The sequence below is a fragment of the uncultured Tenacibaculum sp. genome, from assembly GCF_947498805.1.
Lineage (GTDB): Bacteria > Bacteroidota > Bacteroidia > Flavobacteriales > Flavobacteriaceae > Polaribacter.
This window is the reverse complement of sequence record NZ_CANMLT010000004.1, coordinates 1-461,373: the sequence shown is the minus strand read 5'-3', so window position 1 is coordinate 461,373 and position 461,373 is coordinate 1. Positions and strand designations below refer to the sequence as shown.

At 31.9% G+C, this 461,373-nt stretch carries 438 protein-coding genes and 6 tRNA genes (1 of these 444 only partly in view); 187 read left to right on the top strand and 257 right to left on the bottom strand.

Features of this window, described 5'->3' with window-relative positions; all coding sequences use genetic code 11:
* From Q0873_RS10465 to proS, 7 genes are all read right to left on the bottom strand, one after another.
* Nucleotides 1-236: the start of a DUF4230 domain-containing protein gene (locus Q0873_RS10465; protein WP_299106896.1), read on the bottom strand. It extends 367 nt beyond the left edge of the window; only the first 236 of its 603 coding nucleotides appear in the window; it begins with the start codon at nucleotides 234-236; its stop codon lies off the left edge, out of view.
* A gap of 50 nt (nucleotides 237-286) precedes the next feature.
* The gene (locus tag Q0873_RS10460; protein ID WP_299106894.1) at nucleotides 287-907 is read right to left on the bottom strand and encodes a lipoprotein signal peptidase; all 621 of its coding nucleotides are present in this window, start codon (nucleotides 905-907) and stop codon (nucleotides 287-289) included.
* A gap of 42 nt (nucleotides 908-949) precedes the next feature.
* Nucleotides 950-1,594: a hypothetical protein gene (locus tag Q0873_RS10455; protein WP_299106892.1), complete on the bottom strand. Its 645-nt coding sequence runs from the start codon at nucleotides 1,592-1,594 to the stop codon at nucleotides 950-952.
* Nucleotides 1,595-1,663: 69 nt separating this feature from the next.
* Nucleotides 1,664-1,915, bottom strand: a complete 252-nt coding sequence (gene rpsT / locus Q0873_RS10450) for a 30S ribosomal protein S20 (protein WP_299106890.1) — start codon at nucleotides 1,913-1,915, stop codon at nucleotides 1,664-1,666.
* A 33-nt stretch (nucleotides 1,916-1,948) separates the two neighbouring features.
* Nucleotides 1,949-2,020, bottom strand: a tRNA-Glu gene (locus Q0873_RS10445).
* 128 nt (nucleotides 2,021-2,148) lie between these two features.
* Nucleotides 2,149-2,220, bottom strand: a tRNA-Glu gene (locus tag Q0873_RS10440).
* 74 nt (nucleotides 2,221-2,294) lie between these two features.
* Nucleotides 2,295-3,773, bottom strand: a complete 1,479-nt coding sequence (gene proS, locus Q0873_RS10435) for a proline--tRNA ligase (protein ID WP_299106888.1) — start codon at nucleotides 3,771-3,773, stop codon at nucleotides 2,295-2,297.
* A gap of 146 nt (nucleotides 3,774-3,919) precedes the next feature.
* Between proS and Q0873_RS10430 the strand changes: the two genes are divergently transcribed.
* The 5 genes from Q0873_RS10430 (at nucleotide 3,920) to Q0873_RS10410 (ending at nucleotide 9,073) form a co-directional block, all read left to right on the top strand.
* Nucleotides 3,920-5,185 carry a hypothetical protein gene (locus Q0873_RS10430; protein ID WP_299106886.1) on the top strand — a complete coding sequence of 422 codons (1,266 nt, stop codon included), beginning with the start codon at nucleotides 3,920-3,922 and terminating at the stop codon, nucleotides 5,183-5,185.
* Nucleotides 5,186-5,234: 49 nt separating this feature from the next.
* A complete protein-coding gene (locus Q0873_RS10425) occupies nucleotides 5,235-6,623 on the top strand; it encodes a hemin receptor (protein WP_299106883.1) in 1,389 nt (462 codons plus the stop codon).
* 102 nt (nucleotides 6,624-6,725) lie between these two features.
* A complete protein-coding gene (locus tag Q0873_RS10420; RefSeq protein WP_299106881.1) occupies nucleotides 6,726-7,619 on the top strand; it encodes a NifU family protein in 894 nt (297 codons plus the stop codon).
* A 16-nt stretch (nucleotides 7,620-7,635) separates the two neighbouring features.
* A complete protein-coding gene (gene ubiE, locus Q0873_RS10415) occupies nucleotides 7,636-8,364 on the top strand; it encodes a bifunctional demethylmenaquinone methyltransferase/2-methoxy-6-polyprenyl-1,4-benzoquinol methylase UbiE (protein WP_299106879.1) in 729 nt (242 codons plus the stop codon).
* A gap of 1 nt (nucleotide 8,365) precedes the next feature.
* Nucleotides 8,366-9,073: a porin family protein gene (locus Q0873_RS10410; protein ID WP_299106877.1), complete on the top strand. Its 708-nt coding sequence runs from the start codon at nucleotides 8,366-8,368 to the stop codon at nucleotides 9,071-9,073.
* A gap of 426 nt (nucleotides 9,074-9,499) precedes the next feature.
* Here Q0873_RS10410 and Q0873_RS10405 read toward each other — a convergent pair whose 3' ends face one another.
* The 3 genes from Q0873_RS10405 to Q0873_RS10395 are packed head-to-tail and all read right to left on the bottom strand — an operon-like array spanning nucleotide 9,500 to nucleotide 11,138.
* Nucleotides 9,500-10,318: a mechanosensitive ion channel domain-containing protein gene (locus Q0873_RS10405; RefSeq protein ID WP_299106875.1), complete on the bottom strand. Its 819-nt coding sequence runs from the start codon at nucleotides 10,316-10,318 to the stop codon at nucleotides 9,500-9,502.
* A gap of 14 nt (nucleotides 10,319-10,332) precedes the next feature.
* Nucleotides 10,333-10,563 (bottom strand): hypothetical protein, encoded by a 231-nt coding sequence (locus tag Q0873_RS10400; RefSeq protein ID WP_299106873.1) that lies wholly within the window; start codon nucleotides 10,561-10,563, stop codon nucleotides 10,333-10,335.
* 5 nt (nucleotides 10,564-10,568) lie between these two features.
* Entirely contained in the window at nucleotides 10,569-11,138 is a 570-nt protein-coding gene (locus Q0873_RS10395) for a sigma-70 family RNA polymerase sigma factor (protein WP_299106870.1), read from the bottom strand.
* A 220-nt stretch (nucleotides 11,139-11,358) separates the two neighbouring features.
* Here Q0873_RS10395 and Q0873_RS10390 point away from each other — a divergent pair, with 220 nt between their 5' ends.
* Both Q0873_RS10390 and rpe read left to right on the top strand, forming a co-directional pair.
* Entirely contained in the window at nucleotides 11,359-12,222 is an 864-nt protein-coding gene (locus Q0873_RS10390; RefSeq protein WP_132723771.1) for an RNA polymerase sigma factor RpoD/SigA, read from the top strand.
* Between the two features lie 148 nt (nucleotides 12,223-12,370).
* On the top strand, nucleotides 12,371-13,027 hold the full coding sequence (rpe, locus tag Q0873_RS10385) for a ribulose-phosphate 3-epimerase (protein WP_299106865.1): 657 nt from the start codon (nucleotides 12,371-12,373) through the stop codon (nucleotides 13,025-13,027).
* 31 nt (nucleotides 13,028-13,058) lie between these two features.
* Here the strand turns inward: rpe and Q0873_RS10380 are convergent, their stop codons facing one another.
* Nucleotides 13,059-13,478 carry a CBS domain-containing protein gene (locus Q0873_RS10380; RefSeq protein ID WP_299106863.1) on the bottom strand — a complete coding sequence of 140 codons (420 nt, stop codon included), beginning with the start codon at nucleotides 13,476-13,478 and terminating at the stop codon, nucleotides 13,059-13,061.
* Between the two features lie 130 nt (nucleotides 13,479-13,608).
* Here Q0873_RS10380 and Q0873_RS10375 point away from each other — a divergent pair, with 130 nt between their 5' ends.
* Entirely contained in the window at nucleotides 13,609-14,241 is a 633-nt protein-coding gene (locus Q0873_RS10375; RefSeq protein ID WP_299106861.1) for a Crp/Fnr family transcriptional regulator, read from the top strand.
* Here the strand turns inward: Q0873_RS10375 and Q0873_RS10370 are convergent.
* The 16 genes from Q0873_RS10370 to mraZ form a co-directional block, all read right to left on the bottom strand.
* Nucleotides 14,238-15,044, bottom strand: a complete 807-nt coding sequence (locus tag Q0873_RS10370; RefSeq protein WP_299106859.1) for a zinc-dependent peptidase — start codon at nucleotides 15,042-15,044, stop codon at nucleotides 14,238-14,240. The genes Q0873_RS10375 and Q0873_RS10370 overlap by 4 nt on opposite strands.
* 148 nt (nucleotides 15,045-15,192) lie before the next feature.
* Nucleotides 15,193-15,266, bottom strand: a tRNA-Arg gene (locus tag Q0873_RS10365).
* 9 nt (nucleotides 15,267-15,275) lie between these two features.
* Nucleotides 15,276-15,722: a GatB/YqeY domain-containing protein gene (locus tag Q0873_RS10360; RefSeq protein WP_299106857.1), complete on the bottom strand. Its 447-nt coding sequence runs from the start codon at nucleotides 15,720-15,722 to the stop codon at nucleotides 15,276-15,278.
* Between the two features lie 66 nt (nucleotides 15,723-15,788).
* A complete protein-coding gene (ftsZ, locus tag Q0873_RS10355; RefSeq protein WP_299106855.1) occupies nucleotides 15,789-17,669 on the bottom strand; it encodes a cell division protein FtsZ in 1,881 nt (626 codons plus the stop codon).
* Nucleotides 17,670-17,751: 82 nt separating this feature from the next.
* The gene (gene ftsA / locus Q0873_RS10350; RefSeq protein ID WP_299106853.1) at nucleotides 17,752-19,101 is read right to left on the bottom strand and encodes a cell division protein FtsA; all 1,350 of its coding nucleotides are present in this window, start codon (nucleotides 19,099-19,101) and stop codon (nucleotides 17,752-17,754) included.
* Between the two features lies 1 nt (nucleotide 19,102).
* Nucleotides 19,103-19,828, bottom strand: coding sequence for a cell division protein FtsQ/DivIB (locus Q0873_RS10345; RefSeq protein ID WP_299106851.1), 726 nt, complete (start codon nucleotides 19,826-19,828; stop codon nucleotides 19,103-19,105).
* Nucleotides 19,825-21,177, bottom strand: a complete 1,353-nt coding sequence (gene murC / locus Q0873_RS10340; protein WP_299106849.1) for a UDP-N-acetylmuramate--L-alanine ligase — start codon at nucleotides 21,175-21,177, stop codon at nucleotides 19,825-19,827. Before murC ends, Q0873_RS10345 begins: the two co-directional genes overlap by 4 nt.
* The gene (gene murG, locus Q0873_RS10335) at nucleotides 21,177-22,268 is read right to left on the bottom strand and encodes an undecaprenyldiphospho-muramoylpentapeptide beta-N-acetylglucosaminyltransferase (RefSeq protein WP_299106847.1); all 1,092 of its coding nucleotides are present in this window, start codon (nucleotides 22,266-22,268) and stop codon (nucleotides 21,177-21,179) included. The genes murC and murG overlap by 1 nt, the downstream gene beginning before the upstream one ends.
* Before the next feature lie 72 nt (nucleotides 22,269-22,340).
* Nucleotides 22,341-23,531, bottom strand: coding sequence for an FtsW/RodA/SpoVE family cell cycle protein (locus tag Q0873_RS10330; protein ID WP_299106844.1), 1,191 nt, complete (start codon nucleotides 23,529-23,531; stop codon nucleotides 22,341-22,343).
* 5 nt (nucleotides 23,532-23,536) lie between these two features.
* Nucleotides 23,537-24,871, bottom strand: a complete 1,335-nt coding sequence (gene murD / locus Q0873_RS10325; RefSeq protein WP_299106842.1) for a UDP-N-acetylmuramoyl-L-alanine--D-glutamate ligase — start codon at nucleotides 24,869-24,871, stop codon at nucleotides 23,537-23,539.
* A 1-nt stretch (nucleotide 24,872) separates the two neighbouring features.
* A complete protein-coding gene (mraY, locus tag Q0873_RS10320) occupies nucleotides 24,873-26,099 on the bottom strand; it encodes a phospho-N-acetylmuramoyl-pentapeptide-transferase (RefSeq protein WP_299106840.1) in 1,227 nt (408 codons plus the stop codon).
* A gap of 4 nt (nucleotides 26,100-26,103) precedes the next feature.
* Nucleotides 26,104-27,567: a UDP-N-acetylmuramoyl-L-alanyl-D-glutamate--2,6-diaminopimelate ligase gene (locus Q0873_RS10315; protein ID WP_299106837.1), complete on the bottom strand. Its 1,464-nt coding sequence runs from the start codon at nucleotides 27,565-27,567 to the stop codon at nucleotides 26,104-26,106.
* Nucleotides 27,568-29,580: a penicillin-binding protein gene (locus Q0873_RS10310; protein ID WP_299106835.1), complete on the bottom strand. Its 2,013-nt coding sequence runs from the start codon at nucleotides 29,578-29,580 to the stop codon at nucleotides 27,568-27,570.
* Nucleotides 29,581-29,587: 7 nt separating this feature from the next.
* Nucleotides 29,588-29,920 (bottom strand): FtsL-like putative cell division protein, encoded by a 333-nt coding sequence (locus Q0873_RS10305; RefSeq protein WP_299106833.1) that lies wholly within the window; start codon nucleotides 29,918-29,920, stop codon nucleotides 29,588-29,590.
* Nucleotides 29,913-30,812 carry a 16S rRNA (cytosine(1402)-N(4))-methyltransferase RsmH gene (gene rsmH / locus Q0873_RS10300; RefSeq protein ID WP_299106830.1) on the bottom strand — a complete coding sequence of 300 codons (900 nt, stop codon included), beginning with the start codon at nucleotides 30,810-30,812 and terminating at the stop codon, nucleotides 29,913-29,915. The genes Q0873_RS10305 and rsmH overlap by 8 nt, the downstream gene beginning before the upstream one ends.
* On the bottom strand, nucleotides 30,799-31,266 hold the full coding sequence (gene mraZ / locus Q0873_RS10295) for a division/cell wall cluster transcriptional repressor MraZ (protein WP_299106827.1): 468 nt from the start codon (nucleotides 31,264-31,266) through the stop codon (nucleotides 30,799-30,801). The genes rsmH and mraZ overlap by 14 nt, the downstream gene beginning before the upstream one ends.
* A gap of 204 nt (nucleotides 31,267-31,470) precedes the next feature.
* On the opposite strand from mraZ, the gene Q0873_RS10290 reads away from it, so the two are divergent.
* From Q0873_RS10290 to Q0873_RS10265, 6 genes are read left to right on the top strand one after another with little or no spacing between them, the layout of a single operon-like run.
* On the top strand, nucleotides 31,471-32,235 hold the full coding sequence (locus tag Q0873_RS10290) for an alpha/beta hydrolase (RefSeq protein WP_299106825.1): 765 nt from the start codon (nucleotides 31,471-31,473) through the stop codon (nucleotides 32,233-32,235).
* An 18-nt stretch (nucleotides 32,236-32,253) separates the two neighbouring features.
* Nucleotides 32,254-32,865: a ribosome biogenesis GTP-binding protein YihA/YsxC gene (yihA, locus tag Q0873_RS10285; protein WP_299106822.1), complete on the top strand. Its 612-nt coding sequence runs from the start codon at nucleotides 32,254-32,256 to the stop codon at nucleotides 32,863-32,865.
* A 6-nt stretch (nucleotides 32,866-32,871) separates the two neighbouring features.
* On the top strand, nucleotides 32,872-33,558 hold the full coding sequence (locus Q0873_RS10280) for an RluA family pseudouridine synthase (RefSeq protein WP_299106820.1): 687 nt from the start codon (nucleotides 32,872-32,874) through the stop codon (nucleotides 33,556-33,558).
* 29 nt (nucleotides 33,559-33,587) lie between these two features.
* On the top strand, nucleotides 33,588-34,619 hold the full coding sequence (locus tag Q0873_RS10275) for an alkane 1-monooxygenase (protein ID WP_299106818.1): 1,032 nt from the start codon (nucleotides 33,588-33,590) through the stop codon (nucleotides 34,617-34,619).
* Nucleotides 34,619-35,992, top strand: coding sequence for an aldehyde dehydrogenase (locus tag Q0873_RS10270; protein ID WP_299106816.1), 1,374 nt, complete (start codon nucleotides 34,619-34,621; stop codon nucleotides 35,990-35,992). The genes Q0873_RS10275 and Q0873_RS10270 overlap by 1 nt, the downstream gene beginning before the upstream one ends.
* 26 nt (nucleotides 35,993-36,018) lie before the next feature.
* Nucleotides 36,019-36,753 carry a nitroreductase family protein gene (locus Q0873_RS10265; protein WP_299106814.1) on the top strand — a complete coding sequence of 245 codons (735 nt, stop codon included), beginning with the start codon at nucleotides 36,019-36,021 and terminating at the stop codon, nucleotides 36,751-36,753.
* 298 nt (nucleotides 36,754-37,051) lie between these two features.
* Here Q0873_RS10265 and Q0873_RS10260 read toward each other — a convergent pair whose 3' ends face one another.
* Nucleotides 37,052-39,433 carry a penicillin acylase family protein gene (locus Q0873_RS10260; RefSeq protein ID WP_299106812.1) on the bottom strand — a complete coding sequence of 794 codons (2,382 nt, stop codon included), beginning with the start codon at nucleotides 39,431-39,433 and terminating at the stop codon, nucleotides 37,052-37,054.
* Between the two features lie 64 nt (nucleotides 39,434-39,497).
* On the opposite strand from Q0873_RS10260, the gene Q0873_RS10255 reads away from it, so the two are divergent.
* The 3 genes from Q0873_RS10255 (at nucleotide 39,498) to Q0873_RS10245 (ending at nucleotide 44,602) form a co-directional block, all read left to right on the top strand.
* Nucleotides 39,498-40,625: a DegT/DnrJ/EryC1/StrS family aminotransferase gene (locus Q0873_RS10255; protein ID WP_299106809.1), complete on the top strand. Its 1,128-nt coding sequence runs from the start codon at nucleotides 39,498-39,500 to the stop codon at nucleotides 40,623-40,625.
* A gap of 46 nt (nucleotides 40,626-40,671) precedes the next feature.
* On the top strand, nucleotides 40,672-41,685 hold the full coding sequence (galE, locus tag Q0873_RS10250; protein WP_299106807.1) for a UDP-glucose 4-epimerase GalE: 1,014 nt from the start codon (nucleotides 40,672-40,674) through the stop codon (nucleotides 41,683-41,685).
* A gap of 79 nt (nucleotides 41,686-41,764) precedes the next feature.
* Nucleotides 41,765-44,602, top strand: a complete 2,838-nt coding sequence (locus Q0873_RS10245; protein WP_299106805.1) for a pitrilysin family protein — start codon at nucleotides 41,765-41,767, stop codon at nucleotides 44,600-44,602.
* Nucleotides 44,603-44,663: 61 nt separating this feature from the next.
* Here the strand turns inward: Q0873_RS10245 and fabD are convergent, their stop codons facing one another.
* Nucleotides 44,664-45,545, bottom strand: a complete 882-nt coding sequence (gene fabD / locus Q0873_RS10240) for an ACP S-malonyltransferase (protein ID WP_299106803.1) — start codon at nucleotides 45,543-45,545, stop codon at nucleotides 44,664-44,666.
* Nucleotides 45,546-45,605: 60 nt separating this feature from the next.
* On the opposite strand from fabD, the gene Q0873_RS10235 reads away from it, so the two are divergent.
* From Q0873_RS10235 to Q0873_RS10215, 5 genes are read left to right on the top strand one after another with little or no spacing between them, the layout of a single operon-like run.
* Nucleotides 45,606-46,316: a queuosine precursor transporter gene (locus tag Q0873_RS10235; RefSeq protein WP_299106801.1), complete on the top strand. Its 711-nt coding sequence runs from the start codon at nucleotides 45,606-45,608 to the stop codon at nucleotides 46,314-46,316.
* 3 nt (nucleotides 46,317-46,319) lie between these two features.
* Nucleotides 46,320-47,576, top strand: a complete 1,257-nt coding sequence (locus Q0873_RS10230) for a mechanosensitive ion channel domain-containing protein (RefSeq protein WP_299106799.1) — start codon at nucleotides 46,320-46,322, stop codon at nucleotides 47,574-47,576.
* Nucleotides 47,576-48,640 carry an ABC transporter permease gene (locus tag Q0873_RS10225; protein WP_299106796.1) on the top strand — a complete coding sequence of 355 codons (1,065 nt, stop codon included), beginning with the start codon at nucleotides 47,576-47,578 and terminating at the stop codon, nucleotides 48,638-48,640. Before Q0873_RS10230 ends, Q0873_RS10225 begins: the two co-directional genes overlap by 1 nt.
* Before the next feature lie 26 nt (nucleotides 48,641-48,666).
* A complete protein-coding gene (locus Q0873_RS10220) occupies nucleotides 48,667-49,110 on the top strand; it encodes an acyl-CoA thioesterase (protein WP_299106794.1) in 444 nt (147 codons plus the stop codon).
* On the top strand, nucleotides 49,110-49,922 hold the full coding sequence (locus Q0873_RS10215; protein WP_299106792.1) for a DNA/RNA non-specific endonuclease: 813 nt from the start codon (nucleotides 49,110-49,112) through the stop codon (nucleotides 49,920-49,922). The genes Q0873_RS10220 and Q0873_RS10215 overlap by 1 nt, the downstream gene beginning before the upstream one ends.
* An 889-nt stretch (nucleotides 49,923-50,811) precedes the next feature.
* Here the strand turns inward: Q0873_RS10215 and Q0873_RS10210 are convergent.
* The 10 genes from Q0873_RS10210 to Q0873_RS10165 all read right to left on the bottom strand — a co-directional run bounded on the left by Q0873_RS10210 (nucleotide 50,812) and on the right by Q0873_RS10165 (nucleotide 71,028).
* Nucleotides 50,812-54,627 carry an Ig-like domain-containing protein gene (locus Q0873_RS10210; RefSeq protein WP_299106789.1) on the bottom strand — a complete coding sequence of 1,272 codons (3,816 nt, stop codon included), beginning with the start codon at nucleotides 54,625-54,627 and terminating at the stop codon, nucleotides 50,812-50,814.
* A gap of 107 nt (nucleotides 54,628-54,734) precedes the next feature.
* A complete protein-coding gene (locus tag Q0873_RS10205; RefSeq protein WP_299106787.1) occupies nucleotides 54,735-56,786 on the bottom strand; it encodes an OmpA family protein in 2,052 nt (683 codons plus the stop codon).
* Between the two features lie 11 nt (nucleotides 56,787-56,797).
* Nucleotides 56,798-57,721, bottom strand: coding sequence for a type IX secretion system membrane protein PorP/SprF (locus Q0873_RS10200; RefSeq protein WP_299106926.1), 924 nt, complete (start codon nucleotides 57,719-57,721; stop codon nucleotides 56,798-56,800).
* A 41-nt stretch (nucleotides 57,722-57,762) separates the two neighbouring features.
* The gene (locus Q0873_RS10195; RefSeq protein WP_299106785.1) at nucleotides 57,763-59,841 is read right to left on the bottom strand and encodes a gliding motility-associated C-terminal domain-containing protein; all 2,079 of its coding nucleotides are present in this window, start codon (nucleotides 59,839-59,841) and stop codon (nucleotides 57,763-57,765) included.
* Between the two features lie 123 nt (nucleotides 59,842-59,964).
* Complete coding sequence (locus Q0873_RS10190; protein ID WP_299106782.1) at nucleotides 59,965-63,627, bottom strand: Ig-like domain-containing protein; 3,663 nt, start codon at nucleotides 63,625-63,627, stop codon at nucleotides 59,965-59,967.
* Between the two features lie 1,177 nt (nucleotides 63,628-64,804).
* Nucleotides 64,805-66,097 carry a LuxR C-terminal-related transcriptional regulator gene (locus Q0873_RS10185; RefSeq protein WP_299106779.1) on the bottom strand — a complete coding sequence of 431 codons (1,293 nt, stop codon included), beginning with the start codon at nucleotides 66,095-66,097 and terminating at the stop codon, nucleotides 64,805-64,807.
* 44 nt (nucleotides 66,098-66,141) lie between these two features.
* The gene (locus Q0873_RS10180; protein ID WP_299106777.1) at nucleotides 66,142-68,049 is read right to left on the bottom strand and encodes a hypothetical protein; all 1,908 of its coding nucleotides are present in this window, start codon (nucleotides 68,047-68,049) and stop codon (nucleotides 66,142-66,144) included.
* A gap of 115 nt (nucleotides 68,050-68,164) precedes the next feature.
* The gene (locus tag Q0873_RS10175; RefSeq protein WP_299106775.1) at nucleotides 68,165-69,463 is read right to left on the bottom strand and encodes a hypothetical protein; all 1,299 of its coding nucleotides are present in this window, start codon (nucleotides 69,461-69,463) and stop codon (nucleotides 68,165-68,167) included.
* A gap of 505 nt (nucleotides 69,464-69,968) precedes the next feature.
* Nucleotides 69,969-70,631, bottom strand: coding sequence for a GTP cyclohydrolase I FolE (gene folE / locus Q0873_RS10170; protein WP_299106925.1), 663 nt, complete (start codon nucleotides 70,629-70,631; stop codon nucleotides 69,969-69,971).
* A complete protein-coding gene (locus Q0873_RS10165) occupies nucleotides 70,624-71,028 on the bottom strand; it encodes a MerC domain-containing protein (protein ID WP_299106773.1) in 405 nt (134 codons plus the stop codon). Before Q0873_RS10165 ends, folE begins: the two co-directional genes overlap by 8 nt.
* Before the next feature lie 82 nt (nucleotides 71,029-71,110).
* Here Q0873_RS10165 and Q0873_RS10160 point away from each other — a divergent pair, with 82 nt between their 5' ends.
* Complete coding sequence (locus Q0873_RS10160; RefSeq protein WP_299106771.1) at nucleotides 71,111-71,491, top strand: transcriptional repressor; 381 nt, start codon at nucleotides 71,111-71,113, stop codon at nucleotides 71,489-71,491.
* 20 nt (nucleotides 71,492-71,511) lie between these two features.
* Here Q0873_RS10160 and Q0873_RS10155 read toward each other — a convergent pair whose 3' ends face one another.
* The 9 genes from Q0873_RS10155 to Q0873_RS10115 all read right to left on the bottom strand — a co-directional run bounded on the left by Q0873_RS10155 (nucleotide 71,512) and on the right by Q0873_RS10115 (nucleotide 81,719).
* On the bottom strand, nucleotides 71,512-72,942 hold the full coding sequence (locus Q0873_RS10155; protein ID WP_299106769.1) for a DUF3526 domain-containing protein: 1,431 nt from the start codon (nucleotides 72,940-72,942) through the stop codon (nucleotides 71,512-71,514).
* Between the two features lie 3 nt (nucleotides 72,943-72,945).
* On the bottom strand, nucleotides 72,946-74,349 hold the full coding sequence (locus tag Q0873_RS10150; protein ID WP_299106767.1) for a DUF3526 domain-containing protein: 1,404 nt from the start codon (nucleotides 74,347-74,349) through the stop codon (nucleotides 72,946-72,948).
* A 1-nt stretch (nucleotide 74,350) separates the two neighbouring features.
* Nucleotides 74,351-75,064 carry an ABC transporter ATP-binding protein gene (locus Q0873_RS10145; RefSeq protein WP_299106764.1) on the bottom strand — a complete coding sequence of 238 codons (714 nt, stop codon included), beginning with the start codon at nucleotides 75,062-75,064 and terminating at the stop codon, nucleotides 74,351-74,353.
* 107 nt (nucleotides 75,065-75,171) lie between these two features.
* Entirely contained in the window at nucleotides 75,172-75,396 is a 225-nt protein-coding gene (locus Q0873_RS10140) for a hypothetical protein (RefSeq protein WP_299106762.1), read from the bottom strand.
* Between the two features lie 221 nt (nucleotides 75,397-75,617).
* Nucleotides 75,618-76,736 carry an aminotransferase class I/II-fold pyridoxal phosphate-dependent enzyme gene (locus Q0873_RS10135; protein WP_299106759.1) on the bottom strand — a complete coding sequence of 373 codons (1,119 nt, stop codon included), beginning with the start codon at nucleotides 76,734-76,736 and terminating at the stop codon, nucleotides 75,618-75,620.
* Nucleotides 76,737-76,764: 28 nt separating this feature from the next.
* Nucleotides 76,765-77,733, bottom strand: coding sequence for an NAD(P)-binding domain-containing protein (locus Q0873_RS10130; RefSeq protein WP_299106757.1), 969 nt, complete (start codon nucleotides 77,731-77,733; stop codon nucleotides 76,765-76,767).
* Entirely contained in the window at nucleotides 77,730-78,680 is a 951-nt protein-coding gene (locus Q0873_RS10125; protein ID WP_299106754.1) for a pyridoxal-phosphate dependent enzyme, read from the bottom strand. Before Q0873_RS10125 ends, Q0873_RS10130 begins: the two co-directional genes overlap by 4 nt.
* On the bottom strand, nucleotides 78,677-80,161 hold the full coding sequence (locus Q0873_RS10120) for a M28 family peptidase (protein ID WP_299106752.1): 1,485 nt from the start codon (nucleotides 80,159-80,161) through the stop codon (nucleotides 78,677-78,679). The genes Q0873_RS10125 and Q0873_RS10120 overlap by 4 nt, the downstream gene beginning before the upstream one ends.
* 349 nt (nucleotides 80,162-80,510) lie before the next feature.
* Nucleotides 80,511-81,719 carry a hypothetical protein gene (locus Q0873_RS10115; protein ID WP_299106750.1) on the bottom strand — a complete coding sequence of 403 codons (1,209 nt, stop codon included), beginning with the start codon at nucleotides 81,717-81,719 and terminating at the stop codon, nucleotides 80,511-80,513.
* A gap of 492 nt (nucleotides 81,720-82,211) precedes the next feature.
* Here Q0873_RS10115 and Q0873_RS10110 point away from each other — a divergent pair, with 492 nt between their 5' ends.
* The 3 genes from Q0873_RS10110 (at nucleotide 82,212) to Q0873_RS10100 (ending at nucleotide 85,162) form a co-directional block, all read left to right on the top strand.
* Nucleotides 82,212-83,039 carry a LytTR family DNA-binding domain-containing protein gene (locus Q0873_RS10110; RefSeq protein WP_299106748.1) on the top strand — a complete coding sequence of 276 codons (828 nt, stop codon included), beginning with the start codon at nucleotides 82,212-82,214 and terminating at the stop codon, nucleotides 83,037-83,039.
* 116 nt (nucleotides 83,040-83,155) lie between these two features.
* A complete protein-coding gene (locus Q0873_RS10105; protein WP_299106746.1) occupies nucleotides 83,156-83,800 on the top strand; it encodes a CPBP family intramembrane glutamic endopeptidase in 645 nt (214 codons plus the stop codon).
* 162 nt (nucleotides 83,801-83,962) lie between these two features.
* Complete coding sequence (locus Q0873_RS10100; protein WP_299106744.1) at nucleotides 83,963-85,162, top strand: NAD(P)/FAD-dependent oxidoreductase; 1,200 nt, start codon at nucleotides 83,963-83,965, stop codon at nucleotides 85,160-85,162.
* Nucleotides 85,163-85,252: 90 nt separating this feature from the next.
* Here Q0873_RS10100 and Q0873_RS10095 read toward each other — a convergent pair whose 3' ends face one another.
* The 4 genes from Q0873_RS10095 to Q0873_RS10080 form a co-directional block, all read right to left on the bottom strand.
* A complete protein-coding gene (locus Q0873_RS10095; RefSeq protein ID WP_299106742.1) occupies nucleotides 85,253-86,320 on the bottom strand; it encodes a zinc metalloprotease in 1,068 nt (355 codons plus the stop codon).
* 630 nt (nucleotides 86,321-86,950) lie between these two features.
* Nucleotides 86,951-87,139, bottom strand: a complete 189-nt coding sequence (rpsU, locus tag Q0873_RS10090; RefSeq protein ID WP_299106740.1) for a 30S ribosomal protein S21 — start codon at nucleotides 87,137-87,139, stop codon at nucleotides 86,951-86,953.
* 26 nt (nucleotides 87,140-87,165) lie between these two features.
* Nucleotides 87,166-88,023 carry an RNA polymerase sigma factor RpoD/SigA gene (locus Q0873_RS10085; protein ID WP_299106738.1) on the bottom strand — a complete coding sequence of 286 codons (858 nt, stop codon included), beginning with the start codon at nucleotides 88,021-88,023 and terminating at the stop codon, nucleotides 87,166-87,168.
* Between the two features lie 220 nt (nucleotides 88,024-88,243).
* Nucleotides 88,244-88,438 (bottom strand): cold-shock protein, encoded by a 195-nt coding sequence (locus Q0873_RS10080; RefSeq protein WP_299106735.1) that lies wholly within the window; start codon nucleotides 88,436-88,438, stop codon nucleotides 88,244-88,246.
* Nucleotides 88,439-89,378: 940 nt separating this feature from the next.
* Here Q0873_RS10080 and Q0873_RS10075 point away from each other — a divergent pair.
* Nucleotides 89,379-90,668, top strand: a complete 1,290-nt coding sequence (locus Q0873_RS10075; RefSeq protein WP_299106732.1) for a DUF6161 domain-containing protein — start codon at nucleotides 89,379-89,381, stop codon at nucleotides 90,666-90,668.
* Nucleotides 90,669-90,719: 51 nt separating this feature from the next.
* Entirely contained in the window at nucleotides 90,720-91,766 is a 1,047-nt protein-coding gene (locus Q0873_RS10070; protein ID WP_299106730.1) for a hypothetical protein, read from the top strand.
* 271 nt (nucleotides 91,767-92,037) lie between these two features.
* Here the strand turns inward: Q0873_RS10070 and Q0873_RS10065 are convergent.
* A tRNA-Leu gene (locus tag Q0873_RS10065) sits at nucleotides 92,038-92,119 on the bottom strand.
* A gap of 238 nt (nucleotides 92,120-92,357) precedes the next feature.
* Between Q0873_RS10065 and Q0873_RS10060 the strand changes: the two genes are divergently transcribed.
* Nucleotides 92,358-93,746 (top strand): dipeptidase, encoded by a 1,389-nt coding sequence (locus Q0873_RS10060; protein WP_299106728.1) that lies wholly within the window; start codon nucleotides 92,358-92,360, stop codon nucleotides 93,744-93,746.
* 307 nt (nucleotides 93,747-94,053) lie between these two features.
* Entirely contained in the window at nucleotides 94,054-98,514 is a 4,461-nt protein-coding gene (locus tag Q0873_RS10055) for a M43 family zinc metalloprotease (protein WP_299106726.1), read from the top strand.
* 69 nt (nucleotides 98,515-98,583) lie between these two features.
* Here Q0873_RS10055 and Q0873_RS10050 read toward each other — a convergent pair whose 3' ends face one another.
* Complete coding sequence (locus Q0873_RS10050) at nucleotides 98,584-99,240, bottom strand: DUF2490 domain-containing protein (RefSeq protein WP_299106724.1); 657 nt, start codon at nucleotides 99,238-99,240, stop codon at nucleotides 98,584-98,586.
* Nucleotide 99,241: 1 nt separating this feature from the next.
* Nucleotides 99,242-99,811, bottom strand: coding sequence for a hypothetical protein (locus Q0873_RS10045; RefSeq protein WP_299106722.1), 570 nt, complete (start codon nucleotides 99,809-99,811; stop codon nucleotides 99,242-99,244).
* Between the two features lie 108 nt (nucleotides 99,812-99,919).
* On the opposite strand from Q0873_RS10045, the gene Q0873_RS10040 reads away from it, so the two are divergent.
* From Q0873_RS10040 to Q0873_RS10015, 6 genes are all read left to right on the top strand, one after another.
* Complete coding sequence (locus Q0873_RS10040; RefSeq protein ID WP_299106721.1) at nucleotides 99,920-100,291, top strand: BlaI/MecI/CopY family transcriptional regulator; 372 nt, start codon at nucleotides 99,920-99,922, stop codon at nucleotides 100,289-100,291.
* A complete protein-coding gene (locus tag Q0873_RS10035; RefSeq protein WP_299106718.1) occupies nucleotides 100,288-102,237 on the top strand; it encodes a M56 family metallopeptidase in 1,950 nt (649 codons plus the stop codon). The genes Q0873_RS10040 and Q0873_RS10035 overlap by 4 nt, the downstream gene beginning before the upstream one ends.
* An 84-nt stretch (nucleotides 102,238-102,321) precedes the next feature.
* A complete protein-coding gene (locus tag Q0873_RS10030; RefSeq protein WP_299106716.1) occupies nucleotides 102,322-103,422 on the top strand; it encodes a DUF4407 domain-containing protein in 1,101 nt (366 codons plus the stop codon).
* Between the two features lie 70 nt (nucleotides 103,423-103,492).
* The gene (locus tag Q0873_RS10025; RefSeq protein WP_299106714.1) at nucleotides 103,493-105,406 is read left to right on the top strand and encodes a DUF3857 domain-containing protein; all 1,914 of its coding nucleotides are present in this window, start codon (nucleotides 103,493-103,495) and stop codon (nucleotides 105,404-105,406) included.
* Between the two features lie 8 nt (nucleotides 105,407-105,414).
* Nucleotides 105,415-107,388 (top strand): DUF3857 and transglutaminase domain-containing protein, encoded by a 1,974-nt coding sequence (locus Q0873_RS10020; protein ID WP_299106712.1) that lies wholly within the window; start codon nucleotides 105,415-105,417, stop codon nucleotides 107,386-107,388.
* 94 nt (nucleotides 107,389-107,482) lie between these two features.
* Complete coding sequence (locus Q0873_RS10015; protein ID WP_299106710.1) at nucleotides 107,483-109,327, top strand: DUF3857 domain-containing protein; 1,845 nt, start codon at nucleotides 107,483-107,485, stop codon at nucleotides 109,325-109,327.
* A gap of 14 nt (nucleotides 109,328-109,341) precedes the next feature.
* Here Q0873_RS10015 and Q0873_RS10010 read toward each other — a convergent pair whose 3' ends face one another.
* Entirely contained in the window at nucleotides 109,342-109,800 is a 459-nt protein-coding gene (locus Q0873_RS10010) for an Lrp/AsnC family transcriptional regulator (RefSeq protein ID WP_299106708.1), read from the bottom strand.
* Between the two features lie 167 nt (nucleotides 109,801-109,967).
* On the opposite strand from Q0873_RS10010, the gene Q0873_RS10005 reads away from it, so the two are divergent.
* Complete coding sequence (locus Q0873_RS10005; protein WP_299106706.1) at nucleotides 109,968-111,185, top strand: aminotransferase class I/II-fold pyridoxal phosphate-dependent enzyme; 1,218 nt, start codon at nucleotides 109,968-109,970, stop codon at nucleotides 111,183-111,185.
* A 51-nt stretch (nucleotides 111,186-111,236) separates the two neighbouring features.
* Here Q0873_RS10005 and Q0873_RS10000 read toward each other — a convergent pair whose 3' ends face one another.
* Nucleotides 111,237-112,259, bottom strand: coding sequence for a metal-dependent hydrolase (locus Q0873_RS10000; protein WP_299106703.1), 1,023 nt, complete (start codon nucleotides 112,257-112,259; stop codon nucleotides 111,237-111,239).
* 80 nt (nucleotides 112,260-112,339) lie between these two features.
* On the opposite strand from Q0873_RS10000, the gene nhaC reads away from it, so the two are divergent.
* The gene (gene nhaC / locus Q0873_RS09995) at nucleotides 112,340-113,875 is read left to right on the top strand and encodes a Na+/H+ antiporter NhaC (RefSeq protein ID WP_299106701.1); all 1,536 of its coding nucleotides are present in this window, start codon (nucleotides 112,340-112,342) and stop codon (nucleotides 113,873-113,875) included.
* Nucleotides 113,876-113,910: 35 nt separating this feature from the next.
* A complete protein-coding gene (locus Q0873_RS09990; RefSeq protein ID WP_299106699.1) occupies nucleotides 113,911-114,363 on the top strand; it encodes a GNAT family N-acetyltransferase in 453 nt (150 codons plus the stop codon).
* Here the strand turns inward: Q0873_RS09990 and Q0873_RS09985 are convergent.
* Together Q0873_RS09985 and Q0873_RS09980 are read right to left on the bottom strand one after the other, a co-directional pair.
* Nucleotides 114,314-114,568, bottom strand: coding sequence for a hypothetical protein (locus Q0873_RS09985; protein WP_299106697.1), 255 nt, complete (start codon nucleotides 114,566-114,568; stop codon nucleotides 114,314-114,316). The genes Q0873_RS09990 and Q0873_RS09985 overlap by 50 nt on opposite strands.
* A gap of 6 nt (nucleotides 114,569-114,574) precedes the next feature.
* Nucleotides 114,575-116,527 (bottom strand): putative porin, encoded by a 1,953-nt coding sequence (locus Q0873_RS09980; protein WP_299106695.1) that lies wholly within the window; start codon nucleotides 116,525-116,527, stop codon nucleotides 114,575-114,577.
* A 70-nt stretch (nucleotides 116,528-116,597) separates the two neighbouring features.
* On the opposite strand from Q0873_RS09980, the gene Q0873_RS09975 reads away from it, so the two are divergent.
* Nucleotides 116,598-117,197, top strand: a complete 600-nt coding sequence (locus Q0873_RS09975) for a ribonuclease HII (RefSeq protein WP_299106693.1) — start codon at nucleotides 116,598-116,600, stop codon at nucleotides 117,195-117,197.
* A gap of 2 nt (nucleotides 117,198-117,199) precedes the next feature.
* On the opposite strand, the gene Q0873_RS09970 is transcribed toward Q0873_RS09975, so the two are convergent.
* A complete protein-coding gene (locus Q0873_RS09970; protein ID WP_299106691.1) occupies nucleotides 117,200-117,727 on the bottom strand; it encodes a hypothetical protein in 528 nt (175 codons plus the stop codon).
* A gap of 58 nt (nucleotides 117,728-117,785) precedes the next feature.
* Here Q0873_RS09970 and Q0873_RS09965 point away from each other — a divergent pair, with 58 nt between their 5' ends.
* Nucleotides 117,786-118,841, top strand: a complete 1,056-nt coding sequence (locus Q0873_RS09965; protein ID WP_299106689.1) for a nucleoid-associated protein — start codon at nucleotides 117,786-117,788, stop codon at nucleotides 118,839-118,841.
* Between the two features lie 8 nt (nucleotides 118,842-118,849).
* On the opposite strand, the gene Q0873_RS09960 is transcribed toward Q0873_RS09965, so the two are convergent.
* The 3 genes from Q0873_RS09960 to Q0873_RS09950 are packed head-to-tail and all read right to left on the bottom strand — an operon-like array spanning nucleotide 118,850 to nucleotide 120,393.
* A complete protein-coding gene (locus Q0873_RS09960; protein WP_299106687.1) occupies nucleotides 118,850-119,200 on the bottom strand; it encodes a hypothetical protein in 351 nt (116 codons plus the stop codon).
* A gap of 21 nt (nucleotides 119,201-119,221) precedes the next feature.
* The gene (locus Q0873_RS09955; RefSeq protein WP_299106685.1) at nucleotides 119,222-119,800 is read right to left on the bottom strand and encodes an outer membrane beta-barrel protein; all 579 of its coding nucleotides are present in this window, start codon (nucleotides 119,798-119,800) and stop codon (nucleotides 119,222-119,224) included.
* Nucleotides 119,801-119,802: 2 nt separating this feature from the next.
* Nucleotides 119,803-120,393, bottom strand: coding sequence for an alkylphosphonate utilization protein (locus Q0873_RS09950; RefSeq protein ID WP_299106683.1), 591 nt, complete (start codon nucleotides 120,391-120,393; stop codon nucleotides 119,803-119,805).
* A gap of 51 nt (nucleotides 120,394-120,444) precedes the next feature.
* Here Q0873_RS09950 and Q0873_RS09945 point away from each other — a divergent pair, with 51 nt between their 5' ends.
* The 3 genes from Q0873_RS09945 (at nucleotide 120,445) to Q0873_RS09935 (ending at nucleotide 121,842) form a co-directional block, all read left to right on the top strand.
* Nucleotides 120,445-120,948, top strand: a complete 504-nt coding sequence (locus tag Q0873_RS09945; protein ID WP_299106681.1) for a GNAT family N-acetyltransferase — start codon at nucleotides 120,445-120,447, stop codon at nucleotides 120,946-120,948.
* Between the two features lie 12 nt (nucleotides 120,949-120,960).
* The gene (locus Q0873_RS09940; RefSeq protein WP_299106679.1) at nucleotides 120,961-121,443 is read left to right on the top strand and encodes a hypothetical protein; all 483 of its coding nucleotides are present in this window, start codon (nucleotides 120,961-120,963) and stop codon (nucleotides 121,441-121,443) included.
* Nucleotides 121,444-121,707: 264 nt separating this feature from the next.
* A complete protein-coding gene (locus tag Q0873_RS09935; RefSeq protein WP_299106677.1) occupies nucleotides 121,708-121,842 on the top strand; it encodes a hypothetical protein in 135 nt (44 codons plus the stop codon).
* Between the two features lie 291 nt (nucleotides 121,843-122,133).
* Here the strand turns inward: Q0873_RS09935 and rimM are convergent, their stop codons facing one another.
* From rimM to Q0873_RS09920, 3 genes are all read right to left on the bottom strand, one after another.
* On the bottom strand, nucleotides 122,134-122,661 hold the full coding sequence (gene rimM / locus Q0873_RS09930; protein WP_299106676.1) for a ribosome maturation factor RimM: 528 nt from the start codon (nucleotides 122,659-122,661) through the stop codon (nucleotides 122,134-122,136).
* 30 nt (nucleotides 122,662-122,691) lie between these two features.
* Complete coding sequence (locus Q0873_RS09925; RefSeq protein WP_299106673.1) at nucleotides 122,692-123,192, bottom strand: 30S ribosomal protein S16; 501 nt, start codon at nucleotides 123,190-123,192, stop codon at nucleotides 122,692-122,694.
* 172 nt (nucleotides 123,193-123,364) lie between these two features.
* Nucleotides 123,365-123,556, bottom strand: coding sequence for a cold shock domain-containing protein (locus Q0873_RS09920; RefSeq protein WP_299106671.1), 192 nt, complete (start codon nucleotides 123,554-123,556; stop codon nucleotides 123,365-123,367).
* Nucleotides 123,557-123,800: 244 nt separating this feature from the next.
* On the opposite strand from Q0873_RS09920, the gene dnaE reads away from it, so the two are divergent.
* Both dnaE and Q0873_RS09910 read left to right on the top strand, forming a co-directional pair.
* Nucleotides 123,801-128,174 carry a DNA polymerase III subunit alpha gene (gene dnaE / locus Q0873_RS09915; protein ID WP_299106669.1) on the top strand — a complete coding sequence of 1,458 codons (4,374 nt, stop codon included), beginning with the start codon at nucleotides 123,801-123,803 and terminating at the stop codon, nucleotides 128,172-128,174.
* Nucleotides 128,175-128,531 carry a hypothetical protein gene (locus Q0873_RS09910; RefSeq protein WP_299106667.1) on the top strand — a complete coding sequence of 119 codons (357 nt, stop codon included), beginning with the start codon at nucleotides 128,175-128,177 and terminating at the stop codon, nucleotides 128,529-128,531.
* Nucleotides 128,532-129,073: 542 nt separating this feature from the next.
* Here Q0873_RS09910 and gldA read toward each other — a convergent pair.
* The 9 genes from gldA to Q0873_RS09865 all read right to left on the bottom strand — a co-directional run bounded on the left by gldA (nucleotide 129,074) and on the right by Q0873_RS09865 (nucleotide 136,400).
* Nucleotides 129,074-129,967, bottom strand: a complete 894-nt coding sequence (gene gldA, locus Q0873_RS09905) for a gliding motility-associated ABC transporter ATP-binding subunit GldA (RefSeq protein WP_299106665.1) — start codon at nucleotides 129,965-129,967, stop codon at nucleotides 129,074-129,076.
* A 42-nt stretch (nucleotides 129,968-130,009) separates the two neighbouring features.
* Nucleotides 130,010-130,498, bottom strand: coding sequence for a dihydrofolate reductase (locus Q0873_RS09900; protein ID WP_299106663.1), 489 nt, complete (start codon nucleotides 130,496-130,498; stop codon nucleotides 130,010-130,012).
* Nucleotides 130,498-130,959: a DinB family protein gene (locus Q0873_RS09895; RefSeq protein WP_299106661.1), complete on the bottom strand. Its 462-nt coding sequence runs from the start codon at nucleotides 130,957-130,959 to the stop codon at nucleotides 130,498-130,500. The genes Q0873_RS09900 and Q0873_RS09895 overlap by 1 nt, the downstream gene beginning before the upstream one ends.
* Nucleotides 130,941-131,123 (bottom strand): hypothetical protein, encoded by a 183-nt coding sequence (locus tag Q0873_RS09890; RefSeq protein ID WP_299106659.1) that lies wholly within the window; start codon nucleotides 131,121-131,123, stop codon nucleotides 130,941-130,943. Before Q0873_RS09890 ends, Q0873_RS09895 begins: the two co-directional genes overlap by 19 nt.
* An 84-nt stretch (nucleotides 131,124-131,207) precedes the next feature.
* Nucleotides 131,208-132,032 (bottom strand): thymidylate synthase, encoded by an 825-nt coding sequence (locus tag Q0873_RS09885; RefSeq protein ID WP_299106657.1) that lies wholly within the window; start codon nucleotides 132,030-132,032, stop codon nucleotides 131,208-131,210.
* 110 nt (nucleotides 132,033-132,142) lie between these two features.
* Complete coding sequence (locus tag Q0873_RS09880) at nucleotides 132,143-133,870, bottom strand: nucleoside transporter C-terminal domain-containing protein (RefSeq protein ID WP_299106655.1); 1,728 nt, start codon at nucleotides 133,868-133,870, stop codon at nucleotides 132,143-132,145.
* 18 nt (nucleotides 133,871-133,888) lie between these two features.
* Nucleotides 133,889-134,500 carry a bifunctional nuclease family protein gene (locus tag Q0873_RS09875; RefSeq protein WP_299106653.1) on the bottom strand — a complete coding sequence of 204 codons (612 nt, stop codon included), beginning with the start codon at nucleotides 134,498-134,500 and terminating at the stop codon, nucleotides 133,889-133,891.
* A 143-nt stretch (nucleotides 134,501-134,643) separates the two neighbouring features.
* Nucleotides 134,644-135,597, bottom strand: a complete 954-nt coding sequence (locus tag Q0873_RS09870) for an electron transfer flavoprotein subunit alpha/FixB family protein (protein ID WP_299106651.1) — start codon at nucleotides 135,595-135,597, stop codon at nucleotides 134,644-134,646.
* A gap of 62 nt (nucleotides 135,598-135,659) precedes the next feature.
* Nucleotides 135,660-136,400: an electron transfer flavoprotein subunit beta/FixA family protein gene (locus tag Q0873_RS09865; protein ID WP_299106649.1), complete on the bottom strand. Its 741-nt coding sequence runs from the start codon at nucleotides 136,398-136,400 to the stop codon at nucleotides 135,660-135,662.
* A 222-nt stretch (nucleotides 136,401-136,622) separates the two neighbouring features.
* Between Q0873_RS09865 and Q0873_RS09860 the strand changes: the two genes are divergently transcribed.
* The 4 genes from Q0873_RS09860 to Q0873_RS09845 all read left to right on the top strand — a co-directional run bounded on the left by Q0873_RS09860 (nucleotide 136,623) and on the right by Q0873_RS09845 (nucleotide 143,339).
* Entirely contained in the window at nucleotides 136,623-137,603 is a 981-nt protein-coding gene (locus Q0873_RS09860) for a pyruvate dehydrogenase complex E1 component subunit beta (protein ID WP_299106647.1), read from the top strand.
* Between the two features lie 76 nt (nucleotides 137,604-137,679).
* A complete protein-coding gene (locus tag Q0873_RS09855; RefSeq protein WP_299106645.1) occupies nucleotides 137,680-140,184 on the top strand; it encodes a DUF5686 family protein in 2,505 nt (834 codons plus the stop codon).
* Nucleotides 140,185-140,289: 105 nt separating this feature from the next.
* Nucleotides 140,290-140,817 carry an inorganic diphosphatase gene (locus Q0873_RS09850; protein WP_299106643.1) on the top strand — a complete coding sequence of 176 codons (528 nt, stop codon included), beginning with the start codon at nucleotides 140,290-140,292 and terminating at the stop codon, nucleotides 140,815-140,817.
* Between the two features lie 119 nt (nucleotides 140,818-140,936).
* The gene (locus Q0873_RS09845) at nucleotides 140,937-143,339 is read left to right on the top strand and encodes a sodium-translocating pyrophosphatase (RefSeq protein ID WP_299106641.1); all 2,403 of its coding nucleotides are present in this window, start codon (nucleotides 140,937-140,939) and stop codon (nucleotides 143,337-143,339) included.
* Between the two features lie 135 nt (nucleotides 143,340-143,474).
* Here Q0873_RS09845 and Q0873_RS09840 read toward each other — a convergent pair whose 3' ends face one another.
* From Q0873_RS09840 to Q0873_RS09815, 6 genes are all read right to left on the bottom strand, one after another.
* Entirely contained in the window at nucleotides 143,475-144,317 is an 843-nt protein-coding gene (locus tag Q0873_RS09840) for a biotin-dependent carboxyltransferase family protein (RefSeq protein WP_299106639.1), read from the bottom strand.
* 97 nt (nucleotides 144,318-144,414) lie between these two features.
* On the bottom strand, nucleotides 144,415-144,876 hold the full coding sequence (locus Q0873_RS09835) for a protease complex subunit PrcB family protein (protein ID WP_299106637.1): 462 nt from the start codon (nucleotides 144,874-144,876) through the stop codon (nucleotides 144,415-144,417).
* A 77-nt stretch (nucleotides 144,877-144,953) separates the two neighbouring features.
* Nucleotides 144,954-145,637 (bottom strand): 5-oxoprolinase subunit PxpB, encoded by a 684-nt coding sequence (gene pxpB / locus Q0873_RS09830; protein ID WP_299106634.1) that lies wholly within the window; start codon nucleotides 145,635-145,637, stop codon nucleotides 144,954-144,956.
* Nucleotides 145,630-146,370 (bottom strand): 5-oxoprolinase subunit PxpA, encoded by a 741-nt coding sequence (gene pxpA, locus Q0873_RS09825; RefSeq protein WP_299106632.1) that lies wholly within the window; start codon nucleotides 146,368-146,370, stop codon nucleotides 145,630-145,632. Before pxpA ends, pxpB begins: the two co-directional genes overlap by 8 nt.
* Nucleotides 146,360-147,586 (bottom strand): Nramp family divalent metal transporter, encoded by a 1,227-nt coding sequence (locus Q0873_RS09820; protein WP_299106630.1) that lies wholly within the window; start codon nucleotides 147,584-147,586, stop codon nucleotides 146,360-146,362. The genes pxpA and Q0873_RS09820 overlap by 11 nt, the downstream gene beginning before the upstream one ends.
* Nucleotides 147,583-148,686: a DUF2891 domain-containing protein gene (locus Q0873_RS09815; protein WP_299106628.1), complete on the bottom strand. Its 1,104-nt coding sequence runs from the start codon at nucleotides 148,684-148,686 to the stop codon at nucleotides 147,583-147,585. Before Q0873_RS09815 ends, Q0873_RS09820 begins: the two co-directional genes overlap by 4 nt.
* A gap of 77 nt (nucleotides 148,687-148,763) precedes the next feature.
* On the opposite strand from Q0873_RS09815, the gene pabB reads away from it, so the two are divergent.
* From pabB to Q0873_RS09785, 6 genes are all read left to right on the top strand, one after another.
* The gene (gene pabB / locus Q0873_RS09810) at nucleotides 148,764-150,074 is read left to right on the top strand and encodes an aminodeoxychorismate synthase component I (RefSeq protein WP_299106626.1); all 1,311 of its coding nucleotides are present in this window, start codon (nucleotides 148,764-148,766) and stop codon (nucleotides 150,072-150,074) included.
* A gap of 23 nt (nucleotides 150,075-150,097) precedes the next feature.
* A complete protein-coding gene (locus Q0873_RS09805) occupies nucleotides 150,098-150,610 on the top strand; it encodes a hypothetical protein (protein WP_299106624.1) in 513 nt (170 codons plus the stop codon).
* A gap of 1 nt (nucleotide 150,611) precedes the next feature.
* Nucleotides 150,612-151,433 (top strand): alpha/beta hydrolase, encoded by an 822-nt coding sequence (locus tag Q0873_RS09800; RefSeq protein ID WP_299106622.1) that lies wholly within the window; start codon nucleotides 150,612-150,614, stop codon nucleotides 151,431-151,433.
* A 14-nt stretch (nucleotides 151,434-151,447) separates the two neighbouring features.
* Nucleotides 151,448-152,773, top strand: a complete 1,326-nt coding sequence (gene tilS / locus Q0873_RS09795) for a tRNA lysidine(34) synthetase TilS (protein ID WP_299106620.1) — start codon at nucleotides 151,448-151,450, stop codon at nucleotides 152,771-152,773.
* Between the two features lie 22 nt (nucleotides 152,774-152,795).
* Nucleotides 152,796-154,769 carry a cytochrome c biogenesis protein CcdA gene (locus Q0873_RS09790; RefSeq protein ID WP_299106618.1) on the top strand — a complete coding sequence of 658 codons (1,974 nt, stop codon included), beginning with the start codon at nucleotides 152,796-152,798 and terminating at the stop codon, nucleotides 154,767-154,769.
* A gap of 79 nt (nucleotides 154,770-154,848) precedes the next feature.
* Nucleotides 154,849-155,415, top strand: coding sequence for a DUF4126 domain-containing protein (locus tag Q0873_RS09785; RefSeq protein WP_299106616.1), 567 nt, complete (start codon nucleotides 154,849-154,851; stop codon nucleotides 155,413-155,415).
* A 45-nt stretch (nucleotides 155,416-155,460) separates the two neighbouring features.
* Here the strand turns inward: Q0873_RS09785 and Q0873_RS09780 are convergent, their stop codons facing one another.
* The 23 genes from Q0873_RS09780 to Q0873_RS09670 all read right to left on the bottom strand — a co-directional run bounded on the left by Q0873_RS09780 (nucleotide 155,461) and on the right by Q0873_RS09670 (nucleotide 167,776).
* Nucleotides 155,461-155,646 (bottom strand): hypothetical protein, encoded by a 186-nt coding sequence (locus Q0873_RS09780; RefSeq protein ID WP_299106615.1) that lies wholly within the window; start codon nucleotides 155,644-155,646, stop codon nucleotides 155,461-155,463.
* A 17-nt stretch (nucleotides 155,647-155,663) separates the two neighbouring features.
* Complete coding sequence (locus Q0873_RS09775) at nucleotides 155,664-155,831, bottom strand: hypothetical protein (RefSeq protein WP_299106613.1); 168 nt, start codon at nucleotides 155,829-155,831, stop codon at nucleotides 155,664-155,666.
* 70 nt (nucleotides 155,832-155,901) lie between these two features.
* Nucleotides 155,902-156,075, bottom strand: a complete 174-nt coding sequence (locus Q0873_RS09770) for a hypothetical protein (RefSeq protein ID WP_299106611.1) — start codon at nucleotides 156,073-156,075, stop codon at nucleotides 155,902-155,904.
* Between the two features lie 85 nt (nucleotides 156,076-156,160).
* Nucleotides 156,161-156,349 carry a hypothetical protein gene (locus Q0873_RS09765; RefSeq protein WP_299106608.1) on the bottom strand — a complete coding sequence of 63 codons (189 nt, stop codon included), beginning with the start codon at nucleotides 156,347-156,349 and terminating at the stop codon, nucleotides 156,161-156,163.
* A gap of 183 nt (nucleotides 156,350-156,532) precedes the next feature.
* Entirely contained in the window at nucleotides 156,533-156,727 is a 195-nt protein-coding gene (locus Q0873_RS09760; RefSeq protein ID WP_299106606.1) for a hypothetical protein, read from the bottom strand.
* A gap of 111 nt (nucleotides 156,728-156,838) precedes the next feature.
* Nucleotides 156,839-157,009 (bottom strand): hypothetical protein, encoded by a 171-nt coding sequence (locus Q0873_RS09755; protein WP_299106604.1) that lies wholly within the window; start codon nucleotides 157,007-157,009, stop codon nucleotides 156,839-156,841.
* A 499-nt stretch (nucleotides 157,010-157,508) separates the two neighbouring features.
* Nucleotides 157,509-158,798, bottom strand: a complete 1,290-nt coding sequence (locus Q0873_RS09750) for an HlyD family efflux transporter periplasmic adaptor subunit (RefSeq protein WP_299106602.1) — start codon at nucleotides 158,796-158,798, stop codon at nucleotides 157,509-157,511.
* 64 nt (nucleotides 158,799-158,862) lie between these two features.
* The gene (locus Q0873_RS09745; protein WP_299106601.1) at nucleotides 158,863-159,054 is read right to left on the bottom strand and encodes a hypothetical protein; all 192 of its coding nucleotides are present in this window, start codon (nucleotides 159,052-159,054) and stop codon (nucleotides 158,863-158,865) included.
* Between the two features lie 16 nt (nucleotides 159,055-159,070).
* Nucleotides 159,071-159,286 carry a hypothetical protein gene (locus Q0873_RS09740; protein WP_299106599.1) on the bottom strand — a complete coding sequence of 72 codons (216 nt, stop codon included), beginning with the start codon at nucleotides 159,284-159,286 and terminating at the stop codon, nucleotides 159,071-159,073.
* A gap of 12 nt (nucleotides 159,287-159,298) precedes the next feature.
* A complete protein-coding gene (locus tag Q0873_RS09735; RefSeq protein ID WP_299106597.1) occupies nucleotides 159,299-159,454 on the bottom strand; it encodes a hypothetical protein in 156 nt (51 codons plus the stop codon).
* A 10-nt stretch (nucleotides 159,455-159,464) separates the two neighbouring features.
* Complete coding sequence (locus Q0873_RS09730; protein WP_299106595.1) at nucleotides 159,465-159,677, bottom strand: hypothetical protein; 213 nt, start codon at nucleotides 159,675-159,677, stop codon at nucleotides 159,465-159,467.
* Nucleotides 159,678-159,763: 86 nt separating this feature from the next.
* Nucleotides 159,764-159,949 carry a hypothetical protein gene (locus tag Q0873_RS09725; protein WP_299106593.1) on the bottom strand — a complete coding sequence of 62 codons (186 nt, stop codon included), beginning with the start codon at nucleotides 159,947-159,949 and terminating at the stop codon, nucleotides 159,764-159,766.
* Between the two features lie 10 nt (nucleotides 159,950-159,959).
* Nucleotides 159,960-160,127: a hypothetical protein gene (locus Q0873_RS09720; protein WP_299106591.1), complete on the bottom strand. Its 168-nt coding sequence runs from the start codon at nucleotides 160,125-160,127 to the stop codon at nucleotides 159,960-159,962.
* Between the two features lie 301 nt (nucleotides 160,128-160,428).
* Nucleotides 160,429-160,644, bottom strand: coding sequence for a hypothetical protein (locus Q0873_RS09715; RefSeq protein ID WP_299106589.1), 216 nt, complete (start codon nucleotides 160,642-160,644; stop codon nucleotides 160,429-160,431).
* Between the two features lie 100 nt (nucleotides 160,645-160,744).
* The gene (locus Q0873_RS09710; protein ID WP_299106586.1) at nucleotides 160,745-162,931 is read right to left on the bottom strand and encodes a peptidase domain-containing ABC transporter; all 2,187 of its coding nucleotides are present in this window, start codon (nucleotides 162,929-162,931) and stop codon (nucleotides 160,745-160,747) included.
* 293 nt (nucleotides 162,932-163,224) lie between these two features.
* The gene (locus tag Q0873_RS09705) at nucleotides 163,225-163,392 is read right to left on the bottom strand and encodes a hypothetical protein (RefSeq protein WP_299106583.1); all 168 of its coding nucleotides are present in this window, start codon (nucleotides 163,390-163,392) and stop codon (nucleotides 163,225-163,227) included.
* A 16-nt stretch (nucleotides 163,393-163,408) separates the two neighbouring features.
* Nucleotides 163,409-163,600 carry a hypothetical protein gene (locus Q0873_RS09700; RefSeq protein ID WP_299106580.1) on the bottom strand — a complete coding sequence of 64 codons (192 nt, stop codon included), beginning with the start codon at nucleotides 163,598-163,600 and terminating at the stop codon, nucleotides 163,409-163,411.
* A 10-nt stretch (nucleotides 163,601-163,610) separates the two neighbouring features.
* The gene (locus tag Q0873_RS09695) at nucleotides 163,611-163,781 is read right to left on the bottom strand and encodes a hypothetical protein (RefSeq protein WP_299106578.1); all 171 of its coding nucleotides are present in this window, start codon (nucleotides 163,779-163,781) and stop codon (nucleotides 163,611-163,613) included.
* 11 nt (nucleotides 163,782-163,792) lie between these two features.
* Entirely contained in the window at nucleotides 163,793-164,008 is a 216-nt protein-coding gene (locus Q0873_RS09690) for a hypothetical protein (RefSeq protein ID WP_299106576.1), read from the bottom strand.
* 126 nt (nucleotides 164,009-164,134) lie between these two features.
* Nucleotides 164,135-165,724, bottom strand: coding sequence for a vitamin K epoxide reductase family protein (locus tag Q0873_RS09685; RefSeq protein ID WP_299106574.1), 1,590 nt, complete (start codon nucleotides 165,722-165,724; stop codon nucleotides 164,135-164,137).
* 118 nt (nucleotides 165,725-165,842) lie between these two features.
* A complete protein-coding gene (locus Q0873_RS09680) occupies nucleotides 165,843-166,526 on the bottom strand; it encodes a DNA-binding response regulator (protein ID WP_299106571.1) in 684 nt (227 codons plus the stop codon).
* Nucleotides 166,527-166,739: 213 nt separating this feature from the next.
* Nucleotides 166,740-167,474: a LytTR family DNA-binding domain-containing protein gene (locus Q0873_RS09675; protein WP_299106568.1), complete on the bottom strand. Its 735-nt coding sequence runs from the start codon at nucleotides 167,472-167,474 to the stop codon at nucleotides 166,740-166,742.
* Nucleotides 167,471-167,776, bottom strand: coding sequence for a hypothetical protein (locus tag Q0873_RS09670; protein WP_299106567.1), 306 nt, complete (start codon nucleotides 167,774-167,776; stop codon nucleotides 167,471-167,473). The genes Q0873_RS09675 and Q0873_RS09670 overlap by 4 nt, the downstream gene beginning before the upstream one ends.
* Nucleotides 167,777-168,041: 265 nt before the next feature.
* Between Q0873_RS09670 and Q0873_RS09665 the strand changes: the two genes are divergently transcribed.
* The 5 genes from Q0873_RS09665 (at nucleotide 168,042) to Q0873_RS09645 (ending at nucleotide 175,652) form a co-directional block, all read left to right on the top strand.
* Entirely contained in the window at nucleotides 168,042-169,577 is a 1,536-nt protein-coding gene (locus Q0873_RS09665) for a YifB family Mg chelatase-like AAA ATPase (protein WP_299106566.1), read from the top strand.
* Nucleotides 169,578-169,688: 111 nt separating this feature from the next.
* Nucleotides 169,689-170,705: a TlpA disulfide reductase family protein gene (locus Q0873_RS09660; protein ID WP_299106564.1), complete on the top strand. Its 1,017-nt coding sequence runs from the start codon at nucleotides 169,689-169,691 to the stop codon at nucleotides 170,703-170,705.
* A 135-nt stretch (nucleotides 170,706-170,840) separates the two neighbouring features.
* Nucleotides 170,841-171,119: a hypothetical protein gene (locus Q0873_RS09655; RefSeq protein ID WP_299106561.1), complete on the top strand. Its 279-nt coding sequence runs from the start codon at nucleotides 170,841-170,843 to the stop codon at nucleotides 171,117-171,119.
* Between the two features lie 100 nt (nucleotides 171,120-171,219).
* The gene (locus Q0873_RS09650; protein WP_299106556.1) at nucleotides 171,220-171,726 is read left to right on the top strand and encodes a ferritin; all 507 of its coding nucleotides are present in this window, start codon (nucleotides 171,220-171,222) and stop codon (nucleotides 171,724-171,726) included.
* Nucleotides 171,727-171,839: 113 nt separating this feature from the next.
* Nucleotides 171,840-175,652, top strand: coding sequence for a T9SS type B sorting domain-containing protein (locus Q0873_RS09645; protein ID WP_299106554.1), 3,813 nt, complete (start codon nucleotides 171,840-171,842; stop codon nucleotides 175,650-175,652).
* A 69-nt stretch (nucleotides 175,653-175,721) separates the two neighbouring features.
* Here Q0873_RS09645 and ahcY read toward each other — a convergent pair whose 3' ends face one another.
* Nucleotides 175,722-177,038 (bottom strand): adenosylhomocysteinase, encoded by a 1,317-nt coding sequence (ahcY, locus tag Q0873_RS09640; RefSeq protein WP_299106552.1) that lies wholly within the window; start codon nucleotides 177,036-177,038, stop codon nucleotides 175,722-175,724.
* Between the two features lie 63 nt (nucleotides 177,039-177,101).
* Here ahcY and Q0873_RS09635 point away from each other — a divergent pair, with 63 nt between their 5' ends.
* The 6 genes from Q0873_RS09635 (at nucleotide 177,102) to arfB (ending at nucleotide 181,065) form a co-directional block, all read left to right on the top strand.
* Nucleotides 177,102-177,728, top strand: coding sequence for a 4'-phosphopantetheinyl transferase superfamily protein (locus tag Q0873_RS09635; RefSeq protein WP_299106550.1), 627 nt, complete (start codon nucleotides 177,102-177,104; stop codon nucleotides 177,726-177,728).
* Between the two features lie 43 nt (nucleotides 177,729-177,771).
* The gene (locus Q0873_RS09630; protein ID WP_299106548.1) at nucleotides 177,772-178,773 is read left to right on the top strand and encodes a hypothetical protein; all 1,002 of its coding nucleotides are present in this window, start codon (nucleotides 177,772-177,774) and stop codon (nucleotides 178,771-178,773) included.
* Between the two features lie 30 nt (nucleotides 178,774-178,803).
* Nucleotides 178,804-179,064, top strand: a complete 261-nt coding sequence (locus tag Q0873_RS09625) for a thiamine-binding protein (protein ID WP_299106546.1) — start codon at nucleotides 178,804-178,806, stop codon at nucleotides 179,062-179,064.
* Nucleotides 179,048-179,677: a nicotinamide riboside transporter PnuC gene (pnuC, locus tag Q0873_RS09620; protein WP_299106543.1), complete on the top strand. Its 630-nt coding sequence runs from the start codon at nucleotides 179,048-179,050 to the stop codon at nucleotides 179,675-179,677. The genes Q0873_RS09625 and pnuC overlap by 17 nt, the downstream gene beginning before the upstream one ends.
* Nucleotides 179,641-180,294: an ATP-binding protein gene (locus Q0873_RS09615; protein ID WP_299106541.1), complete on the top strand. Its 654-nt coding sequence runs from the start codon at nucleotides 179,641-179,643 to the stop codon at nucleotides 180,292-180,294. The genes pnuC and Q0873_RS09615 overlap by 37 nt, the downstream gene beginning before the upstream one ends.
* Nucleotides 180,295-180,663: 369 nt before the next feature.
* Nucleotides 180,664-181,065: an alternative ribosome rescue aminoacyl-tRNA hydrolase ArfB gene (gene arfB, locus Q0873_RS09610; protein ID WP_299106538.1), complete on the top strand. Its 402-nt coding sequence runs from the start codon at nucleotides 180,664-180,666 to the stop codon at nucleotides 181,063-181,065.
* Between the two features lie 30 nt (nucleotides 181,066-181,095).
* On the opposite strand, the gene Q0873_RS09605 is transcribed toward arfB, so the two are convergent.
* The 4 genes from Q0873_RS09605 to Q0873_RS09590 form a co-directional block, all read right to left on the bottom strand.
* A complete protein-coding gene (locus Q0873_RS09605) occupies nucleotides 181,096-181,698 on the bottom strand; it encodes a short chain dehydrogenase (RefSeq protein ID WP_299106534.1) in 603 nt (200 codons plus the stop codon).
* Between the two features lie 107 nt (nucleotides 181,699-181,805).
* Nucleotides 181,806-183,347 (bottom strand): acyl-CoA carboxylase subunit beta, encoded by a 1,542-nt coding sequence (locus Q0873_RS09600; protein WP_299106531.1) that lies wholly within the window; start codon nucleotides 183,345-183,347, stop codon nucleotides 181,806-181,808.
* Nucleotides 183,348-183,542: 195 nt separating this feature from the next.
* Entirely contained in the window at nucleotides 183,543-184,979 is a 1,437-nt protein-coding gene (gene accC / locus Q0873_RS09595) for an acetyl-CoA carboxylase biotin carboxylase subunit (protein ID WP_299106528.1), read from the bottom strand.
* 1 nt (nucleotide 184,980) lies between these two features.
* Nucleotides 184,981-185,466, bottom strand: a complete 486-nt coding sequence (locus tag Q0873_RS09590; RefSeq protein ID WP_299106525.1) for a biotin/lipoyl-containing protein — start codon at nucleotides 185,464-185,466, stop codon at nucleotides 184,981-184,983.
* Between the two features lie 496 nt (nucleotides 185,467-185,962).
* On the opposite strand from Q0873_RS09590, the gene Q0873_RS09585 reads away from it, so the two are divergent.
* A complete protein-coding gene (locus Q0873_RS09585; protein WP_299106523.1) occupies nucleotides 185,963-188,320 on the top strand; it encodes a TonB-dependent receptor in 2,358 nt (785 codons plus the stop codon).
* 57 nt (nucleotides 188,321-188,377) lie between these two features.
* Here the strand turns inward: Q0873_RS09585 and Q0873_RS09580 are convergent, their stop codons facing one another.
* From Q0873_RS09580 to Q0873_RS09520, 13 genes are all read right to left on the bottom strand, one after another.
* Nucleotides 188,378-188,650 (bottom strand): heavy-metal-associated domain-containing protein, encoded by a 273-nt coding sequence (locus tag Q0873_RS09580; RefSeq protein WP_299106520.1) that lies wholly within the window; start codon nucleotides 188,648-188,650, stop codon nucleotides 188,378-188,380.
* Nucleotide 188,651: 1 nt separating this feature from the next.
* Entirely contained in the window at nucleotides 188,652-189,023 is a 372-nt protein-coding gene (locus tag Q0873_RS09575; protein ID WP_299106518.1) for a rhodanese-like domain-containing protein, read from the bottom strand.
* A gap of 11 nt (nucleotides 189,024-189,034) precedes the next feature.
* Nucleotides 189,035-190,441 (bottom strand): MBL fold metallo-hydrolase, encoded by a 1,407-nt coding sequence (locus tag Q0873_RS09570; RefSeq protein ID WP_299106516.1) that lies wholly within the window; start codon nucleotides 190,439-190,441, stop codon nucleotides 189,035-189,037.
* Between the two features lie 9 nt (nucleotides 190,442-190,450).
* Entirely contained in the window at nucleotides 190,451-192,181 is a 1,731-nt protein-coding gene (locus Q0873_RS09565; protein WP_299106514.1) for a solute carrier family 26 protein, read from the bottom strand.
* 5 nt (nucleotides 192,182-192,186) lie between these two features.
* Nucleotides 192,187-193,209, bottom strand: a complete 1,023-nt coding sequence (gene ruvB, locus Q0873_RS09560; RefSeq protein ID WP_299106512.1) for a Holliday junction branch migration DNA helicase RuvB — start codon at nucleotides 193,207-193,209, stop codon at nucleotides 192,187-192,189.
* Nucleotides 193,210-193,405: 196 nt separating this feature from the next.
* Complete coding sequence (locus Q0873_RS09555) at nucleotides 193,406-195,175, bottom strand: cbb3-type cytochrome c oxidase subunit I (protein WP_299106509.1); 1,770 nt, start codon at nucleotides 195,173-195,175, stop codon at nucleotides 193,406-193,408.
* Between the two features lie 33 nt (nucleotides 195,176-195,208).
* Nucleotides 195,209-196,216 carry a cytochrome c oxidase subunit II gene (locus Q0873_RS09550; RefSeq protein WP_299106506.1) on the bottom strand — a complete coding sequence of 336 codons (1,008 nt, stop codon included), beginning with the start codon at nucleotides 196,214-196,216 and terminating at the stop codon, nucleotides 195,209-195,211.
* Between the two features lie 35 nt (nucleotides 196,217-196,251).
* Nucleotides 196,252-197,835 carry a quinol:cytochrome C oxidoreductase gene (locus Q0873_RS09545; RefSeq protein ID WP_299106503.1) on the bottom strand — a complete coding sequence of 528 codons (1,584 nt, stop codon included), beginning with the start codon at nucleotides 197,833-197,835 and terminating at the stop codon, nucleotides 196,252-196,254.
* Between the two features lie 24 nt (nucleotides 197,836-197,859).
* Nucleotides 197,860-198,411 carry a cytochrome c gene (locus Q0873_RS09540; RefSeq protein ID WP_299106500.1) on the bottom strand — a complete coding sequence of 184 codons (552 nt, stop codon included), beginning with the start codon at nucleotides 198,409-198,411 and terminating at the stop codon, nucleotides 197,860-197,862.
* 5 nt (nucleotides 198,412-198,416) lie between these two features.
* A complete protein-coding gene (locus Q0873_RS09535; RefSeq protein WP_299106497.1) occupies nucleotides 198,417-198,944 on the bottom strand; it encodes a DUF3341 domain-containing protein in 528 nt (175 codons plus the stop codon).
* A complete protein-coding gene (gene nrfD / locus Q0873_RS09530) occupies nucleotides 198,934-200,334 on the bottom strand; it encodes an NrfD/PsrC family molybdoenzyme membrane anchor subunit (protein ID WP_299106495.1) in 1,401 nt (466 codons plus the stop codon). Before nrfD ends, Q0873_RS09535 begins: the two co-directional genes overlap by 11 nt.
* A 26-nt stretch (nucleotides 200,335-200,360) precedes the next feature.
* On the bottom strand, nucleotides 200,361-203,507 hold the full coding sequence (locus tag Q0873_RS09525; protein WP_299106492.1) for a TAT-variant-translocated molybdopterin oxidoreductase: 3,147 nt from the start codon (nucleotides 203,505-203,507) through the stop codon (nucleotides 200,361-200,363).
* 33 nt (nucleotides 203,508-203,540) lie between these two features.
* Nucleotides 203,541-204,827: a cytochrome c3 family protein gene (locus Q0873_RS09520; RefSeq protein ID WP_299106489.1), complete on the bottom strand. Its 1,287-nt coding sequence runs from the start codon at nucleotides 204,825-204,827 to the stop codon at nucleotides 203,541-203,543.
* A gap of 216 nt (nucleotides 204,828-205,043) precedes the next feature.
* On the opposite strand from Q0873_RS09520, the gene Q0873_RS09515 reads away from it, so the two are divergent.
* Nucleotides 205,044-205,406, top strand: a complete 363-nt coding sequence (locus Q0873_RS09515) for an SPOR domain-containing protein (protein WP_299106487.1) — start codon at nucleotides 205,044-205,046, stop codon at nucleotides 205,404-205,406.
* A 54-nt stretch (nucleotides 205,407-205,460) separates the two neighbouring features.
* Here the strand turns inward: Q0873_RS09515 and Q0873_RS09510 are convergent, their stop codons facing one another.
* The 4 genes from Q0873_RS09510 to rimP all read right to left on the bottom strand — a co-directional run bounded on the left by Q0873_RS09510 (nucleotide 205,461) and on the right by rimP (nucleotide 210,795).
* Nucleotides 205,461-205,886 (bottom strand): hypothetical protein, encoded by a 426-nt coding sequence (locus tag Q0873_RS09510; protein WP_299106485.1) that lies wholly within the window; start codon nucleotides 205,884-205,886, stop codon nucleotides 205,461-205,463.
* Between the two features lie 152 nt (nucleotides 205,887-206,038).
* The gene (infB, locus tag Q0873_RS09505; RefSeq protein WP_299106483.1) at nucleotides 206,039-208,933 is read right to left on the bottom strand and encodes a translation initiation factor IF-2; all 2,895 of its coding nucleotides are present in this window, start codon (nucleotides 208,931-208,933) and stop codon (nucleotides 206,039-206,041) included.
* Nucleotides 208,934-209,064: 131 nt separating this feature from the next.
* Complete coding sequence (gene nusA, locus Q0873_RS09500; RefSeq protein ID WP_299106481.1) at nucleotides 209,065-210,321, bottom strand: transcription termination factor NusA; 1,257 nt, start codon at nucleotides 210,319-210,321, stop codon at nucleotides 209,065-209,067.
* 12 nt (nucleotides 210,322-210,333) lie between these two features.
* Complete coding sequence (gene rimP / locus Q0873_RS09495; RefSeq protein WP_299106479.1) at nucleotides 210,334-210,795, bottom strand: ribosome assembly cofactor RimP; 462 nt, start codon at nucleotides 210,793-210,795, stop codon at nucleotides 210,334-210,336.
* Nucleotides 210,796-210,947: 152 nt separating this feature from the next.
* Here rimP and Q0873_RS09490 point away from each other — a divergent pair, with 152 nt between their 5' ends.
* The gene (locus tag Q0873_RS09490; protein WP_299106477.1) at nucleotides 210,948-211,775 is read left to right on the top strand and encodes a universal stress protein; all 828 of its coding nucleotides are present in this window, start codon (nucleotides 210,948-210,950) and stop codon (nucleotides 211,773-211,775) included.
* A gap of 664 nt (nucleotides 211,776-212,439) precedes the next feature.
* On the opposite strand, the gene Q0873_RS09485 is transcribed toward Q0873_RS09490, so the two are convergent.
* Together Q0873_RS09485 and Q0873_RS09480 are read right to left on the bottom strand one after the other, a co-directional pair.
* Complete coding sequence (locus Q0873_RS09485; protein ID WP_299106475.1) at nucleotides 212,440-213,438, bottom strand: glycosyltransferase family 4 protein; 999 nt, start codon at nucleotides 213,436-213,438, stop codon at nucleotides 212,440-212,442.
* On the bottom strand, nucleotides 213,439-214,245 hold the full coding sequence (locus Q0873_RS09480; RefSeq protein WP_299106473.1) for a hypothetical protein: 807 nt from the start codon (nucleotides 214,243-214,245) through the stop codon (nucleotides 213,439-213,441). It abuts the gene before it with no gap.
* A 101-nt stretch (nucleotides 214,246-214,346) separates the two neighbouring features.
* On the opposite strand from Q0873_RS09480, the gene Q0873_RS09475 reads away from it, so the two are divergent.
* The 3 genes from Q0873_RS09475 to mscL are packed head-to-tail and all read left to right on the top strand — an operon-like array spanning nucleotide 214,347 to nucleotide 216,510.
* Nucleotides 214,347-214,964, top strand: a complete 618-nt coding sequence (locus tag Q0873_RS09475; protein WP_299106471.1) for a thymidine kinase — start codon at nucleotides 214,347-214,349, stop codon at nucleotides 214,962-214,964.
* The gene (gene alr, locus Q0873_RS09470) at nucleotides 214,957-216,057 is read left to right on the top strand and encodes an alanine racemase (protein ID WP_299106468.1); all 1,101 of its coding nucleotides are present in this window, start codon (nucleotides 214,957-214,959) and stop codon (nucleotides 216,055-216,057) included. The genes Q0873_RS09475 and alr overlap by 8 nt, the downstream gene beginning before the upstream one ends.
* Nucleotides 216,058-216,108: 51 nt before the next feature.
* Nucleotides 216,109-216,510, top strand: a complete 402-nt coding sequence (gene mscL, locus Q0873_RS09465; protein WP_299106924.1) for a large-conductance mechanosensitive channel protein MscL — start codon at nucleotides 216,109-216,111, stop codon at nucleotides 216,508-216,510.
* Nucleotides 216,511-216,562: 52 nt separating this feature from the next.
* Here the strand turns inward: mscL and Q0873_RS09460 are convergent, their stop codons facing one another.
* Entirely contained in the window at nucleotides 216,563-217,576 is a 1,014-nt protein-coding gene (locus Q0873_RS09460) for a hypothetical protein (RefSeq protein ID WP_299106466.1), read from the bottom strand.
* 246 nt (nucleotides 217,577-217,822) lie between these two features.
* A complete protein-coding gene (locus Q0873_RS09455; protein ID WP_299106464.1) occupies nucleotides 217,823-218,413 on the bottom strand; it encodes a carboxymuconolactone decarboxylase family protein in 591 nt (196 codons plus the stop codon).
* A 116-nt stretch (nucleotides 218,414-218,529) separates the two neighbouring features.
* Between Q0873_RS09455 and Q0873_RS09450 the strand changes: the two genes are divergently transcribed.
* Genes Q0873_RS09450 through Q0873_RS09440 form a run of 3 tightly spaced genes read left to right on the top strand, consistent with a single transcriptional unit; the run spans nucleotide 218,530 to nucleotide 221,048 of the window.
* A complete protein-coding gene (locus Q0873_RS09450; RefSeq protein WP_299106462.1) occupies nucleotides 218,530-218,955 on the top strand; it encodes an OsmC family protein in 426 nt (141 codons plus the stop codon).
* A 6-nt stretch (nucleotides 218,956-218,961) separates the two neighbouring features.
* Nucleotides 218,962-220,647 carry a single-stranded-DNA-specific exonuclease RecJ gene (gene recJ, locus Q0873_RS09445; protein ID WP_299106460.1) on the top strand — a complete coding sequence of 562 codons (1,686 nt, stop codon included), beginning with the start codon at nucleotides 218,962-218,964 and terminating at the stop codon, nucleotides 220,645-220,647.
* Nucleotides 220,648-220,703: 56 nt separating this feature from the next.
* The gene (locus tag Q0873_RS09440; RefSeq protein ID WP_299106458.1) at nucleotides 220,704-221,048 is read left to right on the top strand and encodes a hypothetical protein; all 345 of its coding nucleotides are present in this window, start codon (nucleotides 220,704-220,706) and stop codon (nucleotides 221,046-221,048) included.
* 40 nt (nucleotides 221,049-221,088) lie between these two features.
* Here Q0873_RS09440 and Q0873_RS09435 read toward each other — a convergent pair whose 3' ends face one another.
* Nucleotides 221,089-222,129: an endonuclease/exonuclease/phosphatase family protein gene (locus Q0873_RS09435; protein ID WP_299106455.1), complete on the bottom strand. Its 1,041-nt coding sequence runs from the start codon at nucleotides 222,127-222,129 to the stop codon at nucleotides 221,089-221,091.
* A 188-nt stretch (nucleotides 222,130-222,317) separates the two neighbouring features.
* Between Q0873_RS09435 and Q0873_RS09430 the strand changes: the two genes are divergently transcribed.
* The 4 genes from Q0873_RS09430 to Q0873_RS09415 all read left to right on the top strand — a co-directional run bounded on the left by Q0873_RS09430 (nucleotide 222,318) and on the right by Q0873_RS09415 (nucleotide 229,909).
* Entirely contained in the window at nucleotides 222,318-225,134 is a 2,817-nt protein-coding gene (locus Q0873_RS09430) for a TonB-dependent receptor (RefSeq protein WP_299106453.1), read from the top strand.
* A gap of 20 nt (nucleotides 225,135-225,154) precedes the next feature.
* A complete protein-coding gene (locus Q0873_RS09425; protein ID WP_299106452.1) occupies nucleotides 225,155-226,588 on the top strand; it encodes a DUF5689 domain-containing protein in 1,434 nt (477 codons plus the stop codon).
* Nucleotides 226,589-226,671: 83 nt separating this feature from the next.
* A complete protein-coding gene (locus Q0873_RS09420; RefSeq protein ID WP_299106450.1) occupies nucleotides 226,672-227,559 on the top strand; it encodes a metallophosphoesterase family protein in 888 nt (295 codons plus the stop codon).
* Nucleotides 227,560-227,653: 94 nt separating this feature from the next.
* A complete protein-coding gene (locus Q0873_RS09415) occupies nucleotides 227,654-229,909 on the top strand; it encodes an inorganic phosphate transporter (protein WP_299106448.1) in 2,256 nt (751 codons plus the stop codon).
* A gap of 53 nt (nucleotides 229,910-229,962) precedes the next feature.
* On the opposite strand, the gene Q0873_RS09410 is transcribed toward Q0873_RS09415, so the two are convergent.
* The 13 genes from Q0873_RS09410 to tyrS form a co-directional block, all read right to left on the bottom strand.
* Entirely contained in the window at nucleotides 229,963-230,835 is an 873-nt protein-coding gene (locus tag Q0873_RS09410) for an acyl-CoA thioesterase II (protein WP_299106446.1), read from the bottom strand.
* Between the two features lie 15 nt (nucleotides 230,836-230,850).
* Nucleotides 230,851-232,041 (bottom strand): GNAT family N-acetyltransferase, encoded by a 1,191-nt coding sequence (locus Q0873_RS09405; protein ID WP_299106444.1) that lies wholly within the window; start codon nucleotides 232,039-232,041, stop codon nucleotides 230,851-230,853.
* A gap of 50 nt (nucleotides 232,042-232,091) precedes the next feature.
* Nucleotides 232,092-233,048, bottom strand: coding sequence for a hypothetical protein (locus Q0873_RS09400; RefSeq protein ID WP_299106441.1), 957 nt, complete (start codon nucleotides 233,046-233,048; stop codon nucleotides 232,092-232,094).
* A 106-nt stretch (nucleotides 233,049-233,154) separates the two neighbouring features.
* Nucleotides 233,155-235,968 (bottom strand): leucine--tRNA ligase, encoded by a 2,814-nt coding sequence (gene leuS / locus Q0873_RS09395; RefSeq protein ID WP_299106438.1) that lies wholly within the window; start codon nucleotides 235,966-235,968, stop codon nucleotides 233,155-233,157.
* Nucleotides 235,969-236,109: 141 nt separating this feature from the next.
* The gene (locus tag Q0873_RS09390) at nucleotides 236,110-237,045 is read right to left on the bottom strand and encodes a 2-dehydropantoate 2-reductase (protein WP_299106435.1); all 936 of its coding nucleotides are present in this window, start codon (nucleotides 237,043-237,045) and stop codon (nucleotides 236,110-236,112) included.
* Nucleotides 237,046-237,130: 85 nt separating this feature from the next.
* Nucleotides 237,131-237,670 (bottom strand): porin family protein, encoded by a 540-nt coding sequence (locus Q0873_RS09385; protein WP_299106432.1) that lies wholly within the window; start codon nucleotides 237,668-237,670, stop codon nucleotides 237,131-237,133.
* A 491-nt stretch (nucleotides 237,671-238,161) separates the two neighbouring features.
* Complete coding sequence (locus Q0873_RS09380; protein ID WP_299106429.1) at nucleotides 238,162-238,704, bottom strand: DUF2911 domain-containing protein; 543 nt, start codon at nucleotides 238,702-238,704, stop codon at nucleotides 238,162-238,164.
* Nucleotides 238,705-238,785: 81 nt separating this feature from the next.
* The gene (locus Q0873_RS09375) at nucleotides 238,786-240,018 is read right to left on the bottom strand and encodes a PepSY domain-containing protein (protein ID WP_299106427.1); all 1,233 of its coding nucleotides are present in this window, start codon (nucleotides 240,016-240,018) and stop codon (nucleotides 238,786-238,788) included.
* Nucleotides 240,019-240,077: 59 nt separating this feature from the next.
* A complete protein-coding gene (locus Q0873_RS09370) occupies nucleotides 240,078-242,429 on the bottom strand; it encodes a TonB-dependent receptor (RefSeq protein ID WP_299106425.1) in 2,352 nt (783 codons plus the stop codon).
* A 31-nt stretch (nucleotides 242,430-242,460) separates the two neighbouring features.
* Complete coding sequence (locus tag Q0873_RS09365; RefSeq protein WP_299106424.1) at nucleotides 242,461-243,507, bottom strand: transporter; 1,047 nt, start codon at nucleotides 243,505-243,507, stop codon at nucleotides 242,461-242,463.
* 161 nt (nucleotides 243,508-243,668) lie between these two features.
* Nucleotides 243,669-243,983, bottom strand: coding sequence for a hypothetical protein (locus tag Q0873_RS09360; RefSeq protein WP_299106423.1), 315 nt, complete (start codon nucleotides 243,981-243,983; stop codon nucleotides 243,669-243,671).
* Between the two features lie 194 nt (nucleotides 243,984-244,177).
* Nucleotides 244,178-244,306 carry a hypothetical protein gene (locus Q0873_RS09355; RefSeq protein WP_299106422.1) on the bottom strand — a complete coding sequence of 43 codons (129 nt, stop codon included), beginning with the start codon at nucleotides 244,304-244,306 and terminating at the stop codon, nucleotides 244,178-244,180.
* Between the two features lie 45 nt (nucleotides 244,307-244,351).
* Nucleotides 244,352-245,656, bottom strand: coding sequence for a tyrosine--tRNA ligase (gene tyrS, locus Q0873_RS09350; RefSeq protein ID WP_299106421.1), 1,305 nt, complete (start codon nucleotides 245,654-245,656; stop codon nucleotides 244,352-244,354).
* A gap of 62 nt (nucleotides 245,657-245,718) precedes the next feature.
* On the opposite strand from tyrS, the gene Q0873_RS09345 reads away from it, so the two are divergent.
* Nucleotides 245,719-246,729 (top strand): SDR family oxidoreductase, encoded by a 1,011-nt coding sequence (locus Q0873_RS09345; RefSeq protein WP_299106420.1) that lies wholly within the window; start codon nucleotides 245,719-245,721, stop codon nucleotides 246,727-246,729.
* Here Q0873_RS09345 and Q0873_RS09340 read toward each other — a convergent pair.
* From Q0873_RS09340 to Q0873_RS09325, 4 genes are read right to left on the bottom strand one after another with little or no spacing between them, the layout of a single operon-like run.
* On the bottom strand, nucleotides 246,722-247,213 hold the full coding sequence (locus tag Q0873_RS09340; protein ID WP_299106418.1) for a DUF4296 domain-containing protein: 492 nt from the start codon (nucleotides 247,211-247,213) through the stop codon (nucleotides 246,722-246,724). The genes Q0873_RS09345 and Q0873_RS09340 overlap by 8 nt on opposite strands.
* On the bottom strand, nucleotides 247,213-248,553 hold the full coding sequence (locus Q0873_RS09335; RefSeq protein ID WP_299106415.1) for a dihydroorotase: 1,341 nt from the start codon (nucleotides 248,551-248,553) through the stop codon (nucleotides 247,213-247,215). Before Q0873_RS09335 ends, Q0873_RS09340 begins: the two co-directional genes overlap by 1 nt.
* A gap of 4 nt (nucleotides 248,554-248,557) precedes the next feature.
* Nucleotides 248,558-249,019 (bottom strand): GNAT family N-acetyltransferase, encoded by a 462-nt coding sequence (locus Q0873_RS09330; protein WP_299106413.1) that lies wholly within the window; start codon nucleotides 249,017-249,019, stop codon nucleotides 248,558-248,560.
* Between the two features lie 4 nt (nucleotides 249,020-249,023).
* Nucleotides 249,024-249,746 (bottom strand): polyprenol monophosphomannose synthase, encoded by a 723-nt coding sequence (locus Q0873_RS09325; RefSeq protein ID WP_299106411.1) that lies wholly within the window; start codon nucleotides 249,744-249,746, stop codon nucleotides 249,024-249,026.
* A gap of 81 nt (nucleotides 249,747-249,827) precedes the next feature.
* Between Q0873_RS09325 and Q0873_RS18250 the strand changes: the two genes are divergently transcribed.
* From Q0873_RS18250 to Q0873_RS09300, 6 genes are all read left to right on the top strand, one after another.
* Complete coding sequence (locus Q0873_RS18250; protein WP_363322549.1) at nucleotides 249,828-250,466, top strand: DUF4271 domain-containing protein; 639 nt, start codon at nucleotides 249,828-249,830, stop codon at nucleotides 250,464-250,466.
* A 12-nt stretch (nucleotides 250,467-250,478) separates the two neighbouring features.
* Nucleotides 250,479-251,225 carry a uroporphyrinogen-III synthase gene (locus Q0873_RS09320; RefSeq protein ID WP_299106409.1) on the top strand — a complete coding sequence of 249 codons (747 nt, stop codon included), beginning with the start codon at nucleotides 250,479-250,481 and terminating at the stop codon, nucleotides 251,223-251,225.
* A gap of 127 nt (nucleotides 251,226-251,352) precedes the next feature.
* Complete coding sequence (locus Q0873_RS09315) at nucleotides 251,353-252,048, top strand: DUF2064 domain-containing protein (RefSeq protein WP_299106407.1); 696 nt, start codon at nucleotides 251,353-251,355, stop codon at nucleotides 252,046-252,048.
* Between the two features lie 67 nt (nucleotides 252,049-252,115).
* Nucleotides 252,116-255,229 (top strand): carboxypeptidase regulatory-like domain-containing protein, encoded by a 3,114-nt coding sequence (locus tag Q0873_RS09310; protein ID WP_299106405.1) that lies wholly within the window; start codon nucleotides 252,116-252,118, stop codon nucleotides 255,227-255,229.
* A gap of 76 nt (nucleotides 255,230-255,305) precedes the next feature.
* Nucleotides 255,306-256,190 (top strand): sterol desaturase family protein, encoded by an 885-nt coding sequence (locus tag Q0873_RS09305; RefSeq protein WP_299106403.1) that lies wholly within the window; start codon nucleotides 255,306-255,308, stop codon nucleotides 256,188-256,190.
* A 41-nt stretch (nucleotides 256,191-256,231) separates the two neighbouring features.
* A complete protein-coding gene (locus Q0873_RS09300) occupies nucleotides 256,232-258,322 on the top strand; it encodes a S46 family peptidase (RefSeq protein ID WP_299106401.1) in 2,091 nt (696 codons plus the stop codon).
* Nucleotides 258,323-258,365: 43 nt separating this feature from the next.
* Here the strand turns inward: Q0873_RS09300 and Q0873_RS09295 are convergent, their stop codons facing one another.
* The 5 genes from Q0873_RS09295 to Q0873_RS09275 all read right to left on the bottom strand — a co-directional run bounded on the left by Q0873_RS09295 (nucleotide 258,366) and on the right by Q0873_RS09275 (nucleotide 262,744).
* Nucleotides 258,366-258,773: a hypothetical protein gene (locus Q0873_RS09295; protein ID WP_299106399.1), complete on the bottom strand. Its 408-nt coding sequence runs from the start codon at nucleotides 258,771-258,773 to the stop codon at nucleotides 258,366-258,368.
* An 11-nt stretch (nucleotides 258,774-258,784) separates the two neighbouring features.
* Nucleotides 258,785-260,044: an outer membrane protein assembly factor gene (locus tag Q0873_RS09290; protein ID WP_299106397.1), complete on the bottom strand. Its 1,260-nt coding sequence runs from the start codon at nucleotides 260,042-260,044 to the stop codon at nucleotides 258,785-258,787.
* Entirely contained in the window at nucleotides 260,041-260,772 is a 732-nt protein-coding gene (locus Q0873_RS09285) for a hypothetical protein (protein ID WP_299106395.1), read from the bottom strand. Before Q0873_RS09285 ends, Q0873_RS09290 begins: the two co-directional genes overlap by 4 nt.
* Complete coding sequence (locus tag Q0873_RS09280) at nucleotides 260,759-261,757, bottom strand: glycoside hydrolase (protein WP_299106394.1); 999 nt, start codon at nucleotides 261,755-261,757, stop codon at nucleotides 260,759-260,761. Before Q0873_RS09280 ends, Q0873_RS09285 begins: the two co-directional genes overlap by 14 nt.
* A gap of 114 nt (nucleotides 261,758-261,871) precedes the next feature.
* On the bottom strand, nucleotides 261,872-262,744 hold the full coding sequence (locus tag Q0873_RS09275) for a transporter (protein WP_299106393.1): 873 nt from the start codon (nucleotides 262,742-262,744) through the stop codon (nucleotides 261,872-261,874).
* Between the two features lie 141 nt (nucleotides 262,745-262,885).
* On the opposite strand from Q0873_RS09275, the gene Q0873_RS09270 reads away from it, so the two are divergent.
* From Q0873_RS09270 to Q0873_RS09245, 6 genes are read left to right on the top strand one after another with little or no spacing between them, the layout of a single operon-like run.
* Entirely contained in the window at nucleotides 262,886-264,226 is a 1,341-nt protein-coding gene (locus Q0873_RS09270) for an FAD/NAD(P)-binding oxidoreductase (protein ID WP_299106392.1), read from the top strand.
* Between the two features lie 3 nt (nucleotides 264,227-264,229).
* Complete coding sequence (locus tag Q0873_RS09265) at nucleotides 264,230-265,852, top strand: 4Fe-4S dicluster domain-containing protein (RefSeq protein ID WP_299106391.1); 1,623 nt, start codon at nucleotides 264,230-264,232, stop codon at nucleotides 265,850-265,852.
* Nucleotides 265,842-266,351: a hypothetical protein gene (locus tag Q0873_RS09260; RefSeq protein WP_299106389.1), complete on the top strand. Its 510-nt coding sequence runs from the start codon at nucleotides 265,842-265,844 to the stop codon at nucleotides 266,349-266,351. Before Q0873_RS09265 ends, Q0873_RS09260 begins: the two co-directional genes overlap by 11 nt.
* Nucleotides 266,348-267,043: a glycosyltransferase family 2 protein gene (locus Q0873_RS09255; protein ID WP_299106387.1), complete on the top strand. Its 696-nt coding sequence runs from the start codon at nucleotides 266,348-266,350 to the stop codon at nucleotides 267,041-267,043. The genes Q0873_RS09260 and Q0873_RS09255 overlap by 4 nt, the downstream gene beginning before the upstream one ends.
* Nucleotides 267,043-268,533: a cellulose synthase family protein gene (locus Q0873_RS09250; protein WP_299106385.1), complete on the top strand. Its 1,491-nt coding sequence runs from the start codon at nucleotides 267,043-267,045 to the stop codon at nucleotides 268,531-268,533. Before Q0873_RS09255 ends, Q0873_RS09250 begins: the two co-directional genes overlap by 1 nt.
* Entirely contained in the window at nucleotides 268,533-269,906 is a 1,374-nt protein-coding gene (locus Q0873_RS09245) for a mannosyltransferase (protein ID WP_299106383.1), read from the top strand. Before Q0873_RS09250 ends, Q0873_RS09245 begins: the two co-directional genes overlap by 1 nt.
* On the opposite strand, the gene Q0873_RS09240 is transcribed toward Q0873_RS09245, so the two are convergent.
* The 8 genes from Q0873_RS09240 to Q0873_RS09205 form a co-directional block, all read right to left on the bottom strand.
* On the bottom strand, nucleotides 269,857-270,807 hold the full coding sequence (locus Q0873_RS09240) for a carbon-nitrogen hydrolase family protein (RefSeq protein ID WP_299106381.1): 951 nt from the start codon (nucleotides 270,805-270,807) through the stop codon (nucleotides 269,857-269,859). The two genes, Q0873_RS09245 and Q0873_RS09240, sit on opposite strands and share 50 nt — an antisense overlap.
* 208 nt (nucleotides 270,808-271,015) lie before the next feature.
* The gene (locus Q0873_RS09235) at nucleotides 271,016-271,771 is read right to left on the bottom strand and encodes an energy transducer TonB (protein WP_299106379.1); all 756 of its coding nucleotides are present in this window, start codon (nucleotides 271,769-271,771) and stop codon (nucleotides 271,016-271,018) included.
* 101 nt (nucleotides 271,772-271,872) lie between these two features.
* The gene (locus Q0873_RS09230) at nucleotides 271,873-272,595 is read right to left on the bottom strand and encodes an energy transducer TonB (protein ID WP_299106378.1); all 723 of its coding nucleotides are present in this window, start codon (nucleotides 272,593-272,595) and stop codon (nucleotides 271,873-271,875) included.
* 72 nt (nucleotides 272,596-272,667) lie between these two features.
* Complete coding sequence (locus Q0873_RS09225) at nucleotides 272,668-273,039, bottom strand: VanZ family protein (RefSeq protein WP_299106376.1); 372 nt, start codon at nucleotides 273,037-273,039, stop codon at nucleotides 272,668-272,670.
* Nucleotides 273,005-273,385, bottom strand: coding sequence for a glycine cleavage system protein GcvH (gcvH, locus tag Q0873_RS09220; RefSeq protein WP_299106374.1), 381 nt, complete (start codon nucleotides 273,383-273,385; stop codon nucleotides 273,005-273,007). Before gcvH ends, Q0873_RS09225 begins: the two co-directional genes overlap by 35 nt.
* A 29-nt stretch (nucleotides 273,386-273,414) precedes the next feature.
* The gene (gene sprA, locus Q0873_RS09215) at nucleotides 273,415-280,620 is read right to left on the bottom strand and encodes a cell surface protein SprA (RefSeq protein ID WP_299106372.1); all 7,206 of its coding nucleotides are present in this window, start codon (nucleotides 280,618-280,620) and stop codon (nucleotides 273,415-273,417) included.
* A gap of 6 nt (nucleotides 280,621-280,626) precedes the next feature.
* A complete protein-coding gene (gene ruvA / locus Q0873_RS09210) occupies nucleotides 280,627-281,208 on the bottom strand; it encodes a Holliday junction branch migration protein RuvA (protein ID WP_299106370.1) in 582 nt (193 codons plus the stop codon).
* Nucleotides 281,209-281,262: 54 nt separating this feature from the next.
* The gene (locus Q0873_RS09205; protein ID WP_299106368.1) at nucleotides 281,263-283,557 is read right to left on the bottom strand and encodes an NADP-dependent malic enzyme; all 2,295 of its coding nucleotides are present in this window, start codon (nucleotides 283,555-283,557) and stop codon (nucleotides 281,263-281,265) included.
* Nucleotides 283,558-283,744: 187 nt separating this feature from the next.
* Between Q0873_RS09205 and Q0873_RS09200 the strand changes: the two genes are divergently transcribed.
* Nucleotides 283,745-284,380, top strand: a complete 636-nt coding sequence (locus Q0873_RS09200; protein ID WP_299106366.1) for a PAS domain-containing protein — start codon at nucleotides 283,745-283,747, stop codon at nucleotides 284,378-284,380.
* 29 nt (nucleotides 284,381-284,409) lie between these two features.
* Here Q0873_RS09200 and queG read toward each other — a convergent pair whose 3' ends face one another.
* Nucleotides 284,410-285,345, bottom strand: a complete 936-nt coding sequence (gene queG / locus Q0873_RS09195) for a tRNA epoxyqueuosine(34) reductase QueG (protein ID WP_299106364.1) — start codon at nucleotides 285,343-285,345, stop codon at nucleotides 284,410-284,412.
* Between the two features lie 203 nt (nucleotides 285,346-285,548).
* Here queG and Q0873_RS09190 point away from each other — a divergent pair, with 203 nt between their 5' ends.
* The 3 genes from Q0873_RS09190 (at nucleotide 285,549) to moaD (ending at nucleotide 291,005) form a co-directional block, all read left to right on the top strand.
* Nucleotides 285,549-288,155, top strand: a complete 2,607-nt coding sequence (locus Q0873_RS09190) for an AsmA-like C-terminal region-containing protein (protein ID WP_299106362.1) — start codon at nucleotides 285,549-285,551, stop codon at nucleotides 288,153-288,155.
* Nucleotides 288,156-288,287: 132 nt separating this feature from the next.
* On the top strand, nucleotides 288,288-290,753 hold the full coding sequence (locus tag Q0873_RS09185; protein WP_299106360.1) for a DUF5686 and carboxypeptidase regulatory-like domain-containing protein: 2,466 nt from the start codon (nucleotides 288,288-288,290) through the stop codon (nucleotides 290,751-290,753).
* A 9-nt stretch (nucleotides 290,754-290,762) separates the two neighbouring features.
* A complete protein-coding gene (moaD, locus tag Q0873_RS09180) occupies nucleotides 290,763-291,005 on the top strand; it encodes a molybdopterin converting factor subunit 1 (RefSeq protein WP_299106358.1) in 243 nt (80 codons plus the stop codon).
* A gap of 2 nt (nucleotides 291,006-291,007) precedes the next feature.
* On the opposite strand, the gene Q0873_RS09175 is transcribed toward moaD, so the two are convergent.
* From Q0873_RS09175 to recO, 3 genes are read right to left on the bottom strand one after another with little or no spacing between them, the layout of a single operon-like run.
* Entirely contained in the window at nucleotides 291,008-291,280 is a 273-nt protein-coding gene (locus Q0873_RS09175) for a DUF3817 domain-containing protein (RefSeq protein WP_299106356.1), read from the bottom strand.
* 9 nt (nucleotides 291,281-291,289) lie between these two features.
* On the bottom strand, nucleotides 291,290-293,773 hold the full coding sequence (locus Q0873_RS09170) for a TonB-dependent receptor (protein ID WP_299106354.1): 2,484 nt from the start codon (nucleotides 293,771-293,773) through the stop codon (nucleotides 291,290-291,292).
* A gap of 3 nt (nucleotides 293,774-293,776) precedes the next feature.
* Nucleotides 293,777-294,499: a DNA repair protein RecO gene (gene recO / locus Q0873_RS09165; protein ID WP_299106352.1), complete on the bottom strand. Its 723-nt coding sequence runs from the start codon at nucleotides 294,497-294,499 to the stop codon at nucleotides 293,777-293,779.
* Between the two features lie 83 nt (nucleotides 294,500-294,582).
* Here recO and Q0873_RS09160 point away from each other — a divergent pair, with 83 nt between their 5' ends.
* Nucleotides 294,583-295,053, top strand: a complete 471-nt coding sequence (locus Q0873_RS09160) for a CYTH domain-containing protein (protein WP_299106350.1) — start codon at nucleotides 294,583-294,585, stop codon at nucleotides 295,051-295,053.
* Nucleotides 295,054-295,253: 200 nt separating this feature from the next.
* On the opposite strand, the gene Q0873_RS09155 is transcribed toward Q0873_RS09160, so the two are convergent.
* From Q0873_RS09155 to Q0873_RS09130, 6 genes are read right to left on the bottom strand one after another with little or no spacing between them, the layout of a single operon-like run.
* Nucleotides 295,254-296,582: a histidine kinase gene (locus tag Q0873_RS09155; protein WP_299106348.1), complete on the bottom strand. Its 1,329-nt coding sequence runs from the start codon at nucleotides 296,580-296,582 to the stop codon at nucleotides 295,254-295,256.
* Between the two features lies 1 nt (nucleotide 296,583).
* On the bottom strand, nucleotides 296,584-297,903 hold the full coding sequence (locus Q0873_RS09150) for a histidine kinase (RefSeq protein ID WP_299106345.1): 1,320 nt from the start codon (nucleotides 297,901-297,903) through the stop codon (nucleotides 296,584-296,586).
* On the bottom strand, nucleotides 297,903-298,610 hold the full coding sequence (locus Q0873_RS09145) for a LytTR family DNA-binding domain-containing protein (protein ID WP_299106343.1): 708 nt from the start codon (nucleotides 298,608-298,610) through the stop codon (nucleotides 297,903-297,905). The genes Q0873_RS09150 and Q0873_RS09145 overlap by 1 nt, the downstream gene beginning before the upstream one ends.
* Before the next feature lie 12 nt (nucleotides 298,611-298,622).
* Complete coding sequence (locus Q0873_RS09140) at nucleotides 298,623-299,957, bottom strand: histidine kinase (RefSeq protein WP_299106341.1); 1,335 nt, start codon at nucleotides 299,955-299,957, stop codon at nucleotides 298,623-298,625.
* A gap of 6 nt (nucleotides 299,958-299,963) precedes the next feature.
* Nucleotides 299,964-300,605 carry a hemolysin III family protein gene (locus Q0873_RS09135; RefSeq protein WP_299106339.1) on the bottom strand — a complete coding sequence of 214 codons (642 nt, stop codon included), beginning with the start codon at nucleotides 300,603-300,605 and terminating at the stop codon, nucleotides 299,964-299,966.
* Nucleotides 300,577-301,371 carry a lysophospholipid acyltransferase family protein gene (locus tag Q0873_RS09130; RefSeq protein WP_299106337.1) on the bottom strand — a complete coding sequence of 265 codons (795 nt, stop codon included), beginning with the start codon at nucleotides 301,369-301,371 and terminating at the stop codon, nucleotides 300,577-300,579. The genes Q0873_RS09135 and Q0873_RS09130 overlap by 29 nt, the downstream gene beginning before the upstream one ends.
* Nucleotides 301,372-301,464: 93 nt before the next feature.
* Here Q0873_RS09130 and trpS point away from each other — a divergent pair, with 93 nt between their 5' ends.
* The 3 genes from trpS to Q0873_RS09115 all read left to right on the top strand — a co-directional run bounded on the left by trpS (nucleotide 301,465) and on the right by Q0873_RS09115 (nucleotide 303,163).
* A complete protein-coding gene (gene trpS / locus Q0873_RS09125; protein WP_299106335.1) occupies nucleotides 301,465-302,433 on the top strand; it encodes a tryptophan--tRNA ligase in 969 nt (322 codons plus the stop codon).
* 107 nt (nucleotides 302,434-302,540) lie between these two features.
* A complete protein-coding gene (locus Q0873_RS09120) occupies nucleotides 302,541-302,795 on the top strand; it encodes a hypothetical protein (protein WP_299106333.1) in 255 nt (84 codons plus the stop codon).
* A gap of 62 nt (nucleotides 302,796-302,857) precedes the next feature.
* Entirely contained in the window at nucleotides 302,858-303,163 is a 306-nt protein-coding gene (locus tag Q0873_RS09115) for a DUF6370 family protein (protein ID WP_299106330.1), read from the top strand.
* 59 nt (nucleotides 303,164-303,222) lie between these two features.
* Here the strand turns inward: Q0873_RS09115 and Q0873_RS09110 are convergent, their stop codons facing one another.
* Entirely contained in the window at nucleotides 303,223-304,263 is a 1,041-nt protein-coding gene (locus tag Q0873_RS09110; RefSeq protein WP_299106328.1) for an NADP(H)-dependent aldo-keto reductase, read from the bottom strand.
* A 148-nt stretch (nucleotides 304,264-304,411) separates the two neighbouring features.
* Nucleotides 304,412-305,599, bottom strand: a complete 1,188-nt coding sequence (locus Q0873_RS09105; protein ID WP_299106326.1) for a phosphoglycerate kinase — start codon at nucleotides 305,597-305,599, stop codon at nucleotides 304,412-304,414.
* A gap of 101 nt (nucleotides 305,600-305,700) precedes the next feature.
* Between Q0873_RS09105 and Q0873_RS09100 the strand changes: the two genes are divergently transcribed.
* Together Q0873_RS09100 and Q0873_RS09095 are read left to right on the top strand one after the other, a co-directional pair.
* The gene (locus Q0873_RS09100; protein ID WP_299106324.1) at nucleotides 305,701-306,123 is read left to right on the top strand and encodes a molybdenum cofactor biosynthesis protein MoaE; all 423 of its coding nucleotides are present in this window, start codon (nucleotides 305,701-305,703) and stop codon (nucleotides 306,121-306,123) included.
* A gap of 11 nt (nucleotides 306,124-306,134) precedes the next feature.
* A tRNA-Ala gene (locus Q0873_RS09095) sits at nucleotides 306,135-306,208 on the top strand.
* Between the two features lie 5 nt (nucleotides 306,209-306,213).
* On the opposite strand, the gene Q0873_RS09090 is transcribed toward Q0873_RS09095, so the two are convergent.
* Entirely contained in the window at nucleotides 306,214-308,961 is a 2,748-nt protein-coding gene (locus Q0873_RS09090; RefSeq protein ID WP_299106322.1) for a PD-(D/E)XK nuclease family protein, read from the bottom strand.
* 75 nt (nucleotides 308,962-309,036) lie between these two features.
* On the opposite strand from Q0873_RS09090, the gene Q0873_RS09085 reads away from it, so the two are divergent.
* Entirely contained in the window at nucleotides 309,037-309,822 is a 786-nt protein-coding gene (locus Q0873_RS09085) for an amidohydrolase (RefSeq protein ID WP_299106320.1), read from the top strand.
* Nucleotides 309,823-309,855: 33 nt separating this feature from the next.
* Here the strand turns inward: Q0873_RS09085 and Q0873_RS09080 are convergent, their stop codons facing one another.
* From Q0873_RS09080 to Q0873_RS09035, 10 genes are all read right to left on the bottom strand, one after another.
* Complete coding sequence (locus Q0873_RS09080; protein WP_299106318.1) at nucleotides 309,856-310,836, bottom strand: acyl-ACP desaturase; 981 nt, start codon at nucleotides 310,834-310,836, stop codon at nucleotides 309,856-309,858.
* A gap of 16 nt (nucleotides 310,837-310,852) precedes the next feature.
* Nucleotides 310,853-311,584, bottom strand: a complete 732-nt coding sequence (locus Q0873_RS09075; protein ID WP_299106316.1) for a lysophospholipid acyltransferase family protein — start codon at nucleotides 311,582-311,584, stop codon at nucleotides 310,853-310,855.
* 60 nt (nucleotides 311,585-311,644) lie between these two features.
* The gene (locus Q0873_RS09070; protein WP_299106313.1) at nucleotides 311,645-312,055 is read right to left on the bottom strand and encodes a hypothetical protein; all 411 of its coding nucleotides are present in this window, start codon (nucleotides 312,053-312,055) and stop codon (nucleotides 311,645-311,647) included.
* A gap of 191 nt (nucleotides 312,056-312,246) precedes the next feature.
* Nucleotides 312,247-314,814, bottom strand: a complete 2,568-nt coding sequence (locus Q0873_RS09065) for a carboxypeptidase-like regulatory domain-containing protein (RefSeq protein WP_299106311.1) — start codon at nucleotides 314,812-314,814, stop codon at nucleotides 312,247-312,249.
* 118 nt (nucleotides 314,815-314,932) lie between these two features.
* Nucleotides 314,933-316,504, bottom strand: a complete 1,572-nt coding sequence (pgi, locus tag Q0873_RS09060) for a glucose-6-phosphate isomerase (RefSeq protein ID WP_299106309.1) — start codon at nucleotides 316,502-316,504, stop codon at nucleotides 314,933-314,935.
* Between the two features lie 9 nt (nucleotides 316,505-316,513).
* Complete coding sequence (locus Q0873_RS09055) at nucleotides 316,514-317,797, bottom strand: peptidoglycan DD-metalloendopeptidase family protein (protein WP_299106307.1); 1,284 nt, start codon at nucleotides 317,795-317,797, stop codon at nucleotides 316,514-316,516.
* Between the two features lie 94 nt (nucleotides 317,798-317,891).
* Nucleotides 317,892-318,671 carry a DUF3108 domain-containing protein gene (locus tag Q0873_RS09050; RefSeq protein WP_299106305.1) on the bottom strand — a complete coding sequence of 260 codons (780 nt, stop codon included), beginning with the start codon at nucleotides 318,669-318,671 and terminating at the stop codon, nucleotides 317,892-317,894.
* A gap of 159 nt (nucleotides 318,672-318,830) precedes the next feature.
* A complete protein-coding gene (locus tag Q0873_RS09045; protein ID WP_299106303.1) occupies nucleotides 318,831-319,748 on the bottom strand; it encodes a tryptophan 2,3-dioxygenase family protein in 918 nt (305 codons plus the stop codon).
* A 174-nt stretch (nucleotides 319,749-319,922) separates the two neighbouring features.
* Nucleotides 319,923-321,083 (bottom strand): 4-hydroxyphenylpyruvate dioxygenase, encoded by a 1,161-nt coding sequence (hppD, locus tag Q0873_RS09040; protein WP_299106301.1) that lies wholly within the window; start codon nucleotides 321,081-321,083, stop codon nucleotides 319,923-319,925.
* Between the two features lie 20 nt (nucleotides 321,084-321,103).
* A complete protein-coding gene (locus tag Q0873_RS09035) occupies nucleotides 321,104-322,261 on the bottom strand; it encodes a homogentisate 1,2-dioxygenase (protein WP_299106299.1) in 1,158 nt (385 codons plus the stop codon).
* 329 nt (nucleotides 322,262-322,590) lie between these two features.
* Here Q0873_RS09035 and Q0873_RS09030 point away from each other — a divergent pair, with 329 nt between their 5' ends.
* The 6 genes from Q0873_RS09030 (at nucleotide 322,591) to Q0873_RS09005 (ending at nucleotide 331,839) form a co-directional block, all read left to right on the top strand.
* Nucleotides 322,591-324,996 (top strand): TonB-dependent receptor, encoded by a 2,406-nt coding sequence (locus Q0873_RS09030; protein ID WP_299106298.1) that lies wholly within the window; start codon nucleotides 322,591-322,593, stop codon nucleotides 324,994-324,996.
* Between the two features lie 211 nt (nucleotides 324,997-325,207).
* Complete coding sequence (locus tag Q0873_RS09025; RefSeq protein ID WP_299106296.1) at nucleotides 325,208-328,021, top strand: TonB-dependent receptor; 2,814 nt, start codon at nucleotides 325,208-325,210, stop codon at nucleotides 328,019-328,021.
* 102 nt (nucleotides 328,022-328,123) lie between these two features.
* Nucleotides 328,124-328,459 carry a hypothetical protein gene (locus Q0873_RS09020; protein ID WP_299106294.1) on the top strand — a complete coding sequence of 112 codons (336 nt, stop codon included), beginning with the start codon at nucleotides 328,124-328,126 and terminating at the stop codon, nucleotides 328,457-328,459.
* Nucleotides 328,460-328,467: 8 nt separating this feature from the next.
* Nucleotides 328,468-328,770, top strand: a complete 303-nt coding sequence (locus Q0873_RS09015; RefSeq protein WP_299106292.1) for a hypothetical protein — start codon at nucleotides 328,468-328,470, stop codon at nucleotides 328,768-328,770.
* Nucleotides 328,770-330,845 (top strand): PepSY-associated TM helix domain-containing protein, encoded by a 2,076-nt coding sequence (locus tag Q0873_RS09010; protein ID WP_299106290.1) that lies wholly within the window; start codon nucleotides 328,770-328,772, stop codon nucleotides 330,843-330,845. Before Q0873_RS09015 ends, Q0873_RS09010 begins: the two co-directional genes overlap by 1 nt.
* Before the next feature lie 43 nt (nucleotides 330,846-330,888).
* A complete protein-coding gene (locus Q0873_RS09005; RefSeq protein WP_299106288.1) occupies nucleotides 330,889-331,839 on the top strand; it encodes an AraC family transcriptional regulator in 951 nt (316 codons plus the stop codon).
* Nucleotides 331,840-331,871: 32 nt separating this feature from the next.
* Here Q0873_RS09005 and Q0873_RS09000 read toward each other — a convergent pair whose 3' ends face one another.
* Genes Q0873_RS09000 through Q0873_RS08950 form a run of 11 tightly spaced genes read right to left on the bottom strand, consistent with a single transcriptional unit; the run spans nucleotide 331,872 to nucleotide 345,206 of the window.
* Entirely contained in the window at nucleotides 331,872-332,789 is a 918-nt protein-coding gene (locus tag Q0873_RS09000; RefSeq protein ID WP_299106286.1) for a sterol desaturase family protein, read from the bottom strand.
* A 20-nt stretch (nucleotides 332,790-332,809) separates the two neighbouring features.
* Nucleotides 332,810-333,634 (bottom strand): crotonase/enoyl-CoA hydratase family protein, encoded by an 825-nt coding sequence (locus Q0873_RS08995; protein WP_299106284.1) that lies wholly within the window; start codon nucleotides 333,632-333,634, stop codon nucleotides 332,810-332,812.
* Nucleotides 333,618-334,667 (bottom strand): alpha/beta hydrolase, encoded by a 1,050-nt coding sequence (locus Q0873_RS08990; RefSeq protein ID WP_299106282.1) that lies wholly within the window; start codon nucleotides 334,665-334,667, stop codon nucleotides 333,618-333,620. The genes Q0873_RS08995 and Q0873_RS08990 overlap by 17 nt, the downstream gene beginning before the upstream one ends.
* A gap of 3 nt (nucleotides 334,668-334,670) precedes the next feature.
* Nucleotides 334,671-335,777 (bottom strand): heparan-alpha-glucosaminide N-acetyltransferase domain-containing protein, encoded by a 1,107-nt coding sequence (locus Q0873_RS08985; RefSeq protein WP_299106280.1) that lies wholly within the window; start codon nucleotides 335,775-335,777, stop codon nucleotides 334,671-334,673.
* 3 nt (nucleotides 335,778-335,780) lie between these two features.
* Nucleotides 335,781-336,365 carry a nitroreductase gene (locus tag Q0873_RS08980; RefSeq protein WP_299106278.1) on the bottom strand — a complete coding sequence of 195 codons (585 nt, stop codon included), beginning with the start codon at nucleotides 336,363-336,365 and terminating at the stop codon, nucleotides 335,781-335,783.
* Nucleotide 336,366: 1 nt separating this feature from the next.
* Nucleotides 336,367-338,184 carry an IucA/IucC family siderophore biosynthesis protein gene (locus Q0873_RS08975; protein ID WP_299106276.1) on the bottom strand — a complete coding sequence of 606 codons (1,818 nt, stop codon included), beginning with the start codon at nucleotides 338,182-338,184 and terminating at the stop codon, nucleotides 336,367-336,369.
* The gene (locus tag Q0873_RS08970; RefSeq protein WP_299106274.1) at nucleotides 338,174-338,764 is read right to left on the bottom strand and encodes a GNAT family N-acetyltransferase; all 591 of its coding nucleotides are present in this window, start codon (nucleotides 338,762-338,764) and stop codon (nucleotides 338,174-338,176) included. Before Q0873_RS08970 ends, Q0873_RS08975 begins: the two co-directional genes overlap by 11 nt.
* A 2-nt stretch (nucleotides 338,765-338,766) precedes the next feature.
* A complete protein-coding gene (locus Q0873_RS08965; RefSeq protein WP_299106272.1) occupies nucleotides 338,767-341,184 on the bottom strand; it encodes a GNAT family N-acetyltransferase in 2,418 nt (805 codons plus the stop codon).
* A gap of 3 nt (nucleotides 341,185-341,187) precedes the next feature.
* Nucleotides 341,188-342,363 carry an MFS transporter gene (locus tag Q0873_RS08960; protein WP_299106270.1) on the bottom strand — a complete coding sequence of 392 codons (1,176 nt, stop codon included), beginning with the start codon at nucleotides 342,361-342,363 and terminating at the stop codon, nucleotides 341,188-341,190.
* Nucleotides 342,364-342,366: 3 nt separating this feature from the next.
* Nucleotides 342,367-343,689, bottom strand: coding sequence for a lysine N(6)-hydroxylase/L-ornithine N(5)-oxygenase family protein (locus Q0873_RS08955; protein ID WP_299106267.1), 1,323 nt, complete (start codon nucleotides 343,687-343,689; stop codon nucleotides 342,367-342,369).
* Complete coding sequence (locus tag Q0873_RS08950; protein ID WP_299106265.1) at nucleotides 343,689-345,206, bottom strand: aspartate aminotransferase family protein; 1,518 nt, start codon at nucleotides 345,204-345,206, stop codon at nucleotides 343,689-343,691. The genes Q0873_RS08955 and Q0873_RS08950 overlap by 1 nt, the downstream gene beginning before the upstream one ends.
* A gap of 129 nt (nucleotides 345,207-345,335) precedes the next feature.
* Here Q0873_RS08950 and Q0873_RS08945 point away from each other — a divergent pair, with 129 nt between their 5' ends.
* Nucleotides 345,336-345,995 carry a class I SAM-dependent methyltransferase gene (locus Q0873_RS08945; protein WP_299106263.1) on the top strand — a complete coding sequence of 220 codons (660 nt, stop codon included), beginning with the start codon at nucleotides 345,336-345,338 and terminating at the stop codon, nucleotides 345,993-345,995.
* Between the two features lies 1 nt (nucleotide 345,996).
* Nucleotides 345,997-346,521 (top strand): flavodoxin, encoded by a 525-nt coding sequence (locus tag Q0873_RS08940; RefSeq protein ID WP_299106261.1) that lies wholly within the window; start codon nucleotides 345,997-345,999, stop codon nucleotides 346,519-346,521.
* Here Q0873_RS08940 and Q0873_RS08935 read toward each other — a convergent pair.
* From Q0873_RS08935 to Q0873_RS08910, 6 genes are all read right to left on the bottom strand, one after another.
* Complete coding sequence (locus Q0873_RS08935) at nucleotides 346,518-346,850, bottom strand: 2Fe-2S iron-sulfur cluster-binding protein (protein ID WP_299106259.1); 333 nt, start codon at nucleotides 346,848-346,850, stop codon at nucleotides 346,518-346,520. The two genes, Q0873_RS08940 and Q0873_RS08935, sit on opposite strands and share 4 nt — an antisense overlap.
* 4 nt (nucleotides 346,851-346,854) lie before the next feature.
* The gene (locus Q0873_RS08930; protein WP_299106257.1) at nucleotides 346,855-347,190 is read right to left on the bottom strand and encodes a hypothetical protein; all 336 of its coding nucleotides are present in this window, start codon (nucleotides 347,188-347,190) and stop codon (nucleotides 346,855-346,857) included.
* Nucleotides 347,191-347,219: 29 nt separating this feature from the next.
* On the bottom strand, nucleotides 347,220-348,128 hold the full coding sequence (locus Q0873_RS08925) for a sterol desaturase family protein (RefSeq protein ID WP_299106255.1): 909 nt from the start codon (nucleotides 348,126-348,128) through the stop codon (nucleotides 347,220-347,222).
* Nucleotides 348,129-348,187: 59 nt separating this feature from the next.
* Entirely contained in the window at nucleotides 348,188-349,243 is a 1,056-nt protein-coding gene (locus Q0873_RS08920) for an NAD(P)/FAD-dependent oxidoreductase (RefSeq protein ID WP_299106253.1), read from the bottom strand.
* Between the two features lie 120 nt (nucleotides 349,244-349,363).
* On the bottom strand, nucleotides 349,364-349,594 hold the full coding sequence (locus Q0873_RS08915) for a NifU family protein (protein WP_299106251.1): 231 nt from the start codon (nucleotides 349,592-349,594) through the stop codon (nucleotides 349,364-349,366).
* 5 nt (nucleotides 349,595-349,599) lie between these two features.
* Nucleotides 349,600-350,730, bottom strand: coding sequence for an Mrp/NBP35 family ATP-binding protein (locus Q0873_RS08910; protein ID WP_299106249.1), 1,131 nt, complete (start codon nucleotides 350,728-350,730; stop codon nucleotides 349,600-349,602).
* A 161-nt stretch (nucleotides 350,731-350,891) separates the two neighbouring features.
* Here Q0873_RS08910 and Q0873_RS08905 point away from each other — a divergent pair, with 161 nt between their 5' ends.
* On the top strand, nucleotides 350,892-351,785 hold the full coding sequence (locus tag Q0873_RS08905) for a sterol desaturase family protein (protein WP_299106247.1): 894 nt from the start codon (nucleotides 350,892-350,894) through the stop codon (nucleotides 351,783-351,785).
* Nucleotides 351,786-351,790: 5 nt separating this feature from the next.
* Here the strand turns inward: Q0873_RS08905 and Q0873_RS08900 are convergent, their stop codons facing one another.
* Genes Q0873_RS08900 through Q0873_RS08885 form a run of 4 tightly spaced genes read right to left on the bottom strand, consistent with a single transcriptional unit; the run spans nucleotide 351,791 to nucleotide 353,662 of the window.
* Nucleotides 351,791-352,126, bottom strand: a complete 336-nt coding sequence (locus Q0873_RS08900) for an MGMT family protein (protein WP_299106245.1) — start codon at nucleotides 352,124-352,126, stop codon at nucleotides 351,791-351,793.
* A gap of 3 nt (nucleotides 352,127-352,129) precedes the next feature.
* The gene (locus Q0873_RS08895) at nucleotides 352,130-352,741 is read right to left on the bottom strand and encodes a hypothetical protein (RefSeq protein ID WP_299106234.1); all 612 of its coding nucleotides are present in this window, start codon (nucleotides 352,739-352,741) and stop codon (nucleotides 352,130-352,132) included.
* Nucleotides 352,742-352,756: 15 nt separating this feature from the next.
* On the bottom strand, nucleotides 352,757-353,428 hold the full coding sequence (gene trmB, locus Q0873_RS08890; protein ID WP_299106232.1) for a tRNA (guanosine(46)-N7)-methyltransferase TrmB: 672 nt from the start codon (nucleotides 353,426-353,428) through the stop codon (nucleotides 352,757-352,759).
* 12 nt (nucleotides 353,429-353,440) lie between these two features.
* Complete coding sequence (locus tag Q0873_RS08885) at nucleotides 353,441-353,662, bottom strand: hypothetical protein (protein ID WP_299106229.1); 222 nt, start codon at nucleotides 353,660-353,662, stop codon at nucleotides 353,441-353,443.
* A 42-nt stretch (nucleotides 353,663-353,704) separates the two neighbouring features.
* On the opposite strand from Q0873_RS08885, the gene Q0873_RS08880 reads away from it, so the two are divergent.
* A complete protein-coding gene (locus Q0873_RS08880; protein WP_299106227.1) occupies nucleotides 353,705-354,607 on the top strand; it encodes a DUF6427 family protein in 903 nt (300 codons plus the stop codon).
* Nucleotide 354,608: 1 nt separating this feature from the next.
* Here Q0873_RS08880 and upp read toward each other — a convergent pair whose 3' ends face one another.
* The 3 genes from upp to Q0873_RS08865 form a co-directional block, all read right to left on the bottom strand.
* A complete protein-coding gene (gene upp, locus Q0873_RS08875) occupies nucleotides 354,609-355,262 on the bottom strand; it encodes a uracil phosphoribosyltransferase (RefSeq protein WP_299106225.1) in 654 nt (217 codons plus the stop codon).
* A gap of 85 nt (nucleotides 355,263-355,347) precedes the next feature.
* The gene (locus tag Q0873_RS08870) at nucleotides 355,348-355,905 is read right to left on the bottom strand and encodes a hypothetical protein (protein WP_299106224.1); all 558 of its coding nucleotides are present in this window, start codon (nucleotides 355,903-355,905) and stop codon (nucleotides 355,348-355,350) included.
* 53 nt (nucleotides 355,906-355,958) lie between these two features.
* Nucleotides 355,959-356,735 carry an alpha/beta hydrolase gene (locus Q0873_RS08865; RefSeq protein ID WP_299106223.1) on the bottom strand — a complete coding sequence of 259 codons (777 nt, stop codon included), beginning with the start codon at nucleotides 356,733-356,735 and terminating at the stop codon, nucleotides 355,959-355,961.
* A gap of 152 nt (nucleotides 356,736-356,887) precedes the next feature.
* Between Q0873_RS08865 and Q0873_RS08860 the strand changes: the two genes are divergently transcribed.
* Complete coding sequence (locus Q0873_RS08860) at nucleotides 356,888-357,334, top strand: hypothetical protein (RefSeq protein WP_299106222.1); 447 nt, start codon at nucleotides 356,888-356,890, stop codon at nucleotides 357,332-357,334.
* Nucleotides 357,334-358,608, top strand: coding sequence for a branched-chain amino acid transport system II carrier protein (gene brnQ, locus Q0873_RS08855; protein ID WP_299106221.1), 1,275 nt, complete (start codon nucleotides 357,334-357,336; stop codon nucleotides 358,606-358,608). The genes Q0873_RS08860 and brnQ overlap by 1 nt, the downstream gene beginning before the upstream one ends.
* 33 nt (nucleotides 358,609-358,641) lie before the next feature.
* Here the strand turns inward: brnQ and Q0873_RS08850 are convergent, their stop codons facing one another.
* The 3 genes from Q0873_RS08850 to Q0873_RS08840 form a co-directional block, all read right to left on the bottom strand.
* On the bottom strand, nucleotides 358,642-359,127 hold the full coding sequence (locus Q0873_RS08850) for a DUF3575 domain-containing protein (RefSeq protein ID WP_299106219.1): 486 nt from the start codon (nucleotides 359,125-359,127) through the stop codon (nucleotides 358,642-358,644).
* A gap of 188 nt (nucleotides 359,128-359,315) precedes the next feature.
* The gene (gene feoB / locus Q0873_RS08845; RefSeq protein WP_299106216.1) at nucleotides 359,316-361,415 is read right to left on the bottom strand and encodes a ferrous iron transport protein B; all 2,100 of its coding nucleotides are present in this window, start codon (nucleotides 361,413-361,415) and stop codon (nucleotides 359,316-359,318) included.
* Nucleotides 361,416-361,418: 3 nt separating this feature from the next.
* Nucleotides 361,419-361,643 (bottom strand): FeoA family protein, encoded by a 225-nt coding sequence (locus tag Q0873_RS08840; protein WP_299106213.1) that lies wholly within the window; start codon nucleotides 361,641-361,643, stop codon nucleotides 361,419-361,421.
* A 103-nt stretch (nucleotides 361,644-361,746) separates the two neighbouring features.
* Here Q0873_RS08840 and Q0873_RS08835 point away from each other — a divergent pair, with 103 nt between their 5' ends.
* The 4 genes from Q0873_RS08835 to Q0873_RS08820 are packed head-to-tail and all read left to right on the top strand — an operon-like array spanning nucleotide 361,747 to nucleotide 365,661.
* Entirely contained in the window at nucleotides 361,747-362,898 is a 1,152-nt protein-coding gene (locus Q0873_RS08835) for a DNA polymerase III subunit delta' (RefSeq protein ID WP_299106211.1), read from the top strand.
* A gap of 3 nt (nucleotides 362,899-362,901) precedes the next feature.
* The gene (locus tag Q0873_RS08830; protein ID WP_299106209.1) at nucleotides 362,902-363,408 is read left to right on the top strand and encodes a hypothetical protein; all 507 of its coding nucleotides are present in this window, start codon (nucleotides 362,902-362,904) and stop codon (nucleotides 363,406-363,408) included.
* A 48-nt stretch (nucleotides 363,409-363,456) separates the two neighbouring features.
* Nucleotides 363,457-364,875 (top strand): ATP-binding protein, encoded by a 1,419-nt coding sequence (locus tag Q0873_RS08825; protein ID WP_299106207.1) that lies wholly within the window; start codon nucleotides 363,457-363,459, stop codon nucleotides 364,873-364,875.
* Between the two features lie 3 nt (nucleotides 364,876-364,878).
* Nucleotides 364,879-365,661, top strand: a complete 783-nt coding sequence (locus Q0873_RS08820; protein ID WP_299106205.1) for an enoyl-CoA hydratase-related protein — start codon at nucleotides 364,879-364,881, stop codon at nucleotides 365,659-365,661.
* Between the two features lie 187 nt (nucleotides 365,662-365,848).
* Here Q0873_RS08820 and Q0873_RS08815 read toward each other — a convergent pair whose 3' ends face one another.
* The 3 genes from Q0873_RS08815 to Q0873_RS08805 form a co-directional block, all read right to left on the bottom strand.
* Nucleotides 365,849-366,502, bottom strand: coding sequence for an HD domain-containing protein (locus Q0873_RS08815; RefSeq protein ID WP_299106203.1), 654 nt, complete (start codon nucleotides 366,500-366,502; stop codon nucleotides 365,849-365,851).
* A 63-nt stretch (nucleotides 366,503-366,565) separates the two neighbouring features.
* The gene (locus Q0873_RS08810; protein ID WP_299106201.1) at nucleotides 366,566-367,573 is read right to left on the bottom strand and encodes an aspartate-semialdehyde dehydrogenase; all 1,008 of its coding nucleotides are present in this window, start codon (nucleotides 367,571-367,573) and stop codon (nucleotides 366,566-366,568) included.
* Nucleotides 367,570-368,067: a GNAT family N-acetyltransferase gene (locus tag Q0873_RS08805; protein ID WP_299106199.1), complete on the bottom strand. Its 498-nt coding sequence runs from the start codon at nucleotides 368,065-368,067 to the stop codon at nucleotides 367,570-367,572. Before Q0873_RS08805 ends, Q0873_RS08810 begins: the two co-directional genes overlap by 4 nt.
* Before the next feature lie 207 nt (nucleotides 368,068-368,274).
* Between Q0873_RS08805 and Q0873_RS08800 the strand changes: the two genes are divergently transcribed.
* From Q0873_RS08800 to dinB, 5 genes are all read left to right on the top strand, one after another.
* Complete coding sequence (locus Q0873_RS08800; RefSeq protein ID WP_299106197.1) at nucleotides 368,275-369,306, top strand: rhodanese-related sulfurtransferase; 1,032 nt, start codon at nucleotides 368,275-368,277, stop codon at nucleotides 369,304-369,306.
* The gene (locus Q0873_RS08795; RefSeq protein ID WP_299106194.1) at nucleotides 369,306-370,553 is read left to right on the top strand and encodes a peptidase U32 family protein; all 1,248 of its coding nucleotides are present in this window, start codon (nucleotides 369,306-369,308) and stop codon (nucleotides 370,551-370,553) included. Before Q0873_RS08800 ends, Q0873_RS08795 begins: the two co-directional genes overlap by 1 nt.
* On the top strand, nucleotides 370,553-370,783 hold the full coding sequence (locus Q0873_RS08790) for a ferredoxin (protein ID WP_299106192.1): 231 nt from the start codon (nucleotides 370,553-370,555) through the stop codon (nucleotides 370,781-370,783). Before Q0873_RS08795 ends, Q0873_RS08790 begins: the two co-directional genes overlap by 1 nt.
* Before the next feature lie 80 nt (nucleotides 370,784-370,863).
* Nucleotides 370,864-371,259, top strand: a complete 396-nt coding sequence (locus Q0873_RS08785) for an ACT domain-containing protein (RefSeq protein WP_299106189.1) — start codon at nucleotides 370,864-370,866, stop codon at nucleotides 371,257-371,259.
* A 4-nt stretch (nucleotides 371,260-371,263) separates the two neighbouring features.
* Entirely contained in the window at nucleotides 371,264-372,346 is a 1,083-nt protein-coding gene (gene dinB, locus Q0873_RS08780; protein ID WP_299106187.1) for a DNA polymerase IV, read from the top strand.
* Here dinB and Q0873_RS08775 read toward each other — a convergent pair.
* From Q0873_RS08775 to rplU, 4 genes are all read right to left on the bottom strand, one after another.
* Nucleotides 372,343-374,256 (bottom strand): tetratricopeptide repeat protein, encoded by a 1,914-nt coding sequence (locus tag Q0873_RS08775; RefSeq protein ID WP_299106184.1) that lies wholly within the window; start codon nucleotides 374,254-374,256, stop codon nucleotides 372,343-372,345. The two genes, dinB and Q0873_RS08775, sit on opposite strands and share 4 nt — an antisense overlap.
* A gap of 1 nt (nucleotide 374,257) precedes the next feature.
* Nucleotides 374,258-374,989, bottom strand: a complete 732-nt coding sequence (locus Q0873_RS08770) for a LytTR family DNA-binding domain-containing protein (protein WP_299106181.1) — start codon at nucleotides 374,987-374,989, stop codon at nucleotides 374,258-374,260.
* A 549-nt stretch (nucleotides 374,990-375,538) separates the two neighbouring features.
* Nucleotides 375,539-375,799: a 50S ribosomal protein L27 gene (gene rpmA / locus Q0873_RS08765; RefSeq protein WP_299106179.1), complete on the bottom strand. Its 261-nt coding sequence runs from the start codon at nucleotides 375,797-375,799 to the stop codon at nucleotides 375,539-375,541.
* 24 nt (nucleotides 375,800-375,823) lie between these two features.
* A complete protein-coding gene (gene rplU, locus Q0873_RS08760) occupies nucleotides 375,824-376,309 on the bottom strand; it encodes a 50S ribosomal protein L21 (RefSeq protein WP_299106177.1) in 486 nt (161 codons plus the stop codon).
* A 240-nt stretch (nucleotides 376,310-376,549) separates the two neighbouring features.
* Here rplU and Q0873_RS08755 point away from each other — a divergent pair, with 240 nt between their 5' ends.
* The 3 genes from Q0873_RS08755 (at nucleotide 376,550) to Q0873_RS08745 (ending at nucleotide 380,210) form a co-directional block, all read left to right on the top strand.
* The gene (locus tag Q0873_RS08755; protein ID WP_299106175.1) at nucleotides 376,550-377,866 is read left to right on the top strand and encodes a pitrilysin family protein; all 1,317 of its coding nucleotides are present in this window, start codon (nucleotides 376,550-376,552) and stop codon (nucleotides 377,864-377,866) included.
* 19 nt (nucleotides 377,867-377,885) lie between these two features.
* Nucleotides 377,886-379,934 (top strand): pitrilysin family protein, encoded by a 2,049-nt coding sequence (locus Q0873_RS08750; protein WP_299106174.1) that lies wholly within the window; start codon nucleotides 377,886-377,888, stop codon nucleotides 379,932-379,934.
* 90 nt (nucleotides 379,935-380,024) lie between these two features.
* The gene (locus Q0873_RS08745; RefSeq protein WP_299106172.1) at nucleotides 380,025-380,210 is read left to right on the top strand and encodes a hypothetical protein; all 186 of its coding nucleotides are present in this window, start codon (nucleotides 380,025-380,027) and stop codon (nucleotides 380,208-380,210) included.
* On the opposite strand, the gene Q0873_RS08740 is transcribed toward Q0873_RS08745, so the two are convergent.
* The gene (locus tag Q0873_RS08740; protein ID WP_299106170.1) at nucleotides 380,211-381,083 is read right to left on the bottom strand and encodes an EamA family transporter; all 873 of its coding nucleotides are present in this window, start codon (nucleotides 381,081-381,083) and stop codon (nucleotides 380,211-380,213) included.
* A 99-nt stretch (nucleotides 381,084-381,182) separates the two neighbouring features.
* Between Q0873_RS08740 and Q0873_RS08735 the strand changes: the two genes are divergently transcribed.
* The 3 genes from Q0873_RS08735 to Q0873_RS08725 all read left to right on the top strand — a co-directional run bounded on the left by Q0873_RS08735 (nucleotide 381,183) and on the right by Q0873_RS08725 (nucleotide 383,085).
* Nucleotides 381,183-381,704: a heavy metal-associated domain-containing protein gene (locus Q0873_RS08735; protein WP_299106168.1), complete on the top strand. Its 522-nt coding sequence runs from the start codon at nucleotides 381,183-381,185 to the stop codon at nucleotides 381,702-381,704.
* An 88-nt stretch (nucleotides 381,705-381,792) separates the two neighbouring features.
* Nucleotides 381,793-382,809: a COX15/CtaA family protein gene (locus Q0873_RS08730; RefSeq protein WP_299106166.1), complete on the top strand. Its 1,017-nt coding sequence runs from the start codon at nucleotides 381,793-381,795 to the stop codon at nucleotides 382,807-382,809.
* Nucleotides 382,810-382,827: 18 nt separating this feature from the next.
* Nucleotides 382,828-383,085 (top strand): hypothetical protein, encoded by a 258-nt coding sequence (locus Q0873_RS08725; protein WP_299106164.1) that lies wholly within the window; start codon nucleotides 382,828-382,830, stop codon nucleotides 383,083-383,085.
* A gap of 1 nt (nucleotide 383,086) precedes the next feature.
* Here the strand turns inward: Q0873_RS08725 and gldD are convergent, their stop codons facing one another.
* Genes gldD through mutY form a run of 4 tightly spaced genes read right to left on the bottom strand, consistent with a single transcriptional unit; the run spans nucleotide 383,087 to nucleotide 386,483 of the window.
* Nucleotides 383,087-383,641, bottom strand: coding sequence for a gliding motility lipoprotein GldD (gene gldD / locus Q0873_RS08720; RefSeq protein WP_299106162.1), 555 nt, complete (start codon nucleotides 383,639-383,641; stop codon nucleotides 383,087-383,089).
* Nucleotides 383,634-384,932: a gliding motility-associated protein GldE gene (gene gldE / locus Q0873_RS08715; RefSeq protein ID WP_299106160.1), complete on the bottom strand. Its 1,299-nt coding sequence runs from the start codon at nucleotides 384,930-384,932 to the stop codon at nucleotides 383,634-383,636. The genes gldD and gldE overlap by 8 nt, the downstream gene beginning before the upstream one ends.
* A gap of 22 nt (nucleotides 384,933-384,954) precedes the next feature.
* Nucleotides 384,955-385,395, bottom strand: coding sequence for a single-stranded DNA-binding protein (gene ssb / locus Q0873_RS08710; protein WP_299106158.1), 441 nt, complete (start codon nucleotides 385,393-385,395; stop codon nucleotides 384,955-384,957).
* A gap of 38 nt (nucleotides 385,396-385,433) precedes the next feature.
* The gene (mutY, locus tag Q0873_RS08705) at nucleotides 385,434-386,483 is read right to left on the bottom strand and encodes an A/G-specific adenine glycosylase (RefSeq protein ID WP_299106156.1); all 1,050 of its coding nucleotides are present in this window, start codon (nucleotides 386,481-386,483) and stop codon (nucleotides 385,434-385,436) included.
* A gap of 133 nt (nucleotides 386,484-386,616) precedes the next feature.
* Between mutY and Q0873_RS08700 the strand changes: the two genes are divergently transcribed.
* Together Q0873_RS08700 and Q0873_RS08695 are read left to right on the top strand one after the other, a co-directional pair.
* The gene (locus Q0873_RS08700) at nucleotides 386,617-386,916 is read left to right on the top strand and encodes an HU family DNA-binding protein (RefSeq protein ID WP_299106154.1); all 300 of its coding nucleotides are present in this window, start codon (nucleotides 386,617-386,619) and stop codon (nucleotides 386,914-386,916) included.
* 296 nt (nucleotides 386,917-387,212) lie between these two features.
* Nucleotides 387,213-388,763 carry a ribonuclease E/G gene (locus Q0873_RS08695; RefSeq protein WP_299106152.1) on the top strand — a complete coding sequence of 517 codons (1,551 nt, stop codon included), beginning with the start codon at nucleotides 387,213-387,215 and terminating at the stop codon, nucleotides 388,761-388,763.
* A 61-nt stretch (nucleotides 388,764-388,824) separates the two neighbouring features.
* On the opposite strand, the gene Q0873_RS08690 is transcribed toward Q0873_RS08695, so the two are convergent.
* Both Q0873_RS08690 and uvrC read right to left on the bottom strand, forming a co-directional pair.
* On the bottom strand, nucleotides 388,825-391,029 hold the full coding sequence (locus Q0873_RS08690) for a patatin-like phospholipase family protein (protein ID WP_299106150.1): 2,205 nt from the start codon (nucleotides 391,027-391,029) through the stop codon (nucleotides 388,825-388,827).
* 5 nt (nucleotides 391,030-391,034) lie between these two features.
* The gene (gene uvrC, locus Q0873_RS08685; RefSeq protein ID WP_299106148.1) at nucleotides 391,035-392,825 is read right to left on the bottom strand and encodes an excinuclease ABC subunit UvrC; all 1,791 of its coding nucleotides are present in this window, start codon (nucleotides 392,823-392,825) and stop codon (nucleotides 391,035-391,037) included.
* Nucleotides 392,826-392,895: 70 nt separating this feature from the next.
* Here uvrC and Q0873_RS08680 point away from each other — a divergent pair, with 70 nt between their 5' ends.
* The 7 genes from Q0873_RS08680 to Q0873_RS08650 all read left to right on the top strand — a co-directional run bounded on the left by Q0873_RS08680 (nucleotide 392,896) and on the right by Q0873_RS08650 (nucleotide 400,057).
* Entirely contained in the window at nucleotides 392,896-394,668 is a 1,773-nt protein-coding gene (locus Q0873_RS08680) for a DNA mismatch repair protein MutS (RefSeq protein WP_299106146.1), read from the top strand.
* A gap of 90 nt (nucleotides 394,669-394,758) precedes the next feature.
* A complete protein-coding gene (gene moaA, locus Q0873_RS08675) occupies nucleotides 394,759-395,748 on the top strand; it encodes a GTP 3',8-cyclase MoaA (RefSeq protein ID WP_299106144.1) in 990 nt (329 codons plus the stop codon).
* Nucleotides 395,749-396,028: 280 nt separating this feature from the next.
* Entirely contained in the window at nucleotides 396,029-397,219 is a 1,191-nt protein-coding gene (locus Q0873_RS08670) for a molybdopterin molybdotransferase MoeA (protein WP_299106142.1), read from the top strand.
* A gap of 135 nt (nucleotides 397,220-397,354) precedes the next feature.
* Nucleotides 397,355-397,648 (top strand): GIY-YIG nuclease family protein, encoded by a 294-nt coding sequence (locus Q0873_RS08665; protein WP_299106140.1) that lies wholly within the window; start codon nucleotides 397,355-397,357, stop codon nucleotides 397,646-397,648.
* 143 nt (nucleotides 397,649-397,791) lie between these two features.
* Nucleotides 397,792-398,268, top strand: coding sequence for a cyclic pyranopterin monophosphate synthase MoaC (gene moaC / locus Q0873_RS08660; RefSeq protein WP_299106138.1), 477 nt, complete (start codon nucleotides 397,792-397,794; stop codon nucleotides 398,266-398,268).
* A complete protein-coding gene (locus Q0873_RS08655) occupies nucleotides 398,261-399,367 on the top strand; it encodes a molybdenum cofactor guanylyltransferase (protein ID WP_299106135.1) in 1,107 nt (368 codons plus the stop codon). The genes moaC and Q0873_RS08655 overlap by 8 nt, the downstream gene beginning before the upstream one ends.
* Nucleotides 399,368-399,379: 12 nt before the next feature.
* The gene (locus tag Q0873_RS08650) at nucleotides 399,380-400,057 is read left to right on the top strand and encodes an ion channel (protein ID WP_299106132.1); all 678 of its coding nucleotides are present in this window, start codon (nucleotides 399,380-399,382) and stop codon (nucleotides 400,055-400,057) included.
* 86 nt (nucleotides 400,058-400,143) lie between these two features.
* Here Q0873_RS08650 and Q0873_RS08645 read toward each other — a convergent pair whose 3' ends face one another.
* The 13 genes from Q0873_RS08645 to Q0873_RS08585 form a co-directional block, all read right to left on the bottom strand.
* Nucleotides 400,144-401,382 carry an ABC transporter permease gene (locus Q0873_RS08645; RefSeq protein ID WP_299106129.1) on the bottom strand — a complete coding sequence of 413 codons (1,239 nt, stop codon included), beginning with the start codon at nucleotides 401,380-401,382 and terminating at the stop codon, nucleotides 400,144-400,146.
* Nucleotides 401,372-402,442, bottom strand: a complete 1,071-nt coding sequence (locus Q0873_RS08640; RefSeq protein ID WP_299106127.1) for an efflux RND transporter periplasmic adaptor subunit — start codon at nucleotides 402,440-402,442, stop codon at nucleotides 401,372-401,374. The genes Q0873_RS08645 and Q0873_RS08640 overlap by 11 nt, the downstream gene beginning before the upstream one ends.
* Before the next feature lies 1 nt (nucleotide 402,443).
* Complete coding sequence (locus tag Q0873_RS08635) at nucleotides 402,444-403,118, bottom strand: ABC transporter ATP-binding protein (RefSeq protein ID WP_299106125.1); 675 nt, start codon at nucleotides 403,116-403,118, stop codon at nucleotides 402,444-402,446.
* Entirely contained in the window at nucleotides 403,112-403,954 is an 843-nt protein-coding gene (locus tag Q0873_RS08630; RefSeq protein WP_299106123.1) for a hypothetical protein, read from the bottom strand. Before Q0873_RS08630 ends, Q0873_RS08635 begins: the two co-directional genes overlap by 7 nt.
* Before the next feature lie 9 nt (nucleotides 403,955-403,963).
* Complete coding sequence (locus Q0873_RS08625) at nucleotides 403,964-405,103, bottom strand: hypothetical protein (RefSeq protein ID WP_299106121.1); 1,140 nt, start codon at nucleotides 405,101-405,103, stop codon at nucleotides 403,964-403,966.
* A 19-nt stretch (nucleotides 405,104-405,122) separates the two neighbouring features.
* Nucleotides 405,123-406,304, bottom strand: coding sequence for a site-2 protease family protein (locus Q0873_RS08620; protein WP_299106120.1), 1,182 nt, complete (start codon nucleotides 406,302-406,304; stop codon nucleotides 405,123-405,125).
* Between the two features lie 68 nt (nucleotides 406,305-406,372).
* Complete coding sequence (locus Q0873_RS08615; protein ID WP_299106119.1) at nucleotides 406,373-406,522, bottom strand: hypothetical protein; 150 nt, start codon at nucleotides 406,520-406,522, stop codon at nucleotides 406,373-406,375.
* Nucleotides 406,523-406,679: 157 nt separating this feature from the next.
* The gene (locus Q0873_RS08610) at nucleotides 406,680-406,817 is read right to left on the bottom strand and encodes a hypothetical protein (RefSeq protein ID WP_299106118.1); all 138 of its coding nucleotides are present in this window, start codon (nucleotides 406,815-406,817) and stop codon (nucleotides 406,680-406,682) included.
* Between the two features lie 100 nt (nucleotides 406,818-406,917).
* Complete coding sequence (locus Q0873_RS08605; protein ID WP_299106117.1) at nucleotides 406,918-407,055, bottom strand: hypothetical protein; 138 nt, start codon at nucleotides 407,053-407,055, stop codon at nucleotides 406,918-406,920.
* A 97-nt stretch (nucleotides 407,056-407,152) separates the two neighbouring features.
* Nucleotides 407,153-407,287, bottom strand: a complete 135-nt coding sequence (locus tag Q0873_RS08600; protein ID WP_299106116.1) for a hypothetical protein — start codon at nucleotides 407,285-407,287, stop codon at nucleotides 407,153-407,155.
* 84 nt (nucleotides 407,288-407,371) lie between these two features.
* Nucleotides 407,372-407,506 (bottom strand): hypothetical protein, encoded by a 135-nt coding sequence (locus Q0873_RS08595; protein ID WP_299106116.1) that lies wholly within the window; start codon nucleotides 407,504-407,506, stop codon nucleotides 407,372-407,374.
* Between the two features lie 131 nt (nucleotides 407,507-407,637).
* Nucleotides 407,638-409,017, bottom strand: coding sequence for a radical SAM protein (locus Q0873_RS08590; protein WP_299106115.1), 1,380 nt, complete (start codon nucleotides 409,015-409,017; stop codon nucleotides 407,638-407,640).
* A gap of 81 nt (nucleotides 409,018-409,098) precedes the next feature.
* Nucleotides 409,099-409,785: a hypothetical protein gene (locus tag Q0873_RS08585; protein WP_299106114.1), complete on the bottom strand. Its 687-nt coding sequence runs from the start codon at nucleotides 409,783-409,785 to the stop codon at nucleotides 409,099-409,101.
* Between the two features lie 169 nt (nucleotides 409,786-409,954).
* Here Q0873_RS08585 and Q0873_RS08580 point away from each other — a divergent pair, with 169 nt between their 5' ends.
* On the top strand, nucleotides 409,955-410,716 hold the full coding sequence (locus Q0873_RS08580; protein WP_299106111.1) for a LuxR C-terminal-related transcriptional regulator: 762 nt from the start codon (nucleotides 409,955-409,957) through the stop codon (nucleotides 410,714-410,716).
* Nucleotides 410,717-410,719: 3 nt separating this feature from the next.
* On the opposite strand, the gene Q0873_RS08575 is transcribed toward Q0873_RS08580, so the two are convergent.
* Nucleotides 410,720-411,472: a ThiF family adenylyltransferase gene (locus Q0873_RS08575; RefSeq protein ID WP_299106108.1), complete on the bottom strand. Its 753-nt coding sequence runs from the start codon at nucleotides 411,470-411,472 to the stop codon at nucleotides 410,720-410,722.
* 275 nt (nucleotides 411,473-411,747) lie between these two features.
* Between Q0873_RS08575 and Q0873_RS08570 the strand changes: the two genes are divergently transcribed.
* From Q0873_RS08570 to Q0873_RS08555, 4 genes are all read left to right on the top strand, one after another.
* On the top strand, nucleotides 411,748-412,173 hold the full coding sequence (locus Q0873_RS08570) for a hypothetical protein (protein WP_299106105.1): 426 nt from the start codon (nucleotides 411,748-411,750) through the stop codon (nucleotides 412,171-412,173).
* A gap of 59 nt (nucleotides 412,174-412,232) precedes the next feature.
* Nucleotides 412,233-412,682 (top strand): hypothetical protein, encoded by a 450-nt coding sequence (locus Q0873_RS08565; RefSeq protein ID WP_299106103.1) that lies wholly within the window; start codon nucleotides 412,233-412,235, stop codon nucleotides 412,680-412,682.
* Nucleotides 412,683-412,699: 17 nt separating this feature from the next.
* Nucleotides 412,700-413,218: a helix-turn-helix transcriptional regulator gene (locus Q0873_RS08560; protein WP_299106101.1), complete on the top strand. Its 519-nt coding sequence runs from the start codon at nucleotides 412,700-412,702 to the stop codon at nucleotides 413,216-413,218.
* 62 nt (nucleotides 413,219-413,280) lie between these two features.
* On the top strand, nucleotides 413,281-414,096 hold the full coding sequence (locus tag Q0873_RS08555) for an alpha/beta hydrolase-fold protein (protein ID WP_299106098.1): 816 nt from the start codon (nucleotides 413,281-413,283) through the stop codon (nucleotides 414,094-414,096).
* Nucleotides 414,097-414,180: 84 nt separating this feature from the next.
* On the opposite strand, the gene Q0873_RS08550 is transcribed toward Q0873_RS08555, so the two are convergent.
* The 6 genes from Q0873_RS08550 to Q0873_RS08525 form a co-directional block, all read right to left on the bottom strand.
* Complete coding sequence (locus tag Q0873_RS08550; RefSeq protein WP_299106096.1) at nucleotides 414,181-416,334, bottom strand: peptidase domain-containing ABC transporter; 2,154 nt, start codon at nucleotides 416,332-416,334, stop codon at nucleotides 414,181-414,183.
* 55 nt (nucleotides 416,335-416,389) lie between these two features.
* Nucleotides 416,390-416,902 (bottom strand): redoxin domain-containing protein, encoded by a 513-nt coding sequence (locus Q0873_RS08545; protein WP_299106094.1) that lies wholly within the window; start codon nucleotides 416,900-416,902, stop codon nucleotides 416,390-416,392.
* Nucleotides 416,903-417,053: 151 nt separating this feature from the next.
* The gene (locus Q0873_RS08540; protein WP_299106092.1) at nucleotides 417,054-417,686 is read right to left on the bottom strand and encodes a hypothetical protein; all 633 of its coding nucleotides are present in this window, start codon (nucleotides 417,684-417,686) and stop codon (nucleotides 417,054-417,056) included.
* Complete coding sequence (locus Q0873_RS08535; protein WP_299106090.1) at nucleotides 417,673-417,846, bottom strand: hypothetical protein; 174 nt, start codon at nucleotides 417,844-417,846, stop codon at nucleotides 417,673-417,675. Before Q0873_RS08535 ends, Q0873_RS08540 begins: the two co-directional genes overlap by 14 nt.
* A gap of 61 nt (nucleotides 417,847-417,907) precedes the next feature.
* On the bottom strand, nucleotides 417,908-418,102 hold the full coding sequence (locus Q0873_RS08530; RefSeq protein ID WP_299106087.1) for a hypothetical protein: 195 nt from the start codon (nucleotides 418,100-418,102) through the stop codon (nucleotides 417,908-417,910).
* 3 nt (nucleotides 418,103-418,105) lie between these two features.
* Nucleotides 418,106-418,315 carry a hypothetical protein gene (locus Q0873_RS08525; protein WP_299106084.1) on the bottom strand — a complete coding sequence of 70 codons (210 nt, stop codon included), beginning with the start codon at nucleotides 418,313-418,315 and terminating at the stop codon, nucleotides 418,106-418,108.
* Between the two features lie 979 nt (nucleotides 418,316-419,294).
* On the opposite strand from Q0873_RS08525, the gene Q0873_RS08520 reads away from it, so the two are divergent.
* The gene (locus tag Q0873_RS08520; RefSeq protein WP_299106082.1) at nucleotides 419,295-419,504 is read left to right on the top strand and encodes a hypothetical protein; all 210 of its coding nucleotides are present in this window, start codon (nucleotides 419,295-419,297) and stop codon (nucleotides 419,502-419,504) included.
* Nucleotides 419,428-420,222 (top strand): hypothetical protein, encoded by a 795-nt coding sequence (locus Q0873_RS08515; protein WP_299106080.1) that lies wholly within the window; start codon nucleotides 419,428-419,430, stop codon nucleotides 420,220-420,222. Before Q0873_RS08520 ends, Q0873_RS08515 begins: the two co-directional genes overlap by 77 nt.
* Nucleotides 420,223-420,443: 221 nt before the next feature.
* Here the strand turns inward: Q0873_RS08515 and Q0873_RS08510 are convergent, their stop codons facing one another.
* On the bottom strand, nucleotides 420,444-420,872 hold the full coding sequence (locus Q0873_RS08510; protein ID WP_299106078.1) for a helix-turn-helix transcriptional regulator: 429 nt from the start codon (nucleotides 420,870-420,872) through the stop codon (nucleotides 420,444-420,446).
* A gap of 484 nt (nucleotides 420,873-421,356) precedes the next feature.
* Between Q0873_RS08510 and Q0873_RS08505 the strand changes: the two genes are divergently transcribed.
* From Q0873_RS08505 to Q0873_RS08490, 4 genes are all read left to right on the top strand, one after another.
* Nucleotides 421,357-424,203: a hypothetical protein gene (locus Q0873_RS08505; RefSeq protein ID WP_299106076.1), complete on the top strand. Its 2,847-nt coding sequence runs from the start codon at nucleotides 421,357-421,359 to the stop codon at nucleotides 424,201-424,203.
* Nucleotides 424,187-424,408 carry a hypothetical protein gene (locus Q0873_RS08500; protein WP_299106073.1) on the top strand — a complete coding sequence of 74 codons (222 nt, stop codon included), beginning with the start codon at nucleotides 424,187-424,189 and terminating at the stop codon, nucleotides 424,406-424,408. The genes Q0873_RS08505 and Q0873_RS08500 overlap by 17 nt, the downstream gene beginning before the upstream one ends.
* Before the next feature lie 301 nt (nucleotides 424,409-424,709).
* A complete protein-coding gene (locus Q0873_RS08495) occupies nucleotides 424,710-424,901 on the top strand; it encodes a hypothetical protein (RefSeq protein WP_299106071.1) in 192 nt (63 codons plus the stop codon).
* Nucleotides 424,902-425,133: 232 nt separating this feature from the next.
* Entirely contained in the window at nucleotides 425,134-425,589 is a 456-nt protein-coding gene (locus Q0873_RS08490; protein WP_299106069.1) for a hypothetical protein, read from the top strand.
* Nucleotides 425,590-425,698: 109 nt separating this feature from the next.
* Here Q0873_RS08490 and Q0873_RS08485 read toward each other — a convergent pair whose 3' ends face one another.
* Both Q0873_RS08485 and Q0873_RS08480 read right to left on the bottom strand, forming a co-directional pair.
* Nucleotides 425,699-425,860 carry a hypothetical protein gene (locus Q0873_RS08485; RefSeq protein WP_299106067.1) on the bottom strand — a complete coding sequence of 54 codons (162 nt, stop codon included), beginning with the start codon at nucleotides 425,858-425,860 and terminating at the stop codon, nucleotides 425,699-425,701.
* A 378-nt stretch (nucleotides 425,861-426,238) separates the two neighbouring features.
* A complete protein-coding gene (locus tag Q0873_RS08480; protein WP_299106065.1) occupies nucleotides 426,239-426,403 on the bottom strand; it encodes a hypothetical protein in 165 nt (54 codons plus the stop codon).
* Between the two features lie 277 nt (nucleotides 426,404-426,680).
* On the opposite strand from Q0873_RS08480, the gene Q0873_RS08475 reads away from it, so the two are divergent.
* From Q0873_RS08475 to Q0873_RS08370, 22 genes are all read left to right on the top strand, one after another.
* Entirely contained in the window at nucleotides 426,681-426,833 is a 153-nt protein-coding gene (locus tag Q0873_RS08475) for a hypothetical protein (protein ID WP_299106063.1), read from the top strand.
* Nucleotides 426,834-426,838: 5 nt separating this feature from the next.
* On the top strand, nucleotides 426,839-427,018 hold the full coding sequence (locus tag Q0873_RS08470) for a hypothetical protein (RefSeq protein ID WP_299106061.1): 180 nt from the start codon (nucleotides 426,839-426,841) through the stop codon (nucleotides 427,016-427,018).
* Between the two features lie 1,303 nt (nucleotides 427,019-428,321).
* Entirely contained in the window at nucleotides 428,322-428,507 is a 186-nt protein-coding gene (locus Q0873_RS08465) for a hypothetical protein (RefSeq protein WP_299106058.1), read from the top strand.
* Between the two features lie 86 nt (nucleotides 428,508-428,593).
* Nucleotides 428,594-428,905 carry a hypothetical protein gene (locus Q0873_RS08460; protein WP_299106057.1) on the top strand — a complete coding sequence of 104 codons (312 nt, stop codon included), beginning with the start codon at nucleotides 428,594-428,596 and terminating at the stop codon, nucleotides 428,903-428,905.
* A gap of 298 nt (nucleotides 428,906-429,203) precedes the next feature.
* The gene (locus Q0873_RS08455) at nucleotides 429,204-429,452 is read left to right on the top strand and encodes a hypothetical protein (protein WP_299106055.1); all 249 of its coding nucleotides are present in this window, start codon (nucleotides 429,204-429,206) and stop codon (nucleotides 429,450-429,452) included.
* A 147-nt stretch (nucleotides 429,453-429,599) separates the two neighbouring features.
* A complete protein-coding gene (locus tag Q0873_RS08450; protein WP_299106053.1) occupies nucleotides 429,600-430,955 on the top strand; it encodes a transglutaminase-like domain-containing protein in 1,356 nt (451 codons plus the stop codon).
* Between the two features lie 14 nt (nucleotides 430,956-430,969).
* A complete protein-coding gene (locus tag Q0873_RS08445; protein WP_299106050.1) occupies nucleotides 430,970-431,422 on the top strand; it encodes a hypothetical protein in 453 nt (150 codons plus the stop codon).
* 63 nt (nucleotides 431,423-431,485) lie between these two features.
* Nucleotides 431,486-432,088 carry a hypothetical protein gene (locus Q0873_RS08440; RefSeq protein ID WP_299106048.1) on the top strand — a complete coding sequence of 201 codons (603 nt, stop codon included), beginning with the start codon at nucleotides 431,486-431,488 and terminating at the stop codon, nucleotides 432,086-432,088.
* Between the two features lie 70 nt (nucleotides 432,089-432,158).
* A complete protein-coding gene (locus Q0873_RS08435; protein ID WP_299106045.1) occupies nucleotides 432,159-432,509 on the top strand; it encodes a hypothetical protein in 351 nt (116 codons plus the stop codon).
* Between the two features lie 6 nt (nucleotides 432,510-432,515).
* Entirely contained in the window at nucleotides 432,516-432,785 is a 270-nt protein-coding gene (locus Q0873_RS08430) for a hypothetical protein (RefSeq protein ID WP_299106043.1), read from the top strand.
* A 19-nt stretch (nucleotides 432,786-432,804) separates the two neighbouring features.
* Nucleotides 432,805-433,728 carry a hypothetical protein gene (locus Q0873_RS08425; RefSeq protein WP_299106041.1) on the top strand — a complete coding sequence of 308 codons (924 nt, stop codon included), beginning with the start codon at nucleotides 432,805-432,807 and terminating at the stop codon, nucleotides 433,726-433,728.
* Nucleotide 433,729: 1 nt separating this feature from the next.
* Complete coding sequence (locus Q0873_RS08420; RefSeq protein WP_299106038.1) at nucleotides 433,730-433,918, top strand: hypothetical protein; 189 nt, start codon at nucleotides 433,730-433,732, stop codon at nucleotides 433,916-433,918.
* 1 nt (nucleotide 433,919) lies between these two features.
* Nucleotides 433,920-434,693, top strand: a complete 774-nt coding sequence (locus Q0873_RS08415) for a hypothetical protein (protein ID WP_299106035.1) — start codon at nucleotides 433,920-433,922, stop codon at nucleotides 434,691-434,693.
* Between the two features lie 3 nt (nucleotides 434,694-434,696).
* Nucleotides 434,697-435,080: a hypothetical protein gene (locus tag Q0873_RS08410; RefSeq protein WP_299106033.1), complete on the top strand. Its 384-nt coding sequence runs from the start codon at nucleotides 434,697-434,699 to the stop codon at nucleotides 435,078-435,080.
* 11 nt (nucleotides 435,081-435,091) lie between these two features.
* Nucleotides 435,092-435,598, top strand: coding sequence for a hypothetical protein (locus Q0873_RS08405; RefSeq protein WP_299106030.1), 507 nt, complete (start codon nucleotides 435,092-435,094; stop codon nucleotides 435,596-435,598).
* Nucleotides 435,599-435,673: 75 nt separating this feature from the next.
* Complete coding sequence (locus Q0873_RS08400) at nucleotides 435,674-435,991, top strand: hypothetical protein (protein ID WP_299106027.1); 318 nt, start codon at nucleotides 435,674-435,676, stop codon at nucleotides 435,989-435,991.
* Nucleotides 435,988-436,584, top strand: a complete 597-nt coding sequence (locus tag Q0873_RS08395) for a hypothetical protein (RefSeq protein ID WP_299106025.1) — start codon at nucleotides 435,988-435,990, stop codon at nucleotides 436,582-436,584. Before Q0873_RS08400 ends, Q0873_RS08395 begins: the two co-directional genes overlap by 4 nt.
* A 5-nt stretch (nucleotides 436,585-436,589) precedes the next feature.
* Nucleotides 436,590-437,138, top strand: a complete 549-nt coding sequence (locus Q0873_RS08390) for a hypothetical protein (protein ID WP_299106023.1) — start codon at nucleotides 436,590-436,592, stop codon at nucleotides 437,136-437,138.
* Nucleotides 437,123-437,611, top strand: a complete 489-nt coding sequence (locus tag Q0873_RS08385; RefSeq protein ID WP_299106021.1) for a hypothetical protein — start codon at nucleotides 437,123-437,125, stop codon at nucleotides 437,609-437,611. The genes Q0873_RS08390 and Q0873_RS08385 overlap by 16 nt, the downstream gene beginning before the upstream one ends.
* Before the next feature lie 10 nt (nucleotides 437,612-437,621).
* On the top strand, nucleotides 437,622-438,254 hold the full coding sequence (locus tag Q0873_RS08380) for a hypothetical protein (protein WP_299106019.1): 633 nt from the start codon (nucleotides 437,622-437,624) through the stop codon (nucleotides 438,252-438,254).
* 6 nt (nucleotides 438,255-438,260) lie between these two features.
* Complete coding sequence (locus Q0873_RS08375; protein ID WP_299106016.1) at nucleotides 438,261-438,716, top strand: hypothetical protein; 456 nt, start codon at nucleotides 438,261-438,263, stop codon at nucleotides 438,714-438,716.
* A gap of 3 nt (nucleotides 438,717-438,719) precedes the next feature.
* Complete coding sequence (locus Q0873_RS08370; RefSeq protein WP_299106013.1) at nucleotides 438,720-440,213, top strand: hypothetical protein; 1,494 nt, start codon at nucleotides 438,720-438,722, stop codon at nucleotides 440,211-440,213.
* Between the two features lie 112 nt (nucleotides 440,214-440,325).
* Here Q0873_RS08370 and Q0873_RS08365 read toward each other — a convergent pair whose 3' ends face one another.
* The 3 genes from Q0873_RS08365 to Q0873_RS08355 all read right to left on the bottom strand — a co-directional run bounded on the left by Q0873_RS08365 (nucleotide 440,326) and on the right by Q0873_RS08355 (nucleotide 443,045).
* Nucleotides 440,326-440,709, bottom strand: a complete 384-nt coding sequence (locus tag Q0873_RS08365) for a hypothetical protein (RefSeq protein WP_299106011.1) — start codon at nucleotides 440,707-440,709, stop codon at nucleotides 440,326-440,328.
* Nucleotides 440,702-441,214 carry a hypothetical protein gene (locus Q0873_RS08360; protein WP_299106009.1) on the bottom strand — a complete coding sequence of 171 codons (513 nt, stop codon included), beginning with the start codon at nucleotides 441,212-441,214 and terminating at the stop codon, nucleotides 440,702-440,704. The genes Q0873_RS08365 and Q0873_RS08360 overlap by 8 nt, the downstream gene beginning before the upstream one ends.
* Before the next feature lie 697 nt (nucleotides 441,215-441,911).
* Nucleotides 441,912-443,045: a hypothetical protein gene (locus Q0873_RS08355; RefSeq protein WP_299106007.1), complete on the bottom strand. Its 1,134-nt coding sequence runs from the start codon at nucleotides 443,043-443,045 to the stop codon at nucleotides 441,912-441,914.
* A 621-nt stretch (nucleotides 443,046-443,666) separates the two neighbouring features.
* On the opposite strand from Q0873_RS08355, the gene Q0873_RS08350 reads away from it, so the two are divergent.
* From Q0873_RS08350 to Q0873_RS08310, 9 genes are all read left to right on the top strand, one after another.
* Entirely contained in the window at nucleotides 443,667-444,101 is a 435-nt protein-coding gene (locus tag Q0873_RS08350; protein WP_299106005.1) for a MarR family transcriptional regulator, read from the top strand.
* 54 nt (nucleotides 444,102-444,155) lie between these two features.
* Nucleotides 444,156-444,680 (top strand): cytochrome b/b6 domain-containing protein, encoded by a 525-nt coding sequence (locus tag Q0873_RS08345; RefSeq protein WP_299106003.1) that lies wholly within the window; start codon nucleotides 444,156-444,158, stop codon nucleotides 444,678-444,680.
* Between the two features lie 10 nt (nucleotides 444,681-444,690).
* A complete protein-coding gene (locus Q0873_RS08340) occupies nucleotides 444,691-445,122 on the top strand; it encodes an antibiotic biosynthesis monooxygenase family protein (RefSeq protein ID WP_299106001.1) in 432 nt (143 codons plus the stop codon).
* Nucleotides 445,123-445,254: 132 nt separating this feature from the next.
* On the top strand, nucleotides 445,255-445,725 hold the full coding sequence (locus tag Q0873_RS08335; RefSeq protein WP_299105999.1) for a DUF1772 domain-containing protein: 471 nt from the start codon (nucleotides 445,255-445,257) through the stop codon (nucleotides 445,723-445,725).
* 65 nt (nucleotides 445,726-445,790) lie between these two features.
* Nucleotides 445,791-446,609, top strand: coding sequence for a hypothetical protein (locus Q0873_RS08330; RefSeq protein ID WP_299105997.1), 819 nt, complete (start codon nucleotides 445,791-445,793; stop codon nucleotides 446,607-446,609).
* 190 nt (nucleotides 446,610-446,799) lie between these two features.
* Nucleotides 446,800-447,555 carry a hypothetical protein gene (locus Q0873_RS08325; RefSeq protein WP_299105994.1) on the top strand — a complete coding sequence of 252 codons (756 nt, stop codon included), beginning with the start codon at nucleotides 446,800-446,802 and terminating at the stop codon, nucleotides 447,553-447,555.
* A gap of 149 nt (nucleotides 447,556-447,704) precedes the next feature.
* Nucleotides 447,705-448,715: a hypothetical protein gene (locus Q0873_RS08320; protein WP_299105991.1), complete on the top strand. Its 1,011-nt coding sequence runs from the start codon at nucleotides 447,705-447,707 to the stop codon at nucleotides 448,713-448,715.
* Entirely contained in the window at nucleotides 448,712-449,695 is a 984-nt protein-coding gene (locus tag Q0873_RS08315) for a hypothetical protein (protein WP_299105988.1), read from the top strand. The genes Q0873_RS08320 and Q0873_RS08315 overlap by 4 nt, the downstream gene beginning before the upstream one ends.
* Before the next feature lie 224 nt (nucleotides 449,696-449,919).
* Nucleotides 449,920-450,453, top strand: a complete 534-nt coding sequence (locus tag Q0873_RS08310) for a hypothetical protein (RefSeq protein ID WP_299105985.1) — start codon at nucleotides 449,920-449,922, stop codon at nucleotides 450,451-450,453.
* Nucleotides 450,454-450,658: 205 nt separating this feature from the next.
* On the opposite strand, the gene Q0873_RS08305 is transcribed toward Q0873_RS08310, so the two are convergent.
* Both Q0873_RS08305 and Q0873_RS08300 read right to left on the bottom strand, forming a co-directional pair.
* Complete coding sequence (locus Q0873_RS08305) at nucleotides 450,659-451,816, bottom strand: site-specific integrase (RefSeq protein WP_299105982.1); 1,158 nt, start codon at nucleotides 451,814-451,816, stop codon at nucleotides 450,659-450,661.
* A gap of 127 nt (nucleotides 451,817-451,943) precedes the next feature.
* Nucleotides 451,944-452,027, bottom strand: a tRNA-Leu gene (locus Q0873_RS08300).
* Nucleotides 452,028-452,150: 123 nt separating this feature from the next.
* Between Q0873_RS08300 and Q0873_RS08295 the strand changes: the two genes are divergently transcribed.
* From Q0873_RS08295 to pth, 3 genes are all read left to right on the top strand, one after another.
* Entirely contained in the window at nucleotides 452,151-453,092 is a 942-nt protein-coding gene (locus Q0873_RS08295) for a ribose-phosphate pyrophosphokinase (protein WP_299105979.1), read from the top strand.
* 20 nt (nucleotides 453,093-453,112) lie between these two features.
* On the top strand, nucleotides 453,113-453,691 hold the full coding sequence (locus Q0873_RS08290) for a 50S ribosomal protein L25/general stress protein Ctc (RefSeq protein WP_299105977.1): 579 nt from the start codon (nucleotides 453,113-453,115) through the stop codon (nucleotides 453,689-453,691).
* Between the two features lie 62 nt (nucleotides 453,692-453,753).
* Nucleotides 453,754-454,395 carry an aminoacyl-tRNA hydrolase gene (pth, locus tag Q0873_RS08285; RefSeq protein ID WP_299105975.1) on the top strand — a complete coding sequence of 214 codons (642 nt, stop codon included), beginning with the start codon at nucleotides 453,754-453,756 and terminating at the stop codon, nucleotides 454,393-454,395.
* 68 nt (nucleotides 454,396-454,463) lie between these two features.
* On the opposite strand, the gene Q0873_RS08280 is transcribed toward pth, so the two are convergent.
* Together Q0873_RS08280 and Q0873_RS08275 are read right to left on the bottom strand one after the other, a co-directional pair.
* The gene (locus Q0873_RS08280; RefSeq protein ID WP_299105972.1) at nucleotides 454,464-454,913 is read right to left on the bottom strand and encodes a 6-carboxytetrahydropterin synthase; all 450 of its coding nucleotides are present in this window, start codon (nucleotides 454,911-454,913) and stop codon (nucleotides 454,464-454,466) included.
* Nucleotides 454,914-455,098: 185 nt separating this feature from the next.
* Nucleotides 455,099-455,866 (bottom strand): enoyl-CoA hydratase/isomerase family protein, encoded by a 768-nt coding sequence (locus Q0873_RS08275; protein ID WP_299105970.1) that lies wholly within the window; start codon nucleotides 455,864-455,866, stop codon nucleotides 455,099-455,101.
* A 49-nt stretch (nucleotides 455,867-455,915) separates the two neighbouring features.
* Here Q0873_RS08275 and Q0873_RS08270 point away from each other — a divergent pair, with 49 nt between their 5' ends.
* Nucleotides 455,916-456,368: a GNAT family N-acetyltransferase gene (locus tag Q0873_RS08270; RefSeq protein ID WP_299105968.1), complete on the top strand. Its 453-nt coding sequence runs from the start codon at nucleotides 455,916-455,918 to the stop codon at nucleotides 456,366-456,368.
* Here Q0873_RS08270 and Q0873_RS08265 read toward each other — a convergent pair.
* A complete protein-coding gene (locus Q0873_RS08265; RefSeq protein ID WP_299105966.1) occupies nucleotides 456,365-457,699 on the bottom strand; it encodes an MATE family efflux transporter in 1,335 nt (444 codons plus the stop codon). The genes Q0873_RS08270 and Q0873_RS08265 overlap by 4 nt on opposite strands.
* A gap of 89 nt (nucleotides 457,700-457,788) precedes the next feature.
* Here Q0873_RS08265 and Q0873_RS08260 point away from each other — a divergent pair, with 89 nt between their 5' ends.
* The gene (locus tag Q0873_RS08260; RefSeq protein WP_299105963.1) at nucleotides 457,789-458,583 is read left to right on the top strand and encodes a universal stress protein; all 795 of its coding nucleotides are present in this window, start codon (nucleotides 457,789-457,791) and stop codon (nucleotides 458,581-458,583) included.
* Between the two features lie 34 nt (nucleotides 458,584-458,617).
* Here Q0873_RS08260 and mutS read toward each other — a convergent pair whose 3' ends face one another.
* Nucleotides 458,618-461,227 (bottom strand): DNA mismatch repair protein MutS, encoded by a 2,610-nt coding sequence (gene mutS / locus Q0873_RS08255; RefSeq protein ID WP_299105961.1) that lies wholly within the window; start codon nucleotides 461,225-461,227, stop codon nucleotides 458,618-458,620.
* Between the last annotated feature and the right edge of the window lie 146 nt (nucleotides 461,228-461,373).

Sequence of the window (461,373 nt, the reverse complement as noted above, 5' to 3'; positions counted from 1 at the left end):
GCAACAACCGCTTTCTTATCAAAAGATAAATAATCATACAAATATTTCTTACTATCGGAATAACTTAAAATTTCAGAGAAAGTTCCTTCTGAAACAACCAATTTACTCATACCCTTTATTCCGTTCAATAATACTTGAACTTCTTGACTTGTATGGCTTTCATACTTTTTCTCATACCAAAACTTAGCTATAAGAAAGCCCAATAAAAAAACTGCTATATACTTTAATAAACGCATATCTATAGATTCTTTTCAATAAAAATAAGTAAAAGAATCTTATTTAAAACCTAATCTTTATCCTCTTCTTTAGGAAAAGCTTGTTTATTATATAAGAATAACAACACCACTCCTATTGTAATCCAAGAATCAGCACCATTGAATATAGCATTAAAGAAAGTAAATTGTTGTCCTCCCCACACAGGTAACCAACTAGGTAATGTTCCTTCCCACAGAGGAAAATATAGCATATCAACTACTTTTCCATAAAATAGCGTACCGTAAGGTTCTTCAGCAAATAATGTGGCTACACCTCTTCCCATAGGAGTATCGAAAATAATCCCATAAAAAACAGAGTCAATAATATTACCTATAGCCCCAGCTAAAATCAATGCAATTGCTATAACTACCGCAGTATGAGTATGTCTTTTAATGGTTTGCCATAACCAATAAATAATACCAGATACCGCTACTAACCTAAACAATGTCAAAAATAACTTTCCTGCTTTACCTCCAAATTCAAATCCCCAAGCCATTCCATTATTCTCAGTAAAATGAATTCTAAACCAGTCTAATCCTAGAACTTTAATATCTTCTCCAAGATAAAAGTGTGTTTTGACATATATTTTACTCACTTGATCTATTAAAATGGCAAGTATTACAGTAAGTATTGCTATATTTTTCTTTGACATTATCTTCTAAATTATCAGCCAAAAATAAGAAAAGTATTCTGTTTATTTTTTAGTTAAATAAATATTAGCATGGATACTTTTAACAGACAAATTAAACTTGTTGGCAGCACTAGACTCAAAAAGATTAGTTTCTTTGTTTTTCTCATCTATTTCAATAATTCCATGAACTGTTTTAAGCGTAAGATTTGTCTCATTTATTTCAGCATATATATTACCCAAAAATAAGTTAACAGATACATTTCCTTTGACTTCTTCTAACTTCACGTTTCCTTTATCTATATAAATTGATAAATCTCCCACATAACTTTTAGAAACCACCCCTACGACTTGTCCAAAAACCGAAATCTCCTTCCCTTTTGGAACTTTAACAACAATTCGTGCTCTATCCAATCTTTTTGTAATATACTTTCTAAAAACCTTTGACTCTAATCCTGAGGTTTCCTCCTTTTGAAAAGAAAACACAATTGTTTCATTTCTTTTATTAGTTACTATTCGTATAGGAAATGAATTATCATTTTCTAAAATAATCTCTAGTTTTTCTGTTTTACTATTTTCAATAGTTATATCATCAAGATTATTTGTAACAAACTGAATACTATTCAATTTGATATCACTTGAAAACAATTGCTTTTGTTGTGAAAACATAAAAGCAGTTACAAATAGAAAAGAGAACGTAACTATTTTCATATATATACAAATGAAAAAACGCTCCAATTACCTTGGAGCGTTTTTTACTATTAACTAACCTTAAAACTCTTATAAAGCTGCAACATGCTTAGCCAACTTTGACTTTAAGTTTGCTGCTTTATTCTTATGAATGATGTTGTTCTTTGCTAACTTATCTAGCATAGAAACAACTGACGAAAACATTCCTTCTGCTTCCTTCTTATCTGTAATAGCTCTTAATTTTTTAACAGCATTACGAGTTGTTCTATGCTGATATTTATTTCTTAAGCGCTTCGCTTCGTTACTTCTAATTCTTTTGATTGCTGACTTGTGATTTGCCATTTTGCTAAAACGTTAAATGTTTATAAAAACTTGTAGCCCATAGGAGAATCGAACTCCTGTTTTAAGGATGAAAACCTTACGTCCTAACCACTAGACGAATGGGCCGTGACAATCATTTCTTGATTGCGGGTGCAAATATATAAACTCTTTTTTATATCTGCAATAATTTTATTCTATTAATTATCTTTTTGATAAAAAAAGCTTCGAAATTGATCGAAGCTGCTTAGAACTTGTAGCCCATAGGAGAATCGAACTCCTGTTTTAAGGATGAAAACCTTACGTCCTAACCACTAGACGAATGGGCCGTCACAATCATTTCTCGATTGCGGGTGCAAATATATAAACTCTTTTAAAATACACCAAAACTTTTTTTACTTTTTTAGTATGCTTTCGCAAACAACACTCTTTTAGTAGAAGGATTACCTGTAAACACACATGTTCCCTCCTCTTCTTTAGCATCATTTGGAATACAACGAATCGTTGCTTTTGTTATTTCCTTTATTTTATCTTCTGTTTCGATTGTACCATCCCAATGAGCAGATACAAAACCTCCTTTATTTTCAATTACATCTTTAAATTCTTCAAAAGTATTTACTTCTGTAATATGATCATTTCGGTAGTTTAATGCTTTCGTATACAAGTTTTCTTGAATCTCATTAAGAAGGCCCTCTACAAAACCAACCAATTCATCTTGGTTTATCGTTTGTTTTTCGAATGTATCTCTTCTTGCAACTTCAACAGTACCGTTTTCTAGATCTCGTTTACCCATTGCAATTCGAACTGGCACTCCTTTTAACTCATATTCCGCAAACTTCGCTCCTGGACGCATTGTATCTCTATCGTCAAACTTTACAGAGATTCCCTTTGCTTTTAATTCTTTTATAATAGGATTAACCTTATCATATATTGCATTTAATTGATCTTCTCCTTTATATATAGGTACAATTACTACTTGAATTGGTGCTAATTTTGGAGGTAGTACTAAACCAGCATCATCTGAATGTGTCATAATCAAACCTCCTATTAATCTTGTGGACACCCCCCATGAAGTTGCCCAAACATGTTCTTGTTTTCCTTCTCTAGATGTATACTTCACATCAAAAGCCTTTGCAAAGTTTTGCCCTAAGAAATGAGACGTTCCTGCTTGTAATGCTTTTCCATCTTGCATTAACGCTTCAATTGTTAATGTATCATCTGCTCCCGCAAAACGTTCACTTTCAGATTTTGCTCCTCTAACCACTGGCATTGCCATAAATTGCTCTGCAAAAGTTGCATACACTTCTTGCATTTGTTTTGCTTCTGCAACTGCTTCTTCTTTCGTAGCATGTGCCGTATGCCCTTCTTGCCATAAAAACTCAGCTGTACGTAAAAACAAACGTGTTCTCATTTCCCAACGTACTACATTTGCCCATTGGTTTATTAATAAAGGTAAATCTCTATGAGATTGAATCCATCCTTTATAAGTATTCCAAATAATAGCTTCAGAAGTTGGACGTACTACTAATTCCTCTTCTAATTTTGCTTCTGGATCCACACGTAGTTTCCCTTCATTATCTGGATCATTCTGTAAACGATAATGTGTTACTACTGCACATTCTTTTGCAAAACCTTCTGCATTTTTTTCTTCAGCTTCAAATAAACTTTTGGGAACAAAAAGTGGAAAATACGCGTTTTGATGTCCTGTTTCTTTAAACATTCTATCTAATTCTGCTTGCATTTTCTCCCAAATTGCAAAACCATAAGGCTTAATTACCATACAACCTCTTACAGCCGAATTCTCAGCCATATCTGCTTTTACAATTAATTCATTATACCATTTAGAGTAATCTTCAGCTCTTTTTGTTAAATGTTTGCTCATAATCAAAAGTTTGGCACAAATATTGTTATTTTTTATGCGTAAATTGTATCTGCAAAACTACATTAAAAAGGTAACAAGCCCAACATTGAAAGTCATTTTTGTAGTATCTTTTACGATTATAGTGTTCTAACCTAAAAATTAAAGACATGAAAATACATTACACCAACACCAAACTTCCATTATTTATAGCATCATTATTAATGGTAGCGTCCTTTGTTTCCTGCGGAACAATGCAAACAGTTGCTGGTGGTGATGATGGTATTTATTCAGACGAGGTTGAACGCCCACAACCCAGAGTTGTAGAGGTTGATGATAGAGAGTATGAAGAATATAATGAAAACTATTTCACCAAAGAAGTTGAGCGTTTAGGAACATTAAACGGAACTGATTACTTTACAGATATTGAAAACTACTCTTCAGAAGATATCGATATTGAAGAAGATATTGTTGATGAAGAAAAACCTCAAACTAGAATTACTTATAATAATGGTAATCAACCATGGGGATATAATTCAAGTTCAGATGTTGTAATTAACATTAACACAAATCCTCAATGGGGATGGGGTTACAATGGTTTTTATGACCCATTTTGGGACACATGGGGATGGAATGACTGGAGATGGAACCGTTGGAATAGATGGAACCGTTGGGGATGGGGAGCCGGTTGGGGCTACAACCCTTATTGGCATCCATACCACTGGAATTCTGGTTTCTATGTAGGATGGGGATGGAACAACTACTGCCCACCTTATTTCAGAAGCAGATTTAACAATCGTTATTACAGAGGTGCTAATCCTTATAGAGGTTACAGAACAGCCTCAAACTCAAGAAGAGGATATACCACAAGCCGTAGAGGTTATACTACAAGTAGACGAGGAACAACGACTAGTAGAAGAGGAACAACAACTAGCAGAAGAGGGACAAGCACGTCTCGACGTTCTTCAAACACTTATAGAAGAGGTAGCGGAAGAACCTATGGAAATTCTCGCAACACTAGAAGCACCCGTTCTACCAGAGGTACTAGAACAAGAAGTTATACTCCACGTAGATCAAATAATTCTTATCGCGGTAGCACAAGAGGTTCTCAATCTTCTAGAAGCACTAGAGGAAGATCTACAAGTAGCACCACAAAAACAAGAAGAGGATACTCTACTGGAGGCTATAAACCATCTAGAAATACTGAAAGTAGTTCTTCTCGAAGCAGAACTGCTAGAAGTTCTAACAGAAGTTATACTCCTTCAAGAAGTAGTAATAATAATCGTAGTTATTCTTCGAATCGCTCTTCTTCAAGAAACTACTCTAGTGGTAGAAGTAACTCTTCTAGTAGAAGTTACTCAAGCGGTAGAAGCTCATCTAGCAGAAGCTCGTCTAGTAGAAGTTCTAGTGGAAGAAGTACCCGAAATAGAAGATAATATCTTAACCAACTTTTCTAAATAAGTTATAAACTAATTAACGAAAAACATGAAACGAATTTTAGCATTAGCAACAATTGTTGCCAGTACTTTTACAGCCTTTTCTCAATCCTTAGGCTATACAGATTTAGGAATTTTATTCTCAGATAATGATAATTTTGGTACAGCTCGTTTTGAAGCGATGAGTGGAGCCTTTGGAGCGCTAGGAGGAGATATTTCGGCATTCAGCATTAACCCAGCAGGTAGTGCAGTTGCAAAAAAAAGTTCTTTCTCTGCAACACTAAGCAATAGAAATGATGAAATATTAGCAAATTACTATGGAAATACAATAAATACTCAAAACGATTATTTAAACATTACTCAGGGAGGTGGTATCTTAACTTTCGATACTAATTACGATTCAGATTGGAGTCGTTTTGCACTTACATTTAACTACCATGTTAAAAACGATTTTGACCGATCATTTTCTTCTGTAGGTAATAGTGGTAGTGCATTGTTTAATGAACACCCAGATGACACAAGTAATCAATTCAATAATGGTATAGAACAACGTTTTTCTAATTCCATGAAAGGACAAAACTCTATTTTTGAAATGGGGTTTTCTGCAGCCTATCAAAAGAAACTACATGTTGGAGCCTCTGTTAAGTTTCATGATTTAAGATTTTCTCAAGTTACTGAATTAAGAGAAAGAAATGAAGATGCCAATGGCCAAGTATTAAATGCACGTAACATTCAAGATAGTTTTTTCGAAGGTAGTGGAATATCGTTAAGTGCAGGTTTTATTTATAAAGTAAACAGTTCTTTTCGTTTTGGTTTAGCCTATGAAACTCCTACATGGTATCCTGAAATTATTGAAGAAAGTAATTTAAATGTATTTGACCCTAACAACAATCGTTATGACGATTGGTTAGGATTTACCGAAATCACCGCAACTACCCAGGCAACAGACGTAAATAGTGGCGAAGAATTTACTTTAAACACTTTTAAATTAAGAACTCCAAGTCGCTTAACAGCTAGTGCTGCTTTTGTTTTTGGAAAACAAGGTTTAATAAGCGCCGATTATACGTATAAAAACTATAGTAACATCACCTATACAGGAAATTCTTTTAATCAGGTAAATCAAAATTTTGACAGGGATTTCAAAGCTACCAATGCATTAAACATCGGAACTGAATGGCGTTTTGATCAAATGAGCCTTAGAGCAGGATATCACTATGAAGAAAATCCATCAATTAGAGCTTTAGACAAAGATCATATAAGAGGGTACTCTTTGGGGATAGGTTACAATTTTGGAGGAACAAAAATTGATTTATCATACCGTAAATCTGAAAACAATAGCCCTTATAACATCTACAATTCAAATGCTGTAAATGTTGACCCTATTGAATTAAACAACAACACATCAAGAATTACAGGAACTGTTACCTTCAGTTTGTAACAGCTTAACATACATTTTAAAAAGTCTCGTTTTTTAAACGAGACTTTTTGCTTATATATATATCAGTTTTTTACCGTAATTTTGCATTTCATTTAATTTGACATGAGTTCAGTAAAAATAAACATACAAGAAACTAATAACGAAACTATTATTAAGTTTATTAGTAATACTATATTAATTAACGGTGGTAGTTATGAGTATAATAATATAGATGAGGCTAAAAACTCTCCTTTAGCACAACAATTATTTTACCTTCCTTTTGTAAAAAAAGTATTTGTAACTGCAAATTTTATTGCTATTCAACGATACGATATTGTTCAATGGGAAGATGTAGAGGAAGAAGTAAGAGCACAGATTGAAGCATATTTACAACAAGGAAATCCTGTTGTTAAAGAAGAAACTACTAAAAAAGACGCTGTTGAAGTGTATGCAGAAGTTACTCCAAATCCAGCTGTAATGAAATTTGGAACCAATAAAGCTTTAACACAGACAGATGTAGAATATAAAAACATAGATGAAGCAAGTAAATCATCTCCTTTAGCACAAGCTTTATTTAACTTTCCTTTTGTAAAAGAAATATTCATTTCAGAAAACTATATCTCAATTACAAAGTACGATATGGTAGAGTGGAATGAAGTATATCAAGAGGTAAGAACTTTTATTCGCAGCTATATCCAAGAAGGAAAATCAATTATTGCTACTTTACCAAAGCAACAAACTCAACAAAATGTTGAGATTCCTAAAGAGAACTTATCTGATACTGAAACTAAAATTGTTGAGATTCTTGATGAATATATCAAACCAGCAGTTGCATCAGATGGAGGTAATATTGCATTTCAATCATATGATGAAAGCTCTAAACAAGTTCGTGTAATTTTGCAAGGAGCTTGTAGTGGATGTCCGTCTTCAACAGTTACGTTAAAAAACGGAATCGAAACTATGTTGAAAGAAATGTTACCAAATCAAATTAGTGAAGTAGTAGCAATTAACGGATAAAACACAGAACAATAGCATGTCTAAAACAGTAAAACCTTATAAAGATTCCGAATTAGGAAAAAAAGAGCAAGTTGCTAAAATGTTTGATAATATTTCTGAAGACTACGATGGTTTAAATCGTGTTATTTCTTTAGGAATAGACGTTAGCTGGAGGAAAAAAGTTGTAAAGTTAGTTGGAGAAAACAAACCAAAACAAATTTTAGACATTGCAACTGGTACTGGAGATTTAGCCTTGATGATGGCTTCATTGAATCCTGACAGAATCGTTGGTTTAGATATCTCTGAAGGGATGTTAAACGTAGGAAAACAAAAAGTAGCCAAGTCTAATTTGAGTAATACTATTGAAATGGTCGTTGGAGACAGTGAAAATATTCCTTTTGAAGACAATACTTTTGATGCCATTACTGTATCTTTTGGAGTAAGGAACTTTGAAACTCTAGATAAAGGATTAACTGAGATTCATCGCGTATTAAAACCAGGTGGAAAATTCGTTGTATTAGAAACATCTAACCCCACTAAATTTCCGTTCAAGCAAGGTTATAAATTTTACACAAACTTTATCCTTCCAGTTATTGGAAAATTATTCTCAAAAGATAAGGTTGCCTATTCGTATTTATCTGAAAGCGCAAATTCTTTTCCTTTTGGACAAGCTTTCAACAATATTTTGCAAAAAAATGGGTTTAAGAATGCAAAGAATTTACCTGTAACTTTTGGAGTTGCATCAATTTATACCGCTACCAAATAGTATGTTTAAACGTTTTTTAATTTTCGGATTTATTTTATCGACTACATTTTCTTTTTCTCAAAAGGAAAAAGTACTTAAACTTCCTACCTTTGACAACCCTAAATTTCATTATGGATTTTATTTAGGTGGTAACTCAAACAGTTATAAAATATCATATCGTCCTAGTTTTGTAGACCAAACTGGTCGTCCTAATGTTGAAGTAGAATCTACCATTGGTTTTAATGTTGGTTTGATTGCAGATTTAAGATTACATAATAATGTTAATCTGAGGTTTGAACCAGGTTTAATGTCAAATACTAAAACCCTACGTTTTAGACATATTACTGGAGCTGAAAATGTTACAAAAAGAGAAGTTGGAGCTACCTTTTTACACTTACCTGTTTTACTAAAATTAAGTACCAATAGACTTAACAATGTTAGACCATATGTAATTGGAGGGGTTTCTTATGATTATAACTTCTCAAGTAATGAAAGTAATAGTGATGATAATTCTGCTGGAGAATTTAGAACGAAAAGCAGCAACTTTATGTATGAAGTTGGTATTGGAATTGACTTATATTTTAGTTATTTTAAATTTTCTCCTTCCATAAGAGGTGTTTTTGCTATTAATAATGAATTAGTAAGAGACAACAGTCCTAACAGTAGATGGACAGATCCTATTGATTTTTTAGGTACACGTGGTGTTTTCCTTCATTTGTCATTTGAATAAATCAATATCAAAGATATATACAAAGAACAAAAGCGGCTATTAAGCCGCTTTTTTATTGAGTGAAACTTTATTCACTACACGATAGAGATCCCCCAAAATCTATCTATTGGGGTATTTGACACAATTATTTTATAAAAGTCACAAAAAAAATGGCCACCTAAATTAGGTAGCCACCAAAACAAAGATTTCTCTTTAGAATTTGATAGAAGTCCCCCGAAATCTATCTACATCTATTATGACACATTTTTTAAGTATGAGTCACATTAAAGCAAAAAAAATGACTACCAAACGGTAGTCATTAAATTGCAAAGATTTCTCTTTACTAATTTGATAGAAGTCCCCCGAAATCTATCATACAATTATCTTTAATAAAAATTTATTTCTAACTTGTGACTACAAATATAGAAAAAAAGACATTAACATATGTTAATTTTTCAAAATTATTTTATTATCTACCACATCCTTAATCGGTAAAACTACTTTTCCATCGGCTGTTTTAATGGTCATACAAATATTATCTATTGCAATTACCACTCCCTCAATATCATTGATTTTTACAGTTTCTCCTATCCCAATATTCTTTCTAGAATAATATCCAAAAAGTAATCTTGCTACTGCATCTCGAGCTCCCAAACCAAAAGCAATAGTAAAGGCCAATAAAATAGACCCAATTAATAAGGTTAGGTTACTCTTTATAACAGAAGTATCTACTCCAGCTTGATCTAATGCGGTAATTGACAAAAAAACTACTATTAAATAAAAAGCTATATTCCCTACTACATTTCCTCCACTAATCTCCATTGACTTAAACATAGACTGAATAGCCTTTTTTACAACGGTTCCTAGATAAGCTCCCGCTACAAAAATCCCAAGAGCTGTTAATAATTTAGGTAAATAAGCAAAGAAACTTTTAACTCCGTCTGAAACTGCAGTTAAACCAAAAATTTCAGCACCTAACATTACGAAAACAAAAATCAAAAACCATTTTAGAACTGCTAATATTACATTAGTTAAAACAATGTTTATTGTTGAATTTCCAAAAATTTCTGTTTTACTTAATTTTTTAGACCATTCGTCTATCTTAGTTTTTGCTAAGGCTTTTCTTACAATATAAAGAAATACTTTAATAACAATCCACGATATAATTACAAAACCAACAAAGCCTGCAACTGTGGGTAAAAATTCAATAATATCGCCAAATGTATCTTTAAAAGGTTTTAAAAAGTCAACTTGTAACGCTTTCATAATTTATAGTCTTATTAGTTCTTATTTTCGTTTGGTTCATCTTCTTTATTATTTTCCTTTTCGTTTGGTTTATTTTCTGAATCTGGAGCGTTTATTAGATCTACAATAGTATTTGGGTATTTCACCACAAATAAATCAGCAACATCTATCGATAGCTTAATCATTGCCACATCATTAAGTACTTTTTCTTTAAGTACTTCTGGCAATTCTTCGTTATGTAATATTTTCTTAAATGGATTATCCATAATAATTACAATTCATTATACGCTTTAACGACTTTCTCTTTTGCTCGTTTTAAACGCATCTTTACAGCGCTATCTCCTAATTCTAAAGCTCCTGAAATTTCTTTAATGCTCATATCATCTTGATATTTCATTAAAAGAATCATCTTATCAGCAGCTGATATTATCTCGAGTGCTTTTGCTAATTTATCTGACTTTAATTCGAATAGTGTAGCATCATCAATTTCATCGATTTCACTATCTTCTTTAATCTGATCAGTTACAACGGTTACCTTTTCTTTCTTCTTTTCACTATTTCTTTGCACGTAATTTACGCAGAAATTATAGGTAAACGAATATAACCATGTAGAAAACTTAGATTTTCCTTTGAAAGTTCTTAGTTTGACAAATAAACGAACGAAAACATCGTGGGTAAGGTCTTGTGCTTCTTCTTTGTTCTTAGAAAAACCATAGCATTTGTTGTATACCACACCAGCATACCGGTCATATAAAACAGCAAATAAATGAGTATCATTTTTTTGTACTATTTTACTGACTAGCTCTTCGTCGCTTAGTTTTGTAACATCAATACTTTTCAAAAGTCAAGTTTGGTTATTCTAAAATATATTAGACTTGTAAAGAATTAGACACAATTTTATTTAATAAGTCACGTACTTATTTTCAGAAAGTGAAATTAACAATTCTTTAACAAAAACGAAGCTTTTTTAAAAAAAATAATTTTTTTGTAACATTTACTAAAAAACCTACGTATAAGTAATTGAGAACAGATTGTTAATCATTAAAATTTTACTAAGCTAAATGAGACAACTTAAAATTACAAAGCAGGTAACTAACAGAGAAACAGCCTCTTTAGACAAATACTTGCAAGAAATTGGAAAAGTAGATTTAATTACTGCAGATGAAGAAGTAGAATTAGCACAAAGAATAAAAGCAGGAGACCAAAGAGCTTTAGAAAAATTAACAAAAGCCAATTTACGTTTCGTAGTATCTGTGGCTAAGCAATATCAAAATCAAGGATTAACGTTACCTGATTTAATTAACGAAGGAAACTTAGGTTTAATTAAAGCAGCTAAGCGTTTTGACGAAACTCGTGGTTTCAAATTTATATCATATGCTGTTTGGTGGATTCGTCAATCTATCCTACAAGCTTTAGCAGAGCAATCTCGTATTGTTCGTTTACCTTTAAATAAAATTGGTTCTATTAACAAAATCAATAAAATGTATGCTTTCTTAGAGCAAGAGAATGAGCGCCCTCCAAGTGCTGAAGAAATTGCTAAGAAATTAGACATGACTGTTAGTGATGTAAAAGAATCTATGAAAAATTCGGGTCGTCACGTATCTATGGATGCTCCGTTAATTGAAGGTGAAGATTCTAACTTATACGATGTATTAAACTCAGGAGAATCACCAAATCCAGATAAAACTTTATTACATGAATCTTTACGTATCGAAATTAATCGTGCGTTAGAAACATTAACTCCTCGTGAGGCAGATGTAGTTAAATTATATTTTGGTTTAGGTGAGCATCAACCGATGACTTTAGAAGAAATTGGTGAAACTTTTGATTTAACTCGTGAGCGTGTTCGTCAAATTAAAGAAAAAGCTATTCGTAGATTAAAGCACACTTCTAGAAGTAAAATTTTAATGACCTATTTAGGTTAAAAAATATATACAATAACAAATAGTTATCATAACTATTCGTTTTTTGATTAATGAATGGAAAGCTCTCGATTTCGAGAGTTTTCTTTTTTATATACCTACTAGGTTTTAACTATATTTGCCACAAATAACAACACAACAAATACAACTCATGAGTAAACTAGTAGCTCCATCAATCTTAGCAGCAGACTTTGCCAATTTACAACGCGATATTGAAATGGTAAACAATAGTGATGCAGATTGGTTTCACATCGACATTATGGACGGCGTTTTTGTTCCAAACATTTCATTTGGAATGCCTGTTTTAAAGGCTATTTCACAACATGCCAATAAAACAATCGATGTACATTTAATGATTGTTGATCCTGATCGTTACATTCAAACTTTTGCCGATTTAGGCGCAGATATTTTAACGGTACATTACGAAGCTTGTACACATTTACATAGAACAATTCAAGCAATTAAAGCAGCTGGAATGAAAGCCGGTGTAGCTTTAAACCCACACACTCCCATTGCTGTTTTAGAAGATATTATCAAAGATTTAGACTTGGTATGTATTATGAGTGTGAATCCTGGTTTTGGTGGACAATCTTTTATTGAAAATACTTATAAAAAAGTACAACAATTAAAAAACTTAATTGAATTTAGCGAAGCTTCTACAATTATTGAAATTGATGGTGGAGTAACAAATAAAAACGCAAACAAACTTATTGAAGCTGGAGCTGATGCCCTAGTTGCTGGTAGTTACGTTTTTAAAAGTGACAATCCAACAGAAACTATCGCTGATTTAAAAGCACTTATAAATTAAAAAAGGAGGTTTAAACCTCCTTTTTTCTTTCTTAAAATTGATCTAATAAATAATTTATGAGATCTGTGGTAGTTACAATACCAACCAATTTACCGCTATCAACTACTGGTAATGCATGAAACTCTTTTTTAGATAAAATTTCTGCTACTTCTTTTACAGTTGTTGATGAATTTACCATCACTAAGTTTTTTGCCATTACTTGTTCAATTGTAAACATGTTATATACAACTGTATCTACATCTGATTCTCCTTCATCTATGGAATCAGCAAAACTAATTCTCAATAAATCTGTATAACTCAACATTCCTTTAATTTCTGAACCACTAACTACAGGAATATGTCTAATATTATTTTCTTTGAATAATTTTTCTGCTGTTGTTAAATCATCTGTATGATTCAGTGTTATTACCTCTTTAGTCATAATTACTGAAACTGGCATTCTTTTTTTCATTGTCTCTCTATTTTTAATTTCTATATCAAATTTCTACATTTAAAACAGAGAAAAAGCTGACTTAAATCATGTGAATCCTTATATTTTATTTCTACCTTTTTACGTATTTTTACAAAAACAACCTACTACTTTGATTGAAGAACTACACAAACAATATGGATACCTATTTGAGGAAGAATTACTAGAAGAAATAGCTAAAATTGCCATTTATAAGGAATTTGAAGCTAATAAAACTATTATTGATATTGATAACTACATTATATCAATACCTTTAGTACTTCAAGGAGCTATTAAGATACTTCGTGAGGATAAGGAAGGAGATGAATTAGTTTTATATTATATAGAAAAAGGAGACACTTGTGCGATGACTTTATCTTGTTGTATGGGGCAAACTAAAAGTAAAATTAAGGCAATCGCTGAAACAGACGTAAAACTTATGATGCTTCCAAAGGAAAAAATGTCTGAATGGTTAGGTAAATATTCAAGCTGGCAAGAGTTTATATTACAAAGCTACCATTCTCGTTTGAATGAATTTATTGAAGCTGTAGATTCTATTGCATTTTTAAATATGGGAGAAAGGCTTTTCAAATATTTAAAAGATAAAGCTATGGTAACTCATACAGATATTATTCATGTTACGCATCAACAAATTGCTAATGATATGCATACTTCAAGGGTTGTAGTTTCGAGATTGTTAAAATCTTTGGAAAAAGAGCAGCAAATAGAACTCCATAGAAATAGTATTAAAGTTTTGGCTCTTTAACTTAAAGAAGGAAAGTTTAGCATGAGTTTAATTTTTCGATATAGCTCGGGAAATTTTACTTTTAAGTCTTCTGGAGTTTCAAAAAAATGTTCCATTATTACCGCTGTGAATTCTACTTTATTGGTGAACCCATAATCTCGAAAATATCCAGAGGCCTTAATTTCATCTATATTTCTATTATCATTCATAAAGTTAGTAATCTCTACAAAGAGTTTGTAAAAAATACGTGCACTAACATCTTTAGATTTTGTTCCATGGAAGGTTAAAGCATGGGTAAACTCATGAATTCCTAAATTAAGGTTATCATTCAAAATAACATCCCCTAATAAAAAATCTTCCCAAGAAAATACGATTGCTTTATAGGCAGGATTAAACTCTCCTTTATGGTACATTTTAGTGGTTGTAGAGTAAAATGCTTTTGGATACACTATAATCTTATCAAAAGTACTTGTAAGATATCGACGCATACCGAAAGTTAGTTTTACATAAGACGAAGCTATTAATACTTTAATTTCAGGAGTAAATTTAAAACCTTCCTTCTCTATAAAATCATAGTTTCTTATAAACTTTGTTACCCTATGCTCAAAATATTGCTTTTGCTGACTATTTAACCTTTTATAAAAACGAATATTTTCTTCTAAAAATTCCTTTTTACTTTTGGGCAATCTTTTCTTTACCACATAAAAATGTACAAATAGAGGTTTGTTAAAAAAGTAAACAGACAAAGACTCTAAGACATTTACAAAGGCCCCAATAGCTCCAATTGCTACAGATGTATGTTTGATTAAATAAATATATTTCATCTCATAAAATTTCTTCTATGTAACAAATGTTACAAACAGAAATTATTCTTTTCATAAATTTGGCAACAAGCAAGTAAATTCTCTAATAAAGAGATTCTTTTCCCCTAAAAAAGCAGCAAAGTATTACAACTAGCTGCTTTTGTTTTAGCAACCCAGAGAGGACTCGAACCTCCAACCCTCAGAGCCGAAATCTGATGTTCTATCCAGTTGAACTACTGAGTCTATACCTTATTAAGCTAATTTTGCTTTTACAATGGTAGAAATGGTTTTACCATCTGCTTGTCCAGCCAATTGTTTAGAAACAACTCCCATCACTTTCCCCATATCTTTCATTCCATCAGCACCGGTATCTGCAATTACTTTTTCCACTACAGCAGTAATCTCTTCTTCAGATAATGCTTTCGGTAAAAACTGCTCTAAAACTGCCGCTTCTGCCAATTCTGGCTCCGCTAAATCTTCTCTTCCTTGTTCTTTAAATACAGTGGCACTATCTTTTCTTTGTTTTACTTGTTTTTGAACAATTTTTAATTCATCCGCTTCAGATAAATCTCCCGAACCAGCTTCTGTATTTGCCAACATAAAAGCCGATTTAAGTGCTCTTAAAGCAGTTAAAGCTACTGTATCTTTTGATTTCATAGCTTCTTTCATTTTACTCATTACTTGTTCTTGTAAGCTCATATCTTTAAATTTTAGAATAAAAAATTCCCGATAAATCGGGAATTTATAAAATTATGTTTTTTTTATTTAATCTACGTTGTCATGTAAAAATGAGTTGTTCGATCTCAACAAGTCATCTTTATCATTGTTCAACGCCGTTTCAGTTTTACTAATATCTGAACCTGCATCAATATCAACTCCTAATCGTTTATAAGCTGGTTGACGCTCAATTTCATCTATATTCTTTGAAACTTGATCATTGAACTTATAATTGAATTTCTTCATTGTTTCAATTCGATCATTACGTCTCTTTTGCAATTCAGAAATCGTTAAACTCAATGGAGATACTTCTTCACTAACCGTATCTATGTTATTAATTTCTTCTTGAGTTTTTGTTTTTACTTCAAATTGCAACTCTTCTTCAACTACTTCATTTTTAATTTCAGGAGTTGAACTTTTTCCAATTGTAGGCTCAACATCAAAATCATCTAAAATATAACGCTTTTCAATTTGCTGATGAACTGGTTTTACTTCTTCCGCTACTACCTGAATGTTTTCAATTTCTTTAGTAGTATCTACAAGACGAGCAGCAGGTTTAATTTCTTCATAAGAGTTTAAAGGAAGATCAAACAACAAATCTTGCTGAACCACTTTTGGTTTTTCTTCTTTTACCTCCTCTTTCTTATCTGCTACATTTGTTATGATAAAATCATCTTCTGATACATTTTCAATAGTGATCTCCTCATAAACTACATCAATATTTTTGATGACTTCTGAAGTAGGTATTAAATTCAACTTAGGTTGTTGAAGTTCTTCTACCTCCTCTTGTAGTACATGAACTATTTTTTCTTCCTTCTTTTCAGCTAAAGGTTCGTCAATACTAGGAGCCTTTTCAATTGTTTGTTCACCAAAAGAATAAGTTGCCTTTTGATCATCTTCTAGTGTATGTACAATTTTCTTTACTTCTGTATTTGTAATAGTACTTTGCTGATCACTTGCGAAACCCGTAGCAACAACAGTTACTGCAATTCCATCTTCAAGAGTATCATCTTCTCCAATACCCATAATAATATTGGCATCGTATCCAGCTTCATCTTGAATGTAATCGTTAATCTCACCTATCTCATCTAAGGTAACCTCATTAGCTCCAGAAACAATTAATAATAATACATTTTTAGCTCCTGCAATTTTATTATCATTTAACAACGGAGAATCTAACGCTTTTACAATGGCGTTCTTAGCACGGTTTGCTCCTGTTTCTTTAGCAGATCCCATAATTGCAGTTCCACTATTAGAAAGTACCGTTTTAGCATCATGTAAATCGATATTTTGCTTATAGTGATGAGTAATAACTTCTGCAATTCCTTTTGCTGCAGTTGCTAATACTTCATCTGCCTTTGAGAAACCAGCTTTAAATCCAAGATTTCCGTAAACTTCTCTTAACTTATTGTTATTAATTACAATTAAAGAATCTACATTTTTACGAAGCTCATCTACACCTTTTTGAGCTTGTTTTGAGCGCATTCTTCCTTCAAACTGAAATGGCATAGTTACGATACCTACCGTAAGTATATCCATGTCTTTAGCAATTTTAGCAATAATAGGAGCTGCACCAGTTCCGGTACCACCTCCCATTCCAGCGGTGATAAATACCATTTTGGTATGGGTACTTAACATTTGCTGAATTTCCTGAATACTTTCGGCGGCTGCTTGTGCTCCAATTTCTGGGTTTGCCCCTGCACCTAACCCTGATGTTAAATGGGCTCCTAATTGTATTTTATTAGGAATTGGGCTATTCTCTAGTGCTTGTGCATCTGTATTACAAATTACGAAATCTACTCCGTGAATTTGTTTACTATACATGTGGTTTACAGCATTGCTACCTCCCCCGCCAACACCAATTACTTTAATGGCATTCGATTGTGATTTTGGCATGTCGAATGAAATGTTATCAAATTCTGCGCTCATAATAACTTTTCGTTTAATCTTTTTTCTTATTCTACTCTTGCTCTTATTAGGGGATCAAATAAAGAGCTTTATTAATTATACTTTATTCTGCGTTATCTAAAAATTCTTTAAATCGTTCGGTAAACTTTTCAAAGAATGATTTAGATTTAGGTCTCTGTACTTGTTGCTGCTCTACTTTTTGAGCAGTTGTATCTTCTTCTATAGCATGATCTTCTTCTAATGCTTCAGTTTTTGTTTCTTCAACTACAACTTCTACGATTTCCTCTTTACTTTGCTTCTCCAACCCTTCCATCAATAATCCTACAGCTGTTGCATATGCTGGGCTTGATAAAACATCATCAGAATCTCCAGCTAGATGCTCATTCGGGTATCCAATACGTACATCCATTCCAGTAATGTACTCTACCAGTTGACGTAAATGTTTTAACTGAGATCCACCTCCTGTTAAAACAATTCCTGCAATAAGCTTACCCTTTTGAGTTTCGTGTCCGTAATTTTTTATTTCTAAATACACATGTTCTATAATTTCCTGAACACGTGCATGAATTATTTTAGATAAATTTTTAAGTGTTATCTCTTTTGGTTCTCTACCTCTTAAACCTGGAATAGAAACTATTTCAGTTTCCTTATTTTCTCCTGGCCAAGCACTACCAAACTTAACTTTTAATAATTCAGCTTGCTTTTCAATTATTGAGCAACCTTCTTTTATATCTTCTGTAATTACATTTCCTCCAAATGGAATAACAGCGGTATGACGAATAATTCCGTCTTTAAAAATTGCTAAATCAGTTGTTCCTCCACCTATATCAATCAACGCTACACCTGCTTCCTTCTCTTCTTGACTTAATACTGCAGATGCAGATGCCAACGGTTCCAAAGTGATATCCGCTAATTCTAAACCTGCACTTTTTACACAACGACCAATATTCCTTATAGAAGAAACTTGTCCAACTACTACATGAAAATTAGCTTCTAACCTACCTCCATACATTCCTATAGGCTCTTTTATCTCTGGTTGGCTATCTACTTTATATTCTTGTGGCAACACATGAATAATTTCCTCTCCTGGTAACATTACCAACTTATGTACTTGGTCTACCAAGTTCTCTATATCATGTTCGTCTATTACCTCGTCTGATTTCTCTCTAGTAATATAATCACTATGGTGTAAGCTACGTATATGTTGCCCTGCAATACCTACTACTACATCATCGATCTTCTGCCCTGAAACACTCTGTGCTTCATCAACTGCTTGCTGAATAGATTGTATCGTTTGGGTTATGTTATTTACCACACCTCGTTTTACACCTAAACTTTTCGCTTTTCCTATTCCTAAAACTTCCAGTTTACCGTATTCGTTTTTACGGCCAATCATGGCAACAATCTTGGTTGTACCAATATCTAATCCAACTGCTATTTTATTGTTTTCCATACTACGATTGTTTTGTGCACACAACTTGGTTGTGATACTTTAAATTAATTACTTCATATTCGTTAATAGACTTATCTATAAATGCTTTATTATAAAATGCTTTTAACTTTTTTATCTTCTTATCTACATTTACAAACTTTCCAAAATGCACTTTATAATTACCGCTTCTAACTGAAAATCTATATTCGTTTTTAGCCGTCTTATCTATTGCAATAACTTCTTTATTTAAAAAGTCGTCATTAGCGATTACATTTATTAACTCAGTAACTTCATCTATTTCATCTGGACTCCCCACACCAGATATTAAGGGTACCCTTGCAGAAAAATTTTTAGAAATCGGAATTTCAACCCCCTGTTTATCAACATAAAACGAATTGTTTTTATTAACAATTCTAGCCAAAGGCTTTCGCTGTTTGATTAGTGTTTTTAACACACCATCAACAGTCATATAAACAGCTGCTTTTTCTACGTATGGGCTAGCAGAAACTTTTGTTTCTAGAAAGTGTAAATCTACTATTCTTTTTGCTTGGTTTTTAACAAAATCATTATTTTGTATTAACATTTTATCAACCAAACTGTGTGTCAGGAAATTATTATCTCCAGCTTCGAACTCTACCACAGTATTTTTAATGGTTTTATCCCCATTTCTATTGGACGCAAACCCATATAAAAATGCCAAAAACGTCAGCAACAACAAAAATCCGATATATGCTATGACTTTTTTCATTCGAAAATTTGATACTTTTTTTCTAAAACTTCTTTTACATCTTTCACCAATACACCTATATCTCCTGCTCCTAAAATTGTCACAATTTTAGCCGATGATTCTTCTACATGTGCACATAATTTTTCTTTCGAAACCAACTGCTTGTTTTCAGCAGTTATTTTTTCTAACAACCAAGATGATGTAACTCCTTTAATTGGTAATTCTCTTGCTGGATAAATATCTAACAACAACAACTCATCGAACTTGGAAAGTGCTTCTGCAAAATCATCTGCAAAATCTTTTGTTCTACTATATAAATGAGGTTGAAAAATTGCCAAAACGTTTTCATTTGGATACATTTCTCTTACCGAATTCTCTACCGCATTTATCTCTGTTGGATGATGTGCATAATCATCTATTAAAACAATTTCTTCGGATTTAATTTTATACGAGAACCTTCTTTGAACTCCCTTAAAACTTTTCAGTTTGCTTTTTATTACTTCTAAAGAAACTCCATACACATCTGCCATAGCTAAAGCTGCTAAAGCATTCATTACATTATGCTTCCCTGGTAAGCTAAACTCTATATCTTTTACCTCAGAAGTTGGTGTGTTTACATCAAACACATATACTCCATTTTTCACCCTTAGGTTTACCGCCTTATAATCAGCCTCTTCATTAATTGCATAGGTTAACCCTTTTAGAGGTAATCCTTTGGCAACTATCAATGTTTCCGAGACCTTAGCTACAAAATCTCTAAACGATTCTTGCAATGCTTCACTTTCTCCATAAATATCTAAATGGTCCGCATCCATAGAAGTAACACAAGCTATATTAGGCGACAATTGCAAGAAAGAACGATCAAACTCATCCGCTTCTACTACAGATATTTTATCTTCTCCTAATATTAAGTTTGAATTGTAATTTTCTGTAATCCCACCTAAAAAGGCCGTAGCTTTTTCAGATTCCATAATATGACCTAAAATAGAAGAAGTGGTTGTTTTTCCATGGGTTCCAGCTACTCCAAAACAAAAAGTATTGTTCGTAATTATTCCTAATACTTCTGCCCTTTTTACCACTGTATAATTATTCTCTTTGAAATAATTTAATTCTAGATGATTATTAGGTATTGCCGGCGTATAGACAACTAAGGTTTTTTCTTTATCTAAAAAAGAAATCGGAATATTTTTAACAGCATCATCAAAATGAATTTCAACACCAATCTCTTCTAGTGATTTTGTTATTACAGATGGGGTTTTATCATATCCAGCCACTTTTTTCCCATTCACAGAAAAATAACGTGCAATGGCACTCATTCCAATTCCCCCTATCCCTACAAAGTAAATATTATGTATATGATTTAAATCCACTAACTAATTAACTTTTCTATTTCGTTTACTATATCACTCGTTGCATTAGGTAATGCCAACGTTTTAATATTTTCACTTAAACTTTCTTGTTTCCCTTTATCTTTTAATAATGTTTCAAATACTATTGGAAATGTATTCAATTCATTTTCTTTTACTAAAATAGCTCCATGCTTATCTGCAATTGCTTTTGCATTTTTAGTTTGATGATCTTCTGCCACATTTGGAGAAGGAATAAAAATGGTTGGCTTTCCAACGATACACAATTCTGAAACCGAACTTGCTCCCGCTCTAGACACAACAAAATCTGCTGCTGCATAGGCCAAATCCATTCTATTTAAAAATTGATGTACTTGAATTCCTTCTTCTTCGTTATGCTTTTTATACTCTTCATAATACAATTTCCCACATTGCCATATCACTTGTATATCTTGCTCTTTGAAGAACTTCAATTCAAATTGTATTAATTCATTAATCTTTCTCGCCCCTAAACTTCCTCCTAAGACCAGTACAGTTTTTTTGTTAGGATCCAACTTAAAAAAAGCTTTCCCTTCTTCTGTTTTTGTATGTATAAACAACAAATCTTGTCGAACAGGATTTCCTGTTTTTATAATTTTACTAGATGGAAAAAATCGTTCCAAATTATCATAAGCAACACATATTTTTCCTGCTTTTTTACCTAACAACTTATTCGTTATTCCAGGATATGAGTTTTGCTCTTGAATTAAGGTTGGAATTCCTTTTCTATTGGCCACCATTAATGTAGGACCACTAGCAAAACCACCTGTACCAATTGCTACATCTGGCTTAAACTTTCTAATAATAGCATTAGCTTTCCATAAACTACTTAATAGCTTAAAAGGAAAACTCAAATTCTTTAATGTTATTTTCCTTTGGATTCCAGAAATCCATAATCCTTTAATATCATAACCTGCTTGAGGCACTTTCTCCATCTCCATTTTATCCTTTGCTCCTACAAACAAAATATTCGCACTTGGATAACGCAGTTTAATTTCATTTGCTATCGCAATTGCCGGGTAGATGTGTCCACCTGTTCCTCCTCCACTTATAATAACATTAATCGATTGTTTCATACAGTCTTTGTTATTTTATAATTATGATTGTATGTAACGCTCATTATATTACTTCTGTTTAGATTGATATTTTTAGTCCAGCGTTTCATGTAAAATATCTAAAGGATTATCATCTAAAATTGTTTCTTCTGTTTCATTTTTAGATGCACTTACACTTAAGATCATTCCTAAAGCAAAACAAGTCATCCAAATTGATGTTCCTCCACTACTAATAAGTGGTAATGTTTGTCCGGTTACCGGAAATAAATTCACAGCTACTGCCATATTAATAATGGCTTGAAATATTATTGGCAGTCCAACTCCAATAACTAATAATGTCGCAAAGATGGTCGTAGCTTTTTTAGCTGTAATCAGTATTCTAAATAGCAATAAGAAGTAAATAAAAATAACCATTATAGCTCCTACAAACCCATACTCCTCTACAATGATGGCATAAATAAAATCTGAAGAAGACTGTGGTAAAAAGTTTTTTTGAACACTTTTACCCGCTCCTTTTCCTACTAAACCTCCTGTTGCTATTGCTATTTTTGCTTTTTCAACTTGATAATTCTCTTTAGAATCACCAGAAATAAAACTTTCTATCCTACTTTCCCATGTTTGAATCCTGTTAGGCATAGCATCTGGAAATGCCTTTGCCACCAGAATAAAAAACAGCAAAGCAAAAAGTCCCATTCCTAATATATAAAGTATGAATTTTAGTGGATAACCTCCAATAAAAACCAACAACAATATCATACTAAAAACAATTGCAGTTGTTGAAAAATTGGCTGGTAAAATCAATATAAGAATCGCTCCTACTGGCAACCATAATTGCAGTAAACTTTCTTTGAAAGTAATCAGCTTCTCCTTATTTTTAGCTAAATATCTGGCCACATACACCATTAGCACTAACCCTGCTAAAGTTGATGTTTGAAATCCAATTCCCACAAAAGGAATACGAATCCATCTACTCGCGTTGGCTCCTCCAATAGTTGTTCCTTGCGCCAGCGTTACTATTAATAAGAGAATTACAATAGGCAACATTAATACGGACCCTCCACTAAAATAGCGATATGGTACTTTATGCACTCCGTAAATAATGGCAAAACCAGCTATTAACAGCACAATGTGTTTTACCAAATGCCCTACGGTAGAACCATTACCAACTACATATACTAAATTGGTACTAGCACTATATACAGGCATAAATGAGAATATTGCCAAAATAGCTACAATAGCCCAAATAGCTCTATCTCCTTTAATATGTTGAAAAATGGTTTTCATTAAACTTATAACCCTCTTACTGCCTCTTTAAATTTTCTACCTCTATCTTCATAACTATCAAACAAATCAAAACTTGCACATGCCGGAGATAACAATACTGTATCTCCCTTAGAAGCCAATTTGTACGCTACTTTTACCGCTTCTTCAGCACCAGCAGTTTCTATCAAGCTCTCCACAACGTTTCCAAAAGTTTCAATAATTTTTTGATTATCTAATCCCAAACAAACTATTGCTTTTACTTTCTCTCGAACCAATGGTAATAAATCGTTATAATCATTTCCTTTATCAACTCCTCCAACGATCCATACTGTAGGAACATCCATACATTCTAATGCATAGTAAGCAGCATTTACATTTGTTGCCTTACTATCATTTATAAACTGGATTCCATTTACCTTTTGCACATTCTCTAAACGATGCTCTACTCCTTCAAAATCTGATAAACTTTCTGCAATTGTTTGTTTTCTAACCTGCATTAACTTAGCAGCCATAGAAGTAGCCATTGCATTTTTCACATTGTGCTTTCCTTGTAATTTTAATCCAGATACGTTCATTAAAATTTCCTCTGTCTTTATTTTCATAATTATATTTTCTCCTCTCAAAAACGCTCCTCTTTCCAGTTCTCTTTCTAATGAAAAAGGTAATAATTGAGCTTTTATTTTAGTATTATTTATCCAATCGTTAATTACTTCATCATCTCCATCGTAAATCAAAAAATCTTCTTCTGTTTGATTTTCTGTTATTCTGAATTTAGACGCTATGTAATTCTCAAATTTATATTCATATCGATCTAAATGATCGGGTGTTATATTTGTTATTATTGCTACATGAGGCTTGAAATTTTCAATTCCATCTAACTGGAAACTACTCAATTCCAGCACATAATTCTCATGAGAACTATTTGCTATTTGCTCAGCGAAACTGTCGCCAATATTCCCTCCTATTCCAACATTAATTCCTGCTTGTTTTAAAACATGCCCTAACAACATTGTTGTCGTGGTTTTTCCATTTGAACCAGTTATTCCAAGAATAGTAGCCTTTGTATATTCCGAAGCAAACTCTATTTCAGAAATTACTTTTACCCCTTGTTTTTTAAGCTTTGTTACTAACGCCACTTTATCTGGAATCCCAGGGCTTTTCATCACCACATCAGCTTTCAATATTATTTCTTCTGAATGCTGCTCTTCCTCAAACTTTATTTCTTGTTGTAAAAGAACTTTTTTGTATTTATCAGCTATCTTTCCTTTATCAGAAAGAAAAACATCAAAACCTTTTTGTTTTCCTAAAATCGCGGTTCCCACTCCACTTTCTCCTCCTCCTAAAACAACCAGCTTCTTCATCTTATCTCAACTTCAAGGTTACTATAGCTAACACAGCTAAAAGAATTCCAACAATCCAAAAACGTGTCACTATTTTACTTTCATGATATCCTAACTTTTGGTAATGATGATGCAAAGGAGACATTTTAAAAATGCGTCGTCCTTCTCCATATTTCTTTTTTGTGTATTTGAAATATGACACCTGTAACACCACCGATAAATTCTCTGCTAAAAAGATTCCCGCTAAAACTGGTATTAATAACTCTTTTCGAATAGCAATAGCAATTACTGCTATGATTCCTCCAATCGTTAAACTTCCTGTATCTCCCATAAACACCTGAGCAGGATATGTATTATACCACAAAAACCCTATCAAAGCCCCTGCGAATGCCAAAATAAACACCGTCATTTCCCCTGAGTTTGGTATATACATTACATCCAAATAGTCTGCAAAAATGATATTACCGGAAACCCAAGCAAAAATAGCCAAGGCTATCACCATGATGGCGGATGAACCTGCAGCTAAACCATCTATTCCATCGGTTAAATTAGCTCCATTTGACACAGCAGTGATGATAAAAATTACAAACGGAATAAAAATCACCCAAGCATATTTTTCATAACCATCTCCTAAAAAACTCAATGCTTTCGCATAATCAAGCTCATTATCCTTTAAAAATGGAACAGTTGTTTTTGTTGATTTATGTTCTTCTCCAAAAACCTTTTTCTTTCCATTTTCCTGAATTACTTGTTGCTCTTGAGGCAATTGCTCTTTAATGGTTACATCTTGGTGAAAGTACAGCATAGAACCTACGATGATACCTAACCCTACTTGACCTAAGACTTTAAACCTACCTTTTAAACCTTCCTTATCTTTCTTAAATACTTTTATATAATCATCTGCAAAACCAATCAGTCCCATCCAAACAGTTGTGATTAATAAAATAATGATATAGATATTCTCAAGCTTCGCCAATAACAAAACAGGAATTAAAGTTCCCAGAATAATTATTACACCTCCCATTGTTGGAGTTCCTGCTTTTTGCACTTGTCCTTCCAACCCTAAATCACGAACGGTTTCTCCAACTTGTTGCTTTCTTAAAAAGTTGATAATCCTTTTCCCAAAAATGGTAGAAATTAACAAGGATAAAATAAATGCTGCTGCAGCTCGAAATGTTATAAACTGAAATACACTTGCCCCAGCAAGGTTGAATTCATTTTCTAAATATTGAAATAAATAATACAGCATCTTATTAGTTTTTTAGTTGATTAAAGCACTCTGTTACTTCTTCAAAATCATCAAAATGCAAACGCTCCCCGTTAATCTCTTGATAATTCTCATGTCCTTTTCCTGCAATCAGAATTATATCTCCTTCATCAGCTAGTTTACAAGCGGTTTTTATAGCTTGTTTTCTATCTAAAATTGACAGTGTTTTTTTATAGTTTTCTGAAGCCACTCCTTCTTCCATTTCATCTAGAATCGACTGCGGATCTTCAGTTCTGGGATTATCTGATGTAAATACTACTTGCCCACTTAAATGACTTGCTATATGTGCCATTTTCGGTCTTTTAGTTTTATCACGATCACCTCCACATCCAACAACAGTAATTACACTTTCATTACCTGTACGTATATCATTAATTGTTTCCAATACATTTTTAAGTGCATCTGGAGTATGTGCGTAATCCACAATTGCTGTGATATTATTTTTAGAAACGGTGTATTGAAAACGTCCACTTACACTTTCTAATTCACTCACCAACCTTAACACTTCTAGCTTCTCTAAACCTAATGCTTCAGCAGTACCATAAATAGCTAAAAGATTATAGGCATTAAATTGACCTATGAGCTTTGTCCAAACCTCAATATTATTAATCGTCATTAAAGTTCCTGAGAAACGCTTCTCTAAAACTTTCGCTTTAAAATCTGCGATGGTTTTTAAGGCATAGGTTAGCTTCTTAGCTTTTGTATTTTGAAGCATGATCATTCCATTCTTATCATCAAGATTTGTCAATGCAAATGCTGATTTTGGTAATGAATCGAAAAATGATTTTTTCACATCTCTATACTCAGCAAAAGAACTATGATAATCTAAATGGTCATGAGAAAGATTTGTGAAAACCCCACCAACAAACTCTAACCCTTCTGTTCTACTTTGATGAATCCCATGTGAACTCACTTCCATAAAACAATACTCACAACCCTCTTCTAACATTTTTGCCAAATACTGATTAATTGCAACTGAATTTGGTGTGGTATGCGTTGCTTTATATTCGGTATTGTTCACCATTATTTTAACAGTTGACAATAACCCAACTTTATATCCTGCATTTTTAAACAGCTGATACAACAACGTAGCAATGGTCGTTTTTCCATTGGTCCCTGTTACTCCAACTAATTGTAATTTAGACGATGGGCTATCATAAAAGTTAGACGCTATTATTGCCAATGCAACATCCGAGCTTTTTACTTTTACATACGTAACACCTTCTTTAATATCTTCAGGAATCTCTTCACAAACAACAACACTAGCTCCTAAGTCTAGTGCTTTACTTATAAATTTATGTCCATCAACAGTTACTCCTTTTTGAGCCACGAAAAGACTTCCCTTTTGCACCTTTCTTGAATCAAATTCAACTGCATTAACCTCAACATCAACAGACCCAATGATTGAATCTATCTGTACTTTATATAATATGTCTTTTAAAACCTTCAACTATGATAATTTTAAATAAACTGTTGCTCCTTTTTTAACCTTTACACCATTCTCAATAGACTGTTCAGTTACCTTTCCTATTCCAGAAAACTTAACCTTTAACCCCATATTCTCCAACAAGGCAATTGCATCCATACCGCTCATCCCTAAAACTCGAGGCATGATTGTTTTATACTTCCTTAAGTTGTTGTAATATTTATCGTAGTTTTTATCTATCGACGCATATAACTTTTCATCTGATGTCAATTGATTGTTTATTGGTGTACTTGTATATATTTTTTGTGCAATCTCCTTAAACACAGGAGCCGCAACTATATTCCCATAATATCCTTTTTCTTTTTTTGGATCATGAATAACTACGATACAAGAATATTTAGGATTTTTAGCAGGAAAAAAACCTGCAAAAGAACCGACATATCGTTGATTCGAATAATAACCACCCTCATATTCTCCCTTACTATTTTTAGTTCTAGGAATGTATTTTTTAGCAGTACCTGTTTTTCCTGCCATCGAAAAGTTAGATGAATAAATATTTTTTGCAGTTCCTTTTATCACTACATTCTCCATCACCTTTCTTACTTTGTCTAAAGTAACTTGCGAAGCAATCTTTTCTTTAACTACTTCAGTATCGAAACTTTTCACAATCTTATTACCCGATCTTAATTCTTTTACAAAAAATGGTTTTACCAGTTTTCCATCATTAGCAACAGCATTATAAAATGCCAATGTTTGTAACGGAGTTAAATGTACTCCATACCCCCAAGCCATCCATTCTAGAGAAATTGGACTCCAACTTTTACTTTTAGGATCTCTTATAAACGGTTTCCCTTCCCCTTTAATCTTAACTCCCGTTAATTGATCTAAACCAAAAGACTTTATTTTATTCGTGAATTTTTCTGGATTTTTATCGTAATGCTTTCTAATTGTTTTTACAATCCCAACATTTGACGACACTTCAAAAACTCTTCCTAAAGAGATTTTACCATGACCACCTCGTCTACTATCCTCTACTTTTCTATTATTGATAAAAATCTTTCCTTTCTCACAATCAACTACCGTAGATGTATCTGCTACTTTATCTTCTAAAGCAACCATCATACTTGCTAACTTAAATGTAGATCCTGGCTCATGACTTTCCCAAACTGCATAATTCCTTTTTTCATAGTACTTCCCACTTTTGGTTCTACCTAAATTAGAAATAGCTCTAATTTCTCCAGTTTCTACCTCCATTACAACCGCACAACCATGATCTGCCTCGAAATATTCCAATTGTTTTAACAGTGCATGATGTGTTATATCCTGAATATTTACATCTATTGTAGTAATTACATCATGACCGTCTATTGGCTCTTTTTCATTTACATCATTAATTGGCTTCCACTGTCCTTTAGCTATTTTTTGCTTTAATCTCCAACCGTTTTCACCTTCCATATATTCAGCAAAAGCTCCTTCAATACCCGCTCCTCCTCTTTGATTATCATAACCAATAGTTCTTTCCGCTATTTTACCAATAGGATGTACACGTACCGTTTTTTGCTCCGCAATAAAGCCTCCTCGATACACACCCAATTTAAATATTGGAAAACTCTTCATTTTCACATAATCATTATACCCAACATTTCTAGCAATCAGTAAATATCGATTTTTACGTTTTCTAGCTTGTCTTAATTTATTTTGATAATGATTAGCAGATTTACCTAGTAGCTTAGACAACTCTTTAGACAAACTACTTATATTTTGTTCAAAAACCCTAGAATTTACAGACATCACATCCATGCGAATGGTAAACCTAGACATTGAAGTAGCCAATAGATTTCCATCAGCTGCATACACATTTCCTCGATTCGCAAAAATGGTATCGTTCTTTATATTTTTCTCTTGAGATAACTTACGATACTTTTCACCTTTTACATATTGTAGATTAAAGATTCTAAAAACAACAACCATAAAAGAAAGCGTCATTAAAATAACTACTACATAGAGTTTATTTAATATGCCTTTTTTTATAACCATTCCGTTTTTATTCTTTTGTATATGTTACTCTTATTTTTTGTGGAGGGGACTTTGGCGGCGTTAAACCTTTATTTTTAACTTGCCTTCTTACTGTTGACTCAAGCTTCATCCGTGTTAACGTAGTACCTGTATCTATGAATTCGGCATTCAGCTCTCTTTTCTTCTTATTCAACTCAGCAATTTGCAAAACCTTTTGATCTGCTCTATGTGCACTTGTTATCATTATTAAAAGCAACCCAACTATAAAAACTATCAAACGCCAATTTTTAAAAGACGACTCATCTGTTAAAAACCGACCTTTTAAAACATCATATATATTTGACCTTAATTTATTACTCATTTAAAGTTGCTATTCTAAGTTTTGCACTTCTTGCTCTATTATTTTCTTTTACCTCTTCGTTATTAGGAATAATTAGTTTCCCTATTTTTTTTAATGGAACATCTATATTTCCGAAAAAATCCTTCTCTGGCTCTCCAGAAAACAACCCTGTTCTTATAAAATGTTTTACCAAACGATCTTCTAACGAATGATAAGAAATCACACTCAACCTACCTTCTGAACTCAACAAATCTGGCATTTGCTGCAAAAACTCCTTCAACACCTCCAACTCTTGATTCACTTCTATTCTTAACGCTTGAAATATCTGTGCTAAAATCTTATGCTCTTTAGCTTTTGGTAAAAACTTCTTCAAGACTTCCTTTAACTGAAAGCTTGTTGTTATTTCTTCATCTTTCCTTGCACCTACAATTGTTCTCGCCAAAGCTCTTGAATTCCTCAACTCTCCATACAAATACAAGACATCAGCCAAATTTGCTTCTTCATAAGTATTCACCACCTCTTTTGCCGACAACACCGCCTTTTGATCCATCCTCATATCCAACTCTCCATCAAAACGAATTGAAAACCCTCTTTCCGCAGCATCAAATTGATGAGACGACACACCTAAATCTGCCAATACCCCATCTACCTTTTTAACCCCATGAAATCTCAAAAAGCGAGATATATACCTAAAATTTTCTTGAATCAACACAAAACGATCATCATCAATTGTATTTTCCCAAGCGTCAGGATCTTGATCAAAAGCAAACAACTTTCCATTTTCACCTAACCTACTCAATATCTCTCTCGAATGTCCTCCACCTCCAAAAGTGACATCCACATACACTCCATCTTCCTTAATATTAAGTGCATCTACACTTTCCTTCAATAATACTGGACTATGATAATTCATCTACATCTATATTTCCCATTACTTCTTCAGCTAAATCTGCAAAATCAATTGCAGCATCATCAATAGCCTTCTCATACTGATCTTTATCCCAAATCTCCACGATATTCACAGAAGAAGACAAGACAACTTGTTTTTCAATTCCTGCAAACTGACATAAGTCTTTCGGTATTAACAATCTTCCCGAGCCATCCAACTCCACCATCTTTACACCTGCTGTAAACCTTCTGATGAAATCATTATTCTTCTTCACAAATCGATTTAATTTCCCAATCTTTTCCATCATTACATTCCATTCTTTCATCGGATATAATTCTAGACATGGTTGAAAAACCGCTCTCTTTACAACAAACCCTTCTTGCAACACAGGAGCCAATTGCTTCTTGAGAGCAGATGAAAACATCACCCTCCCCTTAGCATCAGCTTTACACTCATATGTTCCAATTAAGTTTAACACAAAGACATTTTATGGTTCCATTTTCAAAAATATAAATTTTTACCCACTTTTTACCACTTTTTACCACTTTGTTGATAAGTTTTGGTTTTTTAGCTAAAAAACTGACTCTCTGAACGTTCTACACCAAATACAGCACTAAAAAATTTACAAGCGATATGTAATAAAAAAGAATTACATTTGTCGTTAAGTCAAACCAATCAAATAATGACTGAATTTTTAAAAACAGAAGGCAAATTTACATACGCAGAAGCTGGTGAAGGAAGACCCATAATTGTACTACATGGATTAATGGGTGCGTTAAGTAATTTTGACGAAACTTTTAATCATTTTTCTAAAAAAGGATACAGGGTTTTTATACCTGAACTTCCTTTATACACTTTACCATTACTAAAAACAAACGTTAAGAATTTAGCTAAATTTTTACACGATTTTATTGAACATAAAAACCTTAAAGATGTTGTTCTTTTAGGAAATTCTTTGGGAGGTCATATTGCTTTATATTATTCAAAACAATACCCAGAAGACGTAGCTTCATTAGTGTTAACAGGAAGCTCTGGATTGTATGAGAACTCAATGGGTAATAACTACCCAAGAAGAGGTGATAAAGAATTTGTACGCAAAAAAATAGAAGAAGTTTTTTACGATCCTGCAATAGCTACCGATGAACTTTTTGATCAAGTTTATGAAGTAATTAATGACAGAAATACATTGGTTAAAACCTTAGCCATTGCAAAAAGTGCAGTACGTCATAATATGGCAAAAGACTTACCTAATTTAGACATCCCAACTTGTTTAATTTGGGGAAAACAGGATACGGTAACTCCACCAGAAGTTGCAGAAGATTTCCATAAATTATTACCAGATTCAGACTTATATTGGATTGATAAGTGTGGACATGCGGCAATGATGGAAACTCCTGAGCAATTTAACATATTACTTGAGGACTGGTTTACAAACCGAAACATTTAATTTCTCAACTTTAACATTATGAAAATTAAGTCTGCTGAATTTGTCATGAGTAACAGCAATGTTATGAAGGCTCCAAAAGATAGGATTCCTGAATATGCTTTTATTGGGCGTTCTAATGTTGGGAAATCTTCATTAATTAACATGTTAATGGAGCGAAAAGACCTAGCCAAAACTTCCGGAAAACCTGGAAAGACTCAATTAATCAACCATTTTAAGATCAATAACGATTGGTTTTTAGTTGATTTACCTGGTTACGGATATGCGAAAGTTTCAAAAAAGAAACGCCAGATTTTTCAATTTTTTATTGAAAATTATTTTAAGGAAAGAGAACAATTGGTATGTACTTTTGTTTTAATTGATTCTCGTCATGATCCTCAAAAAATAGATTTAGAATTCATGCAATTCTTAGGTGAAAACCAAATTCCTTTTTGTATTGTTTTTACAAAGGCTGATAAATTAGGGAGCTCTAAACTTAACAAACAAATCACCTCTTATAAGAAGAAGTTATTAAATTATTGGGAAGAACTTCCTATGAACTTTGTCACCTCATCAACTACAGGAATGGGGCGTGATGAGTTTTTAAATTTTATTGATCAAGTAAACGAAGATGTTGCTGGGAATTTTAAATAATTTTTAATGCACTCTACCAAAAACAACCTTCAAGTTTTACACGAAGACAATCACATTATTGTTGTCAATAAGCGTGCGGGAGATATTGTACAGAGAGACAAAACTGGCGACAAACCTCTTTTAGATGTTGCCAAAGAATATATCAAAGAGAAATACAACAAACCAGGAAATGTTTTTTTAGGCACTGTGCATCGTTTAGATCGTCCTACTTCAGGGATTGTTATTTATGCACGTACTTCAAAAGCTTTGGAGCGTTTAAATAAAATGCTTCGTGAAAAGACTATAAAAAAAACCTATTGGGCAGTTGTTAAAAATCAACCCAAGAAAAACACTGATACCTTAATTAATTTTTTAAAGAAAAATCAAAAAAACAATAAATCAACTGCGTTTAACAAGGAAGTTGATGGAAGTAAAAAAGCCATTCTTCACTATCAGGTTTTAAAAAAATTAGATAATTACTCTTTGTTAGAAATTGACTTAGAAACAGGGCGTCATCATCAAATTAGAGTGCAACTTTCTACTATTGGCTCTACCATTAAAGGCGACTTAAAATATGGAGCTAAAAGAAGCAATAAAGACGGAAGTATTCACCTACATGCTAGAAAAATCGAATTTACACATCCTGTTAGCAAAGAAACTATAAAAATAACCGCTCCAACACCACAAGATCCAATTTGGGATGCTTGCTTGTAATTTGTATCTTTAAGCAAATTTCAAGTAAAATGAAAGTCTTAAAATATCTCTCCATTTTAATTCTTCCTGTTACGGTGTACATTTCATTTACATCATCAGGTTGGTTAACCATTTTACCTATTATTACCTTTTTCGGGTTTGTTCCTTTATTAGAACTATTTTTCAATCCTGACAAAGATAATTTTGATAAAGACCAAGAGGAAATCGAAAAAGCAAACAAATTTTACACATATATCCTTTATCTCACCTTACCCATACAATTATTCTTTTTAGGATGGTTTCTAGTGAGCTTTCAAAATGTAGAATTAACTACTCTAGAACACATTGGACGTATTTCTGCAATGGGATTAATGTGCGGAGTAATTGGTATAAATGTTGGTCATGAACTAGGCCACCGAAACAATCGTTTCGATGAACTTTTAGGTGAAATTTTGTTATTAACTTCCTTAAACACTCATTTTTTACCTTATCATAATGCTGGTCATCATTTTAACGTAGCCACTCCTAAAGATGCCGCTACTGCGAGAAAAAATGAAGTCGTTTACATCTTTTGGATTCGCTCTCATTTCCAAAGCTATTTCCAAGCCTGGGAAGCTGAAAACAAGCGTTTAAAAAACCTAGATAGAACCTGGTTTCATATTCAAAATAGAATGTTAATTTACACAATATGCAATGTTCTTTTATTAGTTGGAATTTTCTTTTTCTTCGGACTAAGTTCTTTACTTGCATTTTTAGCTGCTTCTGTATTTGGAATTTTACTATTAGAAACTGTAAATTATATAGAACACTACGGGTTGTTACGAAAAAAGAATAAACATGGACGATATGAGCGTGTAAAGAGAACTCATTCATGGAACTCTGATCATGTTGTAGGAAAAATTATGTTATTCAACTTATCTCGTCACTCAGACCATCACTATAACGGAAGTAAACATTACCAACTTTTAAAATCATTACCTGAAAGTCCACAAATGCCAACAGGTTACCCAGGAATGATGTTGGTAGCACTTTTCCCTCCTTTATGGTTTAAATTAATGAATAAAAAACTTCAAGATTTATAATGAATATCCCTGAACTTATATTAGCTCAAAAAAACTTTTTCGCTTCTCAACAAACAAAAGACATTTCTTTTAGAAAAAACACGCTAAAAAAGCTTTTAAAAGAACTTGTTAAAAGAGAAAATGCGATTGTAAAAGCATTACATAACGACTTTAAGAAATCGGAATATGAAGCGGTTATGACCGAAACCTCAATTGTAATTGCTGAGCTAAAAATGGCTATTAAAAACATTCATTCTTGGAGCAAACCCAAACGAGTGTTACCTTCGATGCTAAACTTTCCTTCTAGAGCAAAAATCTATAAGGAACCCTATGGAACGGTATTAATTATTGCTCCTTGGAATTACCCATACCAGTTAGCTTTTGCTCCAATTGTTGGAGCCATTGCTGCAGGAAACACTGTTGTTCTGAAACCTTCAGAATTAACACCACACACCAGTGCTATTACCAAAGAAATTATTGAAGCCGTATTTGATCAAAAACATATTGCAGTAGTAGAAGGCGGCGTACCAGTTGCTCAAGAGTTATTAACCCAAAGATGGGATTATATTTTCTTCACTGGAAGTGTTCCGGTTGGAAAAATTGTTGCCAAAGCTGCAGCAGAACATTTGACTCCAGTTACTTTAGAATTAGGAGGAAAAAGTCCATGTATTGTTGATGAAACAGCCAATATAAAATTAGCCGCTAAACGATTGGTTTGGGGGAAATATATAAATGGTGGACAAACTTGTATTGCTCCTGATTATTTATTGATTCATTCCTCTGTTAAAGAGAAGTTTGTTTCACATTTTAAAGAAGAAATCTTGAATGCTTATGGCGAAAATCCTAAAGCATCAGAAGATTTCCCAAGAATTGTAAACACTAGAAATTTCGACCGCTTGGCACTTATGCTTGAGAATGAAAACTGTGTTATCGGTGGAGAAACAGATAGAGATGATTGTTATATTTCACCTACACTTATTGATGAGCCTAGTGTAGACAGCGAAGTTATGAAAGGAGAAATTTTTGGACCTATATTCCCAATGATTTCTTATGAAACAGAGCAAGACATAGAAAAGATTACTTCAAGATACGATAAACCACTTGCTTTATACGTATTCACCAATAAAAGCTCTTTTGCGAAAAAAATAATTAAACGCTATTCTTTTGGTGGAGGAACTATCAATGATACTACCGTTCATTTTGCAAATCATAGATTACCTTTTGGTGGTGTTGGTGAAAGCGGAATTGGAGGTTACCATGGTAAACAAACTTTTGACGCGTTTTCTCATAAAAAAGGAGTGGTAACTCGAGGGACATGGCTAGACATCCCAACGCGTTATGCTCCATACAAAGGAAAGCTAAAACAGTTAAAAACATTAATGAAGTTAGGATAAGTCTTAACCTTTTAAAAAAGAGATTAATGATAGAAAAAACCGTATCAGAAGCTATCAACTACCGTCGTTCAGTAAGAGTATACGATGCAGAAAAACCTATTGATAGTGCTATTGTTAGAAAATGTTTAGAACAAGCAAGTTTAGCTCCAACCAGTAGCAACATGCAACTTTGGGAGTTTTACCATGTTACCAACAAAGACACCATAAAAAAAATTGCTCCCATGTGTTTTAACCAAAATGCAGCTAGAACAGCTCAACAATTGGTAGTATTTGTGGTTCGAAAAGATTTATGGCGTAAAAGAGCAAAGGCTAATTTAGCTTTTATGGACAAAGTCTTTGGAAAAAACAACCCAAAATCTGAATGGAGTAGTAGAGAAAAAGTAGCTCGTAACTATTACGGAAAAGTAATTCCGTTTGCTTATTTCGATTTCTTCGGAATTGTGGGATGGTTAAAATATCTAATGATTTTAATCACCGGATTATTCAGACCTATTTATAGAGAAGTTCGTAATAGTGATATGCGTATTGTAGCTCATAAAACTTGTGGACTGGCAGCACAATCCTTTATGCTGTCAATGGCTGCAGAAGGATATGACACATGTCCTATGGAAGGATCTGATACTTGGCGTGTAAAGCGCTTGTTAGGGTTGCCTTTTGGTGCTGAAGTAAATATGATTGTTTCTTGTGGAATTAGAAAACCAGAAGGAGTATATGGTGAACGTTTTAGAATTCCTTTTGAAGAGGTTTATACTGAAATATAAAATGGACTTCTGGGGTTTTGAAATAGTAAGATTACTATTCAATTTTATTGGCGGTACTTTAAGATGGGTTTATGGATCAATTTGGAGAAGTTTATTAAATAAACCTAAATTCACATTTGAAGAATATGCCTTCGGTCCCAATAAAGAGAAGAACTACTTTGATATCCATGGCCATGCTTTCAACAACATGATAATTACTATTTTATTTATTGGGATAGTCATAACTTTTTTAAATTAATAAAACAATCTCCCTATTATTATAGAGAGATTGCTTCACTTTGTTCGTAATGACAAGAATTTATTTTTTTGGTAAAAACTCTAACTTATTTTCAGATTGTTCTATTTCTTCTTGGTTTAATTTCATTTTTACAAACTCCCCTTTTACATATTTCTCTGCTTGATCTTTGTAATAAGGACTAAACACATTCCCAGATTGTCCTGTCGGGAGAATTGTAATGCTATTTTCAACATCTGAAAAATCTACAATTCTACGTGTAGAAGGTCCTGCGTGTATCTTATAATACCCTGTACTATCAATCTTATAAATCTGATTATTGATTACTTGATCTCCTCCTACAGTTTCAAATGGACCTACATTAAAAAACTTTCGTAATAATCCACCTGCTTTTCCAATAGCATGCTCATACTCTACCGTTGTTACACGTTTCCAATGCCAATCATCTACATTCTCACCTAGTTGTTTTTGTAAAAAACGAATGGCTTCTTGAAATGATTTAGTAACAATATCTCTTTTGGTTTCTTTTTCTTTAGTTGTAATATCATCCCACCAAACAGAAGATTCCTTTCTTACTTGACTCGCTACTACTTTTTCTTCAAAAGGTGTATTTACAAATTGTTCAAAAGCATCCCCCATTTCATCTTTAAAGGTGTTCTTTACAAACTCATACCATAAACGTGTATAAATCGTTGGTCCTACTTCTTTCTTTTCATAATTTCCTTCCCAATTTCGAAGGATATTCATTGCTTTCTTTTCGCTAGCTGTTAGCTGATTCTTACCAACACTCTTCAATAAGTTTCTACTAATCTCAGGAACTATTGGTGAAGTTACATCGTAAATCATTTCTGAAACATCTCTCCTAGTAAAATCACTTTTTGCATCTAACAAGTTTTCAATTCTTCTTGCTCTATCTTCTGGCAAATAGTATCCCGGATACAACATACCTACAATAGAATCTGGTTGATTATTCGCTGAATATACATAGTTCCAACTTGGATTAATCGCTTGTGGGTTTTCTTCAAAAGACAAATACTCTTGTATTTCATCTTTTCCAGATGCACCATTTAAAATAGTTTTAGTATTCAAACTATCGCGATACTTATACAATTTTGCAGAAGCAAACCATGCCACATTATCTTGTGCATCTCCATACATTACATTTAATCCAGGTGCATGAATTTTAGAGGCTCCTTTTTTAAATTCTTCCAATGAATTTGCATGCGACATTTCGTAAGAAACATCTAACAGCCTATTTTCAAGTTTGGTATAAATCCATTGTACTGCTATCGGACGCTCATCATCAATAAATTCAATCAATCCATTCATTATAGGTCCATGCTTACTTTCTTTTACCTGATAAACTGTATCTTTTTCTCCTTTTATTTTTATCCTTTTTTCTACAATTCGATATTTTTCAAATCCATTTGGTGTTTTATATTCTAATGGATTATTAGGATTATTTTCTTCATAATAAAAATCTACATCATCATTTTCAAACATGGTTAAACCATATGCGTAATTTCTATTATGTCCCAATAATGGAAATGGAGTTAACGCCAAATTGAATCCATACATCTCGTAATTTGGAGTTTTAATATGGCTTTGGTACCAAACCGAAGGTTGAGAAAATGCAATATGTGGATCATTTGCAAAAATTACTTTGCCATTTTTTGTTTTTTGCGGAGCTAACACCCAAGAGTTACTTCCTATAAATGGAGATACAGGCAGTTTGTCCATGATCAAATTAATAGCTTTTGCAAAATCAGCTTTCAATTCTGGAGCTTTCGAATTCTTTATTAGGGTTAAGTTTTCAGAAGTTGCGCCATTTAGCTCATTAAAATATACATCTCCTAATTTCTCTTTTATCTCAGTCAACATTGGATCTGTTTTATGAGCAACTGCAAAACTAAAGGCCATATATCCAAAAACATTGTACACATCCTTCATCGTATATTTTTCCTTCTGTACCCCCACTAAATAAAATTCCAACGGTGTAGTTCCTTCTTCAATAAATTGATTAATCCCATTCAAATATGCTTCTGCTAACTGATATGCCTGTGAGCTTTTATCTAAATTCTTGATAGTTTTCACAGCAGCTTCTTCTATTCCTAAACCTGAAAAAAACTGGTCTACACGCACTAAATCTTTTCCAAAAACTTCCGCCAAACGTCCAGCAGATATTCTGCGAACTAATTCCATTTGCCAAAGCCTGTCTTGTGCATGTACATAACCCAAAGCCGTATATGCATCTTTTTGATTTTCGGCGTTTATATGTGGAACTCCTACTTCATCAAAGTATACAGTTACTTTTTCTGAAATATTTTTAAGTTCTAATTCACCATCATAAGTAGGTTTCATCATATTGGAGAATATCCAACCAGAAGCAATCAATAATATTAATAAACCTAAGAGTATTTTAAGTACTTTTTTTAACATACGCATCTGTTCGTTTTTCTTCAAATATAACGGAATTATGTCGTATTTTTGAACTGCTAAATTTTAGACCATGAGAAAAATTCAAATGGTTGACTTACAAAGTCAATACCAACATATAAAAGACACGGTTGACAACTCTATTCAAGAAGTACTAAACTCTTCTGCTTATATAAACGGACCCTATGTTAAAGAGTTTCAAGCAGATTTAGAAAAATACTTAGATGTAAAACATGTGATTCCTTGTGCAAATGGAACAGATGCTTTACAAATAGCAATGATGGGACTTGGATTACAACCGGGTGATGAAGTTATTACTGCTGATTTTACCTTTGCTGCAACTGTAGAAGTTATTGGTTTGTTAAACCTAACTCCTGTTTTAGTAGATGTTGAACCAGATACTTTTAATATAGATATTGAAGCTTTGAAAAAAGCAATCACTCCCAAAACGAAAGCTATTGTTCCTGTTCATTTATTTGGACAATGTGCTAATATGGAAGCCGTTTTAGAAATTGCAAAAGAGCACGATTTATTTGTTATTGAAGATAATGCCCAAGCTATTGGTGCTGACTATACTTTCTCTGATGGAAGCAAAAAGAAAGCCGGAACAATGGGTAACGTAGGAACTACCTCTTTTTTTCCTTCTAAAAACTTAGGTTGTTACGGTGATGGTGGTGCCATTTTTACCAATGATGATGAATTAGCGCATATATTAAGAGGAATGGTTAACCACGGAATGTATAAGCGTTATTATCATGATGTAGTAGGAGTTAACTCTCGCTTAGACTCTATACAAGCCGCTGTATTAAAAGCAAAATTACCATTATTAGATTCATATTGTGATGCTCGTAGAAAAGCTGCATTGTATTATACTGAAGCTTTTGCTACCAACCCTTACATTGTTACTCCAGCAATAAGTGTTTTTACAACACATGTTTTTCACCAATACACTTTAAAAATTACAAACGGAAAACGTGATGAATTACACCAACACTTATTGGATAATAATATTCCAAATGCTATTTATTACCCAGTTCCACTTCATAAGCAAAAAGCTTATATAGATGAACGATATAATGAAGCTGACTTTGAAATAACTAATGAATTAATTGACCAGGTAATTTCTTTACCAATGCATACAGAGTTAGACGAAGAACAACTAGCTTTTATCACAAAAACAATTAACGATTTTATTAAATAAATTAAAAAGAGCTCGGTTAATAACTGAGCTTTTTTATTTTAGCCATATGAAAAGAATTTTAGTTACTGGCGGATTAGGTTTTATTGGTTCTCACACCGTAGTTGAATTACAAAACGAAGGGTTTGAAGTTGTAATAATAGATGATTTATCAAACTCTAAAATTGAAGTTTTAGACAATATTGAAAAAATAACAGGAATTAAACCTGATTTTTATCAACTAGACCTGCGCAGTAAACAAAATGTACAACACTTTTTTAATGAAAACACTATTGATGGAATAATTCATTTTGCTGCATTTAAAGCTGTAGGAGAAAGTGTACAAAAGCCATTAGATTATTATGAAAACAATATTGGTAGCTTAGTATATTTATTACAAGAAATGCGTGATAGAAATATTGATAATTTTATCTTCAGTTCTTCTTGTACAGTATATGGTCAAGCAGACGAATTGCCTATTACAGAAAATGCACCTATAAAACCAGCTGCATCTCCTTATGGAAACACTAAACAAATAGGAGAAGAAATAATAAAAGATAGCTGTACAGCACATAATATGAATGCTATCTCATTGCGTTATTTTAATCCTATTGGAGCCCATGACTCTATAAAAATCGGAGAATTACCTTTAGGGGTTCCGCAAAATCTGATTCCTTATGTAACACAAACCGCTGCTGGAATTCGCGAACAACTTTCTATTTTTGGTGATGATTATGAGACTCCAGATGGAACAGCTGTAAGAGACTATATTCATGTGGTTGATCTAGCTAAAGCTCATATTTCAGCATTACAGCGTTTGCTTGACAAAAAAAACAAACAAAATTTTGAGTTTTTTAATGTAGGTACAGGAAAAGGAAGCTCAGTATTAGAAATTGTAAATTCTTTTGAAAAGGTTACCAATCAAAAATTAAACTATAAAATCGTAGCTAGAAGAGCTGGAGATGTCACCGCCGCTTATGCTGATACTACCATTGCTAACCAAGAACTTCATTGGAAAACTGAAAAAAGCTTAGACGATGCTTTACTATCAGCCTGGAAATGGCAAGAATCGCAAAAAGGCTAATTAACAGCTTTTAACATATATTTAGCACTCTAAACCTTTTCAATTTTAGTAATTTCATGGCTTATAAACAACAATAGTCATGACTAAACATATACTACTCTCAGTATTCCTGTTGGTATTCCTATCCTGTAGTAAATCAACAGAAAACCCTACTAAAAAAGAATTAAAAATCAAATATGAAAAAGTAACCCTAGACAATGGTTTAGATGTTATTTTTCATGTTGACAAGTCGGACCCAGTCGTAGCCGTTGAATTGATGGTTCATGTGGGTTCTGCCAGAGAAATAGAAGGCCGCACGGGATTTGCTCACTTATTCGAACACTTATTATTTCTAGAGTCTGAAAATTTAGGAAAAGGTGGTTTAGATAAAATGAGTGCTCGTATTGGAGCATCTGGAGCAAATGGTTCAACTTCTAGAGATCGAACAAACTATTTACAAACCGTACCTAACGATGCTTTAGAAAAAATGATCTGGGCAGAAGCGGATAAACTTGGATGGTTTATCAATACGGTTACTGACCCTGTATTAGCAAAAGAAAAACAGGTTGTAAAAAACGAAAAAAGACAAAGTATCGACAATAGACCATATGGGCACAGACAATATGTAATTGGCAAACACTTGTACCCAAAAGATCATCCTTACAATTGGCAGGTAATTGGATCATTAGAAGATTTACAAAATGCAACTTTAGATGACGTTAAAAACTTCTTCAAAAAATGGTACGTTCCAAATAACTCTACTTTAGTATTATCGGGAGACTTTGATGTTGACCAAGCTAAGAAATGGGTTCATAAATATTTTGATGAAATTCCTAGAGGAGGAGACATTGCAAGTATTGAAAAGCGTCCAGGAGTAGTTAAAGAAACGGAGTATTTATATTACGAAGATAACTTTGCTCGCTTACCTGAACTTACCTTAACATGGCCAACAGTAGAACAATATCATAAAGATGCTTATGCATTAGATATTTTAACAGAATACTTATCTACAGGAAAAAAAGCTCCATTAAACAAAGTATTGGTAGATAATTTAAAACTAACTTCTGGAACTACAATGTTTAACTTCACTTCTGAAATAGCGGGACAAGTACAACTTATTGTAAGAGCTTTTAACAACACTAAGTTAGATGAAGTTAAGAAAGGAATTGATATAGCTTTTACAGATTTTGAAAAAAATGGAATTCCTCAAAAAGATTTAGATCGTATCAAAGCAGGATTAGAGACAGATTTTTACAGCAGTTTATCAAGTGTTTTAGGTAAAGGAACTCGTTTGGCTTCTTACAACACCTATACTGGAAATCCTGGGTTTGTTACCGAAGACATTAATAACACTCTAGCCGTTACAAAGGAAGATGTTATGAATGTTTATAACAAATATATTAAAGACCATAATTTTATTGCAACCAGCTTCGTTCCACGAAATGAAAAGCAACTTGCTTTAGAAAATTCTGTTGAAGCTGAAGTAAAAGAAGAAAAAATAGTGGTTGGTGCAGAAGAATCTTTCGATCCTACAATAGCCGCAACTTATGAAAAAACTCCATCTACCTTTGATCGTTCTATTGAGCCACCATATGGTCCTGCTCCTAAAGTAAAGGTTCCTGAAGTATGGGAAAGTAGCTTAAGTAACGGATTAAAAGTTTATGGTATTGAAAATGACGAAGTACCATTGGTACAGTTTAACTTAGTAATAGATGGTGGACAGCTATTAGAAAACTTAGATAAATTGGGAGTTGCAAACTTAACTGCTGATTTAATGGAAAAGGGAACTAAAAATAAAACTGTTGGTCAACTTGAAGATGAAATTGCTCAATTAGGAGCTAGCATAAATGTATTTGCAAGCAAAGAAAATATTCGAATTAGTGTAACTACGTTAGCAAAAAACTATGATGCTACTTTGACATTAGTTAAAGAAATGTTGTTAGAACCAAGATGGGATGAAACTGAGTTTGATTTATTGAAGAAAAGAGCTATTACGAATCTACGTTCACAAGAAGCCAGTCCAAGAGCAGTAGCTAATAATGCATATAATAAATTGATCTATGGAGAAGATAATATTCGATCTAAAAACATTCTTGGTACTATTGAATCTATAAATTCAATTACAATAGATGATTTAAAAGCTTATTATACAAACAATATTTCTCCTTCTGTAGCTAAAATGCATGTAGTTGGAGATATTAGTCAAGAAAAAGTAACTACTTCATTGAATGATTTAGTTTCTCAATGGGCAGCTAAAGAAGTTGTAATTCCAGAATACAAAACTCCTGAGGCACCGGAAAAATCTACCGTATATTTCTACGATATTCCAAATGCAAAACAATCACAATTACGATTTGGATCACCAGCCTTGGCTTTTAACGATCCAGATTATTATCCAGCTACCGTAATGAACTACATCTTAGGTGGTGGTGGTTTTGCTTCTCAGTTAACACAACAATTACGTGAAGGGAAAGGATATACCTATGGTATACGCTCTAATTTTTCTGGAACAAAAGAGAAAGGAGCGTTTACTATTTCTAGTGGTGTAAGAAGCAATGTTACTTTAGAAGCTGCTCAATTAGTTAAACAAATTTTAGATAACTACGGCAACAACTATAATGAAAAGGATTTAGCAACCACTAAAGGCTTCTTAATTAAAAGTAATACAAGAGCTTTTGAAACAATGAGAGCTAAATTAAGAATGTTAGAAAACATTAGTAGTTATGGATTAAACCCTAATTATGTAGAGAATCGTGAAAAAATTGTAAATGACATGACCATTCCAAGAATTAAGGAATTAACTACAAAATACGTTAACCCAAATAAAATGATTTGGTTAGTTGTTGGTGATGCAGAAACACAATTGAAAAGAATGAAAGATTTAGGTTTTGGAGAGCCAATTATACTAAACAAGTTGCAAGAAAAGTTAAAACAATAATTTACTAAACATAAAAGGCTCGCAAATTTGCGAGCCTTTTATGTTTATAGTATTTCCTTTATTACAAAGCTGCTCCGCTAGCTGTAACACTTCTATCTATTTTTCTCATTAAACCTTGTAAAACTTTACCTGGTCCAACTTCAACAAATTCAGTTCCGCCATCTGCAATCATTGCTTGCACACATTGTGTCCATTTTACAGGAGCTGTTAACTGTGCTATTAAGTTTTCTTTAATTTCTGCAGGATTTGTTACTGCTTTTGCTACTACATTTTGATACACCGGACAAGTAGGCTCACTAAAAGTAGTTTCTTCAATTGCCTTTGCTAACTCTTCACGAGCTGGCTCCATCATAGGTGAATGAAAAGCTCCTCCAACTGGTAATAATAAAGCTCTTCTTGCTCCTTTTTCAGTTAAAACTTCACAAGCTTTCTCTACTGCCTCAATTTCTCCCGAAATTACTAATTGACCAGGGCAGTTGTAATTTGCCGCAACAACAACTCCATCAATTGATTTACATACTTCTTCTACAACAGCATCTTCTAATCCTAAAACTGCTGCCATTGTAGATGGTTGAATTTCACATGCCTTTTGCATTGCCATTGCACGTTTAGAAACTAATGTTAATCCATCTTCAAAAGACAACACACCGTTTGCAACTAATGCTGATAATTCTCCTAGTGAATGACCTGCAACCATTTCTGGTTTAAAATCATCTCCTAATACTTTCGCTAAAATTACCGAATGTAAGAAAATAGCTGGCTGTGTAACTTTTGTTTGTTTTAATTCTTCTGCGGTTCCTTCAAACATTACATCTGTAATACTAAAACCTAATATATCATTTGCTTTTTCAAATAGTTCTTGAGCTAATGGTGAGTTTTCATATAAATCTAATCCCATTCCTGTAAACTGTGCTCCTTGACCTGGAAAAATATATGCTTTCATTTTTTTGTTGTTTGTTTAACGCTGCAAACATACAATTTTTAAAATTACTATCTTCGTTTTATGACGTCACAACAGAAATCACAGGCACAACTTATTTACCTAATTTTAGCGGCACTTTTTATTGCTTCTTTAGTTACTTCGAATCTAATTTTTCAGAAGTTTTTCTATTGGTATCCACTTAACATGGAAATCCTAGATGTTAAGTTATTTGAAATTTCAGTTGGGTTACTTCCATACCCTATTACATTCCTTATTACAGATGTATTATCTGAAATCTATGGTAGAAAAAAAGCTAATCAAGTTGTAATAGCAGGTATTTTTGCTTCTTTATTTTCATTAGGAATTATTTATGTTAGTAAATATGTTCCTGCAACAGAATGGTCACCTGTTGATAACAACACATTTAACCTAGTATTCGGAGCAACTCCTTTGGCTGTTTTGGCATCAATGATGGCCTATTTATTTGCACAGTTTATAGATATTAGAATTTATCATTTTTGGAAAAATTACACGAAAGGAAAACACTTATGGTTACGTAATAATTTTTCAACCTTTGCTTCGCAATTTATAGATACCCTTACAGTACTTTTATTATTATGCTCTTTTGAAATTATTGCATGGGATAAATTTGGAGGTCTTTTAGTAAGCGGGGTTATTTTTAAAATATTTATCGCAGCTATTGATACTCCTTTATTATATGCATTGGTTTATGGCTTTAGAAAAAAATTCAATTTAAAGGTTGGTGAAGAAATTCATAATTTTGATTCTTAAAAAATGTTAGGTAGATTTTTTTACAATTTTTACACGAATACCTTATCTATACCAGATAAAATAGCTATTTATTTAAATGTTATTAGCAACTTTATTTTAATAGCTCTTGTAGGATTTATCATCTTTAAATCTTTACGTTATTTTGGAAGTAGACTAATCCATAAAATAGCTAGTAAAACCAAAACTCAATTTGATGACATTCTTATTAAAAATTTAGTATTCCTAAATATTTCCAGAATTATTGTACTTGTATTAATTTATACCTTCTTACATGATATTCTAATAGATTTTCCATGGGTATATAAATATGTCATGATTCTTTGTTCTCTTTTAATTGTATTTATGAGTATCTGGTTTATTAGAAGTGTGCTTCTTAGTATTAAAGACTTTCTGAGAACATTTAATTCTTTTAAAGACAAACCACTTGAGAGTTATACCCAAATTTTCATGGTCCTACTTTGGATGATTGGATTATTGATTTCTTTCTCTTTAATTACAGATAAATCGTTAGTTCGTTTCTTCACAGCTTTAGGTGCCTTTTCTGCAGTACTATTATTAATTTTTAAAGATACTATATTAGGCTTTGTTGCAAGTATTCAAATTTCTATTAATGATACAGTTCGTTTAAATGATTGGATTACCATGTCTAAATATGGGGCAGATGGTAATGTCACAGAAATCAATTTAACTTCAGTAATTGTGAAAAATTTCGATAACACTGTAACAAGCATCCCAACATATTCTTTAATTTCAGAATCTTTTAAGAATTGGCGAGCAATGCGAGTATCCGGAGGAAGGAGAATGAAACGAGCAATTTTTATAAAAATAAATAGTATTCATTTTTTAACCGAAAATGAAATAACTTCTTTAAAAAAAATCACTCTTATTAAAGAATACCTTACAGAAAAAAAATCTGAGATTAATGCATATAATAAAAAGGAAAACATTGATAAAAGCTTGTTAATTAATGGACGAAATCTCACTAATTTTGGAGTTTTTAGAATTTATATTGATGAATATCTAAAAGCACACCCCAAAGTAAATAAGGAGTTGTTATTTATGACTCGACAATTACAACCAACTATACATGGAATTCCATTAGAACTTTATGCTTTTAGTAATGAAAAAGAATGGAGTGTATACGAAAGAATTATGGCTGATATTTTTGATCATATCTTAGCAAGTGTTCCATATTTCAATTTAGAAATTTTTGAAGCACCATCTAGTAAGGATATTTTAACGTTTAACAAAAAACTATAGTGAACAAAGACTCAACATCTTTATGGCAAATTGCCATACAAAAATTTAAACGAAGTAAAACTGGCTTAGCTAGTTTTTGGTTTATTATTTTTTGTGGGGTTGTTGCTGTTTTTTGCTATGTCTTAGCGCCAGACAATAGTAATTCAGCCAATCAAATGCATTTAGAAATTCATTCAAAAACTCCTGGTTTTTCTGTTCAAATGCTATCTATTCCTTCTGAAAATACCACAGATCAATCTTGGCTTTCTATTTTCATGGATGGAAAACAAAATTCAATTACCGAAATTCCAATTAAATCATTCGACACTAAAAATGATAAGTTAGAAGTAATCAAGTATGCTGATGGTTTACCAGAAGAGTTTCCTAAATCATACACCCAGTATATTCAACAAAAAACATTTTGGCTAGGAACAGACAAATATGGTCGTGATTTATTAAGTCGTTTATTGATAGGTGCTAGAATTTCATTTTTTATTGGTTTCATTGCTGTTTTTATTTCTTTAGTAATTGGAATTCCAATAGGTGCTATTGCTGGTTATTTTGGAGGTAAAATTGACAATTTAATCATGTGGTTTATTAATATTACTTGGTCCATACCAACATTACTACTTGTAATAGCCATTACCTTGGCTTTAGGAAAAGGATTTTGGCAAGTGTTTATTGCAGTTGGATTAACCATGTGGGTAGAAGTTGCACGTGTTGTTCGCGGACAAGTAATTACTAGCAAACAACAACAATATGTAGAAGCGGCTAAAGCTTTAGGTTTTTCTGATTTTAGAATTATTTTCAAACATATTCTTCCTAACATTTGGGCTCCTATCATTGTAATTTCTGCTGCAAATTTTGCCGCTGCTATTTTGATTGAAAGCGGATTGAGTTTTTTAGGTATTGGTGCCCAACCTCCAACACCTTCTTGGGGAGCTATGATTAAAAATCACTATAATTATATTATTCTAGGAAAACCCTTTCTAGCTCTAATACCCGGTTTAGCAATTATGAGTTTGGTAATGGCTTTTATGTTATTAGGGAATACTCTTAGAGATACTTTAGATGTTAAAGCCTAATTTGTACTTTTGCCGAAAAATATTTTATGAGTTTTACAGTTAAATTTACTACTAGATGGGCAGATTTTGATGCCAATATACATATGCGTCATACTGCTTATAATGATTATGCTGCTGAAGTTCGTTTGCGTTTCTTCAAGGAACACAACATTACTATTCAAGATTTCACAAAAGAAAAAACAGGACCTATCTTATTTGAGGAAAACACCAAGTTTTTACGAGAAATACATATGGGAACTGACATTACTGTAAACCTAAAAGTAATAGGATTATCTAGCAAAGGAGAACGTTGGAAAATTCAACATGAAGTTTTTAATGAAGAAGGAAAATTATCTGCCATCATTACGGTTTATGGAGCTTGGCTTGATTTAGTAAAACGTAAACTAACAGTTCCTCCAACTAAATTTCAAACCATCTTTGATAAAGTTGAAAAGACCGAAGACTTTAAAGAAATCATTATGAAAAGCTAATGAGCAATTCAAGAAAAATAAAAGCCATTATTACACTGCTCGTTCTAATTATTGGATATTGGTTGCAACAAAGAGAAGAACAAACTAATGCTACTATTCCGCAAGTAGAAAACTCTGAAAAACATAACAAGACCGGTTTTGACTATTTACCAACCTCAACAACTGGTACAATAATTAAACATAAAGGATATCAATTATCATACAATGAACAACACGAACAGGCAGAGTGGGTAGCTTATTCTTTGCACAAAAACGATATTGTTTATACAAATCATAAACGTCCTTTTTTCATTGTAGACCCAAAAGTTAGTACGAAATCTGCAGATTGGCGAAATTATAAAAACTCAGGATATGATAAGGGACATTTATGTCCAGCTGGCGATAAAAGATATTCTAAAAAAGCACACGATGAAACTTTCTACACCTCTAATGTGTCTCCTCAGAATCACCAATTTAATGCTGGAATATGGAATAAACTAGAGCAAAAAACTCGTTATTGGGCTAAAAAATACAATCATTTGTATGTAGTTACGGGTGGAATTCTTGAAAAAAACTTAAAGACGATAGGTAAAGACCGTGTTTCAGTACCAAATTATTTCTATAAAATTATTTTAGATTATACAGAGCCAGAAATCAAAGCAATTGCTTTTTTAATCCCTCATAAAGACAGTAGCAAACCTTTGTATAAATTTGTAGTTTCCATTGATGAATTAGAACAAAAAACAGGTATTGATTTTTTCCCTAGTTTACCTAATTCTATTGAAAACAAATTAGAAGCAAACACCAATTATAAAAATTGGAGTTTTAGATAAAACAGTAATTATAACCTTAGATAATATAACAATTTATCACCCATACTCTACTCTCTTCTTTTCTAACACTAAAAAAGTAAACACCTGCATAAAAAGGGGAAATTTCGGGGAAATTTTACACCGATGTTCACTTATTTTTTTAGTGTAGAAAGATCCTTTTTTTAGTAAAGTAACACCAACATCTAAGGGAAAGATGTTTTAAGAAGTAGAATAAATAGATATTAGTGTTACTAAAATAATTAACTTAAACAACGAACAACGCATTAATGATAACATCGGTAAAAAAGATAGTCTAATTTATGAGAAAACATACCGAGGTTATATCATGTTATTAATGCGTTTAGTTCGTTTATTAATAGGTTCTTTCATATTTTAAAAAAAAGAGTAACATCTCAATATTGGGGAAATCGAAATTAGGGGAAAGCGTGTAATACAACATATTGATAGTTACTCTTTAATTTATCCCAATTGGCTACTGCTCATTTTATGGCAATCACTTTAACAGGAATAATTTCAGAGTTTAAACTAGTCTCACGGGATTTTTTTATTCATATATAAACGTCGAATTAGTGAATTGCTAATTTCATAACAACCTCTAAAAAAACTTCTTTTTTTACTACTGCTTATCTACTACAAATATTAAAAACCTATAGAATAATCTACTACTAACTGTAGGCTCGCCAAAGAATCAACCTTTTCTACACATACTTAAAACATTATACAACGAAACATTAACCAAATACTTACTGGGTAAAAACTGATTACGATTAGTATCAGTTATACATATACTATATTAAAAAACCAAAATGGCAGCGTTTTATAAACGCTGCCATTATTTTAACCTGCTTTCAATTCTAAAATAGGATAATTAGCTATTCATTATTCCTATTTACAGTTTCGTATTATTATATTGTATTAAATCTTCATCATTATCATTAGTTCTATTAGATTGCCCTCCTGAATTAAATCTAATAGTTCCTTTCAACGGAACTTTTCCTCTCGAATTTGCAGGTGATACAAATCTGGCCTTTATACCTACTTTAGAGAAAGTGTTTCCTTTAAATATTCCTCCATTTGCTGTATATATAAACTTATGAAGTCCTTTTTCTAATATATATGCCCAGTGTGAATTAAACACTTGTTGTCCATTTAAAGTTATAAGTGCATTATCAAATATAAATTCAAAATTTGAACTATCCGGTATTCTAAACTCTATAGAGTTAATACCATTTGAGACAAAACCATTTACTTCTCCAAGAAAAACAACAAAATCTATGACTCCGGTTTGACCCACTACGTTAGTTTGGTTTGTTACGATAGAAATTGTATAATCTGGCTGACTAAATTTCTTCACTAAAACAATAACAGTGGCTTGATCACAAGCCTGTGGTATTCCGCTATCACAAACTTGATATACAAAACTATCCTGTCCTACAAACCCTGCATTAGGCTGATAATTGAAAGACCCATCTGAGTTTAAAACTAAATTTCCATTGCTAACATTATTCAAGGGAGCTGTATTTACTACTTGGGTATGCCCCTCAGGGTCAAAATCATTATTCAACACATTTCCAGTGACATTATTATCGGCTGTATCTGCTGTTGTAATAAAAGCATCATCATTAGCAATTGTACTATTTTCCAATCTGGGAGTTACAACTATTTCAACCACTGCTGTATCACAAAGTGGTGCAGAGGCTACATCATCACATACTTCGTACTCGAAAGTATCTGTTCCTATAAAACCAATATTAGGTGTATAAGTAAACGTTCCATTTGCATTTAAAACAAGTGTACCATTGGTTACATTTTTAATAGGTACAATATTTACCTCCAGAGCATCACCGTCTGGATCATAATCATTGTTGAGTACATTTCCACTTAAACTTACATTTACATTGGTAGCACCCGTATCTATATTAGCAATGGGTGCTTCATTTTCTGGAACCTCATCAGGTAATATTTCAATAAAAACAGAAGCTCTTGCACAAGCTTGCGGTGTCCTATTATCACAAACCTCATAAACAAAACTGTCTTCACCAGCAAATCCAGCATTTGGTGTATAACTAAAACTTCCATTTGAAGTCAACACTAATGTTCCATTTGACACATTTGTAATTGGTGTGATTTTTAGACTTTGTATATCTCCTTGCAGATCGTAATCATTTGTTAAAACATTACCAATTACTGTTTGCCCCTCATTTGTATTTACAAAATCACTTACAGCAAATGTATTATTATTACAAATTGACTTGTCAGCATCTCTATCGATCACTTCTGGTATATCTCCGTTAATATATGATGCTACAACTACCTTTCCTTCAGCATTAATAGCTCCCGAAGTAACCGTAAGTGGTTCAGGTAAATTATTTGGGTTGTAATATGTATTTCCAACACCATCAATACTTCCATTATTATACCCTTCGTTTGCATCTGAACAACCATCTGCATCACTATCTGAATTTATATAATCCGGTATTCCTGACGTTGTTTCTCTAGGAGTAGTTCCTTGATCATTTCCATTACTAGCTTCAATAATATCTGCTAGACCATCATCATCTATATCTCCAGAGCTACTAGTAATACTATCAATTCTACCGTCATTATTAGTATCTAATGAAGCTGTACCTGCTTCTACAACATCATAAATTCCATCATTATCACTATCTAAATCCAGAGAGTCTGGAATAGTATCTCCATCGGTATCACAAGCTGTTCCTTTTTTTACCGCCACTCTATCTATTAAAATATCATCTTCGGTACTACCAAAACCTTCATTTCTCCATAATATATAGTAATTTCCTGTAGTTGGAACAGTAAAGGTTCCTTCAAAAAGTTTGTATGATTGCGTTGTAGTCCATCCCGGTAATGTATTTGTTCTTTCTCGTACTATTTCCACTTCTACTTTATTTGTATCTGCATTATAGATTTGAACGAAAAAATCATCAAAATCCCCAAAAGCTCTATTTCCAATATCCATACTATAGGAATATATAATTCCAGCTTCTAAAGGTTCTTGAAACTTATATACAATAGCAGCAGTTGGACCATTCATTTCTTGTAATGCATTAAAAATCCCTGTACTTGGATTAGTATCTTCATCAAAAATTCCATTTGTAAGTGAGGAGTTCCTATAAGTACTACCCATATTATAGCTGTATACTCTCCCTATAGAGGTATCAAAATTACTACTCTCTACTGCTCTATACCAATGAGTTTGAGGAATTGGATCTATTGAAAAAGATCCATACTTAACTAAATTATCACCAGTTCCTGTTTTGCATTCATCTATATCCAAAATACCATCATTGTCATCATCCAAATCGCAAATATCACTTACACCATCATTATCTGAATCTGGTCCTGTTGAACATGTTCTTGCAACGATTATAGGTTTACTACAAGTAGCTGAACTATTTTGTGTACAACCAGAAGGAACTGTGCTGTTAGTTTTTGTAAATGAAATAGTATAGTTTCCTTCTTCTCTAAAAGTTATATTATCTGCATTTGGCCCAGATCCACTGGAAACATTAACTCCATCTGCCGGGGTAATACGCCAAGTAGTATTATTGGAAGGGGTACCTCCATTTACTGAATACGATAAAGTTTCACCCACCTCAACTTCACCGTCTAAATTACCTCCAATAATGTCACAAGCACTAACAGGTTGGCAGTCTCTTGGTTGAACATACGGCACACACACATCATTGCAAATTAATATATCATGCTCATATGTATCTCCTGAGTAATGTTGAAATCTAATAATAGTTGAGCTACTATTAGCTACAAAAGTTCTTTCATAAATAGTGTATGAATGACGCCAAGGTGTAGATTGTAAAACTATATTCTCATTGTGTACATTTCCTATTCTTAAATTTAATGTAAGTGAATGCGGGTTTCTATATCCATTGGTCATATGATTATGAGCTTTAAAAATTAAAGTATATCTATTTCCTACTATTGTATTTATAGTTTGCTCAATATATCCATGGTTTACATAACCATTATTTAAATTGATTGCTCTGTGGTTTGACCAATTTACAAACTCCGCCCCATTGCGATAATTCCATCTATACGGAGAAATTAGATTTTGTAAATTATATTGGTAATCTGGCACCTCAAGTTCTTTTTTTTCATTTCCCACTTCTAACATCCAATCTCCTTCTTTACCTGTTATATTGTTAGAAGCTGCTACTTTAACCCCAAGCTTTTCTATAATAAAAGAAACCGCTTCTTTTCCTTTTATTCCTTTACCGAATTCGCATCCATAAATAAAAATTTTTGATATTCTATTCAAATCAACTCTTGACTCAAACCAATTGATTATTTCTTTTTTATCTAACCATTTATTGTTTATATACAATTCTCCCGAACGTCCATGAGAAAACAAATGATATTCATCTTCTTTCATTTGTATAGACGCCAACAATACTTTTTTATCTTTTACTTTTTCATCAATAAATATGTTAGATTGAATCTTATTGGTTTGATTTTTGTCTCTTTGTACCGTATGAATTAGGTTGCTTACATAAGTATTAGGTTCTATAGTATCCTTTTTATCAAACCCAATTTCACCTTTTTGTACATACAGATTCTCTAATTGATTAGGAAGTACTTTTCTAATATTAAATAGAATAGTTATTGATATTAGTATTCCTATCAAAACAGCTACTATAAAAGCTATTTGTTTATTTATTCTTTCCATCTTTTAATCTTAACTTAATATTCTATCCGAATAAATTTTTCTGAAAAACTATAGAAAATTAGATTCTTTTTTACACTACTTCATTAAAACAAAAGCAGTTTAAGAAGTTATTTATGCTTCCTTAACTCCTTTATCTTCTTTCTTCTATTCTCCATCTTTTCATTTGCTTTTAGTCTTTCTTTTAACTGCCTAGCCTTTATTTCTTTTAGTCCTTCTACTATAAAGAAATAAGACCTTCTATTTACACTATGCTCTTCTTCTGAACACTTGACATTTTCATCAACACAATTATTCAATAATCGTGATTCTCCAAAACCTTTTGCACTTATAATTCTTTTGGGGTTAATACCTCTATTAATAAGGTAATTTTTGGTTGCTAAGGCTCTTTTACTTGATAAAGAAAGATTATGTTCAAAAGTTCCTCTACTGTCAGTATGAGATTCTATGCGTATAACTATTTCAGGATGACGGGTCATAATTGTATAAATATTTTCTAATTCATATTTTGCATCATCTCTTATGTCATACTTATTAAAATCAAAATAAATGGGTTTTATAACTATCTGATTTTCGACAACCAAAGGCATTAAAGAAAGGTTAACATCTCCTAATGGTTGACTAGTTACATTAATTACTTTTTGGGTAGATCTATAATCGAATTTATGTCCTTTTAATGTGTATGTTTGGGCACATTTAATACTCGGAAGTATGTACTTTCCTTCAGTATCTGTTAAAACTTCATCTATAACTTCTCCATTTTGATTTATAATCGTGACCAATCCTCTGTCTATTGGTTTTTTAGTTTTGTAATCAATTAAAAATCCTTCTATATTTTGTTTGCATGGAGTTTCTTCATATACATAAAAACTATAGATATCATCATCTCCTTTTCCCTGTTTTCTGTTGGAAGAAAAGAATCCATATTTACCATTATCATGTAAGTAAAAAGCAAAATCATCTTTACTACTATTAAATGGGCTACCTAAATTTTCTATTTCTAGATATTCATTATTTAACTTACTTTTTACTTTATAAATATCTAGAAGTCCTAAACCAAAATGTCCATCTGAAGAAAAGTACAGTCTATTATCTTTTCCTATAAACGGAAAGACCTCTCTTTCTGAAGTATTAATTTTAGCTCCTAAGTTCTTAGGTGTTCCAAAACTCCCATCTATACCAACACTAACCTTATATAAATCGGTTTTACCATAACCTCCCGGCATATCCGAAGTGAAATACAAGGTTCTCTCATCTAAACTTAATGTTGGATGACCAACAGAATAATTGTTACTATTAAAAGGTAACTCAGTAATATTAGTCCATATATCATCAATCTTTTCTGCTCGGAAAATTTTAAGGTTTACTGTACTTTTAAGCCCCTTACTTAATCTTTTCCCATTAAAATTGTTTCGAGTAAAATACATGGTTTTACCATCTTTTGTAAAAATTGGTTTCCCTTCGTGATATTTAGTAGTCACAGGAGCTTTGAGTATTTCTGAATTGTAGATATTTAAAATAGTATCTTTCTTCGTATCAGCTCCGATTAATTCCAATTTCATCCGAGCTTTGTAAATGTTCAAAAAAGGTTGATTATTCCAACCATACATTTTTTGTTCTTTGCCCTTTACTATTGAGGAAGAAGAATAGTATACCTCATTGTTAAAAATATAACCTCCATAATCTGAAAATTGTGAATTAACATTTAAATTTTTAATGTTTATTCTTTCCACTGTCCCTTCAGTTAATTCGAATAATGAGTCAGAAACTTTTTCTTTTAAACTTAATCTCAATTTCCCTGAAGACCTTAATAATGAAAAAATAGAATCTGATTTTTTATACTTTTTATTACTTCTTAAAACTTGAGCGTATTTGAGCAAATAATCATTGGAAACACCGCCTTTAAAATCAATCATTAACTTCTCATACCAAAACTCTGCATCTTCTGTATTCACATGATTATAATAAGAATCTGCCAATTTTGTCAAAACATGTTTAGAACGATCGCCTAGTGCATATAATTCTTTATACAACTCTGCCGCTTTCACATATTCAAATTCTTTAAAATACCTATCTGCAATCTTTCGGCTTTGCGAATAGGATACAGCAAAAAATAGCAGTAAAATTGTTAATACTCCCTTTCTTATTTTATATACTTTCATAAATTCTTTTGTTAGAAAAATCTTGGAGATCTAAATCTCAACCTCCTAATAGTTTCATACCTCAACATTATTTCATGAGTACCACTATTGGTTACATTATAATTTGATGTTGTCAAATCATATGCATACCCAATTAAAAAAGAATCGCTTACTTGAAATCCTAATAGTGCACTCATTGAATCATCCCATCTCCAAGCTAATCCAACACGAAACTTATCATTAAATAAAAAATTAGCAGAAACATCCAATGATACAGGTGCTCCCGTAACGGCTTTTGTTAAAATTGCGGGCTTAAATCGTACGCTTTTAGAAACATCAAAAACATATCCAGCAATGAAAAAGAAATGTATTCTCTCGACAGCTCTTGTTCTTAATGACCCTAAACTACCATCATAATGCTCTGACTCAATAAAATTTGGAACTGAAAGCCCTACATACCAATCTGGTGTGTGATAATATATTCCTGCTCCAACTGATGGTAAAAATCTTCCATTAATATTTCTAGAAAACAATACTTCTTGCTGAGAAACAGTTCCTTTACTCCAATCTATATTTAGCAATCTTCCTCCCAATCGAAGTCCGAAAGCCAAATTCCCTTCAAATCCTGTTTGTATAGTATAAGACAGGTTTGTGTTAAGATAAATTTCACTTGATGGACCAATATTGTCATTAACTAAGTTTAACCCAAGCCCTAATCCTGCAAGTCCTATTGGGCTATCATAACTCAAGCTCTGAGTATCTGGGGCTCCATTAAACCCAACCCATTGCATTCTACCCAAGGCCGTAATTACTGTATGTCCTCTTGACCCAGCATAAGCAGGGTTTACACTCATTGTGTTAAACATATATTGTGTATAATGAGGGTCTTGTTGAGCTTTTATTTCATTTAAAACAAATACGCTAAGAAACAAGCATATTTTAATCACTTTCCTCATATTAATCTTTCTTTCTATTTGATAATACATCTTTTCTTAGTCTACCTGTTTAAATACAACCATCCCTTTATTAAACTACTTCCGTCTCCTAAATCAATTACATAGAAATAGGTTCCTGTAGGTAGTTCTTCATTGGCATTGATATTTACTCTTCCTTCTGAAACTCCTTTAAAGGATATATTCTGATTATTGTATTCTCCTACTTTGTAAACCGTATTCCCCCACCTATTAAATATTTCAACAGTATTATTTGGATAGTTTTCAATACATTCTATTTTAAAGAAGTCATTCACTCCATCTTGATTTGGAGAAAACTCATTAAAAACAGTTAAGCAATAGTTTAATGCTAGAATTGTTGGATCATCCCTTGGGTCACTTCCAGCATCTGGTCCGTCTACTGTTAATGGATTAATGATCACATCTCCATTTTCATCTGTTCCTGCATCCGATATTACAGTTACATCATCCGTTCCACTAGGACTATCTCCTACTGCCATTGCAGAATTACTGTAAACTCCTTTATTAATATCTATTTGAGTTAATGTATAATTCGCCAATACACTTGTAGAAGTTCCAGGAGCTAAACTTGCTATTGGATTACCTGATATAATTGTAGCTCCTAGGTCAGTTATTTCAATGTTTGCGATTGTTGTTTCTCCATTGTTAGTCACTATCAATTCATAATTTATGGTAGTTCCTACTGAATAAGGTCCAGATGAGATTACACTTTTGATCATTGTTAGACTAGATACGGGTCCTTCAGAAAAATTAAGAACGGTAGGATCATCAGTAGGATCACTTCCTGCATCTGGTCCATCTACCGTTAAAGGATCTGTAATAACATCTCCGTTTTCATCTGTTCCTGTATCAGATATTACAATTACATCACCTATTCCACTAGGACTATCTCCAGTTGCAATTGCTGAATTTGTATAACTCCCTCTATTTATATTATCAATAGTTACTGTATAATTTGCTTGAATACTCATAGATTCTCCTGGCGCTAAACTTGCAATTGGATTACCTGATATAATTGTAGCTCCTGGATCAGTTACTTCAATATTACTTAATGTTAATGTTCCTATATTGGTTACCAACAATTCATACGTTATTATTGAACCTCCAGAATAGGGTCCATTTGATGTTACACTTTTTACTAATGTCATTGCTGTTATTTGACCTCCTGAAATATCTAGTACTGTTGGATCATCAGTTGGGTCACTACCCGTATCTGGCCCATCTATTGTTAAAGGGTCTGTGATAAGGTTTCCGTTTTCATCTGTACCTGTATCGGACACTACAATTACATCATCTATACCGTCAGGACTATCTCCTACTGCCGTTGCAGTGTTGATATAACTTCCTCTATCAATGTCATCTTGTGTTAGCGTATAACTAGCTACTATAGTAGTTGAAGTTCCTGGGGCTAAACTTGTAATTGGACTCCCGGATGTTATTGTTGCTCCCGGATCGGTTACTTCAACATTAGAAATTATTTCATTTCCTGAATTTGTAACCACAATTTCATAATCAATTACGGTACCCACAGAATAACTAGAAGGTACATTTACAACCGACTTAACAACATCCAATGTTGCACTAGATGTAAACGTAAAGAAGCTGGTATCACCAATAGCATTTGTCATTGGTCCTCTAGCAGCAATATTGGCTATGAACCCATTAAAATTTTCTTCTCTAGTTGAGTTTTGAGTTACTACAATAGGAAAACTAATTTCCTCTACCATATCAGCTGGAAAGTTCTCCTTCTGATTAAAGGTCAAAATATTGGTAGATGGCGAATATGATATATCAAATAAAGATATCACATCTATTCCATCAGATGTACCCGTTATTAAAGACACATCTCCATCCTTCAAGGCAATGTAACTTCCTAAATCAACGGAAATAGTTACATTAGGTAATCCTCCAAACACGGGAGTATTCACTTCAGTTCCAGAAGTTTCTTGAATTTTAAAACTAGCTATTCCTTCTCCAGAGTTTTCTAAAGTAGCCAGTGGTGCCGGACTTATCATTCCATCTTGTAAGTTAACCGATTGCGCATACCCAACCTGGTTAAATATCAATAACAAAAAAGTCATCAACTTAACAAATCCCTTCATACGATATTTTTTGTTTTAACATTAAAATCATCTACTTCTCAGAAAATGATTCCTTACTTTATTTATAATTAGTAAAAGGCACCAGTGTTGATATTCATACCAACACTAGTATCTTTTTAATTCTTAGTTATTACTATAACTTATTTTATCAGAATCATTATCATTTCCAATAAATACCTGTCCTCCTGAAGTAGATTTAATTGTTACTTTCAACGGCCTTTCTCCACTTGAACTAGCTGGTGAAATAAATGTTGCCTTTATTCCTATTCTAGAAAAAGTATTTCCTTTAAATATTCCTCCATTACCTGAATAAACAAACTTGTGAAGTCCTCCTTCCAACTTATACGTCCAATCAGTATTAAATACTGTATTTCCATTTAGTGTCGTAAGTGTATCATCAAAAGTAAACTCGAAGTTTGAACTATCTGAAATTCTAATTTCTACTTCACTAATACCATTAGAATCAAAACCATTTCCTTCGCCAACAAAAACTACAAAATCAATCTCACCTTCTTTCCCTACAACGTTGGTCTCTCCTGAAATTATAGAAACCGTATAATCTGGTGGTGTGAATTTTCGAACAAGAATAATTACTGTTGCCTGATCACATGCTTGAGGGGTTCCGTCATCACAAACTTGATATACAAAACTATCTTGCCCAGCAAATCCTGCATTTGGTTGATAATCGAAAGATCCATCTGCATTTAAAGTTAAAGTACCATTACTAACATTACTCACTGGTGTTGTATTCACTGTTTGCATATCTCCTTCTGGATCAAAATCGTTATCCAATACATTTCCTGTTACATTGTTATTAGCCTTATCAGCAACTGTATCGAAGGCATCATCATTAGCAACTGTAATATTTCCGGTATCTGTATTAACTTTAATTTCTACCGTTGCAGTATCACATAATGGTGTTGGACTTGCATCATCACATATTTGATATGTAAATGTATCCGTGCCAGTAAACCCTGCATTCGGTACATAAGTAAAAGTTCCATCAGCATTTAAGGTTAAGGTACCATTACTAACATTAGTAACTGGTGTTGTATTTACTGTTAATGGATCTCCATCAGGATCATAATCATTACTAGCTACATTTCCTGTTACCGTTGTTCCTTCTTCTGTTATTGCTGTATCTGCATTCGCTATTGGTGCATTATTTGAAGAAGTTGTATCTGGTAATACTTCTATAAACACCTCTCCTTGATCACAAGCTTGTGGTGTTCCGTTATCACACACTTCATATATAAAACTATCTTCTCCTGTAAATCCTGCATCTGGTATATAAGTATAGCTACCATCTGAATTTAAAGTTATCGTACCATTGCTAACATTAGTTACTGGAGTTGTATTTACAGTTTGAGTATCTCCTTCTGGATCATAATCGTTTGTTAATACATTTCCTGTTAATGTTGTCCCTTCATTAGTATTTGCTATATCATTGATTGCAACTGTAGTATTTGCCAATCCTCCAACAGTAATAATTACCGTTCCTTCATCACAAGCCTGTGGTGTTCCGTTATCACATACTTGATAAACGAAACTATCAGTTCCTGTAAATCCGGCATTTGGCACATATGTAAAGGTTCCATTTGCATTTAAGGTTAAGGTACCATTGTTAACATTCGTTACTGGTGTTGTGTTTACCGTTTGCGTATCTCCTTCTGGATCTGAATCATTGGTTAATACATTCCCTGTATTTAAAGTTGCTCCTGCAGTTGTAGTATATGCATCGTCATTAGCTACAGTAATATTTCCTGTATCTGTATTAACCTTAATTTCAACCGTTGCAGTATCACATAATGGTGTTGGACTTGCATCATCACATACTTGATATGTAAATATATCTGTTCCTGTAAATCCGGCATTTGGCACATAAGTAAATGTACCGTCCGTATTTAAGGTTAAGGTACCATTACTAACATTACTTACCGGAGTTGTGTTTACTGTTAATGGATCTCCATCAGGATCATAATCATTGCTGACAACATTTCCTGCTACAGTTGTTCCTTCTTCTGTGGTAACTGTATCTGCATTGGCTATTGGAGCTTCGTTTGCAACTGTACCATCAGGTAGTATCTCTAAAAACACTTCTCCTTGATCACAGGCTTGCGGATTTCCATTGTCGCATACTTCATAAACAAAACTGTCTTGTCCTACATATCCAGCATTTGGTGCGTAAGTATAACTTCCATCTCCATTTAAGGTTAAGGTACCGTTACTAACGTTAGTTATTGGCGTCGTATTTACAGTCTGCATATCTCCTTCTGGATCGTAATCATTTGTCAATACATTCCCACTTACAGCATTTCCTATATAGGTATTGTTTATATCATTAATTGCAACAGTAGTATTTGCCAATCCACCGACAGTAATAATGGTTGTTCCTTCATCACATGCTTGAGGTGTTCCATTATCACATACTTGATAGACAAAACTGTCAGTTCCAGTAAATCCAGTATTTGGTGCATATGTAAAACTACCATTTGGATTTAAGGTTAAGGTACCATTACTAACATTACTCACAGGAGTAGTATTTACTGTTTGTGTATCTCCTTCTGGATCTGAATCATTATCTAACACATTCCCCATGTTTAATGTTACGTCTGGCGTTGTAGTATATGCATCATCGTTCGCTACAGTAATATTTCCTGTATCCGCATTAACTTTAATTTCCGCCGTTGCAATATCACATAACGGTATTGGACTTGCATCATCACATACTTCATAAGTAAAGGTATCAGTTCCTGCAAACCCTGCATTTGGCACATAAGTAAAGGTACCATCAGTATTCAAGGTTAATGTACCATTACCAACATTAGTTACTGGAGTAATATTTACCGTTAATGGATCTCCATCAGGATCGTAATCATTACTAACAACATTGCCTACTACAGTTGTTCCTTCTTCTGTGGTAACTGTATCTGCATTAGCAATTGGAGCTTCGTTTGCAACTGTTCCGTTCGGCAGTACTTCTATAAAAACTACTCCCTCATCACAAGAGGCAGGACTCACATCGTCACATACCTCGTAAGTAAAACTATCTTGTCCTACATATCCAGCATTTGGTGTATATGTATAACTTCCATCAGCATTTAAGATCAAAGTACCGTTACTAACATCATTCACTGGAGTAGTATTCACGGTTTGTGTATCATCTTCCGGATCGTAATCGTTTGTTAATACATTTCCACTAATTGCTTCATCTACATAAGTATTGTTAATATCATTTATAGCAACAGTTGTATTGGTTGTCCATGTAAAAAATGAAGCACTCCCTTCTGCATTTGTATTAGCTCCTAAGGCAAATACGTTTGCATTAAATCCATTGTTGACTTGAGATGAACTAGAGTTTTGAATAACCTTAATTGGAAAAGTGAACTTAATATTTGCATCTGCAGTTATACTTACATTGGTTTGTGCGAATGTTAAAATTCTCGTAGTAGCATCATAACTTATAGTAAACAATGCGCTCAAATCAGCACCTGAATCAACATCTGTAATCGTAATATCCCCTAATGAAGTAATTCCGTTTTGTAAATCAATATAGTCTCCCATATCGACCGATATTGTGACATTCGATAAGAATCCAAAAACAGGTGATGTAACTGGAGTCCCAGATGTTTCCTGCAATCTAAATTCAGCCAATCCTGTACCATTCGCTTGAACTGAAGGTAAAGGTGCTGGTGAAATTAATGCATCAGTTAAATTTACGGATTGACTATATCCAAAATAAACGACGCTTAATAACATTATAAATAATGTAATTTTTTTCTTCATAAATAATAAGATTTTAGTTGTTGTTTGAGTTGTAGTTTTTTAAAAGTGACACTGACATTTACATGAGGAAACTGACAGCTGCTACTCTGTCAAAAACATCAGTGTGCACTTAGCATTTAATAAATTAATTCTACATTAGACATCATAATGATGATCATGCTTAACATTTTTAATACTTCTAGCAGTTCTTTTTTTAGTTAATATTTACATCCCCTTGTTTTTGCATCTTAAACACAGTTCAAAAATCAGGGATAACTAAGAAAAATACACAACTTTTGCTACAGCTTAACTACTTCACTTTTGATTATTAAATAGATTAATCTACAGCAATAACACTCAACATAAAGTTTATCTAATTATTTAAGGAAACAACAACTTATTCTTCAGTTTCAAAATGAAGTTAAGTCTCATTCAAAAACATCCTTTTGCATTACTTTTAATGCACATTCGTTTTAAAAAAATTGTCAATCTATAAATCTTATTCCTATTTTTAGTGCAGGCGTAAAAAGTACTTAAATACTATTTATTGAATAAATCTCTGCTTTAGAATACATACATAGCTAGTCTATTCTAAAGAATATTTAACTAAAAAAAGGGGCGTCAAAACCAACAACCAGACTCCCTCCAAAATCTGTCATCAATTTATCAACCCCTTGCCCCGCTCCTAGTCTTCACCATCATACTGTTAAACTATCACCTTATGTATTCTACTCTCCAAAAACACACTTGTATAATAGTTTCTAATACTACATAAAACTTTAATCGATTAATAAAGCTAACTACTACCCTATCCTTAAATAATCTGAAGTAAGTGTTTCACATACGTATTATTGATTTTTTATAAAGACTAAGAACTTCTTTTGTGAAAAATTTTATTACTTCAAAAATCTAAATTATCTCTAGGAAAGAGGTGTTTTCGCCTACTATTAAACTACACACAAAAGTGTTTTTTAGTAGAACAAACTACTGCAACTTGTTTTTTAACAAGATTTACCTGACTATTCTCTAAAAAACCTCAAATAATACTTTAGTTGTATTTATTACTCTTCATCTCTTTTGGTTATTAAACACCAAGTTAGTTGAGGGTTATACAATAAGAAAAGGGACTAAAAATATTTTTTAGTCCCTTACCATATAATTATAATAAAAGTTAATTGTTTAATACAAATAGTACTATTTAAGAAATACTTAAGAGATACTCCTTTAAATTAACATCCTCTGCTAATTTCATTTTCTTTTTAATTCTATATCTTGAAGATTGTACCGTACGAGGATCTATATGCAAAACATTTGCTATTTCCTTTGTTTGCATATGTAGCTTTATAAAAATACAATGTCTAAGTTCTGCATCAGATAAAGAAGGGTGCAATTCATTTAACTTATCTAAGTATCCTGAATGAACTATATTAAAATATTTTTTGAAATTTTCCCAATCCTCTCTAGAATCAATATTATAGTTAATACTATATACGAGTTTGTTTAATTCTTTTTTAAGAGCATCAATATTATCTTCTTTTAAATTACTTTCAAGATCGTTTTTTACTACTTTTAAAAACTGTTTGTTATTTAAAGAGTTTAAAGAAATGTTCATCATTTCAGAATCTTTGATTTGATTTCTATTTTTTAATGTATTTTGAAGCTCTATAAGTTTTATACTCTTTAACCTATTCTTTTTCCAAACTTGATATAGCGTAACAATAACCAATAAAAAGAACAATAAGGCTATAAATAAAAGTAATTTATAATTCTCTCCTTCTTTTTTTAACCTTTCTTGTTGTGAAATTTTTGTTACCAACTCTTGTTTATAGCCGAGATCTTTTAGTTTTAAATCTAGATAGAGGTTTTTAATTGTTTTTTCCTTTTTTAAAACTTTCAGCTTACTAGCATCTTTATACCCTACAAATTGTAAATCAAAAAATAAATCTGGTGATTCTTCATGGCCTTGGTGTACAGAAGCACTCAAAATATTCTCACCTTCTTTAAAATCTTCTGGTGACATATAGATAGAATGTTTAAACTTTTGATAGTTATTGATGACCCTACTATTTGCAAAAGTTTTGTGGACAATTTTTCCAGAGGGCATGTCCTCTCTAAAAATTTCACGTCCATTAAGATATAACATAATTCCATCATCTTTTTGAAGTTCTATTAAGAAAACAACAAACTCGTAAGGATTTTCAACATAAAATGTTTTAGTAAAATAGGCCGTAATAATCTTATTGTATTCATCCTCCCCATAATTAAGAATTGTATTAATAGAATCTAAGCCGTATCCTAATGGCCCCTTGCCTTTTTTCCAAAATGAAGTAATACTATCTAAAACTTGCCAACCTTTTTCTGGCGCTTCTTTTTTAGAATAGTACTTCCATTCAGAACCAAATTCTACAATTTTTTTTTGACTAAAAACAATTGTATTTGTTAAAAAAAATATGATAAAAATATTTCTACGATTAAAAAAGAAAGTTTTCATTATTTGAAGGTTTAGGATTAGGTATTCAAAGTATAGCCCACTAATTAAAAAAGCTTCATTAAGTACTCTTTTAAATCAACATTTTCTTCTAACCCCATTTTCTTTTTAATTCTATATCTGGATGACTGAACGGAGCGCGGATCTATATGCAAAATATTTGCTATTTCCTTTGTTTGCATATGTAACTTTATAAAAATACAATGTCTTAATTCTATATTGGTGAGTATTGGATGTAGCTCACTTAGTTTATCTACATATCCAGAATGAACAACATCGAAATGTTTTTTTAAATTTTCCCAATCCTCGCTAGAATTACTATTAAAATTAATATTACTAATAATCCTATTCATTTCTTTTCGAATTGTACTTGCATTAGCATGTTTTAGATTATCCTCAATATCTTTTTTAATTGATTTTAAAAATTGTTGATTACTCAAAGCACCTAAAGAAATGTTCATCATTTCCGCTCCTTTTATTTGATATTGATTTCTTAATGCCATATTTGATTGAGCTATTCTTATTCTTTTTTCTTTGTATGTATGAACAACTTGTAGTAAGACAATGATGGAAATACCAACAAGAATTAATGCAACCCAGAAATACATTTTGTAAATGTCATTTTTCTGCGTTAAAAGTGCTTGCTTTAAATTTATGTTTTCTATTTCTTGTTGATGCTCCAGTTGTTTTAATTTGGAATCTAGATACAAATTTTTAATAGTCCTTTCCTTTTCTAAAACGCGAAGCATTTTCACATCATAATGTCCAATAAGCTGTAAATCGAACGATAAATCTGAAGAAGTTTTACTTGCCTGATGCACCGACGCACTCAATATATTTTCTCCTTGATTAATATCTTCAGGAGTTATAAAAGCTGTATGCAAATATTCTTCTTGTTCCATTGCGATTAACCTAGAAGACTTAGTTACATGATCAATTTCTCCCAAAGGCATATCCACTCTAAAAATCTCACGCCCGTTTAAATACAGCACAACTCCATCATCCTTTAAAACTTTAACTTGGTACACTATACACTCAAAAGGATCTTCAACATGAAAACTTTTTGTGAAATAGTATGTTAGTATTTTATTAGAATCATCATCTCCATGATTTATAATTGTTCTTGTTTCTGAATTTCCATATCCGAGTACCGCTTCTCCTGTTTTCCAACCAGAAGTTATGTTATGTGAGTTTTCCCACCCCTTCGGAGGAGCTGCCTTTTTACTATAATATTTCCACTTTTCTTCAAGTCCAATAATTCTTTTTTGAGAAACTTCTCCTTCACTACCCAATTGTTTTAAAATAGCTTCTAAATAAGGATTTTTACGAACTCTTTCTTTTTCCGACTCAGGGAGTAGTTTTAAATCATTATACCCTGTAAATTCTAGATCAAATATTAAATCTGGTGAATATTTAGACGCTTGATGTACTGTAGCACTCAATATATTTTCTCCCTGCCGAACGGGAATGTCTCTTGGATATAAAAACGTTGGATCCAAAGAATCAAATTTATCTGGAGCATCCCTATAAGATTTTGTGGTATGTCCTATTTCCCCTAAAGGCATATTAACTCTAAAAATCTCATGACCGTTTAAATACAATACCAACCCGTCGTCTTTTCTTGTTTTTAAAAGATATACAATATGTTCCGAGGGATCTTCAACATAAAAAGTAGTTGTGAAATATGCTGTAATAATTTTATTCTTTTCATCACCCCCATAACTTAAAACTGTTTCTAAATCGGGTTCTCCATATCCTATCGGGGTTTTTCCTTTTTCCCATGAAGAAGTTGCACTTTTTAGACTTTCCCATCCTTTTATAGGAGCTTCTCTTTGAGAATAATACTTCCACTCTTTTCCAAATTCAATAATTTTTGTTTGAGAAAAAGTATTAAAACATAAAAAATAACAAATGAGAAGTAGACAATAATTAGGTTTAAAACAAATAAGGTTCATAAGGTACAATCTAAGGGTATGAAAATTCAATTGTATTTTCATAGTATTCATAAAATGCTTAAAACAAACAAAGTATGACCGGGGAATTCCCTTTTAATATACATAAAAAAAACTTTTAAGAAATACCTATTAAATATTCCTTTAAGTTCACTTCCTCCTCTAACCCCATTTTCTTTTTAATTCTATATCTAGAAGATTGTACTGAACGCGGATCAATATGCAACACATTGGCAATTTCTTTTGTTTGCATATGCAATTTTATAAATATGCAATGTCTTAACTCAATATCAGTTAATGATGGATGTAACTCATTTAACTTATCTACATATCCAGAATGTACTACATTAAAATGCTTTTTCAAGTTCTCCCAATCTTCTGTTGAGTCGATATTGTAATTAATATTATTGATAATCTTATTAATTTCCTTCTTGGTAACCGCAAGGCTATTTTCTTTTAGATTGTTTTCTAAATCTTTCTTTATAACTTTTAACAACTGCTTATTATTTAATGAACTCAATGAAACATTTATCATCTCAGCTCCCTTCATTTGATTTTGATCTTTTAGGGAAATATTGGTTTTAATCAGCTCTACATTCTTTGCTCTATAAATTTTCCAAACTTGGTTTAATCCAAGAATAGAAGTCAAAAGTAAAACGAGTGCAACAGATAGATATACCTTATAACTATTGTTTTTTTGTTTTAATAGTTCTTGTTCAAAAGTTATTCTCTCTATTTCCTGTTTATGCCCGAAATCCTTAAGTTTTAAACCAAGATGTAAATCTTTGATTGTTCTTTCTTTTTTTAAAAATCTAAGCATCCCCACATCATTAGTTCCAATTAATTCTAGGTTAAAGATTAGATCTTCTGATCTCTTTTCTCCTTGGTGAACAGAAGCACTTATTATATTTTCACCAGTATGTAAATCTTCAGGAGATAAAAACAAGGTATGTAAGAATTTCTCTTGTTCACCAGAAACTACCAATCTTGAAGCTCTGGTTGTATGAGTTATTTCACCCGAAGGCATATCTTTTCTATAAATTTCACGACCATTGAGGTACAGAACTACACCATCATCTTTTTCAATTTTTATTTGATATAATACAAACTGAAAAGGATCGGTAATTCTAATAGATTTTGTAAAATAGGCAGTTATAATTTTACTATCAATATCATCTCCATAATTAATAACTGTTTTAATAGCGTTATCTCCATATCCTAAACCAGCCTGTCCTTTTTTCCATGATGAAGTAATTCTATTCGAGTTTTCCCACCCCTTTTCAGGTGCATCTTTTTGATCATAATACTTCCATTCATCTCCAAATTTAATAAACTTTGTCTGAGAGAATAAAGCAATACTTATTGAGCTCAACAAAAATGTAAAAACACCATTTAGTTTAAAGTTATTTGAAATCATACGCTAAAAATTTAAGAGTGAAATAATTATGGATTTCTTATTTATAACAAAGTATTGCCCCTACGGTTTTAGTCCATAAAAAGGCAATACTTTATTTGTTATATATATTTTAAAATTCTTAAGTTTAATAACTTTAAAATTCCGAAAACCCCTCTTACAAAATTCCAATTACATTAGTAAAAAAAGGAAATAACAACTACGATTAAACTACATCATACTATCTATTTTTATAGAGCAAGCTACTACATATAGTATTCTAGCCTGATTTCCGTGCAATTATTAGGAATATTATAAATCGAAGTAAAAAATAAATTTGAGAAAAAAGAGCACCAAATTGATGCTCTTGTATAAGGTTTCTTTTACTTACAAGTTTATTTTTGGGAGAACTATTTATCTAATTCTGAAAAATATTAAAGCAGAATTCTTAAGTATAACTCTCGAATTCTGCTTCCTACAAATCAATTTAGTAAATATAAACAACTAAATTATTTTAAATACTTTTTGCTTAACTACTACTCTTTTGAACAATATCTAAAAACTCATTACGTTTTAAATCTTCTTCAAAACAGCCGCCATACTCAATTGTCGTAGTAAAACTGTTTTTATCTTTAATACCTCTAGAAGAAACACACAAATGTTTAGCACTAATCATTACAATAACATCTTCTGTTCCTAAAGCTTCTTGCAAATCTTTTAAAATTTGCAGAGACAATCTTTCTTGAACCTGTGGTCTATGAGAATAATAATCGACCAATCTATTTATTTTCGAAAGTCCAACAACCTTATCTTTTGGAATGTATGCTATATGGGCATATCCTGTAATTGGCAAGAAGTGATGTTCACAAGCCGAATCGATGGTAATGTTTTGTTCAATCAACATCTTTTTGTAACCATACTTATTCTCAAAGGTTGACAATTTTGGCTTATTCTTAGGATTTAACCCATAAAAAAGCTCTTTTACGTACATTTTTGCAAAACGATATGGTGTTCCGGATAAACTATCATCTGAAAGATCTAACCCTAATTCTTTCATTATTTTACCAAAATGATATTGGATATTCTCTATTTTTTTATCATCCGTTTTATCAAAAGCATCTGGTCGTAACGGTGTTTGTATATTAGAAGAGATATGGTTGTCTCCAATAGTTTCTATTTGTTCCTTATTCATCATGTGTACAGCATTTATCAGTTTTACATTGACAGTAATTCAAATTATAAATATGTAATATTATCAATGCCAAAGCTGGAATGTATATTGCATATTCTGGTAAGGAAACTTGATTAAACTTTTCATTAATTACAATTAAGCAAAGTGCAATCCAATTTCCCCAAAGTAATGGTTTTATAAATACACTAGTTGTTGTTTGTGTAGTTCGGTAAATAGCAAAAAATGAAACACCAATAAACAAATAATCAATACTTTGCCACCATCCTGGAGTACTTTTACATCCTCCTATAGAACAACTTTGTGCTATAAATAATAAAGGAGTAGCAATGCAATGTAATAAACACAAAGTACTAGCAAATGCACCAAATACATCTGGTTTAGTTAAAGATAATTTCATTTTCTACTTATATTAACGCAACTAAGTTGCAAATATAAATATTCTATTTGTTATTGCAACTTCGTTGTAATAAATTTGTAGTATGGGAATAATTAGAAAAACACAGTCGGTCGAAACATTATTAAACGAATTTCAAAAAAGTTCTGAAGCTATTTCTGCTATAGAACTTATTGAACGACTTAACTCGAAAATGAATAAAACAACTATTTATCGTGTTTTAGATAGATTAGAAGATGATGGTATTTTACATTCTTTTTTAGGCACCAACGGTATTAAATGGTATGCAAAATGCAATAATTGTTCAAAAACTGAGCATACCGATAAACATCCACACTTTCAATGTGTAGATTGTGGAAAGGTAGATTGTTTACCTTTCCACGTAAAGATTCCTACAATTCCTAATCGAAAAATACTTTTTTCTCAAATATTAATTCAAGGTAGATGCGAACTGTGTTCAAGTTAATAGTGCTCACTGTATTTACTTTAGCTAAGTATCTTTTGTGCAGATTTATCTCGTAAACTTTTACCTATACTAACAAAGAAAATAGTACCACTAACCAAAAGAATTACTACAATACTGAACCAAATATCATTTGTAATTCTATTTTTATAAGTAAACCTTGGAAGTTCTTGATAATTTTTCATGGTAAACTTTTGCTGTTTAAATAACATAGGCACCAAATAGCTTCTCCATTCATCTGAAAACTCGAATACTTGTTTTTTAAAATCATTATAATGCATTTCAGAAGTACCTGCAACTTTATTTAGTGACTGCTGCATTAATATAGCAGGAGATAAAAACTCAAAAACATTTATCAATTCTCGCTGCTTTTTTAACTGTCTATCGTATTGAGCTAATAAAGGTTTTGTTTTTTCTTCCATTACTTTTTCTGAAGCAAAATAATTATGCCAAAAACCAAATTTCTCTTTATCACTTTCTTGTGCTAACTCTGGATGATTTCTCAAATACTCGTTCATTATTTTGTTTTGCTTCTCTTCATTCTCTTTCTTAATTAAACGAATTTCATTAATCATTTTTAAACGAGATGGAGTTGGGTATAAAGTACTTCCTAATTGATTAATTGTTGCTGGCAATACCAATACTATTAGTAACCAAAATCCAATTAAGGCCAATGCATTCTTTGAGGAATTATTTAATTTTATATTTACAATACATGATAATACAAACCAAAACAATATATAACCAGAAACCACCAATACCACGCTAATAAGATTTGCTACATCACCAAAAGCATCATTAGAAAAAATAGCCAACGCACTTAAAAAGGTCAATACTATAATTCCAGTAAAAATGAGATATCGAATTGCCATTTTTTGTAACACCCAATTGATTGTTGCGATAGGTTGTGCTGACAGCAAACGTAGAGTCCCTAATTCTTTTTCCTTCGATAATACATTAAATGTAAAAGCAATAATTAATAAAGGTAAAATGTAGATAATTACAAATGCTATATCAAAACTTCCAAACAATAATTGCACTGGATTTACCATTTCTGAATAATCTAAAGCAAAGTTATTTCCATGTACCGTTGGACTTTTAAAATGTGTATACATATCACTCTGCCCTGTAGCCAAAAAGGAAAGCTTTTCTGGTTTCATAATTGCTAAACGAGGGTATCGATATCCAATGGTCATGGGTTCCGATGGCAATCTCCAATGAGGTCCTTCTACTTTTTCTCCTTTTTCTATTTTTCCTAAAGTCGCTACCATTGCACTGTCCTTTTTCTGCAACTCCTTTTGCATTTTTGCAATGTCACTTAACCTCTTTTCTACATTTTTTTCTCCATTAAAGGTGGCAAATGCAAATAGTAAAGCAGTACTTGCCAATAAAACGATCAACCAATAACTTCTTACCAGTAGTTTTATTTCGTATTTTAAATTGTTCTTAAACATGATTTATATTTTTTTTGAAGCTCCTATCAAAACAATAAATGGAAGTACTAACCAAAGCCCTAAGAACATCAGATTTTCCTTACTCTCCATTAAAATATTTGAAAGTGTTGGTGGTGTAAAACTAAACTTTGGAAGCTCTTTAAACTTTTTGGCTTCCATTTTATAACCCCAGTCTCCAAGTTTCGAATTATCTTTTATATCGTTATTTAAAAATGCCTGTTTTTTGATACGATATAATTCTGCTGCTTTCGTAAATTTCCAATGTAAATTATCACTGGTATTTGCTATATCCATTGATAAAAAACGTACTGAAATAAAAGGTGATAAAAACGCTAATTTCTTATATATGTCATTTTGCTGAATTGCAATATCATTTAAAATAGCATAATGCTTTTCATAAATCTTAGCCTCATGCTCTTCTCCTTTTTGCATTCGATACCCTGCATAGTTAAAAGGCAATTGACTAATACTATCTACTCCATATTCTTTTAAAGTTTTTTCTTCTAGTTCCTTGGCTGCTTTGTTCCACGGATTATGACCGTCTAACCCATTCTTTTTATCTGATGCAATTCGTGCATTAAATTCTGACTTAGATGGATATGGATGATTTTCATTTGCGAAATTGATTGCCACTTTTGGCAAAATGAAACTAAACAAAATCCAAACAACCAAACTACTTACTAAAGACATTCCAGAAGATTTACTTCGCATAGAAATCAATACTGTAAGCGTTGTAATTACTAAATAATAAAGAATGTATATTACAAAAAGTGTTAGTAAATTATTCCAACTGAAAAAGGCTAAACCGTCTACATTTGAAAGTACAATTCCGAGTAATAAAAATACAATAAGAGTTAATCCAAATATTGGAATAAAAACCGCGAACCATTTTCCTAACACCAGTTTTACTGGATGTACTCCTTGACTTTTTAATAGTCTAAAAGTTTGATGCTCTATCTCTTTGGTATAGGAATTATACCCAATTAAAATGATTATTAATGGGAATAAATAAATCAACACAAAATTAATAGATAAGGTACCAAAACGGGCTAAACTTGTTTGATCACTGGCTTCACTAAATGAAGCTTCATTTCTACTATGGGCTTCTAAAAAAATAGAGTTTCCAGTATACTTCGTTACACCATAATCAAATAATGATAATGCAAACAATGGTTTAAACGCATACGTTCCATAATGTGCTGCTGAATGAGGATTTTTTGCTCCTTGCGTTTCCCAAATAGAACGTTCTTTCCCTACTGAAGCTAAATATTGTTCGTTATTTTTTTGATATTGATTAACTCCAGTTATCGTTGCAATTATTAATAATACAAATGCAATACCAATAACTATTTTAAAGCGACCATCTCTTGCTAATTCTTTCAGCTCTTTAAAAATTACATGAACCATCTTAACTCACATTTTTAAAGTTCATAATATCAAGATAGATGGTCTCTAACTCTTTTAATGAAAGATCAGCTGTTTTTGAATGGTTTTCTAAAACACCAGATCGCATAATTCCGATATGAGTACTTACTTCTTTAGCTCTAAACAAATCATGCGTTGCCATTAAAATAGCTACGCCATCATTCTTCATTTTTGTCAGCAATTCCATAAATTCATTGCTCGATTTTGGATCTAACCCAGAAGTTGGTTCGTCTAATAACAATACTTTAGATTCTTTTGCAATAGCCAATGCTATTCCTACTTTTTGACGCATTCCTTTTGAAAAAGTTTTTACACGTTTACGATGTGCTTCTTCCTGTAATCCAGCTTCGTTTAGATATAACTGTAATTCTGAAGTATCAAATTTCTTTCCAGATAATTTGGTGAAATAATCAAGGTTTTCAATAGCCGTTAATGTTGGATATAACATTAAATTTTCAGGTATATAGGTCAAAAACTCTTTAGTTTTAATAGGGTTTTTCACAACATCTAAACCATTTATTGTTGCTGTTCCAAAGCTCGGATTTGTAAAATTCAACAGCATATTAATCGTTGTAGACTTTCCTGCCCCATTGGCTCCTAAAAGACATAATATTTCACCTTCTTTTACATTAAACGACATATCGTTTACAGCCGTAAAGTCACCAAATTTTTTGGTAATATTTTGTATAGTTATCATAACTATAGTTTTATAAATTATTAGATAATATTATACGCACATATCCATCGAGAAACTCATTGTTTCTGATGGGCGTCCGTATTTAAAAAAATGTATTGGCAAAGTGATTAAACCACAGGAGGTGGTCTACCAAAAAGAGAGTTGACAATATGTTTCTTTATAAAAACATAAGAATACTTATCTGCGAAATGTTGATTAAAACGATGTAAAGTTACTTCTTCTGAAACATTTGATTCATCAATTAAAATATAGGTTTTATCTGTCTTTTCAACATATTCACAAATATCACAATCTTCATAAGCTTCGAAATCGCTATGTGTAGAAGTATGCAAATCAACAAACTTTATTCCGATAAAAAGTATCAGATAAAGTAGGGCGATATGTTTCTTAAAACCTTTCAACGAGAAAAAATATACAACAATATTACTAAAAATATCTAGCTCAAAATCCTAAGAGAGTATTAATATTTTTATTTAGATTATATTAACAAAAGTAAAAGCAGGGTAAAACCCTACTCCTACTTGTTTCAATATTCTTATTACTAGTATTTCAATTAAATCCCAAATCGTTCGTTTAGGGCATTTTTAATCCTTTCCAAACCTTCTAAAATATAATGCTTTCGCTCACCGATACCTATTCTAAAATGTTTGTCCATACCATACACATCACCTGCTAAAATAAACACACTTTTCTCAGTACGAAGCCACTCTGCTAGATCAGTAGAATTAATATCGAAATTGTATTTAATAAATAACATTCCTCCTCCTTTAGGATCTACATATTCAAACATATCGCCATATTGATCTAGCCATTCTTTTACTGCTACTAAGTTTTCATTTAACATGGTTCTATTTCTATGTAAAATCTCTTTTCTTTTTTCTGGTTGTAAAGCTATTTCACCAATATAATGACTCATAATTCCTGCGGTAATTGAAGTATAGTCATGATATGCCCAAGTATCTGCTATTAAGTTTTCGGGACCAATAATCCAACCCAATCGTAAACCTGGTAAAGCGTAAGCTTTTGACAAACCTCCATTCACCATTACTTTATCATACATTCCTATAAAACTTTCAATCGTTTTTCCATTCAATTCTGCTCCTCTATATACCTCATCACAATAAATCCATGCATCTACGCTTTTTGCTATTTCAACAATTGCTAACATTTCTTCATTGGTAAGTGTATATCCAGTAGGATTGTTAGGATTACACAAGGCTATCATTTTAGTATTAGGTGTAACCAAAGACTTTAGCTCTTCTAAATCTGGCGCCCAATTGTTTTCTACTTTTAAATGAAATGCTTTTAAACTACATCCCATTTCTTCTGCTATTCCCCAAATCTGCATGTAATTTGGTACCATCATCACTACTTCATCACCTGCTTCTAAAAGTGTATGACAAGCTATAAAGTTTGCTTCTGAAGACCCATTTGTTACCAAAACATTCTCTTCATTAACTCCGTTATAAATGGCACTTATTCGTTTTCTTAAAGGAATAGATCCATTTGTTTGACCATATCCTAAAACGGTGTTTGTAAGACCTTCTATTTGGTCTTTATTTAATAATTCATTTAATGTATATGGGTGAAATCCACTTTCTGTAAGATTATAATCTACCGTATTTTCAAAAAGAGATTGTACTCTTTCTAATTCAAAAATTGGAATATTCATGTTTTGTTATGTTTAATTGTTAGTGTTATTATTTCTTTTCTCTTTCTAAGGTTTTTAAATAATCCTCATAAACAGCTTTAGCAATCATTAAATCTTGTACTGCTACTCCTGTAAGATCAACCACAGAAATTTGTTCTTCATTGGTGCGGCACATCTTTTCGTTTTGCAATGCTTCTCCTAATTCAACTACCTTATCTGGAGTTAATACCTTTGCTTTCATTGCTTGGTAAATTTCTCCTCTGCTTTTACTTTGTGCAATACTATCAGCTACTACAATAGCAGCTTTGCTAAATATTTCGGTATCTAATTCTTGTTTCTCAGGAGTATCTGATCCTACGGCAGTAATATGAGTTCCTTTTCTAATATCTTCTACTTTTAAAAGCGGAATTTCAGAAGGTGTCGTTGTTATAATTACATTACATCTACGAGCTACTTCTTTTGTATTTTCAGCTATCTGAATATTAAAATCTCCTTTGAACTCTTCTTTAAACTTTTCTGCTCCTTTTCGATTTTTGTTCCAAATCCAAACCTCTTTACAAGGTGTATGTTTTTGCATCAACTGAAGTTGTAATCTTGCTTGAATACCCGCTCCAATAATTCCAACAGCCTCTATTTTTTTAGGTGCGAAATACTTAGCTACTAAAGCTCCTGCTCCTGCCGTTCTTATATTGGTTAAATAACCATCATCTAACAAAACAGCTTTTGTTTCACCAGTTTTTTGACTAGAAAGCATCATCATTCCTTGGCTTGACGAAAGCCCTAATTTTGTATTGCCATAAAAACCGGATGCTACTTTAATTACAAAATAGTCTTCACCTTTTATATAACCGTATTTAATATGTGTTTCTCCTTTGGGGTTGTCGAATAGCAACTCTGCTACTGGGGGGATTACAGCTTTCCCATTGCTATAAGCCTTAAATCCATCTTCCATTGCAGAAACTACATCTAACCCTTTAGCAATCCTCTCTATTTTAGATTTATCAATTACTACTGTCATTTTTTATTAATAATTTCGGTTAATAGTGTATCGTTTATTTTACTCCCTGTAAGTACTAACACTACATTTTTTCCTTGATATTTTTTTGAATTCATAATAGCCGCCACAGGAAGTGCTGAAGTTGGTTCTATGATCGTATCGTACTGCTGTATAAAATATGTCAATGCTTCTTTGATTGCTTCTTCTTCTATTATTTCATAGTGCTCAACATATTTTTTACAAATATCAAAAGTGATTGCTCCTTCTTCTATACCTCCTGCGGATGCATCAGAAATTGTTTTTAAAGAACTCGGTTCTACAATCGTATTTGCCTTTACAGACTCATACATTTCTGCTGCATTTTTGGGCTGGCAACCAATTACACTTACTTGTTCTTCTTGGAAGTACAAACTTATACCAGAAACCAAACCACCTCCTCCAACAGGAACCAGAACACAATCAACTTCTGGTAGTTGTTTTTGAATTTCTTTTGCTAAAGTTCCTTGTCCCTTTATTACCTCAATATCATTATACGGATGAATTAAAATGGCATTGCTTTCTTTTGCGAATTCAGTAGCCTTTTTTTCTGCTAAACTACTATTCATTCCAAAAATTTCTTTTTTAATCCTGTATTTTTTTAACGCTTTCATTTTAGCTACACTAATAGTAAGCGGTAAAAAGAGCGTTCCATCAAAACCAAATTTTTCTGAAGCATAACCAAAAGCAGCCGCATGATTTCCTGTAGAAGCAGCAACAAATGGTCTATTAAAATCTCTTGTATCAATACTTAAAACTTTGCTTAACATGCCTCTAATTTTAAAAGAACCTGTTACCTGCATCTGTTCCATTTTTAAATACACCTTAGCTCCAGAAATTTTGCTTAATTCCTCAGCATATATTAAAGGGGTTTCTATAATATAAGAACGTATTTTCTCATAGGTTTCATGGATGTTTTTTTGAGAAATCATTTCTTAACAGGGTTTGGAAAATTCTTATCTATTGCCTCAATAGAAGATTGAATTAATAGGAAAGTTTTCTTAAAAAATGTTGGATGAATTCGTTCAAAATCATCGGTATGATGATGATATCCAGGATGATCTTCTTCTCCAAAAGAAATATTTGGAATTCCAGCATGTAAAAATGCCGAGTTATCAGAAGAATCCATCCAATAATCTTTCGTGGTATCCGAAGGGTCATCATGACCAAACGAAACTTTTAAGCTACTCTTTGCAGCTACTTTTTGAAGTAGGGGCTTGAATTGTGGAAATTGATGCGTTCCTGAAATATAAATTTCATTCTTCGGATTTCGACTAATCATATCCATATTCACATTAAATTTAATTTGATCTAATGGAACTGGAGGTGATTTTACAAAATTGATGGATCCATGTAACCCTAATTCTTCAGCGTCAAAAGCTGCAAAAATAATCGAATGTTCAGGAGTATTCTTTTTAAAATATTTTGCTAACATTATTATCGCCGCAGTACCTGAAGCATTATCATCGGCTCCATTATAAACAACCCCATCAACAACTCCTAGATGATCATAATGTGCTCCTACTACCAAATATGTATCTGGATATGTTTTTCCTTTTACATACCCTACAAGGTTCACTGCTTTTCTTTCTTTACCTGTTTTCCTTTCTTTAAAAGTAAACGGTATATCAAAGCTATTGTTAAAACTTTGGAGCCCTATTTCTTTAAAATAGTTGCGAATAAAATCTTGTGCTTTTTGATTTTTACCTGTTCCTCTTCCTTCAAAAGCATCAGAAGCTAAAGTTTGTTGAATGGTTAACAATTCATTTGGCTTAGTAGTTTGGGTAACCACTTTATACTTTGTTATCTCTTCAGGTGTCATCCAATGAATATTACTAGCAGGGGCAGCCTCCAAGGTATACCAATAGAATTCTGAAGGAATATTCATCTCTTCGTAATACTTTAAGTACTTTTTATGTTCTTCATGATCTTTCGGATAATCTAGTGCTTCTTTATCCATACCAGCCCAAGAATGCACTCCTAACTTTGCGGTTGCATGTGCTGCTCTTTCTTTTCCCGCTAAAAACATATCAGTACCTCCAGAAGCTACCATTCCTTGTTCTGGAATATAGGTATTGATATTTCTTTTTCTAATTTCTCTTGAAGCTAAAAGATTTACTTCGTCATCTACAGAACCTGGAACCTCAACCATTCTAAGTGTAGTTACCTGTGGGTTTTCATCCAGGGCTTCTTTAATATCGCCAAGAGTTCCTCCATAAATAACTCCCTTCATATACAAGGTATCTTTAGAAGTTTTATTTTCAGGAAAATAAAAAGCTGCAGCCTGTTCTCCCTCTAAATTCAAGGCCATTTTCTGAGTTGCTCTAAAAGCAAAAAGAATTTGAGGGTTAAATACTACGATTCCTACTATTATTAAAAGTAGAATCCCAATAACAATAAACGTTTTTTTCATGTGAAATGATTTTAAATTAAAAAACAATTTTTGTCATTGAGGGGTACAAAAAAAATCTCCATACACCTTCAATAACATTGATTAAGGTATACGGAGATTTTCCGCAAGAGATTCACTTATTTTCCCAATTTTCTTCCTTAATGATAGAAAATAAGCAAACAGCTTAAAATCAAACTGTTTTGTCTCCTCCACTTCAAAAGTACTAATTTTTTAATACCACACCAAAAACTAATTTTACAATTAAACAGCACTTACTCCTCAAAATAACTAAAAATCAATCCATTATAAAACAAGAAAGAAGATGAACTACGGTTCATCTTCTTTCTTGTTTTAACTATATATTGTCTTCTTATCTTCTACTTCTAACCTCTCTAGATCTTGAGGTATTTCCTCTTGATCTATTACTTGAGCGTGTACTTCTGCTTGTTCTCGAATTAGATCTTGACGAAGTACCACTACTTTTATATCTACTATTTTGAGTTCTTTTTACTGAACCTGTAGAACGACCACTAGAGTGTCTTCTTGTATTATTATTGGTTTGAGCACTTCTCGTAGTTCTATTATAACTTCTTTTAGATCTATTATGATTTGACGCTCTATTATTTGACCTTCTCGTTACTTCGTTTCTATTGCTACCTCTTGTTGTTGGTACTCTTCTTGAAATACTATTATTAGTCCCTCTATCTCTAGAAACTGTTCTGGTACTCCTTGTTGATGCAGAACGAGATCTGTTTACATCATAACTCCTGTTATTTCTCACTACTCTTGAGTTTCCTCTATTATTTTGACGGTAGTTGCGATCATTTCTATTATACATCGTTCTTCTATGATCTTTTGACCTATAATTCACGCTTCTAGCACTGGCAACTCTACGTCCTCTATTAAAATTTCGTACGCTATGCCCTGGTCTGTAATAATTACGATTTCTATAAGATCTACCATAATATCCATCATAATAGTTATTTCTATATACTCCATATGAATACCTATATGGTGCATAAAATCTTCTATACGGACGGTCCCAAACGACACATCTATTTACTACAGGAACTGCAAAATATCTATGAAATGGTCTGTATACATAATACCTGTTAAAACTATTTATATATCCCGTGCAGTTTAAAAAGCTACCATAACTGTTATAATTAACATACAATCCTCCTACACGAGCTACACGCCCCCAACGATTGTAACGTATAAATACATCTCCAGCTTGTACTATTCTCCCATAGTGATCATAAAAAATTGGAGTGTCTTCAATTTGCACAACAGCACCATAGTCATCATACTGTACAAACGGATCATAGTTAAACCCTGAGTTAAAACTTATATTTACCCCTGGAGCATTGAAATTAACATTTACACCATTTCTTCGACCATTTAAATAAAAATCGAATTGTCCATCTGGATACACCGCGAACTCTACTCCTCCTTCAGAAAAAATAAATGATTCGCCGTAATTATAATAGCGTGCATTTGCATGCGTACTTGCTTCTGACGCATTCATCGTAAATGAGCTTAGTAAAAGTCCGGTAAGTAGTAAAACAAAATTTTTCATACGATCTGATTTTAAGGTCTATCATTTTTTTGATATACAGTTTATTATAACCAAGTAACGTGCCAAAATTTAAAAACACTAAAAATCATAAATAATGTGACTATAGGGACATTGAACATCCAAACAAGATAAAATAGATTGAAGGGGTCTGTTGGTAGCTTAAAAAATTTGTAAATAAAAAAAGCCCTACTCTTAAACTAGAGTAGGTGCTTTTCTTTTTTCCCCTAAAATTCAATCATTATTATAATTGACACTACAAATAACCTCATAAATACTCAATCTATAAAATAGCTTCCATAGAAAAAATTTATTTTTAAATAAGTAAAAACTACTCCCTTAAAACCTTGAGGATTCTACTGAAAAAAACAGGGTTATTTACTTAAACATTTCATAATCTTAAACAAAAAACTAAAGGCTTCCTTATTATTACCTAAATACTCTTTCCTATATTTAAGCCCCCGAAAAAACTAAATAATATTTTCAATTTGTTAAATGAGAACAAAAATTGCTACGTTAAAACAATACATTAATTTTTCAAATTTTTGGGTTAAAAATGGACTTATACTCGTGTTGATTTCTATTATCTTAAACCACCTATTTGATCCTAAAAATTTTCCATTTAATAAAGATTATGAGTTTCCTTTATTTCCAATTACAGTTTCAATCATTGGAGGAGGTTTAATGATTCTTATTGCTCGTTTTAATTTTGTATACTTTCAAAACAAATACTTTACAAAAAACATAAACACCGCATTACTTTTACGTTTCCTTTTTTCAACTTTAGGCTATATTACAATACTATACTTCTTTTTTTATTTCGGCCTCAATGGATTGATTAATGGAATTGAATCATATAGTATGTATCACTTGCTAACTGGACTTTCACTCTCTCTTCTTGTTTGTACTCTTGGAATTGCACTTTTATTCTCATCTGATATTTATAAGCTCCACAAACTTATTACTATAGAAGGTGCTCTTAAAGTTCAACAAGGAGGTAGTGTAACTATGATTAAATATACTGAGATTGCATTTATATATAGTGAAAACAAAATTGTATACATAACAAAAACAGATGGTACCTCTGTAATTACAGACTTTACCCTTAATGAAGTTGAAAATAAAGTTAGCAATCAAAGTTTCTATAGAGCCAATAGACAAACTATACTCCACCCTCGCTCAGTTGAACAAATAAAATCTATAGAAAACGGGAAATTATCAGTATTTCTCAAACCTACACTTTCTAATCAAAAAGCTTTTCAAATAACTATTAGCAGATATAAAAAACAAGAATTTATGAACTGGTTTAAAAGTAAGCTTTAAAAACAAATGATTATTCAGCTATTATTTTGATACCATTCAGTAAAAATGAACGGTATATCCTAGTTTCCTTAGCGTTATCCTAGTTACTTCGTTAAAAAATTTAAAAACGATAAAACATGAACAAACGCCTTTTAACCTCAAAATTAACACCAATAATTGCAATAACTCTTTGCTTCGTATTATACTTATCGGGGTATTTTCAAATGGTTTATGCCGCTATCATATTAGTAATAGCAAGTGCTGTAGAATATAAAAAGGAACTTTTTAACTCTTTAGGGTTTCAACATAAAAATTTCAACGTAAAAAACCTTCTAATTATCGCCCCATTATTAGGTACCGCTATCTTTTTGTTTTACTATTATGTTATGCTTCCAAGTGTTACCTATCTTACAGGACAACCTATAGACCTCTCTGTTCTCAAAACATATACTAACAGCTTGCCTTCAACACTGAGTTTACTTGCACTTATTTGGGTTTCAGCAGCATTTGGAGAAGAAATTGTATTTAGAGGATACTTAATGAGGCAGTTTACCAAATTTTTTGGCTCAAGTAAAATTAGCCTTGTAATCAACATACTACTTTTAGGATTTATTTTTGGCTGGATACATGCATATCAAGGAATAAGTGGACAAATTTTAGCAGGTATCACCGGGATGTTGTTAGCCATTATTTTTCATATTCGAAAAAGTGACTTGTGGTTTAATATTGCAGTACATGGATTTGTAGACACGGTTGCATTGATATTTATATATTTTAATTAATAATCAATCTAAAACAATTAAAGCAAGGTAAAATCTTGCTTTAATTACTATTTACTATTGATTTAACATTCTTTTATTATTTATATTTACAACAAAGCCATTAATACATCTAAAACCACCGTCTTAATTTGATTGTATGAAATTGTTTTACTCAATTATGATATGAGACAATTAATTGGACATAAGAATATGACACGAAAAGAGTTTATTAAAATTTGTAGTTTACTGGGTATCAGTATCCCTTTACAACCCCTACTTGCTAAATCATATCAGACTGATTACAATCATATAACCTCAAATAAATTTGAGGGAAAAGTACTCATTATAGGTGCAGGTGCAGCTGGATTAACCGCGGCATATAGGTTGTTTCAAAAAGGCATCGATTTTCAAATTTTAGAAGCTTCTTCAAGTTATGGTGGTAGAATGAAAACTGCCGTAGATTTTGTTGATTTTCCTATTCCCTTAGGAGCAGAATGGTTGCATGTTGAAAGAAGTATTTTTAGTAAAATCGTTAACAAACCTAACATAAATTTGGACTTTACAACAAAGTCATATACTTCAGAAGATTATAGTCTATACCTAGGAGAAGAAGTTAGTATGGAGGATATAGGTTTTGATATTGACCAGAAGTTTATTGGTTTTTCTTGGCTCGACTTCTTTAAAAAATACTTAATCCCATCTATAGAAGATACACTATTGTATAATCAGGTTGTTAAATCTATAAATTATACTACTGATAAAATTATAGTCAAAACATCAAAAGATATATTTACAGCGGATAAGGTTATTCTTACTACTCCAGTAAAAATGCTGAAAAATAATGCTATTGAGTTTACTCCGCAATTACCCGAAGATAAACGTAAAGCCATCAATAAGACTACCGTTTGGGATGGATTTAAAGCTTTTATAGAATTTTCAGAAAAATTTTACCCAACTGCTATTGGATTTAAAACTTCTCCAAGGAAACCTGGACAAAAAATGTATTATGATGCCTCTTATGGACAAAATTCTAAACGGCATGTTTTGGCGTTATTTACAGTGGGTTCAGGAACACTTCCTTATAAACAATTATCAGATTCTGAATTAATTAAATACATATTAAATGAACTTGATGAAATATTTGATGGTAAAGCTTCTTCAAACTATATAAAACATATTTCGCAAAACTGGAATAAAGAACCTTTTATTAATGGTGCCTATGTATATGACCATGAAAGTTGGAGAACAGTGAGAGAATTAGGAAAGTCGGTACACAATAAAATATTTTTTGCAGGGACAGCTTATACAGATGGGAGTGATTGGGGAAGTGTACATTCAGCAGCAAATTCAGCTATAAGAGCTGTAAATGAACTATTAGTTTAATAATAATTTTTCCGATACAAATACAAACTAAAAGAGAAGGAGCTACATAATGTAGCTCCTTTTCAATTTGTTTTCTATGATGTCTATTTTTTAGTTAATCATTGAAGCTCTAGCACCTCCTGATTGGAAAATAGCACGCATTCTTTCTTTTTGACCTTGTGAGAACATCGTCATACATGCATCATTTGTATAATCCATATAATTCATAGTCATATCATTAGAACGACAGTTTACAGTTGGGTATGAAGGACAACCGTAGTTAGGTGCATCAGAAGCTGGTGTATCAGCTACAAAATCGTCTTGACGACATCTTCCATCTCCCCAAATATGACGTAAGTTTAAGTAGTGTCCAACTTCGTGAGTCATTGTACGACCACCGTTAAATGGAGCTTCCACATATCCTGTAGTTCCGAAATACTGAGGTGCACATACTACACCATCTGTAGATAAAGATCCTCCTGGAAATTGTGCATATCCTAAAATTCCTCCACCAATGTTAGCTACCCAAATATTTAAGTGAGTTTGTGGAGTTACTGGTGGGTACGCTTGCTTTACAGCATTACTTGTTCCCCACTCAGCTCTAGAGTTAGCATGTCTAAAAGTACCTGCTAATGTAAATGTAATTTCTGAATCAGCTGCAACACCTGCGAATTCTGCTGGTGTATTACTAGCATCAGAGTTTTGCTTTCTAAAATCATCGTTTAAAACTGTCATTTGAGAAGCAATTTGTGTATTACTAATATTTTGTTGAGAATTGCTATAAACAACATGTACATATACTGGAATATTAATAACTCCTAAGTTATCAGTAGTTCCACCACCACCGGTACCACCACCGCCAGTGTTTCCACCACCGTTTCCATTTCCATTTCCGTTACCACCTTTCTTTCCAGCGATAAACTTTCTAGTAGCGTACTCTACATCATATAATTTCTTATATAATCCTGGGTTCTCTTCGATTTGTCTTTGTAAAACCTGCATAGATTGACATTGATCAGATGGTCCTCTAGACTGTAAGTCAGTCTTTGTTGGAATACTCCAATCGCTCATGTCTACTACAGTTTGTTGTACGTCAATGACATCTTTGTCTTCTGCATTGTTTTGACAGCCTACTAAGACTCCAGCCGCTACAGCTAGTGTTAAAAAAATTCTTTTCATGTTGTAAAAAATTAAAAATATTAGTTAATACTTAACCACCTTTTCCGAAGGCAGTAATTTTTGAAAAAAAAACACCAGATTAACTTTTTAGTTGAGTAATAGTTAAAGAATTATCAATATGATAATTTTTAAAGGGTTTTTTTAACGATTTCGAATATACACTTTTTATGCATTCAAAAAAAAAAAAATAAAAAACAGAACAAAGTCAGTAAAATTAGTAGGGCGTTAACATTTTTTAACAAAATTACATCTGTAAAATTTTAACAAAAACCATGTTAAAACATCAAATTTTAACAAAACACTTTAAAAAACAGATAAATTTAACAACTGTTTTGTCCGAAAAATGAAGAAAAACTGACTACAGAAATCCTCTTTGAAATGATGAGCTTTCATATTCAAATTCTAAAATTACGTTATACTTAGCAATAATTAATTTACCGTTATATTAAAAAGTCAAAGGAAGAAGCATGTTTAACTCTTTAAAAACAAAAAATGCAATTAACTAAAAAAAGCTAATTGCATTTGTTTAAAGTACGGGTGAAGGGAGTCGAACTCCCATGCCTCACAGAACCAAATTCTGAGTTAAACCCTACTATTTGTTTGTTATAAAAACCTAATTTAATAAGGGTTCTATTCTTTCATTTTAAGCTGTTCGATATATTTCGCTTTTATAAGTTGCTCTCTTTTTTGTATAGAAGGTTTTTTATACTGCTTTCTATCTCTAAGTTCTCTTAACAACTTAACATTTCTATGTTTTTTTCTATAACGTTTTATAGCCCTATCAATGTTTTCTCCTTCTTTAATTTTAATTATTAACATAATTATTTAATTTTTCGTTATTATTTCTATCCTAAATATGCTTTTAAAGCATCAGATCTGTATTTTAATCTCCTAATAGCCTTTTCTTTTATCTGTCTTACTCTTTCTCTGGTTAATTCAATTTCTTCACCTATCTCTGTCAAACTCATAGAATCATTTTCTCCTAAACCATAAAACAATCTTATAACGATTGCCTCTCTCGGTGACAACGTGTCTAATGCTCTTTGTATTTCTATTTGCAGAGACTCTAGTAATAGGCCCTTATCTGAATTTGGTAATTCTCCAGAATTTAAAATATCATACAAATTAGAATTCTCACCCTCAATTAAAGGTGCATCCATTGAAACATGTCTTCCAGATATTTTAATAGAGTCTTTAACATCGGTAATAGTCATATCTAACTCGGCAGATATTTCTTGTGCTGACGGTTTTCTTTCTATTTCTTGCTCTAATCGAGCTACAGCTTTATTAATCTTATTTATATTTCCTATCTTATTCAAAGGAAGTCTTACTATTCTAGACTGTTCAGCTAGGGCTTGAAGTATTGATTGGCGTATCCACCATACTGCATAAGAAATAAATTTAAACCCTCTAGTCTCATCAAAACGTTGAGCAGCTTTAACTAACCCAATATTACCCTCATTTATGAGGTCTGGTAGATTTAATCCTTGATTTTGATATTGCTTAGCTACTGAAACCACAAACCTAAGGTTTGCACTAACCAATTTTTCTAATGCTCCTATATCGCCAGATTTAATTCTTTGCGCTAATTCTACTTCTTCTTCAGCAGTTATTAACTCTATCTTACCAATATCTTGTAAATATTTATCTAAAGATCTTGATTCTCTATTTGTTACTTGCTTTGATATTTTTAACTGCCTCATATTTAAAATTTTACACATTTTATATATGAAGCCGTTTTTTTAACTTAGTATATAAAAGAAGTTTATTGAATTACTTCCTTGGGAATAATTCTTTGGTTTTAGATTAAAAATAGTATTAAGTTTTTCTCATAAAAAACCCACTCAAAAGTTGAATGGGAAATTGCTATGAAAAAGAATTTCCAAACGTCTTTGGAAATATTTTAAATATTGTTATAAGATTCTATCTTACTACTTCAACATTAACTGCATTCATTCCCTTTTTTCCTCTCTCAGTCTCATACTTGACCTTATCGCCTTCATTAATGTTATCAATTAATCCTGAATTATGAACAAATATATCCTGTCCAGATTCTGATGAAGTTATAAATCCGAATCCTTTCGAATCGTTGAAAAATTTTACTGTACCTTCTTGCATTTCTATATTTTTAATTATTATTTAATCGTTAAAGAAGAACTATCAGTAGCCCCATAAAACGAAAATACTAACATGTTTATTACTAAACACTTAAAAAAATAAAGTTAATGATGGAATAAAATAAAGAGAAAGCTCAGAAAGTTATTTCAAAATAACACCTTAAAATCAAAAGGTTGTCCAACTCGAACCTCGTAAAGGTAACGCTTTAATTCTGATATACTATTAATTAAGTCAATATTATTCATTTAGCATCAACTTCTACAATCAAAAACTAGAAGCTTAGTCACACAATTTTAAATCCTTTTTTTGTCAAACCCATTTTTAACAAAATAGAAAAATAGCACTGTTTTTTTGATTCAATTAAGTTTTCAAAAGCGTTGTACTTATGTTGTGCTCAATAAAAGAAAAAACCGAGATTTATAAATCTCGGTTTTTTCTTTTAGTACGGGTGAAGGGAGTCGAACCCCCACGCCTCACGGCACTAGATCCTAAGTTTAAAACTCTTATCTTCCCGTTTTATTAACTTCTGATTTACAAAACTTTGAGTTTTTAAAAATGACTCAAATTAATATATTCTATGTACAAAGCTATGTACAATTTTCCATTAAAAAAAACACCTGCTTACCGAACAAACCTGTTTTTACAAAGCTTTAAAAGATAAAATGACTCTGATTAATATTTTATTTAATTTATTCAAACACAGTGCGGGTGTGTATTACAGGTGTTAATCAAATATACTATTTCAAATGAGAAAAGTAAGGTAAAACCTTACTTTAATTACGGTTTCCCACATAGTTAACTTTTTTAATCTTTTTACATTTAAGCCACCCTTTAAAAAAAGTATAAAAGCACAATTTATATCGACTATGCATCTACTGGGTGTATTAAGATGTATTTTATGCATCTATAAACAAGTTAGCCACAAGCTAAAAACCAAAATATGACAACAACCGAAATAAGAAAGAAAATAGCTGAATCACCAGAAAAAGATTGGTTCAATTCGGTTGAAATTACAATTCGATATCCTCACATAGAATTTGAAGAATCATTTAAAGGATTAAGTTCTATTCATAGATTCTTATCAAAGCAAGAAAATGGATGGAAAGAATATTCATCTATTCCAAACGTCCTTAATTCTTCAAAACAACATTTTACAAATCTAAAAATAAGAATTGAAAATTTTGTCAATCTCTATTACAGCCATAATGAGGTACAATTAAACAATATTTGGAGGACAGAACAATCACAATTGCAGAGTAACAATAATTACTTCACATTTGATTCAGTTTATACAAAATTTCTAATTGATTTGTCGGAACGCCTACCAAATTCAGCTAATGGAGCTTTTAACTATCTGATAAGAAAAAATAATAATCTAAATGATATAAATACCTTTATTGGAAGTCTACTAGCTTATGAATTTGAACTAAAGGATAAGACAGGAATAACAGAAAGAAGAAAAAAGGAAAGAGCTTCTCTAAGTAAACTTAAAACGGATTTTAAAAATCAATTAAGTGATACAGAAAGAGATTTGGTTAATCATCTTAAAAGAATTGACAATCTAAAAAACGAAAAGGAGCAACTTTTCACAGATTGGTTTGAGGGAAATGAAGAAAATAAAATCATTGGAGTTAAAACAGAATTCGACAATTTCAAATCCAATAAAGAGTCCATTTTTAATGATTGGTTCGACGGTACAGAAAAAGAACTAGGTGCAAAAAAGAAAGTATCTGACCTTGAACACACTTACGAAGAACTTTTAAGATTAAAAAAACCAGCTGAATATTGGAAAACTAGAGCGACTGATTTGAAAAAAGAAGGTTGGCAAGCTATCCATTGGCTAATTGGAATTGTTGCCTTCGCTTGTGTTACTTTATATCTTTTGTTATGGCTAACACCAGAAGGAATGCTATTAAGTTTCATAAAAGGCAATGCACAAGCAATAAAATGGTCAGTTGTTTATATCACATTTATTTCATTTCTAGCTTTTGGTATAAGAGCGTTGAATAAAGTTGCATTTAGTTCATTCCATTTGGCTAGAGATGCTGAGGAAAGAGAGCAACTTACCTATGTTTATCTAGCTCTAATAAAAGATAATGCAGTTGATGAAAAAGACAAGAATTTAATTATGCAATCCTTGTTCAGTAGAGCAGATACAGGATTACTAAAAGATGACTCTGGTCCAACAATGCCCAACGATATAGCAGGAAAAATATTTGGCGGAAAGTAAAAAGCCAGTGGCTAACAACGTATATAAAAACTGTTGTCATAATACTAAAAAATGAAAGAAATATTTAAAAACATCGTCTCTGAGGAAAAGTTAAACCCAGATTTTAAGCTACTACAAACAGGTAAACAACTTGACCCTGCCAAACTTTTAATCGAAGAAATATTATCCGAAATGGAAGATAATGATGGAAACTTTATCCAACAATTTCAAACTACAGGTTTCAATTCAAGACTTTGGGAAATTTTTCTATTCAAGTTTTTTAAAGAAAATGGTTTTAGCTTCGACAATTCTTATAATCGCCCAGATTTTCACGTTGAAAAAGATGGATTCGATTTCTTTGTAGAAGCAAGTTTATCTAATGAAGTACCCGAAGAAAAATTTACCCAAGAATTTATTCTCGAAGCTGAAAAAAACAATGATTTAGAAGTACAGAAAGAATTAATTGAGCATTACATTATGCGAATGGGAAGTGTATTATATTCTAAACTACAGAAAAAATACTGGGAACTTGATTGGGTTAAGGGAAAACCATTAGTTTTAGCGATAACACCAGCTCACAATTATTTGGCGAATTTTCTACCCGATGCCAAAATAATTGAATATTTATATGGTCTAACTTATGAATCAAAATCAGAAGAAGAACCTCATATCCCTAAAAAAATAGTTAGAACTGAAAATCATAAATTTGGAGAAAAAGAAATTCCACCTAACTTTTTTTCATTACCAAATACTGAAAATATTAGTGCAGTTATATTTACTAACAATAGTGATTTACATAAATTTAATAGAATGGGTTATCAGAGTGGAATTTCTGATGAATTAATTATAATGGAAAGAGCTGGTTTAGCATTCGATCCAAATCCAAGCGCTAAACCTGTAAAGTTTGCACAATCTATAATTCCAGGAGATATAAAAGAAGATTGGAATGAAGCAGTTAATATATTCCATAACCCAAATGCACTAATTCCCCTACGAAGAGACTTGTTTAAAAACATTAGACAAACTTGGATTGATAAAAATGGAAGTTTAGATGGAACCATGCCAATATTCTATCCTTTTAATTCAAAAACTTTACCTGTAGGTCTGAATTTTGGATAAAATACTTATGACAGCAATTTATAACCAATTAACGCCTAAAAAATCTAATCCAAAAATACCGTTAAATTCAAACATCACAATCTAACGTGTCATCACAAAAAAAACAGTGAAAATCTAGCGTGCCTTACACCATCAACCCCTTATTTTTAAAGAGATTTACCAAATTGAAAAAGTAGTTTCTATGTACAAACCTGTGTACATACAAATTAATCTCAAAAAAAGCATAAAAAAAACGCTTTAGAATTGATCTAAAACGTTCACTTTCAATTAGTACGGGTGAAGGGAGTCGAACCCCCACGCCTCACGGCACTAGATCCTAAGTCTAGCGTGTCTACCAATTCCACCACACCCGCGTGTTTTTGAATTGTGCCTGCAAATATACACAAACAAATCAAATTTCATAGGCAAAAACTACAAAAGAGTTATTTTTTTTCATTGCTATTACTATTCCTTTCAATATCAAGTAGCTACTGGTCTTTTTAATTTATTTTTCTAGTAATTTAACCCATCTTTATCACTAATTCACTCAAAGCAAAAGGAATGTGTAAAAAAAAAATTAAATTCGCATAACATTCATTTTACACTTACATAATGGAAACCATTCAATCTTATATAGAAAAAAACAAACAACGTTTTATCAACGAATTGGTCGATTTATTAAAAATCCCATCAATTAGTGCAGACCCAGCCTACAATCAAGATGTATTAAATACAGCAGATGCCATCAAAGAAAGCTTAGAAAAAGCTGGTTGTGATAAAGTAGAAATCTGTGAAACACCAGGATACCCAATTGTATACGGTGAAAAAATTATTGATCCGAATTTACCAACAGTTTTAGTATACGGTCATTACGATGTGCAACCTGCAGATCCAATTGATTTATGGACTTCACCTCCTTTTGAGCCGGTAATTAAAAAAACCGACATTCACCCTGAGGGAGCAATTTTTGCACGTGGTGCTTGTGATGATAAAGGACAAATGTATATGCACGTAAAAGCTTTAGAATATATGACCCAAACTGGGAACTTACCATGTAACGTAAAGTTTATGATTGAAGGAGAAGAAGAAGTAGGTTCTGAAAGTTTAGCTTGGTTTGTTCCTAGAAACAAGGAGAAATTAGCAAACGACGTGATTTTAATTTCCGATACAGGAATGATTGCTAATGATATTCCATCAATTACTACAGGTTTACGTGGATTGAGTTATGTAGAAGTTGAAGTAACTGGACCTAACAGAGATTTACACTCAGGATTATACGGAGGAGCTGTGGCGAATCCAATTAATGTGTTAAATAAAATGATTGCATCTTTACATGATGAAAACAATCATATTACTATTCCAGGGTTTTACGACAAGGTAGAAGAGTTATCTCGTGAAGAACGTGATGAAATGGCTAAGGCTCCATTTTCTTTAGAAGACTATAAAAATGCTTTAGATATTGATGATGTATATGGAGAAGCAGGTTATACTACCAATGAACGAAATTCTATTCGTCCTACTTTAGATGTTAATGGAATTTGGGGAGGTTATATTGGTGAAGGGGCCAAAACGGTAATAGCATCAAAAGCATATGCTAAAATTTCAATGCGTTTAGTTCCAAATCAAGATTGGGAAGAAATTACCGAATTGTTCAAAAAGCATTTTGAAAGTATTGCTCCTAAATCGGTGAAAGTAAAAGTAACACCTCATCATGGTGGACAAGGATATGTAACACCAATTGATAATATTGGTTATCAAGCTGCAAGTAAAGCATATCAAGAAACTTTTGGAGTAACACCAATACCACAAAGAAGTGGAGGTAGTATTCCAATTGTAGCTCTATTTGAACAGGAGTTAAAAAGTAAGACGATTTTAATGGGATTCGGATTAAATTCTGATGCAATTCATTCACCAAACGAACATTTTGGGGTATGGAATTACTTAAAAGGAATTGAAACTATTCCATATTTCTATCAATATTTTACAGAATTATCTAAATAGAGTATAGAAATTTAATCATATTCAACCTATAAAAAAGCTCACTATCTACTTGAAAGATAGTGAGTTTTTATTTTTAAAAACATACATCCAAAAAACGAATATTTGCCATTTTCAACTTATAGTTTATTAACCACTTTAGTCAAATTCATTCCGAAATTATCCACATTCTATACAATCCTATCCATGTTAAAATATTGTTAACTAATTTTCATTAGTATCGTTAAATATTTTGATTTTCAATAACAAAAACTACAAAAAAATACATTTAAACCATTGAAAATCATTTTTAAATAAAAATATTTTAAAAATGAAAAAAATAATTACTTTACTAACAGTAGTCTTTTTAAGCTTTTCTACAATCAGTATAGCGCAACAAAAAGAGGGTGTTTGTACCACTTCAAAAGTGATGAATGCACATTTTAAAAAATACCCCGAAAAGTATCAGGAGTTTTTAAACCTCAACAATTTTACAAAAAACTACAAACAACCCCAAAGTACTTTACAAGGAAAATCAGCCGCTCCACAAATTATCATTCCAGTAGTTTTTCATATTTATGGAAGAACCCAAAACGGAAGTACTGTAACCAACGAAAAAATTATTAATTCATTGAATATGGTGAATGAAGATTTTCAAGGGTTGAATCCTGATTTTGATACTGTTGACCCTTTGTTTGAAGGAAGAAAATCCAAAACAAACATCACTTTTAAACTGGCTGCAATAGATCCAAGTGGAAATCCTACCAATGGAATCATCGACCATGCAGCTGCCGGTGGACAAGGAAACTATAATAGTCCCATTGTTACACGAGATGCTTGGGATAATTATAAATACATGAATGTATATATTACTGCAGATATTCATGATGACGGAAAAGACAACAACTCCGGAATTGCATGGTATCCAAGTAAAACCGATTCTGATTCAAACAGAGCAAGAGTTGTTTACAACGGTCGTTATTTAAAAGGCAATACCGATGACGAGTTCGCTTCTATTTTAACGCATGAATTTGGGCATTGGCTAAATCTATTACACACTTTTGAAGGAGGATGTAGTAGCTTAACACAAGATTTTGTAGAGGATACTCCACAAGAAGACAAAGCATCTAACGATGATGGATGTATGGTAGGAGCTACAGATTGTGGAGATTCTTTAATCAATTATGAAAACTATATGGGTTATGATTCTTCTGGTGGATGTGCTAAAATGTTTACCAAAGGACAAACCGATAGAATGTATGCTGCTTTAAATCATTCAGCACGTTTTCCATTATGGCAAAACGCCAACTTGGTTGCTACAGGTACTGGAGGAAGTTTAGCTGTAACTCCAAGAATGCATGATGGAAACTCATGGGAGGAAAACACAACTTCCATTACGGTATGCCCAGGAACCAATGTTAAAATAGGAATGCAAAACGTTGGTTTACAAAATGTAACTTTAATTGCTCCTAACGGAACAAAAGATAAAACTCCAGACGGAAGTACCTATTGGAATATTAATAATGCTCAGGAAAGTGATGCTGGAACCTACTTGATAAAATACGAAAACACCAATGGAGATGTTGGTTTTGGTGTTGTTCAATTAAATGTAGGATTTAATTTAGTTTCATGGTTAAAAATAAACGATTTAGCTTGGTATAGTGGCAATCAAATTAAGGCTTGTCCTGGTTCAAATATTAATATTGCTACGCCTTCAGGTTTACTAGGAGCAAAATCTTTGCGATTACCTAACGGAAATTTACACACAACTCCAGACAACGATGGTACCTGGACTTTTAATAATATTACAACAGCCAACGCTGGAGTATACACCCTAATTTATGATTTAGGAGGATGTAGTTATACAACACAAGTAGAAGTTATTACCGAAAATAAATTAACTCCATGGGTTGCATTGAACAACAGTTGGGTTCAAAGAGATTTTGTAGAAGCTTGTGTTGGAGAAAAAGTACATTTAGGAATGCAAAACATAGGTCTTCAAAATGTAACTATTACTGGACCTAACAATTTCTTTGATGATACTCCTGATTTAGGCACTGGATTTGAATTTGCCAGCTTAACCGAACAACAATATGGGAAATATACGATTACTTGGAATGATCCTGCCTCTTGCTCTGGATCGGTAGACTTGTTTATTCGTCCTAAAAAAAGTGCACTAGATGCATTTGTTAGAGATAACGGCAATAACTGGTCTAGAAGCAACACCATATTTGCATGTACTGGAGATAATATTGCACTTGGTACTACAAATTCATTAGAAACCCAGTACTTAAAACTTATCTACCCAAACGGAACTATAGATACCACTACCGATGGAAATGTATTTTGGGCTTTAAACAATCTTTCAGCATCTGATGAAGGAATCTATAAAATCGAATATTCAAATGGTCAATGCTATTCTGAAACTACCATTCTTGTAAAAGTAGGAATTGAAGACTTATCTAACAAAATTCAATACCAATTAAACAATGCCGTATTTACCAATGCATCTAATAATTCATTAACTATTAATGAAGGAGATGGTATTCGTTTAAAAATCCCACAAAGTTTATTCAATGGAACAATCGCTTGGACGGGGCCGAATAATTTTACTTCCAATGCGAATACTATTGAAATTACCGATGATGCTAAGCAAAACTTACATCAAGGAATGTATACTGCAACGGTAACGAGCACCAATGGATGTAATGATGTCAATGCTACTCAAACAGTAAACTTTACCATTAATTTTGATGGAGGTACTACTGATACCGAAGCTCCTTCTGCTCCTACGAATCTTGTAGCTTCTGATATTACTACAACCTCTGTAACTTTAAACTGGACAGCATCAACCGATAATATTGGAGTTACCAATTATGAAGTATTTAGAGGAAGTTTAAGTTTAGGGGTAACAAACTCTACATCTTTTAATGTTAGTGGACTTAGTGCAAATACAGGATACTCTTTTACCGTAAAAGCAAAAGATGCCGCTGGAAACACTTCCGCAGAAAGCAATCAAGCAAACATTACTACTTTAGCAGAAACCGATACTCAGGCTCCTACTGCCCCATCTAATCTTTCAGCTTCAAATATCACAACAACAAGTGTTGACTTAAATTGGACTGCTGCTACAGATAATGTTGCTGTAACAAGCTATACCATTTTCCAAGACAATACCAGTATTGGAACTTCAGCGAACACTACGTTCTCTGTAAACAATTTAACGGCAAATACTCAGTATACTTTCTCTGTAAGAGCCAATGACGCTGCAGGAAATCAATCTTCTTTAAGTAACACAATTGATGCAACTACTCTAAACAACACAAATCCGACTCCAACGTATTGTGATGCCTCAAATGATCAAAGTGGCTTACATATTACAAAAGTAGAATTTGGAGATATCAACAACACTACAGGGCATACTCCGTATGCTAATCACACCAATCTTTCCAATACAATAAGTTCTGGAGACACCACAGCCTTAACAATTAACCTAAACAACGAGCATTGGACATATAATGCTGTTGGGGTATGGATTGACTGGAATAACAATGGAAATTTTGAAGATGCCGGTGAAAATGTGTATTCTAAATTTGCTGCAGGACCTTATAATACAAATATCACCGCTCCAAGTGGATTAATAGCAGGAAGTTCATTAAGAATGAGAGTAAGAGCAGGATATGGAAGTGCTTCTAAAATTACACCTTGTGGAACAGACACTTACTTAGGAGAAGTAGAAGATTATACTATCATAATCGGAAGTTCAACTGCAGACACACAAGCACCAACTATTCCTTCAGGATTAGTAGCTTCTAATATTTCAAACACCTCTCTTAGTTTAAACTGGAATCCATCTACAGATAACATAGCCGTAACAAGCTATACGGTGTATAGAAATACTACCGTAATAGGTAATGCTACGACAAACTCTTTTGATGTTTCAAACTTAACAGCAAATACTACTTACTCATTTTATGTAAGAGCAAATGATGCTGCTGGAAATCAATCTGACTCTAGTCAAAGCATTAGTGTTACTACTACAAACACCAACCCTCCAAATGATGGAAATGTTGTATATGTAGATATGGCAGATGTTACGATAAACTCAGGAAATACATGGAATCCTTTCCAAATTGAAGAAGCAGATGAAAAATATTTCGGACCATGGTATTCAGGAGGTGCTGTTAGACTCGTATCCTATGGTAAAAATGTTGTTTGTGAAAATACGACAAGTAATGTTTCATTTATCTCAGATGGTGTTATAATTGATGCTAACAGTAATTTGAGAAGTGATTCCCATTCTTTCACTGTTAGTTCGGCAAGCCATACCAGCTGGAATGGTAAATCTGGATATATCGGATTTAGTTATACACTAAACAACAATACACATTATGGTTGGTTCTATGTAACCGTTTCTAGTAATGGTTCTTCTATAACTTTTAAAGACTATGCCTACAATACAATGGCAGGAGAAGGGCTTACTACTAAAAGACCAACAGAACAAAATAAAACGAACAACTCTGAAAACGTTAGTAATCATAATTTACCTATGATAAAATCGTATCCAAATCCTTTTAATCATCGAGCAACTATCGATGTAAGTTCTTTAGGGAATACAGGTTTCAAATTAGATATTTTTGACATCACAGGAAAGCAAATCTATTCTAAGAATTATCTTAAAAACCCAATAAAAATAACTGTCGGAGAACAAATTAAGGCTACTGGAGTGTATTTTGTTAAGTTTCAATCTAACCACAAAAACAAAACTTTAAAAATCATCAAATCGATGTAAATAGGTTTGTTTAGTTAACTAGAAAGTCGCTCTTAGGAGCGACTTTTGTTTTATAATTAAAAAAGTACATTACAACACGATATACCATGTAGTTCTAAACCACAGTGAGTTTTTTTGAGAACTATCTAACAATTTTCCTAAGCGATAGTCTAAACCAAATTCAAGTTTATCCTTCTTACTCAATTGATATCCTAAATAAGGAGATAAACGTACCTCTAAATCTTCTTCGTTAAATTGATATAAATATTCATTAGAAAGTTTGATATACCATTCTTTTACATCTACTTTTTCACCGCTCAATGCTTTTTGTAAGGTAACTCTATAACGAGTCCTAAATTGTGGAGTTACATGCGTTTGAAAAAACTGCTCCATTCCAAAACGATGAGCGAGTTTTAATCCATCAAAATTTTGAACTATATTAAAATGCTGTAATAAGCGGTGTATAGTTTCTCCTTCTTTAAAGCGAAGAATATACCCAACATTTACAGATTGATTCAAATCCGTTTTCATTGAAAAAATGGTAGAAATATCTACTAAGTTATGCGTAAACTGAAAGTCATCTTTATATATCACTTCTCTTGCTTCAATACTGTTTACCCATTTTGTCTTATCCGATAATTTTAATGATGCATTTACTTTTGGTAACCAACCTCCTGTAAAACTTGACTGACAATTCCCCACAAAACTCCCTCCTAAAAAAAGTACTAATAATAATTTTTTCACCATACTAAAACTCTAAATTATCTGTGTTTTGAGGAGCAAACTGCAATTCTTTCATAATGCTTCCTTTACTATCGAATAAGAACTCATATTTCACATAGCTCTTTTTTACTTTTCCTTTTACAATTAGTTCATATAAAGGCAATGATTTTTCATGATGGGTTTCTAAATCAAAAACTGCTGTATACATTGCGCTTTCATCGCCAGTATATTGAATTTGCGTTTTTTTGATTTTAAATTTTCTAAATCGCTCTCCTAAGGTTTTTCTAATTTTCAGCTGTACTTCCTTATCCAACTCAGAAAATTTCACTTTGATTTCTACATCAATAATTTCTCCCTTTTCTGAAAACTCAATACTATGTTTTCTCTTTTTATAACACACCTTCGCTTCAAAGGTTTTTCCGTCTTGACTTTCCTCTGCATACCACTTAATCTTTTCCTTAAATCCCCACATTTTTATAATATGCTTCGAAAGTTTAGGTACTTTAACCGTATCTACACGGTATTCTCTCTCAAACTTCTGTTGAGCAAACACTGAAGTTTGTACTAAAAACAGTAGAAAAAAAAGTCTTTTCATCTTTTTAAATTTTCTTCAAAAATAAAAAATATCATTTTTTAATTGCTCTACATTTGTAGAATCAAAATTTATTTCTACATTTGTAGAGTAAATTCTAAACATGTAGAAATGCAGTTATCAAAAACCGAAGAGCAAGTAATGCAATTGTTATGGAAATTAAACAAAGCCTTTATGAAAGATTTATTGGCTGAATTTCCAGAACCAAAACCAGCAACAACTACTGTTGCTACCTTATTAAAAAGGATGAAAGACAAAGGTTTTGTTGATTATAAGCTATACGGAAAATCTAGAGAGTACTTTCCTTTAGTTAAGAAATCAGATTATTTCTCTAAGCATGTTAACGGATTAATCAAGAATTTCTTTAACAACTCTGCGAGTCAGTTTGCATCATTCTTTACTTCTGAAACGAATTTAACCGTAACCGAATTAGAAGAATTAAAAAAATTAATTGATAATCAAATAGAGCAACAAAAGAAATGATCGCGTATTTATTAAAATCGGCATGTTGTTTAGCATTCTTACTAGCGTTTTACCATTTGGTTTTAGAACGTGAAAAAATGCATCAGTTCAATCGCTTTTATTTACTAGGAAGTGTATTATTTTCGTTCTTAGCTCCTTTGTTTATTATTTATATTCAAATCCCCGCATCGGAAGTTATAGAAATTCCATTGACAGCAAATGAGCCCGTAATTCTTACAGTAGAAGAGATTACTCAAAACGACACTCTAAACTATTGGAATATCGCTTTAGGTGTTTCTGTTATTGTTTCACTGTTGCTAAGTATTCGTTTTGGAATAAACCTTTTTAAAATCTTTAGAAAAGTTCGTACCAACACAAAACTTAAAGTGGAGAGAGCAATATTAGTATTGGTAGAAGATACAATTAGTCCGCATACTTTTTGGAATTACATTTTCATTAATAAAAACGAATACAACTCACATAAAATAGAAGACGAATTGTTTACGCATGAACTCACACATGCAACGCAAAAGCACACTTTTGACGTATTACTTATTGAAGTCTTGAAAATTGTGTTTTGGTTCAATCCATTATTCTATTTCTTAAAAAGATCTATTCAATTAAACCATGAATTTATTGCTGATGAAAAAGTAATTAATTCTTATAAAAATATTTCTGAGTATCAATATTTATTACTGAATAAAGCTGCTTGGAACAACGACTATTACTTGGCCAGTAATTTGAATTATTCATTAACAAAAAAACGATTAGTTATGATGACTACTAAAACATCGAAAGTCAATAATTGGCTAAAAAAAATAGCGGTAATACCGTTACTCATGGGAAGTCTTTACGTTTTTGCAGAACGTGTTGAAAAACATGACGCAAAGATTGAAACTTCGAAAGAAGAAATGCTTGATAATAAAAGTGTAAATCTAAAAGAAACACAACCAAGTATAGCTATAACAGATTCTATTCCTAAAGTGAAAAAAATTGTAAATCGTAAGAAAGGATATTTTACGTATACAGCAAAAGATGGGACCGTTGTTTCTAAGAAAATTTCTGAGCTAACGGAAGAAGAAAAGAAAATGATTCCACCTCCGCCAGTACCAAAAGCAAAAATAAAAGGAACTAAAGTAGCTAAAAGAGTAAAAGTTGCCGAACCAGTAGAAGTTGAGGTAATTGAGGTTCCAAATAAAACACAAAAGAAAGCAAAGGCTCCTAAGCCTTTGAAAAAGACTAAGGAAGCAAAAACCACTCAGGTAAAAAGTCCTGAAAAACCAAAAAAAGGCTGGCATTATGTTAACAACCAAACCCTGTATTTTATAAAAGATAAAAACGGAACTAAATATTTTAATCGCTGGGGGCAATTGGTCACCAAAGAAGGTAAGGTTATTAATCAAAAACAAACACAATCAAACAACACTGCTCCTAATCAAAATTCTAGCAATACTTCTAAAGACACTGAGGTAGCTGGTGAGTTTAGAAGAGTGCACCTACCGCCTCCACCGCCAAAAGCAGGTTTCCCTAAGGTAAAAAAAGGAGATGTTACTAACATTCCTCCACCGCCACGTAGAATCAGACCAGAAGAATACGTCAAAAAACACAAAAAAGCCACCTTTTATTTTAATAACAAAAAGGTAAGCTACAAAAAAGCTCTAAGGTTAGTAAAAAAAGAAAAATTATTGCAAATTTCAACTCAAGAAGACCAAGGGAAAAAAGTAATAAAATTTGTTACTAAAAAAGCTGTTGACAAAGGTTTGGTTTATAAAAACAAACAAAAACCATCTAACAATGAGGTTTTAAATTTATTTCAAAACTCTAATGAAAACATTAGTTATTATTTAGATGAGAAAAAAATTAGCAAACTAGCTCTAGAAAAAATGAATTCTGATGACATTACAAGCATTTCTGTAAAGAGAAATAAAGACAACTCAAAATCCATATACCTAATAAGTAAAAAATAAAATTATGTTAAAAGCCTCACAATGTGAGGCTTTTTTGTAACATTTTTTTAAAATACTCGTTCTTACAGTATAAGCTTATTTTACATGATCAAAGATTTTTTCCTCCTATGCTCGGGTGTGGACCAAGATTTAATTAAAAATTGTTCCAACGGAGAGCAGAACAAGTATGCCGGTATTGGCGCAACCGTTTTCTTTACAGCTTTAATGGCAGCCATTGCCTGTAGTTATGCACTTTACACTGTTTTTGATAATATTTATACTGCAATCTTTTTTGGGATTCTATGGGGGTTACTCATTTTTAATCTCGATCGTTTTATTGTTTCTACCATAAAAAAAAGAGATAAAAAAAGACAAGAAATTGTTCAGGTAATTCCGCGTTTATTACTTGCTATGATTATTGCGGTAGTCATTTCAAAACCATTAGAACTTAAAATATTTGAAAAGGAAATAAACCAGGTATTACTCACCGAAAAGAATCAAATGACCTTAGATAATAAGGCACAAATAGCGCAACAGTTTACACCTGAAATAACTGCGTTAAATACAGAAATTTCATCTTTAAAAAATGAAATCGACACCAAGGAAACCGAAGTAAATACTTTATACGAAACTTATATAGCAGAAGCAGAAGGACGAAAAGGGACCAAACTTATTGGAAAAGGTCCAGTTTACAAAGAGAAAAGAGACAAACACGATGCTGCTTTAAAAGAATTAGCACAATTAAAAACCGACAATGGAGCAAAAATCAAAGTAAAAGAAGAGGCTATTGCTAATTTAATACAACAACAAAAAGATTCAGAATCTAAAACCCAACCAATTATTTCTAATTTTGACGGACTCATGGCTCGTGTAAATGCTTTAAACAAGTTACCATGGCTACCTTCATTCTTTATTTTTTTATTGTTTTTAGCTATTGAAACTGCTCCTATTTTTGCAAAACTAATTAGTTCAAAAAGCGAATATGATTTCAAGTTTGAGAATCAAGAATCTTTAGCTAAAACATGGATTCAACAACAAGTACATCAACGAGAAGCATTATTGCAAACTGATATTGATTTAAACAATAAAATATATTCCGATTTAAAAACCGAAGAAGAAATTTACAATTACAAACAGAAAATGGCACGAAATTTAATGAAATTACAAGCCGATTCTTTTTATAAGAATCAGCAAAAAATTTTATAAGGGCTTGATACTTTATGGTTTTATCTTTTTTTTTATTTTTGTTTGCTGAAAACTAAAATGAAATAATTGCATGAAAAAACTAAACCCCGTCGTTTTTATGATGGCGTTGTTGCTATCTGTTAATATATTAGCTCAGGAGCAACAAAATCTATCCTCACTTACAGTACCCCAAGAACTTATAGAAAATGCAGATGCCATTATTAGAAATAATGAGCTAACTATTACCGTTGAAGGAGTAGACAAAATGGTTGTTAAACAATTAAGAATTATTACTGTTTATAATGAACAAGGAAAAACTCATGTGAATGCCTATGAACATTATAATGACGACACAAAAATCACTAAACTTTCTGCTATAATTTATGACGCTTTAGGTAAAAAGATAAAGAAATATTCAAAAGGAGATTTTCAAGATGTAAGTGCCATTAGTGGTGGTACTTTATATTCCGATTCGAGAGTAAAATATCTAGAATATACACCTACCTCATATCCATACACCGTTGTATTTGAATCTGAATATAAAAACTCTTCTACAGGATTTATTCCTAAATGGTTTCCCATTGAAAGTTATAATCTAGCAGTTGAAAAAAGCAGTTATATTATCAACAACCCAACAAACATTTCTTTTCGAAAAAGAGAAAAACAATTAAAAGGTTATAATATCGAAAACTTATCTTCTGCCAACACTATACATTATACACTGACCAATCAAGAAGCTATAAAACCAGAAGGATACACGGTTAACTTTGATGATCTAGTTCCTAATGTCTCAGTATCTTTCGACTCTTTTAGTTTGAAAGGAGTTAAAGGGAATGCTAAGAACTGGAAAGACTTTGGTTTGTGGATGTACAACAACCTAATTCAAGGAAGAAATGAATTGACTCCTGCAACAGTTGCTAAAGCAAAAGATTTAGTGAAAAATGTAGAAGATCCAATTGAAAAAGCCAAAATTATTTATGACTACGTACAAAGTAAAACAAGATACATTAGTGTACAGGTAGACATTGGTGGTTGGGAACCTATTGCTGCCAATAAAGTAGATGCAGTTGGATATGGTGATTGTAAAGGATTAACCAATTACACTCAAGCCTTATTAAAAGCGGTTGGTGTTGAATCACACCACGTTATTGTTTACGCTAAGAATAAACAAAACATAGACAAAAACTTTACTTCTCTTCAAGGGAATCATATGATTTTATACATTCCTAACGGAGAAAATGATGTTTGGTTAGAATGCACCAGCCAAACCATGCCTTTTGGTTTTTTAGGTGATTTTACCGATGATAGAGATGTATTAGTAGTAACTCCAGAAGGAGGTGTAATCAAAAGAACACCTGTTTATATTAACAAAGACAACCTACAAACTGTTAAAGCAAACATTGAATTACTACCAAACGAAAACATTAGAGCATCTGTTGAAAGAAAATCATACGGAACTCAATATGATCAAAAATACCAAATAGAATCGTATACAAAAGACAGACTAGAAAAGTATTATAAAAACTATGTTTGGGACTACAACAACAATTTAACGCTTAATAGTATTAAACATACGAACAACAAAGAAAAAATTGAGTTTACCGAAAAATTAAATGTCTCAATAGAAAGCTTTGCAACTGCAAAGGATAGCAGTTACTTGTTTAAATTGAATGTTTTTAATAGAGTAACTGGAGTTCCTAAAAAATATAGAAAAAGACAAAGACCATTAGAAATAGACAGAGGGTTTACCGACAAAGATGAGTTCACCTTTACCATTCCAGAAGGCTATACAATTAATGGATTACCTGAAAATAAGAACATAACTAACAAATTTGGTGTATACGCCTTATCTTTTGAAAAAACTGATGAGAATACTATTAAATACACACGTGAATTTTCATTAAAAAAAGGTGTTTACCCAAAAGAAGATTACAAAGCTTATAGAAAATTTAGAAAAACCGTAGCTAAATACGATAATTTAAGAACAGAATTAATCAAACAATAATAATTACTATGAAAAACGTATTAATCATTTTCACTTTACTGTTTGCTATAACAAGTAAAGCCCAAGAAATGAAATTTGGAAAAGTTTCAAAACAAGAAGTGGAAGAAAAATTTTACCCACTTGATTCTACTGCAGACGCAGCCTACTTACTAAAAAAAAGAAAAACATCTTTCAAATACGATCTAAACGAAGGATTTATTGTGGTAACCGAGTACCACGAGCGTATTAAAATTTACACAAAAGAAGGTCTTGATTATGCTACTAAAAAAATAAACTACTACAAACCAAAAACAGGTAAAAGACAGGAAATAAACGGTTTAAAAGCCTATACATTTAACCTAGAAGACAACGATGTTGCTAAACTAAAATTATCTAAAAAAGATATTTTTGATGAGCGTTTAAACAAGTACAGAGGTCAGAAAAAAATTACCTTCCCAAATGTTAAAGAAGGAAGTGTAATTGATGTAAAATACACCTTAAAATCGCCTTTTTGGAGTATTAAACCTTTGAATTTCCAATATGGAATACCCGTAATCAATCTAGATTACACTGTAAAAATTCCAGAGTATTTTCTTTTTAACAAAACTTCTAGAGGATACTTTAATGTTCCTTTAAAAGAAGCTAGTCAAAGAGATCAAATTAACTTTGGGGCAAGAGGTAATTTAGGATACACCCAAAAGATATATACTTTTAATAAAAAAAATATTCCTGCTTTAAACGATAGAGAACCATACGCTGGAGTTATTAATAACTATAGAGGTGGAATGGAATTTGAACTTTCAGGTACTCGATTCCCACAATCAATGTATAAAAACTATGCTACCAATTGGGTAGATGTTTGTAAAAACATTTATGATTCTAAAAGTTTTGGAGAAGAGCTTAAAAAAACAGGATATTATAAAAACGATTTAACTCCTATTATAGCTGCAGCCAAAACCAATTATGAAAAAGCTGCATTGATATTCCAATTTGTAAAATCAAAAATAAAGTGGAATGATTACAATGGAAAGTATACAGAAGAAGGTGTAAAAACAGCCTATAAGGAAGGAGTAGGTAATGTTGCCGAAATCAATTTAGTTTTAACCTCTATGTTACGTTCATCTGGTTTAGATGCGAATCCGGTATTGGTTAGTACAAAAAACAATGGAATTCCATTATTTCCAACGTTAGATGGATTCAATTATATAATAGCAAAGGTAAATTTCCCTAATGGAAAATACGTCTTACTAGATGCTACTGATAAATACAGCTTACCAAATGTCTTACCTCATAGAGCTTTAAACTGGTATGGACGAGAGATTTTTAAGGGAGGTAGTTCTAAAGAAGTAAATTTAGTACCTACAACTCACTCTAAGAAAAGTTCTATTTTACACGCAAAAATAGACGAGCTTGGAGAAGTAAGCGGAATGTACAGAAAGTCATTAAGTGGTCATTCAGCAATGTATTTCCGTAAAAGCAACAATTCTAAAAAAGAAGAAGAAATGACTACTTCTTTAGAAGAAGATAATAATATAGAAGTTGAAGATTTTAAGGTGGTTAATATGGACATCTTAGGTAAACCTGTAAATCAAACCTTAAAATTTACAAGTGAAGATCTTATTGAAGAAATTAACGGAAAGTTATATTTTACTCCATTCTTTTTTCTTGCAGAAGATGAAAACCCATTTAAATCGGAAGAAAGACATTTCCCTGTAGACTTTGGTGTGCCATGGAAAGAACAAGCTACAATTTCTATTACAATTCCAGAAGGATATACAGTAGAATCGTCTCCTAAAGCACTTGCTATTGGTTTACCTGAAAACTTAGGAGTTTTCAAATACATGATTGGAGTACAAGGAAATAAAATCAAAGTTTCATCTGTAACGCAATTCAACTCACATTTAATTAATCCTCAGCACTACACTGCTTTGAGAGATTTTTATAAACAATTAGTAGAAAAGCAAACAGAAAAAATTGTTTTGGTGAAGAGTAATGAAAAGTAAATATTTAATCCTACTCCTAATTATTGTTACGAACGTTTTTTCTCAAAAGAAAAAATCTACTAAAGTCGGTAACATTGAGCTTACTGACCTTACAATGAAACAATATAATAAAGATACAACAGCCGAGGCTGTTGTTCTTTTTGAACATGCGAATTATTATCTCGATGAAAAAAGAGATTATAAAAATACTACCGACTATTACTTTAAGATCAAAATCTTAAAAAAAGAAGGTACCGATAGGGCTACTATTAAGATTCCTTTATTTGAGAAAGAAAAACTTCATTCTCTAAAAGCAATCACTTATAATCTTTCGGATAACAATCAAATACTCAAAACATTCTTGCTAGACAGTAAAGTTTACAAAAAGAATATAAATAGTAGTTGGAGAGAGGTAACTTTTACCTTACCGAATGTTAATGTTGGAAGTATTATAGAGTACCAATACTCTGTGACATCTCCCTATTCACAAATTGATGACTGGTATTTTCAATCAGACATTCCAAAAATTAAAAGTGATCTCACCGTTTCAATTCTAGCAAATTGGAAATACCACGTAAGAATTGTTGGTTATCTAAAGCTGAAAGTTAATAATCCTTCAGTAAAAAGAGGCTGTATCTATATCCCTAGAATGGGAGAAGGAGACTGCTTACTATTAAATTATAGAATGGTAGATATTCCTGCCTTTAAGGAAGAAAACTATATGCTGAGTAAAGAAAACTTTATTTCTAAGATAGCTTTCGATCTTCAATCCTATACAAGTCCAAATGGAGGGATTAAAAAATTCACTAAAAGTTGGAAAGATGCAGACAGAAGTTTAAAATCAGATTTTTTAGACAATCAAAGTAGTAAAAAGAAGTTTTTCAAAAAACAGCTAGCTCCTAGCCTTCTTTCAAATTCAAATGAATTAGAAAAAGCCAATGAAATATTTGATTTTATCCAAAACCATTTTACTTGGAATGAAAAGTACTGGCCTTCGAAAAAAGTACGCGTAAAAGAAGCTTTTGAAAACAAATATGGAAATGTTTTTGATATCAATTTAGCATTATACAACTCTTTACAAGCGGCTAAAATTGAAAGTTATTTAGTTCTTACTTCTACAAGAGATAAAGCGATTCCTACAAGGCTACATCCAGTTGTAAACGATTTTAACTATTTACTTGTCAAAGCTATTATCAATGATAAAACATATTATTTAGATGCTTCAAATAAGTACTTACCTTTCGGTTTGGTGAGAAGCAATGCTTTAAATGGAGATGGTCGTGTAATGAACTTTAAAAAAGGGAGTTATTGGGAAACCATACAGCAAGATGAAAAAACATTTAAGAATATCAGTTCACAATTAAACTTTAACGAAGAAGGTGAATTAACTGGTGTTTTAACAATATCAACGAATGGTTATTTTGCCGTTAACCAAAGAGCTAAAATAAATTCAAAAGGTGCTGACAATTATATTGAGCATTTTGAATCAGAACACCCAACTTTGGAGGTAGGGAAATTTGAACATATAGATTTAGATCAAAACAGCAAACCTATGCTTCAAAAGTACAATGTAACTTTTGACAAAATAGATATCAGTAAAAGTTTTAGACTCAATCCTTTTTTGATAGAGAAAAAAACAAAAAACCCTTTTAAGTTAAATAAAAGAGAATATCCTGTTGACTATGGGTTTTCAAGAAAGAACACTTATCATTTAACATTACAAATACCAGAAGGGTTTACAGTAAAACTACCTGAAGACAAGTACATTTCTCTTCCTAACAAAGGAGGAAAATATCGTTTAATTTATAAAAAGAAAGACAATCAAGTAAATGTATTTGCTGAAATAAGCATCAACAAAAAATTATACAGTACCGAGGAATATTACTATTTAAAACAATTTTATAATAAAATTATAAAATCTCAAGATGTATATATTGAATTTGAAAAAGAGAACGATTAATCGTTCTCTTTTTTTTATAGCGCAATTGTATTCGAATTTTTGACTTCGCCAATCGTAAATGTACTATGCGTACTTCCTATGTGTTTTAATGCGGTTAGTTTGTTTACCATAAATTCACGGTATTCATCCATATCCTTTACATAAATTTTAAGAATATAGTCATACTCTCCACTTACATGAAAACACTCGGTTACTTCTTCTAACCTATTAATTTCTCTTTCAAAAACTGCAATATATTCTTTGGTATGCTTTTCTAATTTTATATGACAAAAAACTAAAAATGACTTATCAATTTTATTCTTATTGATAAGTGCTACATATCCTTTTATAACACCTTCTTTTTCCAGTTTTTTAATTCGTTCATAAACTGCCGTAACAGACAAGTTTAATTCCAAAGACAACTGCTTTGTTGTTTGCTTACTATTTCCTTGTAATAAATTAATTAACTTTTTGTCTTTATCATCTAACTTCATTCTGAAATATTTTCTACAATAACACTTCTTTTAATATTCTAAATGGGTTTTAAACCATTAATATCGTTAAAAATAGAAAAAACAACTATATTAAAGCTAATTAATTGATTTTAATTCACATATTATTCATTTTAGCAGTCTCAAAAACAACAAAACAAACTCTAAATATGGAATTTAAGCCCGCTAATAACATTCAAGATTTACAATACTTTGGAGAATTTGGAGGTGTAAACCCTTCTATTTCCGATTCATCTACCTATACCTTCATGAAGGCAAAAACAATGTTTGACACTTTCGAAGGAAATACCGATGGATGCTATTTATACTCTCGTCACACCTCTCCTTCTAATCTATATTTAGGAGAAGCTTTAGCAGCTATGGAAGGAACGGAAACTGCAAACGTAGCTGGTTCTGGTATGGGAGCTATAACCCCAACCATTTTACAAATTTGTGGAAATGGTGACCACCTTGTTTCAAGCAGAACTATTTATGGAGGAACCTACGCTTTTTTAAAGAACTTTACTCCTAGAATGGGAATAGAAACTTCATTTGTAGATATCACAAAATTAGATATTGTAGAAGCATCTATAAATGAAAACACAAAAATGATTTATTGTGAAACCGTAAGTAACCCATTACTAGAGGTCGCAGACATTAGAGGTTTGGCTAGCCTAGCTAAAAAATACAATTTAAAATTAGTAGTAGACAATACTTTTTCTCCACTATCAATTTCTCCAGCACAATTAGGTGCTGATGTGGTTATTCATAGTTTGACAAAATTCATTAATGGGTCTTCAGACACTATGGGAGGAGTAGTATGTGGATCTGCTGAGTTTATCAACTCTCAAAAAAGTGTTATTGACGGTGCTAGTATGCTTTTAGGTTCTTCTATGGACTCTTTACGTTCTTCTTCTATTTTAAAAAATATGAGAACCTTACACATACGTATAAAGCAACACAGTAACAATGCTGCTTATCTAGCAGAAAAATTCGAAGCAGATGGGTTAAAAACTGTATATCCTGGTTTAAAATCACATCCTTCACACGAAATCTTTAAATCAATGATGAATAATGAATATGGTTTTGGAGGAATGCTTACCATTGATGCTGGATCTTTAGACAAGGCAAATGAACTAATGGAACTCATGCAAGATCGCAATTTGGGATATTTAGCAGTAAGTTTAGGTTTTTATAAAACTTTATTCTCTGCTCCAGGTACTTCTACCTCATCTGAAATTCCAGAAGAAGAACAGGCAGAAATGGGATTAACTGATGGACTAATTCGTTTTTCTATTGGATTGGATAACGATATCGAGCGCACCTACCAAATGATGAAAGAATGTATGTTAGAAGTAGGAGTCTTAGAAACTGAGGTAACTGTTTAACATCGACATCGATATTATAAAATAAAAAATCCAGCTATGAGCTGGATTTTTTTATTTCCCATAAATTCTTTCAATGAATTTATTAAAATCTTCTTTTGACGGAGCTGCTCCATACATTGGAAGTATATCCCATCTCTTGCCAACTTTTGCTAGTTCAAAACTAAACACAGATGAGTTTGAGTCTTCTTCGTTTAACAAAGGGTATCTTAAATCATTATATTTTATAGCATTGGAAGAGTCTAACCTAACTAAATTAAAGTATTCATTACTAAACCAAGACAATCGCTTAATATCTGGATGATTAACATCAATTAAATTATGATTTTTCGGAATTGTCAAGATAGAATCAACTTCATTTTTTGAATCTAACAAAGAATAAAATCCTACTTTATAGTTCTCTTTAGTTTCTGCAATACCATACCAGAGTATATTATTTAATATGGTTGGTTGTGTTGAAAACCTTTCATATTTCACCTCAGCATTTTCAAATGATTTTTTAAATACGTGATCTATATATATTTTGTTTCCAATAGTAAACAACATATATGCAGAACTGATATAAATTCCTGCTTTAGCCCACCATTGTCTTTGCTTAGTTGCTCTCTTAAAAAACATTGCAATTAATAAACAAATTAGAAAAGGCAATGTATATGCTGGATCTGCAACAGAAATATTATTCAAAGCTACTCTATAATCAGAAAAAGGCAAAAACAACTGCGTTCCATAAGGTGTAAAACTATCTAGAATTGGATGTGTAAAAATGGATAGAAAAAACAGCCAAATCCAATCGCGTTGCGTCGTTGTGTTTTTCCGTTTTCCGGTACTGTATAGTTTAAAGAATACATACCCAAAAACAAATGCTCCTAAAAAGGCAAAAACAATAGAGTGCATAAAACCTCTATGAAAAGACATTACATCAATCTCATTTCCATATAACAGGTTACCGATAAATACGTCTAAATCAGGAATAGTGCCCCCAATTGCGCCAAAGAGCATTGCCTTATTACCTATCTTTTTACCCAGTGCTACTTCACCACAAGCAGCTCCTAAAACAATTTGAGTTAATGAGTCCATAGACAACAAATGTAGTAAACTGATTCTACTTGTATAAGTCTTCACAAAATCGTAACATTACACATCCAAAAAACTACACAATGCAAGACGATAAAAATTTATCTGAAATAAAAATTGAAGACCAAAAAATTATTGACAATAAAGAGCTGAGTATATGGGAAGCTTTGATTCCCGTGTTCGCTTTAATAGGTATGCTCGCTTACAATGTTTTTGTTTTTGGTGATAATGCACTAAGCGGAAGTAATCAATTTGTTTTAATTCTTGGTGGAGCCATCGCTGCAATTGTAGGTTTTAAAAACAAAGTTTCCTATAAAGTAATGATTGAGGAAGTTGCAGAAAATATTAAATCTACTGCAGGAGCCATTTTAATATTATTAATGGTCGGAGCTTTAGCTGGTACTTGGTTGATTAGTGGAATTATACCTTCGATGATTTATTATGGATTACAAATATTGAATCCAACTATATTTTTAGCTGCTTGTTTAATTATTTGTGCCGTGATATCAATTGCAACAGGAAGTTCATGGACAACCGCCGCAACCGTAGGTATCGCTTTAATTGGTATCGGCGAAGCTTTAGGTATTTCTTTAGGAATGACAGCTGGAGCTGTACTATCTGGAGCTTATTTTGGAGATAAAATGTCTCCAATGTCAGACACCACAAACTTAGCACCAGCAATGGCAGGAACAGACTTATTTACACATATTAAATATATGGCATATACAACGGTTCCTACAATTGTTGTTACCTTGATATTTTTTATCATTTTAGGGTTTACTCAAAATGCCACTGGAAATGCAGATACACAACAAATGCTAAATGATATAGATAAAGCTTTCAACATTAATCCAGCTTTATTTTTAGTTCCTATTATCGTAGTTGTTTTAATAATGAAAAAAACACCTCCTTTAATTGCATTATTAGCAGGAACCTTATTAGGTGGGATTTTTGCTTTAATCTTTCAACCTGAAGTTGTAAAGGAAGTTACTGCAACGTATTTAGCAAGTTTAGATGATAAGTTAACTACCAGCGAGGTTTTAGCTTCTTTAAACTACGATTTCAAAACAATGTATATTGGTATAATGCAAGCAATAACTGTTAAAACTTCAGTAGCTACAGATAACGCAGTTCTAGCTGATTTATTTACTGCTGGAGGTATGGTAAAAATGTTAGGTACAATCTGGTTAATTCTTTGTGCAATGATTTTTGGAGGAGTTATGGACGCTATTGGAGCATTAGCAAGAATTAGTAGTTTCTTATTAAACTTATTTGATTCTGTGTTTGGGCTTTTCGCAAGTACAGTAGCAACTTGTATTGGTTTAAACTTTACAGCTTCAGATCAATACTTAGCCTTAGTAGTACCTGGTAAAATGTATGCTAAAGCTTATAAAGATAAGGGGCTTGCTCCAGAGAACTTAAGTAGAACCTTAGAAGATTCTGGAACGGTAACTTCAGTATTAATTCCATGGAATACTTGTGGAGCTTATCATTCAGGGGTTTTAGGTGTACCGGTAATTGATTATGCTTTTTATGCTATGTTTAATTGGCTTAGTCCTTTTATGACATTATTATTTGCAGCTTTTAGAATAAAAATTAGACAATTAACCACAAAATAAATTTCAAACCTCTCCCATTCGAGAGGTTTTTTGTTATGATAGTTCCTGCTGTAAAAAACGACGCTCAAGAATTAACCCAAATCGCCTTAATTTCTAAAGCATATTGGGGATATACTGAAGAACAAATCCAATCTTGGACAGAAGATCTCACTGTAAGTCCTAAAATGTTTGAAGAAATGATGGTCTATACATTCAAATCAAACCAAGAAATTGTAGGTTTTTATATCCTTAATCAACCCGAAGGTAAAAATATAGAGTTAGAGTTTCTATTTGTGCACCCAGATGCCATAGGTCAAAAAATAGGAAAACAACTATTAGCACATGCCGTTCAAAAAGCGCATATGCTACACCTTGAATCAATGACATTACTAGCTGACCCTAATGCACAAGCTTTTTATAAAAGTCAGGGATTTATTACTATTGATAATAAAGAAAGTTCTATTCCGAATCGCTTTTTACCAATAATGAAGAAAGATTTAACACAATAGAAATTAATAGTAGTACCCAAGGAATTCCATGTAAAAACACATCAAAAACGTCTTGAAATTGCATGGAATTTTCACCTGAAAAAGCATTTCCGCCAGTAATCCATCTTAATTTACCAACAATATGAGGGGGATTAAAAGGTGCCAAACCTAACGTTAAACTAGCTATTAGAAATAATTTCCAGTTTTGTTTTAACTGTGTTTTCATCAGGATCTATATAAACCAATTCCAAACCACACCAAAACGAATAACAAAATCACGGTATGGATAATTTGGCGCAGAGAAATAATTCTTTTTTAAGAAAAATGAACTAAGATTATCCGCTTTAAAATATATACGGGTTCTTCGCACTCTAGCATTAAAAAATAAGTCAATTGTAGGATAACCAATTTCGGTAGCATCTTGTAGTGTAAATTCTGCTAATAACGGATTATATGCATTTGCCTTGTACTTAGAAAAGTACTTAAACGTAGCTCCAATATTTACTAATAAAGGCTTTCCCTTGAACCATTCATCTGTATAGTATAAGGTATTCCTTGAAACAAATTCAGGAACTCTAAACACTTCACTACCACTAGCTACTTTTTGATACATAATTGTATTATCTAAAGCAAATTTCCCTAATCTAAACTCTCTTGATACTTTTGCTTTTAAATAATTAATATTTCCCGAAAATTGCTGTGGTCGATTATTCTGGCCGAAATAGGTATAGTTATCTATGTTTGTAATATCTATAGAAGCATTACCCCATTTAGAATCAATTTGCCCTCCTAATACTCTAGTTCCTATAGATGCTAAGTTTTCTTCCCAATTATAATCATTATAACTACTTTGATGTAATAGGAAATTAAAATTAGGTAATCTATTGCTAATTCCAAGATATGCTTTAACAGTAAAAATGCTGTCTTTTTTATACAAAGCTTCTGCTTGAATTTGGTTTCCTGAAAGACGCCCAGAACCTGGTGTTAAACTTCCCGAAGCATTCACTTGAAAGTTTTGAATTCTTCCGTTCCAATCTGCTCCAAAAGATATCGCATCTCCTTTTAACTTATTTCTAGTAATTCCAACGGTGTTATTTTGCAAACTTTCATACCCATAATTATAATTAGTATGCTCAGCTTTCACTCTGAAATTCCCTAGGACGTATTTTGAATTAAAATCTAAAAACACCTGATTGTTATAAACTAAAAAACTTGTTTTATTATTAATTAGACTTGCAATATTAGCATCACCAAAAACACTGGTAGTAGCTGCTCCTTGTTGATATCTATAAAATTTAGAATCTCTCGTAAAAGAATGTCCAATTTTAAGGTTAGAAAAATCTTTTTGACTTAAACTATCTTTAGAAGATAATAATTTGAATGTATGTTCAAAATAAATTCTTTTTCCTTCTAAGTTATTTTCTGCATCATTTAAATTCACATCCATCCTTCCCCTATTTCCACTAAAATTAGGATCATCAATGATAAATGCCTCTAATGAGGATGCTGTAAGACCTCCATTTTCTTGATTAGAAAAATCTTGATTTACTGCATGTCCTCTAATTGCATATTGCCCTTCTTTCGTTTCATAATGAAAACTAAATCTAAAGTTACCCGAACTTGCTAAAGAACGTCGATAAGCTCCTAAAGAACGAAGTCCCTTATAAGCAACTGCAAAATTTAATCTTTTAGAGAAATTTGCAGTAAATAAAGCATCTAAAACTTGCCCTTGTTCCAATCCTGTTCTATACATTATTTCGGTAGTTGGAGTTGGAACCTGATAATACTTTACATCTTCAGCTTCTAAATAATTAAATTGTTTGGCTCTAAAACCGATGTCTGGAAACCTAGAAACTTTTCGAAAGTCATAGGCCAAATTGTTAAACGTTTGTCCTTGATTATGAAATGCCAACAATTCAAAATTATCTTTTCTTAAAAAGTTAAACTTATATTCCTTTTGTATCGTAAGGGTTGTATCTACAATGGTAGTATCATTTTTATGTGATATAATTTTATAATCTGTATACTTAGTTTTACCACTAAGCTTTACCGTTACTTCATTATTCGGAACCGAATCTGAAGGTGTACTTAACCCAACCGCAATAGATCCATCTGGGTTCCTTCTTTGAGAAAAGAGTAACTGTATATTTATCAGACAAAAAAAGACTATAAAAATTTTCTTCATAGGAGCAAAAGTAAAATAATTAAACGATAAAAATTGCGAATAATTTCTTTGAAAACTGTTAATTTGTAACATGTTGAAATTAAATTATAGCGGATTTACTTTAGAAGCAGGAACAGATGAAGCTGGAAGAGGGTGCTTATCAGGGCCAGTTGTTGCTGCTGCTGTTATTTTACCTCAAGATTTTCAACATGAATTATTAAACGATTCTAAACAGCTTTCTGAAAAAAAACGCAGAAAATTACGTCCGTATATCGAAGAAAACGCACTAGCTTACGGGGTGTCTTTTATTCATCAAGAGGAAGTAGATGAACTTAATGTGTTACAAGCTTCTATTACAGGAATGCATCGTTCTATTGAACAATTAAATGTAGCACCTGAGTTTATTATTGTAGATGGTAACAAGTTCAAGCCATTTAAAGAAACTCCTCATCAAACGATTGTCAAAGGAGATGCTAAGTTTATGAGTATTGCAGCTGCATCTGTTTTAGCGAAAACATACAGAGATGAGTATATGGAAAAAATCCATAAAGAATTTCCTGAGTACAACTGGAAAAAAAATAAAGGTTACCCTACCAAAGAACATCGTGATGCTATTCGTAAACATGGAGCAACCTTATATCATAGAAAATCATTTAAGTTGTTACCTGAGCAATTAAAGTTAGAACTTTAACTTTATTTCGATTTTGCTCCTACAAAATTATCCGATTTCACTTTAAACAACACATTAAAGGTTGTTAAGCTTCCATAAATTCTTGTAACATATTGTTGCAAATCTATTTTTTCTTGATCATCTAAATTTTTACTTGAGTTAATCTTTTGTTCCATAACACGCATTCGATCACGAACCATAACTATTTTATGAAAAAAAGTATCAATTGGAATTTCTTTTGATGTTAAATTGGTGTCTGCCGGTTCAATAATTAATTTCCCTCCTTTATATTTATCTGCAATAGGTACTATTTCAGAAACATCACTCCATTGCTTTAAAATTTTACGCAACGAACTTTCTATTTCATAAAAACTAACGGAATCTACCTCTTGATCTACTGCTTCAATAGTTTCAAAATCATCATCTAAAGGGATTGTTTCCAATCCATTTTCTTGAAAAGTAACCCAATATTGCCTACTATCTACATTTGTTACAACTCCAAAACCAAAGGTTTTATGATTAATTCTTGACCCTATTCCTAATAATTTCATATATCTCTATTTTTTACGATACTAAAATACTTATTTTTGTGCTCCAATTTTTGAGAAAATGATTAAAAGAACACGTACAGAAATCAATAAATGTATTATTCATAAAGTAGCTAATAAGTATAATAGCGGGCAAAACTCTTTATCTGAAAGTTTAGTTCGTTTTGATGAAGAAAGCTATGAATTACTACTTCCTTTTTTATTAAAACCTTTTGGTTCTGTTACGCAAAGTTACCGTTTTAGTCATCATGCAGATGTTCGTTTAAATGAGTTAAACAAATACACTTCAGATATTTTTGAAGATGAAAGCAACGAGGTTTTTATTGAACATTCTAAAAACATTGTAAATCACCTGTATGAGCAATCGAATTCTGCTAACATAAAAACAGGAGATGTGATTGTTGCTTATTTTGAAGGAATTGAATACAAAGATGTATTAACAGAAGCTGTTGGAGTTTTTAAAATTGAAAGTAAGGTAGATTTTTTTCAAACTTATTTAGACGATGATAGTTTTGATGTAGTGGTTCAAAAAGGAATTTCAACAAAAAGGTTAGACAAAGGTTGTTTAATTTTAAATTCTTCTGATGGAGAAGGTACTGTAGTTTTATCTGTTGATAACAATAACTACGACGCTCAATATTGGATTAAAAACTTTTTAAGTGTAAAATACGCAGATGACAGAAACCTACATACACAAAACTATTTAGAGATGTGTAAAGAGTTTTCTGAAGAGGTTATCAAACCAGAGTATGGTAAACAAGAACAAAGTACATTTTTAGCAAATACTGTAGACTACTTTAAAGAACATGAAAGTGTAGATTATCATTCTTTTAAAGATGAAATCTTTGAAGAAGATAAACACAAAGATTTATTTGAAGATTATAAACAACATTTTGAAAAACTAAATGATGTTTTAATCCGTAACAACTTCGAGGTATCTGACGCTGTTTTAAAGAAAGAAAAAAGCAAGTTTAAAACGGAGATTAAACTAGATACGAATATCCAAATTAAAATTGATGTAGATGCACCAGATGCTTCTTCAGAATATTTAGAAAGAGGATATGATGAAGACAAAAAAATGAAATTCTACAAAGTATATTACAACGCAGAAAAATAAATAAGAGCTTAGCCCAGCTCAGAAATTTCCTTTTCTAGCTGTTGTTCTAAAACTCTTAATTCTTTTAGTTTCTTACTATCCTGATATTTACTTGAGTAATGATACAGCAAACAAAATATTATACAAACTAAAGCTGTAATTAAAACTAGAGATACATAATTATATCCACTTTTTTCTAAGATTGTTTCTCTTTCAGAAGTATAATGACCAACAGCACGAGTTGGAATCCATAAAGAAACTGATCCTATAAAAAACAAAACTTTCCACTTATTTCTAAGCAGAAAGTCTTGTTGCCTTATAACATTCTCTATTTTATATTTTGTCGCTTGTAAATGTTTCTCTTTATAGTATTTTTCCATAGCAATTCTTTTTCTTCTTTCTTAAAATCTTAATCCCACACCAATCTTCAATAAACTAAAGTTTGTGTTGTATGATGTATCTGGAGCATTTCCTGGGTCTAGTTTTGAAAAATCATATTGAGCCAGTAAAAACACTCTAGAGAAAAGATCATATTTAACTCCAAGTCCTACATTAACACCTCCCAATGTTTCTGAAAAACCAGAAACATTCTGACCATTATTAGCACCAGAAAGAGATATTCTCACAAAAGAATATCCTAAATTTACAAAAGGATGGAGTTTTGTAATATTTCTCAAATTGAACTCTCCAAAAACCTTTGGTTGTATTGTATAAATTGTTCTTTTGAAATCTAAAGGGAAATTAGCCAGATTTGTATTATCCACTAAAACTCCTCCATTTACTCCCAAACCAATATTTAAAATCTCAAGGTTTACAACACTATATTTTATACCAAGATCAATCACTCCGAAAGATCGATCACCTATAAAATTATTATCGATAGTTAACGGATAACTTGCTTCTAAACTAAACTTTTGATCTTGTGAATACAAATTAACTCCATAAAACAAAATCACAATTAATAAAAATCTATATTTCATATCTATTCTTTTTCAGCCATTTTTTTTACATAATCAGTAATGATAACAATTTGAGTAGCGCCTACCTTACCTTCAATATATTTTGCGTTTTCAGGATCTAAAGATATTCTTCTTACCGCTGTTCCTTGCTTAGCAACCATACTTGAACCTTTTACCTTTAAATCTTTTATCAATACCACGCTATCTCCTGCTTGTAAAACAGCACCATTGCAGTCTCTATGAATTACTTTTTCACTTTCATCCAAATGATCTCCCGTAGCTTCGGCAAAACGCAACTCTTCATCTTCTAGGTACATCATATCCAGTAAATCTTGCGACCATCCATCTTTCTTTAACCTATGCAACATTCTCCATGCAACGACTTTTACCGCTCTAAATTCACTCCACATACTGTCATTTAAACACCTCCAGTGGTTTACATTGATATTTTCTGGATTCTCAATTTGATCTATACAAGTTGAACAAGCGAACAAACTACCATCTACTCCTCCAGTAGAAATTGGAGGTACTTCATAAATTTTTAACTCATTTTTTGAAGCACATAACTCACACTGATTTCCACTTCTATCTTGTAACTCCTGTAGTAAACTCATATATTTCTTTTTTTGCTACGCAAAAGTACATTTTTAATTTATCTTTAAACCATGTTATTAGAAAGTGAAAGATTAATTATTAGAACTGCAAACGTGAGCGACGCTCCTTTTTATTTTGAGTTATTTAATGATCCTGACTGGATTGAAAATATTAGCGATAAAGGACTCAAAACCGTTGAGGAAACCGAAGCATATTTAAAAGATGTTTTACCTAAAAATGAAAAGCTTAACGGACTTGGTTTTTTCACTGTAGTTTTAAAAGAGACAAACGAGCCCATAGGTACTTCTACAGCCTTACAGAGAGATAAATTAAAGTATATTGACGTTGGTTATGCATTTCTGCCCGCCAATAGAAGAAAAGGGTATGCAACAGAAGCTACTAAACTTATTATAAAATATGTTCAAAATACCTTTAAACAAGAAAAGGTATATGCTTTTACCATACCTGAAAACAACGCTTCTCAAAATCTACTTAAAAAACTTGGTTTTATCTATATTGGAAAGCAAGTTATCTTTGATGGAGAAGAAGATTGTGTTTATGAATTTAAATTTTAACCCCGACATATCATGAAAAAAACTATTACAATTCTTCTTTTTCTCATATCTATACAGAGTTTTGCCTGCTCTTGTATAAAAACAAACGACTCTTTTAAAGAAAAAATAAGCAAAGAATTTAAATCATCTATTGCCATCTTTTATGGTAAAGTAATCAAAAAAAGAACCTATAAAACAAATCAAGATTACCTATCTAGTGCGGATATTATTTTTTACACATTTGAAATCGTAAAAGTTTATAAAGGAGAAATCTCTAAAAAAAGAATCATTATAAAATCTAACCGAGGTAATCAAGCTTGTGGCTATTCATTTAAGCTTAACCAAAAATATTTAGTTTACGCTAATTATTATGGTATTGACCAGGAAAATGTGGCTAAGGATGATTTATTCACTTCTATTTGTCACAGAACAAACCTTCTTAAAAAAGTAAGAAAAAAAGAACTTCGACTATTAAAAAGATACTCCAAAAAAAGAAAACAACGATTAAATACTTAGACATTTTAATTTCTCTAAGTTTAGTATTTAGTCCACTTCCTTTTATAATAGTGATTCAAATAAAGGAAAAACATCCTCCCGCTTCTAAACTTGATTTAATTGCTGTTAACAACATTAAATCAATAATAAGAGGTAAGCTGATTTTTAAAAGTGTACAATGTTGCCTGCCGCAAACTCTATAAAAAAGGCCGTAATACCTTAGAAAATCTACGACAAAGACGTAGTGAGCAGTTTACTTTTGACCTTATCAGAAACGAAGACTCTTTGATTAAAGCTAAAAACCCTGAAGCTATAGCTTTAAAAGAAGAATACAATTGGACCGATAGATTACATTATAAAAAACACTTGTCTGATAATCAATCAAATGACCTTTTAAATTATATTTCTTCGTTCGATTAAAACCTCCTTTTAAAATTTAACTTTCTTTTTATAAAATTATTTAAGATATTTGCCTTTTCCTCTTTTGATAATAACTACTATACCCTACCAAACATGAAGATTAATTTTTCAAAGAGAAGAACAGTAAAAGCAAGTAAGAAGAAAGCTAAAAAATTTCTTTTATTACCACTGTTTCACAATGGCTCGATGTACTGGCTAGAAAACGTAATCGTTAAAAAGAACTTTAACGGGCGAGCCTATCAAATAACTGACGTTAAAAGATTTAGCTAAAAAATTATATTATTTAGCTTATTAGCTAAGATATAAATCAATTAAGCCTTCAGGGGTTGATACTTCTATGAGTTGATTATCCCTGTCTACTTTTTTGATAAAATCGTCTATCATAGGAATAAAAATCTCCCTTTCCTCTCTTTCTATTTCAAATAATGGCTGTGCCGAAGTGTCGTTGATATTTTTTATAACACCAACTTCTCCAAAAGAAGTATCTACAATTTTAAATCCTATTACTTCGTGGTAATAAAACTTATCTCCTGTCAATTTAGGAAGTAATGATAAAGGTAAATAGATTCCAGAACGCATAAGAGCATCTGCATCTTCTTCAGAAGATACGTCTTCAAATTTTACGCGTAACATAGTACCTCTACTCAAAGAAGATTTTTCAATAAAAAATGGAACCAGATTATTGCCTAACTTGACAAAAACTGATTCCATATTTCTATAAAGTTCGGGTTCATCGGTATCTAACTTAATAACTACCTCCCCTTTAAAACTATGTTTTTTTACGATTTTACCTAAATAAAAGCAATCTTCAATACGCATGTTATCAATTTAAAATCGTTGTATAGTTTCTTACTCTTCGCTATCAGCTCCGTTTTCAGCAGCAGCATCTTCGCTATCAGTAGCAGGTGCATTTGCAGCAATACGCGCTTCATTTACAGCTTTTTCAGCTTCTAAAGCTTTTGCCTTAGCTTCTTCTTGAGCTTTAGCTAAACCTTCAGTTTTACCAGCAACTTTACCAGCCTTCTCCTCTAACCAAGCAGTGAACTTAGCATCAGCTTGCTCTTGAGTTAAAGCTCCTTTACGAACTCCACCAGCTAAGTGATTCTTTAATAAAGCTCCTTTATAAGATAAAATAGCTCTAGCAGTATCAGTTGGTTGAGCACCGTTTTGTAACCAAGCAACAGCTTTATCAACGTTTAAATCGATAGTTGCAGGGTTAGTGTTTGGGTTATACGTTCCGATTTTCTCTAAAAAACGTCCATCTCTCTTAGCTCTTGAATCAGCAGCTACTACCCAATAAAATGGTTTTCCTTTTTTACCGTGTCTTTGTAATCTAATTTTTACAGGCATAATGTTAATTTTTAAGGTACGCGACCTTGATTATTAATAATTTTTACCAACTCGTGGTAAGTGGGCGCAAAAGTAAATAATATTTTTCATTCTACCATAATAAAACTCACTTTACACAAATAAAAAAGAGCCTGATAAACAAGCTCTTAAGAAAAATAAATTGTGAGGTATATTATAATACTCTAACGCTAACAGCGTTTAATCCTTTCCTTCCTTCTTTAAGTTCAAACTCTACTGTATCACCTTCTCTAATCTCATCGATTAAACCTGATACGTGTACAAAATGTTCTTGGTTTGATCCTGTTTCTGTAATAAATCCAAAACCTTTAGATTCATTGAAGAACTTTACTGTTCCTTCTTTCATTGTAAAAAAAATATTATATTAAAGTGCAAATGTAATCTTATTAATTGATTATCAACTACTTTTTCTCTTATTTATTTAAAACTTAACCTCTACATAACATACAGCTACCTTACAATATCAGTAAGCCAGTTAGTTACATTTCCACACCCGCCTCAGTTAATAACTTCTCTAAATAGAAAACTAATTTCTTTGTATTTTTGTATTTGTTTTTATAAAAAACAGCTTCATTAAGAAAACCATATCGATGTACTTAATTTTTGATACCGAAACAACTGGATTACCAAAAAGTTGGAATGCTCCAATTACCGACACAGATAACTGGCCAAGAGCTATACAAATAGCATGGCAGTTGCATGATGAAATGGGAAATTTGATTGAGCACAACGATTTCTTAATCAATCCCGAAGGATTTAATATTCCTTATGATGCTGAACGTATTCATGGTATCTCTACCGATTTAGCCATTGAACAAGGTATTTCTTTAGCTGAAGGATTAGATTTATTTAATGAAGCCTTAAAGAAAACAAAATTCGTTGTAGGGCAAAATGTAGGTTTCGATGTAAACATTATGGGATGTGAATTCCATCGTTTAGGAGTTGAAAACAACTTAACCGAGTTACCTGTACTGGATACCTGTACCGAACATACAGCACAATTATGTCAAATACCAGGAGGTAGGGGAGGAAAATTCAAACTACCTACACTTACCGAATTGCACAATCATTTATTCGGAACTGGTTTTGGTGAAGCACATAATGCAACTGCCGATGTAGAAGCTACTACTCGATGTTTCTTAGAATTGATTCGTTTACGTCAATATACAGAAGAACAACTAGACGTACCGAATGATTATTTTCAACGTTATTCGGAGGAAAATCCAATGCCTATTAAGGTTATCGGATTAAAACACTTAAATCTTAAAGAAGAAAGTGATAAAATTCGAAAGCGAAAAGCTTCAGAAACAGAAGCAGATGCTACGCATAGTACTTCAGAAGGATTAGCAGCCTTAGAAGGAGCGCAATTTGCACATCTACATAACCACACTCAATATTCGGTACTTCAATCAACTATTCAAATTGGAAATATTGTAAATGCTGCTGGAAAAGACAATATGTCTGCTGTAGCTATGACCGATACGGGAAATATGATGGCGGCATTCCATTTCGTACAAGCCGTATTCGGGCACAACAAATCTGTTGAAGCAGCCAACAAAGAAGCTATTGAAAAAGGTGAAGAACCAACACAAACACCTTTAAAACCTATTGTAGGTTGTGAATTTAATATCTGTGGAGATCATACTAATAAAAGTCAAAAAGACAACGGATATCAAGTAGTTTTATTAGCAAAAAATAAAAACGGCTACCACAACTTAGCAAAAATGTCTTCTATTGCCTTTGTTGATGGGTTCTATTATGTTCCAAGAATTGACAAAGAGGTTGTAAAAAAATATAAAGAAGATGTAATTGTCTTAACAGGTAACTTATACGGAGAAGTACCTAGTAAAATATTAAATGTAGGAGAATCTCAAGCAGAAGAAGCCTTATTATGGTGGAAAGAAGAGTTTGGAGATGATTTATATATTGAGTTAATGCGTCATGGTCAGGAAGACGAAAACGTAGTTAACAAAACACTTTTAGAATTTTCAAAAAAACACGATGTAAAAGTAGTTGCCTCTAATAACACTTTTTATTTAGGTAAAGAAGATGCCAATGCACATGATATTTTATTATGTGTAAAAGATGGTGAAAAACAAGCTACACCAATTGGTAGAGGACGTGGATATAGATACGGACTTCCAAACGACGAGTATTACTTTAAGTCTACTGAAGAAATGAAGCATTTATTTGCTGATTTACCTGAAGCGATTCTTAACATTCAGGAAATTGTAGATAAAGTAGAACCGTTTACCCTAGCACGTGATGTATTATTACCTGCCTTCGATATTCCTGAAGAGTTTAGAGATGAGAAAGACTTGGAAGATGGAGGAAAACGTGGTGAAAACAACTTCTTACGCCATTTAACCTATGAGGGAGCTAAAATCCGTTATGGTGAACTAACCGATAGTATTTGCGAACGCTTAGATTTTGAATTAGACGTTATCGCAAAAACAGGATATCCTGGTTATTTCTTAATTGTAGAAGACTTTATTAGAGAGGCCCGTAAAATGGATGTATCTGTTGGACCAGGTCGTGGTTCTGCAGCAGGTTCTGTAGTGGCATACTGTTTATGGATCACCAATATTGACCCAATTAAGTACGATTTACTTTTTGAGCGTTTCTTAAATCCTGAACGTGTATCCATGCCCGATATTGATATTGACTTTGATGATGAAGGACGAAGTCGTGTAATGGATTATGTAATTGATAAATACGGTGCCAATCAGGTAGCACAAATTATTACTTATGGTACCATGGCAGCAAAATCATCTATTCGTGATACTGCCCGTGTACTAGACTTACCATTATTTGAAGCTGATAGAATTGCCAAGTTAATTCCTGGTATGAAGCTTAAAAAAATCTTCTCTTTAGATGATGCCGGATTAAAAGCCAAGCTTCGTTCGGAAGAAATAGAAATGGTAAACGAGCTTAAGTCTATTTCTAATGGAAATGGATTAGAAGCTGAAACTATTAATAAAGCCCGAATCTTAGAAGGTTCGGTTCGAAATACAGGAATCCATGCCTGTGGGGTAATTATTACTCCAGATGATATTACCAAATTCGTACCTGTTTCTTTAGCCAAAGATTCAGACATGTATGTTACCCAGTTTGACAACTCGGTAGTAGAAAGTGCAGGATTACTAAAAATGGATTTCTTGGGGTTAAAAACATTAACCCTTATCAAAGACACTGTAAAAATTGTAAAGGCACGTCATGGAGTTGAACTAGACCCAGAAAACTTCCCGATTGACGACGAAGAAACCTATGCCTTATTCCAAAGAGGAGAAACGGTAGGAATATTCCAATATGAATCTCCTGGAATGCAAAAATACATGCGTGAATTAAAACCGACAGTTTTTGCCGATTTAATTGCCATGAACGCCTTGTATCGTCCAGGTCCGTTAGAATATATTCCATCCTTCATTAGAAGAAAGCATGGAGACGAAGAAATTACCTATGACTTACCAGCCTTAGAAGAATATTTAGCAGAAACCTACGGAATTACGGTATACCAAGAGCAAGTAATGCTACTTTCTCAAAAGTTAGCAGACTTTACCAAAGGTGAGGCCGATGTACTGCGTAAGGCAATGGGTAAAAAACAAATTGCCGTACTAGCAAAAATGAAGCCTAAGTTTGTAGAACAAGCTATGGCAAATGGACATGATGAAAAAGCTCTTGAAAAGATTTGGAAAGACTGGGAAGCATTTGCATCGTATGCCTTCAACAAATCGCACTCTACTTGTTATGCTTGGATTGCATATCAAACCGCATATTTAAAAGCACATTACCCAGCTGAATATATGGCTGCAGTACTATCTAATAACATGAACGATATCAAATCGGTTTCTTTCTTTATGGAAGAATGCAAACGTATGGGATTAGAAGTACTAGGACCAGATATCAACGAATCTTTCTCTAAATTCTCTGTAAATAAAGAGGGAGCCGTTCGTTTTGGAATGGCAGCAATCAAAGGAGTTGGAGCTTCTGCCGTAAAAGCAATTATTGATGAACGTAAAGAAAACGGAAACTTTACTTCTGTTTTTGATGTTGCAAAACGAGTAGATTTAAGAGTTGCCAATAAAAAAGCCTTTGAAGGTTTAATCTTAGCAGGTGGATTTGATTCGTTTGCCAATACTCACAGAGCACAATACTTTGAAGAAGACGAAAAGAACCAGAAATTCATTGAAAAAGCCTTGCGTTTTGGTAATAAGTTTCAGGAAAACCAAAACTCATCACAAGTCTCTTTATTTGGAGAAGCTTCCGCAGTAGACTTACCAGAACCTATCATTCCAGAATGTGAAACATGGGGTACAATGGAACTATTAGCAAGAGAAAAGGAAGTAGTAGGAATGTATATTTCTGCACATCCGTTAGATGACTTTAAAAACGAAATGAAGTTTTGTAACGCTACCTTAACCCACTTTAAAGACTTAGCTAAATACGAAGGCTTAGCACTCTCTTTTGGAGGGATTATAACCGACGTACAACACCGTATATCTAAAGCAGGAAAAGGTTGGGCTTCTTTTATTATTGAAGATTATACAGACAGTTTTGAGTTTAGAATTTTTGGTGAAGAATATTTAAAATTCAAACACTTCTTAGTACCAAGTTCATTCCTATTTGTAAAAACTACGGTTAAACCAGGATGGACTAACAAAGAAGGTGTAAAAGGAGATCCAAGAGTTAGTTTTATTGAGTTTAACCTACTTCACGATATTATGGATAAAATGTGTAAGAAAATTACCATTAAAATGCCTTTAAATGAAGTGAATGAGAATAGAATTAAAGAACTACAACATTTATTTGCTATCAATAAGGGAAGTCAGAATTTAAACTTCACCATTTGGGATGCTGAAGAAAAGATTGAATTGAGCTTACCAAGTAGAACTACTAAAATTAAAATATCCAACGAGTTCTTAAAAGCATTAGACGAGCAGTTTATTAATTACAAGCTGAACTAAATGCTTCAAGAATATCAAAATAGTATATCCTTATTGACCCAAGTGGTTGATAAGGATTTATACATTCAACTCATACAGCAATTAAATAAAGATTTTGGATTGGTAAGTTTAGACATCGTCTTTGATACAGAAAGTGCACCTATGGCACTAAAGAACAGATTGCAAGAAACGGTAAAAAACTTATTATTAAATGATTCCGAAGGATATTACAATTTACTATATCGCATAGACGTTTCGGAGGCAACCTTAAAAAATATTAACACCTCAAACATGGATGATTATTCTGAAGAGGTTACTTTTTTAATCTTAAAAAGAATTTGGCAAAAGGTTTATTATAAAAACAAGTTTTCTAGCTAGTCATTGCGAGCGAAACACAGTGTAGCGAAGCAATCTCATTATTGATAGGCAGATTACTTCATTCCGTTTCACTTCATTCGTAATGACCTACTTTTTGTCATTGCGAGCGAAGCCAAACAATCTATCTATATAAGACATACAGCTAATATTAAACAGATTCCTTCGGTCATTTCATTCTCTCGGAATGACGTTCTTTTTGTCATTGCGAGCGGAACGCAGTATAGCGAAGCAATCTCTTCATTAATAGGTAAAACACACAAACTAACAAATTTCTCCAGAGTACTCCTTCCTCTTTGTCACTTCGAGTGAAATAAACCGCAGCATAGCGAAGGTTGATTTTGTATCTAGAAGCAGTTACAAACAATAGATAGTTCTCGATACTAATTTTACGCATTGACATTTGTAAAATTCACTCAAACTGACATCTGTTACCGTCATTGCGAGCGAAACGCAGTGTAGCGAAGCAATCTGTCTATTTAAGAATACAGCTAATATTGAACAGATTCCTTCGGTCTTTTCAATCCCTTGGAATGACGACGTGTTTATGAAGTTAACTCTCTAAACAAACTTTCTAAATTCTTATTCTCAGTGTTTAAACCAAGAATCTTTAGTCCATTTTCTTGTGCGAAGTCAAAAATATGCGGACGCATATCTTCTGTAGTATCAAAAACTAAAGTCCAATTATTTTCAGAAGTATTTTTATAAGAAACAACATTAAGCATGCGTTTTATAAACTGCTCTTCTAACTTATAATCAAAGGTTACATGAATAATTTGTTCTGAGGATGTTTTTAATGCCGCTATTTTCTTATCAGTTACGATTTCTCCTTTGTTGATAATAATCACACGATCGCAAACCGCCTCTACTTCCTGCATAATATGGGTAGAAAGTAAGACCATTTTATCTTTTCCTAATTCTTTTATCAACGATCGTATGTCTACCAATTGATTCGGATCTAATCCTGTGGTAGGTTCATCTAAAATCAACACTTCCGGATCATGTAAAATAGCCGCCGCTAATCCAACTCTTTGTCGATACCCTTTTGAAAGCTGTCCTATTTTTTTATGTGCTTCAATAGTCAATCCTACTTTTTCAATTACTTCAGCAACTTTCGTTTTGTCTACTTTATGTACCGAAGCTTGAAACTGTAAGTACTCACGTACATACATATCTAAGTACAACGGATTGTGCTCTGGTAAATACCCGATTTGCTTTTGCGCTTCTATTGGATTTTTAATCACATTAATTCCACCAACCACAACAGATCCTTCAGTTGGTTGAATAAATCCTGTTAGCATTTTCATGGTAGTTGATTTCCCAGCTCCATTAGGTCCCAAAAAACCAATAATCTCTCCTTTCTTTCCAGAAAAAGAAATTGCATTAACTGCTTTTTGAGTTCCGTACACTTTAGATACCGAAATAAGTTCTATTGACATTCTTTCTTAAAATTGATAGATATTAAATAAAAGATTAATTCATTAAATCTTCTTATACGAAACGAAACTATAATCGTATTTATTTTTCTCATCTGATTTAAAATCTTCACGAGACACTTCTTTCCAAACAGTTGCATCTATTTCAGGAAAATACACATCTGCTTCAAATTCTTCATGAACAATGGTTATATCTAACTGATCCACCAAACCTTTCTCCATAACCTGCTTGTAGATTTGCGCTCCGCCAATGATGAAAATTTCTGAGTCTTCTTGAGCCAATTCTATTGCTTCTTCTACTGAATTTGCAATCAAGCATCCATCTACAAAATAATCGTTATTTCTAGTAATGATAACCGTTGTTCTGTTAGGTAAAGGTTTTCCAATACTTTCATAGGTATTTCTACCCATTAAAATATGATGACCTGACGTAACCTTTTTAAAACGTTTTAAATCGGCTGGCAAATGCCATATTAGGTCGTTGTCTTTTCCTAAAGCATTATTTTTTGCAATGGCTGCAATAAGTGTAATCATTATTCTAGGATTTGTTTTGCATGATGATTAAAGTGCCCAATATAATCATCTAACATTTCTTGAAAGGTATAAATCTCTTCTTTTTCTAGGTCTTTAGATACATTTATAGAAGCTTCTAATTTTTCTTCAGGAAAACTACTCCAAACATGTGCAATTTGTGTATTTAAACTTTTCCAAAGAGTTACAATTTCAGCCACAGAAACTTCTTGCCAATTTTGTGCAGCTACCCACTCATTTTGATGGTAGGCAATATGCGGTACTTCTTGATATTGAACTCGAATATAGCGTTGTAAATTGTTAAGAGCGGAATCTACCAAATGACCTAAAATTTCCTTTTTACTCCACTTACTAGTTTCTTTATAGCTCCACTCTTCTTCTGATATAACCTTTATTTGCTTCGGAAAAGCTTCTAAAATATTATTTAGAGCAGCAATATGCTTTGTTACATATTCTTTACCCATTCTTTTATATATCCTGTGAAATCTTCTTTTTGAGTAACTTTATTCACGGCGTCAACTTCCAAGTTATTAATGATTGTTTTAATGGCCTCAAGCACATTTTCATCATCAATTTTTTCAATTTTATCGTAAATTTCTTCTTTTATTAAATCTATTGAGGCTGTCATAATACTGGTTATTAGCTATTGAAACACTAATTTACTAACAAAACCACAAAACTCAAAGTTTGATTTATTTAAAAGTAAGTTAAATTATACAGCTACTACTCCTTTAATATGCGGATGCGGATTATAATCAATCAATTCAAAATCATCAAAAGTAAAGTCTTCAATGTTTTTGATTGCTGGATTCATTTTCATCTTCGGAAGTGGTCTTGGTTCACGAGATAATTGTAGTTCCAATTGTTCCATATGATTGTTGTAGATGTGTGCATCTCCAAACGTATGAATAAACTCTCCTGCTTCATAACCACAAACTTGAGCAACCATCATAGTAAATAGAGCATAACTTGCAATATTAAACGGAACCCCTAAAAAGATATCTGCACTACGCTGATATAACTGACAAGATAATTTTCCGTCTGCTACATAAAACTGAAAAAAAGCATGACATGGAGGTAATGCTGCTTTACCATTGGCTACATTCTCTGAAAAAGAAACTGAAGTATCTGGTAATACAGAAGGATTCCACGCAGAAACTAACATTCTACGACTATTTGGATTCTTTTTTAAGGTTTCAATAACTTCTTTAAGCTGATCTATCTCGTCGCTATTCCAATTACGCCATTGATGTCCATATACCGGACCTAAATCACCATTTTCATCAGCCCATTCATTCCAAATACGTACTCCATTTTCTTGTAAGTACTTAATATTCGTATCACCTTTTATAAACCACAGTAATTCGTGAATAATTGATTTTAAGTGTAACTTTTTAGTAGTTACCATTGGGAAACCTTCATTTAAATCAAAACGCATCTGATACCCAAAAACACTTTTAGTACCCGTACCTGTTCTATCTCCTTTTTCGTTTCCGTTCTCTAATACATGTTTTACTAAATCGTGATATTGCTTCATTTTTTCCCCTTTTGATTTTTCCAAAAATAAAAAAGCTCCAACATAAAATGTCGGAGCTTTTCAAAATAATATTAATAAGTTATTAACTATCTGTTTATTCTAGAAATTTACTATCCAATGATCATTCCTGCAATAGTAGCCGACATTAATGAAGCAATTGTACCTCCAATTAATGCTTTCATTCCAAACTCAGATAAGGTCTTACGTTGTCCTGGTGCCAATGATCCAATACCTCCAATTTGAATACCAATAGAAGCAAAATTTGCAAATCCACATAACATATACGTTGCCATGATAATAGATTTGTTATAGGTTAAATGTGTAGCAGATGCCACGTTCTTTAATTCAGCTAATTGGATATATCCAACAAATTCACTTGCCGCCAATTTGATTCCTAATAATTGTCCCATTAAGGCCATATCTTCACTTGCTACTCCAATCAACCACATCAACGGTGCAAATACATATCCAAGTATAGCTTCTAATGAGAATTTAGGATATGGTGTGCTCGCTGCCATCCAGTCATTTAACGTTGTAATATCTCCTACCCAACCTAAAATTCCATTTAACATAGCTATAAAAGCAATAAACACTAATAACATTGCTGCTACATTCATTGCTAAGTTTAATCCTTCTGTAGTTCCGTTAGCAATTGCATCTAAAATATTAGAACCTATTTTTTCTGAAGATACTTTTACATCGGTATTTACTTCTTCTGTTTGCGGATACAAGATTTTAGAAATGATAATAGCTCCAGGTGCTGCCATTACAGAGGCTGCTAATAAGTGTTTTGCATATAATAAACGTAAGGCTTCATCATCTCCTCCCAGGAATCCAATATATGCAGCCAATACTGCTCCAGCAACCGTTGCCATTCCTCCAATCATTACTAATAAGATTTCAGAACGGTTCATTTTTTCTAAGTAGGCCTTAACTAATAAAGGCGCTTCTGTTTGTCCTAAAAAAATATTTCCTGCAACTGATAAACTTTCTGCTCCCGAAATTTTTAAACTCTTCGATAATAACCAAGCCAATCCTTTTACAACCTTTTGAATCAATCCTAAATAGAATAATAAAGATGTTAATGCTGAAAAGAAAATAATAGTTGGTAGTACTTGAAATGCAAAAATAAATCCAAACGAATCCATATCTGCCACTAAACCACTAAATAAAAACTCACTACCAGCTCTAGTAAAATCAAGTACACTCACAAAAATACTTCCTACAAACTCAAAGGCTTTTTGCACAAAAGGTACTTTTAAAACTCCAATTGCAATTAACAACTGAAATCCCAACCCTAAAGCAACCGTCTTCCAATCAATCCCTCTTCTATTTGAGCTAAATAAAAATGCAATTACAATTAAAGAAATCATTCCTAAAGCTCCTCTCAACAAACTACTCAATGAAAAACCTTCACTTGGTTTAATCCCTGTTGCTGTTGGATCTTCTTTAACCTCTGCTACGTCCGCCTTTTGCTCTACAGCAACTGGTGCGTTTTCTGTAGCAAACGAATACACTACATTATTCTCAGCAATAGTTAATTTAGTATCTGATAACTCAACGATATTATAATAACGAACCGTGTCTTTTGGTTGTTTGTAGTTAAAGATTAATAAATTGTTTTGTCTGATATAGTTTCCAGAAGCTTGTAGGTTTTCTTTTGCCTCTAATGTGTAGTTGAAGTTACCTTCTGATAAGGTAAAAATATCATTCGGATTGATTTGAAATAACTCATTTCCGTTTGAAGTAATTGATGAAAAATTCCACTTTTTTTCTATGCTTTGTCCAAAAATTGTAACAGATGCGCAAAGCACAATAAGCGTCAATAATTTCTTCATTGTAATAAATTTAAATTGTTAAGAACGTTTGCTAATCTCGTCTCGGATTTTAGCTGCTAATTCATAATTTTCATTGGCAACTGCGTCATTCAATTGCTCGTGTAATTGTTGTAAAGATAAATGTGAAAAATCTCCTTTTTCTTCGATTGACGATTCTTCTAAATCGATTTCATACTCATCTTCTTCAAGATCTTCTTCAAATTCAAGCTCTTCTTCCATTTTCAGATAAATACCAGCTTTATCTAAAATATTTTCATACGTATAAATAGGAGCTTGAAAGCGCACTGCTAAAGCAATGGCATCAGAAGTTCTTGTATCAATCGTTTCTTCAACACCGTCTCTTTCACATACTAAGCTTGAAAAGAACACGCCATCTACAAGTTTATGAATAATCACTTGTTTTACTTGAATAACGAAACGATCGGCAAAAGTTTTAAATAAATCGTGCGTTAAGGGTCTTGGTGGCCTAATCTCCTTTTCTAAAGCGATTGCGATCGACTGTGCTTCAAAAGCACCAATAATTATAGGCAAAGTTCTTTTACCTCCTATTTCGCTCAACACCAAAGCATATGCACCACTTTGTGTTTGACTATACGAAATACCCTTAATAGTTAGTTGTATTAAACTCATTTATCAGTCTTCATAAAAACAAAAAGGCTGTCTAATTCGAGGGTTTTCCTGATTATTAGACAGCCCTTTTTTGCGGGCACAATTTACTAAAAATTATGAGTCAATTTCTTAATTTTCTAAAAAGAAAATTCTGCCCTTATAAATTAAGCTTGTTTAAAGGCTTTTAACTTTTCAATTAATTGTGGTACAACTTCAAAAGCATCTCCAACAATACCGTAATCTGCAGCCTTAAAGAAAGGTGCTTCTGGGTCGTTATTGATTACTACTTTTACTTTAGAAGCGTTTACTCCAGCTAAATGCTGAATTGCTCCAGAAATACCAATTGCAATATATAAGTTAGATGCTACTGGCTTACCTGTTTGACCAACGTGCTCACTATGAGGTCTCCACCCTAAGTCAGATACTGGCTTAGAACATGCTGTTGCTGCACCTAAAATTTCTGCTAATTCCTCTACCATTCCCCAGTTCTCAGGTCCTTTTAATCCACGTCCTGCAGAAACTACAACATCAGCATCTGCTATGGTTACTTTACCAGTAGCTCTACTAATGCTTTCAGACTTTACTCCTAATTCTGGTAAAGATGCGTCAAAGCTTTCAGCAGCTCCAGAAACTGGATTCTCATGTGCTCCAAAAGAGTTTTTAGCTACTCCAACTACTTTCTTTTCAGTTGAAATTTCTGTATTGTTAAATCCTTTGTTTGAAAATGCTTTTCTTTTTACAACAAAAGGACTAGTACTACTTGGTAAAGCAACTGCATTTGATGCATAACCTGCCTCTAATCCTACAGCCACTAAAGGACCAACTGATAATCCGTCGATACTTGAATCAACTACTACTACATCAGCTCCATTTGCTTCAGCTGCTTGTTTAATGATATTAGCATATGATTTTGCTTCAAAAGATGCTAAGTCATTTTTAACCTCTACTACTTTCTCAGCACCATACGTATATAATTCAGAAGCATCACCACCATTGATTGTTAACACAACCATATTGCTTCCCATTTGTTCTGCTACTTTTTTTCCGTAAGAAACTACTTCAAAAGCAGATTTCTTGAATTTTCCTTCCGATGAATCGGCAAAAACTAATACAGACATATTTTTATATTTTTTGATATTAGAAATAGACAACTATTCCTAAAAGTGATTTTTAATTTAAATTAGATTGCTTTTGCTTCGTTGTGTAATAAGTCAATTAAAGCATCAACATTATCAACCAACTTAACTGCTCCTTTTGCTGCTGGCTTCTCAAAGTTTTGAGTTCCAGATGCAGCTGCAGCTCCTGAAGCCTCAACAACATTTAATGGCTTCTTACGTGCCATCATAATACCACGCATGTTAGGAATACGTAAATCTTTTTCTTCTACGATTCCTTTTTGCCCAGCAACTACCATTGGTAAAGAAGAAGATAATTTTTCTTCACCTCCATCAATTTCTCTATCTAAAGTTACATTAGTACCTTCAACTTCCATTCCTACACAAGCATTCACGAAGTTAAAATCTAACAATGAAGCTAACATTCCTGGAACCATTTGACCATTATAATCTGCAGATTCTTTTCCTGCTAATACCAAATCAAAACCTCCATTTTTTACAACTTCAGCTAATTCTTTAGCAACTAACATACCATCAGTTGGATTAACATTTACTCTAATTGCGTTATCAGCTCCAATTGCTAAAGCCTTACGTAACGTTGGTTCCGTTTCAGCTCCTCCTACATTAACTACAGTTACAGAAGCTCCTTGCTTTTCTTTAAACCACATTGCTCTTGTTAACACAAACTCATCATAAGGATTAATTACAAACTGTACTCCATTCGTATCGAACTTAGTATCATTATCTGTAAAATTAATTTTTGAAGTGGTATCAGGCACGTGACTGATACAAACTAATATTTTCATATATCGTTGTTTTTAAGAAACTTAATTTTGAGCGACGAAGTTACAATATTTTTTTAATTTATTATGCGTGCATAATAAATTTTTTCCCCTCTTTTTTGCTCTCTGTAAAAGTAATCATTATCAAAAGAATATTATATATAAGTTAAAGCAATTTATCTCCTTTAAAAAATAAACAAAATTGTTTACTTTTGCACTCTTGATGAACAACTACTTATAAAACGTATGAAAACAGTACAATTTAGAGAAGCTATCTGCGAAGCGATGAGCGAAGAAATGCGCAGAGATGAGAGCATATATTTAATGGGAGAAGAAGTTGCCGAATATAACGGTGCTTATAAGGCTTCAAAAGGAATGTTAGATGAGTTTGGTGCGAAACGTGTTATTGATACCCCTATTGCCGAATTAGGTTTTGGAGGTATTGCTGTTGGTTCTGCAATGAACGGTAACAGACCAATTGTTGAATATATGACTTTTAATTTCTCTTTAGTTGGTATTGACCAAATTATAAATAACGCAGCTAAAATCCGTCAAATGAGCGGTGGACAGTTTAATTGTCCAATCGTTTTTAGAGGACCTACTGCTTCTGCTGGTCAATTAGCGGCAACGCACTCTCAAGCTTTCGAAAGCTGGTATGCGAATTGTCCAGGATTAAAAGTAATCGTTCCTTCAAATCCGTATGATGCGAAAGGATTATTAAAAGCAGCTATTAGAGATGATGATCCAGTTATTTTCATGGAGTCTGAACAAATGTATGGAGATAAGATGGAAATTCCTGAAGGAGAATACATCATTCCAATTGGTGTTGCTGATATAAAAAGAGAAGGTTCTGATGTAACTGTAGTATCTTTCGGTAAGATAATTAAAGAAGCTTACAAAGCTGCTGATGAATTAGCGAAAGAAGGTATTTCTATTGAAGTAATCGATTTACGTACAGTTAGACCAATGGATCATAAAACAATTTTAGAATCTGTTAAGAAAACAAATCGTTTAGTAATCTTAGAAGAAGCTTGGCCATTCGGAAGTGTTTCTTCTGAAATTACATTTAGAGTGCAAGATGAAGCATTTGATTATTTAGATGCTCCAATTAAAAGAATTACAACTTCTGATACTCCTGCTCCTTATTCTCCAGCATTGTTAGAGAAATGGTTACCAAACGCAAACGACGTAGTAAAAGCGGTAAAAGATGTTATGTACATCAAATAATAGTGATTTTAAAAAAAATAACTACAAAATCCTTTCTACTTTATTGATAGAAAGGATTTTGGCATAAGAAAAAGCAATGAAATTAAGAATAACCTTACTACTTTTAATCTTAACTACTTCAATTAGAGCACAATTGACTTTACAAGGTAGAATTGTTGATGAATTCGACAACCCTTTACCTTTTGTAAATGTAGTTATGAAAAAGACCATTCATGGAACTACCACCGATGATGATGGTAAATTCTATTTAAAAACTAAAAAATACCGAGGTACTTTAGAAATCTCTTTTATAGGATTTCAAACACAAACATTTAGTGTTAGTGAAAACACCAAATACTTAAATATTGTATTAAAAGAGGAAAGTAATCAATTAGATGAAGTGGTGGTTGTTACAAGACCTAAAAAAAGGTTGAAGAAGAAAGACAACCCTGCCTATAGAATTCTAAAAGAAATCTGGAAACGTAAAAGAAAAAATGGTCTAGAGTTAGTTGATTTTTATGAATACAAAAAGCATAAATCCATTGAAATTGGGTTAAATAATCTGGACACAACTTTCCTTAAAAAGATTTTCAAAAAAGAGTACAACCAAGCTATCCAAGAAGTTAAATACGATGATGATGGTGTTAACTATTATATACCAATATATATAAACGAAGAGGTTTCAAAAACCTACGGAAACAACATTACGAAAGAGGTTAGAAATGATATCGAAGCTGAAAAATCTGAAGGGTTAGGAGCGCAAGGATTCATTTTTGATAGAATGGCCATGACTTTTCAAAATATTGATGTTTTTAGAAATAACATTACTTTACTTCAAAGATCTTTTGTTAGTCCACTTTCTACAGATGGTTTTGCTACCTATGATTATGTTTTATATGACAGTATAACTCAAAACAATAAAAAACTTTATAACATATACTTTTTCCCAATTAGAGAAGGTGATTTAGCTTTTGAAGGAAATTTTTGGGTAGCTGACAAAAACTTCTCTATTAAAAAGATAAAAATGAAAGTGCGCAAAGAAATTAACTTAAACTTTGTAAGAGGACTTTCTTTTGAAAAAGAGTTTGAAGTTAAAAACGACTCTATTTATCTTCCTACTAAAAATGCATACGATGGTGATTTTACTTTTGTTGATAAAAGTGAAACTAACAAAGGTTTGACAATCAAGAAAACAATTACGTTTAAAGATTATGTTTTAAACAAACCTTTAGCCAGTAATTTTTATAAAGGCGAAATTGTTAAAATTAGACCAGATCAATTTGAAAAAGATAGTACTTATTGGGCATCAACTGATTCTGAAGAAACAAAATCAACATATCAACTTATCGAAAAGGTTAAAAAGAAAAAACAAATTAAAAACCTAACGGGTATTATTAACACTGTATCTAGTGGATATATAAACACCAAAATGGGAGTACAATTTGGACCTTTCTGGACCGCTTTTGCACAAAACGAAATAGAAGGATTTAGAACCCGTATTGGATTTAGAACATTTAAAACCAAAGATGACCGATTTAGACTTAATGGTCATGTAGCGTATGGTTTTAAAGACAAAAAATTTAAATATGGTATGGAAGGAAGATATCTTCTTTCTTATAAACCAAGAATAGCTGTTGGTTTAGCCTACCAAGATGATATTGAACAATTAGGAAGTGTACTTTTCAATACTACACAACTTTTAGGGAACAGTTTTGGTACATCTGCTCTATTTACGCGTGGTAACAACCGTTTTCTTTCAAAAGTAAACAAGGTAGCTACCAATGTTGACTTACAGCTTAGAAACAACCTACATGTTGGAATCAATTTGACGAGATCCAACATCACCTCAGCTGACCCAAATTTATTCTCTATTAATTACTTAGACGGGAATGGAAATATTCGAGATAGAGTTGTAGATGTTTCCTCTGATGTATATATTTCTTATACTCCAGGAAGATTTGTGTATGGTTATGGCGTAGAAAGACGCTTTGGAAGAAATATTTTCCCAACACTAATCTTAAACTATAAAAAAGGATATAGTGGAATTTTAGATGGAACTCACGATTATCATAAACTTCAATTTCAATACAATCAACCCTTATTACTAGGGAAATTTGGAGTTTTAGATGCCACTTTTGAAGCTGGTAAAACCTTTGGAACAGTACCTTTAAGTTTACTAAACCCAATTCCTGCTAACCAGTCTTTCTCTTTAGTTAGAAATACATTTAGTTTATTAAACTTTTATGATTTCGTTACAGACACCTATACTGCCACTCACTTAGAACATCATTTTAACGGATTCCTGTTAAACAGAATCCCTTTGATAAAAAAGTTAAAATTGAGAAGCTTAGTTACATTTAGAGCAACTTACGGAACTATATCAGATCGTAACAGGGCAATCAACCAATCTGACATCAATTATAACACCCCAGAAAAACTGTATTATGAATACGGATTTGGGATAGAAAACATTGGGTATGGAAACCTTCGTTTTTTAAGAATTGATGCTATTTGGAGGTCTGATTATTCTTTACCTGTAGGTTCTACAATTTCACCAACACCTAAGTTTGCTATTAGAATAGGAATTAAACCAGGTTTATAACGAGATACTTAACTGTAAAATAACTTGTATTTATACCTAAAATACGTGCAGAAATCACTACTTTTGCAGTCCGATTTTAGAAACGAAGAAAAGTAATTAAGAAATATGACTGCAAAAGAAAGAAAAGTAGTAGATGTTTTAATTGAGATTCCAAAAGGAAGTAGAAACAAATACGAATATGATTTCGATTTAAAGAAAATACGTTTCGACAGAATGTTATTTTCTTCTATGATGTATCCTGGTGATTACGGATTTATCCCAGAAACATTAGCGTTAGACGGTGACCCGTTAGACGTTTTAGTATTAGGAGCTGAGCCAACATTCCCGATGTGTGTAATGGAAGTTAAGCCTATTGGTGTATTCCACATGGCAGATGAAAAAGGTCCAGACGAAAAGATCGTTTGTGTACCAGTATCTGATCCAATTTGGAACAAGTACAACGATTTATCTGATTTAAATCCACACCGTCAACAAGAAATCACTCACTTCTTCCAAGTTTATAAAGATTTAGAGAAGAAAAAAGTTGATATTGGTGACTGGGGAGATGCTAATGAAGCATACGATATCTTACAAAAATGTTTAGATCGTTACGAAGCTAGCGAGCACAAAAAAACAGGAGCGTTTGCAATTTAATTTGTAGAACAGTATCCATATTTATAAAGGAAATCCTCTTAATGTCAATTAAGGGGATTTTTCTTTCTCACTGATTTTGTTATATTTACAACAACTATTACTAATCAAATAACTTAAATATGGAACAAAACATAATGTATGTGCCAATTATTTTGGCACTATTAGGACTTGTTTTTATGTATGTAAAAATGGTCTGGGTTAAAAAACAAGATGCAGGAAATGAAAAAATGCAATCTATTTCAAAAAGCATCAAAGATGGAGCACTTGCTTTTTTAGCCGCCGAATATCGACTATTATTAATCTTCGTTATTATTGCCTCCATAGCCCTATTCGGAATTTCACAATTAGTAGAAACCACAAGTATTATGATTGTTCCTGCATTTATTATAGGAGCAATTTTTTCTGCCTTAGCAGGAAATATCGGAATGCGTATTGCAACTGATGCAAATGCTCGTACAGCAGAAGCTGCTAAAACAAGTTTACCACAAGCTTTAAAAGTATCTTTTGGTGGAGGAACCGTAATGGGACTAGGTGTTGCCGGATTAGCTGTTCTAGGTTTGAGCTTGTTCTTTATAATATTTGTTGGTCAATTTATAACCGAAGGAGGAAATTTTTATAATGAAATGACTGTAGTTCTTGAGGCCTTAGCTGGTTTTTCTTTAGGAGCAGAATCTATTGCCTTATTTGCACGTGTAGGTGGAGGTATTTATACCAAAGCCGCCGATGTAGGTGCTGATTTAGTTGGAAAAGTAGAAGCAGGAATTCCAGAAGACGACCCTCGTAACCCTGCTACTATTGCAGATAACGTGGGTGATAATGTTGGTGATGTTGCTGGTATGGGAGCCGATTTATTTGGTTCGTATGTAGCAACCGTTTTAGCAGCTATGGTATTAGGTAACTATGTGATTAGAGATATGTCTACCAATACTCCTTTTTCAGATGCGTTTAGTAATATGGGACCGATTTTACTTCCTTTAGTTATTGCAGGAGTAGGTGTTCTTGCGTCTATTATAGGAACCTTTTTAGTTGGTATTAAAGACAATACCGCAAAAGAAGCAGAAGTACAAAAAGCATTAGATACAGGAAACTGGGCTTCTATATTATTAACTCTAGCTGCCAGTTTCTTTTTGATTAAATGGATGTTACCAGAAACCATGCAAATGAGTTTCTTTGGAGAAGGAATTAGAGATGTTTCTTCTATGAATGTATTTTGGGCTGCCTGCATTGGGTTAGCTGTTGGTGCATTAATTTCTATGGTAACTTCTTACTATACAAGTTTAGGTAAAAAACCAGTTTTAGATATTGTACAAAACAGTGCAACGGGAGCTGGAACAAATATTATTGCAGGATTAGCCGTAGGTATGAAATCTACTTTCTTATCGGTTATCTTATTTGCAGCTGCCATTTACGGTTCGTATTATTTTGCAGGATTCTATGGAGTAGCTTTAGCAGCTTCTGCAATGATGGCAACAACTGCTATGCAGTTAGCTATTGATGCATTCGGACCGATTGCTGATAATGCAGGTGGTGTAGCTGAGATGAGTGAATTAGAAGATCATGTACGTGAGCGTACGGATATTTTAGATTCTGTAGGAAATACTACAGCCGCTGTTGGTAAAGGTTTTGCTATTGCTTCAGCAGCATTAACTGCATTGGCTTTATTTGCAGCCTATGTAACTTTTACTGGAATTGACGGAATTAATATTTTCAAGGCAGATGTATTAGCTATGCTATTTGTTGGAGGAATGGTTCCTGTAATCTTTTCTGCCTTGGCAATGCAATCTGTAGGAAAAGCTGCCATGGAAATGGTACATGAAGTACGTAGACAGTTTAGAGAAATTCCTGGAATCATGGAAGGAACAGGTACTCCAGAATATGCAAAATGTGTAGACATTTCAACCAAAGCCGCTTTAAAAGAAATGATCTTACCTGGATTAATTACTATTATTACACCGATTATTATCGGGTTGTTATTTGGAGCAGAGCCTTTAGGTGGGTATATGGCAGGAGTTTGTGTATCTGGTGTAATGTGGGCTATTTTCCAAAACAACGCTGGTGGTGCATGGGACAACGCTAAAAAATCATTTGAAGCTGGAGTAGAAATTAACGGAGAAATGACCTATAAAGGTTCTGATGCACATAAAGCTGCTGTTACTGGTGATACAGTGGGAGATCCTTTTAAAGATACTTCTGGACCATCTATGAACATCTTAATTAAATTAACTTGTTTAGTTGGATTGGTAATTGCTCCTATTTTAGGAGGACATAATTCTGAAAGTCATGCAACCAATGAAGTAAAAAAAGAGATTCATGTAGAAATGAAATCTCCAGATGGTGAAATGGCTACTGCTGTGGTAACGACTACTAAAACTGAAAATGGTGAAACTGTTTCTGAAACAGAAACTATTGAAGGCACTGTAGAAGAGGTAAAACAAAAAGTAGAAGAAACTACTGATAACGCTAAAGATAAAGCTGAAAAAGTTATCGAAAAGGTAGAAGAAAAAGTTGAGAAAAAAGAATAACTTATTACTTAAGTAAGTATAAATCAAAAAAACCTCACAGTTACTGTGAGGTTTTTTTTCTTCACAAAAAAAATCCTTCTCTTTTATACATAAGTAATTCTTAGATGTATAAAAATTAAATCAGTTTCTTTTTATTCAAAACACAAACCTAAATGTATCTCCCGTAGTTTTTTGAGCAAGGATATTTATAGCATTTTCAGAAAGCTGCAGTACTCGAGGATAGCCTCCGGTAACTTGACAATCGTGCATTAACACCATCAATTTTCCAGAAGGGGTAAGTTGTACCGTGCCTGGTAATACTCCAGAGGTAAGCATAGAATCAAAAGTATTTGGTATAACTTCATTCAATCGATACCCCATACGACTATTGTCTTGTGAAATGCTAAACAAGGTTTCTTTAAGTAGTGCTATTTGTTCAGGAGATAACAAGTCAAATTCAGGTCCTTTAAAACACGAAATATCATTTGAAGTAAAATGTGATTCATTCACTTTTACCTTCGCTAAACTTGGTTGGAAGTGATTTTTAACATTCACAATAGGCAACATAGTACCCTTTTGTATAACAAACATAGGAGTAACTCCTTTATAATAGCTTCGACTATTTAAGAACTCTTCGGTTTGTATCCCTCCTAAAACTCCTATATAAGTACGTACACCATAGTTTCTTTTTCCAAAGGACAATATGCTTCCTTTAGTTACTTTTTGCACTGTATTTAATTGAATGGATGTATCATTGAGTTTAGGAAAAAAGTCAGCTCCCGTTATACACACAAAAGTATCTGTTAGAAATTCTAGCTTACAACCTCCAAAAGTAACTTCAATGACCGCTGCGTCTTCTTTATTACGTAATAAATGATTGGCTAATTGTGCCGAAAAAGCATCCATAGTCCCAGAGATAGGAACTCCAATTTTTCGGAAACCTTTTCTACCAATATCTTGAATGCTGCTATATATTCCTGAAGCTAGTACTTTTATCATTTAAAATTGCTTTGCACAGTATTTCATTTTAAAACTCTAATTTAATAAATAAAGCAAAAATGTCCCCTACCACACAAAGCAATATTACAAACAACCTTTAATTAAACACGACAGGTAAATCTGTCTTTTGAATTTTACGAATCACATAGGGCTGAGTAACAACCGTAGTCGCACCGCTTCCTATTGATGGTCCTGTATTAGATATTTTTACAAGAGTCCTATTCGTAGTTTCCTTTATTTCTAATGAGATATCATATCCTCCAGTAGGTCTTACTTCATCAAAAACAGCTATCACTGTATATTTAGAAAAGTCAATATCTGTTTCTGTAAAATTTTGAGTTGCATTATTTACAGCATTCATTTTAGCTGCCAAATTATCCCAATCATTAGTATTGGTAATCACAAAATTCTCTTTGTTAATTCCTTCTCTTCCTGCTCCATAAAGAACATCATCTGCAATAAGAGTTGATCTTACCTCTACTCCTTCTAAACCATCATCATTTGTATTACAACTTAAAGTCATTATTGCCATCAAAACAAGTAAAACATATCTATTCATACTCTCTGAGTTTTATTAATAGATAAAAAAATAACGGAATGGTTGCGTTATATAAGAAGGAATCTTTGTGATTAACGTTACTCTTGCTTACTAAGCTCTTTATATTCAGAAAGACTTATGGGTACAAATTGTATTTTATCTCCTGATTTTGCAAAACAAGGTTCTTGTTTATGTACATCAAATAGCGATATGGGAGTTCTTCCTATGATATTCCATCCTCCTGCACTTTGTTGCGGATAAATACCTGTTTGACTTCCACCAATAGCAACCGATCCTTTAGGCACTTGTAATCTTGGTGTAGCTTTTCTAGGAAAATGCAAACATTTTTCTAAACCTCCTAAATAGAGAAAACCAGGTAAAAAGCCTATAAAATATACACTGTACACTGTGTTACTATGTTTTTCTATAAGTTCTTGAGGTGTTAATTCTAAACTCTTTGCCAATTCTTCTAAATCAACTCCCAATTGAGTATCATAGCATACAGGAATTTTCCACAAGGTACTTTCTACTTTTCTAGAGGAATATTTATTTTGATAGAGTTCTTGCAATTCCTCTATTTCATCTTTTTTAGGAGCTTCCTTATAAACCAACATTAAAGAATGATAGCCAATAATACTATCTTCAATTACCTCTTGTTTTTCTAATTGTACCAACTGTTCAAATCGGGTAATATCTGCTATAATTATTTCCGACATTATAGCTTCCCACTCTATTAAAATAGCTCGTTCTCCAAATAATTTATATGTTGGTTCTTTAAGCAATGGTTATCTCGTTTTCTTTTAGTTTTGCGTGAATATAGGATACCAATACTACAGCATTCTCAGTATCTCCATGTACACAAATGGTATCTGCTATAATATCTTTAATCCCTCCAATGGTTTGTACTTGTTGTGCTACAATCATTCTTTTTACATGAGCAAATACTTCTTCTTTATTAGTAATTAAAGCGTTTTCTTGATTTCTTGACACCAAAGTTAAATCCTCATTGTAATTTCTATCGGCAAAAGCTTCGTATTGTATTTGTATATTATTCTTTAAAGCTTCTTCAGCAATCATTGAGTTATAAGGAACATATAAAAACAGATCCGGACAGGTGTTTTGAATAGCTCGTATGACCAATTGTGCCATTACCTTGTCTTTAGCAATAAGATTATACAAAGCTCCATGGGGTTTTATATGATGCAAGGTGACTTCTTGTAAATCAGCTCTTTCTTTTAATAACAGTATTTGCTCTTCGATACTTTTTTGTAACGTTTCTGGAGCAATATCCATGACCACCCTTCCAAAGTTTTCTCTGTCTGGAAAAGAAGGGTGCGCACCAATTTTTACTTTATGTTTTTTTGCTAAACCTATCACTTCATCCATTACAGTTACACTTCCAGCATGTGCTCCGCAGGAAATATTACAAGAAGAAACATAAGGCATTAACGATGCTTCATTTCCAACACCTTCTCCTACATCACAATTGATATCTATAGCATATTTAGAATACATTAAATACTTTTAAAATACTTTTCAATCCTAAGAATATACTCATAGTTAAAATGAACAAACCAATAAAGTTCTGCAATTTGGTATTGCTATAGTTTCCTAATACCGATTTCTTGTTCATGATCCATAATAAGATTCCAGCTACTACAGGCAGTAACATTCCATTGGCTACTTGAGCAAACTTGATAATTTCAATTGGTTTAATTCCTATCGAAGAGAATACTACTCCAATGGCTAAAATGATTATCCATACTGCACGAAAACGTTTTGATTTTAATCCATCTTGCCATCCTAAGCATCCTTTGGCAACATAAGCTGCTGCTAAAGGTGCAGTAATTGCTGAAGTGATTCCTGCTGCAAACAATCCTAGCGCCAAGAAGTATTTCGAGAAACTTCCATATAACGGCTCTAATCCTTTAGCTAAATCTGCTGCATTATTAATTTCTGAAGAATTAATTGCCGCTGCTGAAATGATAATAGCCATAGAAACCAATCCACCTAATACAATCGAAATAATAGTATCTTTTTTAGCAAGGGATAAATCATCCGATGTTTTCCATTTTTCTTTTACTAAAGAAGCATGTAAAAACAAATTATAAGGCACTACTGTAGTTCCAATTAATCCAATAATAGTTAACAAGCTTTTCTCTGGAAACTTAGGAATGAACATTCCCTTAAAAACTTCCAATAAGTTCGGTTTGGTAACAATAGCAGTAATTAGAAAAGAAACACTCATTAACAATACTAATGCTACTAATGCTCTTTCTAAAAACTTATAATTCCCGATATATAATAAGGCAAAGGCAATAATCCCAATAACTAAACTCATTACATTCACGGTAAAACCTCCAATGGAAATTAACCAACTTCCAAATACAGTTTCCAACCCTAAAATTCCCCCACTGATATTTCCTGCTTCATACGAAGCATTTCCTATTACAATGGCCGAAAGAATTAATACCGTAATGAACTGCCTAAAGAATGGTGATTTTATTTCTTCTCGAATTACTTCAGACAATCCTTTTTGAGAAATAATTCCCAATCGTGCAGCCATTTCTTGTAATACAATAGTAGCAATGATAGATAGCAACATTGCCCACAATAAATTCATTCCGAAGTTTACTCCAGCAAGTGTACATAAGGTAACCGTTCCGGGGCCAATAAATGCAGCCGCTACTAAGGTTCCTGGTCCAATGTTTTTAAACCACTTCTTGATCATTTTTTCGTAGCGTTTAAAGCATAAATAGCAAAACTTCCTAGCCAATGACCACCTTCATAACTATCTCCTACTAGATTTGGTAATGAATAATTGATATGTTCGTTTGCAACATTTTTTAAATGTTTTAATTCTGGCATGCCATCTACAATTCTATACAATGCCCAAGCTCTAGAGAAATTAACACCATCTAAATGCACTAACTTCCCATCTTTTCTATCAGACACTTCTCCTACATTTAAAGTAAAACCTTTGTTTTTTAACTGCGGAAGGAAATCTGCAAACCATAACCTGAATTCTGCTGGTGACATAATACGTTTCATGATGGCTGCTTCTTGCAAGCAAGGCGATAAGAAATCATATCCGCTTGGTTCCCAAGATAACGGGCAGTGTGCATCTTTTAAGTAAAAAGCTCTAGCTCTCTTTTTAATCAAGTCTTTCAACTTGTTATTCCCTACGGTATTCGCATAATCCCATGCAAAGGTTAATCCGAATGCCGTATTGGTATGCTCTCCTACTCTAATTGGATATTTAAGCTTTGGTAAAAACTCCACGTATTTGGTAACCATTAAGTCTGTTAATGGTTGTAAGTTTTCTTCTAATTGTTTTGCTACAGGGTTATCCCAAGTATGTAATTCTTCTGCTAGCTTTAACAACCATGCCCAACCATAAGTTCTTTCCCAAGATTTATTATGCTTTCCATGAAAATACGCTACTTCTTTTTCTATATTTTCCTTAGAAATATTAGCCAATAGCTGTTGCTTAATAGATTCGGCATTGTTCAAATTTGGAAATTGTTTTAATAAAGAAACCAAACTCCAATGTCCATGTACAGAAGAGTGCCAATCGAAACATCCATAAAAAGCAGGGTGTAATTCTTTGGGAGATTGTAAATCTTCTCCTCCCCCAATAACCTGATTAAGCTTGTTTGGATACTCTACATTAATACAACTTACAGGTAAAAAAGCTAGCTTATTTGCTTGTGCTAAGTTTAGCTCAGGAGCCGCTACTTCCTTCACTTCTTTTACCTCTTTCTTTTCAGTATCTGCCTGTTTACAAGCTATACCTAAACAAATCAATCCTAGGAGATATATTTTTTTCATTGGGTTTGAATACTTAAATTTTTATAAAAGTAACAAAAGTAAACAGGAATATTCTCTTCATTTTCTATTTTTGTCGCATGTCAAAAAGAACACAGCGTAACTTTTCGGTTGACGATATTCGAGTGTTTCAAGAAAAACTTTTTGCTTGGGCTCAACAATACGAAACTATTGTTTGGTTAGATTCTAACAATTACAAGCAAGAGTATTCTTCGTTTCAATGTGCCGTTGCTTTAGATGAGTTTACCTCTATCAAAACAGATTATCACAATGCTTTTGAGAAGTTAAAAGAGTACCAATCTTTTACCAAAGATTATCTTTTTGGATATATAAGTTACGATGTTAAAAACGATACCGAAAAACTAAGGTCTCAAAATTTTGATGGACTTCATTTTCCGGATTTATATTTCTTTCAGCCTCAAAAATTAATTTTCATTAAAGGAAATACTGTTGAGTTTCATTACTTGCAAATGATTGATGATGAATTAGAGGAAGATTTTGAAGATATTATTGAAACCAACCCGAATATTCAACAGTATCCTCAAGAAGAAACTAATGAAGTAAAAATCAAACTTCGTATTCACAAAGATGAATACCATGAAAAAGTAGCTAAGGTTTTAGAACATATTCATAGAGGTGATATATACGAAGCAAACTTTTGTCAAGAGTTTTATGCAGAGAATACGGTTATAAATCCGTTTAAAATCTATCAGCATTTAAATAAAATATCAGAACCTCCTTTTGCAACGTTCTTTAAAAATGAAGAGCATTATTTACTTTCTGCTACTCCAGAACGTTATATAAGAAAGCAAGGCAATAAAATTATTTCACAACCCATTAAAGGCACTGCTAAGCGATTTGTAAATCCAATTGAAGATGAAAAAATCGCTTTTGATTTAGCAAGAGACGAAAAGGAGCGATCTGAAAATATTATGATTGTTGATTTAGTTCGAAATGATTTGTCAAGAACTGCAAAAAAAGGAAGTGTACAGGTAGAAGAATTATGTAAAGTATATTCTTTTAAACAAGTACATCAATTAATATCTACTGTAGTTTCAGAAATTGAAAGCACTACTCACCCTGTTGATGTCATTAAAGATACATTTCCTATGGGAAGTATGACTGGAGCCCCGAAAATTTCCGCCATGCAAATCATTGAAAAACTAGAGGAAACCAAACGTGGTTTGTATTCTGGAACCATGGGGTATTTTACTCCAGAAGGCGACTTTGATTTCAATGTAATTATCAGAAGTATTTTATACAATGCCGAAGAAAAATACGTTTCTTATTCAGTAGGAGGAGCTATAACTGCTAAATCTACTCCAGAAAAAGAATATGAAGAATGTCTTTTAAAAGCAAAAGCCATGAAATATGTTCTTTTAAACAACTAAGAAAACTTAACTATATTTATCCTATGAAAACCATTTTTAAAACCGCAACTTTAGTTGCATTACTAGTTGTTGGTATTGCATGTAAAACCAATAAATATTCCTTTGTAAACGATTATCCTGTAAAAAGTTTACCATTAGTTGATAGCACTAATTTTAGCAATCATGTAGAAGGGAAACTTTTAAACAAACAAGAACAAGCGTTGCTAAAATTACCTTCTATTTTTGAAGATCAACTTAATAATGAGAAAGCCAAAATTGGAATTTCTTACCTTCCTAAAATATCTGATAACTTTCAATCTCTTGTATACTATTTTTACCCAAATAACACAGAAGTTATTTCTATTTTAGTAAATTACGACAAAGATTTCACCATTATTAACAGTCAGATATTGGCATATGATGAAATCACAGATGGTATATTAAAAACTACTTCAAAGTTAGATAAAAACAGCATTGAGTTAACAGAATATGTTTCTGACAACCCATCTACTTTGCACTTTAAAATTTTAGATAACGGAGATATTATTAGAGAATAAAATGACAAACAATACCTTTACCTTCAACTTTCATAAAACTACTTTCTTTGGTCAATATTGGCAACCAGAAACCGTTAAAGCGGTTGTGGTTTTAGTACACGGAATGGGAGAACATTCTAACAGATATCATCATGTTGCTAAAAAACTAACCGATAACAACTACGGTGTAATTGCCTTTGATCACTTCGGACATGGTAAAACCACTGGAAAACGTGGACACAACCCTGGTTTTGATGTTGTTTTAGAGAGTGTAACTAAACTAATAGAAGAAGCTAAAAATGTGTTTGGCGATAAGTCATTGTTCTTATATGGCCATTCAATGGGAGGGAATACGGTAATCAATTATACTTTACGAAAAGAACATAATTTTGTAGGTACTATTGCTACCAGCCCTATGTTAAAACTGGCATTTCAACCTCCTGCTTGGAAATTGTCTATTGGTAAATTTATGCAAAAAATTGCGCCTTCTATTACTTTACCAAGCGAACTTGAAACTTCGCATATTTCACGTATTCCAGAAGAAGTTAGTAAATATGAAAACGATGCATTAGTACATGATAAAATAAGCCCTAATTTTTCTTTGTCATTTTTTGATGCAGCAGATTGGGCAATTGAAAATGCAGCTTCTTTAAAAACTCCGATGCTTTTATTACACGGAACAGAAGATAAAATTATTGATTATAAAGGTACAGCGTCTTTTGCTGGTAAAACTGAGAAGGCTTCTTTAAAATTATACGAAGGAGGGTACCATGAACTTCATAATGATTTATGTAAAGAGGAAATGTTAGAGGATGTTGTTAATTGGTTAAATACTCAGGTATAATTTAAATAGTTTCAATGTTTCAGGAATTTCAACAACATATTGAAAAGAACTTTTCGTTTTTAAAAGGAAAAAAGGTATTGGTTGCGGTTTCTGGTGGTATTGACAGTGTAGTTTTATCATATTTAGTAAATGACTTAACCACTGTAGACGTTTCTTTGGCTCATTGCAATTTTCAGTTACGCGGAACTGAAAGCGATTTAGATGAGGTTTATGTAAAAGAATTGGGTGAAACACTTGGATTAAAAACATATACTATTGCTTTTCAAACAGATGCATATAGTAAGGAACATAAACTCTCTACTCAACTAGCTGCAAGACAATTACGTTATGACTGGTTTCATACACTGTTAAAAGAACACTCTTTTGATTATATATTAACGGCACATCATGCTGATGATAATTTAGAAACCTTTCTAATTAATTTATCTCGAGGAACTGGGTTAGATGGTTTGACTGGAATTCCAGAAGTAAATGACGCTGTTGTTCGTCCACTTTTACCATTTTCAAGAGAAGAAATTGAAGCATATGCCAAAGAAAAAGAGTATCAATGGAGAGAAGATGCAAGTAATAAAGAGACTAAATATTTAAGAAATAAATTGAGGTTAGAAGTGATTCCGAAGCTGAAAGAAGTCAGTCCAAATTTCTTAAAATCCTTTAAAAACACCACGAAATACCTAAAAGAGGATAAAAAAATAATAGACCAAAATGTTAAAAAATCAGCTTCAGAAATTATTACCAGTGACGGCGAACTAACCAAGATTAACATTAAGAAAACACTCGCTTTACCCAATGCTAAAGCGTATTTGTACAGGTTTTTAAAAGATTACAACTTTACTGAGTGGGAAGATGTTTATGCACTTTTACAAGCGCAATCTGGTAAGCAAATAGTAACAAAATCGCACATATTGTTGAAAGACAGAGATTTTTTATTACTTTTACGCACTAGTAAAAACTCCGAAATACAAAATAAATCAATTTTTATTAATCAAGGAGTTAAAGAAATCACAAAACCAATTCATTTGAGTTTTGAAAACGTTCTTAAAACTGAGAAATCAGGGAAAAACATTATTTATGTTGATAAAAAATCGTTAAATTTCCCCCTCATTCTTAGAAAGTGGCAAGAAGGAGATTACTTCTATCCTACCGGAATGAAAGGAAAGAAAAAAGTAAGTAAGTATTTTAAAGATGAAAAGCTTTCAATGTTTGAAAAACAAAATATTTGGTTACTTTGCTCAAAAGAAAACGAAGTTATTTGGATTGTAAATAAAAGATTAGATCGTCGTTTTCTACCAACAACAAATACAACCGAGTTATTTAAAATAAGTACATTAAAACTATAAACCCCTATAAACCAACTACAGAATGAAAAAACTTTTTACCTTAATTTTATTTTTCGTAGGTTTAGTTACATACTCACAGTCAGATGACAATCCCTTGTTAGTAACCCCTACTGTTGAAAAAATATCAGATACTGAGTACAACTTAATATTTGATATTCAAATTGCTGAAGATTGGCATTTATATTCTCAATACAATCCTGAAGGTGCTTCTTTACCTATGACCATTGCTCCTGCTGAAGGAGAAGCAGGTTATGTTTTAAATGGTAAAGCTGAAGAAAGCGAAACTGAAACTGAGTTTAGTGAGATTTGGGGTATGGACGAGACTTTCTTCGCAGAAGAAGCAAGATTAGTTCAAAAAATTACTGTTGATAATCCAGAATTAACGCAAGTAACTTTAAATTTAGATGCTCAAGTTTGTAAAGAGTACTGTTTACCTTTTGATGAGGACTTTACTTTTTCTTTAACGGGAGAAGCAGTTTCTCAAACAGTTGCTGAAGTAGATGAAAAGAGTGAAGCTTTATCACAAACTTTAAATTTAGATTTAAAGAATACTATTTTATTAAAAAGTTCTACAGATACATCAGATGATCCAAAAGAAAGTAAAACTTTATCTAATATTTTCTTATTAGGTTTTGTAGGTGGTTTATTAGCTCTATTAACTCCATGTGTATTCCCAATGATACCTTTAACAGTATCTTTCTTTACTAAGAAATCTGAAAAGAAAAGTGGAGGACTTGGAAGTGCTATTTTATATGGTTTCTTTATTGTTTTAATTTATGCTTTATTAAGTTTACCTTTCCACTACTTAGATACTTTAGATCCAGAAATTTTAAATAATATCTCAACAAATGTATGGTTAAACGTATTCTTCTTTGTTGTATTAATTGTTTTTGCTGGTTCTTTCTTTGGTTTTTACGAATTAACATTACCAAGTTCTTGGAGTAACAAAGCTGATAGTGCTTCTGGTATAGGAGGATTTATTGGAATCTTCTTCATGGCCTTAACTTTAGCTATTGTATCATTCTCTTGTACTGGACCAATCTTAGGTTCATTATTAGCAGGATCATTAACTTCAGCTGGTGGTGCAATGCAATTAACAGCAGGAATGACTGGGTTTGGTTTAGCTTTAGCATTACCGTTTGCTTTATTTGCAATGTTCCCAGGATGGTTAAACTCTTTACCAAAATCTGGTGGATGGTTAAACACTGTAAAAGTTGTATTAGGATTCTTAGAATTAGCATTCGCATTTAAATTCTTATCGAATGCAGACTTAGTTGGTCACTGGGGATTATTAAAGCGTGAGGTTTTCATCGGATTATGGGCATTTATTGCACTATTAATGGCATTGTATTTATTCGGATTCATTGGTAAGAAATATGGGAAAATTTCTTTCTTTAGAGTTCTTTTAGGGATCGTTGCTTTAGGAGCGACTGTATATCTTGCTCCTGGTGTTTTACAAAAAGACAAACAACCTTGGAATCAAGGTGAATTATTAAGTGGATTTGCTCCACCTCAATTCCACAGTTTATATCAAACCGACAACAATTGTCCTTTAAACTTAACTTGTTTTAAAGACTTTGAAGAAGGTATTGAATATGCTAAATCTGTGAATAAACCGGTATTATTAGACTTTACAGGATGGGCTTGTGTAAACTGTCGTAAGATGGAAGAGACCATTTGGAGTCAACCAGATATTTACTCATTAATTAACGACGATTATGTATTAATCTCTTTATATGTTGATGATCATGAGCGTACATTACCAGAGTCTGAGCAATTCGACTTTATTAAACCAAATGGTAAGGTAAAGAGAATTAGAACTTACGGAGATAAGTGGGCTACTTTACAAGCGGCTAACTTCAAAACTGCGTCTCAGCCTTTCTATGTTTTAATGAGTCCAAATTTAGAAGTATTAAACTCTCCTCAGCAGTATACTGATAGAGATACTTATTACAATTGGTTAAAAACAGGATTAGATCGTTTTAACAGCAACTAATCTTAGTATAAAATAGAATTGAAAGCCTCTTATTTAAATAAGAGGCTTTTTTGTTATATTACATACCAAAATAATTACTATGACAGTAGAAACGATAATAAGTATTTTTTTAGGAATTGGCTTAGCAGCTTCCGTAGGGTTTAGAGTATTTGTTCCTCTGTTTGTATTAAGTCTAGTAGGGCATTACAATGTAATTCCTTTAAATGAAAACTGGTTATGGATTGCAAGTACACCAGCTATAATTACGCTTGGAATAGCAACCTTAGCTGAAATTTTCGCCTATTATATTCCTTGGATAGACAATCTATTAGATACTATTGCCATACCCATGGCGGCTATTGCAGGTACCGCTGTTATGGTATCTACCTCTATGGATTTGTCTCCAATTATCACATGGTCCTTAGCAATTATTGCAGGAGGAGGAACTGCTACCGCAATTAAAGCCTCTAGTTCATCTGCCAGATTAGCTTCCACAACAACTACGGGTGGAATTGCAAATCCGATTGTTTCAACGGTAGAAACAGGATCTTCTATAGTAATTAGTGTCTTGGCTATATTTATCCCTATAATTGCCGTTATATTGGTTCTATTGATACTCTTTCTTATTAGAAAAGTATTCTTCAAAATAAAAAAAGCCACTAATTAATTAGTGGCCTTTATAATCTATCTAGTTTTTGAGATACTTGTTTATTTAATAATAAAAACAAGTTCCCCATCTAGTACAAATTCCTGGTTCGCAAAAAGGACCCCAAGAAGTTCCAGTGTCTCTACAACACATTCCTCCTTGCTGGTAGCAAGCTCCTAAGCCACCACCATTAATCTCTTTTTGATCTTCCTTATGAATAGCTTTACCTAATTTTAAAATTTGTTTTTTCATAATTAATAGTTCTTAAATTATAAACAAACAGAATTCATAGGTAACGCACAAAATGGAGCATCCCATTCACCACCACATAAAAGACATTGTCTTTCTGTAGAAGGCCAAAAACCGAATCCACCATTTATAGACTTTTGTTCTGAACGAGCTAACGTCGTTCCTAAATTTAAAATTTGTTTTTTCATAATAATTGATTTCGGGATTTATCTAATTATGCACAAATACTAAATCTTTTAAAAGATTAGTATTCAAATTTTAATACCAAATGCAACCAAATCTTGTACATCTACCAGCGTCACAGAATTGACCCCATTGTGTTTGAACACAACATCTGCTTCCACTACCAGTACAAGATCCCCAGCCTCCATTAACTTCTTTTTGTTCTGCGTTTGTTAAAGCTTTTCCTAAGTTTAAAATTGATTTTTTCATAATTAAATGAGTTATTAAAGTTTGATTAATTCCTTGAACTATTTAAAGACACTCAAGGTGTATGTCTATTTCTCGCGAAAGATTTTTAATCAAGTATCCCTGTTAAACAAGCATGAGTTTGCGCTGTACCTAAGCAACATCCGTTTGATAACGGAAAACCACCACAAGCCATACATTGGCTAGCTGGATAAGTTGGGCAACTTGCTCCTCCATTGATTTGTTTTTGAGATTCTTTACTTAATTTTTGACCTAAGTTTAAAATTGATTTTTTCATGATTTTATTTTTTAAAATGTTTTACAATAATTATATCTTCCAAAAGCATTCTCATACTAATCCAAAAGTTACAGCTCTTGGCTTCTATAGAATAGTACTTCCATGCTTCGTTCACATCTTTTGTTTATTACTTAAAAACCTGTCCTAAGTTTAAAATGATCTATTCTTAGTTAAGTTTTCAGTTTATAAACAACATTGTCCATTAACAATAGTTCCTCTATTCACTCCTCCGAGTCCGTTTGGAAAAGCGCAAATATCACCCTCTCCACAATCGAAAGCACAAAAAAACATAGAAGCACAAAAGCTTCTACCTCCATGAATAGCTTTTTGGTCAGTTTTATCTAAAACTTTTCCCAGATTGAAAATTGATTTTTTCATTGTTTAAGATTTAACTAGTTATTTAAATCCTTGAACCATTAAAGACACTCAAGGTGTATGTCTAGTCTTCGCGAAAAATATTTTTAGAATTCTTTTCTTTAAAACACATTATTAATAGGCTCTACACCTTCCCACAACACATATCAAAACACAATCATTTGGACCACAGTCTGAATTTGAAGAGCACCTTTCCATGCGTCTACAATCTGAACTTCCTCCATTAATTTGTTTTTGATTCTCTTTACTTAAGGCTTTTCCTAAATTTAAAATCGATGTTTTCATAACTTTTAAGATTTAATTAATTTGATTCTATTCTTGAACTATTTAGAGACACTCAAGATTTATGTCTAAACATTTTACACTAGGTGTTTTAGTTAACTCATGACATACACTAAGACCACAGTCATATCACCAATGAAAGATCTTGTGTTGTATTAACACTATTGAATTTAAAGATGATCTCATTCAAGAGAACTTCCCTATATGCTTCTAAAAAATGATTATGATGTAAAGTGGATAATCTTCTCTAAGTAGTATTCTACACCTGATAAACAGGTATATATCCACCTCCATAACAACGGAATATTTCTAAGTAATGTTTATGATAGATTACATTACCCAATACCGCCATTTACAACTTTTGTGCTACTTTATTTAAAGCAAGCTCTAAGTTTAAGATTGATGTTTTCATATTTTATAAGATTCAATTAGTTCAATTAAATCCTTGAACTGTTTAGAGACACTCAAGGTTTGTGTCTATTATTCTTTGCGAGAGAATTATTTATTTGATAATATTTTTAAGTTGATAGAAAAAACGTTCTATCAATCGTAAGTCTTCGGTAACAATATCAGCCGTTCCTTGCATTTCTTGTCTAAATGCTATTTGTTTGCCATAGGTGGTTTTTAAGTCCTGTGGTAAATCTACATTTATTAAATACTTTCCTTCTTCATCTGGAAGTAATGAAATAGATTGTACCTTTCCATTAAGGTCACCAAATTCATCCGAGGGATAATTCAATAACTTTATTTGTACTTTTTGTCCTTTTTTGATTTTTCCAGAATTTGCAGCCGGAGCTTTTATTTTACCAATATAAGAAGTGCTTTTTTCTGGAATAATGGTAAAAATTAACTTTCCTTGTTGTACCGTTTGGTTTTTATTCCAATACGATAAAAATGATACCTTACCATCAATAGAAGTGGTTAAACCGTATTGTCTTTCCCAATCTTTAATAGCATTTCTTAAATACAAAAATGATTGCACGGCCTTTTTTTGTAAACGTACATCGTTTTGTGTTTTCTTAATAGAGGTTCCTTCTAAGTTTTTATTAGAATTGCTAATAAGTTCTCTCATCTGAGAAATAGAACTTTCTAAACTTTGGTAATTTCTTTGTGATTGTAAAAACTCTACCTCTTTTAATTCTTTTTCTTTGGCTGAAATAACTCCTTTTTCAAACATTTTGCGACTTCTTTCTAAATCATTTTTTTTAAAAACAAGTTCTTTCTTGTTCAATTCTCTTTGAAATAATGAATTCTGCAATCTACTCTTAGCTTCGATTACTGACATTTGATTCGCTAAGTTCTCCGACTTAAAGGGAGTTAACTTTTTGTTTAACATATACTCAGAATAATCATTCTCAAATTGGGAATAACTTGAGGTAATATCTCCTAAAATCATCGGAGGCATTTTGTCTATTGGAAATACAAATTCTTCGTTATGGGTAGGTATAGTATCTACAATGCTTTTTAAAAGCAATACATCCTTATAAGAAGCACTGTTTTCAATTATAGCCAATACCTCACCTGCTTTTACTTGGCTACCTTCACTGGTTAAAAACACATCAAATCTACCTCTAGCATTGGCATATAATTTTTCAGGAGGAGAAGAAGTGGTTACCATTACTTGTGAAGAAATAACATCTGGGTATCTAACAAACCAAGAAATGAACAATAACATTAGTATCAATAGAAGGAATAAGGTATTTCCCCAACGTATCATCCAATTAGGTACATGACTTAAGATTTCTTGTACCTCTTCACTACGAATTTCTATTTCCGAATTACTCTGTGGCATATATTTTCTAAGAATTTTAAATAAAGAAGGAGGAAACATTTTTGTTCCTCCTTCCAATAAATTATTAATAAGCTACTATACAGCAGTTATTACGACAAAATGTTGGCGCTCCAGGTAATATATTGTTTACACAATCATTACAACTATTCACATAATAAGAACCAAAACCTCCGCAGGTATTTCCAAAACCTCCATTTATAGTTTTTTGTTCTTCTTTACGAATAGCTTTTCCTAAATTTAAAATTGATTTTTTCATCATATTAACTTTAAAATTATAGAGCATTAACTGGACCATCATCATCTTTAGATCCACCACCTCCTCCAGATCCTCCAGAGCTATTACAATTACAGTAAAGTGGTTTATCAAATAACGCTTGACTCATTGGGTCTAATGCGCACCATTCAAAACAAGGTATAGCACCTCCTTTTATTGTTTTTTGTTCAGCCCTATTAAGGCTTTTACCTAAATTTAAAATTGATTTTTTCATTCTTCAAATTTTTTAATGTGGTTGATAATAACATATACAATCACGAATGATATAGTTTGATCCCTCACAAACTGGGAGAACTTTACATCCTTTAATAGATCCTCCATACAACTCCTTCTGTTCTAAATTATTTAGAACTCTTCCTAAGTTTAAAATCGATTTTTTCATTGTACGAATCTTAATTTGGTTCAATACCAATAAAACAATCAGCATGTACTAATACTCTTGATTTACATGCGAATGAAAGCGCATGGTAATCATCACATGTACCACATCCCATACCACTAACTCCATAACATCTTGGACCTGGGCATCCTATCATACCTCCATTGATTTGTTTTTGATTTTCCTTATTTAAGATTTTACCTAAATTTAAAATTGACTTTTTCATTGTTATATTATCTATAATTTAATTATAATCTTTGATTTATTTTAGGACACTCAAAGCTATACTGTCCTTTTCCTTAGGAAAACTTTTTAATTACAATAGTTTCTGTAATCACTTCCTAACATACACAATCCCATATATGGTGCGTTTTTGCAACATCCCATTTCTCTAGGGCAATCTGAATGGCTAAAACACGCTATTGCAATTCCACCATTAATCTTCTTTTGTTCTGCCTTATTAAGGCTTTTTCCTAAGTTTAAAATTGACTTTTTCATTTTCAATAACTTATTTTATAGCTTCAATTGTTGCAGGACACATATTCCAACATTGTGAAATACTAGTTGCTTGCCCTACATATCTACCATTACAGTAGCAAGGGAATCCGCTTCCGTAAACTTCTTTTAACTCTGTTGAATTTAAAGGAGTTCCTAAGTTTAAAATTGATTTTTTCATAATTTAAGATTTAATTAATTTGATTAAATCCTTGAACTATTTAAAGACACTCAAGGTTTCTGTCTTTTTCTTCGCGAAAGAAAATTGTTGTTATTATCTCATGAATGGAGTTTTCAAATCACCTTAACTTTGTTCTTCATCCATTTCAATAATGTTTTATTTATAAATATTCTGTAATTACTAGGGTATTTATGTCATTTATAGACCATGCAACCTTTTTAGAACTCTTAATGAGTCTTTCATGATTATTTTGATTTTACAGAATATTTAAAGATGCTCAAAATAGAACATCAGATTCTTTTTAGAAAAAAGTTGTGATGTCTCCATCATTACCACCTGCACCACTACTACATCCGTGAATACTATGTACACATCTACCAAAATTGTTTAAACAATATGGATACCTACAATCTCGTCCATCTCTATCTACGATACCTATTTGCATTTGTCCACCTTTTACATTTTTCTGCTCAACTGTATGAAGAGCTCTTCCTAAGTTTAAAATTGTTTTTTTCATCACTTTAAGATTTAATTAATTTGATTAAATCCTTGAACTATTTAAAGACACTCAAGGTTTGTGTCTACTCCTCGCGAGGGAATTTTATATATGTTCTTTCTTATTTACCTAAATCTAATTGGTTTTTAACTAGATGGTAATAACTTCCTTTTAGTTTGATTAACTCTTCATGAGTTCCTTTTTCTATGATTTTTCCTTTGTCTAACACCACAATTTGATGTGCATTTTTTACAGTACTTAATCTATGGGCAATAACCACTGCTGTTTTGTTAGCAAAAAAGGTGTTTAGTTTTCCCATAATTACCTTTTCATTGTTGGCGTCTAATGCACTTGTAGCTTCATCAAAAAATAAAAACTTCGGATTTTTGTACACAGATCTAGCAATTAACAAACGTTGTTTTTGTCCTGTACTAAGTCCATTTCCTTCACTTCCTATTTTGGTATTGTATCCTAAAGGAAGACTTTCTATATAATCTGAGATATTGGCTACATCTATCGCATGTGCTAATTTTTCTTTATCTACATAATCTTCACCTACTGCAATGTTTTTAGCTATAGAATCATTAAAAATGTATCCTTCTTGCATTACCACACCACAGTTTCTTCTCCATTCTTTTTGTGAGATATTTCTTAGATTAAAATTGTTAACCATAATATCTCCTTTGTCTACTTGATAAAACCCTAACAAGAGTTTCATAAGGGTTGATTTTCCACTACCACTTACTCCCACAATAGCTGTGGTTTTATTTGCAGGTATTTCTAAGGATAAATCCTTTAACACAGGTTCTAATCCTCCTGTATATCTAAAGGATATGTTACTTAGTTTGATAGCTGCATCTTCTGGAATTTGAGTTACTTTCTCATCCTCTGGTTTTTCCTCATCTTCCATATTGTGGATTTCTCCTAATCTATCTACCGATATCTGTGCATCTTGTACATCTCTCATAAAACTAATAAGCTGGGTAATAGGACCGTTTAATTGTCCTACTATATAACTAATGGCCATCATCATACCTAAGGTGATGTTTCCATCAATAACCAGTTTGGCAGAGAGTATGGTAATGAACATGTTTTTTAGTTCATTGATAAAGTTAGAACCTACACTTTGTGTTTGTTCTAAGGCTAAACTCTTGGTAGCAACTTTAAACAATCGGGCTTGTACATATTCCCAATTCCAACGCATACGTCTTTCTGCATTATGTAGCTTTATTTCTTGCATTCCATTGATAAGCTCAATTACTTTACTTTGTTCTTGACTTACTTGAGAGAAACGTTTGTAATCGAGTTCTTTTCTCTTTTTAAAGAAGAATAAAACCCATCCGAAATACAGTACACTTCCCAATACAAATACTCCAAAGATTTGTAAGCTATAATATCCAAGTACTAAACTGAATATAATTAGGTTAAAAAAGGAAAAGAGTACCGTTAGTGAAGACGTTGTTAAGATTCTTTCAATACGTTTATGATCATTGATTCTTTGTAATAAGTCTCCTGTCATTCTCACATCAAAATAAGAAATAGGTAATTTCATTAACTTGATGAAAAAATCGGATATTAAAGAAATATTGATTCTTGTACTAAGATGTAATAAAATCCAACTTCTTATAATCTCTAAAGATGCTTTTCCTATAAACAAAAACAGTTGCGCAAATAGAATAAGGTATACAAAGTTTAGGTCTTGATTTTTAATACCTACATCTACCACACTTTGGGTTAAAAAGGGCAGGATTAATTGTAATAAACTCCCTGCTAATAATCCTACGATTAACTGTGCAACAAATTTTTTGTACTTAAATAAATACTTGAAAATAAATCCAAATCCAAACTTCTCATCCTCTTCAAACTCTTCACTATAAAACCTAGGAGTAGGCTCTATAAGTAAAGCAATTCCTTCCTCTGTATTTTCATCGGCATTATTACCAATCCAATGCTGAATAAACTCTTCTTTCGTAAAGGTTATTAATCCATGTGCTGGGTCAGAAATGTATACGGTATCTTTTTTTATTTTATAGAGTACCACATAATGATTCTTATTCCAATGGATAATACAAGGAAAAGGCGCTTCTTTTAATTTATTAAACGCTAGTTTTATTCCTAAAGATTTAAAACCAATTGATTCAACTGCTTCACTTAACCCTAATAAACTACTACCTTCTCGTGTAGTTTCACTTAGTTTACGTAGTTGTTGAGTGTTGATAGTCTTACCATAATGCTTGGCAATAATCTTAATACAAGTAGGTCCACAATCTTTGGCCTCTGTTTGCTTATAATTTGGAAATTTTCTCAATTATAAATTTATTTTAGTTAAAAGAGATGAATCTTCCATCTCTCTATGATTTAATTCTATTGAATCCGAGCTAACATATATGCTTTCTAAACACATACCACTAGGTCTTCAGAATAAAAGGAATGTTTATATATTCAGAATCTGTTAAATATAAAATATCTCAATCATTATTCTTCAGTTCTGTTTTATTTAAAACTTTACCTAAGTTCAATATTTCCTTTTCATTTTTATACTTAAACCTAGATATATTATGCCCGATTATTAATAATCAAACATAATATATCTTGAAGTTTTTAGCAGTTACCTATACATACTTTTCCTGAAAAAACATTTTCACAAGTATGACAAAATGGACAATCATCATCAGTCGTACAAGGCTGAGAAAATGGTCCATTTCCTTTAATATTTTTTAGTGCCGCTTTATTTAAAACTTTCCCTAAGTTTAAGATTTGATTTTTCATTTTGCTGTTTTATTTACTAATAACACGCCCAACACTGTCCATTACACAAATCTGTTCCATAAGATCCTATTGCACAATGAAAATGAGCTACTACTATTCCTCCTGTGCCTCCACAGCAAAACTTTAGTGAAGGAACTCTTCCTCCATTTATTTCTTTTTGCTCTGATTTATTCAAAGCGTTACCTATTTTTAAGATTGATTTTTTCATAAAGTTGTTCTTATCTATAATTATTTTCACAAAAACCATTTCCGTCTGGTGACCAACCTATGCATAAACATAATGTACCGTCAATCGAAATAGCATACTTACAAGAATTGTTACCACCGTTAATTTGGTTTTGTTCCTTTTTATTTAAGGCTTTACCTAAAATTAAAATTGATTTCTTCATAACTTTTCTTGTTAAATACAACAACCATTTGCTGGATGGTATTGACATCCCGACATATAGGTTCCTCCACAACTTGGATTGTTTAATGCCAAGTGACTCGTAGTACAACATTGTAATGCTGGATCACAACATCTTCTTGGTTTTAATGGCCCAAAACCACCTCCATCAATCTTCTTTTGTTCTGTTCTACTCAAAACTTTTCCTAAGTTTAAAATTGATTTTTTCATAATTAAAATAATAAGGTTACTTTTGTGGCGAACATTTAGAGACACTCACCTTTGTGTCTATTCTTCGCGAGAGAATATTGTTCAAAAACGCAAAGCCCTTTTTAGGGCTTTGTTTTTATTATGTATTTACTGAACTTTTACTAGTCCTTGAGAACTTTCTTCTAAATCTTCAATAAATAAGATTAAATCTGTTCTATTATATTCTTTAGGGAATGATCTTCCATTCACTAAGATTTCTGGTGTAAAATTAATAGCATTGTTAGTACACCACTCTTTTTCTCTTTCTAGTTCTGCTATATATACTTCTTGTTGAGTACAGGTTCCATAAGTTTCTAACCACTTTGCTGGTTTTTCACCTCCATAAATAGCATCCATTGCTTTTAAACAAGCTTCGCTTCCTTCATTGTGGTATATTTCTATAAGTCTGCTGGTTATTTTTACAGCATCCCCGTCTTTGTTTTCTGTATTAATGTTAAATCTTATTTTGATTCTTACATTATTGGCATAACGATGTAAAATCTCATCAATATGCTCATGCACTGGTTTACAATGACCACAAAAAGGATTGGTAACAATGGTAAGCTCTAAAGCTGAGTTAGGATTTCCAAATACAATCTCCTGACTGTTTTCTATCTGTGTATATAACTGTGGAGATTTGTGTAATAAACTATTTAGTAATGTAAAGTTTCTCTTGAATTTTACACTTTCTATCTTCTCTTTTCTTAATTCAGTTACTTCAGCTACTAGTGGTTTGATAAAATACCAAGCTAACCAAGTTAAAGACGCAACAATACCAAAAGCAACAAAACTTGTAGGAACAAATGTTGTTATATAGGTATTGGTTATTAAAGGTACAGCTGCTTGTAACCATAAAACCCCTACAATACTTAAACACAACATACACCACTTCTTTACTATGGCATATTGATAATATATAGAATATAAAGTAACCGGAATGGCTAGTAAACTAATCGTATAAGAAATAGCTGGATTTGCAATCTGAGCTAAGGTTAATAAAGTAAGCCCAGAGAAATACAACACACTCAAATCACTCAGTTTATATCCTTTTATAATTTCTGCTCCTTTTGAAGTTAATACTGCATCACAATCTTTTTTATCATCAGCTCCAGAACAAAAGGCATTTCCTATAGATGTTTTTAAACCTAATTCTTGTTTTACAATGGCAACACTAGTAATAATTCCAACAACAGACAATACTAAGTATGCCAAGGTATATAGATTAATAGTGTTTTGATATAATGTAAATCCTGTTAAACCAATTAACAATCCAATGGCTAAAAACTTAGCAAAGTTCGATTTTTTCTCTGGCTGTAAACTTTCTTCAGTTTTTTCAACCGCTACAATAATACCCGTAAATTTTTCTATGAATTCTTGTTCGGTATGCTTTTGTTTTTTGTTTTCAGAGTTATAAACAACATAATCTTGCTTTTTTCGATCAACAATCACCAAATCCTTTCCTTTTTCGGTATTGATTTGTGCTAAGAAACAATCTGGTAGTTGTACTAGAGTTTCTTTATTGGCTGGAACATCAGCAGCAACATTTTCTATGTTAAAATGATCTAACACACCGGTGATGGCATGTAAACTAGGATAAGATGGGTGACTTTGAATTTGAAAAGCCAATTCATCTTTATCAAAAGGGATCTGATTGCTTTTTAATAATCTTTGTACTAATATAAATAATGTGTCTTGCAAAATTGAGAGTATTTATAGCTGTTTTTTATTAATTCTTCAAATTTATCTTTTTAATTTTTTAAAAAAATCAAAAAAACCATAAAAAAAGTAGGGGTTTTCCATACTTACATTCTTTTTCCTATATAAATCCTTTTTCTCTGGCTTTTAATATAAGCTCGCGATCTCCTTTTTCTTTTACCCCAAAAACTTTACGCAGTTGGCGTTTTCTTTTTTCAATACTCGCTACAGATAAAGGAATATAATTAGGAAGGTCCTTCATTCTAGATCCAATAGATAATTCATATAGAATTTTTCTATCCATCGAATCTAATTGAAAATCATTTGAAATTTCTTTCCTTAAAAGTTTAAGCACTGTTTGACTGTAATATGGTGTTTCATTATTGACAGATTTTACAGCACTTATAAGTGTTTCTGAAGTTAAATCAGATTTAATTAAAAACCCTTCTGGGTTTAAGTGTTTAAAAACTCCATGAATTAAATAATTATCGTTACATGAAGTGATCACAATAATTTTTGTAGTAGGTAACAATTTTCGAACTAAAACACCAAAGTCTAGTCCAGAAAGTATTTTTTTATCTTTTGTTGGTGGCAACTTAAGTTCTAAAAGAATAAATTCTAGGTATCTTTCTGTTTCAATAACTCTCTTTACAATATCAAAAGCACCTTCATTATTATAGGCTATATCAATATTATAAACTTCATTTTTTGATTCTCTTCTCGCAAGGTTTAATATGTCTTTATACTTCTCACATATTAACGGACAACTGTCCACCACTAGGGCAGTATTCTTCTCTTTTTTCATAATTGTAAAATAATTTCGGGGTTACTAATTTAATGAATTTTTAAATAACTTTTACATATAACAGATTTAGGTTTCTTTATTTTAAAACTATAAAAGACTCTATCTTATTGTATAACAAGATGAAAAAACAAATAACACAACACTGTTTTCGTGAAGTTATAACCCATTAATAATCAACATATTTTACTTTCAAAAAATGTGTATCTCCTTAGATTATCCTATAACTTTCATTAACATTTCAACATTTCTTTTATTTCTCCTTGAAATGGTTAATTCTACTTTATTTTTCATAACAACTGTATTTTCTATCACTTTACTTACCTGTTTTATATTCACTAATAATGAACGATGAATTCTGAAAAAACCAACTTCTGTTAGTATATTTTCATAATGCTTTAATTGTTTAGACGCTATAAGTTTTCTTTTCCCTTCCATAAAGATAATCGTATAATTGCCAGAAGCTTCACACCACATAATGCTATCTATATCAATTAAGTTATATCCTTTATTAGATGGAATAGATATTTTTTTAAAACCAGAACTAAAGAATTGTCTTAAAAAATCATATTTTTCAGGAGTGAATCTTTTTATTTTTCTTTCTTGATAAGACGATATTACAGATTTTAGCTTTTCAAAATCTATAGGCTTCATTAAATAATTTAATGCAAAATAATCAAATGCTGTTTCTTTAAATTCACCATAAGCCGTAGTAAAAATGATTTCAAAATCTAATGAATCTAAACTATCTAACAATTGAAATGCATCCTTTGTTCCTAATCGTATATCTAATAAAACCAATTCTGGACGTAATTGCTCTATTATTTCTTTTCCTTCTTCAACTGTTGTAGCTTCTCCTATAACTTCTAATGATGGAATATAATATTGTATGCCAAGTTTAAGAGATTTTAGCGCATTCGGTTCATCTTCAATAATAACCGTCTTTATCATACTAATACCGGTATTACTATTCGTGTTTCAGTTCCGTATTTCTCACTGCTTAATGGTTCAACAAAAAGTCGTTGTCTTTTCTTCTTATCAAGTAACCTTAAACGTTCTTTTATATTATTTAAAGCAATAGACTCATGACCAATAATACGTTGTTCTTTTTCTTTGATAGAAGTTTCAATTCCTATTCCATTATCTTCTATTATACATTCTAATTCTTCTCCGACCATTTTAAAAGAAATACTTATAAACCCCTTACGTTCTTTTAAAGATGAAACTCCATGAATGATAGCATTTTCTACCAATGGTTGAATTAGAAGTGGAGGTAAAAATATTTCTGAAGTATCTTCAATAGTATCTATAATTTCGAAATCAAAGATGTCTCCAAAACGTTTTTTCTCTAATTCTGTATAAACTACCTAACGTTCCGAAAAACACAATTCTCCATGTATACCCTTCATTACAAATTAAATAGACACAAATACCTTTAAAAGAACAATAGAAAAAAGTTAGTTAGTAGAGCTATTTATTTACATTTAAAAACCTTATTTTTATAAAAAAGAAGAAGCTATGTTAATAAAAGTCTATGGATCGGCCGTTTTTGGTATCGAAGCAACCACAATTACCATTGAAGTAAACATTGATAAAGGTATCGGGTATCATTTAGTTGGACTGCCCGATAAAGCAGTTAGTGAAAGTTCCTATCGTATTTCTGCTGCTCTTTCTAACAATGGATTTAAGCTTCCTGGTAAAAAAATCATTATCAATATGGCTCCTGCTGATATTCGAAAAGAAGGTGCGGCATATGATCTTCCTTTGGCGATTGGTATTTTAACTGCTTCTGGTCAAATCAAATCTAAAAACATTGAACAGTACATTATTATGGGTGAACTTTCTTTAGATGGAAGTTTACAACCTGTAAAAGGAGCGCTTCCAATTGCCCTTAAAGCAAAAGAAGAGGGCTTTAAACATTTTATTCTTCCAGAAAAAAATGCGAAAGAAGCTGCAATCGTAAATGATATTGAAGTATTAGGAGTAAACAACATGACTGAAGTCATAAATCATTTTAACGAAAAAGAACAAATTACCCCCACTGTAATTGATACTCAAGCAGAATTCTATAAAAACATTGACTTTCCAGAGTTTGATTTTTCTGATGTAAAAGGACAAGAAAGTATTAAACGATGTATGGAAATTGCCGCTGCTGGTGGACATAATATTATCCTTATTGGACCTCCCGGTGCTGGGAAAACAATGTTAGCGAAAAGACTCCCATCCATTTTACCTCCAATGACATTACAAGAAGCTTTAGAAACAACTAAAATTCATTCTGTAGTGGGAAAGGTTCAAAACACCGGACTTATTTATCAGCGTCCTTTTCGTAGTCCGCACCACTCTTGTTCAGATGTCGCCTTAGTTGGAGGAGGTCAGTACCCACAACCAGGAGAAATATCATTGGCACATAACGGAGTATTGTTTTTAGATGAACTTCCGGAGTTTAAACGTTCTGTACTAGAAGTAATGAGACAACCATTAGAAGATAGGGAAGTAACAATTTCTAGAGCAAGATTTACCATTACTTATCCAAGTAGTTTTATGCTTGTTGCTAGTATGAATCCTAGTCCATCAGGTTATTTTAATGATACCAATGCTCCCATAACCTCATCTCCTACAGAAATGTTACGATATCTGAGTAAAATTTCAGGGCCTTTACTTGACAGAATTGATATACATATAGAAGTAACTCCGGTGCCTTTTGAAAAACTCTCAGAAGAAAGAAAAGGAGAAACTAGTGTTTCCATTCGAAAAAGAGTTACAAAAGCAAGAGTAATTCAATCAGAGCGTTTTAAAGACTTTCCAATGACACACTATAATGCTCAAATGAATGTTAAGCAGCTCAATGAATTTTGCAAACTATCAACAGAAAGTAAACTCCTTTTAAAAAATGCCATGGAAAAGTTAAATCTATCTGCTAGAGCATATGATAGAATTTTAAAAGTATCTCGTACCATTGCAGATTTAGCAAATGAAAAAGATATTTGCGCTTCTCATATATCTGAAGCCATACAATACAGAAGCCTAGATAGAGAAGGATGGCTAGGGTAAAAAATTCATTTTCAGAAAATTAACACTCATTTGTAAAATTAACCTACTACAATACCATCAATATTTATTAACTTAGGCGACTAATTAGAACTAATCATTTAATAATTAACGATGAAAAAATTAATGTATGCAGCAATAGTATCCCTTGCTATTGTTTCTTGTAAAAAAGAAAGCAACGACTTTGTAACGCTTTCTGGTACTATTACGAATAAAAATTCCGACTCTTTGGTAGTTTCTAACCCACAACTTGGTTTCCAAAAAGTTATTAAAGTAGATGAAAACGGTTCTTTTAAAGACACTATGAAAGTTGCCGATGGTTATTATAGAGCCTTTGATGGAAAAGAATTTGCAACTTTATATTTAAAAAATGGTGCTGATATTAATATTACACTAGATACCAAAGAATTTGATGAAACCATTAAGTTTACTGGAGCAGGAGCTGATGAGAGTAATTATCTTGCAAAATCTGCATTGCTTCGTGATGCTTTCTTTAAAGAAAATGAAAACTTATTAGACCTTCCTCAAGAAGAGTTTGATACAAAATTGAACGGGTATGTTAGTGATCTGAATACACAATTAAATGCTACAACATTAGACAGTACTTTTGTAGCTGGACAAAAAGCTGATTTTGGTAGAATGCAAGAATACTTTAAGAAAATGCACGGTCAAAAAATGTTGATCAAAACAAAACTTGCAAAAGGAACTCCATCTCCACTTTTTGAAAACTATGAGAATTATAAAGGAGGTACCACTTCATTAGCAGATTTAAAAGGTAAATATGTTTATATCGACTTATGGGCTACTTGGTGTAACCCTTGTAAAAGAGAGATTCCGTTTTTACAAAAGGTAGAAAAGCAATTTCACGGTAAAGACATTGAGTTTGTAAGTATTTCTATTGATGAAAAGAAAAACCATGAAGCTTGGAAAAAAATGGTTGCTGACAAGGAATTAACAGGTGTTCAATTATTTGCTGATAATGATTGGAAGTCTCAATTTGTACAAGAGTATATGGTATCTGGAATTCCACGTTTTATCTTATTAGATAAAGAAGGAAACATTATTAGTCCTGATGCGCCAAGACCTTCAAATCCTGAATTAGTTGAAGTGTTAAATACTTTAAATTTATAATATCAGAATTTATTATATAAAAAAACCGCAACGATGTTGCGGTTTTTTTATGTATATATACAACACTACGAGCCTCTCATTGTATTAATTTTTTATACTTGTTTAGATTGATTAAAAATAACTTATATTTGCCACATGAATTTTTTAGTAAAAGAAACTTCTTATAAAATATCTTCTGGTCGTAGAAATTGCTATCAATTAGATTTAGGTTATAAAGTAATTGATTTTACTTTTTGCCAATTATTAACCTTTCGTAAAAAAGTTCTTCATTATTCTTCGTACGAATCTTTGGAAGCTATTATCGAAGAAGATAACTTTATACTTCTTTGGGCAGCGGATAACAAACATCTTTTGTATTTAGATATTCCTCAAATCTTAGAGCTTAGAACTGCGGTTCTTGCTGCTTTTAGATAATAATTACCTTTTACTAAGACTGCTTTTAAATTACCTTTCTAGCCTTTTCTAGAGGCTTTTATTCTGTATCTTTATAGTAACCTAAAAAACTAAAAAGAACATGGAAACAGCAATAAGGAGAGACATGATTTTGGATGTAGAAGTGGTGGATTTATTAAACCATCAAATAATGATGGAACAAAAAGCTTCTTCTAAATATTTGGCTATGGCTTCATGGTGCGATCAAAGAGAACTTAGAAATAGTGCTACTTATTTTTATAATCAAGCAGAAGAGGAAAGAACGCATATGATGAAAATATTCAAGTTTGTAAATGATAACGGTGGAAGTGCACTTTCTCCAACGGTTACAGAAGTAGTTCATGAATATGAAAGTTTACGTGCTGTATTTGAAGCTTCTTTAGATGCAGAAATAGAAGTTACGAAAGCTATTCATAATGTATTTAAAACCGCAAGAAAAGTAGGTGATTTTACTTCTGAAATTTTCTTACAGTGGTTTGTAACAGAACAAGCGGAAGAAGAGGAAAAAGTAAGAGATATTTTAGACATGATTGACCTAATGGATGACATGCCATTAAAAATGGTTGATGAGCGTATTCCTACGGAATAAATCTTTCTTAACAGTATATAAAAAAACCGCAAGTAAGTTGCGGTTTTTTTTGTGATTTAGATAATTTATAAATCCTACTTAGAATCTTATATTTGTTATTCTAAAAATAAGCTATGAAAAGAAAAATATTCTACTTTGTATTTTTATTCAGTTTTTCTCTTATCGCGCAAAACAATGATTGTTGGACGCTAATTCACAATAATATTGATATTTATAATGGTCAGTATAATAATAATGAATTTCCTGGTTACCATGATCCCGAAACGACCGATTTAGAAGAGGTAAATGGAGGTTTCTTAACAACTGGTCAATACAATAAGCAAACCTTCGCTTCAAATGACAACAATATTTATAATAATTTAAAAAATAAAGATGGAAGTTATTTAACAAAGCATGATTATAATGGAAATCTTAAATGGATTGTATATACCGAAAAAAGCATCACTTCATATAGAGATGTTATGTTTGGATCTGTAGAAGACAAAGACGGAAATATATATGTAATTGGACATTCCGTTAAGGGTACTTTTTTTGATTCTAAAGGATCACAAACAATCTTTAATCACACCAATAACTTTTCATCTGGCTTTATTGTTAAACTTAATATGGATGGAGAGCTTTTATGGCATATTACCATTGATAATATTTTTAGTAAAAAAATAAATATAGACCAAAATGGAGATATTTTATTGAGCGGTGACGTTTCTATATATAACAATTTTAAATTTAATTTTTATTTAAACGGACATATTACTGACAATTTATCAAACTTCGAGCAAATGGGAAATGACAGTAATTATGTTAATCGTTTTGTATTAAAATTAAACTCGGAAGGAAAATTATTATGGTATACTGCTATTAAAACCTCTGGACCTAATAGTGAATTCTTAATCGATATTGGAAGTGATAAAAACAATAATATATACGTAACTGGTTATTGTAGTTCTCAAGCAGAAATATATTCGGCTGGGAAGACTAATAATCCAAATACTATTAATTGGACAGGTCCCGACACGAAAACATTTTTAATAAAGTTTAATAAAGATGGAGATTTTTTATGGAGAGTAAAGAGCTTGTTAAATGATTCTAAAATAAATGGTGTGATAGCTTGGTCTACGACTACAGACGATGAAGGAAACTCTTATATATCTGGGTCAAATGACAGATGGAGAAAAGATGTTAATCATATCTTTGAAAATACCGATGGAACTATTACCAAAGAAAACGTTGGGACTTTTTTTATAGCAAAAGTAAATAACAAAGGTATTTGCGAATGGATTAAAGGCGCTGCACATTCCTATACTGGAACTGGATATAAAACAATAATATCTGAAAATGAAGTAATAACAATAGGTTCTGTAGCTGCTTTTGATAATAAAATCGAAGAAGTAGAATTTTTAAGTACAGATGGAAACCATATAAAGGGAGCTTTTCATTCAAGTGACTACTTTTTAGCAGTTTACGACTTTAACGGAAACATAAAACGCATAATAAGTAACGGAATTAATAAAGACTCACTTTTTTGGGGTAGAATAAGTGGTTTTTTTAAAAGTTCTGTTAACAACTACTACTATCTAAGCAGAAATTTACACTTTAACTCGTATGTTTCTCAAGAATATAAAAACTTCGGACATATTATTAGAACAAGCGATGGAAATGAATGGGAAGGAACAATAACAAAATTTAATGAGAATTGCGGTTTAATAATCGGCAACACTATCAATCAACAAATCCCTATACTATCAATTTGCGACAACACTTCGTTTGGCACCAAAACTGATGGTATTATTAAAATTGATCTTACCCAAAACGAAAATAAAATTTTAATTAATGAACCCTTGTCTGATTATCAAATATCATACTACAAAAATGTAGACTTAACAAATATCATTTCTAATCCAGAAAGTTATATAAACTCAACTCGAAAAGAAACCATTTATATAAAGGCAGAACATTTATCCGACCCTTCAAAGTCTGGTGAAACTTCTTTTATTATTGAAGTAAATGAATTACCAAACATTAACACTTCGGTTTCTTTAAAACAATGTGATAACTTAGATATCAATGGATTTAGTAACATCAATTTAAATGAAGTAAAAGAAAAAATAATTTCAACCCCAGAAAATTACACAATTACTTTTTTTGAAGAAAAAACATTCGCACTAAATAATACTAATCCAATACCTAACCCTACTACATATGCAAATCGAACAGTGAGTAATGATACTGTATGGGCAAGAGTAGAAAACAGTAATGGGTGTTTTGAGGTAGCAGAGGTAAAACTAATTATTTCAACAACACAAATACCAAACTCTTTTTCTAAAACATTTTATAAATGTGATAATGGTTCTAATACATCAGATGGAATAGCTTCATTTGATTTTAGTTCTGTTACTCAAGAAGTAAAAGATTTATTCCCAGCTAATCAGCAACTCCTTATTAAATACTACAAAAGTGAAGCAGATGCTTTAGCTGAACAAAATGTAATTACAAATATTAGCAATTACGAAAATACCGATTCTCCTAATAGTCAAGATATTTATATTCGAGTAGATAGTAAATTAAATAACGACTGTTTAGGATTAGGACATCATATTACGCTAAAGGTGGAAAAACTTCCTATTGCAAATTCTGTAATAGTAAACCCTCAATGTGACAATGATAGCGATGGAATATATGATTTTGACACGTCCTATATTCAGAATACAATTATTGGTAATCAGACAAATGTTCTTGTTAAATATTTTGATGAAAAAAACAATGAACTTCCTAGTCCATTACCTAACCCATTTGCTACACCTACTCAATCTATTACAGCAAAGGTAATTAATACAATATCACAAGACCCTAACGGAAAGTGCTATGATGAAACAATTATAAACTTTAAAGTAAACTCAACCCCAGTAGCCAATTCTATTCTGGTACAAGAGCAATGTGATACTGATTTTGATAATATTGCTTCTTTTGATACAAGTAAGATTCAAAGTGTTTTATTAGGAAATCAAACTGGTATGTTGGTAAAGTATTTTGATGAAAATAACGATGCTCTACCAAGTCCTTTACCCAATCCATTTGTAACTAACTCACAATCTATAAGAGCGAGAGTAGAAAACCCGAAATATAGTATCTGTTATGATGAAACAACCATAGAATTTATTGTAAAGGAAAAACCTTCTTTTGAATTAGATACTAAAGCACTTATTTGTATTACTAGTAACTCTTTATTAGAGCTCAGGGCTAAAAATCCTAATGGAAACTATAAATATGAATGGAAAGATTCTAGTGGTAAAGTAATAAGTAATTCAATAAACACTAACGTATCTAAAGGAGGCATTTACTCCGTTAAAGCAATTTCTAATGCAGGATGTGAATCTGACATCAAAAGTATTAATGTCATAGAATCTTCTATATCCTCCATTTCAATCAATAGTTTAGAGATAATTGATGATTCTGAAAACAATAGCATCACTATAAATACTCAAAATATTGGATTAGGAAATTATGAATTTAGCCTACTAGATTCTAATTCTAATATTATTCGTGATTATCAAATTTCTCCTAATTTCGACAATTTAGATGGAGGTATTTATACTATTTTAATTAAAGACATTAATGGTTGTGGTATTCAGTCTTTCGAAACTTCTATAATAACTTATCCTAAGTTTTTCACTCCTAATGAGGATGGTATAAAAGATACATGGCATATCTTAGGATTAGAGCAAAGTTTTTACAAATCAGGAATAGTCAAAATCTATAATCGTTTTGGAAAAATGTTAAAAGTATTATCGTTAAATGATCCAGGATGGAATGGCCACTATAATGGACGACAATTGCCTTCTGACAACTATTGGTTCTATGCCGAACTCATAGCTCCAAATGGAAATATTATAAGAAAAAAAGGATATTTCAGTCTTTTAAGAAAATAAAAAATCCAGCAACTAAGTTGCTGGATTCTTGATTCTTGATTCTTGATTCTCAAATCTCAAACCTTTATACTAGTATCTGTAATGTTCTGGCTTATATGGTCCTTCTACAGTTACTCCAATATAAGAAGCTTGCTCCTCACGTAATTCTGTTAATTCAACACCAATCTTAGCTAAGTGTAATTTTGCTACTTTCTCATCTAAGTGTTTTGGTAACATATACACCTCATTCTTATATGCATCAGCATTGTTCCATAACTCGATCTGCGCTAATGTTTGGTTTGTAAATGAGTTAGACATTACAAAACTTGGGTGACCTGTAGCACATCCTAAGTTTACTAAACGTCCTTCTGCTAAAATGATAATATCATTTCCGTTTACATTGTACTTATCAACTTGAGGCTTAATCGTATCTTTAGTATCACCAAAGTTTTCATTTAACCAAGCCATGTCAATTTCATTATCAAAGTGACCAATGTTACAAACAATAGCTTTGTCTTTCATTGCTTCGAAATGACGTCCTTGAACGATATCTTTATTTCCTGTAGTTGTAATGATAATATCAGAGTTCCCTACAACCGTTTCTAATCTCTTTACTTCAAAACCGTCCATTGCAGCTTGTAACGCACAAATTGGATCAATTTCAGTAACCGTAACGATAGAACCAGCTCCTTTAAAAGAAGCAGCTGTACCTTTTCCTACATCACCATAACCACAAACAGTTACACGCTTTCCAGCTAACATAACGTCCGTTGCACGACGAATAGCATCTACTGCAGATTCTTTACATCCGTATTTGTTATCAAACTTAGATTTTGTAACAGAATCATTTACATTAATTGCAGGCATTGGTAAAGTTCCATTCTTTACTCTTTCGTATAAACGGTGTACTCCTGTAGTAGTTTCTTCAGATAATCCGTTGATTCCTTCAGCTAACTCAGGGTACTTATCTAATACCATATTTGTTAAATCTCCACCATCATCTAAAATCATATTTAATGGCTTCTTATCTTCTCCAAAGAATAAAGTTTGCTCGATACACCAGTCAAACTCTTCTTCAGTCATATCTTTCCAAGCATATACTGGCGTACCAGCAGCAGCAATTGCAGCAGCAGCTTGATCTTGTGTAGAGAAAATATTACAAGAACTCCAAGTAACCTCAGCTCCTAAAGCTTGTAAAGTTTCAATTAAAACCGCAGTTTGAATCGTCATGTGTAAACATCCTGCAATTCTAGCTCCTTTTAAAGGTTGCTCATCTTTATACTCTTCACGTAAACTCATTAATCCAGGCATTTCTGCCTCAGCTAATTCAATTTCTTTTCTTCCCCAATCAGCTAAAGAAATATCTTTAACTTTGTAAGGAACATAAGTAGCGGTTTTTGTGCTCATATTTTTGTATATTTATATATCTAAATTTTTGAGTCGCAAAATTACGAAATAACTTTCTAAAATATGCCTATTCACAAAACATTAACGGTAAACGATAATTCTAAAGTATTGATTTGGAAGATTGAAGAATCTTTTGAAGATCTTGCCAAGGGAATTGAGCTTACTCCAAATAGTGCTAATCGATTGAATAATATGAAGTCAGATTTGCATCGAAGAGGCTTTTTAAGTGTACGACATTTATTAAATGAAGTAGGTTATAACGATGCTGATTTAGTGTATGATGAATTTGGAAAACCTCATTTAAAAGACGGAAACTACATTTCCATCACTCATTCCTTCACTTTTTCTGGAATCATTGTCTCAAAGGAAAAACCTGTAGGGATTGATATTGAAAAACAGCGTGATAAAATTGTAAAAATTGCGCATAAATTTACACCTATTGAAGAGTATAAATCGATTGCTAACCACGATGCCTTGGTAAGCAAACTAACTATTGTTTGGGGAGCCAAAGAGAGTTTGTATAAAATCTATGGAAAGAAAAAATTATTGTTCTTAGAAAACATTTATATCGAAGATTTCTCTTTCGACACCAATCAAACTACGGGTAAAATATTATACGAAGGACAAACTTCAGAGTATGATATTCATTTCTTAGAAACAGAAGGATTTACCTGTGTATATGCTAGTTAGCTTTGGTATGAGTTTTGATTAAAAAAACATCAAAACAATTACTATGAAAATTCAACACTACCTTTTTACGCTTATTGTAGCTACCTTATTCCTTTTTTCTTGTCAAAAAGAAAATCGAGCACTGTTTATCCCAACTAACCATCTAGCTGAATTTTCAAATGAGGAATCTCAATTTGTTGATTTAGATATGATAGAGTATAAAAAAATTATAGGAAAGCATGGTACTGTCATTTTTTACGATAGAGATTTATTTGAATTAAAAGAAACCGAAAAGGTGCAGTTAGAGCTAATAGAATTGTATGATTATAATGAAATCTTGTATCGTAACATCCAAACCTTAACTACAGATAATAAACTATTAGAAACCTCTGGTGTTTTAAAAATTGTATTTACTTCAAATGGAAAAGAATTAAAACTTAAAAAAGGAGAAAAGTTAATTATATACCCTCCAAAAGGAAAACTAAGAGATAATGACATTTTCTTGTCAGAAAACGATTCTTTAGGTAATATTAAATGGGAGCTAACAGATCAAAATTATGTTTACGTCCAACAGGACCTAGGAGGAGGAATAACAAAATCAACAACCATCCATAGAGATTCTTTAGATGATTTCAGAAAAAAACAACAAGAATATTGGAGAAATCAGGAGCTTGAAATTGAATATCAAAATAAGTTGAATAGAAACTACTTTATTTTAACTAAGAATAATTACCAATGGATTAATATTGATAAACTTGCTTTAATTAAAGATAAAATCAATGTAAATTTCAAATGTAACAACAATAAAATCGGTGGATTTAATATCTATCTCGTTTATGAAAAATTAGATGCGTTTATAGTATATCAAAGAAATGCTTTGCATTTAAACTTTGAAAAGTTACCTATTTGTGGTAAAACCCATTTAATTTTCATTGGTGGAAATGATGACACAAAAGTAGTATACTATGATAAAATAGAACTAAATCAATCCTTAAGTAATACAGAACTCAATTTAGACTTAAAGAAAATATCAAAAGAAAAACTCAAAAACTTATTTAAGAAATAGCCTTTATATTTGCTCTCTAATTATTTTACAATGAGAATATCTGTTGAGTTAACATTAACTCCACTTCAAAACGAATTTGAAGCTCCTATTATTGATTTTATAAAAAAGTTAAGAGCTTCTGGTTTAACCATTCTTGAAAATCCGTTAAGCACACAAGTATATGGGGATTATGATAAAGTAATGCAGCTAATTACTTCCGAATTAAAAAATTCATTTGAATTGATAGATAACGGAATCTTATTAATGAAAATTGTAAAATCTGATCGTAGCGATTATGAGCCAAATTTTTGATTTTCTTTTCGGACAATACGCCACTTACACTCCTTTAGATATTTGGCTTGAAATCATTGCGGTTATCTTTGGATTTTTATCTGTTTGGTATTCAAAACAAAATAAAATCTGGGTCTTTCCAACTGGAATGATTAGTACTTCTATTTTTGTTTACCTGCTTTTAAAATGGCAACTTTTGGGTGACATGATGATTAATGGGTATTACTTTATCATGAGTGTATATGGTTGGTATATCTGGACTCGTAAAGTTGATGCAACACATGTAACTCCTATTTCTAGGACCACCCCTCAAGAAAAAAGAACAAGTGTATTTATCTTTTTAGGTACTTTACTATTTGTTTATGGTGTATATACATTTTTTGACAAATGGAACAACTGGACTGCCTATATTGATACCCTTACTACCGCTATTTTCTTTGTTGGAATGTGGTTGATGGCAAGAAGGAAAATTGAAAACTGGATTTATTGGATTATTGGTGACCTTATTTCTATTCCTTTGTATCTTTATAAAGGATTTACATTTACAAGTTTTCAATACTTGATATTTACAGTTATAGCAATCTACGGTTATTTAGCATGGAAAAAACACTTAGACAGCAACCTATCAACTTAGTAAAAGTGGTACTTTTTGGACCAGAAAGCACGGGTAAAACCACACTTTCTCGTCAGTTAGCTCGTCACTATAATACCGTTTGGGCTCCTGAGTTTGCAAGAGATTATTTACAAGAAAAATGGAATAACGAACGTACCATTTGCGAAGAAAAGGACATACTTCCTATTGCTAAAGGACAGATGCAACTTGAAAACGATTTGGCTAAGAAAGCAGATAAAGTGCTTATTTGTGATACCGACTTGTTAGAAACCAAAGTATATTCTGAAGAATATTATGGTGGATTTGTAGATCCATTACTAGACGAAGCAGCCGTAGAAAATAGTTATGATATTTATTTCTTAACCTATATAGATACTCCTTGGGAAGAAGACGATTTACGAGACAGACCCGAACAACGATTAGAAATGTTTAATGCCTTTGAAAAGGCACTCAAAAAATACAATCGCCCATATGTATTATTAAAAGGCGATAAACAAACACGTTTAAAAAAAGCGATATCTATCATAGACGATTTATTGTCTAAAAAGGAGAATCTGTATTTTTTTTCAGATACACTTACCGATGTAGATATGCACTTCTTACATCAAACAAACGATACTCCTAATTACGATGTATAAGTCGTTTAACTATATTTGTTTATCATCAAGTACATGTTGAGAATAATACTTCTTAGTAGTGATGTCATGTCGAGTAGTTTTTGTGATTAAAAGGAATAATAATTGTATCGAGACAGTTAACATAAGTTCTCGATACAATTTACGGTTCGTTTTGTTTTAAGACAAAATGAACAAGACAAAAAACTACGTCATTGCGAGTGAAACGAAGCAATCTGTTTGTCGAAAAAAAGATAGCCACGTCGTTTACACTCCTCTCTATGACGAACCGAAAAACAATGTCATTCCAAACGATAGTGAGATAACCCTTTCTTCTTTAATTCTATCTCTACAAAAGCAGATTTACCTATATTTGAAATACATCAAAAAACCATGAACCAAGAACAAATTTATAATGAATTAGAATTTAAAGCCGTTAGAAGTTCTGGTGCGGGTGGACAGCATGTAAACAAGGTTGCTACGAAAGTAGAACTCAGTTTTTCGATACCAAATTCTTTAGGGCTCTCAGACACAGAAAAAGAACGACTTCTTAAAAACTTGGCCAATCGTCTTTCTAAAGAGCATATACTAACGCTCACCTCACAAGAAAGTCGCTCACAACATAGAAACAAAGAATTGGTTACCAAACGTTTTTTTGAACTCTTAAAAAAAGCCCTTATAAAACCAAAATCTAGGAGAGCAACCAAACCAACCAAAGCTTCTGTTAAAAGACGTATAGAAGCCAAAAAACAACAGTCAGAAAAAAAAGAAAACCGAAAAAAGTTTCGGTTTTAAAATATTTATTGAATAAATGGTGTTTTAGTCTTAATCGTAAATTCGAATGATTTCTCCATTCCCTTTTCCCTTTACACTTCTTAGATATCCATTTATTACTTTTCTCATAGGTATCGGATTATGTCCAGGAAAATAGTCCTTGTACTTTTCGTATGCATCCTCCACCATTCCAGAAGAAACAACGTTTATTCTAATTCCGTTTTCCATTTCAAGAGCCGCTGCTTGAACAAAGCTATGTATTCCTCCGTTTACCATTGCTGCACTTGTTGTTTTTATTACTGGATCATCTGCTAAAATCCCAGTGGTTAATGTTATAGAACCATTTGAGTTTAAATAATCTTTCCCTATACGAACTAGATTTACTTGCCCCATAAGTTTACTTTTCAATCCAATATAAAAGTCTTCTTCGGTAAGCTTATTAAAATCATCCCATTTTGCTTCTCCTGCAATACAAATTATGGAATCTAACTTACCTACTTTTTCAAACATAGATTGAATAGATTTACTATCTGCTATATTTACAATAACATCTCCACTTGAACGACCTGCGACTAACACTTCATTGTCGTTTTTAAAGCTTGAAACAACTGTTTTCCCAATTGTTCCATTTCCTCCTATGACTAAAACTCTCATTTTTATTCTACTTTATTTTTCTTTTCTCTTCTTTTTTCTTTGCCTTGATTCAAAAAATAAAAAAGGTTAAAGACATTAAACCTTTAACCTTTTTACTTAAATCTTTCTTACAACGGAATATTCCCGTGTTTTCTATTTGGTCGTGTTACTTGTTTATCTTCCAACATAGCAAATGCTTTAATCAACTTTCTACGGGTATCTTGTGGTAAAATTACCTCATCTACAAATCCACGTTCTGCTGCTCTATACGGATTCGCAAATTTATCTGCATACTCAGCTTCTTTCTCTGCTAGCTTTGCTTCATGATCCTCTGCTTCGGCAATTTCCTTTTTAAAGATAATTTCACTTGCTCCTTTCGCTCCCATTACGGCAATTTCTGCACTTGGCCAAGCAAAGTTCATATCGGCACCAATATGTTTTGAGTTCATTACATCATAGGCACCTCCATAGGCTTTACGAGTAATTACACTCACTCTTGGCACAGTTGCCTCACTTAACGCATATAATAATTTAGCTCCGTTTGTAATAATTGCATTCCATTCTTGATCGGTTCCTGGTAAGAATCCAGGTACATCTACCAATACCAATAACGGAATATTAAAACAATCGCAAAAACGCGTAAAACGTGCTGCCTTTTTAGAACTGTTTACATCCAAACACCCTGCTAAACTCATTGGTTGATTAGCTACAATTCCCACACTTCTTCCTGCCAAACGTGCAAAACCAACAACGATATTATCGGCATAGTCTTTATGAATTTCAAAAAAGGATTCTCTATCTGCAATTCCATCAATTACTGCACGAATATCATAAGGTTTATTGGCATTATCAGGAACAATAGTTGCCAGCTCCTCACGGATTTCATCACCTAATTCAAAAGGTATTTTAGCCGTAGTTTCTTGATTGTTCTGTGGCATATAGCTCAACAATGTTTTAATATCTTCTAAACATTGTACATCATTCGCTGCCGTTAAGTGTGTTACTCCTGATTTGGTTGCGTGTGTACTTGCACCTCCTAGTTCTTCAGAGGTAACTTCTTCATTAGTTACAGTTTTTACCACATTCGGTCCTGTAACAAACATATAACTAGTATTTTCTACCATAACGGTAAAATCGGTCATGGCTGGTGAATACACGGCTCCTCCGGCACAAGGCCCCATAATTGCAGAAATTTGCGGAATCACTCCTGAGGCTTGTACATTTCTGTAAAAAATATCGGCATATCCTCCTAACGATCGTACGCCTTCTTGTATACGTGCTCCTCCCGAATCATTCAATCCAATTAATGGCGCTCCTATTTTTACTGCCAAATCCATAATCTTACAAATCTTTTCGGCATGTGTTTCAGATAATGAACCCCCAAACACGGTAAAGTCTTGTGCAAATACGTATACTAAACGTCCGTTTACTGTTCCGTATCCTGTAACCACTCCATCTCCATAAAACTTTTGTTTGTCCATTCCAAAATCGGTGGTTCTATGGGTTACTAAGATTCCTACTTCTTCAAAAGAACCTTCATCTAGGAAATAATCTATTCGTTCACGTGCTGTTAATTTTCCTTTGCTATGATGACGATCAATACGTTTTTGTCCGCCTCCTAATTTAGCTTCTGATATTTTATCTTGTAATGCTTCTATTTTAGATTTCATCTGTATTCTTTTTTGGGCGTTCCCTTCGGTCGGGCTTTATGCTATATCTTTTTTGTGAGTCATTTCGAAGCAAATAACTATTTGCTGCGGCAATCTTTCAATTTAAACGGATTACTTCGTTTCACTCGTAATGACGATGCTACCAACACAAAAAAGGATGTCGCTGCAATCCCTAACGCACTTCATTAATAGTAATTAGCAAGTCTTTAAAACTTGTTGCTCCTTTAAATACTGCTGTAAAGCAACTTGTGCTGCAATCTTTGCTTCTTTTTTATATTCTGCTTCTAACAATTCAGGCGTATAATATTTCTTTACAAAATGCGTATCAAAATTTCCTGAAGTAAAAGCTTCGTGCTCACAAACAAACTTTCCAAAAGGTAAAGTAGTTGCAATTCCTTTTACTTTATAATTACTAATGGCTTGTTTCATTAACTCAATAGCCTCTTCACGAGTTTTTCCGTAGGTAATCAATTTAGAAATCATCGGATCGTAATAAATCGGAATCTCCATTCCTTCTTCGAAACCATCATCTACACGAATATTTGCCCCAGTTGGATGCTGATAGGTTTCTAACACACCAATACTCGGCGCAAAATTATCTAATGGATCTTCTGCATATACACGTAGTTCTAAAGCATGTCCGTTAATTTGTAAATCTTCTTGACTAAATGATAAGGCTTCTCCTCTTGCTATTTTTATCTGCTGTTCTACTAAGTCTACTCCGGTAATCATTTCGGTAACCGGATGCTCTACTTGTAAACGTGTATTCATTTCTAAGAAGTAAAAGTTCTTATTTTCATCTAATAAAAACTCAACAGTTCCAGCACCTAAATAATCACAAGCTTGTGCAACTCTTACGGCCGCTGCTCCCATAGCTTCTCTAATTTCTGGAGTTAATACACTTGATGGTGCTTCTTCTACTACTTTTTGATGACGACGTTGTACAGAACATTCACGTTCAAATAAATGCACCACATTACCATGGCTATCTGCCAATACTTGAATTTCTATATGACGTGGAGAGCCCACATATTTTTCAATAAATACAGAACCATCTCCAAAAGCAGATTCCGCCTCTGAAATTGCACGTTGCATTTGTTCTTGTATTTCTTCCTCTTTTTCTACAACACGCATTCCTTTTCCTCCACCTCCTGCTGAGGCTTTGATTAGAATCGGATACCCTATTTCATTCGCTACTTTAGTTGCATAGGCAACATCTGTAACAGCTTTATCAATTCCTGGTACCATCGGTATGTCATAGGCTTTTACTGCATCTTTAGCTGCCAATTTACTTCCCATTACTTCAATGGCATGAGATTTTGGCCCAATAAATACAATTCCTGCTTTAGCAACAGCTTCTCCAAAAGCTGCATTTTCACTTAAAAAACCATATCCAGGGTGAATCCCATCTACATTTAGTTCTTTTGCTACTTCTATAATCTTATCTCCTAATAAATAGGATTGATTAGAAGGTGCAGGTCCAATACATACTGCTTCATCTGCAAAACTTACATGCGGTGAGTTTCTATCTGCTTCAGAAAAAACAGCTACGGTAGTAATCCCCATTTTTTTTGCTGTACGCATAACACGCAAAGCAATTTCTCCTCTATTTGCTACTAATATCTTTTTCATACTATTCCATTTCTATTAAAACCGTGTTCTTTTCTACTTTGTCCCCTGCTTGTATCGCTACCGATTTTACAATTCCATCTCTTGGTGCTAATAAGGTATTTTCCATTTTCATAGCTTCTAATACCAATACTCCATCTCCTTCTTTTATTTCTTGGCCTACTTCCACAGCAACAGAAACAATTAATCCCGGCATTGGTGCCTTCATATCGTTTTCTTTCTTTTCTGCAGCTACTTCCAATCCTAATTCGTCAATTAACATATCTAATTCATTAGAAATTTGCACTTCGTACGTATTCCCATTGATTTGAACAGTATATGTCTTTTGATTGAAATTTGATTTTAGTATGGTTGCCTGATACGATTGGTTTTCCTCAAGTATATGGAACTCGTTTTTTGATTTTGTTACGATGTCTAACGCTTCAATTTGCGCTTCTGTAAAATCAAAACCATGCGTTTTATTAACGCTTGTTTTAAAAGTTTTACTCATAAATGTCTGATTATTTCCCTACTAAAATATTAAAATTACAACGGACTGAATGGGTTAATCTTGTAAATTGATTCAAATGACTTACTTATGAGGTAACAACTTCATACTCTTTTGGATGATTCCCTTTAAAAACAAACTTTTTATCATTCTTATTTCATAATTCATATGTACCTTTGCGCCGTTCTCGTAAAGGGGTGCCTTTTTGAGTTATTAGTGTTTAGTTGATAGTTATATAGTTAACTTAAAAATTCAACATTAAAAACTTATAATTAAAATCAGGCTGAGATCATACCCAATGAACCTGGGCAAATAATGTTGCCAAGGGAAACTAAATGTCATTACATGGTAATGGGGGAAATTACTATAGTAATCTAGTTTTAATGAAATACAGTATTTCATTTTAAAACTTCTTGTGATGACAAATAATTATTCAAACAAAACATAGAATAATTACCTCTTTTTATTCAAGTATATATTTTTATAAAAAATGAGACTAATGTCTTTTATTAATCAAGTGAAGATAGTAGCTTTTTTAATGGTAGTGTTTACTAGCTTAACAGTAAATGCACAAACATTTACAGTATCAGGAAAGGTAGTAGATAATAAGAATACTCCTCTTGCTGGTGCAACAGTTTTAATCACTAAGTTAAACAAAGGAACCTCCACTGATTTTGATGGTAAGTATAAGCTAAATCTTGAAAAAGGAAGCTATACTCTTGAAGTTTCATATGTAGGTCATCGTACAGTTTCTAAAGAGTTAGAAGTAACAGAGAATACAACTATAAACTTTACATTAAATTCAGATGAAAATGTTTTAGATGAAGTATTAGTATCGGCAGTTCGTGTAAAGGCAGATGCACCAGTTACACACTCTAACTTAACCAAAAAAGAAATCGCCAAGCGTAATTTAGGGCAAGACATTCCTATTTTAATGAATTACTTACCCAATGTTATTTCATCATCAGATGCAGGTGCTGGTATTGGATATACCTATTTAAGAGTTCGTGGTTCGGATGCTTCTAGAGTAAATGTTACCGTAAACGGAATTCCTTATAACGATGCTGAAAGTCAAGGTACTTTTTGGGTAAATATGGGTGACTTTGCTTCTTCTACACAAAGTTTACAGTTACAACGTGGAGTAGGAACTTCTACGAATGGTTCTGGAGCTTTTGGAGCAAGTTTAAATATTTTAACAGATGCTGTTTCAGAAGAAGCAGGAGGAGAGATTTCAAACTCTTTTGGTTCTTTTGGTACCAGAAAACATACTGTAAAGTTTACTACAGGTAAACTAAACGATCATTTTGAATTTGCTGGACGTTTGTCTAATATTTATTCTGATGGTTATGTAGACAGAGCTTTTACAGATTTAAAATCGTACTTCTTACAAGGTAGTTATACGGACGAAAACACCTTAATTAAGGCCTTAGTTTTTGGAGGTAAAGAGCAAACATATCAAGCTTGGTTTGGTTTAACGGCAGATCAGTTAAAAGAAAACCGTCGTCAAAATCCTTATACCTATGATAACGAAACAGACAACTATCAACAAGATCATTACCAATTACACTGGAATGAAACCTTAGATGAAAATTGGTCTACTAACATTGGTTTAAACTATACTCGTGGAAAAGGTTATTTCGAGCAATTTAAAGGAGGAGAAGATGCTGCTGATTATGCCGGATTAATCAATGACGGAAGTGATGTAATTGTAAGAAGATGGTTAGACAACCATTTCTATGTAGGAAACTTAAACATAACTTATAAGAACGACAAATTTGAAATCATTACGGGAGGTTCTTATAGTGAATATGACAATGATCATTACGGAGAAATAATTTGGGGAAGCGATTTAGCTCCAAACACAAATATTAGAGATCGCTATTACGAAAGTGTATCGAGTAAGGTTGATTTTAGCATTTTCTCTAAAGCAACATTCAATGTTACTGATCAATTAAAAGCTTTTGTTGATTTACAAGGTAGGTTTGTAACTTATAAAACTCTTGGTCTTACAGACGATTTAGATGTAATTTCTGTAAACGAAGTATACAATTTCTTTAATCCGAAACTTGGATTCACGTATAAGATTAACGATGAGCATAGTTTATATGCATCCTATGCAAGAGCTAATAGAGAGCCTAACAGAAATGATTTTGAAGGAGGAAACTCTAAGCATGAAAGTTTAGATGACTATGAATTAGGATGGCGTTTACAAAACAATACCGTGAAGTTAAACACCAATGTTTACTATATGAACTATAAAAACCAGTTAGTATTAACGGGTGCTATTGATTCTAATTCTGGAGAACCTTTAAGAGCTTCAAGTGGTAAGAGTTATCGACTAGGTATTGAAATTGATGCTGACATTAAATTAGATGAAACTTTACATATCAAACCAAATGTAGCTTTTAGTAAAAATGTAAATAGCGATTTTTATGCTCCGATTAATGGAGTTTTAAGAAACTTAGGAGAAACACCTATTACTTTTTCTCCTGATATCGTATTTGGAAACGCATTGGTATATATGCCAACAAAGAACTTACAATTAGCTTTCTTATCTAAATATGTTGGAAAGCAGTTTATGAGTAACCTTAACAGTGAAGTATCTAACCAAGACGTTTTAGAAGGATTCTTTACAAGTGATTTTAATTTCACCTACGAGGTACAGTTCAATAAAGTAATAAAGTCTATTGTATTTACTGGTTTAGTAAACAACATCTTTGATAAAGAATATGTAGACAGAGGGTATTACTATACTTTTGATTACACTGATAATGGTAACACTATTACTGGTGACGGTGCAGGATTCTATCCGCAAGCTACCAGAAACTTTTTAATTGGGGCTACAATAAAGTTCTAATATTTAGGGGGATTGCTAGAGAAAGTAAAACCGAGCCAAATGGCTCGGTTTTCTTTTTTAATTTTCTTTGTTTACTCTTCCTACGGCACAACTTACAAAAGACTTTGCTTTGTGTACTATCGTATTAGTATCTCCTACTTCGGGATATCCTAGTTTTGAAAGTTTTTCTTTTACCTCTGTTAATAAGCTTTCTTCAGAAGAAAAAGACACTATCGACTTTTCTACATCTACATCCACCTCTTCTACTCCAGATATATTCGATACTCCTTTTTTAATAGTAGCGGCACATCCACCACACTTCAAATTCTCTATATATACTTCTCTTTTCACCTTACTTATTCTTTAGTTTCCATTCATTATATCCACCTGCAACATTATACACTTCAAATCCGTTTTTTAATAATAGCTCTGAAGCTTTACTACTCCTTCCTCCTGTTCTGCAATACACATATACAGGTTTTTCTTTCGTTAACTTTTCAAGTACTTCTTCTTCGAAGTTTTCCTCAAATAAATTAATTTTTATAGCTCCTTCAATAATTCCTTGTTCCCACTCTTTTGGAGTGCGTACGTCTAATAATTGTGCTTTATTAGTTGATAATACTTCCTGTAAATTATTAACAGAAACTTGTTTTACTTGCTTATCTTGAGAAATGCAGGATAGCATCAATAAAAACAATCCAACAAGAACAATTATTCTTTTCATTACTTAACTTATTATTTTAAAGTAGATGGGCAAACCGCTGCCGTTCTTGCAATATTGGTTTCTTTAATTGCTCTGTATCCTCCTGCAACATCAATTACATTATGAAATCCTCTTGACTTTAAAATAGAAGCGGCAATTACCGAACGGTATCCTCCTGCACAGTGAATATAAAAGTCTTTATCTTTTGGAAACTCACTAATATGATCATTTAAATAATCTAGCGGTGTACTTGGTACATCTACGATATGCTCATTTGCATATTCTCCTGGCTTACGAGAATCAAACACTGGCGCTCCTTCATTGATTGCCTTTTCTAAATCATTTGCTGAAACAGAACGTAAGGTATCCATCTCTTTTCCTGAAACTTTCCAAGTATCGAAACTTCCATCTAAATATCCTAAAACATTGTCAAATCCTACACGTGATAAACGTGTAATGGTTGTTTCTTCGTCTCCTTTTGGTGTTACTAATAAAATAGGCTGTGCTACATCTTTAATCAACGCTCCTACCCATGGGGCAAATGTTCCTCCTAAACCTATAAAAATAGAATTTGGTATAAATCCTTTGATAAACTCCGATTGATGACGTACATCTAAGATAATAGCTCCTGTTTCATTCGCTACTGTTTCAAATTCACGAATAGACAATGCTTTTGCTCCTGATTTGATTACCTCATCAATTGATTGGTATCCTTCTTTGTTTAATTTTACATTTAATGGGAAGTATGCTGGTGGAGGTGTTAATCCATCTGTAACTTCAGCAACAAACTCTTCTTTGGTCATATCTGCTCTTAAAGCATAATTCGTTTTCTTTTGTTCACCAATAGTTCCAACGGTTTCTTTACTTAAGTTTTTACCACACGCAGATCCTGCTCCGTGAGCTGGATATACAACAACCTCAGCTGCTAAAGGCATAATTTTAGTTCGTAAACTATCGTATAGCATTCCGGCTAAATCTTCTTGAGTAACATCACCTTTTTGTGCTAAATCTGGCCTACCTACATCTCCTAAAAACAACGTGTCTCCACTAAAAATTGCATGATTTTTTCCTGAAGCATCTTTTAATAAATAAGTAGTACTTTCCATTGTATGCCCAGGAGTATGCAATGCAACTATGGTCAAATCTCCTAATTTAAATTCTTCATTGTCTTTTGCTATGTGCGCATCGAATGTAGTTTTCGCTGTTGGACCATATACAATCGTTGCTCCAGTTTTTTCTGCCAACGTTACGTGTCCACTTACAAAATCTGCATGAAAATGAGTTTCAAAAATATATTTAATATTCGCATTATCTTTTGCAGCTCTATCTATATATGGCTGTACCTCTCTTAATGGATCTATAATTGCTACTTCTCCATTACTTTCTACATAGTACGCTCCTTGTGCTAAACAACCTGTATAAATTTGCTCTATCTTCATAATATTAATTTAATCGTACGCTTGATGAATGTATTGTGCGTATTTTATTTGTGATTTATTATCTCCAGTTTTATAAAAAATTACCGCATCGTTTGCTCTCATAAAAAAGTGATTTAACGATACTATTTTAAGTAAGCCTCCTCTAAATAGGGCATCTCTTACAGGTCCTTTTACTCCTGCAAAGAAAAACTGAACTCCTTTTTTATCAAAGTACTTAATTCTGTCCTTTAACATTTCAACTCCGGTACTGTCTACTCTGTTAATACTTTCTGCATCTAAAACAATAAGTTTTAAGTGCGCTCCTTTCTTTTCAACCATTTGATCTAGTCGCTCTCTAAAATAACTTGCATTGGCATAGAATAATTGCGCATCAAAACGAAAAACAAGCACGTCTTCATCAAGGATAACTTCTTTAAACCTGTTCTTGTTTCTGTAAAAATCTGAATCTGGTACTTTTCCCAATTCAGTAACATAGGGTCTTGATGTTCTAAAAATTAAAATAATTAATGACAATCCAACTCCTGTAATAATTCCATATTCAACTCCAAAAACCAATGTTGACACAAAAGTTGCTAGCAATAACCAAAAGTCTAAATTGTTTGCTTTAAACAATCGTATTGCCTCGCGTACACTTATTAGATTAAAGACGGCTACAATAATAATGGCAGCTAACACTGTTTTTGGTAAAAAGTAAAACACAGGTGTTAAAAACAATAGCGTTAATATTACTAAAGCAACTGATACCAATGCTGAAACTCCTGTGGTTCCTCCTGCCTCTGCATTAATTGCAGAACGCGAGAAACTAGAGGTAGTAGGGTATGCCTTGAAAAAGGATCCTACAATGTTTCCTAAACCTAAAGCTATTAACTCTTGATTTGGTCGTATACGATACTCATCTTGTTTTTCTTCTAAAGATTTCCCTATGGATATGGTTTCTAAATACCCAACCATTACTAGCGTTAGTGCAATTGGCATTAACTCTCGTATCAAGTAAAAGTCTATTTCAGGAAATACAAATGATGGTAACCCTGAAGGAATATCCTTTACTATAGCTACACCTTCCAATTCTTTTCCTAGAATATGCATGATACCTATTCCAAAAACAACGACAACAATGGCACTTGGTATTTTTTTATTGATCTTTCTTAGTACCATAATTATTGCACAAGCTACAAGTCCGATAAGGGTTGTGTGCATATGGAAGCTTCCTATTTTCTCTACAAAATCTTCATACAATACCTGAATCTGATCACTTTGTACAAAATCTACTCCTAACAAATTTCTAAACTGATTCAATCCAATTGTTAGGGCTACTGCTGAGGTAAATCCAGTAATTACTGGTTTCGATAAAAAATTAACGATAAACCCTAGGCGAAATATTCCCATTAAAAACTGAATACTTCCCACCATTAAAGCTAATAATATAGCTATAGAAATATAACTTTCTGAACCTGCTAAGGCAAAGGTAGATACTCCTGTTGCAACAATTAAGGAATCCATTGCTACTGGACCAATTGCTACTTGACGAGACGATCCGAAAATAGCATACATTACCTGAGGCAATAAAGCCGCATATAAACCATAAATTGGCGGTAAGCCCGCAATTAAGGCATAAGCTATTCCTTGTGGAATTAAAATAATGGCAACTGTAATACCCGCCAAAACATCTCCTCTGAGCTGCGATTTTTTATAATTGGGCAACCAATCTAAAATAGGTATGATTCTTTTAAGTAATTTCATATACATTAAAACAGTTCTCCTTGACTTCTCCCTCTAATTCTTCCTAAATGTTTATATGCTAAGTCGGTAACTTCTCTTCCTCTAGGCGTTCGCATGATAAATCCTTGTTGTATTAAAAAAGGTTCATATACCTCTTCAATAGTTTCTGAATTTTCTGCAACCGCTGTTGCCAATGTAGTAATACCTACAGGGCCTCCTTTAAATTTATCAATGATGGTAGATAGGATTTTGTTATCCATTTCATCTAAACCATGGGCATCTACATTTAAAGCTTTTAAGGCGTATCTTGCAATTTCAATGGTAATGCTTCCATCTCCTTTTATTTGTGCAAAGTCACGTACTCTACGTAATAAGGCATTGGCAATACGTGGTGTTCCTCTACTTCTTCCTGCTATTTCAATAGCTGCTTCCATAGAAATTGGAACATTTAATATATAAGCACTCCTTTGTATAATAGTAGTTAGTAATTCTGTTGAATAGTAATGTAAACGACTACTTATTCCAAAACGGGCACGCATGGGTGCTGTTAATAATCCAGAACGAGTGGTAGCTCCTACCAATGTGAACGGTTCTAAGTTAATTTGAACAGTACGTGCATTCGGACCAGATTCAATCATGATATCGATTTTATAGTCTTCCATTGCAGAGTATAAATACTCTTCTACAATAGGGCTTAATCGATGAATTTCATCTATAAACAATACATCTCGTTCATCTAAATTGGTAAGTAACCCAGCTAAGTCTCCTGGCTTATCTAGTACCGGACCAGAAGTTACTTTGATACCTACTCCTAATTCATTGGCTAAAATATGTGCTAAGGTAGTTTTACCTAATCCCGGAGGTCCGTGAAACAAGGTATGATCTAATGCTTCACCTCTCTGATTTGCTGCCTCTACAAATATTTTTAAATTCTCAATCGCTTGATCCTGACCTGTAAAATCATCAAAAGAGAGCGGACGTAATTTCTTTTCTACATCTAACTCGTCATTTGAATAATTCTCTTTATCTGGATTTAAGTTTTCGTTCATATGGGTACAAAGATACTTTAAATAAAAGGTTTGTTATGTTATCTAAGTTACACAACATCCGAGCGCTAAGATACGCATTGAATTGTTTCTTCTCAACCTAAGTGCTTGATCTTTGTTTCTAATTTCATAATAATTAACTCATATAAAAAAAGCCTTTCCGCAATGGAAAGGCTTTTTTTATATGATATCCTATTGTTTAAGATGGTTCTTCTCCATCTAACAATGGTGTTGTTTGCAATACGAAATCCTGTCCGTGTACATAGTTTCCGTTTTCATCAGTCTTACTATAATCGTAAGCCCAACGGTGTACTTCTGGAATCGCTCCTGGCCAGTTTCCGTGAATATGCTCAACTGGAGTAGTCCATTCTAATGTATTCGCGTTCCATGGGTTTTGCGATGCTTTTTGACCTCTGTAAATAGAGATAAAGAAGTTTGCTAAGAAAATTAACTGAGCTACCCCTCCGATAATCGCCATAACTGTCATGAATACGTTAATATCAGCTAAATCATCAAACATTGGGAAGTTTGAGTTTGTATAGTAACGACGTGGTAAACCTGCTAACCCGATAAAGTGCATTGGGAAGAATACCCCGTAAGCAGAGATAATCGTAATCCAGAAGTGCCAATATCCTAACGTCTTGTTCATCATTCTACCATACATCTTCGGGAACCAGTGGTAAATACCAGCGAACATTCCGAATAATGCAGATACTCCCATTACTAAGTGGAAGTGTGCCACTACGAAATAGGTATCGTGTACATTAATATCTAATGCAGAATCTCCTAATACTAATCCTGTTAAACCTCCTGTTACGAATGTAGATACTAATCCGATAGAGAATAACATACCTGGGTTCATTTGTAGGTTACCTTTCCATAACGTAGTTATATAATTAAATGCTTTTACTGCAGATGGAATTGCAATTAATACCGTTGTAAATGTAAATACAGATCCTAAGAATGGATTCATTCCTGAAACGAACATGTGGTGACCCCATACGATCGTTGATAAGAATGCAATTGCCATAATCGATCCAATCATCGCACGGTATCCAAAAATAGGCTTACGAGCATTTGTAGAAATTACTTCTGATGAAATACCTAATGCTGGTAATAAAATAATATATACTTCAGGGTGTCCTAAGAACCAGAATAAGTGTTCGAATAATACTGGTGAACCTCCTTGGTAATGTAATACTTCTCCTGAGATGAAAATATCTGATAAATAGAACGATGTTCCGAAGCTTCTATCAAATATTAATAATAATGCCGCAGATAATAATACTGGGAATGAAATTACACCAATAATAGCTGTAATGAAAAACGCCCACATTGTTAATGGTAAACGAGTCATCTTCATACCCTTTGTACGTAAATTCATTACTGTTACGATATAGTTCAAAGAACCAATTAATGATGAAGCAATGAAAATTGCCATAGACACTAACCATAACGTCATACCTGCTCCTGAACCAGGAATTGCTTGAGGTAAGGCAGATAATGGAGGATAGATTGTCCATCCTGCAGATGCTGGCCCTGCTTCAACAAATAATGAAATAACCATTACTACTGATGAAATAAAGAACAACCAGTACGATACCATGTTTAAGAAACCTGATGCCATATCTCTTGCTCCAATTTGTAATGGAATTAGTAAGTTTGAGAATGTACCACTTAATCCAGCAGTTAATACAAAGAATACCATGATTGTACCGTGAATTGTTACCAATGCTAAGTACATATCAGGATCCATAACTCCATCTGTTTGATGTGAGCCTAAAAATGCTTCAATAATTGAAAATGACTTTTCTGGCCATGCTATTTGTAAACGGAATAACATAGACATAAACACCCCAATGATACCCATAAACATACCTGTAATAAGGAACTGTTTAGAAATCATTTTGTGATCGGTACTAAAGATGTATTTTGTTACAAATGTTTCTTTGTGATGGTGATCTGACATAATTCTATATCTTTATATAATCTTTAAAATATCTTATTTAATAACTTGAGCTAAGGTCTTTTGCTCTGATAACCACTTGTTGTAATCAGCTTCTTCAACAACAGTAATCTTCATTTGCATATTGTAGTGAGATGCTCCACAAATCTTATTACATAATAACAAGTAATCAAAGATATACGGATCTTCTCCTTTAGCTCTTCTAATTTTATTAATTCCTGCTGATTTTGCCTTTACCTCTTCATTTTCTCTCATTTCTTCAGTAGTATACTTTGGCGTAAATGCAAATTGAGTAACCATACCTGGTACACAGTTCATTTGCGCTCTAAAGTGAGGCATATAAGCAGAGTGTAATACATCTTGCGAACGGAACTTGAATAATATTTTCTTTCCTTTTGGTAAGTATAATTCAGTTACCTGCTTATCATCTTGAGATTTAGGGTCTGACATGTCAACACCCATCGTATTAATTCCCTTGATAAAATTAACGTTTCCTAAACCTAATTCGTTATCAGCTCCAGCGTAACGAGCATCCCAACGGAACTGTTGAGAATATACCTCAATTACAATTGGATTCTCATCGTCTCCAACATACATTACGTTGTTCCAAGCCCATAAACCGTATCCAATTAATAATACAATTGTTACTGCAGGAATAACTGTCCAAATTAATTCTAATTTGTGGCTATCTGCAAAGAATAAAGCTTTTCTGTCTTTGTTTCCTCTATACTTATAAGAGAAGTAGAAGATTACAAATTGCATTCCGAATTGAACAATACCAATTAACCAGAACGTGATATCAAATAATCTATCATCGTGTTCTCCTTCAATAGAAGCAGATTCTGGTAACATAAGCACATTCATTGCAATTAAACAGTAAATCATCATTGCATATAAGAAGGCTAAGAAACCTAATGCTATTTTACCTTGTGTATCGTTGTCTTTATCTGTAGCAATTACAGAACGTAAATTCATTACACGAGTAATTTGCCAAAAGCTTACTCCTAGTGCAACTGCTATGAAAATATAAAATAAAGCGAGCATATTATCTAAACTATTATTGTTTTCTAATTATTATATTAATGATGACTGTCTTTGTCTTCTCCTCTATGTTCAATGATGTAATAGTGGAACGTTTCACTCTCGTGTAAGAATGGGTTTCCTTTTGCTACAGGATCTACTTTCGCAAATGCACTAAATGTAGCATAAATAAATAATCCCATAAAGAATAAAATACCGCTAATTTCACCTATTCCGAATCCCCATTGACCTCCAACAGTTCCTGGCATGATCATTACGAATAAATCTATATAATGACCTACTAAGATTACAATACCTCCTAATATTACAAACCAAGGAATACTCTTAAAGTCACTATTGATTAATAATAATACTGGGAAAACAAAGTTCATTACCACCATTCCTAAGAAAGGTACTTTGTATTCGTTAAAACGTTGAACGAAATAAGTAGTTTCTTCTGGCATATCTGCATACCAAATTAACATAAACTGTGCGAACCATAAGTACGTCCAGAATACAGAGAAACCAAACATAAACTTCGCTAAATCGTGAATATGACTATCGTTTACTAATGGTAAAGCTCCTTTAGAACGTAAGTAAATAGTTACAATAGCAATTACTGTTAAAGCAGAAACTAAGAATGTAGCTAATACATACCAACCGAATAATGTAGAGAACCAGTGTGGGTCAATTCCCATAATCCAGTCCCAAGACATCATTGATTCTGTAACCATAAACGTTACTACAAATGCAACAGATAAGTTATATAAGTTCTTGTGTAATTTTAAATCACCATTATCTTGTTGAATAGATTTCTTTCTGATGATGAAACGTAATCCATTCCAAATAGCTAAATACACAATACCTCTAATAGTCCATCCTGGTACATTCATCCACCATTTCTTAGCATCTACAATAGGATCGTAGTTTGGACTAGTAGTATCAAATACTCCATCTGCCATCCATGGGAATAAATGTGTATAGTGCATTGCAGTTAATACAATAAAGATTAATACAAAAACACTTACGAAATGAAGGTTGTTGGTAATTGCTTCCATTACTCTGAATAATACTACAGACCATCCAGATTGTGCAACTCTTTGTGCTGCATAAAAAGCCATTACTAATAAAGTAACTCCTAAGAAGAATAACATTGCTACATAAAATGCAGACCAAGGTCTGTTTTGCATTTGATGAAACACGTGCTCTGCATGTGCATCTCCATGATCTTCACCATGCGCTTCAGTAGCACCGTGAGCAACTTCTTTTACTTCCTTTACCTCTTCTTTGTGTTCTACAACTGCTTCAGTAGTGTGAGCTGCTGTAGTATCTTGAGCATGTGCTTCTTCCTCATGAGCAGTAGCTGTGCTATCTTGAGCGTGCTCCGCCGTTTCCTTATGAGTTTCTTCAGCATGCGTTTCTTTTGCGTGATCTTCAGCTTTAGCCTCTTTAGCATGATCTTCTTTAGCCTCTCCATGTGCTGATCCATGACCACCATGATGAGCATCGTGCTGTTTTGCTAAAATTTCTTTTGCCTCTTCTAATGTTTTAGGTGCAGACATGAAACTTATTGTTGTTCCAATAGCTCCTAAGACCATTAAAATGATAGCAAGCATCTTTAATTTTCCTGAAAACTGATACATATCTTAATTATCTAATTTATAGACTTACTTTAATTCGCTTTTTAACTTTTCTACGTATTGAACTACTTGCCAACGCTCTTTGTAATTCAATTGAGATGCGTGAGATCCCATATTATTTCTACCATACATAATTACGTGGTAAATACTACCTTCCGTAATGTTTCTAGCAGGATCATTATATTTAGGAATACCACTAAATTTATCTCTTTGAGATAACACTCCGTTTCCATCTCCTTTTTTACCATGACAAGTAGCACAGTAAATTCCGTATAACTCTTTACCCTTTTCAAGGTTAGCTTCTGTTTGAGGTAAAGGATTTTTTAATTCAGCCTTTGCCTTTTCATATCCTTCATTTGTATCAAGGATATCATAAGCTACTACTCCATTTCTACTTACCGTACCTGCAACTGGTAATCTGTTCACAGGAACATCTCCAGCAGATCTTACCCCATTTGCATCGTAAGGTACCGATACATACATATCTGGCATGTATTGTACTTGTGGTTTACGTTTGTTGTTACAAGAAGATAAACTTGCAACAGCAACTAAAGCGATAAATATTTTTAAACTCTTCATATGTCTTAGTGCTTATCTACTACGTTAATTTCTACAGCTCCTGTTGTTTCTAACAAAGCTTTTAACTCTTCTTCATTATCATGAACTTCAATTTCCATTAAGAAATGGTCATCGGTAGTTCTTGGATCTGGGTTTTCTGCTTCCTTAAATGGCCAAATCTTACTTCTCATATAAAAAGTAATTACCATTAAGTGCGCTGCAAAAAATACCGTTAATTCGAATAAGATTGGAACGAACGCTGGCATATTCTCTGCCCAAGAAAAACTTGGCTTACCACCAATATCTTGCGGCCAGTCTGCAATCATTGTATACCATGTTAACCATACAGCAATTGAAGTACCTGTAATACCATAGAAAAATGCTGTAATTGCTAAACGCGTAGGAGCTAAGCCCATTGCCTTATCTAATCCGTGAACTGGGAAAGGCGTATATACTTCTTCAATATGATGATGTGCTCCTTTTACTTTCTTAACGGCATCCATTAAGATATCATCATCATTATATAATGCGTGAATTACTTTATTAGTGCTCATTGTTCTCCTCTCTTAATTTTTTATAACTCTCTCCTGAAGATTTCAAGATTGTTTTAATCTCTGCTGTTGGGATTACCGGGAATGTTCTAGCGTATAATAAGAACAATACGAAGAAGAATCCGATAGTTCCAATAAAGATACCTACATCTACAAACGTAGGCTCAAAACGCCACCATGTAGATGGTAATTGTCCTTTACTTAATACAATTGCGATAATATCGAAACGCTCAAACCACATACCAATGTTAATTGCAATAGATACGATGAATGAAACGATAAAACTTCTTCTTGCTTTCTTAATCCATAATACTTGTGGAATAATGATGTTGAAAATCATTAACGACCAGAATGCCCATCCATAAGCTCCTGCTTCAGCACCAAATGATAAATACGTATAGTTTTCATAAGGTGAACCTGTATACCATGCAATAAAGAATTCAGTTGCATATGCTACTGCTACAATACCACCTGTTAAGATGATTACGATGTTCATATATTCAACGTGTAAACGTGTAATATATGCTTCCATATTTGTAACCTTACGCATAATACCTAATAACGTTTGTACCATTGCGAATCCTGAGAAGATTGCTCCGGCAACGAAGTAAGGAGGGAAGATTGTAGAGTGCCATCCTGGGTTAACCGATGTTGCGAAGTCAAACGATACAATGGTATGTACCGAAAGTACTAACGGAGTAGCTAAACCTGCTAATACTAATGAAACTTCTTCAAAACGTTGCCAGTCTTTAGCTCTACCCGACCATCCGAATGATAATAATGCATATATTTTCTTTTGGAAAGGTTTTACTGCTCTATCACGAATCGTAGCAAAATCAGGTAATAAACCAGTCCACCAGAATACTAATGACACCGATAAATAAGTAGAAATTGCAAATACATCCCATAAAAGTGGTGAGTTAAAGTTTACCCATAACGAACCAAATTGGTTAGGAATTGGTAATACCCAGTAACCATTCCAAGGACGACCCATGTGAATAATTGGGAATAATCCCGCCTGGAATACCGCAAAGATAGTCATTGCTTCAGCAGAACGGTTAATTGCCATTCTCCATTTCTGACGGAATAATAAAAGTACAGCGGAAATAAGTGTACCTGCGTGACCGATACCAACCCACCATACGAAGTTAGTAATATCCCACGCCCAACCGATGTTTTTACTTAATCCCCAAACACCGATACCAGTTCCTACTGTGTAGAAGATACATCCGAACCCCCATAACATTGCTGCTAATGAGATGTAAAATGCGATGTACCAATTTTTGTTCGCTTTACCTTCAATTGGTCTAGCGATATCCTCTGTAATATCATGGTAAGATTTCTCACCAAGTATTAAAGGCTCTCTATAAGATGATTCGTAATGAGACGACATAATCTATATACTTATTAATTTTATTATTAAGCTTCGTTTGTATTTTTAACTTTCACTTGGTAAACTACATTAGGTTTAGTTCCAATATAATCTAACACGTGGAAAGCTCTTCTATCTTCTTTTAATGCTGCAACAGTATCTTCAGAGTTAACATCTCCAAATACCATAGATCCATTAGAACAAGCTTGAGAACATGCAGTTTGGAATTCATTCTTCTTAACTGCTCTTCCTTCTTTCTTCGCTTTTAAGATAGTTGCTTGCGTCATTTGGATACACATAGAACACTTCTCCATAACTCCACGAGAACGAACTACTACGTCTGGGTTTAATACCATCTTACCGTATTCGTTATTCATGTTGAAGTCGAATTCACTGTTATCTGCATAATTAAACCAGTTGAAACGACGAACTCTATATGGACAGTTGTTTGCACAATAACGAGTTCCTACACAACGGTTATACGCCATTTGGTTTTGACCTTGACGACCGTGAGAAGTCGCTGCTACCGGACATACTGTTTCACATGGTGCGTGGTTACAGTGCTGACACATCATTGGTTGGAAAGTAACCTCTGGATTCTCAGCTGGGTTCTCTAAAGCATCAAATAAATCTCCTCTACTTAACCCTAATACTTTCTCTGTATACTTTCTTTCAATGTCTTGATTTGCTATGCTAGGGTTTTGAGCTTTGAACTCTTCCATAGTCATAGTTGCTTCGTATTGCTTATCTTCAACAGTAGAAGAATAATAACGATCAATACGTAACCAAGCCATATCTCTACCTACACGTACTTCATCTTTACCAACAACTGGAACGTTATTTTCAGCGTGACATGCAATAACACATGCTCCACAACCTGTACAAGATGTTAAGTCGATAGATAAGTTAAAGTGGTGTCCTAAAGTTCTATCATGCTCATCCCATAAGTCAATCTTGCTTCCTTCAGTTTCTTGGTGATCATAAGAAACCATGAATGGCTTGTTCCAAGTATGCTTAGGATCTAATGACTTATCATTAACTTCTTTTAAAGAAGCTTCTCTTAAGATATCATGACGACCTGCTAAAGTACTTTGTACCTGCATACAAGCAAACTGGTGCATTCCACTAGCTTTCTCTACAGAAACATTGTACTGAACATTGTTTCCTCCTTTATAGAAAGGATATGCGTTGATACCTACTTGCATTTCGTCTTTCATTCCGTGCTTACGTCCATATCCTAAAGCTAAACCGATAGATCCTTTAGCTTGACCAGGTTGGATCATTACAGGAATGTTGTTTATTGTTACTCCGTTAACAGTTACGTTAGCGTAGTTACCATCAATTGCTCCGTTATCTTTTACTGGGTTCTCAAATTTTAACTCTCTAGCATCTGCCATAGATACTGTTAAATAGTTATCCCAAGAAGCACGTGTAATTGGATCTGGTAATTCTTGTAACCAAGGGTTATTTGCTTGTTTACCGTCTCCTAACGCAGTTGATGAATATAAGTTTAATTCGAACTTAGAAGAATTGTTAGCTTCTCTTACTAAAGCAACAGCTGCAGCATTTACATCTACTTCATTGTTAATTGCTGCTTCTTCTTCAGTAACTTCTCCAGCTTCCTTCTTAAAGAATCCATCATGTAATGCTTGGTTCCAAGAGCTTCCTCCTAAAACATTTACACTCCAGAATTCTTTTAATGTATCGTAATAGTTTACAGTACTACCAGACCACTTTAATAACACATCTTGTATTTGACGTGTATTGAATAATGGTTGAATAGTAGGCTGTACTAATCCGTACATTCCTTCCTCAACCATAACATCTCCCCAAGATTCTAAAAAGTGTGGAGCAGGTAAGGTGTATTGTGTAGCAGCTGCAGTATCATCGTTTTGAGTTGATAAAGCAACTGATAATTTTAATTTCTTTAATCCTTCAGCAAAATCAGCAGCATTTGCTAATGAATATACTGGGTTTACGTTGTAAGAGATTAAACCTCCAACTTTTCCAGCTTTCATATCTGCTACTAATTGAGCAACTTCAGTATCGTTTCCTTGTCTTGTATAACGAGCGTTAGTTACATCAGCTATTTCACTGTTTAATGCTTTGTTGATTGCTAAAGCAATTAACTGTGCATTTTTATCATTTAATCCTGTAACAACAACTCCTTTAGAACCAGCCTTCTTTAAATCTTCAGCTAACTTCTTTACTTGAGCATCTACTGGAGTAGCTTTTGATGGTAAGCTTCCTCCTGTTACAGCATTGTATAAATTAATTAATGCAAATACCTGATGAGATGGTTTTAATACCACACGCTTATCAGCATTTGCACCTGTTAATGACATGTTACTTTCTAATTGAACATGGTAAGACATTTTACCAGTATTCGCTTGTCTTCCTTCTGAATAAGACTTTTCATAACCTCCTTGCCAATCTCCTAAGAAATCAGCTCCGATAGAAGCAATTACTTCTGCTTTTCCGAAGTTATAGTTAGGTAAAGCACGCTTACCGTACATTGCTTCAAAAGCATCTAATGCACCGCTTTCAGAAATAGCATCGTAAGACACTTGCTTTACATTTGGATACTTAGCAATAAAATCTGCAATTACTTTATCAGTTGAAGGACTTGCTAACGTACCAGTTAATAAAAATACTGATTCATTTGCATCTCTTAACTGCTCTAATTTTGCAACGATTTCTTTGTCTGCATCAGCCCAAGTAATTACAGAACCTCCTTTAGTTGGTTCTTTTACACGTAATTTCTCATCGTATAAAGATAAAACAGAAGCTTGCACTCTTGCATTTGTTTCTCCTCCTGCTTCTTTATTAGGCATAATTTGAATTGGACGCCCTTCACGAGTTTTAATTAAAACATTTGCAAAGTCATATCCATTTGCCATAGTAGTTGCATACCAATCAGCAACCCCCACTACAATATCATTTGGTTGTACTACATAAGGAATCGATTTACGTACCGGTCCTTCACAAGCCGCTAAAGAAGCTGCTGCCGTTGTAAAACCAACATATTTTAAGAAATCTCTACGAGATGTTGATGTATTCTCTAAAGTTTCCTTATCACCTAAAAACTCATCCGTAGGAATCTCTTGAACAAACTCCTTATTACGTAGCGTTTCAACAATAGAACCTTCTTTCAGTTCTTCAACACTTTGCCAGTATTTTTTGTTTGAAGCCATTTATATATGTGTTTTTCTACTTTCTAAAATTGATTAATAGTGGCACTTACCACACTCTTTTCCACCTAACTGTGCAATCGTAACTTGATCTACACCGTACTTCTTCGCTAATTCTGCATGAATCTTAGCATAGTACTCATTTCCTTTCAAGTCTACCTTTGTATCTTTATGACAATCGATACACCATCCCATTGTTAATGGAGAGTATTGGTATACTTCTTCCATTTCTTCAACTGGACCGTGACATTTTTGACACTTAATTCCTCCAACTGTTACGTGTTGAGAGTGGTTAAAGTATGCAAAATCTGGCAAATTGTGTACACGAACCCATTTTACTGGTTTCGTTTTACCTGTATATTCTAAGTTTTCAGCATCCCAACCAACAGCTTCGTAAATCTTAGCGATTTCCTTATCTAAATCAGCTTTAGTTAATGTATGGTCTTCCATCACTACTTTCGTATCATCAGCTACTTCTGAGATATTCTTGTGACAGTTCATACAAACGTTCACAGATGGAATTCCTGAATGCTTACTATGTTTAGCAGCAGAGTGACAGTATTGACAATCAATCTTGTTATCTCCTGCGTGAATTTTATGTGAGAATGCAATTGGTTGAATTGGTTGATAACCTTCATCAACACCAACTTTGAATAATGTTCCGAATAAAACATATGCAGTCATTAATGCACCAAAGATTACAAATAGCACATGTAAGAAAGTATTTTGCTTAATTCCAGCCCATAACTCAGAAGCTTGCCCCATTAAACCTGGAGTCTTAGGAGCACCTTTTAATTCACTAATAGTTTTTAATAAACTACCAATAATTAAAAATGCTACTACAATAGCTGCTGCTAAAATGTAGATTAACCATTTTGGCGCATCATTACCTGTAGCAATAGGAGTCACGCCTGGATCTTGAGCTTTTTTAATCTCTCCCACTGTTGTGTAGTAAAGAATATCATCAATATTCTTATCTGATAAAGTTGGGAAAGCTGTCATACTAGCCCCGTTATACTCTTCAAAAATCGCGATAGCGTCCTTGTTACCAGAAGCTCTTAATGCAGCATTGTCTTTAATCCATGCTTTTAACCAATCATTTTCTCTTCTTTCTTCAACCTTACCTAAAGCTGGACCAGTAGATTTCTTGTTCAACTTATGACAAGCAGCACAATTGGTTTTAAATAACTTCTTTCCTTCCTTTTGACGTGCCTCATCAATATCTTGCGAATACGCCGAAAAACTTAACGATAAAACTAAAAGGAAAACAAAACTCTGTAAGAGCTTTTGAGTAAATCTGTTGTGATGTTTCACACTTTTCATACTGTAAAATATATTTTTTGTATCTATTTTGGTACAATTTTTTCTGTTACAACTAAGCACAATTAGTCCACAGAAAGTTGCACAAAAGTACTACTTCTGTCTAAAATGTGAAATGTTAAGAGAATCCTAATTTACAATTTATACTAATTCTAAATAAGAATACTTAGCAATGTATTAACCAACAACTCGTTACTTTTGTAAAAAGAAATCAGAATTATGAAAAAATCACAATTAATAACTAGCATTTTAATTGTTCTTGTCTTGGGTATTTACAGTGGAAATGCACAAAGTAAGTTAACTAACGATAAGAGTATTAATTCTTTAATTGAGAAAAAAAGAGAATTCAATAAGCGCAATAAAATAGGCTATAGGATCCAGTTATATAACGGACTTGAAAGAACAGCCAAAAGTATTCGAGGTAGGTTTAGAGTTGAATATCCGAATATTAGCACAAAATTAAGTTATGAATCTCCTGAATGGAAAATCCAAGTAGGAAATTACAAAACACGATTGGATGCCGATAGAGCTTTGAATAAAATTCGAGAGAAATTTTCTGGAGCTATTGTCGTTCGATTGTAATGGACAAAACAATAAAAATAAAAAAACCGAGCAACTTGCTCGGTTTTTTTATTTTTAGTCTATACCTCCAATGAGTGTATTTAAATAATCTTCTAACGGTTTTAATTCTTTAGGAGCATTTCCTGCATCAAATCCACTTGATTTATAGTCTTTATCTCCTACTTTAATTGCAAACTCACCATGCAAAGCCCCATCATGAAGTCTTTTCTTAGAAGGTGCTTTTAAAGATGAAATGAGATTTAAATCTAAGCCCTTTATAAGCTCATTTAATTGCTTTTGTTGCGCTTTAGTCAACTGCACTTCTTTAGCTCCATAACTACCTTTATAAACCACTTTATTATCATTCACCTCTATACTAAACTGTGCCCCTCTTGTTTGTGCATTATATTCAATTTTATCAAACAATTTTTCATTGTTTTGAGCAATGGCACTAAAACCAACAAACATCAATAATATGGGGATAAATCTCATCAACTTCATAATTTGGATTTTTATTATTGGATAAATATAAAAAAAGGTACCTAAAACATCTCTTCTTTAAACATTTATTTTATTTCAAACAACTTGCCAAAATGTTATTTCATAAAAAAAGCGCCCTAAAAAGGGCGCTTTATATTTATTTGAAAAAATAATTACTTTAATTTCTTCTTAACTGCTACTTCAGTATAAGCTTCTATCATGTCATACTCTTTAATATCATTGTAGTTCTTAATTTGTAATCCACAATCATATCCTTTTGTAACTTCTTTAACATCATCTTTAAATCGTTTTAACGATGTTAACTCACCATCATGTACAACAATTCCTTCACGGATGATACGTACTTTAGCATCTCTAGTTATCTTACCACTCATTACCATACAACCTGCAATGTTTCCAATCTTAGAAATCTTATAAACCTCTCTAATCTCTACATTACCTAATACCTCTTCTTTCATTTCTGGAGATAACATTCCTTCCATTGCATCCTTAAGATCGTTGATCGCATCATAGATGATAGAGTATGTTCTGATATCTACCTCTTCCTTGTCTGCTATTGTACGAGCATTTCCTTGTGGACGTACATTAAACCCAACAATAATTGCATCAGATGCAGAAGCTAATAACACATCAGATTCGGTAATTGCTCCAACTCCTTTATGTAAGATATTAACTTGGATTTCTTCAGTAGATAATTTCTGGAATGAATCTGTTAATGCTTCTACAGAACCATCTACATCTCCTTTTAAGATTAAGTTTAACTCTTTAAAGTCTCCTAATGCAATACGACGTCCGATTTCATCTAACGTTAATGTTTTTTGCGTTCTTACAGATTGTTCACGTTGTAATTGAGAACGTTTTGCAGCAATTTGTTTCGCTTCACGCTCATCATCAAATACATTGAACTTATCACCTGCTTGCGGCGCTCCATCTAAACCTAAAATTGATACTGGTGTTGATGGACCTGCTTCTTTTACTTTGTTTCCACGCTCATCAAACATTGCTCGAACCTTACCACTATGCTTACCTGCTAATAGGTAATCTCCAATACGTAAAGTACCCGCTTGAACTAAGATTGTTGAAACATATCCTCGTCCTTTATCTAACTGCGCTTCTACAACTGTTCCTACTGCATTTTTATCAGAATTTGCTTTTAATTCTAATACTTCAGCTTCTAACAATACTTTTTCTAATAACTCATCAACTCCTTGACCAGTTTTTGCAGAAATTTCTTGTGATTGAATATTACCACCCCAATCTTCTACTAATAAATTCATTGTAGAAAGTTGCGTTCTAATATTATCTGGATTTGCATTTGGCTTATCAATCTTGTTGATTGCAAAAATAATTGGTACTCCTGCTGCCTGTGCGTGAGATATTGCTTCTTTTGTTTGAGGCATTACATCATCATCCGCTGCAATTACAATAATTACGATATCTGTAACCTGAGCTCCACGAGCACGCATTGCTGTAAAGGCCTCGTGACCTGGTGTATCTAAGAAAGCAATCTTTTGCCCCTCTTCTAAAGTTACTCCGTATGCTCCAATGTGCTGTGTAATTCCTCCACTTTCTCCAGCAATTACATTCGCCTTACGAACATAATCTAATAAAGATGTTTTACCGTGATCTACGTGTCCCATTACTGTAACGATTGGTGCACGTGGTGTTAAATCTTCTGGATTATCTTCAATCTCTTCGATTGATTCTTCAACTTCAGCTCCTACGAATTCTACTTTATAGTTAAACTCTTCAGCAACAATTTGAAGTGTTTCAGCATCTAAACGCTGATTCATTGTTACCATCATTCCTAACATCATACATGCAGAAATAATATCGGTAACTGGTTTATCCATCATCGTAGCAACTTCTGAAACCGTAACAAACTCAGTTACTTTTAACACCTTACTTTCCGCTTGTGCAGCTTGTAATTCTGCTTCTGCTTGTTGACGGTGTTGATCTCTTTTATCTCTACGATACTTAGCTCCTTTTCCTTTTTTAGATTTCCCTTGAAGCTTTTCTAAGGTCTCTCTAACTTGTTTTTGGATTTGAGCTTCTGTTAATTCTTCTTTTTGAACTACTGGACGTCTTCCTCTTCCTCTATTTTGTCCACCACGGTTATTTCCTTGGCCTCCTCTATTTTGTCCTCCACGGTTTGGACCACCTCCTCGGTTTTGTCCGCCACGGTTTTGTCCTTGACCTTGTTGTTGGTTACCACCAGCTCCAGGCTTACTAATTCTTTTACGCTTCTTTCTTGCGTCTGCGTTTCCAGATTTATTATCCTGCTTAGCATCTGGTTTTTTCTTCTTAGGTCTTTCAAATTGTTTTAAATCAATTTTCTGACCAGTAATTTTCGGCCCATCTAACTTCTTATACTGAGTTTTGATCTTCTCAGCATTTTCAGGAGTTACTTCTACAGGCTTCTCATCCTTCTTTGCTTTCACTGGCTTTACTTCCTTTTTTGGTGCTACGGTTTTTACCTCTTTAACAACCTTTTTCTTTTTATCTTCAAGTACAATTTTCTTTATTGGCTTAGGCTTAGGCTCTTCTTTTTTCTGTACTTCAACTTTTTCAATTGGTTGTGGTTTAGGCTCTTCTTTCACCTTCTCTTCCGCCTTAACTTCTTTAACAGGTTCTGGCGTTGTTGACTTAGGCTCTTCCTTTTCTACTTCAGCTTCTACTTTTTTACCTGTAGAAATATCAATCTTTCCAACAGTCTTTACTTCAAGTTTTTCAGCTTTAGCTTTTAAAACCTCTTGCTTCTTAACCTCCTCATCATGTCGTTTCTTTTCTTGCTCAGCTTCTAATTGTTGACGAATAGCCTCTTTTTCTTTTCTCTTTTCTTCTGTAACTTCTTTCGATGCTACTTTCTTAGATTTATCTGTCTGGAAACCATCAAGCAGCACTTGATATTCCTTATCAGAAATCTTAGTGGTAGGGCGCGCTTCGATTTCAAAGCCTTTTTTTTCTAAATGCTCTACCGCTCTATCTAAAGAAATGTTTAATTCTCTTAAAACCTTGTTTAGTCTTAACTTTTTGCCTTCAGCCATATATTGTTTTATACTTTTTACTCAAAAAACACACTTTACACCCCGTGTAGTTACGTTTTTTTTCTCATGTGCCTGTTTATTCTGCGAAGGTAAACAAACTAAAACCCTTTATTCTAAAAAAACTATTTTTATTAGTCTTCGAATTCTTCTCTTAAGATTCTCTGAACTTCTAAAATGGTTTCTTCTTCTAAATCTGTTCTTTGAACTAGCATAGATACATCTTTTTCTAATACACTCTTAGCTGTATCTAAACCAATTTTCTTAAACTCTTCAATTACCCAAGCTTCGATTTCATCTGAGAACTCTGTTAACTCTACATCTTCCTCTTCAATTCCTTCTCTTTGAACATCAATTTCATATCCAGTCAACTGACTAGCTAAACGAATATTTACTCCCGATCTACCAATTGCTTTTGAAACTTCTTCTGGCTTTAACAACACATTTACGCGTCCTTTTTTACCATCTTTCTCTTCTTCGTATTTCTCAATTTCTACAGAAGTTACTTTCGCTGGACTTAATGCTCTAGCAATAAATAAGTTTTCGTTTTTAGTGTAATTAATTACATCTATATTTTCGTTTCCTAATTCACGAACGATACCATGAATACGAGATCCTTTTACTCCAACACATGCTCCAACTGGATCAATTCTATCATCATAAGAATCAACTGCTATTTTAGCCTTATCACCAGGAATCCTTGCTACTCCTTCAATAGTAATTAAACCATCAAAAACTTCAGGAATCTCTTGCTCAAATAATTTTACTAAAAACTCAGGTGATGTTCTTGATAAAATAATAGCTGGTTTATTCCCTCTTAATTCTACAGATTTGATAACCCCACGTACTGCATCTCCTTTTCTAAAGAAATCTGAACGAATTTGTTCTGTTTTAGGCAATACTATTTCATTCCCTTCATCATCTAATAAGATTACTGCGTTGTGTCTAATATGATGAACTTCTGCACTATAAATATCTCCTACTAAATCTTTAAATTGCTTAAAGACATTCGTACTATCGTGCTCATGAATTTTTGAAATTAAATTTTGACGTAATGCTAAAATTGCGCGTCGTCCTAAATCTATTAATTTAACTTCCTCAGAAACATCTTCTCCTATCTCAAAATCTGGCTCAATTTTTCTTGCTTCAGACAACTCAATTTCTTCGTTATCATCTTCTGACATACCATCAGCAACTACAACTCGATTTCTCCAAATCTCTAAATCTCCTTTATCTGGATTGATAATAATATCGAAGTTTTCATCAGAACCAAACTTACGTTTTAACGCTGCACGAAACACTTCTTCTAAAATAGACATTAGTGTTACTCTATCGATACTTTTATTATCCTTAAAATCTGAAAATGATTCTATTAACGCAATATTTTCCATTTCACCTTATTATTAAAATATAATCTTCACTTTTGCTTCCTTAATTTCTTCATATGGTAGTGTTTTTTCTTTTTCTACCGTATGCTTCCCTTTACCAATAGGTTTAGGTTCTCTTGTTTTCCAACGTAAGGTAATTTCATTATCTGTTACCTCCGCTAACGTTCCTTCGAATTCTTCAGTCTCTGTTTTCACCTTCAGAACTCTACTAACATTCTTTTTATACTGCCTTTTCACCTTTAACGGATGTGCAATATCTGGAGTAGTTACCTCTAAAGAAAAATCCTCTTCTTCTCTATCTAAGTTATGCTCTATTTTCCTACTAATACGAACACACTCACTTAAAGGAACTCCTGCATCTCCATCTACAATCACCTTAATCTTACTGTTAGCAAGAAACTGTAAGTCTATCAAAAACAACGTTTCGTTTTCTATCAATGCCTCTTCTAACAACGCTTTAACTCTCTCTTGATTCATTCTAGGTATAAAAAGAGGGGACTATCGTCCCCTTCATTTATCATGTTTATAAATTTCGATGCAAATATAGTAAGTAATTCATTAATATACAAATAGCTTTTCACTGTATTTTTCCTTATCTTTATAAGACTCTCTCTTAAAAACCTACCTGTATGAAAAAAATACTAATTCCAATCGATTTCTCTAAGCATTCAGAATATGCCGCCACACTAGCTTCAAGGATAGTTGAAAAGACCAAAAGCGAAATTCACTTACTGCATTTAATTGAAATTCCAACTGGTATTGTAGACATGGGAGCAGGGTCAAATTTTAGCATTCCTGAAAGCATGTTATACATTAGAACCATCAGAGACAAAATGCTTCGGTTTAAAGCAACCTTTTTTCCTGACCCTGAAAACGTAAAACATTCAATACGTTTTCAAAATCCCTTTGAAGGTATTCGAGATTATTCAAAAAAAATCAATGCAGATTTAGTTATCATGGGGTCTAAAGGACATACCGCATTAGATGAAATACTAATCGGCTCAAACACTGAAAAAACTGTACGAAGTCTTAACATTCCTGTTTTAGTCACCAAAAAAGACAGTAACGATTTTAAATTTAACAAAATGGTTTTTGCTTCTACTTTTGAAAAAGATGAAGATGAAGCTTTAAAAGGCTTTTTAGATTTTGCTAGCGCCTTTAAACCAGAAATTTACTTCTTAAAAATCAATACACCACAAAAATTTCAAAACACTACAGAAGCAAAACAGATAGTTGAACGGTTTGTTTCTAAATACAATATTCCAAAATATCATGTTTCAATATACAACGACAAAAGTGTCGTTGAAGGTATTTTAAATTTTTCAGATGAAAACAACATAGATCTCGTTTCCATTGCTACACATGGAAGAAGTGGGTTATCACGTTTTTTTAACGGCAGTATTTCCCTTGATCTATCTAACAATGTTTTAAAACCTGTATTAACATTTAAAATATAATACAGTTACTCTTTTTACATGAAAAGCTCAATTGACTAAGTCAATTGAGCTTTTTTAATAATTACTAATTAAAACCTTATATATGGAGTGTATTTAGAGGAACTAAAAAACGTAAACCTAAAGTGAAAGAAATCCCCTAAAATACACCCCCTCTATAAGAACTTTACTTTCTTTTTCTAAATTATATATTGATGCGCTATAATTTCAATTGATCACTTAATTAAGTCAACAAGAATCTCTCTTGTATTCAAACTTAGTCACAACCAATAAAGCTATACTAAACACTTATCTGTACACTTCTGTACAAACTGCTTTAAATTTTAAAAAAATACGGATATAATAACACTATCCTTGTCCCGAGTTAGTTGATGTTAATGTGGGGTATTAAAAGAGGTATAAAACAATTATATTGGACGGAATAGGTTAGGAGTTGAGATTAGTTGACCTATTTCCTTTTCATAACAAATTTAAAAAATAAACTTCTAAACTCCATACTCCTCATATTAACAAGGGTAAAAAAGGGGATAAACCCTCAATTAAAACTCCTATACAAAATAAAGAACACAAAAACCTAAATCACAGCAAAAACACATGATATACAAAGTTTTAAACTATAAAAAAATCTAATTATAGAACATTTTTCAATCTAACTTATAGGGGAGAATCACCCTATGCTATTTAAGTATACTTTATACAAACCTTCTGCTTCTTTCTTAGCACTCCAGTTATTAACAATTTGCTCTCTTGCCTGATTTCCTAACGTTGGCATACTTCCTTTTACAACACCAGAAAGTATCTCCTCAAGAGCTTTAGAGTTTCCAGCTTCAAATAAATATCCAGACTCTTTATCTGAGATTAATTCTGAATGCACTCCTACTTCTTTTGTTGCCACAACGGTATTCTCACAAGACATTGCTTCTGCACAAACTAAAGAAAACCCTTCGGTAAAAGAAGGGACTACCGCAACTTTTGCTGCTTGATAATACATTACAACATCTGGAGTCTCATCAACAAAGTACACCTGACCTATAACACCATGTTTATCGACAATGGTCTTTAACTCTTCTAAAAAAGGAGGCTTATCAACCTTACCTACAATTACCAACGCCCAATTTGGATTATTTTTCAGCACTTCTACAGCTCCTTCCAATAAAACTATTTGCCCTTTGGCTTTTCGAACCCTTCCTGCACAAATAATTATATTCTCTTGCTGAACATTACTTAAAGTAACATTTTCTTTAGGACGAAACATATCTGTATTTACACCATGTGCTACTTTCGTGTTTTCTATCCCTAAATTTTGATGCATCGAATTTGTTAATGTGATAACCGAATCCGAATTTTTCAATAAAAACTGTGTTAATCCTGAAGGTTTACTTTCTGCATGACGTGTAGAAACTAACTTAAATTTAGCTCCTAACAAGCGATAAAAAAGCATCTTCATTATTTCATTATTTCTATGACAATGGACTACAACTTTTTTATCAGAGAAAATCAACTTTTTTAATTCTTTAGTAGCAATCTTTTCTCCATCAACACCATACCCATAAATATAAGTAGGCGCCATTTTCTGTAGATAAGGCATTACATTTTCTACACTTCTTGTAACACCTGTTCTTCGTTTATGAAAATGTGTATGAATTACTATTATATCAGATTTCATTTAAGCAAATCTTCTTTCTATGATTTCTAAAAGACGTGTTTCATACTGTTCCTTTTCAGACCAATCATAATCTGGCTTTACCATTTTAGTGATAAACTTCTTGGCTTCCTTTTCAGTTTTCATTGTATTTAACTGAGAAATCACACGATTAAAATCAGCTTGATCTCCGTTAAATAGATGTTTCACAAATGCGATTCTATCATTAAGATCTATTTGGATAGAGTTTTGCAATCGATCATTTAAAGTTTTTTTACTGTCTGCTTTTTCAAATAAGTTAGCCATCACATCTACAGGAAGTGTATCTTCCAACTCCTCTTCTAGTGTTGGTGTTTTTCTTTCTCCTATATCTTTAACATCGTTCTTTACATTTTCATCATTAAACAGTAATTCTTCTAACTCATCAAAGGGCTGCTCAATTATTTCTTCTACGACTTTTAACTCTATTTTCTCCTCTATAATTTCTTCAATAACCTTTTCAGCAATTTCTTCAGCCTCTTGCTCAACTACTTCAGCCATATCTTCTTCTAGCTGATGAACAATTCTATCTTCCTCTGCCAAAGGCTCTTCAACTTTAGTTAACTTTTCAACCCTATTTTCTTCAGCCAAAGCAACCTCTTCCAACAACTCCTCTTTTGTTTTTGAAGGATTAGGTGTATTATTAATATACTCTTCTACATAAGCCAACACTGAAAGCTTCTCATAAACCTCGTGTGCTTTTTCCTTTAATGCAAACACATCTTCTTTATTTTTCATTTTTAAAATGCTGTGTGCTAAACTAGTTAAATCGGATGCAAGTTTTTTGTGCATAAGTTGTTGTTTGAAATTAATATTTACTCTTAAATTTTAATAAATTTGTTCCCTATTCCAAAGAAATGCAAATATCAATAATTAGAGCTTAAAATTACAAAATGTTTCTTGAAAATACAGTAAATCATACAGAACAATTTGGTTGGATTGAGGTAATTTGTGGCTCAATGTTTTCAGGCAAAACCGAAGAATTAATACGTCGTTTAAAACGTGCACAGTTTGCTAAACAACGTGTAGAGATTTTTAAACCTGCAGTAGACACGCGTTACGATGAGGAAGAAGTTGTGTCTCATAATGATAATAGAATACGTTCTACACCAGTACCTGCCTCTTCAAATATTAGGCTATTAGCCAATGATGTTGACGTAGTAGGAATTGATGAAGCTCAGTTTTTTGATGATGAAATCGTAGCTGTTTGCAACGATCTAGCCAATAGAGGTATTCGAGTTATTGTAGCTGGTTTAGATATGGATTTCAAAGGAAAGCCATTCGGACCAATGCCAGCTCTAATGGCAACTGCAGAATACGTTACAAAAGTACACGCTGTTTGTACTAGAACTGGAAACCTAGCACATTACAGTTACAGAAAAGCACAAAGTGACGATCTTGTTCTCTTAGGGGAAACACAAGAATACGAACCTTTAAGTAGAGCTGCATACTATAAAGCAATGCGAGAACAGCAAAACTTAAACGAAAAAGAAGAAACCACCAATGAATAATCACGTAACTATTTTAGAAATAGATGCAAATGCTGTTTTGCACAATTTGAATTACTTCAAACAAAAACTTCAAGCAAATACAAAAATTTTAGTTGTTGTAAAAGCCTTTGGTTATGGAAGTGATGCTGTTGAAATAGCAAAAATTGTTCAAAACGAAGTAGATTATTTTGCTGTTGCATATTCTTCTGAAGGAATTATACTCCGTGAATCTGGAATAAAAACCCCTATACTCGTTTTACATCCACAAGTAGAAAACCTTAATGATATTGTAAAATATAGATTAGAACCTAACCTATATAACTTTAAAATTTTTGATGCTTTTTTACAATTAGCAGATGAAGCTCCATTAATGAACTACCCGATTCATATAAAGTTCAATACTGGTTTAAATAGATTAGGTTTTTGGCATACAGATGTGCCAGCCATCTTAACATCTTTAAAGAAATCTAATAATATAAAGGTGGAATCTATTTTTTCTCATTTAGCAGCTAGTGAGGATCCAAACGAGCAGGAGTTTACCATCGGACAAATAAACAACTTCGCTTATATTGTTAAGCAAATATATGAGCACCTAGGATACGAGCCCATGATTCACATTCTAAACACATCAGGTATTGTAAATTACAGCAATGCTCAGTTTGATATGGTGCGTTTAGGGATTGGTTTATACGGTTTTGGAAACCATCCCGAGGTAACTGCTCAACTTAAAAACACACACAGTTTAAAATCTATTATTTCTCAAATCCATTTAGTACAACCTGGAGAAACAGTTGGTTACAATAGAGCCTTTGTAGCAAATTCTCCAACAAGAAGTGCTACTATCCCTATTGGGCACGCCGATGGAATTTCAAGAAGGTTAGGAAATAAAGAAGGTTTTGTAATCATCAATAATCAACCTGCACCTATTATTGGAAATGTATGCATGGATATGATTATGGTAGATGTTAGTAAAATAGATTGCAAAGAAGGAGATGAAGTCATTCTTTTCAATCACCAACAACATATTGAATACATTGCGCACAAGTGCGAAACCATTCCATACGAAACCATTACAGCCATTTCTCAAAGAGTAAAAAGATTGGTAAAGAGCTAATTTTTTAGTACTTTTCAAATCAATTAACTATTAAATCAAAAAAAAATGGGAATGCTCAAAGAGTTTAAAGACTTTGCAATGAAAGGCAATTTAGTTGACATTGCAGTAGGTTTTGTAATGGGTGCTGCTTTTAACAAAGTAGTTGCTTCATTTACTGGAGGAATTGTTTCTCCTTTAATTGGATTATTATTTAACGCAGACTTCAAAGATTTGAAATACGTCATTAAAGAAGGTGTTGCAGACGATGCTGGGAAAGTCTCAGGTGAAGTTGCAGTTATGTACGGAGAGTTCTTAACGAATGTTATCGATTTTATCATTGTAGCTTTTGTAATGTTTATGATTGTAAAAGGTGTAAATGCAATGAAGAAAAAAGAAGAACCAGCTCCAGAAGCACCAAAAGGACCTAGTCAAGAAGAACTTTTAGCCGAAATAAGAGATTTATTAAAAAAGTAATTTTCTTCTATAGAAAATAAAAAAAGCCTCGATTAAGTCGAGGCTTTTTTTGTTATATAAAGGAAATATTGCTTTTAACTTCTATTTGATCTTTCAGTCTTTGTACTTTATCATACATCGCATTAAAAAACAATTTACTCTCTACTTCAGCATTTCCAGATATTCTCTTTGAAAATTGTAATTGTTTCTTAAAAAAGTAATCTGCCTCATCACTTGTTACCTCTTCTTCTATTCTAAAGTGAGACAAATTGGTATAATGAATAAACAGTGTTTTTTTACTTTTTGACTTGAATAAGGTTTCATTACCCAAACTTATTAGTTTATTATTATACAACTCATATTTGCTTCCTTTCCCTTTTTTTCCCCACTCACCACGTTTTGAATTTAGTTCAACACGCTCTATCATACCCTTAATCTCATCACACATTTGCATTGCTTGGGTTTTCTCAATAAACTTTGCTTCGTAAAAATAATACACCTGATACAACAAGCTATTAATTGTAGTATCACTCCATATTTCAATTGCATTAAACTTCTTAAATGTTTCTTTAAACCGCATGGAAGCTTCGATCACTTTGACAGGCGGTATAAACTTTTTAAAACTCGTAAAACTATTTGTTGAGAACCCAGAGTACACATTTAAATAAGCATACAACCTAAATCTTCCATATAAAGTATCTGTGGGAATATGATATACTGGAATATCTTTTGCAGCATGATAAAAAGCAGCCTTTTCTCCTTTTTTATTAAAAGCCTCTAGAAAACTACTTGAGCTATTGAAAAAATCAAACAGTCCTTCGGATGTATTTCTAAAATTATTCTTTGAAATCTGAAAAAAGTTATGATTACTTAAACTGGAGAATCCATATAATCCATTTAAAGAAATACCATAATGTTCGGCCAACTTCATCCCTTCTTCAAAAGAAAGATTTGTTTTGCCTTTTAATCTTCTATATGCCGCATCATAGCTGATTTCCAGAACATCAGCAATATCTTCTACTAACAATACATTTTTAGGTAGTTTCTCTACTATTTTTTTGAAAAGCTTTTCTTTACTCCTCTCCATAAATCAATTAAGTTAAGTTATTAACAAATAATGCAAATCCTCAAAAAAAAATTTGCAGTTATTACAACAAGAACTAGCTCGTGTATGCCTTAATTTGCTACACAATTATCTTGTTATAGATGATTTATGGGGGAACCTTTCAAAATTTTCTGTAAAATAGGAAAGGTTTAAAAGAAAGTCTTCTCGTGAGAGAAGACTTTCATCTTATGTTTACTAATATAAGTCTTTTTTTGAAATCAAAAAACATTAAGCATGTTTTCCTTTTTCCCAGCCATGTTTTCCTAAATATTGCTCTCCAGATTCTACTGCTCCATCCTCAATATTAGTTCCCATAGAGTCATTCCAACGGTTTAAATATCCAAATAAAGAAATCACTCCTAACATCTCTACGATTTCTCCTTCATTCCAGTGCTCATACAAACGTGTTTTAATTTCTTCGTCTACCATATTAGGTACCATAGAAGCAGCTAATGAAAAATCTAAAGCAGCACGTTCTCCTTCAGAAAATGCAGGATGTGTTTTATACTCCCAAATATTATCTAACTTCTCTTGTTCAGCACCATATCTCTCAGCAGCTCTAATGGCATGTGCTTGACAATAACGACAACCAGTAGCATTACTACTTACCCAAGCAATCATTCTTTTTAATGCTGAAGTAACCCTTCCATGATTAGCCATTACAGCTTTATTTAAATTGATAAACGCTTTAGAAATATCTGGCCTACGCTGCATTGTTAAAACAGAATTAGGACAAAACCCTAAAGTTTCATTATAAAAATCAGATAAACGTTTAGTTTCTTCATCGTGATTTGGGTCTAGTGGTGTTACTAATGGCATTGTTTTATTTTTTAATTTTTAATACTAATTTTTTACACTAAGTTTGTGTAAAGGTTCGACACAATTTGTCGACATACACAAAAGAGCTTACGCAAGAAACAAAAAAATATTTACATATGGCTTCTCATAAAATAACTACTACCTGGAAAGAAAACATGTTGTTTGAATCAGACAACCCAAGTGGACATACTGTTTTAATCGATACCTCAGAAGAAAACGGAGGAACTAACAAAGGATTAGGACCAAAAGCAATGATGCTTTCCTCTTTAGCTGGTTGTTCTGGTCTAGATGTTGTTTCTCTATTAAACAAAATGCGAGTTGAGATTGATGACTATAAAATGGAAGTTGAAGCTGAATTAACTGATGAACATCCTAAAACATATCATACAGTTACAGTTGACTATCATTTTTACGGAACTAATTTAGATGAGAAAAAAATTACAAAAGCAGTCGATTTATCTAAAGAAAAATACTGTGGCGTAATGGAAATGTTTCGTCAGTTTTCAAAAGTTAATACCAATATTCATTTTCATAACAAATAGGTTTATATGCGTTGGACTTTAAAGCCACAACCTAATTCAGAGATTGTATATTCACTAGCTAAGGAGTTAAATATTGACAACACCTTAGCTATTTTACTTGTTCAACGTGGGATTACCAATTTTGAAGAAGCCAAAAAGTTCTTTCGACCTTCATTGGAAAACTTACACGATCCATATTTAATGAAAGATATGGACATTGCTGTGCAAAGAATTGAAAAAGCTATTTCTCAAAATGAAAACATCTTAATATATGGAGATTACGATGTAGACGGAACCACTGCTGTTTCTTTAATGTACTCATACTTAAAGACAATTTACCCTAATGTAGCAACTTATATTCCTGATAGGTATGCAGAAGGATATGGGGTTTCTTATAAAGGGATCGATTTCGCAGAAGACAATGATCTTTCTTTAATCATAGCGCTTGATTGTGGTATTAAAGCCATAGACAAAGTAGCTTATGCAAAAGAAAAAGGAATTGACTTTATCATCTGTGACCACCATAAACCCGGAGATGAAATACCTAAAGCTGTAGCCGTTTTAAATCCTAAAAGAACAGATTGCAAGTATCCTTACAAGGAACTTTGTGGATGTGGAGTTGGATTTAAATTGATACAAGCATTAGCCTCAAATAAAAACCAAACTATTGATGATTTAACACAATATCTTGATCTCGTTGCGACTGCAATTGCAGCAGATATTGTTCCAATCACTGGAGAAAATAGAATTCTAGCCTTTTGGGGATTACAAATCATAAATACAACTCCTAGAAATGGTATTAAGGCACTTATTTATCAACTTAATAAAGAAGAGCTAAACATTACTGATGTTGTTTTTGTTATCGCCCCAAGAATTAATGCTGCGGGTAGAATGAAACATGGAAATTATGCAGTAGAACTATTGACTGAAATGGATTTTGACTCGGCAGTAGCTTCGGCTTCTGCAATTGAAAAATTCAATTCCGACAGAAAAGAACTTGACAAACAAATTACTCAAGAAGCATTACTTCAAATAGAAAACAATCAAGAAGAGGAAGACTTTACAACTGTTGTCTTTAATGAAAACTGGCATAAAGGAGTAATTGGAATTGTTGCTTCTCGACTTACAGAAACTTACTATAGACCTACTTTGGTATTTACTAAAAGTGGCGATAAACTAGCCGCCTCTGCTCGTTCTGTAAAAGGGTTTGATGTATACAACGCGCTAGACCAATGCAGCGAGTTTATTGAGCAATTTGGAGGACATAAATATGCTGCTGGTTTAACTTTGTTACCAGAACAATATCAAAACTTCAAAAACAAGTTTGAAGAGGTAGTAAAAAACACCATTGACGTAGATTTACTAACACCAGAAATATCAATTGATGCTGAATTAAGTCTAATGAATATCACTCCAAAATTTTATAGAATCATTAAACAAATGGGACCTTTTGGTCCTCAAAACATGAAACCTGTTTTTAAAACTGGTGCTGTGCGAGATAATGGTTTTGGCAAGAAAGTTGGAGCAGATCAAAGTCATCTAAAGCTAAACATCCTTTATGGATCAGACTATAAAACCTATAATGCCATCGGGTTTGGTTTAGGCAAAAAACATTCACTTGTTCAAAATGAATTTGATATATGTTATAATCTAGATGAAAATATTTGGAATGGATATGCTTCCTTGCAATTGGTTCTAAAAGATATTCAATAAATTTATTTAGATCAATTCTAAATAAATTATATATTTGTTTCCATATAAAAAAGAATATGGAAGGTATACACAAAATATATAGTAATGATATTGGGATTTCTTTCCAGTGGAAAGGATCAAAATCAAATTTAACTCAGATAATCTTTAGAGATACCGGCTTTCATTTACATGAAGCTGAAATTGAAGATTTTCTCGAAAAAATAGCAGGCTCTAAAGCACAAACAAACTGTGCCACTTGTATTAAGGGAGAGAATTGTAAATCTATTCTATTGCAAACACCTTCTAATAAGGTTAGCATGGCTGTTTCTAAGGTTGAATTAGGACAAATAGAAGACTTATTAAAAGGTACCATTTTTCAACTAAGACTCAACAGTTACTTAATTGATATATGTAAAAACTAAAAGAGCTTGCAATTGCAAGCTCTTTTAGTTTTTTGGTTTCTTATTTTTCTTTAATTACGTACATATATACTGGATAGTGATCACTATAACCTCCTGTATATTGTCCATTTGAAAAACTTCTGAATGGATATCCTTTATATCGTCCTTTCTTTTGTGTTAAGAATCGTTTGTTAAAAATCCCTGCTTTAAACATTTTATAGGTAGAAAAGTCCTTTTGTCCTTTATCTAAAACCGGACTAGTAAACAAGATTTGATCAAATAAATTAATATTATCTCTATATCCTAATGTATTAAATCCTCTACGAAACATGTCTTCATATGGATTGTAAAGATCTCCTTTGTTTACGTTCTTCTTCTTTGCTTTTGTAGCTAATACATTCTTAAAGCTTGAATTTATTGGATCATCATTAAAATCACCCATTATAAATACTTTAGGATTTGGATCTGTTTCTTTGATCTTCTCAATAATTTGCTTCACTTTGTAAGCTGCCTTTTCTCTTAAAGGTCTACTTTTAGCTTCTCCACCTCTTCTAGAAGGCCAGTGATTCACAATTACATGAATTAACTCATCATCTAAATAACCAGAAACTAATAAGATATCACGCGTATATATTTTTCTATTCTGTGCATAAATATTCGGGTTGAATGCTTCATAATGAATCGGTTTAAAATACCTTCCTTGGTATAATAAAGCTACATCAATACCTCTTTTATCAGGAGAATCAAAATGAATAATTCCATAATGCTTCTTCTTTAATTTTTCAGAATTTACTAAATCCTCAAGTACCTTTTTATTCTCTATCTCTGCAACTCCTAAAATAGCAGGACTGTTTTTAGCTTTTTCTGCACCTAACTGTAAAATTACTTCTCCTAATTTATCAATTTTGTCAGCATACACCTTTTCTCTATCTCCATTCATTTCCATAATAGGACTTTTCTCATCATCCTTATTTGGATCATTAATAGGATCAAATAGGTTTTCTAAATTATAAAACGCTAATGTTCTAATCTTATATTGCTTTTGTGCGTAGACGCTTGATAATCCAAAAGCTAAAACAAATAATAATATTACTTTCTTCATTTAAAAAAATTTTCGACGGCAAAAATAAAACAAAATTCAAGCCAAAGGTATATAAGAGTGTTAAACCTTCATTTGTTAATGTTAAGTTAACATTTGAGTAATTATAATTTTGCTACTTTTGCATCCCTTTGGCTTTTTTTAAACGACCTCAAGGGAACAATATTTAAATATTTTATAAACAAGCATTTATGAGAAATTTTACAGTAGCAATGTTGCTTATGCTTTTTAGTGTAATTAGCATTAATGCGCAGAACATTGTAAAAGGGATTGTCGTTAATGGCGATTCTGAACAACCTTTACAAGGTGCTTCTATTAGTGTAAAAAATGCGAATATCAGCACCCTTACTGGTGAAGATGGAGCCTTTACTTTACAAAACTTAGCTGATGGAAGACAAATTGTAACTATCAGTCTTAAAGGCTATGAAACTCAAAATTTCCCAGTACAATTAGCGGGGAAAACAATCGATTTAGGAACTATCTTATTATATGAAGATATTTCTGAAGATCAAGACTTAATGTTAATTACTATTACTGATGATGAACTAGATAATGACACTAGTGCAGCTGATAACATCTCTGGATTGTTACAAGCTTCTAGAGACATTTATTCTAGAACAGCAGCTTTTGAATGGAGTGGTTCTTTTTACAGAATTCGTGGACTAGACTCTGACAACGGTAAGGTTTTAATTAACGGTATCGAAATGAACAAGTTATACAACGGTCGTCCACAATGGAGTAACTGGGGAGGATTAAACGATGTATTACGTAATCAAGAGTTTAGTAATGGATTAACTCCTTCAAATTACACATTTGGTGGTGCTTTAGGTTCTACTAATATTAGTACTAGAGCTTCTGAATACAGAAAAGGAGGTAGAGTTTCTTACGCTTCTTCAAACAGAAGTTATACTCATAGATTAATGGCTACTTATGCTTCTGGTTTATTAGAAAACGGATGGTCTGTTGCTGCTTCTGGTAGTAAAAGATACGCTGACGAAGGTTTTACAGACGGAACTTCTTATAATGCTCACTCAATTTTCTTTTCTATTGAAAAGCAAATCAATGACAAACATAGTTTAGGTTTTACTGCTATTAATGCTCAAAACAGAAGAGGACGTTCATCTTCGAACACTCAAGAAGTTTTTGACTTAAAAGGTAGAAAGTATAACTCATACTGGGGTTACCAAGCTGGTGACATGAGAAATTCTCGTATTAGAAGAATTGAAGAACCAATTATCATGTTAAGTCACTATTGGGATCTTTCAGAAAACACTTCTTTAACAACTAATGTTAGCTACCAATTTGGAGAAATAGGAAATAGCCGTTTAGATTTTGGTGGTCATAAATTAGAAGGTACTGATCCTAACACAGGAAATCCTTATGTTGTTGGTTTAGGTGGTAGTAACCCATCTGCTGATTACTATCAAAAATTACCAAGTTACGCTATTAGACAAGGAAATCCTGATGTGTATGCTGTACAACAACAGTTTTTAAACAACAGTCAATTAGATTGGGATGCTTTATATAGAGCTAACAGAAGTGATTTTAACGCAGGATATTCTTCTTACATTTTATACGAAGATAGAAATGACGATAAGCAATTTACTGTAAACTCAATTTTAAACAGTCAATTAACAGATAATATTACCATTAATGCTAAAGCACAATACTCTCGTTTTTCTTCTGAAAACTTCGGAAGCGTATTAGACTTATTAGGTGGTCAAAGATTCTTAGATATTGATGGTTTTGCTGATCTTGATTCTGAAAAGCAAAATGATCTTCAGAACCCATACAGAACTGTAGGTGTTGGAGATAGATTTAGATATAACTACAAGTTAAATTCTGAGGTTTACAATGCATTTGTACAAGCTCAATTTAAGTATAACAAAGTTGACTTTTATTTAGCTGCTGACGTAAATAAAACAACGCACCAAAGAGAAGGTTTATTCCAAAACGGAGCATTCCCAACTAACTCTTTAGGAAAATCTGATAAAATTGACTTTACGAACTTTAGTGGTAAAGCTGGTTTAACATATAAAATCTCTGGTAGACACTTATTAGATTTTAATGGAGGATATATTACAAAAGCTCCATTAATTAGAAATGTATTCTATAACGCAAGAGAAACAAATAACATTGTTAATAATTTAAAAGCTGAAAAGGTATTAACTGCAGATGCTAGTTATATTTTAAGAACTCCTTTCATTACTTCTAAATTAACAGGTTATTATACAAAAATACAAGATGCTACTGAAGTTGGATTTTTCTTTGCTCAAGGTTTAGAACTTGAAGCATTATTCCAAGAAACTTTAACAGGAGTAGATAAGCAACATTTTGGAGCTGAATTTGGTATTGAAGCACAAGTAACACCAACTATTAAATTAAAAGGTGCTGCTAATATTGGACAATATACATACACAAACAATCCAAATGTTACTTTAAACACAGATGTAAGTGCTAGTAGAGAATTCCAAAATTCTGGATTTGATGCTGTAACTGGTGTTAAAGACTTAGGTACTTCTAACTTAAAAAACTATAGAGTTGCTGCAGGACCACAGTCTGCTTATTCTGTTGGATTCGAATATCGTGATCCAGACTACTGGTGGGTTGGTGCTACTGTAAACTTCTTTGATAACGTTTACGTAGACGTTTCTCCTTTATTAAGAACAGCTAGCTTTACACAAGATGCTAACGGAGTTACATTCTCTGATTATGATCCAGCAGTTGCTAGAGAATTATTACAACAAGAGAAGTTTGATAATTACAATACTGTTAACTTAGTAGGTGGTAAATCTTGGAAAGTAGGTAATAACAAATACATTAGTATCTTTGCTAGTGTAACGAATTTATTTGACACTGTATATAGAACTGGTGGGTTTGAAGCTGCTAGAAATGCAAACTTCAGAAACTTAAGAGCTGATAGAGCATTAGACACTCCAGTATTTGGAAATAGGTATTGGTACGGTAGAGGTACTACATACTTTTTAAATGTAAACTATAGATTCTAAACAAAACAATAAAACACATCATGAAAAATAATAAATTAAATATAATCGCTTTATTAACCTTATTCTTAGGGTTAGTATCTTGTGTTGAGGATAATGATTTTAACCTTCCTAACACTGAAGTAAATGAACCAAGTATTGCTCAGTTTGCTAAAACTCCTTTTTCTGCTGTAAAAGACGGATTAATTCAAGAGTTTAAAAACAACAATAAATTAGTATATACTTTCCCAGCTCCAGAAGCTACAGCTACAAACCCAACTCCAGATCCATTAGCTGTTATTGAAGGGTATGTAGTTTCTTCAGATGCTGCAGGAAACTTTTATAAGAAAATTGTAGTTCAAGATGCTGCTGAAAATCCAACTGCTGGATTTGAATTATTATTAGATAATACTTCTTTAAGCCAATCTTACGAGCCAGGAAGAAAAGTTTACATTGTTTTAGATGGATTAACAGTTACTTATGATGATGGAGAAAGAACATCTGATATTGATCCTGAAAATGGAGTTCCTGGAAAATACACATTAGGACAATTAGTAGGAGATAGAGTTGATGAAGTAGTTACACCAAGAGTAAGCAGACATGTTTTTGCTTCTTCTACAAAAATGGAATTAGTACCTACTGTAATTAAAATTGAAGACTTTACTGGAGCAAATGTAAATACTTATGTAAAGGTAGAAGGTGCTCAATTTGATACTAGTGAATTACCAAATACTTTCTCTGGAGAGCCAGACGATAGCTTTGACGGATTAAGAACTTTTAGAGAGTGTGCTTCTGGTAGCGGAATCGACTTACAAACAAGTACGTTTGCTAGCTTTAAAACAAACCAAGTACCACAAGGAAGAGGAGATATTACTTTTGTTTTAACTAAAGACTTTAGAGCTGAAAACTTTGTTGCTATTGTAAATACACCAGCTGCAATTTCATTTAATGAGCAAAGATGTGATCCTGTATATGAAGAAGATTTCCAATCTGCTACAGATAATACTGATTTAGATATTACTGGATGGGTAAACTTTGCTGAAGAAGGTGGTGAGTTATGGACTGAGCAAGAGTTTAGAGGAAATGGATATGCTGAGTTTAGTGGATTTAGAACTGGAGATGATTCAAACATCGGTTGGTTAATTAGCCCAGGTATTGATATGGATGCTCAAACTGATGAGTTTTTAACTTTCAAGGCTGCACAACACCACGTATCTGATTCAGATAACAATACCTTAGAAGTTTTAGTTTCTACTGACTTCGACGGAACAAATGTAGCTACTGCTACTTGGACTAAGGTAAATGCTAACTTACCAACAAAAGATTCAAGATGGTATGCTTTTGAAGATTCAGGAGAAATTGATTTATCTAGCTACACTGGAACATTATACATCGCATTTAAATCTGTAGCATCTGGAACAAACTCTGCTTTAGATGGTTCATACATGATTGATGACGTAAAAGTAAGTGTAAAATAATTTTATAAAATATACTATTATTAAAAACCCAAGTTTTAAACTTGGGTTTTTTTATGCATCTTTATCATGTAAAAACCACAGGTATGTTTTCTTCAAAAACAAGGTTAACTAGGGCATTTAAAAAAGCCAAAGAACTTCCTTTAAACAAAGCGTCTAAGTATATCTTCTTTTCTGATTGTCATAGAGGAGATAATAGCTTTGCCGATGACTTTGTTCATAACAAAAAAATCTACATGTATGCTTTACAGCAATACCTGCAAAAAGACTTTACTTATATAGAACTGGGAGATGGTGATGAGTTATGGGAAAATTCTTTTAAAAATATTTTTGAAGCAAACAAGCATGTTTATTTACTTTTAAAAAAGTTCCATGAGAAAAAACAACTTCATTTCATTTGGGGAAATCATGATATGGATTATAGAAACCCAAAGAAAGTTGAGAAAAACTTAGCCTATTATTTTGACACCATAGATGGAAAAGAGAAAGAACTTATGATTAACGCTTCTTTTTCGGAAGCAATACGACTTACTCGGGAAGATGGACGATCAATATTCTTATTACATGGTCATCAAGCCGATTGGTTTAACTATACTTTTTGGAGATTAAGTAAGTTTTTAGTTCGTGTTTTATGGCGACCTCTTCAATTGATTGGTATCAAAGACCCAACAAGTCCCGCTCAAAACTTTAAAGAGCTTATTAAGGTTGAACATCGTTTAGAAAAATGGATTAAAGAAAACAACAATCAAATGATTGTTACGGGGCACACCCATCGTCCTAGATTCCCTTCTCATGATGAGTTACCACATTTTAATGATGGTAGTTGTGTGCATCCAAGATGTATTACTGGTTTGGAGCTAGAAAACAATGAAATTACGCTTGTAAAATGGCATGTTATAACGAACGAAAACGGAACCATGCAGATTGTTAGAACCATCTTAGAGGGCCCACAAAACATATCAAATTACATTTAACATTTAGATTTTCAAACTCTTATTAATAACATTAAAATAACATTAGTTATCACACTGCTTTTCGTAAATTTGTCGGGTTAAATTAAAGACAGAAATGGGAGATCCGTTTATTTTAATGTTAGTCGCTTTAGCGGCTTTAGCAATTTTAGACTTGGTAGTGGGGGTTAGTAACGATGCTGTAAACTTTTTAAATTCAGCAATCGGTTCTAAAGCAATACCAATTAAAACAATTATGATTATTGCCAGTGTTGGTGTTTTCTTTGGTGCCATTACCTCTAGTGGAATGATGGAGGTTGCTAGAAAAGGAATTTTTAACCCTAATATGTTCATGTTTGAAGAAATCATGTACATATTTATGGCGGTTATGATTACCGATATTCTGCTACTCGATGTGTTTAACTCACTGGGAATGCCTACCTCAACAACAGTGTCTATTGTTTTTGAGTTATTAGGATCTGCAGTAGCTATAGCGTTGATAAAAATTTCAGCGAATGATGCTCAAACTATTTCTGACCTAGCTTCATATATCAATACACAAAAAGCAACAGAAATTATATTTGGTATTGTCATTTCGGTCGTCGTCGCATTTACTGTCGGGGCAATTGTACAATACTTCTCAAGAATTATATACTCTTTTGATTTTGAAAAAAGACCAAACTATATCAATGCATTGTTTGGTGGTTTTGCTATTACAGCCATTACCTACTTTATTATCATAAAAGGATTAAAAGGAACTCCATTTTATGGGAGTTTAAAAGGTATTTTAGAAGGTAATACTGTCTTAATAATAGCAGGAAGTTTTGCTGTTTGGACAGCTATCTCTCACTTGTTAATTAAACTATTTAAAGTAAATATTTTAGTATTAATTATTGGAGTAGGTACATTTTCTTTAGCCATGGCATTTGCTGGTAATGACTTAGTAAACTTTATTGGAGTACCTATTGCGGCTTTAAATTCATATGAAGAATGGCAACTTTCAGGGGTTGCTGCTAACGAATTTGCTATGGGTGTATTAGCTAAAAAAGTACCGTCTAACGTATGGTTATTATTATTAGCTGGTTTAATCATGGTAATTACCTTATGGACTTCTAAAAAAGCTAGAGCAGTTATTGAAACAGGAATTAACTTATCTCGTCAAGGAGAAGGTCAAGAAAAATTTCAACCAAATAATTTATCAAGAGTTGTAGTTCGTTTAGCCATGGTAACTAATCAAGGTTTTAACCTAGTTATACCCAAAAAAACACAAACTTACTTAAACTCTAAGTTTGAAAAGCCAGTCATCAAATTACCAAAAGACAAAACCTACGAATTACCTGCATTTGATTTGGTAAGAGCTGCTGTTAATTTAATTATGGCAAGTGTATTGATATCGATAGCAACTTCAATGAAATTACCTTTATCAACTACCTATGTAACGTTCATGGTAGCAATGGGTACCTCTTTAGCAGATAGAGCTTGGGGACGTGAAAGTGCTGTATATAGAGTTGCTGGAGTTATTAACGTAGTAGCAGGTTGGTTCTTAACTGCAATTGTTGCTTTTGTTGCAGCTGGTATTGTTGCTTACTTGATTAGCTGGGATAAAGCAATGATCCCTGTATTACTATTAGTAGTAATTGGAATGTTGGTAAGAACAAGTATTATCTATTCTCGTAAGGCAAAAGAAGAAAAGAAACAATTGTTTGTTGAGCGTGCTGAGTTAATTTCTATTAATGGAGTTATTGATGAGAGTTCTGATCATATTGCAGAAGTAGCGCAACGTATTAATAAATTATATTCTAATGTAGTAAATGATTTAGCTACACATGATTTAATTAAATTACGTAAAACAGATAAACACGTTACTAAACTTAACGATGAAATTGATAGTTTAAAAGACGGAGTTTTCTACTTTATCAAATCATTAGATGAAACATCAGTTCAAGCAAGTCGTTTTTACATTTTAATTTTAGGCTATTTACAAGACGTAGCACAGTCTATTAGTTATATTTCTCGTTCTGCATACAAACACGTAAATAACAACCACAAAAACCTTAAAAAAGGACAAATAAAAGATTTAAAACATATTGATAATACCCTAACAAAGCTTTTAGGAGATATTAGCAGTACTTTTGAAAATAAATCTTTTGACAACCTTGCTCAAATTATTGAAGAAAAGAAAGAGCTTTTACAAGACCTTTCTGCCTCAATTGAAAAGCAAGTGGAAAGAATTAGAACAGACGAAACAAGTCCAAAGAATACAACACTATACTTTGGTATTTTAATTGAAACTCAAGATTTAGTTTCTGGTTTAATGAGTTTACTAGAAACCTATGAAGAGTTCCATGTGAGTACAAAAAGTGTTGAACTATAACATAAAAAAGCCGAGTGAAATTCACTCGGCTTTTTATTTATAACTTATTTACTTTATTTCTTTTTTTTCATCGGTCTCATTAGTCCTTCTTGAGCAACTGAAGCTATCAGTTTTCCATCTCTTGTATAAATATTTCCACAAGCAAATCCTCTTGCTCCAAAAGAGTTCGGACTTTCAATAGAAAACAACATCCAATCATTAAAATCAAAATCTCTGTAAAACCACATTGAATGGTCTAAACTTGCCATTTGCGTATTTCCAAAATTAGCCACACTGGCATTCGGATGCAAACATGCAGTAAGAATATTATAATCTGAAATGTAGGTTAAAATCTGTTGCTTTATTGCCAATTCTAAATTTGATGAATCTCCTTTTAACTTAAACCATACATCTACAATTGGAGGTAAATCTTCTGCTGCAAGCGGATTCGCTATTTGAACTGGTTTAAAATCAATTGGACGCTCAATACTTAAAAATGCTTTCATTTTCTCAGGTAGAAAGTCTCCAAATTGGTCTAACATATCTGTCCAGCTAAACAGCTCTTCTGGTTGCTTTATATCCTTTTTAATTGGCATTTGATGTTCATACCCATCTTCTCTCCTATGAAAAGAACAAGCCAGTATAAATATGGTTTTATCATTTTGATGTGCTGTAACTCTTCGTGTTGAAAAGCTTCCTCCATCACGAATAGTTTGCACATTATATGTAATTGGTAATTCTAAGTTACCTGCTTCTAAAAAATAAGAGTGTAATGAGTGTAATATACGTTTCTTAGGAACAGTTCTATAAGCTGCATTTAAGGATTGGGCTAATACTTGACCTCCAAATACATTTGGACTTCCAATATCCTTACTAACACCATTAAAATTATTGTCTCCAATATCTTCTAAAGTTAAAATATCTAATAACTCTTGAGTATCTTTCATACTATTTTGTTTTTGCTACTTCTTAACCTCTTTAAAAGGTAATTTTTGTTTGAATTCTGTGGGTTGTATTTTATCTAAAAACAGACTTAATATTTTATTAGGTATGGTCTTTTTATGACGTAAGTAAATTGTTAAATCTTCTGGCACAGCACCTACAGAACTCTTAATCTCACTTGCCGTTCTACCAAAGTTAATACAATGAACTCCTTCTTTAATTCCTAGAATAATATAATCATACAACATGCGTTGATATACTGCATATGATTTATTGAATTTATAATCTATTCCAACGAAATGAGCATCTAAAGTTTTCTGATTGATGATTCCAGACATAAAACCAACCAATTGTTCATCTAACCAATATCCTTTTAGCAAATACTTATCTCCTAAATTACGTTTTAAACACTTGTAGGATGCTAAATCAAAATCTCCTAGATTGAAACCAGATTTTCCTGAAACCTTTTTATACAAGTCGGTCATTTTAGGAAGTAAATCATCTAACATTTCCACAGTAATATCTTCCACACGTAAGCTACTACTTTGCTTCATTGCTTTTTTTGCCTTTACCCTAAACTTGGTTTTCATGGCCTCTAGATAGTCATCAAAAGAAGTCCAATTTTCATTTAAGGTAAGTACCATATTGGGTTCTACTTTAAAAGAATTAAAACGTACTTCCTTTAATTCATCTGTAATGTATAAAGACTCTGTTAGAAAATCTTTTAACATAAAAGCATCAATCGAATCGTTATACTTCGATTTTGCATATTCTAATAAACCTTTTGATACATCTTTTACAACCTGCTTCTTATCTTGATCTTGCTTGATAAAAATACCGTGCTCACCACTTACAAACGTGTTTCCACTTGTAAGCACTTTAAACGGTTCTTCTGGAGAAATAACACGCAATTTTCTCCCCATACATTTAATCCATTCTACAATAGATTGCATTTCATTCTGAACACTATCTAAATAAAAATCTACAATTTGTATGGTGGTAAACGCAATAGGCTTCTTGGCCTCATTCGTTAATACCAAATAAACAAATTCAATGCTTTCATTATGATCTTCTAGTGCCTCAAGATATGCTATGCTCAGATATAAGTTATCTTCACATTGTAGTTCTTTCCAAACTTCTTTAGGTACATCTTTTACGGAAGTGTAAAACTGATAGTTATTTGAATGTTTCGTACAGGATAAAATATTCACTTAGTTGCGTCTAATTTGAGTGTAAATTACTAAAACTTTGGCAAACATTACTACACAACTCCTCTATTCCATACAGGAATATTTAAAGCTTTACTAATTTTTACCATATCACTCAACAAATATTCTTTATCTCCGTGATTTAATAAATTATATCGGTCTCCATCTTTAGTTACTAGGTTAACTTCGTAACAGAAATAACTTCCCGAAGAATTTCCTTCAATAAACTTTTCTAATACTTGTAAAGCATATGCATCTTTAAATGGTAAGATTTTCCCTCCAACAACCATCTTTCGCTTATGTTTATGGAAAAATACTTTTGTTCCTTTTGATAACAAAAAGAAAAAGCCAATCAACATAAATATACCTCCTGAGGTAAAAAATATTTTTCCTCCTTCCATAATACCAAGACTCTCTTCTTTGAATTTATAATGCTCGATAAAACTCCAGGCAGTATAATTCAATCCCATTAAGAAAAAACTCCATGAAACTACTTTCATATAACCACTGGAAGTTATTTTATATCCTGAAACTGTCTTTCTTAAACGCTCACTTAAAAAGTTACTTCCTGAGTTCTCCAAAGCATTCCATGATATTTCTCTACCAATAACATCATTACTTGGATCTTCAAAGTTAAATTCAATTACTTTATTGCTTGGTGATTTTTTCTTTAGTTTGGCAAGATAACTGGAACCAAACATCCCTGTAAACATAAATGCCAATACCAATAGCATTCCTCCTGTTTTATAATATGTGTATCGTTGTCTTTCGATACTCTTCTCGGAAATTGGCACCGAGATTTCCAATCGTTTGATTTGGTTTTTGACTTTTGTAGGTGGATTTTCTATTAATCTTAACGAATCTAATTGAGCAACTTTTTGTTGGTATTCTAATTCTTGTTTTTGAAAAATCTTATAGGTTCCTTGAAATTGAGGGATCACTACAAAAATGACAATTCCTATTGGGATGACTAAAAACAGCCAAGAGCTGTTGAATGATAATTTGTTCATAGATATTTTTTTGGGGTTCGTACAAATTTGAGAAAAAGATGATAATAAAAAAACTCCTTTGTTAAAATTAACAAAGGAGTTTTAAGTTTTGTATTGAAGAATCTAACTATCCAACAATGTTGATAATTCTTCCTGGAACAACAATTACTTTCTTTGGCTCTCGCCCTTGAAGTTGTTGTTGTGTTTTTTCATGTGCCATAACCGTTTTCTCAATGTCTTCTTTACTCATGTCTAATGGTAATTCTAAAGTAAAACGTGTTTTACCATTGAAAGAAACCGGGTAATTCTTAGAGCTTTCCACTAAATGCTTCTCATCAAACACTGGGAAAGCAGCCGTAGAAATTGATTCTTCATACCCTAACTTACTCCATAATTCTTCAGAGATATGAGGTGCATATGGTGATACCAATACTAGTAATTGTTCTAATATCGCTTTGTTATTACATTTTTGAGCAGTTAACTCATTTACAGCAATCATAAAGGTAGAAACCGAAGTATTGAATGAGAAATTCTCAATATCTTCTTCTACTTTCTTAATGGTTTTATGTAATGTTTTTAAGTTGTCCTTCGTAGCTTCTCCTTCTGAAACTTCAAAGTTTTCTCCGTTGTGGAATAACTTCCATAGTTTCTTTAAGAATGAATACACTCCAGAAATACCTGATGTTTTCCATGGTTTAAATTGTTCTAAAGGTCCTAAGAACATCTCAAACAAACGTAAACTATCAGCTCCGTATTCTTCACAAATATCATCTGGATTTACAACATTAAACCAACGTTTAGACATTTTTTCAACCTCTCTTCCAACAATATATTTACCGTCTTCTAACTCAAACTCTGCATCTGCAAATTGAGGTTGCCAATTCTTTAAACCGTCTAAATCTAATTCATCTGAAGAGTTAATTAACTTTACATCTACACGTAACTCTTCTGTTTGATATTGATCTTTTAATCCTAATGAAACATATTTATTTGTTCCAGAAACTCTGTAAACAATTGCAGAAGTTCCTAAGATCATTCCTTGGTTGATTAATTTTTTTGCAAATTCATCAACTGGTAAGAATCCTCTATCAAATAAGAATTTTTGCCAAAAACGTGCATATAATAAATGCCCTGTTGCATGCTCAGAACCTCCAATATATAAATCTACTTCTTTCCAATATTCAACTGCTTCCTTGCTTACAAATTCTCCATCATTTGTAGCATCCATATAACGGTTAAAATACCAAGAACTTCCTGCCCAACCTGGCATCGTATTTAGTTCTAATGGGAACACCGTTTCATTATTAATTTGATCATTAGAAACAACTGAATTTGTCTCTGTAGACCAAGCCCATTCTGTAGAATTTCCTAATGGTGGTTTACCATCTTCTGTAGGTAAATACTTTTCTACTTCAGGTAATTCGATAGGTAAATGTTCATTTGCTATCATTTGTGGCATTCCGTCTTTGTAATATACTGGGAATGGTTCTCCCCAATAACGTTGACGGCTAAATACTGCATCACGTAAACGATAGTTTATTTTTCCGAAACCAAAACCGCGTTTTTCCATTTCATAGATTACGGTTTTCATTCCTTTTTTATAATTCAATCCATCTAAGAAATCAGAGTTTGCTAACTTAATTCCTTCTTTGGTATCATTTGCTTGTTCTGAAATGTCTACTCCTTCAAAAATATTTGGAATTTCTAATCCGAAATGCTTTGCAAAATCATAATCACGTTGATCTCCACATGGTACTGCCATTACAGCTCCTGTTCCGTAGCTTGCTAATACATAATCTCCAATCCAAATTGGCACTTGCTTTCCTGTAAACGGATGTAACGCATACGCTCCTGTAAACACTCCTGAAATGGTTTTTACATCAGCCATTCTATCACGCTCTGAACGTTTTGCTGTAGCTTCAACATAGGCCTCTACCGTTTCACGTTGTGTATCAGTTGTAATTTTAGCTACTAAATCATGTTCTGGTGCTAAGGTCATAAAAGACACACCAAAAATAGTATCAGGTCTTGTAGTAAATACTTCAATATTTGCATCATGTCCATCTACATCAAAAGTAACCATGGCTCCCTGACTTCTCCCAATCCAGTTGGTTTGAATGTCTTTTAAAGGCTGTGGCCAATCAATTCCATTTAATCCGTCTAATAAACGTTGTGCATATGCAGAAATACGCATAGACCATTGGGTCATTTTTTTACGTACTACTGGATGTCCTCCACGTTCTGAAACTCCATTTACAATTTCATCATTGGCTAATACAGTTCCTAAAGCCGGACACCAGTTTACTTCAGTATCTGATAAATAGGTTAAACGATATTGTAATAAAACTTCTTGTTGCTCTTTTGAGCTAAAGTTCTTCCACTCATCTGCAGAAAATTGCTTGATATCTTCATCAGCTACAGCATTTACATTAGCATTTCCTTCTACTTCAAACTTAGCTACAAGTGTACTTACATCTTCTGCTTTGTCTGTATCTTTATTATACCAAGAATTGAACAGCTGGATAAAGATCCATTGTGTCCATTTATAATATTCTGGATTTGAAGTACGAACTTCACGAGACCAATCGAATGAGAATCCGATTTTATCTAACTGTCCTCTATATGTTTTAATATTTGTTTCGGTAGTGATTGCTGGATGCTGTCCAGTTTGAATCGCATATTGTTCAGCTGGTAATCCGAAGCTATCATATCCTTGTGGGTGCAATACATTAAACCCTTTATGACGCTTGTAACGTGCATAAATATCACTTGCGATATATCCTAATGGATGTCCAACATGCAGTCCTGCTCCAGATGGATAAGGAAACATATCTAATACATAGTATTTAGGCTTATCAGAATTATTACTGGCCTTAAAAGTTTGGTTTTTTGCCCAATACTCTTGCCACTTTTTTTCTATTTCTTGATGATTGTATTGCATTCTTTAAATTTATTCCTGTCAGTACGAAACATAAAAAGCGAGATCATTTCATTAAGAAATTACTTCACCTTGTTCGCAATGACGTGATTTTGAAGCTGCAAATTTACAATTCTTGTTTGGAAGAAGAAAGTCTGATTTTAATTAGCTTAAAGATTCTTTTCGGTTTCTTTTTTCAGTGATTACTAAGGAATGGTAAATAAAAGAATTGATAGGCGTAGAGATGTTTAATTCTTGACCCATTTTATGAATAGTTCCTACTTGTGAATCTAATTCTGAAGGACGTCCTTCCATGATGTCTCGCTGTAAAGAAGCTGTTGTTTCGTAGGGAAGTTTGTCTATAAAATGAAAAACTTTTTGAATACTTTCTTCATTTAAAGGAATTCCTTTAGCATTTGCAACAGCTACGATCTCCTCTGCCGTTTTTAATAATAAATTTCTCACCTCTGGTTGTGTTCTCATTTCTCCCAAAGTAGCTCTTGTAAGTCCACCAAGAGCACTAATAGTTGTAATAAATAAAAACTTAGACCAAATAGCTACTTGTATATTTTCTGGAATTTGATTGAAGATTTCAGCTTTATCAAAAATATCTTTGATTTCTCTTACTCTAGTTGATTGGCTATTATCTAACTCTCCAAAGGCTATATACGGTTCAATTGCCATATGATTGATAACTCCGTATTCCTCTATTTTACTAACAATTTTACACAAACCACCTAACATATGTTTCTCCCCTAGAATACTGGCAAGCTTTTCTGCATTGTCTGCTCCATTTAATAATGAAATAACAACCGTCTTGTCATTTAATATAGGTTGAATTTTGTTTGCCACTTCTTCTAATTGCCACGTTTTAGTAGCAATTAAAATCAAATCTGGATTTGAGATTGTAGAAACATCATCGGTAGCATTTACATTTTTTAAGGTGAAGTCTCCTTTGATACTTTTTAATTGCAAACCATTCTTTTGAATAGCTTCAAGATGTTTCCCTCTTGCAATAAAAGTTACATTTTGCCCAGACTGCGCTAAGCGAATTCCAAAATATCCTCCAACACCTCCTGTTCCGTAAACTACAATATTCATAGGTTTTGTTTTTTGTAAAATTACGAAAAACGAAAAACCTCTTCTGTTAAAAAAAGAAGAGGTTTTATTGAATATAATATTTTTTTTAGAACTGATATCCCAAAGATAATTGAAAAGCTCCATTTTTAACATCAGGGCTTTCCTGTACCGGTGTTACTCCTAAGGTATATCTCGATTGAATAAATAAACCATTGTTAAAGGTATACCCTAAACCTACATTTAACCCTAAATCAAAATCTTCTGTTTGAGGATCTATCGTAGCTGTAGGAGTCTCGACTTCATCCTTTACTAAAAACGAAAATTGAGGTCCTGCTTCTAAAGAAAATCCGTCTATCAAATAATATTTTGCCATTACAGGAAGAGAAATGTAATTCAACCTCAACTCATTTGTTGAGTTTTTTGTTCCTAACTCGGTGTACAAAAGTTCAGGCTGAAGCGAAAACTTATCTGAAAATTTTAATTCTGCAACCCCTCCTACATGGAATCCAGTTCTTGAATCTACATCTAAATTCTCTCCTCTTAAAGTTGCAAAGTTCAATCCTCCTTTAACTCCAAATTTTACACTTTGAGCATTGATAGTGAATGCTCCTGTTAAAAACAATAAACTCAATAGTAGTTTTTTCATAATCTTAATTTTTAATTTTTATACTGAGAGGAAAGAATCAATTATGATGCCATAAACATGTTCGAGTTTTATTTTAAAAGACAAGAGAAACACGCAATTAACTGATAAGCAATATTTTAAACAAACAAAAAAATGCTCAATAAAAATATTGAGCATTCATTATCTTGTTAAGAAGTTTAATATTATTAAGTAGGTTATATCATTGTACTCAAGGGATAACAGAAATCTTCTTTCAACAAGGATTACATAAAAGTTTCAGATTTTAAAACTCCAATATCAATAATAAAATGTTTCTTTTTAGGGATCTCTATATAAGGTGAGATTTACTTTATGTTTCATTTAAACATTATCAACACTTGTTTTAAAACATGTAACCAGCTGGTATATGTACTTTTATGACACGTAAATTTAAAAAAGTCACACCTTTTTTCCAATAAAAAAGTGTCTAATTCTAAGAATCAGACACTTTTAATTCGTTATGACAGCGGTTTTTATCCCTTTACAGGTACAGAAATAACTACATCACCCCATCCTAAATACATTGTTGCATTTTCATCTTCACCATCAAAAGTTATTGAAAAATCCTCTAAAGTCTTTTTGGCTTTTGTCACCTTTGCTACCACTCTAGCAACATCTTCTTTTTCTTTATAAAAATAAGAACCCCATACATTCTTAGCGTTACTTAAAATAACGGTCCATGTATCATCTCCAGGAATAGTAAATAAAGAATAAGTTCCTGCTTTTACATTCTTACCTCCAAAAGTTACATCTTTATAAAAAGTAATTTCTGCTGCTTCATTTGCTCCAGTTCTCCATACTTTTCCCTTAGGAGCTAATTGTTCTATTTTTCTTCCTTTTAATTGTGGTCTACTATAAACGACCTTTACTAATTTATCAGAAACTCTCCAATTAGATGGAAATGCCGACGCATCCATAGGGCTTTTATCTAATCCTGAAAAATTCTGAGCTGTTGCTTCATTTGTAAAAACAACTGCAACAACAAACATCATTAATACTATAATTGATCTTTTCATTTCTTGAAATATTTAACGGGTTACATTCAACTTTGTCCTCAAAATTACAAATCCTTACAAGGTTACTTTCTTAATAAAATATTAAAATCTAAAGGCTCTTTTTCTAATTTGTTCAATCCCAATGATAAGCAAAACACTTAGACCAAAAAGAGGTAACATTACTCCTAACAGTATTAAAAACGTAACAATTGTATAGTTTATTTTAAAATCTTTAGACACTTTTGGAGTTCCTAACTTACTGTTTGGTTTTCTTATAAGATATGATACAATAGCTGCTGCACTCATAATTGTTAGTGCTAATGCCACACCAAACATTAACCACCAATTCCAACCGCCGAACTGACCTTGATGAAATGCCATTACCCACATTCTTCCTCTCATTAAAAAACCTACATCACTCCAAGTATGCTTTTTCACCAATTCTCCTGAATATTGATCAAAACGCAGCATTTTTTGAGCTTCTAAATCAACTGTTTTATTGGAAACACTAAACGTGCTCTTCGCATTTTTAGGAAGTCCAATACTTACAGTTCCTTTTAAACCTTGTTGTTTTGCGATAAACATCATTTCATCTAAAGTCATGGGTTTCTCTTTTACTTTAGATACTAAACCTCTTCCGTTCCATGTTTTTGGGTATCCTGTATTCGTTACTTTTTGTACCCATTTAAAATTTGCTCCAAATACATCGGTCCAAGGCAATCCTCCGGCAAGTGTAAGAATGAGTAAACCAGAAATCCAAAAACCTAGTACTGCATGTAGATCTCTAAAAAAAATCCTCTTCCCTTCTTTAAAACGAAGAGTAAAAACTCCTTTAATTCCCTTTTGAAAAGGCCACCAAATATATAGTCCAGTTAGAATAAGCACCAACATCCAGCTAGCTATTAACTCTACTATTTTTGTTCCTACCTTACCTCCTAAGAGTTCCCCATGTAATTTTCTGACTTTATACATCCAAGTGTCTTTTGGAGTAAAATTACCTGTAACTTTCCCTGTATACGGATTCACAAACAAAGAGTTCTTATGACTAAACCTACCTGAAACAAATTCTGTAGCCATCGTTGGTTTTGAAGGCAAAACTATACTGTTTGGTTGCTTCTTCATGCTAAGTTTTGCTATTTCCCACTGCCCTTGATATGAAATAGATTTCCCTGTTTTTTTAATTTCTTGAATAGTTGTTTTTGCCTTTTTTTCCACTTTAGGATTAAACAAATAAATTCCTCCTGTAATTGACAAAACCAATACAAATGGTAATGAAATTATACCTGCAATAAAATGCCATTTCCAAAACCATTGATTTATTTTTCGATTCTTCATTATAGTAAAATTGAAAAGCACAACTAGCTTAATTCAGTCAATTGTGCTTTAGATCATTATTAAAAATTATACTTTACTCCAAAATGAAAAGCTCTTGGGTTTCCTACACTATAAGTGTTTTGCTTACTCCATCTACTGTAAGAAGCTCTTACTGCATACAGTTTATCAAAAATGTTTAGTGCTTGCCCCCATATTTCAAACTGTTTGTAGGTATAATTTGCTCTAAAATTGAAAATATGGTGTCCTTCATATGTAGAAGTTCCCAAAACATCTCCTCCAGAGGCATCTTTTCCTATTACCGCTTGTCCTTCAAAACTTGTATTGTACTTTCCTATTTGTTCATGTTCTAGAGTTAACAATAAGCTTTTAATAGGTTTATAATTAATCGTAGATACTGCAATATAATTTGGAGCTGTTTGCATATCGGTATTCGAGTAGTCTACATTATTTTCAAAAAACGAAAGATATTTATGAGTAGCATAGCTTCCGCTATAGTTAATATATAAGTTTTCTAAAAGGTTATATTTCACTCCTAATTCGATTCCATTGGAGGTTGTTTTCCCTGCATTCTTTTGCACGAAATTTCCACTATCGTCTCTTATTGAAATTAATCTATCAATCCCATCTAATTGATAAATTGCAACATCTACTTTTAATTTTGATGGAATCGTAAAATATCCTCCTATTTCGTAATTGTGAAATTTGGCTGGTTTTAAAGAAAACGCATTTCCCGTTCTGTTTTTTCCATTTCTAAAAAGTGTTCCAACTTGAGGAGGTGTAAATCCTTTTGAATAGCTAGAGTAAATCCCTGCGCGTTTAGTTAGATTTAAGTTGATTCCTAATTTAGGTGAATAGTTATTATAACTAATTTTTGTGTCTTGTACTCCTGAGTTTCCTTCATCTAAATTATCATAATCATAGGTAAAGCCGTCATAACGTAGCGCCCCAGTTAACTTAACTTTTTCTAATGGTGATATTTCAAATTGTGCATACCCAGCATAATTAAATATATCTGCTTCATACTTTAAGATATAATCTCCATTTCGTATTGAATAGTCTGTATTTTGAGCAGTAGTGGTATTTACCACAACATCAATGTTCTCTGCTTCATAAGCTTGTGGAGAAAAATCTGTAGTTGCTCCAACAATTAAGCTTGAATTAGCAAAGTTAAAATCTATTTTATGTTGTATTAACCCAACATAACTTTTAAATCTATTTGAATTAATTTCTCCAGTACCTGTTCCGTCTAAAACACCACCCACTCTATTTTGTCTAATTCTATAAGATGGTAGTTGATTCATCTCATTATTTCTGTAAAAAAAGTTAAAAGAGGTTTTATTAGTACTGTTCCAAAATTTATCTAATGTTGAACGAAATCTAAATGCTTTGGCTTCTCTTTCGGTAAATGTTTGATTGCTTTCATAGTTTCCATCGGTATAATTTTTCTCTGAAATAGAACCAGACATATCTGAACGATAGTTGATGTATGTTAAGCTATTGGTCCATTGTAAATCTTCCGAAAAATCATTTACATTTTTAAAAGAAATTGCTATTTTTTCATAATCGGAATGTCCTACAACCCCATTATCTCTTCGAATATGATGTCCGCCTATATAAAAGCCATACTTTTCTTTTACTGTGGTGGAAGCTTCCAGCTCATACCTTGTTAGTCCAAGGTCATTTATTTGAAATCCTATAGATCCTCCAAAATCCTTTCTTGGATTTTTCGTTATAAAATTAAAACTTCCTCCAATTGCTTCACTACCATAAATACTCGATGCCGGTCCTTTTAATACCTCAACTCTTTCAAAGGTAGTATTGTTCATTTCTAACAAAGCATTGTGATTGAATACTGCAACCGGACGTATTGGTAAACCATCTTCAACATACAAAAACAATGATTTGGTTGAAATAGGTGAACGTGTTGCCATAAAATGTTGTTCATTACTAGACGCTTTAGAAGTACTCATAAATACTCCTGGTATTTGATTTACCAATTGTTCTATACCAAATGCTTTGGTTTCTTTTATTTGGTTTGCATTTAATAGACCTATGGAAGCAGGAACTTCTTTTCTTTTTTGTGTTTCTCTACTTGCAGAAATAATTACCTCTTCTAAGCTTTCGATAGCAGATTCTAAAGTAATACGATTATTCTGCCCTGATAACACAACTAATTTCGATAAATAGCCTATACTAGATACTTCTACTTTTGAAGTTTCTAGGTTTATACTAAAGTTTCCTTCTATATCAGAAACGGTTCCTTTGTTTTTATTTTCTGTTGAAACAATAGTTGCTCCAACGACTGGTTCATTTTCTTTGTTTACTATTTTTCCTTTAAAAGTTACTTGAGAAAACCCTTTAAAAATAGGCAATAGCAGTCCTAAGCACATAATTAATGCTGCTTTTTTCATCTTGAAAATAAATTGATATGTTACTTAATTACTATAGAGAATATTGCAGTCCTGCAGTAATCGTTTCTTTAGTTTTTAATTGAATTCCGTTAAGGTTTTGGTATAATGGCGTACTAAACTCAAATCCAAATCGAAGGTTTTTTAATGATCCTTCAAAAGCATAGATGTTAAATCCTAAACCTCCATTTACAAACTTACCTCCAGAATTTGCTACATCTGCTGTGGTAACCATCATTGGATTTAAGTTAGGGTTTCTACCATTGATTGAGCTCACCACTAATCCTTCTAAGCGAGCAGAGAAACTTAGCCACTTATGTGTTTTTACCGCAAACCAAGAGTTTAAACTATAACGATTCCCTAAAGAATAGTCGTACTTGTTTCTACCAAAACGATAGGTTGCTTTTAACTGACTCCCCCAAGAAACTGTAGTCGCTTGCCCTAAATAAGTTAACCCTAAATCTGCATCATAGGTTCCGCTTCCAATTTGCATTGGGTATGGCAATTGAATCTTATTTGAGCTCGACATTGGTGTAACATCCTTGGCGTTTAAATCTCCTGTAGGAATAGAAATGGCAACATTTGCATGTAAAGAACCTTTATTCTCATTGATGAATTTATAAAGCATTCCTAATTTCAAATCTCCTAAACCAGAAGACGATGTAGAAAAAGGCATAATCATTCCTGTCATCATGTTTCGCATTTGTAAATCCATATCATTTTGAATATAGTTTACCATAGCCAGTAGAGTTACTTTATCTGATGGTGCATACATTGCTCCTAGCATATGCATTTTCATTGGCATTGAAAGAGGTGTTACCATATACCCTGCGTTATGTGCTTCTGAATTAGAAATAGCATCACTTCCCCTTTGTAAACCTTTCATGTTCATATACATGAATCTATATGAAAACATTACTTCTCCTTTATGATGGTAATGATCTCCCATAACACTTATAGGTGCATGACCATCGGGTCTATTAGATTTCCATTCGTTTTTGTGGTGTTCTTTTTCTTGTGCATTTATTGTTTGTGATAAGAATACAAGTATTCCTATAAAGATGATTTTAATTGATTTCATCAGTTTTACTTTTAAGTCACTGATTGACCATAACTATTTCTTTATACGAGGTTTTAACCACATATAAAGGCAAAGCCATCAGTGTTATTTTTGAATTTTACGTATTGTTTTAACCAGTTAAGCAGGCTACTTAACTGTAATTATTTTACTGTATGTAAAATTTAAACTGTTGGAGGATGAAAAACTGAATGAATAAACTGATATCTATACTTCTTTGAATACAAGAAGTTGTTTGAAGTATTATTTGTAGGTATTGACAGTTTTATTTGTAAAAACTCAACAAATCCAATCGGATATTCTTCTAAAGCAATTCGCAACGACTTAAAGTCTTCTTCTTGTTGCTGTTCTAATTTTTTCATTAACTGACACTTCCCTTTACAACTCATTTCAGGTTTGTCTTTGTTAATACATAAAACTTTTGCAATATAATCGTAGTTGATAGCATATTCAACAAAAGGAGCTATGGGTCTTAGCATTGCTATACCATAAAGAAATATGAAGAAAAATATTGTTAGCCTTTTAAGCAAAACCCCTTGATTTATTTGGAAATGCAAAGGTAAGCACCACAAAAAAAAGATACTAATAAATTCGTTTAAAAAACTATTTTAATTTATTCTAAATAAAACACTATATTTGCATCGATTTTATATTCAACGATAATGATTGTTTTTTATACTGATACTAAGAAAGTTAAATCGCTACCTAAAGCAGTAGCCACTGAATCGTGTGCTTCTTCTTGTGCAAGTAGTTGTATTAAACCGAAAAGTAAATGCTGTAATAAGTATAAGAAAAAAGGCATCAACTGTAAGCGATGCCCTTTAACTTTTGATATTAAAATAGCTTCTTAAGCTATTTTTATTAAGAAATAATTCCTTCTTCCTCTTTGTAAAATAACATATTTCTCTGCTATTAAATCTGTAGCAGTAATTGTGTAGTCTTCTTTTACTTTTTCCTTATTTACAGAAATAGAATTTTCTTTTAACGCTCTTCTTGCATCTCCATTTGATTTTAAAAAGCCTGTTTTAGCCGCTAACGCTCCAATCATATCTAAACCGTTATCAATATCTTCTTGAGATACTTCAGCTTGTGGCACTCCATCAAATACATCTAAGAATGTTTGCTCATCTAAACTCTTTAAATCATCTGCTGTTGATTTTCCAAATAAGATATTAGAAGCAGCAATTGCTTTGTCTAATTCTTCTTTTGAATGCACAAAAGTGGTTACCTCTTCTGCTAACTTCTTTTGTAAAGCTCTTTGATGTGGTGCTTCTTTATGCGTTTCTATTAAAGCATCAATAGTTTCCTTATCTAAAAACGTAAATATTTTTATATACTTCTCAGCATCTTCATCAGAAGTATTTAACCAGAATTGGTAAAACTTATATACTGAAGTTTTATCAGCATCTAACCAAACATTTCCTCCTTCTGACTTTCCAAACTTAGATCCGTCTGCTTTTGTAATTAATGGACAAGTTGCTGCATATGCTTTTACCTCTTTACCAACATTCATTCTACGAACTAATTCCGTTCCAGTAGTTATATTTCCCCACTGATCAGAACCTCCCATTTGTAACAAGCAGTTATGGGCTTTGTTTAAATGATAAAAATCATATCCTTGAATTAATTGGTATGTAAACTCTGTAAAACTCATACCTCCTCCAGATTCACCAGAAATACGTTTTTTAACTGAATCTTTTGCCATCATATAATTTACTGTAATTCTCTTACCTACATCACGAGCAAACTCGATAAATGAAAAGTCTTTCATCCAATCATAGTTATTTACTAAAATTGGTGAATTATCAGAACCATTATCAAAATCTAAGAAACGAGCTAAAGTTCTTTTAATCCCGGCAACATTATGTGCTAAAGCTTCTTCGTTTAACAAGTTACGTTCATCAGACTTTCCCGAAGGGTCTCCAATCATTCCGGTAGCTCCACCTACTAAAGCAATAGGTTTATGCCCTGCTTTTTCTATATGAACCAATAAAATTATAGGTACCAAACTACCAATATGTAAAGAATCTGATGTAGGATCAAAGCCAATATACGCTGTAGTCATTTCTTTTTGTAATTGCTCTTCTGTTCCTGGCATAATATCGTGTATCATACCTCTCCATTGTAATTCTTCTACTAGATTCTTGGTCATTTTCTTTGATTTTTAAAGAGGCAAAGATAAGTTTATCAACTAAAAAAAACTAAATTCGCTTTATGATTTTAGTTACTGGTGGAACAGGTTTAGTTGGGGCTCATTTATTATATCATTTAACACTAAAAAATGATGTAATTAGAGCTATTTATAGAACACAAGAAAAACGTGAACACGTAAAAAAAATCTTTTCTTTTTATACCGATGATATCGACACTCTTTTCTCTAAAATTGAATGGATAAAAGCTGATATTACCGATGTACCTTCATTACAACCTGTGTTTCAAAATATTTCGCACGTCTATCATTGCGCCGCTTTGGTTTCTTTTGATCCTAAGGATTACAGAAAAATGCGACAAGTGAATATTGAAGGAACCGCTAACTTGGTTAATTTTTCAATTGATGCAAAAGTAGAAAAGTTCTGTTTTGTAAGCTCTATTGCCGCTGTTGGTGATGCTATAAATGGCAAACCAATAACTGAAGAAGATGAATGGAGTGACAATGGAGATCAACACGGATATGCCATCACAAAATATGGTGCTGAAATGGAAGTTTGGCGTGGTAGCCAAGAAGGTTTAGATGTTGTTATCGTAAATCCTGGCGTAATTTTAGGTGGTGGTTTTTGGAACGAAGGTTCTGGTAAACTATTTAGCCAAGTATACAATGGCTTTAAGTTTTATACTGAAGGAATCACAGGGTTTGTAGGAGTAACTGATGTGGTGAAGGCAATGATGCAACTTATGAGCTCATCTATTAAAAACGAACGTTTTGTATTGGTTTCTGAAAACAAATCTTTTAAAGAACTATTTTTTGCCATTGCTGATGGTTTAGGTAAAAAGAGACCTTCTATAAAAATTGGAACATTCTCAACAGAGCTATTTTGGAGAATTGATTGGATTTTAACAAAACTTACTGGAAAGACACCTTTGTTAACTAAAAACTCTGCAAAATCATCTCACAATGTTTCTTTTTACTCTTCTAAAAAAATTGAGGAGCAACTTCCTTTTAAATTTAATTCAATAGAAAACACCATTGATATCGTTTGTAAAGAATTCAAAAAAGAGCCTATTTAGGACTCTTTTTTGAACTACTTAACTTCGTGTTTTTTTCTTTTAATTTATCAGATATTTCTTCATCCAATTCGTCATACTCCTCTCTACCTCTTTTTCCACTATAATCACCTCTTTTAATTCTTCCAATAGAATCTCTCACAGCAAGCTCACGGTCATAGGTATCAAATAAAGAGTCTATTCTTACTTTTACCTCTTTCAACATTACCGTATAATCTTCAATCCTTGAAGTATAATACGCATTGCTTTCATCAAAGCGTGTACTATCTATTTTATACTTTTCGTATACTAATTTGACGTAGTTTTTTTCTTTTTTTAAAAACCTATTCTTTCTGTTTTTTGCAGATGATGCAACATACATATCTGTTAATAAAGCAACCATTGAATCTTTTGGAATCAAATTCTTAGGTTTCTCATAGATTGTATTACTTGTGCAAGAAGCAAAAATTAAAACAACAGCTAATAAAAAATATCCCCCTTTTTTCATTATCTATTAAACATTAATCTTTTCCCTTTTATTTCTTCATTAAAATTACCGTTTTCGTACATTAAATTCCCGTTGATAAATGTATGCGAAATTTTATTCGAAAACTCAACTCCTTCAAATGGAGACCATCCACATTTGTATAAAACATTCTCCTTTGATACGGTCCAATTACTATCAGAATCTACTAAAACTAAATCAGCATAGTATCCTTCTTTTATATATCCTCTTTTTTCTACTTTAAAGATTTTAGCCGGATTATGGCACATTTTCTCTACTGCCTTTTCAATTGATAAAACACCTTCTTTTACCTTTTCTAAAATAGCCAATACCGCATGTTGAACTAAAGGACCTCCACTTGGTGCTTTTGTATAAACATTTGCTTTTTCTTCTAAGGTATGAGGAGCGTGATCTGTAGCAATGATATCAATTCTATCATCTAAAAGAGCTTTCCATAAACCATCTCTATCCTTTTGTGTTTTTACTGCTGGATTCCATTTAATATGCGTTCCTTTCTTCTCATAATCAGCATCTGTAAACCACAAGTGATGTACACAAACCTCAGCAGTTATTTGCTTTTCTTCTAATGGAATATCATTTCTAAACAAGTGCGTTTCTTTCTCTGTAGATAAGTGAAAAACATGTAAACGTGCACCTGTTTTCTTTGCTAATTCTATCGCTTTAGAAGACGATAAATAACAAGCTTCTTCACTTCTAATAATTGGATGATACTTTACTGGTATATCATCTCCATATTTTTCTTTATACTCAGCAGTATTCTTTCTAATAGTAGCTTCATCTTCACAATGAACAGAGATAAGCATTTTAGTAGAAGAAAAAATCTTTTCTAAAACTTCTTGATTGTCTACTAACATATTTCCTGTAGACGAACCTAAAAATAACTTAATCCCAGCAACATTTTTAGGGTCTGTTTTTAACAGCTCTTCTAAATTATCATTCGTTCCTCCAAACATAAAAGAATAGTTGGCATACGAAGTTTTAGATGCTATTTCAAACTTATCTTCTAATAATTCTTGAGTCGTAGCTTGTGGAACCGTATTAGGCATTTCAATAAAAGAAGTAATTCCTCCTGCTACCGCAGCCTTACTTTCTGTTGCAATATTTGCCTTATGAGTTAATCCTGGTTCACGAAAGTGTACCTGATCATCAATCATTCCTGGGATTAAATATTTCCCCTCAGCATTTACAACGTTCATTTCTTCCGAAGGAGTAATATTTGTACCTATTTCTTTTATTAATTCTCCTTCTACTAATACATCGCCTTTAAAAACCTTGTTTTCATTAACGATTTGTGCATTTTTAATTAAGTATGACTGCTTCATTTTGTTAGATTTCCATTCTCATGTTAACCAAGCTTTTATTAAAACCAAAACGTTCATAAGATTTAATTGCTGCTAGGTTGGCATTATAAACATCGAGCCTAAGCTCTTTTAATCCTTTATTTTTTGACCATTCTTTTAAGCTTTCTAAAACAACGGCACTTATTCTTTTTCCTCTAAAACTCGGTTTAACATACATAAAACCAATGTATCCGTTTTGCTCATTTTTATGATAGCTCCCAGAGTTCTCTATTCTAACATAACCAGATCCAACAATTTCTTCGTTTGATGTAGCTACTACAAGATGTACATTTTCAGAAGAAATTAATTTTTCAATATCATAGTAATTAATACTTCCTTTCTTTAAAAAAGGATCTAAGGGTCTTTCTGCTTCTATAACTCCTTGCTCAAATTCTAGTAAGGTATCTAGATCTTCTATTCTTGCCTCTCTTGTAGTTACTAAATTCATCTTTTTACTTTGGTAAACCTTTAAATCTCATTTTTATAACTCCAAAGATAGCTTCTTTTATAATTCCTGAGCTTAACTTTGATTCTCCCAAAACTCTATCGGTAAAAATTACAGAAACTTCTTTAATATTGAATTTATGTTTCCAGGCTTTATATTTCATCTCTATTTGAAAAGCATAGCCTACAAACTCTATCTTATCTAATTGAATTGTTTCTAAAACATTCCTTCGGTAGCACACAAAACCTGCAGTGGTATCATGTATTGGAATTCTTGTAATTAACCTTACATACTTAGATGCAAAATAAGACAATAACACTCTAGACATTGGCCAATTAACCACATTAACTCCTACTGAATATCTTGATCCTATTGCTACATCTGCTCCTTCTTTCACACAACATTCATATAAACGAATAAGGTCGTTAGGATTATGAGAGAAATCTGCATCCATCTCAATGATATAATCATACCCTTTTTCTATGGCCCATTTAAAGCCATGTATATAAGCTCTACCTAAACCATTTTTTTCCTTTCTATTTTCTAAAAATAATCTTTGCGGGAATTCATTTTGAAGCTTTTCTACAATTGTTGCTGTTCCATCAGGAGAATTATCATCAACAATTAAAATATCAAAGTCCTTTTCTTGATTGAAAGTCGCTTTAATAATAGCTTCAATGTTTTCTTTTTCGTTGTAAGTAGGTATAATGACTAAAGCGTCAGATTTCATATACTTTAACATCTAATTTAGCACAAAGATACATTAATTTATTACTAACTTTGTGTTAATTAAAAGCATAAAATTTTAATAATGCAGGCAGTTGAACGTATTATAAATTACGACTATTGGATTTCTATATTTTTTGTTATTGCATTTATGTTGCTTGCAATTTTAAAACTCCTGAAACCTAATGGGCTTTACGGGTATATTGTTGCTTTTTTTACTCCTGGTTTTTTCCATAAACAAGCAGAAAAAAACACCTCTTTTTTCTCATCATTTCAGCTCGTACTATTTGGGTTTACATCGCTAATATTATCACTTTTCTTTTTTGAAATAGCTCCTACATATTTAATTAATAAGAACCTTAAAACCTTAAGTTATATTTTTGGTATCACCACGGTTTATTTATTACTCCGTTTTCTTTTAGATGCATTTATGGTTTCGGTACTAGGGTTAAAAGGTTTTTTAAACTATTTTTTATATTCAAAATTTGGATATTTAAAGACCTTAAGCATTTGGTTGTTCCCAATACTTATCTTCAATCAATACACCTTTAAGAGCTCAAGTTTTTTAATCATTATTTTTTTGATTTTGATTGGTTTTCGTTTTCTATTAATAATTTATAATAACAAAAGATTGGTTGTAAACAAGTTATTCTATTTTATTTTGTACCTTTGCGCACTTGAAATAGCACCGCTATTAATTCTTTATAAAACAACAACTACGTAAAGAGAAAAGTATATGAAAGTGAAAACTATTTTAGTGTCTCAACCTGCGCCCAAGTCAGAAACTTCACCTTACTTTGATTTAGCTGATAAACATAAAGTAAAAGTTGATTTTCGTTCTTTTATTCATGTAGAAGGAATTCCGGTAAAAGAAGTTAGAGCTCAAAAAGTAGATTTAAACAACTACACAGCAATTATCTTAACCAGTAGAAACGCAGTAGATCATTTCTTTAGAATTGCTGAAGAGATGCGTTTTACAGTGCCAGATGACATGAAATATTTCTGTCAATCAGAAGCTGTTGCATATTACCTACAAAAGTATGTAGTATATAGAAAACGTAAAATTTATGTTGGTAATAGAACGTTTCCTGAGTTAACGAAATTAATCAAGAAACATAAAGACGAAAAATTCTTATTGCCTTCTTCTGACAAGTTAAAATCATTAATTCCTACTGAATTAGACAAGTTAGGTGTTGATTGGAAACGTGCAGATTTATATAGAACTGTAGTAAGTGATTTATCTGACTTAGAAAATGTATTTTACGATGTTTTAGTATTCTTTAGTCCTTCTGGAATTGATAGTTTATTTAAAAACTTCCCAGAATTTAAACAAAACAATACTAGAATTGCAGTATTTGGTAATACAACTATTAAAGCAGTTGAAGATAGAGGGTTACGAGTAGATATTTCCGCTCCAACACCGGAAACTCCTTCAATGACAATGGCTTTAGAAAAATATATTAAAGAAGTAAATAAGAAATAATTACTTCGTTTACCATATTTAATAAAAAACCATCAATAAATTATTGATGGTTTTTTTTATGAATCAATGTAAAGAACTTACCTTTTCCTCGACTATTAAAGCCTTGAAAAAATAGAGTTTTCCCTAAATGATTCAAAATCAAAAACAAACCGCAATTTTACTATTTGCCTATTCTTCTAAGAAAGAGGCAAATCATAAAGTTTTTGATAACAGCGAGCAACTCTTTCAGGAATTAAATCAAAAGACACTAGTAAAAGCACAAAAAACAGGAGTTGATGTATTAGTTATTTCTGAAAAAGAACAAATTGGAGTTACGTTTGGAGAACGTTTTACCAATGCTATTCAGGAAGCTTTTAATAAAGGATACTCACAAGTCATTACTATTGGTAATGATAGTCCGAAATTAAAAACTTCACATCTTCTAAAAGCCCTAAACAATTTACAAGACGAAAAGGCAACCCTTGGTCCTTCTTTTGACGGAGGAACCTATTTAATTGCCATTAAAAAAGAACATTTTTCAAAGGAGATTTTTAAAAGCATTGCATGGAATACTCGTAAAGTATTTTCAGAATTAAAAAAGTATTTAGCAAAGCAAAACATCGTTATTGAGCAACTTGGATACTTAGCCGATATCGATTCGAAAAAGGACATTTCTTTCTTCGTAGATCAATTGAAGTTTTCTTTTTTGTTATTAAAGGAACTGACTACCTCAACAGCAACAAAAGTTCTTTTTTACTTTAACAGCTTTTATACTTCAAAAGCATATTCCTATCATTTCTTTAATAAAGGATCTCCACTTACTTTAATTACTATAAACAGATAGAAATTCGTCTTGATTAAGATGATCTTCTCTACATCAATTCAATAATTAAAGTCAATACATAATTCACGTGAAAACTACAATTAATGTAATTATACTGCTACTTTTTGCAGTTAACATTTATGCTCAAGAAACAACTGGTAATTTAGAAGGAAAGATAGTTGACAACACAAAACAAGCTATTCCTTTTGCAACCGTAATAATTAAAGATACTGAAACCAATTTTACCTATGGTACCACTTCTCAAGAAAGTGGACATTACGTAATTGCCAATATTCCTCCAGGAAACCAATACACCGTAGAAATTAGTTTTGTTGGATTCCACACCTATAAAGTAAACAATGTAACTATTAATTTAGGAAAAACTTCTTTGTTAGATATTGTTCTAAAAGAAGAAAGTACTTCTTTAGAGGAAGTTGTAATTACAGGTGCTTCTTCAAGAAAAAATGGGACAGTTATTAGCGCACAAAAATTACTAAAAACACCAACTATTAGTAGAAGTGTTCAAGATTTAACAAGAAACTTACCAGAAGCCAACTTAAATTCATTTGGAGGATCAAGCAATCGTTTTAACAACTTTAATATTGATGGTATTGCAAGTAATGATGTAGTCGGTTTCCAAGAACCTGCTAGTGGTGCTGCCGGTTCATCTGCAAACGGAACACCAGGAAGTTTATCTCGTAGTCAACCTATTAGTTTTGGTGCTATCAAAGAACTTTCAGTAAAGACCTCTCCTTTTGATGTAAGTGTTGGAAATTTTACTGGAGCTAATATCAATGTGGTTACAAAAAATGGTACAAATACTACTAAAACAGAAGTATATGGGTATGGTAACAATCAATCATTAGTAGGTTCTTATGCAAATGGAATCAAACAAGACGTTGATAGTTTTTATGATATCCAATTAGGAGCAGGTATTGGTGGAGCATTAAAGAAAGACAAATTATTTTACTACTTCAATGTAGAACAAGCTTTAAGCAAAACCCCATTAATTGGTGCTCCTGGAACCAATGGTTCTAATATTAGTCAACAAACTGTAATTGATATTGCAAATAAACTTCAAAATGATTACAATTATGATCCAGGTGCTTATGAAAATAGTGATATCAAAACCGCTTCTACTAAAATATTTGCTCGTTTAGATTACAACATTTCAAACAAGCATAAACTAACCTTTAGAAACAATTTTGTGAAAAGTTTTGCCGATAATTTAGAGTGGAATCAAGCAGTTTTCAACTTTGGTAACCAAGGGTATCGACATAATAGCATTTTAAATAGTACAACAATTGAACTAAACTCAACTTTATCGGAAAATACTTCTAACATCTTAACCATTGGTTATACGAAAGTAAAAGAAGATCGAAGCTATGATGGTAGAGTATTCCCTCATATTGAAATTACAGATACATCTAATAGAATTTTTGCTGGTACCTATAGAGAAGCTTCCATATACAACACCAACCTTAATACTTTTCAGTTTACAGATAAGTTCACCTTTTATAAAAACAATCATACCATTACCGCTGGATTATTATTACAATATAATGATATAGATTACGGCTTTTTAACCGCTTGGAATGGACGTTGGGCATATAGGTCGGTAGATGATTTTTTAAATGATAGACCTTCTCGAATTCGTGGTGTATATCATGTAACTAACAACTCTTTTGATTTTGTGAATAATCGTCCATCTGCAACTATTGATGTACTCACTTCAGCTGCATATGTACAAGACAAAATTCGTGTAAACGATAAGCTAACAGTAAACGTGGGTATACGTTTAGACAATCAATTATTATTGGATGAACTCCCTTTAAGCCCCTTGGTAAAAAACACTCCTGAATTTAGTAAGTTTACCAATAAGATAAGTGCAAAACCTCATGTAAACCCAAGATTCAATTTTAAGTATGTACTGGATGAAGATAGAAAATATACTTTGGAAGGAGGTAGTGGATTTTTTACTGGACGTATTCCTTACTTATGGTTTGCTTATGCTGAATATATTTCTGGAACAGATTATTTTAATGTAGATATTAGACCAGGAGGTAGTACAGTACAATTGGTTGAAAACTTAGGGTCATTAGCAAGTCAGCAACCAGGTTTAACCGAAATTAACTTAATTGACAATGATTTTGAGTTACCGAGAGAATGGAAAACACGTTTGAGTTTTGAAGCAAAGCTTCCTAAAAACTTTAGATTTACTGCACAAGCTACCTATACGGAAGTTTTAAAAGGAATTTATTTCCAATCTATCAACCGTCGATTAGAGTTTGGTAATTATTCAGGAGCAGATACACGTCAGTTTTATAATGGAACTCGCGTAAACAATAATTTCACCAATGTTTTCTTACTGCGAAATACAAATAAAGGATATCGATATAATTTAACTTTCGGATTGTACAAAGAAGACAAAAACTACAACGGTTTTATTGGGTATACTTATGGAAAAAGTAAAGACATTTCTAGTACTGTAAGAAACTCATCAGCAGCCAACTTTGAATGGAATCAAGCTGTTAATTCTCATGATCCAGATGTGTCTTTTTCAAATTTCGATTTACGCCACAAGTTAGTATCCTCACATGGGTATAACTTCAACTTTAAAAACAAGCATCAATTACAAACTTCTTTATTATACACAGGAACCTCTGGTAGCCCTTACTCCATCGTATATCAAGGAGATGTAAACAGAGACGGTTCTTCTAGAAATGATTTGGTATATATTCCTGCGAATCAAAACGACATTCAATTGCAAGATATTACAGACGGAGCAGGAAACATACTTGTTTCTTCTCAAGAGCAATGGAATCGATTGAATAGCTTTATTAATAACAATGAATATCTACGTAACAATAGAGGGTCTTATGCAGAACGAAATGGAGCAAGAACTCCTTGGAACCATCAATTAGATGCTAAGTTCTTGTACAATATTCCTTTTAAAAACAATCACAACTTACAAGTTAGTTTAGATATATTTAATGTATTGAACTTGATAAATAATGATTGGGGACGTTTGGTATATGTACCAAACGTGGTGAATTCTAGCTTTAACTTACTAGAGTTTAAAGGCACAGAAAACAACCAACCTGTATATCAGTTTACCATTGATGAAAATGCCAAACCTTGGGTAACCGACGCTATTAATTCACGCTGGAAAGCGCAATTAGGATTAAAATATCAGTTTTAACTTTTGTAACTCATGTAACAATAAAAAACGTTTATTTCAGTAACTTTGAAGTAAACGTTTTTGCATTTCTAATCTAATGAACAAATACCTTGATATCATAAAAAATTCATATTCCGATTATTGGAATTATTTAAAACAATCGGTTTTATTAGAACTGAATTGGGAAAACTATTTTTATGGTTTGATTATAATTTCTTTGGTTGTTTGGGGTTTAGAAATGCTATTTCCTTGGCGTAAAAATCAATCACTTTTTCGAAAGGATTTTTGGTTAGATACTTTCTATATGTTCTTCAATTTCTTTCTACTCAATTTGATTGTTTTTATAGCACTTTCAAATACAGCTGCTCAAGTTTTCAACGATATTCTTGGAATCGTAGGTTTGTCGATTGTCAATTTTCAAGTATTCGACATCAATACTTTTCCTTATTGGGCTAGATTGCTTGTCTTTTTTATCGTTATTGATTTTGTACAATGGTTTACCCATACGTTATTACACAAATACGAATTTTTATGGAACTTCCACAAAGTACATCACTCTGTAAAACAAATGGGATTTGCTGCACATTTACGCTACCATTGGATGGAGCCTGTTGTATATAACTCTATGAAATATATTCCATTGGCTATTATGGGCGGATTTACAGCACAAGATGTAGCTATTGTTCATTTTTTCAATATTACCATCGGTCATCTAAACCATGCAAATATTAACTGGGATTATGGTTGGTTAAAGTATATTTTAAACAATCCGAGAATGCATATTTGGCATCATGCCAAAAAATTGCCAGAAGAAAGACGTAAAGGTGTTAACTTCGGTATTACACTTAGTGTTTGGGATTATATCTTTAAAACCAATTACATTCCTTATGACGGTAGAGATATTGAAATTGGTTTTGAAGGAGATGAACATTTTCCTAAAGACTTTATTGGTCAAGAAATATATCCTCTTAACAAAAAATAATTTAGAGAATTGTACCTTTATCCGATAAATTATAAAATCAGATGAAGTACATAAAAATTCTATTCTTATTTCTTTTTATTCAAGTATCTGCTCAACAAGGTGGAATGTGGATTCCTTCACTTTTAGAAGGAATGAATGAACAAGAAATGAAATCATTAGGTGGTAAACTTACTGCCAAAGATATTTACGATGTAAATAACTCTAGTTTAAAAGATGCTATAGGACATTTCAATGGAGGTTGTACCAGTGAAGTAATCTCTCCTAAAGGATTAATTTTAACAAATCACCATTGTGGTTTCGGACAAATTCAATCACATTCTTCTTTAGAAAATGATTATTTAAAAGATGGTTTTTGGGCTATGACTCAAAAAGAAGAGCTTCCTAATAATGGTTTATTTGTAGAATTTATTGTTCGTATTGACGATGTTACCAAGCAAGCTTTAGCTGGAGTAAATGACACCATGACTGAACGTGAAAAACAATCTACAATAGATAAAAACATCAATCAACTTATTAAATCGGCAAAAAAAGAAGATTGGCAACTTGCAAAAGTGCGTCCTTTTTATAAAGGAAATCAGTATTTCTTATTTGTTACTGAAAAGTTTGAAGATGTACGTTTAGTTGGAGCTCCTCCAAGTAGCATTGGTAAATTTGGTAGTGATACAGACAACTGGGTGTTTCCACGTCATACAGGAGATTTTTCTTTATTTAGAATTTATGCTGACAAAAACAATCGTCCTGCAAAATATAACAAAGACAATGTGCCTTATACTCCTAAACACTTTTTACCTGTTTCTTTAGACGGAGTAGAAGAAGGTGATTTTACCATGGTCTTTGGTTTCCCTGGTCGTACAAATGAGTATTTACCAGCAACAGCAATTAAGCATATTACCCAAGAGTTTAATCCAAGTAATATTGCTATTAGAGAAGCTGCATTAAAAGAAATTGATGCTCAAATGAAAGCTAGTGATGCTATTAGAATTAAATACGCATCTAAACAAGCTCGTATTGCCAATGCTTGGAAAAAATGGATTGGTGAAAACTTAGGAATCAAAAAAAGTAATGCTATTGAAAAGCGTAAAGCTTTTGAAACAACTTTTAACAAGGCTTTAAAAGAAAAAGGCCTAGAACAAAAGTATGGTAATATCTTACCTGAGTTTGAAACCTTGTATAAAGACTTCGCTAATATTAACATTAAAAGAAGAAACTTTATTGAAGTATTCATCGTTACAAATGAGCTGATGCAAATGGCTTTTAGAGCGTATCAGTTAGAGCAAGTAGCTTTAAACAAACCAGAAGACTTTGAAAAAGCAAAAGCATCTTATATTGCTCGTTTAAAAGGAATTCATAAGAATTACGATGTGAACGTAGATAAAGGAGTTTTTAATAATGTACTGCCTTTATATACTAAAAACGTTGATGCTTCTATCTATAACAAAACTAGTTTAACGGATTTAGACAAAGCTCTAAAATTATTAGAAGGTGATGCTAAGAAAGTAGTTAAAAACTTAAATAAAGATGCTGCTTACCAATACGCTAAGCCAATGGTAGCGGAATTCTATGCTAAGATCAATCCAGAATTCCAACACAAGAATCAAGCAATTGCAGCTTTACAGAAAAAATACATGAAAGCTTTGATGGAAGCTTTACCAAATGCTCGTTATTTCCCAGATGCCAATAGTACTTTACGTGTTACTTACGGACAAGTTAGAGGGTATGCTCCAAGAGATGCAGTATACTATAACCCTGTAAGTTATTTAGACGGTGTAATTGAAAAATATGTTCCTGGAGACTATGAGTTTGATGTTCCTAAAAAGCTTCGCGATTTATACGATGCTAAAGATTATGGGCAATATGCTGATAAAAACGGAAAAGTACCGGTGTGTTTCTTAGGAACCAACCATACTACTGGAGGAAACTCTGGAAGTCCTGCAATTGATGCAAACGGAAACCTTGTAGGATTAAACTTTGACCGTGTTTGGGAAGGAACTATGAGTGATATTAATTACGACCCTGAGATTTGTAGAAATATCATGGTAGATCTTCGTTATGTATTATTTATTATTGATAAATATGCTGGAGCCAAACATTTAATTGATGAAATGAAATTGGTACATCCAAAAAAGAAATAGATTGTTATTTTAAAAGCCTATAAGTTTTGAACTTATGGGCTTTTTAATTTATTCTAGGTTTATATATAACAATTATCAGATATCCAACTGTTAATCCTATAATTGAAAATATAACATCATTCTTGTCATAAACATTCTCACCTCCTAGATTATGTATTTTAAATTCTTGGGTAATCACATAAATACCTGCAAGAATTAAAGCTATTCCATACACAAGAAACTCTTTGACTTGCTGCTTTTTTGTTAGAAATCTACTATTTAAATAAAGTAGCATTGCTGTTAAGGTTAGCACTCCTATAACTCCTTCAAAAAAATTTGGCAATGATAATAAAGCAATCTTAATCCAGTCAAATGCATTACTTTTTAAAACCGGAGGTCTAATAAATTTAAAAAATGCAAACAATACAATGAAAAGTATTTGTATTCGAGCCAATTTTAAAATATCTCCCATAGAGTTACCTATTAAAAATACTGTCCGATACCAAAAACAAACCCTCTTGAAGCTCCCTTTGTTAATCCATATCCATAGTCAATTCTAAAAACTGCATTGAATATTTTTTTATTGATAAATCGTAATCCTACACCAGAATAAATTCTCACATTATCGCTATCTACAAAATCTGAAAAGTTTCCTCCTGGGTTTCTCCAAGTACCAAAATCTGTAAAGACATTTCCTTGTAATATAAACCACTTTTTTTCATATAAGGTATGACGATATTCTGTGTTCCAAACTATACTTCCGGTACCTCTATCTACCAATATCCCAACCCCTCTAAGATTTACATTATTATCAAGTGCAAATGGTGCAAATGGTGTATTTGCGTTAGAAGATAATCCTACTCGTAAACGATTTGCCCAGTTTCCTTTATCACCCAATCTTTTGTAATAAAAAAAGTCATTCCAAAATATTAAAAAGTCATCCTGATACTCATTCTCCGAAGTAACATATTGCCCATAAAACTGACTTTTAAAACCACTGATGTATTGATAATAATAATCTAGATTATCGAATGTATAAATTAGTTTTAATAGCTTTTTATTCTCATCTAATGTTTGTGGTACATTATTCGCGACATCTCCAGATAAATAGTCATATTTCTCTTTAAAAAAGTTTATTCCAAACTGTAGTTGATGTTTGTTATTTATCTGATATAAAGCAAGTGTTTCATACGATATATTCTGATAACGATAATTGGCGGTTTGATTACCAAAATACAATGGTTCTTCACTTATCCAATTCTGATGGTGAAACGCAATTCCCCATTTTCTTGAAAATAGCGAGGGCGCTCTGAAATTAATACCATAGGAATTAAATCCATTATACTGGTAAAACCCCCCAAATGCAATATTCCTTCCTAAAAAATTGTAATCACTAATTCCAACTTTATAAGCTAGCTTCTTATTGGTAGTCGTCCAAAAATTGACTTCTGGAATAATGGTAAAATTCTCTTCAACATTTACAAATACGTTGTATTTATTCTCATGAGAATGATAGACCTGATAATAAGCATGAGAAATCGCTGGTAAACGTTTTAATCTTGCGATATCATCACTCAATAAAACAGAGTCTAAGGCTTTGCCTTTTTTAGAAGTTAGCAACTTCTTTAACTCATAAATCTTTGTTTTCTTAGCTCCTTTGATAATTATTTCCTCAATCTTATTTTCTTGAGAAAATAAAGTGCCTCCAATTAACAAAAACGCTATTACAATTATTCTTATCATTTTATCATAAACCTTTTTTGTTCCACCAAATTCACCCAATTATCTTCGCTTACTCCCATCATAGTAAAACCATAATTATTTCCTGAAATTAATTGAGGTGGTGTTTGTCTAGTTATATTCAACACTACATTAGAAAGATTATAGTATTGAAACATCTTTTCAAAAGTATAGGTTCCAGATAATAAATTTTCATTTGCATCTGTGATTACTTGAAAGTAAATAACATTCTCTTTGAGTACTCCATCATTCCAACTAAACTTAGGAGATTTTGATTGTGCAAAATCAATCATAACTTTTTCACTCCATTCGGTTGGTTTTGATTGATTCTTTAATCGAATTGGATTGGATTTATGGAATTTACCCTCTGAATTATATGTTACAATACACCATACTTCATTGTTACTTTCTCTAACAAATCTTTCTAAATACCCATTGAATACATCTTCTTTAGGTAATATAACCTCTTTATAAAGATTGAAATTATTTTTATCTACATCAATACGATCCGTTTCAAAGTATCTAATATTAGTTGCCTTTGGTATTGGGTAATAAAAAATATAGGAAGTATTATTATCGGTTTTGCTACTGGCAGCACAAGCAATTACTTCATCTTGTATTAAACTAGAATTCATAGTAATCACTTCTTGTAATAACACTTTACCATTGTCTTCAGAAGAACAACCAAGTAATAATGCAAATACAATAATATACCAACTACTTATTCTCATAATTTTGTTTAATTATTTTTTCGGCAGGTTTATTCTGTGGAGTAAATCTATTATTACCATTTCCTCCCACTTCAGTATAATTGATAAACCATTTCCAAAGGAAGCCTCCAGCAAACCAATCTTCTTTCCAAAACTGATTATAAATTGCTTGTAAGGCATTTTTTTGGTTTTCAAGATTTACTTGTCCATTAACCCTATTTGAATCCCAAGGTTCTTTCCCTGTAAAATGAACACTTCTATAACCATATTCTGTAAATAAAACAGGTTTATTTACTTCTTCCCTAACTCTTGCTATTTCTTGTTTGTGTTTTTGCCATCCTTTTTCAAACTCTTCAATCGAAGGTGAATGCTTTTCGCTCAATGGGAAATACGCATCTATTCCTATAAAGTCAAGATCTTTCCAAAACGGAGTTCTCTTAAACTCATCCCAATTAGCAGCATAGGTGAGTTTTCCTGTATATACCTTTCGTATTTTTTGAATCAACTCACTCCAGTACTCTGGTCGTTTCTCTACAAACTTTTCTAACTCTGTTCCTATACAAAAAATACTAGCATTTAATTCTTCAGCAGTTCGAGCAAACTCAAGAATAAAACTGGAATAACTATCTTCTAAAATTTTCCAATCTTCTTCAGAAGTCATTTCAATTTTACCTGTATAAATTCCTTTCGAAACCCATATCTGAGGTTTTACCATTATTTTAAATGACTCTTTTTTTAACTCTTGAGCGTATTGTTTCAACCCATCGTTTGTTTCTCCAAACCATTGCCATTTTGCATTGTAATTTACCTTAGGAGAAGCAATATTTCGTATAAAGCCAAAAGGCATCAACGCTACGTAATTCGCTGACACCTTTTTTACTGGATTTATATGTTCTTTATTTATAGCTTCTGAAGACGCTACAAAACTAACTCCATTAATTTTTTGAGTTTGGCTTGAGCATGATATACATACCAAGCTTACCAAAATGAGTTTAACTATTTTCATTTACCATAAAATTACGATAGTTATGAATTGTAAAAAATTCTATTTCTAACAATAATAACTTGAATTACTAACTACCCTGTTTTGGGTTTCATAATTCCCAAGTTACTCATAATTTTAAAATAACGCTCTTAAACCTAAATTAAAACTCTGACCTAGTCCATTGTTAGTTCCTCTTACAAACTTACTATATAATACCTCTAAGTTTAAAACCTTCGTTATTTGGTACTTTCCACCAAATCCTAAAGCTGTATAATCTTGTGTGAAATCTCCAAATCTTTGAGAATGCTGCACAAAACCTAACACAGTAGATTTATCAGAAGGGAAGTAACTCATAAAAACTGATGGAACTAACAAGAAAGTATTATTAGCAAAACTTGTTTCTTCTCCAAAACTATATTCTGTATTTAGCTCTGTAAATAACTGCCATTTTCCATTAGGTAACGTATAATCATAAAAGAATCTATTTTGAAAAATCCAACTCGTTTGATCTAAAAAGACTCCATTTTCAGTTTCATTCTTTTCTAAAGGAATGTGAATTGCTGATTGCACAGAGAAGTTTCCTACATTTTCTAAAGGCTGCCATTTAACTGCAGGAGCAATAGAACTAATTCCTTTTCTATCGGTATTTGTATCTTCTAAACTAAAAACAGATAATGCTTGTCTTCCTCCAATAGTATTAGAACGGAATTCTACAATAGCACCTATGTTGATTCTATTGTTATCAGAGACTCCCGTGAAAACTTCAACAGTAGAAGTAAAATAGTTTTCTCTTAGTTTATCTTGAGAGTTCCCGTTGCTATCTGCAAACTTTGTTTCTGTATATAAGTTATTGAACCATTTAATATCCCATTGTCCTTTATCTAACAATTTTGATGGTGTGTAGGTTTGAATATTTGATTTCTCTTGGCTATCATCTTCTTGCGAATACCCATTTGAAACAAATAAGGTTGCAACTAAAATAAAAACTGTAGTGATTCTACTTTTCATGTCTAAAAATTTAACAATTAATACCTAAGTCGTTGTCCATTAGAATCAATTACACAACACCTTTATTTATACTCATTCTAAATTTAAACTTCCTTTTAAGTTATTAACTTTAACAACGACCTAATTCGCAAATCAACTTATATGGAACACGTTGTAATTATAGGTAATGGTATTTCTGGAGTAACTGCTGCTAGACATATTAGAAAATTATCTGATAAAAAGATCACCATTGTTTCTGGAGAGACAGACTATTTCTTTTCAAGAACTGCTCTTATGTATATATATATGGGGCACATGAAATTTGAACATACACAACCTTACGAATCATGGTTTTGGAAAAAAAACCGTATTGAGTTGAAAAAAGGGTTTGTAACGAAAGTTCATACAACAGAAAAGGAAATTGAATTTACAAATGGTGAAAAACTATCATTTGATAAGTTAATTATTGCTACTGGATCTAAACCAAACAAATTTGGTTGGCCTGGTCAAGATTTAAAAGGTGTTATGGGAATGTATCATAAACAAGATCTTGACAGCTTAGAAAAGTATGCTCCAGATAACAAAACGTGTAAAAGAGCTGTTATAGTTGGTGGTGGATTAATTGGAATTGAATTAGCCGAAATGCTACATAGTAGGAATATTCCAGTTACTTTTTTAGTACGAGAAAATAGTTTTTGGAATGGTGTTTTACCAGCACAAGAATCTGCTATGATTAACAGAGAAATCTTAGAAAACCATATTGATTTACGTTTAGGAGTTAACCTAAAAGAAATTAAAGCAGACGCCAATGGTAAAGCAAAATCGGTAGTTATAGCTGAAACAGGTGAAGAAATTGCTTGTGATGTAGTTGGACTTACAGCCGGAGTTTCACCAAATATTGATTTTATAAAAGATACCGATATTGAAACAGGTAGAGGAGCAAAAGTAAATCGTTTTTTAGAAACCAATATCAAGGATATTTATGCTATTGGTGATTGTGCAGAACAACATGAAGCTATTGGACAACGAAGACCAATTGAAGCTGTTTGGTACACTGGAAGAATGATGGGAGAAACTGTAGCTCAAACAATCTGTGGAAATCGTATTGAATACAAACCAGGACATTGGTTTAACTCTGCTAAGTTTATTGATATTGAATATCAAACTTATGGATGGGTTTGGGCACAACCAAAAGATAATGAAGCACGTTTTTACTGGGAACACGAAAGTGGTAAAAAATGCATTCACATTAACTACGATAAAAAATCTAAAGAATTTATTGGTATAAATACCTTCGGAATTCGAATGCGTCATGAGTTTTTTGACAAAGTTCTTACCGAAAAAAGAACTGTTGAGTATGTTTTAGAACATTTAGCAGATGCCAACTTTGATCCTGAATTCTATAAACTTCACGAGCCAGAGATTGTAGCAAAATTCAACAAAGAAAACAATACTAACATTCAACTTAAGAAGAAGAGTTGGAAACGAATTTTTAGCGTTTAAAACATGAAGAATATTAAATATATCGGGCTAGTCATTTTTTTAATTGGCCTATCAATTTTTACGGGTAGTATTTTCTTAGGTTCATTTAATTTGACCTCGGCAGAATTAGATGCATTTTTAAAAGAGAAAAACTATAAAAGTGAAGTCATCGAAGAAGAACTTAGAAAAGCAGTTGTTACTTCAGAAAACTTAAACATTTTTGAGTTTTCTAGCAACGTTCGAGCTGCCTATCAAGCTTCAAATGATCATTACGATGCCCTAATTGCAAAATATGATGCTGAAAAAAACTGGGATAAAAAAGGAGAACAGTATCAATATAAAATCTTTGGAAAACCACATACGTTAAGTTTCGATCTAGCAAAAAAAGCAGGTAAAGGATTTGTAAAAGAAAACCAAGGGTTACTTTGGTGGCTTACTTTTGGATTGGGTATTATTGGTGCTTTATTGTTTATACTACCTAACTACAAACTATTAGGAGGGCCTGGAATTAAAAACAACGGTATCTACTTAGAATCTAGCACCAACAAAGGCGCTATAGCTTGGTTCGTGTTAGTGTACTTAGTTACCTTTTACCTGTTACTATACTTTATGCCCGATTATGTGGTAAACTGGACTTATATTTTAGATCCAATTAGTGAAGCCTTAAACGGAGGGTTAGGTTCGCAATGGTTTGTATACGGGTTCCTTTACTGTGTTATCATGATAGTTATGGCAACCAGAATGTATATCAAATACAGACATAATAAATATCAAGTAGTAAGAACAACTTCTGTGTTATTTTTTCAAATAGTTTTTGCTTTCTTGATTCCGGAAATTATGACCAGTTTAAATATGCCTGGGTATGATTTTAAAAACGCCTTTCCATTAGATTATGATTTCTTCTTTGAGTGGAACTTAGATAGCTTAAAAAATAGCGGTGCTATTGGAATATTCATATTAGTCTGGGGTATTGTACTTACGTTAATTATTGTTCCTGTAATGGTATATTTCTTCGGAAAAAGATGGTATTGTTCTTGGGTATGTGGTTGTGGTGGACTTGCGGAAACTTTAGGTGATCCGTACAGACAACACTCTGACAAGAGCTTAAATGCATGGAAATTGGAACGTTGGTTAATTCATTCGGTGTTAGTATTCTCTTTAGTGATGACTTTAGTAACATTATATTGTTATTTTACCGGAGCACAATCGTTTTTAGGAATTCAATCTCAATGGATTAAAGACACCTATAGTTTCTTAATTGGAGCTTGGTTTGCAGGAGTAATCGGTACTGGTTTTTACCCTATATTTGGAAACCGTGTATGGTGTCGTTTTGGTTGTCCGTTAGCCGCATATTTAGGACTAGTGCAACGTTTTAAATCTCGTTTCAGAATTACAACCAACGGTGGACAATGTATTTCTTGTGGAAATTGTTCTACCTATTGTGAGCAAGGTATCGATGTTCGTGCATACGCTCAAAAAGGAGAAAATATTGTTCGTGCAAGTTGTGTAGGTTGCGGAGTTTGTTCGGCAGTATGTCCTCGTGGAGTTTTAAAATTAGAAAACGGACCTGAAAAAGGACGTATCAATCCTACCGAAGTTTTATTAGGAAATGATGTTGACTTGATGAAATTAGTAAATGAAAAGTAAACGTTTATATCTATATATCTGTAAAAAAGAAATAATGCTTTTTGTGTTGTTTCTTTTTTCACTTCAATCCTTTTCTCAAAAAAAATACCATAAAGCCTTTTATGGTAATGGAAAAATTAAAGAGGAAGGCTGGTTATTAAAAGATAAAAAAACGAAATACTGGAAGTTCTATTATAAAAACGGAACTCTAAAAAAAGAAGGGCATTTTAAAAATAATCTTCCTATAAAATATTGGTACTTTTACCGCAAAGATGCTTCTAAAGAAAAAGAGGGGCATTTTGTAAACGGCAAGCAAAACAAATGGTGGTTGTATTATGACAATGACGGAAATGTAAATCATAAATGTCAACTTAAAAATGACAAAAAAAATGGTTACTGCTTGCTTTATAAAAAACAAAAGCTTGTAAAAGCTGTAAAATTTAAAAACGGTAAAAAAATAAACGAATGGACCGATTTTTCTTCCTTTAAAAAAGAAAACAGTCTTAAAGATTTACAATGAAAAACCCTATTATTAAAGTAATTATCCCCGCTTATAATGAACAAGACTCTATTGGTAATGTAGTTAATGACATTCCAAAAACAGTAGAAGAAGTAATTGTTATTAGCAATAACTCTACGGATAATACTGAATTAAATGCGAGCAATGCTGGAGCTACTGTTTTAACCGAAAATAGAAAAGGTTATGGGTACGCTTGTTTAAAGGGAATGGAATATGTAGCCAATCAAGAAAATCATCCTGATATCATTGTATTTCTAGATGGAGATTATTCCGATTATCCTGAACAACTTACTGAAATTGTTAATCCAATTATTAATGATAACCTTGATTTTGTAATCGGTGCACGTGTAAAACGACTACGTGAACAAGGTTCTATGACACCACAACAAATTTTTGGGAATTGGTTGGCTACCTTTTTGATGAAATTATTTTTTGGTGCAAAATTCACCGATTTAGGTCCGTTTAGAGCAATTAAATACAACAAGCTGCTAGATTTAAAAATGGAAGATAAAACTTATGGGTGGACAGTAGAGATGCAATTAAAAGCCTTAAAGCAAAAATTAAGCTACACAGAAATCCCTGTAAAATATAGGAATAGAATTGGTGTTTCTAAAGTTTCAGGAACCGTAAAAGGTAGTATATTAGCGGGCGTTAAAATATTAGGTTGGATATTTAAATATAGTTTTAAATAATGGTTTTAGAATATATTATTATAACGGTTTACACCGTTTCTCTTGTATTAATACTTATGTATGCATTAGCACAGTTAAACTTGTTGTTTAATTACTTAAAATCTAGAAAACAACAAGACAATTGTGCTAAGTTTGATTTATCTAAACCAGAAGAAGTTCCGTTTATAACGATTCAATTGCCTGTGTTTAATGAACTGTATGTTATGGAACGTTTATTAAACAACATTGCTAAAATTAGGTATCCAAAAGATAAATTAGAAATTCAAGTTTTAGATGATTCTACTGATGAATCGGTTGTTTCTACTGGGAAACAAATAGAGCAGCTTCAAAAAACTGGGTTAGACATACAACACATTAGAAGAGAGAATCGTGTTGGATTTAAAGCTGGAGCATTGAAAGAAGGGTTGAAAACTGCAAAAGGAGAGTTTGTAGCCATATTCGATGCTGATTTTTTACCTGAAGAAGATTGGTTAGAAAAAACAGTTCCTTATTTTAAAAATGAAGAAGTAGGAGTGGTACAAACCCGTTGGGGACATATTAATAGAAACTACTCTACGTTAACTAAAATTCAAGCTTTTGCTTTAGACGCTCACTTTACATTAGAACAAGTTGGAAGAAACAGTCAAGGACATTTCATCAACTTTAATGGAACTGCTGGAATATGGCGTAAAGAGTGTATTTATGATGCAGGTAACTGGGAAGGAGACACCTTAACGGAAGATTTAGACTTGAGTTATCGTGCTCAATTAAAAAAATGGAAATTTAAATATTTAGAAAACGTAGTAACACCTGCAGAACTTCCTGTAATTATTAGTGCTGCTCGTTCTCAACAATTTAGATGGAATAAAGGTGGCGCAGAGAATTTCCAAAAAATGTTGAAGAAAATTATTACGAGTAATACCATCTCTTTTAAAACAAAAATTCACGGAATTTTACACTTACTAAACAGCTCTATGTTTACATGTATCTTTTTAGTAGCTGTGTTAAGTATTCCTATGTTATATATTAAAAATGAATATGCGCATTTAAAAGTATATTTTATTGTAATGAGTTTCTTCGTTATAAGTACACTGATCTTTTTCATTTGTTATTGGTTTATGTACAAACGAACCTATGGTGGAGGCTTTGTTAATTTTATAAAATACATTGGAGCGTTTTTCTCTTTCTTCTCAATAGCAATGGGATTCTCATTACACAATACAATTGCAGTACTAGAAGGACATATTGGAAAGAAAAGTGAATTTGTACGTACTCCAAAGTTTAATATAAAATCTTTAGCTGATAGTTGGAAGAATAACAAATACATTAAAAAAAGACCTTCTTTAAATGTAGTTATAGAAGGCTTATTAGCTTTGTATTTTGCTTTTGGTATGTATAGCGCATTTGTTGTTGGAGATCAAGGTGGAGATTTTGGTCTATTCCCTTTCCATTTTATGTTATTTATAGGATTTGGATATGTTTTTTACAAATCAATTTTCTCTAAAGCTTAATGAATATTTTAAAAAAATACAGTAATACCTTACTGGTTATTCTTTGCTTATTACTGTATTTTTATTTTTCCTATTTCTTAGAAAGAACTCAATTTAATCTCCTTGTTTTTCTATGGTGTTCTTTATTTGGTCTTTCTTATTTCCTTTGGAAAAGAAATTTAGATAACTTTCAGTTCTTAGCAGGGATTTCTATTCTGTTTAGATTGGTTTTTTTGTTTGCTATCCCTAATCTATCACAAGATTTTTATCGTTTTATTTGGGATGGTCGCATGATTTTAGAAGGGTTAAACCCTTATCTTTCCTTACCAGAAACTTTTATTGAATTACGAAATTACCCAGTAAATCAAGCTGTGGAGTTATACGAAGGTATGGGAGCAATGAACGGAAGTCATTACACCAATTACCCACCTATCAACCAGCTTTGTTTTTTTATTGCCGCATTGCTTTTCAATAAGAGTATTTTAGGAAGTGTTATTGTAATGAGATCTTTAATTATACTAGCTGATTTAGGGATCTTATACTTTGGTAAAAAACTACTTGAAAAACTAAAACTTCCAGTACATAGTATTTTTCTATATATTCTAAATCCGTTTATTATTATTGAGCTTACGGGTAATCTTCATTTTGAATCGGTGATGTTATTCTTTTTAGTATGGTCTTTATACCTACTCTCTCAAAGAAAATGGGTTCTCTGTGCAGTTTTATTAGCTTGCTCTGTTTCTGTAAAGCTTATTCCGTTGTTATTCTTACCTCTTTTCTTTCAATGGTTTGTAAATAATAAAGATTCTATTTTTAATGGATTAAAACGACTTGTAGGTTTTTATGTTATTACCATACTAAGTATCATTTTGTTTTTTATTCCGTTTCTATCTTCAGCTTTAATAGATAACTACGCAAATTCTGTTGGTTTATGGTTTAGAAACTTTGAGTTCAATGCAAGCTTTTATTATATCGCTAGAGAAATTGGTTATTTATTTAGAGGGTATAACGAAATAGCTATTATTGGCAAAATAGCACCTATTTTAACTATTTTATTTCTATTGATTATTACGTTCTTTAGAAAAAATCATTCTTTTAAAGAGCTACTAACAGCAATGTTATTCGGGCTCTCATTTTATTACTTTACAACCACAACCATGCATCCTTGGTATATTGCAACACTTTTAATCTTATCGGTGTTTACAAAATATAGATTTCCTGTTGTATGGAGCCTTGTAATCATAGTAAGTTATCAAGCATATGCTAATACTCCATGGAAAGAAAATTTATGGTTTGTAGCTCTTGAATATGTACTAGTATATGGTTTTCTAGCTTGGGAAATGTTTAGTCATAAGAAACGGTACTCTGACGCTCACGATTCACCTGTAATTTAGTAACATCTGGCCTAGAATAATGTCCTACAGGGTCAAAGTTTTGGCGTTCTTCTAACACTCTATTAAAATCTATTGTTTCAATAATTAGTCCTTCCTTATGAATTACCGGAGCTACTACCCATTCACCATCAGGACCGGCAATACAAGAACCTCCATTAGCTAAAGTGTCTTTTGCATTTATTAGTATTTTATCTAGATGTGGTGTTTCCGTAGGAAAATCGTCTTTTGTCATCATACTTGATACTGAAACCACAAAAGATCTTGATTCTCTTGCTATAAAACGCGTAATATCTTTTGTATTAAAATCACTTCCTGGCCATACTGCAATGTGTAAATTTTCTCCTAAACCATATAGTGCGGTTCTAGGTAATGGCATCCAATTTTCCCAGCAATTTAAACCTCCAACAGTAAAATCTTTTAATGAATGTACTTGTAATCCATTTCCGTCACCTGGAGACCACGTTAATCGCTCTTCATAAGTTGGTTGTAGTTTTCTATGGACAGATTTTATTTCTCCTTCTTCACTTATATATACTAGTGATGCATAAATACTATGTCCTCCTCTATTAAGTGCTCTTTCCATAATACCTAAATAAATAGCTATATTATGTTCTTTTGCAAGTGAACAAATAGAATTAAGTTCTCCCTTTTCAATAGTAATTGAGTTTCTAACATAATGTGCATGTATTTCTTTTTGTACTTGAGAATTAAACTGTGCTCCATTTGTTAATTCTATCCAAAAAGGATAGCCCGGTAATAATGCTTCTCCAAAAACTATTAGTTCGCAATTACTTTGAGAGGCTTCTACAATACTATTTTCTATCTTCTTTATGGTTAATTCTTTATTCAACCATACCGGGCTAATTTGGGCTAGAGCTATTTTAAGGAAGTTATTAGGCATACGATCTTTTCAGATAAAGATATAAAAAAACCCACTCAAAAAAACTGAGTGGGAAAAATTGCTATGAAAAAGAAAAAGAAAGTGGTTTTTCAACCACATTTCAAATATAATTAAGTTTTTCTTTTAACCAAAAGCTTTCGTCGAAAAAATAACTTTTTTTTAATCTATGTTAAATATTCACTTAACAATCAATACACAACTATCATGTTTACTCTACCTTAAAAGCAATGGGTAGTGTATATTTAACTTTTACCGGATTGTTATTTTGTTTTCCTGGTGTAAATTGAGGAATCTTTCCAATTACTCTATTCACCTCCTTTTCCAATCTCTTATGTGGAGCTCTAATTTTCACTTCAGAAACATTTCCTTTTTTATCAATAACAAACTGCGTATATATTTTGTATTTTCCAGATCTTAGTCCTGCATCCTGTGCAATACCAGAATTAAAATAACGTCTTACATGCTTTTGAATTTTACTTTCGAAACATATTCTAGTTTCTTTCTCATTTAATCCCTCACATCCTCTAAAAACAGGTACATTTTGCACATTTCCAATTGACATTGGTTTAGGATCTTCATCATCGATAATATCATCTTCACGAGCCTCATTTATTGAGTTTACATCTACCACATGAGTATTATCTTGTGTTGGTAAATCAACAACGGTTTTTACAAAATCATCCTTTACTTTTTCAATCTTAGTAAGATCCTTTACTGGCTTTTCTTTTTTTACAGGTGTATTCTTTTTCTTTTCCTCCTTTTTAACCAATATTACTGGTCTATCAAATTCATAGGGCATTTCAATAAGCACACCATCGTTTACTGCTATCACATCTTTGTTAACAGGACTTTCATGTTCTAAAACAAGATAAACAGTAAATAGAACCAATACTAGTCCTAGTTGCATAAATACCGTAGAGAATTTTTCTAATTGCTTTTTTGGATACTTTTTTGGCATTTTCATAGTTTTAAATTTTAATGTTAATATTTTCTTAAAATCAAAAAATATGCCATAAAAAAAGACAACCATTTTGGTTGTCTTCTTAATATCTTAAGTAGCTAAGTTTATTCTACGTTAAAAGTAATTGGTAACGTATAACCAACTCTTACTGCTCGACCTCTTTGTCTACCAGGCTTCATTTTTGGAATCTTTTTAGCTACACGCATAGCTTCTTTCTTTAATCTTGGATGCGGAGCTCTTGCTCTTACGTCAATAATAGATCCATCTTTATCGATCTTAAACTGCACGTAAATTCTTTTCTTACCAGGAGCTAATCCTAACTCATTTGCTAACTCAGAGTCAAAATAACGTTGAACGTGCTTTTGCATCTTCTTATTTAAACAAGCTTTCTTTTGTGCTTTCGTACCAGAACATCCAGGAAATACCGGAACTTCTTCGATAATTGCAAAAGGTACATCCTCTACAAGTTCTTCTTCTTCCTCCACCTCAACAATCTCTTCTACTTCTACAGCTTCAGATTCATCTGTTTCAGTAGATTCAAGTACTGTTTCTTCAATCTCTTTTTCGTCCTCTACCACTTCAATCTTCTCAGGTGTTGGTGGTGGTGGAGTTTTAGGTTGTGGCTTTGGAGGCTCAATTTGAAGCTCAATAGTTTCTTCATCTACATCAGAAGCCATATCAGCAACTCCTAAGTCTCCATACTCTTTATCGTATGTTTTGTTTTCAATTGCTACATACGTAACAAATAAAGCTAAAACCAAACCTAGTTGCATAAACAACTTGCTATAATTTTCAAGATTTGATTTTGGATTTTTTTTAATTTCCATCCTAAATGTTTTTATAGGTTGCTAATTTAAATAATTTATTTCAACTTTTACAAGCCTTATCCTTTAAATAGCTTACTTTTTAACAATAAAAACCCGAAAAAAAATAAATGCTATTAAAATTCCTATCGTATTTGCTAAAATATCGTAATATTCAGCAAATCTATAAGTCGTTAATACTCCCTGTAATACCTCAATAATTATACCATAGGCAAAGCAACAGAGCACAATTATAGCTATTGATACTTTATTTTTCAAAGCCAATAACCAAAATAACGTTAAAAAAAAATAGGCAATTGCGTGCTCTATCTTATCTATATTGGAAAAACTTATAGGTAAGGGATACTTACCAAGTTTTGCTAAACTTAAAATAGCAATAGAAATCGTAACTCCTATTGCTATTATAATACTATTATCCTTGAATAATTTCTTGATATCCTTCTGCACTTAATAAGTCTTCTACTTGAGATGCATCTGATAATTTTACTTTAATCATCCATCCTGCTCCATAAGGATCAGAATTAACCAATTCTGGCTCGTCTTCTAAAGTTTCATTAAATTCAATTACTTCTCCAGTTAATGGCATAAATAAGTCTGAAACAGTCTTAACTGCTTCTACTGAACCAAATACTTCTTCAATTTCTACAGTTTCATCAAGAGTGTCTACATCTACATAAACAATATCTCCTAATTCTCCTTGTGCAAAATCAGTAATACCGATTGTAGCTACATCTCCTTCAATCTTAACCCACTCGTGGTCTTTTGTGTACTTTAATTCTGATGGAATATTCATTTGTAATTTTCTTTATATAATTTTAAAATTTAGTTTCCTAAGTTGTATACCAAGTTAATTCCAGCATTGATTGATTGCCTTGGGAATGTTGTTGAAATCGCATAATTAAAAGTTTGATGATTATAATACAACGATGCCGTTAAATTACTACTCAAATTATAATCTGCTAAAAATTTCAATCCAAATAATCGCTCTCCTCCTGTAATTTGGTTGTTATTCTCGTCAATACTTCTTATCAATGTTAAATTATCTCTTAGAGAAATATCTGCCCTTATATTAATGTCTCCTTTCAACGTTTCTTTCTTTCCAGTAAAGTGCGTTACAAATTTAACATCTCTAATTTTATAACCGAAACCAATAACATATTCAGTTCCTTTGATATCTGTTAAAGTGTTATTGTTAAAGTTTAAGGTTAAACTTCTATCTCTTCGGATTTCTCCTTTAAAAGAGAATGAATTTTTCATTCTAAAATCAACTTTAATTAATGGAGAAAACTCATCGATTAAAGTTGCCGACGAAATTAGTAATTGTGGTTGATAATTACCAGAACTATTTGTAATTGGTGGATTTCCTACAGATACCGGCATATCCGAGTCAACTCCTTCATACTGTAAGTTGTTGGTAAAGTTACCAATAGTATAAGAAGATTTGTATCCATGCGAAAGTGTAAATGAAGAGAAATTCTTTTTAAACCACTTATATTTCATCAATCCATTAAAACGTAAGGTCCAGTTTGGAATCGGAATATTTCTAAAAATTCCAGTATCAACAGAGTTAGGACTACTTCCTGAGTATGCAGCCATAAACGCTGGTAACATTACTTGTTGTCCTTTTTCAGTAAATCCAGATTGATTGAACCCTGTTTCATTAGCTAACCTATTTGCGATAGTACTTCTATAATCTAAGAAGTTCTGGAACAATGTTTCATTATCTGTAAACATAGTACCCAACATAGAATAACTCATACTAAAGTTACCTGTTTCATAAGGTCTAATATTAGGATCTTGATGAAAACCACCACTTCCATTAGGAATAATATCTAACTGTTGAGTAATATTACTAGTTTTAATTCTATTTCCTCTAAAGTCAATCGTTAATGTTTTAAACGGTTTTACAGAGATATTGTAATCTAATTTTTGAGCTCCCGTTTTACCGAAATTCTTGCTATAATAATCTTCATCTGCATTACGTGTAACTAACCATCCGTTTTCTATAGCCGTATTTAAAATTTCTGTCTGACTTCCAAATACAAACCCTAGCGTAGGAGCCAATCCTCCTCCATGACTATCTCTACCTAAAAATCCTACTGAAGGTCTATATCCTTGTAATAAAGTACCGTTATTTTCTGTATAACTAATTTTTGCTCTTTTTACTGAAGTTAACACGTCATAAAACCCTTTCATTACTTTATGTCCGAAATTAGCATTCTTCTTAAGCTTTGCTTTTTTCTGAGGTTGTTTTGAACCTAAAGCTACCGTTCCTTTTTTTGTAGGTGCTTTTCTGGTTCCTTTTAACAATAACTTATCCAACCTTAGTGTTTTATAAAACCTTCCAAAATCAATGTTGGTATTGATGCTATGTGTATTAGCATTCTGAATCATATTTCCTACTACATCTTGAAATTTTAATGTAGTTGGTCCTCCAGGAACTGGATTATCAATTGGAATAATACTTTGTGATCCTGCTTGCCAATCAAAATCAGCAGTATATGCATAATCAGCACTTAAAAAACTTAAGTAAGGAAATTTGTTTAATGGTAACTTATATGTTGCATTTAACTTCTGATGATACTTGTCTGGTCTACCAATATTAAAAAACTGATCATAAATTTCTAAGTTTTCTTGGGCTCCAAAACTGTCGTATATAAAGTTATTGGTTGCATTAAAGTTTAACTGCAACGATTTTGTTAAATCGAAACCAATAGTGTAATCCCAGTTAAACATAAATCTTCTCTGAATTAAGTCTGGTTGCTGTGGCAATCCTTCAAACAAGTTTCTTGATCGTTCAGAAACATAGTTTCTATTAATTCTTGAATTTAAAGCTAATGTTTTAGGTACTGGGTTAAAGTTAATATCTCTTATAAACTGTAAATATTTACTTTTAAATAATGATGATTTTTTAAACGGCTCTAAACTCCATGGTAAAAACGTAAAATTATAACTCGCTCCCGCCATTACATTTTGATTCGTAAAGTTCTCTATGTTATAATCTTTATGAAATTCTTCATTATATGAGTACGAAAGTGAAAAATTCTCTACATCATAAAACTTAGGCTTTTTCTTACTTTCAGGATTCCTGTTCTTCTTAACATTGATAAAGCTTATACTTTTTCTACGCGTATAGTCTTGCGCGTTTTCTAAGTTTCTTTTTGCTTGTGCTGAATTTGAATTTCTAGCTTGCTCTAATGTTACATCTTGAAATTGTGGATCGTATTGTGGATCTCTAAATTCCTCTCCATAACTATAGCTCATTGGCACCTGCATGTTCCATTTTTTAGGCATCATTTTACCTAGTTGAACATTAGTAGCAACACTATATTGTTTTACTTCTTCAATACTTCTTTGTTGCACTCGATCATCTACATTTCCAAATCCGATAGTAGACATTCTTCCTGCTAACGAAACATCAAGTACATCAGCCATGTTTGCATCGGCATTTATTACTGCAGCCCAACCACCTTTGTTATCAAAACCTACCGCACGTAATTCATTGAACCATACTTCTGCCGATTTTCTATCTGGCGCAGTATTGTTTATCCCAAGCATTACTGTTCTAACTTGAGCCAGTGTTGGATTACCTTTTACGGTAACTTTTAACATTCCTCCTTCTACCGAAGGATCAGCAATCTCTTGAGTAAATGGAATATTAAAACCTCCATCTGGCCTTTCTATTTTCAAACTCGACAGTGCCTCTAAAGGAATGTCTAAATTATTTTCTGCTGGCCAAACATCTAATGGAGTAACATTTGACGTTGATAATTTCAATGGTTTTTCTATCTGATAGTAATTATCATTTAAATCTGTACCTAAACGAATAATCGCAACAATATCATTATCTTGTGTAGCCGTAGATATTCCTCCTTGCTTATTTTCGGCATGCATAAACATTCTCAACCTCTTATATCTACGCATATCAATACTTATATTTTTAAATATCGTACGCAAAGAATCTGTTGGTAAATCTGTAACTTTTAATGTTACCGATTGTTCATTTTGACGCTGAATTCTATTTGTTCCTTGTAATCGTTCTCTCTGAATACCTGGAGGTAATTGATACACATCATCATTCTGTTCAATACTTACAACTCCTACTTCGAAGTTATTCAATTGATCTAATGATAAATTTTGCGGTGTACCTGTATCTGGTAATGTTTTCGTATAACGTCTCCAATCTCCTCTTACTAATTCCAATTCTCCAAAACGTAACACTACTGGAATTCTAAACCCAGTTACAAACATTCTCATAAAACGGATACTGTTAAAATCAGTAATTCCTCCAACAGGAGTTCCGCTTCTAACAGGTATTCTAAACTGATACCATGTAGTTGCTCTTGTTTCTCCGTTTGATAAGGTTATAGACTCATTTTTTGAATCTACTATAAACCCATTTCCATTAGCAAGTTCATTTTTATTAAGAGATATTTCATACTCAAAATAACTATTAACTGGGTTCATCGTTTGATCCTTATTAATATCTTCTACATCTGGATAGGTATTTGATGATGTTGGGAAAGCTTCGTTTGATTGTCCTGGCGTTGGCGAATTTCCTTCAGTACCATTATAGTTTTTATAACGTGTTAAAATAGATGGATCTAAGGTTTCAATTGCTCCTCCTCTAAAGAACTGGAAGTTATCTCCAGAAGGATCCGGAAGTGCTGCGTATCCAGGGAATTGAACTCCTTCATCTGTATCATTTAATCCATCAAGACCAATATCTTGTTGTTCTCTATCGGCAGCATCACTACCAAAAGCATATAGTATAGAAGGATTTGTTGGCACCTTACCCCAAACTGTATTTGACGTTTGCGAAGGGTTATTTGTTGTCGGTAATCCATTTTCATATTGTTTCCTTCCATCACGTAAAATATCTTCAGAAATATTTCCTAAATTGAATACCAATTTTCCATGATTTGAAACATCATTAGGGTCTAAACCAGCAGGAAGCCCTTCTTCTTGTGAAATAGAATATCCTTCATATGGATCCATTAACCAAAACTGAATATACTCAACATTTGCTTGTTCAAAATTATTCGTTGTTAATGGTCTCATAATACCTCCCCAGTTTTCTTCAGGAGTTCTTAAGATTACTTTATTCTCAGCTACATTAATTTCCTGAACATCTGGGTTATAATTATAAGGCCCTCTTTCTGATGGATAGAATGCTAAATCTAATGTTCTAACTAAGTTTTGTTGGGTTATATCTAAATCTGTATTTGGATATAATTCATTATAGCTAATTTGACGAACCTCATTCCTAGACAATTCATTCTCGTCTATATTCCCAGGTCTATTTGTACTACCATAGAATAATTGATCAACATTATACCATGCTAATTTTGCTCTTTTATAATTGTATGTTAAGTCATCTAAACCTCCATTCAATCCTTGCGATTCAGGTGTACTCGCTAAAAACCATTGTTGCGGAGATGTTAATGTAATTGGTATTTGAGATGCTTCAAAATCATCTAAATATGAAGTTGCTGTCCCGTCTACATTAATTCCACTTGGAGATCCTGGTAGTAAATACGCAAAATCAGCTCTTACAGAAACATTTGAAGGTGCATCCGTCTCTACAAATGGTAATTTATTTGCTAATTTGGTTAAATATGGAGCTTCCGATGAATAATCTAAGTTTAAACCAAACATTATATTATCAATAGGCTCTCCTCCTAAATTAACTTTTGGAGTAATTGGTCTTTCTGTTACATTTAAAAATGTACCTCCTAAAGTGAACTTTTCCGAAAAACGATGTTCTACATCTATTCCTATAAATGTTTTACGCTGTTGATTGAAAAAAGTATTGTTTTCTACAGAAGCATTAATTGGAACTCCTGATGCTTCAAGTCCTGGATCTAAGATTTGTACACGTCCTAATTGATAATCTACCACATAATCTACACCTTCTACCAATTGTCTTCCACCTGCTGTTACTCTAACTGATCCCCTTGGCACATTAAATGCTCCTAATGATATACCTCTACTAGTTTCTGATTTAAAATATCCTTTTAAGAAGAACTTATCTTTATTTTGATATTCATTCTTAGCTTGGATTTTAGTAGTTAAGTAAAGTTCTTCAAAGACAAAGTTATTTTGATCATTCGCATTGGTTAAAACATCTTTTAAATCATCACCAAAAGGCTCTGGTTCAGGGAAAATAACATATCCTCTTTCTGAATTAACGGTAACACCTTCCACATAATCAAAGAAACCATCTCCATTCGGTATTGCATATTGACTTTGGTCTAACCTATCTAAACTAGCTAATCTTAATAATGGTACGTTTGCTACATTAGGAGTCTCTGCACTTTGTAAGGTATTTTGAAGTGTCCCTGTTTGATCATTTCTATACAATAACTCAAAACGGAATCCTTCTCTTTGTAACGGAAATGCTCCAATAGCATATACGTTTTTCATCATTAATCTCCATGTTGGAAATGACTCCCCTAAAGTTGTTGCCGTAGCTGTATTTGGTCTTACTGTATTTAAAATTTCACTTCGTAATAATTTAACAGCAATATTATCTGGCGCTACTACTCCATCATTAGAAAACTCCCCTACCTTGAACACTGTTTCATTACTAGCTCCTCCACTATCTCTTGCACCAACAACAGTATATTCATAAGCAACTGCTAATACTTCACCATCATTTAACCTTCTGTTTAAAGAAATATATCCTAATTGTGGATGTAATCTAAATTCGTTTGGTTGTAATCTTCTTGCGTTTTGTAAATACGAATAGTTAAATCCTTGTCTTGCAGGAATCCCTAATCCATTTATGGCATTATCAATAGTAGCTACATCACGAATCCCTCCAGAGGTTGCTGATAATAAAGTTCCTAAATTATTTACGTCATTATAGGGTAATGTTCTTCCATTCGCGCTAATAGCTCCCGGAGTAGTAATAACTTCCGTTGGGTTTACCTCATTAACATCTTCAGATTCTCCTAAATCGGCTAAAGCAACAATACTACGATAATCAGTTACATTTTGTGTTTGATTAGTTACCCAAACTTCTACTCTTGTAATATTAACCGGGCTATTTATTAACGGATAATTCTTTAAGGCTCCTTTATAAGAATCTCTAAAGTACTGAGATAAAAAGAAGTGTCGATCATTATCATAATCTGATGCTCTCAACTCAAAAGGCTCTATAGTAGCTCCTCCTTGGGCAACTACTGTTTTAGATTGAGAGTTTTGTTGAGAAAAAGCTGCAGTAACATAGGTTTTCCCGAATTGTAATTCTGTTTTTACCCCAAATAAAGCTTGCGCTCCATTAATTAAGGAGTTTTTTATAGGCATACTTATATTACCCGCTTCAATATTTCTAATAATATCGTCTTCAGTTGGTGTATACTCTAATTTAATTACATTTTGAAAATCAAAAGTAGATTGTGTATCATAGTTTGCAGTAACAGTTAAACGCTTTCCTACTTTTGCTTGTAAGCTGGCACTTATTTGTTGATCAAAATCGAACGTAAAACTACTTTGGTTTTCTATAGATATTTGAGGGTTTTCATTTTTTTGATAAATCGCTCCTAGTTTAATATTAATTTGTCCAGAAGGGATTACTTCTACCGTATTTCCTCCAAAAACAGATTCAAAAAACTTTGAGTTTACATAATACTTAGGAAGTAAATTTTTTCTTGCTTTGTTATTCCCTTTATTCCTACCACTTGATGCATTTACTTTCTCCTTAAAATAGGATTTTACATCGCTTTTTAAACGGAATTTATCATATTCTGCTGGAGACATAAAAACCGGAGTTCCTATGTAGTAGTCTCCAATTTTCTCTACTAAAACAAACTTATTTATAGACTTATCATAAGTAATGTGTATCTGAGAAGGGTTATTTAAAAATAAGCTTCCGCTTTGATTAAAGTTAAAGTTATATTGAAGCGGAATCGAATCCTTTTTTACAATTTGTGTACTATCTTTCGGGGTGCTTTGTGAAAACGAAACAACACTTACTAAGATAGTAAGTGCTGTTAGTAATTTATTAAGAAATGTCTTTTCCAACCTTAATTATAAGTTTTTAAGAGCCATTTTTATCAAGTGCTCAACCGTTGCACTTGGTGACTCTTTTAATATATTCGTAACTACTTTATCGGCCTGCTTACGCGCAAACCCTAAAACCTCTAATGCAGATAACGCTTCTTCTTTATTTGTATTGTCTTGAACTACTGAAACCTCCTCTAAATCAAAAGTTTTTAATACTTTATCTTTTAAATCAACAATAACTCTTTGAGCAGTTTTTGCTCCAATCCCCTTCACCGATTGAATTAATTTTACGTTTTCTGAAGCTATTGCTTGTTGAATGTCTTCTGTTGTCATTGATGACAACATAGTTCTGGCCGTACTTGGTCCTACTCCTGAAACTGAGATTAACAATTTAAAAACCTCTCGTTCCACTTTACTTATAAAACCATAAAGCGTATGTGCATCTTCTCGAATTGATAAGTGTGTATATAGCACAACATTTTCTTCACTTGGTAATGCAGAATATGTGTTCAGAGAAATATGTAATAAGTATCCCACACCGTTACAATCTACTACAACATCTGTAGGATTTTTTTCAACAAGTCTCCCCCTAATTTGTGTTATCATTCGCTTTTTAATTCGAGTTGTCTAAAGTAGAAAAAATTATTCTGGTTTAAAAGTCTATTCTTTTTTAGATAATTTGTTCTTTTTTTCCTTGTTTTGAGCGTCAACAACAGCAACTGCGGCCATGTTTACCATTTCATCTACACTTGCTCCTAATTGTAAAATATGTACTGGTTTGCTCATTCCTAACAAAATTGGACCAACAGACTCCACTCCATCAACTTGTTTCATTAACTTATAAGTGATATTTGCAGATTCAAGATTTGGAAATATTAAAATATTAGCTCTTTTCCCATTTAACTTAGAAAAAGGAAATTCCTTTGCTAATAATTCTGGATTTAAAGCAAAATCAGCTTGTAATTCTCCATCTACAATTACATTAGGATGATGGCGATGAATATATGAAACCGCTTCTCTTATTTTAGCAGAACTTTCCGATTTCGAAGACCCAAAATTAGAAAAACCTAACATAGCAATATGAGGTTTCATACCGAACATTTTTGCTATCACATATGTTAATTGCGAAATTTTAGCTAAGTCTTTTGCTGTAGGATTTATATTAATAGTGGTATCTGCTAAAAACATTGGTCCTTGTTTGGTCAACATCATATTTGTTGCTGCCACTCTAGTAACTCCTTTGTCTTTTTCTATTAATTCTAACATCGGTTTAACTACTGAAGGATATGATCTTGAATACCCAGTAATTAACGCATCTGCCTCTCCACTATTTACCATCATTGCAGCAAAATAGTTACGCTCACGCATCCACTTTTGTGCTTCTAATAACGTGATTCCCTTTCTTCTTCTAGATTCCCAAAACTTTTCAGCAAAACGATAACGACGTTCTTTTTCTTCACTCGTTTTTGGATCTATAATTTCAACATCTGCATCGAAACCTAATTCTTCTTTTAATTCTAAAATAATCTCTTTATTTCCTAAAAGAACTGGAATTCCAATACCTTCTTCATAAACTCTTTGTGCTGCTTTTAACACATCTAAATGATCTGCTTCAGCAAATACAACACGTTTAGGATTCTTCTTTGCGCGGTTATGTAATAAACGTATTTCTTTACTACCAGTTCCCGAACGATCCATTAATTCTTCAATATACTTATCCCAATCTGTAATAGGCTCTTGCGCTACACCAGACTCCATGGCTGCTTTAGCAATTGCTGGAGGAAGTTCATAAATTAATCTTGGATCAAATGGTTTTGGAATAATATAATCTTTTCCAAATGAAAGGCTTACCTCATCATATACAATGTTCACCTGCTCTGGAACTGTTTTCTTTGCTAAATCAGCAATAGCATGTACAGCAGCCATTTTCATTTCTTCATTAATCTTTGTTGCTCTAACATCTAAAGCTCCTCTAAAGATAAATGGGAAACCTAATACATTATTTACTTGGTTTGGATTATCAGAACGACCTGTTGCCATGATAATATCTTCTCTAGTCGCTACCGCTAAATCATATGAAATTTCTGGCTCTGGGTTTGCCATAGCGAAAACGATAGGATTTTTCTCCATCGATAATAACATCTCTGGTGATACTACATTTCCTTTTGAAAGTCCAATAAATACATCAGAATCAACCATAGCCTCTTCCAATGTTCTAATATCTCTATCTGTTGCAAACTCAGCTTTCTGAGAAGTTAAGTTATCTCTATCCTTTCTAATTACTCCTTTACTATCGCACATAACAACGTTTTCTCTCTTAACACCAAGTGCTAAATACAAACGTGTACAAGAAATAGCTGCAGCTCCTGCTCCGTTAACCACAATTTTAACTTCTGAAATATCTTTACCATTAATCTCAATTGCATTCTTTAATGCAGCTGCAGATATAATAGCCGTTCCATGTTGATCATCGTGCATTACAGGAATATCTAATTCCTCTTTTAATCTTCTTTCTATCTCAAAAGCTTCAGGAGCTTTGATATCTTCTAAATTAATCCCACCGAAAGTAGGAGCGATTGCTTTAACAGTTTCTACAAATTTATCTACATCAGTTGCATCTACTTCAATATCAAAAACATCAATATCTGCAAAGATTTTAAATAATAAACCTTTTCCTTCCATTACTGGTTTTGATGCTTCAGGACCAATATCTCCTAAACCTAAAACTGCTGTTCCATTTGATATTACTGCTACTAAATTACTTTTTGCAGTGTATTTATATACGTTGTTTTTATCCTTTGCAATCTCTAAACACGGCTCAGCAACCCCAGGGGAATACGCCAAAGATAAATCGTGTTGTGTCGCATACTTTTTAGTTGGAACTACAGAGATTTTCCCTGGTTTTGGTTTTGCATGATACAATAAAGCTTCTCGTCTTTTTCTTGATTCGCTCATAATAGTTGTTTGTTTAAATGAACCTACAAATATAAAGACTTTGGTTTTAAGCACCTTCTTTTTTATAAAGTTGATTCAAGAAACAATTCTTTATACACAGTATTTGATTAAAAAAGCTGATATAAGTCATTTTTTTTACAATCATTCATACCCAAATTTGTATTAAATTTTAAATAACCATAAAATTATGACTACTATCACGCCCCCGAATCAAATAATTAATGAAGAAGTTAATTGGGACAAAACAAAAACCATTGTAAGTAAAACAGATACTTACGGTACTATTTTATACGCTAACGACATCTTTTCTGAAGTATGTGGTTATAGCAAAGTTGAGCTTGTTGGAGAACCTCACAATGTAATAAGGCATCCTGACATGCCTAAAGTAGCTTTTAAAGCTTTATGGGGAGCTCTAAAAAAAGGAGAAAACTACCATGCTATCGTTAAAAACCTTACTAAATCTGGAAAATATTATTGGGTAATCACAGATTTTACGATTGACAAAGATGAAAACAATGAAATCTCTGGTTACACCGCACGAAGAAAAGCTGTTCCAGATGGAGTAATCAAAAAAATAGAACCGTTATATAAAACCTTATTAGAAATAGAACATTTAAAAGGTGAAAAAGCAAGTGAACTTTATTTTAATGCTTATTTAAATGAAGAAGTGGGTAAAAGCTACGATGAATTCGTAATAGACCTATTTGCTGAAGAAACTATCAAAGAAAACAAACAACAAGAAGAACAGGTTCCAGAAGAAAAAGTGAGCAAATTAAAAAAAGGGCTCAATTGGTTTTTCTTCGGCGAAACTGACCCCAAGTAGCGTTTTTACATTAACAAAGGCAGGTTTAATTACCTGTCTTTGTTTTTTATAAAAGTTATGTTTCTAGACAATCCTTTAAACTTTGTTCTTTTTACAGCTGATTTTTTAAACACCTTGCTAAATGTTTCTTGTGTTAGTTCTTCCCAATCACGTTTAGTCATATCTAACAATCCTTCTTGTGGATTAAATAATGGTTGACTATGAGATTTTGAAAATCGATTCCACGGACATACATCTTGACAAACATCACAACCAAACATCCAATCGTCCATCTTCCCATTAAATTCAGTCGGAATTGCATCTCTTAACTCAATAGTTAAATAGGAAATACACTTACTTCCATCAACAGTATTGTTTGGCAATATGGCTTGCGTTGGACATGCATCTATGCAACGTGTGCACTTTCCGCAATGATCTGTTTGAAAAGGCTCGTCATAGGCCAAGTCTAAATCGATAATTAATTCAGCCAAAAAGAAAAAAGACCCTTGTTGTTTTTGAATGAGTAAAGTATGTTTTCCGTTCCAACCCAGCCCTGCTTTCTCTGCCCAAGCGCGCTCTAACACAGGAGCAGAATCTACAAAACAACGACCTGAAACTTCTCCTATTTCATCATTTATCAATTGTAATAACTCACGAAGTTTTTCTTTTATCACCTGATGATAATCTTGCCCGTATGCATATTTTGAAATCTTACAACTTCCTTCTTGCTGTAATTCTTGCGGGTAATAATTATAAGAAAGTGAAATAACCGATTTAGCTCCATCTACCAATAGTCTCGGATCTAAACGCTTATCGAAATGATTTTCCATATAATGCATTTGTCCATGAAAATCATTCTGTAGCCATTGTTCTAATCGAGGGGCTTGTTCTTCTAAAAATTCAGCTTTGGCAATACCACACTCCAAAAACCCCAGCCTTTTAGCCTGTTCTTTTATAAATTGTGAATATTGCTGTTTTTGATTCAAAAGATGTATTTTTAATGGTGCAAAATTACCAAAAACTTTACTTTATAGTTTTATTCACTTCTACTTAACAAATAATTATAGAACTTTGTACGTTAGTAATAAAAATAGGATTGATTTTTGTGGGGTTTATTTCTGAATAAAAGTAGTTTAGACTCATAAAATCAATCATTAAAGTTCCCTTAAATTCTAAAAAACATTAATTGATGAAGAAAATATACAAAATAGGACTAACCGTTATAGCAACTTTATTTATCATACTAATTTCCGTTCCGTTCTTATTTCAAGATAAAATAGTAGAGTTGGTAAAGAAAACGGTTAACAATAATATTACGGCTGAATTTAATTTCTCAGATGCAAATCTGAGTTTAATTCGTGATTTTCCAAATGCTTCGGTACAGCTTTCTAATGTTTCTATCATTAACGACAAACCTTTTAAAGGAGATACGCTTTTATATGCTAAAGATGTTAGTTTAGAGCTTAAATTGACGGAGCTTTTCAAAAAGAGTTCTGAACAATTAAATATCAAGTCTTTTGAAATTGACAATGCCAAGGTGAATGTTTTAGTAAATGAAATAGGTATTGCAAACTACGACATCGCAAAACCTTCAGAAAATAAAACAACTACTACTTCAAATGAAGAGCCTTCTAATTTTGGACTTTCTTTCAATTCGTATAAAATCTCTAATTCTGAAATTGCTTACAATGATAAAAAGGGAAAAATTCAATTGGCTTTAACCGACTTCAATCATTCAGGTAGCGGAGATTTTTCGCAATCTAATTCAGAATTAAATACGCAAACCTCAACTATGGTTTCGTTCGGGATGGATGATAACTCTTATGTAAAGAATCAAAAAGTAGAATTGGATGCTATTTTAGGAATGGATTTGATAAATAGCAAATTCTCTTTTTTAAAAAATGAAGCAAAAATCAACAACTTGCCTTTAGTTTTTGATGGTTTTGTTCAAATAAACAAGAATAATCAAGAAGTGGATATCAACTTTAAAACTCCTACTTCTGATTTTAAAAATTTCTTAGCGCTGATTCCAGAGCAATATGCTAAAAACATCTCCTCAGTAAAAACATCAGGAGATTTTAGCGTAACTGGAAAAGTACATGGTATTATCGACAACAATCATATTCCTAATTTAGACATTGCAGTAGCCTCAAGCAATGCTTCTTTTAAATATCCTGACCTACCGAAAACGGTGAGTAATATTCATTTAAAAGCACAACTAAAAAACAAGACTGGTAAAACAGAGGATACTTTTGTTCGTTTTGACAATGTAGCTTTTAAAATTGATGAAGACACCTTTTCAGGAAATGGAAGTGTTCATAATTTAACTAGTAATCCATTGGTGAATGTTCGTGTGAATGGAACTTTAAATTTAGCCAATATCAACAAAGCTTATCCTGTAGATTTAAAAAACGAACTAAGTGGAATTTTAAAGGCTAATTTACATTCTAAGTTCGATGTAAAAGCAATTCAGAACAATACCCCAGAGCGTATTAAAAATGATGGATCTATTGAAGTAAGTGATTTTGTTTTTTCTTCCGAAGATGTGGTAAACCCAATTAATATTAAAAACACAAAGATTAACTTTACTCCTACTACAGCATCCTTAACTAAGTTTAATGCTACGACAGGTAAAAGTGATTTAAATGCTACTGGATCTCTTAAAAACGTATTAGGATTCTTACTTTCAAACAAAAAGTTGCAAGGAAACTTCAACGTAAGTTCTTCTAATTTTTATGTAAGTGATTTTATGCAAGAAAACACTTCAGAAACTCCTAAAAAACAAGAAGAGACTCCTTCAGAAGAAACGCCTACTGAAAGTTTAAAAATCCCTGCGTTTTTAGATTGCTCTGTAACTGCAGATGCAAAAAAGGTATACTACGATAACCTAACGCTTAACAATGTAAAAGGAAAGTTATTACTAAAAGACGAAAAAGCAATTTTAAAAGATGTAAATGCAGATATTTTTAAAGGTAGAATAGCTCTTAATGGAGAAGTAAATACCCAACAAAAAACACCTAAATTTAATCTGGATTTAGGTATTAAGTCTTTTGATATTTCCCAATCATTTACCAGCCTAGATTTATTACAAGCATTAAGTCCTATCGCTGGAGCAATGGATGGAAAACTAAATTCTGAAATTAATTTATCAGGAAATTTAAATAAAGACTTTACTCCTAATTTAACTTCAATCTCAGGAAATGCTTTGGCAGAGTTATTAACAACAAAAATAAATACTAAAAACACCAAAGCTTTAAGTTTATTAAATGACAAACTATCATTTATTGATTTAACCAAGTTAGATTTATCAGATATTAAAACTCATTTATCATTTAAAGAAGGACAGGTACAGGTGAAACCTTTTAACTTAAAATATAAAGACATAGGAATTAATATTGGCGGTAGTCATGGTTTTGACCAAAACATGAATTATAATGTTACCTTAGATGTTCCTGCTAAATATTTAGGATCGGAGGTACAAGGTTTATTGACAAAAATGAGTGCTAAAGACCAAAATATAACTGTTCCAGTAACAGCAAACATTACTGGTAATATGACAAGCCCTAGTGTTAGCACTGATTTGTCTTCATCTGTTTCTAAACTTACTCAGAAATTAATTCAACAACAAAAAGACAACCTTGTTAACAATACTTTAGGAAAATTACTAGGTGGCACTAAAAAGGATAGTAGCGAAACTAAAGGAACAGACAAAACAGTTAAGAAAGTTACGGATGTTCTAGGAGGACTCTTTGGTAAGAAAAAAAAGAAAACTGAAAAAAAAGAGGGTGGAAATTAGTTTTAGGCAACTATTCCGCTCCTTTTTGCGTCTAACTGTTTAAGAATTCTTTGTAATTAATTTAACAGCTTTTAAACATAAACCGGAATCTACATCATCTATGTTTGTTGCAGATTTCAACCATAACCAACTATGAAAAAAAACATTACGCTATTATTTTTAGCCTTTTCTTTTGTTTCTTTTTCCCAAGTTAGAGGAAAAATAACCGACACAAAAAACCAACCTTTATCATTTGTAAGTGTGTATTTACAAAAATCTATAACTGGTACAACTACCAATGATAATGGTGATTATGAACTCGCGCTTACCAAAAAAGGAAAACACACTATTGTTTTTCAAATTTTGGGATATAAAACAGTTAAAAGAACAGTTGATGTTTCATCTTTTCCTTTTGTTTTAAATGTTCAACTTTCAGAAGAAGAAGTTGCTTTAGATGAAGTTCAAATTTCTTCAACTGAGAATCCAGCAAATAGAATTATAAGAAATACTATTGCTAGCAAACAGAAGAACACGGATAGATTTGCCCAATATAAAGCCGACTTTTATTCTCGTGGTTTGTTTAAAGTAAAAAACCTTCCTAAAAAATTCCTAGGTCAAGAAATTGGAGATATGGGAGGTGGTTTAGATTCAACTCGAAGTGGTATTGTATACCTTTCTGAAACTATTTCAAAAATATCTTTTCAAAAAAAGCCTAGAAACTTCAAAGAACACATCATTGCTTCTAAAGTTTCAGGAAGTGATAACGGTATTAGTTTTAATCAGGCTGAAGAAGTAAATTTCAACTTTTACGAGAACTCATTCAATTTAGCAGAAGCTCAAATGGTTTCACCAATTGCTAATGGAGCTTTTGGTTATTACAACTATAAACTCGTTGGAGTATTTTATGATAAAAGTGGTAATCTAATTAATAAGATACAACTACTTCCAAAACGTAAAAATGATCGTGTGTTTAGTGGTTTTATTTATATAGTTGAAGATGTTTGGGCCATTTATGGAACCGATGTGATTATTACTGGAAACCAGGTAAGCATGCCGATGATTGATTCTTTAAACATTAAACAAAATTATAACTTCTCTCCTAAAAACAAAGCTTGGGTTCCTGTTACTCAAACTATTGACTTTAAAGCAGGAATGTTTGGTTTTAATTTTAACGGTCGTTTCTCTGCCGCTTATTCTAATTACAATTTCACTCCTAATTTTACTGGTTCATCCTTTGGAAGTGAGATTTTATCTTTTGCAGAGAACGCTACAGAAAAAGATTCTGTCTATTGGAATAAAATACGTCCAGTTGCTTTGACAAAAGAAGAAGTTTCTGACTACCAACTAAAAGACAGTATTAAAACAATAAGAAAGTCTAAAAAATACTTAGACTCTGTAGATACCAAAAGAAATAAATTTAAAATTCTAAATGTTCTCTCTGGATATTCTTATAGAAATTCATACGAAAAATGGTCGGTAGATGTATCTTCTCCAATTGAAGATATTAGCTTTAACACCGTTCAAGGTTGGAATACCTCTTTAGGTGCGAGCTATTATAAAACACTAAATAAAAAAGGTAAAAACTTTGGCTTTGGAGCCAATGTAAATTATGGCTTATCTGATAAAGAGATAAGACCTACTGGTTACTTTTTTTATAAATGGAACAATACAACACGTCCTATATTAAACATCTCTGGAGGTAATACCATTGCTCAATTTGACGCTAAACAACCTATTTCTAAATTTTGGAATACAATTAGCTCTGTTCTTTTTGAAAGAAACTATATGAAGATTTATGAAAAGAATTTTGCCAAAGTTTCTTTTTCACAAGAAGTCACAAATGGTATCCGATTGAATAGTTCACTTGAGTTTGCTGATAGAAAGCCTTTATTCAATACTACAGACTATGTTATGTTTCCGAAAAGTAATGTTGAATATACTTCTAACAACCCGCAAGAGCCTACCAATTTCACAAGCTCTTTTACACCTCATAAAATGTGGAGTTTTAATCTAGGTGCTAATATTGTTTTTGGACAAAAGTATTTATCATATCCTAACAGTAAATTCAATATTGGAAATAACAAGTATCCATCTTTATATATCGGTTATCGTAAAAACTTCGGTTCTGAAAACAGCGAATGGAATTCTGATTTAATATTCTCTCAACTACATCAAGATATCTCAATGGGTAATTGGGGTGAATTTCAATATAGAGCAAAAGGAGGGATGTTCTTAGAACAAAAAGATATTCCATTTATGGATTATGCTCATTTTAGTGGAAATCGTTTGTTAATTGCTCCAAACAACAACTATATAAACGGGTTTTTAGCGCTACCATACTACCAATTAAGCTCAAACGATAAATTTGGCGAATTACATGGTGAATACAACTTTAAAGGAGCTTTATTAAGTAAAATCCCTTTAGTAAATAAGTTAAATTTTCACTTAGTTGCAGGTGCTAAAGGGCTATTTACAGCAGGTAATAAACCGTATAGTGAATATACCATTGGATTAGACAATATTGGTTTTGGAAAGTGGCGTTTCTTGCGTGTAGATTTTGTTAGATCTAACATTAATGGGCAAGGTGAAAACAGAGTTGTTTTTGGAATAAAATTGTAATTTTGTAGTATGAAAATTACTTTATTACTTTTTGGTGCTGCAACTGATTTATTAGGAACTTCAGAGACGACTCTTGAAGTTCCTAATAACACCAATATTGCTTCTTTTAAAAGCCTACTTCAAGAAAAATTTGTTGCATTATATAAGCTTAACTCATATGCTATAGCAGTCAATGAGACTTATGCTAATGATAGTGTTCTTTTAAAAGAAAATGATACAGTGGCGATTATACCACCAGTTAGTGGAGGATAATATTATTTTTTCAAGTATTTACCCACAAAAAAAGTTCCGAAAGGAAGTATAGATAATAAACATACCATTCCGAAAGATTTATTATCCCATTTTAATTCCATTTTTAACAAAACGGCTAAGGCTATATATGCAACAAATAAAATACCATGTGGCATTCCTAACATTTTTACATATTCAGGATTGTTATATAAGTATTTAATTGGCACTGCTATAAACAGCAATAAGATATAAGATATTCCTTCTAACCAGCTTACTAACTTAAAAATATTAATCATTTTTTTGGCTTAAAAATTAGTTTGCAAAGATATTGAAATATTACGTCCTGCTGCCGAAACTCCAGAGGCAAATTCTCTATAATGTTCGTCAAACAAGTTTTGAATTTGAGCTTGTAAGGCCATATTTTTATTTAATTGATATTTACCATATAAGCCCACAGTAAACCAAGCTGGGGTTCCATAGTATTTATCGATATCTTCTGTTGCATTTGGATTTACAATTGGAGTTTGTTGATGATTGTCTATACCTTCTCCAATATTATAATCTTCAATTCCTTTTTTAGCATTAAAAATTAAATTCGCTCCTGCCTCAAAATTGTTTTTAACATAGTCTAAATCAAATCGTCCAAATAATGGTGGAATAGATGACAAAGGTCCACTCGTTAACCAGTCTTTATGAAATGTATGTCCTTTGGTATATGTTACAGACCCAGATGCTTTCCAATTTTTAAATAATTTTCCTTGAAAGCTTCCAGTAAAACCAGTTACATATGCTCTTCCTCTATTCTGATTTGTTAAAATAGTTCCCTCGCTAGAGTTAAACGTTTCTCCGTCATAGACTATTGAAACATTTTCCAACAATCGATCTTTAATAATAATTTGATCTATAATTGTATAGTAAGCGTTTAATCCTATTCTAAACTTTCTATCATTAAAATATTTTTGCAATCCAATCTCAAAATTATATGCAAACTCAGCTCCCAATTCTGTATTTGGCATGGTTAAAAGACCATTCTTTTCTCTGATTTTACCTACATCATCAATATTTGGCGATCTAAAACCGGAAGAAATAACACTATTAAACTGCCAATTTTTTGTTGGTTTATATACATACCCAACCGTAGCAGTTAATGATTGATTATTTAATCGAATATCATTTTGTGGAACATCTATAAAAGTTTCATCAATCCATCTTGCCTTCAAAACGGTATGTGTTCCTCTAAGCCCAGTGTTTAAAGTAGATTTGCTATTTATATCTTGTCTATAGTCTAAATAAAAAGCTGAACTTAAATAGCTACTTCCGCCATCTGGGTATCGAGATTGTACTGCGAAATTGTCACCAAAACCAACGATTTCATTATCTCTTACTACTAAAGTTCTTCCAAACGGGTTTGAATCTACTTCATTATATGCCACTTCAAATCCGTATCCTAAATTTCGTTTTTTTGCTAATGGAACTGTAAAATCTCCATTAATACTAAAAATATCAACCGTTTCTTCTCTGTATGTGCGTTCTAAACTCCCAAATTTTCGTTGAATACGACTTTCTTTAATATTTTGATAAGCCAACGTAATAATTCCTTTCTCCATCCATTTTTTCTTCGGATTGATCTCTAATTGAGGTGAGATTAACAATCTTTCTTGCGGACCATAATACCATTCAGCAAATTTCAACGCTCCGTTCTTTGTCTCTGTTAATCGATCGAATCGTGGAATATCTGAAGACGTAGAATATTGAACATTAAGTTTGAAATCGGTATTTTTTGATAGAGGAACATAAAACTTCTGTAAAACATCTGTTTGACTATATCCAGTATTTCTTTGAATATTTGGGTTCGGATTTATGGTTGGATTCTCAGTATAATTTCCATTAAAATTATTAGAATAAAAATTAACCTTTCCCCAAGCTTCAAAACCATGAGAACGATTTTTCCCCATTCTTAAATCACCAAAATTGCTATGTGACACACTTGTGAAAGATGCCCATTTTTTAAAACTCAATTCAGCAGAAACTACATTAGTAACTTCATTATTTGCTGAACTATATCGTAAAAAAGCGCTTCCGCTTACCTTTCCTTTTTCAGATAATTTTGGTGTTTTTGTATAGTAATGAATAACACCTCCTAAAGCATCAGAACCATAAATTACTGAAGATGGCCCAAATACCACTTCTGTTCTATCTAACATATTCGGAGCAACAGTAATTGAATTTTGCAAATGCCCTTTTCTATAAATAGCGTTGTTCATTCGAACACCATCTACTACCAATAGTACACGATTACTTTCCATCCCTCGTAAAACAGGGCTTCCTCCTCCAAACTGAGATTTTTGAATTTTAATTCCAGGAACACTTGCCAATAAGTCAGCAGATGTTTGAGGTGACACTCTTTCGATCTCTCTTGAAGATATGACAGCAATTTGCTCTGCTATTCTATTTGCTTTTTCCTTATTCTTAAAAACAGAAACGACTACTTCATCTAACTGCTCTGAGTTTTTTGAAAGGAAAATTTCAAAACTATTCTGTCTTAAGGTGATTTTTTTAATGCGCAATTCAGCATAAGCTACATGTGAAAAAATTAACACCTCTTGAGATTCAAACTTTGAGATATCAACTATTCCATCTGAATTTGTTATTCCTGATTTAGACCTGTCTTCATTAAAAACAGTAACCGTTTCAATAGGTTTTCCTGTTTCACCATCAAGTACTGTAAGGGTTTGTGAAAAAACTTGTGTTATAAATAATAAAAAAAATAAAATGATGGTTTGCCTCATAATCTAACTAAACACCGCTTCTAATACTGCTAATGATTTTGGTTTTTTAAAACCCTCCAAATGTAATTCAAAATACTGAATTATTACCTGAAGAATTACTTGTCTTTCTTCCTTGTTATAAGAAATTGTGTTTATTGCATCAAAATTTATGCCTAATAGACTTTTAAATAGTAAAAGTTTATCTCCTGATATGATTAATTTTTCATAGCTCGAGTTAATAAAACGACCATCTATCAAACTAAAAACAGGTTTATCTTTTTCAGACACATCTGGATAAAAACCTAAAAACTTAGAGAGGTTTAATAAAAAAAGTAAATGAAAGTTAGAAACTTCTGTGTGTGTGTCTAACCATATGAGCGCAGTTTCAATATAAATATAAAGTGATTTATTCTCTTCTTCTTCTTGAATAATATTGGACAATACTTCTGACAAAAACATAAGGATTGTTTGCTTTATTACTGAAGTATGTATTGTTAAATACGGATTAATTACCTGTACCTCTTTAAACGTGTATAAAGTTCCTTTAGAATAATTATTGGCAGTTATTTGAATTTGAGTTAATGGTTGAAAATAGGAAGGTTTAAATTTTCCTTTTTTAGACTTTAACACTCCTTTTACTAGGTATGTTTTAACTCCTTCTAACGCTGTAAAACATTTTACTATTAAGCTTGTGTCACCATATTTAATAGCACTCAAAACAATAGCTTTAGAAGTTATTACAGACATTGATTACAATAATTTTGCTCAAAGGTATTTAATTGTTATTGATAAAAAATAATACTTTCGTACAAATTTCATTTATATAAAATATGTCAGTAGAAATTGAAAGAAAGTTTTTAGTGCTTTCAGATGCTTTTGAAAAAGAAGCAAACAAGAAAGATTATATAAAACAAGGTTTCTTAAATTCGAATAAAAATAGAGTAGTACGCGTTCGTGTTAAAAACGACCAAGGCTTTCTAACTATTAAAGGTCCTTCAAATCAGAGTGGAACAACACGTTTTGAATGGGAAAAAGAAATACCGTTGGAAGAAGCTAAAAGTTTACTCGAATTATGTGAAGAAGGCATTATTGAAAAATACAGATATCAAATCCAGGTAAATAATCATCTTTATGAGGTGGATGTTTTTTTAGGAGAAAATGAAGGATTAACTGTTGCTGAAGTAGAGCTTTCATCCGAAAATGAAAAATTTACCAAACCAAATTGGTTAGGTAGAGAAGTAACCGGTCTTGAAAAATATTACAATTCTAATCTTAGTAAAAACCCATTTTCAAAATGGTAAAAGAAAAAAGGTTAAAAGTCTTCACTTTTAACCTTCTTCTTTTTAACAACCTGAGTTAGCCCCCCACAGATTTATTCTCAGGTTATTCCCCCTTAAAACATAGTTCAAAGATACGCATGCTAAGCGCGCCAATTGAGCACATTTAATATTTGGTAGTAATCTCTTAATAAATTACACTTATTTAGCAATTTTTGGTTCTTTTAACCGAAGGGAAATGCAATAATCACAAGGGTTCCAGTTTCATTTTCAGCATGAATTTCTTCTATAACAATATCATAATGCTCATCATACATTAATCGCATTCTTTCTTTCACGATATTAATACCATATGATTTCTTCTTTACTGAATGATGTGATTTTCTTTTTTTACTAGCCTCTATACCTATTCCATTGTCTTTTATTTTTACCTCTATTCGGTCATGCACCTTTTTGATATTGATGCTTAGTTTTTTTGTTCCTTTTTTAAGACTTAACCCGTGCCAAATGGCATTTTCAATAAAAGGTTGCATAAATAAAGGAACCACTCTTATTTTTTTTAGATCGATATCCTTATCTATTTTTTGATCAACAGTGAAATTTCCTTTTAACCTCATCTGCTCAAGTTTTACATAAATGGATATTATTTGTAGTTCTTCTTCTAATGAAATTGTGTTTTCATTTGTTGCTTGTAAAACTTTTCTAACCAGTGAAGAAAACTTAGTTATATAGTTTGACGCTTCATCTACCTTATTCTGAATCACATAGTTATTAATCGAGTTTAATGAATTAAACAAGAAATGAGGATTCATCTGACTCTTTAGAGCTGTCATCTTTAATTTAGAAATTTGGTTACTTTGCATTAATAAATTAATCTCAGCTTCTCTTTTCTTCTCTGAAATTTCTTTAAAATAATTTCCAATTAAAATGGCATAAATCGTACTTTGAATAATAGCTCCTACGAAATAGTAAAACATTCTATGCACCTTAAAGTCTATTAAATAAAACTCCCCTTTAACCATTTTGATAGAACTAATATTTGCGAAAATTAGAAACAATATAGCTCCTACCAATAAGTATTTAACCTGCCTGGTTTTTCTTCTCGATAGAATATAAAACACGTAAAATGCACAAAATGAAGAAAACGGAACAGAGTAAGCCACTACTTTTTTTTGTACTTCATACCCAAAAAAATACTGAACCAAAACGAGTGTTAAAGAAAAACCAAACAATGCATACGACAGTCTTTTTGCATTTTTATCTAGTTTAGGAAAGTGTTTTTTACAATTGACTAAACTTCTACAAAACGCAACAAAGTAGGCGTAACCCATATATTGAATTGAAAAGCTTATATATTGATAGTAATACTGTACCTGAGGATCTGTAAAGGCATCTCTAATGATATATACGGTTAAACAAAATAAATAGATACTATAATATTTATGTACATCATCTTTGTTTTGAAGATAGATAACAAAATGATACACAAATAATACTAACAATCCTCCTCTTATCCATGAATAAAAAGCTGATGTTATATCTAATAATTCCATTTTATATAGTTTTTGGGAAAAAGATCGACACCTTAGTCCCTTTTAAATAATTCTCCTCTGATAAGTTATGAATAGCTATTTGAACATTTTCTTCACCATAAATTAAATTCATTCTGTTTTTTACAGTGTCAATACCAAATGATTTATGTTCTTTTCTTTTTTTAGAGGTATTACTTAATCCTAAACCATTGTCTATTATCTCTACTAGAATTAAGTCTTCTTTATCTATTACATTTAATACTAAGTGTCCTTCCTCTTTTAAACTCAAGCCATGCCAAATAGAATTTTCAATAAAAGGCTGTGTAAATAGTGGAACTACTTTTACATTTTCAACCATGATTGAATCATCTATTTTTATATCATATTTAAAAGAGTGTCGTAATCTAGATTGCTCAAGTTTAATATATAATTCGGCTGTTCTCAATTCTTCTTCAAGTGATATAGTAACCTCTTCTGTAGTTTGTAATACTTTTCTAATAAGCTTGGCAAATTTGGTTATATAGTCAGAAGCCAATTCTTTTTTATTTTGAATTACATAATTATTTATGGAATTCAAAGAATTGAATAAAAAGTGAGGCTTTAATTGGTTTTTAAATGCAGTCATTCTTAACTCGTACAACTGTGCCGTTTTTCGAGCCAAATTAAGCTCTATCATATTCTTTTCTATAGATACCCTTTGTATCGTGTCTGCAATTAAAAAAGTATAAATTATTGTTTGAACAATAATCCCTATAAATACAAAAAACATTGGGTGAACTTCAATAGCATTTAGAAACTCTATTTTTCCATAATCCTTTAAAACAGAAATAACAACTGTAACAAAAAAAAACCAAGAAGCTATCAGTGAATATATCCCTTCGTTCTCAATAATAATTTTAGTTTTTGCCAACCCAACAATAACCAAAGTAACATATATTGGAACGATGTATACTAAAGTTTTTAATAAAAAATCATACCCAAAAATCAAGTTTATCCCCAAAAACACAAATCCAAGAATAAACATTTGATCTTTAAATGATTTCGCCATCTTATCAAACTTAGGATACTCTTCTTTTGAGTTATGTAAAACACGAATAAAATTTAAATAAAATCCACAGGAAAAAGCACACAAAGAAACATTTGTAAATTCAAAAACACTTAAAAAAAACTCATTATGTATGGTTCCTTTAAGCAAATAGATGAAAATCCCGAAAAGGTATAAGCTAAAATATTTGTTAAGGTTTTCTTTATTCTTAAGAAAGACCACAAAATTACTTAAGAGTAGTAAAAACACACCTCCCCTTATCCATGAGTAAAAAGTTGAGTTTATATCTACCAACATTATTTATCTATGTTCAAAGCATTAATTACCTCATTCTTTTTACTTCTACTTACAGCTACAATTGTTCCGTCATTTAAAGTCAACTCATTGGCTCCTTTATTATACTCAATTACATAATTCAAATTAACTACATACGAATTATGTACTCTTACAAATTCCGGACAGGTAAACTTCTTTTGAATCTCTTTTAATGTCTTGGTTGCAATAATATTCTTACCACTAGTTAAGTTAATAGTAGTATAACTCTTATCAGATTTTAAATACAATACATCTTCTTTTGGTATTAAATATACCTTACCATCTGCTTGAATATTAATTTTTGCTGGAACCTCATCATAAGCTTTATTCTTCAAGACTTTTTTAAGCTTAATCATTGCCAAAGTTAGCTCATCAATATCGATGGGTTTTAATAGATAATCTAAAGCCTTAGCCTTTACTGCCTTTATGCCATATTCATCATAGGCAGTTGTAAAAATTACTTCAAAACTCCTTTCATTGAATTTTTCAATAAAAGAGAACCCATCCATTTCGGGCATTTGGATGTCTAAAAAAACGAGATGTGGTTTTAATTCTTTAACCAAGTCTACGGCTATAACCGGGGAACTACATTTGGTTATTGAAACTTCATCAGTAATGCACTTATTAATTTTCCATTCAAGAGCTTCTAACGCATCTTTTTCATCGTCAACAATTACGATTTTTAACATATACCTTTAATTTTACTTTTTTTCCTTAGGAAAAGTAATGGTGACTATAGTACCCTTACTTTCCTTCTCATTAACTTCATTAATCTCTATAGAAATATTATGGGGGGTATAAATTAAATTTAATCTATCTTTTACTGTTTTTATTCCAAAGGACTTGCGTTGAATTCCTTGAGTCTTTTTTCTATGTAATGACTCTTCAAATCCAATGCCGTTATCGATAATTTCAGTTACAATAAAACTATCGTTTTCTTTAATATTAATAATTAAGTTTTTTTCACCGTCTTGTACACTCAAACCATGCCAAATGGCATTTTCTACAAAAGGTTGTAAGTATAATGGAACGACTTTTACTTTCTCGACATCAATTCTTTCATCAATATTTATTTGATATGAGAAATTATGTCTCAATCTAGCTAATTCTATGTTAATATACAACTCTGAAATGCGTAATTCTTCTGCAAGTGATATATAAACCTCATCTGTGGTTTGCAAAACCTTCCTAATTAAACTTGAAAATTTCGCAATAAACTTAGATGCTTCTTCTTTTTTATTCTGAATAACATAATTATTTATTGAATTTAATGAATTAAACAAAAAATGAGGGTTCATTTTATTCTTAAAAGCCGTCATTTTTAGTTCATATAATTGCGAAGATTTTTTATGTAAATTAAGCTCTATTCTTGATTTTTCGACTTCAATTTTCTTTAAAACATCTGCAATTAAAAACGCATAAATGATCGTTTGTATTAAAATTCCGATAAAAAAGTAAAACATACTATGTGCTTTTAAATCGATTAAAAACGATTCTCCTTTTATAATTTTAATTGCTGTAATATTGGCTCCAAATATTAATACTATTGAACCTATTAAAGAATAAATACCTGCTTTTGTTTTGATAATCTCTACATATGCTAGCCCTCCTATTAAACCAATTGAAAATATAGGCGCACCATAAAGTAATACTTGTTTCTGTATTTCAAATCCCAAAAAAGCCTGCACAAGAAGTAATACAATTGCTATTCCTAATAAAACTTTAGACACTTTAATAGCTGCTTTATTCCATTTTGGATAATCTTCTTCTGTGTTCAATAACTTTCTTGTAAAATGTATATAAAAAGAGAATGCAATAAACTGGATTGAAAAAACCAAATACTCATATACACAAGACATGAACTCTCCTGTAAAAACATCTTTAATCAAAAAAATAAATATTCCAAAAAGATAAATTGAATAGTACTTATAGACCTCCTCTTTATTTTTTAAATAAAAAACAAAATGATATAATAGTAGAAGAAGAATTCCTCCTCGAATCCAAGAATAAAACAGTGAATTTACATCAAGCAGCATACTTTTCTAAATATAGAAAAATATTGTCATAAAGTGAAAAAAGCTTCCAAAAAGCACAAATACATGAAAAATTGCGTGATTATATGGTATTCTACTTATAGAATACAAAATAGCTCCTAACGTATAAGCAACTCCTCCAGCCATTAAATAATAAAGTCCTTCTAACGGTAAGTTATTCATGATTGGTTTTATAAAAAACATCACCTGCCAACCCATTAATAAATACAAAAACGTTGAAATTTTGTCAAACCTGCCTGTAAAGAATAATTTTAAGATTACTCCTAGCAAAGCACAAGTCCAAACAAATAAGAACATATACCATCCGAAGTCATTATTTAGAACTACAATACAAAAAGGAGAATAGCTACCTGCAATGAGCACATATATTGCTGCATGATCGAATATATTTAGTTTTCTTCTTAAAGAAGGTTTTTTAGCCGCATGATAGAAAGTAGAAGCGGCATAAAGTACAATCATACTTACACCATAAATAACAAAACTTGCTCGATTCCAAAACCCTGAATATGTAAAAGATTTAAATATTAAAAAAAACAAACCTATAACACTCATGAACATTCCAAATCCATGGGTAATAACATTTAATCTTTCTTCTTTATCGCTATAACGGTGATTTAAATTCTCGCTCATTATTAGGTCTATTAGTATCTTTCATATATAACTCATCTTCAATTAATTCGTCATATACCATATCGAATGTTTGCTTTTTTAAGCTTTCTTTATCTTCCATTGTTAAACCTTCTGTTTTAATAAACTCTTTCTGTTTAACTCTAAAAGTACCCGGGCTCCCCTTGAAAAAATCCCAAGAGAACAATCTCTTTGCATCAAAATAAATTTGAGGAACTATTTCCATCTGATATTCTATGGATAGGCTAAAAGCTCCATTTGTAAATGGTGCTAATATTATATTCTCCGTAGGAACTAAGCCTTCAGGAAAAATTCCAATACTCAATCCATCGTCCAAACGCTTTTTTACTCTTGCATATACCTCTTTTCTACTTTTAGGATCTTTTCTATCGACCATTACTACAGCCTTCTTATAAAAATAACCAAAAACAGGTAATTTTACCAATTCCTTTTTTCCAACAAACAAAATCGGATTTTTACTCAGTGCTATCATAATCCATGGATCTAACAACGACGCATGATTGGCAATAAACATATAACTTTTACCAGGCTTTAACTCTTCTTTTATGTCAGATTTCAATCGAAATCCCATGGCATAAATAAGTACAAAAGACCATGCTCTCATTAATTTCCAAAAAGTTTCGTAATATTTTTCATCAGATAACAACACTAAAACAAATGGAGACATTAATAGTACTGTGACTATTATTAAAATGTAAAACCAAATTCTCCAAATTAATCGTAAAGGGAACAGTATATACTTTATCATATATGCGAATGTAGTAATTTCTTTCGTTTGATGAATTTTAACCTTACTTTTGCCTCCTAACTAAAATAAGTTTATTCTAAAATTCAATTAACAATGCCAAGAATTTTAACTGGAGTACAAAGTACAGGAACCCCTCACTTGGGGAATTTATTAGGTGCTATCTTGCCTGCTATTGAAATGGCAAATGATCCTAATAATGAGTCTTTTTTATTTATTGCAGATATGCACTCTTTAACTCAAATTAAAGACGGAAAGCAATTAAGAGAAAACACCTATAGTACTGCTGCAACTTGGCTTGCATGTGGAATAGACATCAACAAAACTGTTTTTTATCGTCAAAGTGACATTCCTGAAGTTACCGAATTAACTTGGTATTTAAGCTGTTTCTTTCCATACCAACGTTTAACTTTAGCACACAGTTTTAAAGATAAAGCCGATAGGTTAGCTGATGTAAACTCAGGTTTATTTACCTATCCAATGTTAATGGCTGCAGATATTTTATTGTATGATGCAGAAATAGTACCAGTTGGAAAAGATCAATTACAACATTTAGAAATGACTCGTGATGTTGCCAATAGATTAAACAATGTTGTTGGAGACACCTTAGTTCCACCAAAAGAAAAAATTAACGAAGACACTAAATTAGTTCCGGGTACTGATGGGGAGAAAATGAGTAAATCGAGAAATAATTTTATCGATATTTTCTTACCAGAAAAGAAGTTACGTAAGCAAATTATGGGTATTCAAACCGATAGTAAAGCTTTAGAAGACCCAAAAGACCCAGACACTGATAATGTATTTGCGCTATATAAGTTATTAGCTTCAGATGAACAGATTGCTGAAATGCGTGCAAATTACGAAAATGGAGGCTTTGGTTACGGACATGCGAAACAAGCTTTATATGAACTAATTTTAGAGAAGTTTGCAGATGTTCGTGCTAAGTACAATCATTATATGGAAAACAGACATGAAATTGATGAAGCTTTAGCAGTAGGAGCTGAAAAAGCACGTGTCGTTGCCAAAGATGTTTTACAGAGAGTTCGTGAAAAAGTAGGATATTAACCCTATAAAACAGCATCTATTCCCTGATTAAAAAACAGGAATTTGACAACCTAAAAAGCTGGTAGTAATAAGTAGTTTTGCGGTGCTAACCATTAAACTTTACCATTATGCCACATCATGCACAAGGAACCAACGGCTGGACTAAATTAAAAAGTTATCAAGCTATTTGGGATCCAAAAATTGATTTAGGAAAATTTTATTTCACAACCTTTCAAGGAAAGAGAGAAGAAACTCCATACATGACTTCAAGCAATTTTGCTCGAGTTATTGATATTTTAAGAAACGAAACTCCAGTATATGGAAATGCTTCTACTGGATCAGTCACTACTCAAGGAGAACATATTGGAGAAGAAGAAAGTTAAGATTATAAAACTTTAATAATCAAAAAGCCGAAGTATATGCTTCGGCTTTTTATTTTTGCATTATGAAAAATACAATCTTTCTTATTTTTATATTCGGTATCATAGCCTGTAGCAAGCCTCAATACAAAGAACAAATTGTAGAAACTTCTTGCGGACAATGCAAATTCAATTTAAAAACACAGATGGGGTGCGATTTAGCTGTGAAAATTGATGATAAAGCCTATTTTGTAGATGGAGCACATATTGATGATTATGGCGATGCTCATGACAAAAAGATTGGTTTTTGTAATGTAGTTCGAAAAGCCAAAGTAACAGGAACTATTGAAAACAATACTTTTAAAGTAACTTCTTTTGAAGTGATAGAATAAAAAACTCCAATGAAAATTCATCGGAGTTTTTGTTTGTTTTTAAACACTTCCTTCTTTAATTAAGGAGCTGGATTAGGAATAGCCGCATGTACTGCTTCTATTTCTTTTAAAATCTCTTCAGACAGTTCAATATTTATAGAATCTATATTCTCTTTTAACTGACTCATTTTTGTAGCTCCAATAATATTACTAGTTACAAATGGTAACTGATTGATATAAGCCAATGATAATTGCGTTAAAGTCAATCCATGTTTCTCTGCAATCTTCAGGTATTCTGCTACTGCTTTTTGAGATCCATCTGTCATATATCGAGCTATAAAACGTGGAAACAATGTTCCTCTTGCTCCTTCTGGTTGCCCTCCATTTAAATACTTCCCAGACAACACTCCTTGTGCTAATGGGGAGTACGCTAATAAACCAATGTCTTCTCTCATTGACACCTCACTCATTCCTACTTCATATCCTCTATGAATCAACGAGTATGAGTTTTGAATGGTTACCATTCTTGGTAAATTGTGGTCTTTGGCTGTTTGTAAATACTTCATAGTTCCCCATGGAGTTTCATTTGACAAACCAACATGTTTTATTTTTCCTTGCTTTACAAAGTCATTCAAGGTTTCTAAAATCTCCAAGTGGTTTTCTGCTTCTTTTGCAGATGTTTTATATGGATAATCTCTTAACCCAAAACAATTCACTCCACGATCTGGCCAATGTAATTGATATAAGTCAATATAATCCGTTTGTAAGCGTTTTAAGCTCCCTTCTATAGCTTCGGTAATATTCTTTCTTCCAAACTTACCTGAGCGAATATGAGCCGTATAATCACCTCCTCCTGCGATTTTAGAAGCTAATACTACTTGATCTCTTTTTCCAGTTTTCTTAAACCAGTTTCCAATAATTTTTTCTGTAGCTCCATATGTTTCTGGAGTTGCCGGTACCGAATATAATTCTGCAGTATCCCAAAAATTGACACCACGTTCTAACGCATAATCCATTTGCTCATGCCCATCTGCTTCGGTGTTTTGACGTCCCCAAGTCATCGTTCCTAAACAAATCTTAGAAACTTTTATATCTGTATTTGGTAGGGTTGTATATTTCATAAATTAATTATCTATTGTTATTCTTGTAAAAATACAAGGTTTTTAGAATTTTTACTTCTTAAAATTTGCACAAAAAAAATCCCGCAGTTAGCGGGATTATAAATTTTATGTCCTTTTATAATTGATTAAACAATTACTCTATTAAACTCTATTTCAATATAGCTTCAATACCTGGCAATGTTTTTCCTTCTAAACTTTCTAACATCGCTCCTCCACCTGTAGAAACATAACTCACCTTTTCTCCAAATCCAAATTGTTTTACAGCTGCCACAGAATCTCCTCCTCCAACTAAAGAAAATGCTCCATTAGCCGTAGCTTCCGCAATTGCATTTCCTAATTCAATCGTTCCTTTTGAGAAGTTTTCCATTTCAAAAACCCCTAAAGGTCCGTTCCATAATATCGTTTTAGATTCTGCAATTACTTGCGCAAAGTTCTCAGAAGTTTTTGGACCAACATCTAATCCCATCCATCCGTCAGGAATTTCTTTGGTATCTACTGTTTGAGTATTTGCATCATTTGAAAAAGCATCTGCAATTACAGCATCTACTGGTAAATGAATTTTTGTGTTCTTTTCTTCTGCTAACTTTAAGATATCTAAAGCTAATTGCATCTTATCATCTTCTACCAAAGAATTACCAATACTTCCTCCTAATGCTTTTACAAAAGTGAAAGTCATACCTCCTCCGATAATAATATGATCTACTTTTTCTATAATATTTTCTACAATTCCTATTTTAGAAGATACTTTAGCTCCTCCTAAAATTGCCGTAACTGGTTTTTCAGAATCATTTAAAACTTTATCAATACTTTCTATTTCTTTAGCCAATAAACTACCAAAACATTTGTTACCTTCAAAAAACTGTGCTATTACCGCAGTTGAAGCATGTGCTCTATGCGCAGTACCAAAGGCGTCATTGATATAAACATCTCCCCATTGAGAAAGTTTTTCTGCAAAGGCTATATCACCTGCTTTTTCTTCTCCATGAAAACGTAAATTTTCTAACAATAAAATTTCTCCTGGCTGTAAACTTTCAACCACTTGAGCAACACTTTCTCCAATGCAATCGTTCACAAACTTTACTTGTACACCAATCACTTCGCTTACTTTATCAGCAATATGACCTAATGAAAATTTATCTTCAACTCCTTTTGGTCTTCCTAAGTGCGACATTAACACACAGCTTCCTCCATCTTCTAAAACTTTAATAATGGTTGGTTTTGCAGCTTGAATTCTAGTATCATCTGTTACTTGAAATTCATCGTTTAATGGCACATTAAAATCTACCCTTATTAATGCTTTTTTGTTTTCGAAGTTAAAATCGTTTAAAGTTTTCATCTATGTTGTGTTCTTTATTTTTTAATCACAAAAATAATTATTTATATCATATTGATTTCTATTCTTTTTGAGCTTTTAAACTTATATATTTGTTAAAGTTTATGACACGAACTTCTATAAAAATAACCGAAGAAAAACTTAGTTTACAAGAATGTATAAATTTTGTAAGCGAAGATAATTGTGGCGGTATTGTTCCTTTTATTGGTACCGTTAGAAACGCTACACAAAATAAAACAGTAACGCAGTTAGATTTTAGCAGCTATGTACCTATGGCAATCAAGGAAATGCAAAAAATAGCGGATACTGCTCTTGAAAAGTTTGCTGTTGAAAAAATAGCAATTCATCATGCTATTGGATCACTTAAAATTGGTGATATCCCTGTAATTATAACGGTTTCTGCTCCGCATAGAAATGCTGCTTTTGAAGCTTGTCAATATACAATAGATACTTTGAAAGAAACAGTTCCTATCTGGAAAAAAGAATTTTTTGAAGATGGCGAAGTGTGGGTAAACGCACATCCATAGTAAAATGTTAAGGGGCATTAGCTCAGTTGGCTAGAGCGTTTGACTGGCAGTCAAAAGGTCATCGGTTCGACTCCGATATGCTCCACTTCTTTAATACGGTAAATCTACTGGTTCTATAAAAGCAATTTCTGGATTGTATATTTCTTTAATTATCAATTTCATTTCCTCCATAAATTCTTCTAACTTTTCTTGAGTAATTAATGGATCTGGTGATCGGTAATTCGAAGAGAAATTCATTGACAAAAATCCTTTCTTTAAGTTTTTAAAAGAATATATTCCAGCATGCAATTCTTTTTCAAAATTGAATTGAGTGTTTTGAGTGTATAAGTAGGCATACAACATTACTTGTATTGCTTTATGATATTTTAATTCTCTTATTACTTCAAAGTCGAGTACTTTTAAATTAGTAGTATCTACCATTCCAGTTTTGTAATCGATAATTCTAGTGACTCCGTTTAGTTCGTCAATTCGGTCTACAATTCCTTTTATTTTAACGGGATGGTTAATTCCTTCAATTTCAATTTCAGCAGCCAATTCTTGTTCTGTCGCAACAACTTTTAATTGATTGTTCTCATCTTGAACTAGCTTTTTCTCTTGTACTAAAAAATTATGTACAAAGCGATTTGCAACTTCAAAAACCAATCGGTTTTTACCAGTTGATATATCGCCATTCTTAAAGTGCTTAGAAAAAAAGTATACAATCAGCTCTTTTGTTTTTTGCTGCATTGCTGTAATGTCATCTACAGATAAGAATTTTCCTAAATATGGTTGATATAACTCTTCTAGTGTATCGTGTACAACAGTACCCATCGTATTTGCTGCAACAGTTTCCTCAACATTTTCAAACTCATTAATTTTTAAGATTTTTTGTTTGTAAAATGCTATTGGGTTGTATAGATAATTGGTTAAGGCAGATGGTGAAATTCCTTTTGAAGCTATTTCTTGTAATCGTTCAAAAACCAACTCGTTCTTCGCTACTTCTTTTAAGCTAATAGAAGTTGTTTGTACTTTTGGACTTATCGTTTTTTCCGCCACATCATCCCGCATCATTTGTAATTGCGTTACAAATCGACTTTTTTCTCCACTTCCAAATACATCATGTTCGGTGTTGTACAACAAGTAAATATTCTTAGCTCTTTGTAAAAGTCTAAAAAAGTGATATGAAAACAGCGCATCTTTCTCTTTGTAAGTTGGTAATCCAAACTCTATTTTTACATCAAAAGGAATAAATGAAGTTTGTTGATGGTTTCCAGGTAATACTCCTTCATTTACAGATGTTATAATTACATTTTCAAAATCTAACACACGGGTTTCTAATACTCCCATTAACTGTAGTCCCTGTAAAGGTTCTCCTTGAAAAGATAAGCTCTCAGACTGAATTAACTGTCTAAAAAACTGCTGCAATGTTTTTAAATCTTGAATATATTGATGAATTCCTTGTAGCTGTTGTAATTGATTAAAAGCAGTATAGAAGCGGAATAGATACTCTTTCTCTAGATCATTTACCTCTTCTTTTAAGAGTAAAATTAGTTGTAATATTCTGTTAATAAATCCTTCAACAGCATCAAACGCATCAAATAAAGTAGCAACAACCTTTTTTCTTTCTTCTAAAAGCGCACCTAGAAAAGATGTTATTAATTCCTTTTTCACAAAAGTATTGTTGTTCTTAGCGATGCTCTCAGCAATAATATCTGATAAAAACTTACCTTCTACTGTAAGAATTTTAAAAAGCAACGGATGTTTTAACAATCTAACTACATCCTTGTGATAAAAAGCATCTTCTTTTTGTAATTTCTCTTGATTGATAAACAACTGAAATATTGCAAACAATAAACTAGTTGTTGGAACATCTCTTAATGGGTATCCCATTGTAATATTTATAGAACTTACATTTTCAGGCAACGAATTTAACGTAATAGGGAGTAAAGATTCGTCAGCTAACACCAATGCTGTATTATTCTGATTGGGCAGTTTTGACAATAATTCTCCCGCATATTTTGCTTGAGTAATATTTTTCGCCGCTCCTATTACTTGTATGTTTTTAGGTTGACTAAAATTATTTGCTACGGTTTGCATGGAGTGTTTTTGATAATACTTCCAAGTGGTTTTATACTTTCGTAAGAAACTACCTGCTTGATGGTTACTTTCATAAAAAGTACTATCAATATCCCAATACGCCTCTGAGTTACCAGCTTCTAAAAATCGCTGGAACAATAACTCTTCAGAAGCATTTAATGCATTAAACCCAATAAAAAAGTATTTCTTATGCTGGTTTTTAAGAATGTATTTTTCTACTCGTTTGGTTGCTTCTCTATACAATACTCCTTGATACCCCGTTTTTTCTTTTACTAAAAAAGCATACAATTCATTATATAAACTATTGAGCTTTTCCATAAAGGCAAAATGATCTTTCATTAAGTCTGTTTCTTGAAAACTTCCTTTAACCGACCATTTTCTCAAGCGGTGAATATCTCTCAAATACACAAAAATCTCCCGTGTATTAATTAAGTGTTGATCTAGCTCGTTAAAATCTTGTATAACAGTAAAAGCCCAAGAAGAGAATTTATCAAAAGAATCTGGCGTAGCTTCCTGTTTTTTATAAATCGTATAAAATTCAAATAGTAATTGAACCGAGTCTATTTTCTTAAATCCAGAAATGTCTTCTACAAAATCGCCAATATTGATAATTTCAGGTAAAAAACCTGCTGAAATCTTATTCTTAAAAGTATTCTTTACAAACACTCCTGCACGTTGCGATGGCAACACAAAAACAACATCTTCAAAGGTTTGTGTAGTTTGTAAAATTGCATCTAAGGTTTCAGAAATAAAAGACTGCATAGGATTACTTTCTTAAGTCCAAAGTACAATATTTATCTTACTTTTGATAAACACAACTATTCAATTTTATAAATTTTGAAAAATAACAACCAGCTAAAAGTAGCGCTTATTCAATCTGATTTGATTTGGGAAAACCCAAAAGAAAATCGAAACCATTTTGAAGAAAAAATTAATTCTATTTCTAAGGAAATTGATTTAATTGTTCTTCCTGAAATGTTTACTACAGGGTTTTCTATGAATCCGGAACAAATTGCTGAAACGATGCAAGGTGAAACGGTAATATGGATGCAGCAATTGGCAAAAAAAAGGCAATGTGCTCTTACAGGCAGTATAATAATAACTGAAAACAACCAATATTATAACCGATTATTGTTTGTACATCCTTCTGGAAAAATTGAATATTATAACAAGAAGCATACATTTACGCTGGCTGGAGAAGACAAAGTATATACTGCTGGTAATGAAAAGTTGATGGTAAACTATCAAGGTTGGAAAATTTGCCCGCTTATTTGCTATGATTTACGTTTTCCTGTTTGGGCTAGAAATGTGGAACAGTACGATTTGCTATTATATGTTGCGAGTTGGCCTAAGCCAAGAATTGAAGCTTGGGATACTTTATTAAAAGCACGTGCTATTGAAAACATGAGTTTTACGATTGGAGTAAATAGAGTAGGAGTTGATGCTAATGATTATGAATACATTGGTAATACGGTTTGTTATGATACTTTAGGGAATTGCTTAGCTAAAAATAATGATGGAGAAGAAACGGTATTAGTAGTTACTTTGGATAAAGAAAAACAAATTGAAACCAGAGCTAGGTTTCAATTTTTAGAAGATAAAGATCAATTTACAATTCAATAAAAAAAGCGACTTTAAAAAGTCGCTTTTTTTATACTATGCTGGTATCATCCATTTAAAATTGAATTTTGTATCAGGAACAACAATTCTTTCTGTAATTCGATACATTCTATCAGGCAACTTCATTAGATAATCACGTGCCTTTTCAGCTTCAGGTGTTAGATTGGTAATTTTATCAATCTCCCAAGCGGTATTTAATTTCTTTAAAATATCTACATAATCAAAACCTGTATATACCCCAATTCTTTGTGCAACTGTAGAAAAATCATCAAACAAAGTTCCTTTAGCTTCAAAAGATTCTCTTAAATGCATTGCTGGCATTACAATTTTATGCTTCATCATGTGCTGAAAAGCCAACATCATTTCACTTGGGTCTATTTTAAAGATTTCCTTTACAAATTCTGTATATGCCAAATGATGACGCATTTCATCTCCAGCAATAATTCGAGACATTTTTGCCAATGCTTTGTGTCCTTTTTTCTTTGCTATTTTTGCAACATTTAAATGCGAAATGTAAGTGGCCAATTCTTGGAAACTTGTATACACAAAGTTCTTATATGGATCTGTGGCTGTACCAATATCAAAACCATCAGCTATTAAATGCTGAGTAGATATTTCAACTTCTCTCATATTTACTCTTCCAGAAAGATATAAATACTTATTTAACACATCTCCATGACGGTTTTCTTCGGCAGTCCAAGCTCGTATCCATTTTGCCCAACCATTGTCTGGTTGTTGTGTTATTCCATCTAAATCAAGTAACCATGATTCATACGTTGGTAAAGCTTCTTCTGTAATGGTATCTCCTACTAATACTACCCAAAAATCATCATCTAACTCTTTAGATATTTCTTGAATTTCTTTTACTTCATCAATAAAAGAATCTTTTTGAGAATTTGGTAAAAAATCGGTTGGTTGCCAAATCTTTTCAATTGGCACTAAAAACTTGTCTACAAAACTGTCAATATTTTTCTCCAGCGTTTGCATCACCTCCTTTCGGATGTTTTGTATAGACATACTATATATTTAAGGGTTATTTAATCGATTGTGTTATCGTTTCTTCAACAGTAGCAATCAAATCAGTAAACGGTAAAGTACTTGCTTTTATTGGCGCATGTGTGGTTATTTCTATTGGACTAAACAATCCTAATGGAAATTTACCATATTTAAACACCTTCCAAGAGTTATTAATAGTTAATGGAACTATGGATGCTTCTGGATTGTATTTTAAAAGCATTTTTAAGCCGTTTGGAGCAAAAGCTTTAGGTTTTCCTGTTCTACTTCTTGTTCCTTCAGGAAAAATTACCGCAGACCATTTCTTTTCATTTATTGTTTTTGAAAACCTTGCTAACTCACGTAAAGCTTGTTTTCCATCTTTTCTATCAATCAAAGCAGCTCCTCCATGTCTTAAGTTAAAAGATACACTTGGAATACCTTTTCCCAATTCTTTTTTTGATACAAATTTTGGATAGTGTTTCCTGAAATGCCAAATTATTGGTGGAATATCAAATGTACTTTGGTGGTTTGCTACAAAAATCAAGGTTTGATTTTCTGGTAAATCTTGTTCATTTTTTACTCGAACTGGGATTCCTAAAATTAACAACGACTTTATCAAGAACCAATTCATAACATCTACTATCTTTTGATGTCCTTTTTGTTGGCCAAACAATTTGAGTCCTAACCATTGTAACGGGTGAAAGATTAACAATAGTAAAAAGAATACAATTGCAAATATCGTTGATAAAATGTAGCTTAAAATTTTCATTTTTAATTTGATAAGTCGCAAAAATAAAAAATCCCGCGAAAGCGGGACTATTATTTCTTGTTAAAACCAATTACTCCATGGAATTCTTGCTAAAATTAGTACTAGTGCTATTCCATAAAAGATTACAAAAGTTTTAAACTTACTTTCGCTTTTAACCTGTTTTTTATGTTTAGACCATCCAATTGTGATTGCTACAATAGCCATAATCATCATTAAAGGATGCTCTAACGCTAACAAACGTACGGCTGAATCTTTCATATCACCCAATCCTCTTTGGAAACCTCCCATAAAATACACTAAGATTCCCACTAAAAATTGAATATGTGTAGTTATTAATGTAAACAACCCTAAACGAAATTCTTTATGTGTAAATTCTTTCTTTTGAGTTAATCCAATAATTGCATTGATAACTGTAAATACTAAAACAGCTAATACTATATACGCCCAATATGAGTGTAAAGTTTTTATCATAATTTGTTAGTTTAAGTGCATCGCTGGCACAGATGATTATTATAGATGTTACATTTAATTCGTTATGAGCTGCAAACAATTCATATACGAAACATGAAAAGCTCTCTCAAAAACTTTTGTAAAAATACTGAATTTTACTCATAAAAAAACCACCTCAATTGAGGTGGTTTTATATATTTTATAAACGAGTCTTAGAAGTTTATTCTCATAGAAGCGTTCCAAGTAATTCCGTATCCGAAACGTCCTTGGTTATTTCTGTTAATACCATTCCAGTTTTCTGCTGGATTAGTAGAAGCAGCATCTCTACCGTTTAAAGATTCTAAGTATAACTCATCAAATACGTTATCAACATTCACTCTGAAATCGATTCCTTTGATAAAAGTTCTTTCTTTTAATTTTGGTCTAAAGCTTAAACCTAAATCCATAGTGTTGTAAGATGGTAATTCTAATGCTAAGTCTCCTTCAGAGAATAATCTTGCATAGTAGTTCCAAGTTACATCAAATGTTAAACTAGGTACAACTCTATAGCTAGCAAAAACACCAGCTGTTGTTTGAGCAGCTCCACCAACTTCTTTACCATCTAAGCTAACAACAGCATTAGAAGTAAGCGTGTTTCCATTTTGATCAAAAGTAGATTGCGTAGCATCTCCATCGAATTTCCAATCACCAATAGAAGCAAAACCGTTTAACTTCATTCCTTCGAAAGGCTTAGTAAATACTTCTAATTCGATACCTTTATGTAACTGAGTTACGTTTCTGTTTTGAGTTAAAACGAATGAAGGTGTTTCAGGAGTACCTGAAGAGAAGAAGTCTGTTCTGTTACCCCATCTTGTATAGTAAACGTTAAAGTTAACATCAACTTTATCACTTCCGAATTGGTAACCTCCTTCTAATCCTAATACGTCTTGATTTTCTACTGCTGGATTTACTAATGCGTTAGAGTTTCTATCATTAACAAATAAATCTGAGTGGAAAGGCTGACGAGAGTAGAATCCTGCGTTTAAGAACACTTTGTGTTGCTCTGCAAGAACATAAGAACCTCCTGCCTTAACATTATATCCAAAGTTAGAAACTTTCTCTGACTTTTCAGAAACTCCTTGTTGTTGAGTAAAGTAAAACTCTTCTCTTTGGTGATCTTGGTTAGATAAAGCAGCTTGGAAGAATCCTGAAATTTTATCATCAGCATACTCTAACTGTCCAAATAAACCATAGTAAGTAATTACTTCTTCGTAATCTCTATCGATACGTTGTCTGTGATCGTTGTTAGGGTTGAATAACATTCCCCATGGGCTAATTCCTCCAAAATCGTTATCGATTGTATAAGGCTCCCCTACGAAGCTATTGTATTCCCAAGGTCTGTTAGGATCATTAGCAAACTCTACTGAACCACCGTTAAATAATTCAACAGCTCCTCTAAAGTGAATACCGTTATAAGTTCTAATATCTGTTCCAACGTTTAACGTTAAGTTATCGTTTAATTGGTTTTCGTAGTTAGATACTAATCCAAACCAGTTATGGTTGTTAAATGAACCTCTAGCATATGTTTCACCGTTAGATCCATCTCTAGTTACAGAAGCAAAAGCACCTCTACCTAAAGAACCATATAATACTGTAGATAAAGAAGATTGGTCATTAATAGTGTAATCCCAAGATAAGTTAGCTACTGGTTTGTGGTAAATGTTACGACCACCTGGATATTTACCAGTATTTCCTAAAGTGTTTGGACTATTGATATCATCTCTGTTCCAGCTATTGAAACGGATTCCGTTATCTAAGAAAGTTCCAATACTTCCTCTACCTGCTGCAGCGTGCCATTGTGGAGCTCCAGTAATCATAAAGTTGAAAGTATGATTTTCGTTTGGTTGGTAACCTACAGAGAAAAAGTAAGTTTGACCTTGACCATGTGTAAAATCTACATATCCATCTCCTTGCCAGTGACCGAACATTCCTGCGAAAGACCATCCTTTTTCACTAACTCCAGTTGAGTAATATGCAGTAGTTTTAGTATATGCGTTGTTACCAACAGTTTGTCTGATAAATCCTCCTTCTTTCTTATCAATTGTTTTAGTTACGATGTTTACCGTACCACCAACTGAAGAGATAGCTAATTTAGAAGATCCTAAACCACGTTGAACCTGTAAAGCTCTAGAAACATCTAAAACTCCAGACCAGTTAGACCAGAACATTCTACCATCTTCCATACTGTTGATTGGCTGTCCGTTTAATAAGAATGCAGTGTTTGTTTGATCAAAACCACGTAAGAACATTCTACCGTCTCCAAATCCACCAGCTTTAATGTTTTGTACAGATGGAGTAGACTTTAATACTTCTGGTAAATCCCATGCTCCAGATTTAGATTGGATTTCAGCAGCAGTAACCGTAGACACAGCGATAGGAGTTTTTCTATCCTCCGCTAAATCGATTACACCACCACCAGTTACAACGATCTCATCTAATAAGTTAGAAACTTCTAATTGAATTGTTCCAACATTTGCATTAGCTGAAGTAAATGCTACTTCTTTAGATTTGTAACCTACGAAAGAAACTACTAAAGTTCCTGATTTCGCGTTTACGTTTAACATAAACTTTCCATCAAAATCAGATGCAGCACCGTTAGTTGTACCTTTTTCTAAAACGTTCGCTCCTGGTAATGGTTCACCAAAATCGTCAACCACAACACCTGAAAGCTTAGTTTGTCCTAAAACTGCAGCAGAAATAAATAATAACGCTACAAGTAATAAATTGTTAAGTTTTTTCATTGTTTAATTTAATAGTTATTAAATGCGTGTGCAAAATTCCTGCTTTTATTGTTAACCAATATTAACTTAATGTTAAGTTTTTTAACGTTAACTTAACACTAGCCGCATGTAAAGAAAACTACACAGATAACATTTTATTTGCCAACTCCTTACCTAATTCAACTCCAAATTGATCGTAAGAGTATATATTCCAAATCACCCCTTGTACGAATATTTTATGCTCGTACATAGCGATTAACATTCCTAGTGTTTTAGGGGTAAGTTTATCGAATAAAATTGCATTACTTGGTCTATTCCCTGTAAATACTTTAAATGGTAATAGTTCACTAATTCTATCCAAACTGTTAGATGTTTTCAATTCAAGGTGTACCTCTTCTTTTGTTTTTCCAAAAGCTAGTGCCTGCATTTGAGCATAGTAGTTTGCCATTAGCTTTTTATGATGATCTCCATGTCCATATAAAGATTCCTTAAAACCAATAAAATCTGCTGGTATTAATTTGGTTCCTTGGTGTACTAATTGCATAAAAGCATGTTGCATGTTCGTTCCAGAACTTCCCCAAACGATATTACCAGTTTGATAATTTACTTCATTCCCATTTCTATCTACTCCCTTTCCATTACTTTCCATAATGGCTTGTTGTAAATATGCTGGTAGTTTTTCTAAGTACTGTGTATACGGTAAAACTGCCTCAGTTTCGGCATTGTAGAAATTATTATACCATATACTTATTAGTGCAAGTTGTACAGGAATATTTTTATCGAATGATGTAGTTTTAAAATGGTTATCCATTTCTTCTGCTCCATTTAATAATTCTTTAAAATTATCAAATCCTATAGACAATGCTATTGATATCCCTACTGCCGACCATAAAGAGAATCTTCCACCTACCCAATTCCACATTGGAAACACATTCTTTTTATCTATTCCAAAATTGGTAACTGCATCTAAATTTGTAGAAACAGCTACAAAATGTTTAGGAACATCAAATAAGGTTCCAGACTTTAAAAACCAATCTCTAATGGTATTTGCGTTGGTTAATGTTTCTTGTGTTGTAAAGGTTTTTGATACAACAACAAATAATGTTGTTTCTGGATTTACTTTTTTAAGAACTTCGGCTACATGATCTCCATCTACATTAGAAACAAAATGTGTGTTCAACTTATTTTTATAATATTTAAGAGCATCAACAACCATTGTAGGTCCTAAGTCTGATCCTCCGATACCAATATTAACAACATCTGTTATAGCTTTACCTGTATACCCCTTCCATTTACCAGAGGTAACTTTATTTGTAAATGCTTTTATTTTGCGAAGTGCTGTTTGAATTTTAGGCTTTATATCTTTTCCATCTACCAACACTTCCTCTTCAGAATTACTTCTTAAAGCAGTATGTAATACAGCTCTTCCTTCTGTTGCATTGATTACATCTCCTGAAAAATACTTCTGAATAGCATCTTCTAACTCTACTTCATTTGCTAATTCAGTTAACAATTTAGAAGTTTCTTCAGTAATTAAATTTTTAGAAAAATCTACTTCCAATTCATTCAACTGAATACTAAATTTCTCTTTTCTACAATTGTCTTCTCTAAATAATTTCTTTAATTGAATTGACTCTGAAGTCTCTGTATAATGCTCAGAAAGCTTTCTCCAAGCATCGGTATGAGTTGGATTGATATTTTTTAATGCCATACTAAAAGTTTAGTGAGTTGATATTACTTCTAACTCTTTTTTAATAATTGGTTTTTTCTCTGGAAAAGGAATACTATCTAATTGTTTTGTTAACGGCTTTATGTATTCCAAATACGTTGGTTTGATTTTAGGATCTAAAGGTTCTGCTGCTGGTAACTTTTCTCTAAAAGGATCTACCTGTCTTCCATTCTTCCAAAAACGATAGCAAACATGAGGTCCACTTGTATTACCAGTCATTCCTACCCAACCAATAATATCTCCTTGCTTTACATAGTCTCCTGCTCTTACCTTTCTTTTTTTCATATGTAAATATTGAGTAGAATATGTACTATTATGTTTTACTTTTACGTAGTTTCCATTACCTCCTCTTCTCTTCGATTCTACAACAGTTCCACTAGCAGTTGTCATAATAGGAGTACCATATGGCGCAGCAAAATCAGTTCCTTTATGAGGTCTTATTCTGTTTCCATATAATTTAATTTTACGTCTTAAATTATAGCGTGAGGATATTCTGTATTGAAACTTTATTGGAGACTTTAAGAAAGCTCTTCTCAACATGTTTCCTTCTTTATCGTAGTACTCTGCTATATTCTTTATAGTATCTGCGGTAAACCTATATGCATATAAATCTTCTCCTTTATGATTGAATATAGCAGCTTTAATTTTTCCATAACCAACTAAAGTAGTATCATTAATATAACGTTCTTCAAAAACTAATTTAAACTTATCTCCTTTTTGTAAACGATAAAAATCTAAGGTCCAAGCATAAATATCGGCTACTCTATTAGTAAGTGTTGGTTTTAACCCTAAACTATCCATAGTTACAGATAAGTTTGAATTAATCTCTCCAGCGATTTCTTTTTCTATAATTTTTACAGGTTCTTTATACTTGTACGCAGAAATTATTGAATCTTTAAAATCAATAACTGTGGCGTTTACTAAATTATGTTTGTAAATAAAAACTTGTGCTTTTTCTAAGGTGTCTTTAGATGCCAAAATCATATATGGCTTTCCTGTTCTTACTCTTCTAACATCAAACGTATCCTTTATTTTTGTAGCTATCTCATTAATTTTAGGATACATAACATGATGACGATCTAAAATTACCCCAAAGCTCTCCCCATTTTTTATAGTGTCATTGATTACTTTGTAGTTATCTAAATTAAATCCATATGCATAAACAGGTTCTGGAACCTCTTCAATCTTCACGGGTTCCACAACAGGTTCTTTCTTCTCTTCTTTACATGAGAGAAAAGCACCTATTATACATAAAAAGAGGGCTATTTTTTTCAAGTAGTAAGTTATTTTTGTTAGTAGCTCGAGCAAAAATACAAATAATTGCGATTGCATCTTACACTTTAACAATAACTAAACAACTTGCTTGTACTTAATCAAATACTATTTCAAACGGATTTGCTAACCCCTTATAAGCTTCCAATTCGGCTCTTAGTGAACCTACAGATAGTGAAGCCTTCATTTTAATTGGAATTTTGTTATCATCGGCAGTAATCCAAACGGTAACACTTTCTTGTTCTTTAAACACTCTACCCGCTTGAACTAACGGTCTAAATTTTTGAGTTTTTACCTTTCCAAACTTCGTCTTTAGTGTTTCATTTCCTAAAAAACGTAATTTAAAAGGATAACTTTTATTGTCAAAAAACATATCAACAGTAATCTCTTCTCCTTTTTTTAATTCTTTGGTATTATGATTTCTTAAATAGTAAAAAGTAGAAATCATGTCTTGTGGATTCTTTATAGAAACCGTTGTATCTTTTTGCTTTAAAAAATCTTGAATATATGCAGTATGATTGTCATGATTGAAGGTTGTATGACGGTGCTTCTTATACCCTCCTTCATCAATTTTTCTTTTGAATAAATAGGGTTTTACATCTTCAACATCAAAATAGCTCTCATACACATCATCAACTTTAAAAAACCAACTTACCATACCCGAAGTCCAACCAGTTCCTCTAGCATGGAGTACCTTCTTACCGTTTAACTCTTCTTCTGTTAATTTTAACTCAGCTGTTCCTGCTTTTAAGAAACCACTATAACTCATTCTATACCTCAACCACTCTCCTCCTTGAAATGCGGGTGTTGCTTTTTCTTGAGCTTTCATACTTATTGTAAAAACAAGTATTGCTAAAAGGGACATTGCTTTTTTCACGCGTTTTACATTTTATTATTGGTACAATCTATAACTTAAAAACTACTATAGTTTGTTTCCTATTCTTCAAACTTATAAAAAATAGATTGACAATTACCGTTCCAAAATAAAAAAAAGAGGTTAAAACCAACCTCTTTTTATTTTATAAAAACATTAAAACTAGAATGTACCCCAGTTTTTAAGCTCTTCTTCACTCCATAAATATGGGAAGAAAATTCTTCTTTGATACTTAGGATGTAAATACTTTCTCCAATTACTTCCTCCTGTTGCTTCTAGAGCAGTATCATCTCCTCCTAGATATTTTCCAGCAGCATTGTAATGTGCCATTACCCATTTAACATTTACGGTATAATCGTAATGACGCATGGCTTCTATCAATTCTTTATCTTCTTGAACTTCTTTAGGTAATTGTTTAAATTTCTTTGAAAGATTGCAATCATTATAGTCTTCCATAAAATCAATAAACTCACCCATGTATTTCTTTTCAAACAACTGTAACAAGGTTGTTTTTTGTCCTGTAGAATAATTCTTTCCTGCCGCTTGCCAATACAAATGATCATATGCATTTTTAAAAGAAGAGTTTCTATCAATTGTATCTCTAAAGCGAGCATCTATTAAATTGATCAACTCTGTTGATGCAAACTCTATTTTTCTGTATTGTGCACTTTGAAAACCACTTGCAGGAGTTAGTGTATTTCTAAACTTCAAGTATTGATCTACATCCATTCCTTCTCCCATAACCGAAAAAGAACTGCTTAAAACATCAAAATATCTACTAATTCTCATTAAGTGTTTTGTAAACTTCTCAGCAGATATATCATTTGATTTTGCTACTTGATCTATTTCCCAAAGAATCATTTTAAACAACAATTCATTTACCTGATGATACATAATGAACACCATTTCATCTGGTTGAGTTGTTCTTGGGATTTGTAATCCTAAAAGTGCATCGGTTTGAATATAATCCCAGTAGGTAATTGGTTTACTCCATAGTAAACCTTCTAACATAGCTTCTACTGGAACCCCTAACTCATCATATTTATTTTCTATTGATTTTAATATTTCTTCTTTACTCATTGTTTTGTTTATTAAAAATAGGTTTAAAATTCACTTTTTGTTTCTAAGGTGAATTTTATGAGAAGGGAGATTTTATATTTAAATATCGATCCATCTTTTATACCTAAAAACCAAGAAACGCAACATATATGTTTTGATTCTTGGCTTTTGACTTTTATTAATTGAACTATATTCCTATAGTGTTCCTCTTAATTGTTGTTCTCTTTCAATTGACTCGAACAATGCTTTGAAGTTTCCTGCTCCAAAACCACGTGCTCCCATTCTTTGAATGATTTCGAAGAATAATGTTGGTCTATCCTCTACAGGTTTTGTAAAGATTTGTAATAAATAACCTTCTTCATCTGCATCGATCATGATACCTAAACCTTTTAATTTTTCGATATCTTCTCTTAGTTCATGACTAAATTCTTCTAATCTCCCAGGAACTGCTTTATAGTATTCTTCTGGAGGAGTCGATAAAAACTCTACTCCATTAGAACGTAACTGAGTTACAGTTTTAATTATATCATCAGTTGCAACTGCAATATGTTGTACTCCTGCTCCTTCGTAAAAATCTAAATACTCTTCAATTTGAGAACGTTTTTTACCTTTAGCTGGCTCATTTATTGGAAATTTAATCCTACCATTTCCGTTAGACATTACCTTACTCATTAATGCAGAATACTCTGTATGGATTTGTTTATCATCGAATGATAAAAAGTTTTCAAACCCCATTACATCTTCATACCATTTTACCCAAACATCCATTTGATTCCAGCCAACATTTCCAACCATATGGTCAATATACTTTAAACCTGCTGCTGGTGGATTATAATCTGATTCCCACTTTTGAAACCCTGGTAAAAAAGCTCCATTATAGTTTTTACGTTCTACGAACATATGTACTGTTTCTCCGTAGGTATAAATTCCTGCTCTAACAACCTCTCCATGCTCATCTGTTTCAACTGTAGGCTCCATATACGATTTTGCTCCACGAGAAGTAGTTTCTTTATATGCCTGTCTTGCATCTTCTACCCAAAGCGCAACAACTTTTACCCCATCACCATGTTTTACTATATGATCATTAATTGGTGATTTACTGTTTAATGGAGTCGTAAGCATTAATTTGATTTTGTCTTGGGTTAAGACATAACTTACAGAATCTGTTGCTCCTGTTTCTAATCCGCGATATGCGTGCGATTGAAATCCGAATGCTGTTTTATAAAAATGCGCTGCTTGTTTTGCATTTCCTACATAAAACTCTACATAATCTGTTCCTAAAAGTGGTAAGAAGTCTTGTGCTCCTTCAAATATTTTTTCTAAACCGTAGTTTACTGATTTTATTTCTTTACTCATGATGTTGTTTGTTGTTTTTGTTATTCTAACCAAGATTTGTAATAATCTTCATCGGCTATTTTCATTGCTTCTTCAGTTACTTTTAATGGTTTGAATGTATCAACCATCACTGCTAATTCTTCGGTAACTGTTTCTCCTATACTTCTCTCTGTTGCTCCTGGATGAGGACCATGAGGAATTCCTGCTGGATGCAATGAAATATGTCCAGCATCAATATCATTTCTACTCATGAAGTCTCCATCTACATAATACAATACCTCATCAGAATCAATATTACTATGATTGTAAGGTGCTGGAATAGCATCTGGATGATAATCGTATAATCTAGGAACAAAACTACAGATAACAAACGCATCTGTTTCAAATGTTTGGTGTACTGGTGGTGGTTGATGCACACGACCAGTTATTGGTTCAAAATCGTGAATTGAAAATGCATACGGATAATTATATCCATCATATCCTACTACATCAAAAGGATGAGAAGCATATACCATTTCAATGATTTCATCTTGTTTCTTTACTTTAATTAAAAAGTCTCCTTTTTCGTTATAGGTTTCTAATTCTTCTGGTCTACGGATATCACGCTCACAAAATGGAGAGTGTTCTAATAATTGTCCGAACCAATTACGATATCTTTTGGGTGTATATACCGGGCGGTATGATTCAACTATAAACAAACGATTTTCTTCAGTATCAAAATCAAGTTTATAAATCATTCCACGAGGAATTACTAAATAATCTCCGTATTTAAAATCTAAATTACCATACATAGTACGTAATTTCCCTGTTCCTCTATGAACAAAAATTACTTCATCTGCATCAGTATTTTTATAAAAATAATCTTTGGTAGACTCTTTTGGAGCAGATAAAATAATATTACAATCTGAATTTGTTAATACTACTTTTCTACTCTCTAAATAATCATTTTGAGGAGGTACTTGAAATCCTCTAAAACGATAAGATTGTATATTATTTGCTTTCGCCACTTTTGGAGCAACTGAATATTGCTTACGAATTTCCTTAACCATTGTTGGTCTAAATTCGTGGTAAGAATTGGTCGACATCCCATCAAAACCAATAGTACCAAACAATTGTTCGTAATATAAACTTCCGTTCTCTTTGCGGAATTGTGTGTGACGTTTAGGTGGTATTTTTCCTAATTTATGATAAAAAGGCATAACTTAATGTAATAAATGAATTTATAAAATAATGTTACAATCTTCTAAGACAAGAAAGTTGCTACATCCTTAACTACTTAACAAGGTAAGTACCATTACTCAGGATTTCGCTTAATCATAAATTTCAAATGTGCTAAAAGACCTAGCCAATACATTATTTAAGCATTTAGTTGTTGTCTTACAAATATACAGATTTTAAAAATGGTATTCCTTTATATCAATTTCAAAAATTTATTTATTTAAATTTAATCTAAATAAATGTTGCTGAATTGTTTTCTCTAACATACATTTGTTGCTTAATTATTTTTAACAAATCTAAATAAAAACAAATGAAGAGAGTTATACTAGCCATATTTCTACTTACTACATTGGCAATAACAGCTCAAAATTCGCTAGTTAGTGGTAAAATATTCGACAACAACAATAACCCCTTAACGGGAGTTACTGTGCTACTTAAAAATTCGCAAATCGGTACGCAAACCGATATTGATGGAAATTTTGAAATTTCCAATTTAACTGAAGGAGAACAAGCATCTCTTGTGATATCCTATGTCGGTTTTAAAACCAAAACTATTAACGTGACCATTCCTCAACAAAACATAAACATAGTTATGTTTGAAGGGAATGAACTATTACAGGAAGTTGTAATTGATACCGATAGAAAAAACAAGTTTTCAAGAAAGAAGACTGCTTATGTTTCTAAACTTCCTTTGAGAAATATTGAAAACTCACAGGTGTATAGTACCATTACCAATCAGCTTTTAGTTTCTCAAAATGTTACAAACTTCTCAGACGCTTTAAAAAATGCCGTTGGTGTCGATCAGTTATGGCCATCAACAGGTAGAAGTGGAGATGGTGCTGGATATTATTCAGTTAGAGGTTTCTCAGTTCAACCACAGTTGGTAAATGGTATGCCTGGTATTACCAATGGTTTTATCAACCCTTCTAATGTTGAACGCGTAGAAGTAATCAAAGGGCCTTCTGCAACTTTATTTGGAAGTACAGTAACTTCTTATGGTGGTCTTATTAACATTGTTACTAAAAAACCTTTTAAAGGAACCGGAGGTAACATTTCTGTTGGTGCTGGTTCATTTGGTTTTAAAAAACTTACTGCTGATATTAACACAACTGATGAAAGCAAAAAATTCTCATTGCGCTTAAATGCTGGATTCCAATCTGAAGATAGCTTTCAAGATGCTGGATTTAGAAAATCACATTTTATTGCTCCAGCAATTTCGTATCAAGTAAATGATAAGTTAACCCTTAACCTAAGTTATGAGTTATCTTCAACAGATCAAACAAATCAAGTTTTCTTGTTCCTAAATAGAGCAGCTCCATTAACATTTAAAAACATTAGTGAGTTAAATTATAATACAGATTTATCGTTAACAAATGATGATGTTTCTATTAAAAACCCAACTCAGAACTATCGTGGAGAAATAGCCTATAAAATAACAGACAACTGGTCTTCTCAAACAATTATTGCAGGTGGTAATGCAAAGTCTCAAGGGTACTATACGTATTTATATAACTTACAAGCAGATATGTTTGGTTTATATGCTCAAAACACCAATGCAGAAACCAACACATTGAACTTGCAACAAAACTTTACAGGAGATTTTAAAATTGGAGATTTTAGAAACAGATTAGTAGTTGGTGCTGATTATTTAGAATCTCAAACAATTGATAAAAGTTCAAACTGGAGAGGAATACATGTGGTAAACCCACAAGGACAAGTAATACCTGTTCCTGCAGCGTTAGGATTTGCCAACCTACCTATTAACAGAGCTAATATAAACTTGGCATTAGCCAATGCCGGCAATGTAAATACTGATGTAAATCAGAATATCTTAGGAGCGTACATTTCAAACGTAGTAAACATTTCACCTCAGTTATCTTTTATGGCTGGTGTTCGTTATGATCGTTTTGATTATGAGGGTGACAAAAACAATCCACAAGATGATCAAACAGAATACACAAAATCAACATTCTCACCAAAATTTGGAGTTGTTTATCAACCAATTTTAAATAAGGTTTCTGTTTTTGCAAACTATCAAAACGGATTCTCTTATGTTAATCCAGAATTAACCTTAATAGATGCTAACAACCCAGCAGCTGGAACACGATTATTATCATTTGATTTAGAAAGAGCCAATCAATTTGAAACAGGGGTTAAAACGAACTTATTCAACAATAAATTAGAAGCTACAGTAAGTTATTATAACATTCTAGTAAGTGATAAAATTATTGGTTTTGGACCTACTAAAACACAAGATGGTAAAGTACGAAGTCAGGGTATTGAAATTGAAGCAAATGCAAATCCAATTAATGGATTAAACCTTAGAGGAGGATTTAGTTATAATGATTCTGAAATATTAGAATCTGCTTCAAATCCAGCAATTATCGGAAATCGATTTGGAGAAGCTGGAGCTAAATTTAACTATAACTTCTGGGCAGATTATAAGTTCGGACAAGGAACTCTTAAAAACTTTGGAGTTTCTGGAGGGTTTAATGGTGCTAGCGATTTTAACACAATGGAAAACTATCCAATATCAGGAGAGTTTATTCTTCCAGCATATACAGTATTCAATGCTGCAGTATACTATGAAAACGATAAAATTCGAGCAAGTGTAAATGTAAACAACTTCACCAACGAAACGTATTACAAAGGATGGAGTACAGTTACACCTCAACAACCAAGAGCTTTTTACGGTTCACTAACCTACAAGTTCTAGATTAGATTAATTTTTTGAATTAATAATAATTGACCAAACCTAAAACTCTGAACCATGTGTTCAGAGTTTTTTTATACATAACAAGCTACTATTTTAGACTTTACTTATTTTTATTTAAAATAAATCTAAATAAACTTTGTTGTTAATGTTTTGCTAAATATCTTTGTGCCGTTTTTTAAACTATTAATCTTATTAAATCTAAATTAAAACAATGAAAAGGTTTTTAACAACTATAGTATTTTTTATAGCTATGGTAAATGCAGTAGCTCAAAGTGGCTCTGTAACAGGTACTGTTGTTGATAACAGTAACCAACCTTTAGTGGGAGTTAACATTCTTATTAAAGGAACTGAAAAAGGAGGGCAAACTGATTTCGATGGGAAATTTGAAATCAAAAATGTTCCAACAGGTAGTCAAATATTAGAAGTGTCTTATATTGGATACAAGACAAAATTGATAAATGCGACTGTTCCTGCAAATAATATTGCTATCGTTTTAAATGAAGGGAATGAATTATTAGAAGAAATTGAAATTACTTCTAGAAATAATAAGTTTTCTCGTAAAAAGACTGCTTATGTTTCTAAATTACCTTTAAAAGATTTAGAAAACTCACAAGTATACTCAACGATCACATCCGATATATTAGAATCTCAAATTATTACAAATTTAGAAGATGCTTTAAACAATTCAACGGGTATTAGTAAATTATGGGAAGCTACTGGTAGAGCACCAAGTGAAGGAACTGGATATTTCTCAGTTCGTGGTTTTGCTACGCAACCAAAACTAGTAGATGGTATGCCTGGTTTTACATTAAGTGCATTAGATCCTTCATATATTGAAAGAATTGAAGTTGTAAAAGGGCCTTCTGCTACATTATTTGGTAGTACAGATACTTCTTTAGGTGGTTTAATCAATATTGTTACTAAAAAACCTTTTAAAGGAAAAGGCGGGAGTGTGTCTTACACAGCTGGTTCATTTGGCTTAAACAGATTATCAGTTGATTTCAATACTCCATTATCTGAATCTAAGAAAACATACTTCAGATTAAATGCATCGTATTTAACTCAAGATAGTTTCCAAGATGCTGGCTTCAGAAATACATTTTTTGCTGCTCCATCTATTACGCATAAAGTAAACAATCGTTTAAACATATCTTTTGGTTTTGAATTTGCTAAAAATTCTCAAACAAACCCTTCTATGTTATTTGTTAACAGATTAGGTAGAGGAAGATTAACTGCTCTTTTAAGCGGAATTCCAAACGCACCTGCAATTAATTATCCAACGAATGTTGCTGAATTAAATGTAGATCCTAACAAATCATTTACATCAAATGATGTGGCTTTAAATACATTAAACTTTAATACGAGATCTATAATAGATTATAAACTTTCAGATCAATGGACTTCTCAAACTGTTTTCGCAAGTAGTTATGGTAGAACAAAAGGTTTTTATCAATATAACATTGATGGTGGAGCAGTTGGCTTACTACAAGGTTTATCACAATTAACTCCTTTGATGCAACACCCTACATTAGGGCCTATCGTTACCCCTATCATTTCGCCAATGCTTAATGACGCAGTAAGATTATCTGCTTCTCCTGCATTTACACGTATTTTCGACAAGAGAAATGCAAATGCAACAAACTATAACATTCAACAGAATTTTATTGGAGATTTTAAAATAGGTGATTTAAGAAATCGTTTTGTAGGAGGATTAGATTTTGTAAGCAGATCTCAACACTCTAGAAACCAAAATGGAAATCAAGCGATTACTCAAACTCCACATTTAAATAGTTTACTAACTATTCTTGACAATGTGCCTCAGTTAAACGCTATCGGAAATCAACTTAGAACTCAATTAAACGGATTCCCGTACTTTGATGCATTATTAACTGCGCAAGGGGAAGTTATTCCTAACGTATTTACTCCTAATGCTGCTTATTCTACTAATAGAGGAAGTTTAGAAGCTGCTTTTCAAAATGTACCAGTTAACGATATTAGAACAAACTCTAAAACCTATGCTGCATATGTTTCGAATGTGTTAAATGTAACTCCAGAATTAACAGTTAGTTTAGGATTAAGAGTTGATCATTTCGATCAAGATGGTGATACATCGAAATCAGATGATGATTATACCAAAACTACTTTTTCTCCAAAAGCTGGTTTAGTGTATCAAATAATTCCTAATGAGTTATCTGTTTTTGGTAACTATCAAACAGGATTTGTAAATAAAGATCCTGTTATTGTTACATTAACATCGGTAGACCCAAATACTGGAGTGTCTCAAAATGACCCATATGTACAAAATTTTGACCCAATAAAAGCTACCCAGTTTGAAGGAGGAATTAAGACTAGTATTTTCTCTGATAAATTAAACTTAGGTGCTTCATATTACCATATTATAGCAAACAATGTTACAACAACAGACCCAACAGCTTTATTAACTACTGCACAAATTGATATTAAAGAAGTGGTAAGTAAGGGTATTGAACTTGAGTTAAATGCAAATCCAATTAATGGGTTAAACATTAGAGCTTCTTATGCTTATAACGAAAGTGAAGTAACAGATGCATATAGTAGCTTTGCAATTCGCTATATACCTAGAGTAGATGCTGCTACAGGAAACCCAGTACTCAACCCATTAACAGGTCAACCTATTTTTGATCCTAAAGTTGGAAATGATGTTCCAGAATTACAAGGTAGAAGACCAGAAGAATCTGGACCTCAACACAACTATAACTTCTGGGCAGATTATAAATTCCCTGAAGGAACGTTCTTAGAAAGATTTGGTCTTGGTGCTGGATTTAATGGAGCTTCTGAGCATTTAACAATTAATAATGCTGTTTCAGGAACTTTTACTTTACCAAGCTATACTATATATAACGCAGGAGTATATTATGACTCTGAAAAAGTTAGAGTTGGTTTAAAGATGAATAACATTACTGATAAGACTTACTATAAAGGATGGAGTACAGTAAATGTACAAGCTCCAAGAGCTGTTTTAGGTACAGTAACATTAAAGTTTTAAATTAAAAGTAACGTTTACGTTTGTATAAAACAATTTGAATAACAACCCAAAACTCTTGGTCAGAATTTGACTAAGGGTTTTGTGGTTTCAAAAAAAGAAAGAATGATTACAAGCATTGTTTTAATTATTTTCTTGGGAAGTATTGCACTCTATAGCAGATCTGAAAAAGCTGTATTGGACGAGCAAACAAGATTAGGGAAATGGCTACAAGATCACAACAAAGAATCTAAAATAATTGGTATTGTATCTATAGTTATTTCTTTGATACTTGCTTGTCTAACTTTAGGACTTATGCCTGGCATTATGATTTGGTTAATTGTACTTATGATAACATTAAGTCTACTCATCATTTTCTCCCCTTTGAAAATTGTAAAATACAAAAGCTTACTGATTCTCTTTACTTTTTTTCTAATTGTAGAAATCATTACACTTATCTAAAACTAATTATGCCCGCCAATTCAAAACATTTAACAAAATCTCCAGCTCAACAGTTTGCAAAAATTTCAGCAGGAATTATTGGAGGATATATTGTTACAGCACTATTTCACATGTGCTTAGCTTTATGGCTACCCAATCCAAAAGAAGTTCTTATTACTTCTATTTATACACATTTTATTGTTTGGTGTGCCCTATTAATTGTACCATTTCTTTTTAAAAATGGATGGAAAGCTTGGGGACTGTACATAGTGATTAGTATACTACTTTTTGGTATTTATTATTTAGGCAATCAACAAAACCCATTTGTATAATGAGTAACAGAAATTACAATGTGTTTTTTAATACACATACGGTAAGCGGTATCGTGATTAGTGTTGCTCTATATGTGATTTTTTTTGCAGGTGTTTTTGCATTATTCAAGGATGAAATAGAAGCATGGGAAGAAGCTAAGCATTCACAACATATTGCTAGAGAAAACATTGATTTTGATTTTTTATTAAATAAACTATCGGAAAACAATCATCTTACAAGCAGAGATATTCGATTTAACTTAGGACATAATAGTGATAATATTTATGTACTAATGGATGCTGCAAAGGATACATTAAACGTTCCTGTAGAAGCTAAAGGATTTACTTATTTATCAGTAAATATTAACTCAGGAGAAACAGCAACCTATGTAGAAAAGTATAGTTTAGGAGAATTCCTATACCGTTTACATTTCTTTGCCCAAATTCCAACTTTTGGGGTCTACCTTGCAGGGTTTGTTTCTTTATTCTTCTTGTTTGCTATTGTAACTGGAGTTATTGTACATTGGAAAAAAATCATTTCCAACTTTTACCAATTTAACCCTAAAGTTGTCTTAAAACGCGTTTGGACCGACGCTCATACTGCTTTAGGAATAATAGGATTGCCTTTTCAATTCATTTATGCAGTAACAGGTGCTTATTTCTGTTTAAGTATTTTGGTTTTAATTCCTGCTAACTTTTTATACAATGGTGATCAAAATAAACTGATGGAAGATTTACGACCAGATCGTAAAGTAATTGAATGGGTATCAAAAACAGAAAAAGAACTACCAAGTTTAAATGACTTCGTGCAAAAAAACACATCTCAATGGGAAGACTTTAATCCTGAATATGTTATCATCAAAAACTATGGTGGTATTAACATGCAATATCTTTTATTAGGAGCTTTAGAAACCGACAAGAAGTTTTTAAGCACAGGAAACATCATATATGACACCACAACTCAAAAAACTACATTAAACAGAGACCCTAACAATGCCAAATATGCCGATGACATTCAATTGTCTATGGGACGTTTACATTTTGGAAATTTTGGAGGTAAGCTAACAAAGTTTATATACTTTATCCTTGCCTTAATTACTTGTTTTGTAATTATAACGGGAGTTTTAATTTGGATAGAAGCCCGTAACAAAAAAAGTATGTCCTTAAAACAGCGATTATATACAGCAAAAGTAGGACATATATATATGGCTATTTGTCTATCATTATTTCCAGTAATAGCTCTTTTCTTCTTAGTTGTAAAACTATTGCCTGAAGCTTATCAAACGCAAAAAATGAGTATTCTATATACTTGGTTTTTCCTCGTTTGGTTAATAGCAACTATTTACTTTAGATTTAAAAGAAACAATTATTTTACTAATAAAATTACCTTGTTAGTTGGAGCTATTCTAGGAATTTTAGTTCCAATTACCAACGGAATTGTGTCAAACAATTGGGTTTGGAATACTTTTAAAGCTAAACAGTTTGACATTCTATCTATAGATTTATTGTGGATATTTCTTTCCCTAATTGCCTTATTTGCTTATTTCAAAATAAAACCAAACGTACAAACTCAAAGTGCCTTTGATAAACATCCTATAGATTATAAAAATCGAAAAGCCTTGTTAGCTGAAGAAGCTAAAAAATCAACTCTAAAATTAACCAACAACGAGAGTGAAGACCTCTCAAAACATAAAAATCATATACCTATGAGAACAAAGATTGTAATACTGTGGATATTTTTAGGAATTGGGTGGATAGTACATCATATGTACGGTTTATTCAACATCTATTATAATGAAACATTAATAATGGAAGGTGCCACTGGTGAAGCCCCATTAGTGCATCATATTTATCGAATTTTATTTGAAGGAATGTGTTTACTTTTTGGACTGTTAACCTTAGAAGTTTCTAAAAAATGGTTTAAAGTAACTTCATTAGTATGGGCTGGTATTGCTGCACTATACAACGTATATCATTTTATAGAAGCTATCTTACATGAAAGTGGGAATGTTTCTGAAATTTTTATGCTTACTCTAGTAGCAATAGCAAGTATATTCTTAGTTAAAAACATTTACAAATGGATTCAAGAAAATTAAGCTTTAAAGCTTAATTTTCTTTTCCTCAATTTAACCCTTCTTTATGGAAATTGCTATTGCGAATAACGAAGCAGAGCAGTTTAAAAAAATTCTAACCTTACAATCTAAAAGAAATGATTGTGGGCTAAAAACATCTATATATTCAATTAACAGTTCCTACGGAAAAGGAAATGTTGTTAGTTATTATTTTGATGGATTATTAATAAACATTATCAATGCTCAATTTAAAGAGGATATCCTCTTTACAGGAAAACACAACTTTAATACATTAGAACTTTCTATTTTAACACAAGGGCAAAAAATTATACGAGTTTCAGAACTTAAAAATGACATTGTCTTAGAACAGAATGAAAGTTACCTTGTGTATGCTAATGATGTACAAGGAAAACTTATTTTTTATAAAGACAATCCTGTTAAAGAAATAAAAATTAGAATGTATGACGAGTTTATAAACAAACATCAATTACAACCAATTTTGTTTAAGGAGGAGATAGCAGGTTTAAAAAAATTAAACAAAAGCTTTTCCATGCAATTGACTTCTAAAATGGAAGAAATTGCTACTGAAGTTTTAGGTAATACCCAACAAGGACTTTTAAAACGTCTTTTTTTAGAATCTAAAACACTCGAATTATTAAACCAACAACTCAATTTTAAACACAAAGAATCTGACAACCTCTTAAAAAAAGTATACAAAGTAGAAGCCATAATTCAATCGAACATTCACCAACAAATTACGGTACAACAACTCTCCCGAAGGGTATTACTGAATGAAAATGTATTAAAAGCGGAGTTTAAAAAAATATTTGGTTCTTCTATTTTCAATTATAGTTTAGCCTTAAGAATAAAAAAAGCAAAACTTCTTTTAGCAAATACATGTAAACCCATCTACGAGATTGCAGATATTGTTGGATACAAGAACCCTACGCACTTTACGGCAGCGTTTAAAAAAGCCGAAAAAATGACCCCGAAAGCTTATCGAAAAACATTTAATTAAATAAAAAAGCCTCTTAAAAGAGGCTTTTTTATTTATTGTACGAATCTATTTCGTTCTGACCAGGCCTTATCTCTATATTCCTTTGCCATTTTTCCTCCGTCAATATGGTTCCACCCTGGTGGCTTCAACAAATACTTTACTTTATCAGAAAAAGTAGGTGCGTTCTTAACATCATTCCACAATTCTTTCCACATTAAAAACTGAACATCTGAAAAGCTTTCACTATTTAAAGTATCATGCATAATACCATAACTAATTTTTTCATCGTCTATTTCCTTTTGAAAGGTTTTAAAAATACGATCCCAAACACTAAATGTTTCTCCGTAATTTCTATCTAAATAAATATGATTTTTTGCGTGATGTACTCTATGCACAGATGGTGTAATTAAGATTTTATCTAACCATCTTTGTTTCCCTATTACTTTTTCATTTACGTGAGTTAATGTAGCATACAACCTTGCTATCGGTTCTATCACAAAAATCATAAACGGATGAAATCCTAAAACAGGTAACCAAATAAAGTTAAATGGGGTAAAAAACACATCAAATATTGATCCTCTAGCTACCACTGTTAAATTCATATCTTCAGCGGTATGATGTACTCCATGAATGCACCATAAAACCCTTACTTTATGTCCTAAATAATGTATAAAAAACACTGTGAAATCATATAATAGATACGCTAAAATCCAAATATACCATTGGTACCCTAAATCAAATAATCTGTTTTCATACAACAAAAACATAGTTCCTACAATCATAACTTTTGATAATAAAAAGTACGGAATACTTTGTACTAAGTATGATACTATACTCACTACTCCTTCCTTTTTATGTTCAACATAATTGGTTACAATCAATATTCCCCATTCAATTAGCATTAATGCTAATACAATTACACTCATATGTTGTAATTGTCCCATAATATTCTCAATTGATGATAAATCCATAATATAAATTCTTCGAGATGTTACTTATGTAATTTCTCCTTGCGCAATTGCGCATTAATAATTAGTTCCATTCGTCTTAGGCTTTCCTTTTCCATATTCATACAAGCTTCTACCCAGATATTTGTAATATCAAACAGTTCTTCCTTTTGAAGTGGAAATACTCGTTTTAAACATTTATAATGATTGTAGATAAAATGGAAGCTATTCTTGGAAATATATTGGATAATTGCATCAAAACCTGCTACTTCCTTAAAAGTCATATTGATTAATCCTTTTTGTTGTAGTTGCTTTGCAGCATATACATCTCCACTATATAAAATATCCATCGCTGATGAAAGGTTTATCTTTCTACACAAAAAACTATAGGCTCCCATCCCTGGAAAAAGGTGAAACTTGTTTTCGGGTAAACAAAATTGGGCAGACTCTTTAGCTATAATGATATCATGTGCCATTACACATTCAAAACCTCCTCCATAAGCGTTTCCTTCTACCAATGCTATACTTAATACAGGGAGCCCAAAAGCATTGTGTATATTGTAAACAGCTTCAATGCATAAATCGGCATACTCTGCAAGTGCCTCTTTATTATTTTCTTTAATGTTTTTATAGAAAAAAGGTAAGTCTCCACCCATATTATAAACCTCATCATGAGAAGATGCAGAAACTAAATACTTTAACGGGTATTTATTATCGGCAAACATCATATGCATATCTTTCGACAAAATTTGAAACTCCTTTAAAACTTCTATTGAAAAATTGGGAACCCCACTCGTTTTTATTCTCCATAACACCATTTCATGCTCTGGATAATAGGCTACTTCAAAGTTTTTATAATTCTTTATCATTATTCTTCTTCTTTCTTTTATAACTTTCTTTTAAAAAACTTGATATTTGTGCAACAGCCGCCTTTGAAGCTACCGTCTCTCGCAATGGATTTAGCACTATAAAATCATGTATTGTTCCTCCATACCTTGTAGAAATCACGGGTACTCCTGCTGTTCTTAGCTTTTTAGCATAGGCTTCCCCTTCGTCTCTTAACACATCATATTCTGCAGTAATTAAAAGTGTTTGAGGTAAATCTTGAAGTTCCTCTAAACTTGCTTTTAAAGGTGCTACTGTAGGTAATATTTGTGTTTCCTTTTTAGGAGCATACACATCCCAAAACCACTTCATAGTGGCTCTAGTTAAGTAATGTCCTTTAGAAAATCGTTCGTAAGAATTTGTATTCAAATTAGTATCGGTTACTGGATAGAGTAAAACCTGCCCTTGAATTTTCGGGAATCCTTTTCGTTTTGCCATCATGCTAACAGCAGTTGCCATATTACCACCTGCACTATCACCTCCAACAATAATATTATTAGAGTCTAAACCGTATTTTTTTCCATGTTTCGATACAAATAATGTAGCTGTATACCCTTCTTCATTTGCAACTGGATAACTTGCTTCTGGTGCTCTTGAATACTCAACAAAAACGATTGCTACCTCAGCTTTTAATGCAATATCTCTCATTAGTCGCTTATGAGTTTCAAAACTATTAAACACCCATCCTCCTCCATGGAAATAAACTAATGTTGGTAATAGCTTCTTTGCTTTCTTTGGCTTTACTACTACCACATTCACTTCTTTATTTTCTTCTTTAAAAATGGCTTTGGTAAAACTTACTTTGTCATAGGTTAATGTAGAATCCTTTTGCATATTCTCCATAGCGGGTCTACCTATATTTAAAGGTAGTTTTTCTAATGGGGGACCGTTATATGAATGTATTGCCTCTAAAAACTCTTGAACTGCTGGATCTAATCCATAGCTTCCTGCTAGTTTTGCTTGCGCATAGTTTTTGGTGCCTAAAAACAACAGCAACACAATTGTAATATATCTCATAAATTAAGTAGTTGCTTGTTTGATTGCTTTTGATGAAACCTCTTTCTTTCTATTAAGTAACAAAATTCCTTTTTCTCTTAACCAAAGCATTCCAAAGGTTAGTAAGGTAATACCAATAATAATTGAAAGTAATTTTATTTGACTCGTTTGTGATGAAAACCCAAAGACTAAAACTCCCCAGTACACTAACACCCATTGTATTAAGTAAAAATAGGTAACATTCTTACTTGAATAATAGATAACATCGTATATCCTATTATGAGGTATATAGGTAACAAGTATATGCCCAAACCACACTAAGAATAAGTTAACCCCAATTAAGGCAATTGTACCTCCTGGTCCTAAATGATAATAGTCTCCAAAATGATAATCATAATTATAATAACATAAAGCCACACCAATAGCTATTGATAATATACCCGAAACAAGCATTCTTCTATAAGTCAATACAACATTGTTTCCACTTTCTTGATACCACATTCCAAAAAACAATCCCATTAAAATAAATGACATCCATGGAAAAACTGGGAAATACACATTATAGTTTTTTCCCCATAATAAATCGCAGATATAATCTAATCCAACAATTCCTGGTCTATAACCACTTAATTCTCCCGAAAAGAATACAATAAACAAAGCTAAGATTAAAGCAGCATATTTGTTTTTTATAAACTTTATAATAATTCCCATAATAATTAGTGAGATTCCTGCTAGTTGTAAAATATCTCCTAATAATGTAAAAAATAACAGATTGTAAGAATCTCCAACAGTTAGTCCATTCCCTTCTATAAATGCTCTTGGGAAACCTCCAAATAATAACATTGGAATAGCAAACCTTAAAATATTCAACAAGTATCCTTTCGCCAAAATATCTAATCCTCTCTTAAATATTTTAGTCATACTTAACTTACTTGAAAACACAAAAGAAAACCCCATTACTACTAAAAACATTGGAGTTCCTCTTTCCATTACTTGAGCTATTTTTCCTATCAATGTATTGTTCCATGTATCCATTGTAGAATACACAATCATTACATGCACAGGAATCATAGATAAAACACTTATTCCTCTAGCCATATCAATAGCTAGTATTCTTTTTTTTGTATTCATTCTTTATTCTTTAAAATTCCAACTTAACTTCTTCGTTAATGGCTTTCTTTTTCTTTTTGCTTCTGGGGTATCTTCTTTTATATGTCCCATAAAAAAGATGCCTAAAAATTGTTCTCCTTCTTTTAGATTTACTTGCTCTTTTCCATATGCTATTGTTGCTGGAGAAGAATCCCAATAACTCCCTAAGCCCAAAGCTGTACAACTTAACCACATATTTTGCACTGCACATGAGACCGCTGCAAGTTCTTCCCATTCAGGTAACTTAGCTTTCTTATTTGGTGCAAAAACAATGGCAATTAACGTGGCATTATTAGCATAGGTTTTTGTAGCTTCATATCGTTCATTAGAAAATTGTTTTTCTGTATACAACTTTCTATAATACGATGCCATAAACTGACTCAATTTTTCTTGATGCTTTCCATCTAATACTACAAAACGCCAAGGTTGTGTAACCATATGAGTAGGCGCCCATAATGCATTGGTAACTATTGCTTCAATAATTTCTTTGTCAATTTTCTTTGGAGCGTAATCGTATGCATAGGTACTTTTACGCTCTTGTATCACTTTTGTAAGTTCCTGAAAGTTCATTCTAAAAAGCTTCTATAGTGTTTGATATTTCTACTGCATTTTTAAATTGAGCGAGCGGATTCTCCAGAGTTCCTTCTAATTTTAAGCTTTCAATAGGGTCTGCTAAACTCAGCATTTGCTTTGTGTTTCCTAATTGAAGTCTATTTAAACAACAACGATCAAATTCTTTTACAAACAGGTCGTAACGTTCATATTTTTCAGAAAACTCAGGGTGTTGTTCTTGATATTCATACACACAATCTGCTACTAGTTTCCAAAAACTATTTTCAGAAAAATTCGCATAACTATCTAATTGCTGTGCCATAAAACGGAAGAAACAATCAAAAACATCCGTAAAGATTGACAACACCTTCATTTTATCCGAAGTCTTTGTAAACAATCTATCTGCATGCTCTGGTAAGTGCATTGTTTCATTAAAAACAATTACTTCTTCTGTAATATCTTTCATTAACACATGTACTGGAGTATTTTCTTCTAACACCATAATTAGGTTTTCTCCATGTGGCATAAACACAAATTCGTATTTATAAAAACAGTGTAATAATGGTGCCAAATAAGCCTTTAAATATCGTTGCACCCAAGCAGTAACTCCATAAGGAGAGGCTTCTATCAAGGAAGCTAACAATGAGTTATCTTTATAATCTACATGTAATAAAGCAGCCATAGTAAACACCCTCTGATTGGATGCTATTTTACTAAATGGACTTTCTCTCCACAATGCTGATAACATCTTGTTATGTGGATTTGTTTTTCCTAACACCTCATAATAATGGTTATGATAACCCACAGTAGCTACTTCTCCTAGCATAGTAAACCCATTCTCTTGTAAATACGAATCTTCTGCTAACAAATTTGTTATCCAGGTGGTAATATGCGGAGTGCTTTGCATATAATATGGAGACAATCCTCTCATGAACCCCATATTTAAAATAGATAAAGCTGTTTTTGTATATAGCTTTTCTGGATGAGAAGCATTAAACAAAGTTCTGATAGATTGTTGTGCTGAAAATTCATCGTCACTTTCTCCAACTAAAACAATATTTTTTTGTGCAATATCCGCTCCGAATACTGCTACAATTTTATTCTTCCATTGCCAAGGGTGTACTGGCATAAAAATGTAATCTTCTGAAGTTACATTATGCTCTTGCAAAACCTCTTTAAACCCAGTGATTTTATCTTCTCCAAGTTCATTTAACAATAATTGCTCGTATTCGAAACCTTCTACAGCAGTATAGGTTGCATATTTTTTATGACCTGCTATCCATAGAATTCGAAATGGTTGATTACTTTCCGGAGCATAAATATGATAATCGTCGATATTAAATCCAATTCGACCATTATTAGCAACAAAACAAGGATGTCCTTCACTCATTCCATGCTCTATTTCTTGAAAATTCTTCTCCGCCAATTCTTTTGCAGAAAATTCTTCATTTACATATTTATATGCCGCTCCAGAAAGTGTACTTGTTATTTCTTCTAAATAGGTTCCTAAAAATTCATCAGGAATCCCTAACGTTGTTTTAAATTCGGTAATAAAATGAAGTGCGTCTAAGTATATCTTTTCAGCACTTGTGTTCCTTTTTAAAATACTTTCAGCATCCACCAGCCAATGATCTAACAAATATTTTTTAGCTTTAAATTGATAGCTAAACTCTTTAGCATCTGATTGTATTTCATAAACATTCCATCCATCTTCTTCATTCAAAAATTCGGGGGTCAAAATAAGCTCATGAGAAAACTCACTTATCGCTTTCTTTATCAATTGACGATTTACAAATTCCCAAACTTGAGGTTGTAAATGTGCTATATTATTTTTCATTATTTTCTAATTGATTTAAAGCTTCTGTGTACATCTCTTTTGTACAAAAAGCCAATGCCGCTTTTTTATAAGTCAGGTCAATTTCCTTTTGATATACAAAGCCTGCCTTTTTGTTCAACTTGTGAATTTTCTCGTTGTTTACATCAGGTTCAACCACCACTCTTTCTACTTGTGGTAAACTGAAAAAATAATCGATAATCGTTGAAAATACATGCCAAGTAAACTGAGGTATTCTTTTTTCTATAGGAGCCACTAAAATGTGCATTCCATAATCGCTTTCTAGAGCATCATAATGTGATGCTATGATATCTTTTGAAGCTTTATAACGTTCCATTAAAAACACAGGAACGTTATTTAACATTCCTATGTAACTATGGTGATGTGGATTTTCTTCAAGCTCTTGGTATTCGGCACGTACTTCTTCTAAAGATTTATCTAACATTCCCCAATACTTTGCATAAGGTTGCGTTACCCAAGTATGTAACATTGGTGTATCTGCATCTACTCGAAATGGACGAATACTTATAACTCCCAATCCAGTAATTTCTTTGCTAAATACTTCTTGATTCGTCTCTACCATGGTTATACCTCTTGAGTTTTAAATGCTGCGATTGGATTTTGTAGTTTTCCAGCAAATTGTAACAAGGCTACTGGGTCATCTAAATCAATCATTTGCTTATGATTGTTTAATTGCAACCTATTTAAACATGATAATTTGAAGTCTTCTGCGAATAAATCGTATTGCTCAAATTTTTGAGCTAATTGTGGGAATTTACTCTGATATTCTTGGATGTTTTCTGCCACTAATTCCCAAAAACGAGTTTCACTATAGTCTGCGTGCTCTTCTAAAATAGGTGCTAAGAAACGGAAGAAACCATCAAACATATCTGTAAAAATTGATAGTAACTTTACATCTTCTGGTACAGGAGCATACATTCTCTTTAAGTGCTCTGGTAATTCAACATCGGGATTTAAAATACAAGCCTCTTCGGTAATATCCTTTAATAAAGCATACACAGGTATGTTATCTTCTAATACCATAATTAGGTTTTCACCATGTGGCATAAACACTAAATCATAGTAATAAAAACAATGTAACATCGGACTCAAATATGCCTGTAAGTATTTACGTAACCAATTGTCAATTGAAATTCCAGAGTCTTTTATGATTTCTGGTAACAGTGCATTTCCATGATGATCAATATGAAGTAGAGCAGCCATCGTTAAAGGTTTTTGATTCTCTTTAACTACTGAGTATGGGCTTTCTCTCCATAAAGATGCTAGCATCTTGTTATAATCATTATGAGGACCAAATTCATCAAAATATGGGTTTACATAACTTACAGATCCAATTTCACTTAGCATTCTAAATCCGTTTTCTTGGATGTAGCTATCGTTGTATAACAAATCTTCTAACCATACTGCCATTTTAGGAGCCGTGCCTAAATAGTATAAAGGCAACCCTCTCATGAATCCCATGTTTAAAATAGACAATGCTGATTTTGTATAGAATTTCTGTGGATTTGTAATATTAAATAAGGTTCTAATAGATTGTTGTGCTAAGTATTGATCTGGGCCATACCCTAAACAAATCAAATCTCCTTTTGCTACTTCAGGAGCAAAGATGTTAGCCAACTTATTGAACCATTGCCATGGGTGAATTGGTAAAAACAGATAGTCGTCTGCTTTGTGTCCTTTTTCTTCAATAATTTTATTGAATTGTGCTATGGTATCAGCATCTAATTCTTGTTGTATTAATGTTTCATAAGGAAGTGATTCTATAGCTGAAAACACTGCTTTTGATTTGTGTCCTGCTAACCATAATAAAGAAAATGAATTTCCCGCTTCTGGTGCATATGAGCGATAATCACTACTATCAAATCCTATTCTTCCATTGTTAGCTACAAACCCTGGATGTCCTTCGGTCATAGACTGCTCTATAGTTTGAAAGTCTGCTGTTGCTAATTCTTTTGCGGTTGGATTTCCCTTGGTTATTTTAAATGCACTTCCGTATAAAGTACTTATAATTTCTTCTAGGTATACAGGCATTTTCTCGTCTGCAATACCTAGCACCTTTCTAAATTCTTTTATAAAATAGATGGCATCAATCTCTGTAATGCTATCATTTACATATTTTTTTATAGAATTTTCTTCAATTCTATAGTGATTTAATGCCATTGGTTTTGCATTGAACTCATATCGAATATCTGTGCTATCTGCATAGACACGGTATTTTTTGAATCCATCTCTTAATTCTTCAATAACTTCTGGTTGAATTAATAATTCATGTGAAAATTCACATAATGCTTTTTTTACTAATAAAACATTTGCTTGTTTCCAAACATTTGGTTGAATATGTTGTGTTGATTGTTGTGGTGATACCACATTATCTAATGTGTTCATTGCACTTCTTTTTGATGGTGAAAAGGATTGTATTTTTTGTTGATAGTTGGTTCTTGTTAAAAATGCTAGTTGTGCTGTTTTATGAGGTAGTTCAATTACATTTCCTAATTGAAATCCTATGCGTTGACACAGTGCAAACATTTTTTTGTTTCGAATATCTGGTTCTACAACAATTTTTTGAACTGCTGTATTGCTAAAAACAAAATCCATGATTGATCGAAACATAAACCAAGTAAAACTCGGGGTCTTTGGTTCTTTTGGTGGAGCTACGATGATATGTACTCCACAGTCAGATTGTTGAGTTTTATAAAATTGATTAATAATATCTAATTGCGGATTGTAACGCTCTAAGACAAAAGCGGGCTCATTGTTAAACATTCCAACAAAAACATCGTAATGTTCTGGAGCGGTTAATTCTGTATACTCTTTTTCTACATCTTCTAAAGTAGCATTTGGCATTCCCCAGAAAATAGCATACTCTTGAGTTACCCATTTTTGTAAGAAGACACTATCTTTTTTTACTTGAAAAGGACGAATGGTAATTGTACCAAATTCCTTATACTCTTTTGAAAAAACTTCGGTAGGTATTATTGACATGTCTTAGGCTTTTGCTAGTTGTTTATGAACATTTCTTACCGATTTAAACACAAAAAAGTATAACACCAAGGTTAGTGTGAATCCTCCTAATGCAATTGCAAAAGGCATTTGTAAACCAAAATCATTTACGATAATTCCAACATTTAAAGAAGCTAGTAAAACTCCTAAATTTTGAAAGAAATGTATTTTACTATAATCTACTGAATATGATTCCGGTGTGCTTAATTCAAATAATAGAATATCGAATTTTACGACTCCTTGGAAAATTGCCCATCCATAAACAATTCTACCTAAAATTACTACTCCATCATACGGGATTCCTTGTAATATAAGACCTATTAACCCAATAAATAAAGCATTTATAATTCCTTGATGTCCTTGTGATTTTCTTTTGTTATTTATCCAGAGTGCCACTAAAGCAACAAAACCTGGAATTGCATAAATGGTTCCAGACACTAATTTGCTTTTAAAAGCAGAAAAGCTCTCCCAATACAATGAAAAGAAAGGTCTAATTAAAAAATCACTGAAGTATAAAATCAAGGTTATTAACCCTAACTTTAAGATAAAACCTTTAGGTATAAATTTCTTATCTGTATTGTCAGGTTCTTCCGAAATGATTAAATCTGTAGCATACTTTTTACTTTTTAAAAGGTAGGCACTCATTGTCATTTGAATGAAATCTCCAGCGGCCATAATTAAAAAGATACTACTTGGTGCAATATAATCTACTGTTATTCCTCCCAATACCGCTCCCAATATTCCTCCTAAGTGTACTACAACCGAAAGTAGTCCAATAGTACTTGGATGCTCTTCTTTGGTGATAATTTTCAAGATATAAGGGTATACTAGCAAATAACTTCCTTTAAACAACACCATAATCAGCGATACTATCCAGAAGTTTATATAAGAGGTGGTATAATAACAATAGATAGCTAAGACACCTGCTACGGCTTGGGTATATACTAAAATATTAAGTTCCGAAACTTTTTTAGAAACATATGCCCAAAAAGGAAACGCTATCATTACCATAAAGCAAATAGCTGCGAAATAATATCCTACATTTTTTGGATTCGTCATACCGAAACGAAGCTCAAAAAATTGCGGATAAAAAGGATGCAGTAGATAATCACTTACCACTGCAACCAATGTCATGAGTATTAAAAATGTTTTTAATTTCATCTCTTACGCAAAAACGTTAAATTGAATTTCTTCTTCTTGAGAAACACCAAACTGTTGGAATGCTATTTTTTCTTCAATAGGGTAGTGTTCTTTCCCTGAAATTTCTCTAATGATATAAGAGTTTCTATAAGCAACCATTCCTAAGTCAGGAGTTACAAAACCATGCGTATGTAACTCTGCATTTTGAACAAATATTTCCTTATTGTTTTTATCGATACTGTAGTTTCTTTGTACATCAAAACGACTCTGATCATCCCAAAGGATTCTATTCGAAACACCTTCTAAAAACTCAGGTAAATTATACCCATAACCTGTTGCCAATACTAATCCTTCTGTTTCATGTTTAAAGTACTTATCTTGCTCTACTTGATGTAATTCAAGGGTAACGGTACCATCATTCAGCTCCGTATTTTTTAACTCAGTATTTGTACGTAATGATACTTTTAACGGAGCATTTGTGGCTACTCTTTTTGCATACAACGTATCGTGAATTGCTCCAATTAAGTCTTGATTAATTCCTTTGTATAAATGCTTCTGATTTTTAATTAAAGAGTCTCTTTTCTTAGCAGGTAAGTTGTAAAAATAGTCTACATACTCAGGTGAAGTCATTTCTAAGGTTAACTTAGAATATTCTAATGGGAAGAAACGTGGTGAACGTGTAATCCAATTTAGTTCATATCCTTTTGTATCGATCTCTTGTAATAAATCAAAGAAAATCTCAGCTGCACTTTGTCCACTTCCTAAAACTGTAATTCTCTTTTCTTTTTGAAGCTCTTCTTTATAGTTTAAATATCCAGAAGAGTGTAGTGCTTTCCCTTTAAGTTTTTTACTACATTCTGGAATATAAGGCTGTGTTCCTGTACCAAGTACTATTTTTTTAGCTTTATAGATTTTAATCTCATCAGTTTTAGTACAAATACTTGTAACCACATAAAGTTCATCTTTCTCATCATAATCAATATGCCTAACCTCTGTATTAAAATGAATATTAGATAATTTTTTAATAGCCCATTGACAATATTGATTGTATTCGTTTCTTAACAACAAAAAGTTCTCTCGGATATAAAAAGAATAGATTCTCCCTTGCTCTTTTATATAGTTTAAGAAACTAAATGGGTTGGTTGGATCTGCTAAGGTTACCAAATCTGCCATAAAAGGTACTTGTAAAGTAGTATCTTCTAATAACATTCCAGGATGCCAATCAAACTTTTCTTTTTTATCTAAAAAAATACCGTTTAAATCTTCAATAGGTTCTGTTAAACATGCTAAACCTAAATTAAAAGGTCCTACGCCTATAGCTATAAAATCTGCAATTGTATGTTCCATTATAATAATTCTGTTTTAGGTTGAAAATTCCTTCCTGTTTCTTCTATCATTTCAACAATATTTAGAATATTGTTTAAAGTATTTTTAGGGTTTAGTAAAGTAAATTTTAAGTAGATATTCCCGTTCAGTTTAGTACTAGCTACAGAAGCTTTCCCTGCCGCAAACAAGGTGTTTTTAATATGTAAGTTCACCATATCATGTGTCGGCTCGTGTGCTGCTTCAGAATTTTTATATCTGAAAACTAGCGTACTTAATTCTGGTGTATGAGCCAGTTCAAAATTTGGATTCAAGCTCATTTTCTCATGCACTCGTTTTGTTAGATTATGTACTTCTTCTAAGTAATTTGCAATAGTTTTTACTCCTAACGTTTTAAGTGTTAACCAAACTTTTAAAGCATCAAATCTTCGAGTAGTTTGAATTGATTTTTCAATTAAATTCGGACGCTCTTGATCTTTATTTTCAAGCGGATTTAAATAATCGGCATAGTAAGACACATACTTAAAATGCTCCTGATTTTTTGCCAAAAATGCACTACAACTTACAGGTTGAAACAATGTTTTATGAAAATCAATTGTAATTGAATCTGCTATTTTTGATCCTTCAAAATAGTGTTTATGCGTATCGGTAAGTACATAACATCCTCCATAAGCACCATCAATATGCAACCACATTTTTTGCTCTTTGGCAATTCTTCCAATAGTTTGCAACGGATCAAAACTTCCATAATCAGTGGTTCCTAGAGTTGCTACTACTGCAATTGGAATATTTCCTTCTTGTTTTGTTCTTTCAATAGCTAATACTAATTCATTTACATCCATTCGCATGGTATCATCTGCCTTTACGGGGATTACTGCATCATATCCCATACCTAGTAAAGCCGCATTTTTTTGAATACTGAAATGTGCCTTTTCAGAACAAAAAATTCTAAACTTACTTATCTCATCGGACCATCCATTTTGTTTGATGTTAATTCCAAAATTTTCAAATGCATAATGGTCTCGTGCCATTAATAACGCCATAAAATTCGATTGTGTACCTCCACTGGTAAATACACCATCTGAACTTTCAGGAAGCTCAAAAGCGTTGCAAATCCAACGAATTACCTCTTGTTCTATAAATGTAGCCGAGGTACTTTGATCCCATGTTTCCACTGCTGTATTGATTGTAGTAGCAATCATCTCAGCAACAATAGACGGCAATGTAATCGGGCAGTTTAAATGAGCTACATAGTTTGGATTGTGGAAAGAAATTGCTTTCTGAATATACAACTCATTCAATTGTTCTAAAGCGGTATCTAATGATTGTGTTCCCTCAATATTTTCTAATTTTGCATTGAGCTTATCATTTTGAATTTCTGTTAATTCATCTCCTTTGTAAAACTTTCTGTTTGATAAAAATTTCTGAATATAAGAGAGTGTTTTTAACGTATATTCCTCGTATAATTTGACTGATTCATCATTAAACAAGTAGTTGTTTAATGACAACTCTTTTAGCGAAGGACTTTCTTTAAGAATCATTTATTTTTATTTAGTCTTAATAGTTATTATATTGCAAAAGTAATTTCGGTTCTCTAAAAAAAATGACGCATTTAGGAATTAAAATGACGTAAAACATATAACCCTAGTGAAATCGGTTAATCGTATAAAATGAAGTTTTCAAAAGAAGATTTGTTAGCGCTTGAATCACAGTTAAGTCACCCTACAGGAACTAAAGGAGTATCTGTGGCGGACAACATGGCTACAAGCAATCTGAGCATGATTACTGCCTGTTTTGAAAGTTTAAATATTCAGGATGAAGAAACCGTTCTTGAAATAGGCCATGGTAATGCTTCACATGTTCAAAAAGTATTACAAAAAGCCAAAGGTGTTTCTTTTATTGGATTAGAAATTTCAAAAACAATGCATAAAGAAGCATTAAAAAATATTGCCTCTTTAAAAAACAACTTAGATGTAACGTTTGAACTTTATAATGGGGTGAATTTTCCTTTTGAAAACAACAGCTTTGATAAAATAGCTAGTATTAATACACTCTATTTTTGGAAACAGCCAAAAGTCATTTTAAATGAACTATATAGAATTTTAAAACCAAAGGGAAAGATTGCATTGTGTTATGCAGATAAGGATTTTATGGAAACACTACCCTTTGTAGGCTCTAAGTTTTGTTTATATGATAAAGAAGGGATACTAAAATTAATAAACTCCTCTCCACTACAACTAGCTTCTTTTAAAAGCTTTAAAGAAACTGTAAAAAATAAACTGGGAGAGATGGTACAAAGAAACTATAACGTAATCGTTTTAAATAAATAATATGGAAGATATTGCATTAATCTATGGATCAGACACTGGAATGACGGAAGAAGTTGTTAGCTCAATTGTAGATGATTGGTCTGCTTCTGAATTGAATGTTATTGAAGTGTTTAATTTAAACAAGGAAATTTTTAATCAATACAACAACTTTATACTGGGCTTATCTACTTGGTACGATGGAGACTTACAAAGTGATTGGGAAGATTATTTTGACAAAGAATTTAAGGAAATTGATTTTACAGGAAAAACAGTTGCCCTATTTGGATTAGGGGATCAATACGGATATGGAGAGTACTTTATTGACGGTGTGGGTATACTAGCTAAAGTAATTCTTAAAAATGGCGGGAAAATTATCGGAAAATGGTCTACTAAAACTTATGATTTCGACACATCAAAAGCACAAATAGAAGGTGAAGATTATTTTTATGGTTTGGCAATTGATGAAGATAATGAACCTGAAAAAACACCAGATCGTTTAACCAACTGGCTACAACAAATAGAAAAAGAATTTCAACAAGTAGATTAGCTCTCTGGAGCTAATTCTACTTCTAAACCGTCCATTTCTGGAGTCATTTGTATTTGACAACCTAAACGACTATTATCTTCTACGTAAAACGCCTCTGCTAACATCGCATCTTCATCATCTGTCATTTCAGGTAACTCATGATCTGATTTTACATAACACTGGCAAGATGCACACATAGCCATACCACCACAAATACCAATGGTACCCTCAGGAGCTAACTCATATGAACGAACTACTTCCATTAAGTTCATAGCCATATCTGTAGGTGCTTGTACTTCATGAGTTACACCTTCTCTATCTGTAATTTTTATTGTAATATCTTGTTCCATGTTTTTATAAAAAATATTCAGTACCTAACAACTGGTACAACGGGGTTACGGCAACCAAAAATATTAAAACGAAAACAATTGTCTTTACCCAAATAGAGGTTCTTTCTGCAAATGGCTTAAATTCTAGTTCTAAGTTATTCCCTTGCAGCAAAATATCATTTGTTTGATATAAAGGAGAATCTAATTCCAAATTATCTAGACTAACACTATTACTCTTTGGCTTCTCCAAATATTTAAGATAATTCACTAAAATAATAATAGAGCAAATAATAAATAAGTCAAAACCAGTAATTAGGTCTTTGAAATAGCTTATAAACAAGAAGGTATTTAATCCAATCATAACTATAGTTTTCACTAAAAATACAAAAACTAATGAGTTTCTTGTTCTTTTAATTGTCTTCTTAAAACTTTGGCTCTTTTATCTTCTCCATCATGACTCCATCCTGGCGAGTTAAAAATGTAATTTAGTTTATCACTCCAAGTATCTGCACGTTTTACATCCTTCCAAATAGCTGCATATTCATGTGTTGCTACTTTAACTGGGTTGAAGGTTTCTATGTTTACTGTTAATCCATATACAGGCTTGTCAATTTCTTTTAACTCTTCTGAAAAAGTACCAAACATACGATCCCAAATAATTAAAATTCCAGCGTGGTTGCAATCTAAATAACGAATATTAGACGCATGATGTACTCTGTGATGTGACGGAGTATTAAAAATAAGCTCAATTGGTTTTGGCAGTTTATCTACCAATTCTGTATGCACAAAGAATTGATAAATCAAACTTACTCCCATCATCGTAAACATCATTAATGGATCAAACCCTAATAAAGGTATCCATATCCAAAAGAAAAACTTATGAATACGTTCTCCAACTCCTTGTCTTAAAGCTGTACCTAAGTTCATATGTACCGAAGAGTGATGTGGTACATGACCTGCCCAAAATAAGCGCACTTCATGATTCAATCGATGAAACCAATAATAGGCAAAATCATCAGCTAACAATAATAGGATCCATGCCCACCACTGACGTCCAACAATACCTTTTAAAGGACTTAGTTCATACAAATAGAAAAAGGCAACAAAGGCTAATACTTTAGGAATAAATTCAACAATCGCAGAAAACACCATCATTAATAAGGAAATACCTGTATCCTTTCCATAATATTTCTCTTTTGCAAACTGATATTCAACCAGCATGGAAATAAAAAATACCGGTAAGGCAAAGTATAATAATTTATCTTGTGATAGTTGTTGTACGTACTCTACTAAAGTCAATGTTTCTATTTTTATTTAATGATAAAAGGTTCTTATTTTACCAAGAACCTTCTTTATTTTTAATTGATTGCTTTAACTACTGCTTTTGGAGCTTCTTTTTTAGTTCCATCAAAACCAGTAACTCCTCCTACGGTTGTATATTTCATTACATATTTCTTATCTGGGTGAATACGTTTATAAGCACTTTGACACATTAACGTTGCTTCGTGGAACCCACATAAAATAAGTTTTAACTTCCCTGGATAGGTATTTACATCTCCAATTGCATAAATTCCTTCTACATTAGTTTGGTAATCTAACGCATTATTTACTTTAATAGCATTTTTCTCTATCTCTAATCCCCAGTTTGCTATAGGTCCTAACTTAGGTGCTAAACCAAATAATGGAATGAAATGATCACAAGCCAATGTAAACGGTTCCTTTTCTTTTTGCTCTACTAAAACACCTTCTACTTTACCTTCTCCAACAATACCTTTTACTTCAGCAGGTGTTATTAAGTTAATTTTTCCAGCATCTTTCAACTCCTGTACTTTATCTACTGAATCAAGAGCTCCACGAAATTCATTTCTTCTATGAATTAATGTAACCGATTTTGCTACATCTGTTAAAAAGATAGACCAATCTAAAGCAGAATCTCCACCACCAGCAATTACTACATCTTTATCGCGATATAATTCTGGTTCTTTAATCATGTATTCTACACCTTTATCTTCGTATTCAGAAATATTTGAAATAGGTGGCTTACGAGGTTCAAAACTTCCTAGTCCTCCAGCAATAGCAACTACTGGCGCTTGATGTTTTGTTCCTTTATTTGTTGTTACTATAAAAGTACCATCCTCTTGTTTTTCAACAGTATCTGCTCGCTCTCCTAAGGTAAATCCAGGTTCAAATTGCTTGATTTGTTCCATCAATTTATCGGTTAAATCACCCGCTAAAATCTCAGGATAAGCTGGGATATCGTAAATTGGTTTTTTCGGATAAATCTCTGAACATTGCCCTCCTGGTTGCGGTAATGCATCAATTAAATGACAACGTAATTTTAATAAACCTGCTTCAAAGACTGTGAATAATCCTGTTGGACCTGCTCCAATAATTAGTATATCTGTTTTTATCATCTTGATAAAATCTAAGCTTTATTTATAAATGAGATTCCTGCCTTGATAAAATATAAGGCAGGAACTTTTATTTGTTCAAAAATAATTGTAGTAATAATCTTAAAAACTGATTTTTATCAGTTAAGCGACATTAATTACTTCTTCAATTTCTGGAGCATATTTTTTAATGGTTGCTTCCACACCATTCTTTAAGGTCATTTGGTTTACAGAACAACCACTACAAGCTCCTTCTAACTGTACTTTTACAGTGTTATCTTCTATGGAAAGTAACTTTATATTTCCTCCATCACTAATTAAAAATGGACGAATTTCTTCTAAAGCCTTTTCAACATTCTTTTGTGTATCTGTCATAACTTTTACTTTGTACTACATCCACTCATTGTAGTAATTCTTACTACTTCTGTTGGAGGTAAGTTTGCATTTCTTTTCAATAATTGAGAAACCATTTCTTTCGTTACATCTGTAAATGCAACTTCTAAAGGTGTCCCACTTTGTAAAGCTACTGGATGACCAACATCTCCCGCTTCACGAATACTTTGTACTAATGGAATTTCTCCTAAAAACTTAGTATCAATATCAGCAGCTAAATTCTTAGCTCCATCTTTCCCAAAAATATAATATTTATTATTTGGTAACTCTTCAGGTGTAAAGTACGCCATGTTTTCAATAATACCTAAAACAGGTACATTAATTGATTCCTGTTGGAACATAGCCACTCCTTTTTTAGCATCCGCCAACGCAATGTTTTGTGGTGTACTTACCACAACAGCACCGTTAATTGGTAATGCTTGTACAATTGATAAATGTACATCTCCTGTACCTGGAGGTAAATCTATTAATAAGAAATCTAATTCTCCCCAATCAGCATCAAAAATTAATTGATTTAATGCTTTTGAAGCCATAGGTCCTCTCCAAATAACCGCTTGATCTGGATTTGTAAAGAAACCTAATGATAATAATTTAACTCCATAATTTTCTATTGGCTTCATTTTAGAACGCCCATCTACTTTTACAGCTAAAGGTTTCTCTCTTTCAACATCAAACATGATGTGTTGAGATGGCCCGTACACATCTGCGTCTAAAACTCCAACTTTGAACCCCATTTTAGCTAAAGAAACAGCAAGGTTAGCAGTAATGGTAGATTTACCTACTCCTCCTTTTCCTGAAGCGATAGCGATAATGTTTTGAATATTTGGAATTTCCTTTCCTCTAATTTGATTTGGGTTTTCCTTTTGTTGAACCTCAACCTTCAAATTCACTTTTACCTCTAAGTTTTCACCTACATGTTCGCGAATTGCTTTTATAATCTCCGACTCTACCTTCTTCTTAGCTTGTAAAGTTGGATTTGAAATTGTTACATCTACAATTACCTCGTTACCAAAACCAACAACGTTTGTTACATTGTTATTTTCTACTAAACTTTTACCTTCACCAGGAGCAGTAATTGTTTCTAACGCTTTATATATATCTTGTTTTTTAAAACTCATTAGAGTATTTACTTAAATTAAATCTAAATTGCAAAGATACATTTTAGACCTCAGATTTTAAAGTCTTTACATTGGTAATATTTATAAGCTAATTACTCTTTTTTATAGCAAATTCTATAAGCCGCTAAGCTCTAATAATTTTTACTATATCTTAGCCTTCCATGGAACTCATAAATCAAATCAACACTTTTGCTTATCCTATAGCTATTCCTTTCTTTATTCTTTTAATAGTTATTGAAATTTATTTGGGATATAAGGACAAAAAACAAACTCATGAAAAGAAAGATTCTTATACCAGTATTGCTACAGGGCTAGTTTTTTTTGGAATTAATTTACTTACAAAATCGATAAAGCTTCTTATCTTTTTTTGGGTATACAACAACTTTCGATTTTTTACGATTGATTACAATCTTTGGGCCAGTTGGGTTGTGCTTTTCTTTTTAGATGATTTTACTTTTTACTGGGGACATAGAATAGCACATACGGTTTCTTTTTATTGGGCAAGTCATGTTGTACATCATTCTTCTGAAAAATTCAATTTTTCAACTGCTGTAAGAAAAACATGGACGTATGATGTTACTGGGCATTTTTTATTCTGGATTTGGCTTCCACTAATAGGTTTTCATCCTTTACAAATCTTTGCCATAAAAACATTGAATTTTATTTACCAATACTGGATTCACACAGAGAAAATAAACAAACTTCCTAAATGGTTTGAATTCTTTTTTAACACCCCTTCTCATCATAGGGTGCATCATGGTTCAGATTTAAAATATCTAGATAAAAATCACGCTGGTGTATTGATCATTTGGGATCGTATGTTTGGTACGTTTCAACCTGAAGAAGAAAGGCCTAACTACGGGCTAACATCTAACATTAAAACATACAATTTGTTTGATGTAGAATTTCACGAATGGAAAAATATGCTATACCGTGCTTGGAATAGTAATAGTTTAAAAAACGGTTTCAAATACTTAATCATGCCTCCTGGATGGAGCCATGACAAGAGTACGTTAACCACAAGAGAATTACGACAGAAAACAAAGAAAAACTAATTACCCTATAGTTCTTTAGCTGGATCCCAAAAAACTTCAGAAAAGTTTTGAATTTTATTATCCACTACTTCAACTCCCTCACTTTCTAACAACTGTTGCATTAAATTGGTTCCATCAAAATGATGTTTTCCTGTTAGTAAGCCAACTCTATTTACCACTCGATGAGCTGGAACATCTTTCCCTGAAGAGTTGTTCATTGCCCAACCTACCATTCTTGCAGATCGTGCCGCTCCTAAATATTTAGCAATTGTGCCATAACTAGTAACTCTTCCAAAAGGGATTAAGCGAGCTACTTCATATACTTTTTCAAAAAAATTATCTGAAGATTTCTTTTGTTTCATACTTTAAAAATACAGTTTTATCCCTGAATAAATAGCTACAAATCCCGTAATAACTCCAATACAAATAGTAAAGTATTTTGAATAGGCTAAAAGCTTGTCTTGTAATTTTTGCGCTAAGAACATATAGTTGCTTAAAATAGCAAAAGTTCCAAGTACCGAACCAACTCCAAAAACAGAGGTGCATGTTATTCCAGACATTGCCCAGCCATGCATTACAAAAGAGGAATGCGCAACGGCAAAAAAAGGAATGGCAAACATATTTATAGAAGATAATGAAAGTCCAAATAGAAATCCGTTTTTCACTGTTTTCGAAGTACTCTCTTTAGGGGTATTAAATCCCTTGTATAAAAAAACAACTGAAAGTATGGCAAAAATTACCACAGCAACTTTTTTCACCCAATTGATAAGTTGTGGGTATTCTTCTAAAAAAGAGGCCAATAATATTGCTAAAAAAACCTGAATTAACACCACAACGGAAGCACCCAAAACAAATTGGCGTGCAACTTTCTTATTGTTTTCAATGGTAATCTTACTAGCTGTAATATTGAGCATACTAGGAGGGGTGTAACCAATATATGAGGTTACAAAACCTAATACTAAATGCGATAAAATCATAAAATTTAGAGTGGTTTAATACTTCACTCTAAATTTGACGTAAGTTATCGGCTTTCCTTGCTCTAAATATTGTTTTTCGTAGAAAGTTTGTGTACCAGTTACCTCTTCTGGGCTGTACACATTTTTATAAACATCGTGATTTGCATGTAATATTTCATGCCCTTCACCATGTAATAAACCTAAAGTATACCCATGCATAAACTCACTATCTGTCTTTAAGTTTATACATCCATCTTCTTTTAAAACGGTATGGTATTTTTTCAAGAACTCAGAATTAGTCATTCTGTGCTTCGTTCTTTTGTACTTTATTTGAGGATCTGGGAAAGTAATCCAAATTTCATCTACTTCATTCTTAGCAAAAATCAAATCTACTAATTCAATTTGAGTTCTTATAAAACCAACATTATTCATGTCGTTTTCAATCGCAGTTTTAGCTCCGCGCCAAAAACGAGCACCTTTAATGTCAATTCCAATAAAGTTTTTATCTGGATTTTTCTCTGCAAGTGCTATTGTATATTCACCTTTACCACAACCTAGTTCTACAACAATAGGGTTATCATTCTTAAAAAAAGTATTCCACTTTCCTTTGTATTTAAAGTTAGTGGTTACTTCTTCTCGAGTTGGCTGAATAACATTAGCAAACGTTTCATTTTCTTTGAAACGCTTTAATTTGTTTTTACTTCCCAAATTAAAAGGTAATTATGCTCTATCTTCTGTTCCTTCTTTCATAAACGTAACTGATTCTTTCATCCAGTAAGCGAATAACACTAAAAGGATTACTAAAAACACCCAGTTTACAGCATTAGATGTCCACCATCCACCAGCTGATTTCGCTATAGACAAACGTAATGCGTCAAATGGTAGGAATAAAAAATCAGTGAAAAAACTACCAATCCCTCTAAAAATATTGCCTGCTATCATATCTTAAGTATCTTTACAGCTGCAAAAATATAAAAAGAAACCATGTTAGCCAATTTTTTCGGGAAATCTAAGCCTATAAATTTTTTAGTGATTTTTGGGCTGTTCGTATGTTATTTTCTGATCATAGCATTTTCTAAAGAATTTACTTTTGAAACCTTTAAAGAACTTGCTTGGTTTCTAGTCATTTTTTCTGTTTTAAACTTTATTATTGCAAAGAATCAGCTCACATTTGATAACTCCTATGCTTTTTTGTTTTATGTAATTTTGATTGGTTGTTTTGCCAATGTGATACAACTAAACAATTTACTATATGCCAATGTCACTGTACTTCTTTTTTTAAGGAAGGTATATAGTTTACAATCTTCAAAAAATATCATTCACAAACTTTTTGATGGCGGCTTATGGCTTGGAATTTCTTTTCTAATTGAACCGTATACAATTATCTTGATTCTTCTGTTGTATATTTCAATATTTTTGCACCAGCGATTTACGTATCAAACCTTATTCACACCTGTGTTAGGTTTTATTGGTCCTGTATTTTTATACTTTACCTACTGCTTGTGGTATGATAAAACAGAAGATTTCACCAATTTATTTCTTTGGTATAGTGAGTATAATTTTGAGCTTTATTTTTCTAATCAATATTTAATTCCAATGCTATTGGTTGGAGTCTATACTTTTTTCGTTTTACTAGTTAAAACTCCAAAAACACTGGCAGTTAAAAACTTATTTAGACGAAACTGGATCATCGTTTTATTCCACCTCTTATTAACTGGAATTATTATAATATTAATTAATGAGAGAAATGCAAGTGAGTTACTTTTCGCATTTTTCCCAACAGCAATAATCCTTGCAAACGGTATTGAATTAATCAAGAAAAAAGTACTAGCAGATATTGTTTTATTTGCCTTCTTAATTCTTTCGTTTATTCACTTCTTGTTGTAAATTACATTTTAGTACCAAAGGCCAAGTCTCCAGCATCTCCTAAACCAGGAATAATATATCCCTTTTCATTTAGTTCTGCATCAATATCTGCAATCCATAAATGGGTGTTTTCAGGGAAATGCTTTTTAATAAGGTCTACTCCTTCAGAAGAACCTATTACTGCAGCAACATGAATTTCTTTTGGAGTTCCATATTTTAAGATTGCTTCATACACTGCTACTAACGATTGTCCTGTAGCTAACATTGGATCGGCCAATAAAAGAGTTTTTCCTTCTATAGATGGAGAGGCAAAATATTCTACAACAATTTCAAATTCTGCATCGTTGTTTGGGTGATGGCGGTACGCAGAAATAAAGGCATTTTCGGCATCATCAAAATAATTTAACAATCCATTATGCAATGGAAGTCCAGCTCTAAGAATAGAACATAAAACAACATCATTGGTAATTATTTCAATATCTTTTACACCTAACGGTGTGTTGATTTCTTTAGTTGAAAAAGAAAGGTTCTTACTCAACTCATATCCTAAAATTTCACCAATCCTTTCAATATTTCTACGAAAACGCATAGAATCTTTTTGAATATCTACCGAACGGATTTCTGCTAAAAATTTATTTAATATTGAATTTTCTGTACCAATATGATGAATGTGCATGTTTTTTTATTTTGTGCGAAATTACAAAAAAGAAAAACTCCATCTAGCTAGATGAAGTTTCTAATTTTATTACGTCCTTTTTATTTTAAAATCGATATCCAATTCTAAAACCTACATCCAAAATAGCATCTCCAACATTTACATCTATATCATAAACATATCCTACACCGGCAGAAAACTCATACTCAAAGTTCTTGGCAAAAGTTCGTTTTAACCCCCATTTCGGCACAACGGTAAGATGGTTATTCATAGAAAGCTTATAATTAGAAATAACAAATAAATCTGGATTAAAGCTCGTTTTCAAACTGAAGAAATTTCCTGAATTATTGCTGATCCTTTTCCCTAATTTTTCTCTTCTTTTCATGTTGTAATAATACCTAGGTTCTAAAGATAAAGTAGGAAACATCACATACCCTGTTTTAGGATAATAACTTCCTCCAAAAACCCCGGTATTCAATCCTATTTCCGTTTTTAAGGTTAGTTCATTTCCTATGGCAGTTTCATTGTAAGCCCAAGCACCAAAAAGTCCGGCTTGAATACCATAAATTGATCTTTCTACCAATCGTTCTTTTTTCTCTTGTGCTTTTACAATGTTTGCACTTAAAAATACAGCGATAAATAATAATAGTAATTTGTTTTTCATAACTCTAAGTAGTTCTAGTTTAAATTAGACTCTTGAAAAACAAAGACTATGCCTTACCCTAAAAATTCTTTCACCTTAATTGTTAAAACTTTGTTAGATTCTATATAACTCATATGCCCTAGTGGTAAAAAAACAACAGGCGTTTCTGTTCTAATCCCTTCGGTAGTAACTAGTTCTTTGAGTAAGATGGGATCTTTTTCTCCTGAGATAATCAATCTTTTATCGATTTTTCGCAAAACCTTCTCTCTATTTTTTCTTTCTCTCATCCCTTTTGTAGCAGCGATATACCCTTGTACCGGTGTTTTAAGAGCTTCCTTTTTAATTGCCTCAATTTCTTTAGCAAACTTTGTGCGGGAAGTTTCTGCAAATAAATTAGTAATAGACATCTTTACCAACGCCTCGTAATTGGTTTGCGCCATTTTACACGCCCTTAAACGTAATTCTTTTCGTTCTTCTGAATCAGCTTGAGAGGTTGAGTTCATTAAACATATCCCTTTTACTTTATCCAAGTATTTTTCTGCAAAAGCCAATCCAACATAACCTCCCATTGAATGCCCTATAATTGTTACTCTTCTAATTCGTAAGGATTTCAACACTTCATTAACTGCTTCTGCCATTTCTTCCATAGCATGTACATAGCCTATACATCCAGTTTTTCCATGCCCCAATAAGTCAATACAAATAACTCTATGAGTTTCTAACAACTCTCTTGAAAGCTCTTTCCACATAAAAGAGCTCTCCAAAAAACCATGAAGCAGTAGCACTGCGCTTCCTTCTCCTTCTGAAGAAAAATAGACTTTATTATTTTTAAACTCTATAAAATTTTGCATCGAACAAAAATATGTATCTTTCATCAGTTAATTAGATTCAGAACTTAAAAATGCTAGTTTCTCCCTTCAAAAACCTTTCGAAAAACCAAGAGCAAAAACTTACGTTACTTCTTAGCTTTTCAACCTTTATTCTTTTAGTTGCAATGCTCTATTTGGATAGTTTTTTAAAAAACGCTGTTTGTAAACATGGAATTGTAAGTTTTCAACTTGCTAAAGATATAACGACATCTAGTAAAATTATTAATTCTTGGAATGGAGTTTCTCAAATAGCCTGCGGAATTAGTTTAGGATTAGATTTTCTTTTCTTAATCTCGTATACTTTATTAATTGCCATACTAATTCATAAATTGAACGAAGTTCTTTGGAAAAATTCTACTATATACACTTTAGGAATTACTCTTATTTATTTTTTAGTGCTAGCCGCAGCTTTTGACGCTGTTGAAAACATTGGTTTAATACAATTATTATTAGGTAATATTGAGCAAAAATGGAGTTCTATTGCTTTCTATTTTGCGGTTCCTAAATTCATAATTATTGTAATTGGAATTATTTACATACTTTTCAACTTTGTTTATTACTTATTTCAAAAACGCTCCTAATGAAATTTTCTAAAGAAGTACTAATTACTGGTTTTGCATTATTTTCTATGTTTTTTGGTGCAGGAAATTTAATTCTACCTCCATTTTTAGGTAAAAATGCTGCTAACAGTTGGTTTTGGGTAACCCTTGGTTTTTTTGTTACTGCCGTGGTTATACCTATTCTTGGAATTTTAGCACATGCTAGACTACAAGGAACCATGTATGATTTTGGAAAGAAAGTTTCGCCAAAGTTTAGCCTACTATACTGTTTAATTGTATACGCAATTTCTATAGCGCTACCCGCTCCAAGAACAGCATCGGTAACTTATGAAATGGCTATACAACCTTATTTTTCTGTTTCTTCATTAATAACAAGTACCTTTTACTTTATTCTCGTATTCATTTTTGTAATGAATCGTTCTAAAATATTGAATTTAATAGGAAAATTTTTAACTCCTTTAATCATTATTATTCTATTAAGCATCATTTTTATCGGGGTATTCTCTGCTCCAGATACTATGAATGTTACAAGCTTTAAAATTCCATTTATCGACGGACTTTTAGAAGGGTATCAAACCTTTGATGCTATTGGCGCCGTGGTAGTAGGTGGTGTTTTAGTAATTTCCATGAATTTTAACAAAGACATCTCCTTTGAAGCAAAAAAGGATCATATTATAAAAGCAGGAATTATTGCTGGTTTAGGTTTATTAGTTATCTACGCCGGATTAATTTACAACGGAGCATTATTTAGCACTACTTTTTCTGAAGATGCGAATAGAACCCAAGTATTAACAAGTTTAAGTACACAAACTTTAGGTAGTATCGGAACTACATTTTTAAGTGTATTGGTTGCTTTGGCTTGCTTTACTACAGCCGTAGGTATTATTACTGGAACTGCTGATTATTTTAAAGGATTATTCAACAATTCTCAAAAAGTATATAGCATCACAGCCGTTGTTGGTTGTTTATTAGGTATTATCGTAGGACAGTTTGACGTACACTATATTATTAATGTTGCTCTACCAGCATTAATGTTTATTTATCCGATTACCATCGTTCTAATTTTATTAAACATCATTCCCGAAAAATTGGCTTCTGCAACGGTGTTCAGAATAGTGGTATTGGTTACTTTTCTATTTAGTATTCCTGACTTCTTACAGTTTATAATTGACAAAAAACATCTAACTGGAATTATAAATATGATTCCTTTAGCAACATATCATTTAGGCTGGGTTATTCCTGCTATAATTAGTTTTATACTAGCAAACCTTATAAAAAACAAAAAGCCTGCATAATGCAAGCTTTTTGTTTTTATATCTAGTTTGATTTTAGAATCTATAACCAATATTTATTCCAACTCTTGGAACTATACTTCGTGAAATATCACTAAACATATTTCTTCCTAATCCTCCGTAAACATCAACAACAAATCCTCCATCAGAAACATATTTTGATCCAATAGCAATACCTAAAGCACCATCTGTATATTTTTTAACCTCACCTCCAATATTTCTTTCTCCTGAATTTATTCCAGCGAATATCTCTCCAAAATAATTCCAGTTTCTATTATCTGTAAAATAATGACGGAAATAAGGAGTAATCATTGTTTCTTCATTATATCTAAAATCTGCCGACGATTTTTCAAAATTAAACAACGCAGAAACCCCAACCGAAGACTGATTACTTGTATAGTATTCATAAGAAACTTCTAACGTTTTTAAAGCCAATGCATCTAGTATATCTACTTTTACCTCTTGTTGTGCTTTTACTAGTGAACTAACCAACAGTAACGTTGCTATTACAATTTTTTTCATGAATGTATTTTTTGATTTAATGTGAATTTATCAGCAATTATAATACCACAAAAGTAGGTAAAAGATATTATTTAATGACATCCACAATTTGAATCACAATTTTTACCGGTAGTTTTCTTAGGCAAGAACTTCTTCACTAAATAAACCACTGATAAAACCACTAAACTATATGCTATTATCTCTTGCATTTAACTTAATATTTGATAAGCTATTAAAGCAGATATATACGCTAGTAATCCCATACCTACTAATTGTATTAACGGCCATTTCCAACTTTTAGTTTCTCTTTTTACAATTGCTAAAGTTGCCATACATTGCATTGCAAATGCATAAAACAACAACAATGAGATTCCTGTTGCAAAATTAAACCTTTTTTTTCCTGTATTCGGATTGATCTCTGCCGCCATTTTTTCTTTTATAGTTGTGATGTCTTCATCATCACTTTCTACACTGTATATGGTAGCTAAGGTTCCTACAAACACTTCTCTTGCAGCAAAAGAGGTTATTAAACCAATTCCTATTTTCCAATCATATCCTAAAGGTGTAACTGCTGGTTCTATAGCTTTTCCCATAATACCTATATAAGAGTTTTCTAATTTGGCAGAAGCTACCTTCTTTTCTAATTCCTCTTTGGCTAATTGTTGGTTGTCAATATTTTCTACTACATTTTTCTCTGCATTCGTAAAAGAAGAAGGACCATGAGAGGCTAAAAACCATAAAACAATAGAAATTGCTAAAATTATCTTACCTGCATCTAAAACAAAAGCTTTCGTTTTTTCGAATACATCATAAAAAACATTCTTTATAGAAGGTACTTTATAATTAGGCATTTCAATTACAAAAAACGAAGTGTTTTTAATTTTTAATGTCTTATGTAAAATATAAGCGGCAAGAATAGCCGTTGCAAAACCTAAAATATATAAACTTAACAAGGTTAATCCTTGTAAACTTAAAAATCCAAAAACTTTCTTACTTGGAATAATTAATGCAATTAAAATGGCATATACAGGTAATCTTGCAGAACATGTTGTAAATGGAGTTACTAAAATTGTAATTAAACGTTCTTTCCAACTAGAGATCGTTCTGGTTGCCATTACCGCTGGTATGGCACAAGCCGTTCCTGAAATTAATGGAATAATACTCTTACCACTCATTCCAAATCGGCGCATAATTTTATCCATTAAAAACACCACTCTACTCATATAACCTGTTTCTTCTAAAATGGCTATAAATAAAAACAGAATTGCTATTTGCGGAATGAAAATCACTACCCCTCCAATACCTGGAATAATACCGTCTGTAATTAAATCGGTAAGCTTTCCTTCTGGAAGATTACTTTTTGCAAACTCAGAGAAATTAGCAAAAACCTCATCTATAAAATCCATTGGAGTAGAAGCCCAATCAAAAATCGATTGAAAGATGAGTAATAACAATCCGAAGAAAATCACATACCCGAATATCTTATGTGTAAAAATACTATCAAGCTTACTTCGAACATCAGTTGCTTTTGATTTATCAACTTTATAAGCTTCTTTTAAAACAGTATTTATGCTTTGATAACGGTAAATCGTTTCTTTATGTTGATACCTTTTTACTTTACCTAAATCAGATTGAAATTCTTTTATTTTCCTTTTTTCTTCTTCTGAAATTGCATCTGGAAAATAGTTCTGTGTAACCATTAACCACAATTCATAGACATTGTATTTTGAGCTAACTTTTGCTAACTCTTCAAAATAAGCAGCATCTATTTTCTTTGCTATATCAAAAACTTGTGCTTCTCTTTTATCTGAAGTAAGCTCAGCTAGTTTTTCTGTAACCTTTATTGTTTCAGAACTACTCCTTGCACTTATTAAAACAACTTCTGTATTAAGCTCTTCTTTTAATAAATCAATATCAATAGAAATCCCTTTTGCTTTCATTTGATCGGCCATGTTAACAACCAATAACGTTGGGATTTCTAAATCTTTAATTTGTGTAAAAAGAAGCAGATTTCTCTTAAGGTTTTCAACATCAACTACCACAGCAATAACATCTGGTTTACTTGAAGTAACTAATGATTTTAGTACAATACTTTCATCAATAGAAGTTGGATTTATACTATAAGTTCCAGGTAAATCTGTTATAAGTGCTTTCGAGCCATTAGGTAGTTTACAAATTCCTTGTTTTTTATCTACGGTTACTCCAGGATAATTACCAACCTTTTGCTTTAACCCTGTTAATTGATTAAACAATGATGTTTTACCTGTATTAGGATTTCCTATTAAAGCTACATGAAGCTGTTTACTCATGAATTAAATTTTAGTAATTAAAATTTGTGATGCAGTATCTTTTCGTATCGCTAAATGACTTCCATTTACACAAATATAAATAGGGTCTTTTAAAGGTGCTACCTGTAAAAGCTCAACTTCTGCTCCAGGTAAACAGCCCATTTCTAATAATTTTAATGGAATTTTATCTAGACTTTCTTCTAAGATAATTCCCTTCTCTCCAATATATAACGATGCGATTGTACTCAAAAAAACAAGTATAAGTTAGCTAGCAAATATACTAAAATAGAATCATTCTAAACAACCTGTAAATGATTTATAAAATCTGTGTCTATAAACCTTATATTTGCGTATGACTTTCGACGAAATAATTGGCCAAAATCATATAAAAAAACATCTAGTACAATCGGCAAAAAACGGTAGAGTACCGCATGCTCAGCTATTTGTTGGAAAAGAAGGATCGGGAACTTTAGCTACCGCAATTGCCTATGCTCAGTTTTTATTATGTAACTCTTCTCCCAACGCAGAAGTTTGTAATATAAAATGTAATAAACTACAGCATCCCGATTTACATTTTGCTTTTCCTGTAACCACCAATGATTCTGTAAAAAAACACCCTGTAAGTAGTTTATTTATGGAAGATTGGAGAACTTTCACCAAAGAGCAACCCTATGGAAGTTTATTTAATTGGTTACAACATATTGGTGTTGAAAACAAGCAAGGACAAATTGGTGTAGATGAAGCCGAAGAAATTGTAAAAAAGCTTCAACTGAAATCGTATGAAGGTGGTTTTAAAATTATGATTATTTGGATGGCTGAAAAAATGAACACAGCCGCGGCAAATAAGCTTTTAAAACTTATTGAAGAGCCACCAAACAAAACTATTTTCTTACTTGTTACAGAAGATGAAGGTCAGATTATAAACACCATCAAATCACGTTGTCAAGCAATTCATTTTCTCCCAATCAGTAATCAAGATATTGCAAGCACTTTAGTTTCTAGAGAAAATATTGGTGAGAATGAAGCAACAAAAATAGCCTATCAATCTGAAGGAAATTACAACAAGGCTGTACATATTTTACATAACAATTCTAATGACTTACAGTTTGAAGAATGGTTCATTACTTGGATTCGCGCAGCTTTTAGAGCCAAAGGAAATGCCGCAGTTATACAAGATCTTATCGGATGGTCTGAAGAAATAGCAAAATCTGGAAGAGAGACTCAAAAACAATTTTTACAATACTGCTTACAATTTTTCAGACAAGCTTTATTATTAAACTACGGAACTCCTGATTTGGTTTTCCTAGAAACACAAACAGCCAATTTCGATTTAGCAAAGTTTGCTCCTTTTATTCATAGTGCCAATATGTTAACTATTGAAAAAGAAGTAGGGGAAGCACAATACCATATTGAAAGAAATGGAAATGCTAAAATTATTTTATTAGATTTATCAATAAAACTAACGCGTCTTCTTCATACTAAAGAAGAGAAAATTCAATCTTAAACTATGAATTCTAAATATTTATGGATTGTAGCAATTTTCGGAATGTTTTTTGCTGCATGTAAACAAGAAAAAAAAGAAGGGCAACAAGAAGTTCAAGAAAAAACAACATCAAACAAACCTTTGTTAAAAGATTATATGGTTGGAAAATGGGAAACTACTTATATAAAGATTGAATATCCTACTTTTCAAAAAACAGATTCTACTTCAATTTTTGAAGATGATTTTAGCAAAGTAGATTCAGGAAAAGCCCAATCTATTTATAAAGATGATGGCACCTTTACTGCTTGGTTTTTACAACCAAATGGACAAAAAGTTGGAGAAAGTGGAGGTAATTGGAAAACAAAAGGTGACAGTTTATATGTAGATTATCCTTATTTAGGAAAAACAGTTCAGGCGTGGTATAAAATTACCCAAACAGATACTGGTTTTGACGGAAAAGTTGTGTACGATTGGGATAATGACGGAGAGTTTGATGACATTTTAATTATGAAATCGAAAAAAATTAAATAATTGGTTATTTTAAACAACATTTCGCTAAGAATAAGAATCTTTTTGTCAATGATATTATTAATATTATTGGCATCTATACTTATTGTATTAGTAACTATTTATCAATATGATGAACAAACAAAAGACTATAATGTTCATCGTTTAGGAAGAAAAGAAGATGCTACCAAACATGATATTGAAATTGAGTTAAAACACAAAACTACCTATCCTGTTACTACGGAAAATCTATCTAACATTTTCCAAAATAGAATCTATGAAATGGCAACAGTACATAAGTTAAATATTCTTATGTATGACATGAACGGAAACCTTTTAAAATCTTCCAAGCCTTTTAATTTTGAAAGAGTAGAAAACCCTCCTCCGCTTACGAAAGAAGTCTTACAAGAATTGGCCGACAACTCCAATCATAGAATTCTAAAAAGTCGAAAAGCTAGTGGTGGAATCACCTATCAATCTTCATACACCTATATAAATGATCTTCGTTTTAAACGAATCGGAATATTAGAAATAGAAATCGCTCAAAATAATGAAGAACAGCAAAAAGAGCTGGAAGAGTTTATTTCACGATTGGCAGTAGTATACATATTTATGTTTATTGCCGCTATCTTATTAGCCTATTTCTTATCTGCTTATATTACTCGTTCGATACAAACTATTTCTAATAAAATAAAAGAAACACGTTTAAATAAACGAAACGAAAAAATTACTTTAAACTCAGCCAGTTCTGAGATCAATTCACTTATTGATTCTTATAATAATATGATTGATCAGCTTGAGGAAAGTGCTGTAAAGTTGGCTCAAAGTGAACGTGAACAAGCTTGGAGAGAAATGGCAAAACAAGTGGCTCATGAAATTAAGAATCCACTTACGCCAATGCGATTATCCGTACAAAGCTTTGAAAGAAAGTTTGATCCAATTGATCCAAATATTAAGCAAAAAATGGCTGAATATAGCGAAACTCTTATTCAGCAAATAGATGTTATGAGTTCTATTGCTTCTGCTTTCTCAGATTTCGCAAAAATGCCTACTCAGAAAAAGGAAAAATTAGAGGTTCTTGATGTAGTTAAGCACGCTTTAGACATCTTCACTGAAGATTATATTCATTATATCCCGAGTGAAGAAAAAATTTATGCAAACCTTGATAAAACACAGCTAATACGCATTATTACAAACTTGGTAAAGAATGCGACACAAGCCATGTCTAAAGACAGCAAAAGCCCTAAAATTGAGGTAAAAGTAGTCTCTAAAGGAACCAATGTAAAAATTACAGTTGCAGATAACGGAAAAGGAATTAAAGAAGAAAATAAAAAGTTGATTTTTGAACCTAAATTCACTACAAAAACGAGTGGAATGGGTCTAGGTTTACCAATGATCAAAAAAATAATTGAAGCATATGATGGTACGATTACCTTTACTTCTAATGAAGGTATTGGTACTGTATTTACTGTAATGTTACCAAAAATTTAAATCATGAATTTCGAAAACATTTTAGTTGAAAGTTCAAACGGATTAGCAACTATAACAATCAACAGACCAAAAAAATTAAATGCATTAAACAAAGCTACGATTGAAGAGCTACACAATGCCTTTAAAACTTTAGATCAAGACAACGAAACCAAAGTAATTATTATCACTGGAAGTGGAGAAAAAGCTTTTGTTGCTGGTGCAGATATTTCCGAATTTGCTCATTTTTCTACAGAAGAGGGAGAAATGCTTGCTAAAAAAGGCCAAGAGATATTATTTGATTTTGTCGAAAACTTATCTACTCCTGTAATTGCAGCTATTAATGGTTTTGCATTAGGAGGAGGATTAGAATTAGCTATGGCAAGTCATTTTAGAATTGCTTCAGATAATGCCAAAATGGGACTACCAGAAGTTTCTTTAGGTGTAATTCCAGGTTACGGTGGTACACAACGATTACCACAACTAGTTGGAAAAGGAAAAGCGATGGAATTAATAATGACAGCTGGTATGATTTCTGCGGAAGAAGCAAAGCTTTCTGGACTAGTTAACCATGTAACAACACAAGAAGAGTTATTAGGTTTAGCAGAGAAAATAGCAGGAAAGATTATGAGAAATTCTTCTGTGGCTATTGGAGCAGCTATCAAGGCTATTAATGACAATTTTAAAGACGGTGTTAACGGTTATAATTCAGAAATAAAAGAATTTGGACACTGCTTTGGAACAGAGGACTTTAAGGAAGGTACTACTGCTTTTCTAGAAAAGAGAAAAGCACAATTTCCAGGAAAGTAAACATCTGAAAATAAAAAAGATAGCATTTTTAAAACTATGTTTTGAATGCTATCTTCTTACTTTAAGGGGAAGTAAAAATTTTAAAAAAAGGGGATTAAAATTCTTTGGTAAAAATAGAGTTTTGATATTAATAAACAAATATTTTTACATCTTTTTTAAATAATAATTTAAAAAGCAAAGAATTCATTTAAAAATCCGCATTCCATTCTTTATAAAACTGCTGTAAAAATTGCCTCATAAAATCATCTCTATCTTCAGCTAATTTTTTACCCGTTTTGGTATTCATCTTGTCTTTTAACAACAACAATTTTTCATAAAAATGATTAATAGTTGGTGCTGTAGACTTTTTATACTCCTCTTTAGACATATTTAAATTGGGAGGAATTGCAGGATCATAAAGCGCCCTGTTTTTAAATCCTCCGTAGTTGAAACAACGGGCAATCCCTACCGCACCAATAGCATCTAATCTATCTGAATCTTGAATTACATCTAATTCTGGAGAGGTAAAGTCTTGATTAAAATTACCTCCTTTAAAAGAAATATTTTTAATAATGTTTTCTATGTGCACAATTATTCCTTCATCAACCCCTTCCTTTTCTAAAAACTCACGCGCCACTTTAGGACCAATCGTTTCATCTCCATTATAAAACTTACTATCAGCAATATCATGTAGTAAAGCGCCTAAAGCAACTACAAAAGAATCAACCTGCTCGCTTTTAGAAATGAATACTGCATTTTTATAAACGCGTTCAATGTGAAAAAAATCATGTCCTCCTTCAGCACCTTGTAATGTATCTTTAACAAAGGCTATTGTATTCTCAATTATTTGTTCTTTGTTCATACCCCAAAAATAAAAATCCTGCACAAAACTGTACAGGATTTCAAAATTTAATGTGTTATTTCTTTAAGCTTCAACAGAACTTTTAATCAAGTTATTTGCTACTAGATATTCTGCGATTTGAACTGTATTTGTTGCAGCTCCTTTTCTTAAGTTATCAGAAACAATCCACATATTTAATGCGTTTTCTCTCGATAAATCTCTACGAATTCTTCCTACGAACACTTCATCCTTTCCTTCTGAATAAAATGGCATTGGGTACTCGTTATTTTCAATATCATCTTGAACAACTACTCCATCTGTTTCACTTAAAATCTTAGTAATATCAGCTAATTCATATTCATTATTGAATTCAATATTTACTGATTCACTATGTCCTCCTACTACCGGAATTCTTACCGCTGTCGCAGTAACTCCTATACTAGGGTCATTCAAAATTTTGTGTGTTTCTCTCACTAATTTTAGTTCTTCTTTGGTATAACCAGCTTCTTCAAAAACATCACAATGTGGTAAAGCATTCTTGTGAATTTGATGAGGGTATGCGCTTTCTCCTTCAACACCATTCACTTCATTTTCTAACTGACGAACTGCTTTTACTCCAGTTCCAGTAATTGATTGGTAGGTAGAAATAACCAATCTGTTGATACCATACTTTCTATGTAATGGAGCTAAAGCCATTACCATTTGAATGGTAGAACAATTTGGATTTGCAATAATCTTGTCTTCTTCCGTTAATTCTGAAGCATTAATTTCAGGTACAATTAACTTCTTTGTTGGATCCATTCTCCATGCTGAAGAATTATCAATCACTGTTGTCCCGACTTCGGCAAATTTAGGCGCCCATTCTAAAGAAGTACCACCTCCTGCTGAAAACAACGCTACATCAGGTTTCATAGAAACAGCCGTTTCTAAACCAACCACAGTATAATTGGTTCCTTTAAATTCTAATTGATTTCCTACAGAACGTTCTGATGCTACAGGAATTAATTCTGTTACAGGAAAGTTACGTTCTGCTAATACTTGTAACATTACATTACCTACCATTCCGGTAGCTCCTACTACTGCTACTCTCATTTTTTACTTTTATTTACGGTAAGTTGCCAATAGCCAACATCTACCCATTTATTAAATTTATATCCAACTTCTTTAAAGTGCGCTACTTTTTCAAACTTAAACTTTTCATGTAATCTAACACTGGCTTCATTTGGGAGTGATATTCCTCCGATTAACACATGAAAATCTTCCATTTTCAATGTATCAATCAATTTTGTATATAATTGAGTGCCCACTCCTTTTTGAACAACACTATGTTTTAGATATACAGAAACTTCAGCTGTTTTACTATAAGCGCTTCTGGTGTTCCAAGAACTTGCATAAGCATAACCAATAACTCCTTCATTACCCTCAAAAACAAACCAAGGAAAATCTTTTGTTACTTGTTTTATTTTGTCCTCAAAATATTGAACGCTAACCGGAACCTCATCAAATGTAGCAATATGATTCTCTACATAATAATTGTAGATATCTGAAATCACTACTGCGTCCTGTATACTTACACTACGTATCATTTCTTTTTAATACTAATACAAAGGTTTAAAAAAATAAGATTAGTTGTATCTCTTTTTAGCTAAAATTTTAGCTAAAAGTTTAATTCCTATCAATTTGATACTAAATGTATTATTTTAAACACTAAAACTAAATTTTATGTACATTTGCAGCGATTTTACAGAAAAATCATAATACATATATTTTTGTTTAACTTAAAAAGGTATAGCATGCAACTGTACAACAAGTTAAGCGCAGAAGAACGCGCTAAATTAATTGATGAAGCGGGGAAAGACCGTCTTACTATTTCTTTCTATCAATACTTTAAGATAGAAAACCCAACACTATTTAGAAATAAATTATTCCTTGAATGGAACGAACTTGATGTTCTTGGAAGAACCTATGTTTCTTACGAAGGAATCAATGCTCAAATCTCTGTTCCAGCTGAAAATTTTTTAGCATTAAAAGATCAATTAGATAGTATTTCTTTCTTAAAAGACATTCGTTTAAATGTAGCGGTAGAGCAAGACAATAAATCGTTCTTAAAACTAAAAGTAAAGGTTCGTAATAAGATTGTAGCCGATGGGTTAAATGATGACACGTTTGATGTAACCAACAAAGGTGTTCATTTATCAGCAAAAGAATTCAACGAAATGTTAGCAAATCCTAATACGGTTTGTGTAGATATGCGTAATCATTACGAAAGTGAAATCGGTCATTTTGAAGGTGCCGTAACTCCAGATGTAGATACTTTCCGTGATTCTTTAGATATTATCGAAAATGATTTAAAAGAACACAAAGAAGATAAAAACTTATTAATGTATTGTACGGGTGGAATTCGTTGTGAAAAAGCTTCTGCCTACTACAAGCATAAAGGATTTAAAAATGTTTTTCAGTTAGAAGGAGGTATTATTGAATACACACGCCAAGTGAAAGACGAAGGGTTAGAAAATAAATTCAAAGGAAAAAACTTTGTTTTTGATCACAGACGTGCTGAACGTATTTCTGATGATGTAATTTCTAATTGCCACCAATGTGGTAAACCTTGTGATACACATACCAACTGTGCCAATGAAGGATGTCATTTGTTATTCATTCAATGTGATGAGTGTGCAGAGCAAATGGAAAACACATGCTCTACAGAATGCCAAGAAATCATTCATTTACCATACGAAGAGCAAAAAACTTTACGTAAAGGAAAGCATGCCAGTAACAAAATCTTTAAAAAAGGACGTTCAGAAGCTTTAAAGTTCAAGAAATAATGCAGAAGATAGAGTTAATGGCTCCCGCTGGTAATTTTGAATCATTACAAGCGGCATTAGATAATGGATGTGATTCAATATACTTTGGTGTAGAACAACTAAACATGAGAGCTAGAGCATCTATAAATTTCACTTTAGATGATTTAGAAGAAATTTCTCGTAGATGTAAAGAAAAAAGCGTTCGAACTTACCTTACCCTAAATACTATTATTTACGATCATGATTTATCGATTGTAAAGACCTTAATTAAAAGAGCTAAAGAAGCAGATATTACTGCTGTAATAGCAATGGATCAAGCTGTAATAGCAATGGCTAGAGCAGAAGGTATGGAAGTACATATCTCAACACAAATCAATATAACAAACATAGAAACTGTAAAGTTTTATGCAATGTTTGCAGATACTGTGGTTCTAAGTAGAGAATTAAGTTTACGTCAGGTAAAAAAGATTACCGAACAAATAGAAAAAGAGGAAATCAAAGGGCCTTCTGGACGTTTGTTAGAAATTGAAATTTTCGGACACGGAGCACTTTGTATGGCTGTTTCTGGAAAGTGCTATATGAGTTTACACTCGCATAATTCTTCTGCAAACAGAGGAGCGTGTAAACAAAATTGCCGTAAAAAATATACCGTGATCGATCAAGAATCTGGTTTTGAAATGGAATTAGATAATGAGTACATCATGTCTCCAAAAGATTTATGTACTATTGATTTCTTAGATCAAGTAGCTGATGCTGGTATCAAAGTATTAAAAATTGAAGGTCGCGGACGTGCTCCTGAATATGTTGCAAAAGTAATTAAGTGCTATCGAGATGCTATTGATAGTCTATATAATGGAACTTACGATAAGGAAAAGGTAATTAGCTGGATGCAAGAGCTTGAAAAAGTATATAACCGTGGTTTTTGGAACGGATATTACTTAGGACAAAAACTAGGAGAGTGGAGTAAAGAACCTGGTTCTCATGCCACTCAAAAGAAGGTATACCTAGGAAAAGGAGTTCATTATTTTTCGAAAGCCGAAATTGGTGAGTTTAAAATTGAAGCATATAATTTAGCTGTTGGAGATACAATCTTAATTACAGGACCTACTACTGGAGCAAAAGAAATGGAATTAAAAAGCATGTTTGTAAACGATAAAGAAGCACAAACAGCTACCAAAGGTGATGAAGTAACTATGAAACTAGACTTTAAAATTCGCCCTTCAGACAAATTATACAAAATTGTAAAAACTGAATTTTCTAAAAACTAATGGTAATAATTACATTACAGCGTAATAAATGCATTGGTTGCAACTATTGTGTAGAACTAGCCCCTGCACAATTTCAAATGTCTAAAAAAGACGGGAAATCAGTTTTATTACACTCCACTGAAAAGAAAGGTTTCTTTACTATAAAATCTCCTGATGATAGTATTTTTGAAAGTTCTAATGAAGCAAAAAAGGCCTGTCCGGTAAAGATTATAGAAGTAAAACAACGATAATAAGAACAACATATGAAAGCTCTCAAATTTGAGGGCTTTTTTATTTTAAAAAATCAGTAATTTTATCTCAAAAGGAAAAAATGTCTGGAGAAAAAAACTTAGCCATCTTAATCAAAGAAATGAAACCTTATGTGAATGAAGGCGAATATGTTTTTGTTTCGGTAAAAGATGGTAGCATAGTTCCTAATAAAAATATTATAGGACTTTTCAGAGAAACTGAAGGCGTTACTTTAATCTTAGCTCGTTCAATAGCAGATAAGCGAAATCTATCCTATACTTTTATTGCTTCTTGGATTACACTTAAAGTTCATTCTGCTTTAGACGCTGTAGGACTCACTGCAGCTTTTTCTACCGAATTAGCAGCACATAACATAAGTTGTAACGTAATGGCAGGGTTTTACCATGATCATATCTTTGTTGCAAAAGAAGATGAAGCTAAAACTATTAAAGTGCTAACCAACCTATCTGAACGATAATAAAATGGAACTTCAACCACCATATCGTAAAATTATTCATGTAGATATGGATGCTTTTTATGCATCTGTTGAACAATTGGATAATCCTGATTTAATAGGGAAAGCAGTTGCGGTAGGTGGGAGTGAAATTAGAGGTGTTGTTTCTGCTGCAAGTTATGAGGCTCGTAAGTTTGGAGTGCGATCTGCCATGAGCGGTGTATTGGCTAAAAAAAAATGTCCACACCTAATCTTTGTACCACCAAGATATGATAGGTACAAAGAGATTTCTTCAAAGATTAGAGCTATTTTTTATGACTATACAGATTTGGTAGAACCTCTTTCTTTAGACGAGGCTTATTTGGACGTAACCGAAAATAAAAAAGGAAACCCTTCTGCTAATTCTATAGCTAAAGAAATTAGAGAACGTATATGGAATGAGCTAGAGTTACGTGCTTCTGCAGGAATTTCTATAAATAAGTTTTTAGCAAAGGTAGCTTCAGACATCAACAAACCCAATGGGCAAAAAACCATACATCCTGAAGAAGTAATTGATTTTCTTGAAAAACTTCCTGTAAATAAATTTTATGGCGTTGGAAAAGTAACAGCTGCTAAAATGCATAACCTTGGACTCTTTACCGGTTTGGATCTCAAAAAAAAATCTCTTGAAGAGCTTTCTAAACTATTTGGAAAGTCAGGATTACATTATTACAATATTGTGAGAGGTATCCATAACTCTGTTGTAAAACCTAATAGAGTAAGAAAGTCAATTGCGGCAGAAAGAACATTCAGTGAAAATATTTCTTCGGAAGTTTTTATGTTGGAAAAACTAGACAAGATCGCAGTAGAACTAGAACGAAGAATGGTAAAATCGGATACCAAAGGAAAAACACTCACTTTAAAAATTAAATACAGCGATTTTACACAACAAACTCGAAGCAAAACAACCAATCACTATATTCAGCTAAAAAAAGACTTCTATCCTCTTGTAAAGGAGTTATTATACCAAGAAAAACTCAAAAACTCTGTTCGTTTGTTGGGTATTTCTTTTAGTAATCTAAATACCGAAAAAAAAGAACCCGTTTGGGTTCAATTAAAGTTTGATTTTTAAGATAACGGTATTTTTATAGATACCTTAGTTCCTGTAGCATTTCCTTCTTTATCTTTTAAATCATAATAATTCAAAGCAAAATCATCTTTAAATTCATTTGTAAAGTTTTGCAATCGTTGCTTCGTCAAATCAATTCCTATAGACTTTCTATTTAAAGATTTATTCTTTTTTATTTTAAAAGCCTGTTCTCTACCTACTCCATTATCTTCTATATCAATTTGAATAAAGTCATCTGAGACTTTATGCACTTCTAAACTTACTTTTTTACTACCTTTTTTTGATGAAAGTCCGTGCCATATTGCATTTTCTAAGAAAGGCTGTAAGATTAAAGGAGGTACTTTAATTCCTTCTAGGTTTATGTTCTCATCTACTTTTTCAGAATATTCAATTTCATTTGAGAATCGTATATTTTCAATACTCATATACAAATTCATAGTACTAAGTTCTTCACTCAGGCTAACTTCTTTTACTTTAGAAGCATCTAAAATATTCCTAATAAGCTTTGAAAATTTATTTAAATAATAAACCGCGTTTTTCTGTTCATTATTAATAATATATAGCTTAATAGAGTTTAAAGCATTAAAAACAAAGTGCGGGTTCATTTGACTTTGTAACGCCTCTTGTTCTAGCATTAAAATTTTCTTGTCATTTTTAAGCAATCGCTGTCTATAAATTGAGTACAGCACCACACTAAACAAAGCCAAAGACACAAAGGTGATAATAAGAATGTTTCTACTTTTTGTTAGGTTAAGCTCTGCTATTTTCTTTTCTCTATCTAACCGAACAATCTCATTACTTTTAACTTCGTCTTCAAAATTGCTCATTAGGTTTGTTACCCATCGAACATTTTTCTCGTTAAATGTTTTCTTATCTATTTCTATTGAACTTTGAAAATGCTCTAAAGCCTCCTTGTAGTTTCTTTCTTTCTGATGCAGTTCTGATAGATGTAAATAGCTCACCGTTAAACTAGAAGGTATATTATTATCGGTTCCTATCTTTAAAGATTTATACAAATAATCTTCGGCATCTTTTAATTTGTTTAATTTAATCAAAGACCAGCCTAATGTATTATAAACTTCAGACAAATAATACCTATTCTCTAAGCCTTTTGCAACAGGAACAACCTCATTTATATAATTATAAGCTTCATTGTACTTCCCTTGCTTTATTAAAACATTACTAATGCTATTATGACAAATAACCTTACCTAAACTACTTTTATTAAGATTGTTGTATTCTAAAGATTTATTATAGTTTTCTAAGGCCAAATCTAAATCTCCAATATTCTGATATGCATATCCAATATTTTGATGATTGATTGCCAGACCTCTTAAATCATTTAATTCTTCTTGAATTCTAATTGATTCTTCAAATTTATCTAGCGCTAATTCGTATTGTTTAATTGCCAAATAAATATTACCAATACTATTAATACTAATACTATGGCTTACTTTAAAATCTTTGTTTGGATTTTCTAACTTTGAAAGAATTGCTAGAGCGGCTTGATGATAATTTAAAGCTCCTCTTACCTTATCCTGTCTTCTGTAGATAACCCCCAACTGATTCAATGTTACTACCTCTGCCTCTACACTTTTAATCTTTCTAGATAATTCTAAAGCAAGTTTATATCTTTCTTCCGCTTTATAATACTCCGTAATATTTCTACGAGCTCTTCCTTGCAAATTATAAGCAAAAACTTCTCCTAATCTATACCGTGCTTTTTTACTTCTATCTAGTAGGTTATCTATTTCTTCGTTGGTGAATCTTACTCTTCTAAAATGCTTTTGAAGCTCAAAATAATTTTCCTCTTTTTTATCTAAAGCACTCGTAATTAAACTATCCACTTTACTTTGAGCAAAGCAGCCAACAGTAATACAAAAAAATAGTAATGTTTTTAAAAAAAGTCTCATCCTAAAATTTTTCTAAAAATTCAGATTTTCTTTGACGTGATACCGGTATTTTGTGATTATCTGTTAACACAACATAACCATCTGACTTTAAAAATTCTTTTATTTTGTTTAGATTAATAATATACGAGTTATGGATTCTAAAAAAATGTTCATCAGGTAAAAGTTCGTTTACTTCTTTTAGCTTCTTAGTAACAACTATCTTCTTTCCATTTCGAATATGTATAGAACTATAGTTACCATCTGACTCAACAAAAATGATTTCATCATTATCTAGGAAAATTAATTTCCCATCTGTATTAATTGTAATCTTCCTTCTGTTGAATTTTTCATTAAAACTGGTCAGTATCTTCTCAAACTTTTCAGCACTATTATCTGAAGAATAATTCTTTATTCTTCTAATTGTTTCTTCTAAGTCGTCTGAATCTATTGGCTTTAATAGATAGTCTATAGCCTTATTCTTTAGAGCCTTTATGGCGTATTCATTATAGGCTGTTGTAATAACTACCGCAAAATCTCTATTTGTTAACTTCGATAGTAATTGAAAACCATCCATAGTTGGCATTTCAATATCTAGAAACAAACAATCAATAGTACTTGAATTTAAGTAATCAATAGCCTCTTCTGCATCTGTAAAGGTTTTCTCTATTTGAATATCATTATCAAAATTAGATAATTCCCAACTTAAACCTTGTATTGCTTTAGGTTCATCGTCTACTATTACCGCCTTTAGCATAAATTTACATTTTCCCAAATGTAACTTTTATTATTATAAAAATAAAATGCCAATATTGAGTAATATGACTAAAAATTCACTTAAAACACTTAATTAGCTACCATTTATACAAAAAAAGGGACCAAACACACACTAAGCCCCTATTTTAAAAAACTTTAGATGCATATTTGTGGTGTAATACACAAGGGGTAAAGTCATATTGATAAATTGGGGAATTAATCAAGAAATGACAAAAAGAAAAAGAAACACCATTTATGGTGTTTTTTTTTATCTATATACTACATCCAAACCCTTAGATTATCTACCATCTACACAAAAAAGAAGACCATTTATACATAAACCTAGTATTTCAATAGACTTTTAGTGCATATTTGTAGTGTAATACACAAGGGGTAAAGTCATATTATTGATAAATTGGGGGATTAATCAAAATTTGACAGAAGAAAAGGAAACACCATAATGGTGTTTTTTTTTGTGCTTAACTTAATAAAAACAAAAAAGACTTAATCTTGCGATTAAGTCTTTTTTATTGTTAAAATCTTATTTCTACTAAGCCTCAAATGGAGTTATAGAAACATATGATTTGTTATCTCTCTTCTTTTGGAAGTTAACAACACCATCTACTTTTGCATGTAAAGTATGGTCTTTCCCCATATATACATTTTCACCAGGATAATGTTGAGTTCCTCTTTGACGAACAATAATGTTACCTGCAATAGCAGCTTGTCCTCCAAAAATCTTTACTCCTAATCGTTTCGATTCCGATTCACGACCGTTCTTCGAACTACCGACACCTTTCTTATGAGCCATTTCTTAACGAGTTTTTTAGGTTAATTATTTACTTAATACTTCAATTAATTCAGCTTTCTTTAAAGAAGTGTATCCTGAAATACCTCTTTCTTTAGCTAAAGCTTTTAACTCAGCAACAGTCATAGAACTTAAGTCGTTTGATGCTGCTTTCTCTTCAGTCTTAGGAGCTTCTTTCTTAGCAGTTGCTTTTTTAGCACCAGAAGCAGCAATTCCTTCGATTTGAATCTCAGTTAAATACTGTCTGTGTCCATTTTTCTTCTTGTAACCTTTTCTTCTTTTCTTTTTGAAAACGATTACTTTATCACCTTTTAAGTGACCTAATACCTTAGCCGTTACTGCGGCTCCTTCTATAGCTGGGGCGCCAATAGTTACATTTCCAGCGTCTTCAATAAGCATTACATTATCAAAAGAAACTTTTGATCCTTCCTCTGCTTGTAAACGGTGAACGTAAACCTTTTGGTCTTTCGCTACTTTAAATTGCTGCCCTGCTATCTCTACGATTGCGTACATACTAAATTGTTTTGCTTTTTAATTAAATTACATTTCTAAAAAAGAAATGCGGGTGCAAATATACGTTTTTTCATTTATTTAACAAGCAAAAAAACAAAATTAAACACTCACTTACATTTTTGAAAATCAACACGATACATAACCATATTAATTATTCTATTTTTTTTCTTGAAACAACGTAACAAATCTGTTTTATCAGCGTCAAACTAAAAGAATCAATTTAAATTAAAATAAGAACTAATGAAAAGAAGTATTTTATCTCTTGCTTCAGCTCTTTTAGTAGCATTTAGTGCTAATGCTCAAAAGGTTGAGTTTGAAGAGTACGATTTAAACAATGGAATGCATGTTATTTTGCACCAAGACAATTCTGCTCCTGTAGTTACTATTGGTGTTATGTACCATGTTGGAGCAAAAGATGAAGAGAACGGAAAAACAGGAATGGCGCACTTTTATGAGCATTTACTATTTACCGGAACAAAACACATTGGACGTGGTGAATGGAATAAAATAGAAGCTGCAAATGGTGGTACTGGAAATGCAAATACCAACTGGGATAGAACTTATTACTATGAAACTTTTCCTTCTAACAACTTAGAATTAGGTCTATGGATGGAATCTGAGCGTTTATTACACCCAATTATCGATCAAAAGGCTGTAGACACCCAAAATGAGGTTGTAAAAGAAGAAAAGCGCCAACGAATGGACAATGCTCCATATGGAAAAATCATTTATGGAGATGTTTACAATCATATTTTTGATAAACACAATTATGGTAGACCAATGATTGGATATATCAAAGATTTAGATGCTGCAAAGCTTGAAGAATTTAAAGCTTTTTACGACAAGTGGTATATGCCAAATAATGCTGTTTTAGTTGTTGCTGGTGATTTTAATACTAAAAACACTAAAAAATTAATCAAAGATTATTTTGAATCAATTCCAGCTCGTACACTTCCTAAAAGAACTAAAATAGTTGAGCCTGAAAGAACTCAAGAAAAAAGAGTTAAAGAATATGATTCTAATATCCAATTACCTGCAATTATATTAGCACATAAAACTCCTTCAATGAAAGAAAGAGATTCTAAAGTATTAGATGTTATCTCTACTATTTTAAGTAACGGAAAGAGCTCTAGATTGTTTAAGAAATTGGTTGATACTGAAAAGAAAGCTTTACAGGTATTCTCATTTGCAAGAAACTTAGAAGATTATAGTGTTTATAATATTGGTGCAATTCCTTTAGGAAAAACTTCTTTAGATGATTTAATAAAAGAAATGGACGAGGAAATTGAAAAATTACAAACTGAATTAATCTCAGACAGAGATTTAGAAAAAGTTCGTAATAAGTTCGAAAATCGTTTTGTAGCTTCAAATTCTAACGTACAAGGTATTGCCAATACACTGGCTAGAAACTATATGTTAGTTGGAGAAACAAACAGAATTAACAAAGAATTAGAAATTATTAATTCTATCACCAAAGAGGAAATTAGAGACGTAGCTAAAAAATACTTAGCTAAAAATCGTCGTGTAGTTATTGAATACTTACCAAAAAAGAAATAATCATCTAAACTGAATTTTAATGAAAACGAAAATATTATCAATCGTAGCTTTATTATTTCTATCATTAACTGTTTCAGCACAGATCGATAGAAGTAAACAGCCTAAACCAGGGCCAGCACCAAAAATAAATATTGGTAGCCCAAAGAAATTTAAACTAGACAACGGACTACAAGTTTTAGTAGTTGAAAATCATAAACTACCTAGAGTATCTGCTACTTTAACTATTGATAACCCTCCAATGTCTTATGGAAACAAAAAAGGGGTTGAAAGTTTATTAAGCGGAATGCTAGGAACAGGATCTACGAACACTCCAAAAGAAAATTTTGACGAAGAAGTAGATTTCCTAGGAGCAAACGTATCTTTTTGGGATGAAGGAGCAAGAGCTAGTTCTTTAACTAAATACTTTCCTAAAGTACTAGGTTTAATGGCAGATGCTGCTTTTAACCCGGTATTCTCTCAAGAAGAATTTGACAAGCAAATGAAACAATCTCTTGACGGAATTAAGTCTAACGCTAATAGTGTTGCAGCAATTGCAGATAGAGTTGAAGATGTATTAACCTATGGTAAAAATCACCCTTTTGGTGAATTCACTTCTGAAGAGACTTTAAAAAACATCACTTTACAAGATGTTAAAGATTTGTACAACAAAACTTACAAGCCTAATAATGCATACTTGGTAATTGTAGGAGATATTAATTTCGATAAAGCTAAATCTTTAGTTTCTAAATTGTTTTCTAACTGGAAAAAAGGAGATTTAGTAGCTCAAAAACTACCAAAAGTAGAAAACCCAGCTACTACAGAAATTGACTTTATTAACATGCCTAATGCGGTACAATCAGAATTATCAATCATAAACAGTGTAAACTTAAAAATGAATGATAAAGATTACTATGCTGCCTTGTTAGCAAACCAAATTCTTGGTGGAGGTGGTACTGGTAGGTTATATAAAAACTTACGTGAAGATAAAGGATATACATATGGTTCTTACTCTGGAATTGGTTCTAGCCGTTATGCTTCTCGTTTCAAAGTTTCTGCTTCTGTTAGAAACATGGTAACCGACAGTGCTATGGTAGAAGCAATGAAAGAAATTAATAAGATCCGTTATCAAAAAGCTACTAAAGAAGAATTAGATATTGCAAAAGCTAAATATATTGGAAGTTTCGTAAGAAATGTTGAAAAACCAAACACGATTGCTTCATATGCTTTAAACATCTTAACAAATGATTTACCTGAGAATTATTACCAAAATTATTTAAAGAATGTAAACGCAGTTACTTTAGAAGATGTTCAAAATGCAGCTATAAAATACTTTAGAGGAGATAAAGCACGTGTTGTAATTACAGGTAAAGGAATTGATGTTTTAAAGAACTTAGAAAAAACAGCTGATTATAAAATCAACTATTTTGATAAAAACGGAAATCCAACTGATAAACCTGCTATGAGCTTGCCTATTCCTGCTGGTACTACCGCTACAACTGTGATAGACAACTATTTTAAAGCAATTGGTGGACAAGACAAGGTAGCCAATGTAAAAACTTTAATGGTTACATCTAACGCAGCTGTTCAAGGTATGCAGTTAAGTTTAACTCAAAAGAATGCAGCTCCAAACAAGTCATTTATGGCTATCTCAATGATGGGGAATGTTATGCAAAAGAAAGTTTTTGATGGAACTAAAGGATACGAAGAAGGTCGTGGTCAGAAACAAGAAATGACTGGTAAAAAATTAGAAGAAGCAAAAGCTACTTCTGCTCCTTTTGCTGACCAAGCTTATAAAACTGGGAAGCTAGATAGAATTGAGCCAATTGAAGGTAAGAACGCTTATGTTATCAAGTATAACGATACTGAAATCTTTTATGATTTAACTTCTGGTTTAAAAATTAAAGAAGTAAGAACTCTAAAAGGACCTCAAGGAGAAGTTAAAGTTCCAACTAATTATTCTGAATATAAAGAAGTAAACGGAATCAAATTCCCTCATAAAACGGTTGTAAAACAAGGACCAATGAATTTGGAATTCATCGTTAAAGAGATTAAAATCAACGAAGGAGTTTCAGAAGCTGATTTTCAATAAGAATCAGAAGCCTTAAATAGTTAACAAAAGAGTCAAAGCATTAGTTTTGGCTCTTTTTTATTATCTTACTACACATTAAAAAATTTCATTATGAAAAGAACTCTTTCAACCTTCAGAAATTTAAATACATTAAAAAAAGAACAACTTAAAAAAGTCTTTGGAAGTGCTATTCCAACGTTAAACACTTTAGGCTATAACGATGGTTATGCAGATGGCACTGATGATGGATATTCTTCAGGTTATGATGATGGTTACGATGCCGGACTTGGATATTAGTTATTTTGCCTTATTTACCAACCAAACTCCAAACAAAATAATACCTCCAGCCAACAATTGAAGCATACTCAAACGTTCACCATCTATAATACCCCACATCACAGCAACTATTGGTATTAAATACGTTACAGAAGCAGCAAAAACTGGTGATGACATATGCACCATTTTGTTAAACATAACCTTTGCTATTCCTGTTCCAACAACAGATAAAATGGTAATATACCCCAATGCTGAAGTTGTTTCAGAAGTAACTTCAAAACTTGTAAAAAAGCCAGAAAATACTAAAACTAATAACGCAGGAATTATAAGTAACAAGAAGTTCCCTGTAGTAATTGCCAAGGCATCTAAATCGTGTAAATATCTTTTTATCATATTTACATTAAAGGCATATCCAATAGACGCAATTAAAATTAATATAGCGTACCAGTAATTTTGATTCGGATTCAGTTCGGCTCCTTTTAAAATCAGTATCAAAGTTCCTATTAAACCTATTAGAATTCCATAGAACTGTTTCTTTTTAAAAGCAAATCCAAATACCAAGGCACCAAAAATAAACGTATTAAACGGTGTCAAAGAATTGAGTATTGCAGAGATAGAACTATCAATATTACTAATTGCAAACGCAAATAAAAAGGACGGAAAAAAAGTACCTAAAGCTGCCGTATAAGCTACATATTTCCAATGTTTTTTTTGAATTCTTTTTAAGCTATTAAATCCAATTAGCAATAAAAAAACAGCTGTTATTAACATTCGTAAAGCTCCAACTTGAATAGGTGTTAAACCAACAAGAGCCTTTTTCATTAGTATAAATGAACTACCCCATACTAAAGATAAAATGATAAGGTAAATCCATTTTAATTTTTGATTGTTCATGCAACACTTGTATAAGTAAATACAAAAGTCGCATAAAACTTTATAACTTTAGTTATTTATTGATAAATTTGCGCTATTATCCTATAAATTAATCGAATAATGAAACTATTAAAGATATTTTTTGTTGTAGCATTTGTAAGTGTAGCAGCAATTGCTTGTAAAACAGAAGCTAAAAAAGAAGAGGCTCCTAAAACAGAAGTAGCAGCAAATGTACAAGAAGCTAGTTTTGCAATTTCTGGAATGACTTGTGAAATTGGTTGTGCTAAAAAAATCGCTTCTGACTTATCTAAAAAAGACGGTGTTGTAGATGCTAAAGTTGTTTTTGCTGATAGTATTGCAACAGTTAAGTTTGATGCAAACAAAACAAACAAAGCTGAATTAATGGCTTTTGTAAATGGTATTGCTGAAAACATGTATAAAACTTCAGAAATAAGTAAAAAAGCTGCTTGTAAAGCTGAATGTGAGAAAAAATGCTGTGACGCTAAAACAGAGGCTGAGAAAAAAGCTTGTGAAAAAGAGTGTGAAAAGGCTTGTTGTTCAGAAAAAGAAAAATCTGAAAAAGCAACAGCTTGTGCTAAAGATTGTAAAATGGAATGTTGTGCTGAAACTGAAAATGCATAATTCATTTCTAATCTAAATAAAACAGAAAGCTCCTAATAGGAGCTTTTTTTATGCCTTTTAAGTATCTTTGCATAAATTTATTTACTAGATGAAAAAACACTTTCCTCTCATCGTTAAAATCACATTAATTGCTGTTTATGTAATCTTTTTAGCTGGCTCTGTTGTTCGTATGACCGGTTCTGGAATGGGATGTCCTGATTGGCCAAAGTGTTTTGGGTATTATATCCCTCCTACTTCTGAAGAACAAATTACTTGGCAACCGAATACAGATTATAAAAAAGGAATGATCATTGTAAAAGATGAGGCCTTATTTGTAGCAGAAACCAATTTAAAAACTGCTACCGAATTCAATACTAGTAATTGGAAAAAATACACAAAGCATAACTATGCTAAATTTAATAAATATCACACTTGGACAGAATATATTAATCGCCTTTCTTCCGCTGTAGCAGGAATTCCTTTTTTATTCTTAGTGGTAATTTCTCTATCTTTTTGGAGAGAAAAAAAGTCAATTACCCTGCTTTCCTTAGGAGCGTTCTTCTTAATGTTATTTGAAGCTTGGCTTGGAAAAACAGTGGTAGACACAAACTTAAAGCCCACAATAATTACCATACATATGGTAGCTGGATTGGTAATTGTAGCTTTATTACTTTGGCTATTATTCATTGTTACTGAACGTAAATCTGTTTATAAATACAATTCATTGTTCAATAAACTTCTCATCGTTTCTGTGGTGTTTTCATTAATTCAAATTGCCATGGGAACACAAGTGCGCCAGTTTATTGATGAGCAAGTAAAATTATTTGGATTTGAAAATAAACAGTACAGTTTAATGGACCCTCATTTTAAGTTTTATTTCCACCGATCTTTTACCATTGCCATTGTGTTGGTGAACCTTGGAATGTTTTATTTAAACCAAGTAAAAGATTTAGGATATAAACTCGTGAATTGGATTGTATTCTTAATCTTTTTAGAAACCATTACAGGTATTTTAATGTACTATGCCGAATTTCCTTTAGGAACTCAAGCAATACACTTATTAGCAGGCGCTGTTTTGTTTGGACTACAGTTTTATTTATGGCTTCAAAGCAGGAAAACAACGTAGTTATTAGTATCTACTGAAATGACAGAGGAAGAAAAAAACATTCTTAAAAGAAAAAACACACCACTAACTTGGGATGAATGGTTAGGCTTTTTTCTTGTCCCTGTTAACATGAGTCATCGTAGTCTTTTTCCTACAGATGACTTTAATGACACCGAAGTTGAACGATTTAAAAAGTTTAATTTTGACAAAAAGTTAAAGCAATCTTATCAAGCGAGAATTTTAGGTGCAATTTTCTACTTTATTTTGATCGTTCTTTTTACTAAGTATTTGTACTAATCTACTTTTTCCACTCAAGTGTTTCCATCATCTTGATCATATCTGCTTTGATATATTCAATAGCTGGTAATAGTGAATCGTAATTAGGTTTGGTATAAAAGAACAACGATCCTTTTAAGAAGTTTTTTGAAGAATCGGTTGCATGGAATTGTACTTGAGAAGCTGCATTTCCTTTTATTTCATACAAACTTCCATATACATTTCTACTAGGGTTTACATATTCTACAGGAGCAGTAATTTGATCAGCTTTAATAGCATGCTCAAACACTAACTTTTCAGCCTCCATTAATAATTCTCTTAAATTATTTTTTATAGGCCTGTAAGTAATATCAACCGAAGCTTTTAAGGCAGGATATTCTACCTTCATCCAGTTTTTAGGTAGATTTTTTTGTTCTGTGTTTTTAGCAACTTCAAAAGAATAAGGTCTTTCTAAAGTCATTTTTTTAAATCCTTTTTGAGGATAATTTAAACTTAAGTAACCTTTTGGTTTTGGTAAAGTTTCTTCATCACAACTCACCATCAATACTACTAACATCAACACTAAAATCTTACGCATTTCGAGTAACTTTAACTTGTTTTATTCTTTTTTTATCTACTACTTCAATAGTAAACGTATAGTTCTTATAATTTATTTTTTCTCCTTTTTTAGGAAATTTACCTGATACTTCTAATATGAATCCAGCCAGCGTTTCACTTTCCCCTTTGTCTTCTTCAAAACCTTCTTCATCTTCCTCTAAAACTCTACAAAAATCTTTAACAGTAACTTTTCCTTCAAAAATAAAATTGTTTTCATCAAGCTTAGAATAAGACAAATCATCATCATCAAATTCATCATTTATATCTCCAACAATTTCTTCAATAACATCTTCTAAAGTTACAATACCGCTTGTTCCTCCATATTCATCAACCACAATAGCTAAGTGCATTTTCTTTTCTTGAAATTCACTTAACAAATCATCTAATTTCTTGTTTTCAGGAACAAAGAAGGATTCTCTGATTAAACTTTGCCACTTAAAATTTTTCTTATTTAAATGTGCCAACAAATCTTTTGCATATAAAACCCCTTTAATGTTATCAATACTTTCATGATACACAGGGTTACGAGAATAACCATTTGCGAGGATAACGGAAAGCACTTCGGTAAAACTAGCGTCATCGCTAATGGCACAAACATCTGTTCGTGGTTTCATTATCTGTACTGTTTCTGTATTCCCAAAAGTTACAATTCCTTCTAAAATCTTTTGTTCATCTTTAGTAGTAGCATCTTCCGAAGTTAATTCCAAGGCCTGTGATAGACGTTCTACGGATAAATTATTGTTTCTATTTCCTAGTCTATTTTCAACAATACTAGTTAATTTAATTAGCACAGTACTTAAGGGGGTTAATAAAGTATTTAATACCAAAATAGGTTTCGACATAAATCCTGCAAACTGCAAAGACTTACGAGTAGCGTAGACTTTTGGCAATACTTCTCCAAACAATAATATTAAAAAGGTAACTAAACCAACTTCAATAAAAAACTTTACCTCATCTGATAACCCAACAAAAAACACTTCTCCTAAAGCCGCAAACAATAAAACAATAAGAATATTTATAAAATTATTGGTTATTAAGATCGTTCCTAAAAGTTTTTTAGGATTGGACATTAACCTTACTACTGTACTTCTTCCTTTTGTTCTTTCCGCTACTTCATCCAATTCTGTTTGTGATATTGAGAAAAATGCCACTTCTGCACCAGACACTAATGCAGAACTAATTAAAAGCAATACTAATGCAACACAATTTAGTATGGTTAATGAGTCAATACTTAATAATAGAAATGGTAATGATTCGGGATCGGGTTCCAAAAAAACTTGTTTTAGTTATACATTAAAATGGTAAATCATCATCTTCATTAAAAGAAGCTGGTGATTCTTGGTTTGTTGATTGTGTTCCTGCATTACTTTGTCCTTGCGTTGGTGGAGCACTTGTTTCCTTCTTAGTCGATAAAAAAGTCATGTCTTGTACATGAATTTCTGTAGTATATCTTTTTTGACCATCGACCTCGTACTGTCTTGTTTTTATTCTACCTTCACAATATACTCTATCTCCTTTTGAAAGGTATTTTTCACAAATCTCTGCCAACTTATTTCGTACCACTATATTATGCCATTCGGTATTTGTGATACGCTCTCCTGTTTGACGATTGGTATATGTTTCGTTAGTAGCTAAAGGAAAACGCCCGATAGAGTTTCCTCCTTCAAAATAATGCATCTTTACCTCATCTCCTAAATGCCCAATAAGCATTACTTTATTGATTGTTCCTGCCATAACATTTTAATTTACGATAAAATCAAATATACAAATTTTTAGATTTTGTCCTTTTTAAAATTGGTTAAAAACTTATCTATTAAAACAGGAACTGGATATTCTTCAACCTCATTCCATTTTATAGTTGCTTTTATATGTTTCTCTATTTCTATTACCCAAAACTTTGTATACAAATGTTGGTGTGACAACTTATGTACCACATCTTTGGTATTAAACAATGAAATAGAAACATCCGATTGAAATAAATCTTCAAAACCTTTATCATTAATCAATTCTTTAACTGATTCAATAGGTTTTTGAGTTTCTACTAAGGGGAACTCATACAACCCTTGCCAAATACCTTTACCTTTTCTTTCATTTAACATGGTATATCCATTTGCAGTTTTCAATACTAAATAATTAAAGTATCGTTTTCGAACCTTTATCTTTTTCTCCTTAATAGGTAAGGTGCCTACCAAGTCTTTTTCTAAAGCAACACAACTCGAACTTATATGACATTCATCACACAATGGTTTTTGGGGTTTACAATGTAATGCTCCAAAATCCATAATAGCCTGATTATACACTCCAGGTTCCTTTGTATCTATGAGTGTTTGTGCCAATTCTTTAAACTCTTTAATTCCTTTTGTTGAATTAATAGGTGTTTCAATTCCAAAATATCTAGAAAGCACTCTATATACATTACCATCTACCACTGCAGCAGCTTCATTAAAACAAATTGAAGCAATGGCTGAGGCGGTATAATCACCCACTCCTTTTAATTTTAACAAATCTTTATAATTTCCAGGAAATTCTCCATTTAATTCGTTTGCGATGTATTTAGCTGTGAAATGCAAATTTCTAGCTCTAGAGTAATACCCCAAGCCTTGCCACAGTTTTAACACCTTTTCTTCAGATGCTTCTGCCAAATGAAACACCGTTGGGAAAGCCTCTATATACCTTAAATAGTACGGCAAACCTTGTGCTACTCGCGTTTGTTGAAGCATGATTTCGCTTAACCAAATATGGTATGGATCTTTAGTTTTTCGCCAAGGAAGTTCTCTGTTATTTTGTAAATACCAGTGTTTCAATTTGTTATTAAAATTCATTTTCTGAAATTTGCAATGCGAAAGTACTGTATTTTCGTAAGATAATTTTAATCTTAAAAATTTTCGGAATAGATTAATTATCATATATTTGCATCCTCAATTTTTAAAGAAAACAAATCAAAAAATATTTATAATGACAAAAGCAGATATCGTATCAAAGATTTCAGATAAGAGCGGAATTGAAAAAGCAGATGTTTTAGCGACTGTTGAAGCGTTTATGGAAGAGGTAAAAGGTGCATTAGAAAGTGGCGATAATGTTTATTTAAGAGGTTTTGGTAGCTTTATTATCAAAACAAGAGCAGAAAAAACTGGTAGAAATATTTCTAAAAATACTACTATCAAAATTCCTGCACACAATATTCCAGCTTTTAAACCTTCAAAAGTATTTACAGAAGGAGTTAAGGCTAAGGTAAAAGTTGAAGAAACAAAGTAATTACACGATATTATATTAACCAAAACCCTAGGGTTTTATTAAAAACATTTTAATTATGCCAAGTGGTAAAAAAAGAAAGAGAGCTAAGATCTCTACACACAAAAGAAAAAAAAGAGCAAGAGCAAACCGTCATAAGAAAAAGTAAGCAGTAGCTTACTTTTTCCGTTTTGCTTATATAGCTTAAAAGTTCATTGAAATCATGGTTATAAAACCTTAATTGGTTTTTTAATACCTGTTCACAAATTTTAATCCGTCTGCACAATTCATAGCATTGTGTTGGCTAAAAATCTTTTCAGATGAAAACAGAATTAATTATTCGTTCAAATTCTTCTGATATTGATTTTGCCTTACTACGAGATGGTAAACTTATTGAACTAAACAAAGAGACAAACGACAACAAATTTTCAGTAGGAGATATTTTTCTTGCTAAAATTGGTAAAGTAATGTCTGGCTTAAACGCTGCATTTGTAAATGTAGGTTATCCTAAAGATGGTTTTTTACACTATCATGATTTAGGTCCGCAAGTACAATCTTTGAATAAGTTCATTAAGAAAGTAAGCACAGGTAAATACAAAGAGTTCACTTTAAAAAACTTCCGTTCTGAAGAAGATATTAATAAAGACGGAAGTATTATTGACGTACTAAAATCAGGTCAAAATTTATTAGTACAAATTGTAAAAGAACCCATTTCTACCAAAGGACCTCGAATAAGTTCTGAGTTGTCTATTGCTGGTAGATTTTTAGTATTAGTTCCTTTTTCAGACAGAGTATCTGTATCACAAAAGATACAAGATAACAAAGAAAAAGAACGTTTAAAAAAATTAGCAAGAAGTATCAAGCCAAAAGGGTTTGGACTTATTTTACGTACTGTTGCCGAGGGTAAAAAGGTAGCAGAACTAGATAAAGATTTACAAAACTCGTTAGAGCGTTGGAAAAGTATGTGTAAACGTATTTCAAATCAAAACACACCAACCAAAATATTAAGCGAGTTAAACAGAGCATCTTCCATACTAAGAGATGTGATGAACGATTCTTTTACAAGTATCATTACCAACGATGAAGCATTAAAAATAGAAATCAAGGAATATTTACAAGAAATATATCCTGAAAAAGAAAAGATTGTAAAATTACATCGTTCGCAAACACCTATTTTTGAGAAATTCGGTATAGAACGACAAATTAAAACATCGTTTGGAAAAACAGTTTCTATGAGTAAAGGTGCTTATTTAGTTATTGAGCACACAGAAGCTTTGCACGTTATTGATGTAAATAGCGGTAATAGATCAAACAAAGCTAAAAGTCAAGAAGAAACTGCATTAGAAGTTAATTTAATTGCAGCTACTGAAATCGCTCGCCAGTTACAATTACGTGACATGGGAGGAATTATAGTAGTTGATTTTATCGATATGAAATCGGCAGAAAATCGTCAAGTTTTATATCAACACCTTAAAGAAGCGATGTCTTTAGACCGTACAAAACACAAAATTTTACCTCCGAGTAAATTTGGATTAGTACAAATTACAAGACAACGTGTACGACCTGAATTACATATAAAAACTCGCGAACCAAATCCAAGTAATGGAGATGGCGAAGTGGAAGCTCCTATTGTATTAGTTGAAAAAATAGAAGCAGAATTGGAACGTATCATCAGTAATAACAACAACAAGAATATTACTTTAAACGTACATCCATTTATAGCTGCCTATTTAACTAAAGGAGTAAATTCAATTCGTTTTAAATGGTTTGTAAGACACAAAAAGTGGATAAAAGTTTTACCTAGAGATGCTTACCAATACTTACAATACAAATTTTTCTTTGATAAAAAGAAGAAGAAAAAAAGTAAGTAAGGCATTATCTTATTATGAAATAAAAAGCTCAATTCTAATAGAATTGAGCTTTTTTTATGCTTTAAAACCAGAATCCTAGGTTGAGTAACCAATACTTCTCATCATGGTCTGGCGACCAGCTATACTTTATTTCTATAGGTCCTAAGAAAGTTTCTAGACTATATCCTACTGCATACCCTGATTTGGTATTTTTAAATAAACTTCCGCTTTTTAAAACATCTTCTTCAACTCTAGCATAATTCGCTATAAAAGAAGCGTATTGCTTATCAAAAACCTCATATCTAAAGTTAAACTCAGATCTTAAAAAAGACTGGTTTACTAATTCCGATACATCATACCCATAAAAAGGAACAAAATTATTAATGAAGTTCTGATTATATCCTCCTAGTCGGTAGTCGAAAATTAAAGATGATTTTTTTCCTAAGGTATACCCTGCATCTGAAATATATTGAAAGGTCAATTTATCCATGAATGTAGTGGCAAAACTAACACTACCTTGCAGTTGAGAAAATTGTTGAAATGGTTGTTGTGCACTACTATGAAAATCGTTTAACCTGTCATTTCTATCTGACCACATATACCATTTAAAACCTATGTCTGCACGAAACCCTTTGGTAGGGAACAACTTCTTATCAAATGTGTCTAGCTTTAAAAAGAGGAATGAATTAATATAATTGCTATTATCAAAAATAACTTCTTCTCCGCTAGGGTCTAAAATGGTTTCTGTGGATACTTTAATTTTTTTATTCTCTAATCCAATCCCTAATGCGAACTTTTTATCTAAAGTTGTTTGTACAAAAAGTTTATTCGTAAAATCTTCGTACTTGGCATTTATATTATTTACCTGCTCATTAAATGGGAAATTGTTTTTAAAAGAATTATACCTCGATGAAAATCCAAAACTAGGAGCCAACCCATTATCTATAAAATACTCTAAATTATATCGAATTCTATCTCCAACTCCCAAATCAAATAACAACTCATCGTTCTGAAACAATAACTTCTTATGGTTATAACCCAGTAATACTGCCGATTTATACAACAAATCATAATGTAAACCTAAACGTACAAAGCGTTCTATTTCATCTTCTTTTAAACTTACCACTAATTTTTTCCCTTTAAATGATGGCTCTAAATGATAGTCTATTCTTTTAAAATTATTTGTTGCCGTTAAGGTTCCTATTTTTTTTGAGATCATTTTATAAGAAGAACTATCTCCTTCTTTTAGCTGTAACTTCCCTAAAACGTAATTATTTGTATAGTTTTTGTTTCCATTGATAACAATTCTATCTATTAAGAATTTGCTTTGTTCTAATTTGATTTTAGGTCTAATTGTTTTATTTGTCTGAAGCTTGGCTATACTATCAAAAACTGCCTTATAAGGTTTAGCTGATTTTATTCCTTCTCTTATAATTCCTTCTTTTTTGTCAAAAGAAATTACACTATACTCTAATATATCTGGCCTCATGTATATATCGAGTAATTCAACCTGCTCATCAGATCTTTTATACATCTGAAAGTTAATAATCTGCATTAACAAAGAGGCTATAGAAGATAATTCTTCCCTTTTTAACAACTGTCCTTGTACATTTACACCAATGATCAAATCAACTCCCTTTTTCTTCATAATATTTACAGGAAAGTTGTTCACTACACCACCATCCACTAACAATTTACCATCTACCTCAACTGGATTTAATAAAGAAGGAAAAGCGGCACTTGCTCTAAGCGCCAGTGGTAAAGATCCTTTCTCTAACACAACTTCTTCACTAGTTTCTATGTTAGTTGCTACACAATAAAAAGGTATTGGAAGTTTTGAAAAATCATTGACATCATCAACAGGAGCTAATAATTCAGTTAAGAAGTTTAATACATTTTGTCCTTTTGAAAGTCCTAGCGGTAATCCTAAGCCATCTTTTTTAATCGGTAAGGAAATAGCATACTTCTCACCATACTCCTTCTTAAAAAACGGTTTTTCTCTTCTAGGAATTTCATCTTGTAGCAAAGACACAAAATCAATGTCTACTACTATTTTTTCAATTTGTTCAGGAGAATAGCCAGACGCGTACAAACCGCCTACAATACTTCCCATACTGGTACCTCCAATATAATCAACTTGTACTCCTGCTTTTTCTAATTCTTTTAACACTCCAATATGAGCAAATCCTTTAGCTCCGCCTCCACTTAGTACCAAACCTATTTTGGGTTGTTCCTGTGCTAAAACAAACAATGGAAGAAATAAAATATATAGTAGCAATTTTCTCATTTCTATTACTTTTTATGATAGTGGTTATAAATTTTTTGCGCTCTAGAATTCCCAACAATTTCTATTAACTCTTCCATAGAGGCTTCTTTTACTCTCTTTGCCGACTTAAATTTACGTAAAAGACTGGTTATCGTTTGTTTACCAACATCTGGTATTTGTTCTAATTCAGATTGAATAGCACTCTTACTTCGTTTATTTCTATGAAACGTAATACCAAAACGGTGTGCTTCATTTCTCAAATGCTGAATAATCTTAAGCGTTTCTGACTTTTTATCTAAATACAAAGGAATGGAATCTCCCGGGTAATAAATCTCCTCAAGTCGTTTTGCAATACCAATAATGGCTATCTTCCCTCGTAATTCTAAAGCATCTAAACTTTTTAAAGCAGATGATAATTGCCCTTTTCCTCCATCAATTACAATTAATTGAGGTAAGGGTTGATTTTCTTCTAACAATCGTTTATATCTACGAAATACAACTTCTTCCATAGATGCAAAATCATCGGGTCCTTCAACAGTTTTAATATTGAAATGTCGATACTCCTTTTTGCTTGGTTTTCCGTTTTTAAAAACCACACAAGCCGCAACCGGGTGTGTTCCTTGAATATTTGAGTTATCAAAACATTCTATATGCCTAGGTTCTACACGCAAACGCAAATCCTTTTGCATTTGACCCATAATTCGCTTCACATGTCTATCTGGATCAACAATTTTTATTTGCTTGAATTGTTCCTGACGGTAATACTTGGCATTTCTTTCCGATAACTCTACAATTCTTTTCTTATCTCCAAGCTTCGGTACCGTAACCTTAATATTTTCACCCAAATCAACTTCAAATGGAACGTATACTTCTTTTGAAAGTGAATCAAATCTATTGCGTGTTTCAACAATAAATAATTCTAACAGTTCCTTATCTGTTTCTTCTAATTTCTTTTTGATTTCTGTAGTATATGACTGTACAATAGACCCGTTCATAACTTTGAAGAAATTCGCATATCCATGTGATTCATCAGAAATAATGGAAAATACATCTACATTGTTAATAGATGGATTCACTACGGTAGATTTAGCCTGGTAATTCTGCAAAACTTCTATTTTCTCCTTTACCTCTTGCGCTTCCTCAAACCTCATCTCTTGAGCATAATTACCCATTAAAGCTTTAAGTTTAATAACACTTTCCTTAAAGTTTCCTTTAATGATATTTCGAATATCATTAATATCTGCCATGTATTGCTCCTCTGTTTGGGTACTACGAGTAGGATTTTTTAAGCTTTTAATTTGATGTTCTAAAGAACCCACATAATGCTGATAGTTACTCTTCTTCCTTCCAATATCGTATTTATAAGTTCTTACTGAATAAATCTCGTCTATTAAATAAAACAAAGAGTTTATTGTTTTTACACTTGTATAAGGTCCAAAATACTCGGAACCATCTTTTATTACTCTACGCGTCATAAAAACTCTAGGAAATCGCTCTTTCTTAATACAAATCCAAGGATAGGTTTTATCATCCTTCAACATTACATTGTATTTTGGCTGATGCTTTTTTATAAGACTATTTTCTAACAACAAAGCGTCTGTCTCCGTATCAACCACAATATGTTCAATGCGTACAATCTTTTTCACCAAAACTCGTGTTTTTCCATACTCATGATTTTTAGTAAAATAAGAGGAAACACGTTTTTTTAGATTTTTAGCTTTTCCAACATAAATAATTACATCTTCCTTATCAAAATATTGATATACCCCAGGTGAATTAGGCAATGTTTTTATTTGTAGTTCTAATGGTGTTGGCATACAACGAAAATACGACTTCTAAAAAATATATTCCCAGTAAAGACGTACTTTTACCCTTATTTATTTTACAATGCAAAAACCTATTGAATTTTATAAATCCCAACTTGTTGAATTAGACAAAAAACACACTGAAGTTTCAAAGAAGATTTTGAGCATTCGTATACTTCGGTTTACCGTTTTTTTGGCTACTGCAATGGGAGTCTATTATACATTTAAAACTCCGTACACTCCTATAATTATTGGGGTAATTGGACTAGCTGCTTTTATTTATTTAGTACTACATCATCAAAAGCTAAAGGAAGAAAGAAAAATAGTTCATGCTAAAAAAAGCATCAATACCACCGAACTAGAAGTTTTAAATGGTAATTACCATACATTAGACACCGGTAAGGAGTTTATCGACCCATTACATTTTTTTAGTAATGACATAGATTTATTTGGAAAAGGTTCTTTCTTTCAATTCATCAATAGAACAGTAACCAATGATGGAAAAAAATTACTGGTCGAAACTTTATCTAGCAATCATATTGCTAATATTCCTGAAAAACAAAAAGCTTTACAAGAGCTTTCTACCAAAGCAACATGGAGACAACATTTTTCAGCATTAGAAAGCTTAGTGTCTACAAAAAAAGACACCTCGGTAATTATACTATGGATACAGCAATACACTTCTAAATTACCCAACTTTCTTTCGGTAGTTACTAAAGTGTTTCCTATAATTTCAATTGGTTTAATTGCACTCTTAACATTTAAAATCATTAGTTTTTCTGTGCTTTTATTGTGGTTTTTTATTGGTTTGGGAGTTACCGTTTCTAACTTAAAAGCAACGCAAAAACTCTATACCGATGCCAATCACGCAAAGGATATTTTTAAACAATACTATTTACTCTTAGAACAAATAGAAAACCAACAATTTTCTTCTACAATACTTCAAGAGAAACAACAAGATATTGCTTCCGAAAATGAAAAAGCGTCTGTTATTTTTAAAAAATTCTCTAAGATATTAGATGCGTTTGATCAGCGAAACAATTTATTAATTGCATTGGTTGGAAATGGTTTGTTTTTATGGGATATTCAAAATGCTTTAAAAACAGAACAATGGATTGCTCAATATAAAAATGTAGTGGCGCAATGGTTTGATACCGTTAGTTTCTTTGATGCGCAAAACTCATTAGCCAATTTTGTATACAACCACCCGAGCTATACTTTTCCTAATATTCAGAAAGAAACAGCCGTTATTACTGCTAAAAACCTAGGGCATCCATTATTAAATCCTACTAAAAGAGTTGACAACGATTTTGGTATCAATTCCGAACAGTTTTTTATCATTACCGGAGCAAACATGGCAGGAAAAAGTACTTTTTTACGAACGATATCATTGTCTATTATCATGGCCAATTGTGGACTTCCTATTTGTGCAGAAAATTATAGCTATACTCCAATAAAACTTATTACAAGTATGCGTACTTCAGATTCATTAACCGATGATGAATCGTACTTTTATTCAGAATTGAAACGCTTGAAATTTATTGTTGACGAATTAGCTAATGATACTTATTTCATTGTGTTAGATGAAATCTTAAAAGGAACCAATAGCAAAGATAAAGCTTTGGGTTCTAAGAAATTTATTGAAAGACTAAGCAAATCAAATTCTACTGGAATTATTGCTACACACGATATCAGTTTATGTGAATTGGCAAGTGACTATGCGCCGCAAATAGAGAATCATTATTTCGACGCTGAAATCATCAATGATGAGTTGTTTTTTGATTATAAAATGAAAGAGGGGATTTGTAAAAACATGAATGCATCTTTCCTTCTGAAAAAAATGGAAATTGTATAAGTCTAGTTTGAAGCTGCAAGGTATAAATACGCTCTAAAACTATGACAAATGACAGTAAATTATTGATTCTTTAATCCGTACCTTTGTTATATGCATGGACTTATAGATAGTTTTGGTAGACAAATTAATTATGTGCGATTGGCAATTACCGATCGTTGTAATCTTCGTTGTCAATATTGTATGCCAGCAAAGGGTATTGATATTGTTCCTAGAAAGGAACTATTGAGCTATAAAGAAATGTACCGCATTGTTCGTGTACTTACAGAACTTGGTGTTACCAAAGTAAGGCTTACAGGAGGAGAACCCTTTGCTCGTAGAGATTTCATGAGCTTTTTAGAAATGTTATCGTACAACGACCTTCTAAAAGACATAAACATTACTACCAATGGGGCCTTAGTTAGTAAGCATATAAAAACATTAGAAAGTCTTGAAAAGGTTAAAAATATTAACCTAAGTATAGACAGTTTACACCCAGATAAGTTTGCTAAAATTACAAGAAGAGATGTTTTTACCGAAGTATATGAGGCTTTTGAATTATTAGAAAAAAGTTCGTTAAACTTGAAGTTAAATGTGGTAGTTCAATCGAATTTTAACACAGATGAGATTAATGACTTTGTACGTTTAACTAAGGATAAAAATATTGCGGTTCGATTTATTGAAGAAATGCCTTTCAATGGAAAAGGACAACGAGATATTCAAGAGAACTGGAATTTTGCACGTATTTTAAAAGAAATACAATCGGAATATGATATTACAGAATTGATTTCTGAAAAATCATCTACTTCAAGAAACTATCAAGTAAATGGTTTTAAAGGAAATATTGGGATTATACCTGCATTTACCAGAACCATTTGTAACGATTGCAATCGTATTCGAGTAACAGCAACAGGAACGTTTAAAAACTGTTTGTTTGATGATGGTGTATTTAATCTTCGTGATTTTATAAGAGATGGTGCTAGTAATGATGATTTAAAAGCATTGTTTTTAAAGCTCATCAAAGAAAAACCTGAAAATGGTTTTGTTGCTGAGGCTAATAGAAAAGGAAATGTTTCTGAAAGTATGAGTACCATTGGTGGATAAAGTAATTCAACATGAAACAACTCTGTAATACTACATATAATAAATACGCTATTATATCCACTGCAATAATTACTTCATTGGTTTTTATCGTACTACCTCACTTTAGGGTATTTTACTTTATTTTTTTTATGTTCTTCATTGCAGGGCTAACACTCAGCATACACCTAGTTTTAAACAAAATTAGCTTAACTAAAAAGCATTCATGGATTATTACTGTTTTAGGTATAAGTTACATGCTGTATTTTAGTGTAAGCTACTTAATAGCCTACATTAATTAATTATGATAACAGTAGAAGAAGCTAAACATATAATTTTAAGCAACACACAAGATTTTGGAACTGAAGAGATTCCTTTTTTAGAATCTGTAGGAAGAATTTTAAAGGAAGATATTATTGCCGATAGAGATTTTCCTCCTTTTAATCGTGTTGCTATGGACGGTATTGCCATTAATTACCGTTTTTTTCAATATGGAGTTCGCGACTTTAAGATTGAAGGAATTCAGCCTGCTGGGAGTCCACAAGAAACAATGGACAATGCTGCGAATTGTTATGAGGTAATGACGGGGGCCGTATTGCCTGATAATTGTGATACCGTGATTCGTTATGAAGATGTGAGTATTAACACACTTATGGCGACGGTAAACCTAGATGAAATTACCGAAGGACAAAACATACATACGCAAGGTTCTGATAAAACAGAGGGAACCGTATTAATTGAAAAAAACAAACAAATTTCTCCAGCAGATATTGGAGTGTTAGCAACTGTAGGAAAAGCAACCGTAAAGGTTGCGAAGCTTCCTAAAGTAATGATTGTTTCTACTGGTGATGAATTGGTGGATGTAACAGAAACCCCAGAAGCACACCAAATACGAAGAAGTAATGTGTATACCTTGGTTTCTTTATTAAAAGAACTAAAGATTCCGTCAGAAACAGCTCATATTACCGATGACAAAGTAGTTTTAAAAGAAAAAATAGCTGGTTTTTTACATCAGTATGATGTATTGCTTTTCTCTGGAGCAGTAAGCAAAGGAAAGTTCGATTATTTACCTGAGGTTTTAGATGAATTAGGAGTAGAAAAATTATTTCATAGAGTTGCACAACGTCCAGGAAAACCATTTTGGGCAGGACAAACACACAATTGTAAAGTGTTTGCATTCCCAGGAAACCCGGTTTCGACTTTTGTAAACTGCTTAGTATATTTTTATGCTTGGTATCATAAATCAGTGGGATTAGTAGAAAACCTACAAACTGCCACCTTAACGGAAGAGGTAACCTTTAAACCTGAGTTAACTTACTTTTTACAGGTAAAAACACATACTGAAAACGGACAATTACTAGCAACTCCGATTAAAGGAAATGGTTCTGGAGATTTAGCGAGTTTAGTAGAAGCAAATGGTTTTATTGTATTACCTAAAACAACGGAAACTACGTTTGTTAAAGGGAGTGTGTATCCTGTAATACAATATAGTTAAGCTATCAATACGAATGGTTTTCAAGATAAAAATGAGTAAAAATTATATCGAGAACTAATTACTAAGCATCTCGATACAAATTTATTTCGTCCCTCATAAATCCACTCGATGTGACGTCAAAATTAAAATGAAAAGGTGAAAGCTTACTATGTGTACATATTACAATGTTCCGATAAAACCTATTATACAGGCATTACCTCTAATTTGTCTCAAAGGGTTATTCAACATCAAAATGGAACTTATCAAGATAGTTATACCTCCAAGAGAAAACCTGTTCAACTTGTTTTTTATTGTGAGTTCACCAATGTTGATATGGCTATTGAAAAGGAAAAACAAATTAAAAAATGGTCAAGAGTCAAAAAAGAAGCCTTGATTAATAATGAATTTGAAAAACTTCCTAACTTAGCAAAGAAGAAGTTTAAGAACTAAAAACAACACTGTCAGTTCGAGTGATTTTCACGATTGAAATGAGTGAAAATTGTATCGAGAACCAATTACTAAGCATCTCGATACAAATTTATTTCGTCCCTCATAAATCCTCTCGATGTGACATCAAAATAAAATAGAGTTTAATGAGTAATTTCTCACACATAAACGAACAAAACCAACCTAAAATGGTCAATGTTTCTGATAAAAAAATCACGAAACGTGTTGCTATTGCTAAAGCTACTATGTTTTTAGGTTCTGAAATTATAGGTCATTTTAACAACAACGAACTGATTACCAAAAAAGGTCCGGTTTTTCAAACGGCTATCATTGCTGGTATCCAAGCCGTAAAGAAAACTTCAGATATCATTCCAATGTGTCACCCTTTATTAATCAACGGAGTTGACATTGATATAAATATTACCGACAACGAACATATTGAGGTGTTTTGCAAAGTAACAATTGAAGGAAAAACAGGCGTAGAAATGGAAGCCTTAACAGGAGCTTCTGCTACTTGTCTAACCATTTACGACATGTGCAAAGCTATTAGTCAGAAAATGGTAATCAAAGAAATACAACTAATTGAAAAGACCGGTGGGAAATCGGATATAAAAAATGGATAAAAAGCATCAAAAACACACCAACTTAGCAAAAAAACACAACGATACCAACGCTCCAAACGAAGTGGTTATTTTAGGAGCTAAATGTGGAATTATTGCTGATATTGTTACACAAGTTTCCAACAAATTATCCAATTATAATTTAGCTTATTTTGATGCGTCCCATGCAAAAGATGTGGAGCCAAATAGATTGTCGGAATACACTTTCCATCATGAAGGGAACTTACAGCTTAATACAGCGTCTTATATTAACAAATACGAACAACGGTTACAGTTTTACAACTACGATTATGTATTTGTAAACGGAAATCATTATCCAGGAGCCAAACAAATCTTAATTTTAGATCTAGAAAAAGAAGCTTCTATCAAAAAGAGAATAGATCAAATTACCAGCATTCAATTTATCATTAAGTTAGACACGAATACTCCATATTTTGATTGCTTAAAAGAGAAGTTTCCTAATATTGAAAATATCACGAGTTACTCAATTAATGAGATTGATAAAATTACCAATCACATTCATAACCTAATTAAAGAAACCATTGCACCTGTAAAAGGATTGGTATTAACTGGAGGGAAAAGTACTCGAATGGGAACTGATAAGGCTGAATTGAACTATTTTGGTAAGCCTCAAAAGGAACATGTAAAAGAATTATTAGAGGAGAACTCGCTAAAAACCTTTTATTCAGTTGCTCAAAACAACAACAATTCAGAAGAAATTCATGATACTTTCTTAAATTTAGGTCCGTTTGGTGGAATTTGTTCTGCATTACAGCAAGACCCAAATTCAGCTTGGTTTGTATTGGCCACAGATGTGCCTTTTGTAAACACTGAACTAATTCAATTGGTTTTACAAAAAAGGAATCCGAGTAAAGTAGCTACTGCAGTTAAAGGAAAAGGAAAAGAGTTTCCGGAGCCATTGATTACTATTTACGAACCAAAAGCCTACGGGAAATTATTGCAATATTTAGCGCAAGGATATTCTTGTCCGCGTAAAATGTTGATTAATTCTGATGTTGAAATTGTAGAAATCGATGATGATTTCATCAGAAACATCAATACTCCAGAGGAGTATGAGGAAGCAAAAAAAGAAATTAACTAACAACTAAAACCTATGCTAAAGGATTTATATAAACACCGATTTGAGATTTTCTTAATATCTCAAATACTCATTTTGTTTGGTTCCCTTATATTTCCCTTTCAGTTTTTCGAAGAAGTTATACTACCTGTTTTTTTTCTATTCAATATCATCACAGGAATGTTGATGATTTCTAAGCATAAAAAACACTTATGGTTTTTTATAGCACTTTTTATTGTTTCGGCCTTTGTATTTGGAGGAAAAATGATTCAAAAAGGAAATGAATCAGAAGAATTAGGACAACTCCGACTTACCATTTATTTTGTGTTTTATATCATGGTTACTTGGAGTATTATTAAGCAAGTGTGGCATGAAAAAACCGTAGATAAAAAGGTTATATTGGGATTAATGAGTGGTTACATTTCCTTAGGTTTTTTAGCTTTTTTCTTGTTTATGTCTATTGAAATCTGGAATCCTGGTTCGTTTCAGGGAGTATTAATTACGGAGGGAAGTGATATCAACGCACTTACAGATTCTATTATGTATTACGCTTATATCACCTTACTAACCATTGGTTACGGGGAAATTATACCCGCAACTCCTATCGCGCAAAAAGCGGCTATTTTAGTGGGATTAGTAGGACAGTTTTATATTGCTATTGTTACTGCTATTGTAGTTGAAAAATACATTCGGTATAGCACTAGTAAAAAGTAAAATTTAGAAGCATTGAAACTTATGAAATACTATTTCAACACTTAGCACTTTCTTAGTTTACTTAAAATGTTGAAATAGTAATGATTTTAATTTTCTCTTAAGGCTATAATTGGCTTAATAAGAGCTGCTCTACGTGCAGGAAGAAACGCTGCAAAGAATCCAGCGATTACTAATGTTATAATAGAGGCAACTACTATTTGTAAATTGATTTCAGGATTTAAGAAAAATTCGCTTTTCATGTTAAACGTATTAATGGTGTAATTAATTCCTTCTACAAAAAGTAGTCCTATAGACAAACCAATATATCCGGACATCCCTGTTAAAAAAACCGATTCTAAAACGATCATTTTAATTATAGACAAGGGGGTTGCTCCAATGGCTTTTCTAATTCCTATTTCCTTTGTTCTTTCTTTAATATTGATTACCATAATATTGCTAACCCCAACAATTCCTGATAATAAGGTTCCAATACCTATTACCCACATAAATATTCTTATGGCCTTAAATAATCCCTGATATTTTGAAAATTCCTTTCGGGTATTCCATGCATAAATTGCTTTATCTTTTGGGTTTACACGATGCCTCTCTTTTAAAAAACCTAAAATCTCTTTTTCAGCTTTTATACTCGTAGCCACAATTCCGATGTTATCAATATTGTTTTTCCTATTGAAATTATGCTGGAAAGTAGAATGTGGGATAAATATGGTTTTATTTTGATTTTCTGCTTCTTCTCCCTCTCTAAAGGATTCAAAAACTCCTACTATTTTATAATAGCTCGATTTTATTTGAACATACTTACCAATTACCTCTTCATTATTATACAATTCTTCATGAACTCCTGAACCAATAACGGCTACTAATCGGTTATTTGAATTGTCTATATTACTAATATACCTACCTTCTTTTAGGTTGATATTTCTCAAATAAAAAATATCTGCATCAACACCATAAACATCATATCTTTCGTTTACATTTTTGTTTTGAACCAATACTGGGCTATGCGTAAATGATCGCGCTCCTATGTATTTAATGTTTTCTGCATATTTGCGTTTTATAAGATCTAAATCGCTATTATTTAAACGAATTCTTCTATTCTCTTTTACTCCTAAATAGGGCATTTTAGTTGTTTTACTATAAATATGAAAACTATTTAAATCAAAACCTCTAAACATGTTCGTTACTCCTTTTTCCAATCCATCTCCCGAACCTAGTAAAAGTAACAGCATGAATATTCCCCAAAAAACACCAAAAGCAGTTAATAGTGTTCTTGACTTATTCTTTTTAAGAGTTTGAACAATTTCTTGTATTTCATCTTTACTTATCATAAATTCTAAGAGTTTCATTATCACTTAATCCTGTAATAACTTCTGTATAGACACCATCAGACAATCCTAACTTTACCAACCTCTTTTCTTTCTGATCTGCTCCTTTATGTACTAAAACATAGGTAGAATCTCCTTCTACAATTAACCACTCTTCTTTTATCGATACAGCATTCTTACGCTCTTCTACTACGATTTTTGCATTGGCACTAAACCCAGTTTTATTAGTTGTTAAGTTTGAAAGTGTGGTTTTAATATCGAACAAGATCATTCCATCTGCATTTTTTCCACTTGTTGAAATCTCTGATAATACCCCTTCTTGATCTTCGTTGTTTATAGATGAATTTATAATTACATCCATTCCTTCTTGTAATTTTGCTACTTCATACTCCTTTACACTTCCTTCAAAAATCATTTGTTTCACATTGGCGATTTGAGCAATCGTAGTACCTTCATTAAAATTATTACTTTGAATGATTGAAGCACCTATTTCAGTTGGTAATAGTGTAACAATACCATCAATAGTAGATACAATAGAGGTATTAGATTTTTCTGAATTCGAATAGTTTCCAGATTTTACAATTCGATATCTTTTTCTTGCATTGTTAAGTGTTTCTTGTGCATTTAAAAAGGCATTTTCTACCTTTTCAAAATCTACTCTTGATATAATCCCTTTTTCAAAAAGTGTTTTGTTTCTTTCAAAAGACACCTTTTGATTCTTATAATTAATTACAGCAACATTCTTATTAGATTCTGCTTGAGCTAATTCAGCCATGTTTGGAATAATACCAATTTTGGCTATTACCTGGTCTTTATAAACTCGATCTCCATTTTTTACATACAACTCTTCTAAAACTCCAGATACCCTAGATTTAATTTCTACTTTTTCCTTAGGAACCACAATCCCAGAACACATGACAAAATTCTTAATGTCTTTTTTCTTAGGCTTTTCTAAAGCATAAGAGATTTCTTTACTTTTTTCCTTTGTAGTGAAATAATATAAAGGCCATATAAAAAGGAGACCTACAAAGATTATAAACGTAGTTTTTATTATTTTTTTCATTTTACACAAGTTTATCAGATTTTATTTTACCGTCTTTTAAATAGATTATTCTATCAGTCATATTTGCTATTTCATCTTCGTGTGTAATAACAATCACCGTAATTCCTTTATTATTAATTTCCTTTAACAATTCCATGATCGCTATAGAAGTTTTAGAGTCTAATGCTCCAGTAGGTTCATCTGCCAAAATGATCTTTGGGGATGTAGCCAAAGCTCTAGCAATAGCTACACGCTGGTTTTGTCCTCCAGACAATTCATTTGGCAAATGGTGAATACGGTTTCCTAGCCCTACTTTTTTTAGGTTTTCTATAGCAACTTCTGTTCGTTCTTTTTTACTTTTCTTTTGATAAAACAAAGGCAAAGCAACGTTTTCTAATGCAGATTTATATGGAATAAGATTAAACGATTGAAAAATAAAACCTATAAAGTTATTTCTAATTTTAGCAGCTTTTGATTGACTAAGGTCTTTGATTGAAATACCATTCAATTCATACAAACCATCGTCTGAATAATCTAAAATTCCTAAAATACTTAGTAATGTAGATTTTCCTGAACCTGAGGGACCCATAATTGAGACAAACTCTCCTTCTTTAATAGATAAACTAATATCTTTTAAAACATGCAAGTTATGCTCTCCATTTCGATAGGTTTTATTTAAATCGTTTATTCTTAACATGCTAATCTTTTATTTCTTAAAACATTTAAATACTTTAAAAACACATCATCTTTTAAATAAGGAGCAATGCTTATTATCAATGACTTTTTATATGCGTTATGAATCTTACTATCAGATATTATATTTTCAATATTGTTAGGCTCATTCAATACTTCTAACTGACTATTAAACACATGGCTTTTTATAGTACACCACTCCTTAATCTTTTGTAAGCTATCATTGGTTTCGAAAAGTTTATTTTCAAAATGTAGATTACTCAATATCTTTTCTAGATACTTTTCTTCCTTTACGATCCCACTAAATTTGATAGCTTCATTTATCAATTGATCTACCATCCCTATAAAAACCTGTGCTTCTTGATCGTTTAAGGATCTTTTATTGTTTAGCAACTCAATTAATGTTGCATTCATCTCATACGTCCAGTGATCATAATCCTTTTTTCTGAAGAAAATTCGAGCATTATTATGATACTGCTGAATTCGATACATCTCCAGTAAAAAAGATTCGTTTTTTTGTTCAAGAACCAATGATGCTTCTATTGAATTTTCTAAGTATACATGAGCTTCTTTATATTTATCTAATTTAAAGTACAGGTAAGCTATAATAGGCAACCTTATAATGTTTACATGGTCTTCAATACTTGTTCCTTTTACAGAGAAGTTAAATACGTCTTCAGCCTTATTTAGTGCTGATACTGCATTATCTAAGTTCTTTTCTTTGCTCGATAAAAACACTTTAGAATACAGAACATCCATATCTAGTATTGTTTTATACGCTTCGCTAGTACTAGATTTTTTTAGATAATCTTTTAAAAGATTGAAATAATTCTCGCTCATGATAATTAGTTATTTTGTGTTACTTACCAAAAACTCGTTATCAATTAGAGCATTGATAGACTCTTCGTTTTTAATAATTTCTTTTACTTCATTCCCCTCAAGACTAATTTCATTTGCATGAATTTTATATAAGAAATCAATATAACCGTTAGATAATCGGATAGATTTCCCTCTGGTATTATCAAAAATTACTTTGTTGTTCTCATTGATATAAAAATCATATCTATTTGCATTGAAAGTATAGATCTCTGAAGCTTTTAAATACTTCGGTCTTAATAAAGGAACTGGTGCCTTAAATTGATGCATAAAGTAAATTGACTCCCATTGCAATGGATATTTCAAGAAGATTTCTGAGAAATTATCCCAAATGGTTTGTGTTGCTACAGAACAATATTCTTGTCTTTCTCCAAAAGGTTCTATTGCATCCAAGAATTTCACTTTAATTTCATCGTGGTTAGCTCTATAAGAAATAACTGGTACAATTGGTATTTTTAAGTAATGTGAAAGAAATGAGATTCCTTTTCTCGAAAATAGTTTCGATTTTAATAGGGTTATTTCTACCAGGTTATCATCTTCATGTGAAAATTCTTTAAGCCCTTTACTTCCATCTATATAAAAAAGTAAGCTTTCTCCGCTCTTTACTTTTTTAATCATTGAAATGATTGAGTTCTTATTCTGACCATTGATAATATCCATTTTAGAAGTAGATCCTTCCACTTCACCTAGAATATTATAATAGGAATTCATGAACATCTCTTTTTTATTATCAAAATCATCCGCCCCTATTACGATGGTAAAATTGATATTGTTCTTAATCAAATAGTATCCTATAGATAAATAAGATCCCATATGGTAAGAACAGTATATTGTTCTTTCTCTGCTAAAATCTGGATTTCCTAACATCTCAGAGAAACCGTTTTTCTCTAATAAGTGAAGGTAATCTACCTCTAAATTTGAGAGTTCTCTATTTAAAAGATATGTTTTATAAACATCTGTAGTAACGTTTATGTCTGGATGAATAAAGTTTAAAGCTGATTTAAATCTTAAGAAATTAAGTCTTTCAACCGAATCAAGCTCTGTTAAACTTGCTATCCTTTTGGAGGTGTTTTCTACAACCTCATCTATTTTTTGTAAATATTGTGTTTTCATAATGTCTGTTTTGAATAATCTAATGTTGTATAACTTTATCCGGTTCTCGATTGATATAGTCTTTCATCCAAGTAACTATTGATTTTGCAATTAGATATAGAAAGAAAACTGTGATTAATACCTTAAAGAGAATTTCAAAATGATTAGTCACTATTTCATTGATACTATTGTGCTCGTAAAGCGCAAATAACTCATGAAAGATTTGTGGAGCTCCAATGATAAACTTGGAAATAATTAGATAAAGGAAAATATAGTTTCCTATACTGTAAAGCACTAGCGGAATTGACAAACTTTCTCGCTCATTTTTAAACAAATACACATATAGTAAATATGGAAATGAATTTGCTTTCTTGTTAAGGTTTTGTATATCAAAGAAATCTGAAAAAACCCAGTATCCATCGTTTCTTATAAAAGGTGTTAAAGAATACAGCGCTACGAAAACATTTATTTTCATTATACCTAATATGAAACTACTATTCGATGGGAATAGAAATAACAAAAGGAATAAAACATTGTTAACTATTAACTGAAAATAAATACCTCCTAAATTCACCAATATTCGTTCCTTCTTCTTAAGTACCCATATCTTAGAAACGTTTGCAAAGAATACAGGAAAGATCAAGTAAAAACCAAATCCTATTTCTTTAGGCCTTATATTAAAATATGAGGAAGCTGCTGCATGTCCGAATTCATGAAAAAGTAAGATCGATAAAATTACAATTAAACTAAATGTTGTATTGTTTGATGATATTTCTAATATTTTAAAATTGAAAACATCAAAGAAAAACACTGAGCTTATTACTGCTGAAGAAATTATTAATAAAGTGTACAAAATGGTATCTTTAAACAAAAACTTTAGTTTGTCTGAAACCTTATTTACCAAAGGTTCTTTAATAAGCGGAATTGAAAATTTTATATACTTTTTTTCCTCCTTCTCTTCGAGAAACTCACTAACTAATGAAACTACCGATTCATTTAAAACAGTGACTTCTTCTTCTGAGAGATTTTGATCTGATTTTATCTTTTGAACTGCTGTACTATAATTTTCTCGTTTTATCGTATTGAAAAAATCAAAAAGAAACTCTCTTATGTAATATATTTTATCTAAATAAACTAGAATATATTTTTCATCATTATGTATTAATTTAGAATCGTTTACAAACTTTTCTATTTCTTTATAAGTAATACTAGAATCAATCATCTTCTCTTTAATTTTTTAATCATTTAATTTTCTATAGTACTGGTTCCATTCTATAACTTAGTTTGAAACTAGTTTGACGAACCAGAGATACCACAACAGCTACAAAGTCCTGTATCTTCTCCTTCAACATCTTGTACATCTGTAAAAACGACCATTTCTAAACGATCTTCTAATTGTGTGATTTCAAATTCCTTCTTTAATTGTTCTATTTTATTCATTTTAAATAAGTTTAAATTACAGTAGCATTTTATATAATTTTAATACTAGTCTTTACCATTGGTTAGTATTAGCTACAAGAATTAATAATTTGGTTTGTTTAAGAAAAGTTTAGTTTATGTGGCATTAAACGGATTAATGCCACATAATAAACTATGATTAAGCAGGGTCACTACAACAGCAAACTCCGTTTCCTCCGTCACTTACTTCATCAACTGAAGAAACATTTACCATTTCTAAACGCTCTTCTAATTCAATTACATTTAATTCTTCTTTTAAGTTTTTTAAATCTTTCATTTTTATAATTTTTAAAGTTTTGGTTACTCTATTTTTAGGGTTTTCACCTTATTCCCCTATGTAATCACACTATACAGTGTTCTGTTCTCAATAACTTATATTATTGAGGATCACTACAACAGCAAACTCCGTTACTTCCTGCTTCAACTGCATCAGCCGCAGCAACATTTACCATTTCTAAACGGTCTTCTAATTCGATTACATTTAATTCTTCTTTTACGTTTTTTAAATCTTTCATTTTTAATTGTTTTAAAGTTTTGGCTACTCTATTTTCGGATTTTCACCTTGCTCCTAATTAATTACACTTTGAAGTGTTTCTTTGTTAACTATCCAAATTACTTTGGATCACTACAACAGCAAACAGTATTTGATCCTGACTCTACTTCTTGAGCTGCGATGTTTACCATTTCTAGACGCTCTTCTAATTCGATTACATCTAATTCTGTTTTGAATTCTTTTAAATCTTTCATTTTGATAGTTTTAAAGTTTTGGCTACTCTTTTCGGATTTTCACCTTCCTCCCTAATTAATTACACCCTAAAGTGTTTATCCAAATTACTTTGGATCACTACAACAGCAAACAGTATTTGATCCTGACTCTACTTCTTGAGCTGCGATGTTTACCATTTCTAGACGCTCTTCTAATTCGATTACATCTAATTCTGTTTTGAATTCTTTCAAATCTTTCATTTTGATAGTTTTAAAGTTTTGGCTACTCTTTTTTGGATTTTCACCTTTCTCCATATAAATTCTATGCAATACCGTTTGTTGATATTTACTCTGACAAGAATGAAGTTGAATGGGTTACCTATTTCTCTTTTTTACACAGCTTCAGCAACCACTGTTTTTTCTTGAGTATCCTTTTTACTCACATACTTGTCTTTGTTTTTATAAAACTCTAGTAGTAATCTTTCTTCTATATTGTATTTAATAGCAGGGCACGGTGAGATATTTTCTTTCCATAGCTTAGGACAAGCTCCTCCACAAATAGGTAATATTTTACAACCAGCACATGGGAAATCTCCATTGAGTACCTCATCATTCCATTCTGAATAAGGTCTCTTTTTGTTTGAGTACGATTCATCATATAATTTTGCAACCTTGAAGAAGTCATCGTTTTCGTATGCAGGAACTTGAGAAATCTCTGTACAGTTGTATACATCTCCATTAGCATCAAACACCTCGGCGTTTTCTTTTAAACTTGTACACACAATATGAGTCTTCTTTCCTGGTATGATTGCAAACTCATGTTTACGATTCATAAGTGCTATAAACTCTTTTATCTGGAACTGTGCATACTCATCTAAAGACAGCGATTTTAAATGTGCATCATTACCCCATGAATGTATAGGCGCTGTGTAGAAAGAAATTTTATTAAGGATGTTTTCGTTGTCTAATAATTCCATGAGGTCAAATGTGCTCATGTAATTTGATTGATCTACATTACATCTTACAACGATGTCAACATTTAAATCATCAAACCTTTCGTCATTAACAATCTCCTTTAAGTTTCTAAAAATTAAGTCAAATGTTTTCTGTTTAAGTTTTGTATGCCTTCTTAAATCATGGTGTTTTTCTGTACCATCTAAGGTTATTTCGAAGTTTTTTACTTTATGATTTTCTACTAGGTCAAAAAAGATTGGTTTCTTTAAACTTAATCCGTTTGTTACCATTTTAGCAGAATATTTTAATCCTCTTTCTTCTGATAGTTTTAAAAACTCTTTCGATAGCGCTCTAATATTTTTTAAGCCCATTAAAGGTTCTGCTCCAAACCATCCAATAAACAATCCTTTGTAATCTTTTAAACCAACGTTATGTGTTATTCTTTTTAAGATTTTATCACTTAAATCATCTGTAAGTGTGTCCTTTGAGTGAACTTGACCGCAATAATCACAACCTAACTGGCAATTTGCAGAAGGAGAAATTACTTGAAACAACGTCTTGTCGTCAGCAATAACCTTCTTGTTCTCATCAATTATTGACTTTAATTCGTTAAAATCTTTGTCAACAATAAGCTTTGCATCAATTAGATTTTGTAATACATCTTGATCAAGTTCATCAAAAGCTCTATTAATCAATCTTAAATGGTCTTCTATTTTTAACAATAACAACTTAGTAGATACGGTTGAATACAATAACCTGTACTTGTCGTTTATAATAGGTTCTGAGGTTACGATATATTGAGATATTTTGTATTTCATAATTAAAAAGTTAGTATTGTTTTTATTGGTTTAAAGAATTGCTTCTGGTTTCAAAATTAAGAGCTAAGTCAGCTATTTGAATTACACTAAAGTGTAGTTAAAGTCCTGATTATTAAAAACTACACTTTCGGGTAGGTTTAAAGAGTTTTGAGTATTTAACCTTAATTCATCAGATACTAAATGCTTGTTTCTATTGTAAAAACCGATTAATCCTTCATAAGTCATACATACAGGAATTGTTTCTGATCCTAAGTAGTTAATAGATTCTCCTACTACAGTAGCTCCTATACCTAAAGCTTTAAGAACTCTTAATAATTTACTATCACACTCTGCAAAGGCTACTGAGTTCTCTCTTTCACAAATAGGAGCAATAGCGCAAACCATTAGTTTCTTAAAAAGATTAAGATCACTTGCTTCTTTTTTAATGGCAAACCTTCCTATGTGCCAAATAGATTTTAATGGCGACATCCCTACTACATGTAATGGATTAATTCCAAAAATCTTCTCTATTGGTAAAACATCAGCATAATTCCATTTTAAAACTCTAATAGCTCCTTCAATAGCTCCATGAGAATTTTTAGAAACATAAATTTGAGAATCATTAAAAAAGCGTAGTTCTTCTTTATAAATAGAATTTATATCAGAACGATAGTTGCTTGGTAATTCATTTTCTGTGTGATGCTTGAAGTTTTCACTTACTACAAATTCAGCTAAGTTTAAAATTTCATTTGAAGGTAACATCTGTAAAAAATTGTTTCTAGTAGCCATGATAGTTTTTGTTTTATACACCCAAAACTATCGATGACCTCTTCCTTTTTCATTACACCAAAGTGTAGTTAAGTACTTGTAAATCAAAAAACTACACTTTAGTGTAGTTTTTCCCCTTCCCTTTATCAGATTTTTATTAGATTTGTCTTAGTCCTTCAAAAAATATCATATGAACAAGAATATCGATGACTTTTTCTCTTCGAAGAATACAGTCAATAATATTTCTGAAAACGAGTTGCAACAAACTTCTGATTATCTAGCACCTATAAAAGCGTTTGCTAGGACTACCTATAAAAGTATCTATATTATTGATTACGAAAAGAAAGGGTTTGAATATGTTTCTGACAATCCTTTGTTTTTATGTGGTCATACTGCTGAAGAGGTAAAGGAAATGGGATATGCCTTCTATTTCAAATATGTTACACAACCAGACTTAGATCTTTTATTAAAAATAAACACAGCTGGGTTTGATTTTTATGAGAAGCTACCTATAGAAGAGCGACTTCTTTACACTATCTCTTACGATTTTAATTTAAAAAACCAGGAGAAAAAGACAATACTAATTAATCAGAAACTAACACCATTGTTTTTAAGTAAAGATGGTAAAGTTTGGAAAGCCATTTGTATTATTTCTCTTTCTACGGAACAAAACTCTGGAAATGTAAAAATCTACAAACAAGGAGATAATAATATGTTCACGTATGATTTAGAAGGAAACTTTTGGAGTAATAGAGAAAAGATAAAATTAACAAATAGAGAAAAAGAAATTTTACAGTATTCTGCTAGGGGATTTAAAATAAATGAAATTGCAGAAACAATATTTGTGTCACCCGATACTGTAAAATTCCATAGAAAAAAACTATTTGATAAGCTTGAAGTGGCCAATATAACGGAAGCGATCTCATTTGCCACGAACAATAAGCTTATTTAATATTTAGTCACAAATTGTTGACATATAAAATTCTGGAAACGTTTTTACTGGTTTTCCTGTTGCAATATTGAACAATATATGTGTACAAACAGATGCAACTAACCATGAAGCTATTGATAACTGAGGAGGAGGTAATACCTCTTTCTCTTTTTTATATTCTTCCACGATATCTTCAATCCATTTTTGAGGCTTTCCCCAAAACTTCATATAGCTCGTTACATATTCTACCATCTTAACCTCATTAAACTTCTCGTCGTCTTTAGCAATAGAATCTAAGGTTAATCCTTGTGGAGAAATAACTGCCACCAAAGCTCCCCATCCTAGATTGTATGGATGTAAAACAGGGATCCCTTTTTCTTTACACAATTCATCAAACTTCAAAGGAATATCTGAAGTAAAATCAAGTGCATTTATTGCTATTTTATGATCTGATATAATCGATTCGATATTATCATCGTCAATAAAACAATTGTGTATTGTAATTTCCGCATTGGGATTAATAGATAACAATCTTTCCTTAATAGCTTCGGTTTTATCAACCCCTATATTTTCCTTAACATAGTTTTGCCTATTAAGATTCGATAGTTCTACCTTATCACCATCTACTATGGTTATTTTTTCAAAGCCTAAGCGCAATGCACATTCTGCAATTACACTTCCTATACCACAGCCACCAAGTAAAATAGAATAATCTTTAATTACTCCTTGCTCGTCTGGCTTTATATAGATTCGATTTCTACTATATGTTGTTTCCATTATATTTTAGATTTATTACAAAAGTATACCAAGTGCATTGTTTTCTTATTACACTAAAAGGTAGTTTTATAAAAAAATGAGGTCAAATGCTAATTATTTTTTTCGTTCCTAAATCTAGACAAAACCAATAAATTACTCAAGATAAAAACGATTAAATTCCTCTTTAAAAAGAAAAAATCTTAGCTCGAAGAACGCATAAAATTAATACCAACATAGATATCTAAACAGAAAATTTCATTAATTTTAAATGCGCCATATGGTATAACTAGATTGAAATGAATAATGATACCTCCAAATACCCAGCAATAGAAAAACTCAAACAGTACTTTGAGAATAACAGTATAGCTATTTCTGGAGAAAAACAGTTCGTAAGAAGTGATCTTTTCTTTGTGGATGTGTCCATTAATCAACAAACCTTTAAAATTCTTATTGAAGATGAGTATGGTGATTTTTCAAATACTAATGCTTTAATAAATTGGCTGCTTATTCTTATTTCACTCAAACTTTTTAATGAAACCGAAGACATTCTTGAATGGAGTAAAGAATTGGATATTTCTCCTTCGACATTTTTAGAATATTACAAATCTCTTTCAAGTACATATCAAAAAATTGAAAGCCTCATTGGTGAAATAAATCCTTATATCTCTTTTTATGATTATTACAATAGAACAGGAATTGTACGTGCTTTGTTAAAGCAATAAGAATAGAACACTTTTTCTTTTTAGGTATATTCGTATACCAATGCAATGAACACTTAAAAATGGACTCAGGAATTAAACTAACGACTACCGAATTAATATTCACAGAATTTTCTACAAAGGAAATTGGAAGTGCAATGTTTTGTAAGTCATTTAAGATAAAGCTTGAAAATATAAAACTAATAGGACTTAGTCCGAGGTTGGCATTAGATGATGAAGTGTTTTTTATTCTAATCATAGATCTACTAGGAAATATTTATCCAATTCCAGATTCAGTTCTTGGAACAGAAGGGTGTAATCAATTTGAAAAATACTTCAACCTAAATCCCATTCATAACGAGTGGGGTCATTTTGAGTATGAAGACCATTATGGAAAGACAGACAAAATAGTGTATCCTAAAGAACAGTACTGGAATGATCTATTTAAAAAAGACTGGAAACTCTTCTTAAGAGGGTTTTATTCATGGATTTCACCCAGATCGTTTTATGGAAATTTAAATACAACCAATTAGCATAAAAACTCAAGACTATGGACATTTCAAAACAAATTGTAAGTACAAGAAAGGCTAAGGGATTTACACAACAAATGTTAGCCGATAAAGCCAATTTAGCACTGAGTACCGTAAAGAGAATTGAAAATGGGAAAGTAACTCCTAGAATTCATACGTTGAGTGTGTTGTCAGAGATTTTAGAAATCGATTTATTACCCAAAGATTTTAAACACGAAAATAGTTTACAAGTAACATTGCTATCGGTAGTATTATCTTTTCTTCCTCCAACGAACATCGTTTATCTCTTAATGTCAAAATCTAAAGACAAAACAATTATAAACAAGCTGTTATTTCTTCAGATTTCTTCATTTATACTATTTGTTATTTTACTATTTGTAGTTCCTTTTATAACACATTTGGTTACAGGACAAAAAATCTACGCTCAAATAAATACACCTCAAATTTTGTACATGGGTTTTATACTGTTTAACTTCTTTGCAGGATTATCAATTGTGAAAAGATCTAAAATGCAAAAGCCACCTAAAAGCCACCATTAAAAACCCTGATGCTCTGCTCCTTTTAAATACTTTGTCTCAAACATTAAAACAATCATTGAGACATGAAAAAAATTATAATTTCCATTGTACTTAGCATACTCGTTACTGCTATCACTATACTAACACTCTTTGAAATTCAATCTCAAAAAGCCCAATTAAATGCAGATCATACTGAGACTATTAATTCTGAATTTCTAAAACAGAAAAGAAAACTATTGGTACACTTACCCAAAAGTTATATTGAAAACACTGCTAAAAAATATCCAGTGATCTACGCCTTAGATGCTACTTCTCATGATAGAGATGTCTTAAACGCAACTTCCATACTAAGTTTAAGCGGACATTTTCCTGAATCGATTATTGTAGGTATCGTAAATAAAAATAGACATAAAGATTTTACGCCTCCATACATCCTTCAAAATTCTTCAAAACCTGGAGGAGCAGACGCATTTTTGAAATTTTTACAACATGAAGTCATTCCTTTAATTACCAAAAACTACCGAACAAATCACTACAACATGATTTCTGGTAACTCAAGAGCCGGGCTCTTTGCTATGTATAGTTTGATAGAAAACCCTTCTCTTTTTAACGCTTATTTCTGCTATAGTCCTGCTTTTTGGAGAGGCAATAATATCATAGCACAAAAGTTAGATGAATTTTTAGCTACAAATTCCTCCAAAAACTTTGTGTATTTAAGTATTGGTCAAAATGAGAACAACAAAATGAAAAATGGATTTAATAAAGTTATAGAAGTTTTAAAACGAAATGATTCTAAGCCATTACAAGTTCATTACGATTATACTTCATTGGCCACTCATGGAACCAACGCTTATTATTCTATCCCAAAAGCTTTGAATATTTGGAGTGAAAAACATTAACTACAAATACCTTTAATTTGACTAGTTAAAGGTATTTTGGTTATAAACTTAATCTATCAAAAATTAATTTTTAACTAAACTTTATCAAACTAATTCCTTCCAATAATCGCTATAAAAATTAGAAGTTTCTAATAACTCTAAATGATTCCCACTTATTTTAGTTTCTCCATTTTCTAGTACATAGATAGTATCTGCATACTTTTTTAAAGTTTCCAAGCGATGAGATATAAACAAAATTCCCATTTGCTTTTTTAACTTGGCAATTAATTCTATACTAAATTTTTCCGTTTTTCTGTCCATTGCAGCGGTAGCCTCGTCTAGGATAAGCAATTGCGGTTTCTTATACAATACTCTCGCCAAAGCTATAATTTGCTTTTGTCCTCCCGACAAATTTACTCCTTCTTCACCTAATATAGTAGCATATCCTTGCGGAAAACCTTTGATAAACTCTTCAAAACCATATTCTTGACAAAAGCTAACAACCTTCTCTGGTTTGTCTTCTTTTCCTAATAAAATATTATCTAATACATTTCCATTAAAAATGGTAATTTCTTGTGGTACTATCCCCACCAAGCTTCTCCAATTATCAAGTTTTACATCTCTTAATGTACTTGTATTATTTATTACAATTTCTCCACTTTCAAAATCGTAAAACTTTTGGATTATCTGTCCTAATGTACTTTTACCACTTCCACTTTCTCCTACAATAGCAGTTAATTTTCCCTTTCTAACTGAAAGGTTAACATTTCTTAATAGTTCACTTCTTCCAGCAAAACGAAAAGATAAATTTTTAAACTCTAATGACTCAAAATTTTGAAGATTAACATTTCCTTGATTTTCTTTTTCAATAGATGTAAATTCAAACATACGATTGAAAGCAATTTTTGCTTCACTAATAGGAATTGCTACCAATGCTAAATTAGTAATAGAAGGTAATAAAGAACCTGCAATACCTAAAATTGCCATTAATTCACCTAATTGCATTTGCTTATTATACACTTGAAAAGATGTATATGCTAAAATTGCCATTAAAAACAACACTCCGGCAACTCCTGATAATAATGCCAAACGCACATTAATTTTCCCTAAATCAACTATCTTGTTTTGTAAATTGCCAAATACTAATTGGTTTAGTTTTTGAAAAAATGATTGACGGTTAAAATTTTTAACTGTTGCTATACCTTGCATAGAACTAATATAATTACTCTCACTTAGTGCATAACTTTGCATCACTTCTTTTTGTGACTGAATAATCTTAGTATTAAACCTATAAACTATAAGGAAGTAAATAGGTAAACTTATTAAGGCTATTATCGCGACTTTCCATGAATAAAAAAACAAAAAACCAAAGGAAACTAATACCACTAAAACATCAATAATAAAGTTACTGGCTATGAATTTAATTACTTTTTGCACTCTATTAGTATCGTTTAGTCTTGCCACTAATTCACCTATTTTTCTAGTATCAAAAAAAGGCTTTGGTAGATGTAATAGTGAGGAATAAAAAGAATCAATAATACGGTTATTAAAATCTTTAGATTGTCTTATAAGTAACAATTCCCTTAAAGCAGTGAAACCAACTCTTACCAACAATAAAAAAGTTAGTAACCCAATACCAAAAATTAATTTCTTTGTATTTTGAGAAGGTAAAATATCATCAATTAATTTCTGAGAGAACACAGACATTGCCATACTTAACAAGGCAATACCAATACCCAAAACAACACTTATTATTAACAATTTTTTATCTTCTTTGAGAAGCCTTATAAACCATACTCTTTTTGATTTTCTAGTTGTTGATTCTTTTACAAAACTATTATTTGGTGTTAAAGTTAAACAAGTTTTAGAAATCCAAATTTTTTCCAACTCTTCTTTAGAATAGTTAACAATACCTTTTGCTGGATCACCAATGATAAATTGATTATCTTCATAACCATAACACACCACATAGTGTTGTAATTTATCTTCTATTATCACATGTAAAATAACGGGCCTATTATGATCTATTAACGCTTGTATATCTGCTTCATTTCCTTCGGCAGTAAAACCTACTTTATTTGCCGTTTGATACAATCCTAAAAGTGTAGTTCCTTGTTTAGTTGTACCACTTAACTCTCTTAACTTTTCTAAAGAATTTGTTCCTCCATAATATTGTATCAAAGAAAGTAAACATGCTACTCCACAATCTGATTGATCATGCTGCAATACATGTAATTTTGTAATTAATTTCTTATTCATATAAATCTAAACCTTCCAATAAAGGGTATTCGTTTTAATAATTAATAAAATCTCTCTATTTCAAAACTTTTAAAATATTATCAATTTTAGTTACTCCTTTAAACTTTTTGAGAAGTTTATGATTACTATCATAAACAATAACATATGGTATTGAATGTACATCAAAAAGTTCAGAGAACTCTGCTTTCTTATCCTCTAGAAATACAATATTCTCTTTATTATTTAATTCATACCTCTTTGCAAATTGTTCAATTTCTTTTTTTGATTCAAAAGAGATAAAAACTAATTGTATGTTTTCAAATTCATTTAACCTTTGTTTTATTTTAATCGCCTCTGACTGACAATAATCACAATCTGAATTAAAATAAATAAAAACTGTAGGTATATTTCTCAAGTTATTTCGAGTGAAAATTTTTCCTTTAAGATTACTAAAAGAAAAGCTTGGTAAAACTTTAGTACGTTCAGTTACTTCTTTTTTATGAATAAGCTTATTTACTATTTTATACCCCAAAAGAGTAACAATAGTAAATAGAGTTATACCTAAAACTAATCTAATTTTCTTTTTCATTATTTTTTCAAGTCATTAAAAATTAAAGACACCTAAGTAGTCTGAAAAATTGTAATTTAATAAGGGTTTTCAACCATCATTAATTAGTTATCTAATAAAAACTTACCAAACTGTATTAATGTAAATATTTCAACAACATATTTGACCTCATTTATGTCAAATTTAAAACTAAAAACATCACCAAACCAAGCCAAATAGTTAGACCACTACCATAACTGGCTGCAGTAATCTCAAAACTCTTCCAAAAGTTGTTTTTAAGTAATTTATGTACTCCATATACTAACACAAAAAAATAAGCTATTTCAAATAAATTTATAGTTTGTAAAGGATAGATTAACCAAGGTTCCATCTTACTCACATCTAAAAAATTAATATAACTCAATGGATAATATTGTTGAACATCTTGTAATGTATAATCAACTTTTATATAAAGAAAATACAGCAATTTAACAATACCAACTGATAATATTACAAACTCTCCTAATATTGCTACTTTAAAAAAGTCCTTAAATTTTATTTTGTTTTGAATGTCATAAAAAAATAGACCTACACTTAAACAGACAGCAACTAAGCTACTTCTCAATAAAATAACAAAAGGCATAATTACATAACCAAGCCATTCCCATTTTTTCTGAGTATTAATAAAATCTTCAACTTGATTTTCCTCCAAAAAACTAGAATAAAAATCAAAAGTCAACCGATTTAAATCGAGTAAATGACTTGAGGAAAAAGTTAAAACTAAATTTAGAACTATTACCAATAAAAGCCAATTATTCTTTTTCATCTGAATTAATTTTCTTCCTATTAATATAACCTAAAGCAACTACAATAACAGCAAAAAGAAGATACGTTACTTTATTCCATTTTTCATCTAGTAAATTAAAAAAATACAAAATCAATAAAAAAAACAATGCTAAGGCTAATAAAATTTTTATTTTTCTCATAATATCTAAGAATTATATTTTAAATAAGCAACCCATTATTAGAAATGGGTTGCTAAAATAATTAAGATGCAATCCAACACCCTATTGCAACAGTAGAAAGAGCAACTGTACCTGCCGCTCCAACAGGATTCCAAAAATTAGCAGCTGCACCTAATATATATATTGATGCACTTACTTTAAATCCGTCACAAAAACCTTTAACTGCATCATTTCCTCCCTCAACAGAAACCATACTATCTAAACTCAAACTTTTCATATCTTAACAATTTACCATATTTAAATAAGTACCTCCTACAAGTCCAACAACACCTCCAATAGCAGCTCCTAAAAGCCCTCCAGCAATAGCTCCTCCAGCTAGTGCACCAACCATGAAAGAATTACCTTCTGTTACACAATCAGGAGCACTCTTAAAACAATTTAAACAACCTCCTTCTAAAATTTCCATTCGATTTAACTCTAATGTTTTCATATCAAAAATATTTTAAAATAAACGCTAACAAAACGAATACAATTTTTATCATTTATAAATAACGTTTATAACTATAATTTTCTACGATTTCTTTTATGTCACTCATAGCTTTATGACAATTTTTGCAAAAATATTGTTTATGTTTTTCAATCATTATTGTATAATAAGATGTAATCAAGAATTTCATCGGACAGCAATTTTACCAGATAGCAATATCATCGGATAGCAATTTTACCAGATAGCAATATCATCGGATAGCAATTTTACCAGATAGCAATATCATCGAATAGTAATATCATCGGATAGCAATTTCACCAGATAGCAATTCTTTTTCTACCGGCGAATTTAAAAAACATTTTGAACAACCCAAAAAAACATTTTGATTTTTCTTCAATTTCAATTTATAATTAACTCAACAACTAAATTTCGAAAAAGTATTGAATAAAAAAACACCTAAGAATTAACAAATAATTCATTAGGTGTTTTAAGTACCAAAGGTGGGATTGTATATCCCGTTATTGAATTTTATATTCTACTGAATTACAGTTGGTTATATTTATAAAAAAATACTAAAACGTACACTTAGTGCCTCAATTTTGACACAATTACCTTAACGTAGGTTTCTGATTACTAAACAATTACAAATATAACATAAAACAAAAGTCATTTACAACTTGGTTATATCATTTATAGCGAATTTATACAAAGTGATTATGTGTTATTTTGTACTATTTGTACTCATTTGTATTTACTTTGTCTCAAACCTTATAATTATAATAAAACAATAGAGTACTTAACTGAGTATAATTAAGAGTACAAAAGATTTTGAGTACCTTAAAATTTATGCTTTTTAATTCCTTTTCAGGGTTTTCCCTGATTGATTCCTAAAAATAATCAGCCTACTTTTGTTTATCATTTTACAGATGCTTAAAAAAACTATCTTTATGTCTTGTATTTAATCATAAAAGATATTTAAAAAATGAAAATTTTAAAAGCATTATTTTTAGTAGCGTCTGTATCATTATTTTTAACTTCTTGTGGAAAAGAAACAGAAGAGGAACAAATAAAGAATTTACAATTAGGCTATGAATTACAAGCAACAGACAAAGATAATGTCGGAACCTCAGGAAACAACGGTGGCGGAGGCGGACAAGACGAAGGGAACGGATCTTCTGGATGGGGAGACTAAAATAAATTATATACAAGTCTTATTATCAGTATTCCTACTATTAACAATTTTAGGGAGTATTTTTAGTTATGTTCCTTTTCAAAATGAAGTTGATTTAGTAGAGGAGTATAAAACTTTGTACCCTAAAATTAAAGATAGTACTAATCAAAAAGAATTATCATTATTTAAAGAATTTAAAAGCCAATTACCTAAAGAATACGTCACAAGATTAAAAAAAATCAAACAACACGATTTTAAAAGTGTTCAAGCCTATAAAAAAAGAAAAGAACAATTGGTTAAAGAACAAAACGTTTTTGGTTTTATCCATCTTGAAGCCTTTTTACAATATATTGGCATGTATTTAAGTTTAATTGCTTTATCCATTGCTGGATTCATAGGTGCAAGAATAAAAGATAACTCCGCAAAAAAAATATTTGATATTATTTATTTCCTTGGAATCTTAATTGGAATTTTCTTCGTTTACTATGCAGTATATGATGAAGCTGATTTTCCTAGAGCTGTTCATTATTTTGTTTTTATTTCCTATATAATTATCTCGTTCTTAATTTTAAGAAGTGTTCATTATTATCTAATAAACTTTAAGTTTTATTCATCTGTAATTAAGAAATTAAATAGCCTACTACTTACCCATAGTTTAAAGTATATACATCCAAATAAAAAAGAAAAATATATACATGATACGGTTGAAGAAATTGATAAAACTATTTATAGAAAGTAAATAACATGTTTTTACACTCGAAGAAAAAGAAAACCTTATCCACCTTAGATAAGCTTAAAAAGGATGGCTTTTTAAGCGATTATGATTGCGATAAAGTTAGTGATGAATTACTTGAAGAATTAAGGGATGAGTTTTTATCAAATAATATAAAACTCGATCAATTGTTATTCGATCTTAGAGATAATAAAGGATTTGAAATACGAAAAAATGAAATAAACATGTTATTTTTTAGGGAGGTCACTAATTTTTCTTTCTAATACATTAATTGCTCCTTTATATTCAATATTCTTTTTCCATAAAAAGTACTTTTCATTCTCCAAACATTCTTCTTCATTAGAATGTAAAAAACTAACAATCATGTCTATTGTTACTACTCCATTTTCATTTGGTAACAAAACTAATTGATTATCGAAAGATGACGTTTTAATATCTCCAGAGATATCCGAAACATTATTTAAAACATCAAAAAGTTCCTTTGAATCTGGAAATTTTTCAATTAACTTTTCAATATTACTTGTATGTAGCTTTTTTGTCTTACCTGATAGGACTCTATATACTGTAGATGTGGCAATTCCAGCTATTTCAGCAAGTTGTTCACTGCTTAAATTATTAGTTTGTTTAATTTGAATTAAGATTGCTTGTAGAGTCATTTTTCCGAATATTTCCTAAAATAATTAGAAAATTCTCATTTTATTGAGAATTTATCATATATTTGTTGTGTAAATATACAAATATATCCATTTACACACATTATATTCTCAATAATTGAGAATTATTGCAAAATGTAAATTTAGAAATATTAGTATCTGTAGATTTAGTTTTTAGCTAAAAAAAGCTCCTAGTTAACTAGGAGCTTTAAAAAGAAAGATTGTGAAATCAAACTTTTTGTCTTGCAACTTCAAAGTTAATTTATCCTTTCTTTTTCTACAAATTTTATTGTTACAAAATATAATATTCAATCTTTTGTCGGTAAAGAATGAATCATTGTAAAACATAACCATATATCACGTGGTTGCAACCTTTTCTACCGACATAAAAAGTTAAGGTTGCTTTTTTTGAACAAGTAAATAACTCAATCCAATAAAATTATGATTAAGTCGGTACATAATAATTTGGTTATCAAATTTCATGTTTATGGAAAATTATAAATTTAATAAACATGACTTATACAAAGCAACCAATCAAGGATTAGATATAATTCACAAATATTTTCCAGAAAGCATAGGTTGTGAGTCTTCAAGTAGCAAAAAATTCAAGTTTAGGCAAACTGAAAAAACAGCGAGTGCTAGTTTATTTTATGCTCCAAATAAGATTTGGTATATTAAAGATTTTGGAGATAAGTCTTATGACGCTTTAAGTTCTGTAATAAACTTAAAAGGTTTAGATTTTAAGCAAGTTCTTCATAGATTATATTCCGAATTTCAAGTTCCTATTTCATCCAAAATTTATACTCCTAATATAGAGTTTAAAGAAAATAAAGAGCTTCTTCCTTTGAGTCACTTTAAAATTATTACAAAAGAATATAGTAACCTTAATATTGTTGGTCGTTTCATTAATAATGAAATAGCTAAAAATTACAATTTCTTTGAAGTTGATTTTTATGAAAAAATCACAAAAAAAGAAAGGAAACTAATGATTACTAAAAGTTCTGATTATTATCCAATTTTCGCCTATTCAAACAATTTAGAAAAATGGGCAAAAACCTATAAACCACAAGAGTTTAAACATAAAAACAAAGATGGTAAAACCGTTAATTACAAACATGGTTATTTAGGAACGAAGGATAATGAATACATTCATGGACTTGATCGTATTTTAAATGATGTTGATGAAGAACAAATATCTTATTTATTTGAGGACTTAAAACGAACTAACACAAGTCTCACTAAAAAAGATATCCTTAATGAAATTAAAGAACTTCAAGTTAAGAATATTATTATATGCAGCGGTGGTTCAGATGGACTCAATTTAGCATCTATATCGAATGATTATTACCCAATTTGGCTTAATAGTGAAGGTCAACAATTAACTTATAGTCAATATCAAAGAATAAATAAATTATGTCAAAACTTCTACAATTTACCTGATATAGACAACTCAGGAAAAAAGTATGCCTATTCTTTAGCTAATCAATACTGGAACATAAAAACGATTTGGCTTCCTGAATCTAAAATGGGAGATAATGGAAAGGATTTTAGAGACTGGCTAAAATATTATCAATACTCAGATAAAGAAACTATTAAAAGGCAATTTGACAAATTAATGTTAGTGGCATTAAAATGTAATTTTATTGATTCAAATGATAAAGGAAGGCCACAAATTAACTTATCCAATTTACATTATTTTTTAAATGCTAATAATTATCATGGGTATAGACAGAACTTAAACATTCAAGAGAAAAGTAATGAAGACACCTCTTTTTTAGTAAAAGTAGAGGATTATAAAGTTGCTGTTCCAGAAACATCGGAAATTCGAAAATTTTGTATTGATTATTTAATAGACAAAGGAGCTTGTCTAGATAAAATTAATCTAATTAAGAGGTCTAGAGCGTTTTCTACAGCTGAACTTAAAAACATAGATAAAAAAGATCTCAACTTTACCAATTGCAACGCTTCTTATCAACTATTCTACTTTAAGAATGGTATAGTAACAGTAACAAAAAATGGTGTTGTATTTAGTACTCAAAACACACTAAACAAATATGTTTGGAAACATAAAGTAGTGAATAAAAACTTCGAAGTATTAAACCACTTCTTCAATTATTATAAAGACGATAAAGGAAATAATAGAGTTAAAATTTTGGACACTTCATGTGATTTCATGTCGTACTTGATTAATGGAAGTCGTGTCTATTGGAGAAAAGAAATTGAACTACAGTTTAATACTAAAGCAGAAAGGGAAAATTATAGATCAAATAACCGTTTTACATTAAATGGTAAATATTTATCAGAAGAAGAACAAATAACACAAGAGCAACACTTTCTTAATAAATGTTTTGCTCTGGGGTATTTAATACATCGATATAAACGAGAAGATTTTGCAAAATTCGTTTATATAATGGATGATACTGTCAAAGAAAGTGATGATGATGCTAATGGCGGAACTGGTAAGAGTTTAAGCATAAGGGGATTGAAAGAATTATTGAACATTTTTACAATTGATGGAAAAGATGACAACCTTTCATCCAATAAACACTTATTAGGTGGACTACAAAAAGAGCATGACATCATTAATATAGAAGATGGTAAGAAAGGAGGTGCATTTGATTTTTTTTACAACAAAATTACTGGCGAAGTTGAAGTTAACCCAAAAGGAAAACAAGGGTACTCTTTGTCTTTTGCAGAATCTCCAAAGTTTGTTGGGACATTTAATTATGGTTTGAATAAAAACAGAGGTTCTGACTTGAGACGACTATTCTTTGTTTCTTTTGGTGACTACTACCATGCTCATACAGATAATTTTAATGAAGAAAGGAAGGTTTCGGACGACTTTGGATATTCATTTTTTCAAGATTGGGACGATAAACAATATAACAAGTTCTACAATTTCTTAATGCAATGCTGTCAACTGTATTTATCAAATATTAGAAATGAGTTTAAAGCTCCTATGAACAACATCCTCCTTAACAATTTAAAAGCGCAAATAGGCGATAACTGTATCGAATGGGCTACTGAATACTTTTCAGACGAAGAACATTTCAATAAAAACATTTTAAGGAGTGATCTCTATAGTAACTACGTAGATTTTGTAGGTAAAAAGTCAGCTCTTGGCGCGAGAAAATTTAAGACTGCTGTTGAAAAATTTTGCAAAATGGAAGGCTATGTGTTCAATCCAAAAAATTTAAAAGATTCGCAAGGTAGGATTATGATCAATCAAATTTTACCAGGCACTCAAAAAAGGGTAAAAAAAGAATGCTTTTATATAAAAAACGAGAATTATGTTGAATCATATAATATAAATATAGATGAAATTGAACATTAAAGAAATGAAGTGGTGTTGGGAAAACGGCATTAAAATAAACCCGTTTCCATTAGCTTCTAATGGTTCAATTCTAAAAATCCAAATAAGTAAGAATGGGAATGAAACTCTTGGTGAAAAACGCTACACTAAAAATAACATCCATCAAAGAATTAATGAAATGTATAAAGAAATTTATGAAAAGAACATCATTAAGTCCCAATTATGAATGTAGACATAAAAACCAAAGTTTAATTGTAGTAGAGGGCTTTGCCGAATGGGAAGAAACTGCAATAATCTGTATGGATTGCAAAAACAAAATATAAAAAACAATATCAAATTATAAATTACTCATTAGAGGATAAAATGATATGTAAAAAGCACTAAAAGCAGATAAGTTTAAGTGTAAACTTTAATCTAAAAAAACGATAATGAAAAATTCAGATTTAAAACTAACCGATTATTTAATACTTATTGCATTTCTGATACTAGCTTTTTATTCATTCTGGATGGCATATAAACTGTAGGATATGAGACTTTTAACAATTTTAGTGATTATTGGATTTGTCACTTCATGCAAACAAGTAGATCCTCCAATTAAACCAGGAGAAATCAGACACCTTTCACTTACTAAAAATATTGCGATTGGTACCGATAGTACAATAGTAATTATCAATAGAGATTCAGGTAAAACATTAAATGTAATTAAAAGAAAACAGTAGAAAAAAAGGAGCTCTTAGAAAAGAGCTCCAGTATCGACAATATAATATAAGATCTTACACAGATATCAGCATCTTATATTATAAGTCTACAAGGTACACATAATAAAATGGCTAACACCACAAAATAGAATTTAAAAAAACAGTAGGTTCTCAGATCCTAAAAACTGAAAAAGTTCATTGACATATTGTGGTAAGTTTATAAATTTGGTTCATAACCCGAAAATCTATTTACATGTACCAAATTGAAAAAATTGTAGAATTATCAAAAGAATACCAAGAAGCACTTTTTTTAATGAATCAAAGACTTAGTCTTTGGAATGAAAGTAAATCTAGTTTGATTTTGTCAACGTTATCTTCAATAAAAGATAGAATTATTGCAGAAAATGATTTTTTTAAGAAAAACCTATATACTGAAAAAATAAATCATGGAAAATTAATTGTTTTAAGAGCAGGAAACATTCCTGTAACAATTTCAAATGAAGTAGAACAAGGATTTTCAATTCAATTCCATTTACATATAAATGGAAAAGTTATAGTTGGATACACCAATAATTCAATTTCTGAAAATAATGGTTTTAATATTTTAAAAACTTATGAGGACTTAAACTTAATAACAGAAGAAGAAATATTAAAGTTAGTTTATGAAGGAATTGAAAAGTCAATGCAGAGTTCATTTCTTTTTGAATAATTTTTCCTAGTAAAAAAATACTTACCACAAGAGCTTCATATTGAAGCTCTTTTTTATTGTCAAAATTTAAAATAATCGACATCAATAGATGTCATAAATAGTGTAGAATTTAATCATCATCAAATAGATCAATGTTAAAAGAGTCTTCATCATTTTCGTATAAATGTGAATCAAAGTCAATTTCATTTGACTTTCTTTTATCGATAATTAATAGGATAACAACGATTAAAATTAATGCAAAAAAGATTATGTATTCATAAATATCAACCATTATTCAAATATAGACAAACTAAAAATAAACAGTAGAATGTAGAATACAAAAAAGGAACTATTAAAGCTCCTTTATCAAAATCACCTGGTTTAAAACCCAGACGGTACGTCGTGATTTTCTGCAATATATTAAAAAAGCTCCAAAAGGAGCTCAGTTTAGATCAATATGATCTAAGAAATAGGTTGTTAATAGAATTGGTTAAATATAGTAATTCTAAGTTGAAAAAAGGAACCACAAAAGTTCCTTTTAAAAAAATGAATGCCCCCCAGGACATATCATTAATTTTAAATGTAATATACTAAAAAATTAGTAACATAAAAAAACTGTAGTATGAAAAATATAGACATAAAAAAAGCGAACCGAAGTCCGCTTGATATTTTAAGATTCATAACAACAATTTGTACTAGATTCATAATAATATCCAGGAGGACAACTTCTTGTAGGTCCAGCCCAATCACAATTAGGCTTCATATATCCCCCATTAATAGATTGTTGTTCTGACTTGTTTAGAGTGGTTCCTAACTTTGAAATGTTCTTTAACATAATTTGAAATTTTAAATTTCTCAAACTTAATTAGATAAATATTAGCAAGTAGAGAAAAAACCGTAAAAAAAGTAAGGGGATGCCTTACTTAACTAAAATTAACAAAACAGTAATTATTAAATGAAAGAAACAATTACTTCAGTTAATACTAATATAAAAATCAAGGCTAAAAGTGTTTTGAATTCTTTTTTATACATAATACTTCTTTTTCTTATTAGTATAAAAAAACAAAAAATGTTACAAGCATTGAAAATATAATTTTAAACCTGTAGTTACAATGGAAGAATACGAATTATTAGAATTTTTAAAAGACATAATGAGGTATATAAATCAAACTGGACAAAAAGAACATTTATGTAGTTGGTTAGAAAATCAAGGGTTTGACATAGAAGAGGTTGAGAATAAAATTGAAATTATTAAAAACCTGTAATTATTATGTACGCATTAGATTATACAGAATTATTGATAATTCCTTTTGATGGTGTAAATGATCACCGTTATAAAAGCAATGATACATTTGAAACATATGAGGAGGCGAAAGAGCATTTGTTAAGTTATTGGATAACCTTAAAAGAAGATGCCAGTAGAAACATTGAATTAATTAAAAACCTGTAGAAGATTCAATATCAGATCTAAACCTAAATCCATTTTTTAATAAAAGTATGTGTGAAATCATTGAGCGAAATTAGAAAATTAAAATTAAGTAGTATGCTGAGAAATCATAATTAAAAAGGAGCTCTCACCACAGAGCTCCAGTACTATTCTTATTATATAGAATTAGAACAGAAACAATCTATATAATAAGATTTATAAGGTACGCATAATAAAACAATTAACACTATAATGTTGAAAAACAAATCAATAAGAATATGGATTATAAAAAAAGAACCCACTCAGAGATTGAGTGGGAAAATTGCTATGAAAAAGAGCTTAAGACGTCTCTTAAGCATTGCGAATGTAGGTATAATAAAATGGGTTACACCATGAAATCGAACAAATAGTTAAAAACCTGTAGAATTATTATTTGTCATGATTTTTTTTAGATGATTTTTCAATGTATTGAATGGCAAAAACCAAGATTAATAGACCAATTATATATTCCATAAGCCGAATATACAAATAAATAACAGTAGAATGAGAATACAAAAAAAGGAACCACAAAAGTTCCTTTTTAAAAAAATGAATGCCCCCCAGGGCATATCATTTATTTTAAATGTAATACACTAAAAATCAATAATATACAAAAGTAGTCTTATGGTAATAAAAGAAGAAAGAATTGAAATAAATAATAAAAAGTACAGACAAATACTAAATTCATCTGTACCAATACCCTAATGTGCAACCCCTTAATAGCACATAGAGGAAAAAATTTGCTAGCTACTCAGGTGTATGTAAATAATTATAGTTCAATATTTTACAAAAAAAAGAAAGGCAAGAAAAAATAATTTCGTGCCTTTCCATTCATAAATAAATCTGTGGGAGATCCTTTTATAGAATAGTGCAAAGATAAAGATAATTGTTGAGAAAAAAGCTCCTAATGGAGCTTCTAAATTAACAAGGAAGTTAATTGTAATACAAATTCAAATATAAAAAGAAAAACCCACCGAGGTGGGCGCTTTTTAGGGAAAATGATTAAAAAAGAACATTATAATCATTCTCTCAAAAAGGAGAATAAAAGTAAATAAAATATTCATAGTGAAATCACTGAATTTAAATAGTTAAAAACCTGTAGGATTATGAATAAAAGTAAACAAATAAGTGAATGGAGAATTTATTGGAAAGGTGGTAAAACTGAACTTTTACAAGGGGATAAATTTTACAAGTCATTCTTAAGAAAATACCCATTAAGTAAAGTTAAATATTTGAGAGGTAATATTTGGTTGGGATATATACAATAATAATTGAAAAACAGTAGAACATGAAATACTTTATACAAGGACTCTTAAAAGGATTAAAACCAATACTCTCAATATTACTAGTTGTCAATTACTATTATTTATTGGAGTGGTTAGAAATTGACTTTTATTCAATTTTTCCTATTGGTTTGGTTGGAGGGTACTTTTTTGGAATATCAATAAGAGAAATAAAAGACGATTTTTTTTAACAATTTAAAATGGAATATTAGATATGACAATAGAATTTAAATCCCAGCCATATAGCTCTATGTTATGCGGTCAAACTTGCCTTTCGATGATAACTGGGCAAAGTGTAGAAGAGATTTGTAAGGAAATAGGTGAAAATTGGAGTACAAATATTTACGATAATCTTATGCCTTACTTAAGTAACAAAGGTTTTAAATCTAGAGTTACCAAAGGAGTGGACATAACATTTGATGAAGTACCTAACGACAGTATTGTTTTGTTTTTATACCCAAATGAAAAAGGTCATTTTGTTTTAAAACATGATGGTAAATATTATGATCCTGCTATAGGTATAGTTGAACAATATCTGGCACATAGAAAAGTTACCAGTTATTTAAAATTTGAAAAAAAAGAAGCATAAAAAAACCACTCAAACCGAGTGGTAAAATTGCTATGAAAAAGAAAAAGATATAACCGATTCTCCTCGATTATAGTAACGAATTTACTAATAATAAATGTTATAGGCAATAGTATTTAAATGAAAATCAGCAACAAAAACGCAACAAAAGTGCAACAACTGTTGCAAATGGTTGTTGCAAATGCATAACAGTAATAGTTGTTGATTTTCAGTTAGTTACAATTTAATTTATAACCCCTGCAACAAAAGTGCAACAGAAAATCAACAATGTTGCAACAAAATTGCAACAGAATCAACAACAATGAAACACCAAATTGAGGAGCAAAAGAATTCGAAAATAGAAGAATTAAGAAATAACCCATTAGGGTCTAAAGGAGCGGTATATAAAAAATACTTCAAAATTCCAGATGCATTTTTACGAAATACTATGAATAAAATCATTTCTGAATGCAGAGATATAACAGAGGAAAAAGCAAAAAACGAAAAGAGAATAACACCTAAAGAATATTATAAATTGGTTGAAGAAATAGAGGGAATCAAACTAGTTTAGTTTTTAAAATCCTCTCGGATCCTGCATAATCCTCAATAAAACTTTATAATCCTAGATAATCCTCCCGAATCCTCTGGAATCCTCAGAGATGCCTTGTTTTACACTTCATATTTGCAATGTAAATGACAAAATCAATTTACTTGTAAAATGGATATCACCACGATTAATAACAGCTTATATAGAGAAGTATTAAGACATACTAAGTATGACAAATACTTTGATGTTACTCCATGTAAGGCAACTTATGTTGGTGATTATACTACTACAGGAGGATTAGAGCAAATGGTAAATGTTGCTCTTGAATTTAAAAGTTTTTCCAAAAAAATTGCGCCAAAACTAAAAGGTAAAACTATTAGTGAAACTGTTAACAATATATATAATTTCTTATACAATCACGTACAGTACCAAGCCGACGGTTTCCACCAAACACTAAAAACCCCTTCATGTGTTTGGTCGAGCCGTTTTTCAGGTACGGATTGTAAAAGTTATAGTGTATTTGCAAGTACCATTCTTTTAAACTTAAACATTGATCACTCCTTTAGAAAAGTAACACAACCTTCTCAGCCTAATAGATGGTCACACGTATATGTCGTAATTCACTCCAATGGCAAAACTTTCATTATAGATCCAACTAAGAAAGTAAACACACAAGTAACATATATACAAAAAGAAGATATGAAAGTACAGGATAGAAAATTGCCATACTCAGTATTACATGGTGATTTATCAGAATCAACCAATGAACAGCAAAATATCTCTCATGATACTATTTTAAATTTTAGGTTTTTCCTTCAAGATTTAAATAGTTACGGAGTATCAAAAGCTGTCACTCAAAAAATTGAGAATGAGGTTAGAAAAAGTACCGATAATAGAATTAATCCAGTTATTGATTTAAAACCTAGTTATATAAAGGTAAATCAGACTATAATTCATTATGGGGTTAGCCTACCAAAACCGGAAATGCCTGAGGGACTTGGTTTTGTTGACTTAAATCAAGCAGCAGGAATTTTCTCAAGTTTATTTGGTCCAGAAGATAGAGCAAGTGTATTGGCAAAGGCGGATGCTTTGGCTAGAATGGATATTAACAGAGCAATGTCTATAGCAAATTCACAAGGTAAGGCAGCAGCTATTAGTTTTTTAGATAAACAAATTGCTACTAACAGGAGTTTAGCCGTTCGATACAAATCAGCAAATTCAAAAGCAAAGCATACTAAAATCGCCAACGATTTAGAGGATTTTAAGAACAACAAACTGTTTGGTAATCAATCAGTAGCTACCACAAACAATACTCCAACACCTACAAAAAACACTCCGGTACCAACTAACCATCCTACAACAACAACTGTAAAGCCTTCTTCTAATAATTCTCAACCTCCTGGAAAACCGGAGGAAGATAAAATGAGTTTAGGAAAAGTTGTAGCGATTACTGGTGTAGGAATTGTATCGGCAGTAGCATTGACATATGCTGTAACAAAAAACTCAAATTCAAATAGTAATAAATAAAAAAGAAGAAAAAAATGAAAGTAAAATTCGATCAGAAAAAAGCAAAAGAAACTGCTGCTTTTGGAACTGGAGCAGCCGGAGGGTTTATGCTGTCTAAAGGTAGTTCAGGAATTGCGCCTGCAGAAGCTAAAACCCCACTTGTAAGAGGTGGAATCGCTTTAGGAACTCTATTACTTGCAAGTTCAATTCAAGGTAATGGTTACTTAGTTAAAGGAACGCAAGGACTTTTAACAGGTGTATCAATTGAACAAGGAACTAGCGCTATTTCGGAGCTTATCGCACCAAAAGTAAAGGACAACCCAACAACTTCGGGAGAAAAATTCTTAGCAGCTATGGGAGGTATGAATGCAGCCGATGAAACAGGATACACTTACCAACCAAGCACAATTAATCTTTCATCAGATGCTTGGAATCAAGATGATCAAGTTAAAGTTGCTGGAGGAGTAAATCCATTTGGAGCAGTTTAATGAAACTGGTTTATCACAATAAAATTTTAAGAATAATTAATTAAAAATTCAAAATAAAAAAAAATGAAAACAGGAGTATATAATTTAGAAGAGTCTGCACAGTCAATTCTTTCAATTTTAGACTTTAACAAAAAAAGATTGTCTTCACAATTTAAAGAGTCTTTAGGTCAAGAAGGAGGTGTTAAAATACTAAATAACACAGTTGTTTTAAGAAAAGAAATGACAGTTGGTGGAACACAGAAATTAGTGGATTCAAACACAAAAAAGATTTCTGGAATCTCAGACTTTGATGGAAATCGTTTTAAAGATGATGAAGTTCATATTTATGAACGAGTTAGATTAGGGTATGAAACACATGCTGAATCTGGTAAAGCAGCACAGTTAATGTATGCTAACAAAATGACTGCATCATTTAGAAATGCAATTTTAAGAGTTAGACAAGATGGAGTTGTTTTAGGAGAAATCCCAGTTGCTGATATCTACAACAAATATACTGGTAGAACAATGCGTGATGATTACTTTGAATTAAAACACCCAATTGTTCTTGTTGGTGGAACGGACTATGATTTAGAATACGAATTCCCTGACGGTTCAACTTCAGCTGCTAACAAAGAATACTTAGAGTTAGTATTTGACGGACATAAGGTTGTTCGTTCAACTAAATAAGGCATTTCAATTAATTAATTAATTAAAAAGCCTATATGAATTCTATATAGGCTTTTTTAAAACTTTTCTTATGAGTAATCTAAAATTCAATATTCTAAATATTACAGTTCCACAAGGACAAACATTTGGTTCAGCAGAATTGCAAATAGATAGTGGTTATGTAGAAAAATGTGCCTTACTAACAAACGATGCTCCTTCTGAATTTATCAATGTAAAAATAGAAGATATCGGAGGGGATGAATTACATCCAAGTGTTTCATACAAAGAATACCAGCCTACTAATGGAAATCATTACGATAGCAGAAAATCAATTGATTTCAAAGGGAATAGAAAAATCAAAGTAACTGCATACTCAGATAAAGCAGTTGCCAAAGATTTTAAGTTTCAGATGGTTTTTTATGTAGATCAAACTAACAATTAATATCCTATGAGGTTTAAGGGAAACTTAGTTGAGAAGGGCATCACAAAGAATGAAACGTTAGTGGTAGAAAATTTATGTAATCTCTACTTTAAAAATTACGGTTCTTCAACAGTTAAAATTGGCTTGATAACCTTAAAGCCATATGAAGAAACTACAATTGATACTGGAGCAATTTCGACAAGTACCAGTTTTAATATCTCATTTGATACCACAATAGGAAATGGAAACAATCTTTATTTCCGAGCTATCAACATAACAGGAGTTATTTGTGATTAAAAAACATCATTGAATTACCATGCAAAAATATTTAGAAGACATACAGGATTATTTAAAATCAAAACCAGGTTACTCTATTGACGTATTTGATTTTGAAACCAATCAGAGGTATTACAATAAACTTACGATTGACAGGCTTAAAAGTGAGTTCGAATCATTTGCTGACTTAATAGATCATTTGAATATGACTTTTAATACAACTGTAATAGGGATTCAAAGATTTAAACCCAATGGTAGTTCAAATAGACGCTTCGGTACTACAACACAATTAAAAATTAACAGAAAAGATCATACAGATTTGCCTAAGGAGAGAATGGTTAGTGAAGCAGTAAAAGGCGCACCTAATAATGAGCATATTAGTGCGCCCGCTGTTTCCGAACAACCACCAGCACCTTATCAAATGCAACCACCTTCACCTTTTGGAATGGGATCAGCTTTTGGAATGTCAATGCCTGATGTTATGAACCTTCATACTAAATCATCCAAATACGATGATTTGAAAGAAGAGCATAGGGAATTAAAGGAAAAAAATAGAAAATTAGAGAGAGAAAAAGATGAGTTATCTCTTGAAATTAGACAGTTAAAAATTGACAATCAACTTGCTGAAAAACTAAAAGAACTTGCATTAAAAGAACAAGCTTTAAAAGATAAACCGGCTATTGATCCGAGTGTTTTTAATCGTTTAATAGATGCTGCTGAAAATGTAGGAGCTACTGTTATGGCAAATAAAAATGGATCTGCTCCAGGTATGGCCGCACCAGATTCAAATGAAGGGTTATCACAGAACAAACAGGATTTGATATTTGTTGTTAAGAGTGATAAAGTTTCTGATGAAATGGCAAGGGAATTGGCTCTTATAGCAGTAGGATTTACACAAAACGCTGAATTTACAACAGCAGTAAGAAAAAGTATTCAAGATTATAAAATTAACGAATTAGTATAAAATGGAAGGAATTACATTAAAAAATAATGGTCAAGGAGCAATTGATAATATAAAGAGAGAGGAGGCTTTTAAAACTCTGAATGAATTTGGTTCAACGGAGGCTTTGACTTTACTATCTGAAATGGTTAAAAAACCAGGAGCCAATGAGAAGTTTGTGAAAAATGCATCATTGCTTAAAAAGTTCATCTAAAATGAGTAAGCCAAAAGGAATGGGAAATCCACTTGTTACCGCTACTGCTGTTTCTGCTATTAATAGCGAAGAAGGTCAAAAAACCATTAAGCAAGGTGTTTCAGCTTTGAAATGGGGGTTAATCATTCTTGGTGTTGTAAGTGGTGGTTACTTGTTAAATAAAGAATTTAAAAAAGCTAGAGCCAAACGTTTTTCAAGAGAAAATGCGGGTAACCCTAATTTAACTGCTGCTGCAATTATTTATGAGTCTTTTACTAGAATTGGTTTTAGTCCTTCTAGCTTCTTGAGCTATTTAATTCCAGAAATTAATATTTCAACCAATGAAACTGCTTTAAATGATATAGCTAGGCAGGTAACAAACATTAAAGCAGTATCACATGCCTATTATATTTTGTTTGATCGTCAACTTTTTACAGATATCAGAAAAGGACTGGACACAAAAGAGTTGAAAAGGTTTTGGGAGATTATAAACTCACCTTCTAAGAACATTAATATCAATACGCTATTTCCTATTGGAAGTGAACTGTTTTGTGCCGTTAAAACTGGAATTACAGTGAACATTGCAGAACTTGAAAATAATGTTTGGAAAGGAACCGGAGTCTTGTATGGGAAATTTGCCTTTAGAGAAAAAGTAGGAGAAGTTGTTGCACATGGTGTGTTAACTAAGGAGGATAAAACTCAAGAAAATTATTACATCGTAGAATCTTCAATTTTAGGTTTTTTCAAAAAGACTGGAGTAGTTCTACAACATCAAATTACTAACGAAGAAAAGTAAGCTATGAGCGTATTAAGATCATATAGAAGTCAAATAGTTGATGATACAAAAATGGGGATTCCAGATGTCCATATTAAAAATTTAGCAACGCAATCCGGAACTACAACCAATATTGATGGGCATTTCAATATACTGGCTAGAGAAACTGATGTTTTAGAGATATCACATGTATCGATCAAAAATTTCACAATCCAAGCTAAAGATTTAACAGGTACACTTACCACATCCTTTGGAGAAACTCTCAACGAGGTTGTACTTGATCCTTCTAAGAAAAAGAAATCTTGGTTAAAATGGTTAGCTATTACCGCTGTAGGTACAGGTTTATTATTAGCATTTAGCGGTTCAGAAGAAGAAGAAGAAGAAAAAGTAAAACAAGTCATTTTGTAAAACCTAGATTAATGAATAATACAATTACTCTAAATAAAATTTATCCAAGCTTTCATCCTTCTGGTGAAGGCATTAATTGGGATAAAAACATCACTGATGATTTTACATTTATTGAATGGTGGGAAAGTGTCAAAGCTATGGATGATGAATTTTCTGAGTTACTTTATAACGGATTCCCAATAGCAAAAAATATCATTCAAGCTCCCCAAATTGTAAGGGATTTCACTAAAGAGCCTGTAAAGCTCGGTAGTTCATATCGTACACCACGCTGGGAAATGCATAGAGGAAGAAGTACTAAGGGAGATCATCCAAAAGGTAAAGGTGTTGATATCAATGGAAAAAATGTTGTAGAGACTCTAATAACTGCTATAAATACTAAGAACGAACTATATAGAAAATTAAGATCTATCGGTATAAATGCGTTTGGTGTTTATGATTGGGGATTTCATTTAGGTACTAGAATTGAAAAACCCACAGGAGAAATTTACTTCTGGGATCAACGAAAAAAAAAAGAATAAGAAAAAATGCAATCCTTTCAACTGTTATTCTCTTAAGTATAGGCACAGCTATTTATAAATTAACACACCCCGAAAATGCAAGGAACTGAGTTTTTAAAAACATACGGAATTAACATAGGACTTTTAATTACAGGTGCTTTATCTGGATTAATTGGTGCCAATATCCAAGAAAAAAAAGGATTAATCAATTACATATTTGGAGCTTTCTGTGGAGCTTGTAGTTCAACCTACTTAACACCAGTGGTTGTTGCTTCATTGAAGCTTTCACCAAATTATTCTTATGGAACTGGTTTTATAATTGGACTGGTCTCGATGAATATATTAACTAAATTGATTGAGTTTAGTAAAAATTTGGACATGGAAACCTTAAAAAGATTATTACCAAAACGATGAAAGAGATAGCAAAGAATTTATTAATTGGAATAAGTCTTTTACTTGTACTTATTCAGGTAAAAGAACACTTCAATGATCCAGGAGAACCTTATAAGATAAAAACTACTACACAGAAAAAAGTAGTGAATCGTAAGGATAGCATCGTAGTTGTTTTTGATACTATTTACCAAACTAAAAAAATCATAGTATTTGATACTATTTCAAATAAGATTATTAAAGACCGAATAATTCCTATAAATGATCATGAAGTAACAAAAGAAGTTTTTCAAACCAATGATACAATCGAGTTATCAAATGCAAAGGTGTTTTCTTCTATTATATCTGAAGGTAGGATTTTACAGCAAGATTTTAAAGTAACTACCGCAGACTCTATCATAACACATTTTATAGAAAAAACTAGTTACATAAATCAAAGTAAACTCTTTTTAAATGTTTCTCCAACAATAGGATTCAATGGAGCTTTTACAGGTGGTGAAATAAGTATTGATTATACAATTAAAAATAAAATTAGAATTGGAGCTGGTGTTGGAGCATTGCATGATATCCAAACCACACCATATATAAAATTCAGTGTAGGAATACCATTAAATTAAACAAAATGAGCCAAGTTAAAAAGACAGATCAGAAAGGAAAGTTAGATCAAAAAGAAAAAGGAAGTTTTTTAGGGTTAGCAGCTGCTGTGATTATAGGAGTAGTTGGTATTCAGCGTTACAATACGTTTAAGAACTTTGTTGACTCTGTTTTATTTGAAGTAAAAATTCTAAAGTTTGATGCTAACGATCTAACAATATTCATGAGCCCAGTAAGTAGCTTAAATGTTCCTTATTCAATTAGAAAAATTGAGTTTGTATTTGACAACAAGCTTTGGCAGGCTAAAAATTGTCATTTACATAAAATGATTGTTGCTAATTCACAAATTCCAATACCATTTCAATTTGTAAAACCAATTACAACCGAGGATCCTAATGTTATGATTATAACTTATAATTTTTGGGGATTTACAATTAAAAGAGCATATCAACCAAGAATTGAAACATTGCAAAGAAACTTTTCCCCTAGAGTACAAGCGGCTAACTTGAACGATAGACAGGTAAAAATTTCTAAATGTGGATGTGATAAAAAAAGTAACGCATGGCCAGAACAGTAAAAATTGAAAAAACAGGAAATAGAACCGTAGTAACTACAACCATTTTTGGTAATAGTACTACGATGTATTCTTCAGAAAAAAGAACTATTAAAGCTCACTTAGATGGAGTTATAGTTGAACCTAGTTCTACAGAACCGGCTTTTAGTAATTTTCATTTTAAAATAGATGAATTAGAAAACAATTTCGGTGCAAAAACCGCAGAAGAATTGGTTTTAATATTTAACGACAAAGGATTCTTTAGTGGAGATGATACTGGTGCTACTTCTAGTGGATCAGAACAAAATAATAAAATTAAACCGTTGGTTTTTCAAAATGTTCCTTTAATGTTTAATCAAACACCAACGGATGCAATAGCAGCTTATATGAATAATTACGGCAAAGCAATTGAGGTTAAAGAGGATGAAATTGCATTTATTCAAGCAACTTTTGTCCCAGTAGCTCCAGAAGGAGAACAAGGACAATCATTAACTTAAAAAAAATCTTATGAAGTTTATTTTAGAAATTGGAAAAGGTGTTTATGGAAAAGGAAATACACAAATTACAGGAAAGGATTTGTATCCTTTAGATTTTGATCTGCACCAAGAAATTGCTCAATTAAAAAGTTCTATAGCTGCAATTCCAAAGATAACAAACGCAGCTCTTCTAAATTCGATTACTGCGGAACAGGTTACTAATTGGAATGAGGGTGATTTAACTTCTTCAGAAGAAAAGCAAATTAAAACTTTACTGAAATGGAGAAATGAATCTTTCAATGTTAACAACTTTTATCAACCATTAAGCATTCCTGCTTTCCCTTGGACGGATGGATCGAGTATAGTAACATTTAATAATTACAATTTGACTGAATGTTATTTACTAATCAATACAACTACTTCAACCAGAAGTGTAAACTGGGATAATCTAAAAAATGAAACGAAAATTGGTGTTTCTTTTTATGTTGATGCTTTGAAAGCTCCTTTATCAATCTATTTAGAAAGAACCACGGAAATTGCGGTACCGGATTTTGTTGTTTTTAAACCCTCAGATATCAATTCAAGAAATTTTTTCAAGACTCATTTTGCACCAAATACAAACGGAGCTTTCAGTAAAGATTTACAAGTATATCCTTTAAAATAATGATCTATGAAAAAGGTAATACTTGCATCATTGGCTGGGCTTGGGATTTATGCAGCATACAAATATCACAAGGTTAAAAATGGAATTACAAAAATTAATGCCAAGATAACTGGAGTTAATGGAGTTGCTATTGATTTTGATAAAATTAAATTCAAGCTATCTATTGCATTAAAAAACAATAGTGATACAGATTTAGGAATCAACACTTTTAAGCTCTTAAAACTGTCAGAAATCAATTTTTTCAATAAACAAAATGGTAGTTATCTAGGAACTTCTAATATCAATGTTACTGAGATTCAAATACCTCAAAATGACACTTTGCATATTAAAGACATTCCAACTGTTTTGCCAGTGAAAAACATACTTTCTAATCTAAAATTGTTCAATAAGAACATTGAGCAAAACTTAAAAATTGTACTCATTTTCGACTCGTTAGGTAAACGCTTTGAAGTAATAGTTTAAAATATGATAAACTCAATTATTCAGAAATATAACGCTTTACATAATACCTTAATAGATCGTTCTTCTTTAGAAGAACTGCTAACCTCTTTAAACAGTATTAAAGATAAAACTAAAGAAGCTCAGTATATGTATGATAGAATCAAACATGTTCTTGAAAGTCATACAGACAAGAGTTTTAACATTAAGCTATCTAAAAAAATTATTGTTCAAGGCTTAAACGCTCCTTTGACTAAAAAACTTTCTAAACCTAAATTTAAACAAGGCCAGAAGGTTGAGTTTAAAGGTAGAGTTTGTATTGTTACTAAAGCAAAAAAAATTACTAAAAGAGATTTTCATTCCGGAAAAGAAAATTATAAATACAATTTAAAGTATTCTAATGGAAGGAAGGTTGAGAATGTGTTAGAAAGTAACTTAAAGCACTTTACTAAACCTAAAAAAAGAAAAACTCAAGGTTTAAATGCTCCTGAGCAAATCACCGTTGATTTACCTCCAATCAAAAAAGTAACTGTTGATTTAGTTGAACATAAAGTAGCCCCTGCAACAAAATTGCAACAAGTGCAACAAAACCGCAACAAAATTGCAACAAAACCGCAACAACCAAATATTAGCTACCCAGATGTTTTAAGTATTGAAAAACAAGAGGTTAATGTTAGCTCTCAACACTTTGCAACAAAACCGCAACAGGAAATCAACAAAAATGCAACAGTTGTTGCAACAATTCCGCAACAGTTGCAACAAAACCGCAACAATATTGCAACAGAAAATCAACAACCGTTGAAACAAAAGTCGAATCCTTTTAAAACATCATTTCAACTATTAAACCAGGAACAAACAGAACCAACGGAATACTTTAAAATATTGAATGAAGATCTAGCTTTGTTTTTAGGTAAACCAGAGATAAAGAAAAAAGGATCACTCGTTATTACTTTAGATTCTGAAGAAGGAGGTGGTAAAACACATACTGCTTACCAATTTGCCAACTCATTTGCTGAAGCTGGTTATAAAGGTGTTATTTTTAGTTTTGAAGAAGGTGCAGACAATAGTCTTTCTAAAGAAAAACAAAAAAAGTACTTCACTGAACAAACACAGCATTTAATATCTGTTGTAGAGGATAGCAATGAGCTAACTAACGCTGAGAATTACCAGATGATTACAGATAACATAGATTATTTTGATTTTATTGTAATTGATAGTTGGGCTAAAATACTAGAGTTAAACAGCAAAGCTAAAATTGACAAAGATTTTAGAAAAAAATACAACGGGAAGCTATTTTTAATTATCAATCAACGTGTATCAGGAGGCGCAATGCGTGGAGGTACTAATGTTGCTTTTGACGGAGATATAATTTTAAAGGGAGAAGTAGATCGAGAAGACTTTTCGAATAACTTTATTTACAACCATAAAAATAGATACAACGATTATCATCCTTTAAAGGAATTAAAATACAGTCCTTTTTATCAAAAATTATTACCTACAAAACAAGAAGTAGATATTTAAATATTTTTAAACATAAATAACTCGTTTAGATACATAGTGCAACAGGTGTTAATTCTCTGTTGCATTTTTGTTGGTAACTATTTGAAGTTAAGAAGTAAGTATTTAATTTATATTAAACTGTGACTGGATAAAACTCACAACATTCAGACTCTACCTGTTTAAGAATTACTCTACCTGAAGAAAAGTTAATCTTATTAAATCTTTCCATATGCTCTTGGGTGATAAACCCTTCATATCTCGATTGTCTAGAGTATTTATAAAGTTTGAAAATATTCTGTGAAATTGATTTTTTTATTTTCGAAAGATTCTCAATATTTAATTTATGCCTATTTTCAATACTATAACCTTGAGTTAATAAAACAGTATACGATTTATGTAATCCACAATAAAATTGAATAGTTACTTTCCAATCAAAAAATTGATCTGGGTAATCATTTACTATACTATCTAAAAAATCTTTATTGTGATGAAATTTATTCTCGAAGTTTTTAGGCATTTTCAAATTCAATTTTTTGAGTATTAGTTAATCCTTCTTCCATGTCCTTTTCTAGAAAACAAAAACTTACATTAACAATTTCCGATAACTCACTCATAGCATAATCGTATTCAAGATTAAATAAGCTTTCTTGAAATTCTTCATTATTAATAGATATGAAGAAAATTAACTCAGAAAAAGACTTATAATTATAAGTAGAGTGTATGAAATTGAATTTATCTTTATGTTCTGAAAAAGTTTCTAAAAAATTAGAAAAAACAAATTCAAAAATATCCTTTTGTGTTTTATTATTAAAATCAATTAAAGTGGAAAAAGGGTTATCCATAATGCTTTCAAACTTTTGGAAAACTTCATCTTTCACTTGAATTTTATCAAATAAACTAGCACTCTCTTCCATCTCAGAACCTAGATTCTGAAGTAACTGAGAGAATTCAGTCAATACATGGGCGTTTCTAAATGAGTAATCCATGTTTTCTTGTTTTATGTTAGTTTGTGCTTTATTCATTTCGAGGGATCTTTCTCACTATTTTGCAATCAATGTAGGAATTATGATGTAAACTACAAATAATTCCACCAATAATTAACAATATATTAATAATTACACCAAAAAATACGTAAAATTTATTAATTGTAATTTTTGTTGTTTTATTTAAATCATCTTATCTAGTAGATGATTAGATGTGGCAAATGTATGAAGAGTTTAATTGATAAAAAAAAGGTTTTCCGTAAATTAACTACGGTTTTTCACTTTTTTATACTAATTATGACTTTCTCAGTTGCAAACTTATTGTTGCTTTGTTGCAACTGTTGCGGATTTGTTGCAACAACTGTTGCATTTTTGTTGATTTTCTGTTGCGGTTTTGTTGTAGCTAAGTAATAAACTATAGTTTTCAATGTTGCAAAGTTGTTGCACTTTTGTTGATTTTCTGTTGCGGTTTTGTTGCAGATGATTAATAATCTATAGTCTTTTATATGTTTCACACATTTTTTAGGAAATTTTCCATCAAATATTAATCCAATTAATATTTAATAAAATTAAACTGTATTTGTTTTTTTAACAAAAAAAACCAGCTATTAGCTGGTTTAAAATATTATTACTTGTTAGATTAAAATTCTTAACCTAACCATTCACTTCCTTGTTTAATTTGGTTAAAATATCTCATAGTAAATGTTTTGTTTGCTTATTCAAATATACAAAAAAATTAATTTTTACGCGTCAAAGTTATAATAAATATTTCTCCTGGTAAAATAATATCATGCTTCATATATAAATTTTCTCCAGTTTGTTCATTAAATTCTTCAACAAATGACAATTGATTTACAGGCTTCAAATAGCATGCCAATTTATCACAAGACTTTATTGATAGTGTAAGGTTGTTTATAATCCTTGAACAACCAAAATTCCAGAACCTATCGATATCTATATTTTGTTTTATTATTCTATGAGTTTTTATTGGATATGTTTTATTATCCTTAAGCTCCTTTTCAAAACTAACTTTTACAAGTGCAGGGTCTGAAGTATCATCTACTTTCGCACTAGTTTCATCAAATACAATTAAATCCTCATCATTGTAATAAGTAAACTTAAGATTTACTGGATTATTAACATGATCCTCCTTGGTTTCTGCATATCTAAAATCCCAATTAAAAGGAAGTTCATTGGGACGCATAATTTTATATCTTGAAGTATTTTTAATTTGTATTGTTGTAGAATCTTCAAGTAATTTAAAATCAAGTTCAATTTTAAAATCAGAATAATAAAACTCGGTACTTTTACTTGAGAAATAATGATTAGATATTTGCTTCTCAAGTTTTTTATGAATTTCGGGAAATGCATTCTCATATTTAAGAAGAGTTATCTTTTTCCATAAACCTTCTAAATTACCATGATTCAATAAATACTCTCTTGAAAAACTTAAAGACTCTAATTTTTTTGTGAAAAAGTGATCAAATTCGTCTGATAAAACTATTTCTGTAAACTTATTTTTAACAAACCCAAACGTATTAATTAGTTTTATTATGCTAGAAAAAATTCCTGCTGAGAAGAAAATATAAGAAAGGTTTAGTAACGCTTTAGCAAGAGTATCTTCGAACATAAAATTTTCCGATAACTCTCCATTTACTACATTAGAGTAATATATAAATATATAAAATACAGGTAACGGGATAAGAATTAAATAAAAATACTCAATAATTACTTTTAATGTACTTTTTAAATACGGTATATATTTCAAAATAGTTGCAAGAACAAATAAAATTAAGATTATCGATATTATTATAATTATAATAACGGCAAATATGTTTAAGACAATATTGTCAAAAATTTGAAAACTCATTATGATCTTTAATATAATTAATTAATTTTTTGAACTTTAATAATTTGAATAATAATATTGGAAATGTCTACCTCTTCAAGCAATAAATTAAAATAATGTATAGATGTTTGATTAAGTATTTGGCTTTTTAAAATAGTAAAATCAATTTCTTCAAAATTTTGATTCCATGTAATGCAAGACTTTTGTTCTAAATCGGAACCTATATAAGAAGCATTAAAAACTGCTATATATTTAAACACAAAAAAATGAATTAAAATTAATCTCCAAAGAAAATAATTTTTTGATTAATAGAATTGTGGATATCCGTAAAATTAATTACGGATTTTACTTCCAAAGTTAAAACTGATAAAATACATCTTCAACAGGTTAGATCTTAAAATTTCAGTTTCTCAGATATTGGTCCTCTATTTTACTTAGAATAGTTCTAGTTATTATATGTTTACATAACTATAGGTTTTTATCAAAAAGAAGAAAGTAATACGATAAACAAACTTTTTGGATAAACTTTAGTTTATTCTATTGTCTTAGCTATATATTCTTCAAGATAAGAATCAAACTTTTTTATCATTTATAAAGATTACTCTTATATTTGTCACGTTATCTAATTACACAACAATAAAAATGGAATCATTCTTAGACCGCTCTGCTGGTTATTTAATTAATATGACTGCTCTCTTGTTAAAAAGAGAATTCACTGCAATAATTAAAAACAACAACATTGATGTTACTCCAGAACAGTGGGCTATTTTGAATAGGTTAAACGAAAAATCTGGGTTAACGCAAAAGGAAGTTGCAAAACTCACATTTAAAGACAATGCAAACATAACCAGAATTGTAGATAAGCTGGAAAAAAAGGGTTTAGCAATAAGGCAAGCTGACTCAAATGACCGTAGAAGTTGGAAAATTTCAATCACAAAAAAGGGGAAAGAAGTTCGCGATTTAGTGGAACCTCTAGCTATTGAGATATTAAAAAAAGCAACTAAAGGATTAAGTGATAAAGACATTGTCATATTTAATACTACAACTAAAAAAATACTGGAAAATTTATCAAAATAATTTTTTTTATATATATTTGTCACGACAACTATTGTCTTAACAATGAGTTTTAATATGAAAAAAATCAACAACTTAACTGAAAAATACAGTAAAGAAAACATAATAATCCACTGGTTTACAGCAGTTCTAATATTAATTTTATTCCCTTTAGGAAAATATATGGAAACTATACCTACTAAAGATAAAATGAATTTAATAATAGTCCATATTATACTAGGAGGCATTGTTTTTTTTCTAACACTTTTTAGAAGTTATCTTTTTTTTACAACATCAAGACCAAAAGATTTAATAACTGGATCAAAGTTTAATGACAAATTAGCTATTTGGATCCATAACTCCTTTTACTTTTTATTAATTGGTATATCCATTGCTGGTATTCTCACAATGTTTTACGGAGGATACATTAATGCAATAAAATCAGAAGCCCCTACTTTAATACTAAAAAAGGATAACATAACAGCTCTTAAAGCTCACAGTGTACTTGCAGTTATTATGATTTTCTTATTGATGTTGCATGTTTTAGGTGTAATAAAACACTATTTTTTAACAAAAGAAAATACTTTAAAACGAATTTCTTAAACATTAAATTATGAACATAATTAAACAAAAAAAGAATACCATCACAACAGCCTTAAAAATATTTTTTATTGCATTTTCAATAATATGTATAGCCTCATGCAATAAGCAAGAAGAATCTAAAAATAAAACTAAAATGAAGACAAATAATTCAGAGCATATTATTCTTATTAATCCTTTTGAAGTTCCAAAAGGTAAATTAGAAGAGTCTGTCAAATACTGGGAAGCATGTAGAGATTTTCTCAAAAAAGAACCAGGTTATATCTCAACAAAATTACACAAATCAATAAAGGAAGATGCTAAATTTGAATTAATTAATGTTGCTGTTTGGGAAAGTCCAAAAGCATTCATGGATGCTAGTAAGAAAATGTCAAAAGAGCTAGGAGTACCTCCTACTGAAGGACTTAAAGCAAATCCATCACTTTACAACGTTATTAGCGAGTAGAAGACAAAAAATTGTAGTGAGTTTGTATTTGGTAATTGTTTTTAGTTATTAACTCCCCTTAAATAGCCCCTTAACAAAACTAAAATCTCTACCAAATACAAACTCATTTTATTTGTTAAATTTTCGAACCACATGAAAAGTCTGACCACTATTATTCAAATTCTATCAATTATAGTTACTGGGATGTTTTCTGGAGCAATGATAATGTTATATACTGCAGTTCTTTCTTTTTGGAAACAAACAAAGCCCTCAGGTTTTTTAATTTGGTATTCTAATTATTCTTCCGGAATCATAGATTCTACAGGCCCTTTATTAATGTTAAGTATTTGCTTGCCATTATTATCTTTTGTTTTAGTAAGAAAGTTTTCTCGGATTAATATTTATTGGCTTTTATCCTTTCTTTTATGTGTTTTGATTATGATTATAACCTTAATTTATTTTGTTGATGTTAATACTTCATTTGGTGAAAAATCTATTGAAATAGGCAATATAAAAAGTACTTTAAACACATGGGGCAACCTTCATCTTATAAGAATATTACTAGCTTTATTTTCTTCCTTTTTAGGAGGAATTGGATTAGTTAAATACCTTTCTTACAATTAAAAAATAAACTAGTAAGTTGGCATCATCACAAATAAAAGTGCTAAACATACTCATTTAAGACACTTATGATAAGACTTTTAGAGTACTTTATTTATTTAAACATTGTTATCTCAACTTCTGCTGGTTTATTAATTATGGGAATAACTAATTATTTTAGCATAGACAATTATATACTTTATGGTTTTTTTGGTTTCTTTTCAACATTGAGTGTATATAATATTCAACGTTTAGTTAAGTCTAATATTAATAAAAAAACACCTTGGCTAAATTGGGTATCTAAACATAAAAAGCTAGTAACTATAATTTCATGTATAAGCAGTATATTAGCTATTCTCCTTTTTGTTTCATTGATAACTAAATTGACTCCAACAATTATCATTTTGATTAGTATATCTATTTTAATATCATGCTTTTATGTAATTAAAATAAAAAATAAAAGCCTCCGAGAATTGCCATATGTTAAAATTCACTCAATTGCATTAACATGGACCGCAATAATAGTTGCATTCCCACTATTAAATGAGCATATCTATACTTGGAGAGTATTAATTTATTTTATACCAAGTCATTATTTATACTTTATTGCAATTGCCATTCCTTTTGATATTCGCGATTTAAAGTATGACTTATTATCTCAAAGAACAATTCCGCAAGTTGTAGGTGTAAAATGTTCAAAGATTATTTCAATAATACTTTTAATTTTAAGTTCTATAGGCTTAGGGGTTCTTTTTTCTCCCAATTTATTTACATATCTATTTGTTACTGCCATACTAGTACAGGTATTATTCATCCTATTTTCCGCCGAAAAACGTCAGGAATATTATTATTCTTTATTTATTGATGGTGCAATTGGCTTATTAGGGTTAAATTACTTAATCCTTTAAACCATAGTTTTTTATTACTTATTTTACGGACTCCCATATAAATATTAGTTCCGAAATTTACAAGTTGCAGCTCAGACTATAGTTTTTGATGAAGAAATACAAATTGTTTTATTATCCGGAGTTATTAACCTGATAAACGACAAATTTATTTTGATATAATTAGTTACCTACAATTTAAACTCACTCAAAATTGAACACTAACAGAATTGAAAGAATTGAATTATTTAAAAAGTTTAGAGATGAAATATTCTTAGATACTTTTAATGATTTTCATGAAAAAGATGAAAGAGCTGAAAAATTTCACAAAGCATATTCTTTACATAAATTTAGAGGAGATAGGTCTAATAGACTGAATGAACGCTCGGTGGATGTATTTTTTGGAGACCGAGCATATGAAACTATGACTCGTGGGAACAAATGGAAAACACTCACTGAATATGGAACTACTTTGCTATACAAAAGAAATGACGATGGTTTTGTTACTGTTTTTCTATATCCTTCAAATCCCGAAAATCAATCACAAAAAGAAGACTTTATACTTTTACATAAAAGATTGAATCCAACTGAACTTTTGAGAAAATCAGTTTTATCAAATCATTGGAAAGCATTTATTTCCTATATGGAATGTACTAGTTTAGACGGTAGTCCTAATTCAATAGATAAGTTAAGAGTTGGTTATTTAAAGCTTGTCAAACAATTAGTTATTAAAAATAAAGTACAGCAAAGTAGAATTAAATCATACTTTTATGATATATCTAAATTTGTTTTAACGGTAGGGTTGAGTGGTTTTATTATTTACTTGGTTACACTTTCTCAAAATGACAACAAAGTAATTGAAAATCAAAAAACTATAGAATTACAAAAAAATATTGAACAAGACATTCATAAAACAAATTCAATTTTAGACAGCATAAATATAAATTTAAAGAATCTAAAAACAGAATAAAACTGCAGGTAACAACATGTATAATTCATTGCTAGTAATAGCTTACTTACGAAAGTCCTCACGGACTTTCTATCTGTGATTTATTTGCTAAATTAGTTACTGAAATACGCAACGAACCATACACAAGACCGTTAGCAAAAATTAACAATATGGAATCATCAACAATATTGAATATAGCAAGTTTTTCAATTAATATGATTAACAAACCATCTGGCAATCCTATGGATGCTGTTGTGCAAATGCTTAATTCAATTAATTCAAAAATAAACATATTGAATGAAAAAATGGATTTAATAATTAATGAAATTACGACAGTTGATGATAGAGTTGAAACGAAAAGAAGGGTTAATGATTTAATTGCCGTTTATGAGCAATCTAGAATATATCTTAATAATTATAATGATTATATTGAAAACTATAAATATGGACGCAAAAAATTTATTGAAGACCATAAATTTTCAATAAATCAACACTTACAGGATATTACTAATTCATTCAATGTTTTAAAAAGCAATCACGAACCATATATCATTTCTCAAATTTGTCTATCAATTATTCTTTATAGTAATTTAAGCCATCTAGTTGATACAAATAATATAAAAGTTAAGAACCAATTTGATGCATTTTTAAAATATTTAAAACAAGTTTTATATACAAGTGGTTCGTCTATTGAAAAAATAATTAATCGCCTTGAAAATGAAGTGAATGAATTATTGACAGAAGAATGGGCTGAGTTAAAATATAATTATTACAGAGCTGGATCGGGTAGACAACGAGGAGTAGGCAGGAATGGACAGGCATATCTTAGAACCCCAACTTTTGAATTAAAAGAAACTAGTGTAGAAGAAAAAGAATTAATATCTTTTTTTTATAGTGAAGGATATATTTCAAATGAAGATTGGTTTTATCAATTTGTTAAGTTAAATAGCAAGAAAATTGATTTAAATGTTTATAAAAATCACAAGAATAAATGTCAAACTCACATTGTTAAACCTGGAATACCAATTCAAAGAAAAACAAGTCATTGTAAATTCAATAATGTAAAGAGATTTAAATCTAAATTAAATGACAGTTTCAAACAGTTATTTTTGTATTATTCCTGCCAATACTCCACCTCAAATGTTTTAAAAGAAACCATCAAAAATTATCAAAAGCTATGAGAAGGAGATCTTTTAATATTTCTGTGGTTCCTAGAGGAAATCAATCGACTTTAATTTTGAAACCAAAACGTGGTCGAACAAATTTAAGCGATTTAGCTAAGGCGACATCTTTCTTTAGTGACTGGTTATATAAATTACCAGATTCTATGGCAGATTGTGAAAAGCATCTAAATAAAATTTACCACTCCATACCTAAGGAAATTTCGTATTTTTATGGTGTAGAAAGACATATCGATGTTAAAGGTAATAATCAAAACGAGTTTTGTTATCCTATTGGAGCTGGTACAGATGTTACCGATGCTCTTTCATCTTATTTTTTAAACCCTTCAGTCCTAAAAGTTGGGTCAACTTTAAGTAAATATACTATAGAAGGTCATTTCGTTAGAGTAAATAACACGAAAACTGGCGAATTGATATTTTCACAAGTATCAAACGATGTTTATTATAATTCTACTATTAGAAATGCAAAGATTCTGTCGAGAAAAAAATTAAAGAAAATAGCTATCGAAATACCTCTTAATATGGATAGCCTACCAAAAAACATTGAGTTTTCAAAATTCTGGAATTCAGTTATCTCAAATTATCAATCAGATATTGAAGAAACAGATTTATATAAAAAAATCAATACATTAAGAAATAATTTTATCCAGAAAGAAAAAGAATTTATTAAAAGTGTTGCTCTTTACAAAGAATATAGACAACGAGCGATGAATGCTCAAAAAAATCAATTTATGGCTCAACTTATTTTGAAAGCTATGACATCTTATTATAGCAGCTCTACTCGTAATGATCTTAAAAATGAAATATCTTCACTTGAAGAAAATCATCGAGCTTTACTAAACGAAAGTGTAAAAATTAATTCAAAAATGAATGGATTAATACGGAAATTAAATACGATACAAAATGAATTACATAGGAACTTGATTAATGTTAATGTACCTATAAATGATATTCCAGTTATAAACACCGAGCTATATTAACACAATAACTTTTGCTAATAACGTATATAAAAAATAGCTGTTTAACTGCTTAAACAAAAGAAAATTGATAAATTTGAGGTCAGTTGTATTCCGAAAAGTTAGTGCATAAAATCCGCTACTTTTCATATACAAGCACGTTGTGAGCAATGCAAGAAAATGAGTCAAGAAAACATTTTAAAGATTGGATGAAATTCCTCGACGAAAACGAGGTTAAATTTCAACTTATGACCGCATCACTATACTTGACTGCTTACGATTTGTTAATTGATACAATAATTCGAAAAATAGAAGAATTCTATACTGACGGATTTGATGAAAATGGATTTATAATTGGTGAACGATATAAAACCGAGGTTCGAGGACTTTATAAAAAAGACATCGTAATCGCATCTACTAAATGGCTTGTCAAAAATAATGTGATTTCAGAATCTGAATTAGTACGAATTAAACTATTTAAAAAACACCGAAATGAATTAGCACACGAATTAACTAAAATGATTTCCGATAGTGATTCGAATACAAAAACGGAGTTTATTTCTGAAATTAGAGACTTATATTTTAAGATACAAAAATGGTGGTTTATAGAATATGAGGTGCAGATTAATCCTGACTTAGCTCATTTAGATACTGACAAATTAGATTATAATGAAGTTTTAATGATGCAAATGTTACCAATGAATTATATGGTAAATATTGTTAACGATGAAATAGAAAAAAGAGCTAATCGAAAAAAGCAAAGCTCACAACATGGTGTATAAAACATAGCTAACAAGTGCTTAAATCAAAAAAGGATGGTGTTTTTGCTTATAGAGTACGAACCCCTCTCCCCAATAAACTATCTAGCACATTTTTTATTAATACTGTTCTCACGTTTAATTTCAACATAAACACCTAATTAACAATTAATTAAAAACAACAATTAACACTGAGTATAGTGAGAACTAAAAAAATAAAAACAAAATTTTAAAAGTTGAAATCAGCATTTTTCACGGTATTATCTGAAGAAATATTTCTTTGAGTGTAAGTCTCAGTCATTTTCAAATCATGGTGCCTAGCCTGATTTCTAACTTTTAAAGAAGGTATTCCACTATTTAACAAATCTGTAATACCAGTATCTTTAAGCGAATACCATTGATATTTATTTTCAATATTGTACACTTTCCTAAACTTATTCCATTCATCAGATATTTTCTTTGGTGCAAGTTGGGTTTTCCCTGGCAGAAATTTGTTTTTAGAAAATAAAAAATCATCATTTTTTCCTTTCAATAGATGTCTTCTCAATAAAGGTTTAAGTGAATTTGGAATCGTAACAATATCCGTTTTCTTGTTTTTAGAATTCTCACCAATTATTGTAATTGAAGAGTTACTTAAATCAACATCACCAACTTTTAGCTTTGTTAATTCGGTTCTGCGAATAAAACAATAATAAGTGCACATACATAATACATAGTAATTAAAATTATTCACTCGTAATTTCTTCAACTTGCTCTTAACATCATTTGTTAAGATTTCTCTCTTTTTCTTTTTCTCTGGCTTAGGTTTTATGGATTCAACAGGATTCTGTTTTATATACCCTTTACTTTTGGCCCAAATGAAAAATGAACTAAGAAATTGAAGGTAATTATTATAGGTTCTAGGACTATACCCCTTCTCAATATATAGGTAATCGAAAAAATCATGGATAAATGAATTATCAATTTCAATCAAGAATTTAACTTGTCTACTTTTTGTAACTTGAAATTCATCCAATTTCTTTAAGTAAGATAAGTATGATCTATAACTAACACTTCTTTTTATTCCATCCTTTACTTCCTTTTCTTGAACCTTAAGAAAGGTATCTTTAACCTGATCATAAGATTTGTAGTTTAAGTTTTTTTCTTCATAAAAAGGAGACCACCCATTTTCAAGTTTATTATTAATAGAAACCACCATTTTTCTAGCAAATTTTAACCGCTCCTTTTTACTTGAGATTTTAGGAACGCGGTTTCTGAAACGTTTTAATTTGTTTCTAGCTGGAATCTTAGCATAATAAACAATAATCCAATCTTGATTTTGACGCAGTTCTGCAGGTATATAGTCAATAAAGATTGTCGCAGAAGTTGATTTTTTAAAATTTGACATTTTTTTTTATTTCCTTCAATTCTTTAACCAACTGAAAGACAATAAAGTATAATGACTCAATTTTGACACAACAAACAGACGCCAAACGCGCTTGTTTATTGTTTTTCAATTACTTACGTAATTTTTGTACCAAAGGTGGGACTCGAACCCACACGCCCTTGCGAGCATCGGATTTTGAATCCGACGTGTCTACCAATTCCACCACTTTGGCTAAGTAGGCTGCAAATCTAAAAAATATTTTATTCAAATCATTTAAAAAATAACTTTTAAACTCTCAAAATAGTTTTATTTTTGCCACACACAACAACACTAACTAATAATAACATCTTGGTCAATGGCTACAAATCAATTAAGCCCAAAATTTTTTACTTGTTCACAAAGTACTGAACTTGCAGAAGAAATTGCTAAAATATATGGTGCCGATTTAGGTAACGTAAAAACTACACATTTTAGTGATGGTGAATTTCAACCAGCATTTGAAGAATCTGTTAGAGGACGTAGAGTTTTCTTAATAGGATCTACTTTTCCATCAGCAGACAATTTAATGGAAATGCTTTTAATGTGCGATGCTGCTAAACGTGCCTCTGCACGTCATATTACTGCAGTAATGCCTTATTTTGGTTGGGCTCGTCAAGACAGAAAAGACAAACCTCGTGTAGCAATTGGTGCTAAATTAGTAGCTAAATTATTAGAAGCTGCAGGTGCTACAAGAATCATGACAATGGATTTACACGCAGATCAAATTCAAGGATTCTTTGAAAAACCAGTAGACCACTTATATGCTTCTACTATTTTCTTACCATATGTAAAAAGCTTAGGCTTAGATAACTTAACCGTAGCTTCTCCAGATATGGGAGGTTCTAAAAGAGCTTACGCATATTCTAAGTATTTAGAAAGTGAAGTTGTTATTTGTTATAAGCAACGTTTAAAAGCCAATGTAATTTCTCACATGGAGTTAATTGGTAATGTAGAAGGTAAAAATGTTATTCTTGTAGATGATATGATCGACACAGGAGGAACATTGACAAAAGCTGCAGATTTAATGATGGAACGTGGAGCAAAAAGTGTAAGAGCAATTTGTACACACCCAATTTTATCTGGTAATGCTTATGAAAGAATTCAAAACTCACAATTAGCTGAGCTAATTGTTTCAGATACAATTCCTTTAAAAAAGAATATATCTAAAATAAAAGTTGTATCTTGCGCCCCTTTGTTCGCTGATGTGATGAAGAAAGTTCAAGATAACACATCTATTAGTGATCAATTTTTAATGTAAATTTTATAAATAAATAAGTAATGCAATCAATTACAATCAAAGGATCTCAAAGAGAAAGCGTAGGTAAAAAAGCAACAAAAGCCTTACGTAATGCTGGAAAGGTTCCTTGCGTATTATACGGAGGAGACAAGCCTGTTCACTTTTCAGCTGAAGCAAAAGCGTTCAAACCGTTAATTTATACTCCAAATGTATATACTGCAACGATTGAGCTTGACGGACAAACATATGATGCTGTTTTACAAGACATTCAGTTTCACCCAGTAACTGATGCTATTTTACACATCGATTTCTACCAGTTATTCGAAGACAAGCCAGTAACTATGGAAATTCCTGTAAAATTAGTAGGTTCTGCTAAAGGTGTTATGGTAGGTGGTGCTTTACGTCACAACTTACGTAAATTAAAAGTTAAAGCTTTACCTGCTAACTTACCAGATTCTATCGAAGCAGATATTACTGAGTTAGAAATTGGTAACAAGTTATATGTAACTGAATTAGCAAACGAAAAATATACTTTCTTACACCCAGATAACACTGTGGTTGCTCAAGTACGTATGTCTCGTAACGCTGCAAAAGCTGCTGCTGAAACAGAAGAAGCTTAAAAATCAGCTACTAAAAATAAATAAAAGCGTTACTTTGTGTAGCGCTTTTTTTAGTTTAAAACATGAATATTTTCAACTTTTTAAAGAAGTTATTTAGTACTTCTCATAAAACAGAGATAGAAATAGAAACAGATCCAATGAAAAAGTTTTTAATTGTAGGTTTAGGTAATATTGGTGAAAAATATGACGAAACACGTCATAATATTGGTTTTAAAATTGTTGATGCCTTTGTGAAAGAGCACGAAGGAAGCTTTGAAACTGAAAAACTAGGTGATGTAGCCAAACTAAAAATTAAAGGCAAGACCGTCTTTGTATTAAAGCCTAGTACTTATATGAATCTAAGTGGAAAAGCGGTAACCTATTGGATGAAAAAAGAAAATATTCAGGTAGAAAACTTATTGGTTATTACCGATGATTTAAATATTGACTTCGGAAAAGTTCGTATCAAAGGAAAAGGAAGTTCTGGAGGACACAACGGACTTAAAGATATTCAAGATAAATTTAATACAGGAGCCTATCCTCGTTTTCGTTTTGGTGTAGGCTCGCAATATAGGAAAGGGAGCCAGGTTGATTTTGTACTTGGAAAATGGAGCGCTGAGGAAGAAAGTGCTATGATAGAACGTATTCCTTTCTCTGTAAACGCAGTAACTTCTTTTATTACTGCAGGTTTATCAAATACAATGAATGAATTTAACGGGAAGTAACTGTTTCAATGAACAGTTATCAATTATCAGTTATCATTGATAATTATTAACTGATAATTGATATTTGACTAATTGTCTGAAGCATACCATTCAGCAAAACTAGTATCTGTTTCTTGTAGTTTAATAGAATGTAACAACAAGTTCTCTGGAAGACGGCTATTAATTTTCTCTGCAAAATCAATTACCATCATTTCACTTGTTGGTTGATAATCTACCAAAATCACATGATGTCCTCTATCTTTCAACTCTTTTGCTAATTCTACATGCGGTGTATTTTTATTAAACACCGTAGCATGATCAAAAACATCTACAATTTCCTCTTTTACGATCTTCTTAAGATCTCCAAAGTCTATCACCATTCCATACTTTACATTCGAAGTATCTGAAATTGGTTCTCCAATAACCGTTACCGAAAGCTTATAGCTATGTCCGTGTACATTCTTACACTTACCATCATACCCGTATAAAGCATGTCCGGTTTCAAAGCTAAACTGTTTGGTAATTCTAATCTTACTCATATTAATTGTCTTTCTTAAAGAAAAGGTTGCTTCGTTTCTTGCAATAACGCCTTATTTTCTTCTAAACTTTTTGTTTGCTCTATACTTATTAAAAAAATACACTACTGCTACTAAAGCAGCTAAAACGGCAAATAAATAATCTCCACCCATGGTCTTTGTTTTTTATATTCGTCGAAAGTACGAATTTACTTTTTAAATTTTGCTAATGCGTTTTTAGTAAAGTCAGATAACACCAACTTTCCTGAGGTTTCTGCTCTTTCTATTAACAATTCTTGCCAGTGTTCTGTTCCTATCCAAAGAGCTTTCTTCATTTCGTCTAAAGCTTCTGGATTATACGAAGCTAACTTTTCTGTAAAAATTTCAACTTCTTTGTCTAACTCATCAATGTTTTCAAACACTCTAGCATATAATCCTTTTTCTTTCGCCCAATAAGCATTTTTCCAGCTAGTAGCATCTAACGTAAGTTCTGCCAATCCGCTTACACCCACTTTACGTTCTACAGCAGGGGCAATTACAAATGGACCAATTCCTATAGTAAATTCCGATAGTTTAATAGAAGCCGCTTCTGTAGCTAATACATAGTCACAAGCCGCTGCTAAACCAACACCGCCTCCAACAGTTTTTCCTTGCACTCTACCTACAATTAACTTAGAACAACGACGCATGGCATTGATTACATTGGCAAAACCAGAAAAGAAGTATTTACCATCTTTCAAATTATCAATAGCCACCAACTCATCAAAAGAAGCTCCCGCACAAAACGCTCTTTCTCCTTCAGACTTTAATACAATAATTGCTACCTCATCATTGGTTGATAATGCATCAAATTCATTGGCTAAACGCTCTAATAACTCACTAGGAAATGAATTACTTGCTGGATGTCCAAATTCAACTGTAGCAATTTTATTTTCTATGCGTGTATATAAACTTCCGTTAGGTCTTGTTGTTGTCATTTTTTATAGTTTGTTCAAAAATAATCTTAATTTTAGTTTTTAAGAAATTATGAAAGATCAAATGCACTATTCGGTTATAGAAGGTATTCCTAAGCAAGCACAGTTAGAAGAGCTACTGCATTTATATGCTACTATTTTTGAAGATGCACAACTCAAATTCTTTATAGAACGTATTGAGACCAAAACACAATTACTTTGCTTAATTGCATATGATCAAAGAACACCTGTTGGGTTTAAAATTGGCTATCGATACGATGAAACCACCTTTTACAGCTGGGTGGGCGGTGTTTTAGAAAGCCACGGAAAAAAGGGAATTGCCAAAACCTTGGCCTCATTGCAAGAAAAATGGGCGCAAGAAAATGGTTTTTCGAAACTGAGAACGAAGTCTATGAATCGGTTTAAACCTATGTTGATTTTAAATCTTAAAAATGGTTTTGATATTGTACAGGTATACACCAATGATAGTGGTCAAACAAAAATCATTTTTGAAAAAACAATTTAGTTTTGTTGACTCAACTGTAAAAACTTAGCTCTGAATTTTAAAATCAACGGAATTCCTCTAGCAATTATCCATCCGTAAAAAGCAATCCAGATGGCATATAATTTATAGTCCAAATGGTCAAAGATTAAAAGCACTGGAATAAATACAAGTCCAGTAGAAAGTAATAATACGTTTCTTAAAAACTTCATTTCTCCTAATCCTTTAAACATTCCATCGTAAATAAATGCTATAGAACATACCGGTTGCATCAATAAGATAATCCAAAAAGTATTGTAAAATTGTTCTAAAACTAAAGGTTCTTTGGTAAAAATGCTTCCTATAAAATTGTAAAACACAAATCCAACTGCTGCCAACACTGCTCCAAAAACAAAGCCATATACAATCAATTTATTTCCTAGTTTGATTAGTGTATCATAGGCCTTTGCTCCTAATAGTTTTCCTGATAAAATATTTCCTGCACTAGAATATCCATCAATCATAAATGCACCCATCAACCATAAATTGAGTCCGATGGTATAGGCCGCAATGTATTCTTTTCCGTAGTCTGTTGCATAAGATGTTGCAAAATACAAAGCTGTGTTTAAAGCAATCGTACGTACAAACAGATTTAAAATCATGACTACAAATCGCGGAATTTCTTTATTAAACGGAAATTCAACCTTTAAAGAAATAGGAGTTTTAGCAAGTAATAAGTAGCCCGACATTATAGCCATAACCATTTGTGCTATGACACTGGCATAGGCGGCCCCTTGAATATTCATAGGATTGATATACCCTTCAATTCCATACACCAAAACAAGATCTAATGCAATATTTACAATAGTACCTACAATGGCTATTAGCATTGGATAATAGGTGTTTTGTAAACCTCTAAAGGTTCCAAAAACAGCAATTACAAAAAGTGTAAAAGGAAATCCGAATACTCGAATTTTATAATACTCTACGCAGAAATCTAAAATGGTTCCTGAGGCATTGTAAAATTCAAAAATTTCTTTGGCAAAAGGATAACTTAGCCCTAGTACCATTAAACTAGTGGTTACTACAATAACAATGGCTTGTGCAGGTAAGTTTTTAACCTCATCTAATTTATTAGCTCCCACATATTGTGAAACGATCGATGAAATTCCACTACGTGTTTGTCCGAATACCCAAATAAGCATCGACAAAAATGCACCTACAATTCCAATAGCTGCAATACTTTCGGTAGCATTGTATTTGATGTTTCCAACAATGGCTAAATCGGTTGTAGAAAGTAAGGGCTCTGCAACTCCGGCAATCAATGCGGGAATAGCGAGTTTGTTAATATGTTTAAAACTAATATCGTAGGTCATAACGCAGAACAAAGGAACAGATATTCTTTTATTCCTAGAAATAAAATGAGTTAAAAAAATAACTACCTTTGTAGCCCAAAAAATTTGAAATGAAGCATATACTAGTTCCAATAGGTTCCACAGAAAACTCAATCAACACGTTACAATACGCAGTAAACTTTGCTGATGTTATAGGTGCAAAAGTATTTGTAATGCGTGCATACAAAATCTTATCAAAAGCAGGTGCTTTTGTAAGTGCAGATGATACGATGCAACGTGAAACAAACTTGTATTTACGTACGATGGTGAATGCCATTGATAGAAAAGGTGTAGAAATTAAGTTAATTACTGCAAAAGGAGATGTATTAGAAAGTATTACATCTATTGATAGAGAGTTGGGTGTTGATTTAATCATCATGGGACCTAAGAGTAATTCTATTAAAGAAGAAGTGTTTTTAGGAAATACATCTGGAAGCGTTTTAAAGCAAACCAACATACCTATGTTGATTATTCCTGATGGATACCAATTTACTCCAATAAAAAAGGTATTAACAGCCTTTAAATCGGGAATTATCAATCAAGAGAATGTATTAAGCCCGTTAAAGTTAATCATGGATAAATTTGGTGCTAACAACAATATGTTATTGGTTAAGACTCCAAATTATACCGATGCTGACTTAGTTTTAAACGAAGAATTAGAAGCTGTAAAGTCTGAGTTAACAATAACTGAAAATGCCACTACTTTCCAAGGAGTGTTAGAGCATTTTCAATCGAATAATCCAGATATGTTATGTGTGTTTAGACGCAAACGAGGATTCTTTCAAAAGCTTTGGGAAAAGAATACTATTTTAAAACAAGAGTTTCACTGTAGCATTCCTTTATTAGTATTGAGAGGAAAATTATAAGATAAAAAAAATAAGGAGGTTTATTTGAACCTCCTTATTTTTTTGTTAGCATACGCTTAATTTCATTAAGCTTCATTAAAGCTTCTATTGGCGTAAGTGTATCTATATTGGTTGTGAGAATTTCTTCTCTTAAATCTTCTAATAAGGGGTCATCTAATTGGAAAAAGCTCAATTGTAACTCATCATCTTGTGCTTCTTTTAGAGTGTCTTTTACTTCACCATTTGAATGGTTTTCTTCTAATTTTTGTAGAATTTTGTTTGCACGTTTAATTACCAAATTAGGCATTCCTGCTAATTTTGCCACATGAATACCAAAACTATGGTTACTTCCTCCTTCAACAAGCTTTCTTAAGAAAATAATACTATCTTCTAGTTCTTTTACCGATACGTTAAAATTCTTAATACGCTCAAATGAAGCTGTCATTTCGTTTAACTCATGGTAGTGGGTAGCAAATAGAGTTTTTGCTTTTGATGGATGCTCATGTAAATACTCAGTAATAGCCCAAGCAATAGAAATACCGTCATAGGTAGAGGTACCACGACCAATTTCATCTAATAATACCAAACTACGATCGGAAACATTGTTTAGAATAGAAGCAGTTTCATTCATTTCTACCATAAAGGTACTCTCTCCCATAGAAATATTATCACTAGCACCTACTCTCGTAAAAATCTTATCTACAATACCTATTCGAGCTGCTTCCGCAGGGACATAACTTCCCATTTGTGCTAATAATACAACTAAAGCAGTTTGACGTAAAATAGCAGACTTACCAGACATGTTAGGCCCAGTAATCATAATGATTTGCTGATCTTCTCTGTTCAACAACACACTGTTTGCTACATATTCTTCACCAATAGGTAATTGTTTTTCAATTACTGGATGTCGTCCGTTTTTAATCTCTAAATCGGTGGTTGTATCCATGGTTGGACGCACATATTCATTTTCTTTTGCTAAGGTTGCAAAGGATAACAAACAGTCTATTTGCGCTACCAATTGTGCATTGCTTTGTACTTGTGGTACAAATTGAATGATATACTGAATCAATTCAGCAAATAATTCAACTTCTAATTGCTGAATTTTCTCTTCAGCTCCTAAAATTTTGGTTTCGTATTCTTTTAGTTCTTCGGTAATATAACGCTCTGCATTTACCAAGGTTTGTTTACGAATCCATTCTTCAGGTACTTTATCTTTATGTGTGTTTCGTACTTCAATATAGTATCCAAACACATTGTTAAAGGCTATTTTCAAACTCGGAATTCCCGTTCTTTCGGTTTCACGAGCCAACATATTGTCTAAATACTCTTTTCCTGAGTTGGCAATAGCTCTTAATTCATCTAACTCACTAGAAACACCCGTTGCAATGGCATTTCCTTTGTTAATATTTACAGGAGCTTCGTCAAACAAAGAAGTAGTTATTTTAGCAACTAATTCTTCACAATTATGTAAAAGCTTCCCAATCATTTTTACCGCTGCATTCTTACTGGCTTCCGCTGCATTTTTAATAGGATGAATGGCCTTTAAAGAGTTTTTCAATAAGACCACTTCTCTAGGCGAAACCTTTCCTGTAGCTACTTTAGAAATCAATCGCTCTATATCTGAAACCTGCTGTAATTGGTAGGTAACGGTATCAAAAAACGATTCATCTTCTAATAAAAAAGAAACCAATTCATGTCGACTCTTAATCTGATCGATGTCTTTTAACGGAAGTGCTAACCAACGTTTTAATAAACGACCTCCCATTGGAGAAATGGTTTTATCAATTACATCTAATAAAGTAACTGAGTTTACCGAGTTTCCACCGTATAACTCTAAGTTCTTTACCGTAAAACGATCCATCCACACATAGTTATCCTCTAAAATTCTTCCGATAGATTGTATGTGTGATAGTTTGTTATGTTGTGTTTCTGATAAGTAATATAAAATAGCTCCTGCTGACACAATTCCATGATCCAACTCTTCTACTCCAAATCCTTTTAAGTTTTGTACTTTAAAATGACTGGTAAGGTTTTCATATCCATAATCTTTTTGAAATACCCAGTCTTCTAAATAAAAACTATGGAACCTGTCTGTAAATAATTCAAGAAAACGTTGTTTATGTTGCTTTTGTACTAAAACTTCACTTGGTGAAAAGTTTTGCAATAGCTTATCGATATACTCTTCGTTTCCTTGTGCTATTAAAAATTCTCCGGTAGACACATCTAAAAACGAAACTCCTAAGAGCTTCTTTCCGAAGTGTACAGAGGCTAAAAAGTTATTGGTTTTGGTTTGTAAAACTTCGTCGTTTAAAGCAACTCCCGGAGTTACCAATTCGGTAACACCACGTTTTACAATTTTCTTAGTCATTTTAGGGTCTTCTAACTGATCGCAAATAGCAACACGCAACCCTGCTTTTACCAATTTAGGCAAGTATGTATTTAAAGAATGGTGTGGAAAACCAGCCAAAGCAGTTTCACTTTCGCTACCAGCACCTCTTTTGGTTAAAATAATTCCAAGTACCTCAGCGGCTTTTTTAGCATCATCACCAAATGTTTCATAAAAATCTCCAACTCTAAAAAGTAACATTGCATCTGGGTATTTTGCTTTAATCCCATTGTATTGTTGCATTAACGGAGTTACCTTTTTTGCCTTTGTTTTTGCCAAGTGTTTCGGAATTTTAAATTAGTTTTGCGAAGATAGAAAAAAGTAGATAGTAGTGCGTAATAAGTTCTTAGGTTTAAGGTTTAAGGTTTAAGGTTTAAGGTTTAAGGTTTAAGGTTTAAGGTTTAAGGTTTAAGGTTTAAGGTTTA

Excerpts from the sequence above, each read along its gene's own strand:
- Q0873_RS10460 (WP_299106894.1), bottom strand. The coding sequence starts at position 907 with ATGTCAAAGAAAAATATAGCAATACTTACTGTAATACTTGCCATTTTA.
- Q0873_RS10455 (WP_299106892.1), bottom strand. The coding sequence starts at position 1,594 with ATGAAAATAGTTACGTTCTCTTTTCTATTTGTAACTGCTTTTATGTTT.
- rpsT (WP_299106890.1), bottom strand. The coding sequence starts at position 1,915 with ATGGCAAATCACAAGTCAGCAATCAAAAGAATTAGAAGTAACGAAGCG.
- proS (WP_299106888.1), bottom strand. The coding sequence starts at position 3,773 with ATGAGCAAACATTTAACAAAAAGAGCTGAAGATTACTCTAAATGGTAT.
- Q0873_RS10430 (WP_299106886.1), top strand. The coding sequence starts at position 3,920 with ATGAAAATACATTACACCAACACCAAACTTCCATTATTTATAGCATCA.
- Q0873_RS10425 (WP_299106883.1), top strand. The coding sequence starts at position 5,235 with ATGAAACGAATTTTAGCATTAGCAACAATTGTTGCCAGTACTTTTACA.
- Q0873_RS10420 (WP_299106881.1), top strand. The coding sequence starts at position 6,726 with ATGAGTTCAGTAAAAATAAACATACAAGAAACTAATAACGAAACTATT.
- ubiE (WP_299106879.1), top strand. The coding sequence starts at position 7,636 with ATGTCTAAAACAGTAAAACCTTATAAAGATTCCGAATTAGGAAAAAAA.
- Q0873_RS10410 (WP_299106877.1), top strand. The coding sequence starts at position 8,366 with ATGTTTAAACGTTTTTTAATTTTCGGATTTATTTTATCGACTACATTT.
- Q0873_RS10405 (WP_299106875.1), bottom strand. The coding sequence starts at position 10,318 with ATGAAAGCGTTACAAGTTGACTTTTTAAAACCTTTTAAAGATACATTT.
- Q0873_RS10400 (WP_299106873.1), bottom strand. The coding sequence starts at position 10,563 with ATGGATAATCCATTTAAGAAAATATTACATAACGAAGAATTGCCAGAA.
- Q0873_RS10390 (WP_132723771.1), top strand. The coding sequence starts at position 11,359 with ATGAGACAACTTAAAATTACAAAGCAGGTAACTAACAGAGAAACAGCC.
- rpe (WP_299106865.1), top strand. The coding sequence starts at position 12,371 with ATGAGTAAACTAGTAGCTCCATCAATCTTAGCAGCAGACTTTGCCAAT.
- Q0873_RS10380 (WP_299106863.1), bottom strand. The coding sequence starts at position 13,478 with ATGAAAAAAAGAATGCCAGTTTCAGTAATTATGACTAAAGAGGTAATA.
- Q0873_RS10370 (WP_299106859.1), bottom strand. The coding sequence starts at position 15,044 with ATGAAATATATTTATTTAATCAAACATACATCTGTAGCAATTGGAGCT.
- Q0873_RS10360 (WP_299106857.1), bottom strand. The coding sequence starts at position 15,722 with ATGAGCTTACAAGAACAAGTAATGAGTAAAATGAAAGAAGCTATGAAA.
- ftsZ (WP_299106855.1), bottom strand. The coding sequence starts at position 17,669 with ATGAGCGCAGAATTTGATAACATTTCATTCGACATGCCAAAATCACAA.
- ftsA (WP_299106853.1), bottom strand. The coding sequence starts at position 19,101 with ATGGAAAACAATAAAATAGCAGTTGGATTAGATATTGGTACAACCAAG.
- Q0873_RS10345 (WP_299106851.1), bottom strand. The coding sequence starts at position 19,828 with ATGAAAAAAGTCATAGCATATATCGGATTTTTGTTGTTGCTGACGTTT.
- murG (WP_299106847.1), bottom strand. The coding sequence starts at position 22,268 with ATGAAACAATCGATTAATGTTATTATAAGTGGAGGAGGAACAGGTGGA.
- Q0873_RS10330 (WP_299106844.1), bottom strand. The coding sequence starts at position 23,531 with ATGAAAACCATTTTTCAACATATTAAAGGAGATAGAGCTATTTGGGCT.
- murD (WP_299106842.1), bottom strand. The coding sequence starts at position 24,871 with ATGAAGAAGCTGGTTGTTTTAGGAGGAGGAGAAAGTGGAGTGGGAACC.
- mraY (WP_299106840.1), bottom strand. The coding sequence starts at position 26,099 with ATGCTGTATTATTTATTTCAATATTTAGAAAATGAATTCAACCTTGCT.
- Q0873_RS10310 (WP_299106835.1), bottom strand. The coding sequence starts at position 29,580 with ATGGTTATAAAAAAAGGCATATTAAATAAACTCTATGTAGTAGTTATT.
- Q0873_RS10305 (WP_299106833.1), bottom strand. The coding sequence starts at position 29,920 with ATGAGTAATAAATTAAGGTCAAATATATATGATGTTTTAAAAGGTCGG.
- rsmH (WP_299106830.1), bottom strand. The coding sequence starts at position 30,812 with ATGAATTATCATAGTCCAGTATTATTGAAGGAAAGTGTAGATGCACTT.
- Q0873_RS10290 (WP_299106825.1), top strand. The coding sequence starts at position 31,471 with ATGACTGAATTTTTAAAAACAGAAGGCAAATTTACATACGCAGAAGCT.
- yihA (WP_299106822.1), top strand. The coding sequence starts at position 32,254 with ATGAAAATTAAGTCTGCTGAATTTGTCATGAGTAACAGCAATGTTATG.
- Q0873_RS10280 (WP_299106820.1), top strand. The coding sequence starts at position 32,872 with ATGCACTCTACCAAAAACAACCTTCAAGTTTTACACGAAGACAATCAC.
- Q0873_RS10275 (WP_299106818.1), top strand. The coding sequence starts at position 33,588 with ATGAAAGTCTTAAAATATCTCTCCATTTTAATTCTTCCTGTTACGGTG.
- Q0873_RS10270 (WP_299106816.1), top strand. The coding sequence starts at position 34,619 with ATGAATATCCCTGAACTTATATTAGCTCAAAAAAACTTTTTCGCTTCT.
- Q0873_RS10265 (WP_299106814.1), top strand. The coding sequence starts at position 36,019 with ATGATAGAAAAAACCGTATCAGAAGCTATCAACTACCGTCGTTCAGTA.
- Q0873_RS10260 (WP_299106812.1), bottom strand. The coding sequence starts at position 39,433 with ATGCGTATGTTAAAAAAAGTACTTAAAATACTCTTAGGTTTATTAATA.
- Q0873_RS10255 (WP_299106809.1), top strand. The coding sequence starts at position 39,498 with ATGAGAAAAATTCAAATGGTTGACTTACAAAGTCAATACCAACATATA.
- galE (WP_299106807.1), top strand. The coding sequence starts at position 40,672 with ATGAAAAGAATTTTAGTTACTGGCGGATTAGGTTTTATTGGTTCTCAC.
- Q0873_RS10245 (WP_299106805.1), top strand. The coding sequence starts at position 41,765 with ATGACTAAACATATACTACTCTCAGTATTCCTGTTGGTATTCCTATCC.
- fabD (WP_299106803.1), bottom strand. The coding sequence starts at position 45,545 with ATGAAAGCATATATTTTTCCAGGTCAAGGAGCACAGTTTACAGGAATG.
- Q0873_RS10235 (WP_299106801.1), top strand. The coding sequence starts at position 45,606 with ATGACGTCACAACAGAAATCACAGGCACAACTTATTTACCTAATTTTA.
- Q0873_RS10230 (WP_299106799.1), top strand. The coding sequence starts at position 46,320 with ATGTTAGGTAGATTTTTTTACAATTTTTACACGAATACCTTATCTATA.
- Q0873_RS10220 (WP_299106794.1), top strand. The coding sequence starts at position 48,667 with ATGAGTTTTACAGTTAAATTTACTACTAGATGGGCAGATTTTGATGCC.
- Q0873_RS10215 (WP_299106792.1), top strand. The coding sequence starts at position 49,110 with ATGAGCAATTCAAGAAAAATAAAAGCCATTATTACACTGCTCGTTCTA.
- Q0873_RS10210 (WP_299106789.1), bottom strand. The coding sequence starts at position 54,627 with ATGGAAAGAATAAATAAACAAATAGCTTTTATAGTAGCTGTTTTGATA.
- Q0873_RS10205 (WP_299106787.1), bottom strand. The coding sequence starts at position 56,786 with ATGAAAGTATATAAAATAAGAAAGGGAGTATTAACAATTTTACTGCTA.
- Q0873_RS10200 (WP_299106926.1), bottom strand. The coding sequence starts at position 57,721 with ATGAGGAAAGTGATTAAAATATGCTTGTTTCTTAGCGTATTTGTTTTA.
- Q0873_RS10195 (WP_299106785.1), bottom strand. The coding sequence starts at position 59,841 with ATGAAGGGATTTGTTAAGTTGATGACTTTTTTGTTATTGATATTTAAC.
- Q0873_RS10190 (WP_299106782.1), bottom strand. The coding sequence starts at position 63,627 with ATGAAGAAAAAAATTACATTATTTATAATGTTATTAAGCGTCGTTTAT.
- Q0873_RS10185 (WP_299106779.1), bottom strand. The coding sequence starts at position 66,097 with ATGAAAACTTTCTTTTTTAATCGTAGAAATATTTTTATCATATTTTTT.
- Q0873_RS10180 (WP_299106777.1), bottom strand. The coding sequence starts at position 68,049 with ATGAACCTTATTTGTTTTAAACCTAATTATTGTCTACTTCTCATTTGT.
- Q0873_RS10175 (WP_299106775.1), bottom strand. The coding sequence starts at position 69,463 with ATGATTTCAAATAACTTTAAACTAAATGGTGTTTTTACATTTTTGTTG.
- folE (WP_299106925.1), bottom strand. The coding sequence starts at position 70,631 with ATGAATAAGGAACAAATAGAAACTATTGGAGACAACCATATCTCTTCT.
- Q0873_RS10165 (WP_299106773.1), bottom strand. The coding sequence starts at position 71,028 with ATGAAATTATCTTTAACTAAACCAGATGTATTTGGTGCATTTGCTAGT.
- Q0873_RS10160 (WP_299106771.1), top strand. The coding sequence starts at position 71,111 with ATGGGAATAATTAGAAAAACACAGTCGGTCGAAACATTATTAAACGAA.
- Q0873_RS10155 (WP_299106769.1), bottom strand. The coding sequence starts at position 72,942 with ATGTTTAAGAACAATTTAAAATACGAAATAAAACTACTGGTAAGAAGT.
- Q0873_RS10150 (WP_299106767.1), bottom strand. The coding sequence starts at position 74,349 with ATGGTTCATGTAATTTTTAAAGAGCTGAAAGAATTAGCAAGAGATGGT.
- Q0873_RS10145 (WP_299106764.1), bottom strand. The coding sequence starts at position 75,064 with ATGATAACTATACAAAATATTACCAAAAAATTTGGTGACTTTACGGCT.
- Q0873_RS10135 (WP_299106759.1), bottom strand. The coding sequence starts at position 76,736 with ATGAATATTCCAATTTTTGAATTAGAAAGAGTACAATCTCTTTTTGAA.
- Q0873_RS10130 (WP_299106757.1), bottom strand. The coding sequence starts at position 77,733 with ATGACAGTAGTAATTGATAAATCTAAAATAGAGAGGATTGCTAAAGGG.
- Q0873_RS10125 (WP_299106754.1), bottom strand. The coding sequence starts at position 78,680 with ATGATTTCTCAAAAAAACATCCATGAAACCTATGAGAAAATACGTTCT.
- Q0873_RS10120 (WP_299106752.1), bottom strand. The coding sequence starts at position 80,161 with ATGAAAAAAACGTTTATTGTTATTGGGATTCTACTTTTAATAATAGTA.
- Q0873_RS10115 (WP_299106750.1), bottom strand. The coding sequence starts at position 81,719 with ATGAAAAATTTTGTTTTACTACTTACCGGACTTTTACTAAGCTCATTT.
- Q0873_RS10110 (WP_299106748.1), top strand. The coding sequence starts at position 82,212 with ATGAGAACAAAAATTGCTACGTTAAAACAATACATTAATTTTTCAAAT.
- Q0873_RS10105 (WP_299106746.1), top strand. The coding sequence starts at position 83,156 with ATGAACAAACGCCTTTTAACCTCAAAATTAACACCAATAATTGCAATA.
- Q0873_RS10100 (WP_299106744.1), top strand. The coding sequence starts at position 83,963 with ATGAGACAATTAATTGGACATAAGAATATGACACGAAAAGAGTTTATT.
- Q0873_RS10095 (WP_299106742.1), bottom strand. The coding sequence starts at position 86,320 with ATGAAAAGAATTTTTTTAACACTAGCTGTAGCGGCTGGAGTCTTAGTA.
- rpsU (WP_299106740.1), bottom strand. The coding sequence starts at position 87,139 with ATGTTAATAATTAAAATTAAAGAAGGAGAAAACATTGATAGGGCTATA.
- Q0873_RS10085 (WP_299106738.1), bottom strand. The coding sequence starts at position 88,023 with ATGAGGCAGTTAAAAATATCAAAGCAAGTAACAAATAGAGAATCAAGA.
- Q0873_RS10080 (WP_299106735.1), bottom strand. The coding sequence starts at position 88,438 with ATGCAAGAAGGTACAGTAAAATTTTTCAACGATTCGAAAGGATTCGGA.
- Q0873_RS10075 (WP_299106732.1), top strand. The coding sequence starts at position 89,379 with ATGACAACAACCGAAATAAGAAAGAAAATAGCTGAATCACCAGAAAAA.
- Q0873_RS10070 (WP_299106730.1), top strand. The coding sequence starts at position 90,720 with ATGAAAGAAATATTTAAAAACATCGTCTCTGAGGAAAAGTTAAACCCA.
- Q0873_RS10060 (WP_299106728.1), top strand. The coding sequence starts at position 92,358 with ATGGAAACCATTCAATCTTATATAGAAAAAAACAAACAACGTTTTATC.
- Q0873_RS10055 (WP_299106726.1), top strand. The coding sequence starts at position 94,054 with ATGAAAAAAATAATTACTTTACTAACAGTAGTCTTTTTAAGCTTTTCT.
- Q0873_RS10050 (WP_299106724.1), bottom strand. The coding sequence starts at position 99,240 with ATGGTGAAAAAATTATTATTAGTACTTTTTTTAGGAGGGAGTTTTGTG.
- Q0873_RS10045 (WP_299106722.1), bottom strand. The coding sequence starts at position 99,811 with ATGAAAAGACTTTTTTTTCTACTGTTTTTAGTACAAACTTCAGTGTTT.
- Q0873_RS10040 (WP_299106721.1), top strand. The coding sequence starts at position 99,920 with ATGCAGTTATCAAAAACCGAAGAGCAAGTAATGCAATTGTTATGGAAA.
- Q0873_RS10035 (WP_299106718.1), top strand. The coding sequence starts at position 100,288 with ATGATCGCGTATTTATTAAAATCGGCATGTTGTTTAGCATTCTTACTA.
- Q0873_RS10030 (WP_299106716.1), top strand. The coding sequence starts at position 102,322 with ATGATCAAAGATTTTTTCCTCCTATGCTCGGGTGTGGACCAAGATTTA.
- Q0873_RS10025 (WP_299106714.1), top strand. The coding sequence starts at position 103,493 with ATGAAAAAACTAAACCCCGTCGTTTTTATGATGGCGTTGTTGCTATCT.
- Q0873_RS10020 (WP_299106712.1), top strand. The coding sequence starts at position 105,415 with ATGAAAAACGTATTAATCATTTTCACTTTACTGTTTGCTATAACAAGT.
- Q0873_RS10015 (WP_299106710.1), top strand. The coding sequence starts at position 107,483 with ATGAAACAATATAATAAAGATACAACAGCCGAGGCTGTTGTTCTTTTT.
- Q0873_RS10010 (WP_299106708.1), bottom strand. The coding sequence starts at position 109,800 with ATGAAGTTAGATGATAAAGACAAAAAGTTAATTAATTTATTACAAGGA.
- Q0873_RS10005 (WP_299106706.1), top strand. The coding sequence starts at position 109,968 with ATGGAATTTAAGCCCGCTAATAACATTCAAGATTTACAATACTTTGGA.
- Q0873_RS10000 (WP_299106703.1), bottom strand. The coding sequence starts at position 112,259 with ATGGACTCATTAACTCAAATTGTTTTAGGAGCTGCTTGTGGTGAAGTA.
- nhaC (WP_299106701.1), top strand. The coding sequence starts at position 112,340 with ATGCAAGACGATAAAAATTTATCTGAAATAAAAATTGAAGACCAAAAA.
- Q0873_RS09990 (WP_299106699.1), top strand. The coding sequence starts at position 113,911 with ATGATAGTTCCTGCTGTAAAAAACGACGCTCAAGAATTAACCCAAATC.
- Q0873_RS09985 (WP_299106697.1), bottom strand. The coding sequence starts at position 114,568 with ATGAAAACACAGTTAAAACAAAACTGGAAATTATTTCTAATAGCTAGT.
- Q0873_RS09980 (WP_299106695.1), bottom strand. The coding sequence starts at position 116,527 with ATGAAGAAAATTTTTATAGTCTTTTTTTGTCTGATAAATATACAGTTA.
- Q0873_RS09975 (WP_299106693.1), top strand. The coding sequence starts at position 116,598 with ATGTTGAAATTAAATTATAGCGGATTTACTTTAGAAGCAGGAACAGAT.
- Q0873_RS09970 (WP_299106691.1), bottom strand. The coding sequence starts at position 117,727 with ATGAAATTATTAGGAATAGGGTCAAGAATTAATCATAAAACCTTTGGT.
- Q0873_RS09965 (WP_299106689.1), top strand. The coding sequence starts at position 117,786 with ATGATTAAAAGAACACGTACAGAAATCAATAAATGTATTATTCATAAA.
- Q0873_RS09960 (WP_299106687.1), bottom strand. The coding sequence starts at position 119,200 with ATGGAAAAATACTATAAAGAGAAACATTTACAAGCGACAAAATATAAA.
- Q0873_RS09955 (WP_299106685.1), bottom strand. The coding sequence starts at position 119,800 with ATGAAATATAGATTTTTATTAATTGTGATTTTGTTTTATGGAGTTAAT.
- Q0873_RS09950 (WP_299106683.1), bottom strand. The coding sequence starts at position 120,393 with ATGAGTTTACTACAGGAGTTACAAGATAGAAGTGGAAATCAGTGTGAG.
- Q0873_RS09945 (WP_299106681.1), top strand. The coding sequence starts at position 120,445 with ATGTTATTAGAAAGTGAAAGATTAATTATTAGAACTGCAAACGTGAGC.
- Q0873_RS09940 (WP_299106679.1), top strand. The coding sequence starts at position 120,961 with ATGAAAAAAACTATTACAATTCTTCTTTTTCTCATATCTATACAGAGT.
- rimM (WP_299106676.1), bottom strand. The coding sequence starts at position 122,661 with ATGCGTATTGAAGATTGCTTTTATTTAGGTAAAATCGTAAAAAAACAT.
- Q0873_RS09925 (WP_299106673.1), bottom strand. The coding sequence starts at position 123,192 with ATGCCTGTAAAAATTAGATTACAAAGACACGGTAAAAAAGGAAAACCA.
- Q0873_RS09920 (WP_299106671.1), bottom strand. The coding sequence starts at position 123,556 with ATGAAAGAAGGAACAGTAAAGTTCTTCAATGAATCTAAAGGTTTTGGA.
- dnaE (WP_299106669.1), top strand. The coding sequence starts at position 123,801 with ATGTACTTAATTTTTGATACCGAAACAACTGGATTACCAAAAAGTTGG.
- Q0873_RS09910 (WP_299106667.1), top strand. The coding sequence starts at position 128,175 with ATGCTTCAAGAATATCAAAATAGTATATCCTTATTGACCCAAGTGGTT.
- gldA (WP_299106665.1), bottom strand. The coding sequence starts at position 129,967 with ATGTCAATAGAACTTATTTCGGTATCTAAAGTGTACGGAACTCAAAAA.
- Q0873_RS09900 (WP_299106663.1), bottom strand. The coding sequence starts at position 130,498 with ATGATTACACTTATTGCAGCCATTGCAAAAAATAATGCTTTAGGAAAA.
- Q0873_RS09895 (WP_299106661.1), bottom strand. The coding sequence starts at position 130,959 with ATGGGTAAAGAATATGTAACAAAGCATATTGCTGCTCTAAATAATATT.
- Q0873_RS09890 (WP_299106659.1), bottom strand. The coding sequence starts at position 131,123 with ATGACAGCCTCAATAGATTTAATAAAAGAAGAAATTTACGATAAAATT.
- Q0873_RS09885 (WP_299106657.1), bottom strand. The coding sequence starts at position 132,032 with ATGAAGCAATATCACGATTTAGTAAAACATGTATTAGAGAACGGAAAC.
- Q0873_RS09880 (WP_299106655.1), bottom strand. The coding sequence starts at position 133,870 with ATGAAGAAATTATTGACGCTTATTGTGCTTTGCGCATCTGTTACAATT.
- Q0873_RS09875 (WP_299106653.1), bottom strand. The coding sequence starts at position 134,500 with ATGAGTTTAATACAACTAACTATTAAGGGTATTTCGTATAGTCAAACA.
- Q0873_RS09870 (WP_299106651.1), bottom strand. The coding sequence starts at position 135,597 with ATGTCTGTATTAGTTTTTGCCGATTCATCGGAAGGAAAATTCAAGAAA.
- Q0873_RS09865 (WP_299106649.1), bottom strand. The coding sequence starts at position 136,400 with ATGAAAATATTAGTTTGTATCAGTCACGTGCCTGATACCACTTCAAAA.
- Q0873_RS09860 (WP_299106647.1), top strand. The coding sequence starts at position 136,623 with ATGAAAACAGTACAATTTAGAGAAGCTATCTGCGAAGCGATGAGCGAA.
- Q0873_RS09855 (WP_299106645.1), top strand. The coding sequence starts at position 137,680 with ATGAAATTAAGAATAACCTTACTACTTTTAATCTTAACTACTTCAATT.
- Q0873_RS09850 (WP_299106643.1), top strand. The coding sequence starts at position 140,290 with ATGACTGCAAAAGAAAGAAAAGTAGTAGATGTTTTAATTGAGATTCCA.
- Q0873_RS09845 (WP_299106641.1), top strand. The coding sequence starts at position 140,937 with ATGGAACAAAACATAATGTATGTGCCAATTATTTTGGCACTATTAGGA.
- Q0873_RS09840 (WP_299106639.1), bottom strand. The coding sequence starts at position 144,317 with ATGATAAAAGTACTAGCTTCAGGAATATATAGCAGCATTCAAGATATT.
- Q0873_RS09835 (WP_299106637.1), bottom strand. The coding sequence starts at position 144,876 with ATGAATAGATATGTTTTACTTGTTTTGATGGCAATAATGACTTTAAGT.
- pxpA (WP_299106632.1), bottom strand. The coding sequence starts at position 146,370 with ATGTATTCTAAATATGCTATAGATATCAATTGTGATGTAGGAGAAGGT.
- Q0873_RS09820 (WP_299106630.1), bottom strand. The coding sequence starts at position 147,586 with ATGATCAAGAAGTGGTTTAAAAACATTGGACCAGGAACCTTAGTAGCG.
- Q0873_RS09815 (WP_299106628.1), bottom strand. The coding sequence starts at position 148,686 with ATGAAAAAAATATATCTCCTAGGATTGATTTGTTTAGGTATAGCTTGT.
- pabB (WP_299106626.1), top strand. The coding sequence starts at position 148,764 with ATGTCAAAAAGAACACAGCGTAACTTTTCGGTTGACGATATTCGAGTG.
- Q0873_RS09805 (WP_299106624.1), top strand. The coding sequence starts at position 150,098 with ATGAAAACCATTTTTAAAACCGCAACTTTAGTTGCATTACTAGTTGTT.
- Q0873_RS09800 (WP_299106622.1), top strand. The coding sequence starts at position 150,612 with ATGACAAACAATACCTTTACCTTCAACTTTCATAAAACTACTTTCTTT.
- tilS (WP_299106620.1), top strand. The coding sequence starts at position 151,448 with ATGTTTCAGGAATTTCAACAACATATTGAAAAGAACTTTTCGTTTTTA.
- Q0873_RS09790 (WP_299106618.1), top strand. The coding sequence starts at position 152,796 with ATGAAAAAACTTTTTACCTTAATTTTATTTTTCGTAGGTTTAGTTACA.
- Q0873_RS09785 (WP_299106616.1), top strand. The coding sequence starts at position 154,849 with ATGACAGTAGAAACGATAATAAGTATTTTTTTAGGAATTGGCTTAGCA.
- Q0873_RS09780 (WP_299106615.1), bottom strand. The coding sequence starts at position 155,646 with ATGAAAAAACAAATTTTAAAATTAGGTAAAGCTATTCATAAGGAAGAT.
- Q0873_RS09775 (WP_299106613.1), bottom strand. The coding sequence starts at position 155,831 with ATGAAAAAACAAATTTTAAATTTAGGAACGACGTTAGCTCGTTCAGAA.
- Q0873_RS09770 (WP_299106611.1), bottom strand. The coding sequence starts at position 156,075 with ATGAAAAAATCAATTTTAAACTTAGGAAAAGCTTTAACAAACGCAGAA.
- Q0873_RS09765 (WP_299106608.1), bottom strand. The coding sequence starts at position 156,349 with ATGAAAAAATCAATTTTAAACTTAGGTCAAAAATTAAGTAAAGAATCT.
- Q0873_RS09760 (WP_299106606.1), bottom strand. The coding sequence starts at position 156,727 with ATGAAAAAATCAATTTTCAATCTGGGAAAAGTTTTAGATAAAACTGAC.
- Q0873_RS09755 (WP_299106604.1), bottom strand. The coding sequence starts at position 157,009 with ATGAAAACATCGATTTTAAATTTAGGAAAAGCCTTAAGTAAAGAGAAT.
- Q0873_RS09750 (WP_299106602.1), bottom strand. The coding sequence starts at position 158,798 with ATGCCACAGAGTAATTCGGAAATAGAAATTCGTAGTGAAGAGGTACAA.
- Q0873_RS09745 (WP_299106601.1), bottom strand. The coding sequence starts at position 159,054 with ATGAAAAAATCAATTTTAAATTTAGGAAAAGCTATTCGTAAAGAAGAA.
- Q0873_RS09740 (WP_299106599.1), bottom strand. The coding sequence starts at position 159,286 with ATGAAAAAATCAATTTTAAATTTAGGTAAAAGCCTTAATAGGGCTGAA.
- Q0873_RS09735 (WP_299106597.1), bottom strand. The coding sequence starts at position 159,454 with ATGAAAAAATCGATTTTAAACTTAGGAAGAGTTCTAAATAATTTAGAA.
- Q0873_RS09730 (WP_299106595.1), bottom strand. The coding sequence starts at position 159,677 with ATGAAAAAGTCAATTTTAAATTTAGGTAAAATCTTAAATAAGGAAAAT.
- Q0873_RS09725 (WP_299106593.1), bottom strand. The coding sequence starts at position 159,949 with ATGAAAAAGTCAATTTTAAACTTAGGAAAAAGCCTTAATAAGGCAGAA.
- Q0873_RS09720 (WP_299106591.1), bottom strand. The coding sequence starts at position 160,127 with ATGAAAAAATCAATTTTAAACTTAGGAACTCCTTTAAATTCAACAGAG.
- Q0873_RS09715 (WP_299106589.1), bottom strand. The coding sequence starts at position 160,644 with ATGAAAAAAACAATTTTAAACTTAGGAAGAGCTCTTCATACAGTTGAG.
- Q0873_RS09705 (WP_299106583.1), bottom strand. The coding sequence starts at position 163,392 with ATGAAAAATCAAATCTTAAACTTAGGGAAAGTTTTAAATAAAGCGGCA.
- Q0873_RS09700 (WP_299106580.1), bottom strand. The coding sequence starts at position 163,600 with ATGAAAAAATCAATCTTAAAAATAGGTAACGCTTTGAATAAATCAGAG.
- Q0873_RS09695 (WP_299106578.1), bottom strand. The coding sequence starts at position 163,781 with ATGAAGAAATCAATTTTAATTTTAGGTAAAGCCTTAAATAAAAAGGAA.
- Q0873_RS09690 (WP_299106576.1), bottom strand. The coding sequence starts at position 164,008 with ATGAAAAAATCAATTTTAAACTTAGGAAAAGTTTTGAGTAGAACAGAA.
- Q0873_RS09680 (WP_299106571.1), bottom strand. The coding sequence starts at position 166,526 with ATGAAAAAAGAGAAGAATACTGCCCTAGTGGTGGACAGTTGTCCGTTA.
- Q0873_RS09675 (WP_299106568.1), bottom strand. The coding sequence starts at position 167,474 with ATGATAAAGACGGTTATTATTGAAGATGAACCGAATGCGCTAAAATCT.
- Q0873_RS09665 (WP_299106566.1), top strand. The coding sequence starts at position 168,042 with ATGTTAATAAAAGTCTATGGATCGGCCGTTTTTGGTATCGAAGCAACC.
- Q0873_RS09660 (WP_299106564.1), top strand. The coding sequence starts at position 169,689 with ATGAAAAAATTAATGTATGCAGCAATAGTATCCCTTGCTATTGTTTCT.
- Q0873_RS09655 (WP_299106561.1), top strand. The coding sequence starts at position 170,841 with ATGAATTTTTTAGTAAAAGAAACTTCTTATAAAATATCTTCTGGTCGT.
- Q0873_RS09650 (WP_299106556.1), top strand. The coding sequence starts at position 171,220 with ATGGAAACAGCAATAAGGAGAGACATGATTTTGGATGTAGAAGTGGTG.
- Q0873_RS09645 (WP_299106554.1), top strand. The coding sequence starts at position 171,840 with ATGAAAAGAAAAATATTCTACTTTGTATTTTTATTCAGTTTTTCTCTT.
- ahcY (WP_299106552.1), bottom strand. The coding sequence starts at position 177,038 with ATGAGCACAAAAACCGCTACTTATGTTCCTTACAAAGTTAAAGATATT.
- Q0873_RS09635 (WP_299106550.1), top strand. The coding sequence starts at position 177,102 with ATGCCTATTCACAAAACATTAACGGTAAACGATAATTCTAAAGTATTG.
- Q0873_RS09630 (WP_299106548.1), top strand. The coding sequence starts at position 177,772 with ATGAAAATTCAACACTACCTTTTTACGCTTATTGTAGCTACCTTATTC.
- Q0873_RS09625 (WP_299106546.1), top strand. The coding sequence starts at position 178,804 with ATGAGAATATCTGTTGAGTTAACATTAACTCCACTTCAAAACGAATTT.
- pnuC (WP_299106543.1), top strand. The coding sequence starts at position 179,048 with ATGAGCCAAATTTTTGATTTTCTTTTCGGACAATACGCCACTTACACT.
- Q0873_RS09615 (WP_299106541.1), top strand. The coding sequence starts at position 179,641 with ATGGAAAAAACACTTAGACAGCAACCTATCAACTTAGTAAAAGTGGTA.
- arfB (WP_299106538.1), top strand. The coding sequence starts at position 180,664 with ATGAACCAAGAACAAATTTATAATGAATTAGAATTTAAAGCCGTTAGA.
- Q0873_RS09605 (WP_299106534.1), bottom strand. The coding sequence starts at position 181,698 with ATGAGAGTTTTAGTCATAGGAGGAAATGGAACAATTGGGAAAACAGTT.
- Q0873_RS09600 (WP_299106531.1), bottom strand. The coding sequence starts at position 183,347 with ATGAAATCTAAAATAGAAGCATTACAAGATAAAATATCAGAAGCTAAA.
- accC (WP_299106528.1), bottom strand. The coding sequence starts at position 184,979 with ATGAAAAAGATATTAGTAGCAAATAGAGGAGAAATTGCTTTGCGTGTT.
- Q0873_RS09590 (WP_299106525.1), bottom strand. The coding sequence starts at position 185,466 with ATGAGTAAAACTTTTAAAACAAGCGTTAATAAAACGCATGGTTTTGAT.
- Q0873_RS09585 (WP_299106523.1), top strand. The coding sequence starts at position 185,963 with ATGTCTTTTATTAATCAAGTGAAGATAGTAGCTTTTTTAATGGTAGTG.
- Q0873_RS09575 (WP_299106518.1), bottom strand. The coding sequence starts at position 189,023 with ATGAAAAGAATAATTGTTCTTGTTGGATTGTTTTTATTGATGCTATCC.
- Q0873_RS09570 (WP_299106516.1), bottom strand. The coding sequence starts at position 190,441 with ATGAAGATAGAGCAAATTTATACAGGTTGTTTAGCACAAGGAGCGTAC.
- Q0873_RS09565 (WP_299106514.1), bottom strand. The coding sequence starts at position 192,181 with ATGAAATTACTTAAAAGAATCATACCTATTTTAGATTGGTTGCCCAAT.
- ruvB (WP_299106512.1), bottom strand. The coding sequence starts at position 193,209 with ATGAACGAAAACTTAAATCCAGATAAAGAGAATTATTCAAATGACGAG.
- Q0873_RS09555 (WP_299106509.1), bottom strand. The coding sequence starts at position 195,175 with ATGTCAGATCACCATCACAAAGAAACATTTGTAACAAAATACATCTTT.
- Q0873_RS09550 (WP_299106506.1), bottom strand. The coding sequence starts at position 196,216 with ATGCTCGCTTTATTTTATATTTTCATAGCAGTTGCACTAGGAGTAAGC.
- Q0873_RS09545 (WP_299106503.1), bottom strand. The coding sequence starts at position 197,835 with ATGTATCAGTTTTCAGGAAAATTAAAGATGCTTGCTATCATTTTAATG.
- Q0873_RS09540 (WP_299106500.1), bottom strand. The coding sequence starts at position 198,411 with ATGAAGAGTTTAAAAATATTTATCGCTTTAGTTGCTGTTGCAAGTTTA.
- Q0873_RS09535 (WP_299106497.1), bottom strand. The coding sequence starts at position 198,944 with ATGAGCACTAATAAAGTAATTCACGCATTATATAATGATGATGATATC.
- nrfD (WP_299106495.1), bottom strand. The coding sequence starts at position 200,334 with ATGTCGTCTCATTACGAATCATCTTATAGAGAGCCTTTAATACTTGGT.
- Q0873_RS09525 (WP_299106492.1), bottom strand. The coding sequence starts at position 203,507 with ATGGCTTCAAACAAAAAATACTGGCAAAGTGTTGAAGAACTGAAAGAA.
- Q0873_RS09520 (WP_299106489.1), bottom strand. The coding sequence starts at position 204,827 with ATGAAAAGTGTGAAACATCACAACAGATTTACTCAAAAGCTCTTACAG.
- Q0873_RS09515 (WP_299106487.1), top strand. The coding sequence starts at position 205,044 with ATGAAAAAATCACAATTAATAACTAGCATTTTAATTGTTCTTGTCTTG.
- Q0873_RS09510 (WP_299106485.1), bottom strand. The coding sequence starts at position 205,886 with ATGAAGTTGATGAGATTTATCCCCATATTATTGATGTTTGTTGGTTTT.
- infB (WP_299106483.1), bottom strand. The coding sequence starts at position 208,933 with ATGGCTGAAGGCAAAAAGTTAAGACTAAACAAGGTTTTAAGAGAATTA.
- nusA (WP_299106481.1), bottom strand. The coding sequence starts at position 210,321 with ATGGAAAATATTGCGTTAATAGAATCATTTTCAGATTTTAAGGATAAT.
- rimP (WP_299106479.1), bottom strand. The coding sequence starts at position 210,795 with ATGAATCAAGAGAGAGTTAAAGCGTTGTTAGAAGAGGCATTGATAGAA.
- Q0873_RS09490 (WP_299106477.1), top strand. The coding sequence starts at position 210,948 with ATGAAAAAAATACTAATTCCAATCGATTTCTCTAAGCATTCAGAATAT.
- Q0873_RS09485 (WP_299106475.1), bottom strand. The coding sequence starts at position 213,438 with ATGAAATCTGATATAATAGTAATTCATACACATTTTCATAAACGAAGA.
- Q0873_RS09480 (WP_299106473.1), bottom strand. The coding sequence starts at position 214,245 with ATGCACAAAAAACTTGCATCCGATTTAACTAGTTTAGCACACAGCATT.
- Q0873_RS09475 (WP_299106471.1), top strand. The coding sequence starts at position 214,347 with ATGTTTCTTGAAAATACAGTAAATCATACAGAACAATTTGGTTGGATT.
- alr (WP_299106468.1), top strand. The coding sequence starts at position 214,957 with ATGAATAATCACGTAACTATTTTAGAAATAGATGCAAATGCTGTTTTG.
- mscL (WP_299106924.1), top strand. The coding sequence starts at position 216,109 with ATGCTCAAAGAGTTTAAAGACTTTGCAATGAAAGGCAATTTAGTTGAC.
- Q0873_RS09460 (WP_299106466.1), bottom strand. The coding sequence starts at position 217,576 with ATGGAGAGGAGTAAAGAAAAGCTTTTCAAAAAAATAGTAGAGAAACTA.
- Q0873_RS09455 (WP_299106464.1), bottom strand. The coding sequence starts at position 218,413 with ATGCCATTAGTAACACCACTAGACCCAAATCACGATGAAGAAACTAAA.
- Q0873_RS09450 (WP_299106462.1), top strand. The coding sequence starts at position 218,530 with ATGGCTTCTCATAAAATAACTACTACCTGGAAAGAAAACATGTTGTTT.
- recJ (WP_299106460.1), top strand. The coding sequence starts at position 218,962 with ATGCGTTGGACTTTAAAGCCACAACCTAATTCAGAGATTGTATATTCA.
- Q0873_RS09440 (WP_299106458.1), top strand. The coding sequence starts at position 220,704 with ATGGAAGGTATACACAAAATATATAGTAATGATATTGGGATTTCTTTC.
- Q0873_RS09435 (WP_299106455.1), bottom strand. The coding sequence starts at position 222,129 with ATGAAGAAAGTAATATTATTATTTGTTTTAGCTTTTGGATTATCAAGC.
- Q0873_RS09430 (WP_299106453.1), top strand. The coding sequence starts at position 222,318 with ATGAGAAATTTTACAGTAGCAATGTTGCTTATGCTTTTTAGTGTAATT.
- Q0873_RS09425 (WP_299106452.1), top strand. The coding sequence starts at position 225,155 with ATGAAAAATAATAAATTAAATATAATCGCTTTATTAACCTTATTCTTA.
- Q0873_RS09420 (WP_299106450.1), top strand. The coding sequence starts at position 226,672 with ATGTTTTCTTCAAAAACAAGGTTAACTAGGGCATTTAAAAAAGCCAAA.
- Q0873_RS09415 (WP_299106448.1), top strand. The coding sequence starts at position 227,654 with ATGGGAGATCCGTTTATTTTAATGTTAGTCGCTTTAGCGGCTTTAGCA.
- Q0873_RS09410 (WP_299106446.1), bottom strand. The coding sequence starts at position 230,835 with ATGAAAGATACTCAAGAGTTATTAGATATTTTAACTTTAGAAGATATT.
- Q0873_RS09400 (WP_299106441.1), bottom strand. The coding sequence starts at position 233,048 with ATGAACAAATTATCATTCAACAGCTCTTGGCTGTTTTTAGTCATCCCA.
- leuS (WP_299106438.1), bottom strand. The coding sequence starts at position 235,968 with ATGCAATACAATCATCAAGAAATAGAAAAAAAGTGGCAAGAGTATTGG.
- Q0873_RS09390 (WP_299106435.1), bottom strand. The coding sequence starts at position 237,045 with ATGAATATTGTAGTTTACGGAACAGGAGGTGTTGGAGGATATTTTGGA.
- Q0873_RS09385 (WP_299106432.1), bottom strand. The coding sequence starts at position 237,670 with ATGAAAAAACTACTATTGAGTTTATTGTTTTTAACAGGAGCATTCACT.
- Q0873_RS09380 (WP_299106429.1), bottom strand. The coding sequence starts at position 238,704 with ATGAAAAGATCAATTATAGTATTAATGATGTTTGTTGTTGCAGTTGTT.
- Q0873_RS09375 (WP_299106427.1), bottom strand. The coding sequence starts at position 240,018 with ATGAAGAATCGAAAAATAAATCAATGGTTTTGGAAATGGCATTTTATT.
- Q0873_RS09370 (WP_299106425.1), bottom strand. The coding sequence starts at position 242,429 with ATGAAAAAAGCAGCATTAATTATGTGCTTAGGACTGCTATTGCCTATT.
- Q0873_RS09365 (WP_299106424.1), bottom strand. The coding sequence starts at position 243,507 with ATGAAATCAATTAAAATCATCTTTATAGGAATACTTGTATTCTTATCA.
- Q0873_RS09360 (WP_299106423.1), bottom strand. The coding sequence starts at position 243,983 with ATGCTAAGACCCATAGCTCCTTTTGTTGAATATGCTATCAACTACGAT.
- Q0873_RS09355 (WP_299106422.1), bottom strand. The coding sequence starts at position 244,306 with ATGCCTTTTTTCTTATACTTATTACAGCATTTACTTTTCGGTTTAATA.
- tyrS (WP_299106421.1), bottom strand. The coding sequence starts at position 245,656 with ATGACCAAGAATCTAGTAGAAGAATTACAATGGAGAGGTATGATACAC.
- Q0873_RS09345 (WP_299106420.1), top strand. The coding sequence starts at position 245,719 with ATGATTTTAGTTACTGGTGGAACAGGTTTAGTTGGGGCTCATTTATTA.
- Q0873_RS09340 (WP_299106418.1), bottom strand. The coding sequence starts at position 247,213 with ATGAAAAAAGGGGGATATTTTTTATTAGCTGTTGTTTTAATTTTTGCT.
- Q0873_RS09335 (WP_299106415.1), bottom strand. The coding sequence starts at position 248,553 with ATGAAGCAGTCATACTTAATTAAAAATGCACAAATCGTTAATGAAAAC.
- Q0873_RS09330 (WP_299106413.1), bottom strand. The coding sequence starts at position 249,019 with ATGAATTTAGTAACTACAAGAGAGGCAAGAATAGAAGATCTAGATACC.
- Q0873_RS09325 (WP_299106411.1), bottom strand. The coding sequence starts at position 249,746 with ATGAAATCTGACGCTTTAGTCATTATACCTACTTACAACGAAAAAGAA.
- Q0873_RS18250 (WP_363322549.1), top strand. The coding sequence starts at position 249,828 with ATGCAGGCAGTTGAACGTATTATAAATTACGACTATTGGATTTCTATA.
- Q0873_RS09320 (WP_299106409.1), top strand. The coding sequence starts at position 250,479 with ATGAAAGTGAAAACTATTTTAGTGTCTCAACCTGCGCCCAAGTCAGAA.
- Q0873_RS09315 (WP_299106407.1), top strand. The coding sequence starts at position 251,353 with ATGATTCAAAATCAAAAACAAACCGCAATTTTACTATTTGCCTATTCT.
- Q0873_RS09305 (WP_299106403.1), top strand. The coding sequence starts at position 255,306 with ATGAACAAATACCTTGATATCATAAAAAATTCATATTCCGATTATTGG.
- Q0873_RS09300 (WP_299106401.1), top strand. The coding sequence starts at position 256,232 with ATGAAGTACATAAAAATTCTATTCTTATTTCTTTTTATTCAAGTATCT.
- Q0873_RS09295 (WP_299106399.1), bottom strand. The coding sequence starts at position 258,773 with ATGGGAGATATTTTAAAATTGGCTCGAATACAAATACTTTTCATTGTA.
- Q0873_RS09290 (WP_299106397.1), bottom strand. The coding sequence starts at position 260,044 with ATGATAAGAATAATTGTAATAGCGTTTTTGTTAATTGGAGGCACTTTA.
- Q0873_RS09285 (WP_299106395.1), bottom strand. The coding sequence starts at position 260,772 with ATGAGAATAAGTAGTTGGTATATTATTGTATTTGCATTATTACTTGGT.
- Q0873_RS09280 (WP_299106394.1), bottom strand. The coding sequence starts at position 261,757 with ATGAAAATAGTTAAACTCATTTTGGTAAGCTTGGTATGTATATCATGC.
- Q0873_RS09275 (WP_299106393.1), bottom strand. The coding sequence starts at position 262,744 with ATGAAAAGTAGAATCACTACAGTTTTTATTTTAGTTGCAACCTTATTT.
- Q0873_RS09270 (WP_299106392.1), top strand. The coding sequence starts at position 262,886 with ATGGAACACGTTGTAATTATAGGTAATGGTATTTCTGGAGTAACTGCT.
- Q0873_RS09265 (WP_299106391.1), top strand. The coding sequence starts at position 264,230 with ATGAAGAATATTAAATATATCGGGCTAGTCATTTTTTTAATTGGCCTA.
- Q0873_RS09260 (WP_299106389.1), top strand. The coding sequence starts at position 265,842 with ATGAAAAGTAAACGTTTATATCTATATATCTGTAAAAAAGAAATAATG.
- Q0873_RS09255 (WP_299106387.1), top strand. The coding sequence starts at position 266,348 with ATGAAAAACCCTATTATTAAAGTAATTATCCCCGCTTATAATGAACAA.
- Q0873_RS09250 (WP_299106385.1), top strand. The coding sequence starts at position 267,043 with ATGGTTTTAGAATATATTATTATAACGGTTTACACCGTTTCTCTTGTA.
- Q0873_RS09245 (WP_299106383.1), top strand. The coding sequence starts at position 268,533 with ATGAATATTTTAAAAAAATACAGTAATACCTTACTGGTTATTCTTTGC.
- Q0873_RS09240 (WP_299106381.1), bottom strand. The coding sequence starts at position 270,807 with ATGCCTAATAACTTCCTTAAAATAGCTCTAGCCCAAATTAGCCCGGTA.
- Q0873_RS09235 (WP_299106379.1), bottom strand. The coding sequence starts at position 271,771 with ATGAAAATGCCAAAAAAGTATCCAAAAAAGCAATTAGAAAAATTCTCT.
- Q0873_RS09230 (WP_299106378.1), bottom strand. The coding sequence starts at position 272,595 with ATGGAAATTAAAAAAAATCCAAAATCAAATCTTGAAAATTATAGCAAG.
- gcvH (WP_299106374.1), bottom strand. The coding sequence starts at position 273,385 with ATGAATATTCCATCAGAATTAAAGTACACAAAAGACCACGAGTGGGTT.
- ruvA (WP_299106370.1), bottom strand. The coding sequence starts at position 281,208 with ATGATAACACAAATTAGGGGGAGACTTGTTGAAAAAAATCCTACAGAT.
- Q0873_RS09205 (WP_299106368.1), bottom strand. The coding sequence starts at position 283,557 with ATGAGCGAATCAAGAAAAAGACGAGAAGCTTTATTGTATCATGCAAAA.
- Q0873_RS09200 (WP_299106366.1), top strand. The coding sequence starts at position 283,745 with ATGACTACTATCACGCCCCCGAATCAAATAATTAATGAAGAAGTTAAT.
- Q0873_RS09190 (WP_299106362.1), top strand. The coding sequence starts at position 285,549 with ATGAAGAAAATATACAAAATAGGACTAACCGTTATAGCAACTTTATTT.
- Q0873_RS09185 (WP_299106360.1), top strand. The coding sequence starts at position 288,288 with ATGAAAAAAAACATTACGCTATTATTTTTAGCCTTTTCTTTTGTTTCT.
- moaD (WP_299106358.1), top strand. The coding sequence starts at position 290,763 with ATGAAAATTACTTTATTACTTTTTGGTGCTGCAACTGATTTATTAGGA.
- Q0873_RS09175 (WP_299106356.1), bottom strand. The coding sequence starts at position 291,280 with ATGATTAATATTTTTAAGTTAGTAAGCTGGTTAGAAGGAATATCTTAT.
- Q0873_RS09170 (WP_299106354.1), bottom strand. The coding sequence starts at position 293,773 with ATGAGGCAAACCATCATTTTATTTTTTTTATTATTTATAACACAAGTT.
- recO (WP_299106352.1), bottom strand. The coding sequence starts at position 294,499 with ATGTCTGTAATAACTTCTAAAGCTATTGTTTTGAGTGCTATTAAATAT.
- Q0873_RS09160 (WP_299106350.1), top strand. The coding sequence starts at position 294,583 with ATGTCAGTAGAAATTGAAAGAAAGTTTTTAGTGCTTTCAGATGCTTTT.
- Q0873_RS09155 (WP_299106348.1), bottom strand. The coding sequence starts at position 296,582 with ATGGAATTATTAGATATAACATCAGCTTTTTATTCATGGATAAGAGGA.
- Q0873_RS09150 (WP_299106345.1), bottom strand. The coding sequence starts at position 297,903 with ATGTTGGTAGATATAAACTCAACTTTTTACTCATGGATAAGGGGAGGT.
- Q0873_RS09145 (WP_299106343.1), bottom strand. The coding sequence starts at position 298,610 with ATGTTAAAAATCGTAATTGTTGACGATGAAAAAGATGCGTTAGAAGCT.
- Q0873_RS09140 (WP_299106341.1), bottom strand. The coding sequence starts at position 299,957 with ATGCTGCTTGATGTAAATTCACTGTTTTATTCTTGGATTCGAGGAGGA.
- Q0873_RS09135 (WP_299106339.1), bottom strand. The coding sequence starts at position 300,605 with ATGAGCGAGAATTTAAATCACCGTTATAGCGATAAAGAAGAAAGATTA.
- Q0873_RS09130 (WP_299106337.1), bottom strand. The coding sequence starts at position 301,371 with ATGATAAAGTATATACTGTTCCCTTTACGATTAATTTGGAGAATTTGG.
- trpS (WP_299106335.1), top strand. The coding sequence starts at position 301,465 with ATGCCAAGAATTTTAACTGGAGTACAAAGTACAGGAACCCCTCACTTG.
- Q0873_RS09120 (WP_299106333.1), top strand. The coding sequence starts at position 302,541 with ATGCCACATCATGCACAAGGAACCAACGGCTGGACTAAATTAAAAAGT.
- Q0873_RS09115 (WP_299106330.1), top strand. The coding sequence starts at position 302,858 with ATGAAAAATACAATCTTTCTTATTTTTATATTCGGTATCATAGCCTGT.
- Q0873_RS09110 (WP_299106328.1), bottom strand. The coding sequence starts at position 304,263 with ATGAAATATACAACCCTACCAAATACAGATATAAAAGTTTCTAAGATT.
- Q0873_RS09105 (WP_299106326.1), bottom strand. The coding sequence starts at position 305,599 with ATGAAAACTTTAAACGATTTTAACTTCGAAAACAAAAAAGCATTAATA.
- Q0873_RS09100 (WP_299106324.1), top strand. The coding sequence starts at position 305,701 with ATGACACGAACTTCTATAAAAATAACCGAAGAAAAACTTAGTTTACAA.
- Q0873_RS09090 (WP_299106322.1), bottom strand. The coding sequence starts at position 308,961 with ATGCAGTCTTTTATTTCTGAAACCTTAGATGCAATTTTACAAACTACA.
- Q0873_RS09080 (WP_299106318.1), bottom strand. The coding sequence starts at position 310,836 with ATGTCTATACAAAACATCCGAAAGGAGGTGATGCAAACGCTGGAGAAA.
- Q0873_RS09075 (WP_299106316.1), bottom strand. The coding sequence starts at position 311,584 with ATGAAAATTTTAAGCTACATTTTATCAACGATATTTGCAATTGTATTC.
- Q0873_RS09070 (WP_299106313.1), bottom strand. The coding sequence starts at position 312,055 with ATGATAAAAACTTTACACTCATATTGGGCGTATATAGTATTAGCTGTT.
- Q0873_RS09065 (WP_299106311.1), bottom strand. The coding sequence starts at position 314,814 with ATGAAAAAACTTAACAATTTATTACTTGTAGCGTTATTATTTATTTCT.
- pgi (WP_299106309.1), bottom strand. The coding sequence starts at position 316,504 with ATGGCATTAAAAAATATCAATCCAACTCATACCGATGCTTGGAGAAAG.
- Q0873_RS09045 (WP_299106303.1), bottom strand. The coding sequence starts at position 319,748 with ATGAGTAAAGAAGAAATATTAAAATCAATAGAAAATAAATATGATGAG.
- hppD (WP_299106301.1), bottom strand. The coding sequence starts at position 321,083 with ATGAGTAAAGAAATAAAATCAGTAAACTACGGTTTAGAAAAAATATTT.
- Q0873_RS09035 (WP_299106299.1), bottom strand. The coding sequence starts at position 322,261 with ATGCCTTTTTATCATAAATTAGGAAAAATACCACCTAAACGTCACACA.
- Q0873_RS09030 (WP_299106298.1), top strand. The coding sequence starts at position 322,591 with ATGAAGAGAGTTATACTAGCCATATTTCTACTTACTACATTGGCAATA.
- Q0873_RS09025 (WP_299106296.1), top strand. The coding sequence starts at position 325,208 with ATGAAAAGGTTTTTAACAACTATAGTATTTTTTATAGCTATGGTAAAT.
- Q0873_RS09020 (WP_299106294.1), top strand. The coding sequence starts at position 328,124 with ATGATTACAAGCATTGTTTTAATTATTTTCTTGGGAAGTATTGCACTC.
- Q0873_RS09015 (WP_299106292.1), top strand. The coding sequence starts at position 328,468 with ATGCCCGCCAATTCAAAACATTTAACAAAATCTCCAGCTCAACAGTTT.
- Q0873_RS09010 (WP_299106290.1), top strand. The coding sequence starts at position 328,770 with ATGAGTAACAGAAATTACAATGTGTTTTTTAATACACATACGGTAAGC.
- Q0873_RS09005 (WP_299106288.1), top strand. The coding sequence starts at position 330,889 with ATGGAAATTGCTATTGCGAATAACGAAGCAGAGCAGTTTAAAAAAATT.
- Q0873_RS09000 (WP_299106286.1), bottom strand. The coding sequence starts at position 332,789 with ATGGATTTATCATCAATTGAGAATATTATGGGACAATTACAACATATG.
- Q0873_RS08995 (WP_299106284.1), bottom strand. The coding sequence starts at position 333,634 with ATGATAAAGAATTATAAAAACTTTGAAGTAGCCTATTATCCAGAGCAT.
- Q0873_RS08990 (WP_299106282.1), bottom strand. The coding sequence starts at position 334,667 with ATGAGATATATTACAATTGTGTTGCTGTTGTTTTTAGGCACCAAAAAC.
- Q0873_RS08985 (WP_299106280.1), bottom strand. The coding sequence starts at position 335,777 with ATGAATACAAAAAAAAGAATACTAGCTATTGATATGGCTAGAGGAATA.
- Q0873_RS08980 (WP_299106278.1), bottom strand. The coding sequence starts at position 336,365 with ATGAACTTTCAGGAACTTACAAAAGTGATACAAGAGCGTAAAAGTACC.
- Q0873_RS08975 (WP_299106276.1), bottom strand. The coding sequence starts at position 338,184 with ATGAAAAATAATATAGCACATTTACAACCTCAAGTTTGGGAATTTGTA.
- Q0873_RS08970 (WP_299106274.1), bottom strand. The coding sequence starts at position 338,764 with ATGGTAGAGACGAATCAAGAAGTATTTAGCAAAGAAATTACTGGATTG.
- Q0873_RS08965 (WP_299106272.1), bottom strand. The coding sequence starts at position 341,184 with ATGTCAATAATACCTACCGAAGTTTTTTCAAAAGAGTATAAGGAATTT.
- Q0873_RS08960 (WP_299106270.1), bottom strand. The coding sequence starts at position 342,363 with ATGAAATTAAAAACATTTTTAATACTCATGACATTGGTTGCAGTGGTA.
- Q0873_RS08955 (WP_299106267.1), bottom strand. The coding sequence starts at position 343,689 with ATGGAACATACAATTGCAGATTTTATAGCTATAGGCGTAGGACCTTTT.
- Q0873_RS08950 (WP_299106265.1), bottom strand. The coding sequence starts at position 345,206 with ATGATTCTTAAAGAAAGTCCTTCGCTAAAAGAGTTGTCATTAAACAAC.
- Q0873_RS08945 (WP_299106263.1), top strand. The coding sequence starts at position 345,336 with ATGAAGTTTTCAAAAGAAGATTTGTTAGCGCTTGAATCACAGTTAAGT.
- Q0873_RS08940 (WP_299106261.1), top strand. The coding sequence starts at position 345,997 with ATGGAAGATATTGCATTAATCTATGGATCAGACACTGGAATGACGGAA.
- Q0873_RS08935 (WP_299106259.1), bottom strand. The coding sequence starts at position 346,850 with ATGGAACAAGATATTACAATAAAAATTACAGATAGAGAAGGTGTAACT.
- Q0873_RS08930 (WP_299106257.1), bottom strand. The coding sequence starts at position 347,190 with ATGATTGGATTAAATACCTTCTTGTTTATAAGCTATTTCAAAGACCTA.
- Q0873_RS08920 (WP_299106253.1), bottom strand. The coding sequence starts at position 349,243 with ATGATAAAAACAGATATACTAATTATTGGAGCAGGTCCAACAGGATTA.
- Q0873_RS08915 (WP_299106251.1), bottom strand. The coding sequence starts at position 349,594 with ATGACAGATACACAAAAGAATGTTGAAAAGGCTTTAGAAGAAATTCGT.
- Q0873_RS08910 (WP_299106249.1), bottom strand. The coding sequence starts at position 350,730 with ATGAGTTTTAAAAAACAAGATATATATAAAGCGTTAGAAACAATTACT.
- Q0873_RS08905 (WP_299106247.1), top strand. The coding sequence starts at position 350,892 with ATGGAACTCATAAATCAAATCAACACTTTTGCTTATCCTATAGCTATT.
- Q0873_RS08900 (WP_299106245.1), bottom strand. The coding sequence starts at position 352,126 with ATGAAACAAAAGAAATCTTCAGATAATTTTTTTGAAAAAGTATATGAA.
- Q0873_RS08895 (WP_299106234.1), bottom strand. The coding sequence starts at position 352,741 with ATGATTTTATCGCATTTAGTATTAGGTTTTGTAACCTCATATATTGGT.
- Q0873_RS08885 (WP_299106229.1), bottom strand. The coding sequence starts at position 353,662 with ATGATAGCAGGCAATATTTTTAGAGGGATTGGTAGTTTTTTCACTGAT.
- Q0873_RS08880 (WP_299106227.1), top strand. The coding sequence starts at position 353,705 with ATGTTAGCCAATTTTTTCGGGAAATCTAAGCCTATAAATTTTTTAGTG.
- upp (WP_299106225.1), bottom strand. The coding sequence starts at position 355,262 with ATGCACATTCATCATATTGGTACAGAAAATTCAATATTAAATAAATTT.
- Q0873_RS08870 (WP_299106224.1), bottom strand. The coding sequence starts at position 355,905 with ATGAAAAACAAATTACTATTATTATTTATCGCTGTATTTTTAAGTGCA.
- Q0873_RS08865 (WP_299106223.1), bottom strand. The coding sequence starts at position 356,735 with ATGCAAAATTTTATAGAGTTTAAAAATAATAAAGTCTATTTTTCTTCA.
- brnQ (WP_299106221.1), top strand. The coding sequence starts at position 357,334 with ATGAAATTTTCTAAAGAAGTACTAATTACTGGTTTTGCATTATTTTCT.
- Q0873_RS08850 (WP_299106219.1), bottom strand. The coding sequence starts at position 359,127 with ATGAAAAAAATTGTAATAGCAACGTTACTGTTGGTTAGTTCACTAGTA.
- feoB (WP_299106216.1), bottom strand. The coding sequence starts at position 361,415 with ATGAGTAAACAGCTTCATGTAGCTTTAATAGGAAATCCTAATACAGGT.
- Q0873_RS08835 (WP_299106211.1), top strand. The coding sequence starts at position 361,747 with ATGACTTTCGACGAAATAATTGGCCAAAATCATATAAAAAAACATCTA.
- Q0873_RS08830 (WP_299106209.1), top strand. The coding sequence starts at position 362,902 with ATGAATTCTAAATATTTATGGATTGTAGCAATTTTCGGAATGTTTTTT.
- Q0873_RS08825 (WP_299106207.1), top strand. The coding sequence starts at position 363,457 with ATGATATTATTAATATTATTGGCATCTATACTTATTGTATTAGTAACT.
- Q0873_RS08820 (WP_299106205.1), top strand. The coding sequence starts at position 364,879 with ATGAATTTCGAAAACATTTTAGTTGAAAGTTCAAACGGATTAGCAACT.
- Q0873_RS08815 (WP_299106203.1), bottom strand. The coding sequence starts at position 366,502 with ATGAACAAAGAACAAATAATTGAGAATACAATAGCCTTTGTTAAAGAT.
- Q0873_RS08810 (WP_299106201.1), bottom strand. The coding sequence starts at position 367,573 with ATGAGAGTAGCAGTAGTAGGAGCTACCGGAATGGTAGGTAATGTAATG.
- Q0873_RS08805 (WP_299106199.1), bottom strand. The coding sequence starts at position 368,067 with ATGATACGTAGTGTAAGTATACAGGACGCAGTAGTGATTTCAGATATC.
- Q0873_RS08800 (WP_299106197.1), top strand. The coding sequence starts at position 368,275 with ATGCAACTGTACAACAAGTTAAGCGCAGAAGAACGCGCTAAATTAATT.
- Q0873_RS08795 (WP_299106194.1), top strand. The coding sequence starts at position 369,306 with ATGCAGAAGATAGAGTTAATGGCTCCCGCTGGTAATTTTGAATCATTA.
- Q0873_RS08790 (WP_299106192.1), top strand. The coding sequence starts at position 370,553 with ATGGTAATAATTACATTACAGCGTAATAAATGCATTGGTTGCAACTAT.
- Q0873_RS08785 (WP_299106189.1), top strand. The coding sequence starts at position 370,864 with ATGTCTGGAGAAAAAAACTTAGCCATCTTAATCAAAGAAATGAAACCT.
- dinB (WP_299106187.1), top strand. The coding sequence starts at position 371,264 with ATGGAACTTCAACCACCATATCGTAAAATTATTCATGTAGATATGGAT.
- Q0873_RS08775 (WP_299106184.1), bottom strand. The coding sequence starts at position 374,256 with ATGAGACTTTTTTTAAAAACATTACTATTTTTTTGTATTACTGTTGGC.
- Q0873_RS08770 (WP_299106181.1), bottom strand. The coding sequence starts at position 374,989 with ATGCTAAAGGCGGTAATAGTAGACGATGAACCTAAAGCAATACAAGGT.
- rpmA (WP_299106179.1), bottom strand. The coding sequence starts at position 375,799 with ATGGCTCATAAGAAAGGTGTCGGTAGTTCGAAGAACGGTCGTGAATCG.
- rplU (WP_299106177.1), bottom strand. The coding sequence starts at position 376,309 with ATGTACGCAATCGTAGAGATAGCAGGGCAGCAATTTAAAGTAGCGAAA.
- Q0873_RS08755 (WP_299106175.1), top strand. The coding sequence starts at position 376,550 with ATGAAAAGAAGTATTTTATCTCTTGCTTCAGCTCTTTTAGTAGCATTT.
- Q0873_RS08750 (WP_299106174.1), top strand. The coding sequence starts at position 377,886 with ATGAAAACGAAAATATTATCAATCGTAGCTTTATTATTTCTATCATTA.
- Q0873_RS08745 (WP_299106172.1), top strand. The coding sequence starts at position 380,025 with ATGAAAAGAACTCTTTCAACCTTCAGAAATTTAAATACATTAAAAAAA.
- Q0873_RS08740 (WP_299106170.1), bottom strand. The coding sequence starts at position 381,083 with ATGAACAATCAAAAATTAAAATGGATTTACCTTATCATTTTATCTTTA.
- Q0873_RS08735 (WP_299106168.1), top strand. The coding sequence starts at position 381,183 with ATGAAACTATTAAAGATATTTTTTGTTGTAGCATTTGTAAGTGTAGCA.
- Q0873_RS08730 (WP_299106166.1), top strand. The coding sequence starts at position 381,793 with ATGAAAAAACACTTTCCTCTCATCGTTAAAATCACATTAATTGCTGTT.
- Q0873_RS08725 (WP_299106164.1), top strand. The coding sequence starts at position 382,828 with ATGACAGAGGAAGAAAAAAACATTCTTAAAAGAAAAAACACACCACTA.
- gldD (WP_299106162.1), bottom strand. The coding sequence starts at position 383,641 with ATGCGTAAGATTTTAGTGTTGATGTTAGTAGTATTGATGGTGAGTTGT.
- ssb (WP_299106158.1), bottom strand. The coding sequence starts at position 385,395 with ATGGCAGGAACAATCAATAAAGTAATGCTTATTGGGCATTTAGGAGAT.
- mutY (WP_299106156.1), bottom strand. The coding sequence starts at position 386,483 with ATGAATTTTAATAACAAATTGAAACACTGGTATTTACAAAATAACAGA.
- Q0873_RS08700 (WP_299106154.1), top strand. The coding sequence starts at position 386,617 with ATGACAAAAGCAGATATCGTATCAAAGATTTCAGATAAGAGCGGAATT.
- Q0873_RS08695 (WP_299106152.1), top strand. The coding sequence starts at position 387,213 with ATGAAAACAGAATTAATTATTCGTTCAAATTCTTCTGATATTGATTTT.
- Q0873_RS08690 (WP_299106150.1), bottom strand. The coding sequence starts at position 391,029 with ATGAGAAAATTGCTACTATATATTTTATTTCTTCCATTGTTTGTTTTA.
- uvrC (WP_299106148.1), bottom strand. The coding sequence starts at position 392,825 with ATGCCAACACCATTAGAACTACAAATAAAAACATTGCCTAATTCACCT.
- Q0873_RS08680 (WP_299106146.1), top strand. The coding sequence starts at position 392,896 with ATGCAAAAACCTATTGAATTTTATAAATCCCAACTTGTTGAATTAGAC.
- moaA (WP_299106144.1), top strand. The coding sequence starts at position 394,759 with ATGCATGGACTTATAGATAGTTTTGGTAGACAAATTAATTATGTGCGA.
- Q0873_RS08670 (WP_299106142.1), top strand. The coding sequence starts at position 396,029 with ATGATAACAGTAGAAGAAGCTAAACATATAATTTTAAGCAACACACAA.
- moaC (WP_299106138.1), top strand. The coding sequence starts at position 397,792 with ATGAGTAATTTCTCACACATAAACGAACAAAACCAACCTAAAATGGTC.
- Q0873_RS08655 (WP_299106135.1), top strand. The coding sequence starts at position 398,261 with ATGGATAAAAAGCATCAAAAACACACCAACTTAGCAAAAAAACACAAC.
- Q0873_RS08650 (WP_299106132.1), top strand. The coding sequence starts at position 399,380 with ATGCTAAAGGATTTATATAAACACCGATTTGAGATTTTCTTAATATCT.
- Q0873_RS08645 (WP_299106129.1), bottom strand. The coding sequence starts at position 401,382 with ATGATAAGTAAAGATGAAATACAAGAAATTGTTCAAACTCTTAAAAAG.
- Q0873_RS08640 (WP_299106127.1), bottom strand. The coding sequence starts at position 402,442 with ATGAAAAAAATAATAAAAACTACGTTTATAATCTTTGTAGGTCTCCTT.
- Q0873_RS08635 (WP_299106125.1), bottom strand. The coding sequence starts at position 403,118 with ATGTTAAGAATAAACGATTTAAATAAAACCTATCGAAATGGAGAGCAT.
- Q0873_RS08630 (WP_299106123.1), bottom strand. The coding sequence starts at position 403,954 with ATGAGCGAGAATTATTTCAATCTTTTAAAAGATTATCTAAAAAAATCT.
- Q0873_RS08625 (WP_299106121.1), bottom strand. The coding sequence starts at position 405,103 with ATGAAAACACAATATTTACAAAAAATAGATGAGGTTGTAGAAAACACC.
- Q0873_RS08620 (WP_299106120.1), bottom strand. The coding sequence starts at position 406,304 with ATGATTGATTCTAGTATTACTTATAAAGAAATAGAAAAGTTTGTAAAC.
- Q0873_RS08615 (WP_299106119.1), bottom strand. The coding sequence starts at position 406,522 with ATGAATAAAATAGAACAATTAAAGAAGGAATTTGAAATCACACAATTA.
- Q0873_RS08610 (WP_299106118.1), bottom strand. The coding sequence starts at position 406,817 with ATGAAAGATTTAAAAAACTTAAAAGAAGAATTAAATGTAATTGAATTA.
- Q0873_RS08605 (WP_299106117.1), bottom strand. The coding sequence starts at position 407,055 with ATGAAAGATTTAAAAAACGTAAAAGAAGAATTAAATGTAATCGAATTA.
- Q0873_RS08600 (WP_299106116.1), bottom strand. The coding sequence starts at position 407,287 with ATGAAAGATTTAAAAGAATTCAAAACAGAATTAGATGTAATCGAATTA.
- Q0873_RS08595 (WP_299106116.1), bottom strand. The coding sequence starts at position 407,506 with ATGAAAGATTTGAAAGAATTCAAAACAGAATTAGATGTAATCGAATTA.
- Q0873_RS08590 (WP_299106115.1), bottom strand. The coding sequence starts at position 409,017 with ATGAAATACAAAATATCTCAATATATCGTAACCTCAGAACCTATTATA.
- Q0873_RS08585 (WP_299106114.1), bottom strand. The coding sequence starts at position 409,785 with ATGGCTACTAGAAACAATTTTTTACAGATGTTACCTTCAAATGAAATT.
- Q0873_RS08580 (WP_299106111.1), top strand. The coding sequence starts at position 409,955 with ATGAACAAGAATATCGATGACTTTTTCTCTTCGAAGAATACAGTCAAT.
- Q0873_RS08575 (WP_299106108.1), bottom strand. The coding sequence starts at position 411,472 with ATGGAAACAACATATAGTAGAAATCGAATCTATATAAAGCCAGACGAG.
- Q0873_RS08570 (WP_299106105.1), top strand. The coding sequence starts at position 411,748 with ATGAATAATGATACCTCCAAATACCCAGCAATAGAAAAACTCAAACAG.
- Q0873_RS08565 (WP_299106103.1), top strand. The coding sequence starts at position 412,233 with ATGGACTCAGGAATTAAACTAACGACTACCGAATTAATATTCACAGAA.
- Q0873_RS08560 (WP_299106101.1), top strand. The coding sequence starts at position 412,700 with ATGGACATTTCAAAACAAATTGTAAGTACAAGAAAGGCTAAGGGATTT.
- Q0873_RS08555 (WP_299106098.1), top strand. The coding sequence starts at position 413,281 with ATGAAAAAAATTATAATTTCCATTGTACTTAGCATACTCGTTACTGCT.
- Q0873_RS08550 (WP_299106096.1), bottom strand. The coding sequence starts at position 416,334 with ATGAATAAGAAATTAATTACAAAATTACATGTATTGCAGCATGATCAA.
- Q0873_RS08545 (WP_299106094.1), bottom strand. The coding sequence starts at position 416,902 with ATGAAAAAGAAAATTAGATTAGTTTTAGGTATAACTCTATTTACTATT.
- Q0873_RS08540 (WP_299106092.1), bottom strand. The coding sequence starts at position 417,686 with ATGAAAAAGAATAATTGGCTTTTATTGGTAATAGTTCTAAATTTAGTT.
- Q0873_RS08535 (WP_299106090.1), bottom strand. The coding sequence starts at position 417,846 with ATGAGAAAAATAAAAATTTTATTAGCCTTAGCATTGTTTTTTTTATTG.
- Q0873_RS08530 (WP_299106087.1), bottom strand. The coding sequence starts at position 418,102 with ATGAAAAGTTTGAGTTTAGATAGTATGGTTTCTGTTGAGGGAGGAAAT.
- Q0873_RS08525 (WP_299106084.1), bottom strand. The coding sequence starts at position 418,315 with ATGAAAACATTAGAGTTAAATCGAATGGAAATTTTAGAAGGAGGTTGT.
- Q0873_RS08520 (WP_299106082.1), top strand. The coding sequence starts at position 419,295 with ATGAAAATTTTAAAAGCATTATTTTTAGTAGCGTCTGTATCATTATTT.
- Q0873_RS08515 (WP_299106080.1), top strand. The coding sequence starts at position 419,428 with ATGTCGGAACCTCAGGAAACAACGGTGGCGGAGGCGGACAAGACGAAG.
- Q0873_RS08510 (WP_299106078.1), bottom strand. The coding sequence starts at position 420,872 with ATGACTCTACAAGCAATCTTAATTCAAATTAAACAAACTAATAATTTA.
- Q0873_RS08505 (WP_299106076.1), top strand. The coding sequence starts at position 421,357 with ATGGAAAATTATAAATTTAATAAACATGACTTATACAAAGCAACCAAT.
- Q0873_RS08500 (WP_299106073.1), top strand. The coding sequence starts at position 424,187 with ATGAAATTGAACATTAAAGAAATGAAGTGGTGTTGGGAAAACGGCATT.
- Q0873_RS08495 (WP_299106071.1), top strand. The coding sequence starts at position 424,710 with ATGAGACTTTTAACAATTTTAGTGATTATTGGATTTGTCACTTCATGC.
- Q0873_RS08490 (WP_299106069.1), top strand. The coding sequence starts at position 425,134 with ATGTACCAAATTGAAAAAATTGTAGAATTATCAAAAGAATACCAAGAA.
- Q0873_RS08485 (WP_299106067.1), bottom strand. The coding sequence starts at position 425,860 with ATGGTTGATATTTATGAATACATAATCTTTTTTGCATTAATTTTAATC.
- Q0873_RS08480 (WP_299106065.1), bottom strand. The coding sequence starts at position 426,403 with ATGTTAAAGAACATTTCAAAGTTAGGAACCACTCTAAACAAGTCAGAA.
- Q0873_RS08475 (WP_299106063.1), top strand. The coding sequence starts at position 426,681 with ATGGAAGAATACGAATTATTAGAATTTTTAAAAGACATAATGAGGTAT.
- Q0873_RS08470 (WP_299106061.1), top strand. The coding sequence starts at position 426,839 with ATGTACGCATTAGATTATACAGAATTATTGATAATTCCTTTTGATGGT.
- Q0873_RS08465 (WP_299106058.1), top strand. The coding sequence starts at position 428,322 with ATGAAATACTTTATACAAGGACTCTTAAAAGGATTAAAACCAATACTC.
- Q0873_RS08460 (WP_299106057.1), top strand. The coding sequence starts at position 428,594 with ATGATAACTGGGCAAAGTGTAGAAGAGATTTGTAAGGAAATAGGTGAA.
- Q0873_RS08455 (WP_299106055.1), top strand. The coding sequence starts at position 429,204 with ATGAAACACCAAATTGAGGAGCAAAAGAATTCGAAAATAGAAGAATTA.
- Q0873_RS08450 (WP_299106053.1), top strand. The coding sequence starts at position 429,600 with ATGGATATCACCACGATTAATAACAGCTTATATAGAGAAGTATTAAGA.
- Q0873_RS08445 (WP_299106050.1), top strand. The coding sequence starts at position 430,970 with ATGAAAGTAAAATTCGATCAGAAAAAAGCAAAAGAAACTGCTGCTTTT.
- Q0873_RS08440 (WP_299106048.1), top strand. The coding sequence starts at position 431,486 with ATGAAAACAGGAGTATATAATTTAGAAGAGTCTGCACAGTCAATTCTT.
- Q0873_RS08435 (WP_299106045.1), top strand. The coding sequence starts at position 432,159 with ATGAGTAATCTAAAATTCAATATTCTAAATATTACAGTTCCACAAGGA.
- Q0873_RS08430 (WP_299106043.1), top strand. The coding sequence starts at position 432,516 with ATGAGGTTTAAGGGAAACTTAGTTGAGAAGGGCATCACAAAGAATGAA.
- Q0873_RS08425 (WP_299106041.1), top strand. The coding sequence starts at position 432,805 with ATGCAAAAATATTTAGAAGACATACAGGATTATTTAAAATCAAAACCA.
- Q0873_RS08420 (WP_299106038.1), top strand. The coding sequence starts at position 433,730 with ATGGAAGGAATTACATTAAAAAATAATGGTCAAGGAGCAATTGATAAT.
- Q0873_RS08415 (WP_299106035.1), top strand. The coding sequence starts at position 433,920 with ATGAGTAAGCCAAAAGGAATGGGAAATCCACTTGTTACCGCTACTGCT.
- Q0873_RS08410 (WP_299106033.1), top strand. The coding sequence starts at position 434,697 with ATGAGCGTATTAAGATCATATAGAAGTCAAATAGTTGATGATACAAAA.
- Q0873_RS08405 (WP_299106030.1), top strand. The coding sequence starts at position 435,092 with ATGAATAATACAATTACTCTAAATAAAATTTATCCAAGCTTTCATCCT.
- Q0873_RS08400 (WP_299106027.1), top strand. The coding sequence starts at position 435,674 with ATGCAAGGAACTGAGTTTTTAAAAACATACGGAATTAACATAGGACTT.
- Q0873_RS08395 (WP_299106025.1), top strand. The coding sequence starts at position 435,988 with ATGAAAGAGATAGCAAAGAATTTATTAATTGGAATAAGTCTTTTACTT.
- Q0873_RS08390 (WP_299106023.1), top strand. The coding sequence starts at position 436,590 with ATGAGCCAAGTTAAAAAGACAGATCAGAAAGGAAAGTTAGATCAAAAA.
- Q0873_RS08385 (WP_299106021.1), top strand. The coding sequence starts at position 437,123 with ATGGCCAGAACAGTAAAAATTGAAAAAACAGGAAATAGAACCGTAGTA.
- Q0873_RS08380 (WP_299106019.1), top strand. The coding sequence starts at position 437,622 with ATGAAGTTTATTTTAGAAATTGGAAAAGGTGTTTATGGAAAAGGAAAT.
- Q0873_RS08375 (WP_299106016.1), top strand. The coding sequence starts at position 438,261 with ATGAAAAAGGTAATACTTGCATCATTGGCTGGGCTTGGGATTTATGCA.
- Q0873_RS08370 (WP_299106013.1), top strand. The coding sequence starts at position 438,720 with ATGATAAACTCAATTATTCAGAAATATAACGCTTTACATAATACCTTA.
- Q0873_RS08365 (WP_299106011.1), bottom strand. The coding sequence starts at position 440,709 with ATGCCTAAAAACTTCGAGAATAAATTTCATCACAATAAAGATTTTTTA.
- Q0873_RS08360 (WP_299106009.1), bottom strand. The coding sequence starts at position 441,214 with ATGAATAAAGCACAAACTAACATAAAACAAGAAAACATGGATTACTCA.
- Q0873_RS08355 (WP_299106007.1), bottom strand. The coding sequence starts at position 443,045 with ATGAGTTTTCAAATTTTTGACAATATTGTCTTAAACATATTTGCCGTT.
- Q0873_RS08350 (WP_299106005.1), top strand. The coding sequence starts at position 443,667 with ATGGAATCATTCTTAGACCGCTCTGCTGGTTATTTAATTAATATGACT.
- Q0873_RS08345 (WP_299106003.1), top strand. The coding sequence starts at position 444,156 with ATGAAAAAAATCAACAACTTAACTGAAAAATACAGTAAAGAAAACATA.
- Q0873_RS08340 (WP_299106001.1), top strand. The coding sequence starts at position 444,691 with ATGAACATAATTAAACAAAAAAAGAATACCATCACAACAGCCTTAAAA.
- Q0873_RS08335 (WP_299105999.1), top strand. The coding sequence starts at position 445,255 with ATGAAAAGTCTGACCACTATTATTCAAATTCTATCAATTATAGTTACT.
- Q0873_RS08330 (WP_299105997.1), top strand. The coding sequence starts at position 445,791 with ATGATAAGACTTTTAGAGTACTTTATTTATTTAAACATTGTTATCTCA.
- Q0873_RS08320 (WP_299105991.1), top strand. The coding sequence starts at position 447,705 with ATGGAATCATCAACAATATTGAATATAGCAAGTTTTTCAATTAATATG.
- Q0873_RS08315 (WP_299105988.1), top strand. The coding sequence starts at position 448,712 with ATGAGAAGGAGATCTTTTAATATTTCTGTGGTTCCTAGAGGAAATCAA.
- Q0873_RS08310 (WP_299105985.1), top strand. The coding sequence starts at position 449,920 with ATGACCGCATCACTATACTTGACTGCTTACGATTTGTTAATTGATACA.
- Q0873_RS08305 (WP_299105982.1), bottom strand. The coding sequence starts at position 451,816 with ATGTCAAATTTTAAAAAATCAACTTCTGCGACAATCTTTATTGACTAT.
- Q0873_RS08295 (WP_299105979.1), top strand. The coding sequence starts at position 452,151 with ATGGCTACAAATCAATTAAGCCCAAAATTTTTTACTTGTTCACAAAGT.
- Q0873_RS08290 (WP_299105977.1), top strand. The coding sequence starts at position 453,113 with ATGCAATCAATTACAATCAAAGGATCTCAAAGAGAAAGCGTAGGTAAA.
- pth (WP_299105975.1), top strand. The coding sequence starts at position 453,754 with ATGAATATTTTCAACTTTTTAAAGAAGTTATTTAGTACTTCTCATAAA.
- Q0873_RS08280 (WP_299105972.1), bottom strand. The coding sequence starts at position 454,913 with ATGAGTAAGATTAGAATTACCAAACAGTTTAGCTTTGAAACCGGACAT.
- Q0873_RS08275 (WP_299105970.1), bottom strand. The coding sequence starts at position 455,866 with ATGACAACAACAAGACCTAACGGAAGTTTATATACACGCATAGAAAAT.
- Q0873_RS08270 (WP_299105968.1), top strand. The coding sequence starts at position 455,916 with ATGAAAGATCAAATGCACTATTCGGTTATAGAAGGTATTCCTAAGCAA.
- Q0873_RS08265 (WP_299105966.1), bottom strand. The coding sequence starts at position 457,699 with ATGACCTACGATATTAGTTTTAAACATATTAACAAACTCGCTATTCCC.
- Q0873_RS08260 (WP_299105963.1), top strand. The coding sequence starts at position 457,789 with ATGAAGCATATACTAGTTCCAATAGGTTCCACAGAAAACTCAATCAAC.